314 protein-coding genes, 7 tRNA genes and 4 pseudogenes (1 of these 325 running past the window's edge) are annotated in these 377,088 nt (G+C 42.0%); 132 read left to right on the top strand and 193 right to left on the bottom strand.

The window, feature by feature from the left end:
- Positions 1-229: 229 nt before the first annotated feature.
- On the bottom strand, positions 230-1,267 hold the full coding sequence (locus HMPREF9448_RS07070; protein WP_008861905.1) for a DUF6340 family protein: 1,038 nt from the start codon (positions 1,265-1,267) through the stop codon (positions 230-232).
- A gap of 95 nt (positions 1,268-1,362) precedes the next feature.
- Entirely contained in the window at positions 1,363-1,920 is a 558-nt protein-coding gene (locus HMPREF9448_RS07065) for a hypothetical protein (protein WP_157260352.1), read from the bottom strand.
- Positions 1,921-2,083: 163 nt separating this feature from the next.
- On the opposite strand from HMPREF9448_RS07065, the gene HMPREF9448_RS07060 reads away from it, so the two are divergent.
- A complete protein-coding gene (locus HMPREF9448_RS07060; protein ID WP_008861903.1) occupies positions 2,084-3,469 on the top strand; it encodes a Gfo/Idh/MocA family protein in 1,386 nt (461 codons plus the stop codon).
- An 89-nt stretch (positions 3,470-3,558) separates the two neighbouring features.
- Here HMPREF9448_RS07060 and HMPREF9448_RS07055 read toward each other — a convergent pair whose 3' ends face one another.
- The 4 genes from HMPREF9448_RS07055 to mutA all read right to left on the bottom strand — a co-directional run bounded on the left by HMPREF9448_RS07055 (position 3,559) and on the right by mutA (position 13,006).
- The gene (locus tag HMPREF9448_RS07055; RefSeq protein WP_008861902.1) at positions 3,559-6,165 is read right to left on the bottom strand and encodes a M6 family metalloprotease domain-containing protein; all 2,607 of its coding nucleotides are present in this window, start codon (positions 6,163-6,165) and stop codon (positions 3,559-3,561) included.
- 193 nt (positions 6,166-6,358) lie between these two features.
- Positions 6,359-8,800: a phosphodiester glycosidase family protein gene (locus HMPREF9448_RS07050; protein ID WP_008861901.1), complete on the bottom strand. Its 2,442-nt coding sequence runs from the start codon at positions 8,798-8,800 to the stop codon at positions 6,359-6,361.
- A 157-nt stretch (positions 8,801-8,957) separates the two neighbouring features.
- Positions 8,958-11,093 carry a methylmalonyl-CoA mutase gene (gene scpA / locus HMPREF9448_RS07045; RefSeq protein WP_008861900.1) on the bottom strand — a complete coding sequence of 712 codons (2,136 nt, stop codon included), beginning with the start codon at positions 11,091-11,093 and terminating at the stop codon, positions 8,958-8,960.
- Positions 11,094-11,134: 41 nt separating this feature from the next.
- Positions 11,135-13,006 carry a methylmalonyl-CoA mutase small subunit gene (gene mutA / locus HMPREF9448_RS07040; protein WP_008861899.1) on the bottom strand — a complete coding sequence of 624 codons (1,872 nt, stop codon included), beginning with the start codon at positions 13,004-13,006 and terminating at the stop codon, positions 11,135-11,137.
- A gap of 345 nt (positions 13,007-13,351) precedes the next feature.
- Between mutA and HMPREF9448_RS07035 the strand changes: the two genes are divergently transcribed.
- From HMPREF9448_RS07035 to HMPREF9448_RS07010, 6 genes are all read left to right on the top strand, one after another.
- Positions 13,352-14,545, top strand: coding sequence for a DUF3575 domain-containing protein (locus HMPREF9448_RS07035; protein ID WP_008861898.1), 1,194 nt, complete (start codon positions 13,352-13,354; stop codon positions 14,543-14,545).
- Between the two features lie 15 nt (positions 14,546-14,560).
- Positions 14,561-15,421: a FimB/Mfa2 family fimbrial subunit gene (locus HMPREF9448_RS07030; RefSeq protein WP_008861897.1), complete on the top strand. Its 861-nt coding sequence runs from the start codon at positions 14,561-14,563 to the stop codon at positions 15,419-15,421.
- Positions 15,422-15,450: 29 nt separating this feature from the next.
- Entirely contained in the window at positions 15,451-16,353 is a 903-nt protein-coding gene (locus tag HMPREF9448_RS07025; RefSeq protein WP_008861896.1) for a fimbrillin family protein, read from the top strand.
- Between the two features lie 30 nt (positions 16,354-16,383).
- Positions 16,384-18,222 (top strand): fimbrillin family protein, encoded by a 1,839-nt coding sequence (locus tag HMPREF9448_RS14180; protein ID WP_008861895.1) that lies wholly within the window; start codon positions 16,384-16,386, stop codon positions 18,220-18,222.
- A gap of 155 nt (positions 18,223-18,377) precedes the next feature.
- Positions 18,378-19,343 carry a fimbrillin family protein gene (locus HMPREF9448_RS07015; protein ID WP_008861894.1) on the top strand — a complete coding sequence of 322 codons (966 nt, stop codon included), beginning with the start codon at positions 18,378-18,380 and terminating at the stop codon, positions 19,341-19,343.
- A gap of 345 nt (positions 19,344-19,688) precedes the next feature.
- Positions 19,689-20,150, top strand: a complete 462-nt coding sequence (locus tag HMPREF9448_RS07010; protein ID WP_008861893.1) for a helix-turn-helix domain-containing protein — start codon at positions 19,689-19,691, stop codon at positions 20,148-20,150.
- A 690-nt stretch (positions 20,151-20,840) separates the two neighbouring features.
- Here the strand turns inward: HMPREF9448_RS07010 and prmA are convergent.
- From prmA to HMPREF9448_RS06990, 3 genes are all read right to left on the bottom strand, one after another.
- The gene (gene prmA / locus HMPREF9448_RS07005; RefSeq protein WP_008861892.1) at positions 20,841-21,686 is read right to left on the bottom strand and encodes a 50S ribosomal protein L11 methyltransferase; all 846 of its coding nucleotides are present in this window, start codon (positions 21,684-21,686) and stop codon (positions 20,841-20,843) included.
- Positions 21,687-21,705: 19 nt separating this feature from the next.
- Entirely contained in the window at positions 21,706-22,461 is a 756-nt protein-coding gene (locus HMPREF9448_RS07000; RefSeq protein ID WP_008861891.1) for a tetratricopeptide repeat protein, read from the bottom strand.
- A gap of 227 nt (positions 22,462-22,688) precedes the next feature.
- Positions 22,689-24,914 (bottom strand): tetratricopeptide repeat protein, encoded by a 2,226-nt coding sequence (locus tag HMPREF9448_RS06990; RefSeq protein WP_008861890.1) that lies wholly within the window; start codon positions 24,912-24,914, stop codon positions 22,689-22,691.
- 254 nt (positions 24,915-25,168) lie between these two features.
- On the opposite strand from HMPREF9448_RS06990, the gene HMPREF9448_RS06985 reads away from it, so the two are divergent.
- The gene (locus HMPREF9448_RS06985; RefSeq protein WP_008861889.1) at positions 25,169-25,669 is read left to right on the top strand and encodes a DUF4293 domain-containing protein; all 501 of its coding nucleotides are present in this window, start codon (positions 25,169-25,171) and stop codon (positions 25,667-25,669) included.
- 170 nt (positions 25,670-25,839) lie between these two features.
- On the opposite strand, the gene uvrA is transcribed toward HMPREF9448_RS06985, so the two are convergent.
- Entirely contained in the window at positions 25,840-28,650 is a 2,811-nt protein-coding gene (gene uvrA, locus HMPREF9448_RS06980; protein WP_008861888.1) for an excinuclease ABC subunit UvrA, read from the bottom strand.
- 367 nt (positions 28,651-29,017) lie between these two features.
- Here uvrA and HMPREF9448_RS06975 point away from each other — a divergent pair, with 367 nt between their 5' ends.
- The 4 genes from HMPREF9448_RS06975 to HMPREF9448_RS06960 all read left to right on the top strand — a co-directional run bounded on the left by HMPREF9448_RS06975 (position 29,018) and on the right by HMPREF9448_RS06960 (position 31,224).
- Positions 29,018-29,221, top strand: coding sequence for a YtxH domain-containing protein (locus HMPREF9448_RS06975; RefSeq protein ID WP_008861887.1), 204 nt, complete (start codon positions 29,018-29,020; stop codon positions 29,219-29,221).
- Positions 29,222-29,314: 93 nt separating this feature from the next.
- The gene (locus HMPREF9448_RS06970; protein ID WP_008861886.1) at positions 29,315-29,674 is read left to right on the top strand and encodes a phage holin family protein; all 360 of its coding nucleotides are present in this window, start codon (positions 29,315-29,317) and stop codon (positions 29,672-29,674) included.
- A 1-nt stretch (position 29,675) separates the two neighbouring features.
- Complete coding sequence (locus HMPREF9448_RS06965; RefSeq protein WP_008861885.1) at positions 29,676-29,939, top strand: hypothetical protein; 264 nt, start codon at positions 29,676-29,678, stop codon at positions 29,937-29,939.
- Positions 29,940-30,114: 175 nt separating this feature from the next.
- Positions 30,115-31,224: a TlpA disulfide reductase family protein gene (locus HMPREF9448_RS06960; RefSeq protein ID WP_008861884.1), complete on the top strand. Its 1,110-nt coding sequence runs from the start codon at positions 30,115-30,117 to the stop codon at positions 31,222-31,224.
- Between the two features lie 38 nt (positions 31,225-31,262).
- Here HMPREF9448_RS06960 and HMPREF9448_RS06955 read toward each other — a convergent pair whose 3' ends face one another.
- Complete coding sequence (locus HMPREF9448_RS06955) at positions 31,263-32,021, bottom strand: EFR1 family ferrodoxin (RefSeq protein ID WP_008861883.1); 759 nt, start codon at positions 32,019-32,021, stop codon at positions 31,263-31,265.
- A 209-nt stretch (positions 32,022-32,230) separates the two neighbouring features.
- On the opposite strand from HMPREF9448_RS06955, the gene HMPREF9448_RS06950 reads away from it, so the two are divergent.
- Both HMPREF9448_RS06950 and HMPREF9448_RS14175 read left to right on the top strand, forming a co-directional pair.
- Positions 32,231-32,683: a hypothetical protein gene (locus HMPREF9448_RS06950; protein ID WP_008861882.1), complete on the top strand. Its 453-nt coding sequence runs from the start codon at positions 32,231-32,233 to the stop codon at positions 32,681-32,683.
- 29 nt (positions 32,684-32,712) lie between these two features.
- Positions 32,713-34,938: a S8/S53 family peptidase gene (locus HMPREF9448_RS14175; RefSeq protein WP_008861881.1), complete on the top strand. Its 2,226-nt coding sequence runs from the start codon at positions 32,713-32,715 to the stop codon at positions 34,936-34,938.
- A 71-nt stretch (positions 34,939-35,009) separates the two neighbouring features.
- Here HMPREF9448_RS14175 and HMPREF9448_RS06940 read toward each other — a convergent pair whose 3' ends face one another.
- The gene (locus HMPREF9448_RS06940; RefSeq protein WP_008861880.1) at positions 35,010-35,504 is read right to left on the bottom strand and encodes an N-acetyltransferase; all 495 of its coding nucleotides are present in this window, start codon (positions 35,502-35,504) and stop codon (positions 35,010-35,012) included.
- Positions 35,505-35,539: 35 nt separating this feature from the next.
- A complete protein-coding gene (locus tag HMPREF9448_RS06935; protein WP_040296102.1) occupies positions 35,540-37,369 on the bottom strand; it encodes an LTA synthase family protein in 1,830 nt (609 codons plus the stop codon).
- A gap of 172 nt (positions 37,370-37,541) precedes the next feature.
- On the opposite strand from HMPREF9448_RS06935, the gene HMPREF9448_RS06930 reads away from it, so the two are divergent.
- The gene (locus tag HMPREF9448_RS06930) at positions 37,542-39,623 is read left to right on the top strand and encodes a M3 family metallopeptidase (RefSeq protein WP_157260350.1); all 2,082 of its coding nucleotides are present in this window, start codon (positions 37,542-37,544) and stop codon (positions 39,621-39,623) included.
- A gap of 73 nt (positions 39,624-39,696) precedes the next feature.
- Here HMPREF9448_RS06930 and HMPREF9448_RS06925 read toward each other — a convergent pair whose 3' ends face one another.
- Positions 39,697-40,500 carry a glycoside hydrolase family 16 protein gene (locus HMPREF9448_RS06925; protein ID WP_008861877.1) on the bottom strand — a complete coding sequence of 268 codons (804 nt, stop codon included), beginning with the start codon at positions 40,498-40,500 and terminating at the stop codon, positions 39,697-39,699.
- A 492-nt stretch (positions 40,501-40,992) separates the two neighbouring features.
- Entirely contained in the window at positions 40,993-43,539 is a 2,547-nt protein-coding gene (locus tag HMPREF9448_RS06920; protein ID WP_008861875.1) for a DUF5686 family protein, read from the bottom strand.
- Positions 43,540-43,752: 213 nt separating this feature from the next.
- Here HMPREF9448_RS06920 and HMPREF9448_RS06915 point away from each other — a divergent pair, with 213 nt between their 5' ends.
- The 8 genes from HMPREF9448_RS06915 (at position 43,753) to HMPREF9448_RS06885 (ending at position 53,518) form a co-directional block, all read left to right on the top strand.
- On the top strand, positions 43,753-44,232 hold the full coding sequence (locus HMPREF9448_RS06915; RefSeq protein WP_008861874.1) for a CYTH domain-containing protein: 480 nt from the start codon (positions 43,753-43,755) through the stop codon (positions 44,230-44,232).
- Positions 44,233-44,319: 87 nt separating this feature from the next.
- Positions 44,320-44,406: transfer RNA gene (locus tag HMPREF9448_RS06910), tRNA-Ser, on the top strand.
- Positions 44,407-45,153: 747 nt separating this feature from the next.
- Positions 45,154-45,747: an RNA polymerase sigma-70 factor gene (locus HMPREF9448_RS06905; RefSeq protein WP_008861872.1), complete on the top strand. Its 594-nt coding sequence runs from the start codon at positions 45,154-45,156 to the stop codon at positions 45,745-45,747.
- A gap of 61 nt (positions 45,748-45,808) precedes the next feature.
- Positions 45,809-46,789 carry a FecR family protein gene (locus HMPREF9448_RS06900; RefSeq protein WP_008861871.1) on the top strand — a complete coding sequence of 327 codons (981 nt, stop codon included), beginning with the start codon at positions 45,809-45,811 and terminating at the stop codon, positions 46,787-46,789.
- Positions 46,790-46,918: 129 nt separating this feature from the next.
- The gene (locus tag HMPREF9448_RS14915) at positions 46,919-48,862 is read left to right on the top strand and encodes a SusC/RagA family TonB-linked outer membrane protein (RefSeq protein ID WP_008861870.1); all 1,944 of its coding nucleotides are present in this window, start codon (positions 46,919-46,921) and stop codon (positions 48,860-48,862) included.
- A complete protein-coding gene (locus tag HMPREF9448_RS14910) occupies positions 48,765-50,435 on the top strand; it encodes a SusC/RagA family TonB-linked outer membrane protein (RefSeq protein WP_262483658.1) in 1,671 nt (556 codons plus the stop codon). Before HMPREF9448_RS14915 ends, HMPREF9448_RS14910 begins: the two co-directional genes overlap by 98 nt.
- A gap of 11 nt (positions 50,436-50,446) precedes the next feature.
- The gene (locus HMPREF9448_RS06890; RefSeq protein ID WP_008861868.1) at positions 50,447-52,249 is read left to right on the top strand and encodes a RagB/SusD family nutrient uptake outer membrane protein; all 1,803 of its coding nucleotides are present in this window, start codon (positions 50,447-50,449) and stop codon (positions 52,247-52,249) included.
- Positions 52,250-52,426: 177 nt separating this feature from the next.
- Positions 52,427-53,518, top strand: coding sequence for an endonuclease/exonuclease/phosphatase family protein (locus HMPREF9448_RS06885; RefSeq protein WP_008861867.1), 1,092 nt, complete (start codon positions 52,427-52,429; stop codon positions 53,516-53,518).
- A gap of 356 nt (positions 53,519-53,874) precedes the next feature.
- Here the strand turns inward: HMPREF9448_RS06885 and HMPREF9448_RS06880 are convergent, their stop codons facing one another.
- On the bottom strand, positions 53,875-55,275 hold the full coding sequence (locus HMPREF9448_RS06880; RefSeq protein WP_008861866.1) for an MFS transporter: 1,401 nt from the start codon (positions 55,273-55,275) through the stop codon (positions 53,875-53,877).
- 309 nt (positions 55,276-55,584) lie between these two features.
- Between HMPREF9448_RS06880 and HMPREF9448_RS06875 the strand changes: the two genes are divergently transcribed.
- Positions 55,585-56,199, top strand: coding sequence for a porin family protein (locus HMPREF9448_RS06875; RefSeq protein ID WP_008861865.1), 615 nt, complete (start codon positions 55,585-55,587; stop codon positions 56,197-56,199).
- A gap of 66 nt (positions 56,200-56,265) precedes the next feature.
- Here HMPREF9448_RS06875 and HMPREF9448_RS06870 read toward each other — a convergent pair whose 3' ends face one another.
- From HMPREF9448_RS06870 to HMPREF9448_RS06840, 7 genes are all read right to left on the bottom strand, one after another.
- Positions 56,266-56,637 (bottom strand): heavy-metal-associated domain-containing protein, encoded by a 372-nt coding sequence (locus HMPREF9448_RS06870; protein ID WP_008861864.1) that lies wholly within the window; start codon positions 56,635-56,637, stop codon positions 56,266-56,268.
- A gap of 36 nt (positions 56,638-56,673) precedes the next feature.
- Complete coding sequence (locus HMPREF9448_RS06865) at positions 56,674-58,884, bottom strand: TonB-dependent receptor plug domain-containing protein (protein WP_040296099.1); 2,211 nt, start codon at positions 58,882-58,884, stop codon at positions 56,674-56,676.
- Positions 58,885-58,987: 103 nt separating this feature from the next.
- Positions 58,988-59,431, bottom strand: coding sequence for a hypothetical protein (locus HMPREF9448_RS06860; RefSeq protein ID WP_008861862.1), 444 nt, complete (start codon positions 59,429-59,431; stop codon positions 58,988-58,990).
- Positions 59,432-59,494: 63 nt separating this feature from the next.
- Positions 59,495-60,547 (bottom strand): GNAT family N-acetyltransferase, encoded by a 1,053-nt coding sequence (locus HMPREF9448_RS06855; RefSeq protein WP_008861861.1) that lies wholly within the window; start codon positions 60,545-60,547, stop codon positions 59,495-59,497.
- 154 nt (positions 60,548-60,701) lie between these two features.
- A complete protein-coding gene (fic, locus tag HMPREF9448_RS06850) occupies positions 60,702-61,262 on the bottom strand; it encodes a protein adenylyltransferase Fic (protein ID WP_008861860.1) in 561 nt (186 codons plus the stop codon).
- A 114-nt stretch (positions 61,263-61,376) separates the two neighbouring features.
- The gene (locus HMPREF9448_RS06845; protein ID WP_008861859.1) at positions 61,377-62,726 is read right to left on the bottom strand and encodes a DEAD/DEAH box helicase; all 1,350 of its coding nucleotides are present in this window, start codon (positions 62,724-62,726) and stop codon (positions 61,377-61,379) included.
- A 236-nt stretch (positions 62,727-62,962) separates the two neighbouring features.
- Positions 62,963-64,480, bottom strand: coding sequence for a DUF4301 family protein (locus tag HMPREF9448_RS06840; RefSeq protein ID WP_008861858.1), 1,518 nt, complete (start codon positions 64,478-64,480; stop codon positions 62,963-62,965).
- Positions 64,481-64,603: 123 nt separating this feature from the next.
- On the opposite strand from HMPREF9448_RS06840, the gene HMPREF9448_RS06835 reads away from it, so the two are divergent.
- Genes HMPREF9448_RS06835 through HMPREF9448_RS06825 form a run of 3 tightly spaced genes read left to right on the top strand, consistent with a single transcriptional unit; the run spans position 64,604 to position 68,260 of the window.
- Positions 64,604-66,817 carry a RelA/SpoT family protein gene (locus HMPREF9448_RS06835; protein WP_008861857.1) on the top strand — a complete coding sequence of 738 codons (2,214 nt, stop codon included), beginning with the start codon at positions 64,604-64,606 and terminating at the stop codon, positions 66,815-66,817.
- A 33-nt stretch (positions 66,818-66,850) separates the two neighbouring features.
- Positions 66,851-67,711 carry a hypothetical protein gene (locus tag HMPREF9448_RS06830; RefSeq protein ID WP_008861856.1) on the top strand — a complete coding sequence of 287 codons (861 nt, stop codon included), beginning with the start codon at positions 66,851-66,853 and terminating at the stop codon, positions 67,709-67,711.
- 27 nt (positions 67,712-67,738) lie between these two features.
- Positions 67,739-68,260 (top strand): GNAT family N-acetyltransferase, encoded by a 522-nt coding sequence (locus HMPREF9448_RS06825; RefSeq protein WP_008861855.1) that lies wholly within the window; start codon positions 67,739-67,741, stop codon positions 68,258-68,260.
- 15 nt (positions 68,261-68,275) lie between these two features.
- Here HMPREF9448_RS06825 and HMPREF9448_RS06820 read toward each other — a convergent pair whose 3' ends face one another.
- From HMPREF9448_RS06820 to HMPREF9448_RS06805, 4 genes are all read right to left on the bottom strand, one after another.
- Complete coding sequence (locus tag HMPREF9448_RS06820; protein WP_157260362.1) at positions 68,276-69,289, bottom strand: alpha/beta hydrolase; 1,014 nt, start codon at positions 69,287-69,289, stop codon at positions 68,276-68,278.
- 23 nt (positions 69,290-69,312) lie between these two features.
- Complete coding sequence (locus HMPREF9448_RS06815; protein ID WP_008861853.1) at positions 69,313-69,768, bottom strand: MarR family winged helix-turn-helix transcriptional regulator; 456 nt, start codon at positions 69,766-69,768, stop codon at positions 69,313-69,315.
- Positions 69,769-70,328: 560 nt separating this feature from the next.
- Positions 70,329-71,534 (bottom strand): L-serine ammonia-lyase, encoded by a 1,206-nt coding sequence (locus HMPREF9448_RS06810; RefSeq protein WP_040296097.1) that lies wholly within the window; start codon positions 71,532-71,534, stop codon positions 70,329-70,331.
- A 233-nt stretch (positions 71,535-71,767) separates the two neighbouring features.
- Positions 71,768-72,205 (bottom strand): hypothetical protein, encoded by a 438-nt coding sequence (locus tag HMPREF9448_RS06805; protein WP_008861851.1) that lies wholly within the window; start codon positions 72,203-72,205, stop codon positions 71,768-71,770.
- Between the two features lie 296 nt (positions 72,206-72,501).
- Between HMPREF9448_RS06805 and HMPREF9448_RS06800 the strand changes: the two genes are divergently transcribed.
- The 8 genes from HMPREF9448_RS06800 to HMPREF9448_RS06765 all read left to right on the top strand — a co-directional run bounded on the left by HMPREF9448_RS06800 (position 72,502) and on the right by HMPREF9448_RS06765 (position 78,172).
- Positions 72,502-72,930 carry an Hsp20/alpha crystallin family protein gene (locus HMPREF9448_RS06800; RefSeq protein ID WP_008861850.1) on the top strand — a complete coding sequence of 143 codons (429 nt, stop codon included), beginning with the start codon at positions 72,502-72,504 and terminating at the stop codon, positions 72,928-72,930.
- Positions 72,931-73,391: 461 nt separating this feature from the next.
- On the top strand, positions 73,392-74,543 hold the full coding sequence (gene araJ / locus HMPREF9448_RS06795; protein WP_008861849.1) for an MFS transporter AraJ: 1,152 nt from the start codon (positions 73,392-73,394) through the stop codon (positions 74,541-74,543).
- Positions 74,544-74,884: 341 nt separating this feature from the next.
- Entirely contained in the window at positions 74,885-75,238 is a 354-nt protein-coding gene (gene rpsF / locus HMPREF9448_RS06790; protein ID WP_008861847.1) for a 30S ribosomal protein S6, read from the top strand.
- Between the two features lie 3 nt (positions 75,239-75,241).
- A complete protein-coding gene (rpsR, locus tag HMPREF9448_RS06785) occupies positions 75,242-75,511 on the top strand; it encodes a 30S ribosomal protein S18 (protein WP_008861846.1) in 270 nt (89 codons plus the stop codon).
- A 22-nt stretch (positions 75,512-75,533) separates the two neighbouring features.
- Positions 75,534-75,977 carry a 50S ribosomal protein L9 gene (gene rplI, locus HMPREF9448_RS06780; RefSeq protein ID WP_008861845.1) on the top strand — a complete coding sequence of 148 codons (444 nt, stop codon included), beginning with the start codon at positions 75,534-75,536 and terminating at the stop codon, positions 75,975-75,977.
- 136 nt (positions 75,978-76,113) lie between these two features.
- Positions 76,114-77,046: a helix-turn-helix transcriptional regulator gene (locus HMPREF9448_RS06775; protein WP_040296020.1), complete on the top strand. Its 933-nt coding sequence runs from the start codon at positions 76,114-76,116 to the stop codon at positions 77,044-77,046.
- A gap of 104 nt (positions 77,047-77,150) precedes the next feature.
- Complete coding sequence (locus HMPREF9448_RS06770; RefSeq protein WP_008861843.1) at positions 77,151-77,639, top strand: hypothetical protein; 489 nt, start codon at positions 77,151-77,153, stop codon at positions 77,637-77,639.
- Positions 77,640-77,686: 47 nt separating this feature from the next.
- Complete coding sequence (locus HMPREF9448_RS06765; RefSeq protein WP_008861842.1) at positions 77,687-78,172, top strand: GIY-YIG nuclease family protein; 486 nt, start codon at positions 77,687-77,689, stop codon at positions 78,170-78,172.
- Positions 78,173-78,306: 134 nt separating this feature from the next.
- On the opposite strand, the gene HMPREF9448_RS06760 is transcribed toward HMPREF9448_RS06765, so the two are convergent.
- Positions 78,307-79,491 (bottom strand): DUF4369 domain-containing protein, encoded by a 1,185-nt coding sequence (locus HMPREF9448_RS06760; RefSeq protein WP_008861841.1) that lies wholly within the window; start codon positions 79,489-79,491, stop codon positions 78,307-78,309.
- A gap of 213 nt (positions 79,492-79,704) precedes the next feature.
- On the opposite strand from HMPREF9448_RS06760, the gene nfo reads away from it, so the two are divergent.
- The 3 genes from nfo (at position 79,705) to cysK (ending at position 82,994) form a co-directional block, all read left to right on the top strand.
- Positions 79,705-80,553 carry a deoxyribonuclease IV gene (gene nfo / locus HMPREF9448_RS06750; protein WP_008861840.1) on the top strand — a complete coding sequence of 283 codons (849 nt, stop codon included), beginning with the start codon at positions 79,705-79,707 and terminating at the stop codon, positions 80,551-80,553.
- Positions 80,554-80,603: 50 nt separating this feature from the next.
- The gene (locus HMPREF9448_RS06745; RefSeq protein WP_008861839.1) at positions 80,604-81,941 is read left to right on the top strand and encodes an SLC45 family MFS transporter; all 1,338 of its coding nucleotides are present in this window, start codon (positions 80,604-80,606) and stop codon (positions 81,939-81,941) included.
- 105 nt (positions 81,942-82,046) lie between these two features.
- On the top strand, positions 82,047-82,994 hold the full coding sequence (gene cysK, locus HMPREF9448_RS06740; RefSeq protein WP_008861838.1) for a cysteine synthase A: 948 nt from the start codon (positions 82,047-82,049) through the stop codon (positions 82,992-82,994).
- A gap of 6 nt (positions 82,995-83,000) precedes the next feature.
- Here the strand turns inward: cysK and HMPREF9448_RS06735 are convergent, their stop codons facing one another.
- Together HMPREF9448_RS06735 and HMPREF9448_RS06730 are read right to left on the bottom strand one after the other, a co-directional pair.
- Positions 83,001-85,682 carry a 4-alpha-glucanotransferase gene (locus tag HMPREF9448_RS06735; RefSeq protein WP_008861837.1) on the bottom strand — a complete coding sequence of 894 codons (2,682 nt, stop codon included), beginning with the start codon at positions 85,680-85,682 and terminating at the stop codon, positions 83,001-83,003.
- A 141-nt stretch (positions 85,683-85,823) separates the two neighbouring features.
- A complete protein-coding gene (locus tag HMPREF9448_RS06730; RefSeq protein WP_008861836.1) occupies positions 85,824-88,361 on the bottom strand; it encodes an adenosylcobalamin-dependent ribonucleoside-diphosphate reductase in 2,538 nt (845 codons plus the stop codon).
- A 404-nt stretch (positions 88,362-88,765) separates the two neighbouring features.
- On the opposite strand from HMPREF9448_RS06730, the gene HMPREF9448_RS06725 reads away from it, so the two are divergent.
- Positions 88,766-89,515, top strand: coding sequence for a nitroreductase family protein (locus tag HMPREF9448_RS06725; protein WP_008861835.1), 750 nt, complete (start codon positions 88,766-88,768; stop codon positions 89,513-89,515).
- Positions 89,516-89,580: 65 nt separating this feature from the next.
- On the opposite strand, the gene dnaA is transcribed toward HMPREF9448_RS06725, so the two are convergent.
- From dnaA to HMPREF9448_RS06710, 3 genes are all read right to left on the bottom strand, one after another.
- A complete protein-coding gene (dnaA, locus tag HMPREF9448_RS06720; RefSeq protein WP_008861834.1) occupies positions 89,581-90,978 on the bottom strand; it encodes a chromosomal replication initiator protein DnaA in 1,398 nt (465 codons plus the stop codon).
- A 347-nt stretch (positions 90,979-91,325) separates the two neighbouring features.
- Entirely contained in the window at positions 91,326-92,210 is an 885-nt protein-coding gene (locus HMPREF9448_RS06715) for an MlaD family protein (RefSeq protein ID WP_008861833.1), read from the bottom strand.
- A 32-nt stretch (positions 92,211-92,242) separates the two neighbouring features.
- Positions 92,243-93,382 carry an N-acetylmuramoyl-L-alanine amidase family protein gene (locus HMPREF9448_RS06710; protein ID WP_008861832.1) on the bottom strand — a complete coding sequence of 380 codons (1,140 nt, stop codon included), beginning with the start codon at positions 93,380-93,382 and terminating at the stop codon, positions 92,243-92,245.
- A gap of 277 nt (positions 93,383-93,659) precedes the next feature.
- On the opposite strand from HMPREF9448_RS06710, the gene gldB reads away from it, so the two are divergent.
- Genes gldB through HMPREF9448_RS06690 form a run of 4 tightly spaced genes read left to right on the top strand, consistent with a single transcriptional unit; the run spans position 93,660 to position 98,461 of the window.
- On the top strand, positions 93,660-94,676 hold the full coding sequence (gene gldB, locus HMPREF9448_RS06705; protein WP_008861831.1) for a gliding motility lipoprotein GldB: 1,017 nt from the start codon (positions 93,660-93,662) through the stop codon (positions 94,674-94,676).
- 12 nt (positions 94,677-94,688) lie between these two features.
- Positions 94,689-95,432 carry a shikimate dehydrogenase family protein gene (locus HMPREF9448_RS06700; RefSeq protein ID WP_008861830.1) on the top strand — a complete coding sequence of 248 codons (744 nt, stop codon included), beginning with the start codon at positions 94,689-94,691 and terminating at the stop codon, positions 95,430-95,432.
- Between the two features lie 13 nt (positions 95,433-95,445).
- On the top strand, positions 95,446-96,333 hold the full coding sequence (locus tag HMPREF9448_RS06695; protein ID WP_008861829.1) for a LysR family transcriptional regulator: 888 nt from the start codon (positions 95,446-95,448) through the stop codon (positions 96,331-96,333).
- Positions 96,334-96,361: 28 nt separating this feature from the next.
- Positions 96,362-98,461 carry a ComEC/Rec2 family competence protein gene (locus HMPREF9448_RS06690; RefSeq protein ID WP_008861828.1) on the top strand — a complete coding sequence of 700 codons (2,100 nt, stop codon included), beginning with the start codon at positions 96,362-96,364 and terminating at the stop codon, positions 98,459-98,461.
- 132 nt (positions 98,462-98,593) lie between these two features.
- On the opposite strand, the pseudogene HMPREF9448_RS06685 reads toward HMPREF9448_RS06690, so the two are convergent.
- The 7 genes and pseudogenes from HMPREF9448_RS06685 to HMPREF9448_RS06655 form a co-directional block, all read right to left on the bottom strand.
- Positions 98,594-99,025 (bottom strand): annotated as a pseudogene (locus HMPREF9448_RS06685) (DUF5606 family protein); the annotation flags it as partial.
- A 92-nt stretch (positions 99,026-99,117) separates the two neighbouring features.
- Positions 99,118-99,693 carry a dephospho-CoA kinase gene (gene coaE / locus HMPREF9448_RS06680; protein WP_008861826.1) on the bottom strand — a complete coding sequence of 192 codons (576 nt, stop codon included), beginning with the start codon at positions 99,691-99,693 and terminating at the stop codon, positions 99,118-99,120.
- Complete coding sequence (locus tag HMPREF9448_RS06675) at positions 99,690-100,754, bottom strand: YbbR-like domain-containing protein (protein ID WP_008861825.1); 1,065 nt, start codon at positions 100,752-100,754, stop codon at positions 99,690-99,692. The genes coaE and HMPREF9448_RS06675 overlap by 4 nt, the downstream gene beginning before the upstream one ends.
- A gap of 117 nt (positions 100,755-100,871) precedes the next feature.
- Positions 100,872-101,198, bottom strand: a complete 327-nt coding sequence (yajC, locus tag HMPREF9448_RS06670) for a preprotein translocase subunit YajC (protein ID WP_008861824.1) — start codon at positions 101,196-101,198, stop codon at positions 100,872-100,874.
- 69 nt (positions 101,199-101,267) lie between these two features.
- A complete protein-coding gene (nusB, locus tag HMPREF9448_RS06665) occupies positions 101,268-102,194 on the bottom strand; it encodes a transcription antitermination factor NusB (protein WP_008861823.1) in 927 nt (308 codons plus the stop codon).
- A 139-nt stretch (positions 102,195-102,333) separates the two neighbouring features.
- Positions 102,334-102,669, bottom strand: a complete 336-nt coding sequence (locus HMPREF9448_RS06660; protein ID WP_008861822.1) for a DNA-directed RNA polymerase subunit omega — start codon at positions 102,667-102,669, stop codon at positions 102,334-102,336.
- An 11-nt stretch (positions 102,670-102,680) separates the two neighbouring features.
- The gene (locus HMPREF9448_RS06655; RefSeq protein WP_195343062.1) at positions 102,681-103,484 is read right to left on the bottom strand and encodes an outer membrane protein assembly factor BamD; all 804 of its coding nucleotides are present in this window, start codon (positions 103,482-103,484) and stop codon (positions 102,681-102,683) included.
- 440 nt (positions 103,485-103,924) lie between these two features.
- Between HMPREF9448_RS06655 and HMPREF9448_RS06650 the strand changes: the two genes are divergently transcribed.
- The 7 genes from HMPREF9448_RS06650 to HMPREF9448_RS06620 are packed head-to-tail and all read left to right on the top strand — an operon-like array spanning position 103,925 to position 113,293.
- On the top strand, positions 103,925-104,119 hold the full coding sequence (locus HMPREF9448_RS06650; protein WP_008861820.1) for a PspC domain-containing protein: 195 nt from the start codon (positions 103,925-103,927) through the stop codon (positions 104,117-104,119).
- Between the two features lie 13 nt (positions 104,120-104,132).
- A complete protein-coding gene (uvrB, locus tag HMPREF9448_RS06645) occupies positions 104,133-106,190 on the top strand; it encodes an excinuclease ABC subunit UvrB (protein WP_008861819.1) in 2,058 nt (685 codons plus the stop codon).
- 4 nt (positions 106,191-106,194) lie between these two features.
- A complete protein-coding gene (locus tag HMPREF9448_RS06640) occupies positions 106,195-107,862 on the top strand; it encodes a formate--tetrahydrofolate ligase (RefSeq protein ID WP_008861818.1) in 1,668 nt (555 codons plus the stop codon).
- A gap of 7 nt (positions 107,863-107,869) precedes the next feature.
- A complete protein-coding gene (locus tag HMPREF9448_RS06635) occupies positions 107,870-109,774 on the top strand; it encodes a YgiQ family radical SAM protein (protein ID WP_008861817.1) in 1,905 nt (634 codons plus the stop codon).
- Positions 109,775-109,791: 17 nt separating this feature from the next.
- Positions 109,792-111,900, top strand: coding sequence for a S9 family peptidase (locus tag HMPREF9448_RS06630; protein ID WP_008861816.1), 2,109 nt, complete (start codon positions 109,792-109,794; stop codon positions 111,898-111,900).
- A complete protein-coding gene (locus tag HMPREF9448_RS06625; protein ID WP_232297237.1) occupies positions 111,825-112,517 on the top strand; it encodes an ABC transporter ATP-binding protein in 693 nt (230 codons plus the stop codon). The genes HMPREF9448_RS06630 and HMPREF9448_RS06625 overlap by 76 nt, the downstream gene beginning before the upstream one ends.
- A 2-nt stretch (positions 112,518-112,519) precedes the next feature.
- Positions 112,520-113,293 carry an ABC transporter permease gene (locus HMPREF9448_RS06620; protein ID WP_008861814.1) on the top strand — a complete coding sequence of 258 codons (774 nt, stop codon included), beginning with the start codon at positions 112,520-112,522 and terminating at the stop codon, positions 113,291-113,293.
- Here the strand turns inward: HMPREF9448_RS06620 and HMPREF9448_RS06615 are convergent.
- The 11 genes from HMPREF9448_RS06615 to HMPREF9448_RS06565 all read right to left on the bottom strand — a co-directional run bounded on the left by HMPREF9448_RS06615 (position 113,290) and on the right by HMPREF9448_RS06565 (position 129,336).
- Positions 113,290-114,021 (bottom strand): phosphatase, encoded by a 732-nt coding sequence (locus HMPREF9448_RS06615; protein ID WP_008861813.1) that lies wholly within the window; start codon positions 114,019-114,021, stop codon positions 113,290-113,292. The two genes, HMPREF9448_RS06620 and HMPREF9448_RS06615, sit on opposite strands and share 4 nt — an antisense overlap.
- An 86-nt stretch (positions 114,022-114,107) precedes the next feature.
- On the bottom strand, positions 114,108-115,604 hold the full coding sequence (locus HMPREF9448_RS06610) for a WG repeat-containing protein (protein WP_008861812.1): 1,497 nt from the start codon (positions 115,602-115,604) through the stop codon (positions 114,108-114,110).
- A gap of 182 nt (positions 115,605-115,786) precedes the next feature.
- Entirely contained in the window at positions 115,787-116,080 is a 294-nt protein-coding gene (locus HMPREF9448_RS06605; protein WP_008861810.1) for a PG0541 family transporter-associated protein, read from the bottom strand.
- A gap of 70 nt (positions 116,081-116,150) precedes the next feature.
- Positions 116,151-119,288: an efflux RND transporter permease subunit gene (locus tag HMPREF9448_RS06600; protein ID WP_008861809.1), complete on the bottom strand. Its 3,138-nt coding sequence runs from the start codon at positions 119,286-119,288 to the stop codon at positions 116,151-116,153.
- Between the two features lie 46 nt (positions 119,289-119,334).
- Entirely contained in the window at positions 119,335-120,351 is a 1,017-nt protein-coding gene (locus HMPREF9448_RS06595; protein ID WP_008861808.1) for an efflux RND transporter periplasmic adaptor subunit, read from the bottom strand.
- A gap of 33 nt (positions 120,352-120,384) precedes the next feature.
- Positions 120,385-121,860: a TolC family protein gene (locus tag HMPREF9448_RS06590; RefSeq protein ID WP_008861807.1), complete on the bottom strand. Its 1,476-nt coding sequence runs from the start codon at positions 121,858-121,860 to the stop codon at positions 120,385-120,387.
- 36 nt (positions 121,861-121,896) lie between these two features.
- Positions 121,897-122,508 (bottom strand): TetR/AcrR family transcriptional regulator, encoded by a 612-nt coding sequence (locus tag HMPREF9448_RS06585; protein WP_008861806.1) that lies wholly within the window; start codon positions 122,506-122,508, stop codon positions 121,897-121,899.
- Positions 122,509-122,753: 245 nt separating this feature from the next.
- On the bottom strand, positions 122,754-123,539 hold the full coding sequence (lpxA, locus tag HMPREF9448_RS06580) for an acyl-ACP--UDP-N-acetylglucosamine O-acyltransferase (RefSeq protein WP_008861805.1): 786 nt from the start codon (positions 123,537-123,539) through the stop codon (positions 122,754-122,756).
- 19 nt (positions 123,540-123,558) lie between these two features.
- On the bottom strand, positions 123,559-124,965 hold the full coding sequence (locus HMPREF9448_RS06575) for an efflux transporter outer membrane subunit (RefSeq protein WP_008861804.1): 1,407 nt from the start codon (positions 124,963-124,965) through the stop codon (positions 123,559-123,561).
- A 31-nt stretch (positions 124,966-124,996) separates the two neighbouring features.
- On the bottom strand, positions 124,997-128,176 hold the full coding sequence (locus HMPREF9448_RS06570) for an efflux RND transporter permease subunit (protein WP_008861803.1): 3,180 nt from the start codon (positions 128,174-128,176) through the stop codon (positions 124,997-124,999).
- Between the two features lie 26 nt (positions 128,177-128,202).
- Entirely contained in the window at positions 128,203-129,336 is a 1,134-nt protein-coding gene (locus HMPREF9448_RS06565) for an efflux RND transporter periplasmic adaptor subunit (protein ID WP_008861802.1), read from the bottom strand.
- Between the two features lie 398 nt (positions 129,337-129,734).
- Between HMPREF9448_RS06565 and HMPREF9448_RS06560 the strand changes: the two genes are divergently transcribed.
- The 3 genes and pseudogenes from HMPREF9448_RS06560 (at position 129,735) to HMPREF9448_RS06550 (ending at position 133,832) form a co-directional block, all read left to right on the top strand.
- Positions 129,735-130,619 carry a helix-turn-helix domain-containing protein gene (locus tag HMPREF9448_RS06560; protein WP_008861801.1) on the top strand — a complete coding sequence of 295 codons (885 nt, stop codon included), beginning with the start codon at positions 129,735-129,737 and terminating at the stop codon, positions 130,617-130,619.
- A 156-nt stretch (positions 130,620-130,775) separates the two neighbouring features.
- Positions 130,776-133,060: pseudogene (locus tag HMPREF9448_RS06555) on the top strand (NADP-dependent malic enzyme).
- A 4-nt stretch (positions 133,061-133,064) separates the two neighbouring features.
- Positions 133,065-133,832 (top strand): EFR1 family ferrodoxin, encoded by a 768-nt coding sequence (locus tag HMPREF9448_RS06550; protein ID WP_008861798.1) that lies wholly within the window; start codon positions 133,065-133,067, stop codon positions 133,830-133,832.
- A gap of 17 nt (positions 133,833-133,849) precedes the next feature.
- On the opposite strand, the gene HMPREF9448_RS06545 is transcribed toward HMPREF9448_RS06550, so the two are convergent.
- The 12 genes from HMPREF9448_RS06545 to HMPREF9448_RS06490 all read right to left on the bottom strand — a co-directional run bounded on the left by HMPREF9448_RS06545 (position 133,850) and on the right by HMPREF9448_RS06490 (position 150,628).
- On the bottom strand, positions 133,850-134,608 hold the full coding sequence (locus HMPREF9448_RS06545) for a YaaA family protein (protein WP_008861797.1): 759 nt from the start codon (positions 134,606-134,608) through the stop codon (positions 133,850-133,852).
- Positions 134,609-134,615: 7 nt separating this feature from the next.
- On the bottom strand, positions 134,616-136,499 hold the full coding sequence (gene mutL, locus HMPREF9448_RS06540; protein WP_008861796.1) for a DNA mismatch repair endonuclease MutL: 1,884 nt from the start codon (positions 136,497-136,499) through the stop codon (positions 134,616-134,618).
- Positions 136,500-136,513: 14 nt separating this feature from the next.
- Positions 136,514-138,133, bottom strand: a complete 1,620-nt coding sequence (locus HMPREF9448_RS06535) for an OstA-like protein (protein ID WP_008861795.1) — start codon at positions 138,131-138,133, stop codon at positions 136,514-136,516.
- Between the two features lie 11 nt (positions 138,134-138,144).
- Positions 138,145-139,500, bottom strand: a complete 1,356-nt coding sequence (locus HMPREF9448_RS06530) for a peptidylprolyl isomerase (RefSeq protein WP_008861794.1) — start codon at positions 139,498-139,500, stop codon at positions 138,145-138,147.
- Positions 139,501-139,507: 7 nt separating this feature from the next.
- The gene (locus HMPREF9448_RS06525; protein WP_008861793.1) at positions 139,508-140,398 is read right to left on the bottom strand and encodes a peptidylprolyl isomerase; all 891 of its coding nucleotides are present in this window, start codon (positions 140,396-140,398) and stop codon (positions 139,508-139,510) included.
- 49 nt (positions 140,399-140,447) lie between these two features.
- Positions 140,448-142,388 (bottom strand): peptidylprolyl isomerase, encoded by a 1,941-nt coding sequence (locus HMPREF9448_RS06520; RefSeq protein WP_008861792.1) that lies wholly within the window; start codon positions 142,386-142,388, stop codon positions 140,448-140,450.
- Between the two features lie 158 nt (positions 142,389-142,546).
- The gene (gene guaB, locus HMPREF9448_RS06515) at positions 142,547-144,019 is read right to left on the bottom strand and encodes an IMP dehydrogenase (protein WP_008861791.1); all 1,473 of its coding nucleotides are present in this window, start codon (positions 144,017-144,019) and stop codon (positions 142,547-142,549) included.
- A gap of 167 nt (positions 144,020-144,186) precedes the next feature.
- Entirely contained in the window at positions 144,187-146,367 is a 2,181-nt protein-coding gene (gene recQ, locus HMPREF9448_RS06510; RefSeq protein ID WP_008861790.1) for a DNA helicase RecQ, read from the bottom strand.
- A 104-nt stretch (positions 146,368-146,471) separates the two neighbouring features.
- The gene (gene clpX / locus HMPREF9448_RS06505) at positions 146,472-147,698 is read right to left on the bottom strand and encodes an ATP-dependent Clp protease ATP-binding subunit ClpX (RefSeq protein ID WP_008861789.1); all 1,227 of its coding nucleotides are present in this window, start codon (positions 147,696-147,698) and stop codon (positions 146,472-146,474) included.
- A 10-nt stretch (positions 147,699-147,708) separates the two neighbouring features.
- Positions 147,709-148,380 (bottom strand): ATP-dependent Clp endopeptidase proteolytic subunit ClpP, encoded by a 672-nt coding sequence (gene clpP / locus HMPREF9448_RS06500; RefSeq protein WP_008861788.1) that lies wholly within the window; start codon positions 148,378-148,380, stop codon positions 147,709-147,711.
- A gap of 234 nt (positions 148,381-148,614) precedes the next feature.
- The gene (gene tig / locus HMPREF9448_RS06495; RefSeq protein WP_008861787.1) at positions 148,615-149,976 is read right to left on the bottom strand and encodes a trigger factor; all 1,362 of its coding nucleotides are present in this window, start codon (positions 149,974-149,976) and stop codon (positions 148,615-148,617) included.
- Positions 149,977-150,169: 193 nt separating this feature from the next.
- Positions 150,170-150,628, bottom strand: a complete 459-nt coding sequence (locus HMPREF9448_RS06490; protein ID WP_008861786.1) for a hypothetical protein — start codon at positions 150,626-150,628, stop codon at positions 150,170-150,172.
- 455 nt (positions 150,629-151,083) lie between these two features.
- Here HMPREF9448_RS06490 and HMPREF9448_RS06480 point away from each other — a divergent pair, with 455 nt between their 5' ends.
- From HMPREF9448_RS06480 to HMPREF9448_RS06425, 12 genes are all read left to right on the top strand, one after another.
- Entirely contained in the window at positions 151,084-151,929 is an 846-nt protein-coding gene (locus tag HMPREF9448_RS06480) for a prephenate dehydratase (protein WP_008861785.1), read from the top strand.
- Entirely contained in the window at positions 151,904-153,091 is a 1,188-nt protein-coding gene (locus HMPREF9448_RS06475) for a pyridoxal phosphate-dependent aminotransferase (RefSeq protein ID WP_008861784.1), read from the top strand. Before HMPREF9448_RS06480 ends, HMPREF9448_RS06475 begins: the two co-directional genes overlap by 26 nt.
- 14 nt (positions 153,092-153,105) lie before the next feature.
- A complete protein-coding gene (locus HMPREF9448_RS06470; RefSeq protein ID WP_008861783.1) occupies positions 153,106-154,170 on the top strand; it encodes a bifunctional 3-deoxy-7-phosphoheptulonate synthase/chorismate mutase type II in 1,065 nt (354 codons plus the stop codon).
- Between the two features lie 5 nt (positions 154,171-154,175).
- A complete protein-coding gene (locus HMPREF9448_RS06465) occupies positions 154,176-154,949 on the top strand; it encodes a prephenate dehydrogenase (protein ID WP_008861782.1) in 774 nt (257 codons plus the stop codon).
- A 178-nt stretch (positions 154,950-155,127) separates the two neighbouring features.
- The gene (locus tag HMPREF9448_RS14420) at positions 155,128-155,307 is read left to right on the top strand and encodes a hypothetical protein (RefSeq protein ID WP_008861781.1); all 180 of its coding nucleotides are present in this window, start codon (positions 155,128-155,130) and stop codon (positions 155,305-155,307) included.
- A gap of 31 nt (positions 155,308-155,338) precedes the next feature.
- The gene (dxs, locus tag HMPREF9448_RS06455; protein WP_008861780.1) at positions 155,339-157,237 is read left to right on the top strand and encodes a 1-deoxy-D-xylulose-5-phosphate synthase; all 1,899 of its coding nucleotides are present in this window, start codon (positions 155,339-155,341) and stop codon (positions 157,235-157,237) included.
- Between the two features lie 29 nt (positions 157,238-157,266).
- Positions 157,267-158,601, top strand: a complete 1,335-nt coding sequence (gene trkA, locus HMPREF9448_RS06450; RefSeq protein WP_008861779.1) for a Trk system potassium transporter TrkA — start codon at positions 157,267-157,269, stop codon at positions 158,599-158,601.
- A gap of 61 nt (positions 158,602-158,662) precedes the next feature.
- Entirely contained in the window at positions 158,663-160,072 is a 1,410-nt protein-coding gene (locus HMPREF9448_RS06445) for a TrkH family potassium uptake protein (RefSeq protein ID WP_229037033.1), read from the top strand.
- Positions 160,073-160,143: 71 nt separating this feature from the next.
- Positions 160,144-162,618 carry an FtsK/SpoIIIE family DNA translocase gene (locus HMPREF9448_RS06440; protein WP_008861777.1) on the top strand — a complete coding sequence of 825 codons (2,475 nt, stop codon included), beginning with the start codon at positions 160,144-160,146 and terminating at the stop codon, positions 162,616-162,618.
- 50 nt (positions 162,619-162,668) lie between these two features.
- On the top strand, positions 162,669-163,256 hold the full coding sequence (locus tag HMPREF9448_RS06435) for a LolA-like putative outer membrane lipoprotein chaperone (RefSeq protein WP_157260349.1): 588 nt from the start codon (positions 162,669-162,671) through the stop codon (positions 163,254-163,256).
- Positions 163,257-163,277: 21 nt separating this feature from the next.
- Positions 163,278-164,225 (top strand): thioredoxin-disulfide reductase, encoded by a 948-nt coding sequence (gene trxB / locus HMPREF9448_RS06430; protein WP_008861775.1) that lies wholly within the window; start codon positions 163,278-163,280, stop codon positions 164,223-164,225.
- Between the two features lie 169 nt (positions 164,226-164,394).
- Positions 164,395-165,096 carry a Crp/Fnr family transcriptional regulator gene (locus HMPREF9448_RS06425; RefSeq protein ID WP_008861774.1) on the top strand — a complete coding sequence of 234 codons (702 nt, stop codon included), beginning with the start codon at positions 164,395-164,397 and terminating at the stop codon, positions 165,094-165,096.
- Between the two features lie 79 nt (positions 165,097-165,175).
- Here the strand turns inward: HMPREF9448_RS06425 and HMPREF9448_RS06420 are convergent, their stop codons facing one another.
- The 13 genes from HMPREF9448_RS06420 to tsaD all read right to left on the bottom strand — a co-directional run bounded on the left by HMPREF9448_RS06420 (position 165,176) and on the right by tsaD (position 178,754).
- A complete protein-coding gene (locus HMPREF9448_RS06420; protein ID WP_008861773.1) occupies positions 165,176-167,401 on the bottom strand; it encodes a glycoside hydrolase family 3 C-terminal domain-containing protein in 2,226 nt (741 codons plus the stop codon).
- Positions 167,402-167,560: 159 nt separating this feature from the next.
- A complete protein-coding gene (locus HMPREF9448_RS06415) occupies positions 167,561-168,577 on the bottom strand; it encodes an AMP-binding protein (protein ID WP_040296013.1) in 1,017 nt (338 codons plus the stop codon).
- Complete coding sequence (locus HMPREF9448_RS06410; protein WP_008861771.1) at positions 168,568-169,617, bottom strand: o-succinylbenzoate synthase; 1,050 nt, start codon at positions 169,615-169,617, stop codon at positions 168,568-168,570. Before HMPREF9448_RS06410 ends, HMPREF9448_RS06415 begins: the two co-directional genes overlap by 10 nt.
- Positions 169,618-170,442, bottom strand: coding sequence for a 1,4-dihydroxy-2-naphthoyl-CoA synthase (gene menB, locus HMPREF9448_RS06405; RefSeq protein ID WP_008861770.1), 825 nt, complete (start codon positions 170,440-170,442; stop codon positions 169,618-169,620). It lies immediately after the preceding gene.
- A gap of 31 nt (positions 170,443-170,473) precedes the next feature.
- Complete coding sequence (gene menD / locus HMPREF9448_RS06400; RefSeq protein WP_008861769.1) at positions 170,474-172,159, bottom strand: 2-succinyl-5-enolpyruvyl-6-hydroxy-3-cyclohexene-1-carboxylic-acid synthase; 1,686 nt, start codon at positions 172,157-172,159, stop codon at positions 170,474-170,476.
- Positions 172,160-172,166: 7 nt separating this feature from the next.
- Positions 172,167-173,264: a chorismate-binding protein gene (locus HMPREF9448_RS14170; protein ID WP_008861768.1), complete on the bottom strand. Its 1,098-nt coding sequence runs from the start codon at positions 173,262-173,264 to the stop codon at positions 172,167-172,169.
- A 14-nt stretch (positions 173,265-173,278) separates the two neighbouring features.
- A complete protein-coding gene (rimO, locus tag HMPREF9448_RS06390; RefSeq protein WP_008861767.1) occupies positions 173,279-174,583 on the bottom strand; it encodes a 30S ribosomal protein S12 methylthiotransferase RimO in 1,305 nt (434 codons plus the stop codon).
- Positions 174,584-174,657: 74 nt separating this feature from the next.
- The gene (gene ftsY / locus HMPREF9448_RS06385) at positions 174,658-175,611 is read right to left on the bottom strand and encodes a signal recognition particle-docking protein FtsY (protein ID WP_008861766.1); all 954 of its coding nucleotides are present in this window, start codon (positions 175,609-175,611) and stop codon (positions 174,658-174,660) included.
- A gap of 135 nt (positions 175,612-175,746) precedes the next feature.
- Entirely contained in the window at positions 175,747-175,899 is a 153-nt protein-coding gene (locus HMPREF9448_RS14415) for a DUF4295 domain-containing protein (protein ID WP_008861765.1), read from the bottom strand.
- Positions 175,900-175,913: 14 nt separating this feature from the next.
- Complete coding sequence (rpmG, locus tag HMPREF9448_RS06380) at positions 175,914-176,102, bottom strand: 50S ribosomal protein L33 (RefSeq protein ID WP_008861764.1); 189 nt, start codon at positions 176,100-176,102, stop codon at positions 175,914-175,916.
- A 3-nt stretch (positions 176,103-176,105) separates the two neighbouring features.
- Entirely contained in the window at positions 176,106-176,360 is a 255-nt protein-coding gene (gene rpmB, locus HMPREF9448_RS06375) for a 50S ribosomal protein L28 (protein ID WP_008861763.1), read from the bottom strand.
- Positions 176,361-176,481: 121 nt separating this feature from the next.
- A complete protein-coding gene (locus tag HMPREF9448_RS06370) occupies positions 176,482-177,723 on the bottom strand; it encodes a competence/damage-inducible protein A (protein ID WP_008861762.1) in 1,242 nt (413 codons plus the stop codon).
- Between the two features lie 11 nt (positions 177,724-177,734).
- Positions 177,735-178,754, bottom strand: coding sequence for a tRNA (adenosine(37)-N6)-threonylcarbamoyltransferase complex transferase subunit TsaD (gene tsaD / locus HMPREF9448_RS06365; protein ID WP_008861761.1), 1,020 nt, complete (start codon positions 178,752-178,754; stop codon positions 177,735-177,737).
- Positions 178,755-178,923: 169 nt separating this feature from the next.
- Here tsaD and HMPREF9448_RS06360 point away from each other — a divergent pair, with 169 nt between their 5' ends.
- On the top strand, positions 178,924-183,531 hold the full coding sequence (locus HMPREF9448_RS06360) for a translocation/assembly module TamB domain-containing protein (protein ID WP_008861760.1): 4,608 nt from the start codon (positions 178,924-178,926) through the stop codon (positions 183,529-183,531).
- A gap of 14 nt (positions 183,532-183,545) precedes the next feature.
- Here HMPREF9448_RS06360 and HMPREF9448_RS06355 read toward each other — a convergent pair whose 3' ends face one another.
- The 6 genes from HMPREF9448_RS06355 to HMPREF9448_RS06325 all read right to left on the bottom strand — a co-directional run bounded on the left by HMPREF9448_RS06355 (position 183,546) and on the right by HMPREF9448_RS06325 (position 188,891).
- The gene (locus HMPREF9448_RS06355; protein ID WP_008861759.1) at positions 183,546-185,474 is read right to left on the bottom strand and encodes an NAD(+) synthase; all 1,929 of its coding nucleotides are present in this window, start codon (positions 185,472-185,474) and stop codon (positions 183,546-183,548) included.
- Positions 185,475-185,866: 392 nt separating this feature from the next.
- Positions 185,867-185,943 (bottom strand) — tRNA-His (locus tag HMPREF9448_RS06350).
- 38 nt (positions 185,944-185,981) lie between these two features.
- Positions 185,982-186,055, bottom strand: a tRNA-Asp gene (locus HMPREF9448_RS06345).
- 289 nt (positions 186,056-186,344) lie between these two features.
- Positions 186,345-186,417: transfer RNA gene (locus tag HMPREF9448_RS06340), tRNA-Thr, on the bottom strand.
- Positions 186,418-186,627: 210 nt separating this feature from the next.
- Entirely contained in the window at positions 186,628-188,055 is a 1,428-nt protein-coding gene (locus HMPREF9448_RS06330) for a DUF4270 domain-containing protein (RefSeq protein ID WP_008861758.1), read from the bottom strand.
- A 20-nt stretch (positions 188,056-188,075) separates the two neighbouring features.
- Positions 188,076-188,891, bottom strand: a complete 816-nt coding sequence (locus HMPREF9448_RS06325; RefSeq protein ID WP_008861757.1) for a glycogen/starch synthase — start codon at positions 188,889-188,891, stop codon at positions 188,076-188,078.
- 298 nt (positions 188,892-189,189) lie between these two features.
- Between HMPREF9448_RS06325 and panC the strand changes: the two genes are divergently transcribed.
- From panC to HMPREF9448_RS06305, 3 genes are all read left to right on the top strand, one after another.
- Entirely contained in the window at positions 189,190-190,044 is an 855-nt protein-coding gene (gene panC / locus HMPREF9448_RS06315) for a pantoate--beta-alanine ligase (RefSeq protein ID WP_008861755.1), read from the top strand.
- Positions 190,045-190,055: 11 nt separating this feature from the next.
- Positions 190,056-190,406 (top strand): aspartate 1-decarboxylase, encoded by a 351-nt coding sequence (gene panD, locus HMPREF9448_RS06310; RefSeq protein ID WP_008861754.1) that lies wholly within the window; start codon positions 190,056-190,058, stop codon positions 190,404-190,406.
- 77 nt (positions 190,407-190,483) lie between these two features.
- Positions 190,484-191,806 carry an MATE family efflux transporter gene (locus HMPREF9448_RS06305; RefSeq protein ID WP_008861753.1) on the top strand — a complete coding sequence of 441 codons (1,323 nt, stop codon included), beginning with the start codon at positions 190,484-190,486 and terminating at the stop codon, positions 191,804-191,806.
- Positions 191,807-192,009: 203 nt separating this feature from the next.
- On the opposite strand, the gene HMPREF9448_RS06300 is transcribed toward HMPREF9448_RS06305, so the two are convergent.
- Positions 192,010-192,660, bottom strand: a complete 651-nt coding sequence (locus tag HMPREF9448_RS06300) for a hypothetical protein (protein WP_008861751.1) — start codon at positions 192,658-192,660, stop codon at positions 192,010-192,012.
- Positions 192,661-192,938: 278 nt separating this feature from the next.
- Here HMPREF9448_RS06300 and ffh point away from each other — a divergent pair, with 278 nt between their 5' ends.
- The 3 genes from ffh (at position 192,939) to HMPREF9448_RS06285 (ending at position 196,352) form a co-directional block, all read left to right on the top strand.
- Positions 192,939-194,261 (top strand): signal recognition particle protein, encoded by a 1,323-nt coding sequence (gene ffh, locus HMPREF9448_RS06295; RefSeq protein ID WP_008861750.1) that lies wholly within the window; start codon positions 192,939-192,941, stop codon positions 194,259-194,261.
- 108 nt (positions 194,262-194,369) lie between these two features.
- Entirely contained in the window at positions 194,370-195,251 is an 882-nt protein-coding gene (gene folD / locus HMPREF9448_RS06290) for a bifunctional methylenetetrahydrofolate dehydrogenase/methenyltetrahydrofolate cyclohydrolase FolD (protein ID WP_008861749.1), read from the top strand.
- Positions 195,252-195,257: 6 nt separating this feature from the next.
- A complete protein-coding gene (locus HMPREF9448_RS06285; protein WP_008861748.1) occupies positions 195,258-196,352 on the top strand; it encodes a CapA family protein in 1,095 nt (364 codons plus the stop codon).
- Between the two features lie 26 nt (positions 196,353-196,378).
- On the opposite strand, the gene HMPREF9448_RS06280 is transcribed toward HMPREF9448_RS06285, so the two are convergent.
- The 3 genes from HMPREF9448_RS06280 to pepT form a co-directional block, all read right to left on the bottom strand.
- Positions 196,379-196,639 carry a 4-fold beta flower protein gene (locus HMPREF9448_RS06280; RefSeq protein WP_008861747.1) on the bottom strand — a complete coding sequence of 87 codons (261 nt, stop codon included), beginning with the start codon at positions 196,637-196,639 and terminating at the stop codon, positions 196,379-196,381.
- 81 nt (positions 196,640-196,720) lie between these two features.
- Complete coding sequence (gene miaA, locus HMPREF9448_RS06275) at positions 196,721-197,626, bottom strand: tRNA (adenosine(37)-N6)-dimethylallyltransferase MiaA (RefSeq protein ID WP_008861746.1); 906 nt, start codon at positions 197,624-197,626, stop codon at positions 196,721-196,723.
- A 75-nt stretch (positions 197,627-197,701) separates the two neighbouring features.
- Positions 197,702-198,922 (bottom strand): peptidase T, encoded by a 1,221-nt coding sequence (pepT, locus tag HMPREF9448_RS06270; protein ID WP_008861745.1) that lies wholly within the window; start codon positions 198,920-198,922, stop codon positions 197,702-197,704.
- A 120-nt stretch (positions 198,923-199,042) separates the two neighbouring features.
- On the opposite strand from pepT, the gene HMPREF9448_RS06265 reads away from it, so the two are divergent.
- The 6 genes from HMPREF9448_RS06265 (at position 199,043) to HMPREF9448_RS06240 (ending at position 205,175) form a co-directional block, all read left to right on the top strand.
- On the top strand, positions 199,043-199,894 hold the full coding sequence (locus HMPREF9448_RS06265) for a DNA/RNA non-specific endonuclease (protein WP_008861744.1): 852 nt from the start codon (positions 199,043-199,045) through the stop codon (positions 199,892-199,894).
- Between the two features lie 8 nt (positions 199,895-199,902).
- Complete coding sequence (gene mnmE, locus HMPREF9448_RS06260) at positions 199,903-201,309, top strand: tRNA uridine-5-carboxymethylaminomethyl(34) synthesis GTPase MnmE (protein ID WP_040296088.1); 1,407 nt, start codon at positions 199,903-199,905, stop codon at positions 201,307-201,309.
- Between the two features lie 247 nt (positions 201,310-201,556).
- Positions 201,557-202,459, top strand: a complete 903-nt coding sequence (locus HMPREF9448_RS06255; RefSeq protein WP_004316493.1) for a helix-turn-helix domain-containing protein — start codon at positions 201,557-201,559, stop codon at positions 202,457-202,459.
- Positions 202,460-202,543: 84 nt separating this feature from the next.
- On the top strand, positions 202,544-203,650 hold the full coding sequence (locus HMPREF9448_RS06250; protein ID WP_004316495.1) for a site-specific integrase: 1,107 nt from the start codon (positions 202,544-202,546) through the stop codon (positions 203,648-203,650).
- Positions 203,651-203,659: 9 nt separating this feature from the next.
- Positions 203,660-204,025 (top strand): hypothetical protein, encoded by a 366-nt coding sequence (locus tag HMPREF9448_RS06245; protein WP_004316497.1) that lies wholly within the window; start codon positions 203,660-203,662, stop codon positions 204,023-204,025.
- 262 nt (positions 204,026-204,287) lie between these two features.
- The gene (locus HMPREF9448_RS06240) at positions 204,288-205,175 is read left to right on the top strand and encodes a hypothetical protein (protein ID WP_004316498.1); all 888 of its coding nucleotides are present in this window, start codon (positions 204,288-204,290) and stop codon (positions 205,173-205,175) included.
- Positions 205,176-205,352: 177 nt separating this feature from the next.
- Here the strand turns inward: HMPREF9448_RS06240 and HMPREF9448_RS06235 are convergent, their stop codons facing one another.
- Positions 205,353-206,393, bottom strand: coding sequence for a hypothetical protein (locus HMPREF9448_RS06235; RefSeq protein WP_004316500.1), 1,041 nt, complete (start codon positions 206,391-206,393; stop codon positions 205,353-205,355).
- A 9-nt stretch (positions 206,394-206,402) separates the two neighbouring features.
- Positions 206,403-207,587: a hypothetical protein gene (locus HMPREF9448_RS06230; protein ID WP_008018663.1), complete on the bottom strand. Its 1,185-nt coding sequence runs from the start codon at positions 207,585-207,587 to the stop codon at positions 206,403-206,405.
- A 160-nt stretch (positions 207,588-207,747) separates the two neighbouring features.
- Between HMPREF9448_RS06230 and HMPREF9448_RS06225 the strand changes: the two genes are divergently transcribed.
- From HMPREF9448_RS06225 to HMPREF9448_RS06200, 6 genes are all read left to right on the top strand, one after another.
- Positions 207,748-208,113 carry a helix-turn-helix domain-containing protein gene (locus tag HMPREF9448_RS06225; RefSeq protein WP_004316503.1) on the top strand — a complete coding sequence of 122 codons (366 nt, stop codon included), beginning with the start codon at positions 207,748-207,750 and terminating at the stop codon, positions 208,111-208,113.
- Positions 208,114-208,124: 11 nt separating this feature from the next.
- Positions 208,125-209,501: a DUF3987 domain-containing protein gene (locus tag HMPREF9448_RS06220; protein WP_004316505.1), complete on the top strand. Its 1,377-nt coding sequence runs from the start codon at positions 208,125-208,127 to the stop codon at positions 209,499-209,501.
- Positions 209,502-209,579: 78 nt separating this feature from the next.
- Complete coding sequence (locus tag HMPREF9448_RS06215; RefSeq protein WP_008861742.1) at positions 209,580-210,659, top strand: DUF6371 domain-containing protein; 1,080 nt, start codon at positions 209,580-209,582, stop codon at positions 210,657-210,659.
- 138 nt (positions 210,660-210,797) lie between these two features.
- Positions 210,798-211,106: a MobC family plasmid mobilization relaxosome protein gene (locus HMPREF9448_RS06210; RefSeq protein ID WP_004316509.1), complete on the top strand. Its 309-nt coding sequence runs from the start codon at positions 210,798-210,800 to the stop codon at positions 211,104-211,106.
- On the top strand, positions 211,096-212,037 hold the full coding sequence (locus HMPREF9448_RS06205) for a relaxase/mobilization nuclease domain-containing protein (RefSeq protein WP_008018658.1): 942 nt from the start codon (positions 211,096-211,098) through the stop codon (positions 212,035-212,037). Before HMPREF9448_RS06210 ends, HMPREF9448_RS06205 begins: the two co-directional genes overlap by 11 nt.
- A 35-nt stretch (positions 212,038-212,072) precedes the next feature.
- On the top strand, positions 212,073-212,471 hold the full coding sequence (locus HMPREF9448_RS06200) for a hypothetical protein (RefSeq protein WP_004316513.1): 399 nt from the start codon (positions 212,073-212,075) through the stop codon (positions 212,469-212,471).
- Here the strand turns inward: HMPREF9448_RS06200 and HMPREF9448_RS06195 are convergent.
- The gene (locus HMPREF9448_RS06195) at positions 212,460-213,314 is read right to left on the bottom strand and encodes a DUF2971 domain-containing protein (RefSeq protein ID WP_004316514.1); all 855 of its coding nucleotides are present in this window, start codon (positions 213,312-213,314) and stop codon (positions 212,460-212,462) included. The two genes, HMPREF9448_RS06200 and HMPREF9448_RS06195, sit on opposite strands and share 12 nt — an antisense overlap.
- Before the next feature lie 2 nt (positions 213,315-213,316).
- Positions 213,317-214,015, bottom strand: a complete 699-nt coding sequence (locus tag HMPREF9448_RS06190; protein ID WP_004316516.1) for a restriction endonuclease subunit S — start codon at positions 214,013-214,015, stop codon at positions 213,317-213,319.
- 62 nt (positions 214,016-214,077) lie between these two features.
- Here HMPREF9448_RS06190 and xerA point away from each other — a divergent pair, with 62 nt between their 5' ends.
- Both xerA and HMPREF9448_RS14405 read left to right on the top strand, forming a co-directional pair.
- The gene (gene xerA / locus HMPREF9448_RS06185) at positions 214,078-215,070 is read left to right on the top strand and encodes a site-specific tyrosine recombinase/integron integrase (protein WP_004316517.1); all 993 of its coding nucleotides are present in this window, start codon (positions 214,078-214,080) and stop codon (positions 215,068-215,070) included.
- Positions 215,071-215,120: 50 nt separating this feature from the next.
- Positions 215,121-215,729: a restriction endonuclease subunit S gene (locus tag HMPREF9448_RS14405; protein ID WP_032811500.1), complete on the top strand. Its 609-nt coding sequence runs from the start codon at positions 215,121-215,123 to the stop codon at positions 215,727-215,729.
- Here the strand turns inward: HMPREF9448_RS14405 and HMPREF9448_RS06175 are convergent.
- The 5 genes from HMPREF9448_RS06175 to HMPREF9448_RS06155 are packed head-to-tail and all read right to left on the bottom strand — an operon-like array spanning position 215,653 to position 223,047.
- Positions 215,653-216,936, bottom strand: coding sequence for a restriction endonuclease subunit S (locus HMPREF9448_RS06175; RefSeq protein ID WP_004316519.1), 1,284 nt, complete (start codon positions 216,934-216,936; stop codon positions 215,653-215,655). The two genes, HMPREF9448_RS14405 and HMPREF9448_RS06175, sit on opposite strands and share 77 nt — an antisense overlap.
- Before the next feature lie 14 nt (positions 216,937-216,950).
- Positions 216,951-217,952, bottom strand: coding sequence for a virulence RhuM family protein (locus HMPREF9448_RS06170; protein ID WP_008861740.1), 1,002 nt, complete (start codon positions 217,950-217,952; stop codon positions 216,951-216,953).
- Positions 217,945-219,606, bottom strand: coding sequence for an HsdM family class I SAM-dependent methyltransferase (locus HMPREF9448_RS06165; RefSeq protein WP_008018649.1), 1,662 nt, complete (start codon positions 219,604-219,606; stop codon positions 217,945-217,947). Before HMPREF9448_RS06165 ends, HMPREF9448_RS06170 begins: the two co-directional genes overlap by 8 nt.
- A gap of 5 nt (positions 219,607-219,611) precedes the next feature.
- Positions 219,612-222,842 (bottom strand): type I restriction endonuclease subunit R, encoded by a 3,231-nt coding sequence (locus HMPREF9448_RS06160; protein WP_008861739.1) that lies wholly within the window; start codon positions 222,840-222,842, stop codon positions 219,612-219,614.
- Position 222,843: 1 nt separating this feature from the next.
- Positions 222,844-223,047, bottom strand: coding sequence for a helix-turn-helix domain-containing protein (locus HMPREF9448_RS06155; RefSeq protein ID WP_004316526.1), 204 nt, complete (start codon positions 223,045-223,047; stop codon positions 222,844-222,846).
- A gap of 91 nt (positions 223,048-223,138) precedes the next feature.
- Here HMPREF9448_RS06155 and HMPREF9448_RS06150 point away from each other — a divergent pair, with 91 nt between their 5' ends.
- From HMPREF9448_RS06150 to HMPREF9448_RS06105, 9 genes and pseudogenes are all read left to right on the top strand, one after another.
- Positions 223,139-223,948 carry an SMODS domain-containing nucleotidyltransferase gene (locus HMPREF9448_RS06150; RefSeq protein ID WP_004316528.1) on the top strand — a complete coding sequence of 270 codons (810 nt, stop codon included), beginning with the start codon at positions 223,139-223,141 and terminating at the stop codon, positions 223,946-223,948.
- Between the two features lie 5 nt (positions 223,949-223,953).
- Positions 223,954-224,514 (top strand): SLATT domain-containing protein, encoded by a 561-nt coding sequence (locus tag HMPREF9448_RS06145; protein ID WP_005652528.1) that lies wholly within the window; start codon positions 223,954-223,956, stop codon positions 224,512-224,514.
- A gap of 34 nt (positions 224,515-224,548) precedes the next feature.
- Entirely contained in the window at positions 224,549-225,355 is an 807-nt protein-coding gene (locus HMPREF9448_RS06140) for a metallophosphoesterase (protein WP_004316531.1), read from the top strand.
- 657 nt (positions 225,356-226,012) lie between these two features.
- Positions 226,013-226,231 carry a DNA modification system-associated small protein gene (locus HMPREF9448_RS06130; protein ID WP_008861737.1) on the top strand — a complete coding sequence of 73 codons (219 nt, stop codon included), beginning with the start codon at positions 226,013-226,015 and terminating at the stop codon, positions 226,229-226,231.
- 8 nt (positions 226,232-226,239) lie between these two features.
- A pseudogene (locus tag HMPREF9448_RS06125) lies at positions 226,240-228,239 on the top strand (AAA family ATPase).
- 5 nt (positions 228,240-228,244) lie between these two features.
- Positions 228,245-229,830, top strand: a pseudogene (locus tag HMPREF9448_RS06120) (ATP-binding protein).
- Between the two features lie 5 nt (positions 229,831-229,835).
- Complete coding sequence (locus tag HMPREF9448_RS06115) at positions 229,836-230,453, top strand: hypothetical protein (protein ID WP_008861732.1); 618 nt, start codon at positions 229,836-229,838, stop codon at positions 230,451-230,453.
- 52 nt (positions 230,454-230,505) lie between these two features.
- Positions 230,506-231,741 (top strand): hypothetical protein, encoded by a 1,236-nt coding sequence (locus HMPREF9448_RS06110; RefSeq protein WP_008861731.1) that lies wholly within the window; start codon positions 230,506-230,508, stop codon positions 231,739-231,741.
- A gap of 16 nt (positions 231,742-231,757) precedes the next feature.
- Positions 231,758-233,044, top strand: a complete 1,287-nt coding sequence (locus HMPREF9448_RS06105) for an SIR2 family protein (protein WP_008861730.1) — start codon at positions 231,758-231,760, stop codon at positions 233,042-233,044.
- A gap of 588 nt (positions 233,045-233,632) precedes the next feature.
- Here HMPREF9448_RS06105 and HMPREF9448_RS06100 read toward each other — a convergent pair.
- Complete coding sequence (locus HMPREF9448_RS06100) at positions 233,633-234,685, bottom strand: hypothetical protein (RefSeq protein WP_008861729.1); 1,053 nt, start codon at positions 234,683-234,685, stop codon at positions 233,633-233,635.
- 556 nt (positions 234,686-235,241) lie between these two features.
- On the opposite strand from HMPREF9448_RS06100, the gene HMPREF9448_RS15035 reads away from it, so the two are divergent.
- Positions 235,242-235,712 carry an IS256 family transposase, variant Zn-binding type gene (locus HMPREF9448_RS15035; protein ID WP_418217015.1) on the top strand — a complete coding sequence of 157 codons (471 nt, stop codon included), beginning with the start codon at positions 235,242-235,244 and terminating at the stop codon, positions 235,710-235,712.
- A 632-nt stretch (positions 235,713-236,344) separates the two neighbouring features.
- Here HMPREF9448_RS15035 and HMPREF9448_RS06085 read toward each other — a convergent pair.
- The 7 genes from HMPREF9448_RS06085 to HMPREF9448_RS06055 all read right to left on the bottom strand — a co-directional run bounded on the left by HMPREF9448_RS06085 (position 236,345) and on the right by HMPREF9448_RS06055 (position 250,039).
- On the bottom strand, positions 236,345-237,172 hold the full coding sequence (locus tag HMPREF9448_RS06085) for a GIY-YIG nuclease family protein (RefSeq protein ID WP_008861725.1): 828 nt from the start codon (positions 237,170-237,172) through the stop codon (positions 236,345-236,347).
- 11 nt (positions 237,173-237,183) lie between these two features.
- On the bottom strand, positions 237,184-237,879 hold the full coding sequence (locus HMPREF9448_RS06080) for a M48 family metallopeptidase (RefSeq protein ID WP_008861724.1): 696 nt from the start codon (positions 237,877-237,879) through the stop codon (positions 237,184-237,186).
- On the bottom strand, positions 237,879-241,013 hold the full coding sequence (locus tag HMPREF9448_RS06075; RefSeq protein ID WP_008861723.1) for a type I restriction endonuclease subunit R: 3,135 nt from the start codon (positions 241,011-241,013) through the stop codon (positions 237,879-237,881). Before HMPREF9448_RS06075 ends, HMPREF9448_RS06080 begins: the two co-directional genes overlap by 1 nt.
- A 75-nt stretch (positions 241,014-241,088) precedes the next feature.
- A complete protein-coding gene (locus HMPREF9448_RS14165) occupies positions 241,089-242,996 on the bottom strand; it encodes a restriction endonuclease subunit S (protein WP_008861722.1) in 1,908 nt (635 codons plus the stop codon).
- A gap of 54 nt (positions 242,997-243,050) precedes the next feature.
- Complete coding sequence (locus HMPREF9448_RS06065) at positions 243,051-245,474, bottom strand: type I restriction-modification system subunit M (RefSeq protein ID WP_008861721.1); 2,424 nt, start codon at positions 245,472-245,474, stop codon at positions 243,051-243,053.
- A 38-nt stretch (positions 245,475-245,512) separates the two neighbouring features.
- Positions 245,513-246,637 carry an AAA family ATPase gene (locus HMPREF9448_RS06060; protein ID WP_008861720.1) on the bottom strand — a complete coding sequence of 375 codons (1,125 nt, stop codon included), beginning with the start codon at positions 246,635-246,637 and terminating at the stop codon, positions 245,513-245,515.
- Between the two features lie 411 nt (positions 246,638-247,048).
- Entirely contained in the window at positions 247,049-250,039 is a 2,991-nt protein-coding gene (locus tag HMPREF9448_RS06055; protein ID WP_008861719.1) for an AsmA-like C-terminal region-containing protein, read from the bottom strand.
- A gap of 243 nt (positions 250,040-250,282) precedes the next feature.
- On the opposite strand from HMPREF9448_RS06055, the gene HMPREF9448_RS06050 reads away from it, so the two are divergent.
- Positions 250,283-251,320, top strand: a complete 1,038-nt coding sequence (locus HMPREF9448_RS06050) for an alcohol dehydrogenase (protein WP_008861718.1) — start codon at positions 250,283-250,285, stop codon at positions 251,318-251,320.
- Between the two features lie 733 nt (positions 251,321-252,053).
- On the opposite strand, the gene HMPREF9448_RS06045 is transcribed toward HMPREF9448_RS06050, so the two are convergent.
- A complete protein-coding gene (locus HMPREF9448_RS06045; protein WP_008861717.1) occupies positions 252,054-252,422 on the bottom strand; it encodes a DMT family protein in 369 nt (122 codons plus the stop codon).
- Between the two features lie 234 nt (positions 252,423-252,656).
- Between HMPREF9448_RS06045 and HMPREF9448_RS06040 the strand changes: the two genes are divergently transcribed.
- The 8 genes from HMPREF9448_RS06040 (at position 252,657) to HMPREF9448_RS06005 (ending at position 259,997) form a co-directional block, all read left to right on the top strand.
- The gene (locus HMPREF9448_RS06040; protein WP_008861716.1) at positions 252,657-253,145 is read left to right on the top strand and encodes a YcxB family protein; all 489 of its coding nucleotides are present in this window, start codon (positions 252,657-252,659) and stop codon (positions 253,143-253,145) included.
- A 28-nt stretch (positions 253,146-253,173) separates the two neighbouring features.
- Positions 253,174-254,628 (top strand): tetratricopeptide repeat protein, encoded by a 1,455-nt coding sequence (locus HMPREF9448_RS06035; protein WP_051008898.1) that lies wholly within the window; start codon positions 253,174-253,176, stop codon positions 254,626-254,628.
- 18 nt (positions 254,629-254,646) lie between these two features.
- The gene (locus HMPREF9448_RS06030) at positions 254,647-255,162 is read left to right on the top strand and encodes an NfeD family protein (protein ID WP_008861714.1); all 516 of its coding nucleotides are present in this window, start codon (positions 254,647-254,649) and stop codon (positions 255,160-255,162) included.
- Positions 255,163-255,166: 4 nt separating this feature from the next.
- Positions 255,167-256,141 carry a flotillin-like protein FloA gene (gene floA, locus HMPREF9448_RS06025; protein ID WP_008861713.1) on the top strand — a complete coding sequence of 325 codons (975 nt, stop codon included), beginning with the start codon at positions 255,167-255,169 and terminating at the stop codon, positions 256,139-256,141.
- Positions 256,142-256,280: 139 nt separating this feature from the next.
- Positions 256,281-256,859: a superoxide dismutase gene (locus HMPREF9448_RS06020; protein WP_008861712.1), complete on the top strand. Its 579-nt coding sequence runs from the start codon at positions 256,281-256,283 to the stop codon at positions 256,857-256,859.
- A 249-nt stretch (positions 256,860-257,108) separates the two neighbouring features.
- On the top strand, positions 257,109-258,470 hold the full coding sequence (locus HMPREF9448_RS06015; protein ID WP_008861711.1) for a TrpB-like pyridoxal phosphate-dependent enzyme: 1,362 nt from the start codon (positions 257,109-257,111) through the stop codon (positions 258,468-258,470).
- A 116-nt stretch (positions 258,471-258,586) separates the two neighbouring features.
- Positions 258,587-258,659 (top strand) — tRNA-Glu (locus HMPREF9448_RS06010).
- A gap of 291 nt (positions 258,660-258,950) precedes the next feature.
- Positions 258,951-259,997: a tyrosine-type recombinase/integrase gene (locus tag HMPREF9448_RS06005; protein WP_198283346.1), complete on the top strand. Its 1,047-nt coding sequence runs from the start codon at positions 258,951-258,953 to the stop codon at positions 259,995-259,997.
- Here the strand turns inward: HMPREF9448_RS06005 and HMPREF9448_RS06000 are convergent.
- From HMPREF9448_RS06000 to HMPREF9448_RS05965, 7 genes are all read right to left on the bottom strand, one after another.
- The gene (locus HMPREF9448_RS06000; RefSeq protein WP_008861709.1) at positions 259,994-261,748 is read right to left on the bottom strand and encodes a hypothetical protein; all 1,755 of its coding nucleotides are present in this window, start codon (positions 261,746-261,748) and stop codon (positions 259,994-259,996) included. The genes HMPREF9448_RS06005 and HMPREF9448_RS06000 overlap by 4 nt on opposite strands.
- Positions 261,745-265,878, bottom strand: coding sequence for a phage tail tape measure protein (locus tag HMPREF9448_RS05995; protein ID WP_008861708.1), 4,134 nt, complete (start codon positions 265,876-265,878; stop codon positions 261,745-261,747). Before HMPREF9448_RS05995 ends, HMPREF9448_RS06000 begins: the two co-directional genes overlap by 4 nt.
- Before the next feature lie 116 nt (positions 265,879-265,994).
- A complete protein-coding gene (locus HMPREF9448_RS05990; RefSeq protein ID WP_008861707.1) occupies positions 265,995-266,186 on the bottom strand; it encodes a hypothetical protein in 192 nt (63 codons plus the stop codon).
- Positions 266,187-266,248: 62 nt separating this feature from the next.
- Positions 266,249-266,479 carry a hypothetical protein gene (locus tag HMPREF9448_RS05985; RefSeq protein WP_008861706.1) on the bottom strand — a complete coding sequence of 77 codons (231 nt, stop codon included), beginning with the start codon at positions 266,477-266,479 and terminating at the stop codon, positions 266,249-266,251.
- Positions 266,476-266,763 carry a hypothetical protein gene (locus tag HMPREF9448_RS05980; RefSeq protein WP_008861705.1) on the bottom strand — a complete coding sequence of 96 codons (288 nt, stop codon included), beginning with the start codon at positions 266,761-266,763 and terminating at the stop codon, positions 266,476-266,478. The genes HMPREF9448_RS05985 and HMPREF9448_RS05980 overlap by 4 nt, the downstream gene beginning before the upstream one ends.
- Before the next feature lie 586 nt (positions 266,764-267,349).
- The gene (locus HMPREF9448_RS05970; protein ID WP_008861703.1) at positions 267,350-269,005 is read right to left on the bottom strand and encodes an ATP-binding protein; all 1,656 of its coding nucleotides are present in this window, start codon (positions 269,003-269,005) and stop codon (positions 267,350-267,352) included.
- Entirely contained in the window at positions 269,002-270,060 is a 1,059-nt protein-coding gene (locus tag HMPREF9448_RS05965) for a DNA cytosine methyltransferase (RefSeq protein ID WP_008861702.1), read from the bottom strand. Before HMPREF9448_RS05965 ends, HMPREF9448_RS05970 begins: the two co-directional genes overlap by 4 nt.
- An 82-nt stretch (positions 270,061-270,142) precedes the next feature.
- Between HMPREF9448_RS05965 and HMPREF9448_RS05960 the strand changes: the two genes are divergently transcribed.
- On the top strand, positions 270,143-270,562 hold the full coding sequence (locus HMPREF9448_RS05960; RefSeq protein ID WP_008861701.1) for a very short patch repair endonuclease: 420 nt from the start codon (positions 270,143-270,145) through the stop codon (positions 270,560-270,562).
- Positions 270,563-270,948: 386 nt separating this feature from the next.
- Here the strand turns inward: HMPREF9448_RS05960 and HMPREF9448_RS14160 are convergent, their stop codons facing one another.
- From HMPREF9448_RS14160 to HMPREF9448_RS05780, 38 genes are all read right to left on the bottom strand, one after another.
- Positions 270,949-271,440, bottom strand: a complete 492-nt coding sequence (locus tag HMPREF9448_RS14160; RefSeq protein WP_008861700.1) for a DUF6808 domain-containing protein — start codon at positions 271,438-271,440, stop codon at positions 270,949-270,951.
- Positions 271,437-272,021: an N-acetylmuramoyl-L-alanine amidase gene (locus tag HMPREF9448_RS05950; RefSeq protein ID WP_008861699.1), complete on the bottom strand. Its 585-nt coding sequence runs from the start codon at positions 272,019-272,021 to the stop codon at positions 271,437-271,439. Before HMPREF9448_RS05950 ends, HMPREF9448_RS14160 begins: the two co-directional genes overlap by 4 nt.
- A 43-nt stretch (positions 272,022-272,064) precedes the next feature.
- Positions 272,065-272,499: a phage holin family protein gene (locus HMPREF9448_RS05945; RefSeq protein WP_008861698.1), complete on the bottom strand. Its 435-nt coding sequence runs from the start codon at positions 272,497-272,499 to the stop codon at positions 272,065-272,067.
- 1 nt (position 272,500) lies between these two features.
- Positions 272,501-272,683: a hypothetical protein gene (locus tag HMPREF9448_RS05940; protein ID WP_008861697.1), complete on the bottom strand. Its 183-nt coding sequence runs from the start codon at positions 272,681-272,683 to the stop codon at positions 272,501-272,503.
- The gene (locus tag HMPREF9448_RS05935; protein ID WP_008861696.1) at positions 272,680-274,050 is read right to left on the bottom strand and encodes a leucine-rich repeat protein; all 1,371 of its coding nucleotides are present in this window, start codon (positions 274,048-274,050) and stop codon (positions 272,680-272,682) included. The genes HMPREF9448_RS05940 and HMPREF9448_RS05935 overlap by 4 nt, the downstream gene beginning before the upstream one ends.
- A 4-nt stretch (positions 274,051-274,054) precedes the next feature.
- Positions 274,055-274,378 carry a hypothetical protein gene (locus HMPREF9448_RS05930; RefSeq protein WP_008861695.1) on the bottom strand — a complete coding sequence of 108 codons (324 nt, stop codon included), beginning with the start codon at positions 274,376-274,378 and terminating at the stop codon, positions 274,055-274,057.
- A gap of 117 nt (positions 274,379-274,495) precedes the next feature.
- A complete protein-coding gene (locus HMPREF9448_RS05925) occupies positions 274,496-275,191 on the bottom strand; it encodes a hypothetical protein (protein WP_008861694.1) in 696 nt (231 codons plus the stop codon).
- 115 nt (positions 275,192-275,306) lie between these two features.
- On the bottom strand, positions 275,307-275,540 hold the full coding sequence (locus HMPREF9448_RS05920) for a hypothetical protein (protein ID WP_008861693.1): 234 nt from the start codon (positions 275,538-275,540) through the stop codon (positions 275,307-275,309).
- A complete protein-coding gene (locus HMPREF9448_RS05915) occupies positions 275,537-275,824 on the bottom strand; it encodes a hypothetical protein (RefSeq protein ID WP_008861692.1) in 288 nt (95 codons plus the stop codon). Before HMPREF9448_RS05915 ends, HMPREF9448_RS05920 begins: the two co-directional genes overlap by 4 nt.
- A gap of 14 nt (positions 275,825-275,838) precedes the next feature.
- Complete coding sequence (locus HMPREF9448_RS05910) at positions 275,839-276,231, bottom strand: hypothetical protein (RefSeq protein WP_008861691.1); 393 nt, start codon at positions 276,229-276,231, stop codon at positions 275,839-275,841.
- A 309-nt stretch (positions 276,232-276,540) separates the two neighbouring features.
- Entirely contained in the window at positions 276,541-276,975 is a 435-nt protein-coding gene (locus tag HMPREF9448_RS05905; RefSeq protein WP_008861689.1) for a hypothetical protein, read from the bottom strand.
- A gap of 6 nt (positions 276,976-276,981) precedes the next feature.
- Positions 276,982-277,365 carry a helix-turn-helix domain-containing protein gene (locus HMPREF9448_RS05900; protein ID WP_008861688.1) on the bottom strand — a complete coding sequence of 128 codons (384 nt, stop codon included), beginning with the start codon at positions 277,363-277,365 and terminating at the stop codon, positions 276,982-276,984.
- A 9-nt stretch (positions 277,366-277,374) separates the two neighbouring features.
- Positions 277,375-277,872 (bottom strand): hypothetical protein, encoded by a 498-nt coding sequence (locus tag HMPREF9448_RS05895; RefSeq protein WP_008861687.1) that lies wholly within the window; start codon positions 277,870-277,872, stop codon positions 277,375-277,377.
- A gap of 153 nt (positions 277,873-278,025) precedes the next feature.
- The gene (locus HMPREF9448_RS05890; RefSeq protein ID WP_008861686.1) at positions 278,026-278,484 is read right to left on the bottom strand and encodes a hypothetical protein; all 459 of its coding nucleotides are present in this window, start codon (positions 278,482-278,484) and stop codon (positions 278,026-278,028) included.
- The gene (locus HMPREF9448_RS05885) at positions 278,471-278,965 is read right to left on the bottom strand and encodes a hypothetical protein (protein WP_008861685.1); all 495 of its coding nucleotides are present in this window, start codon (positions 278,963-278,965) and stop codon (positions 278,471-278,473) included. The genes HMPREF9448_RS05890 and HMPREF9448_RS05885 overlap by 14 nt, the downstream gene beginning before the upstream one ends.
- Positions 278,955-279,704 carry a hypothetical protein gene (locus tag HMPREF9448_RS05880; RefSeq protein WP_008861684.1) on the bottom strand — a complete coding sequence of 250 codons (750 nt, stop codon included), beginning with the start codon at positions 279,702-279,704 and terminating at the stop codon, positions 278,955-278,957. The genes HMPREF9448_RS05885 and HMPREF9448_RS05880 overlap by 11 nt, the downstream gene beginning before the upstream one ends.
- 17 nt (positions 279,705-279,721) lie before the next feature.
- Positions 279,722-280,546 (bottom strand): DUF6712 family protein, encoded by an 825-nt coding sequence (locus HMPREF9448_RS05875; protein ID WP_008861683.1) that lies wholly within the window; start codon positions 280,544-280,546, stop codon positions 279,722-279,724.
- Positions 280,543-281,895, bottom strand: coding sequence for a hypothetical protein (locus tag HMPREF9448_RS05870; RefSeq protein ID WP_008861682.1), 1,353 nt, complete (start codon positions 281,893-281,895; stop codon positions 280,543-280,545). The genes HMPREF9448_RS05875 and HMPREF9448_RS05870 overlap by 4 nt, the downstream gene beginning before the upstream one ends.
- Positions 281,892-282,125: a hypothetical protein gene (locus HMPREF9448_RS05865; RefSeq protein ID WP_008861681.1), complete on the bottom strand. Its 234-nt coding sequence runs from the start codon at positions 282,123-282,125 to the stop codon at positions 281,892-281,894. Before HMPREF9448_RS05865 ends, HMPREF9448_RS05870 begins: the two co-directional genes overlap by 4 nt.
- Before the next feature lie 2 nt (positions 282,126-282,127).
- Positions 282,128-283,213, bottom strand: a complete 1,086-nt coding sequence (locus tag HMPREF9448_RS05860; RefSeq protein ID WP_008861680.1) for a hypothetical protein — start codon at positions 283,211-283,213, stop codon at positions 282,128-282,130.
- Positions 283,214-283,321: 108 nt separating this feature from the next.
- Positions 283,322-283,741, bottom strand: coding sequence for a hypothetical protein (locus HMPREF9448_RS05855; RefSeq protein ID WP_008861679.1), 420 nt, complete (start codon positions 283,739-283,741; stop codon positions 283,322-283,324).
- An 83-nt stretch (positions 283,742-283,824) separates the two neighbouring features.
- On the bottom strand, positions 283,825-284,022 hold the full coding sequence (locus HMPREF9448_RS05850; protein WP_008861678.1) for a type II toxin-antitoxin system HicA family toxin: 198 nt from the start codon (positions 284,020-284,022) through the stop codon (positions 283,825-283,827).
- A 99-nt stretch (positions 284,023-284,121) separates the two neighbouring features.
- The gene (locus HMPREF9448_RS05845; RefSeq protein WP_008861677.1) at positions 284,122-284,352 is read right to left on the bottom strand and encodes a hypothetical protein; all 231 of its coding nucleotides are present in this window, start codon (positions 284,350-284,352) and stop codon (positions 284,122-284,124) included.
- Entirely contained in the window at positions 284,349-284,648 is a 300-nt protein-coding gene (locus tag HMPREF9448_RS14155) for a hypothetical protein (RefSeq protein WP_008861676.1), read from the bottom strand. Before HMPREF9448_RS14155 ends, HMPREF9448_RS05845 begins: the two co-directional genes overlap by 4 nt.
- 324 nt (positions 284,649-284,972) lie before the next feature.
- Positions 284,973-285,764, bottom strand: coding sequence for an abortive infection family protein (locus tag HMPREF9448_RS05840; RefSeq protein WP_008861675.1), 792 nt, complete (start codon positions 285,762-285,764; stop codon positions 284,973-284,975).
- A 273-nt stretch (positions 285,765-286,037) separates the two neighbouring features.
- Positions 286,038-287,666: a hypothetical protein gene (locus HMPREF9448_RS05835; protein WP_008861674.1), complete on the bottom strand. Its 1,629-nt coding sequence runs from the start codon at positions 287,664-287,666 to the stop codon at positions 286,038-286,040.
- On the bottom strand, positions 287,650-288,261 hold the full coding sequence (locus HMPREF9448_RS05830) for a hypothetical protein (protein ID WP_008861673.1): 612 nt from the start codon (positions 288,259-288,261) through the stop codon (positions 287,650-287,652). The genes HMPREF9448_RS05835 and HMPREF9448_RS05830 overlap by 17 nt, the downstream gene beginning before the upstream one ends.
- Positions 288,262-288,280: 19 nt before the next feature.
- Complete coding sequence (locus tag HMPREF9448_RS05825) at positions 288,281-289,015, bottom strand: hypothetical protein (RefSeq protein WP_008861672.1); 735 nt, start codon at positions 289,013-289,015, stop codon at positions 288,281-288,283.
- Positions 289,016-289,019: 4 nt separating this feature from the next.
- Entirely contained in the window at positions 289,020-289,142 is a 123-nt protein-coding gene (locus tag HMPREF9448_RS14905) for a hypothetical protein (RefSeq protein ID WP_262483655.1), read from the bottom strand.
- A 15-nt stretch (positions 289,143-289,157) separates the two neighbouring features.
- Entirely contained in the window at positions 289,158-289,742 is a 585-nt protein-coding gene (locus tag HMPREF9448_RS05820) for a hypothetical protein (RefSeq protein WP_008861671.1), read from the bottom strand.
- A gap of 31 nt (positions 289,743-289,773) precedes the next feature.
- Positions 289,774-290,742 carry a hypothetical protein gene (locus HMPREF9448_RS05815; protein WP_008861670.1) on the bottom strand — a complete coding sequence of 323 codons (969 nt, stop codon included), beginning with the start codon at positions 290,740-290,742 and terminating at the stop codon, positions 289,774-289,776.
- A gap of 5 nt (positions 290,743-290,747) precedes the next feature.
- Positions 290,748-291,761: a Clp protease ClpP gene (locus tag HMPREF9448_RS05810; protein WP_008861669.1), complete on the bottom strand. Its 1,014-nt coding sequence runs from the start codon at positions 291,759-291,761 to the stop codon at positions 290,748-290,750.
- Between the two features lie 51 nt (positions 291,762-291,812).
- Entirely contained in the window at positions 291,813-292,232 is a 420-nt protein-coding gene (locus tag HMPREF9448_RS05805) for a hypothetical protein (RefSeq protein ID WP_008861668.1), read from the bottom strand.
- A gap of 13 nt (positions 292,233-292,245) precedes the next feature.
- The gene (locus HMPREF9448_RS05800; RefSeq protein ID WP_008861667.1) at positions 292,246-292,758 is read right to left on the bottom strand and encodes a hypothetical protein; all 513 of its coding nucleotides are present in this window, start codon (positions 292,756-292,758) and stop codon (positions 292,246-292,248) included.
- A 573-nt stretch (positions 292,759-293,331) separates the two neighbouring features.
- Positions 293,332-293,685 carry a hypothetical protein gene (locus HMPREF9448_RS05795; RefSeq protein WP_008861666.1) on the bottom strand — a complete coding sequence of 118 codons (354 nt, stop codon included), beginning with the start codon at positions 293,683-293,685 and terminating at the stop codon, positions 293,332-293,334.
- A 9-nt stretch (positions 293,686-293,694) separates the two neighbouring features.
- Positions 293,695-296,703, bottom strand: coding sequence for a DUF3854 domain-containing protein (locus HMPREF9448_RS05790; protein WP_008861665.1), 3,009 nt, complete (start codon positions 296,701-296,703; stop codon positions 293,695-293,697).
- Positions 296,700-297,260: a helix-turn-helix domain-containing protein gene (locus HMPREF9448_RS05785; protein WP_008861664.1), complete on the bottom strand. Its 561-nt coding sequence runs from the start codon at positions 297,258-297,260 to the stop codon at positions 296,700-296,702. The genes HMPREF9448_RS05790 and HMPREF9448_RS05785 overlap by 4 nt, the downstream gene beginning before the upstream one ends.
- Position 297,261: 1 nt before the next feature.
- Positions 297,262-297,492 carry a helix-turn-helix domain-containing protein gene (locus HMPREF9448_RS05780; RefSeq protein WP_008861663.1) on the bottom strand — a complete coding sequence of 77 codons (231 nt, stop codon included), beginning with the start codon at positions 297,490-297,492 and terminating at the stop codon, positions 297,262-297,264.
- Between the two features lie 126 nt (positions 297,493-297,618).
- Between HMPREF9448_RS05780 and HMPREF9448_RS05775 the strand changes: the two genes are divergently transcribed.
- Positions 297,619-297,990: a helix-turn-helix domain-containing protein gene (locus HMPREF9448_RS05775; protein WP_008861662.1), complete on the top strand. Its 372-nt coding sequence runs from the start codon at positions 297,619-297,621 to the stop codon at positions 297,988-297,990.
- Between the two features lie 128 nt (positions 297,991-298,118).
- On the opposite strand, the gene HMPREF9448_RS14995 is transcribed toward HMPREF9448_RS05775, so the two are convergent.
- Positions 298,119-298,298: a glycogen debranching N-terminal domain-containing protein gene (locus HMPREF9448_RS14995; RefSeq protein ID WP_373134476.1), complete on the bottom strand. Its 180-nt coding sequence runs from the start codon at positions 298,296-298,298 to the stop codon at positions 298,119-298,121.
- Between the two features lie 78 nt (positions 298,299-298,376).
- Between HMPREF9448_RS14995 and rd the strand changes: the two genes are divergently transcribed.
- The 4 genes from rd to HMPREF9448_RS05755 all read left to right on the top strand — a co-directional run bounded on the left by rd (position 298,377) and on the right by HMPREF9448_RS05755 (position 301,235).
- Positions 298,377-298,541: a rubredoxin gene (gene rd / locus HMPREF9448_RS05770; RefSeq protein ID WP_008861661.1), complete on the top strand. Its 165-nt coding sequence runs from the start codon at positions 298,377-298,379 to the stop codon at positions 298,539-298,541.
- Between the two features lie 168 nt (positions 298,542-298,709).
- The gene (locus tag HMPREF9448_RS05765; RefSeq protein WP_008861660.1) at positions 298,710-299,393 is read left to right on the top strand and encodes a response regulator transcription factor; all 684 of its coding nucleotides are present in this window, start codon (positions 298,710-298,712) and stop codon (positions 299,391-299,393) included.
- A gap of 12 nt (positions 299,394-299,405) precedes the next feature.
- The gene (locus HMPREF9448_RS05760) at positions 299,406-300,677 is read left to right on the top strand and encodes a sensor histidine kinase (protein WP_008861659.1); all 1,272 of its coding nucleotides are present in this window, start codon (positions 299,406-299,408) and stop codon (positions 300,675-300,677) included.
- 117 nt (positions 300,678-300,794) lie between these two features.
- On the top strand, positions 300,795-301,235 hold the full coding sequence (locus HMPREF9448_RS05755) for a PepSY-like domain-containing protein (RefSeq protein ID WP_008861658.1): 441 nt from the start codon (positions 300,795-300,797) through the stop codon (positions 301,233-301,235).
- A gap of 151 nt (positions 301,236-301,386) precedes the next feature.
- Here HMPREF9448_RS05755 and spt read toward each other — a convergent pair whose 3' ends face one another.
- On the bottom strand, positions 301,387-302,574 hold the full coding sequence (spt, locus tag HMPREF9448_RS05750) for a serine palmitoyltransferase (protein ID WP_040296001.1): 1,188 nt from the start codon (positions 302,572-302,574) through the stop codon (positions 301,387-301,389).
- A gap of 359 nt (positions 302,575-302,933) precedes the next feature.
- Here spt and lpxD point away from each other — a divergent pair, with 359 nt between their 5' ends.
- The 3 genes from lpxD to lpxA (HMPREF9448_RS05735) are packed head-to-tail and all read left to right on the top strand — an operon-like array spanning position 302,934 to position 306,168.
- A complete protein-coding gene (gene lpxD, locus HMPREF9448_RS05745) occupies positions 302,934-303,986 on the top strand; it encodes a UDP-3-O-(3-hydroxymyristoyl)glucosamine N-acyltransferase (protein ID WP_008861656.1) in 1,053 nt (350 codons plus the stop codon).
- Positions 303,987-303,991: 5 nt separating this feature from the next.
- On the top strand, positions 303,992-305,374 hold the full coding sequence (locus HMPREF9448_RS05740) for a bifunctional UDP-3-O-[3-hydroxymyristoyl] N-acetylglucosamine deacetylase/3-hydroxyacyl-ACP dehydratase (RefSeq protein WP_008861655.1): 1,383 nt from the start codon (positions 303,992-303,994) through the stop codon (positions 305,372-305,374).
- Positions 305,375-305,391: 17 nt separating this feature from the next.
- Positions 305,392-306,168, top strand: coding sequence for an acyl-ACP--UDP-N-acetylglucosamine O-acyltransferase (gene lpxA, locus HMPREF9448_RS05735; protein WP_008861654.1), 777 nt, complete (start codon positions 305,392-305,394; stop codon positions 306,166-306,168).
- Between the two features lie 74 nt (positions 306,169-306,242).
- Here lpxA (HMPREF9448_RS05735) and HMPREF9448_RS05730 read toward each other — a convergent pair whose 3' ends face one another.
- Together HMPREF9448_RS05730 and HMPREF9448_RS05725 are read right to left on the bottom strand one after the other, a co-directional pair.
- Entirely contained in the window at positions 306,243-307,412 is a 1,170-nt protein-coding gene (locus tag HMPREF9448_RS05730) for a hypothetical protein (RefSeq protein WP_008861653.1), read from the bottom strand.
- Between the two features lie 29 nt (positions 307,413-307,441).
- Positions 307,442-308,953: a CsgG/HfaB family protein gene (locus HMPREF9448_RS05725; RefSeq protein WP_083855847.1), complete on the bottom strand. Its 1,512-nt coding sequence runs from the start codon at positions 308,951-308,953 to the stop codon at positions 307,442-307,444.
- A gap of 510 nt (positions 308,954-309,463) precedes the next feature.
- Here HMPREF9448_RS05725 and HMPREF9448_RS14150 point away from each other — a divergent pair.
- Together HMPREF9448_RS14150 and HMPREF9448_RS05715 are read left to right on the top strand one after the other, a co-directional pair.
- Positions 309,464-310,153 (top strand): outer membrane beta-barrel protein, encoded by a 690-nt coding sequence (locus tag HMPREF9448_RS14150; protein WP_008861651.1) that lies wholly within the window; start codon positions 309,464-309,466, stop codon positions 310,151-310,153.
- A gap of 431 nt (positions 310,154-310,584) precedes the next feature.
- Positions 310,585-311,139 carry an IS1096 element passenger TnpR family protein gene (locus HMPREF9448_RS05715; RefSeq protein WP_008861650.1) on the top strand — a complete coding sequence of 185 codons (555 nt, stop codon included), beginning with the start codon at positions 310,585-310,587 and terminating at the stop codon, positions 311,137-311,139.
- A gap of 59 nt (positions 311,140-311,198) precedes the next feature.
- On the opposite strand, the gene HMPREF9448_RS05710 is transcribed toward HMPREF9448_RS05715, so the two are convergent.
- Positions 311,199-311,609 carry a secondary thiamine-phosphate synthase enzyme YjbQ gene (locus tag HMPREF9448_RS05710; protein WP_008861649.1) on the bottom strand — a complete coding sequence of 137 codons (411 nt, stop codon included), beginning with the start codon at positions 311,607-311,609 and terminating at the stop codon, positions 311,199-311,201.
- A gap of 401 nt (positions 311,610-312,010) precedes the next feature.
- On the opposite strand from HMPREF9448_RS05710, the gene aspT reads away from it, so the two are divergent.
- Positions 312,011-313,711, top strand: coding sequence for an aspartate-alanine antiporter (aspT, locus tag HMPREF9448_RS05705; RefSeq protein WP_008861648.1), 1,701 nt, complete (start codon positions 312,011-312,013; stop codon positions 313,709-313,711).
- Positions 313,712-313,749: 38 nt separating this feature from the next.
- Positions 313,750-315,426 (top strand): bifunctional aspartate transaminase/aspartate 4-decarboxylase, encoded by a 1,677-nt coding sequence (locus HMPREF9448_RS05700; RefSeq protein WP_008861647.1) that lies wholly within the window; start codon positions 313,750-313,752, stop codon positions 315,424-315,426.
- Here HMPREF9448_RS05700 and HMPREF9448_RS05695 read toward each other — a convergent pair whose 3' ends face one another.
- The 7 genes from HMPREF9448_RS05695 to HMPREF9448_RS05665 all read right to left on the bottom strand — a co-directional run bounded on the left by HMPREF9448_RS05695 (position 315,427) and on the right by HMPREF9448_RS05665 (position 320,620).
- Entirely contained in the window at positions 315,427-315,789 is a 363-nt protein-coding gene (locus HMPREF9448_RS05695; RefSeq protein ID WP_008861646.1) for a hypothetical protein, read from the bottom strand. It lies immediately after the preceding gene.
- A 213-nt stretch (positions 315,790-316,002) separates the two neighbouring features.
- Positions 316,003-317,256 carry a mechanosensitive ion channel family protein gene (locus HMPREF9448_RS05690; RefSeq protein WP_040296079.1) on the bottom strand — a complete coding sequence of 418 codons (1,254 nt, stop codon included), beginning with the start codon at positions 317,254-317,256 and terminating at the stop codon, positions 316,003-316,005.
- Between the two features lie 10 nt (positions 317,257-317,266).
- On the bottom strand, positions 317,267-318,049 hold the full coding sequence (locus tag HMPREF9448_RS05685; protein WP_008861644.1) for a DUF6048 family protein: 783 nt from the start codon (positions 318,047-318,049) through the stop codon (positions 317,267-317,269).
- On the bottom strand, positions 318,039-318,566 hold the full coding sequence (locus HMPREF9448_RS05680) for a DUF6452 family protein (protein ID WP_008861643.1): 528 nt from the start codon (positions 318,564-318,566) through the stop codon (positions 318,039-318,041). The genes HMPREF9448_RS05685 and HMPREF9448_RS05680 overlap by 11 nt, the downstream gene beginning before the upstream one ends.
- Positions 318,551-319,093 carry a nitroreductase family protein gene (locus HMPREF9448_RS05675; protein WP_008861642.1) on the bottom strand — a complete coding sequence of 181 codons (543 nt, stop codon included), beginning with the start codon at positions 319,091-319,093 and terminating at the stop codon, positions 318,551-318,553. The genes HMPREF9448_RS05680 and HMPREF9448_RS05675 overlap by 16 nt, the downstream gene beginning before the upstream one ends.
- 20 nt (positions 319,094-319,113) lie before the next feature.
- Positions 319,114-320,067: a glycosyltransferase family 2 protein gene (locus HMPREF9448_RS05670; RefSeq protein ID WP_008861641.1), complete on the bottom strand. Its 954-nt coding sequence runs from the start codon at positions 320,065-320,067 to the stop codon at positions 319,114-319,116.
- Between the two features lie 4 nt (positions 320,068-320,071).
- A complete protein-coding gene (locus tag HMPREF9448_RS05665) occupies positions 320,072-320,620 on the bottom strand; it encodes a DUF4199 domain-containing protein (protein ID WP_008861640.1) in 549 nt (182 codons plus the stop codon).
- 209 nt (positions 320,621-320,829) lie between these two features.
- Here HMPREF9448_RS05665 and HMPREF9448_RS05660 point away from each other — a divergent pair, with 209 nt between their 5' ends.
- From HMPREF9448_RS05660 to HMPREF9448_RS05650, 3 genes are all read left to right on the top strand, one after another.
- Positions 320,830-322,236, top strand: coding sequence for an endonuclease I family protein (locus HMPREF9448_RS05660; protein WP_083855846.1), 1,407 nt, complete (start codon positions 320,830-320,832; stop codon positions 322,234-322,236).
- A gap of 15 nt (positions 322,237-322,251) precedes the next feature.
- On the top strand, positions 322,252-322,950 hold the full coding sequence (locus HMPREF9448_RS05655) for a hypothetical protein (protein WP_008861638.1): 699 nt from the start codon (positions 322,252-322,254) through the stop codon (positions 322,948-322,950).
- 182 nt (positions 322,951-323,132) lie between these two features.
- Positions 323,133-325,943: an AAA family ATPase gene (locus HMPREF9448_RS05650; protein WP_008861637.1), complete on the top strand. Its 2,811-nt coding sequence runs from the start codon at positions 323,133-323,135 to the stop codon at positions 325,941-325,943.
- A gap of 13 nt (positions 325,944-325,956) precedes the next feature.
- Here the strand turns inward: HMPREF9448_RS05650 and HMPREF9448_RS05645 are convergent, their stop codons facing one another.
- The 3 genes from HMPREF9448_RS05645 to HMPREF9448_RS05635 all read right to left on the bottom strand — a co-directional run bounded on the left by HMPREF9448_RS05645 (position 325,957) and on the right by HMPREF9448_RS05635 (position 326,907).
- The gene (locus tag HMPREF9448_RS05645; protein ID WP_008861636.1) at positions 325,957-326,235 is read right to left on the bottom strand and encodes a GNAT family N-acetyltransferase; all 279 of its coding nucleotides are present in this window, start codon (positions 326,233-326,235) and stop codon (positions 325,957-325,959) included.
- A gap of 12 nt (positions 326,236-326,247) precedes the next feature.
- The gene (locus HMPREF9448_RS05640; protein WP_008861635.1) at positions 326,248-326,706 is read right to left on the bottom strand and encodes a TspO/MBR family protein; all 459 of its coding nucleotides are present in this window, start codon (positions 326,704-326,706) and stop codon (positions 326,248-326,250) included.
- A gap of 127 nt (positions 326,707-326,833) precedes the next feature.
- Positions 326,834-326,907: transfer RNA gene (locus HMPREF9448_RS05635), tRNA-Thr, on the bottom strand.
- A 315-nt stretch (positions 326,908-327,222) separates the two neighbouring features.
- Between HMPREF9448_RS05635 and bioB the strand changes: the two genes are divergently transcribed.
- Positions 327,223-328,182: a biotin synthase BioB gene (gene bioB / locus HMPREF9448_RS05630; protein WP_008861634.1), complete on the top strand. Its 960-nt coding sequence runs from the start codon at positions 327,223-327,225 to the stop codon at positions 328,180-328,182.
- Between the two features lie 77 nt (positions 328,183-328,259).
- Here bioB and HMPREF9448_RS05625 read toward each other — a convergent pair whose 3' ends face one another.
- Entirely contained in the window at positions 328,260-328,460 is a 201-nt protein-coding gene (locus HMPREF9448_RS05625; protein ID WP_008861633.1) for a helix-turn-helix transcriptional regulator, read from the bottom strand.
- Positions 328,450-328,917: a hypothetical protein gene (locus HMPREF9448_RS05620; protein ID WP_008861632.1), complete on the bottom strand. Its 468-nt coding sequence runs from the start codon at positions 328,915-328,917 to the stop codon at positions 328,450-328,452. The genes HMPREF9448_RS05625 and HMPREF9448_RS05620 overlap by 11 nt, the downstream gene beginning before the upstream one ends.
- Positions 328,918-329,497: 580 nt before the next feature.
- Between HMPREF9448_RS05620 and HMPREF9448_RS05610 the strand changes: the two genes are divergently transcribed.
- On the top strand, positions 329,498-331,387 hold the full coding sequence (locus tag HMPREF9448_RS05610; RefSeq protein WP_008861631.1) for an ABC-F family ATP-binding cassette domain-containing protein: 1,890 nt from the start codon (positions 329,498-329,500) through the stop codon (positions 331,385-331,387).
- A 62-nt stretch (positions 331,388-331,449) separates the two neighbouring features.
- Here HMPREF9448_RS05610 and HMPREF9448_RS05605 read toward each other — a convergent pair whose 3' ends face one another.
- Positions 331,450-331,893 carry a methylglyoxal synthase gene (locus HMPREF9448_RS05605; RefSeq protein ID WP_008861630.1) on the bottom strand — a complete coding sequence of 148 codons (444 nt, stop codon included), beginning with the start codon at positions 331,891-331,893 and terminating at the stop codon, positions 331,450-331,452.
- Positions 331,894-331,905: 12 nt separating this feature from the next.
- Positions 331,906-333,270, bottom strand: coding sequence for an MATE family efflux transporter (locus HMPREF9448_RS05600; RefSeq protein ID WP_008861629.1), 1,365 nt, complete (start codon positions 333,268-333,270; stop codon positions 331,906-331,908).
- A gap of 332 nt (positions 333,271-333,602) precedes the next feature.
- Here HMPREF9448_RS05600 and HMPREF9448_RS05595 point away from each other — a divergent pair, with 332 nt between their 5' ends.
- On the top strand, positions 333,603-334,064 hold the full coding sequence (locus HMPREF9448_RS05595) for a hypothetical protein (protein ID WP_008861628.1): 462 nt from the start codon (positions 333,603-333,605) through the stop codon (positions 334,062-334,064).
- Between the two features lie 92 nt (positions 334,065-334,156).
- Here the strand turns inward: HMPREF9448_RS05595 and nadC are convergent, their stop codons facing one another.
- Entirely contained in the window at positions 334,157-335,005 is an 849-nt protein-coding gene (nadC, locus tag HMPREF9448_RS05590) for a carboxylating nicotinate-nucleotide diphosphorylase (RefSeq protein ID WP_008861627.1), read from the bottom strand.
- Between the two features lie 157 nt (positions 335,006-335,162).
- Here nadC and HMPREF9448_RS05585 point away from each other — a divergent pair, with 157 nt between their 5' ends.
- The 3 genes from HMPREF9448_RS05585 (at position 335,163) to HMPREF9448_RS05575 (ending at position 337,381) form a co-directional block, all read left to right on the top strand.
- The gene (locus HMPREF9448_RS05585) at positions 335,163-336,032 is read left to right on the top strand and encodes an Abi family protein (protein WP_008861626.1); all 870 of its coding nucleotides are present in this window, start codon (positions 335,163-335,165) and stop codon (positions 336,030-336,032) included.
- 201 nt (positions 336,033-336,233) lie between these two features.
- Positions 336,234-336,707 carry a 23S rRNA (pseudouridine(1915)-N(3))-methyltransferase RlmH gene (rlmH, locus tag HMPREF9448_RS05580; RefSeq protein WP_008861625.1) on the top strand — a complete coding sequence of 158 codons (474 nt, stop codon included), beginning with the start codon at positions 336,234-336,236 and terminating at the stop codon, positions 336,705-336,707.
- 2 nt (positions 336,708-336,709) lie between these two features.
- A complete protein-coding gene (locus tag HMPREF9448_RS05575) occupies positions 336,710-337,381 on the top strand; it encodes a DUF2490 domain-containing protein (protein ID WP_008861624.1) in 672 nt (223 codons plus the stop codon).
- Positions 337,382-337,476: 95 nt separating this feature from the next.
- On the opposite strand, the gene hemW is transcribed toward HMPREF9448_RS05575, so the two are convergent.
- Positions 337,477-338,607: a radical SAM family heme chaperone HemW gene (gene hemW / locus HMPREF9448_RS05570; protein WP_008861623.1), complete on the bottom strand. Its 1,131-nt coding sequence runs from the start codon at positions 338,605-338,607 to the stop codon at positions 337,477-337,479.
- 147 nt (positions 338,608-338,754) lie between these two features.
- Between hemW and HMPREF9448_RS05565 the strand changes: the two genes are divergently transcribed.
- The 5 genes from HMPREF9448_RS05565 to HMPREF9448_RS05545 all read left to right on the top strand — a co-directional run bounded on the left by HMPREF9448_RS05565 (position 338,755) and on the right by HMPREF9448_RS05545 (position 344,448).
- The gene (locus HMPREF9448_RS05565; RefSeq protein WP_008861622.1) at positions 338,755-340,914 is read left to right on the top strand and encodes an elongation factor G; all 2,160 of its coding nucleotides are present in this window, start codon (positions 338,755-338,757) and stop codon (positions 340,912-340,914) included.
- 242 nt (positions 340,915-341,156) lie between these two features.
- Entirely contained in the window at positions 341,157-342,701 is a 1,545-nt protein-coding gene (locus HMPREF9448_RS05560; protein ID WP_008861621.1) for a sensor histidine kinase, read from the top strand.
- 2 nt (positions 342,702-342,703) lie between these two features.
- Positions 342,704-343,414 (top strand): response regulator transcription factor RprY, encoded by a 711-nt coding sequence (gene rprY, locus HMPREF9448_RS05555; protein ID WP_008861620.1) that lies wholly within the window; start codon positions 342,704-342,706, stop codon positions 343,412-343,414.
- A gap of 144 nt (positions 343,415-343,558) precedes the next feature.
- Positions 343,559-344,284 carry a lysophospholipid acyltransferase family protein gene (locus HMPREF9448_RS05550; RefSeq protein ID WP_040296077.1) on the top strand — a complete coding sequence of 242 codons (726 nt, stop codon included), beginning with the start codon at positions 343,559-343,561 and terminating at the stop codon, positions 344,282-344,284.
- A gap of 93 nt (positions 344,285-344,377) precedes the next feature.
- A tRNA-Gln gene (locus tag HMPREF9448_RS05545) sits at positions 344,378-344,448 on the top strand.
- 147 nt (positions 344,449-344,595) lie between these two features.
- On the opposite strand, the gene HMPREF9448_RS05540 is transcribed toward HMPREF9448_RS05545, so the two are convergent.
- From HMPREF9448_RS05540 to HMPREF9448_RS05430, 23 genes are all read right to left on the bottom strand, one after another.
- On the bottom strand, positions 344,596-345,297 hold the full coding sequence (locus HMPREF9448_RS05540; protein WP_040296076.1) for a GDSL-type esterase/lipase family protein: 702 nt from the start codon (positions 345,295-345,297) through the stop codon (positions 344,596-344,598).
- 150 nt (positions 345,298-345,447) lie between these two features.
- Positions 345,448-345,783: a glycosyl hydrolase family 28-related protein gene (locus HMPREF9448_RS05535; RefSeq protein ID WP_008861617.1), complete on the bottom strand. Its 336-nt coding sequence runs from the start codon at positions 345,781-345,783 to the stop codon at positions 345,448-345,450.
- Positions 345,784-345,788: 5 nt separating this feature from the next.
- Positions 345,789-347,753 carry an endo-alpha-N-acetylgalactosaminidase family protein gene (locus HMPREF9448_RS05530; RefSeq protein WP_008861616.1) on the bottom strand — a complete coding sequence of 655 codons (1,965 nt, stop codon included), beginning with the start codon at positions 347,751-347,753 and terminating at the stop codon, positions 345,789-345,791.
- 74 nt (positions 347,754-347,827) lie between these two features.
- On the bottom strand, positions 347,828-350,086 hold the full coding sequence (locus HMPREF9448_RS05525) for an endo-alpha-N-acetylgalactosaminidase family protein (protein WP_008861615.1): 2,259 nt from the start codon (positions 350,084-350,086) through the stop codon (positions 347,828-347,830).
- A 78-nt stretch (positions 350,087-350,164) separates the two neighbouring features.
- Positions 350,165-352,270 (bottom strand): right-handed parallel beta-helix repeat-containing protein, encoded by a 2,106-nt coding sequence (locus HMPREF9448_RS05520; RefSeq protein WP_008861614.1) that lies wholly within the window; start codon positions 352,268-352,270, stop codon positions 350,165-350,167.
- Between the two features lie 45 nt (positions 352,271-352,315).
- Positions 352,316-354,295, bottom strand: coding sequence for a glycoside hydrolase family 97 protein (locus HMPREF9448_RS05515; RefSeq protein ID WP_008861613.1), 1,980 nt, complete (start codon positions 354,293-354,295; stop codon positions 352,316-352,318).
- 9 nt (positions 354,296-354,304) lie between these two features.
- On the bottom strand, positions 354,305-356,530 hold the full coding sequence (locus HMPREF9448_RS05510; RefSeq protein WP_008861612.1) for a GH92 family glycosyl hydrolase: 2,226 nt from the start codon (positions 356,528-356,530) through the stop codon (positions 354,305-354,307).
- A 13-nt stretch (positions 356,531-356,543) separates the two neighbouring features.
- Positions 356,544-358,262 (bottom strand): RagB/SusD family nutrient uptake outer membrane protein, encoded by a 1,719-nt coding sequence (locus HMPREF9448_RS05505; protein WP_008861611.1) that lies wholly within the window; start codon positions 358,260-358,262, stop codon positions 356,544-356,546.
- 31 nt (positions 358,263-358,293) lie between these two features.
- Positions 358,294-361,605 (bottom strand): SusC/RagA family TonB-linked outer membrane protein, encoded by a 3,312-nt coding sequence (locus HMPREF9448_RS05500; RefSeq protein ID WP_008861610.1) that lies wholly within the window; start codon positions 361,603-361,605, stop codon positions 358,294-358,296.
- 370 nt (positions 361,606-361,975) lie between these two features.
- Entirely contained in the window at positions 361,976-362,941 is a 966-nt protein-coding gene (locus HMPREF9448_RS05495) for a FecR family protein (RefSeq protein WP_008861609.1), read from the bottom strand.
- A 58-nt stretch (positions 362,942-362,999) separates the two neighbouring features.
- A complete protein-coding gene (locus HMPREF9448_RS05490) occupies positions 363,000-363,569 on the bottom strand; it encodes an RNA polymerase sigma factor (RefSeq protein WP_008861608.1) in 570 nt (189 codons plus the stop codon).
- Between the two features lie 354 nt (positions 363,570-363,923).
- Positions 363,924-364,325, bottom strand: a complete 402-nt coding sequence (locus HMPREF9448_RS05485; RefSeq protein WP_040295998.1) for a WbuC family cupin fold metalloprotein — start codon at positions 364,323-364,325, stop codon at positions 363,924-363,926.
- The gene (locus tag HMPREF9448_RS05480; RefSeq protein WP_008861606.1) at positions 364,318-365,571 is read right to left on the bottom strand and encodes a glycosyltransferase family 4 protein; all 1,254 of its coding nucleotides are present in this window, start codon (positions 365,569-365,571) and stop codon (positions 364,318-364,320) included. Before HMPREF9448_RS05480 ends, HMPREF9448_RS05485 begins: the two co-directional genes overlap by 8 nt.
- Entirely contained in the window at positions 365,540-366,673 is a 1,134-nt protein-coding gene (gene wecB / locus HMPREF9448_RS05475) for a non-hydrolyzing UDP-N-acetylglucosamine 2-epimerase (RefSeq protein ID WP_008861605.1), read from the bottom strand. Before wecB ends, HMPREF9448_RS05480 begins: the two co-directional genes overlap by 32 nt.
- Before the next feature lie 19 nt (positions 366,674-366,692).
- On the bottom strand, positions 366,693-367,841 hold the full coding sequence (locus HMPREF9448_RS05470) for a polysaccharide biosynthesis C-terminal domain-containing protein (RefSeq protein WP_008861604.1): 1,149 nt from the start codon (positions 367,839-367,841) through the stop codon (positions 366,693-366,695).
- 11 nt (positions 367,842-367,852) lie between these two features.
- Entirely contained in the window at positions 367,853-368,875 is a 1,023-nt protein-coding gene (locus HMPREF9448_RS05465) for a polysaccharide biosynthesis protein (protein WP_008861603.1), read from the bottom strand.
- A 2-nt stretch (positions 368,876-368,877) separates the two neighbouring features.
- The gene (locus HMPREF9448_RS05460) at positions 368,878-369,948 is read right to left on the bottom strand and encodes a glycosyltransferase family protein (protein WP_008861602.1); all 1,071 of its coding nucleotides are present in this window, start codon (positions 369,946-369,948) and stop codon (positions 368,878-368,880) included.
- Positions 369,945-370,997: a glycosyltransferase family 4 protein gene (locus HMPREF9448_RS05455; protein ID WP_157260348.1), complete on the bottom strand. Its 1,053-nt coding sequence runs from the start codon at positions 370,995-370,997 to the stop codon at positions 369,945-369,947. Before HMPREF9448_RS05455 ends, HMPREF9448_RS05460 begins: the two co-directional genes overlap by 4 nt.
- A gap of 239 nt (positions 370,998-371,236) precedes the next feature.
- Positions 371,237-372,403, bottom strand: coding sequence for a glycosyltransferase family 4 protein (locus HMPREF9448_RS05450; RefSeq protein WP_008861600.1), 1,167 nt, complete (start codon positions 372,401-372,403; stop codon positions 371,237-371,239).
- On the bottom strand, positions 372,400-373,488 hold the full coding sequence (locus HMPREF9448_RS05445; RefSeq protein WP_008861599.1) for an EpsG family protein: 1,089 nt from the start codon (positions 373,486-373,488) through the stop codon (positions 372,400-372,402). Before HMPREF9448_RS05445 ends, HMPREF9448_RS05450 begins: the two co-directional genes overlap by 4 nt.
- Positions 373,485-374,735 (bottom strand): glycosyltransferase, encoded by a 1,251-nt coding sequence (locus HMPREF9448_RS05440; protein WP_008861598.1) that lies wholly within the window; start codon positions 374,733-374,735, stop codon positions 373,485-373,487. Before HMPREF9448_RS05440 ends, HMPREF9448_RS05445 begins: the two co-directional genes overlap by 4 nt.
- On the bottom strand, positions 374,728-376,092 hold the full coding sequence (locus tag HMPREF9448_RS05435; protein ID WP_008861597.1) for a lipopolysaccharide biosynthesis protein: 1,365 nt from the start codon (positions 376,090-376,092) through the stop codon (positions 374,728-374,730). The genes HMPREF9448_RS05440 and HMPREF9448_RS05435 overlap by 8 nt, the downstream gene beginning before the upstream one ends.
- A protein-coding gene (locus tag HMPREF9448_RS05430) for a glycosyltransferase family protein (protein ID WP_008861596.1) crosses the window boundary here: on the bottom strand, positions 376,079-377,088 show its 3' portion. The gene runs 148 nt beyond the window's last position; the window shows 1,010 of its 1,158 coding nt (coding positions 149-1,158); its start codon lies off the right edge, out of view; it ends in the stop codon at positions 376,079-376,081. Before HMPREF9448_RS05430 ends, HMPREF9448_RS05435 begins: the two co-directional genes overlap by 14 nt.

Raw genomic sequence — 377,088 nt, 5'->3', positions numbered from 1 at the left:
CCCCCTGCCGTACTCCGCAGCATGACGGGTCGTTTTGAATAACATCGGAGCCGAGGAGAAAGGGAGATATACACCTCACCCTCTCCCCCCTGTGTTTTGCGCAGCAAAATATAGGGGGAGTGCCCGCAGGGCGAGGGGGTTAATACAAACAAAAACTTCACTCCCAAGTACATCACCTTTATTTGGTGATGAAGATGCAAGAAAATAGAGGGCTTCCCAATCTTTGTCTCTACATTTGTTTCTGCAACAAAGAATTATCAGACTTCCGTTCCATCAGTTGTCGACGATAATCCCGTAAAACAGTTATATCAGAAGCATTACTATCCACCCTCTTTTCAAATAAGGAAAGTGATTTATCTACCCATTCAATAGCGACTTTATAATTATCGAACAGCTCATTATACACAGCCAAATTGGCTGCTGCCATAGCTCGGGTAGTTTCATTTTTCTGTTCTTCATAAACATATTCCCACAAATAAGAAGCCTCTTTGTATTTTTTCTGCTGCCAAAAATCATAAGCATCATCCATCGCCGGATTGGTAGATGTATAAATATAACGATTGACATTGTCTACATGAGGAATAAACAATTCTCTTACCCGTGCAGAAATCTGCCTCATCGCCTCTTGAATAAACTCAGCGGTCAGAGGCAATGAACTATGAGCATCATCTGGCGTATACCCGAAAGATTGCCAATATAACGTATCCGTAACCATTTCGGAAGAAGGTTCTATCTTGTTCGGCCAATATACACGTAAATTCAAAGTCGTGGCTACCGATAAGTCTGTAACAAAGACAGTCTCTCCGGAAGAACCTAACAAAGTGTGATCCTCCATATTTACTACCATATCGGTTTTATCGAGAGACACGACCGCTGTATTATCGGCTCCTCCCCTTACAATCGAAAGTTGATTTTCCGACAAAAGAGGATACAAACTTTTAGGCAAGGTTATAGAGTCGTCATAAAAAATTGTAATCTCAGGGAAATAATGTGCATCAGAAAGCTCTAATGCTATATATTCTGCCAAACGATAAGTCGTGCTGTCATGCGGCACGACCAACGTATATTCCTTACCCGAAATATCCTTATATTTATTCCCCTCTTTTTCGTTAGGCTCTGCCGAATTATTAACGACAGTTACCCGCACGATATCCGCCGGAAAAGTAACTTTTGCCGGTCGCCACACATCGAACGAGAGTACCGAAGCCGATCGGCATCCCGTCAGCAACACAGCAAATACCAATATACAACCCCATAACTTCTTCATATAAAATCTCCTTTATGCCTTAGGTTCTATTATACAAATGTAATACTAGGCAAAGTGTTCACGAGATGAATAAAAAACATTTAAGCTATTTTAAACTATTTGCGCAATCGACGCATTAAGGCCCTCATTCCCGGCGACATATCAGTTTCACATAGAGCCTCCAATTGTTGTAACATATCTTCACCCCATTCTACCCACCGGGATAAAAATTTCAATATCGAAAAAGTCCACACTTTTTCCGATATCGTTATCTTTGGGTCAATACTCCACGAACAGACTATTTCGGCCAAATTTTCAGCAGAATGCCTATCTGGAATATACTCCTTATGTTTCAACATACTCAACATTATACGGCCATATTCTCTTCTTACCCCGTGGTGGTTGACACGACAAAAATCCGAAACGAACTTGTCTTTATATCGTAAAAAACAAAGGCGGTTCGTTTCGTATATTGCAGAGATACCCCATGCTGCACGAAATGCCTCTGAACCAGATTCCCCCACAGCTATATCCATTGCTTCGGCGATACAATCCTTCTGCTGTAAAAATTCTGCAATCCGAATTTTCATATCCCTACCCGACAGAGCCGTCAAAAATGCCTTCAACTCATCGCTCCCCATACATGCCGATATTGAACAAACAAATGTAATCATTCAACTTCTCTCACACAAACAAGATCAAGAAAAACACCATTACAATCTCATAAGAAACGAATCGAAGCAATATATATATAAATCGAAAATATTAAAAACATAAATTGTTTCGTATTTTTCTCTTTTATATATTTGTAGAAATTTTGAAAATCAAATCTAAATCATGAAACGCTCGGAATTTTTAAAAGTAATGGGACTTACCGCTGTCGGTGCAGCTTTTGCGCCTTCTATTTTAGCCAACGGAAAACAGACAAACAATGTATCTCGAATCGCCACCGACATAAAAGACCTGAAAGCCAGTGTAAATCGACCGGTAACATTTCTTGTCCTCGGTGCAGGTAACAGAGGAAGCGTTTACGCCGGATATGCAAAAAAGTACCCCGATTGCATGAAAATAGTAGGAGTCGCCGATAAAAATCAATTGCGGCTAAAATCTATGGCCGAAGACCACGATGTCCCGGAAGAAAACAGATTTACCGATTGGAAAGAAGCCTTGAATAAAACAAAATTCGCAGATGCCGTTATCATTAGTCTACCCGACAATCTACATTATGATCCTTGTATGAAAGCGCTTTCGATGGGCTATCACATCTTACTCGAAAAACCCATAGCACCTACTGAAAAAGAATGTACGGACATTCGAGATTTAGCGATCAAAAAAAATGCCATTGTAGGAGTCTGCCATGTATTACGATACGCACCCTATTTCATCGCTCTCAAACAAATCATCGATTCGGGTGACATAGGGCAACTGATTAGTATACAACATCTCGAACCCATACAATACGCACACATGGCGCACTCTTATGTAAGAGGCAACTGGCATAATTCAAAGGAAACTACCCCCATTATTTTGGCAAAATCCTGCCACGACCTCGACATTATCAGATGGCTGGTCGGCTCTCCATGCAAATCTATTTCGGCCTACGGCTCTTTAACCTATTTCAAACGGAAAAATATGCCGCAAGGTGCTACCGAACGTTGTTTAGATTGTCCGCATGAAAATGAATGCCCCTATTCCGCATTAGACATTTATTTGAAAAAACGAAAACATATATATGCATTCGACCTGCCCAAAGAACGCAGCCTTCAAAACGAGGCAATACGTAAAGTGATACGGACTACCGATTACGGACGCTGCGTGTTCCAAATGGACAATGACCAATGCGACCACTACGTGACCAGCATGGAGTTTGAAAATGGTGTTACAGCCAATTTCTCTATGGAGGCATTCATGGCCAAAGGAGGAAGAAGGACTCAAATAATGGGTACGAAAGGAGAAATCGTAGGTGATATGACAACATTTACCGTAACCGATTTCCGCAGTGGGAAACAGCGCATATGGGATGCCAAAGTAGAAGAAGTGAAAAGTTACGTCGGACACGGGCACGGCGGCGGAGACCTATGTTTGGTTCGCGATTTTATAAACGCTGTCGGGAACGATAACCGCGACTATCTGTCTAGCCCCATAAGTGTTTCAGTCGAAAGCCATATCATGGGATTCAAAGCCGAAGAAAGTCGGCTGAACGATCGAAAAGTAAAAATTTGAGTTCTCAAAAACTTTTATACATATACTATAAAAAAAAGACTGAAGCCCATTTACATTCGCTTCGGTCTTTTCTTTATAGTATCATACCATCATTTCACAACCACACGAGTTACCGATGTACCACAGCGCACGACATATACACCCTTAACCGGAACCGATAACAAAGAACGCCCATTCACAGATGCCGATACGACAATCTGACCTGTCAAATTAACGACCTCGACCGGCTGTGACGTTTCACACTCGACCACAATATAACCGTTATCGGTATACACTCGATTGCGCGACTCCGGCAAATCGCAAATACCGGTAAATAAATCCACCTTCACCACATTGGAATAGTCACTTTCTTCCCCCTCTGCGGTCACAGCTTTTACTTTATAAGAATACACATACCCCGGCTCCAAATCAACGAGCTGATACGATGTATCCGTAATTCCCGTCACAATCAGAGGCCAAACATCGCTAACAGCTTGTTTAGAAGCCATCTCAGGTAAAACTTCACCGCTATATATAACGATATTATCGAGATAAGCCCTCTTTTTTCCACTGCTCGCTGTCGACATCAGCACGATTTTACTATCGGCTGTACCACCTGTAAAAGTCATCGTGTAAGTATTCATCTTACTGGTCGAGAGAATTTCGGTCGATTGAGCATTCGACTCATCTCCTTCGACATATACCTTTATCACAACACTTTTCTCTTTACTTCCATCGAACATAGAGGCATCGAACTGGACAGTAAATACTCCGTCGCAAGAAGATAAATCGATAGCCGGAGTACATACAGCTCCCCCGTTATCCGAATTACCTAGTTTCATCTTTCCTATGTTCGGGAACAAATACTTACCACTCCAACCCGAAGTTTGGAAATAACCGTCCTTCGCATTTCCGAATGTAGTCGTTCCTGCGATATTTGTAGTCTCGTCAGCCGTGCAATTCGAGAAATCCTCCGACAGTAAAATTTCGCCACCGGCCGATGGTTGTTTTCTATCGACCTGCAACGTATAGCTGGCAGCATTCTCTACCGACGACCAGTTTGCGGTAAATCCGGTTGCTGTCACATGAGTAGCGACATCGGCCACGGGAGCAAGCACTGCCGGGGTTCCTCCCATAAAGTCGAACGTAATCACACCATTATCTTGTGCGATGTTGGTTACAGGTTTTCCCAACTTCAATCCGGTATTTGTCTTTGCAGCCGGGCGACTGTCATCGGTAAAAGAGGTATTACCATTATAGGGATATAAGTCACCATCTTCATTATACTCGCTATATTTATTGTCGGCCGGCATAATGGTCATGCGCTGGCGGATCGATTCGTTGTTAACCGTATTATAATCCCAAACGGACTGATCGTAATCGACTTTCACGATCATCAGCCCGGCTGATGCCATATATCGATCCCAACCGGTCTGTTGCCTATTTTCCAATGTAAAATATTGATCTTTATCGCTCGATACTATCTTATAGGCCTTCTTGCTATCGGCCAGATTTTCCAGTGTAACCGAAGAAGGAGCCGTCAGCTCTTCGATAGTTATCCAACCGCAAAACTCCCGCTCATATGCTGTGTACCCGACCGGAACAGAACCATCGGAATAACCGTCGCCATCGGAATCAGGGCCATTATAACAGCCATAATCCATCAAACTCCACGTGCCCATTCCATAATTCGAAGTCACACCGCTCGTATCGTAAAAATCGGGGAGTCCCAACGTATGGCTATATTCATGGCAAAATGTACCGATTCCGTCCCGAGTAGTACCACTGTTTCCCAACAGCTCGGCCGAACAAGCATAAGCATCGAGATATTTACCGTCGACCGATACTCGCTTTTGCGCACCTTGATAAATATACCAAGCATGAGGCCAAATCGCATTTTCCAAAGAACCGTCTATATCCGACGATTCTCCATACCCGGCATAAATCACATACACCAAATCGACGAATCCATCATTATCTCTGTCATATATCGTGAAATCGACCGTCGATTCAGACTTCTTACAAGCATCGATAACCATCTCATCGGGACGTACGTCTTGACCGGAATAATCATTAGCCCCATAATAAGCCATCGTATTGTCGAGAGTGATAGGCCCTACCACATCGAATGTCGGTTGAAAGAGTCCTCCCGATTGAGAAATGAAATAATCCCGAGCGCTACCGATGGCTCCCATATAATCATATCCTTCCTTATTCATCATCTCGTCGAAAGCCTGCTGTGTCCCCACCGAACTGAATTTCTTATCGCTGAACTGAACCAACAAGACCAAACCGTGCACATCGTCGCCGGCAGTAGCCTGCGTAACTCGACGAGTTATATTGTTTTGTAATTGTTGCTTCCGTAGATTACGACGACTAAAAAGTTTCTGTGAAATCTTCTTCTCGGACAGCGATGTTAAATACGCCTTATCCGAAACACTCCTCATCGACGAATCGCGGGCTATCACATTGCCCGCAACAACCAGTCCCGTTGCAGACAACTCGGCATAACGATAGAAACCATCTTCGCCACGTACTACCGGAATGCCATCGGAAGTAGACTTGTAATGATAAAATTCATCACCTACGGTTTTAACGGTTACAACGGTCCCGTCCGGTTGAGCGACCCTAACAAGGACAGGCTTGGCCGGTACGGCAAAAAGCGGAGATACACCCAATAAAATACCGGCGCACAATGAGATAAAATTTTTATTCATAGACAATCATGTTTATAAAAGCGAATAAAGATACTAATAAAAATAAAACAAAGAAAAAAATACGGTATTCTTAATTTATGAAAAAAGTTTTGTATTCCTCCGAATGATCAAAACACTCTTAAAAAATACAGATAGCCTTCTCTCGAAAGAATCCTAAATAAAGAACCCCGAAAAATTCGGGGTTCGCTTCTCATTACCATGCAAGTTTTTCCACTACACGACCGTTTTTCGTCTGTATTCCCACCAAATATACACCCGGAGGTAATACGAACGGTAACTCTATGTCACAAACACCACAACCCACAGCCTTATCGCAGAAAGTTTCCAACAGTCTCCCGTTCATATCCGACAATGTAATAACAATATCTTCTCCTTCCGATATACCTTGTATCCTTATTACTCCCGGATCAATCTTACTTATCGAAAAATCAGATCCGCATTTTACCTCTTTTATCCCATCGGGTGCTTCATGAGGGTAATAAGCCTTCAAATCCCTAAATGAAATTTTCTGATTCGGTCCCTTTATCTGTGTCGACAAGTATATCTTCATACCATTCAACACCACCGGGAAAGCCGTTACATCTAAATCGGCAAAAGACACTGTATAGACAGAATCGCTATCGGCATCTGGATTAACGATACGGCTCCAAGAACCAGTAGAACAAGAAAATTCATAAGAAATATTATTGATTAAAGCGCTCCAATTTTTCACCTGTATCGAAATCGAATCGGGTAACCCGAAGAAACGTATCGGCTTATCCAACATAATATTAGGAGCACGCCCGGTGGATAAATCGAACAACAGAGTAGTACCGTCACTCCAACCCACAGGAAGGACAGACGAATCGAAACGAATGTCGGTTATAGCAGAACTACCGGTTACAGAAAAAGAAGCTCCATCAGAAAAATGTTCATGCACATTCTCTCCCACTCCAATTTCAACAATAACCGGTAACTGAATTTCCACATCTCCATATTTCCCTTGCAACACAGTTCGCCCGTTCGTGACACCTCTCACGACACCTTCCACTACATCACAGCAATCCGCTCCCACAGATTGCCAGTCAAAAATAGCAGGATTTACCATATATCTCTTTCCGTCCGATTCGGTCTCGATCTCTATCGGATATTCTCTAATATCGTCGATACAAAGACTATCGGCACATAATTTAACCGACTTGCCGGCATTACCCATAACGACCCGTATTTTACATGCAGAGTCACCTTTCCGAGCCGTAATCGTTCCTAACATAGAAACAGCTCCCGCACAAAACTCGCCACGACTATTCACATATCCCAATTCCTCCGGTTCGCACGAATAAGTAACATCTTTAAAATCATCGTCGATAATCTCGCCATAACGGTTATGAGCCAATACCCTCAAAGGAACCACCGACAAAGGTATAGCCTGCACAGAAGGTTTAGAAAAAGAAACGAAAGAAAACGTACTGTCAACCGGAGCTAACGAAATACCTTGAAACGAATCCATCACAGCCCTCTCTTTTCCATCGGTAGGAGTATTTACCACTTCGTCACAAACAACCATAGTAGCCGATCCCCCACCGTCAAAATTAACGACATTCCAAGCTCCTTGCTCTACTAAATAATAAGCATTCTCAACCATAGAGGCCTTGTCGGCGGTAATGATAAACAATCTTTTCCCGTCTTTCGTTATCCCCACCAATGTACAAGGATAGTCTTGAAACTCACGTCCGGGAGTGACAAAATCGTTGTACTCTTTATCGTGAAGTTCTCCGTTCAATATCACGCTCGGCCAACCATGCAACGCTTGTACAACGTTTTGTGCCGGTGGAACGGATATGCCGGAATTGGGAAACGTCGTATTCACAAACCGCTGGTCGATATAAACGACATCGCCTACTTTTACTTTATCCTCGAACTGCTCCGACGCATGGTTTCTCATAAACAAAATATGACTTTTTCCATCGGGTTGTATAGGGGTATGCTCCATAGCCTCCACTCGACAAGGAGTCGAGTTACCGTTAATAATCCATTCCCCTTGCGGCATTATTTTCACATATAAACCGTCTTCCGTAAGAGTAAGACTGCTATACGTATTGAACAATACGCAATTTCTGTATGATTGTATTCCGTATGCCGACTCGTTCACATTGTCGATCGTTATTTCTGTTTGGTCTGGACAAATTACCTTTGCCGAATATTTAGGAGGGAAAACCTCTGCCACCTTATCTTTGCTAATAGACATGACAGAACGACCATAATCGCCGTAATGACTGACAACTTCTCCGTTACGGACATTGATCCCCGCAGCCGTAGTCTGCCCCGTATAATAAAATAAATCGTGATTTACCCCGAAAAACGCCCGGTGTCCTTCATAAGAGTTACTCTTACACTGCGATGACGTTGTCTCCCGTGAGGCATCCGGAGTCTTCCCGTTAGACGGATATACCTCTACCGCATTATATTCGTTATTCAAATCCAATGTAATTTGATGTAACTGTATCGGCTTTTGTGTAAACTCGATATGAGTATACACAGCTCCGGGACCTATCGGATAATGACTTATCGTATCGGGAATACCCCACTGCGGCTTCTCGGCCTGAATGCCCAAACTAAGCAATAAGAAACTAAAAGGGAACAAATAATTTTTCATATATATCAAGATTAAGAAATAAATCGGTTCTGCAAATTAATATATTTTTCAAATCATAGACAATTATTTTTAAACATTTTTATAACAATATATTATTATCAAAAAAAGCCCGGCAGTTTATTACTGCCGGGCTTCAACACATTATCCTTTTCCAAAATTACTCATCGAGAAGAATTTCGAGTATCTGGCACGCAGCTTTGGCTACCGAAGTACCCGGGCCAAAGATAGCCGCTACACCGGCCTTGTAAAGGAAGTCATAATCCTGTGCAGGAATAACTCCACCGGCAATTACCACAATATCCTCGCGACCCAATTTCTTCAACTCTTCGATTACCTGAGGAACCAAAGTCTTATGGCCGGCAGCCAAAGAAGAAACACCCAACACATGTACGTCGTTTTCGACAGCCTGACGCGCAGCTTCCGCCGGAGTCTGGAACAAAGGTCCCATATCCACGTCAAAGCCACAATCGGCATATCCGGTAGCTACCACTTTGGCCCCACGGTCATGACCGTCTTGTCCCATCTTCGCTATCATGATACGAGGTTGGCGACCTTCCTTTTTAGCGAATTTTTCGCACAATTCCGTTGCCCGAACGAAATCGGCATCCTTTTTAGTCTCTGATGAATACACGCCTGATATAGTTCTGATTACTGCTTTATAACGACCTACGACAACTTCGCAAGCATCGGAAATCTCTCCCAACGTAGCGCGAACCTTAGCGGCTTTGACAGCCAAGTCGAGCAAATTACCCTTCTTCGTCTTCACACATTCGGTAATCGCATCAAGAGCCGCTTTAACCGCGGCTTCGTCGCGATGAGCTTTCAAATCTTGCAGACGCTCGATTTGCTCTTTACGCACAGCCGTATTATCGACTTCGAGAATATCGATGGGAGCCTCTTTTTCAAGACGGTATTTGTTTACACCCACGATCGTCTGTTTACCCGAGTCGATACGTGCCTGCGTACGGGCGGCAGCCTCTTCGATACGAAGTTTCGGGAGTCCGGTTTCGATGGCCTTAGCCATACCGCCCAACTTCTCGATCTCTTGAATATGTTCCCATGCCTTATGAGCCAGCTCGTTAGTCAGAGCCTCTACATAATAAGAACCTGCCCACGGGTCGATTTCTTTTGTAATATAGGTCTCTTCTTGAATATAAATCTGAGTATTACGAGCGATACGAGCCGAAAAATCGGTTGGCAGGGCGATAGCCTCGTCGAGAGCGTTGGTGTGCAACGATTGGGTATGCCCCAAAGCAGCCCCCATAGCCTCGATACAAGTACGACCCACATTATTGAACGGATCTTGTTCGGTCAGTGACCAACCCGACGTTTGCGAGTGAGTACGCAAAGCGAGAGATTTCGGATTCTTGGGGTTGAACTGTTTTACGATCTTAGCCCACAACATACGTGCGGCACGCATCTTGGCGATCTCCATAAAGAAATTCATGCCGATAGCCCAGAAGAAAGACAACCGCGGAGCGAATGCGTCGATATCCATACCGGCGTTGATTCCGGCACGCAAATATTCAAGACCGTCGGCCAACGTATAAGCCAGCTCTATATCGGCTGTCGCTCCGGCTTCCTGCATGTGGTATCCCGAAATGGATATCGAGTTGAACTTCGGCATGTTTTGCGAAGTAAACTCAAAAATATCGGCGATGATACGCATCGAGAATTCAGGCGGATAAATATAGGTATTACGCACCATAAATTCTTTCAAAATATCGTTCTGAATCGTTCCGGCCATCTCTTCGAGTTTCGCGCCTTGTTCCAACCCGGCATTGATATAAAAAGCAAGGATAGGCAACACGGCTCCGTTCATCGTCATGGATACAGACATTTTGTTCAAAGGAATACCGTCGAACAAAACCTTCATATCTTCGAGCGAACAAATCGATACACCGGCCTTACCTACATCGCCTACCACACGCTCGTGATCGGCATCATATCCTCTGTGTGTCGGGAGGTCGAATGCCACAGACAATCCCTTTTGTCCCGAAGCCAAGTTTCTACGATAGAAAGCATTGGACTCCTCTGCGGTCGAGAAACCTGCATACTGACGGATTGTCCACGGACGAATGGCATACATACCGCTGTACGGGCCACGAAGAAACGGAGGAAGTCCGGCTACATAATTCAAGTGTTCAAGACCTTCGAGGTCTTCTTTGGTGTAAACAGGTTTGACGGGTATCAACTCCGGGGTTATCCAGTTTTCACCCTCATGGGCTACTTTCCCTGCCGAATGGGCGAAAGCATCCTTCGTAATATCTATATTCTTAAAATTAGGTCTCATTGTCTTTTTGTTTTTTCTTGTGTGATACAAATTGTCCGCCTTTAAATCGAAAGTTTTTCATTAAACGATTTCAACGTATCGAGTACATTCGAACGAACGTGAATAAACTCGGTAATACCCTGAGCCTTTAATTCGTCCATACAAGCCGGAGCTCCGGCTACGACGAACAGAGCGCGACCATCGAGTATCTTGAACGCTTCCGGAGCATATTGAGCGTACTCGTCATCGCTCGAACAAAGTACCACAATATCGGCTTTGGCGTCCAAAGCGGCATCGATTCCGGCCTGTACGGTCTCGAAACCGAGGTTGTCGACGATCTTGTATCCGGCACAAGCAAAGAAATTCGACGAGAATTGAGAACGTGCTAAACGCATGGCCAAATTCCCGATAGTCAACATGAATACCGTCGGTCGTTTGCCCGAACGTTCTGTTGCCAATCGCAAAGTTTCGAAATCACTGGCTGCCCGTTTGGTATTCAACACGGGGAACTCGGGTTCGCAATGATGTCCTCCCTCGTGCTTTCCGCATCCGCAACCGCACGCTTCGCCGTTAACGATTTTATCGCTGGCGACTTCATTGAAATTGGGGTATTGATTCGTTCCCAACAGAATTTCTTTCCGACGAGCCACATTCATATGGCGCGTCTCGGCCGAAGCGTTCACTTGATTTTGTACGAATCCCTCTTTCACGGCTTTGTAGAAGCCGCCCTTCTCTTCCACTTCGAGGAAAAGTTTCCAAGCCTGCTCGGCGATCGAAACCGTCAAAGTCTCCACATAATAAGAACCGGCAGCCGGGTCGGTAATACGATTCAAATGCGACTCTTCTTTCAACAATAACTGTTGGTTACGAGCGATTCTTTCCGAAAAATCGTCCGGTTCCTTGTAAGCCTTGTCGAAAGGAGTCGTCGTAATGGAATCCACACCCGCCAAAGCAGCCGACATCGTCTCGGTCTGCGAACGAAGGAGATTCACATGAGCGTCGAATATAGTCTGGTTGAACTCCGAAGTCTGCGCATGAGCCTTCATTTTACAAGCACAATCGCAAGCCGGATTATATTGTTTCACAATTTGAGCCCATAACATACGGGCAGCCCGGAATTTGGCAAGCTCCATAAAATAATTGGACGATATGCCGAAATTAAATTTCACTCGTTTAGCGACTTCGTCGACCGACAGACCTTTATCTGTAAGGGCGGCCAGCCACTCATTACCCCAAGCCAAAGCAAAACCGAGTTCCTGAGAAATAAAAGATCCGGCATTGTTCAACATCACGGCATCGACTGCCAATACCCGGAATCCGGGCAACTCTTTCACCGCATCGATAACCGCAACAGCCTGATCGGCATAATCGGCGAAATCACGGCCTTTGGTCAACATTCGCTTAAACGGATTGAAACGAATCGAGCCCGATACCTTTTGCAAATCGGCAGGAGTCGTTTTGAAATAAGCGGCTACTGTTTCGGCAAGTTTCACTGTGCTTTTCATGCAAGTGGAGAAATTCAATTCCACATTCTCCACGTCGATACCATGCAGCAAAGTTTTCAAGTTTTCTACCGAAATCAAATCTTTGGCAATCTCGAATCCCAACGATTCCACACCCTTTTTCAAAATATCCAGAGCCTTTACATTGGCTTCTTTCACATCGGTTACCTTGATATCCTGACGAACCAGCCAATTGTTGTCGGCACGAGTTCCTCGCACGTAGGGATATTCACCGGGAAGAGAATCGGTCGTACTCAAATTTGCTATGTCTTCGGCACGGTACATGGGGTTAACATTAAACCCTTCGTTAGTCCTCCATACGAGCTTTTTGTCAAAATCAGCTCCTTTAAGGTCTGCCACGACCTTTTCTTTCCATTCCTGTGTGGACACCGGAGGGAACTGGTCAAACAGTTTTTCTTTACTTTCTGCCATAGTTGTTATTAGTTAAGTTGTTTAAGCCAAACTATTTATATAAATATATAGAATATATACTATTATTCGCAAAACAAGCCGAGCATAAAATCTATATGCCCGACATCTGACAACAAAAGTAGTACAAATAGTTTGAAATAAAGAATTTTTTCTGTAATTTTTATGTATAGATACTTCTCTTATAGTAAAATATTAAGAAATTCAAGACCACCATTTTTATTACACTAAATTAACAAATCAAAAAACATTTTTTCAAACAAAGAATAATAGATTTGCAAAAATCTTTTAATATTATATAGTCGATACATATTTATTTATATCCATAGAAAAACAAAACTGCCCAATATGAAAAAAAGCAAACAATTATTATTGATAACAGCATTGTTGTTTATATGGGAATTACCTGTAATAGCACAACAACCGACAGACACAACCTATATATTCCGTTTCGTTCCGAACGACGACATGTTCTATGTACCGTGGAATGGAAACGACCGGTCTCTGCACCAGCTCCTAAATATTTTGGAAAAGAACAAAAAGCAGTTGCAAGCCGGGCAAATGTATATCAGCGTTTCGAGCTATGCCGCATCGGCGAACGATATATTGACTTCCGAACGCATGGCATACATTCGTAACAACAGAATAAAATCGGAACTCATCACGCAGGGAGGATTGACCGAACAGATGTTCGTCACCGACCGGGCTATCCCCTCTTCTTATGGGAAAGAACAACTGCACAACGTCGTTGTCGTCACCTTTCCGGCCAGCGTAGAAAAAGTAGCCGAAATTGCAGGGATAGAAGCGGCTCGACGGGTCGAAAATTACAACAAAGAGAGATCGGGAAAAGCCGAACGGGAACGTCTGTCCATAGAGCAAGCTGCTCGTGAAAAAGCCGAGGCAGAACGACTGTCGAAAGAACAAGCCGAAAGAGAACACCTTGCCGCCCAAGAAAAGGCCCGCAAACAAGCTGAAACCGAAAGGCTTGCGGCTGAAAGAGAAGAAAAAGAACGTGCCGAAACAGAGCGCCTCGCTGCCGAAGCCGCCGCAAAAGCGAAGGCTCATTCGCTCTCCTTGCGGGCAAATCTGCTCCGTTGGGGTACTCTCACCCCCGACCTCGGAGTGGAATGGCGCTTGAACCGTCACGTAGGCATACTCGTGAACGGCTCCTACACTTCTTGGACGTGGAACAGCAACGACCGTCGTTATGCCTTATGGGAAATCGCACCCGAAGCGCGCTACTACATCGGTAAAGAAAAACGAGGCTACATCGGAGCCATATACAAAGCCGGCTCATTCAATTACAAACTATCCGAGATCGGTAAACAAGGCAATTTAATGGGCGGCGGATTAACGGGCGGCTACCAATTGAAACTGAATAAGGCGCTAAACCTCGATTTCTCTCTCGCTCTCGGCTGCCTCCATGCCGATTACGACAAATACATCGTTATCGACGGCATACGGGTACGTCAGGGAAAGGAGACTAAAAACTGGTGGGGCCCCATATCAGCCGGAGTGACATTAGTATGGAATATATTTTAATTGAAAGGAGGTAATATGCAAACGATACGATATATAATGAGCGGAGTAGCAGGTTTGCTACTGTTAAACTCTTGTGTAAAAGACGAACTCTACAAAACACCTCACCCCGATAAAGGAAGAATAACCATAACGGCCGATTGGTCTCATCGTTCGACAGACTGCCCTTTACCGGAAGAATATGTATTACAGCACTCCTGCTGCGAAGGGAAGGCACTCAAAGCACCTGTGGACCGCGAGTTCTGCCACCCTTCTCTGTTTGAGCCCAAATCCCATACACTCATCGCATGGAACGAAGCCGAGGGAATAACGATCGACCATACTACGGCTCATATAAATACGGTAGAAAGAGGTTTATTGGAGTCATTGCCGGGATATCTGCTGACAGAAGCACAAAACATCAATGCGATAAAAGACGATACACTCGAAGTAGAAATCTACATGAAACAAAAAACGCGCGATTTGTTATTCGAACTGACCGTTAAAGAAGGAGACCCGGATCGCATCTCAAACATCACGGGAACCCTTTCGGGAATAGCAGGTTCGTTCGACCTTTCATCACAACGAATCTGCGGCGAAGCCATGAACACAAGTTTTCCTTTTGCTCGAACTAACAATAAAATAACAGCGCATACCCGACTGTTGGGTACAACCGGTTTGAAACAATCCTTACGAATCGATCTGACTTTCACAGATGGAAGCTCGCAAACCATCGAAAACGATCTCACCGATCTGTTGAAAAACTTCAACGACGATATGCCGACTCCCATGTACATAACCGGAGACTTGCTGACTCCGATCGAAGCCGATATGACGGCAACGATCGTCGGCTGGGAAAACGGTAACGAAGAAAACGGTGAAAACATCGAAATTTATTAAAAGACAAACGAAACAAACCGACTATAAAAATGAAAGTAAAAATTTTGATTTTAGCACTCTCCATCGTCACTTTGGCCGGTTGTGGTAACGATGAATCTCCTCTCGGCGATACAACAGGGAATAGCGGCCCGACAGCCCTGCATGTGAACGGTAATATATGCGTGACATCGCGTGCAAACGACACCCGATGGGAACCGAACGACCGTATCGGAATATATATGCTCGCCAGAGAAACAGTGGAACAAAACAATAAACTTTATACCACGACCGATGGAAGCGGCAAATTCACGGCCACCGAAGCCGAGGCCATCTACCTGCCGACAGACGGTTCGAGACGCAATTTTGTCGCCTATTATCCCTACACGGAAAATCTTGGTGACAACGGTCGCACTTATACGATCGATATAACCGACCAATCCTCTCAAAGCGCAATCGACCTTTTGGGAAGCGACAACCCGGAGACCGATAAAAATACACCGTCCGTGCGTTTCACGTTCTACCACAAACTGGCGAAAATAGAACTGAACATAACCAGCGGAACAGGATTCGACGATTCCTCGGTTTTGGAAGGTCTCACCGTAGAATTGACCGGACAACAAACCTCTGCGACATACGACGTCATAGATGGTAATGAGATAGCGATCGTAACAGAAACGCCCCGAACAGTCGATTTACTCGTGACAAACAAAGGGACGAAAGCCGAAGCCATCATTCTACCGAGTGACAATTTCGATGAAATGTCTCTGAAATTCAAACTAAAAGGCGGTAGACATTTTATATGGCTCGTACAATCCGCCTTCGCGACCCGTTTCGAAGCCGGCAAAAAATATAAATTCAACGTCACGCTCAACAAGACAGAAATCGACGTAACGTCCGAAATTGTAGACTGGATATCGGGCAACGGTACAGGCGATAGCGGAGAAGCAGAATAAAATTTGAAATTTCAACAAACCTAAAATAATATGAAACAATATCTCTTTTTAGCGACCGCCCTGCTCGGACTGGCGGCATGCAACGAAACAGAAAGTCTGTCGGGTTATGACGGACAAGTCGAATTGAGATTCACCAGCGGCATCGATGTACAGACTCGATCCTCCCACGGGCTGGACACACAGCTCAAAGATGGAGAAACGGTACATCTATGGATAGACGATTCTAAAAACCGACAGCAAACCATAGATCAAGAAAATCTCTATGAAAATATACTCTTGACCAAAGAAGGAGGGGCTGCCGGGACATTGAGCGGCAGCACGCCCATGTACTTCCCGTTAACCGGCAACGACGTAAACATCTATGCCCTTCACACCAACGCCACATGGTTCGGCAATACCTATCCGGCAAGGTCGCTCACCCATACCGTAGCCGCAGACCAACGCAGCGAGACCGATGGTTATGCTACCTCCGACTTGACTTATGCCAAACTTACCGGAGTTTCGCGAAGCGGTAACCCCACCTCCGTGGCCGTACAATTCAGGCATTTGCTTTCCAAAATCGAAGTAATACTCAAAAAGGGAGTCGGTGAAAACGATTTTCTCGCCGGTATAACCAAAGTAGAGATACTGAATACCCTACCCCAAGCCCAATTCACGCTCGATAAAGAAAAGCATGCATATGGCAAAAACACCGAGCTCCCCGACGGGATTGAAATCACGGCAGACGGACCAGTTCAAAATATAACCATCGATACCGACATAACAGCCGAAGGCGCAACTTCGATACTGAACGAAGCCATTATCGTACCGCAAACGATCGAAGCAGGGACGGCATTTATTAAAATAACGTTAGCGGCAGGCGGAGAATTCGTTTACAAAATGAAAGACGGCGGGACAACATTCGAAAGCGGGAAAAAATACCGATACACCATCACAGCCAATCAAACAGCCATAGAAGTATCTTCGAGCATTCACGACTGGGACGAAGGTGTAGGGGACGATGACGGGATAGCTGTAATACCGCCGCCGATAGGAAATATCACAGACCGGACTCAGACACAAGTCGGCGACTTGGCGATGGAAGACGGAACATTTGTCAGAACCGACGATTATACCACCCTCACCGACGAACAGAAAAAAGCGTGTGTCGGTATCGTCTTCTGGACCTACTCAGACACCTATCCCAAATCCACACTGACCAACGACAAGGTATTGATGGCCGATTATCCCGATTGTACTCACGGCCTCATCGTCGCTTTGAAAGATGCCGCCACGGGAAAACCCTGGCAATCTGCAAGCACGACTTTCCGCGAGAGTGTGACAACGTGGCAAGAAACAGCGACTTTCGACAGCAAATACACACAAATCGCCCCTATCTCTCCGGTAGACGAGACGCTCGACAGCGAAGCTCACAAACTGTTGGGATATAACAACACTATGGTATTATTGGCTTATAACAGCGACCCAGCGAAAATACTTTACAGATGTCAAGCCGCTCAATCCATCAAAACCTTCGCCGATAACAACATTACGCCCAAAGGTTGTAGCAGCTGGTATTTCCCGTCTCTGAAAGAACTGGCATTGCTCTGCGATGAGGATTCGTGGAAATATCCGCTACCCAGTTACGGCACAACCGATACGAGCAACAAAGGAAAAATAAACGACATCTTGAATGCCCTGTCCGATAACGATATCGATACTGAAATCCTCGCCGACGTGTATTATTGGACATCACAGGAAGGATACACAGGAAACAGCTATGCCCGTACCAATAGAGCTTATTGTTTAGCATTCTCGACAGGAACAATATCGGGGAACGGCCTCTTCAAGAACCAAAAATTCAATGTCCGTGCGATTTGTGCGTTCTAAACGATTGACTTCAATAGAAATTACATTCGATCAATTTCGTAAAGTCAAATACAGCTATCCCGGGCATCGAGCGTAACGCCCGGAGCTACACATAAAGGTGTAGCCGCTCTTTTCGCCGGGAGCGGTAGCACGAAACAAATAAAAAATATCGCAATATGAAGATGACATACAGAAAAGCGACTTTTATAGGATTATGGGCTGTGATATTCGCATCATGCACTTCGGACGGAGACATGATAACCGAAAAAACGTTGCCGCAAGGTAAATATCCGGTTGCCATGACCGTTTCGGTAGAAAGCCCCATCGCCCGTTCCTCTGTGGACGGCACATGGACGAACGGTGAAAAAGTGACCGTACAGGCCATAACCAAAACAGGCGATGCGTACAACTGGAACGATGCGATCTCCTACCCCTATGAAATAAACAACGATATACCTGTTGCCTTAACAAAAGAAGAAACCCACTATTGGCAGCGTAGCGATGAGACAAAACTCATACGGACTTGGTATTGTGCCGATGGTTCGACCTCAAACACGTTGCCCGACTCGTGGAGCGTAGCAGCCGACCAAGATGAAACTGGAAACGGATATGCAGAAAGCGATCTCCTATTTACAGCCCCCGTCGAAGTAAAATTCGGTAGCACAGCGAACCTGATTTTCTACCATCAAACAGCAAGAATTATCGTTAACATCAAAAAAACGGAAGGTATCGATTCCGCCGACCAGATTCAGTCCGTAAAAATCGGAGATAACAACCTCGCCTTGTCGGGAACTTACACGGCTCCCTCCGGTACAGGCGTAACAACAGGAACATGGCTTCCCGGACCGATGGACAAAACAATTACGCCTTTCAAATTGTCACAGCCTACCGATCCCTCGAAATACATAGCCAGTTATACGGCTCTTGTCATTCCGCAAAACATGGACGGTAAACGACTAATCGCTATCGACACCGAACTCGGCACACATTATTACACCCCGAAAGAGGGAGCCGCCGAACTCGAAGCAGGTAAAGTACATACTTATAACATCACCATCGATAGCAAAGAAGTAACCATAGAAATTCCGGGAAGTATCGACTGGGGAGAAGGTGAAAGCGGTAGTGGCAGCATAGAATTATAACGACGATAGACCCTCAAAAAAACATAAAACCAGTTAGCAATATTTTACAAGATTCGATATACCTGACGACAAACAATTACAATACTGGCAATTTCGTCCTTGTTCGGATTTATCGGCAAGGACGATGCTTTTTTAAAAGAAACACCCTCCTCTATCTTTTTCAATACCGTCATCGACCTCCCCTTAATACCAAATCAAACCAAATGCGGTTGTAAAAACATTCCTCTACTTCTCTCCCGAAAGGAAATCTCCGAGCAAACTAATTGCCGATTTTTTTGTATATTGGTATAAACAAACTATCATAATAGTTTCAGAGAGAATTTAATCGTTTACACCTTATTCCATATGAAAGACGGTAAAAAGCTCGTTTATTCCGGAGACTCGCTCCGAAGATTTTTGCATCGAAAGGGTCTCACCTACAAAGATGCAGCCAAAGAGCTTGGCTTGGATAAAAACACCATAGGCAAGGCAGTAAGAGGCGGAAATATGAATATAAACGTCTTACTGAGTATTGCCAATCACTGGAATTTTCCCATTACCGACTTTTTCATTTTCGTAAATCAAGAAGAATGTGAAGAGACCTATTTTATTAGTCCGAACAAATATAATAACAATTCGGCAAATGATAACCTTTTGGTCTCCGAAGATTCTAAAATCTATAAAAATATTAAAAATTTATCAACAGAAGAGTTGGCTTTAAAAGCATCCAAACAACAAGAAATTTCTTTATTACAGAATCTGATTCGAAATTATCAAGACAGAATCGATTTATTACAGCAAGAGTTGGGACAATACAAATCTGAATAATCATTTCTTTCCCCCGTCATTATTTACATCTCGACAATAATGCGGGGAACTATCTCTGTACATATCGAAGCGTAGAAGAATTGAAATATCTTCACTTTATTTTACTACCTCTCCTCCTATATTGAATCGGTGGGGGTAAACATGAATTTTAGCGAATGAAATGGATTGAATTTCTCCTTCTCCCCTGTCGTGTCTCGTAGCATTACGAGAAGTTGCGGTAACGATATAGGGGATAGCCCGAAGATACAATAGTCTCTGAGAAGAAGGGTTGAAAAGATTTCATAAACTTTTTGGCTGTAAGAGTTAACCCCTCCGTCACTACGTGACACCTCCCCCTATATTTTTGCGTTGCAAAAACACAGTGGAGGAGGAAGAGCGGCATTTCTTGTTTCAGAATAAGAATGGCTTTGTACACCTCTCCCCTGCCATGTCCCGTAGCATTACGGGGTATCGCAACTTAAAATCGAAACAAGGCAAAAGAGAAATACTCCTCAACCTCTCCCCCTGTGTCGCATAGGGGGAGTGCCCAAAGGGCGAGGGGGTTAAAACAAAATTGAAGAATCTTCGATAAGCAGAGCAGATTGGGGAGACACCGAAGAAACGGTAGTCTCTGAGGAGAGGGGTTGGATTGTACAAAAGTACAATCCCCACTAACTATCCTGAGCCCACGAATAACTTGTCTTATCTATTTCAATCGCTCATACATTCGACCGCTACCCATCTGTTTTTCTCGGCGTAACCGACGAAACGCAATCCGAGGTGTTCGGCCTCCGCCCGAATAAAAGGAATATCTTCCACGTAAAAACCACTCATGAAAATACGTGAGCCACGTTTCATACAGGCCACATAAGCATGCATATCGGCCAGCAATATATTCCGATTGATATTGGCAAAAATAAAATCGAACGACTCCTGCTTCAAGGCTTCGATTCCTCCCAAACGGACTTCAACTCCCGATACATGATTCAAACGGATATTTTCAATGGCATTCTCGACGGCAAATTCATCAATGTCGACAGCGACAACGGAAGCCGCCCCCTTCATACGAGCCAAAATACCCAATACAGCCGTACCACACCCCATATCGAGCACCGAGCGACCGGTAAGATCCGATGCCAATATAGCCTGCAACATGAGAGTGGTAGTTTCGTGATGTCCCGTCCCAAAAGCCATCTTAGGATCTATCAGCACATCGTAACGAGCTTGCGGAATATCGGTATGAAATGTACTATGTATCACGCACTCGTCCCCCACGACAATAGGCTTGAAATAATTTTTCTCCCATTCTTCGTTCCAATCCCTCCCGGCAACGAATGTCGCTTCATACGTCACAGATACCCCTCCGATGGGATATTGCGACAACTCTTCTTTAAGTCGTGTCTCGTCATACTTACCCTGAGGGACAAAAGCAGTAACCCCTCGTTCGTCGGGGACAAAACTTTCATAACCGATTTCAGCCAAAACCGCAGCCAAAACATCTGTCGCCATCTCGCTACACGGCTCTACATCGAACCGTACCTGCATATAATCGTTCATAATTGCACTTCTTTTCAAATTATTGTTTTTGTTGCATTGCTTTCAGAGCCCGAGGATAACTCGTATTTTTTACAAATCCATACTCAGGATATTTCTCCATAATCGTCTTGTACATCGCTAACGCCTGCTCATAACGTTCGGATTTCTCATAAACCACCCCGATGGTCACCAACAATTGTACATAAAGCCAATGATGCCCGTTGGTCGAAATATCCTTTTCCATACTCCGGCGAGCTCGTTGATAGCACTCCAAACCTTCCTCTTTATCCCCTCCGAATATTCCCGGCATATAGAACAAAATATTCCCGTACAGAATAGAAACCCAACTATCCCCGGGGGCCAGTTTATAAGCCTCCCGAGCCGACGACAACATACCCGATGCCAACGTAGCCGCACGCATGGGAGAAAGGGCTATTTTCAAACCTATCAAATTGGCATGCAACGCTTTAAACCGAGCATCGTTCGGATACATTTTTCGATAATTCTCAGAAAGCGCCAAAGCGGTTTTCAAATAAGCCTGCGCCTCGTCTTTCTTCTTTTTATCGACCAAATGTCCCACAAGGCCATAATAACCGCACAAAATTTCATGACGCCCCTCCAATGTCCCGCACGACTTATCGGCACTCATTTTTGACAAGACAGCACCCCACTGGGGTATTTTCTGTTGAATGAACAAATCATACAAATTCTCCCGATACTCCGAAAGAGTCTCACCGCATACGGAATTTGTCGAAAACACACCCACAAGAAACAGTACACAAACTATACGTCTCATAAATATTACCTTACTTTTTCAGATGACAAAGATAGTGAAAGGTAAGAGCAGAGACAAACGGAAATCACATTTCCAATTTGGCTATGCCGAGCCGCATCCTATCTTCGTATTTACAAAGATAACGAAAGGCGAGTGCAGAGACAAATGGAAATTCCACTTCCGTTTTGACTATGTCGAACAACGCCCTATCCTCATATCTATATACAGAATCGCCTCCTTGTCAAAGGTTATAAAGAATCTGTAATGCCATACATAAGTTGATCCAACAAAATAGGCATATCGCTCGCAGCGATTCCCGAGGCGATCAAATCGGGAGCATCCTGCTTGAAATTAGAAAGAAACTTAGCAGAATCACCGTTGTCCAGCTCTATACTGCGCCGATAATAATCGATAGCCTTTCTGATATGTCCCAAAGAAAACTCCACATGCCCGGCATTGAAATAATCGAGAGAAACCGGTTTATCGTCCAATATCTTCTCATAATACCGCTGCGCCTGTTCTTTTTTACCGACTAAGAAAGAACACCATGCGATAGGACGCCACGCTTTTCCACCTTCGGGATCGAGATAATCCACCTTGAAGTAATATTTAAGCGCCTCTTCATAATCTTTCTGTTCGACATAACAATGCCCTATATTCATCTGTACCGATAAATTTTCGGGCTGTATCTTTTCGGCACGATGATAATACGAAAGAGCCATCTCGGGCTTTTTCATATTTCTGTAACATGTAGCTATGCGTCTAATCGTCCAGAAATTGTCGGGCGAAATAATTTCTGCTTTGAGGAAAGCCTCCAAAGCGTTGGCATAGTCTCCTTTCTTCTGGTAACAAAAACCTATCTTCTGATAAATTTCACTATCCGAATGATATGCCGCCGAAAGCCTTTCGAACAATTCGAGAGCCTCGGCATAATATCCCCGCCGGAAATAATATTCCCCGATGAGGCGCAAACTGTCCGAATCGCTCAATAACGGATTCAAAACAGATACATGCAATAAATTGATATGCCCGGCAAAAGGATCCGTAAACTCGGTTCGACGTATATACAACTTGAAGAAACGGTACAAATCTTGAATATAACGATTGGATATATTTTCCCGACTTATTTCTTTCTTCATCAATTCCTCTTTTTCCATCTCTTGAACCGCCGCATTCTCGGCACTGAATTGCCCCATCATCAAATCCCTTTGCGACTCGGGAACCTGAGCCAAACTCAAACAAAAAGAATATTTATCCGAATTACACAATAGAGCCGATGCCGAAATCATCTTCTTAAACGTATCTCCGCCCTTACCAGACAATACCCCCGACAACGCTGTATGATCGGGATTAAACGGCAAAAACCAATTTTGAATCGACTGGAAAAAAGGGAAACTCTTCAAATGAGAAAACGTACTCATGAAAACATCGGCTCCCTCCATCTGCAAATCGGTCAACTCCTTTAACTTATCGGTAATTCCCGATTTGTCGAGCATCTCCTGCCACTCCGGATTTTCTTCCAGCGCATTGATATCGTTCATCAAGTCTTCTTGACGTATTTTCTTATAAAGCGATGGCCCCAGTTTCATCATTTCGGGAAGCAGCTCTTCATTCATTTTTCTGGTAATTTTTTCAGTCTCTTGACTCTTGATGAACTGCAAGAAAATATTACGAACATCGGTCTTGAATTTCGGTTCTTCACACAATGCATCGAGGCGATTCCGCAAACTCTTCAAAAGAGGCAATCTCTCCCGATAAATATACATGACGATGAGGGCACAACAAAGCGAACGCATCTGTATTTCGGGCGAAGAATGGCGATAACCGTCCAACAGAATGAGCAACTTTTGCTCGTCGAACCGGTGCAATAAGTTCAACAACACAGCCGAAAGAAGAAGCGAAACGAAAGTATCAGGAAAACGATCGGTGAAAAGAGCCTCTCTTAACGACCGGTAATCTTCCTCTGCCGCCGGATAATTGGTCCATATATCCATAAAAAGATTTCCCGCCGTGTCCTCGATACGGTGTTTCAATGATTGAATTTTAGAAAAATCTTGCTCTTGTTCGCCAAGCAACAAAGCCAAAGAAAGATCGTTGATTTCATTATCGCACACATCGAATTGAGACGATAAGGAAATACCCGTTCGGCTGGCCGACGCATATCTCTTCCACCCATAGTATTGAGAAGGAGAAACCTGCCCGGCCAATCGATCCGAAACCCGATCGGTCAACACATAAGCAGACAAAACCAAATGATCGTAAATACTCTTCCGTTCGGGATCCTCGACACCGTCCAACATATATTGTATCATATATCTATACGACGTCTCCATCTCGTTCAACTTGTCCCGGCTTACCCAATCTTGCAACTCGTTTACCAATAGAGCAAGTTTACCGAAAGCGTCTTTCAATCGTCTCTCGGCAAGCAAACCGTATATATCGTACTGCAATTTCGTTATCTCTGTCGTAATCATCTTTATAAATATAAAATCGAAGTAAATTTAATAGCTTTCCCTTATATAACAAACTTAATTTACAAATAGTGTGCCGGAAAAAGGTTATTTAATTTTTCCCATTCGCCCTACCCTCCTTTCCACAGCTATTTCTCAAATCCACATTTGGGTGTTTACCGACAATTTTCTATCTTTGCAAAACGGAGCGCACAAATAAGCTGCAACCCGCTCCGTTTATTTACGTACCTATTTCACCATTAAAGAAAACTTATATTATGATACAACGAATACAATCGATCTATTTATTACTGACAACGGCTTTAATGGCTGTATTTTTATTTCTTCCGATAGCTCAATTCGATACGACCGATGGCATTTACAGTTTCACGGCACAAGGTATCTCTACCGTAGAAGCTATGACAACTCCTGTACAGGATAGTGCCGCAGCAGTCATACAAACTTCTGTATTTACCCCCACATGGGGAGTATTCGTATTAGGAACCGTAATAGCCGTATTATCGTTTATCACGATTTTCCTATATAAGAACAGACCGACACAAGCGCGTATCTGCATGATCAACGCATTCTTTCTGGTAACTTTCTATATCGTCATCTTTTTGAGCGGTTATACATTCCGCGAAGATCTTTCGGCTTCAAACATATCGTGGACAGCTTATATCGTAATGCCTTTCGTCGCCCTCATTCTCGACATTTTAGCCTATAAGGCCATTAATAAAGACGAGCGTTTGGTTCGAAGCCTCGACCGCATACGCTAAACTTTAAGAAGCTGTTTTAAATTTATTCCGAGACAGATTGAGCCCTATGTTGAAGCAGATTGGAGTCCGAGATATGCAGTCAATAGCGGGCTATTGACAAAAATCAAGGGATTCAAGATGCGAGACAGGGGCGCAATCTGGCCGGAACATACCTGCTTGCAATGGTAATATTATTTCTCAATAAATTTAAAACAGCTTCTTAGTTTCTCTTTCAAAAACACTCCCGTATAGGAAGCAGAGCACTCGGCGATCTCCTCGGGAGTACCGGTACAAACCACGTATCCACCCTCTTTACCACCTTCCGGTCCCATATCGATAACGTGGTCGGCACACTTTATAATGTCCATATTGTGTTCGATGATAACAACGGTATGACCTCGTTCGATAAGCTGGTTAAACGATTTCAAAAGCGTGTTTATATCATGAAAATGTAAACCTGTCGTAGGTTCGTCAAAAATAAAAAGAGTCGATTCCTGTTTCTCGTTACTCAGGAAAAAGGCTAATTTCACACGCTGATTTTCTCCGCCCGAAAGCGTTGAAGAAGACTGTCCTAATTTTATATATCCCAGTCCTACGTCTTGCAACGGCTTCAACCGCTTTATGATACGCTTCTCCTGACTTCCGTTCACCTCCGAAAAAAACTCTATGGCCTGATTGATAGTCATATCAAGCACATCGCTGATGTTCTTGCCCCTATACTCGATATCGAGTACATCTTGCTTATACCTTTTTCCGTGGCACGACTCGCATTCGAGGACAATATCGGCCATAAACTGCATTTCCACAGTAATGGTTCCCTCTCCTTTACACTCCTCGCAGCGTCCGCCCTCGGAGTTAAAAGAGAAATACGAGGGAGAAAATCCCATCTGTTTGGCTCCTTGTTGCTCGGCAAACAGTTTCCGTATCTCGTCAAATGCTTTCAAATACGTAGCAGGATTGGACCGGGTTGATTTACCGATGGGATTCTGATCCACGAATTCGACGGAATGAATTCGATCCATATCGCCCGAAAGACGAGAATACGTTCCGGGCATTTCTCCTCCCTCTCCGTAATGCCGAAGAAGAGCCCGATAAAAAACATCTCTGACTAACGACGATTTACCCGAACCACTGACACCCGAAACAACGGTCATAACATGAAGGGGAAACTTCACATCGATCGATTTCAGATTGTTCTGAGCAGCCCCCTCTACTTCGATATATTGATTCCATTTCCGGCGATTTGCAGGCAACTCTATTTTACTCTCACCCGTCAAATAACGCATGGTATAGCTACGAGTCGCTTTGGGTAATCGAGACAAGCCTCCTTGATAAACGACTTCACCACCCAAACGACCGGCCAACGGACCTATATCGATAATATAATCGGCCGCCCGTATAATATCTTCGTCATGTTCGACAACGACAACGGTATTGCCCAACTCTTGTAACTGCCTCAAAACTTTTATCAATAAACCTGTGTCCCGGGAATGAAGCCCTATACTCGGTTCATCGAGAATATATAAAGAACCGACCAAACTGCTGCCCAAAGAAGTGGCTAAATTGATACGTTGGCTTTCTCCGCCCGAGAGAGTAGAAGACAACCTGTTCAAAGTCAGGTAACTCAACCCCACCTCTTGCAGAAAACAAATACGATTCCTAATCTCGGTCAACAATCGTTTCGCAATCAAAGCATCATGTTCGTCGAGTTCGAGACGGTCGAAGAACTCTTTCAACTCGCTAATCGGTAAATTCACAAGCTCTGAGATTGAACGCCCTCCCACCTTCACATATTCAGCCTCAGGTTTCAATCGGCTGCCTTTGCACACAGGACAGATGGTCTTTCCCCGGTATCGGGCGAGCATTACACGATATTGTATTTTATACTGATTGGCTTCAAGCATAGCGAAAAATCCGTCTATTCCCTCGAAATCGCCGGCTCCATGCCACAATATCTCTTTCTCTCGGTCGGTCAATTTGAAATAAGGACGATGTATGGGAAAGTGCAAAGAGTCTGCTTGGCGTATCAAATCGTTTTTCCATTCACTCATTTTCTCCCCACGCCAACACATCACAGCATCGTCATAAACCGACAAAGTTTTATTCGGGACAACCAAATCCTCGTCTATACCGATAACCTTCCCAAATCCCTCACAAGTGGGACATGCACCCACCGGATTATTAAAGTTAAACATCAACTCGCTCGGCTCGTTGAATGTGATACCGTCTGCCTCGAACCTTTTCGAAAAACTAAACTCCCGTATTTCTTCGCCGTCATAAACCAGAACGATACACTCTCCCCCACCTTCAAAAAAGGCAGTCTCGACAGAATCGGACAATCGGCTGATTGTATCGGTCTCATGCGAAACACTCATTCGGTCTATTACCAAACGAATAGCGTTGGGCTCCGGTAATTCCCCATCGGTCAACAAATCTTCTATGGCTTGGAAGCGCCCGTTCACTTCCACTCTCGGAAAACCTTCCTTTTGCAAAATTTGTAAGTGAGTTTTCAAGTCTCGCCCTTCCGGTATAACCAAATTCGTAAGCAAAGCGAAACGAGTTCCATCGGGAAAACCTAAGGCACAATGCACGACATCGTCTACCTGATGCTTCTTAACCAACTCCCCAGACACAGGAGAATAAGTTTTCCCGATGCGAGCATACAGCAACCTCATATAATCATATATCTCGGTCGAAGTTCCCACCGTCGATCGAGGATTCCTTGTATTTACTTTCTGTTCTATGGCTATGGCAGGCGGAATGCCTTTGATATAGTCACATTCGGGTTTACTCATACGCCCCAAAAATTGCCTTGCATAAGCCGACAAACTTTCTACATAACGACGTTGTCCCTCGGCATATAAAGTATCGAAAGCCAACGATGATTTTCCCGACCCAGATAATCCCGTAATAACGATAAAACGATCTCTGGGAATTTCTACATCGATATTTTTGAGATTATTGACTCGCGCCCCTTTAATAAAGATAGAATGTTCAGACATAATTCTAGGAATCTTATAATACCTTTTCTTTTAAACTTTACAAAGATAGCGAAAGGTGAGTGCAGAGACAAACGGAAAATTCATTTCCAATTTGGCTATGCCGAACCGCATCCTATTTTCGTACTTACAAAGATAGCGAAAGGTGAGCGCAGAGACAAACGGAAAATTCATTTCCGATTTGACTATGCCGAACCGCATCCCTTCTTCGTATCTACAAAGATAGTGACTTTAACGATACATAATTCAACCCCTATTTATCCTTTATAGTTTTTTGTCAACCGATTAAGCCGAAAATCTTTTTCAAGCAGACTAACAAAATCCCGATTATTTTGTTATCTTTGTATAACCACATTAAAATGTAAAAATTATGAAAGGTCTAAATTTATTGTTTGCATTTCTCGGCGGAGCCGCCGTGGGTGCTGCCGCCGGAATTCTGTTTGCTCCCGAAAAAGGGGTCGATACCAGAGCGCGCATTTGTAAATTACTTCACGACAAAGGAATCCAATTAAAAAAAGAAGATATGGAACACTTGGTCGACCAAATTGCCGAAGAGGTAAAGGGCGGGAAGTAACTCCTTTAAAATGAAGATGAGGATATCAAAGCGTACCAGTTCGTACCTTTGATACTCTCATCTGTATTTTTCTCTCCTCTAAAAAACACAGTTATGTTCGATACTCAAAACAACGCTTTCCGAAAACTATTTGAAGAAGGAAAGAAATACATCAATTTACAAATTGACTACGCCAAACTGACAGCTACTGAAAAAATTTCGGTTATATTGGGCATGTCGGTTCTCTTCGCTGTCATCTTGGTGCTCTCTGTTGGAGCCGGCATATATCTTTCCTTTGCACTGGTCTATCTTTTAGAGCCTCTTGTAGGAATCGTAGGAAGCTATGCGATCGTCGGTGCTGTGTTCCTGTTACTCATAGCGATTGTTATCCTATTCAAGAAAAAACTCATATTGGTTCCTATCACTCGTTTTATCTCCAAAGTGTTACTGGATAATGAAAAAACTCCTCTATAAAATGAACGAAAACCATACAAATCAACAAGGGCTGACCCTCGAAGAAATAGCTGTTCATAAACAAGCTCTAAAAATAGCCATCGCCGAACAGCAAAAAAACGTCAATGAAGCCTACCGACAAGTAGTAGCACCGTTCTCAGAGGCGAAATCGGTTTCAGGGTATATCGGAGGCCGTTTATTAAATGGCTTCACAATGATCGAAAGTGCTATATGGGGATTCAGACTAATATCACGAATTTTTCGCATATTCCGAAAATTTCGGTAAAGCTCCGTCCACTCTTCATCATCGAAAATCTTTTCTGTACGCTCTATCACACAAAAGCTGCCCAACATCAACAACCGCTCTCATCAACCACATATCCAATTGTTAATCCTCCGTTTCGGTTAAACTATGTTGAAAATCTTCTGTTTATACCATAAACGGCAAATTCGAAATAACTATGAAAAAAAGACAATTGATATGGATCGGTTTGATAGGAGTGATTATGGCAAGCTGCGGCGGAAAATATAAAATCACCGGAAAAACCAATCTTATACCCGATGGAGAAACCATCTTACTGCAAAAACAAAACAACGAACAATTCGAAATAGTCGATAGTGCTACTGTCACTAACGGTTCATTCTCATTCAAAGGAGAACAAAAAAGTCCGGCGGTAGCAATATTGGTACATTTGAACGACAAACAATCACAAATTCCACCTCAACTGATAGCGTTGGAAAAAGGAGATATTTATGTTACGCTCGATTCTGTCTCTCATATATCCGGTACACCGCTGAACAACAGATTGCAGATGTATGAGACAAAACGCCGCTCCTACGATACCCGCATACGAAACATTACGAACCGATATCTGAAAGATTATTTATCGGGACAATTATCCGACAGTACTTTTGTAATATTGAAAAAGGCCTTCGATAAAGAACAAAAAGGTCTTGAAACACTCACTCGAAACTATATTCTGGCAAATACCGACAACGTAACTTCTATCTATCTGTTTCTACAAAACAGCTTTTTATTCTCCCCCGAAGAACAGCGAGAGCTAATTGCCCATGCAGCTCCTTCTTTTAAAAAAAATCCGGCGGTAAAAAAAGTTTCCCACATGTTGGATCGACTGAAAAACGTAGAACCCGGTATGCCGTATATCGACTTACCTTTACAGACAATCGAAGGAAAAGAGGCTTCTTTATCGACATATATCGACAAAGGGAAATATATTCTCCTCGACTTTTGGGCATCATGGTGTCCCCCTTGTCGAAGACAAACTCCTTATTTAAAACAATTATTCGAACGATATGACAAACGGCAATTCTCCATTGTAGGTATCTCATTCGATACAAACCGGGAAGAATGGAAAGAATATATACAGAAAAACCAAATAAAATGGGCACAACTCATAGATCAAAAAGGTTGGGAATCCACCGCTATACTTACGTATGCCATACAAGGAATCCCTCACCTCATATTACTCGGACCCGACGGTAAAATCATAGCCAATAATCCTTCGGAAAAACAACTGAGTAACATTCTATCGAACCAACTAAAACAATAAAAATTTCACAACAGAGAATACTGTATCGAAATCAATTTTCACATCTTTACCCCCGGATGGACGAACTGACCATGTTTGATTGTCTTTTTCCCATACTGAATAGCGAATACCGGACAACGATGCAAACACCCCAAACACTGCAAACATTGCTCCTTTATCCAAATCGGACGATTATCTCGCATTTCTATTGCACCCATCGGACACTTCTTGGCACACGCCCCACATCTGATACATCGACCTAATACCACGAAAGGAGCAGTCGATTTCTTTCGATTACAATAAGTATAGGGAAAAGCGAGCCAGTGAGGAATCTTCCTATTATCAAAATCACCCCGAACTCTGTTGACAACCTTTTCTATAACACGATCTATACACACCTCCGCATCTTTCGTAACCTTCTCACATTTCTCTTCATCAGACAAATCAAACATCAATGTATAGGTGTCTACCATTTTGACGATATATCTACCGTCCAAATTTAATCCCTTCTTTCTCAATGCCTTTTCCATCATATAATGGGACTGTCCCGTTATAGTTCCAAAAGTTACGACATGATAGACGAAATGTTGCCCTCGAACACATAAATCTAAGTTACGGATAAATTCCGAGACAATAGACGGCAATCCAAAAAAATAAACAGGAGTCACAAAACCGACCCTCTCTCCGGGCAACAGCTCCCAAGTATATTTATGATTTTTCAGACATTCTGTTATTGAAACAAGAGTTTCACCCGTAACTTCTGCCAACCTCTGTGCAATGTATTGGCTATTACCCGTTGCCGAAAAATAGAAAATCATAATTTTTTTCAGCAAAGATAAAGAGAGGAAAATACTGGACAAAATTTATTTCGGTTGTCAAACCGAATCCTATCTTGAAAGATTGTCAGAAATAATCCAAACGAGATTACAAATAGAAGAAAAAACTATACATTAAAATACCATCTCAAAAATATAACATTAAAGAAATAAATAATTATATTTGTTTCTTTAAATATTCTTTTTCTATTATGATGTGGAAATATATATACGCAGCCTTTTTAATGATAGCCTTTACAGCATGTCATACAAATAAAACTCTGGAAAAATCCGACAAGCCAGCCAGCACGGCTAACTATACCTTGCCGGAACATTTGTCCGTCTCCGCTTCTTTTCGCATGTTTTGGGATGCGTGGAACGCCGATCTCCGACAATCCGGCAATAATTTAGAAAAATATATCCCGTCCGAATTGTTGATAAAAAGATTTTCATTGCACAATCAAAATGGGAATTATCTGTTGACAGGCTACTTACACACGGCTGCCGATTTCAAGGAAGAGAATCTCCTCCATATCGGGGGACATTGTATAAAATATAGCGACTCGATATATAGTTTTGCTATACCATTAAAAATATTACCACAATTCATTACTTTACCGGGAATTACATATATCGAATGTTCCTCTCCCGTACGCAACCGTTAGTTATCAAAGACCATTTAATAATTAAATCGATGAAAAAATTATTACTATCACTTTGCTTAATGGCGACACTCGGCTCATTTCTGTTAAACGCAGAAGAAAAAATGTCTCCATCGACACAAAATTTTTTGAGAAGTTACGAATCTACCTCTACTATCAGCCAACGGGCAAAACTCAAATCGACATACGCAATCAACCAAAACAACGGTGAAATGGCTGTTTCGGCATTTCTCCACCTGGTAGATGAAAATAATCTCGATGGACTCGAAGAAAATCAAGTCATCATCAATGCCCAATACGGGACTATACTTTCCACCAATATCCCGGCAGATAATTTGATTTCCGTGTCGCAACTACCATCGGTAAAGTACATCGAAATAGGACGTCCGGTTCATCAACGAATGAACAACGTTCGTTCCGAACAATTTAGCAATGTAAACAAAATACACGAAGGGACAGGGTTCACCCAAGCCTATACCGGCAAAGATGTTATAGTCGGCATCATCGACGGCGGATTCCAATATAACCATATCAATTTCTACGATACAGAAGGTAAAAATCTGCGTATCAAAAGAGTATGGAATCAAAACCAGTCGGGAACGCCACCCACCGGCTATTATTATGGAACAGAATATACGAATGCCGAGGAAATCATCGCGGCAAAACAGGATTATGCAGCTAGCCATGCTACCCACGTCACGGGAATTGCAGCCGGAGCATATAAAGGAAACGAATACTATGGAATCGCTCCTGATGCAGATTTGGTTCTCGTCAGCTATAACATATCCGACAATAGTAGTAGCAATACAAGCATCACAGACGGTATTAAATATATCTACGACTATGCCGAATCCGTCGGTAAACCCTGTGTCATCAATATGAGCCTCGGATATCATATCGGTCCGCACGATGGCACTTCCACATTCGACCGTATTTGCGACGAATTGCAAGGAGAAGGCCGACTTTTGGTCGGAGCTTCGGGAAATGAAGCTGAATACAATATACATGCAACAAAAACCTTGAAAAAAGGAGATACCAACATGAAATCGTTAGTCGAATTTGTCTCCAATTGGTATCTCTACGGTTCAATGACAAGTACCGTCGATATCTGGGGAGATGCAGAAAAACAACTATCGGCAAGAGTATTTGTATATGACATTCTAAATAAAAAGGAAGTTTACTCATCTGAATCTTTTTCGACAGCCGCAAGTGCCAGTAAAAAAATATCTAATCCGACAGGAGCTGACGGAAATATTTACATATCCACTGCAACCAATCCCTACAATAAAAAAGGGAATATAACTATCGATTTGAATTTATCTTCATTCGACAATAGAAACTATTATATAGGATTCGAAATTTCTGGCCCCGAAGAAACCACAATCAATGCATGGACCGATGCTTACATGTCTTGGCTCTCCAACTTTGGCAATAGTGAATTTACGAACGGAGACAATAATTCTACTATGGGTGAAATCGGAGGAACCGGAAAACGAATCATTACTGTCGGAGCCTACACCAGTTGTAATTACATAGATCACAAAAACAGCTCTATGTGGAATAACTCCGGTCAAACCCTTAATCAGTTAGTCTCCTTTTCAAGTTTAGGGCCTACCGCCGACGGTCGTATGAAACCCGATATTACCGCCCCCGGCTCTATGTTAATATCTTCGTTCAATAGTTCCACAAGTAGCAATCGTAACGGCGAAGATTATAACTATGTCGTCAAACAAGAAAATGTAAATACCGTAAACTATTACTACGGTTCGATGGAAGGAACCTCCATGGCCACCCCCGTAGTTACCGGTGTTCTGGCTACATGGTTGCAAGCCAATCCGAAGCTCACACCGGAACAAGTCCGTGAAATTCTATCTAATACCGCAACAACCGACAGCTATACCGGTAACATTACCGGTGTAGGAAATAACCGATGGGGATATGGGAAAATCAATGCATACGATGGCTTGGTATACTGCCTAAACCACTCTGGTATAGAACAAGTAGGAACTCCAACCCGGCCGATAGTATACCCCAATCCAGCCACAGACATTTGCTATTTCCTTCTACAAAACGACGATAAAAACGTAAATGTCTCGATTTATACCCTCAATGGAACAGAAATATACTCGCGATACATGGGCAATATAAATGCAGGAGAACAAAATCAATTAGATTTGAGCGATCTCGCTGTGGGAATTTACTTTATTCATATCACAGGCGATAAAACCAATATGACGACAAAACTAACGGTTAAGTAAAAATTGTCCTCCACAAAAAGAAAGGGGCGGGAATGTCATTTCCCGCCCCTTTCTTTAATATAAATTCTAATTTAAACCTCTTTTTGAAAAGCAATCCTCTCGTCCCCGTTTGCCAAATAAATAATTCCACAACGGCGAAACCCATGCCGAAGCAATAATTCTTGCATCACCCTATTATCCCGATGAGTATCGATACGAATATTATCGACGTATCGAGAACACCATTCCAAGCAAGCGGAAAAGACCCCTCCCACTTTTCCCGAAGATGCAATCCGATGTATCACGCCATAAGGCTTCTCATTCAACCACCCTCCGTCATAAATCACGTTATACGTCGGCTCGGGAGAAAACCCGTAACGAAAGCAGAAAGTGCCCACCACTTCTTTTTGGCCATCTACACAAACAAAGCTGCTATTTGACGAAATATCGGCTTCGAGAACCTCTTTCGAAGGATATCCGCCCGTCCATTGATGCAAGTTTCCGTTCAACCGCATAAACTGTCTGGCCTGCTCGAATATAAACATCACACGGTCCATATCCTCAGGCAATGTATTTCTTATTTCCATCTTCTAAACAAATACAATTAACCCACTCTATATTTTTACCGACGAGCTAAATCGTCATATAATTTTTGAAGATATGCCTTTCCCTTGTTCAAGTGAATGGCATTACTATCGTTCTGCCCGATCAGAATCGATTGAGACGCACAATCATATACTGCCGCTCCATCTTTATCGACAAATCCGAACCCATCGGGAAAAGCATAAAAAACGAAATGCTCTTTGGTCGAATCCGTAAGATTTTTACTGAACGTAAAATCATCATAAGGAATATGCAACTGAGCTAATAAAGTTGCTGCCAAATCCATTTGCGACAAATATTCATCGACAACCAAAGGGCGCTTTACGGCTCCTCCGGCCCAAACCATAGGTATATGATGACGGACAATATCGTGGTTCTCCACATTTTGGGGATAACGCTTGGCATGGTCGGCGACAAAGACGATAAGCGTATTGTCCCAAACAGGGAGCCTCTTCAATTTCTCTACAAAGTCTCCTACACAGCTATCGGTATAAGCTATCGAGTTCAAATACTTATCCTCCAACCGGTTCATGGGAACATCGAACGGTTCGTGGCTGCTTAGCGTTAAAAACATTTTCATAAAAGGCTCCCGAGATTGCTCTTTTATCAATGAATAAAACTTTTCAAACGTCACATCGTCTGGAACACCCCACTTACTCAATCTCTGAGACAAAGGGAAATCACGGTCGCACACGATATTGTCCATACCCATAGAAATAAAATAGGAACGCATATTCGTGAAATCGGCATCACCCCCATAAAGAAACTGCGTGTCATAGCCGGCCTTACGTAAAGATTTCGATATACCCGGAAGCGATTGCGACTTGGCGGGATACTTCATAATCGATGCGGTGGGTTGTGCCGGGTAGCCGCTAAGGATAGAAGTTAACCCTCGATCGGTTCTGAAACTATTGGCATAAAAATTAGTAAACAAAATTCCTTCCGAAGCTATTTTTTCAAGATTGGGCATCACTCCGGGAATCCCACCTAAACTCTCCATGGCTACCCCCGAAAAACTTTCAAGAACGATCAACAACACATTCGGGCGAGCTTTCACCCATTGCAAGCTGTCGGCAGGATATACCGAAGGCCCCCCGCCACGTAAAGGTTCAAAAATAACATCGGCCTTTTCCGGTTCGAAAAAACGATACTGAGATGAAAAGTCTTCCGATTTGGACAATGACGACATCAAACTGAATACCGGATTGATAGCGGCGTGATTAAGCGCCATACGATCGCTGAAATAAACCTTGCCCACATTCATGGTCGACACCGTAAACCCGCCTCGAATAGGAATAAAAAGAGAAGCGGCAAGCAACAATAAACAAGCAAAGGACAAAATCGATTTCTTAGGTCTTTGCCAAGAACCCGTTTTTCCTGATAATCTCCACATGGGCCATAACAACAGAGCGGCATAAACAAATATAAGAAAGACAATCAGTACAGTTTCCCATGCCGGAATACTGGCGACAGCATCGGCCGGGGACGTGAGATAAAAAAGAGGCGTGGCATCTATCCTAAATCCCCAATAGCTATACAGCACGGCATCGCCCAACGTTATGGCAGCCACCACGAACGAAACAATAGCAAAATAAACACGATACACCGGAATCCACCATTTTTTCTGTAAATACACTGTTGCCACGACAAACAATGCAGGTATGGCCGTAAGATAAGCCGCCATAGAAAAATCCAATGGCCGCCCGTTCCACATCACAGAAAACCACTCCATTAACGGAATCTTACCGTAAATATCCCAATGAAACAACATGAATAGAGGTTTCTGCAAAACAAACATAATGAAAAACCAAAAATACACGGCTATCAGAAAGAGGATACGTTTCTTCATATTTCTGTCATTTTTACGGAGTGTAAAAGTAATATAAAAAAGAACGGCAAACTCGAAATACATGTACGAATTACTTTGTTTAATATTTATTAAGTGTCGAAGATTAGTTAGAATAATTATAAATTGTGACCTTTGTTTGCAAATAGAAATTACATTACATAATACAGTAGAAATGAAAAAAATTTTATTATCTGCCTTAACTGTTTTTACAATCATGGCACAAGCTGCTAATCCTTTTTTCGGGACTTATAAAACGCCCCACCAAACCGTACCGTTCGACAAAATAAAATTGTCGCATTACGAACCGGCTTTTAAAAAAGCCATAGAAGAAAATCAGAAAGAAATCGACGCGATTGTCAATCAACGTTCGATGCCCACATTCGAAAACACCATCGAAGCGCTCGATCGAAGCGGTCAAATGCTAAACCGGGTCGCTAGTGCATTTTTCGCTTTACTGAGCGCCGAAAGCAACGACGAAATGATGGAAATCTCCCAACGAGTACAACCCATGCTTTCGGAACACAGTAACAACATCAGCTTGAACGAAAAACTTTTCGACCGCATCAAGTTCGTTTATGACCGTCGTGACCAGCTCGATCTCACGCCCGAGCAAAAAACACTCCTCAAAGAGACCTACGAGTCTTTCGCTCTAAGCGGAGCCGAATTGAAAGGTGAAGACCGGGAACAATACAGAAAATTATCCTCGGAACTAAGCCAGCTCACACTCACATTCGGACAAAATGTTTTGAAAGAAACCAATCTTTTCAGCATGATGCTCTCCGAGAACGATTTGGAAGGACTCCCCCAAAGCGCGCGAGATGCCGCTGCGGCACTAGCAAAGAGCAAAGGGAAAGAAGGATTTATGGTCAATCTCTCCTATCCCAGTTACAGCGCTTTCATGAAATATTCTTCTCGCAGAGATTTAAGAGAAAAACTGTATCGCGCATACAATTCACGTAATCTGTCGGGCGAATACAACAACATTCCCGTCTTAAAACGTATCGCCGAAGTGCGACTCGAAATGGCAAAACTTTTCGACAAGCCCAACTATGCAGAGTATAAACTCCAACGCACTATGGCCGGTAACAGTGACAACGTCTACAACTTGCTGAATCAACTGCTCGATGCCTACAAACCGGCAGCCCTGCAAGACGTTAAAGAAGTCGAAGGTTTCGCCATCGGAAAAGAAGGGAAAGACATAACCCTAATGCCGTGGGATTTCAGTTACTATTCCGAACAACTTAAACACATCAAATACGACCTCAACGATGAAATGCTACGCCCCTACTTCGAAGTAAACAATACGATAAAAGGAGTATTCGGGTTAGCCACTCGCCTATACGGATTACACTTTACAAAAAATCCTAAAATCCCGGTATATCACCCCGAAGTCGAAGCATTCGAAGTAACCGACAATGACGGGAATTACGTGGGAGTTATATATACCGACTTTTTCCCCCGCGACGGGAAACGAGCCGGAGCTTGGATGACAGAGTTCAAAGGACAATGGAAAGAAGAAAACGGAAAAGACAGCCGTCCGCATGTAACGATTGTCATGAACTTCTCTCGCCCTACGTCGGATACTCCTGCCCTATTAACTTACGACGAAGTAGAAACATTCCTACATGAATTTGGACACGCTCTGCACGGATTACTTTCCGACGTCACTTACGCTTCGCTTTCCGGGACAAACGTATATCGCGATTTCGTGGAACTTCCTTCACAATTCAATGAGAACTATCTTTCCGAAAAAGAATTTCTCGACAGCTTTGCAGTCCACTACAAAACCGGTGAAAAAATTCCGGTCGAATTGGTGGAAAAAATTAAAAAATCCAGTCAATACCTTGCTGCCTATTCTTGCGTACGCCAATTGACTTTCGGGAACCTCGATATGGCATATCATACAATCACCGCCCCGGTAGACGACGCTATCGCTTTTGAAAAAGCCGCTATCGATAAAACATTAGTATTACCCGATGTAGAAGGTACACTCATTGCACCTCAATTCAGTCACATCTTTTCGGGTGGTTATGCCGCAGGATACTACGGCTATAAATGGGCCGAAGTTCTTGATGCCGATGCATTCTCCGTATTTAAGGCTAACGGCATTTTCGACCCGGTTACAGCCACATCATTCCGCGACAATATCTTGAAGCGGGGCGGTACGGAAAATCCCATGATTCTATACAAACGCTTCAAAGGAAGCGAACCCACGATAGATGCATTAATGCGGCGTGACGGAATCATTAAGTAAAGCCAACAAATAGATCGTTTACAAAAAAAGGAGCTCTGTACAGAGCTCCTTTTTTCATCAGATATCTATCCCATTATTCTTTCTCTTTATAATAACGTACCCAGTCTACGACCATTTCGACCGGCAAATCGAGCGTATCCACAGGACCTACCCAACCACCGTCCAGCTGCATATCGATCAATAGATAGTAAGGTTTCTTAAACGGGAATTGCAATTCGTCACCCTCTCCCGTATCTATGCGCGGATAAGTAAAGGTGCGATTTTCATTGATAAAGAAAACAAGGCTATCGGGATACATTTCTACGGCATACACATTATAATCATCGGGATTAATAGTTCCTTTTGAACCGTGACGCGGGTTACGTGTCTGTTTTCTCTCGATCGTATAAGCGGTATGTATCGTTTGATAAGCAATCGAATCGTGGTTCAAACGCTCCATGACATCGATCTCTCCGGCCCACGGCCACTTCCATTGAGCCTCGTCACAAGGTTTGAGCCAAATAGCCGGCCAAGCACCTTGCGCACCCTGCAATTTAGCTTTCACTTCGAGACGGCCGCCATGAAATCCTCGTTTATTCTTGGTATATACACCCCCGGTAATATACGGAGCAGTATCATTTTCGAGATCGGTATTCACGATACCTTTCAATACCAAGTTACCATCTCGCATCTCATAACAGGCCTCATTGTCCGACATATGTCGAGCCCATTCAGGATTGGCCCTCGGAATTTTAGACCATGTTGCCGTGTCGAAAGAAGTACCATTGAAGTCATCTTCCCACACCAACTCCCATCTAGACGAATCTCCCGAGGAGACACACGAAATCAGCCCGCCTAAAAATAAAGCGGACCACATCAATACAAATACTTTTCTCATAAATACATCTTTTAAGTTAAATCACAAAGGTAACACAAATAACCACAAAACGCAATTAAAAGGAAAAACGATTCAGTAGAAAATTCGTGGAAGTAGATTTGAATTTTAGAGATGAATCTCTCCTCAGAAACTGCTGTTTTCTCGGTTTCTCCCCTATCGTGCCAACGCAACACTGGGGAGAAGGCCAAATACAATCAATCTATCCCACTCGCTAAAATAATGTGACAGAAGGGCATTCCCCCCTTCTTTTACCGTACCCCGTAGCCTTGCAGGGTATTTCAGCTTTTATTATCAGAAATATTTTAAACCTCCTCTGCCGTGCCCCGCAGCATTGCGGGGTGTTTTGCTCAGCAAAATATAGGGGAAGTGTCCGTAGGACGGAGGGGTTACAAAAATGAAAACAAGACGGCAAACGATTCCCCTAGCCACGCCATCGTTTCGACCGGGCAATGCACTATCACAAATCACAAAAAGAGTCAAGAGAAGCCACCCTCAAAACGAAAAATGCAAGGCGATACGTACCCCGCCTTTGCTCACGTTCGGGCTTTCCCGATAGGTCAATCGCCATACATAATCTACCCGCAAAATGGTAAATATATTATCAAGACCTACACTACATTCCATATAGGGCATTTTATCCATTTCGGTACTACCCTTCGGGAATACGAATAAATCTTTATTATACAGTGGATTATTCTTCTTGCTCAAACTACCGTACAAACCTCTGAACGCAAACACCTCTCTCAATTTCATATATTTCAACAGAGGGATACGATTGAACAAAGCTCCGTTTGCATAATAAGTAAAATCCCACGACACATACTGGTCGTTGATAAATTCGAGAGCATTCATCAAAGCATATGATTCCGGTTGAATCGTATAAGAAAGATTCGCATTAGGAAGTATCAACATAGGAAAAGGAACTTTGTCCCATACCTTTCCGGCCTTCACAATAGCATCGAAATAACCGAATGCCGAGAACCAAAAACGTTTCTGAATCCCAAATTCGGTATGATTATATGAATACTTGCTGCCCAAGAAATTTTTGAAAGCAAAATTATGAGAGAGTGTCAACACGGGAGCATCCAAATTGATTGGGAAACGTTGGCTTTTCGTTTGGTAAAATTTTTCATTGGGAGCGAAGCGCAATTTCACCTCAAAATTGGTTTGCATATAATCCTTTATCTTTTTACCGTATCCATCGATAAAAGCGATACGGTCGGTCGCCATTTGCTGTATCTCGTTACGAATACCCAAACCGAATGAAAAACCGCCCTTTCGTTCTTGCAAATAAGACAACTCGGTCTTTCTTAAATAAGTAGCTTTATTATCGCCCTTACGTTTCAAAGAAAGGAAAACATTGTCTTTATTCGTGTACAGATAATGCTGTCCCAATTGGTCTATGTCGTACGAATGGCTCAGCTTGATAGAATTGATGGGGAACTCCCGGGAATGAAATTTCTTCTTATTGAACGAATATTCTACTTCGCCCGAATATTTAACCTTTTCATCTTTGGTTCCATAAGCCACATAACCGCGAGCAAACCAATGTGGATTTAGTTGGGCGGTAGTTAGTCCACCTATTCTGAAACGAGCGCCCTCTATTTCATTTGCACTAATAGTCGTATTCATCGGCCCGAAATCGAACTTACTGTCTTTCCCTGTTTCTATATAACCGCTGATTAGTATTCCCAAAACTTTCTCTGTATAATAGAATACCGGAACCTCTCGTAGTCGAGCTAAAAGTTTATCTACGGCATTCTCCTTTTTCTTTACCGGCACATGACGATTGTCTACCCAGAACTCTTCCGGTTTTGCCTGAGCATCCACTTCTACTTTCTCCCGACCCTCAAAATCATAAACCGACAAATCGTCGGGAGGAGTAAAGGTAAATTTATCATAGGTGGTCATACGCCTTGCATACAATCCTTGCGTGGCAGGCATAATCCGGAACTCTATAATGGCATCGTCTTTCGTTTTAATACGCGTCCCGTCTTCCAAACGTTCATAATCCTGTTCGAGATACATATTCTCGACATAATTAAGATTGATATCCCGAGGCACGTTCAACTTCACCTTCTTGATAAAATAGGTCGAATCTCCTTCGGGCACATAAATATGACCTGTAAAGCCGAACGACTCCGAATTAAACGGAACAAAGCCTAAATCCACGCATTTCACGCCGTCTACCAGAATCGTATCTAATAAATAATACTTATAAAACGAAGTACCTATGTTGGACAAAGGGCTCACGAATCTATTATTCAACAGAGTAATATCATTCCTGAAAATATCGATTTCCCGGAATAAATCCTCACACAACATTTGCACGCTTTCTTGGCTGAATATTTCGTCGATTCCTGCCCGCTTAATACCGGTCACCACAGATTTCTCAGTTTCCGGGCTGCGACGATAATAATTCTCGGCGATCTTCTCCTTTATCGAAACAGTCAGAATAGGTTTGCCCGAAACCTCCGAAGTATCGACATAGTCAAAAATAAATTGGAATTTTTTGAAAAGCCACTTTTTCTTTTGTTCCTCCGAAAATTCATTCAGGGCAAAAGTCATCTTTTCATACTTTTCATAATTATAAAAATCGTGATTTTTCGGATCTCCTACGTGGCGACGCTCTATCAATTTTTTTACAAACTCCACTGCCGGATTATTTTTCTTACTGTATTTCTCCTTTTTCGGTTTCACGACCACCTCTTTCAAGACATAATCCGATGGAACCAAATCGATAACCAAATCATTCTCGGCTCCTTTCTTTACAAAAACCGTCTTCTCTCGATAACCCAACGTAGAAAATCGAACATTGAGAAAATTATCACGTACCGAAACGGCAAACTTACCGTCATCGTCCGTCATAAGTCCCTTATCGCTCCCCACAAAAAAAACAGAAGCATAAGATATAGGCTCATGGGTTATGGAATCTCGTACTATCCCCTTTATCACTGTCGCCTTTTGTGCCGTAGCCGAAATAGGAAGTCCTATAAATAATAGGCAAAGGGTTAATACCACATATATCTTTTTTGTCATAAAAGTCTCACAAACTGTATATTATAATTGGTCCCGATATTCGATTCTCTCGAATTTTCAAAATGCAAAAGTACAAAAAAACTGTCGGCTCTCGGAGTTTTATTATCTTCACTTTATGGGTTTAACAATGTTTAATAATGTCGGGATTTCTATTCTGCTTCTTAAACCAAATAAATGTACTATATTCGGCATTCTATTTATATATGTTAAATCATGAGTGCCGAAATAGAACGCAAATACACAGTAAAAGACCAGTCATACCGACAAGAATCAATCGAATGCAAATATTATAAACAAGGATACATCTCAATCGATAAAGAAAGAACCGTGCGCATACGAATTTCCGGGAATAATGCATTCATTACTCTCAAAGGCGTTACCACAGGTTGTACCCGTAAAGAATTCGAATACCCCATTCCGGTAGCCGATGCTGCCGAAATGCTCGGATCACTCTGTCTTCCTTCAATCATCGAAAAGAAAAGGTACATTTATCCCTATGCCGGACACAAATGGGAAATAGACGAATTCATGGGCAATAATGACGGACTGGTTATTGCCGAAATCGAGCTAAAATCAGAGTCGGAACAATTCGATTTACCTCCTTTCATAGAAACAGAAGTTACAGGCGACCCCCGCTATTACAATTCCAATCTGGCAAAACACCCCTATAAAACATGGAAAGAAAAAGAATAGTCAATTTGTTTTAGTTTTTTTTACAATTAAAATAATCTCTACTCGATTCTTTTCTCTACCTTTGCCCCTCGAAAATAATAGACCATTGGAAAGATGCCGGAGTGGTCGATCGGGACGGTCTCGAAAACCGTTGTACCCTTACGGGTACCGAGGGTTCGAATCCCTCTCTTTCCGCAAGCAAAAAGCGTAGTACTTTTATAATAAAGCATTACGCTTTTAGCATTTTAAATATACACAATATTTGAGTTCAGTAGATAATCAGTAAGGATTGTGGCTCAGTCGATAATTAACGGGGATTGTTCGTGTATATTCCCCTATTGCTAACACAGTTCGCCGTAACGCTACGGGACACGTCAGGGGAGAAAGGAATATATCCGGTATAAACAGACTGATACGATGGCGTTTTCAATCCCTCCGTCACTTCGTGACACCTCCCCTATTGCTAACGCCACACCCCGTAATGCTACGGGGCACAGCAATGGAGAAGTTTAAAATATTAGTGCTTTTTAACCCTCTCCCTCCTACCGTACCCCGTAACATGGCGGGGCATTTTGAATAACATCGGAGCAGAGGCGAAAGGGATATACATCTCACACTCTCCCCCTGTGTTTTGCGCAGCAAAATATAGGGGGAGTGCCCGCAGGGCGAGGGGATTAATACAAACAAAAACTCCCCCCAAATACATCGCCTTTATTTGGTGGTTAAGATGCAAGAAAATAGATGGAAAGTATACTCATAGCAAGGGGTAACCTTTTTACTGCAAAAAACTTATGAAATCTTTCCAACCACCCTCATTCATTAACATTAAAGTCTATCCCCACGGATTTTCTGCTGAACCTTAAAAACACTCCTCATAACATTCGGGTATTCGCAAATAAAATTCATTACATTCTTTTTCTTTATCCAAAATAAAATATACTTTTGTCAAAAAACAACACGGAGCCTTCCTGCTATACCATGAATCTTGAATTAGAGACATACCATCTAAAAAGACTTATCGAGGGAGATACCACATCATTCGATGCTATTTTTATACACTACCACCCTATTGTGCTCCGATTCCTTGTTGGCTTCATCAAAGACAAAGAACAAGCACAAGATATCGCCCAAGATATTTTCTGTAAACTATGGATATCGCACGACCGGCTCGGGCATATACAATCACTGAAATCCTATCTTTTCAAAATGTGCCGTAACGCTGTATACGACTCATTCGACAGACAAATAACCGAACAAAACTATCTATCCCATTTGGAAGAAACAGCCCCACAGTCTACCTCGGTCGAACACGAAATATACGCCAAAGAGCTGCTTAGCCTCATGGACGCGACCATCGCAAGTCTGCCGCCGCAAAAGAGAACCATATTCAACATGAGCCGAAAAGAAGGCCTATCCAACGATGAAATAGCCCTTCGACTGAACCTTAAAAAGAACACAGTCGAAAAGACCATCAGTTCCGTATTAACACAACTCAAAAAAAACATGTTAGCCGCCTTGCTTTTTCTCATTCCTTAAATAAAGTTAACGAGCAGGAAGTATTTCAATAGATATCCGTCTCCTGATAAAAGACGGAACCATGAATAACATTATACAAAACATAATACATAAATTTTTTAACAACAGCCAACCCTCAACCGACGATATACTTTTCAAAAAGTGGCTGCTCTCCCCCAAAAACCGAGAAGAAAAAGATCAAGCGATTTCAGAGATATGGGACTCTTGCCAAAACGAGACACCCGATGCATTTACATTATCCGAACTAGAAACATTCCATCGAAACAACTTTTTGCCGGGAAAAAGGGCCAACTTCCGCAGCACTATCTATAAAGCCGTTGCCACCATACTGCTTCCCATTTTGGGAGCCCTTTTCACTTGGTTGATACTCGACACACCCCAAGATACCGAACAACTCATCGAATGCTTCGTCCCCAAAGGAGAAAAAGCAAAGCAAATATTCCTTCCAGACGGAAGCGAGGTGTGGGTTAACGCCGAATCCATACTGATTTACCCCAACACATTCAAGGGCGACACCAGAACCCTGTTTCTCAATGGCGAAGCCAACTTCAAAGTATCCCGCGACAAAAAAAAGCCCTTCATCGTAAAAACTGCGACTCTCGACATCGAAGCATTGGGTACTACATTCAATGTAGAGTCATATAGCAACTCTCCACAAACGATAGCGACACTCGAAGAAGGAAAAATAAAAGTCTCGACCAAAGACTCCATACCGCATGAAACCATACTGTCTCCCAACGAACAATTCATATACGACCGCGACACACATTCACGCGAAATAAACATAGTCGATGCCCAAAGCCTCTCAAATTGGAAAGAAGGACAACTATATTTCAAAAATGCACCCTTCGGGAAACTGGTAAAAACGATCGAAAGAAAATACAACGTAACGATTCTTTACGACCAAGAAAAATACAAAAACAACAAGCTCACTGTAAAATTCGACCACGACGAAACGATAGACGAAGTATTGTCCATTTTGGAAGGGATACTGCAAAACATGAAATACAAAAAAAATAACGATATAATATTCATCAACTAAAAATCGACACCAATGAAAAAAAGAACCGGAGAAAACCACCCAAAACATTTTCTCCGGTTTGAAATCAGAAAAACACCTTACATTGTGACTTCAATTACAGTATTTATCTAAAATCTAATGCACAAAAATATGAATTTAAAAATTAAAACCAGCGAATCATCTAAAAAGAATTCGCTTAAAATTGCTTTTTTATTATATTTTCTTATCTCCGTTCAATTCGTTTTTGCCCAAAATCAAACAATCGATTTGAATATGACAGATAAGCCTCTATCCGAAATATTCAAATCGATAGAAAAACAAGCCGACATCTCCGTTGATTTTGACGAAACGCAAATCAATATTCATCAAAAAATATCGGTGAACATCAAAAACAAAAAACTCACCGATGCATTATCGATGATTCTAAGCCCCTTAAAATACAAATACGCAATACAAGGGAAACATGTAATTATAACCAACGAAAAAAACAGACAAAAGTCCGAAAGTATCGTGGGATTCGTAAAAAATCCGAATGGCGAACCGCTCATCGGCGCATCCGTATTGGTTAAAGGGACAAACAATGCCGTATCGACCGACATCGACGGACGGTTTCACATCAAAGCCACCCCGAAATCCCGATTGGTCGTTTCATACGTGGGACACAACACACAAGAAATTGCCGTCACACCGGGCATCACAATGAACATCGAGCTGTCCGAGAAAACCAATATTATGGACGAAGTTGTAGTCGTGGGATACGGTACGCAAAAGAAAGCCAATTTGATCGGAGCTGTCGGATACACCGACCACAAACAGTTAGAAAAACGCCCTGTCAATAATTTAGGACAAGCCCTGCAAGGTGCGATACCCAACTTGAATATCTCATTCGGCTCTGGAAAACCCGGAGAAAAAACCCGCATGAACGTCCGGGGATTCGCATCCATCAACCAAGAATCCAAACCTCTGATCCTAATCGATGGTATGGAAGGAAACATCGATAAAATCAACCCTCGTGACGTCGAGTCTATTTCGGTTCTTAAAGACGCTTCTTCGGCTGCCATCTATGGAGCCCGGGCTCCCTTTGGAGTGGTACTGATCACGACAAAGAAAGGTGAGTCGGGTAAAACCCAAGTGAACTACAACGGAAGATTCAGCTTTTCAAAACCCACTACAAGAACCGACTTCTTAACCACAGGATACGATGCCGCCATGCTCGTTGACGAATTCATGCGATCATACAACGGTGTCACCTACACCCGTTTCACTTCCGACGACTACAAAGAATTGGAGGCAAGAAGATTTGACAAAACAGAGAATCCCGAAAGACCCTGGACCGTCGTACAAAACAGAGGTGGTGTAGAATCTTATATGTACTATGCCAATTTCGACTGGTACAACTATTTGTTCGACCAGTCACGCCCCACTTGGGACCACAACCTCAGCATCTCCGGCGGGAATCAAAAAATAAACTACCTGTTAAGCGGGAATTACGGGACACAAGACGGTATCTATCGGCAAAACACCGACAAACTCCGAACAGCCAATTTAATGGCAAAAGTCAGTGCGGATGCCTACAAATGGTTAACCGTCAAATTTATGGCTCGCCTATACGACTCCAAATATACGGCTCCCGGTGTAGGGCACGGATACAACATTCCTAGCCTCACGTTCCATGCGATGCCCTATCTGATGCCTTATAACCCCGACGGAACTTGGGTTTACCAAAATCCCATTCAAGCATCCGGTCCCAGCGATGGTATACATATTCTGATTGGAGACGGAACCACCAAGTCGATAGAGGAAAACCGATACATGACCTACTCTTGGAGCACCATATTCAAAATCATGAAAGGGCTGACTTTCACTGCAAACTATAACTTCAAACACAGTACCACCGATTACATGGAGCGCTCCACTCAGGCAAAATACTCCCAATACCCCGGTGTCGAAGAAGTGGCACAAGCCTCTTGGTTCTCAAACAAACTGATCCAAGAGTATGAAAAAAAGTTTCTATCACAGTGTAGATGCCTATCTAAACTACGACAACACGTTCAACTCGCATCACGTATACGCTGTGGCCGGATTCAACTATGAGCAAAACCACTACAAACACCATTATGCCACAAAACTGAATATCCAGTCCGACGAACTGAACGACTTCAACCTCGGTGAAAAAGGAAAAGACGTGACAGTACAGGGAGGACAAAGCAAATGGGCCTTATTGGGTTACTTCGGAAGAATCGGATACGACTATGCCGGAAAATATCTGGCCGAGTTCAACATACGATGGGATGCCTCTTCTCGGTTTCCCAAAGACCACCGCGCCGGACTCTTCCCCTCTTTTGCCGTAGGCTACCGAATGAGCGAAGAATCTTTCTTCGACCCCATACGCAAAGTATTCTCTAACTTTAAGATACGACTCAGCACCGGATCTCTGGGCAATCAAGCCATATCCGACTGTTATCCATACATACAAAAGCTGAATATGCAAGGCTTGGGCGGATATCTCATGAACGGCGAACCCGTCACCTATGCTGCCGTCTCGGCCCCTCCCTCGGGGAAACTCACTTGGGAAACCGTTATCCACCACAATTTGGGACTTGACCTCGGATTCTTCGACAATAGGCTCAACCTCAGTGCCGACCTGTTTATCCGCGATACCAAAGACATGTTGGTTCCCGGGAAAATGCTCCCCGGCGTATACGGTGCGACTCCTCCGAAAGAAAACGCCGCCGACCTGCGCACAAAAGGATTTGAGTTGGCAGTAAGCTGGTACGATCAATTCAATCTTGGAAATAAACCGTTCAGCTACAACCTATCTTTCGGGCTATCCGACAGCAAATCGGTGATTACAAAATTCGACAATCCCATGAAAGAATTCGCAAAATCGAGCTACTACGAAGGTATGACCATCGGCGAAATCTGGGGTTACAAAATCGATGGACTTTTCCAGACTGACGAAGAAGCAGCCGCCTATGCCAAAGCCGTAGACAATAGTTACGTCTGCGAAAACATATTCGTTACGGCAGTAGGCGACTACAAAGGACTACAAGCCGGTGACCCCAGATATGTAGACATCGACGGAAGCGGCCGCATCGACGACGGTGAAAAAACGGCCGACAATCGTGGTGACATGGTCATCATCGGTAACAAAGAACCCCGATATCTCTACAACGCCAACATCGGACTCAGCTGGAACGGAATAGACATCTCGGCCTTCTTTCAAGGAGTCGGTCGGCAACACCGCTACCCCGATGGAAACAACATGATGTTCTGGGGAGGTTTTGCACGACCCTATTCCTCTTTCGTACCCGCCAATTTCTTGGACAACGTCTGGTCCGAAGAAAATCCGGATGCCTATCTCCCCAAAATCAGAGGATACGCCGCACAAGGCAACCGTTCGTTGGCTCACAAAAACGACCGATATCTCCAAAACATAGCCTATTGCCGATTAAAAAATCTGACCGTAGGCTATACCCTACCCACAGAATGGACCTCGAAAATTAAACTCGACCGGTTAAGAGTATATTTCAGTGGAGACAACCTATTCACTTGGACAAAACTGAAATCAGACTATATCGACCCCGAGCAAATCACAGTAAACAGCGACGCCCGAACTTATCCTTTTTCCAAAGTATTTTCATTCGGACTTGATATAACTTTTTAACCACTATCATCATGAAAAAGAACATTATATTATATAGTTTCATTGCCCTTTTATCGGGCACTGCCGGTTGTTCCGATATGTTAGATGAATACCCTCTCGATGCCATATCCCCGGAAACCTACTACAACAACGCCGATGAATTACGCAGTGCGACCAACCAATTCTACGGAATGTTTCCCGGTGCAGCTTCGGGATATACCGAATCGGCCGATGTCGTTTGCACATTCAATCTACCGGCCGAAGTACAAGGCATACGCACCGTACCCACATCTGGCGGAGGCTGGAACTGGGAATACCTCAGAGCTGTCAATTTCTATCTAAGCCACTCGGTGCGCTGCGACGATGTCGATGCAAGAGAGCATTTCGATGGTATAGCCCGCTTTTTCAGAGCATATTTCTATTTCGAAAAAGTGAAACGTTTCGGCGAAGTGCCTTGGTTCGACAGAGAACTTTCCTCCACCGATCCCGAGTTGTTCAGGCCACGAGACAGCCGCGACTTCATCATGGATAAAATCCTTGACGACCTCACTTATGCCATCAATAACATCTCCGACAAAAAAGACCTATACAACGTAACCCATTGGACCGCCCTAGCCCTCAAATCGAGAATATGTCTGTTCGAAGGCACATACCGTAAATATCATGGGATTCCCGGCTATGAAAAGTTCTTGGACGAGTGCGCCACGGCTTCCAAACTGTTTATCGACAATGCCCCCTACGCCATCTACAAAACAGGAGCACAACCCTATCGAGACCTTTTCTCCTCGATGAACGCCATCGAAGAAGAAGTTATATTGGCTCGTGACTACGACCGGGCTCAAAATGTCATGCACGAGGCAAACGCAAACACGTTGTCACCCACCTACGGACGTCCCGGCATGAACAAGAAAATCGTAAACAGCTACCTCATGACCAACGGTGACCGCTTCACCGACCAACCCGGCTATGAGACCATGCAATACTACGACGAAATGCAGAACCGCGACCCCCGCCTCACACAAACCGTCGTAGGCCCGGGCTACATGCGTATCAACAGTACCACCGTATCATCTCCCAACTTCGGAGCTTCGACCACCGGATACCAAATCACCAAATGGGTAACCGATGCATCGGGCGACGGATACTTAGGATCTTCCAACGACTACATTCTGTTCCGCGCCGCCGAAGTCTACTTGAACTACGCCGAAGCGAAAGCCGAGTTAGGAACCTTGACACAGGACGACCTCAAAATCTCCATCAAGAAAATCCGCGACCGCGTGGGCATGCCCAACATCGATATGGACGCTGCCAACGCAAATCCCGACCCCTATCTGTGCGCTCTGGAAAGCGGGTATCAAAACGTTACAGGCCCTAACAAAGGAGTAATCCTCGAAATACGTCGCGAACGCACCATCGAACTGCTTCTCGAAGGATTCCGTTACTACGACATTATCCGATGGAAAGAAGGAAAAATATTCGAACAACCGTACAAAGGAATGTATTTCCCCGGGTTGACAAAAGGATCGGGCGAAAACCGCTACGACGTGTTCGACATGAACGATGGAACCGTGGGTGACAAAGAAAAAGTGGACATCTGCATATACACCGGCAAAAAGCCCTCTGTAAAGAACATTCGCAAATTCTACAAACTGGGAGACGAGTTCGTCTTGACCGATGGAGACAAAGGCAACATCATCTGCCACGACATCGAGAAAGAACCCCGCCAATGGAGAGAAGATAGGGACTATCTATATCCTATCCCCACCCAAGAACGGCTACTTAGCAACGGGACGCTCTCTCAAAATCCAAACTGGGACGATGGCCTCGATTTCTAACAAACCGGCAATGACATTTCCGACCCTTAGTAGGAAAAAAGACCAATGACAGGCAATAACGATAGTTGGACAACATTTATGTTACATTTCCATAAATACGTCCAATTATCGTTATCTAGATTCTTAAATCCCACAAGTAAATAACATCTTTATATAATTACTTTTTATTTATAAATTATGAAAATTACAAAGAAAAGCATCACATTATTATTAGCCGGATTACTTTGTGCGTCAAACTCTTTCTCTCAAACCTATCCCAAGCAAGACGGAGTAATCCGATTACTCACCTACAACACCCACTACTGCAAAGGCGGCACAGATCCGGGAAGCCTCAATAATTTGAATACCAAACGGTTCGCAAACATACTTAAAGCGCTCGATGCCGATGTCGTCGCCCTGCAAGAATTGGACAGCGCAGCCAACGGTCGTTGGAAAAGGGTGCTCTTAGACGACATCGCCAAATGGAGCGAGCTCGACTATGTACAAGTATACGGCATAGCTGCCGATTACGATGGAGGCAGTGTGGGCAACGGAACACTGGTGAAACGCTGGTTGCCTATCAAAAAAATAAAAAAGATGAAATTGAGTAGCGATGTAGGACGTATATTGATAAGAACCGACTTCGAGGATTTCTCGTTCATGAGCACCCATTTGGACTTAGACGACAAACATCGCATGAACGAAGCAGCAGCCATCTGCACCGAATTGGACTACATACGCAAACCGGTATTCTTGGCCGGAGACATGAACGATTCCCACAGATGGAAAAACCTAGCATTCAGCGTTTTCTTGGAAGACTTCCAGATTTTCAGCGACACCGAAGGCAACACGATACCGGGACGGGAAGAAAATACAGCTTGCATAGATTACATTCTTTTCCACGATTACAAAAATTCGGGCATTCAAAATATAGAATCACACATTGTCAGAACAATCACCATCGATGGGCAAACAGTAGACCTTAAAGATATCTCGGACCACTACCCCGTATATGTCGACATCAAAATTCCCGGCATGAGTGCGATACAGCAAACAACAAAAAATAACTTGGAAATAAGACTCCAACTAAGCGACTGCGAACTATCTGTATTCTCAGCCGAACCTATCAACGAAATAGAAATCTTCTCGTCCAATGGTTGCCTCATTCAAAGAAATCAAGGCGAGAACCTACAAACGACAAACATACCGCAATTACCCGCCGGTATCTACTTGGTAAAAGTAAAATCAGAAGAAGGATACACGGTCACCAAAAAGATACTAAAACGATAATACGCTCACAATAAGCTCATAATGTCACACTCAATAAAAAAAACGATAGTCAACTATCGTTTTTTTTATTGCCATAACCCAATGTGTAATCATTTTGGAGATTGCAAGTAGTTCTTGTGAGGCTTTCATATCCGGTTTCTTTGTGAGATAATGTCTATAATCATTATCTGATGAAACTGGCACATTTCCCGATTACACTATCGTCCTCACAAAAAGATTAAAAATTACCCTCTTTTATCAAGTAGAAAACAAAGATAGGACAAAGTCTTCCACAATGACAGAGCCTTTAAACGATACAATAATACACCGGCTTTTCAAACCGATCACAAACTCGATACATTTAGATTCTATTTTTATTACTTCGGCATACTCACCTTCAATCGACAACAAGAAGAAAACGCACCGCACAAAGTCAAGATTCCGGCCAACAACATGGCATCATGAGGAGCGGAATCACCATACAAATGAAATAGCAACGCAACCAAAGCTGCTCCTACGGTTTGACCTATCAACCGAGCTGTCGCCAACATTCCGCTAGCACTACCTGTACGTTGAGGTGGAGCAGAACTAAGCAACATATGATTGTTCGGAGACTGGAACAATCCGAAACCCATTCCACACAACATCAACCGCCACACAAGCCCGAAGTGCCCTGTTTCGGTAGGAATAAATGAAAGACAAAAACAACCGACACTCATAATAGTTAACCCAACCCCACCCAAAATACCGGGGTGAACCTTCCCGATCATCAATCCCGCAAGCGGTGCGACAAACACAATTACCAACGGCCACGAGGTCATTAACAACCCCGTGCCAACAGCATCATAATGGAAAGTGGTTGCCAATAAAAAAGGCATGGCTACCAGACTCAACATTTGAGCCGTAAATGAAAGAATACTCGTCACAACCGACATCGAAAAAATAGGAATTTTAAGCAAATCGAACGGTAACATTGGATACCTCTCCCTAAGTTGCATACGCACATAAAATGTACCTATAATGACAAACGAAACAATACCTCCCAAAACCCAAGTAACAGGAACATCATGGGAATAGGCCTCTACACACCCGATGAACAACCCGAACGTCGCAGCATTCAACAAAGCCTCCTTCCAATTAAACCGATGCCCCAAAACTCTAACTGCATTATCGGGCAAATATCTACGCCCCATAAAAAAGGTAACTACACCAACAGGGACATTGATGGCGAACAACCAGGGCCAAGAAGCGACAGACAATATACCGGCGGCCAAAGTAGGTCCCGCTACCGATGCTATGGCCACTACGGTCGCATTGAGCCCAACCCCTTCACCCAACCTCCGCTTGGGATAGATCAGCTTAATTAATGAAGTGTTCACACTCATAATCATAGCCGCTCCAAAGCCTTGAAATACACGAGAAATCACGAGCAATGACAAATTATGGGATAGCGCACAAAACAACGAACCGATTGTAAACACGATAACACCCCTCAGATAAACTTGCTTATACCCCCAGCGCTCACCCATCGACGCAAAAGGAAGAATAGTCATCATAATAACCAACTGGAACGCATTGACTATCCAAATAGAATCCGACGATGAAACACCAAGCTCCCGGGCAATACTAGGCAACGCCACATTACATATCGAACCGTCGAGTACCGAAAGAAACAATCCACAAAAAGTAGTGGCTACGGCATAATAAATACGAGGACGATGCAAACCGTCCCAGTCCAAATCTCCAACAATCTTTTCTTCCACCTCATTCCCTTCCATACTCAATTATCTAAAACACACAAAAGACTTCCGCCTGTTATAACTTTATACAGCCATGAGCAAGAGATAAAACAGACATACCCGCCGTTCAATCAAATACATCTTTTTACATTTATGCAAATATAACAAAAGCGAATATAAAATATATCATGTATATTTGTAGATATCTAAACATGTAAACATGAAACTCATATATTTTATTGTCTGTATCTCATTACTTTTTCTAGTATCTTGCAACTCTCAAAAATGGGAAGAAAAGAAACAGCTATCGACGATTCCCGTATCGAACAATATAAATAAGGAAAAACTATGAAAAAATATTTCCTGATAATATGTATTGCATTCATACCCGTTTCTATTCAAGCCCAATGGAGTTTGGGTGGAAAAGCCGGAATCAACTGGTCGACAATCAATTATCCATGGAGTAAATTGGGAGACCACGCAGACTATTTATCCGGTTTTCAAGGTGGAATTATCGCAACTTACCAATTCAACAACTACTTCGATATGCAAGCCGAACTATTCTACTCTGCCAGAGGATATACGGACGATGAATTTTACCTTACCGATGAAAGCGGAGCTGTCATCAGCAATACCTACACATGCAGAACCCACTATCTAGATATTCCCGTATTGGTAAAGTTCTTTCCCTGTAACGGACTAAACGTGCAATTCGGCCCTCAATTAGGTATAGGACTTTCCCTCTCGGACAAATGGAAAGGAATAAATAACGACGACTACTCCATATACCGGGATTCGGCTGTCGATTTCAGCCTTGCTTTCGGATTAGGTTACGAATTTAACTTCGGAGTATTCGTAGACGCCCGTTATACACTGGGTCTTACCAAAACCATCAGAGAAGTCGTTAAAGGTTTTCAAGGGCGTAATATAAGCCTCGCTGTCGGTTATCGCGTCTACCTTTAAGTAGACAAAAGGTGTTCGCCACACAGGACAAACACCCTTATCATCGATCGAATAATTTCCGGAACCTTACTTGGAAGGAGTACAGCACTCTTCCGTTTCCTCTGGGCAAGTAGTCTTTTCTGGACAAGTACTTTTTCCGCCCTCTTTTTTCTCTGTCACAAGGACTGCCGAATACTTGATTTTGGCAAACCCTTTAATAAGAGCTTCGACAGTCGTCTTATCGGCATCGTATTTCACGGTAACCGTTTTATCGCCGAGGTCGGTCACAATCTCCTTCACCCCTTTCTCAAAGCGGAGATTGTTCTTGATCTTCGTCTCGCAATTATTGCAATGCATTTCGGGAGTTGTCTTGAAAACTACTGTTTTAATATCTTTCCCGAAAGCCGTCGTCGCACAAAACAACGCGGCTACTAACCATAAAATTTTTACCTGTTTCATTTTTCACATACATTTTTATAATTCATATACTTAAATCTATAATCTCTCCCAGTTAAACCGAACCCCTACATAATAAACAGCCCCATGCATAGGTCCCCAAGTAAGTGTGGAATCAAAATTACTTCCCCACGGATTAGAAGCATCTATAATCGGATTTTTTTGTTTGAACCCGGTAAGATTTTCACCGCCGACATATATCGACCAATGCCTGAAATAACGAGTCACTTGAACATTCAACTGTTCATACGCCTTATACCGGCTATTCCACGCAGGAATCCCCTGTTCCAACATGTAGGATTGCGGTAGTCTGCCTCCCCCGTTCAACTGCAAAGTTACATCGAATTGCCAAATACCCAAAGGAGTTTGATACGAAGCTGTCAGTAGTCCTTTATATCGACCGACGAACGGACGTTCCCTCAACACACCTCCATAAGTAGTCTTGACATCGGTCAAACGATAAGCAGCCGTCAAAGTAAAACCTTTGAAAAACGGATAACTCGCTTCCGCCTGAAACGTATGTGAATAAGACTTCCCCTTTAATTGGGTAAAATGTACCTCATGAGGGTTACTATCCATATCCACGACCATTTGACGAAGGAAATCGGTATAATAATATTCCAAATTCAAGTTTAGAGTCTTATGGAACAGCGGAATGTAAAGAGCCGCGCTGACACCATAATTCCAAGCCTCTTCCATATCCAAATCGGGATCTATCACGACTCGTCTGCTACTGGCCAGCAAATAATTATTCTCGGCTAAGGCATGAGTGGCCCGGTATCCTTTCCCGGCAGAAGCCCTAAGATTGAAAATCTCGTTAGGAGCCCATTTGACATGAGCACGTGGTGTTACGAAAGTTCCGTATACACTGCTGTAATCTGCACGTAATCCGGCCATAATCATGAGTTTGTCATTCCAGTTATATGTATATTGCACATACGCCCCCGGTACGATCTCTTTATCCCTTGCACCCAAAGTATCAAACGTATGTGACAATTTATAACTCTGGTCATAATCGTCATAATTAAGACTTAAACCGGTTGAAAGACTATTCCGTTTATCGAACTCTGTTTCGAACATCAGCGACGCATACCCGTTCCATTGGTCCACATCATATAATTTATACCCGTAACCGGCATCTTGACGATGTAAAGAACCCGATAAAATCAAAGCGACATTGGTATTTTTCTCCTTATCGAAAATATAGGCATTTTTGGTAAAAGCCTCATATCGTTCCGTTCGAATATCTATATCGTACCGAGGCATTCCGTCCGTCGCTCGATAAGAACGCATTTGTCCTCCCGTACGATCTTCCATGAGAGCCTTTATCCCGGCTTGAAACACATAACGGTCTCCCATATAAGCCCATCTGTTTTGAAAATTATATTGTTCTACCCGGGGGAAATCCATAAAACCGTCGTCGTTGGAATCGTGCGCCATGAGATTGTTTTCATAATGAGCCAATAACGCCGTGCTCACCCTCTGATTCAAATGAATATTGCCATCGAAATTAGCCTCTATCTTAGCTAACGAATTGGCAAACAAATTGGCCGAAACCGACTCGGTTGTCTGTGGCTTTTTAAATTCCACATTGATTTGTCCGGTAATCGATTCATAGCCGTTTTTAACCGACGAAGCACCCTTCGAGACTTGAATACTCTGCATCCACGGACCGGGAATGTAGCCCAATGCATAAGGAGAAGCAACACCCCTATAATTAGGAATATTCTCTGCAAGCATTTGTACATAAGTCCCCGAAAGCCCCAACAACTTAATCTGCTTAGCACCGGTCGCCGCATCAGAATAACTGACATCGACCGAAGGATTCGTTGTAAAACTCTCTCCCAGATTACAACAAGCAGCCCGAGAAAGCTCGGCCGTGGAAATCATGTCCTGATTCAATATCCCAGCTCGTATCTTCATAGTGCCCATACGTCGAGCCGAAACTTGAACCTCGTCCATCACCGCACCGTCCTGTAAAACAATCTCCCAAACGGTATCGACCCTGTCGATATGTATCGTATCACTGCGATATCCTACAAAACGGACAACCAGCTTATCGCTCGTCCCCGTTTCAGGTAAGCTGAATTTACCCGACTCCCCTGTCGTAGTTCCTGTCGTAGTTCCCAACCAGAAGACATTCGCCCCGATAATCGGTTCTCCGGCTATATCTTTTACAATCCCTCGTACTTGGGAAAAAGCCGAAGACAAACTACCTAATAAAAAAAGTGGAAATATTAAATATCTTATCATCTTTTTAATCCGATTATATAATAAAACAGTCCTATATCACATAAGACAAAAATTTCACGAAAGGGCACATTCCCTTCCCTCCAATTACATATATCGGATTTTAAATCAAAAGTATAGCGATTTGTTTTAGATAATCCCGCGGTGGCGGCATATAGGAAGTAGTTATATACTTTACAACAGAAGTGACAGGAGCGAATATGACCGACCAAAACGAATAGGTCAAATCGATTGTCCCCTGTATCCCCCAATCTGTCCCGGTAGGAATGTCTACGATCGGTAAATTCAGTTTTTCTACTTTCACATGTTTACAAAAAGGAGAATGTCCTTTCGTAGCGTGCTTGTCTGCTATACCGCCGGTTTTACAACAATCATTACGACTCTCCGAAGAATAACGATCGGAAAGGAGATTTACTTCTTGCGTACCGGAATTTTGCAAACAAAAACAATGTGTCTGGCAACAGCGGACAATAGAAATTCCTCCACTGGTGAGGAGAACCACCACTGCAAGAAATATCGATACTATTGCATAACCGAAACTTTTCATACCTTTTTCAACAAGCAAAAATAAGCACAAAAAATCAAGAGAAGAAAAAAATAACTCTTTTTATCAATCGAGCATCAAACTCATATATGGACGTACCGAAGGAAAATCCAACAATGACGATAGTTTCGAACCGCCGAATACAATTTCTGCCAACTCCATTATATCGATATCAAAATCACACGGATTTGTCACGCCCTCGTAACACTCACCTTCCTCCACAAGAAAAACACCGTTATTAACCGGCAATAAAGAATCGTGCACTCTAAATACTCGTCTCAATGAACGATTATTCTTTGCGACCGCTTCGAGTACCCTCCGAACGTCCACAATGCGAATCATTCCCATAAGAACCGCCGACCCATTCTCCGACGTCGGCTCCGTAAAGACTCGAAGAGAATATCCGGGAAACGCCGACTGAACCTCATGCAGCATAGCCTCTTTTGCCTCGGTATTTATCGCCAACAACTCCTTCACAAAAACCGCATCATCTCCGGGAACGACAAATGCCAATGCCGAAAGCCGATTCTGCGAATCGGCTAATGCGACCACATCTCCGCCGTCCAAATAAATATTGTCGCAAATCACATTGAAATCCTCCCGTCCATGTTGTATGCAACACGAACGTCGCCTCATTTGCTCATCGAAAAACCGATAAAGCTCGTCCATCGACATAGCTACCCGATGATATCCGTCTCCATAAAATCGATGCGCCGATGAAAAATTGAGTTCCTGACGGAAAAATACAGAAGCATAACCCTTCGAAGCATAATAATCATAAAGCCACGATTCAGCCGGAATTAATGCCGAAAGCGGGATATTACGAGACCTCATAATCTCGAACGACTCTTTCAATAAACGTCCCATCAATCCCCTATTGCGATACTCCGGTCTCGTGGCAGCTCCTGAAATATAACTTACATCGAGTGAAGTCTCGCCGAAACTTATGCAATAAGGTAACATCTGTAACGCAGTAGTCACCTTTCCCCCCTTTTCAAAACAGATGGTATTCTCGTCCCGGTATAAATTGTCGAACAGGAGATTCACAAATCGTTCGTCATCATGGAAACAAAGTTGCCACAACTCTTTTACTTTCGTTTTTTTCTCCAAAGTATCCATTCCAATCTATCTTAATAATAGGAAACAATCAAATATGACATACAGTTTCCGAATTGAAAGGAGCAAACAACAACGTATTTACTATTTTAAATTATCATTGTCACTATAACAGAAGAAGTCAAAATGTTTCCATCTTTGTAGATAAATTTGAATATTATTTTCTGCTATATCCCTCATAATAATAAGACTGTTCAATTCCTTTGAAGATAACGGTTCGATCATCTACCTTATCAGTCAAAGCAGGTTGTAACAATACTCGTAATTCTAAATCGTTAATAGGGCTGCGTTCCATAGCTTGGAGATAAAGGTCTTTATCTATCGTTTGCCAATCAACGACTTTACCAAGATTCTTTTTTAGAATCAAATCCAGCCAGATGCGAGTAGCACGCCCGTTACCTTCCATGAACGGATGGGCAATATTCATTTCTACATATTTAGCTATAATTTCCTCAAAAGTACTTTCTGGCATCTTTTCTATTACAGGGAGAATAACTTCTAAGTACAGACTATTCGCAAAACGAAACCCACCTTTTGCAATATTCAAATTCCGTATCTTACCAGCAAAATCGTACAATCCTTCAAAAAGAGACCTATGGATTTGACACAGACCTTTTATTGTTCCCACCTCTATTTTGTCGATATCTCCGGATTCAAATAGAAATTGCGCTTTTTGCAAGCTCTGTTCATCTATACTTTGAGCCTTACTACATTCCATAAATATGAATTTAGAAGTTAGTTATTCAATATTTCCACAAGAAAAAGTCAAATACTACAAAAGAACCTCACTCGTTCTAATAATAGTCAAAAACTTATAATTAACCCCTTACAACTATTGTTCCACACCACCCGATTGTTTCCCAGACGACTTGGAACGACCATGATGCCTTTCGGGTTTTCTTGAAATTTCGGTACTCTGTGAACCTCGATTGTTCTTTTTAGGCTTCCTCTTACCGCCCTTTCCGTAATTTTTAGCACCGGTTCCGCCTCTCTTACCGCCTCGATTTCGTTGACCTCCCCGACCTTGTTTGGGAGAATAAATCGGAGCATCGCCCAACCCTTCGGGCAATTCCCGTTTAGGAATATCATACCCCAAAAACAATTCGATTCGATGGAATTTGCCTTGTTCTTTTTCCGACACGAACGTAATGGCTGTACCGTCGGCATTGGCTCGGGCCGTGCGACCGATACGATGAATGTAATCCTCCGGGTCATGCGGTACGTCATAATTAATGACCAATCCTATTTGATCGATATCGATACCTCTGGAAATAACATCGGTTGCCACCAAAATATCGATTTTATTATTTTTAAAATCAAGCATGACCGATTCGCGCTCCGATTGCTCCAAGTCTGAGTGCATCGCCTCTACCTTATATTTTTTTCGTTTCAAGGAAAATGCCAACTCTTTTACTTTCTGTTTCGAAGAAGAGAAAACGATCGTTTTCGTTCCGGTCGGTTCCTTGAAAAGCCAATCGACGATTCCCATCTTCTGACTCTCATAACAGACATAAGCCGACTGGTCTATGGCCTCGTTCGGTTTCGAGATAGCCACATTGACCTCTACCGGTTCGTTCATGATATTCTTGGCTAACTGCCTAATCTTGGGAGGCATAGTCGCCGAAAACATGACCGTTTGACGATTCTCGGGCAATTTTTTACCTATTTTCATAATATCGTCATAAAAACCCATGTCGAGCATCCGGTCGGCCTCATCGAGAATAAAACACTCCACTCCCGAAAAATCGATATTCGAGATATTCAAATGAGAGATAAGTCGTCCCGGTGTGGCGATAATAATGTCCGCACCCATCGTTAACCCCCGCTTTTGCTGGTCCCATGAAGCGCCGTCTCCCCCACCCGAAACCACAACAGTAGAAATAGGAAGAAAATAGGAAAATCCCTCGAACTGCATGTCGATCTGTTGCGCCAACTCCCTCGTAGGAGCGACAATCACAGCACGCACTCTATCTCCGTCGCCCTGCTTTTCTGTAAGCAGATTCAGTAATGGCAGTATATAGGCGGCCGTCTTTCCCGTACCGGTTTGAGCACAAGCTATTAAATCTCTTTTTTGCAATATCACAGGAATGGTTTGTTCCTGAACAGGAGTCGCCTCCTTAAAATTCATGGCATCCAGCCCTCGCATAACATCTTCGGACAATCCGAACTCTTCAAACGTCATATTTTCTATTCTTGTTTTTCTTTTTTACTTAACGAATAGCCGAAGAATAAAAATCGGTTAGATTTCATACCCCACTATTCTCATCAATCATATGCAATGGCAATACAGGCCAGAGGTATAAACAAAATTCTATTGGGTCCATACCACGGCGATGCTTATCCTCGCAAGTGCAAAGTTACAAAAAAAGGCGATATACCACTGCATATCGCCCTCTATTCCATGCCGAATCCCACACCCTACTGATGCTGCGGACGGAGTAAATCGTTAACGGTCTTGACCGGATTGAACGTCTCTGCGGGAACCTCCACAAAAACAGTACTCCAATCGCTCATGGCCCCGTTCCAAAGTCCCGGTAATTCAAGAGCTTTCAGCTCTCTGCCATTCTTCGATTTAAGCGAAATAAAACCGGTATTTTTATCTACGTATTTCGGCAAATCATATTTCTCTCCCTTATTATCCCTCACGGCACAAACCAAATCTACCGGATTAAAATGAGTACCCGACTCGAACTGTTCCTTAGCATCTGGATTCGACATATCTATTTGGGAACTCTCCAAAATCTGCAAAGATGTGGTTCCGTCCTGATTATAAGCAATAAAGGGCCCCCCGCCGGGTTCTCCGGAATTGCGAACCATTCCGCATACACGAATCGGACGATTCAACTTCCGCAACAAATACAAAGCTAGCTCCGCATCCTCCAAATGTTTGGTTTCCTCATTTCTGACGAAAAGCTTTTTATGCAAAAACTGTATCATTTCCCGTAAATCGTCGATCGTGTATTTCCCGCTTTTCAACATGGTAATATAACGGTTTATCTCCGTTTGTAACGATACCAGCACCCCTCCGATGATTTTCTTAAACCGCACGGTCGGCTCTTTCAGTCTGTCGGGCACTACATTATCTATATTTTTTACGAATATGATTTCGGCATCTATGTCGTTCAGATTCTCGATTAAAGCCCCATGTCCCCCCGGACGGAACAACGGCCTACCATTCTCTCGGAACGGCTCGTTATTCGCATCGACCGCAATAGTATCGGTAGAAGGCTTTTGCTCGGAAAAACTAATATGATAACGTACACCATAACGTCGCTCATAATCCACTTTCTTCTTGGCTACTAATGCTTTAAAATCGGCAAGGTGCTCATGAGATACCGTAAAATGAATATTGACCTCCCCGTCGGAACTGGCGGCATAAAGAGCTCCCTCCGTCAAATGTTCCTCCATAGCCGTACGGTTATTCGTCGCATAACGATGGAATTTCAATAACCCTTTCGGCAAAGAACCATAATTCAAGCCCTTCGCTTCGAGCAGATTGGACACCACCGCTTTGTAATTGCCCGATTCTATCAAATCGGTTATGCTCCTTCCTTCATTCTTCAAACAGGCTTCGTCAAGATCGGAGTAAAAAGCAAAATGTTCGATCGAATTGAAAAATTTCTTTTCGAAATCAGTTTGTGGTTCACTGTAATCGGCAGAAAGGAATGCGAACAAATCTTTGAACATACGACTCGCAGCACCCGATGCCGGAACAAACTTCACGACCTTATGATTATCTTTCAAGTAACCTTCCCACAAATCGAGATAATATTGCGTTTGCTGTTCGTCAAGCGATAAGATACCGTTCCCGACAGAAGCAGAAGATAATATCCTTAAAAAAGGAAATCCGCTTTTAAACGAGACCAACTGCTCCTCAACCGTATGTACGTCAATACCTTTTTCGGCAAACAAATCTAAATCTTCCGGTGTAAACATAGCTTGTAATGAATAATGAATTTTAATTCCGTTCCCAAAACTACAAAAAGCTCTAAAAAAAAGCGCATTTTTACCCACAAAAATATATATTTGAGACAGAATTTTTGAAAACAGTCGCACCTTATGCCCGAAAAAAGCTATTTTACACTCGACGAAAAAGAAAATGTCCTATCGGTCTATCGGCAACTGTTACGCAATAGTCGCCCGGTTCTAAGAGTCGAAGACTTCAACCGCATGCGTCGCCTCATTTCCGAAGCCGTCGAAACAGGGCACTATCAGCGAAACAAACAAGGAATAAATCCGGTTGTCCGTAATCTGAATACTGCGCTCATCTTATGCGACAGGGTAGGATTAGAACGCAGTATGCTTATTTCGGTTCTACTTTTCAACTTGGTCGTCAGCGAATTCCTCACTATCGAAACCGTAAAAAAAGAATTCGGGGACGACATAGCCCAGCTCATTCGGGGTCTCATTAAATCGAACAGCTTGTATGCCAAACAGGCTGCCGTCGAAAGCGAGAATTTCCGCAAACTGTTACTATCGTTCGCCGAAGATATACGAGTTATCATCATCATGATCGCCGACCGGCTTTGCGTCATGAAAATGATAAACCACCACCCCAACGAAAAATACCGTTATGACATCGCCTGTGAAGCCTCCTATCTTTATGCTCCACTGGCGCACCGATTGGGACTATACTCCATAAAATCGGAACTGGAAGACCTCTCCCTGAAATACACCAATCGGGAAATCTACGACCAGATAGCCCACAAGCTCAACGAAACCAAGAGGAACAGGGATAAATACATCATGGAATTTATCCAACCGGTAAAACAAAAACTCGAAGCCGAAGGTCTACATTTCGAAATCAAGGGCCGCACGAAATCCATCTTTTCCATCTGGAATAAGATGAAGAAACAAAAAGCCGATTTGGAAGACATTTACGACCTGTTTGCCATTCGTGTCATACTGGAAACTCCCCTCGAACAGGAAAAGGCAGACTGTTGGAAGGTATATTCGATCGTTACCGATATGTACCAGCCCAACCCCAAGCGAATGAAGGACTGGCTTTCCATTCCCAAATCGAACGGATACGAATCGTTACACATCACTGTGCTGGGACCGAAACAACGCTGGGTAGAGGTACAAATACGTACCCGGCGAATGGACGAAATAGCCGAACGAGGACTTGCCGCCCACTGGAAATACAAAGGAATTAAAAGCGAGAACGGGCTGGACGATTGGATGAACAATGTGCGCGAAGTACTCGAAGCGGCCGGAAACGGTGGAGCTTTGGAACTCATGCGCGATTTCAAAATGGATCTCTACGACAAAGAGGTATTCGTATTCACTCCGAAAGGAGACCTATACAAATTGCCTTTGGGAGCCACGTTACTGGACTTCGCATTCCTCATTCACACCGGGTTAGGCTGCAAATGTGTCGGCGGCAAGGTAAACGGAAAGATCGAAACCATAAAATATAAACTGAAAAGCGGCGATACGATCGAAGTACTTACCTCTCCCAACCAGACCCCGAAACAAGACTGGCTCAACATAGCCGCAACATCGAAAGGGCGGGTAAAGATAAAGCAAGCCCTGAACGAACAGCAGAATAAAGCGGCGGAATATGGGAAAGAGCTTTTGCAAAGACGATTCAAAAACCGCAAAATAGAGATGGAAGACGGTGTAATGATGCGCCTTATAAAAAAAATGGGCTATAAGACCGTCACCGATTTTTACAACGAATTGGCCGATGAACATATCGACGTCAATCGCGTAATCGACCTTTATCTCGAAATCGATAAAAAAGAAAACGAAGAGCAATACGAAACTCGTACGGCAGAAGAATTTACTTTACAAAAAGAACCCGACGAATCGAAAGAAGACGAGCTCGTCATAGGCGGCGATGTCAAAGGTATCGACTATAAATTGGCCAAATGCTGCAACCCCATTTACGGCGACGAAATCTTTGGATTTGTCTCCACGGAAGGAACTATCAAGATACACCGTAAAGATTGTCCGAACGCACGGCACATATACAGTCGTTACCGTTACAGAGTAGTCAATGCCCGCTGGTCGGGCAAAATGGGGTCCAAATACGTCACCGTCCTGCGAGTTATCGGAAACGACGATATCGGTATCGTAACGAACATTACATCGATTATTTCAAAAGAGAAAAACATATATATGAGAGGCATCTCGATCGACTCGAACGACGGCCTTTTTCAAGGGCATATCACCGTCACGGTCGATGACATCTCCTCCCTCAACAGTCTGATGAAAAAGCTCAAAACCGTTAAGGGGGTCAAAGATGTACAGAGAGGGTCTATTAGATAGAATTAAACATCAAATACAATACACCGATCAATTATGGCTAAATATCTTTACTTTTGGATATGCTCCTGTGCGATAGTATTATTCTCCTGCGGAGATAATAGTAATGAAGCTAACGCTCAATATGAAAAAGCTCGGAAGTTATTCGAAAACGGTCAATACGCCAATGCTAAAAATGCTATCGACAGTATCGAATTATTATACCCCAAAGCCTTCAAACAGATAAAAGCGGGTATGTTGCTCATGTGCCGCGTAAAACAAAAAGAAAGCGAGCAAAACCTGCTTTATATAGACAGTGTACTCAAAGTGAGACAAACCGAACTCGAAGTAGCCAAGAAAAACTTCCGGTTCGAAAAAGACGCCAAATACCAAACGGAAGGGAATTATATATATAAGAAACTTCCCAAACAAGCCGCGATAAATCGTAGCCAATTGAAAGTTTTGGTCACAGAAAACGGACAAATGCAGTTGGCAAGCGTATATTACGGAAGCACACCGATAAAACACAGTTCCATACGGGCGACGCTCCCGGACAAAAGTAAAGCCGAAACTCTCGTTATCGGGTACGACGGAGCCAATAATTACCGGTTCACCAACGACGACAAATATACCGAAATCGTGACATACAAAGACGGTCAATGTTCTGCCGTCGCAGCACTCATAGCGAATAATACGAGTAAAAAAATAACCCTCACTTACTTGGGTGGAAACCGATATACTCTATCGCTCGACCCCGTCACTCGCGAAGCCGTTAAAGCGACCCGTGAGCTCGCCAACCTCATGAAAAATGTCGATGACCTCAAACGAGAATATCAACTGAACGTACGCACACTCGAACTCGCAGACAAACAAGTCTTACAGTTGGAAAAACAGCAATCCGAACAGAATGCCGAATAACAACGTCTTTAACCGGAGACCGGTGAAATGAGAATGATATTAGAAACCCGGAGATTAATTCTTAGAGAGTTATGCCCGAACGACTTTCATGAAGTTTGTAAACTCTTACAAGACAACGAGGTGATGTACGCCTACGAAGGCGCATTCAACGACACAGAAGTCCGGGAATGGTTAGACCGACAAATAAAGAGATATGCCGAAGACAAAGTCGGTTTATGGGGGGCCGTTCTTAAAGAAAACGGAGAACTCATCGGACAATGTGGCATCACTATGCAATCATACAGAGAACAAACCGTTCCCGAAATAGGCTATCTCCTTCGCAAAAATTTCTGGCACAAAGGGTATGCTACCGAAGCCGCACGATCATGTGCCGACTATGCCTCCCACATTTTGGGTATAAAACGCATTTACTCCATTATCCGCGACAATAACCTTCCTTCGCAAGGAGTCGCAAAACGAATCGGTATGACGCCCGGCGATACCATCGTAAAACACTACCGAGGCATCGATATGCCCCACATCGTATTTTCGATGACTCTCGGAGAATAAACGAACTTTGGGGGATCATTCGTTCAATCCATTGCTCCGAAGCCAACGAAACATCTCGGAATAAGCAGCTTGACGAGCCGAAGGTTTCGAAAGTACGAGATCGTGCATTCCTTCCTGAACCTCAAACTCTGTGACTTTTGGTCCCAACATGCGACCATAGCGGGCAATATCCTTTACATCGAGTACGGCATCTCCCGATTGATGTTGAGGCGTCCATTTATTTCCGTCCACCGATTGACTCGAATACATCAACAAAACGGGACAGGGAATATGCAACCCTTTATGAATTTGATTGTGACCGCGATGTATCGCCCGTATCCATGCCGAAGAAACAGGCGGAGATACCTTAAATTTCAAGTCGGTATCATAATTCCATTCCCCATGATGATCTTTTAGTAAACTCTCGGCATAAGCGGTAGAGTTTCCCTGACTTATCTTTGTTCCTTTAAACCAACGCCCCCAAGCCGACACGATAGGAACCAGAATCTTCTCATAGAACCAATTCATATTCATGTCGAGAAACGGACTGTTCAAAATGAGTCCCTGTACCGGCAAGTCGTTACGATGAGCCTCACAATAAAGCGATGTTATCAATCCTCCCGTCGAATGAGCCATCAACACAATGTCGGTATTTCCCTCCTCTCGAATAAGAGTCAGAGCCGTATCTATATCGGCAAAATATTCTTGTAAATCTCGAACCTCGAACGGCGTTTGTTCCGGCAATAACGAGCGTCCGTATTTTCTCAAATCTACTGCATAGAAATTAAAGCAGGAATCGTTAAACGTCCGAGCCAGCGTTTCCTGAAAGAAATAATCGTTATATCCGTGCACGTAAAGCACCGCTTTATGCGTGTCGCACGACGACAAACTCCGAACAAGAGTTGTCACTACCTTTCCGCTGTAATCGTCCGGCATGGCAATAGTTTTCGCTTCGAAACCTTCTCCCAAACGATCGGGCTTGTATTGCGCGAAAGAACAAATCGTCCCTGCCGAAAGCCATACAACTATAAAAATGAATATATGCCTCATATATTTAATCATGACAGATTTTCTTAATCCTCCAACGAATTTTTCAAATTACCGAAAACTTTGGTCAACATTCTCCCGGCCATCTCGACTTCTCTATCCGAAAAGCCGTCCAACGCCGTTCTCATAATAGCCGTCACCAAAGGCTTCGTAGCCACCTCCAACTCCCGACCTTTATCTGTAAGATGAATCAAATTGATACGCCGGTCTTTCACGCCCGGAGAACGGACGACAAGCTGTTGCTTTTCCAAATTATCTATTAGCCGGGTCATGCTCGGTTTGTCTTTAAATGTAACATTACACAATTCCTGCTGAGTCACTCCGTCCCGCGACCATAAATAATACAATACAGTCCATTGTTCGGGAGTTATATCGATAGACAATTTTCGAAAACTACGATATAATTTCCGATTAATCGCAGCTGACAATTTACCGCTCATCAAAGCGAACACCATTTCTATATTCAGTTCAGAAAAGTTCATATATTAATCATTGCTTAAACAACTACAAATATAAAGTAACTTCACCATAAAAACAAATTCACCTCCCTTTTTGCTCACTCTCCGAGAAAAGGGAATGTATTTAACCTCCTGACATATCTATTAATCCTTCCGTCACTTGGTGTGTGTGTAACCCTTTCACCCCTTTATTGTAGAGCAATATAGTGGTAAAACCAAAGAAACATTTCTTTAACCCCTCCGGCCTGCGGCCACTTCCCCTATATTTTACGTTGCAAAACACAGGGGAGGAGTGTAAAAATTTTCCAGCAACATCGCTCTTTTGTTGTTTTAACCCATCTGTCTCTTAGTGTACCTTACCCCTTCTCTCTTGTGTTGCATAGCAATATAGTAGTGAAACCGAAGAAATGGTAATTTCTAAGGAGAGGGGTTGGAAATATAAAAGGGCAATCCCTACTGATTTCCTACTGAGCCAAAAACAGCTAAGGGGGAGACAAGAACATAGGCACAAGCAGGCGACCGGGAATCGACTGATCGAGGCTTGTCCCGATCGAAATTTCCAGAGTGATTTACAAATCTGTTTTTTACATCTGTTCGTAATCTTTGGCAAGGCCACCCTCCCCGGTCTCCTTGTACAAAGATGGCAAATCGTGCCCAGTTTGTTTCATTACAGCCACCACCTTGTCGAACGATACACGATGATTCCCATCGGTAAAAGCCGAATAGATATTAGCATCCAAAGCCCTCGCCGCAGCATAGGCATTCCGTTCGATACAAGGTATCTGTACCAATCCGCACACCGGATCGCAAGTCATACCCAAATGATGTTCCAGCCCCATTTCGGCGGCATACTCGATTTGTGCGGGACTACCGCCAAATAACTGGCTGGCTGCCGCCGAAGCCATAGCACATGCCACTCCCACTTCGCCTTGACACCCCACTTCGGCTCCCGATATAGAAGCATTTTGCTTCACGATATTCCCCACCAAACCGGCGGTCGCCAACGCTCTTAAAATGCGGGTATCGCTGAATTCCCTACTCTTTTGCAAATGGTACAATACCGCCGGCACGACTCCACAGGATCCGCAAGTGGGTGCGGTTACAATACGCCCGCCCGATGCATTCTCTTCACTCACGGCCAACGCATAGGCAAATACCAATCCCCGACTTTTCAAACTGTCTTTATAACCCTTCGCCTTTATATAATAAGAAGAGGCTTTCCGCCGTAAATTCAACGGACCGGGCAATACACCCTCCTGGTCGAGCCCTCGTTCGATAGCCTCGCGCATAGTCGACCACACCTCGGCCAAATAGTCCCAAATATCGTGGTCTTCGCATTCCTGCACATATTCCCAATAACTGCGCCCCGTCCGTTCACACCAAGAGAGAATCTGAGTCATACTATTCATTTCGTACAATTCCGGTGTCTCGTCGAAAGGCTTCCCTTCTTCGGCCAAAGCCCCTCCTCCCACGCTGAACACGGTCCATTCGTCGGTCACTTCACCCGAACTATTTTTCGAGCGAAAAGTCATGCCGTTCGGGTGAAACGGCAGAAATACCGACGGTTTCCACACAATTTCGACCGTGGCATGAGGTTGAAGGGTATCGAGAATCGCTACATCGGTCAAGTGCCCTTTTCCCGTAGCGGCAAGACTACCGTACAGAATGACCTCGAACGCCACAGCCTCAGGGTGGCGGTTCAAAAATATTTCGGAAGCCTTTCTCGGCCCCATTGTATGACTACTCGAAGGGCCATACCCTATGCGATATATCTCTCGTATCGTTTTCATCGTTCCGTAAAATTGTAGAGTCCATGCAAGCAAAGGGAACAGAACCGAATTCCATTTTCCCGCCGAGCCCGGCCTGCTTTCACAATATACGCAAAGATAGTGCAAATGAGGGCAAAAGCAAGCTCGCTTGACTTTGCCGAATGCAGCCTATTTTCGCATCCTGCGCAAAGATAGCTCAAACAATTTTCAAAACAACCTTACCGAATAGAAATTTGCGCCTTTTCATCTGCAATCTATTTTCGATGCGATTTTCCACGAGTCGTAACCGATTTTATTTTCAATCCGTTAGGTAGATTTCGCACTACCGCCGACCGGGAAGGTACAGCCATCATATTCTCTGCCCCCGAACGAGCAGAAACACAAGGCATAGTTTTCCCCGACAGTACATTGACACACTCCGACTCTCCCTCTTTGTTCCGGAAAACTTCTCCTGATCCCCCGTTTTCTACGGGAGCAGACTCTACGGCCGGTTCTTTCGGTTCATATTTACGGGCATAGCGTTCGAGCGTGTTGATACTGCTCATGAGAGCTTTCACTTCTTGGGTTTGCTCTATGATATCGAGTTCGAGCAATTGGGCGTAATAACGCAACAACACTCGATTTCTCAATAATTCTATTTGCATACGGCTCTCCGCCAGTTCCCGGACAAATTGTTGTTCTTGTATTTCCATATTCTTCTCTTTTTTGAGCAAAAGTATAATCACACCATAACCGATTTATGGCATAATCGAAAAAACTATGACTTACCTATCGATTCCCGGCGTCTTCCCCTGCCCGAAAAAAGTGACAATAATTACTCTATGGAATAATTTTGTCCACTTTGGATAACTACTGTCATACATACCCGAACAATAAACCTCGAAAAATATATTGGCACGTCGTTTGCAAATATCCGAATGACGTCGGTTATCGAAAGAGCCGAAGTCAAAGAAAAGATTAAACAACTTAAAAATAGGAGATTAAAACTATGTTACCCACAAGAAAAAATCAAGGTTGGTTACCGAGTATCTTCAATGATTTTTTCGATAACGATTGGATGGAAAAAGCTAATGCAACGGCTCCGGCAATCAATGTGGTAGAGCATGAAAACGACTACTGCATTGAAGTGGCGGCTCCGGGTATGACAAAAGACGATTTTCAAATCCACATCGATGACAATGACAATCTCGTTATCACGATGGAAAAGAAAAGCGAAAATAAGGAAGAAAGAAAAAAAGAGCACTATCTGCGTCGTGAATTTTCTTATTCCAAATTCCAACAGACAATGATATTGCCCGATAACGTAGACAAAAACAAGATAGCGGCTCACGTCGAACACGGTGTTCTGTCTGTCGAACTTCCTAAATTACCCGTTCAAAGTAATGACGGAGTCGTAAAAACAATCGAGGTCAAATAATGTAAATCTGGCTCATTGAAACTGCAAATCCTTGTTGAAGAAGGATTTGCAGTTTTTTTTGCAATATCTTCATTTCAATAAGAAGCTGTTTTAAATTTATTCCGAGACAGATTGAGACCTATGTTGAAGCAGATCGGAGTTCGAGATAGGCAGTCAATAGCGGGCTATTGACAAAAATCAAGGGATTCAAGATGCCAGATAGGGGCTCAATATGGCCGGAACATACCTACTTGCAATGATAATATTATTTCTCTATAAATTTAAAACAGCTTCTAAATACTACACGACAGATACTATCTGTTCGCATTTAAAAAAAGATGCCAAAAAATTTAGTCTCTCACGAAAAAAATAAGTCGATTATTTTGGACAAAACAGTCTTATTCACGTCCTTTGCACCCGATTTTTTCAGAAGGTCCGCGAAAATCACGCGGCCTCACTGCTCAATAGGTAATTAAATAGAAATGAAAAAGAGTCTTATCGCACTGGCATTCGGCACATTAGGATTAGGTATAGCCGAATTTGTCATGATGGCTATACTGCCTTATGTAGCAGCCGATCTGCACATCAGTATCCCGACCGCCGGACACTTGATTTCGGCCTATGCTCTCGGTGTTTGCGCAGGAGCGCCCATGCTTACCCTCGCCCGTAAACTCCCGTTAAAAAATATTTTGTTAGGATTGGTGGCGATCATGATGGTAGGAAACATCTTCGCCTCACTGTCGCCCAACTACTGGACTATGCTTGTCGCCCGATTCATATCGGGGTTACCACATGGAGCCTATTTCGGCGTTGCATCGGTTGTCGCGGAGAAACTTGCCGACAAGGGAAAAGGCTCCGAGGCAGTCTCTATCATGATTGCCGGCATGACCATCGCCAACCTGTTCGGAGTCCCGTTAGGAACATCGCTCAGCACGTTATTATCGTGGAGACTCACATTCATGCTGGTAGGAGTATGGGGTATCATCATACTTTATTACATCTGGAAATGGGTTCCCCAAGTCGAAGGACTACCCGATACAGGGTTCAAAGGGCAATTCCGTTTCTTGAAAACCGGAGCCCCGTGGCTTATTTTGGGAGCTACCATGTTGGGAAACGGAGGCGTATTTTGTTGGTATAGCTACATAAATCCCCTCCTTACGAAAGTTTCCGGATTTTCCACAGAAAGCATTACCCTATTGATGGTATTGGCCGGATTCGGTATGGTAGTCGGGAATCTCTTGGGCGGGAAGTTGTCCGACAAATATACTCCCGGACGTGTAGCCGCCTCTACCCAATTCATACTCTTTATGGCATTATTAGGCATTTTCTTCGTAGCCCATATCAACTGGCTCACAGCCCTGCTCATGTGCCTTTGTACAGCCGGGCTATTCGCTGTGTCGAGTCCTCAACAAATCTCTATCATTCACTTTGCCAAAGGAGGCGAGTTACTGGGAGCAGCCTGTATACAAGTGGCTTTCAATCTCGGCAATGCCATCGGCGCATATATCGGAGGTCTACCCCTGCAAGCCGGACTGGGATATCAATATCCCGCCCTGATAGGAGCGCCCCTCGCCTTCGTCGGGTTTATCCTCCTCACGCTGTTTTACAAAAAATACGAGCCGAAGAAGATGTGATACTAAAACCACAGAATATGCAAAATACAGTAGAAGCTGTTTTAAATTTATTCCGAGACAGATTGAGACCTATGTTGAAGCAGATCGGAGTCCGAGATAGGCAGTCAATAGCGGGCTATTGACAAAAATCAAGGAATTCAAGATGCGAGACAGGGGCGCAATATGGCCGGAACATACCTGCCTGCAATGATAATATTATTTCTCAATAAATTTAAAACAGCTTCTAAGAGTGAATGTTCCCTCAAAAAACGAGTATAAATCATTGCATAATTACAAAATAATACCTACCTTTGCCCCCGCAAATAAAAAACATTATACTAATTACGTTAAACTAAACGAGTATGAATCATTACGAAACCGTTTTCATCTTAACTCCCGTTTTGTCTGATGTACAGATGAAGGAAGCGGTAGAAAAATTCAAAACGATTCTCACCGAACAAGGCGCAGTAATCGTGAATGAAGAAAACTGGGGATTGCGCAAACTCGCCTATCCTATCCAAAAAAAGACCACCGGGTTCTACACCCTGTTGGAATTCGACGCCGAACCTTCTGTCATCGCTAAATTGGAAATCCAATTCCGTCGTGACGAACGTGTAATCCGTTTCTTGACATTCAGAATGGATAAATTTGCAGCCGAATACGCAGCAAAGAGAAGAAGTGTTAAATCGTCTAACAAAGAAGTAAAGGAGAACTAAAAAATGGCACAAGCACAATCTGAAATCAGATATTTGACCCCTCCCTCGGTCGACATCAAAAAGAAAAAATACTGCCGTTTCAAGAAAAACGGTATCAAATATATCGATTACAAAGATCCCGAATTCCTAAAAAAATTCTTGAACGAACAAGGTAAGATCCTGCCCCGTCGTATCACAGGAACTTCGTTGAAATTTCAACGTCGTATTGCACAAGCTGTGAAAAGAGCCCGTCACTTGGCGCTGCTCCCTTATGTAACTGATATGATGAAATAATTAAACGAAGGAGGAATTTAGCATGCAAGTAATATTGAAAGAAGATGTCGCTAACCTCGGTTACAAAGACGATGTCGTTACAGTGAAAAGCGGATATGGTCGCAACTACCTTATCCCGCAAGGAAAAGCAGTGATCGCTTCTCCTTCTGCATTGAAAGTTCGCGAAGAAGATTTGAAACAACGCGCTCACAAGCTCGAAAAGATCAAAGCCGATGCTTTGGCTTTGGCTGCCGCTCTCGAAGGCGTGTCTCTTACCATCGGTGCTAAAACTAGCTCGACCGGTACGATCTTCGGTTCTGTAAACAACATTCAGATTGCCGAAGCACTCGAAAAATTGGGACATATCGTAGACCGCAAACAAATCGTTATTAAAGATACGGTTAAAGAAGTGGGTAACTACAAAGCTATCGTGAAACTTCACAAAGAAGTCAGCGTAGAAATCCCCTTCGAAGTCGTTGCCGAATAATCATCGAAACTTCTTATAGTAAGAACGCCCGATTTTGTCGGGCGTTCTTCTTTTTAAATTCCCACTTATTTATCAACACGACACGTTTTGTCGTTCTGCATCATTATATTTGCACAAGAAGCAAAAACAAACAGATATGGCAAAACTCAGTCAAATACGACGCTTGGCGATACTCATCAACAAACTATCGGCAGTTCGATACGTCCCGACAGACGCACTCGTCGCACACGTAGAGAATACCCTCGCCCTATACGACAACAAAGATTCGAACTATTCGCAACGAACCATGCAGCGCGATTTCGGACTTATCGACGAAATGTTCGGCATAGTCATTCGTAACGACAAATCACGAGGATACTACATTGCCGAACTCGACAAGATGACCGACAACTACAAAGAACTACTGCTCAACTTCGAACTGCTCAGTTCTATCAATACCGACAGTGTTTTGCAAAAATACGTCCTCGCCGAGCATCGCCAGAACGCCATACGGCACGAACTCATCGCTCCCCTCCTAAAAGCGATACGAAAAAGGAATCCCATTGAATTTGACTACACCTTAGTACGCCATAACGGAAAAATCGTTCACAAACGGCTCATGCCCCATTTCTTGAAAGAATCGCAATACCGATGGTATCTCATCGGCTACGACACCGACAGCAAACTGAAATCGTTCGGAGTGGACCGTATCTCGGCGATAAATATTCTCGAAGATACACAATTTCTCCGTGACGAACACATAGATATCCCCTCCCTCTTTCGGGAAAGTTACGGGATATGGAACAATCCCGAAGACCCGGTCGAGGATATCATACTCAAATACGACTCGGTCGATGGAGCTTTCGTGAAAACACTACCCCTGCATCACTCGCAACAACTACTCTCCGAAGACGAAACAGGTATCACCGTCAAACTGCGATTGCGCATTACCAACGACTTCGTCATGGAACTGCTTTCCCGCAGCCGATCGGTCGAGGTAATCGCGCCACACACCTTGCGCACTCGCCTATACGATACGCTGCGACAAGCCGCCGAACGAAACAAACCTATTGAAACAGAGTGCAACTAAGTACTGAAAATCATTAACGATACGAATAAAATACCGAATAAAATACAATACCCCAAGACTTGTTATTACAAATCACCCAGACATTCTACACTAAAATTATCGTTATGGGAAATATCGAAAAAATCATACAGGCAATAGATATTCAGCTTATACAAAAAAACAAGCCTTATATGCTTTTAGCGGAAGCTAATCGTTTACTTACCTTTACCCGTTTAATCGCTGATAACAAAGCCTTGAAAAAAATAGTAGAATCAGGACTGATTCCTCACGCCTATCAAACGCAAAAATCTCCAAAACAATGGAAAATCCCTTTATCAGAAAAAGGGAAGGCGGAAAAAGAAAAATTGGATAGACAGAATAAACAAAGAGCGAAGGAAAACCAACATACAATCCAAACACAAATCTCAGACCAACCAACTCTTTGTTGCCCGTTTTGTGGATATACTGGTATAATTCCGGAACAGTTTCGTTCGGAGCCATGCTTAATATGTCCAAAATACCAAGCAAGAAATGGATTTGGAGGAATGAACAACGAAAATCAAATATTTTATCTCGATGAAAACGAGAATCTAATAGGATATATGAATTATTAAAACAAACTTAACTACAAATATCATGAAACAAATTAAATGATATATCTATGAAATTCAACACTATCGATGATTTGAAAGCCTCCGGTTTCGAGGGATTCATTCCAGTGGCTCAACTGCAAACCGACAGTACGGCAATACCCCGAACAGCAGGAGTGTATATGGTTGTCTATACAGGGGAAAATATACCCGAGTTTCTCCCCTGCGGTACAGGAGGATTCTTTAAAGGGAAAGACCCCAATGTGTCGATAACCGAGTTGGAAACCAACTGGGTAAAAAATACTTGTGTGGTCTACATCGGAAAAGCCGGAACAACCCTCCGAAAACGATTAAATCAATATCTGAAATTCGGGAATAGACAAAATATAGGGCACTGGGGCGGCCGATACATTTGGCAAATAAAAAATTCCGGCAATTTGCTGTTGTGCTGGAAACCTACTCCCGACGAAGATCCCGAAACGGTCGAAACCGCACTCATCGCCCGATTCAAAGAACAGCGCGGGGGACACAGACCATTCGCCAATCTCAAAGATTAAAGGCAGAGGGGATCTCTATGTAGAGTCAAGGCAGAAGTTCTATTTTGCCTTGATTCCCATTTTTAGACAAATTACATACTTGCAATATGAAAAAATCTCATTACTACGACATTGCCGAGTATTGTGGAGACGAACTATATTGACGATCGTTTCACAAATCCAGTGGTATCCGGCACAGACGACACAGCAGTATCTCTTCTCGCCCGATAGGGTAACAGTTCTTGCAGCCTCTGTTCCAACTGTGTCACCGTCAGGTTGCGGGAATCGATGGACCCATCGGGGGCGATAAGCATAAAATTGGGAACCGACACCAGAGCATATCGGGTTTCGATTACATCGGGTTCCGCAGCCGCACAGTGATGTGAAGGCAGTCCCAAAGTTCTCACTTTTTCCCGCCATATATCCCGTTTTTTATCCAACGAAACAGACAAAAAGGTCGCGCCCCGATAACCATACGCCCGATACAGTTCTCCGAATTTCGTCATATCCCGGCAAGAAGGCTCGCTATCCGAACGCCAAAAGCCAATAGCCGTATATCTCGCATATCCTATATATCCCGACAGATTCTCTTTCCGTCCCGAATACTCTATCAATGGAACATCTACATACGGATTTCCCGGCTCGACTTTATCGGCATTACGCAAGCGCAAAGAAATATCGGACAATATCTGCGCATTCTTGCTTCGCCCACCGAATCCCGACAAAAGGCTTCGCAACTCATCTTCATCGAAACGGCTTTGCATCTGTTCCAGCACCCATATCGCAGCCGGTGAATAATGATTCCGTCGAATAAACCGGTAGGCCAGCTTCTCCTCTTGGCTGCTCAAACGAAAATCCTCATCGCACATCGATTGTTCCAAACCGGCATCCATCATACGCTTCTCCACCTGTTCGACGTAATGGCTATGCAAACAACGGCGTAAAGAATCGAGGCGATACGCCTCCCGTTTATATTCCTCGAATATGTTATTCTGCTCCGTCCCTGCGACACTCGAATACGAAGTATCCATCACCGCCTCCATCGCTCCATTTTCCAACACAAATAACACGGGCACAGCCAAAGAATCGAGATAACGGTTAAACCGCAGATAAGCCATAATCGGTTCCTCCTGTACTCCGTGAAAAGAAAAAACTCCGCCATCGACTATCGCACTGTCCAAATTCACCAATTCATCTCCGTTACTATGAGACAAATAAACGACATTCCCGTCAGTCAGCGAGTTAACCACTTTTCCTGTAATCACGTATGACGAATCCGTTCTATCCTGACAACCGGCGAGCAATAGCAGAAAAAATATCCAATGATATACCTTATTCATACTCTATACTTTGTAACTACAAAGATAGCGAAAGGTGAGAGCAGAGACAAACGGAAACCCCATTTCCGATTTGGCTATACCGAACCGCATCCTATCTTCGTACTCACAAAGATAAAGAAGTTTTCAGGAACCATCTCAAATCTTAACTCATTCATCTCGGCAGCAATCGGCTTTTTTTGTAGTTTTGCTTAAAGAACAAAAACGACCGGAATCATGAAATTTATAGGAGCCCACGTAAGTGCTGCGGGCGGTGTAGAAAACGCTCCGGTAAACGCACATGCCATAGGGGCCAAAGCCTTCGCCTTGTTCACAAAAAATCAAAGGCAATGGCAATCGCCTCCGTTATCGGACAAAAGCATAGAACTGTTCAAGGAGAATTGCGAAAAATACGGATTCTCACCCCAATATATACTACCGCATGACAGCTACCTAATCAACCTCGGACATCCTCAGGAAGAAGGGCTGACCAAATCTCGGGTGGCTTTTCTGGACGAAATGCGACGTTGCGAACAGCTGGGATTGAAACTATTGAATTTCCACCCCGGCAGTCACTTGAAAGAGATTTCGACCGACGAGTGTCTAGCCCGTATCGCCCAATCGATCAATTTGGCTCTCGAAAAGACCGATGGGGTTACCGCCGTTATAGAAAACACGGCCGGGCAAGGCAGTAACGTAGGATTCAAGTTCGAGCATTTAGCGGTTATCATCGACTGGATAGAGGACAAAAGTCGTGTAGGAGTCTGCATAGATTCCTGCCATGCTTTTGCCGGAGGTTACGATTTGGCGACAGCCGAAGGATATGATGCGACTTGGCGGGAATTCGACCGGATTATCGGATTCGAATACTTGCGAGGAATGCACCTGAACGATGCTAAAAAAGGACTCGACTCCCGTGTAGACCGTCACGACAGTTTAGGCGCAGGCGTATTGGGTATGGGGTTCTTTGAACGATTAATGCAAGATAAGCGTTTTGATAACATACCGTTGATTCTCGAAACTCCGAATGAGAACCTTTGGCCTCAGGAAATAGAGAAACTGTATGGCATGACCTTCCCGGAATAAACAGAACAACGGATTTACAATAAACCCAATGCTCCTCTCTTTTCGATGGAATGAGAGTAAAACCCGATTTAAGTTTCCGAAGGCTATGGGATATTAGTTTCGGATTCTTCGGCGTTCAGATAGCCTATGCTCTTCAAAGCGCCAACATTAGCCGGATATTCGCCACCTTAGGGGCCGATCCGCATAATTTAAGTTATTTCTGGATACTTCCTCCGTTAGCGGGAATTATCGTACAACCTATCGTAGGCGCATTGAGCGACCGCACTTGGAATCGTTTCGGACGACGTATTCCATACCTTATCGCCGGCTCGGCCATTGCCGTAGCAGTCATGTGCCTATTGCCTAATGCCGCTTCATTCAAGGGATATATCCATGCAATGTGGTTCGGGTTAATAGCCCTCATGATGTTGGACACATCTATCAATATGGCCATGCAACCTTTCAAAATGTTGGTAGGCGATATGGTCAACGAACGGCAAAAAGGACTCGCTTACTCCATACAAAGTTTCCTTTCCAATGCCGGAAGTTTAGTCGGCTACTTGTTCCCTATCCTGTTCACCTATATCGGTATCAGCAATATCGCAGCCCCCGGAGTTATCCCCGATTCGGTAATTTTCTCTTTCTACGGAGGGGCAGCCATATTGATACTGTGTACCCTCTATTCTTCGATACGGGTGAAAGAAATGCCACCTGCGGAATTCCAAAAATTTCACCAAATTTCGGACAAAGAACTGACAGAGAAGAATAATTTCATATCCCTACTGCGCCACGCTCCGAAAGTTTTCTGGACGGTCGGTCTCGTTCAGTTTTTCTGTTGGTCGGCTTTCATGTATATGTGGACCTATTCCACAGGAGCCATCGCCGACAACGTCTGGCACTCGACCGATCCGGCTTCTCCCGGCTACCAATCAGCCGGGAACTGGACGGGCGTATTATTCGCCATACAAGCCATAGGCTCGGTATGTTGGGCCCCGCTTCTCCCCTTGATAAAAAACAGAAAAGCGGCATATAGCCTCAGCCTACTTATCGGCGGAGCCGGTTTCACACTGGTTCCTTTCATTCACAATGCCTATCTGATGTTCCTGCCTTTCTTCCTCATTGGTTGTGCTTGGGCAGCCATATTGGCTCTACCCTTCACGATCCTCACCAATTCCATCTCGGGGAAAAACATGGGAGCCTATTTAGGACTGTTCAACGGCACGATCTGTGTTCCCCAAATTCTCGCGGCCTTAGTAGGTGGTTCTCTGCTACGATGGTTAGGCGGTAGCCAGCCCGTCATGTTGGGGATTTCGGGTATTCTGTTATTCGCGGGAGCTTTGTGCGTATTTGCAATCAAAGAAACATTCGTACATGAAAGTGAGACAGAACGTATCGAAAAGGGAGATTAACAGACTTTCAATACTAAAACAAATATAAGCTCCACTTGATATCATCAAATTAATTTGCTCCTGCCCTCGTTTGCACTATCTTTGTATCACCATAAATATATAAACATGAAGAAAATAGCCAAAAGTCTAACCGACTTGATAGGGAATACCCCTCTATTGGAACTCTCGAATTACAATAAAAAACACGAGTTGAACGGAATACTGGTCGCTAAACTGGAATACTTCAATCCGGCCGGGAGTGTAAAAGACCGTATCGCTTTATCTATGATAGAAGAGGCCGAACAAAAAGGGCTGTTGAAATCTCATGCCACAATTATAGAACCCACAAGCGGAAATACAGGTGTAGGTCTCGCATTCGTTTCGGCAGCAAGAGGCTATCGGCTCATACTGACCATGCCCGATACGATGAGCATGGAAAGGCGCAATCTGCTCAAAGCATTGGGAGCACAGTTAATCCTTACTCCCGGTAGTGAAGGTATGGCAGGAGCCATTCAAAAGGCGAAAGAACTGAATGAAGAGATAGAGGGAAGCATCATTCTGCAACAATTCGAAAACCCTGCCAATCCCGCCATTCATGCGAAAACAACGTCCGAAGAAATATGGAGAGACACCGAAGGCAAAATCGATATATTCGTCGCCGGAGTAGGTACAGGAGGAACCATCAGCGGCGTAGGAACCGGACTAAAAAAACACAACCCTGCTATAAAAATCGTAGCCGTAGAACCGAAAGACTCGCCGGTTCTATCGGGAGGTAAAGCCGGATCCCATAAAATACAGGGCATCGGCGCCGGGTTCGTTCCCAAGACATTCGATGCTTCCGTAGTCGATCAAATAATCCCCGTAAGCAACGACGATGCCATTCGCACCAGTAGAGAACTGACAGCGGCAGAGGGTCTATTAGTAGGTATCTCCTCCGGAGCAGCTGTTTTCGCAGCTACCCGATTGGCTCAATTACCCGAAAACAAAGGCAAAACAATCGTCGTACTTTTACCCGATACGGGAGAACGTTATCTGTCGACAGTGCTATACGATTTCGAGGGATATGCCTTGTAAAAGCCCCTATCTCCCGCTACGTTCAATCAATTCCCGAAGGCGGGTATTAAATACCCCTTCTTCCAAAAGCTGTTCTATCGACAAGTGCATGCGGTATCGCCAATAGTGACGGGAATGAGCCGGTATATTTATCCGCTCCTCCTGCGGATTTTCCCGACGTAACCGCCCGTCTATCGACAGCCAATCCTGTAACGGTAAAATAGCAAGCATCGAAGGAGAAAAGAGATTCAACTCGACTATCCTCTCGCAAATCCACGGTTCACAGAAATAAGGAGCCTCGCCCTGTTCGCCGAGAATTTCATTGAAAAATCGTTGTGTTCGAGCTCTATCCTCTTCCCACCATGCCCTTATTCCCGACATATCGTGAGTCGAGGTCGTACATACCGATCGATAGGGATAAGCCCATGTATCCCCAAATTCACGCCAAGACTCCTTAGGCATTCGTTGGATTTCCAACGAGAGTATCTGTAAACGCTCCATCACTTCGGGAACGCAGTGCGGGATCATTCCCAAATCTTCGCCACAGACCAGCATGTCGGTCGACGAGATGAGAGCAGGTAACTTCCGCAACGCCTCGTCTTTCCAAAAAACATCGTGACGATGGTAATAAAAATCGTCATACAAACGATTGAAACAAGACTTCTGATCTTCATCGAGGCTATGATAAACATGTGTATGCTGAGCCGAGATACGTGGGTGATAATACCCCGGACGATCGGGATCTTCGAGGAAAAGGACATCGTCGATAAGCCGCATCAACCCGTCTCTTATCAAAATACTCATATCGTCACTCGCCCCGGAGAAATATCCGACTATCTTACGCTGAGTATCAACCAAGACATTCAAATCCCATCGTCCATCTCCCTTATGTACCAAGAACCGCTCTTTCACTTCTCCGGTATATGCACCGAAAATCTCGTCCAAAAAATCTTCCCGAATATAAGGAACCGTTTGCCACGAAGCATCAAAACGGAATCCGTATCCCTGCAACTCTTCTGGAGAGAACGGTAACGCCGGATTAAAGTGTCCCAGCAGACCATGAACGGCATTGAACGGAATTTCCCAAATTCTGAAAAAGCCCAAAATATGATCAATCCGGTAAGCATCGAAATACTCCGACATCTTGCGCAACCGGGCTTTCCACCACGCATATCCATCACGAGCCATGACCTCCCAATTATACGTGGGAAATCCCCAGTTCTGGCCTTCTATCGAGAAATCGTCGGGTGGCGCCCCTGCCTGACTATCCATGTGAAAGAGTTGCGGATTGACCCACGCATCGACACTGGTACGACTGATTCCTATGGGAATATCGCCTTTCAAAACCACTCCTGCCCGATGGGCATACTCCTTGACTTCGGATAATTGAACATGCAAATGATACTGAATATAATAATACAATGCGACCGATTTATACCACGGACTCCACACGGCACAATAGTCGGCAATGGCCGATTCATCGTAAAACGAATGTTCTTCCCAACAGCTAAAATTGGCAGTTCCAAATCGGTCTCTCAAACTGCAAAATGCTGCGTAAGGACGTAACCAAAAGCTATTATCCCGAAAAAAGGCTTTGAATCCGTCGCTCGATAGCGTAGCCTCGCCCTGCTCCTCGAACAAAAGTCTCAAATATTCCATCTTCGCACGGTTCACCCGCTCGTAATCGACATCGGGCAACCGGTTCAATTCTTCTCGCAACGCATCGAAGCGGACTTGCTCCACCTCGTCGTTCAAATACCCGACTTCGGATAACCGAAGGTACTGCGGATGCAAAGCAAAAGTAGAGTTGGCATTATAGGGATAGGAGTCTTGCCATGTACCCGACATCGTCGTATCATTCACCGGGAGTAGCTGTATAAACGACTGTCCTGTTCTTAACGCCCAATCTACCAAATATTTCAAATCGATAAACTCCCCTATGCCGAACCCATAATCCGTACGGAGAGAAAATACCGGAATCGCCGTCCCGGCTCCCCTCCACTGCGATTCGGAACCGTTGAAGCGAAGTCCCGAAACCACCACGGCCTCAGAAGGATTTTGCGGTTTCTCCCGGCAAATACGGTTCTCTCCCGTCTCCCAAGCAACAACTTCCCGTTGATGGGTACGCACGATAACGAACTTATACTCAAACGGGAATTTCAGTTGTTTCCCATCGAGGGTTATCTGCCACTCCGGAAAAGCAGAATCATTCAATAACGGGGCTTTTAAAACGTCCCAATCGCCCAATTCTGGACAGTCGCCGACCATAACGAGCCTCTCATCGGGCCTTAGTTGCGACGCGTCAACCTTAACGGTGAGCGTCCCCGGTTCTATCGTTTCTACGACAGAATCGGCGTGTTGTCGAAAGAATATACCTTGAATGAATGCCGATGAATAAAAAGGCAAATCGGCAGGGACATCGCGCCATCGATCGACCAAACGATATTCCGCGGCATTCTTCCCCGGAGAGAAACTATGAGGACTCCCCCACTCCCGACGGATTCCCTCCCCGGACTTTACCAGATATTCATAATGGAATTTCTTTGCAGAGGCCGGAAGTTCCATTGTATATTTCCATAGCCCATCACCTTGATAATCCATCATAACAGCCCGATTATCTTCATTTGCACCAAGCTCATCTATGTCCCCGGAGAGAAATAAACTTTCGCCCCATCGAGTATGATAATATATCTCGAATGTTATTTTCATCGCTATATCCTATATTTTAATCATAAAGGTAAGAACTTTCCGACAAAACAAATGCTCTTCTTCATACCTTTTTTCTAAAAAACAAAAGCGAACCTATGATAGTTCGCTTTTGCCTTTTGGTCTATATTTGTCGCTCGAATATTATCCACATTTGGAAGTTCCGCACGACGTACAAATGAGACAGCCTTCTTGATAAATGAGCGTCTCATTTCCGCAATGAGGACAAGTCTGCCCGTTAGCCTTAGTCCCATTGGGCAGATATTTCTTCAAAGCTCGCTCGACCCCGTTTTTCCAACTGTTGATAGACTGACTATCCAATTCAAGGCTCGAAACCAATTTCAATACCTGCGGAATAGGCATTCCGTACCGGAGAACCCCCGATATCAGCTTGGCATAATTCCAATATTCCGGATTGAATTTATCGGACAACCCCTCGATAGTAGTCTTGTAACCACGCTTATTGGAGAACTGGAAGTCGTACCGCTTCGTACCATCTTCATTCACAGCTTTCACAATTTTTCCCTTGACCACATTCTTCGGACAAAAAATACCGTCATCGTCATCGGCCAAACCGGTAAAGATCTCGTACGGTTTTCCGTCTTTCAAACCGACAAAGGCAATCCATTTTTCTTTATTATTCTGGAAACGAACCACGTCTGCCTCCAACTCGATAGGACGGACCAATGTCTCGGCCGGTTCATTGATAGCCGCAACGGGTTTCTTCTCCTCCTTCTTGGCAGAGATGAGAACTCCCGACCGGGAACCATCGCGATAAACGGTACACCCCTTACAGCCAGAACGCCATGCCTCTACATATAGCTGACCCACCATCTCTTCACTGACATCGGAAGGTAAATTGATCGTCACGCTAATCGAGTGGTCCACCCACCTTTGAATGCGGCCTTGCATACGAACTTTCTGCAACCAGTCGATATCGTTAGCCGTAGCTTTATAATAAGGCGAACGAGCCACCAACGCATCGACTTCTTCCTGTGTATAGTTCTCTTTCACTTCGATACCATTCACCTGCATCCAAGTGATGAATTTGTGATGATAAACCACGTACTCTTCAAAAGCATCTCCCGTCTCATCGACATAGTCGATACGAACCTCAGGATCATTGGGGTTCACTTTACGGCGACGGCGATAAACAGGCATAAATACCGGTTCGATTCCCGATGTAGTTTGTGTCATCAAGCTCGTTGTTCCCGTGGGTGCGATAGTCAGACAGGCAATATTCCGACGCCCGTACTTGCACATATCCCGATATAGTTCCTCGTCTTCCTTTTTCAACCGATTGATAAACGGGTTATCGACTTCCCTACCGGCATCGAAAATCGAGAAAGCCCCACGCTCTTTTGCCATCGAAACCGACGAACGATAAGCCGCAAGTGCCAACGAACGATGTACTTTCTCAGAAAAATCGGTAGCCTCTTCGGTTCCATAACGAAGTCCTAACGCGGCAATCATATCGCCCTCGGCAGTTGTGCCCACGCCGGTACGACGCCCTTGCAAAGTGCGTTTTTGAATCTTGTACCACAAGTTAAGCTCTGTACATTTTACCTCGTCGGTCTCGGGATCGGATTTGATTTTCTCTATGATCTTATCGATTTTCTCCATTTCGAGATCGATGATATCGTCCATCATTCGCTGAGCCAATCCTACGTGTTTACGGAACAAATCGAAATCGAAATAAGCTTCTTTCGTAAAAGGATTGACCACATAGGAGTACAAGTTTATCGCTAACAGACGGCAACTATCATAAGGACACAAGGGTATTTCTCCACAAGGATTGGTCGACACTGTTTTGAAACCTAAGTCGGCATAACAGTCGGGAACAGACTCTCTGATAATGGTATCCCAAAATAGAACTCCGGGTTCGGCCGACTTCCAAGCATTATGTACTATCTTTTTCCAAATAGCCTGCGCATCGACCTCTTTCGTTACTTTCGGATCGTCGGAATCGATGGGATATTGTTGCCGATAAGCTTTTCCGGCAATGGCAGCCTCCATAAAATCATCGTGAATTTTCACCGACACATTAGCTCCTGTCACCCGTCCTTCGACCATTTTGGCATCAATAAACGATTCCGAATCGGGATGCTTAATAGAAACCGATAACATTAAAGCTCCTCTACGACCGTCCTGAGCAACTTCACGCGTGGAATTGGAATAGCGTTCCATAAACGGAACCAAACCCGTAGAAGTCAAAGCCGAGTTTTTTACCGGAGACCCTTTGGGCCGAATATGAGACAAATCGTGACCGACTCCTCCCCGACGTTTCATTAATTGAACTTGCTCTTCGTCGATTTTTATAATCCCTCCATAGGAATCCGGTGCTCCGTCGAGACCGATTACAAAACAGTTGGACAACGACCCTACCTGATAATTGTTTCCAATACCGCTCATAGGACTTCCCTGCGGTACGATATAACGGAAACCTTTCATTAAATCGAACAGTTCCTGTGCCGAAAGAGGATTAGGATATTTTTGCTCTATACGAGCAATTTCATTAGCGATACGCCAATGCATATCGTCGGGAGTCTTTTCATAAATATTCCCATACGAATCTTTTAGAGCATACTTGTTAACCCACACACGGGCCGCCAGCTCATCACCTTTAAAATACTCCAACGAGGCCTGATATGCTTCGTCGTAAGTATAAACAATTGGTTCCACGAGATAAAATGTTTTTCAGTTTTCGTTAATTTACTTAATTTAGACAAAGGTTTCTTGATGAAAAAGATTTACGGTGCAAGTTTATAAAAAACATTCTACATACGCAAACAATATCATTTTTAAATTTTCAATTTTCAAAAAGTTTCCCAAATCAAACAAATAATATTCTAGTTATCAAAACATTATATTTTCAAGAAGCTTAAAAAGTTTCCAACTTTAAAAATCAACTGTAAAAACGAGAGTAATATAAAAAGAAACACCTCGATAAAAACAGTTTATAAATTTTCTTTTTTTACAATGAGAAGAAATAAAAAGAGTTACTAATAATTAGTAACCGAAATAAATAACTTATCAAATAAATTTTTAATTTTGCAATCGAACATCTAACCTTTAACTACCTTTATATGATATCGTCTTTAAAAGAAAGAAGAACCATACGGAAATATCTCAATAAGGATATCGACGAGCAATTACTCAATGAGTTACTCGAAACAGCATTTCGAGCCCCCACGACGCAAAATATGCAAGTTTACAGTGTCGTCATAACCCGAGAACAGGAGAACAAAGAAAAGTTAGCTCCGGCTCATTTCAATCAACCCACTGTAACCAGCGCCCCTGTCGTATTAACTTTTTGTGCCGATTTCAACCGATTTATTAAATGGTGCGAGCAAAACCATGCAGAACCGGGATATGACAATTTCCAATCCTTCGTCACGGCAGCTATCGACGCATTGCTTGTAGCTCAACAGTTTTGTACAGTAGCCGAAATTTCAGGATTGGGTTGCTGTTATCTGGGAACTACCACATATAACGCTCCTCAGATAGCGGAAATATTGCATCTGCCCAAGTTTGTCATTCCTATTACCACTCTTACGGTAGGTTATCCCGCAGATATACCTGCGCAAATAGAACGACTTCCCATCGGAGCGATTCTTCACCACGAAGCATATCAAGACTATACCCCCGAAGCAATACATCGGCTCTACTTCGAAAAAGAGAATTTGGCAGAAAACAAGAAATATATCGAAGAGAATCATAAAGAGAATTTAGCCCAAGTCTTCACAGACGTACGTTCTCCCCGAAAAGACAATGAACTATTTTCAAAAACATTCCTTGACTTCATCGTCAAGCAGGGATTCCGTTTACCTGATTGAAGAAGAAAAATAAAAGAGCTCCTGAGTAAGGAGCTCTTTTATTTTTCTTCGAGTAATTTATATTACTATCCTTGAATACGCTGCTCTATCTCTTCCAAATCGCTGCGCAATTTTTTATCGACACCTACCTGCTCCGATATAGTCTTGCAAGCATGCAAAACCGTAGCATGGTCTTTTTTCCCTAACACATCACCGATTCCCGCCAACGAAAGAGCAGTATATTTCTTTGCCAAATACATCGACATTTGGCGAGCAACGACCACTTCTCTCTTGCGAGTACGCTCCAACAATCTCGACGTTTCCAGTCCATAATATCCGCAAACAGCCTCTTTTATCGAATCTATGGTGATCTGTTTTTGAGTCATCTTTACACTGGCAGCCAACACTTGATCGGCCATGTCTATCGAAATCTCTTTCTTCAAGACACTCGAACGTACCATAAGCGATACAATGACTCCTTCCAAATCTCTCACATTATCGGTGACATTACGAGCTATATAGTCAATAACCTCTTCGGAAATAGACAATCCATCACGACGAACCTTACTCATCAAGATATCGTATCGTAATTCATAGTCAGGGCGTTCGACCTCGGCCGTCAACCCCCATTTGAAACGAGTCAGCAGGCGCGATACCATACCCACCAACTCAACCGGAGGTCTGTCGCAAGTGAGCACTAATTGCTTATTGCTCTGATGCAAATGATTGAATATATGGAAGAATGTATTCTGCGTCTGGGTCTTCCCGGCAAATTCCTGAATATCGTCCATCAACAGAACATCTATACTCTGGTAAAAGCTGATAAAATCGTTCACCCGATTATTACGAACAGCATCGGTATATTGCACTAAAAAATCATGAGCCGATAAATATAACACACGAGAAGCCGGATTATTCTCTTTAATACGCAATCCTATCGCTTGAATCAGGTGGGTTTTTCCAACCCCCGACTCACCGAATAAAAACAACGGATTAAAGGTGTTTCTCCCCGGGTTTGCAGCAATAGATTCTGCTGCCGTACGTGCCAGCATGTTACTCGCCCCTTGATAATAGCTTTCAAAAGTATAGATAGGGTTCAGGCGGGGATCGAGCTCATCGTAAACGCGTTGTTTGAAAGGGTCTAAAAGATTGGGCATCGACTGCTGCATCTTCTTTACGGCAGTCGATTTAGTAGTAGCGGTCAAATCGACGGTAGCTTCCGGCTGACGAACGATTTGTACACGATACAACAATTTTACGCTTGCCCCGTATATGCGAGGCAGAACCTTTTTCAGCAAATTGAGATAATGCTCCTCAATCTGCTCAATAACGAAATGTGAAGGGACAAGCAAAGTCAACACATTATCATCAAACCCCAAAGAGACTATCGGCTTGAATAAACTATCGAAAGCCTCTTCGTTTATATTGTCTTTGATAATTGTTAAACATCGGTCCCACAACTGAACATGCTGTTCTGAACCCATTTTTATGTAAATCTTCTATCAAAAAACTTTTGTGAGTACAAAATTCAAATTATTTTTCATCAAAAACAAATTCAAAAATATTTGCTTTTTACAGTTCTAGCACAAACAATTGATTACAAGGCGTTTATAAGCACCGACCCTACAAAGCAAATTATCTGACATAGAAAATTATTATCACACTTATTTACAATATCTTACAATCTTCCACATGTTCTACGACAAAAATCGTTCCCTTTATACGAAATTTGGAAATAAACACATATAAGCGTAGCTCTGGGAAGATTACAAAAAAATTACACAGTTCTTTTTATTTATAATGATTCTAAATAATAAAAATATTCACGAAATCAAAATAGAGAAAAATGAACATAACGTTTCGGATTGAGTCTTAAATCAATCATCAAAGAATCTACGCTCCCCAAAACGCCATTCGCTTTATCGTACAGCAGCCGGTCGTTCAACAATAGTCCCAGACTATTGTCGGGAGAAGTCAAACGATTGGTTATTTGCTGCAAATTATCGGAAGTTTTCTGAACCGAAATCATAGTAGATTGGAGAGGTAACGAATTCAAAGTTCCCGAGAACTGATTTACCTGCGCCGTTATTCCTTGTACATTGTCGAGAATAGCCGGCACATCGTCTTTCATCATCTGTGATAGTTGCACGGACGAACGCTCCAAATTAGCGGTAATATGATCGATACGTTTTACCGAAGCAGATAAAGCAGGATCATTGACTAGCGTCTGCAATCCCGAAAGAATACTGTCGAGTTTCGGTAACAGCAAAGCAAACTGGGGTAACAACTCTCCTTGTATGTTTTGCATTAGTCCAGACTTCACTTCCCCTTCAATAACGGCTCCATGATCATAGTATTCGCTCACATGAGGGTTCAGATCGATAACAATCGATGCCGTTCCAAGCATATCGGTTTCGAGATAGACTTTACTATCGACCGGGATTTTTAATTTTTTATCGAGATTCAACAGCACCTTAATCGCGCCATTCGCATCATAATCATAAACGATTTCCTGCACGAGTCCCACTTTGTATCCATCGATAAATACCGGTGCAGACTGGGCCAAACCTGCAACATTCGGGAATTGTACATAATAATAATTAGAAGGTTTCATTACGTTGATTCCCTTCAAATAGTTAATTCCCACATACAAAATCAAAATACTCGCAAGAACCGATAGTGCTATCTTAACTTCTTTTCCAAACCACTTTTTCATATTCTATTTTTTATTCAGCATCACAATACCTTTCAATAGACCCGTTTTCCATCACGGAACTTTATGATAAAGGCATCGCGAAACAAAGATTTTACTTTTTTATATTGTTTCTGTATTTCGTCTCGGTCGGTAGATTTTCCATAGGTGTATTTATACATTCCTCCGTCTTTATAATATTCGACAGGAGAAAGCCCTTTAAATTCTTTGGAATTAGCCGGCAATTTCCGAGGCAAAGCCATGAACTGTACTTTATAATAAGTAACCCCGGATTTCTCGGCTTGTTCAGAGACTTCCACATTCGAATCACCCGTTTGAGTCTTTTTATCAGGCGATACAACGGCGGAAGAAGACGGTGACTCCTCTACCCTTTTGCCGGCATTTTGCTTGCGGTCATAGTCTGATTTATATTTGACAAAAGCATTGTATATAGACTTTGCCATTTTCTCCTGACCGGATTCGGAATTCAAAAATCTCTCCTGCGTCGGATTGCAAATAAAATCGAGCTCCACTAAAACCGCAGGCATACTCGTTTTAGCGAGTACCCAAAATCCAGCCTGTCTTACACCTCTATCCACTCGGCCGGCAGTCGAAACAAATTCACGTTGTATATCCGAAGCAAAGTTTATACTCTGCTCCATGTGTTTATACTGCATGAATTCAAAAATAATATACGACTCGGTCGAATTCGGATCGAATCCTTCATAACGAGTCGAAAAGTCATTCTCCAAATATATAACGGAATTTTCCCGTTTTGCGACTTCCAAATTCTCCTTGCTTCTGTGTAACCCCAATGTCCAAGTAGAAGCACCGGCGACTTTCCTACGATTAGGGGACTTTTTATCCAAAGAATTGGTATGAATAGAAATAAACAAATCGCCTTGAACCTTATTAGCTATATTAGCTCGCTCTTGCAAGGTCAAATAAACATCTTTTTTACGGGTATAGACCACCTTCACACCTTGCATATTATTTTCAATCAGACGTCCCAATTTCAAGGCAACTCCCAAATTGATGTTTTTCTCTTTCGCCTTGCTGCCGAGAGAGCCGGGATCGTGCCCGCCATGACCGGCATCGATCACCACGACAAAATCTTTGGCCAGCAAGACGGAAAGTCCCAAAGCGAAAGCCATAAAAACCGACAATAACCTCCGGCTGAAATATGAATGCTTCATAAATTATAATCCGTCATTTAATCCCGATAAGTAAAAAAACTATTACTCATTATATGCAAAGATAGTGTAAACCAAGAACAGAAACAAGCTTTATCGCTTATGCCCAAGCACGTCCTGTTCCTCACATATATCGCAAAGGTACGAATAAAGACCGAAAAAGCCTCGAATTAATAGATATTTATTGTCCTATACACCGTATAACAAAACAAAAATGTTCTTTATGGGTTTCTCAAAAGAAAAAAGTAAATTTGCAGAAGAGACATAAAAAGAGAGTATTATGATACAACCCGAGAAAACAAGCAAATATGCCGTCGTCGTAAGTTTACTTACCCTTTGTTTTATCGCTTGCAACGGAAAAGCATCGGAGATATCGAACCATTCAAGTAATCCGATCGTAACCATAGAACGATTCGATAAAGGACTACCTTCTTACGTCCAAGAAACAGACTCGGCCCAAATATTTCTTTTTATAGATAAATACACACCATTTTTTCCGGTTTATTGTCGACACATACTCGGTTTGGGAGATGCTCCATCGTTCCAAAAAGGATTAAAAATGTTTTTATCCAACGAGGCTATATCCCAGTTGTATGCGGATACAGAAACAAAATTTTCCAACGATACCGTATGGATTACCGAATTACAGAACGCATTCCTAAGATACAACGAGTTGTTCGCTCCTCAGAAACGTCCCCGCATTCTTACCCACATTTCGGGACTGAACCAATCGATCGTCACAATCGATACCACTTTGCTATCGGTTTCCTTAGACTGTTATTTGGGAGAAAACTATCCCCTTTATGAACAACGCTATTATAATTACGAACGGAATTTACATGAAAGCAACCGCATTCCCATCGATGTCGTCGAAGTTTGGCTACGCACTTTATATCCCTACCAATCACAGCGAAACGCACTATTAGACCGAATGATATACGAAGGGAAAATTCTTTATTGCTTGTCTCAGATATTTCCTCGAACAAACGAATATGTCCTATTGGGATATTCCGACAAACAAGCTCAATGGTGCAAAGAGAACGAAGCTGAAATATGGAAACAACTTATCGGTAAAAAGCACTTGTTCAATACCGAATCGATGCTTATCAACAAGTATATCGAGCCGGCCCCTTTCGTATCGGTACTTCATCAAGATGCACCGGGACGATTGGGCCGCTGGATAGGACTTCAAATCATCAAGGCTTATGCTAACGAAAAGAAAAAAGAAGCGATCGAAATTATCGAGACGACCGACAATGGAGGGGAAATATTATCGGCATCTAAATATAACGGTTAATTTATCGGCTTTATGAAAAGAAAATACGGATTAGTGGGCTATCCTTTGGGGCACTCGTTTTCCCGCTCTTTTTTCCAACAAAAATTTGAAGACGAGCATATAAACGCCACCTATGAAAACTTTGAGATACAGGATATTTCCTGTTTGAGACAGCTTATCTCGGACAACCATGAATTGTGCGGATTGAATGTGACGATTCCTCATAAAACCACAGTTATCCCCCTACTCGACGAATTGCACCCTTTGGCTCGCGAAATCGGAGCGGTCAATGTCATCAAAATTACGAGGCAAGGAGACAAGATATTTCTCAAAGGATTCAATAGCGATATCATAGGGTTCACCAATTCTATCGCTCCGTTATTGGACGACCACATGACAAAAGCGCTTATTCTCGGAACCGGTGGTGCATCAAAAGCTATTCATGCCGGGCTAAAAGCCTTGCATATCACACCGACATTCGTTTCCCGACAAAAAAGAGGAGATATACTCAGTTACGAAGACTTATCTCCCGACCTAATCGATAATCACAAAATCATTGTCAATACCACTCCGTTAGGCATGTTTCCTCACATAGACCAATCTCCGAACATACCCTACACGGCACTAAGCCCCGAACATCTTTGTTACGACGTTATTTACAATCCCGAAACGACTTTATTTCTCCAAAAAGCAGCCCGACTGGGTTGCAAAATAAAAAACGGAATAGAAATGCTTCATTTGCAAGCACTGGCGGCATGGAAGATTTGGAACGAATAAATTGACTCTTATCATGATAGATTTCAGATTAAAAGTTTTTTGCAGTGTGGCTCACAACCTCAGCTTCACCAAAGCCTCGAAAGAGCTATATGTAAGTCAACCGGCAATCAGCAAGCACATACAAGAACTTGAAACAGAATACAGCACCCGACTGTTCGAGAGAATGGGTACTCACATAACGCTGACCCCCGACGGAGAACTGCTGTTAAGCCACGCCGAAAAAATTCTCAAACAATACAAACAGCTCGATTTCGAGATGAACTTATTGACCCAGCGTCACATCGGAGAGCTCCGTTTGGGAGCAAGCACAACGATCGCTCAGTATGTGCTTCCGCCCTATCTGGCTACATTTCAACAGAAATTCAAACAAATAAAACTCTCGTTAATCAATGGTAATTCCAGCGATATAGAAAAAGCAGTCGAAGAACATCGTATCGACTTGGGACTCATCGAGGGTTGCAGCCGACAAATACATCTACATTACACCCCTTTTATGCGAGACGAACTGGTTTGTATAACCAGTACGCGCAGCCGATTGGCCAAACTTGAAGAAATAACGATAGAGGAACTGAAAAGAATTCCGTTGGTTATTCGAGAACAGGGGTCGGGCAGTTTAGAGGTCTTTGAAAAAGCATTGGGTACACGCCAGTTGAAATTATCCCAACTCAATATTATCATGCAATTGGGAACCACCGAAGGTATCAAACGGTTTTTATACAATACCGACAGCGTGGGGATTGTTTCCATACAAGCCGTATCATCGGAAATAGCTGACGGAAAATTGAAAGTTATCGAAATCAGCGACTTCGATTGCGAGCGGGAATTCTGCTTCGTTCAAAATACCGGTCAAACCGGTGGTGTCGAATCGGATTTCATGCGCTATATGACCCGAAAATTTTGAACATAAGCCCCATTCAAACAATCGACTTATGAATAGCTCCTCCCTATCGGCAGCCCGCACTCCATTCATACGGTTGTTAGTACCTCTATTGGCAGGTATCCTGTACCAAGAGTTCCTATGTCTACCGATATGGGGAAACCTCATTCCCGCTTTATGCGGCTTAGTTTTATGGAGTTCATTCATAAAACGAGACAGTATTGAAGAACAATACCACAAACGAAGTATTTTCGGAGTCGGATTATTCCTGATTGTCTTTTCTATCGGAGCGATACTACATGGCACTCAAAACCGTATATCCCAACAGCCTTCCGGTTTTTATCCTATCGCGATAGCTCACGTAAACGACAAAGCCGTAGAAAAAACGAACTCTTACTACTGTCCCGTTACGATAACAGCCCTATCGGATACAAACGGGTCGATCGTGAAATATAAAGAAAAAATAGCACTCTATTTTGAAAAAGGTATTCAAGCCCGACGACTCGAATACGGTGACATCATCGGGTTTGAATTTCGACCGAAAGCAATACCGCCCAACACCAATCCTTATGCTTTCGATTTCGCCTCGTTCATGAAGCACAAAGGTATATCGAGAAGTCAATATTTGACCGGGAAACAATGGAAATATATCGGAGAAAAACCAAAATCGAATCTTCGAAAGGCTACTTCGGATCTACAAAAACATCTTTCCGACCAACTTCAATCCTGTAATTTGTCTAAAAACAGTACTCTTTTATTGAGGGCTTTGTTGTTAGGCGAACGACAGGAATTTCCACAAGACCTAAGATCGTACTTTTCAGCAGCCGGACTTTCACATGTGTTAGCCGTAAGCGGACTTCACATGGGAGTCGTAGCATCTTTGATTTACTTTTTGTTCTTTCTCCTCTCTCTTTTCAAATCTTGCAGAAAACTAAGGCCTCTATTCACTTTATTCGTTTTATGGATTTATGCTTATATAACAGGCTTGTCACCATCGGCCGTACGAGCTTGTATCATGGCATCCTTTCTTTTAACAGCCGAATTTCTCGACCGACGCAACAGTTCTCTCAATGCACTTTTCGCCGCAGCATTTTTTATGCTATCGTACGATACGAACCTCATTTTCGATGTGGGATTTCAAATGAGTTTCTCGGCAGTAACCGCTATCTTGCTATTCTACACCAAACTAAATATCGGAGGTAATTCACCCTACTTTATCGTTCGTTGGCTTAGTTCTTGCGTCGCAGTATCCATCGCCGCCCAAATCGGAGCCCTACCCATTGCCGTCTATTATTTTCACACTATTCCTCTATTATTTCTAATCGGTAATATTTTCGTACTACCTCTTTTACCCGTTGTTTTCGGACTCTCTTTTTTACTATTGTTATTCTCGGCCCTACATATTCCCTATGATTGGTTAGGAAATACCGTCGATTTTTTACTGCAATATATACAACAGATAAGCCTGCATATATACAAACTACCGTGGAGCCACATCGAAAGCGTATGGTTGGAAACTCGCTATCTATGGCTTTATTTCATTTGTGGCATATTATCTTATATAACCGTCAAGAATCGTTCGAAAAAAACTCTTTGGCTGACTCTGGGCTTTTGTATCGGTTTTCTCATTTTTGACTTGTGCACTTATAAATCGCCCCAGCCAGAAATTATCGTATATGACAGTAAAAAATCAACAGTCGTTCAACTCAGCGACAAGGATCGTTGTTATATTCTCTTATCCGACACCCTCACCTCCGGTCAAAGGGTAGTGGGTGAAGAATACCGTATGAAAAACGGAAAGACACAATACGAAATATTCCAACACGGCTCCACCGGAACCAAAGACAACACCGGCTTTATAGACTATCCCTTCGCCCAATTTTATGGGAAACGGCTCGTCCTCCTCGGTAAACAAGAATGGGATAAACTATCAATAGGGAAAAAACTAACGATAGACTATGTTATTATCGGCAAGATGTTCAACGGCAGAATAGAAGACATACTCAAACTATTTTCCGTTCGGCAATTTATCATCGGTCCCGATGTTCACCCCAGACGAGCCACTAAATTACAAAACGATTGTTTCGAAAATAGTATTCCCTGCCACGATATTCGCACACAAGGAGCTTGGATACACACCCTCGATCCATAAAAAAGCCTGTACGGGAAACCGCACAGGCTTATATTTACCGTTCATTAGAATGGCTTCTTATTCTGCTTTTTTCTTTGTTGCCTTTTTGGTCTTGGACTTTTCCTCTTTCTCATTTACAGAATCGTCCGTTGCTGCCGTGTTCTCGACATCGGCATCTTTTTGAGGTTTTTCTTCTTCCACAAAATCGGTGTTACCGGTTTCGACCAACAAGTTATACCAACTTATCAATTTTTTTATATCGGTCGGATAGACACGTTCACGGTCGAAATTAGGCAGCACTTCCGCCAAATATGCACGCAATGTTTCATTATCGGCTTTCTTGATATCCAATGTTACTTTCGCTCCATTTTCTTTTTCTTTTATCGCATTCAATACTTCACTCAAAGGAACGTCTTCTTCATCGGTGAAAATAGCGATATCTCCTAACGATATGATTTTTTCATGGGCATAAGCAGGTTGCCGTTTCCCCGTTTGCAGAGATTCCACGATCAGCATATTTTTTGCCTGAGATATCAATTTGAACAAACCGGGTTTACCGGAAATAGATAAAATCGTTTTTAACATAAAATTTTCGTTTTATATTTAATTACTTAAATCATTCGAACCACAAAAATAATATTCTTGTCCGGTTTAACCGTCTTCAAAACGAAAAATTCTCATTCCAATGACTTCAATAAAGATAAAACCCTATGGATAACAGATACATTACCGTCATTCCAAATAATATGAGCAGCTCTTCTCTGTTTTTCTTCCTCGGACAATTGAGCAGCCATACGCTTTTTTATCTCTTCCTCGGTCAAACCGCTACGCTGGCGAACCCGACTTATTCTTAACTCTTCCGGTGCTGTCACCGTCCAGACTTCATCTACCAGTTCGTCAAACCGGGATTCATACAAAATAGCCGATTCCACAAAGCATATCTCCTCGTTTAGAGATTCGGACCATCGATAGAAATCGAAGCGTACCACCGGATGTACTATGGAATTAAGCAATACTATCTTATCCGACTTTCCAAATACCCGAGAGGACAACAAACCCCGGTTCAATCGACCGTTATGATATATATCTCTCCCAAAGCACTCCGATAGTTTCTGCACGACTTCCAACGAAGATTCCATCAGCCTCTTCGCTTCCGAGTCTGTATCATATACAGAATATCCCATTATACGCAGCAACCGAGAGACAACCGACTTGCCACTACCTATGCCACCGGTAATACCTATACGTCTCATATCGAATCGGGTGTTACTCGATTGGCAGAATCGACAGGAACTACAAATGCAGGTCTTTTCTGCTCCAAAATATAATCGACACTGTCTTGCGACAACACTATATTTCGGACATATTCCGGTGCATTCAATATCTTCACCCCTAATTTATCAGAGAGACGCCGCCGCGACAAATCCAGAAAATCGACTCCCAATAAAAAACTATCTTCATCGACCGCCGCAAACTTACTAAACGGCATCATGCAAGAAAGTTGCACCGACGAAGGAAATGTGATAAGAGACCAATTCGAAGGTACATTTTGCGGGATTACAGGGATATCGAGAATTTTAGAGGTCATTTCTTCCACAGGTATGGTGACGGTTACCTGTTCAGGAACAATTCGAAGATTCGGAATCTTCGCTATCTTGACAACCGTGCGAAGGGTATCGTTCAACTTTTTTGCTTCAAAATCGGTCGTATAAACCTCTTTAACTCGTTTTAATAAGGAAGACTCTCCATAAACCATCACCGAATCGACATCGGCGGTCATATCACCACTCAGTACACACTGAGGTGTAGTCGATGCGACACCTTTCACAACCAGCTTCACCCGTTTACCGGCATTGTGTGTGTACATCACTTTCAACGTATCGGGAATAATCGAAACAATACTCGTTGACGAACGGAGGGACTTTCGCAATATAGTTTCAAGCTGAGACGACAGCAACAAAAAAGAATTTCTCCCCTTATCATACTCCTGAAAATTAATCCGTAACGAGGACAATCCTTCTATCGCATACCCCAACATAACAGGACCTTTATCTCGTACTCTCACCTCGATATGAGATGGGAGATCATTAATAAGAGTCGTTTTCTCGGGAAGGTTTTGTAGTTCTATCGGTATTTTGAAAGAATTTTCAACCTCCTCATTCAGCCCTTGCATAAACCAGAATATCAACGAAAGGAGAACAAACCCCAAAAATGTAAACAATTCCCGCGTGCGTTCCTGACGGAATGCAGTACCAATCCTCTGGATAATCGACTTAAACTTTGCTACTATGCGGTCTGAAATATTCTCTTCCATATATCATGCAACGACTACATACAACAAAGATAAGGTTTTTTATCGACAGAACCGATGTTCCTTGATAAAAACCTTATCTTCTTATTCTCCTGCAAAGGGGTCCTTTGAAAAAATAGATTACTTAGCTTGATCGGCTCCGCTATCCTTAGCTTCGGCAACAGAAGGATAAACAGAATCTTTGGCAATACGAACACGAGTATTCTCGGCTATTTCGATAATAAAAGAATCGGATTTAACCTCTTTTATTTTTCCGAATAGACCTCCTGCCGTAACAATTTTGTCACCAGTGGTGAGAGACTCACGGAACTTGCGAATTTCTTTCTGACGCTTCGTCTGAGGACGAATCATGAAAAAATAAAAAATAGCGATCAATGCAACCATCATCAGAATGCTCGACATTCCACTCCCCGTTGCAGCTTGTAAAAAAATTGATAACACTGTCATAATTTAGCTTTTAATAAAAAATTTATACTTGGATCCTAAAACCCGTGCACAAATATATAACAAATTTCATTATTCTTTTGTTAGAACACCTTCTTTTTTAAGGTTATCGGCTATCGCATTCAATACTCCGTTTACGAACTGCCCGCTCTTCGATGTACTATAAGCCTTTGCCAACTCGATATATTCGTTCAAAGTCACTCTTGTCGGTATCGAAGGGAATCTATGAAACTCGCTCAAAGCCACCATCATAATCACAATATCCATGAAAGCGACACGCTCGATCTCCCAATTTTTGATGAAATTTTCTATATAATTGCGATATTCTCCCCCATGAATCAATGTATTCCTGAACAACTCTTTGGCAAATTCAGCATCGTCGTCATCTTTAAACATCGGTAATAACGATTGCGGGCCTCCGTTTTCTTCACTAAATTGTTTGATCGTTTTTAAAACGAATGTCGTTATAATCTCCAAATCGTCATTCCAATATAAAGACTTTTGCTCTAACAATTCCGTCAACTCCTCGTCGGTACAGATCAAAGCCCTAAGGGCTTTTTTCCAGAACTCACAATCGTTTTCATAAGAATCGTCCGAAGAATCCATATACTCTTTATACAATTCACTCTTTACGATACGCTCCGAAAAGTCTCTCAGGAACTTCGGTTCATTGGTCCAAGTCACAGGTTTCTTCTCGTGGTAATCTTTATAATCGTCGCAATTCCTCAACTGCTCGATAAACCGGTTATTAACGAAGCGCATATTGGGATTCTTCTCCTCGGGAGTCGCCAAGAATTTCATACGAGCAGCTTCCACCCTTGCAGCTTGCGTATCGGTCAATTCGACCATCAAAGTCAATAATAAATGATATAACTCGTAAGATTTTTCGAAACTGAAAAACAATTCTTTCTCAGCTTCCATAACAGTCTTGTCTTTCGTCAGGAAATACGAATAGGCTATTTGAACGACTTTGGAACGGATTAATATTCTATTAATCATAGTTTTAATGAACTAATTGAGCTTTTTACTTTTCTCGGTAACAAACTAATAAAACGATTTTACCGACAGACAAAGAAATCTGCAAGCCGCACCATCATCATACAGAATAGTGCGGCTTGCAGGTATACTTTACAGACTATTATTCAATAGCCGATTTTTCTTTCTCGGGATTTTTATAATATACTTTACCCTCTATATATTCTTGCGTAGCAATGAGAACCGGTTTCGGCAATTTCTCATAATAACGAGAGATCTCAATTTGTTCCCGATTTTCAAAAACCTCCTCCAAATTGTCGTTGCAAGAAGCGAATTCTTGAAGTTTCTTTTCAAGATCGGTCTTCATCTCAACTGCAATTTGATTGGCTCTCTTGGCAATAATACAAACCGTTTCATAAATGTTTCCCGTGTCGGAAGACAACGCCACCATATCGCGTGTTACGGTGTTTGTCGGTGCATTTGTTTTCTTGTAATCCATTATTTTAAAGATTAATCTTTTACGTATTTATTCGCCACTTTAAAAATATTCTCGGCTTCTTTCGAATATTCTCCCGAAGGATAATCGTTGATAAACGAATAGTATTCGTCGATGACATCGCGAAAACGCTCAGGTTTCTTTTCTTCGATACTCTGTACCGCTTCTTGATATTTCGACTTCAAAATCAACATGGACAAAGTTTCCTTATATCGCGTATAGGGATATTCTTTCAAAGCGTTTTGCGCCGTAATGATAGCCGATTGATAATTATTCCCCATATAATTACCCAAATTATAATATAACTGGGCATTCAATAGCTCTTTATACACAAGTTTGTCTTGTAACTCAAAAATAATATCCTGTGCCTGTTTAGCCCGTTCGCTATTCGGGAAATAATCGAGGAAACGCTGCATTTCATCGATTGCTCTATAAGTGCCTGTTTGATCCAATTTAGCCTCGGGAGAGTCCAAATAATAACCATATCCGCAATAAAAACGGGCCAATTCGGTATATTCCCCTTTGGGATAATTTTTATAATACGCCTGAAAATATTCGCCAGACGTAATATAATCCTTATTCAAATAATAGCTCCGAGCCAATAAATACAACGACTCTTCTGCTCTATCCGTTCCTTTGAAGATTGCAACCAACTCTTCGAGCAAGGTCGCAGCCTGCATATATTTTTTCCGTTCAAACGCCTTCTTAGCATAGTCGTATTTCAGCTCATAATCAGTACTTTTCAGTATCTTATTATATTCGCCGCACGACACAAGGAGCAAAGCACAAACTATCGAACAGATTACTTTTCTCATTATTAATTTATTTATCAGTTTGCAAAGTTAGAGATTTCACACGAATATAGAAAGGAAATAAGAGAAATTTAACGATGACCGGGATAAAGACTCCTTATTTATCGGTAATAATAAAGTTTATATCGACCAACTTTTTTTGTCAGCATCAGCAAATATATTATCTTTCATATTTTCACACTGGCCTTTATGAAAAACAGACTGGTGCGTTTTGTCCGGTTCTCTCGTTTTGTCTTATTATCTTCGGAAATACAAAATAGGAGGAGGCTCGGCATAGCCAAGTCGAAAATATGATTTCCGTTTGCCTCTACGCTCACCTTTCACTATCTTTGCACAGTAGCGAAAATAGGATGCGGTTCGGCATAGCCCAATCGGAAATTTCATTTCCGTTTGTCTCTGCTCTCACCTTTCACTATCTTTGTATCTGAAAAATTATCAAACATAAAATGAATACGATAAAGAAACTTACCCGTCCCCGCAACGGCCGCATGTTAGGCGGCGTATGCGCAGGTATAGGGGAATATTTAGGTATAGACCCTACCGTGGTCCGTATCATCTGTGTACTGTTATCTATCGGGACAATAGGCCTCGCCCTGCTGGTTTATTTAGTCCTTTGTTTTGTAATCCCGGAATCTTATTAAAGAATCGATTTCAATGGACTTCAAACTCATTTCACCTTATCGTCCGACTGGGGATCAACCGGAGGCTATCGACGAGTTAAGTCGGGGAATACTCGACGGGACTCCCTATCAGACTCTATTGGGTGTAACCGGGTCAGGAAAGACATTCACCATGGCAAATGTAATCGAGCGGGTCCAGAAGCCGACTCTCATTTTAAGCCACAACAAAACTCTGGCCGCACAATTATATAATGAGTTCAAAAGTTTTTTCCCCGAAAATGCAGTAGAATATTTCGTTTCATATTACGACTATTATCAACCGGAGGCTTATATACCCTCGACCGACACTTATATCGAAAAGGACTTGGCCATCAACGAAGAGATAGACCGGTTGCGTCTATCCACCACATCGGCCCTTCTTTCGGGTCGTAAGGACGTTATCGTGGTATCTTCGGTTTCATGCCTATACGGTATAGGGAATCCCGAGGACTTTCACAGCAATGTCATCGACATAAAGGTTGGCGACAATATCGGAAGAAACCGACTATTGCGACACTTCGTCGATTCGCTGTACTCCCGTAACGAGATAGAACTGAGCCGGGGTAATTTCAGAGTGAAGGGCGACACGGTAGACATTTATCTCGCCTATGACGACGTGATTGTCCGTATCGAGTTCTGGGGCGAAGAAATCGAGTCGATACGTACCATAGACCCTGCGACGGGAAACAGCACGGGGACATTCGATGCTTACAAAATTTTTCCGGCTAACCTATTCGTCACGACCAAAGAGCGAATAGACAAAGCTATCGGAGAGATAGAAATCGACCTCGGTAAACAAGTAGAATTTTTCAAATCTATCGGAAAAAACTTAGAAGCCAAACGGCTTTACGAACGGGTGACCTACGATGTGGAGATGATTCGGGAAATAGGCCACTGCTCGGGGATAGAAAACTATTCCCGATATTTCGACGGCCGAGAAGCGGGAACCAGACCTTTCTGCCTGCTCGATTATTTTCCCAAAGACTTCCTGACGATTATCGACGAGAGCCATGTGACCGTACCGCAAATCCGAGCGATGTACGGAGGCGACCGATCCCGCAAAATGAATTTGGTAGAATACGGATTCCGACTACCTGCCGCCGTAGACAACCGGCCTTTGAAATTCGACGAATTCGAAGGATTGGCTCGGCAAATCATTTATGTAAGCGCCACTCCCGCCGATTATGAACTGGAAAAGAGCGAAGGTATCGTCGTCGAACAAGTTATCCGTCCGACGGGATTGCTCGACCCTATCATAGAGGTACGTCCCAGCCTGAACCAAATCGACGATTTATTGGAAGAGATACAACTAAGGATAGAACACGACGAACGAGTTCTGGTAACGACCCTAACCAAACGTATGGCCGAGGAGCTGAACGCTTATCTCGCCAAGCTCGACATCAACTGTAATTATATACACTCCGATGTCGACACTCTCGATCGTATTAAAATTTTGGACGATTTACGAGCGGGTGTTTACGACGTGCTTATCGGGGTTAACCTCTTACGCGAAGGATTGGATTTACCCGAAGTCTCGTTAGTGGCCATACTCGATGCCGATAAAGAAGGCTTCCTACGCTCGCATCGTTCGCTGACACAAACCGTAGGACGGGCCGCAAGAAACCTCAATGGGCGGGTAATCATGTATGCCGACCGAATCACCGAAAGCATGCAAAAAACCATAGACGAGACCAATAGAAGGAGAGAGAAACAGTTAGCTTACAACGAAGAAAACCATATCACTCCCCAAGCGATACAAAAGTCGAAGAGCTCGGTGCTCATATCGAATGCAGATACAAAACAACAGGCGCAACCGTCCAAAGCGACCAAACCGACAAAAGCGTACAGCGACGAATATCGGGAACATGTAGATGTCGCCGCCGATCCTATCGTCAAATATATGTCGAAAGAACAGTTGCAAAAGGCCATCGAACGTACTCGCAAACAGATGGTCGAAGCGGCAAAAAAAATGGATTTCATCGAAGCGGCACAATATCGGGACGAGCTTATAAAACTAGAAGATTTATATCAAAAAACAACCACGACTACCTGAATTTATGAAAAGTGACACTGAAATAGCCGACAGCACAGTTTTGGAAGAAATAGATACCATAGCCCGCAAAGCGGGTATTCCTGTCGAAAACTTATTCCACTACGGTCCTTATATAGCCAAAGTACCGCTCAAACTTATCGACGACCATAAAGCGAAAAAGAGCCACCTCATATTGGTAACCGCTATTACCGCAACCAAAGCCGGTGTGGGAAAAACGACCGTGAGCATAGGATTGGGCATGGGACTCAACCATATCGGTAAGAAAGCCATCATCGCTTTACGAGAGCCTTCGCTGGGTCCATGTTTCGGGATTAAGGGTGGAGCTACCGGCGGCGGGTACGCACAAGTACTACCTCCCGAAAGAATCAATCTGCACTTCACCGGAGATTTCCATGCCATTACGTCGGCTCACAACTTAATCGCCGCACAGTTGGACAACTATATTTTCCAGAACCGAGCCGAGGGCAGTGGACTGAAAAATATACTTTGGAGGCGGGTAATGGACATGAACGACCGATCACTAAGGCAGATTGTGACCGGATTGGGGGGACTCAACAACGGGATTCCCACGGAAGCAGGATTCGACATTACTCCTGCATCGGAAATCATGGCGATTCTTTGTCTCTCGAAAGATATGGAGGACATGGAACAACGCATCGGCCGTATCGTCGTTGCACATCGGTATAATGGAGAGCCGTTCACGGTAAACGATTTGGGTATCACAGGCCCTGTGCTCGCCCTGCTACGCGATGCGATAGAGCCTAATTTGGTGCAAACGACCGAATATAATCCTGTACTCGTACACGGAGGGCCGTTCGCCAACATTGCTCACGGCTGCAATTCGGCCATAGCCACCCGCATGGCTCTCACTTTCGGCGACTATGTCGTAACCGAAGCTGGCTTCGGAGCTGACTTGGGGGCCGAAAAATTCTTCAATATCAAATGCCGTCAAAGCGGACTTCGTCCCGATTTGACAGTCCTCTTGGCGACCACATTATCGCTGAAAATGCACGGAGGCGTTCCCGAAGCAGACATAACGAAACCGAACAGAGAGGGTATCGTTCAAGGATTCGCCAACCTCGACAAACACATCGAAAACCTGCAATCTTTCGGACAAACTGTATTGGTGGCACTCAACCGTTTCACCAGCGATACTGATGAAGAAATAGAACTCATCATGCGCCATTGCGAACAAAAAGGCATAAGATGCGTTGTGAACAACGCTTACACCGACGGCGGTATCGGGGCCGCCGATTTGGCACACGCCGTTGTCGAAGAGATAGAAAACAATCCGTCTCGTCCGTTACGTTTCACCTATAACGATAACGATTCCCCGACTGCAAAAATAGAAAAGATCGCACACACTATCTACGGTGCGGGAGAGGTCGTATTCAGTCAAAAAGCCGAGAAGAAGCTGAAACAAATTAAGAACTGGAACCTAAATCATTTACCGGTTTGTATCGCCAAAACCCAATATTCATTTTCAGCCGATCCGAAACGATACGGGTTGGTTAAAGATTTTCAATTTACCATCAATGACATAGAATTAAATGCAGGTGCTGGCTTTATCGTAGCCATAGCCGGAGAGATGCTACGCATGCCGGGTCTCCCCAAGCACCCGCAAGCACATCAAATAAAAGTAGTAAACGGAAAGATCGAAGGGCTCTATTAACAAGAATATGAAAGAATACCGATTACAAGATTGGTTACCGACCACCCGTAAGGAGATGGATTTACGAGGCTGGGATTACGTCGATGTAATCCTATTCTCGGGAGACGCTTATGTGGACCACCCCTCTTTCGGGGCTGCCGTGATCGGACGCACGCTCGAAGCCGAAGGATTGAGAGTGGCTATCGTTCCCCAACCTAACTGGCAAGACGATTTGCGGGACTTCAAAAAATTGGGTATCCCCCGGCTATTCTTCGGTATTTCGGCGGGAGCTATGGACTCGATGGTGAACCATTATACCGCAAACAAGAGATTGAGGAGCGACGATGCTTATACTCCCAATGGCCGGCATGGCATGAGACCCGACTATCCTACAATCGTTTATAGCCGTATCTTAAAACGGTTATTCCCGGACACTCCGATTATCGTTGGGGGAATCGAAGCCTCTATGCGACGCCTGACTCACTACGACTACTGGCAAGACAAACTATTGCCCGGCATTCTGGCTGACTGCCCGGCCGATTTGTTAATTTACGGAATGGGGGAACGTCCCATTATCGAAATAGCCCGCCGGTTACAACAAGGTGAGAACATAAAACAGCTCGACGACATTCCTCAAACAGCAAGTATGCAACCTCTTTCGAATATGCCTCGCGTTACGGAAGACGAAGGGAATATCGTCCTCGCATCACACGAAGAATGCCTACTCCACAAACGGAAGCAATCGGAAAATTTCAAGCACATCGAGGAAGAATCCAATAAATACCACGCTAAGCGACTTTGGCAAAGCGTGGGAGAGCGGGCAATCATGGTCAATCCTCCTTACCCGCCCATGACCGAAACGGAAATAGATGCCTCGTTCGACCTTCCTTATACCCGTATGCCCCACCCCAAATACAAAGGGAAAACAATTCCAGCATATGAAATGATAAAGTTTTCGGTCAATCTGCATAGAGGGTGCTTCGGCGGATGTGCATTCTGCACCATTTCGGCACATCAGGGCAAATTCATTGCCTCCCGTTCCAAAGAGTCCATTCTCAAAGAGGTAAAACAAATCATCAATATGCCCGATTTCAAAGGATATCTGAGTGATCTGGGAGGCCCCTCGGCAAACATGTACCGAATGCACGGGGTGAATGAAGAACTTTGCCGAAAGTGTAAACGGCCTTCCTGCTTGGCTCCTCAAATCTGCCCGAATCTCAATGCCGACCATTCGTCTTTATTGGATATATACCAAGCCGTCGATGCCCTACCCGGCATAAAAAAATCGTTTATCAGCAGCGGAGTACGGTACGACCTTTTGCTCCACCGCCACAAAGATAATGAGTTAAACCATTGTACTCGGTTTTATACAGAGGAACTCATATCCCGTCACGTCTCCGGTCGACTGAAAGTAGCCCCGGAGCACACTTCGGACCGAGTTCTCAACATCATGCGCAAACCCTCGTTCTCTCTCTTCGAAGAATTCAAACGAATTTTCGAACGAATAAACAAGGAAAAAGGTCTGAACCAGCAAATTATCCCTTATTTCATATCGAGCCACCCGGGCTGTACAGAGGAAGATATGGCAGAATTGGCGGCTTTGACAAAACAAATGAATTTCAAATTGGAACAAGTACAGGATTTTACGCCTACTCCTATGACTCTGTCCACCGAAATTTATTATACAGGAATACACCCCTACACCGGCGAGAAAGTTTTCACAGCCCGAAAACCGGAAGAGAAGTTAAACCAACGCAAATATTTCTTCTGGTATCTCCCCGAAAAGAGAAACGACATACAAAATTCACTCAAACGCATGCACAGAAACGATTTGGCGGAAAAACTATATGGGAACACCCCGTGGAGAAAACCAGCAAGAATCGTAAGTGAGACAAAGAGTAGGCAAAAAAAGAAAAAACCGAACAATAAATAAACTATAAACCGTTATTTATGAACAAACTAAATTGTATGATGATGGCAGGAACTTTATTGGTAACGGCCTGTCAGCCGACCGGAAAAACCGGAGACGTAATCGGCAAACAACCCGTAAAAGTCGAGAATGGAATCATGACCACAGAAGTGCTCATGGCATTCGGCAGAGTAAGCGGTCCCGTAGTTTCTCCCGACAAGAGTAAAATTTTGTATGGTGTCTCTTACGAAAATCTGGAACAAAACAAAAGCAACCGTGAGCTCTTCGTCATGGACATCGACGGACAAAACAAAAAGCAAATCACTTGTACTCCCGAATCGGAAGGCAATGCCGTATGGATCGACGGAGGCAAACAAATAGCATACCTGTCGGGAAAGAGCGGAGATTCACAATTATGGATTATGAATGCCGACGGTAGCAATGCCCGACAAATAAGCCACCATGAGAAAGGTGTCCACGGTTTTTTATTCTCGCCCGACGAGAAACATATACTTTTCATCGGCAACGTGAAATACAGCGAGAAAGCCTCGGACCTCTACCCCGACCTCGATAAAGCGACAGGACGTGTGATCGACGATTTAATGTACAAGCATTGGGACGAGTGGGTGGAAGAGATACCCCACCCTTATATCGCTTCATTCGACGGTAAACAGTTAACCGATATTACCGACATTATGGAAGGAGAGCCATACGAATCTCCCATGAAGCCATTCGGTGGTATCGAATCTTTCGCATGGACTCCCGACAGTAAAGCCGTCGCTTATACCAGCCGAAAGAAAACCGGTATGGAATATTCTTTATCGACAAATTCAGATATTTATCTGTATGACCTCTCCACCCAAGAAACCAAAAACCTTACCGAGGGCATGATGGGATACGATACTACACCGGCGTTCTCGCCCGACGGGAAATATCTGGCATGGGGCAGCATGGAACGCGAGGGTTACGAATCGGACAAAAATCGACTCTTCATCATGAACATGGAAACAGGAGAAAAACAAGACCTGACCTCCGACTTCGATTACAGCACCGATGAATTGGCTTGGAGTCCCGACGGAAAATCTCTATATATCCGTTCGGCCTATCAGGGAGAAATACACATTTTCAAAGTAGGGCTCGATAAAAAAATCGAACAAATCACGACCGGATATTACGATTATGCCTCATTGGCTCCCGTAAACGACAACTGTTTGATCGCCATGCGCCACTCTTTGTCTCAGCCCGATGAAATTTATAGTATCGACCCGCAAAGCAAAGAAGTAAAGGAAATCTCTTTCGAGAATAAAGATATTCTGGATCAAATCACTATGGGTAAAGTCGAAGAACGCTGGATAAAGACGACAGATAACAAAAAGATGCTTACGTGGATCGTTTATCCTCCCCATTTCGATCCTTCTAAAAAATACCCCGCTATCCTCTATTGTCAAGGCGGACCTCAACAACCGGTGAGCCAATTCTGGTCTTACCGTTGGAATCTGCAATTAATGGCGGCCAACGGATACATCGTTATCGCACCCAACCGTCGGGGTCTCTACGGATTCGGTCAAGAATGGCTCGAACAAATCAGCGGAGATTACGGTGGCCAAAACATGAAAGACTATTTCAGTGCGACCGATGAAATGAAAAAAGAACCGTTCATCGACGGCGACCACATGGGCGCAGTTGGCGCCAGCTACGGAGGATTCTCGGTCTATTGGCTGGCCGGACATCACCAAAAACGATTCAAAGCATTTATCGCCCACGCAGGTATCTATAACCTCGAACAACAATATGTAGAAACCGAAGAAATGTGGTTTGCCAACTGGGATATGGGCGGAGCTCCGTGGGATAAAAAGAATGCTACGGCACAACGTACATTCGCTACATCGCCGCATAAATTCGTAGACCAATGGGATACCCCCATACTTATCACTCACGGAGAATATGATTTCCGCATTCTTGCCTCACAAGGTATGTCGGCGTTCAACGCAGCCAAACTCCGAGGAGTTCCGGCAGAAATGCTCATCTTCCCCGACGAAAACCACTGGATTTTGAAGCCTCAGAACGGTGTACTGTGGCAAAGAATTTTCTTCCGTTGGCTCGACCGTTGGTTGAAGCCGCAAGCTACAACTACCGACCAACAAAAATGATCGAATTCAACAACATAACTTTCATTTATGACAACAAGCCTCTGATGCAACACTTCTCGTGTTGCATCAGCTCCGGCGAGAAAGTGGTGCTTTACGGACCTTCGGGACACGGTAAAAGCACCCTTCTTGCTTCGGTAGCCGGCTTTGTTTTACCAGACGAAGGCTCTATCCGTATAAACGGTAAAATCCTCGACAGCGTTGCCATACAACAAATACGACGGATAACCGCATGGTTGCCCCAAGAGTTCACTCTCCCGTTTGAAACAGTCGAAGAACTGATCGCAGCCCCTTTCAGGCTAAAAATAAACCAACCGTCGAGACCTACGAAAGAAACTATCCTGAATCATTTCGCAAGACTCGGACTGGAACCCGAACTGTATGAAAAACGCTCTATTGAAATATCGGGAGGACAGCGCCAGCGTATTATGCTGATGATAACGGCTTTGTTAAACAAAAAAATCGTTCTCTTGGACGAACCTACCTCGGCTCTCGATCCCGACTCTATTTCTCTTATCATCGATTACATTCACGCCATGCGGGAAACAACCGTAGTGATGGTGTCGCACGACACTCGCTTCATAGAGGCGTTCGACCGAAAAATATACATCGGAGATTGATTATGGAAACAATAAATATCGGATACGGACACATGGCTTTGGGATTTCTGTTATTGATAATCCCTACCTATTTTCTCTACCGTTACCGTACCGGTTTGGTAAAAGACACGCTCATCGCCGCGCTACGTATGACCGTACAACTCTTCCTCATCGGATTTTATCTCGAATACCTGTTTTTATGGGATAAACTGTGGATAAATCTGTTATGGATATTGCTCATGATAATCATAGCTTCATCGACCGCACTAAAACGAACCCACTTACCCGTACGAACTTTATTCATGGCTGTTTCCGTTGCATTTCTCGTCTCACTACTCGTCATAGACTTTTATTTCTTAGGCTTAGTCGTTCGCCCGGAAAAAATCTTTACCGCCCGATATTTTATTCCCATCAGTGGTATGATTTTAGGCAATATGCTATCGGCCAACGTTATCGCTCTCAATTCGTTTTACGGCTCTCTAAACAGAGAACGACAATTATACCTTTATCTGTTGGGGAACGGCGCATCTCCCAGCGAAGCCCTGACCCCCTTCATGCGTGAAGCCCTCATCAAATCGTTCAACCCCACGATCGCATCAATGGCAGTCATGGGACTTATCGCCCTTCCGGGAACTATGACCGGACAAATTTTAGGAGGCAGCAGCCCAAGCGTAGCCATCAAATATCAAATCATGCTAATGATAACCATCTTCGCCTCTTCGCTCATATCGGTTTTGCTCACCCTATGGATTTCCCGTAAGAAAACATTCGATAAATACGGAATGACGAAATTCTAAACGACCATTTCCTCCCGGTTGCGTCTCAATCGAGCTTTGAACACATCGGGCTTATCATTGAGAATAAGCTCTTCGGGAAACTCAGTCTCCACCAACAGAGGATACAGCCATCTGTAATCGGCGATGGAAAAAGAGATATGGGCATCACTCCCCAAAATGACAGGTTGCTCATAGTGTTTGCACAAACGCAGGATTTCCAAATTATTTTCTCTCGCTTTCTCCTTATGGCGATATGGATTGAGAGAACTGTTGTTTATTTCCAACAACACCCCGTTCTCTTTGGCAGCCAGCACTAACGGTTCAAAAAACAGATCGGCCGTACCGTCACCAGGGTGACTGATAATGTCGATATGACCATTACGTATAGCACCTTCCACAGCCAATGTATTCTGCTCGACCGTTCCCGGCCGATAACACAGCGAATGAAGTCCGGCTATGCGAATATCCAAAAATTTAAAATATTCTTCTTCCAAGTCGAGAGAACCTTCATAATCGACTATATTTATCTCGGCGCCTAATAAGAGTTCCACCCCGTACATCAGCCGCGGCACTACCGGTAAATTCCGAAAATATATGGGTGAACAAGTTCCCGGAATGCCACCCGTGTGTTCCGTAATACCCAATATTTGCAGGCCTTTATCGGCTGCCGTGCGAACCATCTCCTGTAAAGTACTGAAAGCATGTCCGCTAGCAACCGTGTGAGTATGTACGTCGAGAAGAATTTTCATAACAGATCTATTTAAGACTCGGTAAAGATAGTCCAATTCGCACGAAGAAACAACAGCCCCTCACGAAACAGGAAATGTCCACCCTGTTACTGATAGATAGCGATCATCTCGTTACAAGTATTGATGATGTTCTGCTGCGACTGTATGTTGTGCTTGATAGCAGCCGAATTGGGGTCCTCGATCAATTTCATCTGTAAGCGGGTCAGCTCTTCAATGGCCCGGCTGCGGCGGATTTCCCACTCGACCCGACGGGCTGGATCGCTCCGGTTGCTACCCGACGAAACGGGTGCCGAAACTGCGGGAATAGACACCACGTCACTACCCACGTTACCACTGGCGGGTGTCTCACTACCAGCAGAGATGGTACCCGGAGTCTCCCGACCGTTACTGTCGAGCCTGTTACCCTCCTCGTCAAAGATGAATATCTCACCACCGCTTTTAAAACAGAACACACCGTAGCCCGAGCGATAAGTGCTCGCATAGCTGTTAGAGGGGAGCAAAAAGACTTCGCGTCCCGCGGTATCGATATACCCTACCCTCCCATTGCGAGCCACCCGGGCAAAGCCATTTTCAAACCGGCTCACCCGACTGTATATGCAGGGTATCACCTCTTCGCCCTGCTTATTTATGAATCCATGTTTACCCTGCTGTTCCACATCAATCAGCCCCTCGCTGAATAATTCACCTATCCGGTCGTAACGTGCCGAAGTCAGTTCTTTCTGCTCGGCATCGACAAAGCCATAGAGACCGTTCTCATAGAAATAAAACACATCAACGTCACAAATACCCATCGCCTCATAACGCGGGGTCGAGATAAACTCGCCGTCTTTGTCGATCAAACCATAGAGACCATTGAGACACGCCGGGGTCACCTCGCCATAAAAGGAGATGGCTTTTTCGAACCGACAGGGAATTACCTCTCGGCCCGTCTCGTCGACGTAGCCATAGAGTCCTGCCTCGTTCTGCACGCAGCCGCGGCCATTTCTAAACATTTCTGCTCCCCGATAAGAGACAGGAGACACCTCGTAACCGTCGGTATCGACATATCCTTTTCTCCAATTCTGTTCGACTACGGCCAAACCTTCGTTATAATCATTCACACGTTCATACCGGCAGGGCACCACAAGGTTCCCCTCGGAATCGATATAACCATAGTTATAATACTCGTCACAAACCGCACTACGGTCGCAACAGAAACCGCTTATCGGCTGAATACCTGACGGGAGGGAGAATTCCTCTACCCCACCGTCGCGATAGACAAAAAGTTTGTACACCCCCTCTTTCGAAAGAGCCACGATACCACCAGGCTCGACAAATACCAGCTCATAAATACAAGGTATCACCTCCTTGCCCCTCTCGTCAATACAACCATAGACAGCTGTCTCGCGACCCGACTCAGTCTTAGTATCCATGCTCACCCGAGCTATACCGTGCTCGAAATTATCAATGTGCGTATATTTCAAATGCAAGTTGAGAATATAGGGAGTGATTTCCACTTTTCCACTTCTCCCACACGATGTCAATAAGGAGATACCAACTACTGAAAAAATCATGAGGCAGCTCCAAATGCTTGAATGTTTCATAGTACACAATTTTATGCAATACAAAAATAATGATTTTACCGAAATATGAAGACAATCGGACTACAAATTATCCCCTTTCGACAAATCGTTGAGATATCCTCACGGCCTAATACACCCAGAGGCTGCACCGAAATATTCGATGCAGCCTCTGGGTGGGTGTGTGATGTTCGGACACAAACCCGTCAAATTGCTTGCTCTATATTCCAGACAAAGGCCCGTAGCCCAAGCTGAGGAGTAGCCTCGTCCATCTGATGCAGTTTTTCCAACAGCGGCTCTACTTTACTATCCTCGACAACGGTTATAATGGCAGAACACATGGAAGGCCATGCATGACTGCCATAGTGGGGTTCCCCTGTCTTGGAACCACGTCCTCTCATCTGTTCGAAATAAGAGAACCCCCGACAAGAGAGTTTATCCAACAGTTCGATAATTCGCACATAGTGAGCTTGATCAAAAGTGATAAGAACAGATTTCATATCGAATTATATTTTTAGTGTTCTGTTTTCCTTTTCCGATTCTGGGAAAAGGAAAACAGAACATTTTGATTTAGTTATTAGAATTTATCTTTACATCTTGAAGCAGTCGTTCGTGATGTTTCTTGCGTTTGCGCTTCACACCGACAGAGGCAAATACACAATAAAGTACAGGTATGAGAATCAATGTCAAAATCGTAGATACTGTCAAACCACCGATCACAGCCGTACCCATCGGCCTCCACATTTCAGAACCTTGCCCCGTACCGATAGCCATAGGAACCATACCTAAAATCGTAGTTAAAGTCGTCATGATTACAGGACGCAAACGAGAATGTCCACCTGTTACAACGGCTTCACGTATTCCCATACCTCTTTCCCGGTTCAACGATATATAGTCGATAAGCACGATACCATTTTTCACCACAATACCAATAAGCATTATCGCACCGATCAACGACATCACATTCAACGTATTGCCCGATAACCACAGGGCCAAGAATACACCAGAGAATGCAAAGGGCAACGAGAACATAATGATAAACGGATAGGTCAATGACTCGAATTGGGCAGCCATTACAATGAACACCAAAATCACGATGAGATACATCAAAGTAAATAAGTCGCCAAAAGAATCCTGTTGATCCTCATAAGTACCGGACAATTGTATACTGATACCCGAAGGAAGCGACATTTGGTCTATTTTTTCCTGAGCCGCAGCAACAACTTCGCTCATCGCAGCTCCCGAAAGAATAGCCGAAACCGTATTGATACGCTCACGGTCTTTACGGTCAATCGTCGGCGGAGCAAACCGCTCTACAACGGTCCCTAATTCTTTCACACGAACGCCTTTTCCCTGAGCATTATAAACGACAATATTTTCTATGTCTTCTATCGATGTACGATATTCGGGAGCATACATTACTTTAATATCATATTCCTCCCCTTCCTCACGGAACTGGGAAGCCGTAGCTCCATTAATACGATTTCTTAAATAAGTAGCAGCTGTCGCCAAGTTAAGACCATTAAGAGCCAATTTCTCCCGGTCGAAATCTACTTGATACTCAGGTTGATAATCGGCACGACTAATACGAACCTCGCTAACACCCTTTATATCCCGGAGTAAAGCAGAGAGCTGAGCCGCTACACTATCGGTCTCTTCGAACGAATAACCATAGATTTCGTAATCAAGCATGGTCTCACCACCCATAGCCGACATACCACCACCTAAATTCACTTGCGATTTCTTAATTTCGGGATATCCCGCCAAATCTTTACGCATCAAATCACAAATCTCCGACAGTGTTCTCTTCCGTTCTCCCGGATCACTCAAACTGATATTAAAGGTCAAAATATGAGAACCGTTATCGGTCATCGAAGCATAGGTATTGTCTGTACTGGCTTGTCCTGCCGTAAAGTTACAAACTTCAATTTCGGGATATTGTTCCATCCATTGATTATACAACCGCATACCTATCTCTTTGGAAATTTCAGTACGCGTTCCAATAGGTAATTCCACGATTACCCCTATACGCCCATTATCCTGAGTAGGCATAAACTCCGTTCCCACGAACCGAACCAAGAATAAACTGAGAACAAAGAAAGACATACACGAAACAATAACTATCGTGCGGTGTCCTACAGCCCAATGCAACAAACGTGCATAGGCATTGTCGAAACTGTCCAATCCTCTCTCAATGGGACCGTAAAGTATCTTGAAAGCCTTAGATTGTTTCGGTTGCAACTTCAACATACGAGAACAAAGCATGGGAGTCAAGGCCAAAGCGCACACGATAGAAATAACCATAATAATGGTTACCATCCAACCTAATTGTTGAAAAAGAACTCCGGTCATACCTGTCACCAATGTCAACGGGAAGAACACGGCGATAAGCGTCAACGTAGATGCCACCACAGAAAGTCCCACTTCATTCGTTCCATGAACGGCGGCCTGCATCGGCTCACTTCCCCGCTCGATATGATTCGTCACATTTTCAAGTACCACAATAGCATCATCGACCACCATACCGATAGCGATCGAAAGAGAAGAAAGAGAGATGATATTCAACGAATTTCCCGTAGCCGCCAAATAAATGAACGATGCGACCAAAGATATAGGTATGGTAATGACGATGATAACAGTAGCTCTCCACCGACCCAAAAACAGGAATACCACAATCGACACAAAGAGTAATGCCAAAATAACGGTTTCGAACAACGTATCAATCGTGTTCCGAATATTATCCGAAGTATCGACAATCACACCCAATTTAACATCGCTCGGCAAATTTTTCTGTAATCTAGGCAGTGCTTCCATAACAGCATCGGAGATTTCCACAGAGTTCGCCCCCGACTGTTTCTGGACGATAATCATCGCCCCTTGTACTCCATTGTTATAGGTTTCTTGCGCCCGCTCTTCGACTGAATCGTGTACGACGGCGACATCTCTTAAATAGATTGTCTTTCCACCGAAATTACCGACTACGATATCGTTCATTTGCGTGGCGTCGCTAAACTCCCCTTGCACACGCAATGAATAAGTTTCCGAACCGACATCAAACGTACCTCCCGGTATATTCCTGTTTTCAGCGCCAATAACCGACGAAATAGCTTCGATACTGAGATTATAGGCTTCGAGTTTGACCGGATCCACATAGACTTGTATTTCTCTTTCGGGAGCACCGCTGATAGAGACAGAACCGACTCCACTGATACGCGCCAAAGGACTGGCGACGTTATCATCGAGGATTTTATACAGTGCCGGCATACTTTCATTCGCCTGAACAGAAAGCAGCACAATGGGAATCATATCGGAACTAAATTTGAAAATAATGGGATTTTCCGCCTCATCGGGCAGCTCCGATTTTACCATATCCAATTTATCACGCACATCGTTCGTCAGTACATCTATATCTTCACCGAACTCAAATTCAAGGGTAATCAACGATATATTTTCTTTCGACTCCGAAGTAATGTGCTTCAAATCGCTCACCGCATTCAGCGCATTCTCCAACGGACGAGTAAGGTTATTCTCTATATCGGCAGCACTGGCTCCGGGATACGCTGTCATGACCATAATCGTATTGGTCTCAATATCGGGATAGAGGTCAATAGGCAGCTTTGTAAGGGAAAAGATACCCAAGATAGCCACTGCGACAAAGCACAATGACGTCATAATTGGCTTCTTTACCGAACCTTCATATAGACTCATATAATTTTTCTTTAATGTGTGAATAGTTTAATTAGGTATCTTAAAATCACTCTGCAATTTTCACAGAGGCTCCATCTTTCAATCTGGATTGACCGGCGATCACAACTTCGGCTCCATTCTCTACACCAGAAATCAATTCATAAGTTTTGTCTATATGACGCCCTAACTGAACTTGATTAAAGGAAACCTTTCCATCTTTATACACGTAAACGAATCTGTCCCCAGAACCCGAACGTTTTACAACAGCCTGATCGGGTACTACGACACGATTGACATTCCCGAAATCAATATTTACGCGGGCAAACATTCCCGGACGAATGCGACTATCGGTATTGGGTATATTGATCTCGGTCACAAATGTGCGGGTAGCAGGATCTATCGTAGGATGTATCAACGATACTTTTCCTTTGAAAACTTCATCGCCATATACCTCGACATTTACATCGACCGACATACCTATTTTGACTTTCGTGAAATCACTCTCCGATACATTGACCAATACTTTTACAGGCTGTATCTGCATCACCGTTAAAATAGCCCCACTGGCCATATCGCCATTATCAAAATTACGAGCAGTCACCACTCCGTTTACAGGACTAACCAAAACCGTATTTTCATCTAAATTTCCATAAGCGGTCTTGGTCGTCTCATATTGCGTACGCAACTGATCTACTTGCTGCTGAGAAGCACCGCCTACGGCAAAAAGCTCCTTTACACGGTTATACTCCAACTCCAAATTGTCCAACTGTAACTTCTGCTGAGCTAAATTGGCTTGATCCAAATCTACCAATTTTTGTCCGGCATAGACTTTATCACCGACTTCTACATATATTTTTTTGATACGATTGGGGACAGACGAACTAATCGAATTACGCTTATAGGGTTCTACCGTAGCTGTATATGAAACGACCTGCGGAACAGCCTGCTCCATAACCTTAGCAATTTTCACAAGTTGAACAGTTTCTTCCTCAACTTGTTCGCTAGTCTCCTTCTGTCCAGAACAAGCGACGAACGACAAGGCCGCACAAACAGCCATTACGTTGAAAAAATGATTTCTTTTCATATGTTTATTTTCTTATATTATTCTATGAATGTATTACTTATCTTGGCTTTTCTCTTGTTTATATTGTTCCAAATCGGTATTACCCAACAGCAATTGTAAATCGGACTTTGCCGCTAAGAAATCGTATATGGCTTGATTATACGAGAGACGAGAGTTCGTCAAAGCCAAATCGGCATCGTTAAGCTCTACAAAAGTAGCGGAACCAATCTCGAAACTTTTTTGCATGATGGAATATGCTTTCTCGGCTTGTCGAACACCTTCCTTATTGGAAGCAATCTGTTTTATAGATTTCTGGATATTATCCATCGACATTTGCACTTGCATCGAAAGAGAGTTTACCAAGTTATCTCGTTGTAGTCCCAACTGCAAGACATTCGATTTAGCTTGTTTTATTTTAAAGTGACGAGCCCCTCCTTGAAAAATCGGCAGCGATAAAGAAAGTCCGACCGTAGAATAAGGATTCCATCGGAAATCGTCAAACATACCGCCATAACTCATCGATATCCAGTTGTAATTAGCTGTCGCCGACAATGTAGGAAACCAAGCCATGCGCTGTACATCGACTGCCTTTTTCAAATAGGCCGTTTGTAAATCCAATTTACGCAAATCGGTATTTTGTTCAAGCGAGGTATTGATATTCAAAGTCTCCTCATACATGGATGCCTCATAATCGTCTAATTTGTCGGTAACTTCTATATCAACCGTCATATCCATACCCATCAGAACCTTCAATTGAAGTTTACTCAATTTGACACTGTTCTCGGTTTGCAATAATGTAGGTTCAAGATTACGGACTTGCACCTCGGCCCTTAACACATCGTACTCCGAAGCCGTTCCCTGTTCAAACTTATTTTTGTAATCCCTTGCATTTAACTTGGCATTGTCATAACTCATTTTGATAACTTCATAGGAGTTTTGCGCCAACAACAGACTATAATATGCTTTCTCTACTTGATTAACCAAACTCAACCGAGAGGAACGGGCTGCTTCTACCGCTTGTTCGACATCGGCACTCGACAATTGAACGCTTTTCCACAATTGAGGGGCGATAATTGGTAACGAAGCACTAAACCCTACCGAATAAGTATTATCTGTCCCGACTTTCATTCCTGTTTCACCGGAAGAAGAGGAAGCTCCTCCTGTCTGCGGAACCTGAAACTCGGGGTGAAGCTGACTTATCGTATTGTATATAGGAGTAAACATGGCACTCATATCGAATGCTTCTGAATCCATATACATGGTTTGTTTCTCTATCGTACGACTATATGATGCAGAACCGTCTATACGAGGGAATAATCCTGCGATAGTTTCCTTTTTGGAATAATCTTTTTTCTCTATCTCCACATCGGCAACCTTAATCGTTGGATTCTCATTGAGCGCTATACCGATAGCTGTTTTCAAATCGAGAGTTACCGATTGAACTTTCTGTTCCTGAGCCCAAGATATTCCGGGGAAAAGGAACAGCATCAACATAGCACCGACTCGGTGCATGATCGTCATTTTGTTCATACGTTTTTTTTCATCATTAAAGTTTTTACCATCTTTTTATCTATTCTCCTCAAAAAATTCATCTGTATATTTTACTCCCTCCGGAGTAGCTATTCCTCGAATAAAGCTTTTAAATATCGTTTCAAAAATCTCGGTAAAAGTATATTTAGAATTAAATATTTGATCTGATTTTTTTAAAAGTTCAAATTGAAAAGTCAATAGCGTCGCTACAATCTCCATATTGATATCGGCTCGTATCACACCTTCACCGACACCTTCTTTCAATAAATCGACCGTAGCTTGTTTATGGCATTCCTTATCATTCTCATACTTATCATTAACTCTCGGATAATATCGTTCCATATCCACAAAAAACATGGGGCTTGTATTCCGCATGAAACGGAGGATATCTTCATAAACATTCAACAACAAATCAATCACATTCTTTCGATTGGCAAAATATACCTCCAACCGAGCCCTTCTTTCCATTTCCTGACTTTCCAAACAAGCCAATAATAACTCGTTCTTTTCCTTGAAGTTTTCATAAAGAGTCCGTTTCGAGATACCTAATTGAGACGCAATCATATCCATTGTAACAGATTTAATTCCGTTACACAAAAACATACGGGTTGCCTGCTTGATAATTCGCTGTTGTAACTCTGTATTCATAATAATTATCCCATTATCGCGGCAAATGTATAGAAAACTTTGGAAACCAAAATAGTTTTCACCGCTTAATTATGTGCTATTTCGTTAATAAAAACAAACGCTATTAGACCTAGGCTATCCGGGAAGCACATAATTATATAATAATCAAATATTTATATATTTAAAATAGAAAAAGAGAATAGGCATTTATAAAAAGAAACCCCGGTTATTTTTAACCGGGGTTTCTTTCAGTCTACTTTTCTACTTTATTTTTCTTCTCCATAGGTAGCAATTATACCCATTTTCGAATCTTCTATAAAAGATAGAATATAATCAATTTCGGGACTTGGCTCCACCACTTCTTTAATACGAAGCACTGCATTTTCAAGACTAGTACCCGACTGATATATTTGTCGATAAGCCAAAGCGATATTCTCGATAGTAGCCTCACCGAATCCTCGCCGTCTAAGAATAAATGCATTTATTCCCTTATATGTAATGGGATTATGTGCAGCTAAAATATACGGAGGTATATCTTTACCCGTACGGCAACCGCTTTTCACCAAAGTCCAGCTACCTACCCGACAGCGCTCTTTCACGATTACACGTCCGGCGAGAATTGCTTTACTATGAATATGACACTCTCCCGAGAGGTCACAATCGATACCTAAAATGCAATCGTCGTCCACACGGCAGTCGTGTCCGATACGTGTTCCTTTCAACAGACAAATTCTATTTCCAATGACAGTTTCTCCTTCGGGAGTCGTAGCTCTATTGATGATAACATATTCTCGAATCATATTATCGTCCCCGATAGACAACCGGGTAGCATCGCCTTTATAATGGAAATCCTGCGGCTCGGCGCCCAAAATAGCACCTTGAAAAACCCGATTGTTTTTTCCCATGACAGTTCCCGCCAAAACACTGGCGTATGGATATATCACACAATTGTCTCCAATGACAACATCTTTATCGATATAAGCAAAGGGGTGAATCGTCACATTGTTCCCAATCACCGCTTTGGAATCGACGTACGCTAACGGACTAATCATAGTATATTATTTTTAATTTTTACTTCGTATTTTCCTCTATTTCCCGACCTCCGCCTAAGGCATGATACAAACTGACGACAGCGACCATGCATTGATACGAATCGGAAATCTGGGACAACTGGGCATTCAACAACGACTGTTGAGCTGTAAGGACTTCGAGATAGGTCGAAGTGCCCAGCTTCATCAACGACTCGGTAGCTTCAACAGCTCTTTCCAAAGAAGCGACCTGCTGATTTCTATTTACAAGAGTTTCCTTTGTCGTTTGAATTTGATAAAGAGCATTGCTTACCTCTTTTCCTGCATTAAGGATTGTCTGCTGGAAATTAATAGCAGCCATCTTCTGCTGAGCTTTGGCAGCTTTCAGATTCGCGACATTACTGCCATGATTGAATATCGGTTGTACCAACGATGCAGCTGCAGACAGCAACACTTTTCCGGGATTAACGATCATGCTCCCGGCTGAGTTGGTCCATCCGGCAGATCCCGAAATTACCAAGTTGGGATAAAAGGCAGACCGCGCTATATTCGTAGTATAATATGCCGCAGCCAACGAGAGCTCTGCCGACCGTACATCGGGACGATTGGAAAGTAATTGAACCGGGACTCCCACTTGTAACATTTCGGGGAGTTTCTGGTCTTCAAACGTTCCTCTCTCGATCGACTGAGGCGCTTGATAAAGCAATGTGGACAAACTGTTTTCCGCTTCTCTTATCTGTTGCCGCAAAGCCGGTATCGAAGCCGCAATCATATAGCTATTCGCTTCACTTTGCGCTACCGCAGCTTCATTTGTCATGCCTCCAATCTTCATCGCTTTTATCGTCTCCACGCTCTTTTCCCACAACAAAGCGGTCTCTTCCGTAACAGCGAGTTGCTTATCGAGCATCAACAAGGTGTAATAACCATTAGCTATGGTAGCGATAATCTGTGTACGAACCGCTTGTTCATACGCTTCGCTTTGCATTAATACAGCTTTTGCATTGCGTTTTGAATTCAGCACTCTTCCAAATATATCGATCTCCCAACTTGCCGTAACCGGCGCATTGTAAGTCCATGAGGCTTTGCTACCATCGAAACTACTTACACCGCCTTGCGGAGTCAAATTCAACGTTGGCAAAAACGCCAAGCGAGCGGCATTGAAACTAGCCTGAGCCGCTTCTACTTGTAACATGGCACTTTGCAGATCGCTATTTTTTTCTAATCCAATGCGTATGAGATTCTGCAATATCGTGTCGGTAAAGACTTCTTCCCACGGCAAATTCCCCATATTCAAGGAATCTGCCGCAAGGGTATCGCCTGCCGCAACAGTATCTCGGAACAAGCCTTCTACATCGACATCGGGTCGATGATATTTATTATATATGTGGCAGCTATTAAACATAGTGAGCATAGCCAAACCACACACGGTATATAAAAGAATTCGTTTCATATATTCTCTGTTTTATAGAGTTACCTCAAATTTATTTGGAATATTGTTCAATCTCCGAAATAACCTCCGAATTATCAAGATCGTTCCATTTAAGAGGTTTAATCTTTTCTTGAATAATCTGGAAGACAACGAACAAAGCCGGAACAATAAATATCTGACATATCATACCGATGAGCATACCTCCCACGGCTCCGGCTCCCAGAGTGCCGTTACCGTTAGCACCTACTCCACTGGCAAACATCATAGGCAACAAACCGATAACCATCGCCAATGACGTCATCAAGATAGGACGCAGACGGGCTGCCGCTCCATCGATGGCCGCATTGATAATAGGCATACCCGTACGACGACGATCCAACGCAAACTCTACGATAAGAATCGCATTCTTCGCCAACAAACCGATAAGCATAATCAAAGCGATTTGCAAATAGATATTATTCTCGACTCCCATCATCAATGCAAATATAAAGCTACCGGCCAATCCAAACGGTATCGAGAGGATTACCGAAAGCGGCAAAATGTAACTTTCGTATTGAGCACTTAACAACAGGTAAACAAATACCAAGCACAACATAAAGATAATAGCAGTCGTACCACTGCTCGAACCCTGCTCTTCACGGGTCATACCCGAGAACTCATATCCATAACCTACCGGCAATGTTTCGGCGGCGACTTCCTCGATAGCTTTAATAGCTTCACCAGAACTATATCCGTCGGCCGGATTACCGTTAATAGTCATAGCCGTAAACATATTGAAACGCTTGATATTATCGGGACCATATACCTTTTTCAAGGTAATGAAATTGGTAATCGGAGCCATCTCGGAACCATTACGAATTTTTATGTTGTTCAGACTTTCGGGATTGGCCCGAGCACTCGGTTCTGCTTGTATCATGACACGGTACAATTTACCGAAACGGTTAAAGTTAGAAGAGTACATACCTCCCAAATAACCTTGTAGAGCCGCCAACACATCGCTCGGGCTAATACCGGCCTGTTTACATTTGGCGACATCGACATCGACCATATACTGCGGGAACGCAGGATTAAATGTCGTCGAGGCCATCGCTATCTCCGGTCGCTTCATCAGCTCAGCTAAGAAATTTTGAGCGACTTCATAAAAATGATCCAGCGAACCACCGGTCTTGTCCTGCAAGTTCAACTCGAAACCATTACTGATACTGTACCCCGGAATCATAGGCGGAGCAAAACACAATACACGGGCATCCTTTATTTCCGTAGCGAACTTCATATAAAGAGTCCCGATTACAGAATTGGCATCCATACCTTTTCCGGTACGTTCGTCCCAATCTTTCAATTTCACGATAAAAGAGCCATAGGTATTCCCTTGTCCACCGATAAAACTGAATCCTAAAATTTGTGTACGACTTTTTACTGCCGGATGAGTAGCGATAATACTATCTACCTCCATAAGAATTTTCTCCGTACGTTCCTGAGAAGTTCCCGGCTGCAAATCGGCTGTAATCATTATCGTACCTGTATCTTCATTCGGGACAAGTCCCGTAGGAGTGATGTTCATTAAAATAACCAAGACAATAACTCCTACGATAACTCCCGCAAACGAAAGTTTTTTATGATGGACAAAATGGGTAACCCCATTTTTATATTTGGAGAGCATCGTGTTGTATGCTGCATTAAACGCTATATGAAAACGATCGATAAACGATGTTTTTTTATTTTCATGTCCGTCTTTATTGTGAGGTTTCAATAAAATAGCACACAAAGCCGGACTCAGCGTCAAGGCGTTGATCGCCGAGAAACCAATGGCAAATGCCATCGTGAGACCGAACTGCCGATAGAATGTTCCCGAAGTTCCCGGCATGAAACTTACCGGAATAAACACCGACATCATCACCAACGTAATCGAAATGATAGCGCCAGAAAGCTCGCGCATGGCATCGATAGATGCTTTACGGGGTGACTTATATCCTTGATCCAACTTAGCATGGACTCCCTCGACGACCACTATGGCATCATCGACCACAATCGCAATGGCAAGAACCAATGCACAAAGAGTCAACAAGTTCAAACTAAATCCCATCAAATACAAGGCAAAGAACGTACCGATCAACGACACCGGAATAGCGATAGCGGGAATCAACGTCGAACGGAAATCTTGCAAGAAGACATACACTACAAAGAACACCAAAATAAAGGCTTCGATAAGGGTCTTGATTACCTCGTGAATCGAAGCAAACAGGAAGTCGTTAGCATTCAAAGTCGTTTCGATTTCCATTCCGGGGGGAAGGTCTTTCTTTATATCTTCCAACAAATTTGTAATATCGCCGATAATTGCAGTGGCATTGGATCCGGCAGCCTGATAGACCATCGCACTTACCGCATTATGCCCGTTCTGGAAATTTTTAAACCCATAGGTCAACCGACCTAATTCAATATCGGCAACATCTTTCAAGTACAAAATTTGCCCATCGTCGTTTGCTCGTATCACCATATTACCAAACTCCTCAGGGGTTTGTAAACGGCCTTTATAGGTCAAAACGTATTGGAACGATTGATTTCCCTGATCTCCGAACTGACCGGGAGCGGCTTCGATATTCTGCTCAGCTAAAATACCTGCAATATCCGCCGGCATCAAACCATATTGCGCCATAACATCGGGTTTCAACCAAATACGCATAGAATAGTCTGTCGCCATAACATCGGCAGCACCGACACCAGATACACGCTGAATTAAGGGGAGGACATTAATTTTTGCATAATTTTCAAGGAACTCCAAGCTGTACCGGTCGTCGGGACTGAACAGAGAGAATACCATCAACATACTCGTCTGACGTTTTTCGGTAATCACACCCACCCGCGTTACTTCTGCCGGCAACAGATTTTGAGCCTTAGCGACCCTGTTCTGCACATTCACGGCAGCCATATCGGGATCGGTTCCTTGCTTAAAATATACGTTGATCGACGCCGATCCTGTATTGGTTGCCGTAGAAGTCATGTATAGCATGTTTTCCACACCATTTATGGACTCTTCCAACGGAGCTATAACACTATTCAATATGGTTTGAGCGTTAGCACCTGTATAAGTTGTCGAAACTTGTATGGTAGGAGGGGCAATATCTGGATATTGCGTAATCGGTAAAAATACAAGTCCTATAACACCCAGTATGACCATAAAAATGGAAATAACGGTCGATAATACCGGGCGGTTGATAAATCTATCTAACTTCATAATCTTTTATCTATTTGAAGTTCTTGTTATTGATTATTTTGCGAACCGGCAGCCTTAATAGTCATGCCGTCCTTCAAAGTATTGACACCTTCTGTCACGATACGATCCCCGGCTTTCAATCCCGAAGTTACCATATACTCTTTTCCGTTGTCGATCGATGCAATGGTTATTTCGGTAGAAGTCACCGTAGAGTCGTCATTTAAAACATAAACAAATTTCTTATCTTGAATTTCGTAAGTAGCTTTTTGCGGAACCAAAATAGCATGGTCGTTTTTCATAGGAATCATGATAACGCCCGAACCTCCGCTACGCAACAACCTATTCGGATTTTCAAAAGTAGCACGCATATTCGAGGAGCCTGTCTGCGTATCTATAATTCCACTGACTGTTTCGATCCGTCCTTTCAACGGGTATATACTACCATCGGAAAGTTTCAACGATACAGTCGGAAGTTTTTGCAAAAAATTCTCAGCACCGTATTGTGCCACCAATTCCAAAATTTGCCGCTCGGTCATCGAAAAGTAAACATACATCTCGGAATTATCCGAAACAGTGGTAAGCGGAGTGGCCGAAGACGGCGACACCAAACTCCCCACACGGAAAGGAATCTCCCCCACTACTCCATCGAGCGGACTGATAACTCGCGTATAGGAATCGTTATTACGGGCATTTACCAATTGGGCTTCCGCCTGAGCCAACTGGGCCTTAGCCGAAGCATAAGAGTTTTCGGCCATTTGCAAATCATATTCGCTGATGATGTCTCGTCTCTGCAACTCCCGTTTGTTTTCTGCCGTAAGGCGAGCGGTTTCGGTACTGGCTTTCGCTACCTCTACATTAGTCTCGGCGACTTTCAATGCAGCTTTGTACGGGACTGTATCGATAACGAAAAGAACTTGACCTTTTCTTACGACAGACCCCTCATCGACTCTCAAATCTGTAATAAAGCCACTAACATTCGGACGTATCTCGATATCCCGCTTACCCTTAATTGCAGCAGGGTAATTGCTATACCACTCCATCGAATCGGGCTGTAATGTCATTACGGCATATTCGCGAACCATTCCGCTTCCATTCTGGGCATTTTTTCCTCCACAGGAAAATAAAAAAATACAAAGCATCGCACCTGCGATAGGCTGAATAAAATTTTTAGTCAATTTCATAAGCAACAAAAATTATTTTCAACGTTGATATTCCAAGTCGAGTTAAAATTTTATATTAAAAATTATTAAACACAACTTATTGATAAATTTAATCAATACCTACATAAAACCTTTATAACCCCTATAAACAGGGATTTTTCAAACACATTTCGAATGCTACAAATTTAGGCATAAACTCTGTATAATAGCTGGAAAGAATGAAAAAATAAAATAAATAAAAATTATATCCTTCATTCTATTACAAATTCTCTTTCAGAGATTTTATTTCGGCTGCAAATATAAATCCATCTTTACATACAAATGAGTCCTTTTATCCCCCTATTCAGGTCTATTTTTCTCATTCAAGATTATTTACAAGACAATTAGACTATTTTTGCTCCGAAAAAATAAAAATATTTATGACCATTCACATAACCGATATTCCCAACGAGAGCTTCAATCATTACAAACATGTTTTACATGTCGATAACGAGTTCGCTTTGATAGAGATTAATAAAGATAATATTTCGGATTTATCAAAATTCAACTATCCTTACAAAGCAGAAGCATTCACATTATGTATTGTCTTGAAAGGTTGGGTTAAAGGGAAAATAAATTCCATAGAGTATAACGCAATCGCTCCTTGCGTAATCAGCATTTATCCCAATCAAATTTTACAACACGATAGTAACAGCGAAGATTTTTATATCATTTGCATTGCTTTTACCAAAAACTTCGCCAGCAATATCGCATCGTATTCCAAAAATGAAATTTTATTATTAAGGTTCCCCCGGCAGGACAATATATCTCATCATTTATCTCAGGAAACTTTAACTGCATTATTGGACTATTGTGCTTACATAAAAAAGATAATAGCCGATACTGATAATCCTTTCCGAATAAAATCGATACAACACCTTACCGTAGCACTTTTCTATTCGACAGTTTGGAAACAAATAAGTTCTTACAAAAAAAACGAAAAGACAAGAGCCGACTATATTACCTACGAATTCTTAGATTTGGTAGAAAAAAATTTCAAAAAATATAGACAGTTGAATTTCTATGCCGACAAGCTATGTATTACAGCCAAATATTTATCTACAACCGTAAAAAATAATAGCGGCATATCGGCTAGCGAATGGATAAAGAGGTATGTCATTTTGGAGGCTCAAAGATTACTCAAAAATTCAAGTATGACGATTCAGCAAATCAGCAATGAACTGAACTTTCCCTCGCAAACTTTTTTCAGTAAATATTTTAAACATCAAATCGGATTATCACCCAAAGAATATCGAAAGAGCTGATTCCCCTTGTAAAACTTTTATTTTTAAAGAAATGTTTTTCTTAACATAAGAGATGGGATAAATTTGCTACATTTGTACTCGATATGCTTACAAAATAAAAGTAATTTAACTTTTAGGAATACAAATTAAACAGACGAACCACTAAATAGTATACTTATGTCAAAAGTTTCAAAAGAAGATGCCTTAAAATATCACAGTGAAGGTAAAGCCGGAAAAATAGAAGTAATCCCTACCAAACCTTATAGTACACAACGAGACCTGTCCCTAGCCTATACTCCGGGAGTAGCAGAACCGTGTCTCGAAATAGAACAAGATGCGGAAAAGGCGTATGAATACACGGCCAAAGGTAATTTGGTAGCAGTCATTTCCAACGGGACGGCTGTATTGGGTTTAGGCGACATCGGTGCTTTGGCCGGAAAGCCCGTCATGGAAGGGAAAGGCTTGCTATTCAAGATATTCGCAGGTATCGACGTATTCGATATTGAGGTCAATGAAAAAGACCCTGACAAATTTATTGCCGCAGTAAAAGCCATATCCCCCACTTTCGGAGGTATAAATTTGGAAGATATAAAAGCTCCCGAGTGTTTCGAAATAGAAACCCGATTAAAAGAGGAACTAAATATCCCCGTTATGCACGACGATCAGCACGGAACAGCGATTATTTCCGGGGCCGGACTTTTAAATGCTCTCGATATACAAGGGAAAAAAATAGAAGAGGCGAAACTCGTCGTTAACGGCGCCGGAGCCGCAGCCAGCTCTTGTACGAAATTATACATGGGATTGGGCATTAAAAAAGAGAACATCGTCATGGTGGACAGCAAAGGGGTCATCAGCACCAGCCGCACCGATTTGTCGCCGGCAAAAAAGCAATTCGCCACCGAACGAACCGATATAAAGACCTTAGCCGATGCCATGCGCGGAGCGGATATTTTTCTGGGACTTTCCGTGGCCGATGTCTTGACAACAGAAATGGTACAATCCATGAATGAAAAGCCCATCGTATTCGCATTGGCCAATCCTAATCCCGAAATATCTTACGATAAAGCAATGGCTTCTCGCAAAGATTTGATATTCGCTACCGGTCGGTCGGACTATCCCAACCAAATAAATAATGTATTGGGATTCCCTTACATTTTCAGAGGAGCTCTCGATGTTCGCGCTACCGCCATTAACGAAGAGATGAAACTGGCCGCTACGTATGCCATTGCCAAACTAACCAAAGAACCTGTACCCGATGTTGTCAACTCGGCCTATGGAATAAAGAGACTTTCGTTCGGTCCCGAATATATTATCCCCAAAGCTCTCGACCCCAGACTATTGACCGCAGTAGCCCCCGCAGTCGCCAAAGCAGCGATGGACTCTGGTGTCGCCCAGCATCACATCACCGACTGGGATGCCTACAATGACCGGCTGAAAAAGCTGATGGGATATGACAACAAGATGTTACGGGAATTTACCGAAATGGCCCGCAAAGAGCCCAAACGTGTCGTGTTTGCCGAAGCCAATCATGCCAATATGTTACAAGCGGCTTCTACGGCAATGAAAGAGGGTATTTGCAAACCTATTTTATTAGGGAACGATGAGTTAATAGGGAAGTTGGCAGAGTCCATAGGTGTAGATTTATCGGGCATGCAAATTATCAATTTGAGGCATCCGAACGAAGAAGACCGCCGTATCCGCTACGCACAGCTTCTTACAGAAAAGAGACAACGCGAGGGCATGACCTACGCCGAAGCTCATGAAAAGATGTTCGACCGCAATTACTTCGGTATGATGATGGTCGAAGCCGGAGAAGCCGACGCCTTCATCACAGGCACATACTCCAAGTATGCAGAGACTATACAGATTGCGAAAGAGGTTATCGGTATACGCGAAGGATACAAACATTTCGGAGCCATGCACATCATGAACACCAAGTGCGGGACTTATTCCTCGCCGATACACTCATCAATCGGAAACCAACTACCGAAACATTAATCGACATTGCAAAATTGTCCTATGACTCTGTAAGGTTTTTTGCCAAAGATCCTGTTATCGCTATGGTATCCTATTCTAACTTCGGGTCGGATAATCAAGGAAGTCCCCTAAGAGTACACGAAGCCATTAAAATTTTACACGAACAATATCCCGAAATCATCATCGACGGAGAAATGCAAATGAACTTTGCCCTCAATAATAAACTCCGAGACAAATCGTATCCGTTCAACAAGCTGAAAGGGAGAGAAGTAAATACGATTGTTTTCCCGAATTTAAGTTCGGCGAACTCGGCTTATAAAATGATGCTGGAAATGGGTGTGGCAGAGTCTATCGGCCCGATACAAATGGGATTGAACAAGCCTATTCACTTCACCGATATTGCCAGTTCGACGAGAGATATTGTCAACCTAACGACTGTCGCAGTTCTCGATGCCATTGTTCAGGAGCGTAGAAACAAACAATAAAAAAATGCACATCGTTTATTTCAGCCCGACGGGTGGAACCCGAAAGGCTGCCTATATCATCGGCAAAGAGATAGACCCTCAGGCTACAGAAATAGATATTACCGACCATACACGGCAACAGAACTCTTACGAGCTAAATGGGGAAGACACCCTATTAGTGGCTGTTCCTGTGTATGGAGGGAGAGTTCCTTCCGTAGCCATAGATCGACTGAAACGTATAACCGGGCATAACACCCCGGCTATACTCGTGGTCGTCTACGGGAATCGGGATTACGACGATGCTTTACTTGAATTAAAGACAACGATAGAATCGAACGGATTTCAAACCGTTGCTTGTATCGCCTGTATTGCCGAGCATTCTATCATGAGGGTTTATGCCAAAGGTCGTCCGGATTCTGACGATGAAACGATCTTAAAGAATTTTTCAGAACAAATCAAAACTAAATTGGTGCAACTGAAAAATGGAGAGAGTTTCACAGAAATACAAGTGAAAGGAAATGCTGATTATAAAATATATAACGGAGTACCCCTGAAACCTCGTGCCGGTAAAAAATGCACACAGTGCGGGAAATGCGCGGCATTATGCCCCACTAACGCTATTCCCCAAGAGAATCCCCGAATGACGGACGAAAGCCAATGTATCTCTTGCATGAGATGTATCGCCGTCTGTCCTCAAAATGCGAGAAAAATAAATCCACTGAAATTATTTCTATCTATTCGGGCTTTCAAGGAAAAATGCGAAACAAGAAAAGAACCGGAACTATTTATATAACAAGACAACAACGCTGATTAAACGACAAATACAGGATTATTTTCTCTCGAATGTTCGGGCGAAAAGTGGAAGCCCTCTGCCGAGAAAGAACAAATATCGTCGGGGTGGGATATTTTGTTTTTTAGAATATAACGAGTCATCGCCCCTCTCATCATTTTCGCATATATCACGATTGTCTTAAACCCGTCGCCTTTATATACTTTAAATTCGGGAGTAATTACTCGTACCCTTTTATTTATTCGAGACCAATCGAACGATTGCTGGATTTCACGGCTCGCCAAATTGACCAATATTCCACCAGCCGCTTTTGTATCGTCAATCAATTTATCGGTTAAAAGCGGCTTCCAATATTCCGAAACAGGAATACCCATCGAAGGCAATTCAACAGTATATTCCATGCGGTAGGGTTTTATTACATCGAGCGGCCGAGTCAATCCGTAACAAGCCGATGCCATACGCAGATGATTCTGAGCATATTCAAAATCGGCCTCGGTAAAATCGGCCGGCGAAATGTAACGAAAGACAATACCGGTATAGGCCAAAAGAGCCGGTAATCCATGCACGTCGGGCGAATGAAATACATTATATCTCTCTTTCGTCTGCAAGGCCAAATTACGATTTATCCCCAGCATACCCGACAGTTCTTCGACCGAATAACCAGCCATTTCCATCGCTATATGCTCGGCCTCATTTTTATATAACGGAACGGTAACAAAAGGGACAGTAGTTCTACTACTCCCTACCATCGTTTTTGCCGGAGACAACAAAATCAACATAACTCAATCAATTAAACCGTTTCTGCAACTCGTCATACGAGATGATAATAAAAACTGATTTGCCTTCGGGCGTATAAGCCGGTGTTTTCAAAGATAACAAATCATCGACCATAGACGACATTTCTTCCTGAGAAAGAGACTGTCCCACCGGTACAGCAGCAGTCTCGGCCAAAGTCCAAGCCATACGCTTTTGCAACGAGGCCTTTGCATCATGTTCTTTCTCCGAAGCAGTTACAAGCATTTGCCCAATAAGGTCTCGTACATCTATCCCTTCTATACCGGCCGGTATCGCATTGATAGAATAGCTATTCTGCCCCATATCGGCTAAATCGAATCCAAGTGCTATCAATTCTTCCCAGATTCCATGTAAAGTTTCTGATTGAGAGACCGTCAATTGCATGATTTCGGGGAACAAAACACGTTGCGAAGCCATTTCGCGAGAGGATATTCCCGCCATAAAACGCTCAAACAAAATTATGCCATGAGCCCGATGTTGATCTATCACCATTAACCCCTCAGTCGAAGAAGTCATAATGTATTTCCCTTTCAACTGCAACACAGTCCTACCGCTTTGATTCAGTTTCGACTCGAACTCAGGAAAAACCGATTGTTCCCCTTCACTAGAAAAATTAGAAACATATCCATCAGAGAAATCCAATTTAGACGGAAAATCGTTGTCTGAATCGGGCTGAACGGTCGAACCTTCTTTTGTATTGTTAAAGCTGCTATAAAGCTGCTGCCAATCATAGTTCGGTCTCTTCACAGAAGAACCGCCACCTCCTGCTCGAAAAGGATTATACGTCGTATCCACATGAACCGTAGGGGGAAGAACATGTGTACCCGGCTTCGATGTTGGAATTTCCGGTGCATCTTCCATATCGAAATCGATAGAGGGAGCCGTACTGAATTTTCCCAATGCTTCCTTTACAGACGCAGAAAGAATTTGCCAGATGGGCTGCTCGTTCTCAAATTTTATTTCGGTCTTAGTCGGGTGGATATTCACATCAATCGTCTCGGGATCGACCGTAAGATTGATAAAGTAATTGGGCATTTCACCGACCGGTATCAAATGTTCGTAACAAATCGTCACCGCTTTATGAAAATATGGATGGCGCATATACCGGCCATTTACAAAAAAATATTGTAATGCTCCTCTTTTGCGAGCAGCTTCGGGACGCCCCACATAACCCGAAATCTTCACCAAAGACGTTTCCGTTCCCAAAGAAAGTAACTGCTGATTAAGACTCTTACCAAAAAGTGCAACAATACGCTGCCTCAAATTGGTAGCCGGCAAATTATACAATTCCGAGTCATTATGGACGAGAATAAAACTAATCTGAGTATTAATCAATGCCATACGCTCAAACTCATTGAGTATATTGCTCAATTCCACCTGATTGGATTTAAGAAATTTACGTCGTGCTGGCACATTAAAAAAGATATTTTTTACCGCAAAATTACTCCCCACAGGAGTAGAAATCGCCTCCTGCCCTTCACATTGGGAAGCCGACATACGTATACAAGTGCCTACCTCATCGTCGACTCTGCGCGTACGAAGCTCTACCTGAGAAATAGCGGCGATAGAAGCCAACGCTTCTCCTCGAAACCCCATCGTACGTAGCGAGAATAAATCGTCGGCCGAACGAATTTTAGAAGTCGAATGACGTTCGAAGGCTAACCGGGCATCGGTCGGAGACATTCCTTTGCCGTCGTCTATCACCTGAATAAGAGTACGTCCTGCATCTTTCAAAATAATCTGAATAGACGTAGCTCCCGCATCGACAGCATTCTCCACCAATTCTTTAATTACCGAGGCCGGACGTTGTATCACTTCTCCAGCTGCAATTTGATTAGCCACAGAATCGGGCAATAAATGTATGATATCACTCATAATTCGACCAAATCTTAATGATTGAAGCGATGTTTTTTCTCTTCAACAACTTCTATTTTCACTTCTGGTTTTCGAAATATGTCTTCGGGGCTTACCGGCCTCAAATCACTATACCATTTATAGGCCGGTAAATATAGCTGCTCGGGCTTTATCAAGTCCAACGGAGTCATGCTTCCCTGCGGTTGAGGCCAAATAATTATCTTCTCCATCTGCTGATTTTTCAAGTACATTCTCAAAAATCCGCTTTCGGCTTTATTCAGCCCTGTCAATGTCGAATCCCGTTCCTGAGGATAGAAAATCGTTTGAGCATTGCCATTTACATCTATTTGACGCAACTGCCCTTGCTCAAACCATGCTTTCAACTCCTTACCGGAAACTTGATCATAAAAAACAGAATCTTTATGCTGTGCAGCAAAAGCAGACCCGGGAATCAAGGCCCAATCGACCGTACTGTCATTCATGTGTATACGAATCGTATCTCCGGTTATCTGATAATTTTCATTCCAAATGATAGGGAGTTTATACATGTGAAGGAGCGAATCTACCGACGTAAACTCCATAGAATCACAAACTCCCTGCGCATCTATCCTAAAAAATCTCACACCATGATAGGCCTGCAAAAGACGGGTGGAATCGGGCAATACCAAGTGAGATTTAAGAGTATCGGCATGCAAATACAACGTATCGCCTCGCGAAAACTCCAACAAGCGTGCCGAATCTGTCGCAAACGAATACTCGGTTCTTTCATTGTAAAAACCATATTGTCCTTCCATAATCACCGAACGAATGGAGTCGTTGAGCACCATATTACCGAACACTTCGCCGAATCCCGATCTCCTATCGTAAAAAATCGTATCCCCCGTAAGGCTCTGTCCTTTCGACGTAACCAAAGAACGATCCAAAAGCATCGATTTATCAGTTTCGGTATTATACCAACCCGCCGACGAATAAATGATATTACTATCCGACACAATAGTCGAAGGACCCACAATATCGGCAATCTTAGTCTGCGTATTATATTCGAGCGTATCGGAATATAATGTATATTTTTCATTCACCAACTGCACATCGAAATTGAAGACCGACTGTTTGGTATCGGGGGAATATTGACCATATACAGAAGTCAATTCATTCTGAGAATCAACCAATTTGCCCCCATCGAAATAATAGCCGATATTCGGAATCATCTCATAATTCAAACTATCGGTAAACAAAGTTACATCTCTGTTTTCCATGCGCACATTATTCCGCAGTCGAGCTATCTGCTCATCTCCACGATAATATAACACATCTCCATAAATAAACAGAGTATCGCCCTGCTCCATGCGAACATTACTAAATGCATCGAGTGAGTTGTCTTTTTCATAAAAATATGCACTGTCGCAGTACATATACATACTATCTTTCCGAAAGACAACATTTCCCCTCAATACTCGATAATCGGCACTCTGCTCCTTATCGAAAGTAAGTTCGTCACTATTCACCAAGTACACTTTATCGGGATCGTCCTGTTTAGGAAGTTTTTTTTCGGGAGTGCCCGATGCCGCCCACATACCAAGAGTAAGCAGGCATAAAATACCAACCAGTATTTTATGCCTTCTCTTTTCATCTCTTATTCTTTTTTGATGCCCCATTGGAGTCGATCTTATTTCTTTATCCAACCGTCATACTTAAATTCGCAGTTTCGCCAACCTTCTTTTATGCGGATATATGTCTCGCTCTGCTTCTTAGCCAACCACTCATTCAATATATCGGTCTTCTTCTTTTCCTCTACAATAGCTTTTAAGGTTTGATAATCATCAGACATATTGGCTTTATGTCCATCTATTCTGTTTTTCAGCTTTACGATTGCAACCACCTCTTTATTTTTACGTTCGTCGGTCATGACAAACGGTTTCGAAATTTCGCCCACCTTCAAATCGGCAACCACCTTAGCCACATCTTGGGGCAATTGTCCCATTTCGAACTTAGAATTTCCGGTTTGAGGGTTTACCATAAGTCCCTTGTTATTGCGAGTATCCTTGTCTTGCGAAACATATTGGGTTATTTCATCGAACGATATTTTCTTATCTATCAAATCTACCCTCAACGAATCGAGACGAACCAAAGCATCGGATATATCTTTCTCGGAAACGTGCGGACGAAGTAATATATGCCGAACATTTATACGGTCGCCTCTCTTCTCTATCAACTGTATAATATGGTAACCATATTCGGTCTCCACAATTTTAGAAACCTTCTTCGGGTCATTCAAGTTAAACGCGACATTGGCAAACTCCGGCACCAAATTGCTTTTGCTCACGAAGCCCATTTCTCCCCCCATCATGGCAGATCCCCGATCTTCGGAATAAAGAACCGCAAGAGTAGAGAAATCCCGCTCGCCTTTATTTACTTGTTCGCTGAAATCACGCAATCGAGCTTTCACATTATCTATTTCCTGCTGCGGAACCTTAGGATTCAAAGTAATAATTTGGACTTCTACCTGCATGGGAATATAAGGAATACTGTCGGCCGGCAATTGATTATAAAACTTACGCACCTCGGCCGGTGTGGTTTTTACATCTTTTACCAAATTTCGTTGTACTTCCTGTACGGTTCCCTGATCACGAATAACATTCGCCAACTCTTCACGAATTTCGGTTACCGGCTTTTTAAAGTATTCTTCCATTTTTTCCTTCGACCCGATATTAGCGATCAGATAATTGATACGAGCCTCTACTTGTTGAAAAACAGTAGCATCAGGAACTGTAATCGTATCCAGTTTCGCCTGATGCAGAAAAAGTTTCTGCACGGCAAGCTGTTCGGGTATTACACAATAAGGATCGCCATCAATACGTTGTCCGTCGTATTGCATTTGTCGATATTGCTCTTCAACCTCAGACTTATAAATAGCTTCATCTCCTATTATCCATACAACCTCATCGATAACATTGTCATCGGAAAAAGCCGGCAAAGACACCGCCATAAAGAAAAATAAAAGCCAATCAGTAACTTTACACATAATTCAATTATTTTATACTCTCTTTTTCAATAGATTTCTCACCTTTATACAACCACTTTATATCACCCGACTTCTCGGCATCCCGATACAGATTTTCTTCCAGCTCCCGATCAAAGTTCAACCGATTGCTATTTGTCAAAATTTCCTGAATTTGAGCCCGAGCAAAATCATAAGGCATTTCTTCTCCCGGCAAACGATATTCTGTAATATTCAGTAAATACCAATATCCGTTTTTATTAAATTCCAACTTATGATGTGTCTTTAAAAAGGATTCAGCATCTCCAAACTCGTATGGAATATTATTGACGATTTCTTCAAACAGTATCCACTTGTCATAAAAGTAGTCATAGATCACCGCATTTTTCAAAGCATATTTCTCGATCTTTTCTACTCCATCGGGATTTGTAGAACAATACCATTTTTTCAACTGTCCAAGATTGGGCGTATTCTCCGGTACTTTAAGAAACAACCCTTTCAAGATGGCTTCATGCAAACGAAACATTTCTGAGTTTCGCTCATAATAATCCAGCATTTCTTGTTCATCAAAAGACTTCGTCACCCGTTCATTAACCAATCTCTTACGATATTCGAATATGACTAAATCTCGTCGGTATTTCTCAACCAATGCATCAATACGTTCTATATCGGGAATATTCTTTTGTGCCATTCGATATAATAATACATCACAAATCCATCGACGGATATACTTGTCGGCAAAATCGGTACTATCAGCGCGCGAAAGTCCCTCTGGCATGGCATCGGCAAGCTCTTGACGCGATAGTATTTCATCGCCCACTTGTACCAATGAATTTTCATCGCTCTGTAACCCACTTCGGCATGCCGTAAAAAGGCATGCCGAAAATGCTGCGCATAATACTATTATCGAGACTTTATACATCTATATTACCTACATAAATATCCGCTAAATTACAACTAAATAATGGCAACTACGGCCTATTAACTGTTTTTAGGACATCTTCATAGATTTCTACCGGATATTTTTTATTGAGTTTCTTCACCCAAACTTTTTCAAGGTAAGTTTGGTAATCGGCCGTCACTTGTCCTCTCACATCGGTATACGCTTCCGGCATTTTCTTCAATAGTTTACCAGACACAAAAGCTATCGGCAACTTCTCATCGGCTTTCACCGGAGCTCCCTTAAATACCAATTCGTCAATTTTTTCATTATCTCCCTCAACAAACAAACCTCGTTCCACTTTTACTCTTGTTAAAGAGTCGGTATTGAACTCTCGATTCAACACGACGATTACAGAATCGTCATCGAGTTCTTTAATCCGGTTCTTTATGCCATCGGCGGTAGCCGCATCACAGCATTGAATCAAAAATCCTTTATAATGAGGTTTATCCCATTTGTATTTTTTCCTATTTTTCTTGAAAAACTTCTGCAAGCCCTCGGTATCTTTCGATGCTTTTTCCCAAACTTCCCTATTGCTAATTTCAAACAGCAACATGCCGTCTCGATATTCATTCATCAAATTGCGAAAATCGGGATACTTATCTTCCAAATGAGCCTTCTCGAAATCTAATATTTCCATATCGGCCATATAACCAATCATAGTCGAAACATAATCGGGTGCATTGACCGTCACATCACGGCCTTTGGACAAAAACGAGGCAAAATCGGCCACTGTATATGAATGGTTCTCAAATGAGAATAAAACACTTTGGTCATTATGAATAGCCGCTATATAAGAAGAATCGACTTTACCTAAATCGCCAGCCAATTTCATCAACTTCGCCTGCTGCGATTCTTCCAAAGAAAAGCCATAATCATTTTTCAATTTAGCCACCATCGCATTACGAGCCATGCTACCTCTTTCGTCTCGTGCCATCATTCGCGTAATCTCCGAGCGCATTTGTTCAAATGGCTTAATATCCCGCCGGTCCATTAACTTAATGATATGCCAACCATAGGGAGATAATACAGGCTCTGTAATATCTCCTTTATTTTTAAGAGCAAATGCAGCATCCTCGAACTCTTTTACGAATTGTCCACTACTCACCCACGGTAATTCTCCACCTCGTACGGCAGAAGCCTTATCCTCCGACCGCTCCTTTGCCATCGTAGCAAAATCGGCTCCCGACTTCAATTCTTCATAAATGGCTCGTATCTCGGATTCTTTCTGCGCTTTTACTTCATCAGAAGCACCACGAGGCACCAATATCATGATATGGGAAAATAGAAACTCTCCCGGATTGGGACGACGACTATGTACTTTTATAATGTGATATCCGAACTGGGTTTCCACTATATCGGAAACTTCTCCCGCTTGTAATGCGAAAGCAGCCTTTTCAAAAGGATAAACCGTACGTCCGCCTCTAATAAATCCTAAATATCCCTTATTCTGCCTCGATCCGTCTTCACTGAATTTCTCTGCCAACATTCCAAAGTCTTCACCCGCCTTGATTTTAGCCAATACCGATTCGGCTTTTTTCTTTGCCTCGGCTCGGTCCTCAGGAATCCGAGCATTCAATCCTATGAGAATATGGCTTACCTCCACATCTTCTTTCATTCGGTCATAAGCCTCATGTGCCAAACGGTCATCAACAGAAGCATCGATCAAATAGGGTTTAGCCAACTCTTCTCTATACCCCGCCAATTCATTTTTAAATGCCGAAGTCGTATCAATCCCCATAGCTTCGGCCTCGGCAACTTTCAACTTGTAGTTCTTAAATAGTGTAACGTATTCATCGAGAGATTTATGATCGATTTGTTGCTGGCTGTTCTTATTATAGATATACTCAAATTCCGATTTGTGAATATCTTTATTATTCACTCTCATAATAACAGGGTCGACATCGGTAGCCCACCCTCCAAACCAAGAATTTCCGGCAAGCAAAGCCGCTAAGAGCCATTTGTTTTTCATTGTGTTATGCACTACATTTTATTGAGACTTGATAGTCCCGAGTTATCAACAAAAATAATACACTATTTTAACGCTTCAAATATAAGAAAATTATATCGTAATCACTAAAATAGTGTATTCTTCCCAAAAATAAAAATCCACCTTCCTTATCGGAAAAGTTATCCTCTACTATAATTCGGAGCCTCGCTGGTTATCGACACATCATGAGGGTGACTTTCGGCTACACCAGCATTGGTAATACGAGTAAACTTAGCATCATGTAAAGCCTCTATATCCTTAGCTCCACAATATCCCATTCCGGCACGCAAACCGCCGACCATCTGATAAACCACTTCATATAAAGATCCTTTAAAGGGAACACGAGCCGCAATTCCCTCGGGAACCAATTTTTTAGTATCAGTCTCATTAGCTTGGAAATAACGGTCTTTCGAACCTTTCTCCATCGCTTCGAGAGATCCCATACCCCGATATGACTTATACTTACGTCCATTGAATATGATCGTTTCTCCCGGCGATTCTTCAACACCAGCCAGCATACCGCCCAACATAACCGAGTAAGCCCCAGCAGCCAATGCTTTTACAATATCACCCGAATAACGAATTCCACCATCGGCAATCAATGGCACACCTGTTCCTTTCAATGCTTTCGCCACGTCATAAACGGCAGATAATTGAGGAACCCCGACACCGGCAATCACCCGGGTCGTACAAATGGAACCGGGACCTATACCTACTTTCACTCCGTCGGCTCCGGCTTCCACCAAAAATTTAGCAGCTTCACCCGTCGCAATATTTCCCACAACGACATCGATATCGGGATATTTTGCTTTTATATCTTTCAATACACCGATTACGCCCTTAGAATGTCCATGCGCCGTATCTATAACGACAGCATCGACTCCGGCTTCTACCAACGCATCCACACGAGTCATCGAATCGGCCGTAACACCGACCCCCGCAGCCACACGCAGCCGACCTAATTTATCTTTACAAGCAAACGGTTTATCTTTGGCTTTCGTTATATCCTTATAAGTAACCAACCCTACCAAATGGCCGTCTTTATCGACAACCGGGAGCTTCTCTATCTTGTGCCTTTGAAGAATATCCGCAGCCTGTTGCAAATCGGTGGATTGTGAAGTCGTCACTAAATTGTCTTTGGTCATTACCTCGTCTACCAATCTTTCCAAATCGCGTTCAAAACGCAAGTCCCGATTCGTTACAATACCCACCAAAAGATTTTTATCGTCCACTACGGGAATCCCTCCTATATGGTATTCACTCATCATAGACAACGCTTCGCGCACCGTCGACCCACACTTGATTGTCACAGGGTCATAAATCATTCCATTCTCAGCTCGTTTAACAGCATGAACTTGACGGGCCTGAGCCTCGATACTCATATTTTTATGAATGACTCCAATTCCTCCTTCACGAGCGATAGCAATAGCCAATTGCGCCTCGGTTACCGTATCCATGGCTGCCGAAACTAATGGAATATTTAATCGGATATTGCGTGAAAACTGCGTCGACAACTCGACATTACGAGGAAGGACTTCGGAGTAAGCGGGGATTAACAAAACATCGTCAAAAGTTAATCCGTCCATCACCACTTTTTCTGCAACAAATGACATAATGGGGTTCATTAGAATTTTATTGCATGCAAAGATAATTATTTTTCGGCAAGCTATTATCTATACATGAAGATTTTTAAATTATTTATTTATCACCCCAAAAGCTAAAATAAAAAAGCGACAACCGATTATCGGAATGTCGCTTTTTTACTATTATTTCTCGGCTTTTAATTTCCCATCTCTGAAAGGAACTTGATACGTATCAAACGAATTTCTTCTTCGCTATACTCCATACCAAACTCCTCAATGGCATCTTCGAGACTATCGCTTTCACTCTCCTTGAAGTAGTCAAAAATATCGTCGATATGCTCGTCGTCCATAATCTCGTGCAGGAAATAGTCGATATTGATTTTCGTTCCCGAATAAACAATCGCCTCTATCTCATCGAGCAACTCTCCAAATTCAAGGCCCTTCGACTCGGCCAATTCATCAAGTGCAATTTTCCTGTCGATGGCCTGAATAATGGATACTTTCAATTTCGACTTATTGGCAACCGTACGCACCCTTAAATCTTCGGGACGCTCAATTTCATTTTCTTCCACATGAGCTTTGATGACTTTAACGAATTCTTCTCCGTAACGTTTCGCTTTACCTGCTCCTACCCCCGGAATATTTTGTAACTCCTCAATTGTAATCGGATAGGTTGTCGCCATAGCTTCTAATGAAGGGTCTTGAAAAATCACATACGGAGGAAGTTCCAATCGTTTAGCGATTTTCTTTCGCAAATCTTTCAAAATAGAATATAACTCGGGATCGACCGCACAAGAAGCTCCACCTTTCATGGGCACTTCTTCCTCCACCTCGTCAAAATCGACATCTTTGACAATCTTAAACGAAACCGGATTCTTCAAAAACGCATGCCCAGCCTTCGTTACCTTCAATAGTCCATAATTCTCAATATCTTTACCTATGTAGCCGGCTATCAATGCTTGTCGAATGACGGCGTTCCACGTGCGCTCATCTTCACCCTGTCCGCTTCCAAACACCTCTAAATCTTCATGTTGATACGAAAGTATTTGGCTCGTTTCTTTACCTAACAAGACATCTATCACATATTCGGCTTTAAATTTTTCTTTCAGTGCAATAATAGTTTCAAGAACCGCACAAAGTTGATCTTTTGCTTCCACTTGCTTTTTAGGATTTAGGCAATTATCACAATTTCCACAATTATCTTCCTCATACTCTTCTCCAAAATAATGCAGTAAAATCTTGCGACGACAAAGAGAAGATTCGGCATAAGCAGCAGTTTCTAACAAAAGCTGTTTACCAATCTCTTGCTCGGCAATGGGTTTTCCCTGCATGAATTTTTCGAGTTTCTGTAAATCTTTATTGATATAAAAAGTTATACACTGACCTTCTCCTCCATCTCGACCGGCTCGTCCCGTCTCTTGATAATAGCCTTCCAGACTTTTGGGTATATCGTAATGTATGACATACCTGACATCGGGCTTATCAATCCCCATACCAAAGGCTATCGTGGCAACGATAACATCTATTTTCTCCAACAAGAATGCATCTTGATTCTGAGTCCTAGTCGCAGAGTCCATTCCGGCATGATATGGCAGCGCACGAATTCCGTTTACCTGTAACAATTCTGCCAGTTCTTCTACTTTCTTTCGACTCAAACAATAGATTATACCCGATTTACCCTCCTGCGATTTTATATATTTAATAATGTCTTTATCGATATTCGCTGTTTTCGGGCGAACCTCATAATAAAGATTAGGACGATTAAACGACGACTTAAATACAGTAGCTTCCAACATGCCCAGATTCTTCTGTATATCATGCTGGACTTTCGGAGTCGCAGTCGCGGTAAGAGCTATTACAGGACGTACACCAATCTCATTAATAATAGGTCGGATACGTCGATATTCAGGACGGAAATCATGTCCCCATTCCGAAATACAATGGGCTTCATCTACCGCATAAAACGACACATTCACCTGTTTAAGAAAATCAATATTTTCTTCCTTCGTCAAGGATTCAGGAGCAACATATAACAATTTGGTTTTCCCCGATAAAATATCGGTTTTTACTTGGTCTATCGCAGTTTTGTTCAAAGAGGAGTTTATGAAATGAGCGACACCATCTTCGGCACTGAAATTCCGCATAGCATCGACCTGATTCTTCATCAATGCAATCAAAGGCGAAATAACTATCGCAGTACCGTCAAGAATCAACGACGGCAATTGATAACAAAGCGACTTCCCTCCTCCGGTAGGCATCAATACAAATGTATCATTCCCGGCAAGCAAATTTCTGATAATCGCTTCCTGATTTCCCTTAAATGTATCGAATCCGAAATTCCTTTTCAGTTCCTCAGTCAAATTTACTTCTTTTGCCATACGGTTACTCTCTTTCTCGTTATGTATATTCGCCGACCTTTATCGGTCAAACAAATTTATAAACAACTCCTCTTAATTACCAAATTTTTTCTTGCTGTTTTTTCTTATACTGCCAATAGTTTTGCTTTTTCTAACTTCTTTTCTGCATAGCTACGTGTTATATGCAATTTCTTTTTTGTCGAAGAAGGCGTTTCATACATAGCATCCATCATAATCGTTTCGACAATAGAGCGCAATCCTCGGGCTCCCAACTTGAACTCTACGGCCTTTTCGACAACATAATCAAGCATATCCTCATCAAACGAAAGTTTCACTCCGTCCATTTCGAAAAGTTTGATATATTGTTTGATAATCGAATTCTTAGGCTCTACCAGAATTCTCCGTAGCGCGGCCTTGTCCAAAGGTTGCAAATAGGTTAAAATGGGCAATCGTCCTATAATTTCAGGAATAAGACCAAACGATTTCAAATCTTGGGGCGCAATATACTGTAACAGATTTTCCCGATCTATACGACCATTGCTACCACCTCCATTATAACCTACGACATGGGTGTTCAACCTCATGGCGATTTTACGTTCTATTCCGTCAAAAGCCCCGCCACAAATATACAAAATATTCTTTGTATTCACTGGTATCATTTTCTGCTCGGGGTGTTTACGCCCGCCTTGCGGCGGAACATTTACGATAGAACCCTCCAATAATTTCAACAAACCTTGCTGTACGCCCTCACCGCTGACATCACGGGTAATCGAAGGATTATCGCTTTTACGAGCAATTTTGTCGATCTCGTCGATAAACACAATACCTCGCTCAGCCGCCTCGACATCATAATCGGCAACTTGCAGCAAACGGGTCAAAATGCTTTCGATATCCTCGCCCACATAACCGGCCTCGGTCAAGACAGTAGCATCGACAATCGTAAACGGAACTTTCAATAAACGAGCAATCGTCTTCGCCAATAAGGTCTTTCCGGTTCCGGTAGGGCCGACCATAATAATATTCGATTTCTCAATCTCAACATCATCATTATCGGCTACCTGCAAAACACGTTTATAATGGTTATAGACCGAAACCGACAAATAACGCTTGGCATCGTCCTGCCCGATAACATACTGATCGAGAAATGTTTTTATCTCTTCCGGTTTAGGTAAATCCTCTCGGGATACGGTCCATTTGGAACTCGCTTTTTTCTTTTTATGCAAATATTCTTCGGAAAGGAGATAGGCTTGCTCGGCACACTCGTCGCAAATGCAACCGTCACGCCCCGGCATTAATAATCTTACCTCATTTTCTCCTCTTCCGCAAAAACTACACTTTTCGCCCTTAGCCATTCCTAGAATATTATTTCATAGATTTTACCAATACGTCGTCAATCATACCGTATTCTTTGGCTTCAAGAGCAGTCATCCAATAATCACGATCGGAATCTTTCTCCACACGCTCATACGAGTTTCCCGAATGATCGGCTATAATGGTATAGAGTTCTTTTTTAAGTTTCTGTATCTCCCTTGCCGTAATCTCTATATCCGAAGCCTGACCTTGTGCGCCTCCCATCGGTTGATGTATCATAACCCGGGAATGTTTCAAAGCAAAACGTTTTCCCTTTGTCCCTGCAACCAACAATACAGCGCCCATCGAGGCGGCCATACCTGTACAGATCGTAGAAATATCACTGCTTATGAACTGCATGGTATCGTAGATACCCAACCCGGCATATACCGACCCTCCGGGAGTATTGAAATAAATAGATATATCTTTACCCGGGTCGGCAGAATCGAGATAAAGCAACTGTGCTTCTATAACATTCGATGTATAATCATCGATAGGAGTTCCCAAAAAGATTATACGGTCCATCATTAAACGCGAAAACACGTCCATCTGGGTTACATTCAGTTGGCGCTCCTCCATAATAGAAGGGGAAAGATAGCTACTGGTAAACTGCGCATATTGATCAAGGGCAAGTCCATTCATACCCAAATGTTTTACCGCATATTTTCTAAAATCATTAGTCATAATTATATCGTTTTTAGATTGTTTTTTTAATCCCTATTTTTAGTCAAAGATATAAATAAAAACAATTATACCCCAAATAAAATTCTGCTGCCCGGTCTTTTTTGCCAATATCTTCACAAAAAATAATACATCAACCGAACTACAAGCATCAATTAACTATATTGGAAGATTTCAAACAATGAAAAGCCCCGAAGCCATTACGTCTCGGGGCTATCGATAATTATATCGATTTTATTACTCGGCAACTTCAAACATTTTCTGGAATTTATCCATCGTCACTTCTTTGTCCGTAAGCGTTACAGACTCCTTAATGGCAGTTTGAATCTTCTGCTCCGTAGCTTGGTCAATAAGACGCGAACGAGACTCTTTGCTCGATAACATTTCCCTAGCATAACGTTCGAGAACATCATCGGGAACACCTGTCATACCATATTGTGCGAACTGACTTGCCGCTACCCGTTTTGCCAAAGCCAACAAATCGGCATCATCGACATGAATATCGAATTGTTTTACGATTTGTTCTTTAATCAACTGCCATTTCAAATCGGGAACCATCTTCGCAAAATCCTCATCGATATTTTCAGCTTTACGATTTTTATCGGTAGCCAACAACCAACGTTTCAAAAATGCATCGGGCAAATCAAACTCACCTACTGCCTTTTCTATCGCAGCACGTGCATCAATCGAAAATTTATAATCGCTTTCAGGAACCAATTGATGCGCTATCATTTCACGAAGTTTAGCAAAATATTCCTCTTCTGTTTTTACAACATCTTTACCGAATACATTGTCAAATAATTCTTGATTCAATTCGGCAGGTTGCAAATGTGTGATATCTGTCACTGTCATCTCGAAATTCGATGTCACATTGGCAGCTTTTTCCTTATCGATATTCAACATAGAGGCCAGTTCTGCGACCGAAGCATCACAACTTTTCGAAGGATTGAACATCACTTTGTCACCCTTCTTCACGCCGGCAAATTTAGCTTTTTCCTTGTCATTCTTGAAATATGCAGGAGAAACGATGGTACTTTCGACCGTAATTCCCCCTTCTACCGGAGTCCCTTTTTTTACCATTTCTACCATCGAACCTTTGATAAGGTCTCTTTCATCGGTAGACTCATCTACCGAAATCTGTTTACCGAAACGTGACAAAAAGGATTCATTCTGACGTTTTACCATGTCATCATCGACAGTAATCGTATAGTAAGGTACTTTTATTTTTTTATCGACCTTTACATTCAATTCGGGGGCTAATGCCACATCAAAACGGAACGTGAAATCGTCTTGTGTATCCAAATCGACAGTCATATCTTCTGCGGTCATCGGCTCGCCCAAGATATTGAGCTTATTATCACGAATATAATTGTACAGAGACTCGGAAACCAAACGATTAATTTCTTCAACTCGAACCGATTTTCCAAACATCTTCATGAGCATACTAAAAGGAACTTTCCCTTTTCTGAATCCGGGAATATTCGCTTTTTGCCCATAAGCACGAAGAGATTTGTCTACTTTTTCCTGATAGTCAGCCTTTGAAATTTCAATCGAAATCACGGCATTCAGGTTGTCAGTGTTTTGATGCGAAACGTTCATTCTTATGATTTTATTAAATTAGACTCACAAATTTATTCTCAACTTTCCACAAAAAGCGTGCAAATTTGAGAGCGCAAAATTAGTGCTTATCTTTCGATAATCAAATTATTATTAATTTTTTTCTTTCTACCTATATCGTGAAAAGACTTTCCACTCTGCAAGAGCAGCCTCCTTTGAACCCCAATACCCCACCTTATTTCGTATCGGACATCAATTGTTCAAAAAAATCGTCAAGCTCTTTATCCATTTTTTCCCAAAAATCATCGTGCAAATAGATATTCTCATCGTCCAATGTAATCAAATCGGCGACAGGCTCCATCTCATTATCTACCAACACGACAGAAAAAGGTGGTATAATATCCAGCGAATGTAAAGCAAGATTCACATCTTCATGACTCAACACCTTCCTCAGAAAAGCAATTATCACAGCATCCGAACGTTCTCCACTGGAATCTCGCCACTCGTCCAATCCATCAATTACCGATTGCACCAATATATTTTCAGTATCATCAAATACCGAAAACAACTGTTCATCGTATTTCACCTGCACATACATATCGGTCAAGGACATCGCCTCTGCACGCGCCTTCTCCACTGCCGTACAAAAAGACTCACACATTGCAGAAAAAAGTGTTAATTCCGAAGTTTCCATAAATACATAATTATTTGTACTTCAAAGATAGTGTAACCGAAGATGGAAACCAATTTATTTAGTCACGCCCGGCTCAACTTACCTTTACATTCACGACAAAGATAGCGAAAAAATCCGTAGACATCGCCGTTATGCAAAATTTTCTCCTATTCGTCACATACAAAGCAAGTTTCAAATACCATATACAAAACGATGCGATAAAAAAAATCTCGTTTTATTCAAAAATATATAACTATTTGTTTGGATTCAAAAATGATTTCATTACATTTGCAACATCAAACTCATATTTGACAGGCAATGAAGAATTTTGATTTTGCATATTACTTTTACTTTTATTTTTATTTTGGAGAAAAATAGAAACGGGGTTTTATGCAAAAAAAAGAAATAGAAAACAATTAAGAAACTTATGATAAAATCCCGTTCAATACGAACGGGATTTTTTATTTATCTTGCTTATGAATAAAAAAGTCACCATACAAGGCATAGCCGGTTGCTACCACGAGGCCGCCGCCCGATCTTATTTCGGGGAAGAAGAAATAGAAACGGTTCCCTGCTCGACATTTCCCGAAATGTTCGACCGCATGAATAACGACCGTTCTTTATTGGGTATCATTGCCATTGAAAACACCATTGCAGGCAGCATTTTACAGAATCACGAACTATTACGAAAAAGTGAATTAAGTATCATAGGAGAATATAAATTACGTATTTCTCACGTACTGGCCGCACTACCGGGAGAAACTATGGACGATATCCTCGAAGTGAACTCTCACCCCATGGCATTAATGCAATGCGGTGATTTTTTACAAGCTCACCCTAAAATGAAAGTTGTAGAAAAAGACGATACGGCCGGTAGTGCCCAAGAAATTTCGCACCGTCATCTTTCGGGCCATGCCGCCATTTGCGGCAAACTGGCTGCCGAAATTTACAACATGAATATCTTGGCAGAAGGTATCGAAACCAACAAACGAAATTTCACTCGTTTTCTAATTCTTGCCGATCCTTTTCACCGTGAAATTTTAATAGCAGGCAAACGCATAAACAAAGCTTCACTTGTTTTCAGTTTACCACATACACAAGGCAGTTTATCAAAAGTACTCACCATACTTTCTTTCTATGACATCAACTTATCCAAAATACAATCCATGCCCATTATCGGGAAAGAATGGGAATACCGATTTTATATAGACCTTACATTCGATAATTTTACTCGATACAAACAATCCCTCGAAGCAATAAGACCTCTAACAAAAGACTTTAAAATACTCGGAGAATATGCAGAATTCAATCAACCCCTTTAATATCAGACCCGCTAATCGGGTAAATAACATAAGCGAATACTACTTCTCAAAAAAGTTGAAAGAAATAGCCGAACTAAATGCCCGCGGTTTGGATATTATCAGTCTGGGCATAGGCGGGCCTGACAGGCCGCCCCACCCCGAAACGATTGAAACCCTGTGTACGGAGAGCCGGAAGTCTGATGTTCACGGATACCAACCTTACATAGGCATACCCGAACTACGCCGAGCCTTCGCCGATTGGTATAACAGATGGTACAATGTAACACTCGATCCTCAAAAAGAAATACAACCCCTTATAGGGTCCAAAGAGGGTATATTGCACATCAGTCTGGCATTTCTCAATGCCGGAGACGGGGTATTGGTTCCCAACCCGGGATACCCCACATACAGTTCCGTCAGCCGACTGGCCGAAGCTGAAATTTTCACCTACGACCTCGACGAAAATAACCATTGGCAACCCGACTTCAAGCAATTAGAGTCGTTACCGCTCGATCGTATAAAGTTAATGTGGGTCAACTATCCCAATATGCCTACGGGAGCCAAAGCATCTATGGAATTGTTTACCAAGCTGGTGGATTTCGGGAAGCGTCACAACATAATCATCGTGAACGACAACCCGTACAGTTTCATTCTCAACGACAATCCGATGAGTATACTAGCTGTCCCCGGGTCTAAGGACATTTGTATCGAAATGAATTCTTTAAGCAAATCTCACAACATGTCCGGTTGGCGAATCGGTATGCTTGCTTCCAACCCTCAATTTATCGAATGGATTTTGAAAGTGAAAAGTAATATCGATTCAGGAATGTTCCGTCCGCTACAAATGGCTGCGACAAAAGCATTGTCATGCGGCCAAGAATGGTATGACCAATTAAACGAAGTGTACCGTAACCGACGTGATATCGCAGAAAAAATCATGAAAGCTCTCGGTTGCAGTTATGATCCTTCACAAGCAGGATTGTTCGTATGGGGAAAAATTCCCGATAGTGCAACAGATGCCGAATCGTTAGCCGACGAAATATTATACAACGCGCACGTCTTCATTACTCCGGGATTCATTTTCGGAAGTCGAGGGAACAGATATATTCGCATTTCGCTTTGCGCCCCCGAAAAAAAGATGCAAGAAGCGTTACACCGTATAGAAAAAAATCAAATAAAATAAATAACAATACCATTATGGAAGATTTACAATCAATTTTACTTCCCGGAATAGACTCTAAACGCCCTATTATCATAGCCGGCCCATGTAGCGCCGAAACCGAAGAGCAAGTAATGACCACAGCGAAAAGCCTCGCCGAGCGCGGCATTAAAATATTTCGTGCAGGTATATGGAAGCCTCGTACCAAACCGGGCGGATTCGAAGGTATAGGCGTAGAAGGCCTTGCTTGGTTAAAACACGTCAAAGAAGAAACCGGTATGTACACGGCAACAGAGGTTGCCACTGAACGGCACGTATTCGAAGCATTAAAACATGGTATCGACATTTTATGGATCGGAGCACGCACGACCGCCAATCCCTTTGCGGTTCAAGAAATAGCCAACGCACTGAAAGGTGTAGACATTCCGGTACTCATCAAGAATCCGGTAAATCCCGACTTAGAACTATGGATAGGAGCCGTCGAACGCATTTATAACGCTGGTCTCCACCGACTGGCAGTCATACACCGGGGTTTTAGCAGCTACGACAAACAGTTGTACCGCAATATGCCTCAATGGCACATTCCCATCGAACTACGTCGCCGTCTCCCCAATCTTCCTATTTTTTGCGACCCTAGCCACATCGGCGGTAAACGCGAACTTGTAGCTCCATTGAGCCAACAAGCGATGGATCTGGGATTCGACGGACTAATCGTTGAATCCCATTGCGACCCCGATTGTGCATGGAGCGATAAAAATCAGCAAGTGACCCCCGACGCTCTGGACTATATACTCAACATGTTGGTAATACGAGAGACCACACAGACGACAGAAAACCTATCGGAACTACGTCACCAAATAGACAACCTCGACAATCAACTGCTCGAACTGTTAGCCAAACGCATGCGCATATCCAGAGAAATCGGGCAATATAAAAAAGAGCACAGTATGCCCGTGCTGCAAACTAACCGCTATGACGAAATCCTACAAAAACGCATGGCACAAGCCGTTGAGTTGGGAATGAGCGGAGAATTCATGAAAGAAGTGATGCAAGCCATTCACGAAGAATCGGTACATCAACAAATGGATATTATTAATAAATAAAAACAATGAAAATAGTAATTCTCGGAGCCGGAAAAATGGGCTCTTTCTTTGCCGATGTACTCAGTTTCGACCATGAAATCGCCCTATACGACATAGACCCTCATCGACTGAGATTCGCATTCAACACTTTGCGAATGACCCGGCCAGAAGAAATACAAGATTTTACGCCCGACTTAGTCATCAATGCGGCAACCGTAAAATATACGATAGAAGCGTTTCAAACCGTTCTCCCCTATTTACCGGCTCACACAATCCTATCGGATATTGCTTCGGTCAAGACCGGATTACCCGAATTTTACGCCCAAGCCCGACACCCATTCGTATCGACACACCCTATGTTCGGACCGACATTCGCTAATTTGAGCGACCTAAGTACGCAAAATACAATTATCATTACCGAAGGCGACCACATGGGCAAAATCTTTTTCAAGGATATTTACCAGCGACTGAGATTGAATATATTCGAATACAGTTTTAAAGAGCATGACGAAACCATAGCTTATTCGCTCTCGGTTCCATTCACTTCGACGTTGGTGTTCGCCTCGATTATGAAACATCAAGAGGCTCCCGGCACGACATTCAAAAAACATATGGACATAGCAAGGGGGCTACTTTCGGAAGACGACTACCTGCTAACCGAAATTCTTTTCAATCCCAATACTCCCGACCAAGTGCGGGGAATACAGAAACAGTTATCGTCTCTCCTCGATATTATCGAGCGTAAAGATTCCATAAAAATGAAAGAATACCTCACCCAAGTGAGAAAAAACATAGAATAGCTCAAAATCATGAAAAAGGCTTGCTTAACGCAAGCCTTTTTCATTTCACGCACGCCCTGCCTCACCAACTTTATAAAATGAAATTGATACAATATTTTCATGGATTGCAAAAGAATATTTATATTTGTAGGTTAACTTAGGCGTATATATAAGCGCACTAACAAACCTATGGATTAACATGAGAAAATATAATACGTTCCGTATTTCATGCATAGCCTTATTATGGGTATTCTTATGCGTTCTTCTAATTAGGGGAAGAGGCATCGACGGGCAAGCTCTGTTCGCTATCATTGCTTCGGGAATCATTGTATTCGTTCCACTCTACAAACGATGGAAGCAAGAGAGTAAAGGTAAATAGTACCATTGTATTTACGTAAAAGAGACTAAAAATGAACCCCGACAATACAGAACTACTGAAACAAATAAACACACCCGCCGATTTACGAAAATTACAGGTTAGCGAGCTACCCCAAGTGTGTGATGAAATCAGGCATTTCATTATCAATACTCTCGCCCATAATCCGGGACATTTTGGGTCTAGCATGGGGGCCGTGGAATTGACCGTGGCCTTACACTATGTATTCGACACTCCATACGACCGCATAGTTTGGGACGTGGGACATCAAGCCTACGGGCATAAGATTTTAACTGAAAGACGAGACAGATTTTATACTTGTCGTAAACTCAACGGATTGAGTGGATTTCCAAACCCGGCCGAAAGCGAATACGACGCTTTCATCGCCGGGCATGCATCTAATTCCATATCAGCAGCATTAGGCATGGCCATTGCTACACAACTGAAACACGAACAAAAAGAAAGAAAAGTCATTGCTGTCATCGGAGATGCATCCATTGCCGGAGGATTAGCCTTTGAAGGATTGAATAACGCCTCCATCAGTCCTAATAACTTGCTCATCATACTGAACGACAACGATATGGCAATCGACCATAATGTCGGAGGGCTAAACGAATATCTAGTAAACATCACTACATCGAAAAGCTATAATAAACTCAGATACGATGCTTATCGTACCCTACGTAAGCTAAATCTGATAGACGATGAACACAGGGGGGCCATTTTACGTTTCAACAATAGCCTAAAAGCATTGCTAACCAAGCAGCAAAACATTTTCGAAGGTTTAAATATACGATATTTCGGTCCCATAGACGGGCACAATGTGGTTAATATCGTCAATAAACTCAACGATATAAAAGATATGACCGGTCCGAAAATACTTCACCTACGTACGATCAAAGGGAAAGGATATGCTCCGGCCGAAAAAGAACCGACTATTTGGCACGCTCCGGGCTGTTTTAATCCAGAAACGGGCGATAGAATTACCGTAACAGAAGAGCAAAAACCTCCCAAATTTCAAGATGTATTCGGACTCACGCTTGTCGAATTGGCTAAAAAAAACGATAAAATAACAGTTATCACACCTGCAATGCCAACGGGAAGTTCCACCTGTTTTATGATGGAGAAATTTCCCGAAAGGTCTTTTGATGTCGGTATCTCCGAAGAACATGCCGTCACCTTTGCCGCTGGTTTGGCCAAAGAAGGATTACAACCATTTTGCAGCATCTATTCGACTTTTCTCCAAAGAGGATTCGACGAAGTCATTCACGATGTCGCCATACAAAACTTACCGGTAACATTTTGTATCGACCGCGCTGGACTCGTGGGAGAAGACGGGGTTACCCATCACGGTGCATTCGATATGTGCTATTTGCGTTGCATACCCAATATGACTATTGCTGCACCTATGGACGAACATTATCTGCGACATCTCATGTACACAGCACAACTATCCGACCGCGGGCCGTTTGCCATTCGCTATCCTCGCGGTTGCGGAAGTCATGTCGATTGGGAATGCCCTATGCACGAAATTCCTATCGGGAAAGGTCGCAAGCTCTACGACGGAAATGAGATAGCCGTACTGAGTATCGGGACTGCGGGTGTCGCGGCACGACAAGCCGTAGAGCGGGCCCGAAAGACAGGTGTAAAAGCAGCTCTCTACGATATGATTTTTGTCAAACCCATTGACGAAGAAATTCTTCACGAAGTAGCCCAAAAATACAAACGAATCATAACCGTAGAAGATGGATGCATAACAGGAGGCTTCGGAAGTGCTGTATTAGAATTCATGTCCGACAATGGATATACACCCCATATAAAACGAATAGGAATCCCCGATAAATTCATAGCACAGGGGACAGTTAAAGAACTACACCAACTATGTGGTATAGATGAAGAAAATATTTACTCGGTAATTATTGGTAATTGGTAAATCATAGAAATAAAAGAGAACTAATAATTATGAAAATAATCATTGCTGGAGCCGGAGAGGTTGGAACACATTTAGCAAAACTGTTATCCCGAGAAGAACAGGATATTATTCTAATCGACAATGATGAAGAAAAACTACGAGAACTCGATGCCAATTATAATTTAATGACTGTCATCGGAAACCCTACTGCATTCCAAACATTAAAACAAGCCCAAGTATATAAAGCCGATTTATTTATTGCTGTCATGCCCTTCGAGTCTCGTAATATCATGGCATGTACAATGGCATCGAAACTAGGCGCAAAAAAAACTCTGGCAAGAGTGGACAACTACGAATACCTTTTGCCTGAAAATAAAGCCTTCTTTGAAAATCTGGGAGTAAATGAACTGATATATCCCGAAAAACTGGCCGCAGAAGAAGTAATAACCGCATTAAAACACACCTGGACACGCAACTGGTTTGAACTTTGTAATGGAGAATTAATCGTACTAAGTGTAAAATTACACGACAACGCTAAAATTCTGAATAAAAAACTCTATGAACTTACAACAGCCGAAAGCCAATTTCACATCGCGGCCATCAAACGTATACATGAAACTATTATTCCAAGAGGAAACGACGAAATAAAAATAGGAGACATCGCATACTTTACCACGACTCCTAATCATATACAAGAAATTCAAAAACTCTCAGGTGAAACAGAAGCAGAAATTCACAAAATAATGATCATGGGAGGCAGCCGTATCGCTATACGCATATCGAGTTACGCGCCTGATAATATGGCAATAAAACTCATCGAATGCGACAAGCAAAAGAGTTATAAATTAGCCGAATACATGAACGATATAATCATTATTCAAGGAGACGGACGCAATGTGGATCTTTTGAAAGAAGAAGGAATCCGTGACATGGATGCATTTATAGCATTAACCGATAGTTCCGAAACAAATATATTAGCTTGTTTAACCGCCAAAGAATTAGGGGTAAAAAAGACTATTGCAGAAGTCGAAAATATCCAGTTCATTTCTACTGCCGAACGGCTAAATATAGGAAATATCATCAATAAAAAATTACTAGCGGCCAGCCGTATCTTCCAATTGTTGCTCGACGAAGACTCCTCAAATGCTAAATGTCTCGCATTATCCGACGCCGAAGTCGTAGAATTGGTTGCAAAAGAAAATTCTAAAATTACCAAAGCCGCAGTAAAAGACCTAAAACTCCCGTCCGATTTAACAATCGGTGGATTGGTTCGTAATGGACACGGCATGGTCGTAACCGGAAACACATGGATACAACCGAATGATCACGTCGTTATTTTCTGTCTCGACACAGCATTACATAAAATAGAGAAGCTTTTCAATTAGGAATATCATGCCCAAAATTAACTTTCATGTCATACTGAAATTCATCGGAATATTACTATGCATGGAATCTATATTCATGCTCGTTCCGTTTGTCGTAGCTCTTATTTATGGAGAAGGAGATGCGCCGGCCTTTATTAAATCGGCATCAATAACTGCAATCGTTGGTGGTATATTATTCTACATTTTTAGAAATTCCCGTAACGACGTAGGAAAGCGTGAAAGTTATTTACTGGTAACTTCTATATGGCTTTTCTTCTCGGCTTTCGGGATGCTCCCATTTTGCTTAATGCCCAATCATTTGAGTATTACAGACGCTATTTTCGAAACGGTATCCGGTCTAACAACGACAGGAGCTTCCATTATAGAAAACGTAGACGTTCTTCCACATGGTATTCTCTTTTGGCGCAGTTTCATGCATTTTATCGGAGGAATGGGTATCATCTTGTTAACAATCGCCATACTGCCCATGCTCAACCATCAGGGTGGATTACTTTTATTTAATTCCGAAGTAACCGGTATAACAACCGAAAAATTGAAACCTAAAATCGGAGAAACAGCAAAAAAATTATGGAGTGTATATATCATACTCACCATTATTCTCTGTCTCCTATTGTGGTTGGGTCCCATGAATCTTTTCGATGCTATCTGTCAAGCATTTTGCGTCATGGCAACAGGTGGATTTTCGACCAAACAAGCCGGTATAAATTTTTGGAACTCCTCTTACACAGAATATGTCATGACTATATTCACATTTATTGCAGGTATAAATTTTGCTTTGGTGTATAGAGCCGTAACCGGAGATTTCAAAAAACTATTACACAATGAAGAAACCAAATGGTACACGGCAATTGTATTAGGCGCCACTTTATTAGTCATTACAGGACTATACATAACCGACCAAAACGGCTCCTTCGAAGATACTTTTCGAAGATCGCTATTCTTGGTTGTAACAATTGTTACGTCAACCGGATACACCGGAGATGACTATGTTGCTTGGGGCCCATTTTTTACAACTATATTTTTACTACTCATGTTTTTCGGAGCTTGTGCCGGCTCCACTTGTGGAGGAGCAAAAATAGACAGGCTGGTGGTCCTCGCCAAAAATACAAAAAATGAACTTTACAGAGTCATACACCCCAATGCTATATTACCTGTACGCGTAAATGGGAAAGCCATATCTCACGAAATAGTATCCAAAATATTAGCATTTATCTTAGTATATGTCATGGTACTTATAGCAGGGTCTATTATCCTATCGGCATTGGGGCTGTCTATGGAAGAAGCATTCGGTTCGACACTTTCCTGCCTCAGCAATATCGGTCCCGGGGCCGGTTCAACCGGTCCGGCAGGTAACTATGCTTTTATCCCCGATTTAGGAAAATGGACTTTGTCAATCATCATGCTCATCGGCCGGCTTGAACTGTTTACAGTCCTCATTTTATTCACATCTTACTTTTGGAAAAACTCATAATATTGTTGAGAATAAGTATTTTTTGTACATTTGTATCTAATCTAAAATCCAAAGCGAAGTATTCTCATAATATGCCTACAACAGACTTAGAAGAAAATAAAATAAAACAAGCCCAACCCGAAGAGGGAAACGATACAGCTCAGAATGAAAGAGAAATACGTAAAAACATATTTAAAAATGAACGTGTAAATTTCATTTTAGGTGTCATTTTAGTCATATTCTCCCTCTATTTGACTATCTCTTTCATCTCATTCTTTTTTACAGGAAGCATCGACCAAAGTAAAGTTGAGAATCTATCGGTAGGAGAACTTTCTTCCATTGGAAACGAGATTCAAAATTGGACGGGTGCATTCGGGGCATACTTATCCAACCTCATGATAAATCGTTGGATGGGTATATCTGCTTTCATCGTTTCTCTATGGTTATATGTCGTAGGCCGTCGATTCATGAAAGTCGCCCATACTCGAATGATACGATTTACGATTAGCTGTGCCTTGTCGATAATAGTTTTGTCTCTCTTTTTCGGATTCATTTTCATGCACAGTTATAACAACTCCTTCCTATATTTAGGGGGATATCACGGGTATTATGCGACTTTATGGCTCAATGCATGGATAGGACCATGGGGAACGGCTCTGTTCATTATAGCTCTCGTTATTATATTGCTCGTCCATCTAAGTTATAAAACCATTGAATATATTCGACGAGTATCGTCCGTCAACCTCACAGGGAAGGCGATCCAAGCAATAAAAAACAGGACGGATAATCCAGAAACAGATAACGAAAATGACAATAAGGAAACGGAATCTAACGAAACCCAAAACACTGAAAACATACCCTCATCGGAAAACGATATTGTAAATACATTGCCCGAATATCCCGATGACCCTACCGAAGAAATCCCTACACTCGAAGATATACAAGAAAATATTCTTCCTATCGAAGAGGAGACTAAACGAGTTACCATCGAGACCGGTGACCCCGACTTTGTCATCGAGACGGCTGAGACCGAAGTATTAGCTACACAAGCTCCTATGGAAGATTATGATCCTACGAAAGACCTCTCGCATTATAAAAGACCGACATTCGATTTACTGGACAAACGGGAAAACAGCGAGGTGGAGATCAATATGGAAGAACAGTCTGCCAACAAAAAACTGATCACCGAAACCCTCAAAAATTACAATATAGAAATCAGTTCCATTACGGCGACTGTGGGTCCTACCGTTACTCTTTATGAAATAAAACCAGCACCCGGAGTAAGAATAGCCCGGATAAAAAGTTTGGAAAACGATATTGCCCTCAGCCTATCGGCGTTAGGGATTCGCATTATAGCCCCTATTCCCGGCAAAGGAACCGTCGGTATCGAAGTACCGAACAAAGATCCTAAAATGGTCTCTATGTATTCTGTTTTAGCTTCCAAAAAATTTCAAGAATGTAAATATGAACTTCCCCTTGCGTTAGGAAAAAGTATTACGAACGAAGTCTGCATAGCAGATCTTTGTAAAATGCCTCACATATTGGTGGCTGGTGCTACCGGACAAGGAAAATCCGTCGGGCTGAATGCCATTATCACATCTTTACTTTATAAAAAACACCCGGCTCAATTAAAATTCGTATTAGTCGATCCCAAAATGGTCGAATTCAGTATCTATTCGGTTATAGAAAGACATTTTATGGCTAAATTACCCGACGCAGAAAAGTCCGTAATTACCGACAGCGACAAGGTTATCGCCACTTTAAATTCTCTCTGTATCGAAATGGATAATCGATATGCCCTACTCGCCAAAGCAAATGTGAGAACAATCAAAGAGTATAACGAAGAGTTTATCCATAGAAAACTGAATCCGAATAACGGACACAAATTCATGCCCTATATCGTGGTGATTATCGATGAGTTCGCTGATTTAATTATGATGGCAGGCAGAGACGTCGAAATGCCCATCGCTCGAATAGCACAAAAAGCGAGAGCTGTCGGTATTCACATGATCATAGCTACACAACGTCCTTCAACGACCGTTATCACCGGTAACATTAAGGCAAATTTCCCGGCACGTATCGCTTTCAGAGTCATGCAAATGGTCGATTCACGGACTATACTCGATGCTCCCGGAGCAAACCAGCTCATCGGACGAGGTGATATGTTATTTACCGAAGGTGGTGATTTGAAACGTATTCAATGTGCGTTTATCGATACTCCCGAAGTAAAACGAATTTGTGAGTATATCAGCAAACAACAAGGATACCCCGAACCATATGAACTTCCAGAATATAAAAATCCCGACAGTGACGCAGGGAGCAATGGAAACGATGTAATCAACCGAGACCCCCTATTCGAGGAAGCCGCTAAAATGATCGTCGTTTCAGGGCAGGCCTCCACATCGTCTTTACAAAGACGCTACTCCATCGGATACAATAGAGCGGGACGACTGATGGATCAACTGGAAGCTGCCGGTATCGTAGGCCCAAGCGAAGGGGGTAAACCTCGACAAGTACTGATTGTGGATATTATGGCTCTCGAAAACAAATTAGAATTAATGAAATGAAAACAAATCGCATTCTACTATACTGCTCTGTACTTTTTCTACTATTAAGCATGAAACCTCTACATGCACAAAACGGTACACAGGCATTAGATAAAGTCGTTGGTAAATTCCAACAATCGAACGGTATATCGGCTACTTTTACACTGACCGTTTTTAATGCACTGAACGAACCCGTAGAAAAACAAAACGGAACTATAAAACTATCTGAGAACAAATTTTACTGGAATACAACATCTATGACTGTATGGTACGATGGTTTACAACAATGGGCATACGTAAAGGCAACAGAGGAAGTAAACCTAACCGAACCAACGACCGAAGAAATCGCAACAGTCAATCCCTACATACTCATCAATAACTACAAAAAAGACTTCTACATTAAAACATTAAAGTCAAAAAGTTCCAAAGAAAGTATAGCAGAACTTACACCAAAGAAGAAAGGAACAAATATAGACCACATTATAATTATTATCAATACAACTACGTGGAATCCAAGCTCTTTTAAGCTCTATTATAGCGATCGGACATATAGCATAATCAACTTATCAAAATATGCTACCGACCAAAACTTTCCAGACTCGACATTTGTTTTTAACAAAAAGCAATATCCAAAAGCAGAACTTATCGATTTACGCTAATAACACAAATAAATAGAAATTATGGAACAAAACGAACGCATACGTTGTCTAATTATAGGCTCAGGACCGGCCGGTTATACGGCAGCTATTTATGCTTCACGAGCAAACCTATCACCAGTTCTATATGAAGGCATGCAACCGGGCGGACAACTAACAACGACCAGCGATGTAGAAAATTTCCCGGGATACCCCGAAGGTATATCAGGATTCGATATGATGGAAGATTTGAAAAAACAAGCCGAACGATTCGGGGCAAACATTCGCCGAGGAATTGCCACTGCTGTCGATTTTTCTCAAAAACCATATCGTATAACCATAGACGGTGAAAAAATTATAGAAGCCGATGCCTTAATCATCTCTACTGGTGCTTCGGCCAAATATTTAGGACTCCCAGATGAGGTTAAATATGCAGGCATGGGAGTGTCGGCCTGTGCTACTTGCGATGGATTTTTCTACCGAAAAAAAATAGTCGCAGTAGTAGGTGGAGGCGATACGGCTTGCGAAGAAGCAGAATACCTTTCCCACTTAGCCTCTAAGGTTTACTTAATCGTCAGAAAAAACTTTCTAAGAGCCTCCAATATCATGCAACGCCGTGTCAATGAAAATCCTAATATAGAAATCTTATTTGAAACTCAAGCCGAAGGATTGTTCGGAGAAAACGGAGTGGAAGGAGTACATTTGGTTAAAGGCAAAGACACAGCGCATGAAGAGCGTTACGATTTACCCATAGACGGATTTTTCCTTGCCATTGGACACAAACCTAATACAGATATATTCAAACATTCCATTACCCTCGATGAAAACGGATATATAGTTACTGCACCTCACACAACCGAAACTAACATAGAAGGTGTATTCGCTGCCGGAGATGTCGCAGATCCCCGGTATAGACAGGCTATCACTGCGGCGGCATCGGGTTGTAAAGCGGCAATGGATGCCGAACGATATCTTATAAATAACAGCCTATAAGGACACTTTTGCTTTATACAAATAAGGAGCGAAAAAATCATTTACGCTCCTTATTTTTTATTGATATAAATCCCGATTTACTATTAAATATTATAGTTTTTCCTCTTTTAAGGAACAATGTATCAATTTTTTATATATTTTTGTGCTGTAAAACATAGTTATAAGGCAAATGGTTAAAAAAAGCACATTAGAATCCATACTACAACAAGAAATGTCTGATTTTTGGGCTCTTCTTGAAAATGAGGAAAAACGCATTATCGCCGAAAACTTTAAAATTCAGAATTTCAAAAAGAATGAAATTATTTACAGTGAGGGAGAAAATCCCGCACAACTAATGTGCTTATTAAAAGGTAAAGTAAAAATTTACAAAGACGGTGTTGGGGGCAGGAGCCAAATTATTCGATTAATTCGACCGGTTCAATATTTCGGCTATCGGGCATACTTCTCTCGCGAACCTTATGTAACGGCAGCAGCAGCCATTGAAAATTCTATTGTGGGATTCTTGCCCATGCCGTTAGTAGAAGAACATATTCGCAAAAATAACGGCTTGGCTTGGTTTTTCATTAAAGAACTATCCAACGATTTAGGCATTTCGGATGCCCGCACAGTCAATCTCACACAAAAACATATTCGAGGACGATTAGCCGAATCCTTATTGGTACTTAAAGAAAATTACGGTGTCGAAGAAGATGGACTTACACTCAACATCTATATGGCTCGTGAAGATTTAGCTAACTTATCGAACATGACAACATCTAACGCCATACGCACCCTATCGAGTTTTACAAACGAAAAAATCATAACAGTCGATGGCCGACGCATACAAATTATAGATGAAGAACGGTTACGAAAAATTAGCAAATTCGGATAATATCCCACTTGGGCTATAATAAGTAAAACAAAGCACTCTCAACAAATTTGTCGAGAGTGCTTTGTTTTACACAGATTAATTATTCCAACTCAAACGCGACCTTCGATCTTATATCACTCGAAGAGGATCCTATCAATATTTCGAACTTCCCGGGTTCCGCAACCCAGGCATGTTTCTTATCATCGAAATAAGAGAACTTCGACTCGTCTATCTCAAACTCTACGATTTGACTTTCTCCCGGTTGTAAATCAACTTTCTTAAATCCTTTCAATTCTTTCTTCGGACGGGGTAAACTCGATTTCAAATCACTCACATACAACTGAACAATTTCCGCCCCAGATCTATTGCCTGTATTGGTTACAGGGATACGAACCCGGAGGCTTTCACCTTGTCGCACGACTTTCTTATCGATCTCGGCTTTACCATATTCAAATGTCGTGTAGCTCAATCCGTGACCGAAACTGAACATCGGTCGTATTTTCTTGTGAAGATCGCTCCAACGATAGCCTACAAAAATATCGTCTTTATAAATTTGTTGGTGATTCAACCCCGGATAAACAATCGAATCATTGAATGAATGAGCATGATAATCTTCCAATTTGACATACATACTGAACGGGAGTTTTCCAGAAGGATTGACATCGCCCACCAATATAGAAGCCAATGCGTTACCGGCTTCACTACCGCAATACCAACCTTCGACGATGGCAGGGACCTGGTCTATCCACGGCATTGCCACACTGTTTCCCGAAATCAATACGACTATCGTGCGGGGATTGGCCTGAGACAAAGCCTCGATAACTCGGTCTTGACCATAAGGAAGCCCATACGATGTGCGATCTCCACCTTCACAATCTTGGTGGCTATTTTTATTCAAACCGCCGACAAAAACGACATAATCAGCCGACTTCGCTTTATTTACAGCTTCATCGAGCAGTTCATCGGCAGACCGAGATTCAGCAAGATTGACTTTGGAAACCACCCCATTATAAGATCCATCGATATTACCGACATATCCACGAGCATACATCACCTCAGCAGCATCTCCGACTCTTGCCTTCAATCCGTCCAATGGGGATATCTCATATTGGGCTTTCAACGAAGAGCTTCCGCCACCTACCGTCATCATCTTTATCGCATTCTCTCCGACAACCAAGATGCGTTTGGTTTCGCACAAACGAATGGGTAATACATTATTTTTGTTCTGTAACAACACAATGCCTTCCTCGGCGATTTTACGAGCAGCAGAAGCATGAGCCGGGGTTTTGAAAGAGCCATAAGGTCTGTTTCGATTCATCGTAGTACGAAACATCAGACGCAATATATTTCGAACTTTGCCATCGACAACAGATTCCGGAATCGTCCCGTTTTTCAACAAATCAAGAAATGGTTGCGCCAAATAGTAATTGCTATACGCATCTCCTTTACCATTCGTCAAACCATCTGTCCAAGTCCCGAACTCCATATCCAAACCATTATAAGCAGCCTCCTTCGTATTGAATACTCCACCCCAATCCGATATTACGACACCATCAAATCCCCATTCTTTTCGGAGAATATCGTTCAACAAATATTGGTTGTGACAACAATATTGATTCTTATAACGATTGTAGGCTCCCATAATAGCCCAAGCCTTTCCTTTTTGTACAGCAGCTTTAAACGCTGGAAGATAAATTTCATATAAAGCCCGGTCACTAACCTCCACATTGACAGCATGCCGATCGTATTCCTGATTATTCAACGCATAATGCTTCACACAGGCTGCTACCCCGTTAGACTGTACCCCTTCGATATAAGGAACCACCATCTCCGAAGCTAAATAGGGATCCTCTCCCATATATTCAAAATTACGACCATTCAACGGAGTACGGTAGATATTGACACCCGGTCCCAATAATACATTCTTATTTCTATATCGCGCTTCCTCGCCTATCGATTTGCCATACAACAGAGCCATCTCAGGATTCCAAGTCGCTGCCAAACAAGTCAATGCCGGGAATGCCATACAAGAATCGTTCGTCCACCCTGCTTGGTCCCATTCGTCCCAAATGACCTCGGCACGAATTCCATGAGGACCGTCGGTCATCCAATTTTCGGGCAATCCCAAACGAGGCACTCCCGGTGAACTGAATTTGGATTGTGCGTGGCACAATGCCACTTTTTCTTCGAGCGTCATTCTCGACAGAGCATCCTCTATTCGGTCTTCCATCGGCTTGGTTTCATCAAGATAAACAGGTGTTTGAGCGGCCACTGTACCCGATAACGAAAAAATGGCTACCCATACTAAATTTTGAAAAAATTTCATGGTAAAATATTAAAATGTTAGAGATATATTAAATTTGCAATAAAGGTAAATATAATTTGAGTATTCGGCAAGACAAGTTAATACAAATACATTTTTATTACTATCAAAATAAAATCATAAATTTTATATTTCTAATTCTTTCTCAACGAAGAAAAAGGACTAAATATTCCGTATAACTTTTCCCGAAGACGTCTCCTTAAACTTCTGCACATACAATACTTTACGTGGGAACTCATATTTATTTACTTTTGCCCGAATCTTTTCCAGCAATATTTTTTCTTGTTCCAGAGACAAAGCCTCGCCTTCTATAACGAGAGCAACCGATTCACCCCATTTCAGGTCGTCACAAGACGTTACAAAAAAACGGCGTGTAAACAGACCTGCTATTTTCTTTTCGATCAACTCTGGAAAAACCTTTATCCCTCCCGTATTGATCACATGGTCATACCGTCCTATCCATCGAAAATTCCGAGAATCTACCAACTCAACCACATCGTTCGTTACAAACTCTTTTACAGAGAAGTGCGGAGCGTGAATGATTAAACAATTTCGTTCATCTATCGAAAAAGATATACCATCCAACGCACAATATAACGACAAAGAGTCACCGATACGGCGTAATGCGACATGCGAAACTGTCTCGGTCATACCATAAGTAGCATACATATCGACAGGAAGTTTTTCCAGCTCCACCTCAGTACCGGGAGATAAAGGTGCACCACCTATTATCAGAGACGTTATACGAGAAAGTCTTGATTTCTGCATCGTACTTTTCAAAGATTCGACTACTTGCGCCGGAACCATCGCGGCAAAATCGATAGGCTCGTCTATTGTCGTCAAAGGCAACGACGAAGGAGTTACGACCAACAAATCAGCACCGGATAACAAGGCTCTTACAATCATCATTTTACCGGCAATATAATCGGGCGACAGGCATAACAACATTACCGAACGACAGGTAATATCGAAAAAGTCATTGGTCAACCGTGCCGAAGCCTCCATATCTCGTTTCAGTAATCTTACCGGCTTTGGAGTTCCGGTCGATCCCGAAGTATGTCCCCAAACAAAATCGGAAGGTGCGAACCACTCATCGAGAAAAGCAGCCACTTCGGGTGTAGAAGCATTGAGTATCTCTTCTCGACTACGACAAATACGATGATTTAGCCTTATTTCCATGAATCCATCGAAAAAATCCAAGTTTTATCAGGATTATATCTCAACTCATCTCCTATCTGCTCCAACGGTGACGGTATATTATTGGTGTACAAAGCTCCCGTTCCCAATCCCTGAGGCATATTTATAGGCAATGTCGCCGTCCATTGCGCAATTGCATTCAATCCCACATTCGATTCCAATGCCGATGTTATCCACCAACCCACACGACAATTCCGAGCAAATTCGATCCACTCTTCCGCACCCGAAAATCCCCCTATCAAAGAAGGCTTCAAAATGATATATTGCGGAGAAATCGTCTCCAATAACGCTAATTTCTCGGTGGAATCGGTTATCCCGATTAATTCTTCGTCAAGAGCTATCGGTAGAGGAGTTTCTTCGCACAACCGAGCCATCGCCTCCCATTGTCCGGCTCGTATGGGCTGTTCTATCGAATGTAAATCATAAGCCGAAAGACGTTGCAAATGTTCCAATGCATCATAAGGAGAGAACGCACCGTTGGCATCGACCCTCAACTCTATATCCTCCCGGCGATATCGTCGCCGAATTGCAGCCAGCAATTCACATTCATCATCGAAATCTATCGCTCCAATTTTCAACTTAATACAAGAGAACCCGGCCGCTAATTTCTCATCGATACGGGAAGCCATAGTGCGCTTATCGCCCATCCATATCAATCCGTTTATTTCAATCGCTTGTTTCCCGGCAGTAAACTCAGACGGGTAAATCATGCGTCGTCCGCCATGCTGCAAATCGAGTAAGGCGGTCTCCACTCCAAAACGGATAGAACTCCATGTAGACAAATCTATTTCATCTATTCGGTCGATACCCCGACAAACCGTTTGCAACATAGCTTCATAATCAGGACGATCGTCTGCTCCCAATCCCTTAAACAGTGCGCATTCTCCTATCCCGAAACAATCGGGATTATGCTCGTCCCACACTTTCAAGAAATAGGTCTCCTTTTGCGTGAGAACACCCCGAGAAGTTCCGCTAGGGACTTTGAAATGAAGTATATAAGGAGTATAACTTGCCTTTAACATCTATCCGGGGAATTTGGGAAATTTCTGGAAATCGGGGTCTCTCTTTTCAAGGAAAGCATTCTTGCCCTCCTGCGCCTCCTCCATGAGATAATACATGAGAGTGGCATCACCGGCAAATTCCATCAACCCCCGCTGCCCGTCAAGTTCGGCATTCAACGCCCGCTTAATCATTCGTATAGCCATCGGGCTACGTTTCAATATCGTTCGACACCATTCGATTGTCTCTTCCTCCAATCGGTCGAAAGGAACAACTTTATTGACCAGCCCCATTTCTTCTGCCTCTTTCGCTGAATATTGGCGACATAGGAACCATATTTCGCGCGCTTTCTTCTGCCCTACGATACGAGCTAAATAGGACGAGCCGAATCCTCCATCGAAACTTCCCACTTTCGGGCCAGTCTGTCCGAATCGAGCGTTCTCCGAAGCGATTGTCAAATCACATACCACATGCAACACATGCCCGCCTCCGATCGCATAACCGTTGACCATAGCGATAACCGGCTTGGGAATGGAACGTATAGCTTTATGCAAATCCAAAACATTTAACCTCGGGACACCGTTTTCATCGATATAACCGCCAATTCCTTTTACTTTCTGGTCTCCACCGGAACAAAACGCTTTGTCTCCCGCTCCCGTCAGAATGATAACGCCAATATCGGAACGTTCCCGACAAATAGACATGGCATCGAGCATCTCACAATTCGTTTGCGGACGAAACGCATTATATACTTGCGGGCGGTTAATCGTTATCTTCGCGATTCCATCACAATAATCGAAAAGTATATCCTCATACTCCTTAATCGTTTTCCAATCTATCGGTTCCATATTCTTATATTTTTAAATTGAATCATTATCATCATTGCCTCGACCGGCGGAAGTATCCCCGCAAAACCTCGGCATTATAAACATTCGGGGTGTGGACCGCCAGTATAGCCGGCCGATCTTCTTCGGCAAAAAAGAGAGAAAGTACCTCTGCGGCCGATTTCTCATCATTGAGCTCGAAATAACGAAGTCCGAACAAATCGGCATATTTCTCGACCGAAATATCTCTATGTATTTCAAAACAAGTTTCCAGTTCGGGCAAATCGGAAGTCGGTTTAATAAATCGAAAGATTCCCCCACCCCCATTACACATTACGATAATTTTAAACCGAGGAGAAAGATAAGTCGATGATAACCCATTTACATCATACGAAAAGCTCATATCTCCCGTAATCAACACCGTCATTCCCTCACCCACACAAGCCGCACCCGCAGCGGTCGAGGTGGAGCCGTCTATACCGCTCACGCCCCGATTACAATCGCTCCGCAACACCTGTTCGCACTTGAACAACTGGGCATAGCGTACCGTAGTACCGTTGGAAAGCTGCAATGCTGTTCCCGGCGGAATCGCAGGTAATATCAATGAAAATGCTTTCAAATCACACCACTCGACATGAGCGATATAATCGTCGTGCAAACGAGTAGCAATCACCTCTTTCCTATGCCACAGCATCGAGTAGTCGCTCTCTATCGGGAATACACTTCGAGACAACACCTCTAAAAACGATGCAGCCTGAGAATCGATATGGCAAGTCAACGATTGCATCGTATCTATTACATGATCGCCTTGTGATATACGCCAATGCAACTTGGGCTTATGCTGCCGTAAAAAAGCCTTTATCATACGCGACACCAATGATCCGCCTAATGTAATGAGCAAATCGGGTGCATAATCTTCCCATTCCGCTTTATCGATTACCGAATAAACCCTATCGATCGTAGGTATCAAATTCTTCCCCCTCACATTGGCTATGCTTTCGGTAAGAACGACAACCTGCGGCAATTCCGCTAAACGTAAAAGAGCTTGACTCAACTGCTCGTCAGGCTGTGAGAAAGCCACTAAAACCAACACCTTTCGAGCCGACATAAACTCATCGCACAAAAGTTTCATAGAATGCTCATCGGGAATGCTCGACGAAGGTATGCGAGTAACAAAACGCTCCCGTACGGAAGGCATATCCATTTCTTGCGTGAGCGGCTCGGAAACAGCGATATTAATATGAACAGGGCCCTTTTCTCCCGACAATGACGTTAACAAAGCGTCGTTTATACAACGATTGAAGTACCACCCGTCCATCGGCAAAGACAGTTCCGCCCGTAAATTATACGAACGTTTCACAAAGTGAGACAAAGCGCCGTACTGCCGCAATGTTTGACTATCGTCCTGATCGATCCACTCCATAGGACGATCCGCCGAAATAACTATCAACGGAATATGTTGGTAATAGGCCTCGGCAACAGCCGGCGCATAATTGAGTAACGCTGTTCCCGATGTACAAACCAATGCCACAGGTTCACCGCTACGTTGCGACATACCCAATGCCATAAAAGCCGCTGTACGTTCATCGACAACGACATAGTCCTGTATATCGGGTGTACGCGAAAATGCCATTAATAAAGGAGCATTTCTCGATCCGGGCGATAGAACGACACGCTTTACACCATGTTCCGCCAAAAGTGCGACAAGAATATTACAGCCCTGTTTATCGGTCGTTTTCATATTCACTCTACTTATAACCATTGATAATCGACAGCAAAGTCTGCGCTTTCGCCTCGGTTTCTTTCCACTCACTTTCCGGGTCCGATTTATCGGTCAAACCTCCGCCGACATACAATCTCAATCGGGAATCGTCTACTTCCATGCACCGAAGATTGACGAACAAACGAACATGCTCACCAAACATAGGGCCCAAATAACCGCCATAATATCTGCGCTCATGCGGTTCTACTCGACGAATCCATTCCATCGCAAGTTCTTTGGGATACCCACCCACAGCCGGCGTAGGGTGAAGCACCGACAATATCTCGGCCAATCTCCCGTTTGCCGAACCGACTTTCAGAGAAATAGGCGTACACAGATGTTCCACCTGTCCTGCCTTGCGAGAAAACCGCTCACCGATAATCGGTTCGAGACCTTTATCTCTAAATACCTTCGATATATAATCGGTCACAATTTGTTGCTCCTCTTGTTCTTTTTGTCCCCACGGCTCCTTCGCTCCCGCCTTTCGCGTACCTGCGAGAGCCATCGTAGTCAACGACACTCCGTCACAATCAAGCAATGTTTCGGGCGTAGCTCCTATCCATCGTCCTATACCGGGCACATTGACCCACGAAACAAAAGCCGAATCGTATTTTGCAGCCAGTCGAAAAAACAGCTGCCCATCGGAAACTACCGGACGGTTCAATGTAACGGTGCGGGAAAGAACAGCCTTTTTTATCTCTTTACGAGACATTGCTGCAACAAGCGTATTTACTTGTTTTTCATACTGTTCAAAAGAACTATCTACCGGTTTTATCTCCAAATTTGCCAAAGTTTGTCCCGCCCCATAATTCAACGCCTCCAAACTGATCTCTTCGGCCCGTTGTATTTTCACAGGGAAAAAGTAACGAGGCAACTCGCCTTCTTCAAAAGGTGCGAAAAAGAAGCCCTCCTGTCTTTCCGGAAAAACGCCATCGGCAAGAGTCATAAGTCTATCAGGCTCACAGGCCCCCCAATAAAAACCATCTTCGCCCGGCAGACGAAAAGCGAAAGCCGGAAAATCATTCCCCAAACTCGCCTCAATAGCACAAGATAGTAAATGTATAGAATCAACCTCTTTCGCCATATTGCACCGACTTTTCAATCCAACTCCACGGGAACAGCCATAAGCTCAAAAGGCAGAGCTTCGACGACTTTTACCCGACAAAAATCTCCAACAGTCAGAAAGCGATCTTTTGCAATAAGCACCTCGGGATCGACCTCGGGAGAATCGTACTCCGTACGCCCCACATAATAGTCCTCCTCTTCCCGATCGACTATCACATCAAATATTTGACCTACCTTTGAAGCATTGCTTTCAAGTGCTATTTCTTCTTGCAATGCCATCAACTCGTCGAGTCGGGCCTGTTTCACTTCCTCCGGGATAGAGTCGGGAAAATGATTGGCCGCATAAGTACCCTCTTCTTCGGAATAGGCAAACGCTCCCATACGCTCGAAACGAGCCTCCCGAACAAACTCCTTTAATTCCTCGAAATCCTCATCGGTCTCACCGGGGTATCCCACCATCAATGTCGTACGAATATGTATGCCGGGGACTTCCGTTCGTATGCGTTTCAACAAATCATAAGTCTCCTGCTTCGTCACATGCCGACGCATATCTACCAACACATGGTCACTGATATGCTGCAATGCGATATCGAGATATTTGCAAACATTATCATGACGCTGTATAACAGGTAATATCTCATAAGGGAATTGTGACGGATAAGCATAGTGCAACCGTATCCACTTCACACCCGGAATCTGCGCCATGCGATCGATTAACTCCGGTAATTTCAATTTCCCGTACAAATCAAGCCCATAGGAAGATAAATCCTGAGCAATAATCTGAAACTCTTTCACGCCCTGCGAAACCAAGCTCTTCACCTCATCAAGCAACTGTTCCATAGGATAAGAAACGAAGCGCCCAGTAATTAAAGGAATAGCACAATAAGAACAAAATCGATTACAACCTTCGGCAATTTTCACATAGGCATAATGAGGCGGAGTTGTCAGTATGCGCCCGAAATCTTTCTCCTCGGAAATTCGCGATCCCAAATCCGTCAACAAATCAGTCCAGTCGAATTTTCCATAAAACTTATCTACCTCGGGTATCTCGGTTTCCAATTCCTCCCGATAACGTTGAGACAAACAGCCCATCACATAAAGATGATGTATCTTATGAGCTTTTTTAGCCTCGACCATTTGTAAAATCATTTCGATAGATTCTTCTTTGGCATCTCCAATGAAGCCGCAAGTATTCACTACGACAAACTCACTCGAAACTTTTTCAGGATCATGTCTCACCTTATAACCGGCTTCTGCGAAACGATGCATCAATCGTTCGGAATCCACCAAATTTTTCGAACAACCCAACGTAATAATATCAACGCTATTTTTTATCATTGTCATTACACAAAAATACGGCTATGAAGCCTTTGCAAGACCACCCAGCCGTCTATCCTAAAAACTCACGAATATCAATCTCCGAACAACGAGTCCACAAATTCCTTACGGCGGAACACCTGCAAATCTTCCATGCCTTCACCCAGCCCTATGTACTTAACCGGTATCTTAAAGTGATCGGATATACCTATGACCACACCACCTTTGGCCGTACCATCGAGTTTCGTTATGGCCAACTCGTTCACCTCGGTCGCGGCAGTAAACTGCTTGGCTTGCTCAAAAGCATTCTGTCCTGTGGAGCCGTCCAATACTAACAAGATTTCATGAGGAGCACCGGGAACGATTTTCTCCATTACTTTCTTTATTTTGGTCAACTCGTTCATCAAATTCAATTTATTATGCAAACGACCTGCCGTATCGATAATTACCACATCGGCATTATTCGCCTTCGCCGAACTCAACGTATCGAACGCCACGGATGCCGGATCGGCTCCCATTTTTTGTTTCACGACAGGGACTCCAACCCGTTCACCCCATATCATCAACTGCTCGACCGCAGCGGCACGAAACGTATCGGCAGCTCCCAAATAAACACTATTCCCTCTCTTTTTATATTGATATGCCAACTTACCGATAGTTGTAGTCTTGCCTACACCATTCACCCCGACAACCATGATTACATACGGTTTTTTCCCTTCGGGGACAGAAAATTCACCGGCATCCTCAACATCGTTTTCGGTTAGCAACGCTGTGATTTCTTCCCGGAGAATTGAGTTTAATTCGTTCGTATTTATGTATTTGTCACGAGCCACCCGTTTCTCTATTCGGTCTATAATACGAAGTGTAGTTTCCACTCCGACATCAGACGTGATCAATACTTCTTCCAAATCGTCCAATATATTCTCATCGACTTGTGACTTCCCGGCAACAATACGCGCTAACTTGGAAAATACGCCCTCTTTGGTCTTAGATAATCCCTTATCCAAGGTTTCCTTTTTCTCTTTCGAAAAGAAATCAAACAATCCCATATATAAAATTTTTAAGAAAAGTAACTGTAAGCAGCTACCCGGTGGATATGCAAAGCTATAAAATTATCATGGTAAAAAAAAACTTCCTTACACATTTCGTATAAGAAAGTTTCTTTATATTACGCTAATTATGACTTACTTACTAAGTACATCTTTAACTGCGTCATTCGGAACCATTTCCTCTTGGAAAGTATAAGCCCCTGTTTTCGGCGATTTTACCATTTTTATCACCTTAGAATAAGTACGGCCTTCGCCTTTTTGCAACGATGCAACTGTTTTCTTTGCCATGGTTCAATCCTTCCTTATTTTATTTCTTTATGTACAGTAACTCTTTTCAAGATGGGATTGTATTTTTTCAACTCCAATCTTTCTGTGGTATTTTTTCTGTTCTTAGTAGTAATATAACGCGATGTTCCGGGCATACCACTCGCCTTGTGTTCCGTGCATTCAAGAATTACTTGAACCCTATTACCTTTTGCTTTCTTTGCCATATCTTAATATAACATTTTTATTTCTGTTAAATACCCATTTCCGGCAGCTTGCTTGATAGCTGCATCTAATCCCATTTTATTGATTGTACGAAGACCGGCAGCCGAAAGTGTAAGCGTGATCCAACAATCTTGTTCTACCCAATAAAATTTCTTTGTAAAGAGGTTGACATTAAATCTTCTTTTCGTTCTTCTTTTTGAGTGCGAAACGTTGTTGCCAACCATTGCTTTTTTTCCTGTAATTTGACAAATCTTTGACATCGCTATCTATTATTTTATTTGTTTTTTCTTACTGCTTTCGCAAACAGAGTGCAAAGTAAAGCATTTTAGAAATATGTTCCAAATTTTTAAGGTATTAAAATCGGAACTTTTTTATTCAGTTCTATTTTGTCATCAGTTGTATCAACATCAACAAAGCCGATTGGGTCGCACGTGCAATTACTTGCTCTCTATCGCCTTCGAAACAAAAACATTCAGCCTCGCTTCGCTCGCCATACCGAACTGCAATCCACACCGTTCCTACCGGTTTCTCAACGCTACCTCCACCTGGACCTGCTATTCCAGAAGTCGCTATCGCACAATCGGAAGACAACAATCTTTGTACCCCCGATACCATTTGCAAGACGGTCTCCCTACTCACAGCGCCAAAACCCGATAATGTCTCCGACGACACATTCAAAACGCGTGCTTTCACCTCGTTGGAATAAGCCACGACACTACCTTTAAAATAGACCGAACTACCCGCTACCCTTGTTATTTCATGAGCTATATTTCCTCCCGTGCAACTTTCGGCTGTCGCCAACGTTTCTCCTCTTTCGGTTAATATCGACCCTAATGCTCCTGCGAGAGTTGTATCCGAACCACAAAACAGATGGCTACCCAATATAGTCCTCAATTTAAAAAACTCATCATCGATAATCTTCTGCAAATATGACTCTTCATCGCCACGAGCAGTCAGTCTCAACCGAATCACTCCCGGCGTAGGCAAATAGGCAAGTTTGATACACGCCGGCAATTGCGCTTCAAAGTCGGATAAAGTTTCGGACAACCTCGATTCCGTAAAATCTTTCACTAAACAAGTGCGATGCAAGATAGACGAATGATCTTGAAAATACTCCCTCAAACGACTTATAACCGCCTCTTTCATGACGGTCTTCATTTCTGTCGGGACACCCGGCATAGACACCAATACCTTGCCATTTCTTTCAAACCACATGACAGGAGCCGTCCCCACGGAATTTTGAATAACTGTACACACATTAGGAACATAGGCTTGATTGCGCGTACTGTCATTCATCGTCAATTTACGACGACGAAAAATGGCTTCCACATTGGCAAATACCGATTCGTCGAAGACCAACTTTCCACCGAAATAATCACAAAGAGTCTGCTTTGTAATATCGTCCTTCGTCGGGCCCAATCCACCGGTCATCAAAACGACATCGACCCTACCGAACGAGCTATTCAGAGCATCGGTTATTTCCCGAGACCTATCTCTAACTGTCGTTATCTCGGTAACTTCCCACCCTATATGATTCAGCTCCCGAGCAATCCACCCAGAATTCGTATCGGTCACCTGTCCGATCAACAACTCATCGCCGATAACAATAATCTCGACATTCATTTCATTCGTATTTATAATTCAACCCGGGCAAAAGGAGCCTTCGCTATATCACAAAATTCTTTATCCAAATATTTATAATAACCCGTAATAGCCACCATAGCTGCATTATCGGTCGTAAAAGAGAAGGGCGGCAGATAAACTGTCCAACCGTACTTTCGGGCATAATCTTCAAAAGCAGCCCTCACAGCGGAGTTCGCCGAAACGCCCCCTGCAACAGCCACATGCTTTATTCCAGTTTGTTTAACGGCCTTATAAAGTTTGTCCATCAAAATGTCCACAATCGTAGTCTGCAACGATGCGCACAAGTCACACTTATTTTTTTCGATGAAATCGGGGTCTTCTTTTATTTTGTCTCTCAATAAATATAAAAAGGAGGTTTTCAGTCCACTGAAACTATAATCAAAACCGGGTATGTGAGGTTTGCTTAGTACAAACGCTTTGGGATTCCCTTCCTTCGCCAACCTATCTACAACCGGGCCTCCCGGATAAGGCAATCCCATTACTTTGGCACATTTGTCAAAAGCTTCACCGGCAGCATCGTCTATCGTTTGTCCGATAACAGTCATTTCATTATAAGACTCTACTTTAATGATTTGCGAATTTCCTCCCGAAACGAGTAAACACAAAAACGGGAAGGAAGGCTGAGTGTTATCATCGGGAGACCGTTTGATAAAATGAGCCATAACATGAGCTTGCAAATGATTGACATCGACGAGAGGAATATTCAATGCTGTCGTAAAACCTTTGGCAAAAGAAGTTCCGACGAGCAAAGACCCCATAAGTCCGGGGCCTCTGGTGAACGCCACCGCACTCAAATCCTCCGGAGTCACCCCCGCACGTTTTAAAGCCTCCGACACAACCGGAATAATATTCTGTTGGTGCGCCCGAGATGCCAATTCAGGAACAACCCCTCCATAAGCCTCGTGAACCGCTTGACTAGCAATCACATTCGACAGCATGACCTCATCGCGAATAACTGCGGCAGAAGTATCGTCACACGAAGATTCTATACCTAAAATAGTTATGCTCATATACATTTACTCCTTTCAATCCTTCATCAAATCAAGGTCTGCAAAAGTACATATTTCATCGGTAAAACCATTTGACTTTTATAATTATTTCATACATTAATAAAAAAGAAAAGCCAAGCATCCTATCGCTACTTTCAAAAGGAAACACTACTTTTGCATACTTATAAAGATGAGGAAAATCTATTCTGCATTTCGGATATTTGTGCATATCGTTATATTCTCTATCATAGCGATATATACACTTGGCTATATCTTGTTATCTATTCCCAACATACAGGATAAAGTCAGGTACATCGGCATAAAAGAGCTATCCGCACTTTTAGATACAAACATAACTATCGACCGAATACAAATATCACCATTCAATAAGTTAGAGCTGTTCGGTGCATATATACCCGACTTAAATGGAGACACTTTATTATATGCCAATAAAATATCGGCCGGTATCTCCCTTTCAGATTTACTCGTCGATCGAGAATTGGTTTTCACGAATATACAGCTATTCGGTCTGGATGCCCGCATAAAAAAAGAGACTCCAAGCTCTGAAACAAACCTGCAATTTATTATCGACGCTTTCAAAAGCGATAAGAATACACCGAAAAAGAAAATAAATTTCAAAATAAACAATGCGATCATACGCCGTGGAAAAATCAAATACGACATATTATCCGCACCCATACGACGCGGACAATTCGACCCGAACCATATCGATTTGAGAAACTTATTGTCAAAACTATCTATCAAAGCACTATCGGAAGACTCGGTAAATATCTCCATCAAGCGATTGGGATTCGACGAGCAATCGGGTTTTTCTTTAAATCGTCTACAATTTAAATTCGAAGCCAACCGACAACAAGCAAGGTTATCTGACTTCAAAATACAATTACCCCATAGCCGTATCGAAATCAAACCAATTATCGCCACGCTGCCCGATACACTCTCGGCCGAACACTTCTACGACCAAACACGATTCTCTTTACAGATAACGAAATCCCTAATTAATCCCAGCGATATAGCTGCCTTTATCCCGGTATTGGAAAAAATAAATACTCCGATACTCATTTCGATGCATCTGACAGGAACTCCAAACAATCTATATTTCCATACCTTTGATTTTAATTTCGGGAAAGAAGATATCATCGCTCACAGTCAAATATCCGTGAAAAACATAACAAATCCACAAAAACGAGATATACTCTGCGACCCTATCACATTAAACGCTTCATCTTCGGGATTGGCCGATATTTCTTCCAAATTACCTTTTCTAACCGAAGAACAATGTAAAACTATTTCCCGGTTAGGTACAATTCATTTCACCGGTAATATCTCGAACCAAAACCAAAATCTGACAGCCTGCGGAACATTAGAAACAGATCTCGGCTCTGTTCATTCCGATATATCCATCAACCAAAACAATAGTCTGAATACGACTCGATACAGCGGATTGATAGAATCGAAAAAATTTAATCTAAATGGACTATTCACCGAAGGAAATCCTTATGGCGAAATTATTTTCAAAGTCGAACTCGACAGTAAAAAAGCCAAATATCAGGCCCCAACCGGCAAAGTGGTCGGGGGAATCAGCTATTTTGAATACAAAGGATATCCTTACGAAAACATCATGCTTAACGGTGAGTTCGGGGACAATCGATATAATGGTATAATCGAAATTAACGATCCGAATGGAAAACTCCGAGTCAATGGTCTTTCTGTCTTAAAAGATAAAGACTCCGAATTCGACCTCGTCTTACAGGCACGAGACCTCAATGTATCGGCTTTAAAACTAATGCCCAAGTATAAAAATTCCAAGTTAGGATTCAATGTAGTCGCCAAATTTACAGGGAACAATTTGGACAACGCAGAAGGCCTCTTATCTATCGATAGTTTATCTTTTACAAACAACGACGATACATTCAGACTAAATAAATTCAATATAGAAGCTCATAACCAAAACACTCCACAAAGTATAGCTGTTACTTCGGACTATATTAACGGTTGGATTGAAGGTAATTACAAATTCTCTACTCTACAAAAATCTTTACAAACACTGTTATCGGAATCCCTTCCATCTATATTCCCATTCCAAGAGAACCAACCTAAAAAAACAGAACACAAAAAAAATCAACAACCGAATAATTTTAAATTCAGATTTACCGTAGAGCCTAATATACACATGGCACAAGTGCTCGAACTACCTGTTACATTCACAGATAGAGCTATTATCGAAGGTGAAATGAATAGCCTCCGAAACACAGCCCTCATAACCGGAACGATTCCCCATCTCTGGTATAAAAAAAGTCATATCGAAGATGCATTCATTTCAGCACGAAAAGATTCCACCGAAATGGCTTTATTCATAGAAACGAACTCCTACAATAAAAAACAAATACGAACGACATGGAGCCTTAGAAGCAAGGCCTATCGAGACAGTCTCGACCTTGTACTCAACTGGAATAACGACACCCAATCGACATTTTATGGAGAATTGAATACATCGACCCATTTTTCACGAACCCACGAAGGGAATAAATTACAAATACAAACTCACATCAATCCTTCCACTCTTATTTTCAACGATACTATTTGGCAAATGAGCCCTTCGGATATTTCCTATTGTGAGAAACAAATAGAAATCAATGATTTTGAAATATCACATGCTCCCCAATATATACTTATAGACGGTATCGCCTCCAACCGAGAAGAAGACGAATTGAAAATAGAACTCAACGACGTAGACCTCGATTATATTTTCGGTACACTCAATATAAAAAATGTCACTTTCGGGGGTAACGCTACTGGAAATTTGTTAGCTACACATCTATTGACAGGCGCACCTCGATTAAGTACTGAACAATTCGATGTAAAAGATTTCTCCTACAATGAAGCGATCTTCGGGGACTTACATCTATTCAGCATGTGGGATAACGACAATCAAGGTATTCTCATGAAAGGGTTCATCGAAAATAAAGAAGATAAACAAACTTATATCGACGGATATATATTTCCGACAAAAGACTCTCTCTCTCTTTCGTTCGATCCCGATAAATTGAATATTGCATTCCTTCGACCATTTGTTTCTACCGTTATGAGCGACATATCGGGAATAGCCAGCGGACACATAGACTTTTTCGGAAGATTCAAGGCCCTAAATGTTACCGGTGATGCTTATGTCGAAAATTTAGATTTCGGTATTGAATATTTGAACACTCGGTACAATCTATCCGATAGTATTCATTTATCCCCTACCCGTATTTGGTTTGACAACGTTACGATTTATGATAAATTGAAACATACGGCAAAAGGTTCGGGTTGGATAGAACATCATAATTTCAAAGATGTAAGTTACGATATTGCCATAACCGAAGCCCAAGATTTCCTGTCCTACGATATGACAGAAAGGCAAAGCCCCATATATTATGGAACCATTTACGGGACAGGCTCTACTATGATAAAAGGAAGTCCGGGACAAACCCAAATCGACGTAAATATGTCCACCGGAGACCAGTCGAAATTCACCTTCGTCCTATCAGGATCGGAAGCTGCCGGAGATTATGACTTTATTACTTTCACCAATTCAGGAAAACAGAACACAAAGATAGGAGAGCTCCAAGCCGATAGCATTGTCATTAAGAACAATGCCCGCATGATGGAGAACAGTAAAATACAAAACAGTAGTGCATTAAATTTAAATCTGCAAATAGAAGCAACCAACCAAGCCCAAATGAACCTAATCATGGACAAATCTACCGGAGATATGATAAAAGCGACCGGTCAGGGCAGTATATTACTGGAATATAATTCAATGGACGGCGATATAAAATTATATGGTTCCTATGTCTTGGAAAAAGGGAGTTACAATTTCAGCTTGCAAGATATCATTACACGAGACTTCTCTATTAAAGAAGGAAGCCGGGTATCTTTCCACGGGGATCCTATGGCTACCAACTTGGATATATCGGCTATTTACTCCCTTTCGGCCAATCTGCTCGATCTCGATGAAAACTTCGCCAATGACAAAGAATTATCAAGAACGACAGTACCCGTACAAACTATTTTGAATGTATCCGGAGACGTACGTCGACCAGACCTAAACTTCGACATAGCATTCCCTACTTTGACCCAAGACGTAGACCGACGGGTACGTAGTATCATCAGTACAAACGACATGATGAACCGTCAGATCATCTATCTATTGGCCTTGAATAGGTTCTACACTCCGGACTTCATGAATATGGGGCAAAGTAGAAATAACGAACTTGTCTCTGTCGCTTCCTCGACCTTATCCTCTCAATTAGGTAACATTCTGGGACAATTAAGCGAAAACTGGAATATTTCGCCAAACTTCCGTAGTGAAAAAGGTGATTTTTCCGATATGGAGGTGGAGCTTGCCCTATCCAGCCAGCTACTGAACAATCGATTGATTTTCAATGGGAACTTCGGATATAGAGACAACACGGTCAATAACAATACATTCATCGGAGATTTCGATTTGGAATATTTGCTGAATAAAAGCGGAACGATACGATTGAAGGCCTATAATCATTATAACGACCGCAATTATTACATCAAATCGGCATTGACGACACAAGGCGTAGGGATCATGTTGCGTCACGATTTTAACCGTTGGGGAGACTTATTTAGAAAAAATCCCAAAAACAACGGTAAAACCAAAGATATACAATCCGATTCTATTCCACGGAACACAATATTACCCAACGACACAATTTCTACAAAAAGCTCTTTATCCAAAGAAAAAATTCCTCAGACCGACCAGTAAGCAGGAAAAACAGATTATAACTCGTCACACTCTTTCTGCCACATGGCACTCGACGCATCACTAGGCATCCGCCAATCCCCTCGAGGAGAAAGACTTACCATTCCCACCTTTGGACCATCGGGAAGACACGACCTCTTGAATTGTTGATTAAAAAATCTCCGACAGAATATTTTCAGCCACTTTTTTATCGTATCCGGCTCATACACCCCTTCGAAAGCATATTGGGCAAGGAAATATAATTTGGCAGGAGAGAAACCGAATCGCAACATATTATACAAGAAAAAATCATGCAGAGCATAGGGACCTACCAAATCCTCGGTCTTCTGCTTTATCTCTCCATTTTCATCGGCAGGTATCAATTCTGGGCTAATAGGAGTATTGACAATATCGATCAACGTATCCCGGGCCTCACCTACCAGCTCATTCTCGGCAACCCAGCTCACCAAATACTTAACCAAAGTTTTGGGAATACTTGTTGAGATAGCATACATCGACATGTGATCGCCATTATATGTGGCCCAACCTAATGCCAATTCAGACAAATCCCCGGTTCCTATAACCAATCCTCCGGTCTGGTTCGCTATATCCATCAAAATTTGTGTACGTTCCCGCGCTTGGGAATTTTCGTAAGTAATATCTTGGATTGAAATATCGTGGTCAATATCTTTAAAATGAAGCTCACAAGCCTCCCGAATAGAAATTTCCCGAATAGTTATACCCAACGAACGCATTAACATCATAGCATTATGATAGGTACGACCTGTCGTCCCGAATCCCGGCATAGTCACACCTATTATCTTCTCTCGATTCCAACCGAGTTTATCGAGTGTTCTGACTGCGACCAACAAAGCCAATGTCGAATCTAAACCGCCCGAAATACCGAGAACCACACTTTGAGCTTGGGTATGTACCAACCTCTTGGCTAACCCCGAACTTTGTATATCGAGTATTTCGGCACAACGTTCGTTCAAGACCAACGAATCGGAAGGCACAAAAGGGAAAGCCCCCACCTTACGGGTCAACCGCAATGGAATATCGTTTAAGACAAACGGAATGAAACGTGCATCTCTGCCATGTGCCCAAGCTCCCTTTGCAAACGAAGTCATCACTCTTCTCTCCGTACGCAGCCGCTCCACATCGATTTCACTCACTACAAGTTGAGGCGTTGAAGAAAAACGCTTCGATTCGGCAAGAATACTACCATTCTCTACAACAAGGCCATTCCCTGCAAATACCAAATCGGTGGAAGACTCTCCGAATCCGGCCGAAGCATAAACATATCCGGCCACACACCTCGCCGATTGTTGCCGGACAAGAGAAAGAAGATAAGAGTGTTTCCCTATCAACTCATTCGTAGCCGACAAATTTACTATAATATCTGCACCTTGCTGTACAAGATATGAACTGGGAGGTATAGGAACCCATAAATCTTCGCACAATTCTACTCCCACGACAACACCCGCACTCTCAAACAATAAATCTGTACCGAACGGAACTCTATCACCACATAGTTCAATAGTATCGATCGTTGCCGAAATACCAGAAGTAAACCAACGTTCCTCATAAAATTCCTTATAATTGGGCAAATAGCTTTTGGGAACGACTCCCAATATTTTACCCGATTGGAATACTACGGCACAATTATATAAACAATTCCCAGCAGCCACAGGCATTCCCACGATACATAATATCGGATAATCGCTAGTCTCCTCCACCAACAGAGACAAAGCCTTTCGAGCCTGTTCCAATAAAAGCGTATGGCCGAATAAATCGCCACAAGTGTAGGCTGTTATAGAAAGTTCCGGGAAAACAATAATTTGTACATTTCGATGAACAGCCTCTATTATCTGATTATATATTTCTCTCTCATTATATATACAATCGGCTATCTCCACACGAGGAATCGCCGCTGCCACTTTTACAAATCCAAAATTTTGTCCCATACTTTGATTAGTTTTGACAAATATAGCGAAAGGTGAGCGCAAAGGCAAACGGAAATCACATTTCCAATTTGACTCTGCCGAACCGCATCCTATATTTTACAAATATAGTGAAAGTCAACTGCAAAAACCTGAACTTGTTTAAGTTTTTTTGCAAAAACACCTCCTATATTCCACAAATATAAACACAGGTTTAGCCCAAACAAAATGGGAAATAGAATTTTTTATTTCTCCTTACCCAGTCCAACCCTCATTCACAAAAGTATAATCATTGATATTTTTAGGACTCAGCCGAAAATTTCGCTAACGCAACACAGGAGAGAAATGTAATATCTCATTTGAGAGACTTCCCTCTAAAAGAAAAGGCGAGAGTTATTTACTCTCGCCTTTTCTTTTGGGGTGCTAGATGGGGCTCGAACCCACGACCCTCGGAACCACAATCCGATGCTCTAACCAACTGAGCTACAAGCACCATTTTAATTGGTTATAAAGAATTTTATCTCTTTACTGCGGTGCGGACGGGACTCGAACCCGCGACCCCATGCGTGACAGGCATGTATTCTAACCAGCTGAACTACCGCACCAGTTTTGTTTTGCGACGGCAAAGATAGATCTTTTTTTATTTCTACGCAACATCTTTCCTAAGAAAATTACAAAAAAAATTCACCTCTACCTTATCTACCCTAAACACAGGCTTTTACTATTTTCGTTCTCTCAAAACCGATACCCATGAATAACCAACAGAACTTTCAAAGCCAATCAAAGACTCGATTATACCTCAATCGTAAAAGCTATATATGATGATTTCCAAACTTTTATATAAAAAGAAAAGAGATTCAACTATTTGAAAAGTAAGTTGAATCTCTTTTCCTGAGCCACGACCGGGACTCGAACCCGGGACCTTTTCGTTACGAATGAAATGCTCTACCAACTGAGCTATTGTGGCAATTGCGGTGCAAAGGTAATATATTTAAAGAAACACCGCAACTCTTTTTCTCTATTTTTTTCTTACCAAACAAAAAAAAAGAAATTCATTCTCCTGTTTTCCTTGAAAATCACTAACGAGATTTCTATGTATGAAAATACTAAACACAACAATACACAAGAGGGAGAGATAAATTTTATCTCTCCCTCCTGTATTCAAATATAAAGAGAATTATTTCATATCCTGTTTACTATATGTTAATCGCAACTTAATGTTATCTACATCGACCAACGCCAATGATGGAGCAGAAATATAGGGAACAACATCGGTAACTACCTCCTTCTCATTGTAAGAATAATAGTAATAACTTCCACCGGAAGATACCGTTTCGCTATACACAGACACCGGTACAAGAACGATTTCCTCATCGGCATCTGTGATTTCAGTACCCGTCCGTTTCTTTTCTATAATATTATTGATAAAGGTCCTCAATCCCGTAAAATTATAAACATGGGCATCACTATCATACTTAGCATAAAATGTATTCACATTGTCAGGTAGTTTTTTCTTTTCGAAAAACTCTTGCAACTCAGATTTACGAATAAACAGCAAAAATTGCGGAGGATCAAGATTATAATTACTAGAAACCGTCTTTACGGGAATACGTAAAGTCAACGAGTTCACAAGTCCTTGTACAGTCGAAGCACTACCACTTCCCCCTACTGCATCTTCAAAAGTCTCAATAATTTTACGCGTTGGAAAGTGAATCAAAACATTTAACCCTGCCGGGGCCTGTAAATAGACCTTCCCCGAAGATATTTCGTTTTTTATCTCTGCATCTATTTCCAATTTTATATGGTTTCCCGTTGTTATTTCGGGAGTTACCGCCATTAGAGTTTGAGTCGAGTTATATGTAGAATCCTTATCATTAATCACGGTTGTTTTGGTGTAATGTAAATTCATTACCGTATTTTGAACATTCACAACACACCCGCTTCCATAAGATGTCTTTACATAAAAACCCGGAAAATATTGTGTAAACCTACTAGGAGACGAAAATACAGTTGGATCTTCTTTATATTTCTGATAAAAACGGTCAGCCATTTCATCGGGTAATTTCACCCGAATCATCTTATAGCCGAGTTCTATAAGAGAATCCGGTAATCCTAAAAACGAAGCATTATAACTTGTCAAAGCAACCGGGGCAGCTTGTGCATTATAATATTCCGCCGGATCGATACCGCTATATACAGGCGACTCCAACCGTTTATCCAACGGATATACACTCAACTGCATAGGGGCCAAAGAATCTCCTGTAAAGGATTCTGTATTGTAACTTAAATATAAAATCAAAGAATCGAGTTTATTCACACCAACCGTATCAAAGTTTGCAGCCGGCATAAACTGGGTAAGAAAATCGGTTTCTAACCTACCATATCCCGGAATAGAAATACGCCCGATTAATTGTGTTATAGTTCTTCCAACGACACTATCATTCGGAACAGACTCAACCGTTATCAACTCTTGAAAAGAAGAGTCCACCACAATTTCAATATTCGTATCGACTATCGAAGAACCGATTGCGCTATTTTCGTCTCCACAAGAAGATAAACCTAAAACTATCGCAAAAGCTATCGGTAAAAATCTAAATATTTTCATTTTCTATTTAGTAACTGACGTTATTCGTTACCTACAATTTTATTATAAAAATCATTATAGGTATCTATATAATTTTCAGGGTCTTGATACCCCAAGAAAGGAATGCCCGTTTTTTGTACATAATCCGTAATTTCCGAATTTATATCTCGACTGGCTTGAATCACACCGTCGGAATACTGTATAGCCAATTTATTAAGAACAACAGGATCAATAGACTCTCCTACCGCAAAAGGTATATCGGTGTCTTGTATCCCCTCCAACTTCAATTTTGCAGCAAAATTGGGGTCGAATGGAGTCTTGAAACCATTATCGTATAACGAATATATCACCTTCGCATCCCGAAAAGAAGGATCTTCGGCATAACTTTTCTTAATATACAAAGGAGTCAACGCCGTTATCCAACCGTGACAGTGAATAATATCAGGAGTCCAACGCAACTTTTTCACGGTCTCCATAACCCCTCTGACAAAGAAAATACTCCGTTCGTCATTATCGGGACGCATATCCTCGTCGACTACCCCGTCGGCATTACGTTGAAAATAATCATCGTTGTCTATAAAATAGACCTGCATACGAGCCGATTGTATCGAAGCGACTTTAATAATAAGAGGATGATCTGTATCATCGATTATTAAATTCATTCCCGACAACCGAATCACCTCGTGCAATTGATTACGACGCTCGTTAATAGAACCGTACTTAGGCATAAAGGTACGTATCTCATGCCCTCTATCCTGAATACCTTGCGGTAAATTTCGACAAATATTAGCGATTTCCGATTCTGGCAGATAAGGGGTAATCTCCTGTGCAATAAATAGGACTTTGGCTTCTTTCATTCTGCTCCTCTTAAACTCAATTTATTTTGCAAAAATAGCATACCCGTGGCTTGAAACGAATTTAACCGGTCAGGCCAAGATACAGCCCACTTTTGCATCTTTCTGCAAAGATAATAAAAAAAATAGCGTAACCCTCCAAATATTAGAAGTATTAACACCAAAAAATCGTCAGACGCCCTATATTTCCCTTTCAAAAAGAAACATTTAAGGTTACTCTCCATAAAAAAATACAGCTTTATCTTCGTCGTTTGGGTTTTATTTGTTTCTTTTGCACAATTTTTTCAACCAATGTTCAATTATGAAAGTATTCACAACAATAGCCGAATTATGTAAGCAACTCGATTCGGACAGAAATGCCGGGAAAAAGATAGGTCTCGTCCCAACAATGGGCGCTTTACACAACGGACATCTGCAACTGGTAAAGACCAGCGTGGCTAATAATGACGTGACAGTAGTCAGCATATTCGTCAACCCCACCCAATTCAACGACAAAAATGATTTGTTACTTTACCCCCGCACGCTCGACAAGGACTGTCAATTACTCGAATCGGTAAATTGTGATTATGCTTTCGCTCCTTCGGTAGAAGAAATCTATCCGACCGAAGATACCCGGATATTTCACTTGGGAAAAGTAGCGGAAGTCATGGAAGGTAAATACCGACCGGGACATTTCAACGGAGTGGCTCAAATCGTCAGTAAACTCTTCGATATAGTCAATCCCGATAATGCCTACTTCGGAGAAAAAGATTTTCAGCAAATTGCCGTTATACGAGCTATGGCCGCTCAAATGGGCTATACATTCAACATCATAGCTGTCCCTATCGTACGCGAATCAGACGGATTAGCCCTAAGCAGCCGTAATACTCGATTGACAAAGTCTCAAAGAAGAAATGCACCCAAAATAGCAAAGACATTATTTAAAAGTCGTACCTTTGCAGCCAGCCATTCGGTGAAAGAGACTATCGATGAAGTAATCTCTACCATCGATGCAATACCGGAAATGAGAGTAGAATACTACGAAATAGTCGATGGAAACACGTTACAGCCTATCTCAGGCTGGAACGACAGCGATTATATAGTAGGTTGTATTACCGTATATAACGGAGAGGTGAGATTAATCGACAACATCGCATATCGACGCCCCGAACAATAACTTATGAAACCATGTTTATAGAGGTCGTAAAATCAAAAATTCACAGAGTCACCGTCACCCAAGCAAATCTGAATTATATCGGAAGTATCACGATCGACGAAGATTTAATGGATGCGGCGAACATTATTGCCAATGAAAAAGTCTCCATCGTAAACAACAACAATGGAGAACGATTCGAGACTTATGTCATAAAAGGCGAACGAGGTTCAGGAGTAATATGTCTTAATGGAGCCGCCGCCCGAAAAGTACAACCGGGAGACATCGTCATCATTATGGCCTATGCTCTAATGACTCCCGAAGAGGCAAAAAGTTTTACGCCGGCTGTTATCTTCCCAGATACAGCGACCAATAAACTCATATAATAAAGAATATCGCTTGCGAATGCCTACCTGATTCGTCAGGTGGGCTTTTTTAATATATAATCATCTTCACCTCCTGCATGTATAGTCGTAAAGAAATTTGGAGAATCTCTCTCCCCATATTAGTAAGCCTTTTTGTACAAAACCTCATCAACATCACCGATACGGCTTTTATGGGGCGTGTCGGACAAGTAGAATTAGGAGCCTCCGCCTTAGCCGGAGTATTGTATCTTGCTTTCTATATGGTCACTTTCGGATTTAGCACCGGAGCACAAATTCTCATGGCTCGTAGAAACGGTGAAGCCAAATATGGGACTTTGGGCCCTATCATGGGGCAAGGTATTCTCTTTTTGGAAATATTGACAATAATCCTCATCTTCGCTTCTCTTATAGGGACCCCACAAATGTTGAAAGGCCTCATCTCCTCCACTGCCGTATGTCAAGCCGGAGAAGATTACATGCAATATCGGATATTCGGACTCCTGTTCACTTCTATCGGGGTGATGTTCCGGGCCTTTTTCGTAGCTGTCACCCGCACCAAAGTACTGATGATGAATGCAGTCATCATGACTATCGCCAATGTCGTATTCAACTACATTTTTGTATTCGGGCACTTCGGTGCACCCGAAATGGGTATTGCCGGAGCTGCACTTGGATCCGTTTTGGCAGAAGCGACAGCCGCATTGCACTTTTTCCTCTACACGTTCTTTTATATAGATCGGGGAAAATACCAACTGTTCCGATTTCGTTCCGGAGGATTCGGCCTCATTCGCGAAATACTGAATGTATCGGTATGGAGCATGATTCTCTACTTTCTCACCATAGGCACATGGTTTCTCTTTTTCGTAGCCGTCGAACACTTGGGAGAACTTCCACTGGCCATTTCCAACATTATCCGCAGTACCTCTACCCTGCTGTTCATGCCGGTCAATGCTTTTGGAGCGACAGCCTGTACCCTCGTGAGCAATGCTATGGGAGCCCGCCGTGCCGACGATGTAATTCCAATCATGCGGCGTATCGTCAAAATGTGCTACGCCATAGTATTACCCCTCATTGCCTTGCTATGCTTAGCTCCTCATTGGATACTCCTCATCTATACCAACGATAGCTCGCTTATCGCCGAATGTACACATTCGGTCTATGTCATGTCGTCGTTCTACCTTATAGCCCTACCGGGAAATATACTCTTTCAATCTGTATCGGGAACCGGCGACACTCGCACGGCTTTTCTCATCGAAATGACCACGATCGTTTTCTATACGCTGGCTATTTATTGGATTATCGTTACCCTTCAAGTAGACATAGCCTTTTGTTGGACAGTAGAGTACGTCTATTGGGGATTCAAACTATTCCTATCGTTCCTCTTTTTCAAAAAAACGAACTGGAAAGTGAAGAAGATATAACGGTTCGGAATCACATATTTTCATATAATTACACATATTCTATTCTCAAACAGAGTATGATAATATTTATATAATAGATTATCTATAACGATACTCTATATGTACCCTTTCTTGACTGTCTTTTTCATAAGTATAAACAGAAGTTATAATAACATCACCTTGACGGTACAATTCATAAATTTCTGGGAACTTTGTTATTTTTACTACAAATCTTCTATCGCAGCTTCTCTAATTATCGCACTGTTTATTTTATCTTGATATTTCAATAAAACAAACCCCTGCCCCCATTCTTCATAATCTATACTAAGTGTAATATCTCCCTCGGCAATCGAAAAATTGGTTTTATACATACATTCACCCATATGAACGGCACGCATACGATCTTCATCTGTTCTAATATAGGAATTTTGGAACCGTTCGACACACGATGAAAAGTTTCCATATTTTTCCATAAGCATACTTTTCAAGTTTTTATAATTGTCAAACAATTCCTCCCATCGTTCCTGTTTGGGAAACTCGACAATAATGCGAGATACCAAATCGCTATTATCAAGTGTTTCCACATAAACCGTACACTGTTTAATTCCTGCAAAGTCACCCACCAGCCGTTCCTTTGAATCATACGACGAACGATGTTCAAACCCTTTACGCTCCATTCGAGAAATAAATTCTTTCAATGTTCCGTCTATGGGTACTCCTTTAAATTTCAAGTGAACAGACTTTTCCATCTCCAAGTCATCTTGTACATCTTCTACCGCTTCCGATTGATCTTTTTTTCCAGAACATTCCTCTATGTAATACAATCCCACTAAAAGTAAAGTGACAATTCCTAAAACTTGAAAAAACTTTTTCATATACTCGTTATTAAAATCAATATTATATTTACAAAAAAACGGCAACTTCTTATTCACAAAAGATTTACGTTTTTCTCATTTTTTATCCAAACACAATAATAGTAAATATTTTTTAAATGCCCATATTTTAGATTCAAATTTCTACTCACATACCAACTTTCTTATATATAGTCGTATGTTCAAAGATGTTATTCTTATATTTTTATTCGCATATTCCGACGATTTTAAGTAATTTCGCAACGATTTATCCATCTGTGTAAAAATATTGTTATAAAACTATGTTTGAAAACCTTAGTGAAAGACTTGAACGGTCTTTTAAAATACTGAAAGGTGAAGGTAAAATCACCGAAATCAACGTCGCCGAAACGCTGAAAGACGTGCGACGCGCACTACTCGATGCCGACGTCAACTACAAAGTAGCCAAACAATTTACCGACACGGTAAAAACCAAAGCATTGGGGCAAGACGTACTCACCGCCGTGAAGCCGGGACAATTGATGGTGAAGATCGTACACGACGAACTGGCGACCTTGATGGGTGGAGAAACCGCCGAAGTAAACCTGTCGCAAAATCCGTCGATTATCCTCATGTCAGGATTACAGGGTTCGGGTAAAACCACGTTCTCCGGTAAGTTGGCAAAAATGCTAAAATCGAAAAAAGGGAAACGCCCCTTGCTGGTTGCTTGCGACGTATATCGCCCTGCCGCTATCGAGCAATTAAAGGTCTTAGGTGAACAAATCGATGTACCGGTTTATACCGAGGAAGACAGCAAAGACCCTGTGAGCATTTCCGCCAATGCCGTAAAATATGCCAAAGAAAATCATTTCGATTTGGTTATTGTCGACACGGCAGGACGTTTGGCTATCGACGAGCAAATGATGAACGAAATCGAGGCTATCAAGAAAAAAATCAATCCGACCGAGACCTTGTTCGTCGTTGACTCCATGACCGGACAAGACGCGGTCAACACAGCCAAAGAATTTAACGATCGTCTCGATTTCGACGGAGTAGTTCTCACCAAATTGGACGGCGACACCCGTGGCGGTGCGGCACTCTCTATCCGCACCGTAGTCGACAAGCCCATTAAATTTGTAGGAACCGGCGAAAAACTCGAAGCCATAGACTACTTCCACCCGGCTCGTATGGCCGACCGTATCTTGGGTATGGGCGATATCGTCTCTTTGGTAGAACGAGCCCAAGAACAATACGACGAGGAAGAAGCCAAACGATTACAAAAGAAAATTGCTAAAAACCAATTCGACTTTAACGACTTCCTCAGCCAGATACACCAAATCAAAAAAATGGGTAATCTCAAAGATTTGGCTTCTATGATTCCCGGTGTGGGAAAAGCGATCAAGGACATGGACATCGATGACAATGCTTTCAAAAGTATCGAAGCGATTATTTACTCAATGACCCCCAAAGAACGCAGCAACCCCGAACTGCTCAACGGTAGCCGCCGACAACGTATCGCCGCAGGTAGCGGAACTTCGATACAAGAGGTGAACCGACTTATCAAGCAGTTCGACCAAACCCGCAAAATGATGCGAATGGTTACCCAAAACAAAGGAGCCATGATGAAAGGATTCAAAAGAAGATAATTTTAATCACTCAACATGAAACTACCGGATACACTCCCGATTCTAATCGATTGCCGATAGGCAAAAAAGGGAGTGTGTCCGGTAGTTTTTTTACAAAACCTCAATATTATGCAACTAATCGATGGAAAAGCGGTGGCCGACCGTATAAAACAAGAAATCGCCCAAGAGGTAGAATATATTTGCAGTGCCGGAGGCAAACGGCCTCATTTAGCAGCTGTTCTGGTGGGACACGACGGTGGGAGTGAAACATACGTGGCGCACAAAGTAAAAGCCTGCGAACAATGCGGGTTCAAATCGACTCTCGTTCGCTATGAAAGCGATGTTAACGAAGAAGAGCTCTTGAACAAAGTAAACGAACTGAACAACGACCCCGATATCGACGGATTTATCGTCCAACTACCCTTGCCCAAACACATCTCGGAACAAAAGGTGATCGAAGCTATCGACTACCGGAAAGATGTCGACGGATTTCACCCGGTCAATGTAGGGCGCATGTCCATCGGGTTGCCCTGTTTCGTATCGGCTACACCCGCCGGAATCATGGAGTTGCTTGCTCGCTACGAAATAGAGACCAAAGGAAAACATTGTGTGATACTGGGACGAAGCAACATTGTGGGCAAACCGGTAGCTACACTCATGATGCAAAAGGCTTATCCGGGCAATGCCACGGTAACCGTATGTCATAGTGCAACCCCCAACATCAAAGAGATATGCCGTACGGCCGACATTATTATCGCCGCACTCGGTTCTCCCGAATTCGTCACTGCCGATATGGTAAAAGAGGGTGTCGTAATCATTGATGTGGGTACGACCCGAGTTCCCGATGCTACAAAAAAATCGGGATTCAAGCTCACCGGAGACGTAAAATTCGACGAAGTAGCTCCCAAGTGCTCTTTTATCACCCCCGTTCCCGGCGGAGTAGGCCCTATGACTATCGTGTCGCTCATGCGTAACACCCTGTTGGCTGGGAAAAAAGCAATCTATCCCTAAACTCGTATGATAGGGCTCATATCCTTTTTAGCACCGCTCATTTTAGGACAAGCTCCGGCAGTACCCGCTACCGAGGTTTCTCTTCTTTTCGCTGGCGATGCTATGCAACATAAAGCCCAAATACAATCTGCAAAACAAGGTGAGGCATACGATTATTCACCTTGTTTTGCAGACATTACTCACGAAATAGCTTCGGCGGATTATGCAGTCGTCAATTTAGAATCGCCCATCGGCGGACAACCTTACACCGGTTATCCCTGTTTTTCTGCGCCGGACGAATTTCCAATCGCATTACAAAACGCAGGATTCGACCTTTTCCTTACCGCCAACAATCACTGTCTCGACCGTTATACCCGAGGGGCTATACGCACATTGCATATACTCGACTCTATTGGAACAGACCATATAGGAACCTACGATTCAAAAGACTCATTCGAAAGATTCTATCCGTTCATAACCTCTATAAAAGGAATACGAATCGCCTTTCTGAATTACACGTACGGAACGAATGGATTTACGCCACACTCTCCATTAATTGTCAATTACATAGACGAAGAAAAAATAAAAAAAGACATTTTTCGTGCTAAAACGTTGAGTGCCGACCTTATCGTTGTCTGCCTACATTGGGGCGATGAATACCAACTGTTGCCGAACAAACGACAAGAAGATTTGGCAGACTTTTTGGTGAAAGAAGGAGTACAACTGATTATAGGAGCCCACCCACACGTGATACAACCTATGGAATTACGATACGACGAACAAGGGAACCCTTGTGCCCTCATCGTCTATTCACTGGGAAATTTCATCTCCAATATGAAAACCCGCGATACGGTGGGTGGAGCAATGGTAAAGGTTGTTATCCGACGGGATATCACGGGAAAAATACTGTTACAATCGGCACAACACACACTTGTTTATACCCGACGACCAACTATACAAAAAGAAAACTTCCGGGTAGTACCTGCGATACAAGAATTGAAAGAGCATCCCCATCGGCCTCATCTGAAAGGATTCGTGGAAAAAGCCCATGAGATATCTTCAAAATACAACAAAGGGGTGACAGAATACCAGATAGAGCCAGTGAACCCAACCTTCAAGTAAATAAGAACATGAAATTTACATCAGACCTATTTTAATTTCAGGTTCTTTATATATCCATTTACATAATTTCCTATAACCTCATGGCGAGTATCGTAAATATACCCGTTTGCATAGTATCCGATGATATTCTTTTCCAAATCGAGGACATGCCCATTCGAATAGTACCCGACAACTACATTATTCTTATCCATGATATAGCCATTGCGATAAGTCTGTAAAGGAACAGCTGCACAGGAATATAAAACACCAATAACAGCTAGCAACATAAAAGGCTTCAATATTCTCATAACTTTATAGATATAAATCCTGTATCCTTTTTATAAAGATACCATTCGAGATCACGTATAAACAAATATCACATTAGTCTTTCACAAAACGGAATTCTCGTCGATATAAGCGATAATCCCGTCCTTATCATCTGGGGAGAACCACTTCATATCGAGATCCTTTTTATACCATGTGACTTGTTTCTTGGAATAGACCCGGGTATTTCTCTTGATTTTCTCGACAGCCTCTTCTAAGGTCATCTTCCCATCGAAATAAGCGAACAACTCTTTATAGCCCACTGTATTTAAAGAATTAAGATGACGATAAGGGTATACCCTTCGAGCTTCATCGACCAAGCCATCGGCAATCATTTGTTCCACTCTCTGACTTATCCGCTCGAATAGCTCTTCCCGTGGACGAATCAATCCTATTTTTATAATTCGGAAAGGGCGGGATTTCACCCGACGAGTACGCAGATCACTGTATCGTCCACCGGTCTGTCGACAAATCTCTATCGCATGAATCACCCGCTTGTGATTATTCAAATCAACCTCTGCATAATATACTGGATCGAGCACTTTAAGCTCTTCGCAAAGGACGGCTAAACCCACTTTCTCGTAATGCGCCACAACCTCACGACGTATCTCGTCGGTAATGGTAGGTATCTCGTCGATACCTTTACAAACCGCATCGATATACAACATTGAGCCTCCTGTCAATAGGACATAGTCATTTGCCTTGAAAAGTTTATCAAGCAGCTTCAAGACGTCTTCTTCATAACACGAAGCACTATAATAGTCGGACAACGCCAACTGTCCTACGAAATAATGTTCGACCCTCGACAGTTGCTCGATTGTAGGAGCCGCCGTTCCAGTAGGTATATCGCCATAGAACTGCCGACTATCGGCCGACACAATAGGACAAGCATACCGCTCTGCCAATTGAAGGCTAAGCTCGGTCTTTCCCACCCCGGTAGGCCCTGTAAGAACAATGAGTGTGCCTGACATGAACTTTTCGCTATGAAATAAATGGGACAGATATGGAAAATAATTTCCATATCTGTCCAAACCCGACAAAGATTATTACTTCTCGGCTACCATTCTGGCAATTTGCACAATCACCTCGGTAGCTTTTTCCATAGACTGTATGGGCACGAATTCATAACGCCCGTGAAAGTTCAACCCACCGGCGAAAATATTGGGACAAGGCAATCCTTTGAACGACAATTGCGCTCCATCGGTTCCGCCACGTACAGGCTTCACCATCGGAACAACATCTACGGCCCTCATAGCCTCGGATACCAAATCAACGATATGCATCACAGGTTCGACCTTCTCACGCATATTATAGTATTGGTCGTTTATTTCGATACTGGCACAACCCGGAAACTCGTTATTTATTTTACGAGTTAAATGTTCGAGTTCCTTCTTACGGCGTTCGAAACGATCTCGATCATGGTCACGAATAATATAAGTCAATACCGTCTTCTCCACACTACCCTCGAACGAAATCAAATGATAAAAACCTTCATAACCTTCGGTATGTTCGGGAGTTTCCCAACGCGGCAACATAATAGCATATTGATTGGCTATGCGAATCGAATTTATCATTTTATGTTTGGCATATCCCGGGTGAACGTTACGGCCTTTGAAAGTCACTCGAGCCACAGCCGCATTAAAGTTTTCATACTCCAATTCGCCTATTTCACCACCATCCATCGTATAGGCCCAATCTGCTCCAAAGGCTTTAACATTAAACTTGTGCGCTCCTTTGCCTATCTCCTCGTCAGGATTGAATGCAATGCGTATCTTGCCATGTTTAATCTCCGGGTGTTTCAAAAGATACTCCATCGCTGTTACAATTTCGGCAATACCTGCTTTATCGTCTGCCCCCAACAAAGTCTTCCCATTCGTAACAATAAGGTCTTGACCTATATAATGATGTAGTTCGGGAAACTCCGAAGGTTTCAATACGATATCTTCCTCTGCACACAATACAATATCCTTACCATCGTAATTTTTAACAATCCGCGGACTCACATGCCGTCCCGACATATCGGGACTAGTATCCAAATGGGCTATAAATCCTACCACCGGGACATCTTTATCGATATTTGAAGGCAATGAGGCCATAAGATACCCGTTATCATCGAGTGTCACCTCGGTAAGGCCTATACGCTCCAACTCCTCGGCCAGTTTTTGGGCAAACAGCATCTGTCCCGGGGTACTAGGAGTCAAGTTTGTAAGCTCGTCCGATTGAGTATCGAAGCTCACATAATGAAGGAAACGATCTACTAAATTCATCGTATATATTTTTATTGGTTTTTCTTGATCTAAACCTAAGTCGATGGATTATCCAACCGACGAACAAAGGTAAAAAAATTTTTTCTTACATTTGCACGACCACATTCAAAAGTGGAGGATATGGCTAAAAAGAGAAAAAAGAAAAAATCGAACAGTAAAAAAATAAATAATTGGGGGGCTTTATTTCTGCTATTACTCGTTACATACAGTATATGGTGGCTAATAAAGCAAGCTCAACAACCCCAAAATCCTCAACAATCGTTTACAAACTCTCTTTGTCATGTAAAAGATGCTGAAATGGCCCATACTCCCGAAGGTACACCGGAACAAATATTATACCGTACGGGCTACACGGTCTCGTATAACTCCCATTGGAAACAACCCAACTGGGTAAGTTACGAATTACTACAAGACGAACTGCAAGGTAGTGCTACACGCAACAACCGATTTACCCCCGACTACGATGTAGTGGGCACAATGATAGACACCCGTGATTACACGTATAGCGGATACGACCGGGGACATATGGCTCCGGCTGCCGATATGAAATGGAACGAAACAGCAATGGAAGAATCGTTCCTGCTCTCAAACATCTGTCCGCAAATTCCCGAATTAAACCGAGGTCGCTGGAAAGAGCTGGAAGAACAAATACGTGAATGGGTACAACGAGACAGTGCACTACTCATTACTTGCGGACCCATCGTTTCTACTCCGAGAAAGACAATCGGACGACACGAGATAGTCGTCCCTGCCCGCTTTTTCAAAGTAGTCGCTGTTCCGTATACCGGCACGCCCAGAGGAATCGCATTTATATTCGACAATGAAGCGGAACAACCGTCTCTAAAAGAGTTGGCAATCACCATCGACAGTGTGGAACGAGTGACCGGAATAGATTTTTTCCACAACTTACCCGACAGTATTGAACATAAAATAGAAAGCGACCTATCCCTTGAAATATGGAACTTAAACTAAACAAGCCAATACCCGAAGATACGATTTGCGCCATCTCTACCGCTCCCGGTATGGGAGGTATTGCCGTAATTCGCATAAGCGGAACAAACGCTATCATTATAACCGATCGTATATTTCACACCGCAAACAAGAAAAAACTATCCGAAGCAAAGCCCAATACAGCACACTACGGAACAATCGCCGATGAGAACGAAACTCCCATTGACGATGTAGTCGTTACGCTTTTCATCGCCCCCCATTCATTTACAGGAGAAGATACAGTCGAGATATCCTGCCACGGGTCGATTTACATTCAACAACAAATCATCAGCCTTCTATTGCGAGCAGGCTGCCGCCTGGCCCAACCGGGAGAATTTACCCGTAGGGCTTTTACCAATGGGAAACTTGACCTCTCACAAGCCGAAGCCGTGGCCGACCTTATCGCTTCCACCTCGGCGGCCTCGCATCGTTTAGCTATGCAACAAATGCGTGGAGGATTCAGCCGAGAACTTATCCAACTACGGGAAAAACTACTCACATTCGCCTCGCTCGTTGAACTCGAACTTGATTTCAGCGAAGAAGAAGTAGAATTTGCCGATCGGGAGAAACTAACCGACCTCGCCAGTGAAATAGAACGAGTCATTAAGCGCCTTTCCGATTCGTTCACACTCGGCAATGCCATCAAAAACGGTGTACCTACTGCCATTATAGGAGAAACCAACGCCGGGAAATCGACACTGCTCAACCGCCTTGTCAAAGAAGATAAAGCCATCGTCTCGGACATACACGGTACAACCCGCGATGTCATCGAAGATACCGTCGTATTACAAGGAATTACTTTCCGCTTTATCGACACTGCCGGTATACGGGAAACGCACGATGCCATCGAGAATATGGGGATCGAACGCACCTTCCAAAAACTAGATCAAGCCCACATCGTCATCTGGCTTATTGATGCCACTGGATCGACACAAGACATTGAAAAAATCGCTGGAAGAGTCCTCCCCCACTGCACAGATAAACGCCTCATCGTTGCCTTTAACAAAATAGATAAGATCGGATCCGCAACCCAACAACAGCTCACAGACCTATACAAACGCCTCACTCGTGAAAAGCCCAACACTTCGTTCATCTTTCTTTCAGCTTCACATGACCAAAATATCGACGTACTCGAAAAACAGCTTACAGATACCATACAGTCAACACAAACTGGCGAAAATGACATTATCGTCACCAACGCACGTCATTACGAAGCCCTGCTAAATGCCCACGACGCAATCCTACGTACCCTCAACGGTCTACAATCCGGCCTCTCCGGAGACTTCCTCGCCCAAGACATTAGAGAATGCATGCACTACCTCGGAGAAATCACCGGTCAAATCTCTACTGACGAAATACTTGGGACCATATTTTCCAAGTTTTGTATCGGCAAATAGGTAGTGATTACTAACGATTAGCATATATCATCAACGATTATCAAGGCGTTCATTTTGAGCGCCTTTCTTTTTAGCCTTATAAGCGATAGTTATCGTTTATAGGGCTTTTTCAGCTCATTTTTGTACCGCATTTGTTGCTCGCTTGTTACTCTCCGATTTTAGGTCGGAAAGGTCGTGGACACACTGGCACGTCATGGTACGTGGTGGTACGCGATGAAACAAATTTGGCGAAATAAACGGATAAATAATGAGTAGTAAAATCGACATTCAGAAAAGATGTAAGTGGTGCAATGCTGTTTTCACAGCCCATAAGACCACCACGGAGTATTGTTCACACCGATGCGCAAACCTTGCCTATAAAGACAGGGTTAGGAAACAGCGCCTTGAAAGTCTGCAACACGAATTAGGGAAAAGCATAAAGACACCTCCCAATCTAAACAAGGAGTATCTTACTCCGTCAGAAGTAGCAGAGTTATTAAACATTGGGCGTACTTCTATATATCGCTATATCCGCAATGGAACAATCAAAGTAATCCGATTTGAAAGGAAAACGCTTGTTCGCAGAGCTGATATAGAAGATATGACAGACTATCTTTCGCAAGAAAACGAGAAGACACCAACAAAAGAGAAAGCCCCTATCACCGACTTCTACACCACCGCAGAAGTCAAAGAGAAATATCATGTAAACGAGTCATGGATATTTGTAGTAGCCAAGAAGAATAACATCCCTCGGACTTTCAATCGTGGCAAGACCTACTGGAGCAAGAAACATATGGACGCTTACTTTGCCAAGAAAGCCCCGAATCCAGACATTGCCGAATGGTACACCACACAGGAAATGCAGGAGAAGTTCGGCATGACCTTATCCGCCATCTACTGTTTCGTTTCCAAGAATGCCATTCCGAAGAAGAAAGAGGGAATCATGGTTTACTATTCCAAGAAGCATGTGGATATAGCTAAAGGTGTGGCAACCCCCGAAGAACCGCAATATTATACGGTAGCCGAAGCGATGGAGAAGTTCAACCTTACTCGTGACCAGCTCTATCACTATGCGAAGTACCATAATATCCCAAAGGTCAAGAAAGGTAAATACACGCTTATCTCCAAACCAGAATTGGATAAACTACTCGCAGCTCCAAAGATTGAATAAGTTATTTTTCGGTGAATGTTACCACCATTGAATCACCTTATTCCTTTGCACCAAACAAATGTAAAACTCTAAATATTAAACAGTATGTCACACACATGTACAAAAGTAACAGTTCGTCAGAGAGCGATTCGGAATAATCGCATCTCCTTGTATCTGGATTATTATCCGGCAGTCCGTAACCCCGAAACGATGCAGATGAGCCGCAGAGAATACCTCGGCATCTACATCTATGCCCACCCGAAAAACGAGATGGAACGGGAGTTCAACAACGATATGTTGAACAAAGCAGAGGCTATCCGCTGTATCAGAGTACAATCACTCATCAACGAAGAGTTCGGTTTCTTGGATAAAACCAAGCAGAAAGCCGATTTCCTTGCCTACTTCAAGAAGATGTGCCGGAACAAAGACCAGAAATGGCAATTCGTCTATCAGCATTTCTACAACTTCGTCAAGGGGCAATGTACCTTTGGCGATGTAAATGTGGATTTATGCAAGAAGTTCCGTGAATATCTATTGAATGTCAAGCAACTCAAACACAGCAATCGCTCCATATCCCTCAATTCGGCATCCGGCTACTACTCTACTTTCAGAGGATTGTTGAAGATTGCCTATCGGGACAAATGGTTTCGTGAAAACATCAATGACTACCTTGATAAGATTGAGCCACAAGACGTAAAGAAAGAGTATCTGACATTGGACGAAGTGAAGCAACTCGCAGCCACTCCTTGCGACATCCCAGTTCTAAAAGCCGCTTCTCTATTCGCTTGTCTGACAGGCTTACGCATCAGCGACATTCTCAATCTGCAATGGGAGGACTTTACCATTGCTCCCGACCAAGGTTATTGCTTGCGTATCAGAACACAGAAAACCCAGACGGAAGCGACACTCCCCATCAGTTACGAAGCCTACGAACTATGCGGTACACCCGGAACAGGCAAGGTTTTCAAGGATTTGAAACGAAGTATGATTAACTATCCACTTAAAAACTGGCTCAAAAAAGCCGGAATAACAAAGTCGATAACCTTTCATTGTTTTCGGCATAGCTATGCCGTCATACAAATCTCCTTAGGTACAGATATTTACACGGTATCAAAGATGCTAACGCACAAGAACGTGTCCACCACTCAAATATATGCCGATTTGGTCAATTCCAAAAAGCGAGAGACAGCCAATAAAATATCACTCAAATAAATTGCAATTATGAAACGAGGAATCATAACCAACAACGGACAAGGCATCCATATTTCCGATGGTGAAATATGGATGACCACTTGGGAACTTGCAGACTTGTTTTATACAACGGCAGGAACTATCCATGCAGCAATCAAGAGAATCCTGAAAGCTAATGTTTTGAAGAGTCATGAAGTTTGCAAGTACATCAAATTGAAGAATGGGAACAATGCCGATGTGTATAATCTCGATATGGTTATAGCTCTATCCTATCAGATAGACACCGGGCATTCGGCTGCATTCAGAGAATGGCTAATAAACAAAGTCGTTCGTAATCAAGATTACAACATCCTGTTATATCTCAACAATGAGACAAGCCGTACATTGTGTTGCTAATAAGCTATTTCTATGCCTTATTGATTATCTGCATTGTTTACCCAAAATGATGCAGATAATTTTTGTTTTTGAGATACACAAGCCTATTTACCCAACTATTTTCATCCAAAAGCAAGAAATTTACAATACACTTATTATCAGCCATGTAACGTGGTGAAAAGTGATGAAATATATCGTCAAAAGCCCATCAACAGGCAAAACAATGGATTTTCTCAAAAATTAATCCTATATATTTGCACACAAACGATTAATACATACCACTATGGAGCAGAAAAAGATAGAACATATAACATTGCATCTGATTGTTTTTGGTACAATCGCAATCATTGGTGTTTTAGCTCGCCAGACCGTACTGCACTATGGCTGGGACGAGTTCAGCAGCTACCTTATTCTTGTAGTATGCTCTATTGTCATTGGAGCAATCTATCTCAATCTGCAAATGGCATTTAGACAGCTCCTTTCCCCAACAATAGAAAGATGCTTTATGAGATTTGAGTGCTATCGCAACAAGGCTGTAGTCGTAGAAGTTCCAACAGTAAACTCGGAACTTGCCGGAAGTTCTATAAATTCAGAACCTATCATTTCTGAGCCTGAACCCGAAATTGAAATCGAAACTACATCTGACATAACAGAAGAAGTTTCTACTCCATCATGGTCCGAACTCAGCGAAAATGTGGCAGAACTTCCAAAGGAGGAAACCACGCCTTCTACCAACAACAATACATCTATCGAAGAATCCAACCAGCCATCAGAATATGAGATTCTTCGTGCAAACGCTATAGCTGAGAAAGAACGTACCTCACAAGAAAAACTCAATAAGGTTATCGCATACACAAAACAAACTTTGGTTTCCTATCTTGATGAAACGGCACTTAATCGCTTATGTGGATATGTGACAAGGTATTACCTCTCAAATTCTCTGTCCAAAATTGAGCCAATAAAGGTTGATTCTCAGTTAAAGACCATTGACATCATGCACTTCGGATGGAATATCGGTAAGGCATTCGGCAAACCACGTTTACAGACTGCCACATTTATAAAGAGGGTATTTGCTCACACCCTCCGTGATTCGGAAATATCTACCATTGAACGTAAAATGTCGCACACCGAATCTGTATGTAAGATTAAACTGGATAGAAAAATCGCATAGCTACAACACCTATTTGAGAACAATGCTAAATAGTTTAACACTTCATGAGTGTTTCAAATATAGTTTTTAACACTTTCAAAACAATATAAAAAAAACTGATAGAAGATTTATTATTACAAACAAAAGAACCGAACATCTAAATTATATCATCTACAAGAACACGTTTTATGAGACTGACTAATGCTTATACTTGATAATCAAATCCAAGACAAACATTTCAAAAAGAGCATTGATATCGTTTATTTCCGCAAGTTCTGTCTCTTCGACAATAAATCTATAATCATGTACAATAAAATTTCTGACAGAATAAAGCGATTCAGGGAAATTCACATTTTCACGACCTTTTTTCACAAGAAAAGCAACGCATTTCTCATGCAAGCTGTTATAATCCTCACTATGTAATTCGCATTTTTCTATCAGAATCAAAATTCTGTCTTTTTCAGACTCTACTTTACTAATTCTTTCTCGCAAGCTCCGGGTATAGATTTTCTTATCTTTGAACAATCTGATTGTATCTTCCAATGAATAAATCAGAATATCTTCTATTAATAGCTCTATAATTTGATATAATATATGAAATTTGACAATCGAATGTTCTTCTCTACAAAGCATTCGGAAAAAGCGATTCATATATTTGTCTGATATAATATCTTCTGAAATACTCTGTAGATGAATTTTTTCTCTTGATGCAGGTTCCTTGATATTTGTATTTGTATAGCCATGCTCAATATAATATCCATACTCACATAAACTTGCAAAATAATTATCAAGTTTAAAGCCAGTTACCTCTTGCACTAAATCTTTTTTATAGATAAGGATAATCGCATCATCTGAGTATTCACTCTCGATTATACTGCTAAAATCTCTACTAACAATATCCTGTTCAGCAATTTCATTTCGTAATAACAACATATGAGCTACAAGAGCATATCTACAATAATGCGGATTATCTGCATAATCATGCGAAATAGAAACAATCGATGAAATAGGGAAAATCCATCCTATCCTCTTATCCAAATCACTCTCAATTACTTGAAAAATATCATTCTCTTTATAATTTCTTTTATAGAATATCTTATAACCATAACTATCTGGATTCTCATTAAACACATCCCCTTTCTTGTCTCTATCCAATAACAGATAGGGGACATTCACCGTCTCATAAGAATCTGTTACTACAAAGAAAATACGACTTTCACTATTATAGTCTACTAACATATTCTGAAATCAAATCAGACTGATATACTTATTGAACCCACTTTCAATAGCTGAATTCATATCCAAATACGAATCACTATTAGGATTGAACAGTTCGCGAAAGAAATAAGTGAAAAACATCCTTTGCTCTACTCCGATTTTCTTTGCTCTGTTCTTAATATCATCCAATTTACCAAGTAAGTTAACCATAGCAAAATCAAGATTACTATCTTCTTTTTTTGATACTACAATATTATCAATATCATTTTTAATCGTTTCAAACCCTTCAATAACCTTGGAATCCTTCAATTTGCCAATTGCAGCACCGAAACCGGATAAAACCTGCGACTTGGTAAATATCTGTAGAATATTCTTTCCAAAAAGTCCGTTAATTTCAATTTCTGATTTGTTTATTTCCCATCCAATGTTAAATGAATCGACTTTTTTTATCAATTTATTATAAGTTAAAATATAATCCTTAAACAAATCGGAACTTCCATTCTCCAAAGCAAGTTTTTCAAGATTCTGAATATTCTCAAGAACCTCATTCCGGCTGATACCAAGTTCATCCCTATCCAGATATGAATTAAAGCCTTCAATTACATCTCTAAATTGATATTCACCAATATTCCTCACACTTTTTGAGTCAGTTTCTTTAAACAGGCGTACATCCTCGATATTATTCTCTGCATAATCGGAATATAGCATCTCTATCTGATGCCTGATTGACATTGGTGTTTGCCCAGTATTCAAAGTCAGCATTCTATAAAGAATACCAATTTTGTTTATACCCAAATATACTTCGACACGTATACTATTATTCATGACATTCTCCAAAACCTCACTATTGTTCTCCTTCGTCAGTTCTTCCACTAAATCCAATATAGTATAGGTTCTTTGCAGTCCGTCAAGTATAATCAGATTCTCAGGCTTAAACAAGGATTTTATCTGATCTTCTTCAATATCAAATGGATTCAGTAAATGGTTCATTTTTTCCGCCTTAATAGCCAGAACAATAGGAGGCATTGTACAGTTACTTCGCAAATCCTTTTTCAGCAGAGCATAAACGGTAGAAGAATTCTTTACACGCTTTCTTTGAAACTCATTGTTCTTAATAATGTGTCCAGCTACTTCAAGATATTCCTTTATATTCATATCAAGCAATACATTGACGGCATTTATCCTACCATCCTTTACTTTTGATGCTACTTTCATAATCAGAGAATTGAAATGATTTATTGCAAAGGTACGATTAATTCCCAAGAATAGCATTAACCACCATCAAAAAGTTATTCATCAGTTATATTTTGGTGAATGATTCCACCATTGAAACACCTGTTTCCTTTGCCGTCGAACAATTAAAAACGATTGGCGTATGCAAAAAGAAACAGTAACATTTGATAAGCTGCCCGAAGCGGTAGGTTATCTGACTGAACAGGTCATCGAATTGAAAAAGATGGTAGCGAAACTCCAGCCACAGCCATCTGACAAACATGTGTTGGTAGAAATAGAAGATGCTTGCCGTATCATCCGAAAAGCCAAGCCTACCATATATACATTGGTACGCAAAGGGCTGCTTCCAGCCTACAAGAAAGGCAAGAAACTCTATTTCTATGAGGACGAGCTTCTTGCTTGGATTGAGAACGGACGGAGAAAGACTGCCGAGCAGACATACGAGGAGATGCTTGCCAATATGCAGAGTGGTGTGCGTCATAAGCCCAAATCATCAGTGCAATTTTAATAGGTTGGGCTATGTATACATATTCTATTAATCCGGCATCCATCATTGATGAAGCGATTGATTTAAGCACAAGATTGTCTGGTACGGCATTCCCCATCAGTATATTCCCTGCAAAAATCCAACGCATCATCCGTGAGGTACACGAATGCCATAACTACCCTACTGACTACATCGCCGCAGCCATCCTTACGGCAATAGCAGTTGGCATAGGCAACACGCACCTTGCCCAAATCAAGCAAGGCTGGATGGAAAGCCCCATCCTGTATATGGCATTGATTGGAAGACCGGGAGCGAACAAAAGTCATCCTCTCAGTTTTGCGATGAAGCCGTTTCTTGATTATGACTACCGACAGAATCAGGAATTTGAAAAGGCTCTTGCCAAGTACGACGAGTTGATGAGCATGAGCCGCAAGGAACGTGCGGAAAGCGGTGGAGAGCAATTTCCACAAGAGCCTATCCGCAAACGCTTCTTGGTTTCGGATGTAACGCCCGAAGGGTTGAGCCTCATTCATGCTCAAAACAAACGTGGACTATGCTTGTGGGCAGATGAATTATCCGCTTGGTTCAAGAACTTCAACCGCTATAACAACGGTTCGGAGGAACAGTTTTGGCTCTCCGTGTTCAGTGCCAAGACCACCATGTCCGACCGCAAGAATGCCAAGAGTTCCATCTTCATCAAGCGTCCGCACATATCGGTCATTGGTACTATCCAAAAGAAAATCTTGAACGAATTGGCAAAAGGTGAACGCTCCAGCAATGGGTTTATCGACCGCATCCTGTTTGTGATGCCCAATCTGCAACAGAAAGCACGGTGGAATGACAAAGAACTACCGAAAGATATAGAGCAAGAATGGAATGCCATTATTGACAAGCTGATACAATCGGAGTGCCACCTCAATGAACATGGAGAGATAGAACCGCATATTCTTCTCTTCACGGAGGATGCAAAGAAACAGCTTTACGAATGGCAACACCATTTTTCAGAATTATGTGATCGAGAAATAAACGACACCATTGTGAGTATCTATTGCAAGTTGGAGATATACATCATCCGTTTCTGTCTGATTATCCAATTAGCACGATGGACTTGCGGAGAATGTGATAAGACCTGTATCGACCTGTTGACAGTGGAACGAGCAATCAGACTGACGGAGTATTTCAAAGAGTCTGCATTGAACGTTCAAAATGTCCTCAATGAAAATACGCTCAACAGCCAACAACAGACAATAGTCAATCTGCTTCCTCCATCCTTTACAACCGCCCAAGCTATACAGATAGCCGAGCAAAACGGAATGAAGGAGCGCACGTTTCAACGCTTTCTCAATGACAACATCGGGACATTGTTTCGCAAAGAGAAACATGGAGAATATTCAAAGATTAACCCGTGACATTTTTGTCGGTATTGACACTTTCCAAGCGAAAACGACAATAACGACAAAAGTGACACACTAAAAAAGAAACATACAATGAGTACACATAGATTCATATTAGAACCCTACAAAGGTGTCAGCACTCGGCATACCTGCCCGAACTGCCACCGTAAAAGATGTTTTTCCAAGTACATTGATACGGAAAAGCGAATCCAGTTCCCAGATTACGTTGGGCGTTGCGACCACGAACAGAAATGCGGTTATCACTTCACGCCCCGTGATTACTTTGAACGGAATCCGTCTGAAAAGAAAAAGTTGTCCGAAGATAATTTTCGGAGCTATACGCCTATAAAAGAAGTCGAGCCGAAAGCCACTTCCTACATTGATTTGGACATAGTCAATCAGTCGTTGCAACGCTATCCAGACAACAAACTGTTTCAATTCTTATCGGCTCAATTCGGAGAAGCAGAGACATTGAAACTGATGGCGAAATACAAAGTCGGTACTTCCAAGCATTGGGACGGTGCAACCGTATTTTGGCAAATAGATTATCAGAACAGAGTACGCACAGGTAAAATAATGCTTTACAATCCGACAACTGGCAAACGGATAAAAGAGCCGTACAATCATGTCACATGGGTACACTCCGTACTGCATAAAGAAGACTATAATTTGAAGCAATGTTTCTTCGGTGAGCATCTGCTTCCAGAAGACAAAAGCCGCCCTGTTGCACTGGTCGAAAGCGAGAAAACGGCAATTATTGCATCTTACTATCTGCCGCAATTCCTATGGATAGCATCAGGTGGAAAGAACGGTTGCTTCAATGTCAACAGCCTATCCGTTCTGGCAGGAAGAAGCGTTGTATTATTCCCTGATTTAGGTGCAACCAACTATTGGCAGAGCAAAATCAGCCTGATGAAAAACTGCGGAATTGAAGTACAAATGTTCGATTATTTGGAAGTCAACGCTACCGAAGACGAACGCAAAGAGGGATATGACATAGCCGATTATCTGCTTAAAGTGAAGCCTGATGAAGCCATCCTCCAACAAATGATAAGGAAGAATCCTGTCTTGAAAACACTGATAGATACATTCGATTTGAAGCTCATCAGCGTACAACAAGGCACTCCACAACCGAAGGTTTCACCACCCAAGAAACGAGGATTCAGACTTTGAATTCAGGGAGAGGAATCGAGACTTTTTTACTGTAGCAAGTTAATGTCGGTGTATTACATTCCCCGACCACTTGCTCCTCAAAAAGTCTGAGGAGGCGGCTCCCGATGGTCACATATTATTCACTAAAAACAGATTCAAATGGAAAAGAAATATACAGTAACACTCCGTCTGTCATATCAGCAATACGCATGGCTTGGTGCGCTTTGCAGACGGAGCAAGCAGACTCAAAGCGAAGTGATCCGTTCGCTCATCGAAAACGGTTCGGTACGTGAACGAATCACGCAAGAGCATATCCACATCATCCGTCAACTGATTGGCGAAAGTACCAATCTTAACCAGTTGGCAAGACAGGCAAACACCTACGGTTTCTTCGCCGTAGCGGACAGATGCAAGGAAATGGCTCAGCACATTAACCTACTTATAAAACGTTTGAAAGATGATAGGTAAACAGACTAAAGGAACATCGTTCGGTGGTTGTGTTAGCTATGTTCTCAAAGAGGAGAAATCCAAATTGCTGGAAGCAGTTGGAGTAGAAGGTACACCCGAACAGATGGCGGAGCAATTTGAGTTACAATCGCTGCTCAATGATAAGGTAAAGAATATTGTCGGACATACTTCGCTCAACTTCTCACCGGAAGATAACGAACGCTTGAAACATGATGATGAACTGATGTTGCAAATTGCCCATGACTATATGAAGTTGATGGGCATCGAAAACACGCAGTACATCATTGCCCGGCACATCGACCGTGAACATCCGCATTGCCACATCGTCTTTAATCGAGTGGACAATGGCGGCAAAACGATTAGCGACAAGAATGACTTTCGCAAGAATGAGAAAGTTTGCAAAATGTTGACCGCCAAATATCGCTTGCATTTTGCCAATGGTAAAGACCATATCAAGGAGGAACGATTGCGCCCTTATGACCGAGCAAAGTATGAGATATACAAAGCGTTGAAAGAGGAACTGTCCCAAGTACAAAATTGGGCAGACTTAAAGGATGCACTTGCCGACCGAGACATTGATATGAAATTCAAGGTCAGCCGAACTACACGGGAAATACAGGGTGTAAAATTTGAGTACAACGGTTTTTCTTTCTCCGGTTCTAAGATTAGCCGAGAGTTCAGCTACTTGAATATCGACAACCGACTGGAAGAGAATGCTTGTGCATCCTTGTTTGAATCACCCAAACAGGAATCCAGACATAAGGAAGATAATGTACAACAAAGCGTTTCCCATTCCGATGATGGCTCAAGCATCAGTCTCGGCTTGCTAAATGGCAACTCATCCTACGATGCCACTGCCGCAGAAGAAGCCGAGTTCAATCGGCTGATGAAAAAGAAAAAGGCTAAGCGCAAGCGAGGCTTTCATTTATAATCCACTTTTTATTAACATTTTAAATTCAATTATTTATGGAAGATTTAATTCTTGATTTCAATCTCTACTTGTGTGAGAAGTTCGGCTACAGAAACAGTTGTAGCGTGATGCAAAATGCCAATGGCTTTTGTGTGAACATCAGTGAACGTGATCTAGACTGTTACATCCGCTTCTGGGAGTATAGTTATGGAAGAGGCAATTTCCCCGACTGGTCTATCATCATTGTGCGCAGTAACTTCAAGAAGAACCAAGAAGAAAGCCTGAAAGATTTGGCTCGCTTCTTCAAGGAGTACATGCCACGCTACGGTTACAAATACCTTTGTACCGAAGGTGATAACTACAGGTATTATCAAACACTCGGTTTAAAGCTCATCTATCGAGGAATCTTTGATCAAAACAATTATGGATTGCCGATTAAAGACTTAAATGTCTGACACATCGTTTTGAATTGAGGAGGGGACTTTTCCTCTCCTTTTCTTATATACCGATAAATCAGAATTTAGAGGCTTGATAAATTCTGGTTGTATCCTAAAGGCATCGGCATATACACGCATTTGGTAAAGATTGATGTGTGGGTTCAGTTTCTTACGAACAAACTGAATTATTTTTTCTTTCTCTTGCTCATCTATGTTGACACCAAAATAGATAGACTCAAAGCATTCGCCTTTCAGTGGCATATAGTGGCGTATCTCACGCCAATCCCATATTTCCTTTGTCAGCTTTGCCTGTTGAGGAGTAAATGCTGCATATATTGGACTTGGTTTTGGTATGACTAATCTAACCTCCTGCTCATATTCCCATTCCTTTGCTTTTGTCTGCCATTGATAACTGAATAAATCTTTTGTGGTATGATATGCGTTAGGACGCTCTATTATATCCTGATATTGAACATCAAGAACAAGCGGTTCAAGATATATTGTACCAAACATTGGTGGAACAGATTCCAACACTTTGTCTATGTCAAGTCCAATACAAATACCTTTATGGTTATAACAATAATGGCTCCACATGAGTAATGAATCATTGATTTTTGATAAACTACATAGCCATGTATCATTACGCAAATTGAGTGCATCGTTTTCTTCTTTCTCTATCCACCATTCCTTAGGTATCCATCCTTGAAGTTTAGTATTAGGTACATTTGAGTAGTCAATTAGTTTTGGATGACAATCGAAAGGATCGTTCAGTTGAGACGCATTAGTGAATTGGAGATTCTGGTTACCAATCATGCACTTTGCGCCAACTATATCTAAATATTTGTAGAGTATGCGAGGCATTTTTATTCTATTGTTATTTGTCCATTCATTAAAAGTGGTAAAAGTTCGTCACGCTGCTTGATAAAATTTGATATTTCCTCTTGCAACTTCACTATCTGCTTAAAGATTGGTGATATAAGTTCCTCAAATTTATCTGCAATATCTTTATTATCGGGTATGGCGATTGTGCTTTGTTGTAAATGGTCTTGCGTAATATGTCCCATCGTTGTTTTCCTTGCTTCTGCCATTTTCTTGAATACATCGACATAATCCAAAAGTTGAAAATAGTAGAATGATTTCGGGAAATCATTTGCAGATGTAACCTTAAAGATGTGCTGATTAAGTCCTCCAAGCCCATAAGCCCAGAGCATAACTTCCAGTGATGCCGACCATGAAAATAGCACGTCACCATTATACACCTTTACTGATTCTGGTATATTTGACGTTACCTCTTCAGTGTCAACAGAAATACCATCGTGCATTTCTCGTATCTTGATGACAGGTAATGGCACTTCATCATCCTTTGGTCTGAATTTCTGACAAGCCAAACCATTTGTAAAAACAGCAATTTCAAAGAGGTTCCCACAATGCCAGCCAACAGGAATGTTGCGTTTTAGCTTCTCATTCCACACCATTTCGCCACCGCTCGACTTATACGGTTTACCCTCTTCATTAGGAAAGTCAAACTGCACGAACCAGTAATCGTAGAGCTGCTTTGCCATCGCCTCTAAATTCTGATTTAGCAGCCTCTTATATTATATATAAGAACAAAATTATCAGAATTATGAAAGAGAACATCATTCAGGCGATAGTTGCGGAAATGCAGCGTGACTTAGATTGCCGACAAATGGCACGGCTTAAAGCTGTGCTTACATCAGAACTACATAATGTAGAAATCATTGAAAAGAGCGATTGCGCCACACAGCAAACGCAGGAGAATGAACATCTTCTTAACTCTTTTATATCAGCCAAAAAGATAGAGGGATGTTCGGATAAGACATTAACTTACTACCGTAATACCATTGAACGGTTGTTAGTCACGCTTTCATTGGCAATTTGTCACATTACGACAACAGATATTCGTACTTATCTATCCGATTATCAAGAAGAACACCAATCGAGCAAAGTAACCATTGACAATATGAGGCGCATCTTTTCCAGTTTCTTCGCATGGTTGGAAGATGAAGATTATATCGCCAAAAGCCCGGTAAGACGCATTCACAAAGTTAAGACAGATTCACTTGTAAAAGAGGTGCTTTCTGACGAACAGTTGGAACAGCTGAGAGATAGTTGCACGAACAAACGAGACCTTGCTATTATAGACATTCTTGCATCCACAGGTATCCGTGTTGGGGAATTGGTAAAACTAAACCGTGAAGATATAGACTTCCACGAACGGCAGTGTGTGGTATTTGGAAAAGGGAATAAAGAACGTATCGTTTACTTCAATGCTCGAACCAAGCTGCACTTGCAACAATACCTCAATGAGCGTACTGACGACAATCCAGCTTTATTCGTCTCACTCCATTCTCCTCACACACGACTGACTATCAGCGGTGTGGAAATTAGAATCCGAAAATTAGGTCAATCCCTTTCTATGCCCAAAGTTCATCCGCACAAGTTTCGTCGTACCCTTGCAACAATGGCTATCGACAAAGGTATGCCCATCGAACAGGTGCAGCGACTACTTGGTCATGTACGCATTGACACAACACTGCACTATGCCATTGTGAATCAAAATAATGTAAAGTTGGCGCATAAGAAATATTTGGGATAACTGAACCACAAGAATCTGCCTAAAATTATGTAACTTTGCATTCAAATTGGATGCAAATGAAAAAATATAAATTGGGAGACATTGCTACTGTTGAAATCAGTGGCGTTGATAAAAAAATAACAGACGGAGAAAAAGAAATCCGTCTCTGTAATTTTGTTGATGTTTATTATAACTGGGCTATCACCATAGCTCAGCATGATAGTTTTATGCTTGCCACTGCTCGTCCCAATGAAATTTCCAAATTCCAACTGAAGAAAGGGCAAGTTGCATTGACAAAGGACAGTGAAACCCGCGATGATATTGGTATTTCCACTTATATAGCAGATGATTTTGAGAATGTTATATTGGGTTATCATTGCGCTCTAATATCTCCAAACAAAGATATTTTAGATGGATGCTATCTGAACGCACTTCTACATACCGACTACGCAAAAAAATATTTCGCTTGCAATGCTTCTGGAAGCGGACAACGTTATGCGTTATCCGTAGAAGCACTCAATTCTTTTCCTGTTCCAATAATCCCATTGCATGAACAGAAACAAATTGGCGAAATATTTTCTGCTTTAGACAAAAAGATTGAACTCAATCGTCAGATAAATCAGAATTTACCGATACTTGACCGTTCATCAGAAGAGGCAGGAGTTCATCTCGCTGCTTAGCTAACTGAGATATTTCTTGATTATTTTGCACAATAGCCTTACGAATAGCATTTACTTTTCTATTATATGACAGTAGTATGTCTATGGGCGGAATAAAACAGTCTGTTTTACATAGCTCAACAGGACTGAGATTTGCTTGTGCTGCACCATTTGCTAAATTATCAATCACTGTTCGCATCGTACCACTATTAAGGAAATTATAAAAGTATTCCAAATATATTGCATCACAACACAATAATCCTACACGTTGATTTAATAATAGATTTTCCTCGCATACAACACATAACCTTCCACAATTTCCAGTTAGCGAAATCAGTCTATCTCCAATTTGAAGAGATATATAATCTTTTGCGCGGCTTGGAATATCATTAACATAATCACAGCCAGATGTTACAAGCTCCCCATCTTGAACATTCTTAATGGTTATAATCTTGTATCGCCCAATAGGTTTATATGTTTCCGATTTGAATGGAAATCCCGACTTGATTTCAAGCCAATTACTAAGAGATTTTACTTCCCAATATTCTGGTATATATTTTCTCTGCTTTTCATTCCAAACCATTTTGCCACCGAAACTTTTATACGGTCTCCCGTTTTCATTCGGAAAGTCAAATTGCACAAACCAGTAATCATAAAGTTGTTTTGCCATTGCTTCTAAATTCTGATTTATCTGACGATTAAGAGCTATTTTTTTGTCTAACGTGGATATTACACTTGATATTCTTTTCTGTTCGCTGATTGGCGGTATTGGGAAAGCGTATTCCGAAAGTAAATCAAATGTAATTTGTGGAAATGAACCTATCCGATTTTCGGCTCTTCGTTGGAGTATATCAAGAAAAGGCTGATTGGTCAAACAATAATAAAAATACTCTAAATCAACATCTTCATTATATTTTCGCAATACCATCAATTTGGTAGATACAACATAGTCTTTAGTATTTTTTGTTGTAACTTTAGCAAATCTTCTGTTAGCAGGACGTATTTCACTGAACAAAATATCGTCCTTTACTATGGTCTTCTTAAATTGACCTTTTAGCTCATCTACAAAAGTTAGCGTACCGTTACCCATTACACCATTTTCTACATCAGATGTATTTATGGCAATGAGTTTGTCTTTATCAAATTTGTGAGTTTCTGAAATTGTACGCACAATTTGATTTATTTTCAGAACTTGAGTGTGATTTGCATTATATTTTTTCAGTTCCATTGCTTTCCACGTTTTTATTCTCCCAACATTCCTTTAATCTGTTTATCGAAATCTGAATCTATCCGTTGAGTCTTATTAAAAATATCATATTCGCTTTCTGCCTTTGTCTTGGCTTGTGCCGCAGATATTCGTCCTTTATCCGGCAATATCTGATATTTGCGGAAGGTCAAGAACTCGTTGACACTGGCAGCAAACTGCTCCATATTGAACGTGTTTTCACGCTCTATAAGGTCTTCTATATAGTCGAAATATCCTGTTACTGCACGTTCCAACCGACGGATTTCATTTTCCTGCAAATAGTTCTTGGCTATTGACACATCCGATTTCAAGATACGCCCATCGGGAGCATTCTTCCATGTGATCAGTCCCATGTGTTCTTGGGTATGGTCAGCCTTAGTGTAGATGATTTCTGCTGCCGTTTGCCCTGTAATGGCATAATGAAAACGGTTCTGTATCATGGCATAAAAATCATGTGTCGTAGGTGAATTCTTGTCATAGTCGATACTACATTCTGCATATATGTCGGTAATCTGTTGCCAAATACGCCGTTCACTGGCACGGATGGAACGTACCCTTTCCAACAATTCACGGAAATAGTCTTTTCCGAATACTGCCGTTCCCTGTTTTAAGCGTTCATCGTCAAGCACAAAGCCTTTCTTGATATACTCATTAAGAATCTTGGTAGCCCACTGACGGAACTTGGTAGCTTTTGGAGAAGATACACGATAGCCAACAGCAATAATCATATCAAGATTATAGAAATCAACCAACTCTTCAACCTCGCCTCTTATGCCTCGATTTACGACGGTTGCAATTTTTGCAACCGTCGTGTCTTGCTGTAATTCTTCCTCTTTAAATATATTGGCTATGTGGCGGCTAATACCCGATTTGTCAATACCGAAAAGCTCTGCCATAGCCTTTTGCGTACACCAAATGGTTTCGTCTTTTATAACCACCTGTACTCTTCCCTCTTTATCGGGAAGATTGTATAACAAAAACTGTATTTCGTTACTCATTGTTTCCTACATTTGCGTTGAACCGCAAAGCATCCAACTGTTTCATAATTTCCTCTTCCAAACGATGACTTTCTTTGAATTGTTCGGTAAGCGTTTGCTTATAATTCGCCATACGTGCATTAAACTCCTCTTCGGTTATATCTACGTAGTCTATTTTGATGTCGAAATATTGTCCGGCAGAAAGAGAATATCCTTTTTCCTTTATCTCATCGTAAGAAACAGCCACAGAAAAATCCTCCACTGCCTCCTTGCGCTGGAATGTGCCGACAATCTTTTCTATCTCGTCATCGTTCAGACGCACCTTTTTCAATCCGTTAGCATCTTTATATTCCTCGCCCAATTTACTGGCATCAATCAAGATTACTTTGTCAGTGGTTGCAGACTTATCAAAGAACAGCACACTGACATTCGTACCTGTATTGGCAAACACGTTGCTTGGCATGGAAACACAGCCGAACACCACTTTGTCATCTACAATTTTATGAAGAATTTTGTTCTCAATACCACTTTTAGCCGTGATAAAACCTGTAGGAATGACAATTGCACCCTTGCCTGTCTTTTTCAGTGAATTGATAACGTGCTGAATGAAACAGGTATATATAGCCATTGACTCTTTCTTTTTGGCGGGTACATTTGGGACTCCAGCCCAAAAACGGGCTGGCATGGCGGCTATCTTCTCGCGAGTGTCCGAGAAGTCCATCTTGAAAGGAGGATTGCTCACCACGAAATCAAACTGGCGCAACTGCTGCCCGTCATCGCTTTTATGATAAGGGCTTACAAGCGTGTCACCTTGAATAGCATTATCAAGCGAAGACACAAGTCCGTTAAGTAGCAGATTAAGTTTTAACATTTTGTTGCTTCGCTGGGAAATATCTTGCGAAAAGATGGTACAGCGTTCTTCTCCTATTTGATGACTAAGTGCCATCAGAAGCGTACCTGTTCCTGCCGAGGGGTCATAACATTCCATGCTATGCAAATCAGCATTATCCCCCACTAACAGACGAGCCATAATCGTTGCTATGGCATGAGGCGTATAATACTCCGCATATTTTCCACCTCCAGCGGTATTATAGTCCTTAATCAAATACTCAAAGATGCTGGAGAAGAAATCGTAATTCTGTGCAAACGCTTCTTCAAAGGAGAAATTCACGAGTTTATCCACCAGAGCACGGGCGAATGGCGCACGTTGTGCCGAATCGGTCACAAACGGTGTCAATGCCTCGAACAATGGAATCTTCGTGTTGACTGTGGTCTGCGTGGAAAATATATCTGCATTTTGTTCCGCTATATCTGTCATAGTGGAATCGAATATAGTATCAAAATCCCCTTTTCCCTGTTGATTCCAAAGATTGGCTATCAGATGATAAGGTTCAAGCATCGGAACATCTGGAGAGATGGCACTCTGAATAAGCATACGTTCATCATCAGAAAGATTCTCGTATGCCGTTTCCCATTTTACATCCCCGGTCAGTTTCTTTGCTATTTCACTTTTCGCATTTTTTAATTCATAACCGAATTTGTCATTCAGGAATTTATAGAGAAATACCTGAGTGATAATCTTATATTCGTTACCATCGTTTCCCATACCGTATGATTGGCAGGTAGCTTTAAGTCCGTCGATGAGCCTTAATGTTTTTTCTTTAATATCTGACATAATCTTTATGCAATGCCGTAAGTGGCGTTATATTGGTTAATATACTGTTGTGAAATACGTGTTTGGATAAACTTGTAATCGTCCATCTCCGGCTTAATCTGTGGGAAATGATACAAGCATCCATTGATAAGGGCCATCACCGTACGATTAAAATAAGCATCTTTTTTTAGAATGTCATTACGGTCGTAGACTTTGGCATCCACATCCTCTTTTATAATGTTGAGAATGGCCGCAATCTCTTCGTCAAGGAAAGAGAACATAGGCTTCTGTCCCTTATCTTCCCTCTGCTTATTCACTTCACGAATACGCTTGTGTACACGAGCAAATTTTTCATCGCCATTGTACTTTTTCAACAAGACATTATTGCGTTTTTGTAAGTCTTGCAGACGACCGATGATTTCATCCAAAGCCTGTGTTTCTTCGTTGAACTTGGCTATCGTGTCAATCACAAAACCGTGTTCTTTGAAGCGTTCCATAAAGGCTTCACGCAACGAGATAAACTCCGGATCGTCTTGGTCGAAGTTTTGGGTAAATGAAGAAATGGTACGTTGCCATTTCTCTTTCAATTCCACACCACCGGATATAAGGCGCATTTCCTCTTGTCCTATTTTGGAGAAAGTGAACTCTATATCCATCATTGCCTCATTGATTAGAGTTTTCGTTTCCTCATTTGTATTGAAAGCCTCTTTCTGATTGATGATACTTATCCGTCTTTGCACCTCAGAGAGTAGTTGCGGCAACTTGGTGATTTCGAGTTTGGCAAATTGCTCTTTCATTTCATCATCACCGAATGTACGCACGATGTTCGCCATGTTCTTGGCTGATTCCAATGCCTGTTTGAGGTCGAGCAATACAGCTTTATCCTCTTCGGTGGAGATTTCAGAAGAAAATTCTTCCGCATTATCGTATGTGTAATTGAAAAGCGTTTGCCGAACTTTCTTCATCTGATTCAATATCTCTTCCTTGTCCTCAATGACTTGGGTAAAGGTATCGGTGGCCGCGGATTCGCCAGTCTCATCCACATCATTAAAGCGGTTTAATTCTTGTAAATATGCTTCGTTGGTTTCCTTAAAGTTGCGCTTGATGTCGGCAAAGTCAATGACAAAACCGTAACGCATACCAGGATAAGGACGGTTTACACGTGTTATGGCTTGAAGCAGATTGTGGTCTTTCAGTTTGCGCCCGAAATACAAGCGTTTCAAACGCGGCGCATCAAAACCAGTCAAAAGCATATTGAAGACAATGAGAATATCCACTGTCATATTTTTCTTGAAGTCCTTGACTATCTGCTTGCGAGTTTCCTTGTCATCCGTATCGTGAAGAATGATTCCGGCTTTCAGCGGTCTGTATTTTGATTTGTAATCCACTTCCGGTTCACCCACTACATACGAACCATCGGAAAGTTTTATCTTGATGGGCTTCGGCTGATACTTCTGCCATTCTTCTTGAAATACATCATAAAGCCGTCTTGCCTGTTCGCTGGTTTCACAAATGACCATACCACCTAAAGTATCATCTCCTTGTATCTTGCGAAACTCTTTTAAGTCCGTCATAATGTAACGGGCTAACTCGTTTACATAACTAGGATGCTCTATGATTTCCGACTTACGAATGTCTTTCTTTTGCACAAGGGTTTCCAGTTTATCGTACACATCAGACAAACGCTCTTTATAGGAGGTTTCTATATCTTCACGTATGATTTTCAGCGTGTAGCCATCCGCAATGGATTTATCGTAATAATAGGTATGCAAATAGTTTCCGAACACCTTGCAACTGGCACGTTCCTCCTTTAACAGCGGTGTACCTGTAAGTGCGATTTTAACCGCATCGGTATCGGCATCAAAGAGGTTGGCAAGAAAGCAGCCACCAGGTTTATACCCTCGGTGTGCCTCGTCAAGAATGAAGATGCGTTGAAGATTGGTTGCATAATCACTGATGCGTACTTTTTCTTTATCCTCGGCAAAACGTTGGATGTTCACAACCGTGATTTCTGCCTGTCCGCTTACACCTTGTTGTGCCTGATTATTGCGGAATTGCTCCATCAGTTCGGCTCTTGTATTGGCGGTAGATACAACCAATCCACGAGCTTCAAACTCTTGTGTAGCTTGTTCCAAAAGGTCAAGGCGGTCTACTATGAAATAGAATTTGGCGACCTTATTCTGTTTGGAATAGAAATCGTTAAGAATATAGGTCAGATAATATGACAAGGCGGTTTTACCACTACCTTGTGTATGCCAGACTACGCCAGATTTCACCCCCTCTGCCAGTTTTTGGCGAATAGCTAACGATGCAAACAATTGTTGGTAACGCATGATATGCTTTTGGTCGGTAGATTCTATCTTTCCATCCACCTCACGCTCCATACGGACATAGGCAATACCATATCTAATGATATACAACAACCGTTCAAGCGAACACATGGATGTTAGGATTCTGTTTGTAGGGGTGTTGAAACCGAGATTTGTCTGGTACTCAGGACTTGTATGAATGACTTGGCAATTGTAATCAGACAATATCTGTTTTTCCACCGTCTTATCAATCTCCTTATACAGATAGTCACGATGGAACGGTGCTATTTTCTGACCGCTTAAATTTTCTTCACGGAAGCAATTGAATGGTGCGTATGAACGTGCCCCAGTACAATAGAAAGCCCCTTGTATAGGTACGATACCGCCCAACGCATCATATTCCATATTATTACTGAATATCATCAACTGCGTAATGTTGATGAAGCGGCGAAACTTTTTATTCGGGAAGCGTTCTTTATTCATTCGTGCGCTCTCTGCCAACATACCACCATGATTGTTGGGTTTCTTCACTTCTACAAAGCAAAGTGGCAATCCGTTTACGAATAAAGTAATGTCAGGACGAAATTCGTCCTGTCCGTTCTTACAGGTAAATTCGGCTGTGAAATGGAACGTATTATTCCCAATGTTATCAAAGTCTATCAGCTTTACAGGCGAAACAGCTTTGAGACGGTTGTAAAAGCCTCGACCGAGGTCATCATCGTTCAGCTCCTTACGAATATCTTTCAAAACTTGAAGAAACTCTCCCTCATGTCCGGGATTCAGATTCTTAAACTGCCGTTCAAATACCTGCAAAAGAATATTCGTGTCACCGTCATAGACCGTGCCATTCTTATCTTCGCTCAACTTACCGAAGTAAGTATACCCTATTCGGGTGAGGTGAACCATTGCAGGCATCTGCACCCGTGTAGCTTCCGAAAACTGTTTCATATCACCTATCCTTTTTGTCGGTTATCAAATCCTTCAAATCGACCTGCAATATCTCTGCTATCTGTTGCAAGGTCTCTAAATTTGGTTGAATCCTATTACAAGCATAAGCATTGACCATACTGAAACTCTTATCGAGTTTCTTTGCCAACCATGTCTGAGAGATACCTTTTTCAGATAATACAGCCTTTATTCTATTTAGTTTCATTCTTTGATACGATTTTATAGTGCAAATATAGTGAATTATATTCGATAAACTGGGATTATTTTTGTACTTTTGTGTACGAAATAAAATTAATATGGATACAGTTAGAAAAAGAGGCGAAATAATTAGCATTGAACAGCGTTCGTTAGTATCTCAGAGATATAGACGTATAACAAGAGCGGTTAATTCGGAATTTTGGGGTAGCACCAGCGAAACTGCTCATAGTTTATATGTGGGCTCTTATGGTAGAGGTACTGCTATTGATACAAGTGACATTGATATACTTGTCGAATTGCCACGAGACGAATATAATAAATATGACACACTAAGAGGAAATGGTCAGTCCAGATTACTACAAGCATTGAAGAATGCAATTTTACAAACCTATCCGAACAGTGATATTCATGGAGATGGGCAAGTCGTTGTGATAAACTTTTCCGATGGGATTAAATTTGAAGTTCTACCAGCTTTTCGTCAATTAGATTGGTGGGGTAATTGGAATGGGAAATACGACTATCCAGATTCAAATATGGGTGGCAACTGGTTGACAACTAATCCCAAAAGCGAGCAACAGGCAATGAAGGAAAAAAATGTTGCAAGCAATGGTTTGTTATTCGACACATGTAAGCACATGCGTGAAATTCGTGATAACTATTTTAGGAGTTACCATCTTCCGGGAATCGTGATTGATAGTTTTGTTTATCATAATATTGCTGATTGGCACTGGCTAAGAGAAGGAGAACAAAGTTCTAATCAACCAATAGGAACTTACGAAAAAAGGCTTTATGATTCATGCCCTGTTTGGAGCTTTAATCTGACAGCACCAGGAAGCAACATGCCAGTAGATACATATAAATACATTGATGTATTAATCAAAGTTTTAAAATACATGACAGAAGAATAAATCATATGGACGAACAAATAAAAATTCTTTATAGGGAGATTCTTGAGCGTTTTAACAAAATAATTTGGACGCACAAAATTCATTTATGTCAAGCGAATATATACCTATCAAAGAAGAAAAAACAAAATCAGATTCTTTTAGTATTTTCTGTTTTGGTATCAGCTTCTGCAATTACCAATATATTCAAGTGGCTACCTGAAATTGTCATTGTCCCATTAATGGCTTTCTTAGCGTTGACATTAACATATTTCACCACCAAATACAAAGCTGAAAATCTAGAAAAGAAGGCAGCTGACAGCGAAAGATTTGCTGCTGTTATGCACGATTTGCGCAATAAGTATGCGGGATTCTTATCAGATATAAAGGCAGAGCTGTACACAAAAGAACAAATTTCTAAAAAGCGAACAGAATTAGAACATATAGAAAATATAGTTTATTCGGGGCTTGTTCCACAAACATCAAAAGAAGCAGTAGATGCAGCATCTTTTGCATTAAAAAACAAACAAGAATCAACTACCACAAACGAAGAAATTCTCCAAATGATTTCTGACAACTTGCAAGTATAAGATTAATTACATGCGCTATTATTAGGAATATAAGATGAATCATAGCAACACATTCTCACTATCTTTTCCCGAAGCCAAGACAATTATTGTTTCCGGTGATATTCATGGAGATTTTAATCAATTGGTATTCAAACTCTGTATTCAATACAAGTTGACGGACACTCTATTGATTGTAGCTGGGGATTGTGGTTTTGGCTTTGAAAAGAAAGAATATTATGAGCAAATGGTTAGACGAAATACCAAGAGAATGAATCAAGCCAACAATTGGATTGTATTTGTACGTGGCAATCATGATAATCCAGCTTATTTCGAAGGAACAACATTCAGTTACAAACGTTTCATTGCTGTTCCTGATTATACTATCCTTCAAGCCTGTAATCATTCCATCCTTTGTGTAGGCGGAGCTATTTCTATTGACCGAAATTATCGCATAAATGAATGGAACAAACGGAAATATCGAGTTCACTCCAATGAGTTGCAAGAAAATGATATTTCCCGCAATTTATATTGGAAGAATGAAGCTCCTATTTACGACGCTGATAAGATGAATACCATCTGTGCAAACTTCTTGATTGATACAGTTGTCACACATACTGCGCCATCACATTGTGAGCTATTCTCAAAAAGCAACCTTAACCAATGGGCTGAGAACGATTCATCACTTCTTAAAGATGTACAATCTGAAAGAAAAACAATGGATATGATCCTGCATCATCTCAAAACTGACAATCATCCGGTGAACCATTGGTATTATGGTCATTTTCACCAAAATTGGCATTCCGCTATTGACGGAATATTATATCAGATGCTCGACATTATGGAGTTCAGCCAAGTCTATTGATTTATACCATTTCAGGTATAATATTGATGTCCGATGCAGAATTACACCCGATATGATATAATGGTTTCCTCCGAATAAAAGTGTACCATTTATGGCATACAAACACTTTTTCAAGCGAATAATTCAGTTTTGCTACACTTTTTCCAACGAATCGAGTACCGAACGCAAAAATTCCACCGCAAGCCACAGAAATCCCAAGAAAACCACTACCTTTGCATTCAACAAGCGTTCTGTAACATCCATGCGGAAATGCCCTATCGTTCAACACGTTGAATCTGATAGCGGACATTCCACAAAAAGGCTGAAAAGAGGCGGTACAACACGTATATGCAAAGCTGTGAAATACAACGATTTGCATTTATCCCCACATTCTGTGTATTTGTCAAAACAGAGGTTGTACCGATTAAAATGAATAGTCACTGATAATCAGTGATGTAAATATGCTGTATCGAAAAGTGCCGGAAGTGATGTAACTGCTCCGGAGAAGCATAATGCCTTGTTGCAATATATCCAAGAATATTCAACTAAAGATACACCTCTTTATGGAGGAGTTATCATTCAAGATGGAAGTAACTGGCTATATTCCAAACTACCCATTGAGAATACAACTGATTTGTTAAACTGGGATGCTTTTTATCCTAAAAACGCATAAAGATTATGGCTAAAGGTATAGATCCGAAATTTGTTCACTACGGTATTCGTAAGGATGACTTGTCAATGATAGAAGCTATTTGCGAAGTTGAAGGGATAGACTTTGAATGGCTCAGTGAAGATATTCTGAAGGCCTATCATGCCAAAAAGGTTGATGTGATAGAAATGAGTGATAATGAAACGGAAGACATCATCCGTAATGCAATCCAAAAAATACGTCAATAAATACGATTATGCTGATACAGAGAATTAAAATAAGCAATTATAAGACTTACTTGTCACTTGATCTGGATTTGACAGTCGATGATGATCGCCCGATTATTCTGATTGGCGGTGCAAATGGTGGCGGTAAGACTACTTTATTCGAGGCCATAAGCGGAGCTCTTTATGGTCTAAAAATTGAGAACAAAGAGCATTTCATGGAATTGCTCAATCAGGGAGCCTTAAACACAGTCAAACCAGAGATTTCCTTACAGGTAACATTTGTAGGGAAAGTTCTCGGCCAGCAACAGAAGTACATATTAAAGCGTGTTTATCAGTTAAATCCGCAAGGAAAACCATTGGAAAGCGTATCGCTGAACATGAATGGGAACATGTATGTTTACGGTACGATGACTACTCCCAAGGACCGGGTAAAAGCAGAACAGGAAATCAATAAAATCATCAAAGCTAATCTGCCTCAGGAACTGAGTCAGTATTTCCTATTTGATGCAATGCAATCGAGTGAATTGCTGAAGAAAAATGTATTTGCCCAAACCATTCGTGATAATTTCGAGAATGTGTTGGGCTTCAAAAAATACCTTCAGTTAAAGCGTGCCGCTGAAAAACTACAACAGGAATGGGCACAGCAACGTCTTGAAGCAGAAAAAGAAGCACAGGAATATAATGAACTATGCGCACAAAAAGACAAGCTGACCGCAGACTTAAATACGTGTATAGCAGAACAAGATGCAAAATATAAGTATCTTGCGTCGGTAGAAGTGGAATATAAACGGGCAAAAGACGGTGCTCAAGAAGCTTCTGCCCTTAATAAAAAGATACAAGAGCTTGCCGGCAAAATTGACGATATTGTAAAACGTGCAGCAACTTATGCTGAGGATTTGAAAGCATTTGTTGACAACATAGAAATTGATTTATTCTTGCCTAAATTAGCTTCGAACCTGGCACAAGAAATCAATAATATTCTGCACATAAAAGAACAGCTTCAGAAAGAGAATACCGGTGCTTATCCGTTGGAGACATTGAAAGACGTAACAAACAAAATTATAACTTACTTAAAAGATTTGTCACTGTGCAGTGAATCTGTGGATGAAGAACAGGTTGTATCTCATATTGTAGCTATCCAAAATAGTACTAATAAAGAAGATCCTTTTGGTTATCTTGACGAAGCGGAAGTAACCGCTTTGACTAACTTGGTAAAAAGAACTGGCTCCAATCAGTTCATTGCACTTGACCGCCAGCGCCAGGAACTGGAAATTCAACTTTCGACGTTGGATAACTTACGTTCGCAAAAACAGACATTGGAACAAACGCAAGCCGGTGGTAACGAATATCTAATTCAAAATTATGAAGCCTCTCAGAACCAGATAGAGAAACTGAAAGGTCAGGAAGCGACACTGAAAGCAGACATTCAACGTCTTGAGAAACGGATTCATCAGTTTGATGTACAAATCCAGCAAGAACCTGATATTAAATTCGACACTTTGGTCAAGCTCAAACCTCTGTTTGAAAAGATTGCAGACAGTTTGCTGAAGAAGAAAAAGCCCAGATTGAAAGTGAAATGCAGCAGCAACTTAACAAGTTACTTATTTCATACAAAAGTCATGTAGCCAAAGTTGAGTTGTCTGACAGCATTGAACAATTCAATATAAAGCTCTATCATACTGCCGGAAATGAGATTTCATTGAATCAGCTCAATGCTGCATCCAAACAAATCTTCATCCAAGTTTTATTGAAAGTATTACGAAACCTGGGAGATTATAATCCGCCTGTAATGATTGATACAGTAATGGGGGTTCTCGATAATGAAAGTCGTGATGCCTTGATGGAAGAATATTTTCCACAATTGGCAGAACAAACTATTTTGCTTTGTACGACCTCTGAAATCAGGACAGACAGCGACTATATCAAACTGGAACCGTTTATCTCTAAAACCTATACACTTCATCGCAATGTAGAAGCACAGAATACTACGGTTGAAGACGGTTATTTTGGTTTAACTCTTAATCAGTAAAAGAAATGAGCATCATAAATTTTTCAAATACGCGTCAGATGGAAGGATTGTTTGATGCAATCAATCCAATCAAGGAACTGATTGAATCAAAAATCAATCTTTCCAGAACGGCTGATCGTGAAAAACGTATAAACTTGAATCAGAATAAGATAATGCGTATCTGCTTCATCGTGGGACTAAGTTTGCCTACAAAGCGTTCCATAGATGATTACAAGAATATACAATTGTCTGTGTCATCCATACGAATTACTCCCAGTTTTTTCACAATGCACGATTTAAGCACCTTATATTCAGCATTGTTAAAATTAAGGTATTCGGACTTGAACATTGATTGGACTCAAAACGCTACGCTTTCTCGAATTATCGCAGCAGAAATGCTCCGTGGACGTGACTATCTGATAGCTGACAACAATCTGGATTCCTTCTTATACGCTATGAACAACAAAGTAGCCATGGCAAAAGATATTCCAGTTCTGAATCTTCTGATTGGTAACTATGGTGATGAAGAAATGGAAGCGACTTTGGATATAAACAGTCGTTCCATTACCAACTCACAGATTATTATTGCGGGAGCTACAGGTTCCGGAAAGACCAATCTGCTGGCTGTTTTGATTCAGCAATTCAGAATGTTATCCACAGAATCACAATATCCCGTGAACTTCCTGCTGTTTGACTACAAAGGAGAGTTCAGCGATATACAGAATAACCATTGGTTGGCACTCTTCGATGTGGACCGTTCTTGTATTCTGGATCCATTGACACAGCCATTGCCTTTTACTCCATTTAAGGATTTCACAGAACGCTCTATCAATGAAATTAATCTGTATTCTACAGAAATGTCTTCTGCTTTATATTCTATAGACCGAGTAAGTGCGAGTGCCAACATGAACAATCGTCTTAGTGAAGCTATTGTAGAAGCCTATAAATCGACAAATGGCGCCCCTATTTCATTTGAATTAATGCTGAAATGCTATCAATCACGAATGAAAGATGCAAATAATGATGATAGTATTTCTTCTGTTCTGAAGCAATTGGTTAATGCACATATCTTTGAATCAGAAGATAAAGTTTCTTTGATTGATGACAGCTACATCATTAAGATGGATGGGTATCCCAAAGATGGACCTATAGCCAAAGCTATTGTGTATTTCCTGATGTCTAAACTTAATAACATTTATGAGCTATGGATAAACAAGCAGTAAATGATGAGGTAGTACAAATACGTCATTTCTCTATTATTGATGAAGCTCACTATATGCTTGACTTCGACAATCGCCCACTGCGTAATCTAATTGCAGTAGGACGAAATAAAGGTTTAAGTATTATTCTTGCCACTCAGAATATGAGTAGTTTCAAATCAAAAGGTTTTGACTTTTATGCCAATGCTCAGTATCCTCTGATTATGAAACAACAGACTATTGACGATAAGGTCATCAAAGACTTGTTTGGTGTGAGTGGCCAGGAACTTCAAGAAATCAGGACAGCGATAGCAGGGCTTCAAAAAGGCGAGCTGATTATAAAAGACCAAATGGCCTTTGCCCTGGGCATGGGGAATAAGTATAAGAAAATTAATGTGACACATTTGATATAATAAGTATGGCTTGCAAAAATAATATTATACTCACCTCAACTTGTATAATAAGTAGTGTAACTTGTGTCGTTTTGACATTCTGGGGGCAAATAAAAAATAATGGAACTATAACGACTGATTCATACATAGGGATTATAGCTTCATTAATTGGTGTCTGTGCTACAATAGTTGTTGGTTTTCAGATTGCTAGTTTTTTTGAACTACGTAACTTAAAACAACAAATAGATCAAGTTGAAAAACAACGCAAAGATTTAGAATTATACAAGACAACCATTTCAAATGAAATACATTTATCTAAAACAGGTATGTCAAACGCATTTGGTATTTTATCTGTAGTAGAAAAAGGGTCTTTACTAGGCTTTGCTGCACGTGTTAGTTCCATCGTTTGTGATGATCTGCAAGCTACACCTGGTAATATATTACTAACTAGATACCAACAGTTGTATGATGAAATCTCTTTTTTCTTAAAAACAAATGATTATGTAGATTTAATGTATCCTATAACAGAAAATCTTAAATATATTCATATACCGCAGAATAAAGAAAATTATACTGAGATTATGAAATTGCATTTCGATATCATCACAATGATGGAGAAAGCGAAACAGAATCTTGTGAAATAATGGTTTTGTCCATAATAAGTGTAATATAAAACTAATAAGGAGAGGATTCAATATGAAAAATATAGATTTGGATTATGAGATACCAGAAAAAACATTGACTGGTAGAAAACACATTTCTATTTTAATAGGAGCCGGTTTTTCTGCACCTCAAGGGTATCCGATAGGAAATACAATGAATGAGAATATTTTAAACTTTGAGAAATATAATGCAGATTTTTCCCCAAGTGGGGTACTGTGCTGTTCAACAACTGGAGAAAAACCTACTTTTCAGGGAGAAGGGATACTTAATCTGCATCAAAAACATTTCGTATTTTGCAAGCGTCTAATAAAAAAGTATGCAGAGACACATAAGTTCGACTATGAAGAGTTTTATGACTTTATAAAAAGTGAAGAAGTATATAACTCATGCTACGAAACATTGTGTGATGATTTATTAGACGAATATACGGATTATGGAGGTTTCGTCTTCAGTTTGCCCGACATCTATAATCAGATGGTAAGATATTTGCTGAGAGACAAAGATGGTAATTCTTTTTATGAAAACCAGCCATTCCACATAAGCTTTGTGGAACATTACGATGGCTTTCTGAAATACCTAAGTCACTTGAAAGAAGATTACATCATTGATGTGCATACACTGAACCATGATTTACTTTTTGAATCTTTTAATAAGACTGAATATATCAATGGTAGTATTTCCGACGGTTTTGATGAATATGGTTCTGAGTTTTACGGAATACTGAATAGAGACAATACTACTTATCATTGCCGGTTAGAAAGATACACAGCCAGATACGACGCTCCTATAAGGCTTTATAAATTACATGGCAGTTTAGATTATGTGCCTTATTACAAGACTGTTGAGAACAATTTTATGATACCCATCAAGTATGTGAAAATAAGGGAAGGTATTGGCGTAAGTGACTTATTAAGAGGGATACGAAGCAAAATGGGTTATGAAAGTTGCCCAATTGCTTACCACGCAGATTTTCTGACCGGCACAACCTCTAAAATAGAAAAATACAACAATCCATTACTTTTCAAGAAACTCTTCAAAAGATTCAGAAAGAACCTGCGAAAAGCAGAAAAACTGATAATCATAGGATATGGATGTAAAGACGAAGGAATTAACAAAATAATATTGGAGAACTTTGATTTCGCCCACAAAAGTACTTATATCTTTGATAAGTATGCAGGTGATAAAGTCTGCGACTTTGGCAAAAAACTCTCGGCCAATGTAATAGATGGAATTGAAATTGAAGATATAGTTCCTGAAATTTTTCAATGAGTAAATATAGCGAATTATGGAAAATAATCGTACAACATTTTTGATAGGCGCAGGAACACCGCTTGACTTGGTTTTACCACAAGATGTGATTAAACCTTCAACTACAGAAATCACAAATGATGTTCGTAGGGTCTACACAGATTATCTTACTCAAGGTGATACAATAACTATTGTAGATGATATCTACAACTGGCTAATGAAAAATTATCCACCAGACCGTTCTAATCCATATGTAGGTGAAACACCTACCCCTTATATTCATTTTGAACATTTGTTTCACGTATTAGAGATGTTAGATGCTTACAGTTGGGTATGGAGCAGAAACAGTAAAAACCCAAATCTATATCCGGTTTTCGCTCCTTTTGTCCAACCTAATATAAGTTTTGACACTAATACACTTAGTTCTGTCATGGACCAATTTATCCTTAGAATAATGGATATTGTGAATGGATATGATTCTAATTTCTTAAATTATCACACTAATGAATGGTATTGGAAATTTTATCAACAGTTTGCTAAAGACAGTGACTTCTTTGTGTTAAACTATGACGCCACGATAGAAAAGGCAATTGGTACTTACGAGGATGGATTTGAAGCGGATGGTATTCAAAATGTATTTCTACGATTCAATCCCAAAAGGCTGTTTGAAAATCCTAATGGCTTATCTACGATAAATCATATGCATGGATGTATAAATTATTACTTCCAATCATATAAAAATATTAATGAAGATATCTATACTTTTCTATTCCATGACTTATATAAATATCCTGACTATGCAACAGTTAAAGGATTGATGACAGGACGAGGACAAAGCCAGCCATGCACCCAATCAGGAGAAACATACTATTCTTCTCCTATCGTTACAGGATTGCGTAAAACGGACAAGCTAAACTGTGTTCCATTTGACTTTTATCATGCCAATATGACCAATTGTATTATCAGAAATCACAAACTGGTAATTGCAGGATATAGCTTTGGAGATTTGTATTGTAATAACCTCTTGGAAAGAATGAATTTCTTGCATGGCGACCAAAAACGTATCGTACTTATTGATTTTTGGAATATTCAAAAAGGAGATAGAATACATGGAGGATATTGGCTAAATCAAAATCAAGGACAATTTCTTTGTCACATGACCAATTGTGGTGATTTCGACGGAGTTATTCATCAACTATATAAAAACGAAAATTCTCAAACAGGTGCCTTATACAGTGACAATGGATGCCTAATGGTATTACCAAAAGGATTCAAACATGCAGCAACTTGCAGTAATGAGATTGTTGCTTTCCTAAACTCATAAAAATAGAATAAGGGTACATCAATACTTATTTATTTTGAACTTATAATTTGAAACAATAGCATCCAAAAAACTAAAGAAAGGACCGTATCATTACTCAATGCTGAGCTTGATATGGTCCTTTTTAAGTATAATATTACAATCTGTAATTTTTGGCAGTCTATCACTCTCGGAAGAAAAAATTCCTCTTCTGCGGCAATCATGAAGCAACGGTCAGCATGTCGTTTGCCTGTTCTCTGCTGGTTATCTGTAAGTCACACAATGTCGCCCCTAAGGATTACCTAAATGACATTATAACACCCCAATATCCTATCATAAAAAGACACCCATGAGGGACCCTTGAGTCAGCTCTCGCCCAAATGGAAGTTGCAACATTCGGGAAGTCTATTGACCAAACAAAGCTCGGAATCCGGCAACTAATACTGACACTTACATATAGGTTTCAATAAAACGATAGCGACTACAACTATTAGGTTCTTAATGACAATCGCTATTGTTGTATATGAAGGTTCAATGCCTGTAGTTTATCGAATGCTTACTCTAATTCGCTTGTCCTTAAAGGAGCTTTGTATCTGACTCTTTGTGCAATACTTAGTCGTTAATAAACTCCTCTAGTCGTATATAACTTTGCCATGTCACATTTTTACAAAGTTTATCTACACTGATTAAATATGACGCATAAGAAGGGTCTCTGTTCTTTTTTGCTCTATAGAAATCAACATATGAACATATCGCCCCGATTGTAAGACTGCCTGCTATTGAAGCAATGCCAAACGGTTCTTCCATAAGAGCAGCAAAGGTTCCCAAAGCCGTAAGGGAAACAGGAACTCCCGTTGTAATGGGCAAACATTTTATATCCCTCCAACGATCCATGCTTTTCTTGTATTGTTCTTTCGAATCTAATAATTCCTTCACGAAATCTTCATTTACTTGTCCTGCATGTTGGATATTTGAAATCTTGGCAAGATGATTGGTAAAATCATCAAATTTCTCTCTCAGCAACTTTCTTTCATCCTTCCTTTTATTAACGAATGTAACAAGTTCACGTGCACTTACTTCCCCTATATTTTGAGGTACGATATCCTCTAATGTAACTGAACAGAAAAAACCTTTGGCCGTGGGATCTTGAAGAAAATCACCGAAATTCGCATTTTCACTGAAGTAAGGATTTATTGACCACGCATCCAAATCATCAGTACCTCTGTTAAGATTACGTATTCTTGCAACCACTTGTGATAACTTAAACATATATCCTCTTGCAAGCTCTTTTGATAAATGAAGCCAATTGTCTTCATCAATAAAGTGTTCTCCTATCAAATCTAGAAAAGGATATAACCTATTATCAATTTTTCCGGGATGAATTCTATCTTCATCCGAAGGAATAAGGCCTGCAGGCATACGATTTTCTATCCTATCACAAAGTTTCAAGAATTCTTCAAATGTGTCCTCTCTATCCTTGTCATCCAACTTGATATCTCTAACTAAGTCTTCATCAACCAACGCTTTGATTTCATCACTATCATTAGGAGAATAGCCTTCAGGAACAATCCTATAAACGTGGTCCCAAAGTAATAAACTTGATTTTACCCATGCCTCATTTTGGAATTCAATATGAGGATAATACAATATTGAATTTGGTTTCATATCTTTACTTCTATACTAATATGTTATTCTCAGTCCCTTTTAATTCTTATTCTATTTCTGAACGAAAAGAAATTCTTTACCAAAACTTTTCCTTAATACATTTTTATGCATCTTGAGGAACAATCAACGGATAGATTACGATAGCTATTAGCTTACATGTATTTTCTCCGTTTAAATTTTGATTATTATCTATAATAGCAGTGTTGTTCATGTCTGTAAAATTACATTTTTCTTTAAGTACTTTTGCAGCATTTAAAGTATTGTGAATAAAAAAAACTGCTTTTGGTGTGGTTCTTCCGCGACCAAGAAAAAATAGTCAAAAAAGGAACAAACAGCTATATAAGTGTAAATCTTTCGGTCGTCAGTTCGTAGGAAGTTTCCGTCTCGATGACGAAGTCTTAAAGTCCGAATACATTGAGGGAAACCAGACCTTAGATCAGTTTGCTTCTAAATATAATGTTAACAAAAGTACTATTTGGCGTAGGTTCAAATCTATGTGTCATGTCCATGTGATTTCCCGTCATAAAGAAGTGGTCATTAATGTGGATACAACCTATTGGGGCGCAATTTTGGCCTCATGGTCATTAAGGATTCTTTTCGTAACAAAATACTGTGGCACAAATTTGTCCGTACAGAAACCATTGCGGATTATCTCAAAGGTGTGGAGTTCTTGCGTTCCCATGGATTCATTATTCACGATATTGTCTGTAATGGACTATGCGGCTTGTTTCAATCCCTCCGACAGTATAAGGTACAAATGTGCCAGTTTCATCAGATAATGATTATAAGACATTATCTCACAAAGAAACCAGATATGAAAGCCACACAAGAACTACTTGCAATCTCCAAAATGATTACACATACCGATAAAGAGGGCTTTATACGTATATTGGAAAAATGGCACGAGCAATGGAGTAACTTCATAAAAGAACGAACTATTGACAGAAAATCCGGGAAATCAACCTACACATATCCAAGACTTAGAAGTGCTTACCTCAGCTTAAAAAGAAACTTAAAATGGCTGTGAACATTTCAGGATTACCCCAAATCACATCTAACAAGGCGAAAGGACCTCGTTACATGAACACGATATCATTCATAGAAAAACTCGGAATTATTCGGCAGAGAGCTGGACAGTTTTATGATTTGCCTGTTGGTATGCTATTGATATTGTTTTCCCTAATTTTCTATATCTATGGCCAAATTCCACTATCAGAATCAAGTTATGAATGTCCAATGAGCAATACCACATACTCTCTTACAAAAATTGGTTCATAATTATGCTAAATTCTATCATGGACTCTGGCAAACGTGATTTCCTTAACTGGATAATCTCAGCTACAACTCCATTGAAAATCCGGCAAACAATCTCATATTTGCAAGTATGAAAAGTTAAATATGCTTTCCAAAATCAACCATTTGTAGGACCTGTTACTGGACTAATATACTAGCGATGTCGTATTGCGGGATTACGCCTTGTTTGCCCCGATGTATACCTTGCCATCTGGAAAAGTATATTTATAATGTATCCTTTCATTATTATGGTATACTACTATTCAATAAATATTTCATTGACATAGCGTTTTTAACTTATTTGTAAAATCGAAATCACTAAATTAAACCCAATCATATCACTGCACTCTACATTGATATTATCCGTTATTCTAATTGTTTCCTGTATATAAAATCCAGTGTATTACCATCTTTATCTTTCCACTCATTCCATCCATTGGCTGGCCGCCCTATACAAAAATCGGCGGCTGTACTGGGGCTGGAGAAGGTTTTGTCAGAATCCATTATCCAAACACCGTTATTCAAAGTAGCATACTCCTCGACCATCTTTTCTCGCTTTGCTTTCCATGTAAAAGAAGGAACGCAATTATTGGCGATGATACTACCCTTTAACACAGTAAATCCTGCAGAATTATAAAATCCTTTTGCATTACAGCCTCGGGCTTTTGTATAAAACAGGTGCTCTTCCTTTGGCTGGGATATTTCAAAGATGTCACAACCAATGAATGATGCGAGGAACCTGATATCCTCAAAAAACTCATCCATGGCATCTCTCTGATGTTCGGGAAGATTTGGTGCTTTGGGAATCTGCTTGTTCTCATTCAATACAAACGAGTTCGACTGTTTGGCTACTACAATTGCGCGATATTCCAGATATTGCACGTCGGCTTTGGTCATATCTTCGTCTTTTGAAACAAAGACAAGCGCTTTCTGCCAGAATGCTTTTTTACTGTCATGGTCTTTTACCCGTTCCTTAAAATTTTCGGTCTCTCCGATATAGGCCTGCGGTTTCGTCACCTCATCTTCTCCGATCAGTATGTAGAACGCCGGCTTGTGCAGTTTCTCCTGCTCATTCAGATAGGCCAAGTTCGAGCGTGGAATTACAAACATCTGACAAATCTTGTTACTGATGAATGCATACTGCGTTCCTTTTGGATCGCCGTCAATGAGGTATGTAGTTATTGTTTTTCCCATAATGGTAATATTTATACAACAAATTCATTTAATTCTTCTTTCAACTGTTTCCAATTCGGGAAATATTGAGTTAGTAAAGCTGTATATTCTTCATTGTGTAATCTAACTTTGATATGTAATAATTCATGTACCACAATATATTCAATGCAACGAACAGGTTTCTTGATTAATTCAAGGTTAAAAATAATATTTTTCGTACTGTGATTACAACTTCCCCACAATGTTTTCATCTGCTTGACTTCCCATTTATTTGCCTTTACCCCTAAAAGATATTCCCATTTCGCAATTAGAGGAGTAAGTATCGATTTAAATTCAGATCGATACCATTCTCGTAGCACCTCCGCTCGACGCTCTGCAGATGCTCCGTCTCGAACATATAGTTTAATATATTCATTCCCCTGAATCTCTACTTTTGCAGGAGCATTATGATACAAAACCTTTAAACGGTATCTTTGCCCCTTAAAGTAATGATTCTCCCCAGATACGTATTCACGGGGTGTTTGGCGATTCTGACCAAGAATCTGGGTTATACGTTGATTTATCCACGGCATTTTCGTAATCAAGAATAATCGCACAGCCTCCTCAGTCATTCCAATAGGTGCAGACACATGAACACGAGCATTAGGTGGATATATTGTAAGATGTATATTCTTAATTTCCTTCCACTCGACTTCTACAAATATATCAGAAACTTTAATAATAGTCATTAGTATTCTTTTTGTGCAACGATCAGCTGCATTATATCATCGAGCTTATCTTGTTCTACTCCTTTCAATGCACTTTCAACAGCCCTTCGCAATGCTCTCATCTTTTTCAGACCACTACTGTCCATATCCCTAAAACCATCGCGAGCATTTGCTTTGATAATTTCGTGAATACGGAGTGCCAAAGCTTCATTTCCTCCAAGATTATCATAAAGAGCTTGTTTCCCCTTTGTATCAATGGTTGCAGGGTATTTTGTCTTAATGGTCAATCGAGCCTCTTTCAGTTTCTCAATGAGTTGTTTTATCAATTCCTTATATTGGATCTTACCATCTTTCTGTTCTTGAAGCAGGTGGTTGAGCAAATCAGACATTTTATCAAAGTAGGCCGGATTGTTCGGACGCTCGCTGATAATCATCTTTCGCATATTTGCCGCCAAAATCTCTGCAACAGAACGTTCATTCTGCTTGATTTTCTTTGGCAGCGCATCAATCGCCTTATCACCCTCCGTATCAATCAGGTCAAGAAATGAGATATCGGCTAAATCCACCAATTTCTCACTATCTTCTGCTCGTACATAGTTATCAATAAGCTGACGCATTGCTGGATCATAATATTTCAAATCGAGCGCATCTCCACTTTTTAATTTTATTTCATCTTTGATATCATTAAAATAGTCAACCTGCTTTTTGATATCGGCAGCCTCCTCTGCTGTATAGCCAGCCTGTTCCATCTCATTGGCTATGTCAATATAACGGCGCACCAAACGCGACACAAGTTTATAGAAGGTTTCGCGTTTATTGGCATTCCCCTCACATTCATTTTGCTGATTTTCAACAGGAGTATTCTCCGCATAGACAAAATATGCAAAATAACCTTCTCGCGTTTGCGGATGTATCACCTCACACATCGTATATACTGCCTGTAATGACTCTTCCAAGGCCTTGCGACCTTCGGCAAGACGAGTCAAAAGAAGGCCTTTAACATCGTCGGCATCGTAACCATCAAATGCCCCATTCGTATAATCCTCGATTGCACTCTTTACCGCTCCAAACAGATCTTGGTAATCAATAATATACCCGAAATCTTTTTCCTCACTATCTACTCGATTCACACGACAGACCGCTTGGAAAAGATTGTGATCCCGCATTTTTTTATCGATGTAGAGATAGGTTGCCGACGGTGCATCAAATCCGGTCAATAACTTATCTACGACAATCAGCAACTTCATATCTCCGGGATGGTCCGTAAACACCTTTTTCGCCCAAGTTTCAAACTGTTCAGGAGTTTTGTCGCCGATCATTCTTTGGTATATCTCATATTTTGTGAGATCCTCGGTCTCTCCATCACCTTGATACTCGTCTTTTACCGATGCAGTACTCGCATCGTAACTTGTAACCACAGCGCAATGCCCTTTCAACTCTGTCGATTGAAAAACCTCCCAGTAACGACACGCCTGATAAATACTGTCGGCCACAAGCATGGCATTTCCATAGCCGCCTGCCAAAGCCCGTTTGGTACTCATATCTTGGCAAATATCCGCGACGATACGGTCGATACGCTCCTTACTGCTAAACAGCTTCTCCATTTTTGCCCAACGCTCTTTTAGAGCTGCCCGGGCAACCGAACTCAAGCCCCTAGTCTTCGCGTCAAACCACTCATCGATTTTCTCTCGTTTGCCCAAGTATTGTTCTACATTTCGGGCCTCATAACGCAAGTCAAGAATAACCCCATCTTCTACGGCCTCATTAAACTTATAGCTATGTATATAAGAACCAAAGGTCTCTATCGATTTTTTCTTATCCGTATGGAGCAAAGGCGTACCCGTGAAACCTATCAGCATCACATCGTCACCCATTATATGCTTCATGGCTTCGTGAAGCATGCCTCCTTGTGTGCGATGACATTCATCAATAAAGACATAAATATTACCCTTCGCTCGAAAATCAGCGGGGAGCGATTTTGCCAACTCTTCAAGATACAAGTCGAGCGACTTACTTGCCTTCTTATTTCCTACCGATATGGCATCGCCGTCATTCTTATTGCCAAATTTGTGAATCAACGTGCAAATCAACCAAGGTTCGGCAGCATTGAGCATCTCAATCAGCTTACCACCACTCTTGGCTCGCTGAATCTGCTCCCCTGCATCTTTGAAGCCCGATTCTATTTGTTTGTCCAGCTCATCACGGTCTGTAATAATCACCACACGAGCATCACTTACGTTTTCTCGTATCCATCGGGCCAGCCAAATCATCGTAAGCGATTTACCCGAACCCTGCGAATGCCATATAATACCGTTTTGCTTCTTGCGAACTCTGGGTTGAGCTGCCTTGACGGCAAAATATTGATTAGGACGTGCCGCCTTTTTTACACCTCCATCGAAGATGATAAAATCATGGATATATTCCAATAACCTTGCGGGCTCAAAAAACTGCAACACACTACGATCCAACTCATTGGGATACTCACCCACTGTAAAATGCGATGGCTGGCACGGCTCGCCACACGGTTCTTTCCAACGCAACCAGAATTTTTCGGGCGTCTTGATTACACCATAGTGCAATCCCTCAGTATCGTTACCCGCAAAAAGTAACTGTATGGTCGTGAAGAATCGAGGAATATAACCGTCCTGCTGGTTACGAATATTCTGGCGAATACCCTCGTGAGCAGAGACCGTACTACGCTTGAGCTCGATTACGGCAAGAGCAATACCATTGACATAAACGACCAGATCGGGACGGCGGTCGCTTTCGCCTTGAATGGTTACTTCCTCGGCTATCTGGAGATCATTCTCCATCGGGTTCGCCCAGTCGATAAGGTGCACCATCTTTTTCTTTTCGGTCACCTCGGCCTGGACATTCACACCGTAGCGCAACAAGGTATACACCTCCTTGTTGGCGTTATATAATCCCCCACCAAGAGAGTTTGCCGCTTGCTTGAGTTTAGCGATGGCACCCCGTATCTCCTTGTCGGTATAGCCACACCGCGAGAGATATGCCGTGAGCAACTTTTCTTCGATATTGACGTTACCTTCACGAGTCTCCCAATTCCCGAGACAGGTGTACTTTAAGACATTCTTAAAGAGCCCTATCAACCTGTTTTGCGTTACACGCTCCTTTGCCCCGATATTTGTGTCCATAATATTATTTCGTTCTACCTCATTTTCTTAAAAGCATATCCCATCTATTTTCAAGAAATAACCACTCATATCAGTTTATTTCTCATCAATATATTTACCCCAACCGATTGGGACTATATTTTCTTTACACATATAATCCAACATTCGCCTTACTTTCCTTTCTTCAAAGTCTGCTTTGTGTTCACTCCACGCATAAAAGTCAGAGACCAGCAAATCATCTGTTATCCGCTCTCCCTTAATTATTCGGTTATTCCATACCGCATAAAGGGTTGACAAAATCTCTGCCTCGGCTAAATTCATCAAATTTAATTTGTCAAGCAAATTGTCTACGCGCTCGCGAATATCCTGCGGATATCGCTCGTATGCCATCTCCACCTCTTGTATACGAGATGTAGGGGTATAGGTATAATGTATTTTCCCATCTAACAATCTCTCTTTTTCTATATTAACATGACGATACTGTTTGAATTTTCGGTCAATATAGTTCATCAGTCGTTGATCGTCAGGGCCTGCAGTATTGCGTATATACTCCTCACCTAAATCTAATTGTGCATAACAGCCAACAAGATGTAACGACTTTTGTAACTTCGTACGCCCCCATCCTTTTGATTGCCACAACCTATTAACAATATGTCCAGCCCAAATATGGGCATCCACGGGAATTTCTCTTACTGCGGAGTCCCCTGGAACCAAGGGGACAACATTTGTCAGTGGTTTTGTCAAACGAATTTGTCCCGTTAATAGCTTTTGCATCATGCCCGATTTTAAGAGGCGGTACTTATCTCGCTGGGCTTCAAGGTCGTCTATCTCTTTATCCATATCGTTCAGCATCGTAGCAATCGCTATTTGCTCATCTTTTGTTTCTGGTAATATAATCCGGGAAGCGTTAAATAGCTCTTTTGATAGATTATATCGAGTTGCTCCTTGTGCCAAAGAAGTCATTAACTGGCGGCCTAATCTACTCCGAAAATAGTAAGCTAAATATAATCCAAGAACATTATCATCGGTCAATCTGTACCCAAAACAGAAACTATTTAAATATAGCTCTTCATGATAAGAAAGCAATACTGCACAAGTGCCTACATCTTCAGGGGTCTCTGACGAAGTATTAAAAAATAGATCCCCAAATTGAACTTTATTCTGCTGTTCATTCTCCCGAATCGTAATAGACCCAAATAAATTTTCCTTTAGTATCGGATTTGCCAATACATTTAAGAATGTAATATATTTTGCATTCCCTTGCCCAAAATCATCTTTGCTTTTTCCTGTTAATCCAGAGTATGTATATCCAATCTCCCCTAATTTCTTTTCCACCCATGGGTCGGAAAAGCCGGGGAGGCGTTTTTTGCCGGTTAGGAGTTGTGACATTGCCCCTTGCTTAATCAGGCGTTTCTTGGCGATTTTCTTATCCAATGTTGCAATCAATCCATCTATATCACCCAGCGCTTCAGCAATAGCCTGCTGTTCTGCCTTGATTCTAGACAAAACCACAGGGATATGCTCAATTTGATTTTGCGTAATCATTGGAATGGAGGTCTGACTATTAATAGAACAAATGTATTCAACTATTTTGTCACATTGTAACCAATAAGACAAATACTCATTATCACATTTAATTTTATTAATTAGAACAAGACTCGGATTAATAGTTGCTGGACCAATATCGTTTACAATAAAAGCACTTTTGCCCAGAGTCCCCCGTTGCGCGAATACAATATCCCCTTTTCTAACCATAATCTCAGGGGATTCATAATATTTCTGCCACGATATGTACTCTGCATCATGCAAATCTAAAACCATATTTGTAATATGCTTACCACCTATGGTATATGCACCTTGGCCGACACCAACAAGGTCTGCCGTAGTATACCCTCGAAAACCAATACGGCCATTAATCTTTGCGACACTACCAAGATTTACAATCTCCCAATCTTCGGGTATTATTCCTAACTCGGTTTGTTTATATCCTTGTGGTATATCCATCACTTACACTTTAATAATTATCAATCTGCCCACTTACAACCTCAACTTTTCAGATCAATATCCCATCTGTTTCAAATGTGCAGCAACTTTTGCTTCTAAATCGGCTATCTCGGCATCAATCTCGGGGAGCGTCTGTGCATAACGCTCCGCAAGAGCCGAAACCTTAGAAGTGAGCTGCTGACTGATATGCTGCATCTCGCCATCAAGGCGCAAGGCAAGCGATGCGAACCACTTCCGCTCGATAACCAAGCGCTTGATATCCGCCTCGGACAAATCGGCATACTTGACTACAAGAGCGGTAAGCAGATCGTACTTGCACTCCTTGATCAGTTTCTTATTGAGTGATATATCACCTTTGAGGTCGAGATACTTTTGTAGTACGGCAATTTCGTCGGCATCGGTTTTCTTATCGAGCGCCTTCATTCGTTTCTTGATATTGGCATCGGTCACCTTACCATCGGGGAAGTTGTCCTCATCGAGGTAATTCTCCGCCTGCTCCTCGACCAATTCCGCAAGCTGTGTCTCATTTTGTACCAGCAACTCCTCGGCCGCAGCAATAACATCGCGCTTCTCTGCAAAATACTCGTCGATAACGATTGGCACAGGCAGCAGGTCGCAAACGACATCTTCGGGCGTAGCAGCCTTTTTCTCTTTCTTCTTGGAAGCTGGTTGTGGCGTGTACAGTTGCACTGTCCAGCCTCCGGACGAAATCATATAGCAATCATCTTGCATCGTTTCACCCCAGTAGTTCATCAAACTGTCATAAACATCATACGCCTCGACAAGCGACTTATCTACCTCAAAGACAGCCAACAACGAGTTACCCAGCTGCTCGATAAGTTTCTTGGGAGCAAAACCCGGGACGAGAGCGTAAAGTTGAGCCCGGTGAGAATCGCACCACTCGGCAAAACTCTTCTGGAACACCTCTTTCTGATTACGGAAATCTACATTCCCGGTAACAGCATCACGCACTGCCTCCGGGTTACACTTCAAAGAATAGTAACCTTTGCGCGTAAGATGGTCGCAAAAGAGGTCATCACAAAGCGACGGACATACCTCCCAATAGGTATCGAGTTGGTCTATATCGTGTTTGGGCAAACCTCCATGAAGGTGTGCATCGATATCTTGCAGAATCTCCGTATCAGGAGCAGATATATAGCGAGGAATGTTGAGATTGTAATCGTTACGTTCAATCTCCTCCATAGGCACAAAGCGCGCATAATGAGGCACATCGCGTTGTGCTTGCCACACATCGACAATGCGCCGAATATCCTGCTCTCGCAGACGATTCTTAGCTCCATCTTTGATATATCCACCTTTGGCATCGATCATAAACACTCCCTTACGCCCTGCTGCTTCCGACTTTTCTATAATGATGATACAAGCCGGAATACCTGTACCATAAAAAAGGTTGGCAGGGAGTCCTATGATGCCCTTGATATACCGTTTTTCGGCAACGAGATATTTACGAATCTGAGCCTCGGCATTGCCTCTAAAAAGGACGCCATGAGGCAAAATGCAGGCGGCACAGCCGGTCTGTTTCAGAGAGCGTACGATATGGAGGAGGAAAGCATAATCGCCATTCTTTTCCGGCGGAACACCTATTTTAATGCCTTCGCCCCAACGATGGTATTCATCTTCGAACTTTGCACTCTTCAACCACGACTTTGTTGAAAAAGGTGGATTTGCGACAATATAGTCGAAGGTCTTTAACTGGTCGCTTTCCTTAAATTGAGGATCATTAATCGTATCGCCTTGTCTGATATCGGCATAGATTTCATTATGAAGAATCATATTCATTTTTGCCAAACCGACAGTAGCATTATCTTTTTCCTGACCATAGAGAGTTGCCCCACCGGGAGTTTCACACATAGCACGAAGAAGCAGGGAACCCGAGCCGCAAGTAGGGTCATAGATAGTCGTCTTTCTCCCATTTTTGGCATTTCCTAACCCGATAACCTCGGCCATCACACGACTGACCTCGGCCGGAGTATAAAACTGGCCTTTACTCTTACCGCTCTCTGTGGCAAAATTCTTCATCAGATACTCATAAGCATCACCTATAAGATCGTCATCTGCCGCTCTATTTTTGCTAAAATCGAGGTTCTCATTCTGGAAAACGGCAATAAGTTTACTTAGAGTTTCAACTTTATCCTTTCCTTTGCCCAGCTTGGTGTCATCTTCAAAATCGGCTACAAAAACGCCACCAAGTTGATTTTCCTCGGCAAGAGCAGCCATCTTTTTATTCATCTCCTCCCCAATATTCGGGTTACCTTTGAGAGCGACAAAATCCTCAAAGTAACAACCTTTAGGTATATCTATATCGAAGCCTTCGTCATTACGCTTTTTATCGCTGATATATTTAACGAAAAGAATGACCAACACATAATCCTTGTATTGACTTGCATCCATACCGCCGCGAAGTTCGTCACAGCATTTCCACAATGTACTATATAGTTCTGACTTTTTTACCGCCATAATGATTTTTCTAAGTTCTATTGAATATTTCCGCTATTTTAGAATGGTTGTTTCCGCAACCACTCGCTCATAAAACGATCGTAAATGATATACCCGCAAGGTGTCTGGTAGATCAATTCGTTGTCGAGCAGTTTCTTTAATGAAGCACTGACACTGCTCGCCGCCCGGAGTTTGTGGGCACTGATAAAATCTCCAGCCAAAACCTCTTTGACACACCCCTCGCGGGCAATAGCTTTCAACAGGCGCACCTGACCGAAAGAATATGTTTTCAGCAAGTCTGCATACATGTAACTATACTCGGATAAAATCTGCTCTGTGGCGTATGAAACCAGTTCCATATCCACATTCCGATCGTACCCGTACAGGCGGTTAAGGAGACACTGCACATACCAGGTATGACCCTCGTACTTTTCATATATTGAATTGAAAACTTCTTGATGCAATTTCACATTGTGCTCGGCAAAATGCCCTGTTGCAAAACTTGCATATTCGTCCCGTTGTATCGGACCGATTGTAAGCGGTTGCGTACTTTGATAGAACGGCCTTCTCGACGAAGTGAACATCTCCTGTATCTGATGTTGTTTGCTGCCGGCAAAGATAAAGTTTACATTGGGCAGGAACTGGATATAGGAGCGCAACAATGCTTCAACACCTTTCTCCGGATATTCAACAATCTGCTGGAACTCGTCTATGGCAACATAGCATCGTTTCTCTGACGAGCCCAGATACTCGAATATCTCTTTCAAAGTGTTTTCTTCCTCGGCCGGAGCCACATCTATCGTCACCTTAGGAACACCTGTCAATTCGTCAAAAGTAAACACGGGGCGGCAACTGCGGACAAACTTACTTATACGACTCAAAGCCTTTTGTGAGGCGGAGTCCAGCTGTCCCAACACTGTACTAGCAAACAATCGTACAAAATCGCCTAATGATTGGGTTGAATAGATATCCAAATAGAAAGTATCGATATCTGGCTGCTGCTCTTTCAAACGGTAAAAGGCATGACGGATCAGCCCGGTCTTTCCCATACGACGGGGTGCTATCAATGTCACGTTGCGTCCATTGTGGAGAGCTTCGAGAATAGCTCTGGTCTCCTGCTCCCTGTCGCAAAAGAGTTCTGGGCTGTAATATCCCGAAATAAGAAAAGGATTATTAGGCTTCATACTATTTCAATCATTCCGTTACAGATTTATCGTAACGCAAATATCGCAATAAAGCATAAGATGATAAAATAATCCGTTTAAAATTTGCAGTGCACATCTACATAAGTTGTATGCAGTCTTGAGTGAATTAGTCAATGAGCACCCTATTTTTTCTCAATATGAATTGGCACATACCTGCCAAACAATATGTATTCTGTCAGACAACAAAATTGCCTTTACCTTATTCCCGCATTCATATATGCCAATTAAATGCATCGAAAGTAGGAGGGAACATAAAGTACATCTTTTTCACTTAAAAAGTAAAGGGAACTTCTTGCAGAGTTTTTCCATACATTAAGTATTTCTGTGTAATCTCGGGAAGAAGATAGGGCGATTTTATATGACATATGGGTTTATCGAACATGATACTTATTAGTTGGTGGTTTGTGTTTGTGGCAATTGTCGTCGCATGACTTTCTTGAAATCCCGAACAATTTGTTCTCCCATATTTACAATAGTACTGTCGACTTTGTGTATTTCTACCGGTGTGACAGCGTTTTTGTATTTGGCTTTGCCCATACCGAACTTCATTTTATCTAAATTTCCCGAAATATTCAGTCCCAGTTTGAAGGGTATGGGCGATTTGAGTATGGATATGTGATAATTGAAATTCATATCCAAGTCTTGGTTCCCTCCTACGGCAGCCCGGTAGCGATCCATTTCTATTACAAACGGGTAGACAGTTACATTACCGTCTTCGACACTGATGTTGACAGAGATACTGTCGATCAAATTTCTCTCTTTGTTCTTGAAGAAAAATTTTTTCGATATTTCGGCAAAAGTTTCACCGTCGAGAAGGACGAGGCTATCGCCTTCAACATGGATAGCTGATCGTAATGAGGGTATTTTTATATTGAGGCATGAGTCTAAGCCCGACTCGGCCGATACATTGAAATCGACAGTTCCTTGAAATGACCGTAGCATGGGGACAATAGTATCTAACGAAGGAATAAAATCGACAAGTTTCCCTATATTGATATTATGAAGTTTGAAATCGAATCCGGCATATCCTTGCTCTGGTTGTCGGGCTTGATAGATCAGCGTCGTGCGCATAGTCGCATCCATTCCTTCCATACTGAGCTCTTTGAGGTGAATGGCTTGATTGCGTATATCTATTGCACCGTGTACGTTTTTGAAAACCATTTTCCCGTAACGAACCCGATTCAAATTGGTTTGTAATTCAAAATCGATATTTCGAGGAATAACGAATAGTTTTAGGGCTGTCGACGTAGTGTCGGATTCAGTTTCGATTTGAGCAGTGTCTTTTGGAAAAGAGATAGACCGAATTAACTGGTTACAATTTAGATTCTTAGAGGAAAGTGTTAATGTGGCCCGTAGTTTTTTATTGTGACGCATAGCGCCATATAAATCGTGAATCGCACCGGTCGCCGTTAAATCGGATCTTCCTATTTTCATGGTCGCGTTATGTAAAGTAATAGCTCGATTACCGACTGAAATTGCAGTCTTTTGCATTCGAATAGGTAAAGCCGATTGTGGGGTACGTACAAAAAGCCGATTAAAACCTACTATGCCTTTTGGAATCCACAAAGAGTCTTTTAATTGTTGTGCCGTTATTGTAATCCCGGCTTTGTCCATGCCCAATTTAGTATCTCCGAGACGGCAGAACAAGGTGTCGGCTTCTAATGCGAATCCTATTTCGGGTCGGGTAGGATTGTTTTCTGTCGGTTGTAATTTTATGGTTGCGGCAGTTTTTCCGCAAAATAAATTTGATGTATCCGGTAGGGATGCTTTTAGTTTGTTTGCATTTAGTTTACACTCTACAAGAGCGATTCGTGTAGTATCTTGTGGGTTGGTCGTTTTTATTAAAGCCGATAGATTGTTTATCGATGAGTTTAATCGCGTTGAGTGAAAAGCCATATTTCCTATTTCGATATGGGCTCCTAATACATCGTTTCCCACGAAAGACAGTGAAGCATCGCTCGTGAATTCGAATTTCTTATTTTTGTCTCGTAAAGCCAATTTGCTCATATTTATTTTTCCTTTGGCCCGAATTCGTCCTATGTCTTTCTTTTTGATAGATGACAAACGACAACGCACGTTCATGTCGGCATCTAATTTCCCTTCGATACTCACACCATCTTGTAAAGGAAATGTTTGTGCCAATGCAGTTAGGTCTATCGTAGATTGGGTATGAAACGAGATGTCGGGATCGCCTAATAGATCATTTACTTTGGCGTCGGCCAAGATATCGGTGTGAGCTCCTTTGAAGTGAAATATTTTAAGATCGAGATAAGATGGCGATTGTCGCATTAAGTCTATCTGTCCGAAAAAGTTGGCTTTAAGTTCATCTATTCCATAGGGCAATTGGGCATATTGGGCGGATGCATCGTTTATTTCTATTTTTAATGTAGCTAATGGCATTTTCCCTTTTCCATATAGACCTTTTAGATTGCCATTAACTGTAACGTCGCCTTTGGCCGAAACTTTTTCTTTTTTGAGAATACTTTCGGGAATCATGTGAAGGACTGTTTCCAACGAAGGAGCATGTAGCCCGTATTGCAGATCGATATCTAACGCTTGTGCGGTCGTGTCTTTACAGATAGAACCGTGTATGTCTAATTTTATGCCGTTAATCTCCATCATAGCATCGTGCAAGGAAAGAGCCCGTTTCGAACGATTTAGCTCGATGGCGGTTTGTAGGTGGGTGGCGATACGATGAGCCAGTAATTCACCATTTTGCCAGAACAGAATGTTTTTGTTGTTGAAATCCAACGTTAACGTAGACTGTTCTTTCTTTAAATTTGCTTTTAATTTAAGATTTGCATCCCATAGATTGGCGAAGACATTCGTTTCCCGATCGTCGAAAGTGACCGTGGTATGATGTAGCGAAACGTGCTTGATGTCTATTTCGTTAATAACTGGCGAAGTAGCGGTTGTTGTATCGGGTGTATTTGTCGTGTCGGCGATCAATATATTCCAGTTGGCGATTCCATCTTTTCCTTTAAAGGCGTATATGTTTGTACTATCCAATGATAATCGGTTGATACTGATCTTTTTTTGTTGCAAATAATCGACGAGATTGATTACGGCAATGGCTTTTCGAAAAGAGGCTAATGTGTCGGTACGTTGCCATAAAGAATCACGGATAGCCTTTGATACCAATGTGCCATTTTCCAATTTTATTCCAAAACGGGGAAAAGTTGAAAAAAAGGTCAGCTCTACGCTATTCATATCGAGCTTGGCATTTATGTTTTGATTGGCTACGTTTAATACGATGGGGGTCAATTTTTCAGGCGTAAATATAAAATTTATGGAGAAAGCGATTACTGCCGAGAGAAAGACTATCAACGCTCCCAGTGTAATACCCGTAATCTTAAACAATTTTTTTGTTCGGTTTTTCATATTAACACTCTTTTAGTCATACAAAAATAACAAGAAAGTTGTGAAAGCTGTTTGTATTTGTATGAAGTAAATATTTTTTAATTGATATCATACTCTTTTTACATAGCTGATAGTTGCCATAGAGTACACCGGTAGATTGCTATTTGATTCGTAGTGACACTGTTTAACAAAGAATACTTGCTTCTGAAATCCGTTTCGCCTATCTTTGTAAGAGAAGTTTTGAAAAATGATAAGGATAATATTATGTTGGCATATACATACGTTAAACCCGGTAAGTTTGAATTGCAAGAAAAGCCGAAACCCGGGTTGAAAGATTCGCGCGATGCGATTGTGAGGGTGACTCTTGGAAGTATTTGTACCAGCGATCTCCATATCAAACATGGTAGCGTGCCGCGTGCCGTACCGGGAGTAACGGTCGGGCACGAGATGGTGGGTGTCGTAGAAGATGTGGGAGAAGATGTTATAGGTATTAAGCCGGGAGATAGGGTTACTGTAAATGTCGAAACTTTTTGTGGCGAATGTTTCTTCTGTCGTCGTGGGTGTGTCAATAATTGTATGGATCCCAATGGCGGTTGGGCTTTGGGGTGTCGTATCGATGGCGGTCAAGCCGAATATGTTCGAGTGCCCTATGCCGATCAAGGTTTGAATCGTATTCCAGATACGGTAAGCGACGAACAAGCTTTGTTTGTAGGCGATATTTTGGCAACCGGTTTTTGGTCCGTACGTATTTCGGAAATTACATCGGAGGATACGATTCTGATTATTGGAGCCGGTCCTACCGGCATTTGTACCTTATTGTGCGCTTTGTTAAAGAATCCCCGGCGTATTATTGTTTGTGAGCAGTCCCCGGAAAGAATACAGTTTTTGCAAGAACATTATCCCGACATATTGGTAACTACTCCTGAACATTGCGAGGAGTTTGTTCGTAAAAATAGCGATCATGGCGGTGCTGATGTGGTTTTGGAAGTGGCGGGAAGCGAGAATACTTTCCGTTTGGCTTGGAAATGTGCTCGTCCCAATGCTATTGTAACGATCGTGGCACTTTACGATAAACCTCAAATTTTGCCCTTACCCGATATGTATGGAAAAAATCTTATCTTTAAAACCGGAGGGGTGGACGGTTGTAATTGTGCAGAGATACTTCGCTTGATAGAATCGGGCCGTATAGATACCGCGCCGCTCATTACTCACCGTTTTTCATTGAATGAAATTGAGAAAGCTTACCGTATCTTTGAAAATAGAGAGGACGGAGTTATCAAGGTTGCGATAAGAAGTGTTTGAAAATAAGATGAGTCTTTGTATAAGTTTGTAAAAAGATATTGTATTCTAAAATTATAGATTTTAGTCACAAAAGATACTTAATGGCTTAAAATTCTATAATTTCTTGGGCCGTGATTCCATTATCAAGTGCTCTGCTCAAGATAAAACTCGGCTAAGTGAAGATCTTAATGTTACAATAACTAAAACTCAGAAATAAGACTTAGACTTAAGTTCTTCAAAGGATACACCCAAGCCTGAAACGACTTTTAAATACCAGCATAACTTTGATGTAGGACGTGAGAATGCCAGGATTGCTACCAAAGAGGTTCCTAAATTGGATCCGTTTGTGCTGGCTTGGAATAAGCATATTGAATCGATTTAGTTATTTTGCCCTTTAAAATACAGTAGACGGGCTCAATGTGTTTAACTCTGATAACACTATACCTCGCCAGTGTCTTTATTTACATCTTCTTCACAAGTAGAATTGTACATTGTTAAAAATGAGAAGAATGAAATAACCTCATTTATAGGACTAAGTAATGACGGAATCGAAATATTCCCCGTCACAAGGCCGAGAATTAGGACAACAAGTTGTAGAATAAGAATATCCATCGGATAGATACGAACACAATATAAAAGTCATTCGATTCTACTGCACTTATCTGTTCCAAAATAATCGGTCGGGACAAAATCGACCTTTCGGGAAAGCTCTACCCTATATTACACCTAGTCATTAAATCGATACGATTATCGCTTATTTCATAAATACGAAATAAACGGCAAGAACAAGGCAGCCGAACGCCGCAATATGGTTCCAATGCAACGACTCTCCTTTAAAAACTACGACCGAAAATAAAGTGAATATGATTAAGGTTATTACTTCTTGTATTACCTTTAATTGCATAAGACTAAACGGTCCTCCATTCTCTCTAAATCCCAATCGATTAGCTGGTACTTGGCAACAATATTCGAACAATGCTATACCCCAACTAAGCAATATCACACCATAAAGCGGCCAATTATTGATAACCTTCATTTCTTGCAATTTCAAATGCCCATACCAAGCCAGTGTCATAAACACATTAGAAACAATAAGTAATCCTATCGAATATAATCCTTGCATTGCGTCTTATTTTGGAGTGCAAAGTTACACGAAATAGCAGTAAATAGAATAAATTTCATAGGTCAAATTTATCAAAAGCTGTACAATAAAAGTCCCCTTCAAAAATTATTTCCCCTCGATATATTATCTCTATATTCACATAATATAAAAAATAGGCTATACTTCGGTAAAATCAAAAATTTGATTTTGTCATCAATTATATTATCTTTGTAAAAGTATATAGTAAAACATTGTATGAATAGAACCCATATTGAAACTTTTTCATACCAGTTATCTCCTCAATACTATTTTAACAGACTGCTGAAAATCTGGTTACATAATAATTGGGGGTGGCTTCTATCTTTTTTCCTCCTTCTCGTGGGGCTATCCATTCAAAACCCTCTATTTATTTATGTAGGACTTATCATTTTATTTTTGGTATTTCCTATGATCATCTCTTACCTGTGGTTCGCTTATGCTCTACACCCCGATTGCCGTATGTCCATACTTTCAAAAACAGTCGAAATAAACAAAAACGGCCTTTCTTGTACTTTCGACGATGGACGAACAGAATCCATAGTATGGGAACGAATTACCCGTATACGTTATACCTCGACAGACATTATCTTCCACTTATCAAACTATATTTTTTTCATTTTACCATACAATTCGTTCAAATCGAATGACGATTTAGAATACTTCTTAAAAAATTTTCTCGCTCTCAACATTCAGAATAAAAAATAATTGTATATTTGAGTACAATTTTTCAAACATGAAAATGTTCAGACAAATTCTAAAATATTCATTTGCAGTCCTAATTGTCTTCTCGACAATCTTCTCATCGAGTGCACTGACGCTTGACGAAGCACGAGAGTTGTACAAGGCCGGTAAATACAAAGAAGCCGCTCCTGTATTCAAGGCACAACTGAAACGCCGCCCCAATGATGGATCGTTGAACCATTGGTATGGAGTATGCCTTTTTCACGAGAAAAAATATAACGAAGCTGAAAAATATCTGAAAATAGGGGCTAAACGTAAAGTTCTCGAATCGCCTCACTATTTAGCAGACATGTATATGGCTCAATACCGCTTTGAAGATGCCATAAGCAGTTATGAAGAATATACAGCTGCATTGTCCAAAGCGAAAAAACAAATACCCGATTCTATCGGCAAAGCCATAGCTCGTGCACGTAGAGCGAAATTAATGTTGCAATATGTCGAACGGGTACAAATCATAGATAGTTTGATAGTTGATGCCGATTCGTTTTTCAAGTATTTCAAAATGTCCCCCGAATCTGGACGGATAGGAACGAATAAAACACTAGGCATAGATATTCCCGAAAACACGATCGGCTATATTCCCCAACGCGGAGACAATGTATTTTTCGGATATCCCCTTGAAGGTAAAGGATATGAATTATGTACAAAAAATAAACTGATAGAAGGGAAATGGAGTGACATCATACCGTTACCCAATGGTGTCAATACAGAACAAGATGAAGCCTATCCATTTTTTCTCAACGACGGAGTTACACTCTACTTTGCCTCAAATGGAGAAGGTTCGATCGGAGGATACGACATATTTATCACCCGTTTAAATCTTGAAAATAACACCTACTTGAAACCCGAAAACGTAGGTATGCCTTTCAATTCGATATACAACGATTACATGATGGCAATAGACGAAATGTTAAACATCGGTTGGTTTGTATCGGATAGAGAACAAATTCCCGGAAAAGTGACAATCTATCTATTTATCCCGAATGAGAGCAAACAAACATATAACATCGATGAAATCAAAACCGATATCAAATCGCTAGCTCTGATTCGATCTATTCGAGAGTCTTGGCCAGAAAATGCAGATTATACCGATTTATTGCAACAATTGGACAATATCAAGGAACCCCAAAAAGAGACTCGCCCCGATTTCATCTTTGCAATTTGTAACGGAATCCATTATACTAAACTTGACCAATTCGTCAGTCTTGAAGCTCGCAATCTATATGTAAAGTCCAAAGAATTACGTAAGAATATCATTCAAATAGAAACTAAGCTCTCGGAACTGCGATCTCAATATGCTAAATCGAAAGGCACAACTTTAAAAAGACTATCGTCCGAAATTCAAAATTTGGAATCGCAACTACTCACACTCTATCCTCAACCGGAAAATTACGAAAATCAGGCTCGAAAGATAGAACTCGATAATTTGCAAAAGGAACATAGATAGAACCTAAATCTAAGAAATATGTTTGATATATTAGCTGTTACACTACTAATAATATTAGCGCTAGTTCTGGCGGTACTGGAAATATTCTTTCTTCCCGGAATTACCATCGCAGGTATATGTTCGGTCTTATTTTATGGAGGTGGAATTTACTATGCCTATTCGGCCTTCGGGACAAATGGGGCTGTAATAACATTATTCATTGCAGCCGTCACTACTATTGCTGTCATCATAGGATTTATGCGATCCCGAAGCTTGGACAAAATGTCTCTGCATACCGAAATAAGCTCGGTAGTACCCTCCCCGATAACCCCTGATATTAAAGTCGGTGACATGGGAGTAACACTAAGTAGACTAAACCCTATGGGAAAAATCATCGTGGGAATCCACACCATCGAAGCCCGCGCAGATAATGAACTGATTGACGAAGATACACCTGTAAAAATAATCCGCATAGAACCCACGGTAGTCATTGTTTGCAAAGAAACAGAAAATGAAAAAACAGGGAATAATATAAACACTTCTAAACAAAAATAAAATTATGGTAGGATTAAGCGTATTTCTTCTAATTGGCATTATTGCCATACTCGCTGTATTCTTTTACTTCGTACCTTTCCTTTTATGGATTTCGGCACGAGTATCGGGGGTAAGAATCTCTCTTATCCAATTATTCTTGATGAGAATCAGAAAAGTACCGCCACAAGTCATTGTTCGAGCTATGATTGAAGCCCACAAAGCCGGACTTAAAACAATCACGCGTGATGAATTAGAAGCTCACTATCTGGCCGGAGGTCATGTAGAACGCGTCGTACACGCACTCGTATCCGCTTCGAAAGCTAATATAGATTTAGGCTTCCAAATGGCTACCGCTATTGACTTAGCCGGACGCGATGTATTCGAAGCCGTGCAAATGTCTGTCAACCCGAAAGTTATCGACACACCGCCGGTTACAGCCGTGGCCAAAGACGGTATACAGTTAATAGCCAAAGCTCGTGTAACAGTACGGGCAAATATTCGTCAACTAGTCGGCGGTGCAGGTGAAGATACCATATTGGCTCGTGTAGGAGAAGGTATCGTGTCGTCCATCGGCTCGTCCGAGTCCCACAAACAAGTTCTTGAAAACCCGGATTCCATATCCAAACTAGTATTGAAAAAGGGGCTTGATTCAGGAACTGCATTTGAAATCCTCTCCATTGATATAGCCGATATCGACATCGGTAAAAACATTGGAGCCACCTTGCAAATGGATCAGGCACAAGCCGATAAAAACATCGCACAAGCAAAAGCAGAAGAACGTCGGGCCATGGCTATCGCTCTCGAACAAGAAATGAAAGCCAAAGCACAAGAGGCAAGAGCAAAAGTAATCGAAGCCGAAGCCGAAGTTCCCAGAGCTATGGCGGAAGCCTTTCGTTCGGGAAATCTCGGAATCATGGATTATTATAAAATGAAAAATGTCGAGGCAGACACAGCCATGCGTGAATCGATAGCCAAGCCATCGAGTAAACCCGAGAAATAACGAAATCAAGTAATTAGAGAATGAATCGGACATTATAAAAATGTGTATACTCCAAGTAACAGAAAAAAAAATACTTAGATATACGAAACTTTTTTAGTCCGACGATTGTTATATAAGTAACAAAGAAAAATAAATAATTATGATTTACGAATTGCCTCCATTACCTTATGGTATTAATGATTTAGCCCCTGTAATCAGTCAGGAAACGATAGAATACCATTACGGTAAACATGAACAAACTTATATCGATAACCTAAATAAACTTATCGAAGGAACACCCTTCGCAGACAAGCCTCTCGAAGAAATCATCAAAGAAGCCGACGGAGCTCTATTTAATAATGCCTCCCAAGCATGGAACCACATATTTTATTTCTTCACATTCTCCCCGAATGGGAAAAAAAGTCCACAAGGGAAGTTGGCAGAAGCTATAAATAAGAAGTGGGGAAATTTCGAAAACTTCCAAAAAGAATTTGAACAAGCAGGGACTACTCTATTTGGATCTGGTTGGGTCTGGTTATCCAAAGATAAAGACGGAAATCTGGTTATCAGTAAAGAAAATAATGCGGGCACTCCTTTGACCAAAGGACTTACTCCTTTGTTAACGTTCGACGTATGGGAACACGCCTACTATATCGACTATCGCAACAGACGAGCAGAGCAATTGCACAACCTCTGGAAAATCGTCGATTGGTCGGTTGTTGAATCAAGATATCTATAATTCGCATAGTCGCGCGTGAGCGTAACTCTATCTAGCACTTTAAAATAAGCATAATGTGATGAATTCTAAAAAAGAGATGCTGCGTGAGCAGCGTCTCTTTTTGCATTTAAAAATTCAAAGATAAATTCATATAGACAAAAAAAATCATAGTTTTTCTATACATTTAATGAAAAATTCATATATTTACTTTTCAATTAGATGTAAAAACTTTATTTTTACTTTATAAATCACAAAAACCAAAGGAGTAAAATGGCTACAAAAAAATTTATCCTTGCAGAAAAAGACATACCACAAGCATGGTATAATGTCATTGCAGACATGCCCAACAAGCCAATGAGTCCATTAAATCCGGCAACCAAATCTCCCCTAGCCGTAGAAGACCTCTATCCGATTTTTGCAGAAGAACTCTGTAAACAAGAATTAAACACTTCCGACGCATGGATAGAAATCCCCGAAGAAGTACGCGATATGTACAAAATATGGCGTCCTACTCCTCTTGTCAGAGCTTTGGGGCTCGAAAAAGCATTGGCCACTCCTGCACACATCTATTTCAAGAACGAAAGTGTAAGCCCTGTTGGTTCTCACAAACTAAATTCGGCCATACCACAAGCCTACTATTGTAAAAAACAAGGTATAACCAACATCACAACCGAAACCGGAGCAGGACAATGGGGGGCTGCACTCTCTTTAGCCGCAAAAGCATTCGGATTGGAACTTGCAGTCTACATGGTTAAAGTGAGCTTCCATCAAAAGCCCTATCGACGTTCTATTATGCAAACATTCGGCGCACAAGTTATTGCTTCACCCAGTATGTCGACCAAAGCAGGACGTAAAATATTAACCGATCACCCCAATTATCAAGGAAGTTTAGGTACGGCAATATCTGAAGCGATAGAATTGGCAATGAGTACTCCCAACTGTAAATATACTTTAGGTAGTGTACTCAATCACGTATCTTTACATCAAACAGTAATCGGGCTAGAAGCTGAAAAACAAATGGAAATGGCTGGCGAATACCCCGATATTGTCATCGCTTGCTTCGGAGGTGGGTCCAACTTCTCGGGAATTTCATTCCCATTTTTACGCCATAAATTAAAAGAGGGAAAAGACATTCGGTTAATCGCAGCCGAGCCTGCCTCCTGTCCCAAATTGACCAAAGGAATTTTTCAATACGATTTTGGAGATGAAGCGGGCTATACACCTCTACTGCCCATGTACACTTTGGGACATAACTTCTCCCCGGCCAATATACATGCAGGTGGACTACGTTACCACGGAGCAGGAACAATCGTCAGCCAACTGAAAAAAGATGGCCTCTTGGAAGCCGTGGACATAGAACAACTCGATACATTCAAAGCAGCTACATTATTCGCTCAATGCGAAGGAATTATCCCTGCCCCGGAATCTTCTCATGCAATAGCCGCCACTATACAAGAAGCATTAAGAGCAAAAGAAGAGGGAAAAGAAAAATGCATCCTCTTCAATCTATCCGGCCACGGGCTCATCGATATGGCTGCCTATGACCAATATTTAGCAGGAGACCTTCTGAACTACAATTTACCAGAAGAAGAAATAGCTAAAAACATCAAGGAGTTAGAAAAAATAATTTAGTCATTCATCTTCAAAACAATAACAATCTTATTCGAGACACTGAAAAAATTTCATACCGAAAGTTTGTTCAATAAAAACAAATCGGTTATATTTGCATCGCTTTTCAAAAAGCGAACGGCGGTTTAGTGTAGTGGCCTAGCACGCAACCCTCTCACGGTTGAGACTCGGGTTCGATTCCCGGAATCGCTACAACAAGGAATGAAACCTCAAAAGATTACGTATTAAGCTTTTGAGGTTTTTCTTCCCTAAAACAGGGCTAATACGGATCAAAAGCCCGCTCGTGTTTAGCGAATCACCCCAGATTCGTTAAATAAAAAAATGCTTAAAAATACGATTCCCGCGCGGATTGATTTTAACATTGACAATCTGCCACAAAAATCCACAATCGACGAAATAATAAGTTTTACATACCCAAGGCTTCGTGAAAATGACCCTGCCTGGTATGTTGAGTTTTACGCTTTCGACCCAGTTAGAGGGAAAATGAGAAGGAAGCGAATAAAGATAAACCGATTGGCGACAAAGAAACAGAGGCGGGAGTATGCTGCAGGTCTGATTATCCGGCTTTACCAACAACTTATCCGGGGGTGGAATCCCTGGATCGAGAAAGAATTTAAGGTTGCGATATCGTTTGATGATGCCATCAAACGATATGTGGAGAATAACAAGAAGATGTACTCCGATGGGATTTTCAGAAAAGAGACATACATCAGCCACGAATCAAAGATTAAAAAGTTGGTTGCCTATAATCAACAGAGAACCTCACCCATCATCTACCTCTACCAGCTGGACAAACGATTTTGCAACGATTTCCTCGATTACATACACTTGGAACTGAAACTGTCCCCTCAGTATAGGAATAATTGTCTCACTTTTCTCAAAGCTTTTTGCTCCTTTTGCGTAGAAAAAGGACTTATGAACGAGAATCCGGCCTCCGGCATAAAACCTTTCAGTCGAAAATTATTCCAGAAAAGGAGGAAAGTTATTCCTCCCTCTGTGATTCGACAGATAAGCGAATATTTGATGTCGAACGACAAACACTTTCTTTTATCGTGTTATCTCTTATACTACTGCTATATTCGTCCCATCGAACAGACCCGGCTGAGGCTTCGATATTTCAACGTTAAGAATTGTACCTTGACAATCCCGTCCGAAGACAGCAAAAACAGAACGACACAAACTATAACTATCCCGAAAAAGGTAATGATGTTCATGCTCGACTTGGGGGTATTCGACTACCCTCCTCACTATTTCCTATTCTCAAACAACATCATGCCCGGCAACGTGCAAGTAGACCGACGGCTCATAACTATTCGCTGGACCCGCCTGAAAAAAGAATTGAAACTCGACAAAGATTACACATTCTACTCGCTAAAAGATACAGGAATCACCGAGATGCTGGACAAAAAACTGAGCAACATCTCGGTGAGAGACCAGGCAAGACACAGCTCACTGGCCGTTACCGATGTATATACCCGCCACCGAGACAATGCCGATAAAGCCATTCTCGACCTCGACGGGACTCTTTAATCGGTTCGATAGAACGTCCCCTTCAAGAGCTGCGACATACCATATTCCGTGAATGTGGCCGTGATTTTTTCACAGATATACGGCTTACCTTGAATAAAGAACAAAGCCCTCACAGGCGGAATTTTGTTCGCCAAAAACTGGAAATTGTATTTTTTGCCGCTGTCGATCGGAGAGTTGAAATAGGAAAGGTCGCTAGGATCCCTATTTAGACGCATGCTATACCCAGTCTCAACATAAGTCCAGTCTTCATTCGTAGATATTTTGTCGATAATTGGACGCGGCTGCAGCCCTTTGAAATAATTCGTACCGTCCCAGAATGCGACAAAAAGTTGAGAGAAGTATGCCCCACTTTTTTCACTCTCCCCAGATTCGAGTAGACTTATCGGTAAATACTCAGAATTGCCATCTGTTTCTCCATCATTGAAGTCGAGCTCTAAAAACAGACATTGCCCTTTACTGGTTTCTGTGTCATCTATCCAGGCGGGGACAATCCCTATCTCTATGCTATCGCTTTCCTCATTTGTACCGATGCGTTCTCCAAACTGGTTTATCGGTTGAAGAATGTTCACATACTGGTCATAATAGGTATCAGCCACTGGATCATAACAGCTCTGAGGTATAATCTTTACCGGTCTAAATACGAAATAGGTATTCAAAGACTCGACATATAAGATTTTTCCCAAATTTGAATCAGGATACTCAACCCCGACAACGGTCTCCTTCAAGTTTTCATTGGCCTCGATTAAATCATTCAGAGTCTCATATCGGACAATCATCTTCTCATGATTTTCCACCAACCAGTTACACGAGTAGAATTTCCACATTTCATGGTCGCAATCGGAATATCTCAAAGTAGATACTCCCCTGTATGAAGATTCCCCCTCGGAGCTAACCTCTACCGTAAAATCGTCGGCAACATGGTTAAGGGTTATACTGGTATTGAAATCCGAGTCATTAGCGATGAAATGGAATGTCACTGTCTTGCCCCTATGGTCAACGTCAATAAATGCCGACAGAAAGTTCTCCAAATGTTCAAAAAACTCTGTCACAGTCCAGTGAGGAAGGGCTTTTGCTATTTGGGGCATATCCCAGGCATACGGGAGCGAATTGCAGACTATGAGATGACGATATGTCGACCTCTCCCATTCCCCGAAATCATAACTATAACCTAATACCTCGCAAATTTGTTTTGCGATGAATAGCAAATATGGCTGAAACGATACCCCCTTGGTGTCCGGATGCCATTTATAAGTGCCATTTTCATATACGACCTCATTTTGTATATTCCCCGAATAGTTGTTGACCCAGGGCAAAGATATATAGTTTTTCATGCGGTCGATGCTCCTCCAAAGCCATTCTGGAGGTGTATTACTCATATTCACATACTCATAATCGCCCAAGTCGAGTTCGTTGATGTATATTTCGTCGAAATCACCGATGAAGTTTTGGGCGCTCATTCCATCGAGGAATTGCCCTTTGATTTCGGATTGCGACACCTCGACAATAGCGAGAACCCCCATTTTATAGAAATCGGTATCCCGTAGTTCACAGGCGAAGTTCACTTTTTCGATATCGACATCTTTCCGATACAAAAGCCCGAATATCGCCCGATTCCGAGGACAATCGACTATGGGGAAGGTGATAGACAAGGTGTACTCGTCGGAACCAGAGAAAAGCCTGTTTTCAGCGATAAACTCGAAGGAGGTTCCTTTCTTCAAGAAAGCCTCTTTACCCTCTACGAATATTTTCATTTCCTGCGTGATTTAGGGGTTTTGTTTCTGATCAAACGATCGTATTCGTCCTGAGCCTTCTTGATGCCCCGGTCGCCGGTAACCGTGTTGACCGTGACGAAGGGCTCGTCCAGTCGGTCACCCAATTTTTTGAGAACCGCAAAATATGTGGCGAGCAATACGCCTGTGTCCGGGGAGTTTCCTCCTCCATCAGGCGAAGGGGCTGGTAAGCTAATCGGCGCGGGGAGAGCAGACACTCGACGGATAGAGCCGATCGTGTTGGTTCGCTGCGCATATTCGAGGGCATCGATGATAGGACGCGTTACCGGCGAAGTCACCAGTTTCTGACTGGCGACCCACTCGCCGGCATGGACGATACCGGCCGGCTCGTCCACCGGGCCGGGGCGGGTGAATCCGCCGGCGGCATACCCCTGCGCTTCGGAGGCCTGTTGCTGTTTCTTTATAGCCGCGATCTGCACGGCGCCGGCAGCTACGGCCATGGCCGCCGCAATAGGAGCCATGATATATCCGACGATGGGTATCGCCGCAGCTGAGCCATAAGCGGCCAAAGCGTTCTGAGCAGTCTGCGCCACGGCTTGGATCACCTGCATGGCGAACATCTTGCGGTTCGCTTCGTTCTTTGCCCGGGCTATCTCATTCTCTCTATCCTGCTCGAGCTTCTTGACTTTGTAAGTATTTCCTTCGGCCAACGAAATCTCTTTGTCGTAGCGTTTCTCGATGGCGGCGGTCTCCATCTCCATATTCGACTGGACTATCGAGGATATTTGCGAGAAGATAGCCGACATTCCCGACATGATCATACCGAAAGAGTCGGTCACGGCTTTCCCGCCGTCGCTTTGCAACCACTCGGCCAGCTCGGCGTTGGCTTTCTCCATGGCATTGAAACTCTCCTCCGTAGTCTCTTCGAAATACTGCTTTTTCAATGCCTTTTCGGCGATGGCAGAGGCTTCGATGATTTTCTGCCTTTTAGCCTCGTCGTTTCCGGCCGCGTCGAGCATCTTCTTCGTCAAGGCATTCAGAGAATCGATTTGCAGCCGATACTGCTGCTCCCTCTCTTCGGCCGACATAAGGGATATCCCTTTGAAATACTCCTCATAAAGAGTCTTCTGCCTGTCTTGCGTCTCCTCGAATTTGGCCAGCTTGTCGGCTTGCAGTTTGTCGGTAATCTGTTTTTCAATCTCGGCGCGCTCCTGGCTACCCTCGGCATACAACTCTTTGAGCCGGTTGAGATATGCTATCTCCGACTCGAATTTCATTCGCTGGTAAGTCTTTTCCGAAATTCGGCCTCGCATATAACTGTCGGTATCGGCAGCATCGCGTTCCCGGCGTTCGGCTTCTATCTCCTCTCTTGCGGCATCGAATTGCTCTTTATTCCGCTGTGTCACCTCCTTTTCAGTGAGTTTGTCGAGCTCGCCGACGATATCGGCTATCTCCTTTTCCGTGGCCTCTGCGTTCTGCAACTTTTTGAGAAGATACTGTTTATCGAGCTCTGCTTTTTTCTCGATATATTCGTTGTAATCCATCAATCCGGTAGCATAGCCGGCGAGAGCCTTCGACTTCTCGATCGACAGCCAGTCGTCTTCTGCTTGAAACTTATTTCTTTCCCCGCTTTTCCCCGCACTACCGGAAGCAGAAACAGAACTCATATTTCCACCGTCTCCCTGCCCGGCGAACACATCGGTCAAAGATATACCGTACTCCTCGGCCAGTTTCTTATTGGCCGCTTGCAGCTTAGTCAGCTTGTCGTTCGCTTCGGCATACGCTTTCCACGCTGCTTCCGCCGCCTTCCGTTCATCGTCGGTTCCGGGAGCCGATTTCCTTACCATGACATTCGACAAAAGCGCCGACTGATCTTGCGCATAACCGCCTCCCATGGCCGACGGGCTTATGTTGTATCTATCGATATATTCCTGCCTCCGCTTCTTCGCCCGGTCATAGGCTATGTCCGTATCGACAGCGTTTTTCTCCAACTCCGGCATGGATTGTTCTATCTCAACGATTTGCTCGGCATTCCTCTTTATCAAATCGGCCGCGGCCTTCGCCTTCGCATTTTTCAGAATCGAATCGGTCAATTCATCGTATTTGGCTTTGGCGTCTCCCAACATGATTTGTTCGGTCGACATTTTGGAAAAATAATCGGGATAGAGCGATTGCAACCGGCGGGCTGCCTCGATTCGTTCTTCCTTCGATCGGGCTTCGTCGACGGCTGCCCGATACAATGCTTGCAAACGTGCGAGTTCCTCCTTCGATGCCGAGGCGGCAGCTTCCGAGACATCGGTGATGCTTTTCTCGTATTCCCGCTCGGCTTTGGCGGCCTCGGCCGCCGCCTCACGAGCAGATTTCATCTTTTCCCGATAGGAAAGCAAGGCTGCGACTCCGGCCGACAAGGCTCCTACCAATATCCCGACAGGCGACATTTTGGTCGTACGATTGAAGGCCTTCATCACGACATCGGCTTTGCGGACCTGACCTTCTAATCTAAAATAGGCGTATCTGAGCAATAGAACGATACCTCTCCCTGTCGCCGCAATCGAATTTCCGGCCTTCTGCGTCGCATTCCAAAGATTTTGAGCGACGGTACTCGCTTTCACGGCGACCGTATATCCGGCTATACCGGCCGCCACAGAGACGATCAAGGCTCTATTCTCTTTCATAACGGAGATAACCTCCTTAAATACCAGGAGCAAGGCCGACGCACCGGTAATCGCATGGCGCATGACAGGAAGCAGATCTTTCCCGAGCTCGACCGATAACTCGTTGAACGACTTTTTGGCCTTGTCGAGCTGCGCCTGCACCGTATTATTTTGGACATTAAACTCTGTAATGGCCGATGTGCCTTCATCAAATGCTTCCTGAGCCAGCTTTTGCTCTCTCCGAACCGATTCGATATTCCCGGCCAGCACCGACAACACGCTGGCCGCCCGTGATCCGTCGAGCTTCATCTCGTCGAACATCGGAGCCAGCGCCTGCATGCCTCCGGCCTTACCGAGGGTGTCGAGCAGTTGCAGCAAAGCCTCGTTCGCATCCTCCCTCACCAGCCGGGCGAACTCTTTCACGTCGATGCCTGCTATGCGGGCCAGTTTCCCCGGATCCTGATACATTTTCATGATAATGCCCTGCAAAGCGGTGGCCGACATCTCTACTTGCTGGGCGTTCTGGTCGAGCACCGAAGCGTAACCCATGATTTTAGGGATACTCATATCGGCCTGTTTACCCACACCGACCATACGGTTCTCGAAATCTACCAAATAAGAAGCCGAAGCGGTGGAGTTTTGGGAGACTTCGTTGATGGCAGCGCCCACGGCCAGCATGGCTTTTCCCAAGCCCATTCTCTCGGCATCGCCGTAAATCGACGAAAGTTTTCCGATATCCCGGGTCGCCCCCTCTCCCAATTCGTCGAGGGCGACGTTGATCACATCGGCCGCCTCGACATATTCGATAACCGCCTGCTGCGAGGCGATTCCCAGTTTCCCGGCCTCTTGGGCAAGTTTGTTGAGCTGCTCGCGAGACGAGCGTGTATCCATCGTCTTGAACGATTCGTTCAGTCGCTCGACCTCTTCCGTCGTCATGCCGGTGAATTTGCGCACATTCGCCATTTCGCCTTCCATGTCCGCATAACTCTGTACAGCCCGCCTGCCGGTAATAGTCAAGCCGGATATCGCGGCCATGGACATCGTAAGGGCGCTTCCCCAGTCGTACATTTTTTTGGCGAACCGGGACCACAACGACTCATGTTCTTTCATCGAACCCTTTACGGAGTTCAATTCTCTTTGCACCGCTTTGATTTTTTCTATCTGGGCATTCCATGCGGCCGATCCCCGCTCGATATTGTCGAGCTGCTTCCGGAGGGTAGATAGCGTTTTAGAGAGCTCTCTCGGGGTAGCCCTGTCGAGACGGCGCATGACGCTCTCGGCTTGCTGAGCCGACGACGACATCTCCCTAATCTCCTTATTCGTCTTTTTCAGCTCCTTTTGGAGCTTGTTCATCTCGATTTTGTCTCCGGTATTCCGGGCACGGGCCAAAGCGTTTTCCAGATCCTCGGCTCTCTGCCGAAGAGCCTTCAAGCGATCCTCCGCGTTCTTGCCGTTCACCTCCAAGGTGATGGAGGCCGATGTTTCGTAATTGCTCATATCCGATTAATTTTTCACGAATATGGCTACTCCCGGCGAGAGGGAAAAAGACACAAAAAGAGCCTCGGGAAGATTTCCCGAGGCTCCGATAAGAATTCTATTTCTACAACAACGATTTACGAACGACGAGCTTTCCTTTTGAAAAAGCGAACGAGGCGACTGCAAAGAGCGGCTATCGCCGTGACCGAAAAAGCAGCTACCACGATCCAATATATGTACGACAATACAACGCTAGCCGCCGTGAATGCTCCAAGAGCTATAATTATCACGAACAAGATCACAAATCCTAAGGCCTCGATTATAAACATATTTCCTCCTTTTCTTCGAAGATACGAAAAACTCCCGGCATTCGCAAGCCGGGAGCAAAAAATTATCGCGCGGTCTCGTCCTTCGTCGGCCGGAACGTCTCGATATATTCTTCGAGCATCTCTTTGAAGGCGAACAACTGCGGCTCCCTGTCGAACCATACGAACGACCGGGGCAATCCGGAGGATTCGACCTCTATCTCTACCGACGGCGATTTCCCCGGTTCTTCGGCCGGGTAGCGGGTGATCCGAACGACCAGGTCGTCGCGGGTGAACTCGATCGTATGGCTTTTCATCGCGCACCTCCTTTCTCCGTAAAACGGGAAGTAATGTCGGCAACGCCCCGATAGGCGTAAGCTGCCAATGCGAGCACCGGCAAGGCCAACAGGGGCTCGCCGGTCGACAGGGCGAGCAACAAGACAAACAACGAAGCGACGAAACGGACGCTTCGCCACATTTCACGGCGGGTGAGCTTTACTTCGAGCTCCCGTTCGAAAAATCGAATGAGGGATTTCTCTAAGGCCGACGTTTTACGGCCTTCTTTTGTCTGCGATACAGGCAACACGACTGTTCTTTTCATTTTTGTAGTGCATTAAAATGAATAAATAAAATATAAACACGGAGAGGGGACAAAAAAAGTTCCGCTCCCCGTTGCACTACACCTGAAACAGGCAGTGGGCGCATTAACGCTCCACACGGGACGGAACTATAAATTGACCGATGGACACAAAAAATGCCAACGGCTTTGTTGGCGAACCTCGTCGCCTGTTTCAAATGTAGTGCATTGCAAAGATGGGGGTTCTTTTCGAGAAAAGCAAGAGATCGGGCGAAAAAAGAAACGCTTCGCCACATCTCCCGGCGGGTAAGCTTCACTTCGAGCTCTTTTTCAAAAAAACGGATAAGATAGTTTTCGAACGCAGAATTCTGTCGTTCAGTGCGGGCGGAGAAAATTTTCCCCTGAATCCCGATGGATTTTGTAGTGTCCATAAGATGGTTTGTTTGGCATTTTCAGGCAGAAAAACGGCTGCCATTTCCCGTGTCGCCAAACAAACCATCTTGATGCGTCGAGCGCAAAAAAATGAACAGGAAAGACAGCCGATATTCGTAATAACAAATAAAACTTATTATGTCCTTAAATTGAATTCAACGCCCAAAGAAATTTAATCTTAAATCTCACTAAGTAAATGAATTATCCTAGCCTTGATATTTTCATATGTTGCATTCAATTTATTTTTCGCGGCTCTTGTCAATCTTGATGTATGGGCCATAGCGTCTCTAATAGGTTTATATTCTTGAGCATCTCGATGTAAACTAGCCTTTTTAAGGTCTCCTTTAGATATTGGTTCAACCAAATAAGTCAAATCGTCCATTGAAAAATACGAAAGATCACTATCGTCTTCCCTTATATCAAAACTAATATTAGCTGAATTCTTTGCATTTTCAGCAGTTTTCCTCCATTTTTCTATTTCTTTCTTTTTATCGCTTAAATCAAGTGATTTTTCTCTAATATACTTTCTCAAAAGGTTTTCTGAAATAAAACACTCTCCATAAGAAGTAAAATTAAATGTTGCATCTTCATCTAACTCTGCAATCCATTGCTCCACCTTTTTCCTATTTGCATTACTTGTCCCCTCTGGTACAAAATCTTTCGAAATTTCATTAAACAGTTCTTTTGATTTTCTATCCTTCGGAGGAATTCTTGTATTCTCCGAATCACCTTCCTGCTTTAATTCTGTGCGCCAAATATCCCAGTCTTCTATAATTCTCTTTAACAACGTCTCCAATTCTTGAAGTAATCCCAAGAATTTGGGATCATCAGAGACAATACCCTCTCTACTACTCGTAAAGCGGTCATTTTCATCATCTAATTCATTATAATGAATCTGCCCATATAAGTAACTCTCAACAATTCTTGCAGTCGGAATGTGTTTTAATATGTTCTTCTCTCTGATCCGCCCATTAACATATAAGTCTATACTCACTTTTTCTTCTGAGCCTCGAATTTTTAGCATCGAAGGTTTCGCCACAGATGCTATAAAACCATTTATTCCAATCGCATCTACTTTTAGATTCACATTTCGTTTTAATGAATTTCGATTTTTTAAATAATCTTTTAAATATGGATCATTAGGACTATTTATTTCCCATAAAAGTTGCGTATTATCTACAAGCTCATTCAGTTCTTCCAAACTGATTTTCTTATCATTTAATACTATATTGAAATTAGGATCCAATAAAGAAAATCGGAAATACAAAGCGACCAATTTTCGTATATAGTCGACTCTATTCCTTATGCCATCATTGATCTCCTCAAATACAATTACAGTCCCATGGGACAAACTTCGTGTATATTCCTCTATTATCCTTTCTGATGGTTCCATAAGATTATACTCATTTGCCGAAACATCATCTTTTATAGCCTCATCCAAACCAGAATTATCAATAACACCTCCAACTATGTCTGTATTCTCAGTCTTTGTTATTACTGTTATTCTTTTGGCACAAGACAACAATGCTAATTTCCCAATTCCCTTTCTTCCAATAAAAGGACGGCCCGAGTCTGTTTTTATTATATTACCCTTTCGCTTAGAATACCCAATTTTCAAGAACTTATTCTGAAAATCATAATCTGTCATCCCTTTCCCATCATCTTGAATAACAAGAATATTTTTCTCCTTATCCACACAAATATTTACATTAGTAGCATCAGCATCCCACGAGTTTGAAATAGCTTCCCCCAATACAGTTATAAAACTCCTATATAAATTTCGTCCTAAATGATTAAGGATACTAAGAGATATATTAAAAGTGTACGTTTTCATAATATTTTTATTATATGGTTAATTATACTTTCTGCTATTATTTCTCCCAATCTCGGAGGGACAGCATTCCCGATATACCTAGATGCTTTAGTAATAGAGACTCGCTCTTCATCGGAAAAGAATTTATAGGTTTTAGGAAAAGTCTGTATCAATGCGGCTTCTCTGACCGATATAGCACGATCTTGCGAAGGATGTCCGAATCGGCCGTTTCCTAGCCCTGTACACTGTGTCGTCATCGTAGGTGCAGGCGACTCCCATACCATTCTACCGTACACGCTTCCGAACGACTTCCCGGCATCTGTTTTATGGCATTTCAATCTCAACTCTTCCGGCCAATCTTTCCAACTTCCACCATAGGGGGTACTTCGAATGCGTAAGAGATTTAACGGAGAAAGCGACTTGGCTCTATGCAACGGGTCGTTCTTATCCGTTTCTCCGGCTTCAATCTCTGGTAAATCGCCGATAACGGACTTTACCGACACGTAATCGTCGGGAGTATGCGTAGGAGGTATTAATTCTATATCTCCGAATTTAGAAGCCAAAAGCACTAATCTTTTTCTCGTCTGAGGTATTCCGTAATCGGGACAATAAACCTCGTTTACACTTACATGATAATCATTTTCGTTTAACAGCTCGACGAAATCTTGTAGAACCGGTTTTAACTTAAAACGAGCGATCTGCGTTACATTCTCCATCGTAACGATATCCGGCTCGACACCGTCGACCAATCGCCCGAATTCATACAATAAATCGTATTTATTCGGGTCTTTTTCCTTATGCTTGAATGAATACGAAGAAAACGGCTGACATGGAGCACAACCCGCTAAAACTTTGATCTCATGATTCCCGAAAAGAGATCGAATCCGTTCATCGGTCACTCGTGTAATATCCGTATCGAAAAATTCGGCCTCGTTATTATAAGTATATGCGAATTTACAAGTCTTATCGACATCGAATCCCGCTATGATTTTCAGCCCTTTGCGTTTCAATCCATAGCTCAATCCTCCTATCCCGCAGAACAGGTCGATTACCCCTATTCGATTTTGTTTCGACATATCGTCCATTCTTCTTTCAAAGTGTCTATCTTTGTACAAAGATAGGGAAAGAGTTTGAAAATAGAATAATTTTTATATAATTATGGATTCTTGCAGTAAAGAGAAACGATCCGAAATAATGTCGAAAGTCAAGCGAAAAGATACTCGCCCCGAAATACAAGTTCGTAAATATCTATTTTCAAGAGGCCTAAGATACAGGACGAACTTCAAAAGTTTGCCGGGCTCTCCCGATATCGTTTTGAAAAAATATAAAACAGCCATTTTCATTCACGGTTGCTTCTGGCACGGACATTCGTGTCGCGCCGGTCATAGACCCAGTAGCAATACCGACTATTGGATTCCTAAAATAGAAAAAAATATAGAACGAGACTCCCGTAAAATCGAAGAATTAAAAGAAAAAGGGTGGCATGTGATAGTAATTTGGCAATGCGAAATAAATACTATCGCCAAAAGAAACGATAGATTATCCAGACTCTTCGACGAAATCAAAAACCAAAACTAAAATTGAATAAGCCCTAGTCGACGACCGCACTATTTTGGGAAACAAAACGGTTCGTTTCTCGATAGAATATTACGATTTTAATTATAAAAATCTGAAAATCAATTTTTTGAAACATATTCATTTCTATATTTTTTTCAAATCCCCACACTTTTTCCAGCCTTCAAAAACTTAATACCCTAAAAAATAAGCTCTTAGGGGTTCAAAAAGGAATTTTTTTTCCTTCTTTCAGTCGGAAGTGCCCCCTACTGCCCTGAAAAACAAAAGCAGATTCCGTATTTCGAAATAGCGGAATATGTACAAAAGCCCGGTATCGAGGCGTATCTATAAAAAAATGCAGCCCGCTTTCACAAGCAGACTGCATCGCTCATTCTAACTAAAAACAACTATCAGAACGCCCAAAGAGTATAGCTAACCGTCACCCCGACGAATGGCTGGAAACCTCGCGGGGTAAGGCCATAACCGGCTCCGACTCCGATATTCCACCTGCGGGGCTTCTCCCGAACGGTGATAATCTGCGTCCTCGGAAAGAGAAACAGACTGTCGAGTCTCGGACGATACCCCGACACATAGGCTCGGTAGGTACTGTCTTCATAGACTTTCTGCGTAATGGGAATAGCGACCGCAACGCTATCGCTCCGATGTACGGTGTCGACTGCATGGCTCCCGACACTATCATCGACAGCGGACGGAAGTCGTGCAATGACATATTTCACTACTATGCTATCCCGGGGAACCGGGACGAAGTAGGGAATCGTATCGACAAACGTCGCGGTGTCTTTCTCCCGATTTCCCTCGGGAGCGGTATCGACGGGGCGTAACCAGCCCCAAAAAGCGACAACGAGAAGCATACCGACGAGAAGCCAGGGCAATGTTTTCATAACGAGTTCAGATAATCGATAATTCCTTTTACGTGCAAACGGACTATCGCCTGCTTGCCCGCATCGCTCAAAAGATAATCCACGTCCTCCCGGTTATCTTGGAAAAGATTCTCTGTCAATACGGCCGGGCAATTCGTGTGTTTGCAGATGTAAAGGCTACTTACCCAATAATTGCGGCCGCCCGTCTCCATGCGTACCGTCAGGCCGATGTTTCCGGCGGCTTCGGCTATGGACGTCGCAAGCCGCTCGCTGTCTTGCGATGCCGCCGGATCGACGAACACGCTCCACCCTCTGGCCGAAAACCATGTCGAACCGTTACCGGCGGCATTGACATGTATCGATACGAGTATAGCCTGCTTGCCAGTTTCCGCATAAATTCGGTTCGCTCGTTCCACACGCTCCTTCAAAGGAACGTCTGTATCTTCGGGAACGAGCAAGGATACATCGATACCCTGTCGTTTCAAATCCTGCGCTATCTTGCGGGCCATCTCACGGGCATAGGCATACTCCCTTAACCTTCCGTCCGGGCTTCTCTTTCCCGCTGTGTCCCGACCATGTCCGTTGTCTAGAATCACCTTCATTTTCTTTTAGATTTTATATAATGGACTGTCTTTCGAAAGACGATTACTCGTCTCTATTCTCCGGTTCGATCACATCGCCGCTCTTATTCTTGAACAGTTTGAAGATATTGATGCGTAACTTACTTCCCCGAGCTTCGAAGTAATTGTTGAAACACGAATTGATCTCGCAACCGTAAACCACCAACAGCACCAATGCCGGGAGTATCGGCAATCCGAAAGGTTCGCCGAACACTTTCCCGAAACTCATGGCCACCAATATCCAGCAAATATAATCCACCAATTTGTTCACGCTCCGCCGAGTCGCCCGACTCGTCCGTATCTTCTCCCCTCGCTTCCGAGCTGCCTCGATGCCGAATTTCAAGTCCGCCACGATCAAGCACACGGCCGCGAGAATAAACCACTTCACCGGCTCCAACAGATCGGTAAACAGCGTCAGCGTAGCTGTAAATACTTCTTGCAATACGTTTCTCTCCTGCATATCAATTCGTCCGTCTCTCGTTAAATACTCGTTCCAATTCTCTCGCCTCCGTTTCGGGGAGTTCCTCCCAATAAGCACAAGGATTGTAATTCTCCGGATAATTTATTTCCGAGACTATGGTTACACCATTATTCCTATCCTTATGGACAAATACGTATTTGTCTTTTGCTCTCAGTCTTTTCATACCGTCAGTATCCAATTTTTATCCGTAGCGATTTTTTTCTCGTCGTCTGTTAATTCCGAAACTCCTACACAACCGGTCAGTTTAATGGTCTTAGGACTCATTCCTGTAAAATCGGGCAATCGATCGAGTATGCTCACGATATTGTCATGCCCCAACGGTGAATTGGTTATTTCCAAGTTCGTAGCAGTCGAATATGAAAATTTCGACTCTTTCGAGAAGATTAAATTTTGCAGGCCTACATTACCCTCTGCAACTATTCCGTTGTAAACGAACCAGTCCAATTTAACGTCCGGCCAATCCAACGAAAAGGTCTTATTAAAGTCTGACATTTGTATTCTGAGTCCGTTTCCCTTCGTTGCAAATCCTTCCGGGAATTCAAAGTCATAAAGAGAATAGCAACCGAAAAAAGCACCGTTGGCCTTCTCTATATAATCCATTTTGGGCGGGAAAACTATTCTTTTTAGATTTCTGCAATTGTTAAAACAGTTCGTCATATCGTTACCGGTATATTCTACTTGGGGTAAAATCACTTCTTCAACACTTCGTCCGATCCCATAGAAACAGTGAGAAAGATTGCCGAAAGTCATTTTCGACAAATCGGCTTTACCGAAAGCCATGTTGTCGTTCCCCCAAATATATTCTCCGATAGTTCCTCCCGATACTTCAATGTTATCCATATTTTCGGCTATGATATTCCTGAATCTATAACCGCTCAGTTTCCTAATTTTAAGAGTCCCGTCCGTCAAAATATGCCTTAGAGGAGTTCTGCCATAAGAAAAAGAAGGAAAGTCTCTAATACTCCTGTCTTTACCTTTAAATCTTATCGCCTCCAAATGATCCCACCCTTGATTAAATTCAAAATTATAGTCCGGGTCTATGTCCTCTCCGACTACCACATATTTTATGGGCGATATATTCCATGCCAATTTTACGCCGACTTTTACATACACATATCCGTTAGGGGCAATATCGCTTTGCGCCGGATTACTGAATTTTGCCTTCATTATCCAGAACTCTCTGCCTTTGCTGTCTATATTGCCGGTTCCTTTGGCATAAGTATGATTTATAAAGTCCAAAGTATTGATTCTCGTCGGAGAAGCATAAGATTCTCCGTCCCCCCAATCTATGAAATATTGGTCATAGAAGGAACTGAATTGAACATGCGGCCTACCGATGGCCGACGGTAATTCGTCTGTAACGACAAACCATATACTATCTTTCGGGCATTCTTCCAAATCTCCCCATTCGATATCAGGAATCCACCTCGGTTTTTGAACAATAGCCGGCACGCTTACCGTCTCTTTTACCGCAACGGCCTCCAGCACGATTACTCGCTCTTGGATTACTGCACAATCGCATGTTCCCATACCATTATATAATTTTGATGTTTGTAGCTTCTTGCCTTCCGTACGGGCAATATCCTTTTTCGAAATCAGGATCCTCCCGACAGAAACGTCGCTCTACGGTGAGAATCCCCCGACGGAATGTATTCGGCTCGAATATGCCTATCAGTTTACCGTCGCGAAAAACGCAATTAACGCGTTCATCGCCATTCTGCGATATTACACAAGACTGCCCGGCTTCATCGCGATAGATGAAGCGGAAAACCATATTTTCGGCATCTAGGGGATTACCTTGCGAATCTTCGAATACGATTTCGAATTTTATTCCTTCCCATGAATATTTTTCATGCATTCCTGTCATATTTTATATATAATAAGTATCTTTGTCCTAGCCCGACTGAATAGTCTTCGGGCAGTCCGGAGTGAAAAATCCTTTTGTAGGCCCGACTGAATAGTCTTCGGGCTTTTTTCATATCTTCTCCTTTAACATTTCCCCTTTTTCAAAAGTGAATGAGAAATCAACGCCATTGGGAATTTCATTACCGACTACTCGAAGCGAGAACCTTGCGATATTCGAAATTCGAGTTCTCCCGTCGAACACAGCCAGGCCAAACTGTCGAACTACAATCTGTTCTCGACTTTTACCATGCGGTGTTTCTGTAAAGATGAATTCTTGTTTATATCGGCCATAATGGACAATGACTCTCGGGAATTTGTCTTCCACAACTTGTCCTCCAATCTCATCAGGTGTATTCGAAATTATGGTTGCGGCTCCGGGCGTATAGGGCCACCGATAGAACTGGAACCTTGATTCCGGGTTGTTTACGTTCTGCGGGATTCGCCAGCCGGCCACTTTTCGATACCCTTTTTTATCAAAATTCCTGTCTCGCGTAGAGACATGGCGCATGAGGCGAATTTCAAACGTCGAGGCATCCGCCCCAGTCGGTAGGTATTCGACCGGATACAGGACAAGATTCCCCTGTTCTATTTTCAGCGTGATGTCGATGTATGGTGATGCTACTCCGATAGGGCCAGAATTTTGGCTGCCAATCAAAGAAGCCATATCGTCAAGAATAAGCCCGAGACTGTCGGGGGTGATGCTGTTCGCTTCGGTTTCTGCGCGGAGTGCTTTGATTTTCGCTTTGATTTCGTCGATTTGAGCCATAGTGTTTCTGTTTTTCCTCAAAAATATGGACGAATGACGAATCGTAAAAAGACAAAAAACCCCGCATCTCGAAGATACGGGGTCGGATATTCCATAACAAATTATCGTTCGGACTTCATGAACCGCCAGCGTCGTCTTTCATCGGCCAGAACGTCTCGATATATTCTTCGAGCATCTCCTTGAAGGCGAACAACTGCGGCTCCTTGTCGAACCATACGAACGACCGGGGCAATCCGGAGGATTCGACCTCTATCTCTACCGACGGCGATTTCCCCGGTTCTTCGGAAGGGTAGCGGGTGATCCGAACGACCAGGTCGTCGCGGGTGAACTCGATCGTATGGCTTTTCATCGCGCACCTCCTTTCTCCGTAAAACGGGAGGTTATGTCGGCTACGCCCCGATAGGCGTAGGCTGCCAGTGCGAGCGCCGGCAAGGCCAACAGGGGCTCGCCGGTCGACAGGGCGAGCAGCAAGACGAATAGCGAGGCGAAAAAAGAAACGCTTCGCCACATCTCACGGCGAGTGAGCTTTACTTCGAGCTCCCGCTCGAAAAATCGAATGAGGTAATTTTCAAGAGCCGATGTCTTTCGCCCTTCTTTTGCCTGCGATACAGGCAATGCGACTGTTTTTTTCATTTTTGTTCAGCAGTTTAAAATGAAACAATATGTTGACTGATGACGGGAAAGGGAACAAAAAAAGTTCCGCTTTCCCGCTGCTGAACACCTTGAGAAGGCCGTGGGTGCATTAACACTCCACACGGGGGTCGGAACTTATATAATATCAGCCGATAGGCATAAAAAATGCCAACGGCAAAGTTGGCGAACATCGTCGCCTTCTCAAAATGTTCAGCATTGCAAAGATGGGGGTTCTTTTCGAGAAAAGCAAGAGATCGGGCGAAAAAAGAAACGCTTCGCCACATCTCACGGCGAGTGAGCTTTACTTCGAGCTCCCGCTCGAAAAATCGAATGAGGGATTTCTCTAAGGCCGACGTTTTACGGCCTTCTTTTGCCTGCGATACAGGCAACACGACTGTTTTTTTCATTTTGCTTGACAATTAAATGAAACAATATGTTAAGGACGGGAAGGGAACAAAAAAGTTCCGCTCCCCGTTGTCAAGCACCTGAAACAGGCTGTGGGCGCATTAACGCTCCACACGGGACGGAACTATATATTGACCGATGGGCACAAAAAATGCCAACGGCTATGTTGGCGAACCTCGTCGCCTGTTTCAAATGCTTGACATTGCAAATATGAGGGATTTTTTTGAAACGAGCAAGGGATAATACAAAAAAGCATCGGACAAAATCCGATGCTTTTTAGAAATAAATTTTGTATTAACTAACAACTAATCTTAAGGATTGGACAGACTTTGAGTCAATCGAACCGAATCTATTATAGGAAGCGGGTACTTCGAAAGATTCGTCCCAGCCGTTTTGACAACTAAGATTCCTCGCATAGTACCGATCGCCACATTAATAAGAAGTGGCATGATGTAAGTAACCGTGATGCCCTCTTTATCATGCGTAGTAATGAATCGATCCAAACCGTTCACTCTAAATTCAAAGCGATATACACATTCAAGGATTTTATCGTCCTCCAATTCATACTTAACACCGAATATTAGGGCAATCTTATCACTCTCCACTTCGGGTTGAATCTGATTGAAGAAACCAAGTTTTATATTTCCGGGCCGCACATCTTCAGTAACCTTACCCGGCAACATCATAAAACTTACTTCATCGACAGAAGTAAGCCCCATTTGAACATTTACATCACGCCCTGCCATAATAAATTAGTTTTCGTATGAAATAACACATGAATTAGTCTCATGACTAGTATAACTATTGCCAGAAATCCCTAATGAGCTGTTATAAGAAGGCATCGACATAAAGACATACTTAGTCTCTGGATCTCGGCGAACTTCAACGATAGGCTCCCCGAGAACCGCTGAAATCTTAGCAAGAGTCGCCGTTGTAAAACCATGAGTTCCTGTCAGCCATCTTGAGATTTCCGAATCGCGCTTACCCATACGGGAAGCGAACTCGTGTTGAGTCAAATTCTTAGCTTTGAGAAGGTCATAAATTCTGTTTGCAATGTCAATGTTGAGATTTACCTCCTCCATCACCTCAGGAGCAACATTTGCAACACATTGTTCAAATAGTGGAATCTTCTTCATAATTTATATTTAAATGGTGATAGTTTCAATTATCGGTTTCATTTTATCGAAGTCATAGTAATTGACATGAGCTTTTTTGGATTCAACAAAAATCTGATGTTCAATCTGCCTGAGTCGATTTACTATACCGAGTAGAGCCGGATCTTCTTGAAAAGTGTCAGTTCTCTTTATTCCGCCATTCCCTATAACAAGTATCTTATCCGATATCCGGATACAATATAATCGCAACGTTCCAACAGACCGATCTTTGCGGCGAAGGGAGACACAGAGCGGTATGGCTTTAATATTTCCTCCTTCCAATCTAAAAAGGTTTTCTCTCGCACCACAATCATCAGTCATTTTCTTAATGACGCTAATAATAGCATCGAAATCTCTCTTCAACTGGGGATAAGACAAATCTCTATTGATAAACATGAATTTCTCGAACTCGGTCGCAGTCTCCCCATCAAATTTTGGAGAATAAATGCTGATATTCTCAGACTCTATTACCAGTTCAAGTTTTCCCATATAAAACTATACAACGATTGGGGATTGCAAAGATATAGCAAGTTATCGTGTTTTCCAAGCAAACTTAACAAAAAAGTGAATTTTTCAGATTTTATCACATATTCGGCACACGGGGCAACCTATATGACTTTACAGGCGGATTTTCAAACCTCCTTACAACGAGTGATTCTTATAAAATTCGGTCGACTTCTTCAGCCGCTGGTCGTTGAATGCATCGGCTACTATGCCGACAAACTCCCTACCCATGCTGTCAGCCATAAAATCTCGCAAGTTCATCACCGACGAGTAGTATTTGGTCGAGAACCACCGGCGACGTTCTCTCACCTTGTCGCGGCCGATGTCGCCGGGATTTCCCCGCCATACCTCCCGGCCTGTCCCGTAATCCTGCCAAAGGCCATATTCGAGAAAACACTGTACGAGGACGACCTCGGAGAACCGGCCGTCGGCACGCACCGGGAGAGCGGCCACCGAATCGAGCAAACTCCCGGTGTCTATGATGTCCATATCGACGATCTTCTCTTTCCAGATGTCGATCATCGTCCCGTTAAACGCCCCTATAAATTTGGCCCGTTCTTCGAGCGCCTTCTCTTCGGTTATGTTATTCCCATTCATCGGCGTTAAGTCTTAAATCGGTGTATGTACTTACGGATATGTTGAAAAAGGAGCAGGCGCAGCCGGAAAAGAAATATTTGTCTATCTCGCTGAATCGGATTTTCTGGTCGATGAAGATTCGGTCCTCGGCGAGGCGCGTGCTCTCGAGAATCAGTTTCGACATGAACTGGCGAAAAATTTCCCGTTGCAAGTCGAAGGCTTCCATGCGGGCCTTCATATCGTCGATTTTATGCCGCACAGCGAAAAACACTGTTTTTGTCCGAACGGTATGCGGGCTGTTGGTCAAATCGGTGGAGCCGGAGGACACGTCGCTCACGCATACGAACGCCGTAGAGCTCTGCATGCGGGCGAGAGCTTCCTCGAAGCCTTCCAAACTGCTCACGAGACAGAATTTGAAATTCTTCGACCGGGCGAGTTTGTTGCTCTCGGTCAGCCGCCGAAAGAAATCGGCGGCGTCCCAGTTGAACGATTTACTTTCCATACTGTTTCTTTAATTCTTCGTACTCTTTCGCCTGGGCATCGAGCTCGGCCAAAGCTCGCCAGGTGTCCATAGACAATACTTCACGCTCTTTGGTGATATCTCCTTTGGTAAGGGCTCGTATCTGAGCGTTCATCGCTTCTTGCAATCGTCGGCCGAGAGGCGCTCCCTGTTCAAGCAGGTTCTCCGACGTCATCGAACCCGCCGGTCGGAGAAAGCTCGGGAAAGTCCGCGAGAACAGCTCTTTGAGCGAGGCGAACCAATAGAAGGTAGAAAGTTTCTCGGCGGCGTTCGTCTTTATGCCCGGCGCATTGTACAAGATACCGGCCATCTCGTTGAGAAGTTCTTGCTTCTGCGTAGAAAGATAGCCCTGATACAGGTTGTCGCAGTAGATGTATTTTTCGAATTCGACTCCTTGAAAATCGGCGGGGAGAGCGGCATGTTTCCTTATTCGGGAGATTCTCACCGGATATTCGGGAATCTCGACGATCCAATCGAGCTCGTGGATAGCCGAAGCTATCAGTTCCCGACTGACTTTGAATGTTTCCTTATCGTGCCGCACGATGTAATCATGTTCGTCGTACCGGCATTCTATCCTGATTTTTCCCCACAAGAAGAAACAATAGGTTTTAATTTGGTCGGCCGAAAGGTTGTCCAAAAACAGATCGTAAAGATAATAGAGCTGCCTATCGGTCAACTCCTGCCACGATACGGGCAATGTAATCGCTATTTTCCTATTCATATCAAAAAAAATTAAAGTCAAAACCAATATCCCGAACTCTTTTTATCGTTCCCGAAAACGGGAGGGTCGAACAGCCCGGCCGTTCGGGAGGCGTGCCATTCGGGATATTTATCGGGATTCTCCCGAATAAAGTTCACGAGGTCAGTGAGCGCCCTTTTATCGAGAGGGGCTCCGGGTATTGCCCTGGCGATAACCCGGCGGACACGGCCGGCCAACCGGGCATAACCCGAACCTTTCTCGAAGGGGGCCGCACGTAAACGAGTCATCAGTTCGGGCGAAATAAATTCATCGGCCGCCTCGTTTTCGAGAGGCTCAGCGATATTACGAATCCTGAGGTACTCGTCCCACATGGGTTTTTCGGGGTCGACCAGTCCGGAAAGGTGACCGGCCAAAGGCAGGAACAATGAAGAGGAGAACCACTCTCCCTGAGGGGTCTCGGCATAGCCATCTATATCCGCCAGGGCTATCACCATAGTAGAAACAGCTTTATCTCGCATCTGAGCCAAAGAGAACATCAGGCGCTCGATTCGCTCTTTCGATGCCGGTACGACATTCTGGTTATTGACGATACCGAAGCCGTTAGGAGTGAGTACCAGGTCGAGCGAAGGGACAGCCATACGGAATGCCTCGTTGGCGACATAGACCGATGCGGCATTTCGCAGCGCCTCGGGCATCGACCGGGGATTTGCCAGCATCTCGGGACCGATGAAAATATCGGACAGCGAGGCTTCGACGAGCCCCATATAGGGCTCTATCTTCTCATAGAGAGAACCCTCCCCTTCTACGGTGGACATAACGTTGGGGATAAAACGCCTTAATTCGAAATCGTTCGAGATGATCATATTTCGGAAGTATTAACGGTAACTGTTTTCGCGTCGTTTTTTTCGTCGAGTGTCGTGAGCATAATGAAGGGGCAGTCGGGATATGCGCCTTTCCATTCGTTGAATCGGATAACAAGGTTGTGAACGGTGAAGAGCAAATCGTGATAGGGCTTCTGCAAGGCCTGGGCGATAGTGTAGAGTTCGCGCTTGTCGCTCCCGCTGTTGTTGGTCTGCGCCTTCCCCGGCACGGAGCCGACCAGGTTGGAATGAACCCGCATGGTGAAGCATATCATGTTCACGGCCTCGATGATATCAGAAGCCCAGTCGCCGCCCTCCTTGTCGGTCTCTATCTTGTTGATGACGACATCATGTACGACATCGCCGTTCGGATTGGTGTAAACCTGGGAGAACCAAGCCTTCCCGCTATTTTCGACACCGGTAAGAAATTCGAGTATTTTCTTCTTCTCTTCGACAACCCTCGCCTGTTGTTTGGCTCTATCCGTGATTCCTTCGGCCCGGAAGATACCGGTCCAGTATTTGTCGGAAATTTCAATGTGGTATTTGATGGGCGCCGAGTTCTTGAGTTTGGCCTCCTTGGCCAGGCCAATAAGTCGCTTGATGTTGTACCACCGTCCCCGGAATAGCGAAGCATAATAGGGTATCGGATAATAGGTATTATCGGGAGTAGGAACCTTTGTCAGAACGGCAAATTTCCTTGTGTCCGTTCTCATGCGTGTTTCCCCGTCGTCGCCGGGCATGCGCCCCATGCGTACCATAAGGTCGCAGAGCGGAGCATTCAAGTCGAGCAGGTCGATGATTTCGACCTGGTCTTCCATCGGCTTAGCTTTCCGCCAATTTGCATAGTACAGTTTATCGATGCGGCCATTTGAATCGGCAACCCCCAGGCGACAGTAACAGGCTTCTTTTCTTATTAACCGAATTATTTTCGAACCGTCTCCGTTCAAAATAATGACATTCACGCAAAAGGCAAAGTATTTGAAGTCCTGACATACACCCAGATAGTTTGTCGGTATATTATTCCCGACGAAGAAGGAATCAATTTCTTCCTTGACTTTTTCCGAACAGGCCTCGGTATTGTAGAGAAGCCCCGACCCATAGCAAATTTCGGCGTTGAACATCTGGCAGGTCGACAAGGTTTCGTCGCGCTCGATCAGCTCGAGAATATCATACGGAAGCTGGTCGTCGGCTCCCCAGGGCATATATCGATGCTTATCTCCTATGGGAACGGGCGAAATATCGCCTGTTTCACGAAACTCTGTTTTGCTCAGTTCCGAAGAGAACAAGGCTTTTGCATTGATACCGGGAATATCGTCGATGCTCGTAAAGTCGATAGGCTCAAAATCGCTCATAAGAATACTGTTAGATTGTTGATTTCAAAGATGCACACATCGCGTACCGTGCGAATTTGGCGGCTGTCGAGCAGCTTCACCCGACGAACCCCTTTATAAAAATCGTAACGAAGGGATATGCAATTCCGCCAGCGCTGTATCTGGCCGGATTTTGTCCAAAGAGTTATATCGACAGGATCGCCGGCTTTCAGCATTTCCCGCATGGTATTGATGTGAATAGATTGCGCCATAACTATTTAAATTGGAACTCGAACTGTTGTGAAAAAAGGTCCTTTGTTTCCCTATCGATAGAATTTAGACGGGGATAGACATCGGCATATTTCCAAGTAAATTTCACTTTGCCGAGTTCGGTATTCGAATTACTGATTTCGCAAGCGGATTCGGTGATAAGGACCTCGGTCATCTCATCGATAGAATCGGCGTCGGGGTCGAACATCTTCACGAGCGGAGAGAACAGGAACTGCTCCACCCAGTCCTTCACCGGGGAAGAAAGAGCTGACGTTTGCACCTCATACTTTTTTTCGATTGTCCGGTCGTAGAATGTCTCCCGGCGATTGATCACAGCCGTATCTCGCTCGACGGTTGTCTTTGCGGTGGTAACACCTTGAATCTCGAAGAGCTCGAACACATTGAATGCGTTGATGAAAAACATCTGGGTGAGATTCTTTCGATCGATGACATAGTAGGTAATATTTCGAGGACCTACCGACACGGAGAGAGAGAGGAGCTTTATCTCTTTGTCCGGGTATGACTCCTGAATTTCCGCCTCATAATTCATAGCCGACACGTTGATATCATGCTGCGCGATATCCTTTTCTTCTATCCCCTCGTTTTCCCAGTCCATCGTTCCGAGAATCCCGTCGGCATAGAATACGACATGATGGCGAACGGTGATATTCTCTCCCTTTTTCGAGATGAAAGCGACCATATCGTATGCCGACGAAGATATTTGTTTCGCGGACAAAGTCGTCAGGAAATTTTGGGCGATAAAGGATTCGGCATAATCGTCCCAAAAATAGCTGGAAAATACAGCGACAAAATCACGGCGAAAAGGATCCTCCGGACGTTCAGGACTCTCTCGAAGAGAAAAAGAGGCAAATGGCAGCCGATTTTCAATCATGTATTGCTCCATTACTTGCCCTAAATCGGTCAAATAAATAAGACCATTTTCGTTCGCACAAAGGTAGACAGAGAATATCGATCGTTCTCCTGCCCAAAGTTCGAGGCGCTCCCAATTCTGGTCTGAAACCAGTTCAAGGTCCGGGAATGCCGAGGTGAATATAATATCGCTAAACCAAGTATTGAGCCCTACTATCATACGCCTTCTATTTTGTACTCAAAAATAGAACTATGCGGCATTCTCCAAAAAGACAAAAAAACCCCGTATCTTCGAGATACGGGGCCGGATATTCGGTAACGGGCTTAACTAGAAAGAAAGGGCAGCCAGTTCTTTCCCCAATTTATGTAAGCCGTTTACGATTTTCTCGGCTTGCTTCTTTCTCGGCTTGGACCTGCCGGCAGCATAATGGCCCAACTGCTTTTGATTGATTCCGGTAATATACTGCAAGGCCGAAAAAGAAAAAATATTCTGATAAAAACAAAGTAAACTTTGCACATCGAATCGATATTCGATTCGGTAATCCCGGTCGAAAATTTCGGGATAGCTATCCCCGTCTTCTTTGGCGCAATCGATATAGAAATCGATGCTATCTCGGACCTCTCTTTCCAGATCGCTCCAATCGCCGGTAACAGCCACTACCCAACCGTCCAGCAAATCGCAAGAAGCAGAATAGCCGCTCTCGGTTTTCGCAACATTTACAACAACATTTTGCTTAGAAAGTCCCATAACAGTATTATTTTATAAATAGTAATATAAGGAGTATAACAAATAAGTATTTTTTAGTCTTGTGCAAAGCCGGAGAACCGGGGCTAAAATTTTAGCCCCGATTGTTTCTCCACGCTTTTCAGGTTATCGCCCCAGATGTCATCGGAAGGTTTGCCGTTCAACGTTACCTTCCCTTTTTTCACCGGGTGTTTTAGCTGTCGATGGCTCCCTCTCTGATGAACGATTTCCCAGCCATCGTCGAGCAACAATTTAAGAACCAAGCTTGTTTTTAGAACTTTCATATCGTTCTTTTTTTATGCCACAAAGATAGTATATTTACTACGATATACAATAAACACCGATTAAAAAGTAGTATTTTTACTATTATTTAACAAGAGAGATTAATCGTCTGCGTCGTCTGTCATCGGCCGGAATGTCTCGATATATTCTTCGAGCATCTCTTTGAAGGCGAACAACTGCGGCTCTCTGTCGAACCATACGAACGACCGGGGCAATCCGGAGGATTCGACCTCTATCTCTACCGACGGCGATTTCCCCGGTTCTCCGGCCGGGTAGCGGGTGATCCGAACGACCAGGTCGTCGCGGGTGAACTCGATCGTATGGCTTTTCATCGCGCACCTCCTTTCTCCGTAAAACGGGAGGTTATGTCGGCTACGCCCCGATAGGCGTAAGCTGCCAGTGCGAGCGCCGGCAAGACCGGCAGAGGCTCGCCGGTCGACAGGGCGAGCAACAAGACAAACAACGAGGCGACGAAACGGACGCTTCGCCACATTTCACGGCGGGTGAGCTTTACTTCGAGCTCTCTTTCAAAAAAACGGATAAGATAATTTTCGAACGCAGAGTTTTGTCGTTCTGTGCGGGCAGGGGAAATTTTACCCTGAATCCCGATGGATTTTGTAGTGTCCATAATCTCTTAGGTTTTGGCGTAATAGACAGAAAAACGGCTGTCATTTCCCGTGTTCGCCAAAACCTAAGAGTCTCCTCCGAAGAGAAAAATCAAACGGGATAGACAGCCGAAGATCGTATTGCACGCCATATCTTATATGGACATGTATGGACATAAAAAAAGCCCAAATTCGTATTGAGCCGTTAACCGGGACTCTACCGGAGAGCATACGCTCTTAGGTTTTGGCACTACAAATATGAGGTTTTTTTTTGAAATGAGCAAAGGATAATACAAAAAAGAATCGGACAAAATCCGATGCCTGGTATAAAGGGAGACTTAAATTACTTAAAAAGGCAAAACATCATCAATGCTCTCTGACTGTTCAATTTGTTGTTTAGGAAATATCTCCTTATAATACGAAAGTAAAAACAGACCTACTGTACATATAGAATTGAAACACAAATAAACAAAAACAGACTCTGATACAATATAATCCCCATTTACTTTCCCATGAAACTCTGTTTTAGTACTTCTAAGATCTTCTATCGACTTCCCTATACCTAACAAATTACTACAAATTGTCTTTATTTCCATAGGTATATTTTCACTCGGGAACATACCGAATGCCTTCAATATATTTTGTGTAAGTTTGTATAATGTATCTTTGGGATTATACTGTATCTTTAATCGTTTATCTTGCAAAATTTCTTTGGCAATACTCTCTAATGCTGAATTCGCTAAACCAATAGCGGTACTCGGATCATTCTCGATACACTTAAATGCTTTTTCAAAAGTCTTACTTGCTGTTTGATAATTAGACTTTATTTCATTCCTAAAAACGGGGATAGAAGGTATAAAATCAGGAGTTTCAACGCCTAAATCGATTGCCATTTTCAGCAATGTCTCCCCATCTATACCATGTAATGTAGAATAGACATCTATATTTTTTTCATCATTATCCTTATAACAGACCTTAAAATTTTCCGTGTAATTGATATAGGAATTAAAACCACTGCTTGTTTCATGCCACTTCAAGATATATTGCAACATTTCTTTATATGAACCGTATTCTTGCCAAAGAGCTTGCTCTATACTCTTAATCAACTGCATTTGATATTTTGGAGATATTTTATCCATATCATGTATTCTATACTCTTCTCTTTATAAATTACTCAAAAAATCAACCGCCGAATCTCTGAAGACCGCGAACCAATTTCACAAATAGAAGTCGCTGTTCCGAAGTCAAAAGCTACAAAATTCAATGCTTCCATAGATAGATATATAATACATGACAAATATAACAAATGTATTATATATCTATCAATATGATTATAAAGAAATAGAACAAAAAGCCCCGACTTTCACAAGCCGAGACTTTTCCTAACTTAAATAATAATCTATGAAGTCAAGTCATGCGACTCCGTTGGAGGAGTAGCGATATAGGGCATTCTGCGGGAATTTTTCGCACCCGATGTATAGCGTGTCGAAAGCATCGGTTCCGTCGGTACGATGTTCGAGCAGGGATTCTTCCGACTCTTCGAGCTTTTCTCCGCCTTTGTCTTTCCGAAAACCGTTCCGCCCCCGGGAGACACCGGCAGATTGTATCGCAAGAATGAGGTCGTCGTTATTCTGGCGGTTGAAAAAGGGCATGAACCGCTGTTTGCCTGAGAAACCTTGATTGATCAAGAGGTATTTCTCGTCGTGCCGCATAGGGTTCCCGAGATAGACATCGACGACCGTCCAACCGTGCCTCTCGAATTCGTGGCAAACCACCCAGTGAAAGTCTTGGTCGTTGACGGCATAGTTGGCTCCGAGAGCCGTGGAATCGTAGTAATAGACGACGGTCTTATTTTCGTGATTCGCATAGTATGTGCAGAAGTCGTCGATAAGAGCAGGGATTTTCCGCTCGAATTTGACGAAGAACGATTTTATGATGTTGAGCCGACGCCCGGAGGGTTGCCCGGCGACTATCCAGTTGATATTGGCGTTGTAGTCCATGCCGATACAAATAGGTTCGAACGGATCGACGTCCTTATCGACCCGACTGTCGAGCAAAGCGGGGTCGAAGTCGTAGCCGAGCGAATCGAGATAATCGAAATCGCTGGCGTTGTATTTATGGGCTTCGCGCATGGAGGAGTAGAACCCGTCTTTGGCGATACCTATCCGCTGGCAGAGGATAGAGGTCCGGAATGTTTTCGGCGTCAGGTCGCGCTTCATCTGCTTGATATAGTTCTCACCCAAAAGTTGAAGGTTCTCGATAGAGGAGTACTCTTTGTAATACACGGCGACCGACCTCATTTTATTGAGGTTCGTATCGAGACGACGGAGATAGCTTTGCAAGTATTTGGGGATTGGTTTCCCTTCTTTTTTACACTCCCGTATCCGAGTTTTTGTTCTCCAAATTTCGAAGACCGTGGCTTTGATGGTGTCGATGAGTTCGACGTCCATCTTCTCCTTGTAATGAAGGAACCAAGAGCCCTTTTGCGTTTGGGGCATATCGCTCAAAATCATGAGCGAATGGTTGAACGAGCGGGCGCCAAAATAGGATTTTATGCCGCCGTTGGCGGGGAGCGTTTCTTCTTTGAGCTTTTTGTAGTCGATGAACTTGGCTTCGTCGACGAGCACCCACGAGAGCGTTAAAGAGTTGGAAGAACCGGGACGGTCTTGCGAAATGATAATCGCCACCGAGCCATTATAAAACGAAATTACATGTTCATAGTCAGCCGGCTCGGTAATCGGCTTCGCGAACCATTTCGGGGGACGACGCCCCACGACATAATGGATGCCTTCGGCGAATCCCCACCGCTTCCATGCGGCGAATAACCCGGGCAAAGTGTTCGTGAGCCCGTGTTTGAAAGTGGGGACGACGATGCCTCCGGTAGAGCCCGGCATGCGCTGCATGTTCCTGAGGACGAACGGCGAGGCGATACTGTCGGTTTTGCCGGTACGCCTGCCGGCGACGATTACCGTAGTATTGGCCCCGATAAGCTGCGTGAGTCGCTGCGGCGCGTTGAAATAGACCTTATTTTGCGCTTCCATCTCCGAACAGTTCGTCTTCTTCGAGATCGGCTTCCTCGAATTCGATATCTTCGATGTCGATAGTCTCTTTACGGTACTTGTCGAGCATCTCTTTGATTTTCTCGTTGATATTGGGAATAGGTTTAATACCCAGCACCGTAGGGTCGTCGGTGGCCGTAAAGGGCTGCACGACGATCCGGTCGTAAGGCATGGCCCGCTCGTCCTCGATATCCACGCGGTTGTATTTGGCATAGCTGGAAGCCGCCCGTTCCATCGTCTTGGCATCCTTGCGCTTTTTGGCCGTTTGGTAGGTCTCCAAAAGCATCTCGTTGGCTCTCCACCGATGATAATCCCGGGAGGCTTCCGCAATCCTCGGGATCATCGACTTAACGATGGCGAGATCGGAATAGGCTGCGGCCTGAGAAATGCGATGCCGGGAAACAAGGACTTCGACGAACTGGCGGTCTTTCGCATCGGGATTGGCGACTGCCCAAGCATACATCTCGCGCAAACGCAGAAGCCTACGAACGGTAATTTCGTCGTATTTCCGCTTCAATTCGTCCTCGGCGGTAAAGAGGTCCTTCTGGCAAATTTCTATGGTGGCAGGCAGCGGCATAACGATTCACCGTACTTCTTCATTCGAGAATACCCAACCGCTTCAACTCTTCGGTAAGTTTCTCGGCCGGATCCGTGATAAGACCATACCATTCCAGAATCCTAGCTTTTAGCTCGGGCGTCGGCTTCTTCGCATATTTGCCCTTATTCAAGGTGACCAAGCGCAGAGCCTTCCGGCTTTCTTCGGAGAGAGAGCCCGGCGCGTTTCCGCTTTCCTGTCCCTGTTGCGGGACATAGCGGTCGTACCGCTCCCAATTCTCGTGCAGCTGCTTGTCGAGCGAGATCAGCTCTTTAAGGAACGGATATCGCTCGCTGTCGGGGCAAGGAGACTCTTCGGTAGAGATAAGCCGGAGTTTCGTTTGAACGTCCCTCATTCGCTGAGCGATACCGAGGTTCTCGACATACAGCGCCCGGATTTCCTCGGGAAGCGAATCGTGGTCGGCGCGTTTGCCTTTTTTGAAATCTCTCGCAGGGTTGTTTTCCTCGATAGAGAGTCTCTTCTCGAAGATCTTCTCGACCTTCTTTTCCATTTCCTTCACCTGTTCGTGGGTGAATTCCTGCACTCGGAAATTTACATATTTCTGTATGTTCCGGGTAATGAACTCGGCGTGTTTGGCCGGATTCGGCGCGAGGTTGCGATACTGGATCTTATTCCCGGATAGGCGGAAAAGCAAGAGATTTCCTTGCTCGTAGTCCCGCTCCTCGCGGGGAGTCGAGAGCCATTTCTGTAAAGATTCGGTGAGTTTCTTGTCCATAGTTTCATTGTCGGTTTTTGATTCCTTCCATATCATATCGTCGTTCTTTCGAGACGGAACGGTCGAGAGTATCGGAACGTTTATTCTCCGGCACATCGTTCAAGAGTCCTTTCCATAAATCGTCCATACTCTCGACAGCCGACTATTCTTCCGGTATTTCCGATCCGTCAGCCATGAAATCGCCTTCTTCGGCTTCGATTTTCCCTTTGTAGAAAGGAGCCGGAGTTTCATCGGTAGCCTCTACCGAGACGGTCGTGGAGGTCGTCCCCGTGGGCCCTTGTCCCAAATCTTGCGATACGGTGGATTTCGTTTGCCAGCGTTCGCAGCCGACGAGCCTCCAATTATCGGCCATATCTTGGACCAAAAACACATTGTCGTTGTTGTTGATATAGGCAGCCGCGGCCGAAGCATCGGCCCCGACGCCCGGGTGTACGACCGTCAACTTGTTGAGTTGGGTCTGGCTGGGTACTTCCCCTTGCGGCTCGCTGGTGAGTTGCGCTTTGTCGGGAAGGTGGTCGATGTATTTCCACTTGGTATCGGCGGCCAGGACAAAATCGCCGGTCAGTTCGGCCGATGTGGCTCTTCCGTTTTCATCGCGAGGAAGAGTCGGCCATTTCAAGATCGCGCTCTTCGAAAGATAGTACAACCGGCGGCGGACACCGGGAAGCACGGGGGTTCCCTGACACCACCCGAGCGATTTTTGAATATTCAGGCAATTTTCCATCATTGAAGCGATTTGGATTTACGAAAAATATTAGTTATCCCTGTTTCGTGACATCGACCATGAGCAGCATGCGCGGATCGATCGAGTAGAACTGAACGCCGAAGAACATGGCGGCCGAGAGGGTCAGCATAAAAGGCTTGAAACGATCGACTTGAATTCTTTCTTGGTCAGACAAGCTGTCATATCCATAGAGCATATTCGATTTCGGAGCCAAGAAGAACTTCGAAGAACCTGCGAGACAAGTGAGCGGCGCCAGCGTCGTCTTGTTGTTCGACCCCTCGACGACCGCCTGCTCGAATTTCTTGTTGTACACGATACCGCCATGCGTGAGCATATAGGCATCGTTGTAGGCATCGGCAAACTCGGGCGAACAGTAGAGGAATTTCTCGGTAGCCCGGAGAACCGGGTGGGCTTTCCGCTCAATGGACTTGGCAACATCGAGCGCATCGGCTTCGCTGAACCCGGTCGTAATCTTCAGGAGGTTGCCTTTGGCCTCGGAAATGTTTTCGGCCGTTACCTCGGCATCGGCAATAGTAATAAAGCCGTTAAAGAGGTCGGCAGAGGTATCCCCTTCTGCATTTCTTTTAGCCGTAAAGAGAACATTGTGCAACGATTCGCCGAGGCTTTTAAGGACAGAAGCGATTACGAGCTTAGCAGAAGGCGCCGTTTTCTGCCCTTCTCCCAAGAATGAGGCATTTTGTCCCAACAGCATCGTAACAACCGAGTTGGGCTCAAAATCCTCGCAGACATTTCCAAAGAATGTCTCGAGCTCTCGATATTTCACCTCGGTCGTGGAAGATGAATTTTTATCTGCTTTGTAAGGACCGAACTGAGCATTCGATTTTGCCGTTCCGACATGCTCTTTATTTCTGATCCCGGGAATACCGGTCATGAACCGGAGTGAATCTTTACAAGAAAGCATAGGGAGGAGAAGCAACTGCTGTCTCCACTTCTCGGCGGCCTTTTGGTATTCTTCGTCGGAAAATGAGATATTATGTGCCATACTTGTTAAGGAATTTGGTTAAACAAATCTTTTGCTTGTCGTACGTTTTCGACATACGATTCGAATGGAGATTTATCCTTCTCTGCCGAATTGTCGTCGACGACATGTTTCGTTTCATCTGCGGGCTTTTTGCGAAGGGCTTCGAGTTCTGAGTCCTTTTGAGAAATAGTCTCTTTCAGTTCTTTAATTTTCGAATCCATCTCTTGGAGATGGGAATCAAGTTTTTGCATGAGATCGGCGGAAAGATGGAATTTCCCGTCGCTCTCTTCGATTGCCTCGATCTCGAGACACCCGATAATCGATTGGAATTTTTTGTTCATTGTTACACTAGATTGTTGATGTTGAGTATTGGAGCGGAAAAAAGAAGCGAACAGAGAGAATATCTTGTCCACGCGAGAGTCGTTTCTCTCTTGTACAGAGAATGGCAAAGGAATGCCAGCTTCCGACAGATCCTCGATCACCTGGGCGGTTACTTTGGGAGTGACATCGCCAGGGAGATCACAGATCTCGTCGACGAATCCCCAGTCGAGTGCCTCTTGCGCCGTGAGCCACCCTCCGACCTTCATCAGGTCGAGCAGTGCTTGTTTGTCTTTTTTACACTTGTCGGCATACATGGCGGCGATATTGAGGTCGATCTTCTCCATGTCCTTTTTCTGTTTGTCATACTCCTCGATCAACTGGCGAAGCTGATCGGCGTTCAGACTAGCCCACTTGGCTATCACCGTGCTGCATTTGTGAACGAGATACATGCCCGATGTCGCTATGCTGATGTGCTTGGCTCCCAGCGATGCTATCGTCGCAGCGCTGGCATTCATACCGACATAATGGACTTTAACATTTCCATGTCGGCGGAATGCCTCACAGATAGAAAAAGCAGAGGCGACACTTCCTCCCAGCGAGTCGATGAGCACATTTACTTCTTTCGATTCGCTTTTTTCGAGGATATACTCTACATAATTGGAGTCGAAGTCGTATCCGCCAACATATCCTTTGAGTTTCAGGTCGAATTTTTTTGCCATAGAATTACCTTTTTAGCCAAAGGTAACATCTGGACAACAAGCGATAAAAGACTATAAAATCAACGGAATGAGCGATTTTATAGAAACCCAAGAGATTTCAATCTGAAAACCGGCCGAGTCACCCGAAGGCGGACCGATAATCTCTTTTACATTGACGACTGGGAAAGGAGACTCTCTGGCCCCAATCAAATAAGATTTACCGGATGCACATGATATGATAAAGGCAACATTCTGCTCATCAAACGGAAAATACTCGTCTGTAAGGAATTCCAATATCGTTTTCTCACTTGTCGAATTGTTGTCATTCTTTATATTATACTCACATTTCGGGGAGCCAACAAAAGATATTTCCGTTGTGTCCGCTAACACAGAAATAGGCAAATTCGCTTTGCTTTTCAAAGAGACATTAGGCGGAAGCAGACTACAATCGACCACCTGTAATCGGAGAATGCCCGGCAAAATTTGTTTCATTGCTAAATATTTGTTATTGTGCGTTTTGTACCGTATTGTTAAATTCTTCCTTTGAACTCGGAGCGTTTCTTTGCTGTTTTTTTTGGTACGTTTTTCTCATTCGAAAATACATCTGTCGAATGGTTTCCCAGCTTTTCGGATCGTCGGCGATTTCGTGTTTCTCCATAAAGGTCCAAATGAGGTCAGAAAGATTGTGGGACAGACTGTCGAAGGTGTGCAGCTCATTCCAAAGCTCAATCCGGAATCGAATATAAATCGTCCGCTCAAGAGCCTTCTTCGCTCGGGGTGGTAGAAAATTGTAATACCGAGGATCCTTCGTTTTAAAATAGGGAATCTCAATCGCCAAAGAATCGGGAGATTTCAACGGAACCGGGATATCGGCTGGCTGCGTCGTCAGTGAATACTCCAAAATATCGTTTTCGGCACTCCCCCTCGGGAAACGTATCTGACCATTTTGGCCAAACTGATGAAGCAACCATTCGGCAAGATATTTCTCCAAATGAATATAAACATAGTATTGAGACATGACGTAATAATTTAATACACAAATATATAAATAATCAAACAAACTGTAAATACGCAACCAGAAAAATGAACGAAAAGGATTAAAATATTTCTATATGTGTATTCTATGAAAAATCACAAAAAAATAGTGCAGAAGTACGAAAGAAGTTCAACAAGCTGAATACCAAAGCGATATGACCGTACTTTTTTCGTACTGTTTTTTTTGCCGTACTCCTGCACAGTACGCACAGTTTCGCACTGCTTCAAAATAAAAAAAGTACGACCATAAAATATTGAATATCAAAAGGTAAAATAACCACCGTACGAATGTACCGTTTTTCCATTATTATTAAGATTCAAAATAAAATAAAAAAAAGAATATATATACGTACATAGCTTTTGCGCTATTTTTCAGCGTTTTACCGTATTCCTTGCACCGCAGCACTTTCCCATACATTCTCAACGAAGGGGGTGTGGGGGAAAAAGAGCCCGGCATAAAAGCATAAAACGGGTCGGTGCAACGATACACCGACCCGTCTGAATACCTCTCGTCTGCCTTGTCCGCTCTGGATATAATCGTTCGTTCTTTTACGAATCAGAACAGCCCGGGCTGAATGATCGTGCGGATCAAATCGTCGACCGCCTCGATAGTAGAGGGCAAGAACCTCGAACGGTTTTGCTTGATATACCCCAAGAAATAGAGCTTCGCCTCTCGTTCCCTGACGAAATACCCGAACTCCAACGACGGGAGCCGTCCGGCTCGCCGCCCATCGGCGAAGAAGATATCGTATCCTATCGCAAACTTATCGGGCGCAACCTGCCCGATAAGAAGTACGACACGTTCTCGACGATTGTCAACGACAACGTCTTTCTTGTAATTCCGAAGTTCGCCGGAGTTTTCAAAAACCCGAATCCGGTAGTTTTCATAGGGATTAAAATTCACACTCATATCCTAAAATTAAAATGGTTGTTTCTTTGCAAAATCAAGGCTAAACACGCCGAAATACTCTACCCCGCCCGACTTATCGGCCTCTCCGACAAACGCTTCTCCAGGGTGATCTTCGATCCAATCGCGGAACGAGATGCCGGATTTGTTCGGCCGCGAAACGTTGAAGTGATATCCTTTGAAATCACAATAGAGCACAACCTTCGTGCGGAAATTGGAGGGAGTAACCCCGAATTTGCTGTCGGGGAAAGAGCTATGATAAGCGTCGTACATGGTTTTACGAGGAATCCTTTCATTGAGATTATTCGCCGACTCGTCGAAATAGGTCTCTGCCCACTGAACGAAGGCCTCACCCATTTGCTGTTTGAGGGTTCTCATCTTGATGTCGCGCATCGGCGGCGGAACTGCCCCTTGCCCTGTTCGATACCAACTCTCGGCCATGGATTTGAAATAGAACATACAACACTCGGCCATGAAATTATCGAAAAGATTCCACTGGTCCTCGTCCCAATCGGCAAAGAATTGGTGTCCGAAATCATCGATGGGCCGGTGGTTGTCGTTGTACCAGTCGGAAAAGGCCATATAGGTAATGCGCTCGAGAGCCGAGCGATTGTTCGCATTTATGGCGTGGTTCGTAGTGATGTAGAATTTGGGCGATTTTTCGTTGGGTATGATGAACCGAGCCTTGGTCTTTGGATTGACCGCGAGGTCGCCGGTAACGGCAAAGAAGAATCGCTCGAAATCAAAATTCACCTTGACATCATCGATGAAGATGTTTCGGGTTCTCGGTGTCACATTCGAATAGATGTAATCGTCGTCGTTTTTGGTATTTCGCCCGTCGATAGCTGTCTGATCGAGTATTTTTGCGAGAGCCGCTCCAACCAGCGACTTACCGGTTCGTCCGTTTGACTGGGCAACCTCTCCCATCTGGCCGTCCATCGCGATAACCGCCTTCAACTCGGTCTGATATTTGTAGTCGCACATGAGAAAGCCGATAGATGTAATCTTGTTGACGACATGCTGCTGAAATTCCCGCTCCTCCTGGTCGGTAGGTGTGTGTCCTGGTATGTTCCAAAAATTGGAAGTATTACAGATGAATCGGAAAAACTCACAGGCTTTCCCCTCTTCTGTCGGGAAAACGGAAAAGCCGGCAGCCGGGTCATATTCGATTTTATCAATAACGGGAACCCGCTTGAACTTTCGCCGGATTACTTTGTCGCTCCAAACCTGCCCCAGGAGATCGCCAAATTCAATTCCTCGCGAGGTAATCTGAATTTGGCCGTTGCGGTAATACATTCTTTGGATATGAGGCTCGAAATTATCGAAGTTATCGTCTATCTTCGTTATTCGCTCGAGCTTATCAGGCCCCAGAAGAGAACCGAGCCGTGAGGCCAACATCGTAATTACGTCGCGATCCTTACAAGTTTGTAACGCGTAATAGTACACGAAATCGCGAATTTCGGTTGGCCCTGACAGATGGACGACTCCGTCGTCGATGCGAACAAACTTATATTGATCGACCTCCAAGTCGGAAGTATGAATGCGGTAGAAGCCATTAGCTGAAATGAACTGTAAGGCTTCGATGTAATCGAAATCGACCGTTTTCTTTCCCTTATCATTTGCCCCGATGACCCAGAAGTCTCTCTCACTCGAATAGCGCGATGCCTGGACAAGTTTACCGTCCTCAATTCGGTAATTTATCTTGGCAAAACGGAAATTAGGGATTTGCAAGAGCTCCTCCTTATGACGCTCAAAAAATCCATCTCTATCGTTCAACAGCCAAAAGTCCTTGATTTGGAAATCGGTTTTCGATGTGATTTTATGTATGTCAAGAAATTGGCCTTTACCGTCATGGGTGTGCATAACGGTGTCTATCTCCTTCCGAAGGACCTCCTCTCTCCCTTTGAGGGTATTGCAAAGTAAATCGTCGATGCCTTTGTCGTGTGAGGGTGTGTCATTGATATGACCGAAGAAGATGTCAACCGACACCCCGATATTGTGCATTGTCTGAACGTACTGCTTGAATTTGATGACGGCCTTGGCGAACTGATTCGGCCGCTGGTCGACATGGTCACCTATCTGAATCTCGCGGTGGAGGTGATCCCAGTCGCTATCCATCAACAGAACGACATTCTTTATCGTGCATTTTTGGACCAGGTACTGAAGATCCTGAATTAGCCCTGTCTCGGCATTCCCGATATTGTAAATTCCTTGAATGCCGATAGAAGCGATACCATGTTTGCATGCCTTTTCGGCTTTTTTCTCCCCTTCCTGGACGATGAGCGTCTCTATATGCGTCTCGGAGAGGAATCGCTCTCTAATGTACTGAGGAATGTAAAACTTGGTCGGGGCCCCCTTGGGTGTTTGGTACTTTATCTCCCGGCCATCTTTATCGAGATGTAACGATGGATTCGACCACCGGATCCTGACGTATGGTTTGAGACTGCCGGCGGCCCCTCGCGTGGCATATTGAACAGGATTCCCCCAAAGGTCATAATAGTAAATGAGCATTTCATCATCGTTCTTGTTGATGTTGAAATACTTATCCATACCGCCTCGCTGGAATGCCGGCAGATAGATTTCCCCACTCTTATCGTCGAGGCGAACTTTTGCGGTGACATCTTTCACCGTAAGACCACTGGCTTCCAGTTGAGAGAGACAAAACGACTGCTTTACTTTCTCTCGGCTTCGGTCGATAGCCCGCTGCCGTTTCTCCATCTCTGTTTCGAGAAGGATATTGTATCTCGAGGCAACAATTTGCAGGGCGTCTATGAACTCAACCTTATCATAATATTGAACGGCATCGATAGCTCCATTTATAGTGAACCCGCACGAGAAGCATTTCGCAATATCCATATTGGTTTTATGCGTGACACAAAGCCCCTTGTTCCGTCCCGACTTATGGCACTCGGGGCACTCGCAATATTGGGTTGCTCCGCGCCCAGAAAGTCCTGGTATAAAGTCGCGAATATCTGCCGCCGATTTCACCCTATCAATATCGAATTTGTTGTATTTTTTCATTTGAATAGATTATTTAAGTCTGCGAACCTTACGAATTCGGCTTTATTGTGAATATCCAGCCGCTGGAAGGCGTTTCGAATATGATTGTTTATCGTGTGTATAGACAAAAACAGAGCATCGGCTATTTCTTCTTTCGACTCTCCACGATACCATCTTTCCAGGATTCTCTTCTCGGCTTTCGAGATGTGGCTCTCAAATTCAGGGTGACATACAATATTTTCAAATTTGCATTCTCCCCGGAGAGGACAAAGAACATGTTCAAAATGGAAGGTAGAGGCATCGATGTCTATGATGTTGTCTATGTTGCCAAAGTTGCAACGACAAAATCTAGAGACAATCCGATATCGGAAAAGTGGAAGATTAGCCTTGCTCTTGGCATATTCAGAGGCCAAAGCGATATATGCTTTTGGATAGAACTTTTCAATCAGATTCGCAATTAAGGTCACAAATTCGTAGTCTTGTTCCTTTAACCGGCACGGTGATTTGCCCTCACTTCTATACCATAGTTCATCGTTAAAGATGAAAAATTCGATGGAGACAGTGAATAGTTCGTCCATGTCATTTTTCACAAATTAGAGGCCTCGAGAATATCTGTTGACCGAAAATTTCTTCAATTTTGAGCTTGTATAATTCAGGAATCCGACATACACCGTATTTCCAATTATACACTGTACGACGAGGGACTAAACAACCTTCAACTATTTTATCGATAGCAACCGTACATTCATTAGAAGAGAATGTGGAAAGAAATTCGGATAAGGCGATAGAATCTTTTGTTCGTTTTTCCATAAATTTTTGTATTTAGAAAATAGTTATTATATTTATAAACCCAAATATACAAATAGATTGATTTAATACACTATTTGTTTGATTATAAAACTAATTATTTATACATAATTAACAATTTGTTTTATTATGAAAAATATAGGACCTGAATTGAATCGAATCATGACTGAACGCAGAATCGTTCGGAAAGATATCGCAAAAGAAGTTGGAATCACTCCAACCTATCTATCGGCAATCGTCCGTAAAAATTCAATCGACTGTGAGCTTTTGGATAAAATATGTAAGGCGATAGGAATCTCCGCATCCTACTTCTTCGATGATACTCACGGCAATCATGTAAGCGACATAAGCGCAACTACACTCTTTGGAAATGCTAACGTAAATATCACACAGGGAGAGGTAAAAATGTTAAAAGAGCTTTTGGCAGAAAAAGAAAGAACTATAAAAATTCTTATGGCCGAAAGAAATATTGATCGAGCCGAGAACGAGTCAAAAATATGACAAAAGGCTTCTATCAACAGCCCCACAGTGGCTATTTAAGTAAAAAAAAATGAATAAAAAAAAGATTCGCTACAACAAGGAATGAAACCTCAAAAGATTATGTATTAATCTTTTGAGGTTTTTCTTTTTCAACAAAAGATAGCTATTTCGAGATTTGACAGGTATCGCGAATCTATAAAAAATAGACCTTGCACGGATTGGTTTGAACAATATCCTCCCCTCGATACAAAACAAAAGTATTCTTCTTTTGTTAGGAAATTGAAATGGTTATAAAAAGAAACTCTGGATAATTTGGTTTCTAAACGAATTATACCTATTTTTACTTTCGGTAGAATTAGTATATTTCTGATTTATACCCCAAATATGTTTTATTAAAAAAATTTTGTATGAAAAAGTACATTTGCACAGCTTGTGAATGGGTTTATGACCCAGCAGTAGGTGATCCTGATGGAGGTATAGCTCCGGGTACTCCATTTGAAGATATTCCAGATGATTGGGTATGTCCAGTTTGCGGACTTGGGAAAGACGCATTCGAAGAAGTAACAGAATAATTTACTTCTTGCTCTCATATGGGGAATCTACATAAAATGTAGATTCCTTTTTATTTATTCCAAAAAGGAAATAAAATAATCAAGTCTATTTACTTCACTTCCCTCTTCCCCAATACAATTTTTTATCATTTTAAATTCTCTACAAAATTGAATATATAAATTTGATACATGAAAATACTTATCATAGAAGACGAACCCTCCTTGCGGGAAATTATGCAACGAGCGCTAGTACAGGAGCGCTATGTAGTCGAAACTGCCAGCACTTATTCCGAAGCAGATGCTAAAATCGCAGCTTACAGTTACGACTGTATTTTACTCGATATCATGTTGCCCGACGGGAATGGTCTACAACTACTAAAACACCTGAAAGAGTTACGAAAAAGAGAAAACATCATTATCATATCCGCTCGTGATTCCCTTGATGACAAAATTCTCGGATTGGATATGGGAGCCGATGACTACCTCCCTAAACCATTTCATACAGCCGAACTCTTAGCCCGTATAAAAAGTGTGTTACGGCGAGGAAAAAGCGGTGGAGAAATGGTATTGATCTTAGGGAATGTATCCCTTGAACCCGAGAGCTCCCGGGTGTTGGTCAATAATAAAGAGTTATCCTTATTAAAAAAAGAATTCGACATTCTATTCTATTTCATGCAACGCCCCAATCACTTAGTAGATAAATCGGTCCTTGCCGAAGCCGTATGGGGAGACCATGCCGACCAAGCAGATAATTTTCATTTTGTATATGCTCAAATGAAAAATTTACGTCGCAAACTTATTGATGCAGGAGCCAACATAGAAATAAAAGCCATATATGGATTTGGATACAAACTCGTTCCGCCAATCGAATAAAATCACCGTCTCATGAAACTCATATACCGTATAGCTTTACGTTTATCTTTAATTCTGATTCCGCTCATGGCGCTTTGGGCGACTCTCTTCTATTTTATGATGGTAGAAGAAATCAACGACGAGGCCGATGATACACTGGAAGATTATTCCGAATTGATAATTATACGCATGCTTGCCGGCAGAGAATTGCCCTCCTTAAATAGTGGATCTAATAATAGTTATTCCATAACACCCATTGACGAAGCCTATGCTTCATCAAAACCCCATATCGAATATTACGATGCCGAAGTCTACATTCCAGAAAAAGAAGAGACAGAACCAGCACGCATCCTCTCCACCATTTTCTTAGATAATGATGATAATTACTATGAACTGAAAGTCGCCATACCGACTTTCGAAAAAGACGATTTGGTCAGGACTATTTTATTTTGGATCATACTCCTCTACTTCGTACTTCTCATAACGATAATAGGATCGACAATATGGATTTTCCACCGCAACATGCGCCCGCTGTATGCACTGTTACACTGGCTCGACAATTACATACCGGGCAGACGCAATGCACCAGTACCCAACGATACGAATATTTCTGAATTTCACAAGCTCAATGTCGCGGCACAAGAAGCGGCAAATCGTTCGGAAGAACTTTTCGAGCAACAAAAACAATTTATAGGGAATGCCTCTCATGAACTACAAACTCCCTTAGCCATTTTAGGGAATCGTCTCGAATGGCTGCTCGATAACACAGAACTCAATGAAACACAAATAGAAGAGCTATTTAAGATGCAAAGAACATTGGGGCATATAGTTCGACTCAATAAAACGTTACTACTACTTACAAAAATTGAAAACGGACAATTCCCCGAGAGCACAAATGTAGATTTAGCTTTTATAATTAAAGAACAAATCTCTCTATACAACGAAATATACTCATCACGAAATATTTCCTATACAATAAACATTCCTGAAACATTCATTGTTTTAATGAATGAGTCTTTGGCCTCTACATTAATTACCAATTTACTTAAAAATGCATATGTACATACAACACAAGACAGCAATATCGAAATCACTCTTATCAATCGCACCCTGACAATTGCCAATGATGGAACAACGCCTTTGGACACCGAACACATATTCGAAAGATTTTATCAGGGAAGCAAAAAAGAAGGTTCTACCGGATTAGGCTTGGCCCTGGTAAAAGCGGTTTGTCGATATTACAATCTGCATATAGAATATCAGTTCAAAGAGTCGAAGCACTATTTCTCCATTACTTGGCCATAAACTAAAAAAACGATTTTTTTCAAATAATATCCCAGAATTTCAAATTCATTTCAAAATTGCTCCTAATCTTTGTATCATCAAATTAAAACAATGTCTAACTAATAATTTTTGAATGTTATGAAAAAGCTAATGATTCTTACAACAATTCTAATGGCTCTTGGTATTTCTACGGCTTGCGCCGATAACGACAAACCCATTGCTGTTACCCAATTACCTCAAAAAGCACAGCTGTTCATCAAGACACATTTCCCGAAAGAGAAAGTCGCTTTGGCAAAACTCGAACGGGATTTTCTGGAAACCCGTTATGAAGTTGTTTTCACCAATGGTTCCAAAGTCGAATTTTTGAAAGATGGTGAATGGAAAGAAGTTGAATGTAAATATTCGACAGTGCCAACAGCTATCATTCCTGCACAAATTGCAAGCTATGTATCTCAAAACTATCCAGATACACAAATTGTACAAATCGATAGGGACAAAAGAGATTATGAAGTGAAACTTACGAATCGATTAGAGCTTACATTCGATTTAAATTTCAACCTAATCGACATAGATGACTAATACGTTAGTCTCAACCGATTTTAACTTACCCACCTTATTTCAATAAGGTGGGTAAGTTTTTTAAATAACTCAAATAAAACTCTACTGCCTAAAAAAATACCGTTGGAGAGTTCCTCTCCAACGGTATTAAAAACAAACTATACTTATATACTTATTTGATAATATCCAAGTGTTTGAAACACTTTTCGATTTTTTCAAGAGCCACATCTACTTGTGCTCGTGTATGCGTAGCCATCAGAGAAAATCTTATCAACGTATCCTTAGGCGCAACAGCCGGAGAAACAACCGGATTAACAAAAATACCCTCATCAAACAAATCGCGAGTTACCCGGAATGTTTTCTCATTATCACGAATAAACAACGGAATAATAGGCGTACATGTATTCCCTATCTCACAACCTATACGTCTGAATCCTTCCAAAGCATAATTCGTCACGTCCCACAAGTTGGCTATACGTTCCGGTTCACTCTCCATAATATCCAAAGCAGCACCCACCGCCGCAGTCGAAGCCGGTGTAATACTTGCACTGAAAATATAGGAACGAGAGTTATGACGTAAATAATTTGCCGTTACCTTATCCGTAGCGATAAAACCGCCCAACGAAGCAAATGATTTACTGAACGTACCCATAATGAGATCCACATCATCGGTCACACCAAAATGGTCGCATGTTCCACGTCCGTCTCGTCCGAAAACACCTATACCATGTGCTTCATCGACCATCACTGCTGCATTATACTGCTTAGCCAGACGTACGATTTCAGGAAGATTGGCTACATCGCCTTCCATAGAAAACACGCCATCGGTCACTATCAATTTCACCTTATCAGGATTGCAATTACGCAACTGGTCCTCCAACGATTGCATATCGTTATGGCGATATTTCACCGGAGTAGAGAAAGACAAACGACGACCTTCGATTATCGAAGCATGATCGAGTTCGTCCCATAAAATATAGTCTCCGCGTCCAGTAACACAAGAGACTACCCCCAAATTGACTTGAAATCCAGTTGAATAAATAATGGCTTCTTCTTTCCCTACGAACTTAGCCAACCGATGTTCCAACTCCTCATGAATGTCCAATGTTCCATTCAAGAATCGGGAACCGGCACAACCCGTACCATATTTACGGATAGCGGCAATAGCAGCCTCTTTAATTTTTGGGTGATTGGTAAGACCTAAATAACTGTTCGAACCGAACATTAAAACTTTTTTGCCGTTGATTAAGACCTCGGTGTCCTGATCGCTTTCTATTTTACGAAAATAAGGATAAACACCAAGGGCTTTGGCCTTCTGCGGAGCATCATACTTCGACAGTTTTTCTTGCATCAATTTCATAGTTTATGCTGAATGTGTATTTGTTATAAACTATCTGCACTATTTCTAGTCACGATATACCTTGAAAATGCAGGTTGCAAAGATAACATAAATATCCGAAAGGAAATCATTTTTCACTTAAAAAAGTATCTATGGAAACGAATTTTTCTTACAGATGCAAACTTTTTATCACCTTCTTTTTTAAGAATAAATCTTAGCTTCGCGAACAGAAAATTTTTATACCATTAAAAATCAGATTTATAAAATGAGATGAAATCGCAAGGAGCAATCCTTTTATAATAAAATCTACTTCTTATTACCAAGAATTTGAAAAAAATTGCGAAATTTGCCGATTGTAAACTCAAAAGACAGAGAACAATATGAAATTCTCAGCACGACAAATAGCAGAATTCCTGCACGGAGAGTTGGTTGGAAATCCCTCGGTAGAAGTCAATAACCTGTCTAAAATTGAAGAAGGAACACCCGGTACTCTCTCTTTCCTTGCCAATCCCAAATACACGCACTATATATACCAAACCCACGCCAGCATAGTTCTGGTACATAAAGACTTTGAGCCGGAGCATCCTATCGAAGCCACTCTTATCAAAGTCGATGACCCATATGCCTGTTTAGCTATGCTTCTCAATTTGGTAAATGAAGCGACTATCGCCAAACGTGGTATTGAACAACCCAACTATGTCTCCTCGTCGGTCACACTCCCCGACGATATCTATTTAGGAGCGTTCGCCTATATCGGAGAGCGAGTAAAAATAGGTAAAAACGTAAAAATCTATCCTCAGACCTATATCGGGAATGATGTAGTTATCGGCGATAACGTTACCATTTTTGCAGGAGTAAAAATCTATCACAGCTGTGTCATCGGCAACAATTGTATTCTGCATGCGGGAACCGTTATCGGAGCTGACGGATTCGGATTCGCTCCCCAAGCCAACGGGGAATATGCGAAAATCGCTCAAATAGGAAACGTCGTACTCGAAGACAACGTCGAGGTCGGAGCCAATACAACAATAGACCGAGCTACAATGGGTTCTACGATTATCAAAAAAGGTGTGAAACTCGACAACCTGATACAAATCGCACATAACGTCGAAGTAGGAGAACACACGGTTATTGCGGCCCAAGCGGGAATTGCCGGTTCGGCAAAAGTCGGCAGCCACGCTATGATAGGCGGTCAAGTAGGAGTCGCCGGGCATATCAAACTGGGAGACCGAATTCAAGTCGGAGCCCAATCGGGTATACCCAATCATGTCGAGAACGACGCTGTAATCATGGGATACCCTGCTGTTCCTTCCAAAGAATTTGCCAGACAAGTCGTTTACGTAAAACGGCTTCCCGAACTTACCCGTACGGTGAAAGCTCTCGAAAAGGAGATAGAAGCATTAAAAGAACAATTGAAAAATAATAAACTATAATATCGATGAAACAAAAGACTCTAAAAAACAGCTTTTCGGTCAGCGGTAAAGGATTACATACCGGATTGAATATTACGGCCACGTTCCTACCGGCCCCCGAGAATCACGGATACAAAATACAACGCGTTGACCTCGAAGGACAACCCGTCATCGAGGCATTAGCCGAAAACGTAGTAGAAACAAGCAGAGGAACGGTCATAGCCGACGGAGATGTAAGAATAAGCACGATCGAGCATGCGATGGCTGCTTTGTATGCAGCAGAAATAGACAACTGTCTCATTCAGGTAAATGCACCCGAAATGCCCATTCTCGATGGCAGTGCCGCTGTTTACGCCGAAGAAATAGAGCGCTGTGGACTCGAAGAACAAAATGCCGAACGGGAATATTATCTTATCAAATCAAAAATCGAAATCCACGACGAAGAAACCGGTTCTTCAATCGTAGTATTACCAGACGATGAGTTTAGTATCAACACGCTCATCTCATTCGACTCTCCTATCTTGAACAATCAATTCGCCAGTCTCGACGATTTGCACGATTTCAAAAAAGAAATTGCCGGGGCTCGCACATTCGTTTTCGTACGAGAAGTAGAACCGCTGGTAAAAAATAATCTCATCAAAGGAGGAGATTTGGACAATGCTATCGTTATCTACGATCAAAAAACCTCACAAACCGAACTCGACAGGCTTGCCGACCTTTTAAACGTTCCTCACAAACACGTCGATGAATTGGGGTACATCAACAACAAACCGCTCGAATTCGAGAACGAACCGGCCCGTCATAAACTCCTCGACATTTTAGGGGATATAGCACTGGTTGGTAAACCCATAAAAGGTCGTATCATCGCCACTCGACCCGGGCATAAAATCAACAATCAATTCGCTCGGCTCATTCGCAAAGAAGTCCGTCGCCAAGACATTCAATGCCCCGCCTACAATCCCAATAAAGAGCCGCTTATGGACGTCAATCGTATCCGTCAGTTGCTCCCCCACCGCTATCCCTTCCTATTGGTCGATAAAATTATCGAAATGGGGACACGCCACATCGTGGGTGTAAAGAACGTTTCGGGTAACGAACCTTTCTTTCAAGGGCATTTCCCTGCCGAACCCGTTATGCCGGGTGTTCTTTTGGTCGAAGCTATGGCTCAAACCGGAGGTTTGCTGGTATTAAGCACCGTCGACGAACCGGAACGCTATTCGACCTACTTCATGAAAATAGACAATGTCAAATTCCGCCAGAAAGTCGTACCGGGAGATACCGTCATATTCCACTTATCACTGATGACCGAAGTGCGTCGGGGATGCGCCTACATGAAAGGATATGCTTTTGTCGGCGAGCGCATTGTCACCGAGGCCGAATTCATGGCACAGATTATCAAGAATAAATAAATCTAAAAAACAAATAAATGAAACAACCGTTAGCATACGTTCATCCCGACGCAAAGATTGCGAATAACGTAGTAATCGAACCATTCGTAACCATAGATAAAAATGTAATCATCGGCGAAGGGACACAAATAGGTTCCAACGTTACTATTCTGGAAGGTGCGCGTATTGGCAAAAACTGCAAAATATTCCCGGGAGCGGTTATCTCGGCGATTCCTCAGGACTTGAAATTTCAAGGAGAAGATACGACCGTGGAAATAGGCGACAATACGACACTGCGCGAATGTGTCACCGTAAACCGGGGAACCGCAGCCAAAGGAAAAACCATAGTGGGAAGCAACTGTTTGATTATGGCTTACTCACACATCGCCCACGACTGTATTGTCGGAGATAACGTCATTATATCCAACGCTACGCAAGTGGCCGGAGAAGTAATTATCGACAACTACGCTGTGATTGGCGGCGGGAGCCTCATTCATCAGTTCAGCCACATCGGCGCACATGTGATGGTACAAGGAGGTTCTCTCATCAACAAAGATATACCGCCCTACATCAAAGCCGGCCGCAATCCCATATCCTACGCCGGAATAAACTCCATCGGGCTCCGTCGGCGCAATTTCAGCAACGAAACCATTTGCAATATCCAAGAAATCTATCGTTACTTATATCTGTCCGACATGAATAACAGCGACGCGATAGAACGTATCGAGGCAGAGTTGCCCGCAACCAAAGAACGGGACGAAATCGTATTATTCGTCCGCAATTCGAAACGGGGTATCATTAAAGGATATCTATAATAATATCTACCAATTTATATCAGAGATGAAAGGGCCGATACGTGATGTACCGGCTCTTTCTTATTTTCCCCATGTTAAAAACTCAACCTCAATCCCAATCCACCGGTTTCGGGAACAACCATACTCAATTCATACGAAGTGGTCTGTTGCATACGCCCGCTTCTCATATTATTATAAAGAGCGGCAGCATTCTTCATTTGCTTTCGGGCATGCGATACCAATATAGCTCCACCGACAACAGCTCCGGCTCCTATTATTGTTGGGATAGCGATCGCCCCAGAAGCACTTTCAGTAGACAAAGAAATAACCCCACTGCATACCGCCACAGAACCAAAACCAATAGCTACCCATGCCCATGCATTCTGTTTTCTTACTTTGCTATATATATCATATAGAGGTACAATCCGAATGGCTTTTATCTCTTCTTTCGTCAGTTTTTGCGCTCCCCTATACAGACTTAAACCTTTTGCCTGTATCTCTTCACCCGAAAGAATATTCGAATCTGTTCCCGAAAAAGAATTGGAGGAATTATTCCCAGCCGTAGCAGCTTCCATACTTTGCGTTGGCAAAGCCATCTGAACAGGTTCCTCTGTTGGCGATTCCGACATGACTGCCAATCCCTGTTTCACCGCCATACCGGCTTCCAACGGGGAAAGAGATGGTTCACTCAATCGAGTCCGGGTATAATCGCTACCGGCTTCCACAACTTCGAGCGATGCAACCTGCTCCCCTTCTCTGAGGATATGTTTGCCGGTCACCGGGTGAACAAAATAGCTATCTTTGGAATAGACCTCCAACTTACTATTCGGCCATATTTCCTCCTCCGTCAAATCGATATACACATCTGTACCGTCTATCGCAACGATATGACCCACGTTAGCCGAGGAATCCACAGCCATTTCGATACGTTTCAACGGCATGCCCACCTGTATGGACTCCAATGTCTGTGACGGAACAGATTTGGCAGTCGAATAATCTCCGAAAACATCTTTCACTATTAACGAAGAAATTCGTTTACTCTCTTTCCTTATCCGTTTCTTGGTAACCGGATGCACGAAATAACCGGGTTTGGAACAGACCTCCAATATATCCCCCTTTGCAATTTTTCCTTCTGCCAAATCGATATATACGTCATCTCCCTCTACCGCAATCACATAACCGTCTGCCGATGTTTGTGCTTGTGTCGTCCATGCGACCGCCATACACAACGACAAAAACAATCCACACTTATTTCTCTTTCTCATATCTGTTTTATTTATGCTGTAAATATTTTTCAAAATGTCAATCGCACACCCAAGCCTCCGGTAGCAGGAGCGACCAAACTCAAACGGCAGGCATAGTCGCTCTGCTTACTCATAGTATTATAGTCTCGGGCTATTTTTTTTATGCTTATAGCAGATGCAATCTCCAAACCTGCGCCTATCAACATAATACCGCCACCAATCGGACTCACTATATAAAAAAATTCACCATACTCATCAAAAATTCCACTACCAGCACCAATAGCCCCCAACACTATCAAACCCCAGCCCCAATTACTCATCGACTTCGCAGATTTATAGCGAAAATACAAGTTAGAGTGGTCGGCAAACAACATACGGGCATCGTCTTTGGAAATCTTCTCCGTTCCCATATATAAACTAAAACCTCTGGCTTTCATCTCATCGCCATAATTTCCGAATCCGCTGGCGCTACCCATTACCCGGCTCTTGGCATCTCCATTGAAATATTGGTTCAGGTTACGACCTATCCCGATGAACGCTTTCTGTATCGCCTGACCGGTAACCGTCTGTTTGAAACCATCGGCGCCGCCGTTCAACTGCGCGCCGCCCAATGCGCCGTATTCCATCGACAACTGCGACTTTCCTTTCGCTTTCCCCGTCCCGCTACTCATAAACAAAACCTCGCCGGTCTGCAAATCGACAACCCGGGCGGTAATACTTACCGAAGCTGTCAAGGTCGCCACCTCCACATTCGACATGTATTGTGCTCCGAGATTTTTTCCGAAACCGGCCTGAAAAGCCCCCATAATCGACGCCAAAGGAATACCCGTTCTCACATTGACCACATCGGGCTTCTGCATGGTCACCTGAACTACATATTGAGCCCCGGCTATTTTCCCCCGCTGTATCGCGGTATTGGGATCTATGTAACTCCCGGTCAAATCGGTCTCGTCCATTTGCATTCCCATCACCGTACGATCGAGTAGCCGAACCTTGTCGCAAAACATCAATTGCTCCATCAACAAATCGGACACATACGTTCCGAAATACCCCACACCGACCACATCGTTCACCTGTGCCGGAGCCACAAATACCGAGACCTTTTCGTCTGTCGTCCTGACTGGATCGACCGATAAAACAGAAGGGCGATTCTCCTTAGCAGCCGGGGGCCCATATACATCGCTCGACGATTCCGAATGACTCGACTGGGACATCGCATTACATTGAACGGACATTCCCACTTCTACCTTCGACAGACTTTGTGCTGGAACGGCCTTTGCCAGAGAATAGTCGGTATACACTTTTACGACTTCGAGCGAAGCAACTTGCGACGGTTCTCTCTTTAATCGTTTCTTAGTAACCGGGTGAATGAAATAGCCCTCTTTTGAATAAACGGCCACCTTATCTCCCGGCTTTACTTTCCCGGCCGCTAAATCGATATAAACTTTTTCGCCTTCGACAGAAATTACATACCCGGCCGCTTCGTTCTGCGCTTGTATCGTACCGCCTGCTGCCATCGAAAAAACGAGAAATACGATACAGATAATACATTTTATCTTCATACCTGCTACATCGTCCTGTCCCCCTTCGAACGAATTTAAAATAAAAAAGCGTAGGGAACATTCTGCTTATTTTCACGGAGGTATCGCCAAACACCCATTCACGAAATAAACAGCCCACCCCACGCCTTGCCGGTATAACCTCACCCCTTGCTGGGGTGGTATAGGCAAGCATGAGCGTTTTGTGACTGCTCTATCCTTCGTGAATTGAAAATTGGCGATTTTCCATGAAAGGATAAGCAAAAACGCTTTTATCAAAAAAAGGTTATCGAACAAAGCCACAGCTCACATTCGACACCGCAAATGTAGTGCAAACCAGAGACAAATGCAAGTTATGTTTGCGATTTGTTAAAAAAGTCCCCAAACTCATACACACTATAATATATAGTTTTATTGCATTATTTTAAATAAAATATTTTAGAATTAGAATCTATTAAATATATTTGCAATTATATTATTAATGGAATTTCCGAAAACCATCAAAAGAGTAGGAAAAACAAAACAAGCAATGTTATGAAGAAAATTTTCTTAGTGGCAGCTATGGCAGCCGTAGTACTGACTAGTGTAAACGCACAAAACAAGTACAAACCCGAAAACATGAGTTTCTCGACAGAATTGAACTATTCGCCCGGCGGAGCTACTACTGACGGACAATTTTCATTACCCGACTACGGCGCCAAAGTTCGTTTGCATTTAAACGAAAAAATGGCTGTTCGCTTGAAACTGGGATTAAACACATCTACCGATAAAGATGTCACCTATTACGAAAGCCCGACAGACCAAAAAGAGTACGAAAGAAACAGCAAAGAATCTATCACTACATTTTCGATTATGCCCGGTTTTGAGTATCACTTCACCAAATACGAAAGAATCTCTCCATATGTTGGCGGTGAAATTGGCCTATTGACTTCTACCGCTAAAACAAAAACCGACAACACCGAAAACGACGATAAAACAGAGACCAAACGTCCCGGTCTGGGATTTGGCGTAAATGTATTTACCGGTGTAGATGTTTATCTGTGCAAAGGCCTGTATTTAGGATTCGAACTCGGATTGGGTTACGACTCTATGAACTACAAAAGAGGAACTACCACAACTGTCTCAGGGTCGACGACCACCAAAACAGACGGTACTACTTCTAATTTACAAAGCAGATTCGGATTCCATGCGACTCCGTCGTTACGCGTCGGCTGGAATTTCTAATATACGAAATGAGTTAACCCCTCCGTTACTACGTGCCACCTCCTCTATATTTTGTTTGACAACAAAACACAGAGGAGGAGGGTGAGATGTATCCCCCCTTCTCCTCTGCCGTGTCCCGTAGCATTACGGGGTGCTGCGAATGGTATAGGGGAGACACCGAAGAAACGATAGTTTCTGAGGAGAGGGGTTAGAAATATAAAAAGACCCCCCTCTGATTTCCCATCATACACGAGGCATATCTTTCTGATATGCCTCGTCCTTTTTTTGAGGACTAAATGCAAACCTCAAATAACAACGACCTTTTATACTTATCCGCAAGTTATTCCCTGAATATCGATTATAATCATGAAATTTTATAGCCTTTATTTGGCAGGAGAAAGATTTTTAGTACTTTTACATACCGAAAAAAAGAACCTAATTACAAAAAAATTATGATATATAAATTCAGAATTGTTTCAGACGAAGTCGACAATTTCAAACGGGAAATATGCATCGATTCCGATGCTTCTTTTCTCGAACTGCACGATGCCATACTCGATTCTGTCGGCTTTTCTAAGGATCAAATGACCTCATTCTTCATTTGTGACGACGATTGGGAGAAAAAAACAGAAATTACCCTGATGGACATGGGGAAAGATTCTGACGAAGATACGTGGATCATGGCGTCTACAAAACTAAGCGACCTCATCGAAGACGAAGGCCAACGATTAGTTTTTGTATTCGATTACATGACCGACCGCATGTTTTTTATGGAATTGAAAGAGATCGAACCGGGAAAAGATTTAGAGACCCCGGTCTGCACACGTAAGGAAGGCAATCCTCCCCAACAAACGATGGATTTCGAAGAACTAGAAAAAAAGAATGTCGCGAATAATTCTTCCGACTTCGATGAAACCTTTTACGGAGATGAAACCTTCGATCCCTCGGAACTCGACGAAGAAGGATTTGCCGATCTGAATATGGACGACGAATACAACAATATGTAACAAAAAACGACAATTCAATAAAAACGAGGAGAATACGAATACCGTATTCTCCTCGTTTTTTATTCTACAATCGTAACGGTGACACGACGAGCTCCTCCGCCGTTACGGAACTCACACAAATAGATACCCTGCCACGTACCCAAATCAAGGGCTCGGCCTCTTATCGGAATAGTCAAAGAAGCTCCCAGTAAAGATGCTTTGATATGTGCCGACATATCGTCGTCTCCTTCGTATATATGTTTAAAATAAGGAGCTCCATCGGGCACGATTCGGTCGAAGAAGGCTTCAAAGTCCAAACGGACGTCGGGATCGGCATTCTCATTGATTGTCAATGCAGCCGAAGTATGCTTGATAAAAAGGTTCAGCAAGCCGTTTTCCGGCAACTGAGGGAGACGAGACAAAAGCTCTTGGGTTATCAAATGATAACCTCTCCCATAATGCGGTAATCTTATCTCCATTATCTTAACCATCGCTTCATAATTTAATTATTCTACAAATATAATCGACTCCGTGGAAAATCAGCAGGGAATTTATAAGCCACTATCGAAGATATATTTTAAACCTCCTCCTCTGTGTTTTGTTGTCAAACAAAATATAGGGGAGGTGTCCGTAGGACGGAGGGGTTAAACACTTATGACGAATAGATTAAACTCTACAAAATCCTATGACAGCATTCCCGACTTCTCATCGAAGTGACTGAAACGTGGTTATAGACAAAAAATTCATCGTTGAAATTCAGGACTCCCTCACAGATTTTCTACTGAACCATATAATCATATTCCGGCAATAAAACAATCCACACTGAAACTTGTTATATCCATATAAATAAAAATACCCCACATAACAAAGCCTAATTTAATTTTAAAACTATATGGATATAATCATTCATTTTTTCCGCAGCTATCCCGAGATGGCGATTTTTCTCACTCTGGGTATCGGTTTCTGGATAGGAAGTCTCAAATACAAAAACTTCTCTTTGGGAACCGTCACTTCGGTTTTATTAGTAGGTGTATTGGTAGGACAAATGAACATCGATATTCCCGGGCCACTCAAATCGGTATTTTTCCTGCTATTCCTATTTGCTATCGGATATAGCGTAGGTCCTCAATTTTTCCAATCCTTACGCAGCGACGGAATCCATCAAGTTATATTCGCTTGTATATTTGGCATTGTCTGTATAGGCTCTACCTACTTAATTGCCAAAATCATGGGTTATAATGCAGGTATGACCATAGGTCTGTTTGCCGGAGCACAAACCATATCGGCAGCCATCGGAGTTGGAACAGACACCATCGGTACTCTTGGAATTTCAGCAGAAAAACAACAAGAATGGTTGAATATCATACCGGTTTGCTATGCCGTCACTTACATTTTCGGAACCATAGGCTCGGCTTACATCTTAGGTACACTCGGTCCTCGGTTACTCGGTGGACTCGAAAAAGTAAAAAACGATACCCGGGCACTTGAAAAAGAACTGAAACAAGACAACGAAGAAAACGATCCGGCACTCATGAATGCCAACCGGCCGGTTGTATTCAGGGCCTACAAAATAGAATCGGACTGGTTCAAAACTCCACAAACGGTAAAAGAAATAGAAAAACATATTAAGGAGATGGGAAGAAGAGTCTTCGTCGAACGTGTCCGAATCGATGGAGAAGTCCTCGACATAACCCCAAAAACAGTTCTTAAACAAGGTGATGAAGTGGTTTTAAGCGGAAGACGGGAAACCATCATAGAAGACGAAAGCTGGATAGGGCCAGAAATTTTCGATCCAGAACTATTGGATTTCCCCGTGGAAGATATTTTCGTACTACTTACCAACAAAGAACTTCATAAAAAAACAGTTCGTCATCTCCGTTCGTTACCCTGTATGCACGGAATCATTATCAAACAGATAAAGCGTTCGGGCGTAGAAATACCGGTCTATCCGAAAACTGTATTGTATAAAGGCGACACACTGGAAATCGTAGGACTAAAACGAGAAATAAGCGAAACAGCCCCCACCTTAGGATATGTCGACCGGCCTACCAATAAAACCGATATGATATTCGTAGGTCTCGGTATCCTCATCGGCGGTATCATCGGAGCTCTAACCATTCATTTAGGTGGTGTTCCTATCAGTTTGAGTACAAGTGGCGGAGCTCTACTCTCTGGATTATTCTTCGGTTGGTTACGCACCAAACACCCGACCTTCGGACGAGTTCCCGAACCAGCAGTTTGGATATTCAATAACTTAGGTTTGAATATGTTCATCGCTGTTATAGGAATAACCGCAGGTCCCACGTTCCTGTCCGGAATCCGTGAAGCTGGTTTCATGCTATTCATTGCCGGAGTTTTAGCCACTACAATACCGTTATTATTAGGATTGCTTATCGGTGCGAAAGTATTCAAATTCCGACCAGCTATAAATTTAGGCTGCTGCGCGGGAGCCCGTACCACAACTGCGGCGTTGGGAGCTATCCAAGAAAGTCTTGGAAGCACGTTACCGGCTATGGGATACACGGTAACTTATGCTATCGGTAATACTCTGCTCATTTTAGGGGGCGTCGTCTTAGTCCTTCTCTCTGCATAAACAAAAGACATATATATAAACAAATACTCGTAACAATTATGAAAAGTCAAGAAAAACTGCCTCGTGCCATGGCCGATTACGGCAAAAGATTCGAACAAGGACTGGAACAGATGAGTCCCTTCGAAATAAAAAACGATCTAATTTCCTATGCCAAAGAGTGCGACCAGAAAGCCGTCTGCCAATTCTTAAATGCAGGTCGGGGAAATCCTAATTGGATAAACACAGTCGCTAGGGAGGCTTTTTTCCTCTTAGGTACTTTTGCTATCGAAGAATCAAAACTCACATTTGAACTTCCCGAAGAAGGTATCGCCGGAATGCCTCAAAAAGAAGAAATAGCCAAACGGTTTGAAAATTTTCTCAAACATCACGAAAAAACACCGGCTGCACATTTGTTGAACGAAAGTGTTCAGTTTCTCACGAAAGAAGGCATAAATGCCGATGATTTGATTCATGAATGGGTCGATAGCATCATAGGCGACCAATATCCCGACCCGGACCGTATACTCAAATATACCGAATTGATCGTTGAAAAGTATTTAATACAAGAAATGTGCGACCGACAAACACCTCCCGACCACTACGATCTTTTCGCGACAGAAGGTGGAACCGCTGCTATGTGCTATCTTTTCAATTCGCTGAAAGCAAATAAACTGTTATCACAAGGTGACCGAATAGCTCTCATGACTCCTATCTTTACGCCTTATATCGAAATTCCCCAACTAAAAGAATTTAATTTCGACGTAGTCAATATACAAGCCTCGCAACTGACAAAAGAAGGCTTTCATACTTGGCAATATCCCGAAAATGAATTAAATAAACTAAAAGACCCTTCTATAAAACTGCTCTGTTTGGTCAACCCGAGCAATCCTCCCTCATACAGTTTAGATGAAGCGACCCACAAGAGAATAATAAAAATCGTACGGGAAAACAATCCCAACCTCATGATTATAACCGACGATGTATATGGTACATTCGTGCCCCATTTCCGTTCTCTTATGTATGAACTACCCTATAACACAGCTTGTGTATATTCTTTCTCAAAATATTTCGGGGCCACCGGTTGGAGATTAGCGACTATCGCTATTGCCCGACATAACGTATTCGATGCTCAAATAGCGCTTCTTCCCGAAAAACAACGAAAAGAACTACACGACAGATACGATAGTATCAACCTCAATCCCGACAAGATTTTATTTATCGATCGATTGGTCGCCGACAGTAGGTTGGTAGCACTTAACCACACGGCAGGGTTATCCACTCCTCAACAAATACAAATGTCACTCTTCGCTCTCTTCTCTCTTTGCGATATGCAAGACATATACAAAAACAAATTGCAAAAGATGATAACCAATAGACTGACAGCCATGTGGGAAAAGACCGGGTTCAAATTACTTCCCGATAGCTTGCGGGCCGGGTACTATTCCGAAATCGATATTATGGTATGGGCAACCCAATTATATGGAAAAGACTTTGCCGAGTATCTCGAAAAAAATTACGAACCACTCGACTTTGTCATTAGATTAGCCAAAGAAGCCGGTGTAGTCGTTCTGAACGGTGATGGATTCGATGGACCTCGATGGTCTATACGAGTATCGTTAGCAAATCTCGATGAAATGAATTACCGAAAAATCGGGACAATTATCGGGCATACATTGGAAGAATATGCCCAGAAATGGAAAAATGAAACGGCCAAAAAAGAACCCGTTATTTACTAATTAATTTAGATGCAAAAGCCGGAATTTAACCCACCAGCAAAAACGTTTCAGCCAGGAGGTTGATTCCGGCTTAAAATGAACAGTTACATCACAACTTTCTCGACTAAAAAACAGAATGTATGATGAAGAAACCAACGCCATGTGATATTCGAATTTCTCTATACCATATATATTACGCAACAAAATGGTACGAAACGGATTATCTTCACTCATCTGGCCGAATGTCATAGACACATCGTCGACGGTAATACCGTATGAATCGCCGCAAATAGATACAAATTCATCGATATTCAACTCGGAAAAATTTCGCGGAGGTTTTGAATATTTCTTATACAAAGCCCTTATTATATATTTAGAAATCATAGCACTATAAAAATATCTACCAAAGCTCTTTTAATCTACGGAATAAATATAAGCAGGAATAAGAATACACCCTAATTATCATTTAATTTTTTTCTATGAATTAATATGCACAAACAATCGTTTATAAATATTAACCTACAAACTGTGAATAAAAATAACTTTCTACATTACAAGTAATTATAAAAACATGTCGATTAGAATTTCTCATTTTTCCTATATTTGATTTACTCTTTCCCGAAGGCATTGTATATCATAACTTCCCGGTGATTGATACAAACGCAACCCAAACTCTGCTGTCACGGCTATGGTATGGTCGATCAAATCTGCTACAACGGCCTCATACATCTTCCATGTTTTCTCCGCAGAGAACAAGTAAAGTTCTACCGGAAGTCCTCGCTCCGCCATAGGCAGATAACGTACCATATAAAGCATATCGGGATTGGATTTTCCCATTTGACGTATATAGTTTTCCAAATAAACTCTGAACAACATACTATTCGTAACCCTAAGTTCCTCTGCCAAAAAAGAATTTCCAGAGTTACAAGCCTGTTGAATAGAGTGTAACCGCTGAACAACGAACTCACCGATCAAAAAATGATCCTTAAATCGAAGTAAATCCTCTTCACGGAGAAAAGAAATACTATTTATATCCAAAAGTATCTGCCGGGAGATACGACGCCCCCCTCCTTCAAACATACTTCGCCAATTGGTAAAAGAGCCTGTCACCAAAGCGTATGGCGGAATAGTGGTCGTCGTATTATCAAAATTCAAAACTTTTACTGTATTGAGAGTCACATCTTGTACGATACCGTTAGCATTATATGCCGGAGCCGTTATCCAATCTCCTTTATGTAACATATTATTTGCCGAAAGCTGTATTCCGGCTACAAACCCCAATATCGTATCCCTAAAAATCAGCATGAGAATCGCAGCAGATGCACCCAATCCGGCAAACAAACGAGCAGGAGACTGATCTATAATTGTTCCTATTATACTGATAAAACCAATTGAAAATAAGATAACCTGTATGGTCTGCACACCACCTTTTATGGGATAATGGCGTAAACTTTCCTTTCCATTAAAAATATCGAGAAATGCATTCAGCACACCATTCAAGAATCGAAGAATAAGAGCTATGATATAAACCTTGCATATACGATCGATAAGTATATACCAACTACTCTCTATATCAAACGCCGAAGGCAAAAATGCATATAGAATAAAAGCTGGAGCCAACGCAGCCAGCCTCGACACCACCTTCTTGTCATATAAATGATCGTCCCATTCAAATTTTGTACGGCGAATGATTGGAAGTAGCAATCTATTTATTAGCAACTTACAAAGCACATCGCACAAAATGGCTATCAAAACGATCAAGATTACATAAACCACATTATGCCATGCTTCCGTATTGGCAGAAAATAGATCGGCAACATCGTGCAATATCTTCTCTATTGATTCCAACATACCCATATCGTCATTCTGCAACTGGTTGAGACTCTATTTTCTTTTCTTTTTTCCCGAAAGAAAATCGATAACCTACCGTATAAGTAAATCCAAACGGGGAACTATCCGTTCCAAATCCCGGTATATACCACGGTTGAGAATAAGTATTCTTTTTATGGCTGAACATCAATCGATAACGAACAGTCCACCCCATATAAAAATTTTTATACACTTGCACCCGAAGCCCTCCCAACAACTCACCCCAATGAGCCCATGATTTCTGTCCGGTAATTTGTAGTTTTTCAGATTCTCCCCAATAAGGTGACTCTACTAAAATATTATCTATATCATACGTAAAAAAAGAAAAGCCATACCGAATACCGATATAGAAAAAACTCATTGCAGTTTTATTATATCCGAAATTGTAGTTCATTCCTACACGGTTATAAAGAGAAGCTTTATTCCTGTATGTAAAGTTCAATCCCTCGGGAGTATTATCGGCATGTCCAATCCCGATTTCCCATACTGGAAAAAAACGATTATGCAAATCCAATTCTGCCGCTATTTCATAATTGCCATAACTTTGTCCGAATAGATTTGCGATCCCATCAAGAATGTTGACATTTACGGAGAGACCATTAAACAAGGGATAAAGATACCCCTTTATTTCTGGCTCTTCCGGCTCCGCAACAACACTATCCGTTTGCACCGGTACAATTTCTTTTTTCGCTGTTGGATCGACAGGCGTTACCCGTCGTTGCGCAACCGACGCAAAGATTACCCCTAAAAACAATATGAAAATTTTACTCCTCATCTGGGGTCTGGGTTTGAACTGTATAAAAAATCCGTATACTCTCCACATTTTTATTCGTGATCTCCGGGACTGTCACAGAAACAGAGTCAAGTATATTACGTGTATACCGACACGTATCGATAACAAAATTATACATCGCCCCGCAATCAATCGACACGAAATAGGGATACGACCGATAAACAAATGTGAGCGTATCGTTATAACGAGGAGACGAAAGACCTTGCTGTTCGTAATGAATGACATATTGCGTCGAGTCTTGTGTAAACCGCAACGGAAGATAAACTTGTGTTACGGCAACCGCCGAATCGAGTAACATAGAATCGGTTGGCTGTCCTATACCGAAAATTGAAATGGAATCGACAGACAAAGCCGTCTCTTGTGCATCATAAGAATAAAATTGAGCCAAAGGAATACTACTACGATTATCCACACAACCGTTACTGCCACAGTTACTTAAAACTAAGCAACATACACATAAAAATAGAACTCCTTCGATAAAACTCAAAAGTCTTCCCATCTCACCACATCATTAAATGGTTTTCTTTTTCTCTCCGTCTCCACACCCTCGGCAGGATAGCCCAACGGCAAAAGAACCATAGGTTCCCATAAATCGGGCAAATTCAAAATCTTTTTACATCGCTGCACGTCAAAATTACAGACCCAACAAGAACCTAACCCTTGTTCGGCAGCAGCCAAAACTAAATGTTCGGTTGCTATCGCTATATCGACATCACAAAAATCCTTATTATCGGACAAACGCTTCCACGACGTACTATGGTCTCCGCAAACAACTATACACATCGGAGCCGATGCGAACCATTCACGTGGATAACAATCGTACAAAGCTTTTAGCTTTTCCGGGTCACGAACCACGACAAAAGCCCACGGTTGAAAATTCACAGCCGACGGAGCCAGTCTCGCCACCTCCAAAATATATTCGAGTTTAGCCCGCTCGACCTTCAAAGACTTAAAAGATCGCACCGAACCCCTAGCCTTCGCCAGTGTAAGCAAATCGGAACATTCGTTTCCTTTCAAACCGCTCATAAATTCAAGACTTACGTTAATTACTTAAATTCGGTTTCTATCTGATAATTATTTCTTTCACTCGAATTTCGAGAAATAAGTTCTCCCAAAAAACCGGCAAGAAACAATTGAGTACCCAAAATCATAGCTGTCAACGCCAAATAGAAATAAGGAGAATCGGTTACCAGCCGATACGGTAAACCATTATATAAACAATATAACTTATTCGCCCCCACAACAATGACAGAAATAAGTCCTAAAAAGAACATCAAACTACCCAACAGCCCGAAAAAATGCATAGGTTTTACCCCGAAACGAGAAAAAAACCATAGCGTAATTAAATCGAGATACCCGTTTACAAAACGATCCAATCCGAATTTTGTCTTACCGTATTTACGAGCCTGATGATGGACAGCCTTCTCCCCAATCTTATTATATCCGGCATTCTTAGCCAAGTAAGGAATATAACGATGCATATCGCCATAAACCTCTATATTTTTTATCACCTCTTTTTTATACGCTTTCAGCCCGCAATTAAAATCGTGCAGATTTTTTATGCCAGACACTTTACGAGCTGTCGCATTGAATAATTTAGTGGGTATAGTCTTGGATAACGGATCGTAACGCTTTTTCTTCCAGCCCGAAACGAGGTCATACCCTTCGACCGCAATCATACGATACAATTCGGGGATTTCATCGGGGCTGTCTTGCAAATCGGCATCCATAGTAATAACGACATCGCCTTCGGCTCTTTGAAATCCGGTATAAAGCGCCGGAGATTTGCCATAGTTCCGCCGGAATTTCACCCCCTTAACACGAGAATTTTTTTCTCGCAACGACTCAATCACTTGCCAAGAGTCATCGGTACTCCCATCGTTAATAAACCAAATTTCATACGAGAACTTGTTTTCCTCCATTACCCGCTCGATCCACGCAGTCAATTCAGGAAGTGACTCCGCCTCATTATATAAAGGGACTATTACCGAAATATCCATATTCCTATTTCTTTGTTTTACTTGACTTAAACCAAACAGAAACGAGCCATGCCATTACTGCCGACAATAAAGAACCGAAAAATACATTCACCCACATTTGTTGAATAACGACTGCCATAGGAGACGGAATATTCCCCTGTTCCAAACCGGTTTTTACAGCCTCCAACAATGAAGGGTCACTTGTCATATTTAATGATTCCAACAAAGTTACAGCAGCCGAAAGCTGAGATTTTATATATTCTGGATTGATATAAACATAATAAATATACTGTGCCAAACCACTGATAAGCGAGGCAAAAAAGAAAAGCAAAATACCCATCATCCACAATTGAGAGAAGTAGCTGCCTCCTTCATTTTGATTACTGAACCTACGCATCATGAAGAAAACTACCAACGGGACGAATAGCAACATTATAGTAGAAACGACATTACAAAAAGGATAATTCAAACTCAACACAGCAAATATAAATTTCACCACGAAATAGAGCCCCATATAGGCTCCCGCCTCCATAGCGAATTGAACGATTCCCTTTTGTGTATTATTCTTCTCCATCAAAATATCGTTTTCCAATGTACATATAGGCTACAAAGGTATCACTTTTGCGGCAATATTTATGTGGGAAAAAGCCAAAAATAGAGATAATATCGACAATATATATCGAAAAGAAAGAGTGCCAAACAATAAGAAAACCTAAAACAAATAAAAGACTTGGCTGTTCCATTGTTTCTGATTACCTTTGAACCCCTTTTTATTAAAGCAGCATGAATAAACGATATGTAATGATTTTCACCGCTATATGCGGTTCTATTTTCTCTTTGCTGGCCGATATGCCCCGAGACTATTATCCCAACTCTCTGGAAGGGAAAAACGGCGCTGAACTAAAAACAGAGCTACATAATCTTCTGAAAAACCATACCCGGCTTCCCTATGGGTCTCGCGATTACAACCAAATAGCATGTACATGGACAGTCTTTAAAAAAAGCGATGTCCGTCCCAACAAAAAAGTATGGGATATGTATTCCAACAACTCTTATAACTTTTCGAACGGAGCAGGAGCAACGAAAGGCATGAACATCGAGCACAGCGTACCCAAAAGTTGGTGGGGAGATGCTTACGATGAAACAGCCACTCCTCTTACCCGATTTAAATACGACGGTTCCTACGATTTACACCACCTAACGCCTTCCGATGCCGCTGCCAACACGGCTAAAAGCAATTATCCATTGGGAGAGGTCGATTCTCCTTTGTTCGACAATGGTGTTACCAAAGTGGGAACCGGACAAGCCAACGGTAGAGCGACCAACCTGTTCGAGCCCGCAGACGAATACAAAGGCGACTTCGCCCGCATGTATTTATACTTCGTGACCTGCTATCAAGACTATTCATGGAAGTCTTCTGCCCTATCCATGTTCGCTCAAAACAGTTACCCCACACTGAATGCCTATGGACAGTCCCTATTACTGAAATGGCATCGACAAGACCCTGTCAGTCAAAAAGAAATAGACCGCAACAACGCCGTATACAGTTTTCAAGGAAACAGAAATCCTTTCATAGACTATCCCAATATGGTAGAGTATATCTGGGGCGACTCGACAAATTATGAATTCAGTTTTTCGGGACAATCCACCTCCGCCCCAAGTATCAGTATATCAAACGACAAAATCGAATTCGGATACATCGGAACCGAAACATCGAAAGATAAAGAGATATACATCAAAGGGAAAAATCTGACAACAGATATTACAGCAAAACTATTGAATAACGATTCGGGAGATTTTTCTTTGGGAATGTCCAATCTGCCGGCTCATGAATTAAACACGACCGGAATCAATCTCGCCATAACCTTTTCTCCCCGGTCGATCGGGACTCGCAATGTGACACTCCGATTATCGAGCGACGAATTATCTGCCCCCGTAGACATAACCATTTCTGGAACTGTACTCTTGTCCGATGCCTCCTATTTGAGAATCATCGACATAAAATCGACCTACAAGAAAAGCGACGAACCAGTGCGCCTGATGCTAAACATGAACTTGGATACACAATGGACTGTGGACGGAAAACCGGCTACACATCTCACTCCTTCCGAATTGTCCGCAGGGCTTCACACAATACAATTCACGACTATTTACGGAACAGGGAAAATGCGTGTACAAATCATAGAATAAAAATTACTATCAATCATGAATGCAGCTAAATATATCCGTTATATCCTAACAATCGCAACAGCCCTCCTTTTCTTTTCGGCCTGTAAAGACGATAAGAACGAGAGTCAACCAACCGACTTTATTTTACGGGTAAACGAGTCGGTATCTATCAAGCTACCCAACTCGACAAGTTATACCATAACGACCAATAACTCCGCAATTTCTTATGAATTGTCGGGAAAAATACTCACAGTGACAGCTATTAAAGAAGGGAAAGTGACTCTAACCGTTATCCTCGACTCAGGAGAAAGCCACAACTACTCGTTTACCATTTCGGCAAACTCTTATCAAATGGGTTTTACTATCGACTCCACGCCCCGAATAGAATCATGGATATCCGGCTCGACCGTCAAAACGGAAGAAACGGCAGGACTCCAAGTGAGCTGCGAGTCCGGCATGGATATAACCGGCTCTCCGACCGACAAATCGACACGCTCCTATGGATTTACTTATGTCGAAACAGGGAAACTTTTACGATTTTCTGCACAAGGCGATTTTTCCCAAAAAGGGATTTTGAACAACGGAATCATGGCTACCCGTGACAATGACAATACACCCATACAATACGAGGCTTGCACGGTTTCCATAGAAAAAGTAAACGATGCCGGGAAGATCTGGTTCACTTTACAATTTACCGACCGAAGCGACATTCGTATTGTTACAGAAATTTTCTAAAAATTTTCATAGCCAAGCACGCACATTAAAAACGGGATAAAATTTGAAAATTTATCCCGTTTTTAATTACATGGGATGCAAAATACAAACTGATAGAATTCATTCGATAACTGCCGATTTGCTTCTTTAATGACAAATAACTATCTTCGCCCCACAAACTCATACCGGAAAACACCCGATCTATGGACGAAAAGGACAAAAAAATAGCACGACTCGAAGAGCTGCTACAATCTATCAAAGATAATATCGACGAAACCGAATCTGTATTGGATTCATTATCCAATAGTGAATTGCAAGCCGAAAACGACAATGATTTACCGGACGACGAATTTGATCGTTTACTCGACGAGTTTATTCAAAGTCAATTATCAGAAGAGGAGACGGAAGATGAAGAAGAAAGCGATAATTCCCCGTCTAATACCAGCCATCATATCATCTTTAAAAATACTTTTTTCTCCATATGCGACACAAAAGAACAAATACCCAGAGATTCACTACGCACACAATTCAGTGTTGATGAAGGAGAATATCTATTCATTTCGACAGAATGCATAGGACAAAACGAATCTGCTACAATAGATGCTTGGGACGAAACTTTTTTAACAGAACTAATTGCCCCCGATGGAAGCTCCTACATAGAAACTCAAATTTCCATGCCGATCGACACCGAAAACTACGCCAGTCCATCGGCATATTTCGCTCTTCCTGAAAGAGAAAACAGAGAAGGCTCATGGATTTACTGCCTATCCCGACTCTCCGACAAAGAAGAATATACAACCAAAAGCGCGACTTTTATATCTTTGCCCCAGAAATACGACGAATGTTTCGAAGTAAACAACTATCTATTGTTCAAAAACGAAAGCATCGCTCCCGACCCAGACCGTCCTATCATCTCCTACACAAGTATAAACCCGAGTATACATAGCAACTATTATATCGGATTCTGCGGGATAAGCAAACTAAAAGACACGGACAAATCGTATGAATATGAAATAAAAATCCGTGCACAAACCGGATTAACCAAATACGAAACAGTCGGAACTTTCATTTCACAAGACGACGAAGAAAGAAACCGGCTATGGACATTCCAAGAACCCGTCGACTTCTCGGATTATGAAAACGGAGAATATGCCGTCGAGATCTATTTCTTAGGAGAAAAAGTATTGAATGCCCCGTTTCGCATTGGGAACGAAGAAGAAGGAGAATATAATCTATTCAACATACAGACACGTCCCCCGATCGGAGAAAAAAAAGAGATAGACCCGACAAAAGAAAAAGACGCCATGGACTCTTTACAAGAGATGATCGGGCTAAACAATCTGAAACGGAGCATTGCCGAACATCTCAACTATGTAAAACTATTGGCCGCACGCAAAAGAGCCGGATTAAAAGCCTCGATACCGCCCCTTCACATGGTCTTTACCGGAAACCCGGGAACAGGGAAAACAACCGTTGCCGATTTCATCGGTGAGATTTTCCACAAAATGGGGTTACTCGAAAAAGGTCACGTCATACGTACCGACCGTAGCAAATTGGTGGGCAAATGGTTGGGAGAGACCGAACAAAAAACCGAAGCTGCCATCGAAGCCGCCAAAGGAGGGGTCCTTTTCATAGACGAGGCTTACAGTCTGTTTACCAATGACAAAGATGGAGACAAACGCGACTTCGGAAACAGAGTCATAGAAACATTATTACCGAAACTGTCGGACGACAACTTCGGGACAATCGTTATTCTCGCCGGATATCCAGCAGAAATGAAACTGCTTTTGGAATCGAACTCCGGCTTGCAATCCCGATTTCCTTTTACATTTCACTTCGAAGATTATTCACCCGAAGAATTATTGGAGATAGCCGACCTCACCATACAACGCGAAGGGTACGAAATAACCGACTCTGCTCGTCAAACGCTATTAGAACTGATAAAAAAAGACCATCGAAACAGAGACCGCCATTTCGGGAACGCCCGCTATGTCAACAGACTTATCTCTTCGAAAATACTTCCGGCCATGGCCACTCGTTTGGCTCAAAGCGGAATATACGATTCGGGGAATCCCGACAAACGGTCGCTCGTCACCATCGAACAAGAAGATATACCCGATAACACCGATGAAAAAATAATCATATCTTCGGAGGAATTCGATGAACGAACCATAGATGAATGCTTAGCCCGACTCGACAGAATGATCGGATTATCCAATGTAAAAGCCGCAATCCATAACTTTGTAAAGATCGCCCGGTTATTACACGAGAACGAAAAAAATTTCTTTGGGGAAATCCCTTTGAAATGGAGCTTCGCAGGAAATACAGGAACCGGGAAAAGCACAGTCGCTGAAATTATGTCCGACTTACTGAAAGCCATGAACATACTCGGCAACGGACAATTTATAGAAATAAAAGGAGAACAGCTCTACAATGTCCCCGACTATAAAGTGGACGAAGTTCTACAAGATGCCATGAAAAAGTCACGACAGGGACTTTTATTCATCGATGGCGACTCTCCGAAATTCAAAAATGCATACAACACATTCGATAGCGAACAACTACGAATCAAGTTGGCAGGATACACCTCTGCCCTGCCCGGAGCTCATGCTCTCATCATTGCCGAGAACCGGGCTCCCCGGCAAGATTTGGTAGAACAGTTAATTGGCAACGGCGCTCACGAAGTCGACCACACTTTAATTTTCGACGACTATACCTCGGAAGAGTTATTCGAAATCCTGAAACAAATGCTATCGGACAAAGATTTCTCTTTTGAACAAAAAGCAGAAAGTATCATGCAGCATTATATTGAATACCTTTGCTCCGACCAATATTCTTGTTATGCAAACGCCCGAACCATGAAAATCATATCGCGAACCATTATGCAAAACGCCTATCTCCGACTCGGTGAGGCGGGCATAAAATTTTCACGAAACAGAATCACACATGCCGATGTAGCTTGCTTTGAAATAGATGAGAGACAGACTCTTAGAAATAGAATCGGCTTTTACTGAAAAGACCTCTAAACTATTTCATAGACGAAACCTTATTTTTGTATTGAGGATTCCGATCCAACCAGACTGTCGCATACCGGCATGTCGCAGCCGGAAGTAAGTCATGATCAAGCGCATAGTCATAAGCCGCCTTCTCCAAAGCGGCAGCGATACCCCGCCCTTCGATTTCCCGGGGGACAATCGTATGTTCTATATTCAAGCAACCATCGACAAGATCATACGACACGTATGCTGTTTTCCCGTCAGCGACAGTCTGAAACTGTTTTCTCGACAAATCATGTATTATTTCCATAAGAAGAATTTTTTAATTGTACAAATATACATATCCGTTAAGATATGTAGCCAAAAGAAGCCACAAGAAATATGGCACAAATAACAGTGCCGCCGCTTTCTCTTTTCGATATGCCCTTGATATATAAATCCACACTAAAATATCGAGTAATAAAATATCTATCAATCCCAAAAACGGATTTCTAAATGCGAAAAATAATAAGCTCCATAAGAAATTAACGACTAACTGTATCCCCCATAACACCGACAAGGTTTTATTCGCACCCCTTTCTATCAAGCGCCCCAATGAAAGTCCCATACAAATATAAATGATACTCCATGCAATAGGAAAAGCTCCATTAGGCGGAGTAAGAGCCGGTTTATTCAGCAATGGATACCACTCAGAAATAGAATCAGACTGAAAATAACTGGCCGACAATCCCACTGCAAAACATAATAGTATAGGAAGGAGATAAAATGCGAATCTTTTCATAACCAAGACATTTAACAACAATAGTTGTAATTTAAACACATATAAATAATTAAAGTTCTTGGATATTCCAAAAGAAGAATGCCTAAAATCTAAAAATAAAAGGACACTCTAAAAAGAGTGTCCTTTGAGCCGATAGAGGGATTCGAACCCACGACCCCGAGATTACAAATCACGTGCTCTGGCCAACTGAGCTATATCGGCAGGTGGGTAAGCTATCTACATCGCGCCGCTACAACCGGCTACCCTTGCTGCGGTCAAACCCTGGGGGATTCACAGGGAGCTGGCCGTATAGGACTTACCCGGGCACAAAAGTAGATATTTTTTCTTAGATAACAATAGCATTCCACAAAAAAATGCACAAAATTTTCTATCTACTTAAAAACGAAAGAATTAAAAAAAACATATTTCACAATAAATTTTTTCTCCATAATTTTATAGAAGTCTCGGCCTGTATTGTTCCTAAAAAAATTTACATTTGTATCCTATAAATAATAGCCCATTCACAAAAAAGGAATCATGTTGCAAAAAATTAAAGAGCGTATACTTGCCGGAGGAGAAATTACCCCCGACGAAGCATTAGAATTAGCACAAAAAGCCATTCGTTCGGACCTATATGCTGCTGCCGACGAAATCCGTAAAAAATTCTGTAATAAAACGCTCGATACTTGCTCGATCATCAATGCCCGTTCTGGTCATTGTCCCGAAAACTGCAAATGGTGCGCCCAATCGGCCCATCATCACACCCAAATAGAAACATACGACGCTATACCCATACATGAAGCTATATCCATTGCCCGTTTAAACGAACAACAAGGAATAAAAAGATTGTCTTTGGTCACCAGTGGGAGAAGGATAAAAGCCTCGGAAATAGACTATTTCTGCGATATTTATCGAAAAATGGGAGAAGAAACCCACTTACACCTTTGCGCCTCTATGGGACTATTGAAACGAGAAGAATTAGAGAAACTGAAAGCCGCCGGAGTAAAACGTTATCACTGCAACTTAGAAACAGCCTCGTCCTATTTTTCCGAGCTATGTACCACACATACCATTGAACAAAAAAAAGAAACGATTCGGACAGCCCAAAAGTTAGGAATGGAAATCTGTTCCGGTGGAATCATCGGTATGGGAGAAAATATGAAACAACGTATCGAATTGGCTTTTGAACTAAAAGAATTAGGGGTCTGTTCTGTTCCCATGAATATATTGAATCCCATACCGGGAACACCTCTGGAACATATGCCCCCCATCAGCGACGAGGAGATTTTAGTTACAATCGCAATTTTCAGATTCATACTGCCACGGACGTTCATTCGATTTGCCGGAGGGCGGGCGAGGTTATCCAGAGAAACACAAAAGCAAGCACTATCGGCCGGAGTAAACGGACTATTGATGGGCGACATGCTCACAACGCTGGGATCGGGAGTAAACGAAGACAAATCATTAGCCCGAGAAGCGGGATACGATCCTCTATAATATAATAAAAAGCCTGTCGCATGCGACAGGCTTTTCTCGTTTATCCAAATTCCCTGTTCTTCACAGAACATTCCATTTCAGTCACTTGGTTCCAGTTGAAAAACTTGCTCTACCGATTTATTGAATACTTGGGCTATTTTCAACGCTAACACCGTAGAAGGCACAAATTTACCAGTCTCGATTGCATTGATGGTTTGTCGGCTCACCTCTACTACATCGGCCAAATGCTGCTGGGTTATACGAAGTTCGGCACGCTCCACTCGTATTCTATTCTTCATCTCTCAACGACTTTTTAAGTTTCCACAATTTCATTTCAAAGACAATCAAGAAAATAATAATATTCGTAAACATATTAAAGACCAAGACATTCAAAAACAGAAGCTCGTAACAAAAAAGAGATAAAATAATCAAAACAGACGAATTGATATACAAGGCTATCAACAACGAGTTCAATCTTATCCGCCCGATTAATTCATCTTCGACTCTCTCACGTGAACATGCCACAAATAAACAACCCAAGCAAATGCCTATAATGGCGACATTATTCAATATTTTTCCAACCCAATCCAAAGTCAGGACTCTTTTCATAGCCAAAGGAATCCATTCGGGTAGCAAGAAAGATGGAAAACCATTATAACCGTCTATCGTCATCAGTACTCCCAGCACAAATGTTGGAACCAGAATAATCCAGCCGACTTTCTTAAAGCCATTAGGCAACAAAAAGATTTTTTCCATAATAACAATTATTTTAAGTAATCGATAAAAGAAATAGCTATGGCACAAATGTAAAGTATATTTTACATATAGACAAATATAAGCGACTTTTTTTTTACAAAAAATCTTACAGAAAAGCTATGAAGCCTCTGAACACTTCCAACATGGCGTGGGAATCTTCATTCAAACCTATTATCTAAAAAATGGATTTTTCCCGCAAGACTCTGCACTTCCGACCAAATGCTTAACAGTCTTGCAATAACGGATAATGTCGGCGTTTGTGTGTTGTGTTTCAGGTAGATAGATAGGATAACAAGATTGGTAAAACTCAAGACTTTTGTATCATTGAGCACAATCAAACTTTGCAAAGGTAAAACTTTATTCTTAAACTCAAACTTTTTAGGGTTATTTTTTTGACAAAAAAGATTTTTAACCCGATACAAGCCATAGAATTCGAAAAAAGAATAAATTAACAATGCAAAACACTCGCGCAATTTTTCTATTACGCCCTAAATCGTTAAAACTTTCATGAAGACTGCTCTTTCCCATTTGTCCAATCACAACATTTATCGTAAATTTGACTGGTATTTAATACAAAGTAATGATCAGCTACTTACAAATAGAAAATCTCACAAAGTCGTTCGGAGACCGGATTCTCTTCGAAAATATATCGTTAGGTATCGGTGAAGGAGACCGAATAGGATTAATTGCCAAAAATGGAGCGGGGAAAACGACTTTACTGAATATTCTGGCGGGGAAAGAAAATTATGACAGTGGAAACATTGTATTCCGGAATAATTTACGGGTAGGATACTTGGAACAATCCCCCTCCTATCCGCCAGAACTCACAGTTATACAAGCCTGTTTCCAGTCCGACAACGACACTGTTCGTTTAATAGCCGAATACGAACAGGCTCTACAAACCGACGATCCTATCGGCCTGCAAGAACTACTCGACCGCATGGACCACTACAAGGCATGGGATTACGAGCAAAGAGCCAAACAAATTCTTTCGCAGCTCAAAATCAATAACTTCGATCAGCCTGTAAAAGAATTGTCCGGCGGACAACTGAAACGACTGGCGTTAGCCAATGTCTTAATTACCGAACCCGACTTGCTCATTCTCGATGAACCGACGAATCATCTGGACATCGATATGACCGAATGGTTGGAAGAATTTTTACGCCGCACCAACATAACCCTATTGATGGTCACGCACGATCGCTATTTTCTCGATCGAGTATGCAATCAAATTGTCGAAATCGACAATCATACACTATACAATTATAACGGTAATTACAGCTACTATCTTGAAAAACGGGAAGAGCGCATAGAAATACATAATGCCGAAATCGACCGGGCCCGCAATTTAATGCGTACCGAGTTGGACTGGATAAGGCGACAGCCACAAGCCCGGGGCACAAAAGCAAAATACCGTGTGGATGCTTTTTATGAATTACAAGCGAAAGCCCGTCAAGAAAAATCAGACGGGCAAGTACGGCTCGAAGTAAAATCGTCATACATCGGTTCAAAGATATTCGAGGCAAAAGGTATCTGTAAAAAATTCGGAGACCTGAAAATAATCGAAAACTTCGATTATACTTTTGCCCGCTATGAAAAAATGGGTATCGTAGGTAACAACGGAACCGGAAAATCGACCTTCATCAAAATGCTCGTCGGTGAAATTCAACCCGATCGAGGACGATTCGATATAGGAGAAACGGTAAAGTTCGGCTATTATAGCCAAGATGGGTTACATTTTAATGAACAGATGAAGGTCATCGATGCCGTAAGAGATATAGCAGAAGAAATTTCACTTGGCGACGGACGTAAGCTGTCCGCATCTCAATTCTTGCAGCATTTTCTCTTTACCCCCGAGACACAACACAGCTATATATATAAATTAAGTGGAGGAGAACGCCGACGCCTATATTTATGTACGATACTCATCAGTAATCCCAATTTTTTGGTACTGGACGAACCGACCAACGACTTGGATATCGTTACTCTTAACGTCCTTGAAGATTATCTCCGTAATTTCAAAGGGTGTCTCATTGTCATCTCCCACGACCGATATTTCATGGATAAAGTAGTAGATCACCTACTTGTGTTCAAAGGAAACGGAGAACTAAAAGACTTTCCCGGTAACTATACCGATTATCGTGAATGGAAAGAAACACAGGAACAAAAGGCTAAAAGCGAACAGGCAGAAAAAGCAAAGCAAGACAATAAAAAGACTACTGCCGAAAAAAGAAATACATCTGACAATACCCGACGACGCCTTTCTTTTAAAGAGAAAAAAGAGCTGGAACAATTAGAAATGGAAATCGCTGCGCTGGAAGAAGAGAAAAAAACAATCGAAACGAACCTTTGCAGCGGAACCTTAAGCATAGAGGAACTCACGCTGCAATCCAAAAGATTGCCGGGAATCAACGAAAACCTCGATGAAAAGACATTACGCTGGCTCGAACTAAGTGAAATCGAAGGGTAGTTATATACAAAAGGCGATAGACCGTATCTCTATCGCCTTTTGTTATATCACATGCTCAAACCTCACCTTTGAAAATAAGCGTATTTCGGTTCTGTGGGTTTATAAGAATCATCGTCCCACAAAGTACTGGTAATCATCAAATCGGCACTGTATCGGTTGCAAGCGATAGGCACATTGTGTACTCTACACTGACGAAGCAACATCTGTATATCGGCCTCGTGTGGTTGAGGATTCAAATCATCGATCAAAAAGATAGCCAAATCGACTTGATGACGAACCACCAATGCGGCAATTTCGGCATCTCCCCCCAACGGACCCGAATTCATACAAGTCACATCGGCCGGAATATTCAATTCGTCGAATGCCTCCTTAATCAATCGGCCGGTAGTACCTGTACAAACCAAATGGTGATGAGACAACAACTCGGCATTATGTTTCACCCACTCTACCATATCGGCCTTACGATTATCATGCGCCACTAGCGCGATAGTTAATCTTTTTTTCATAGCTTTATTTTTTTAAGATTGAACAGTTTGAAATTTTTGTCTGATTTTCCGTTGATGTATCCACAAGGCCATAACAGCTATCACGAATGCGATAAAATCAGAGATAGGCATACTCAACCAAACTCCGTTCGTAGACCAGTAAGTCGGTAAAATCAACAACAACGGCAATAAAAACAATAATTGTCTCGATAAGGATAAAAATATAGATACCGGAGCCCTACCTATCGACTGAAAGAAATTGGAAATTACAATCTGGCAACCGACAAACGGGAACATGGCGCAACTGATACGAAGACCGGTCACAGACAAATCGACCAACTCCTCGCTGGTTGTAAACATCGCTACAATAGCATGGGGAAATAATTCGCTCAATACAAAGCCCACCGTAGTAACGACCACACCCGCCGTAATCCCATATCGCAATGTTTTGCGAACACGGTCATATTGCTTGGCTCCATAGTTATACCCCACGATAGGCTGCATTCCCTGTGTGATTCCCATAACGATCATAACGAACAACATCAAAGTACGGTTCACAATACCATAAGCACCGATAGCCAAATCTCCACCAGTATGTTGCAACGCATTATTAATAAAAATCACCACCACACAGGCACAAACATTCATCAAAAAAGGAGACATGCCTATGGAAAATATTTTAGCGACTACCCGCACTTTCAACCGGGAGTACCGACGGTCAAAATGAATAAAGTTTTTTTTGTTCGCAAAATGAACGAGCACCCACACCATAGCGACAGTCTGAGACACGACTGTTGCCAACGCTGCACCCCGTATTCCCCAATCGAATGAAAATATAAATATCGGAGCCAAAATAATATTACACCCCACAGTCAACAATGACGAAAACATTGCCTTACGAGGATACCCCGTAGCCCTCATTACGTTATTCAGCCCTATAAACACATAAGTTATAGGAGTCCCCAGTAAAATTACTTGCATGAAATCACGAGCATAAGGCAATGTATCGTGGCTTGCCCCGAAAAACAATAATATGGAATCAAGAAATAAAAAAGTCAAACCGCCAAAGCAAACAGCATTGATTATACACATAATCAAAACATTATGTACGACCTCCGTTGCTCGCACTTTATCTTTCTGGCCTAAAAAAATAGAACTGATAGTAGCACCGCCTATACCGACCAATGTACAAAAAGCGACTACCAAATTCATCAACGGGAAAGTAATTGCCAAACCTGCGATAGCCAATGCACCCACCCCATGACCTATAAATATACTATCTATAATATTATATAGCGATGTAACAGTCATCGCTATAATAGCCGGTACAGAATACTGAATCAACAACTTGCCAATCGGCTCGGTTCCAAGTATCAACGGCGAATTACGCTCTGCCATAATCTCTAATTTCACAATTACGATACAAAGGTACGAATTATTCAGGAGCTAAAACAGGAGCATAAGCATTTTATAACATAAAGATACTTCAAATAGCTACGCCCTATATTTTTCACATAAAATATTATTGGTCCATTCAACTATCATAAAAAATAAAAATATCTGAAATCAGAACCGTTTTTTGAGACTTCTTGTTATATTTGAAATACTTTATCTATATTTGTAGAATATAGGATACGGTTCAGCAGAGCCAATTCGGAAATATGATTTCCGTTTGCCCCTGCACTCACCTTTCGCTATGTTTGTCATGAAACCATTAATTAAATAGAATTATGAAAAAGTTTTTATTCTTGGTTATATTGAGTTTGACTTTATTTTCCTGCGAGGGTCCTATGGGACCACAAGGTCCTCAGGGAGTTCCGGGCGAAGGAATGTTTTGGAAGTACTACACCTACACAGTAAAATCGCAAGACTGGCAACTTGTGACATCGCCCGACGGATTAAATACGTATTACATGTATGAGTTCCAAAATAAAGATATTACAGACGATTTGTATATCGACGGATATGTCTTGGGGTACTTGGTACAATCTCCGGGGGCAGACAACGAAGTCATCACCCCTCTACCTTATACGATACATAAAGGCGAGGCAGACGGGGATAATGCGCTGCTTTGGACCGAAACTTACACCTACGATTACATGCCGGGAAGCGTAGCTTTTTATGTGCAATACAGCGATTTTATCGAGCAACAGCCCGGAGATATGGTATTTCGTTTAGTCCTTAATAATTAATAACCGTCTTTTCGATTCTTCGAAATAAAAATAAACGAGGCCATCTTTAATAAAGAAATGGCCTCGTTTATTTTATGTAGCAAACTAATGATTCAACAAGCCTTAAAGCTCATATCGAGACCTTTTACCGAATGAGTGAGAGCTCCCACCGAGACAAAATCGACACCACTCTCAGCGTAATCTCGAATCGTATCGAAAGTAATACCTCCCGAAGACTCTATTTCATATTTCCCACCCACAATTTTCACAGCCTCTCTTGTCAATTCAGGCGAGAAATTATCGAGCATAATACGGTCCACACCGCCCACTCGCATAACCTCTTTCAATTCGTCCAAATTACGCACCTCTATCTCAATTTTCAAATCCTTGCCTTTGGCCTTTAAATAATCATGACAACGAGAGATAGCGTTCTCTATACCACCGGCAAAATCCACATGATTATCTTTCAGCAAAATCATGTCGAACAATCCGATACGATGATTCACGCCACCACCTATCTTCACAGCCTCTTTTTCGAGCATACGCATGCCCGGAGTTGTCTTGCGGGTATCGAGAATGCGAGTATGCAATCCTTCGAGTTTTTTCACATACCGGTGAGTCATCGTAGCGATACCGCTCATGCGCTGCATCACATTGAGCATAAGACGCTCGGTTTGCAATAATGATTGTACGCGTCCTTCGACCACAAAAGCCACATCGCCGGGTTTTACCGCAGTCCCGTCCTCGATATAAACCGTCATTTTCAAATCGGGATCGAAACGGTGGAATATTTTTCGGGCAATCTCTACTCCGGCCAAGATACCCGGCTCCTTGATCAACAACCTCGACTTCCCCATCGCCGTATCCGGGATACAACACAAAGTAGTGTGGTCACCATCTCCTATATCTTCGGCAAAAGCCAAATCTATCAATTCATCTATCAACTGCTCTTTCGTTTTCATCTTTCAATACGTTTTCATTTATTCTCAAAAATACAATTATCAATTGATTGCAAAGTTACAAATTAATCCCGACTCTATTGTAAAATCAAAAATATAACCTTTAAACCGCCCACTAATTCTTTACAAAATATTACATTTACAAAAAAATTTGAGTACCATGAAAAAAGCTCTGAATATAGACCAACAAATAGCCAAACTTAAATCTCATGGAATGGAATTTGACAATGAAGAAAAAGCAAAAGAAATTCTACTTGACATAGGTTACTACCGCTTGGGGTTCTATTCATTTCCTTTTGAAACAACATTCCCTCGAATAAACAATCGAGACCACAAGCTAAAAAAAGGGACGACATTCAAAAGTGTATACGATTTATATGAATTTGACACTAAACTCCGAAGAATATTGCTAAATGCCCTTGATAGAATAGAGGTAAATATACGCACTCAAATCATATATACCGTATCAAACTATTATACAGACTCTCCAACATGGTTCGCCAATCCCGATATTATGAAATCCGATTTCATTAGTAACTTCGATATCATGGTATATAAAGCAATGCAAGACAATCCCATTATTAAACGGCATCACCAAAGATACCCAGACGACAAATACCCTCCCGCTTGGAAAACTATTGAATTTATGACATTAGGTAATATCGTATCGCTCTATAAATCGATAAAAAGCGAGCGATTAAAATATATAATCGCCCAGCATTATGGATGCTCAACCGGCGTATTCATTAACTATTTAGATACCATACGAGTAATTCGGAATCGGTGCGCTCATGGTAGTTGTATTTATAACATATCTATACCGATAGGCATAAAAGCTATTCCTGCAAATATAGACAGAGATAGTCGCCACAATATAAATGGCGTTATCGCCGTGATAAAATATATTTTGGGAACAATATCAAAGAACCGGAAAGAAGATCTGAATAACGAAATTATCAGCACTTTTAAAAATATACAATCTCAAGAAACAAAAAAGATTGTAGCCGATTGCACAAAAATAATCATATAAAATTTGGAATTCGAGATTCTTTGATTTATCTTTGTTCCCCTGAAAGTGCCCATATAGGCTATTTAAGTCACTATATCTGCACTCTAAAAAGGATGTAAGGGATTCAAACGCGTATTGAATCCCTTTATTATTTCTATGCCGAAGTAAAAGAGACTACTAATCCAACTTTGATAAATACAAAAAAGCCGTAACTTTGTCCTTATGAAAATAGTGCTATTGGTTGTCGGGAAAACAGTCGAATCTCATTTTATACAAGGAATCGAAGAATACAGCAAACGATTGGCTCACTATGTGCCGTTCGAAATTGCAGTCATTCCCGAACTCCGCAACACCAAAAGCCTGAGTACCGACCAACAAAAAGAGCGAGAAGCCGATTTCATCTTGAAAAGTTTCCTGCCCGGCGATTACATTGTCCTGCTCGATGAACATGGAAAGGAGTTTACCTCCACGCAGTTCGCCACCTATTTGGAAAAGAAAATGTCAAACGTTGCCAAACGCTTGATATTTGTCATTGGCGGCCCTTATGGTTTTTCCCAACGCATATACAATGCAGCACAAGAAAAAATTTCTCTTTCAAAGATGACCTTTTCTCACCAGATGATTCGCCTCATCTTCACCGAACAACTCTATCGGGCTATGACTATTCTCAATAACGAACCCTATCACCACGAATAAATATGAATTGTTTTCATTACAAAATTCTATCCGTCTTCATTATCTCACTTTCTCTCTTTACTTTCCCGACAAACGCAAAAGAATACAGCAGTGAAATAGGCACGTTGTGGAATTTTACGGTATCCAAACAAATAAATCGGATAAATCTGCAAATACAGCAAAACGTATGGACACTTGGTAAATATTACGAACGATACATGCCCATTGCGGTCGTCTCCTATACTGCCGTCCCGAAATACCTCAAATTAAATGCGCTGTACTACTATATGAATCAACAGACAGCTCCGAATATTTATAAGAATCGTCATCGTTATCAACTGGGAGCCACTTTTTCCTATCCTGTACACCGATTCTCCCTATCGCTGAATTCCCGATTTGAGTCCACCTATACCATAGGGACGGCCAAACCATCGAACAAATGGCGAAACAAAATACTTCTCAGTTACACCATACCCGACACCCGATGGACTCCGTTTATCCATACCGATATATTTCTTTTTCTGAATGGTAAACAGTCAGGAGAATTGGATAGAATATGGTATGATGCAGGGGTAGAATATCGAATAGACAAAAAAAATTCCATCGAATGCAAAGTTCGAGAAGAACATCTCATGAGTAAGACACCCCAACAGCTCAATACGTTTATCTCCTTAGGTTATAAATTGAAACTATAATCCCCCTATTCCATCTTGCGATACACTTTGGGGGGGACAGAAAAACGAGTCCACAAATTCAAGGATAAATGGAAAGATTAAAAAATCTTCGAGATTCAATCCACCCAAAATAAATCGCTCATAACATCATCGGAAGTAAAAAGGCCCTTACGAGTTATGCGCATAATATTGTCGGTCACTACGAGTCGCCCTGCACGGATATGAGCCAGAGCTTGTTCCAAGCAATATCGCATGCGCTCAGCCCCAAAGTCGTCTTCGAGTTTTTTCAGATCCAATCCCCAACAGGTGCGAAGCGATGTAAGTATGTATTCATTATATAAACTATCGACCGTCTCTTTCTCTTCCATATATGCAACATGTCCCGTTTGCAAAGCCTCCATATATTCCGACAATGAGGAAGGATTAATACGCCTGCTCTTCCCATCGTAGCTATGAGCCGCCGCACCTAAACCCAGATACGGTACACCTTTCCAATAAGATGTATTATGAAGTGCATAACGCCCAGAGCGGGCGAAATTGGAAATCTCGTAATGCTCATATCCAGAAAAACCCAACACATCGATAAGTGTCTCGAACATCTGTAAGGATTCTTCTTCCTCACACTCTTTCACCAGTCCTTTTTCCCTCATTCTCCACAACGCCGTACCTTCCTCATAAATTAAATTATATGCTGAAATATGCGGAACATTCAAGGTTACGGCTTGTCTCAAATTGTTCGTCCAACGTTCTACGGTCTGTCCCGGCAAACCATATATGAGGTCTATACTGATATTTTCATATCCGGCACAAAGGCAATTATCGACTGCCTCCATCGCCGCATGAGCCGTATGACGCCGACGTAGAAAAACAAGATCCGAATCGTCGAAACTCTGTATTCCCATACTTAGCCGGTTAACCGGAGTATCCTTTAATTGACTTATAAAAAGAGGTGTCACATCATCGGGATTCACTTCAAGAGTAACCTCCTTACAAACCGACCAATCGACAACTGTGGAAAGAGTTCGAAACAAACGACCTCGTTCCGACGGCGATAAACTGGACGGAGTCCCCCCTCCAAGATACACCGTAAAAACAGGTTCGTCCCTTAGCTCATGTATTCTCAATTCAAGTTCCCGACAAACGGCATCTATATAGCCACGCTTGAACGAAAAATCGGTCGAGGAAAAGAAGTCGCAATAAACACAGCGGCTTGCACAAAACGGTATATGAATATAAAGCCCAGCCATTACTCGACAAAAATACAAAACTTCGATTCACAAACAATGTTTTGTAACATAGTTCTTACCATTGCTTTTTAAAAATATAATTCATAATTTGCGAACGCTTTGTTAAAACGTAACCAAGTGTTTTTGTTTTATTAAAACTTTAATATCATGAAAGTCTATCAATCTCACGAAATCAAAAACATTGCTCTATTGGGCAGCAAAGGTTCAGGCAAGACCACCCTCGCAGAAGCTATGCTCTACGAGTGTGGTGTAATAAAACGTCGCGGAACCGTCGAAGGGAAAAACACCGTCTCGGACTATTTTCCTGTGGAAAAAGAGTATGGATATTCCGTCTTTTCCACAGTTTTTTATGCCGAATTTTTAGGTAAAAAGCTCAATGTTATAGACTGTCCGGGAGCAGACGACTTTGTAGGAAGCGCTATAACAGCCCTTAACGTAACAGACACGGGAGTAATTGTCATCGACTCTCAATATGGAGTCGAAGTAGGAACTCAAAACATCTTCCGTACTGCTGAAAATCTGAATAAACCTATTCTTTTTGCCATGAACCAACTTGATGGTGAAAAGGCAGATTACGACAATGTAATCAACCAAATGCACGAAACATTCGGTAACCGAATTGTACAAGTGCAATATCCGCTTAGTTGCGGTCCGTCGTTCAATGCCATGATCGACGTCCTACTCATGAAAATGTATAGCTGGTCGCCCGAAGGCGGTACACCCACCATATCCGAAATTCCCGAAAGCGAAATGGAAAAAGCCCGGGAATTAAACCAAAAATTAGTTGAAGCCGCTGCTGAAAACGATGAGACCCTTATGGAAAAATTCTTCGAGCAAGGTTCTCTCACCGAAGATGAAATGCGGGAAGGCATCCGCAAAGGTCTCATCACACGCAGCATATACCCTGTATTCTGTGTAAGCGCATTACGCGATATGGGAGTACGACGTATGATGGAATTCCTCGGCAACGTAGTCCCCTTTGTCTCCGAAATGCCCAAACCCGAAAATACAGCCGGAGAAAAAATCGCTCCCGATGCCAATGGTCCTACAAGTATATACTGCTTTAAAACCACGGTCGAACCCCATATCGGAGAAGTATCTTATTTCAAAGTAATGTCTGGAACCGTACATCAAGGAGACGATTTGATTAATGTGAACCGAGGTGACGGACGTGAACGTTTGGCTCAATTATTCTGTGTTTGCGGACAAATTCGTACTCCGGTAGAAGAACTTGTAGCAGGAGACATAGGAGCATCGGTAAAACTAAAAGATGTGCGCACTGGTAATACACTCAACGCAAAAGGGTGCGATTATCATTTCGATTTTATCAAATACCCAGCTCCCAAATATCAACGAGCAATAAAACCGGTCAATGAATCCGATGCCGAAAAATTAAGTGAGATTCTCACTCGTATGCATGAAGAAGACCCTACGTGGCAAATAGAACAATCCAAAGAATTGAAACAAACGATTGTTTCGGGACAAGGAGAATTTCACTTACGCACTTTAAAATGGCGTATTGAGAATAACGATAAACTTGCCGTTGAATTCATAGAGCCTCGCATACCCTATCGGGAAACAATTACTAAAGCGTCTCGGGCGGATTATCGTCACAAAAAACAATCGGGTGGAGCCGGACAATTTGGAGAAGTACATCTCATCGTAGAGCCCTATTATGACGGAATGCCAGCACCCGACACTTACAAATTCAACAACCAAGAATTCCGTATGAATGTACGCGATACCCAAACGATAGATCTTGAATGGGGAGGAAAATTGGTGGTTTGTAACTGTATTGTTGGAGGTGCTATCGACGCTCGGTTTATTCCTGCTATTGTCAAAGGATTGATGGATCGTATGGAACAAGGGCCGCTCACTGGTTCTTACGCCCGCGATGTCAGAGTTTGTATCTATGACGGGAAAATGCACCCGGTAGACTCTAATGAAATATCTTTCCGATTAGCTGGACGTAATGCATTCAGCGAGGCATTTAAAAACGCAGGACCGAAAATTCTCGAACCTATATATGATGTCGAAGTTCTTACCCCAGCCGATGTCATGGGCGATGTCATGAGCGATCTGCAAGGACGACGCGCCATTATTATGGGCATGTCCAGTGAAAAAGGATTTGAAAAAATCACGGCAAAAGTACCTTTAAAGGAAATGTCTTCCTATTCAACAGCTCTCAGTTCGATTACCGGAGGGCGCTCATCTTTCTCTATGAAATTTGCATCTTATGAGCTCGTTCCATCTGACGTTCAAGAAAAACTACTTAAAGCTTACGAGGCCGAACAGACAGACGAGTGACCGCGATTTTGTTAAATAATTAAAAAGCCATTGGAAAAACCAATGGCTTTTTTTGCAAATAAACATTTATTTGTTAAATTTGCCGGTAAGTGTTAAACCCAACCTTCTAAATAGGTTTTCATAAAATAAAACAAAAATAGTGGAATCGGTGTTTATATAATAAATTTGTACAAATGATGTAAAAACAAATCATTTAAACACCACGACAAGTTAAACAGAAAAAAAATAAAGAGGCAAACAAAATGAAAAAGTCGACAATTTGGCTACTGGCTGTAATTATGGCACTCACGTTTATCGGATTGCTTTATGTACAAATCATGTACATGGAGAATATGATAAAAATGAGAAACGAGCAATTTACCGAAGCCGTGAAAAGGAGCCTATACGCTGTATCGACAAGCCTCGAACTAGACGAGACTCAACGCTATTTAGACGAATATCTGGAAGAGGAAGAAAAGAAAATGCTCTCCTCTTATGAGCAAAAGCAAGACAAACAAGACATAGCTTCCACTCACCACCAATTTTCTATCGTATCTCCCGATGGAACGGTTGCAAGTTTTTCCTTTCGCGAACAAACCAGTACGATTATCACCCCTGCTGCTCCACGACAAAAGGAACATAATACGCTCATCAGCACATATCGAAATATGCAGGAAGCCCGTAAAGGACAATACCTTTACCAAAAAGGCTTGTTGAACGAAGTCATACTCAATATGCTGAGTAAGGCAAGTAACCGTCCTGTCATGGAACGTATCGACATCAAAAAATTGGAAAGCTATCTGAAATCAGAATTTGAAAATAACGGATTGAACCTTCCGTTCCAATTTGCCATTTACAATAAAAACGAAAAAATCATATATAGCTCCAATCAATATGATCCCAAAATCGAAGGGAATTTATTCACACAAGCAATATTTCCCAATGATCCACCGGCAAAAATAAACTACTTGAAAGTCTATTTCCCGACCAAAAGAGATTATATATCGAGTTCGGTAAAATTCATGATACCCTCGTTTGCCTTCACGTTCATTCTGTTGGTAACCTTCTTGTTTACCATCATCACGGCATTTCGGCAAAAGAAACTCACCGAGATGAAAAACGATTTTATCAACAACATGACACACGAATTCAAAACACCCATATCTACCATATCATTAGCAGCCCAAATGCTTAATGACCCCTCTGTTGCCAAAAGTCCGGCTATGTTCCAGCACATATCGGGTGTCATTAATGACGAAACCAAGCGATTGAGATTTCAGGTAGAAAAAGTCCTGCAAATGTCGATGTTCGACAGACAAAAGACGTTGATGAAACTACACAACGTCGATGTCAACGACCTCGTTGCAGGAGTCATGAGCACATTCAAACTCAAAGTCGAAAAATACGGCGGTGTAATCGATGCCGACCTCGAAGCAGAAGATGCTATTGTCTCGGTCGATGAAATGCATTTTACGAATGTTATCTTCAACCTCCTTGACAATGCCGTAAAATATCGACGGGAAGAAGAACCTTTATCTCTTTTCATACGTACAAGAACCGTTGGAGATAAGGTAGAAATATCGATTCGAGATAACGGAATCGGTATCAAACGGGAAGATTTGAAAAAAATATTCGACAAATTTTATCGCGTATCTACGGGAAATCGCCATGACGTAAAAGGATTCGGACTGGGCCTCGCTTACGTCCATAAAATCATTACCGACCTCAAAGGCGATATTCGAGTAGAAAGCGAAATAAATCAAGGGTCGACATTTATAATAACACTACCACTAATAAAAAACAAATGATTATGGAAGAAAGATTGCGTATTCTATTATGCGAAGATGATGAAAATCTTGGCATGTTATTAAGAGAGTATTTGCAAGCCAAAGGTTATGCGGCCGATCTCTTCTCCGATGGAGAAAGCGGATACAAAGCATTCCTGAAAGGTAAATACGATTTGTGCGTACTCGACGTGATGATGCCTAAAAAAGACGGATTCACGCTTGCACAAGAAATCCGTACGGTAAACGGAGAAGTTCCCATCATATTCTTGACAGCGAAATCTTTGAAAGAAGATATTCTCGAAGGATTCAAAATCGGAGCAGACGACTACATTACCAAACCATTCAGTATGGAAGAATTGGTATTCCGTATCGAAGCCATTTTACGTCGTGTAAAAGGTAAAAAAGGAAAAGAAGTTACGATGTACAAGATCGGACGGTTTACATTCGATACCCAGAAACAAGTATTGGCAATCGACGATAAGAGTACTAAACTCACCACCAAAGAGTCCGAATTGCTCAGTCTGCTCTGTGCTCACGTCAATGAAATTTTGGAGCGAAACTTCGCCCTCAAAACTATTTGGATAGACGATAATTACTTTAACGCTCGTAGCATGGACGTTTACATTACCAAACTTCGTAAACATCTCAAAGACGATCCATCAATTGAAATTATCAATATTCACGGAAAAGGGTACAAGCTCATTGCCCCAGATGTCGAAGCAAAAACCAAATAAACTACAACGTTTAGGAATATAGAAAAGGCGGCTTATTGAGTCGCCTTTTCTATATTCCCACATCAAAAGCGCCTGCAAATAATGCGATTTACTGCAAATTCATTACCTTTGTCCCGTAAACGACGAAAATAGCATCGAACAATGATACGCATTATCACATTCCTATATCAATGGCTCATAGCCATGCCCATATTGCTGATACTCACCATTCTCACAGCATTGACGACCCTTATCGGATGCCGGTTGGGCAATGGAAACTTTTGGGGATATTACCCAGCACACATTTGGTCCCGACTATTCTGCATTCTCTCTCTTGTCAAAATAGAAGTTAGAGGCCGAGAAAACATCGATAAAAACACATCTTATGTATTCGTATCAAACCATCAAGGAGCCTATGACATATTTCTCATCTACGGATACTTAAACCACAATTTCAAATGGATGATGAAAAAAAGCCTGCGCAATATACCCTTTGTAGGCAGCGCTTGTGCTGCTGCCGGCCACATATTCGTCGATAACAGTACTCCGGGCCGACTAAAAGAAACCCTGCAAAAAGCCGAAACGACATTACAAAACGGTATGTCGCTTGTCGTATTCCCCGAAGGAGCACGCACTTGGACAGGAGCCATGAGACCATTCAAACGAGGAGCATATCAACTCGCCGTTGAATTTTCCTTACCGGTCGCACCGCTCACTATTGATGGAGCATTTGCCGTTATGCCCCGTACAACCTACAATTTTAAACCCGGAAAAATCATTTTAACGATCCACCCCCCCATCTATCCCCAAGAAAATAAAGGGCATGATATAGAAGACCTCATGAAAAAATCATACGCTGTCATAGAATCGGCATTGCCATTGAAAGGATAGATATGTAAAAAAAGATTAAACCAAATAAAAAATTCAAGGTTCGCAATGGCCGTCCCAAAATAAATTCGCAATTTTGCACTCGCAAAACAAATTTGTCCGGTGGTGTAATGGTAGCACTTCGGATTCTGGTTCCGCCTGTGAGGGTTCGAATCCTTCCCGGACAACAAAAAGTAAGGGGTTAGCAAAATGCTAGCCCCTATTTTTATATCTATTAATCAAGCACTTATGTTATAACATACGGTCTTTGAGGCCTAATATATAAATGGTAACCCTCATTTACTAATCTTGCGTTATTCTTATCAAATCAGGATTTAATTTAAAACTTTATCTATGACTGGTTTTATTAAAGATTCCATCACATCATATCCTTGTGAATTAGGATGCACTCCATCATTCGTGTATTTAGATAACTGATCTCCATTGGAAATACAAACCATATTAGAATAATAATCTACAAAAGGTATCTGCCTATCTTTCGCATATGTAGCCAAGCGCTTATTTAACGCTGTTATTTTTTGAGTGGCATCTTTGATAGACGGATTCCAGCTAAAACTCGAACTAGGTAAAGTCGTAGTAAGAATTACTTTTATCCCATTAGCTCGAGCCAATTCTACCATAGAAATAATATTTCCAAAAGAATAGTCTTCGTTGTAAGCCCCTGCATTCTCGGCAATATCATTAGTTGCAGCATTAATAACGACAACTTCCGGTAAAAGATTTATTACATCTTCACGGAAACGTAACAACATTTGATAAGATGTTTGTCCTCCTATGCCTCGACCCACATATCCATTCTGTTTAAAAAAGTCAGGATGTTGATTCACCCAGCCTTCCGTTATAGAATTTCCTATAAATACCACTCGTTTAGGAACAATAACAGTTGCTTTCAAAAGCTTATTTTGCTCTGCATAATGCTTAAAATTAGCCCAATTTTGAGCGTTATCTTGTGAGAATGAATAAAATTCTACCATACAGAATAGAATACTTACCCCAAAAAGCAATATCTTCTTCATCATTTTCAAAATCTAATCGTCTTATTACAATTTAATACATAAACTACATATCATTCTTCTATATCTATATTTTTATCAATACTATATTGTTTAACATCTTTCATCAATACATCTTTTTTATCTGTATCAAAATCGAAACATACACCCACCTTATTCTTTTTCTGAACGATACTCCGGTTGAGGCTGACGACAAATATCTTTCGGATCTATACTGGCATACAAATAAGAGCCCGGTTCAAAATACAACTCAACATAATCTTTCATTAAAATAGTGCCCGATTTATATTTCCCAGCAGGAATCACTACACGTCCACCTCCATTAGCAGAGCAATCTGTTATTGCCTGATTAATAGCTTCACTACTAAGAAACGAAGAATCCTTCTTTGCTCCATAATCCAATATATTATATTCTCCAACATTACTTCTCTCTTGCGAATAACAAGTTAAAACCAACAAGGGAAACAAATAAACACAAACCGATTTCATAACATTCATTCTTTATCGAAAAAGATAGCACTGCACACTGGATAATCAGGATTTCCATAATGGTCATAAAAGAAACGAGTAATCCGGAATTGAACATTTCCCGACACACCAAATGATAGATAAACTCCCTCTTCAAAATTATTAAGAAGATAAGATGCTAATATTCTTTTTGTATTGACATCTATCACATCAACCACTTCCTGGCAATTTTTTTCCTTATAATCTGCAAAATATAACGACACTTTTGTATTTTCCTCCACAGTAACATCGATCAATTGATGAAGAACCGAGGTCCTAACTGCTTCAATCCGTCCTTTTCCTTCTACTTTCTGCAAAGAGACAGGTCGAGTACTATTGTTATCCAACACTTTAAGAGAATCACCTATATAGGACAGCATACAAGTTTTAGGTAATTTTGAAGAATGGCCGAATATATCATATCCCTTTTTCCCATACTTCCTCTTCCAATTGCCATGAGTTTCAACATCTTTACAAATAAACGTCGCTGTTCCCGACGGCGGATTAGAATAAATAGTCGATCTATCTGTCATATCAGTTCCAGCAGGAACTATGATCTGAGCTCTATCTGGTTCTTGCGACAGGTAAATTTGATTTTTATTTATCTTTCTATCTTGTTCCAATAATCTTAGCCCCGTAAAATCCTCATTGAACGTATAAATATCGACCTTTTCTATTCCGGTCCATTCTCTCGGGAAATGCCATATCCCCGTTCTTCCTTTTACCGAATAAGCCATTATTTCGAGATGATTTACCCAAAATACAGGAACAAATACATCATGCCCTTCTTTCATCAAATATCCATCTCTATATAAACGATGAACATTGTCATTATCCCATTTACTAACAACATTATCGGATAAAGTCAATGTTATCCCTAATGTGTCCCTAGTCTCATACTTTAATCTCAACAATCGATTCAGATAAAAATAAACATATGTGTGATGTGAAAGTTCTCTCGCAACCTTGAATGGATCACGCTGAAATTGAGTATCTTCTAGTTGCACACTCGCCCCAAAAACTTGAAATCTTCGTTTTGTTAAATCTATCTGTCCCCCATACAACTCGTCATGAGTACCGTCTCTACCACCACATGCAATATAAGGAGCGACTTCCATTTGATTAATATTCAACGAAGCCCACCAATCCCATGTAACACCCAACGAACACACTCCATAAAGATTGGTATCGGCATATTCACCGATTAACTGAATACCATATTCGGTTTTCAAATACTCCGCAGCCTTCTTTATAGCCGATATCTGATCTTCTTTTGTCACATAATGATATAAACTAGGTGGATACTGTGTCTCATTATCGAAATATAGTACTCCGGTTTCTTTAACCAAAGGAACTTGTTCTATAAAAGCATCGATCCGTTGCTTAGTCACCCCAGCATTCCATTCATTTACCATATTGACGAAATAGCTCTGACGATTCCACCAAACATCGCCTTTCACCAAAGATCCATCGGCATTTCGACATAACAAATCTTTCTTCACATACATATCCCACATAGGCGAATCCATATAAGCGTCAAATGGATTTACATGGAAAGTACAATTTGTATTATATTTCTTCGCTTCATTCATCAGCCATAATAAAGCATCCTTCCCCTTTAATCCGCCAGGCGCGTACAAAGTAGAATCAATTGGCATCCACCATGGATAAGTATGATCATGGCCTCCCTGTTGAAAACCACCCAATATCACAACTTTGGGTAGACCACGAGAAATGCAGTCTATCTGTTGCAAATATTTAGCGACCGCCCCCAAATCCAAATTATGATGATCATTTTCCAAAGCACATCGTAACATGATTTTAAACGTCAAAGTTTGAGATAAATCTCTCTTATATGGATAAAGCGGATACTGGTAATCTAGCCCAATCGGGTACATCGATAAGGGTGATAACAACAGTAAAGACAACAATAATATTTTTACAGATTTCATCTTTTTTATTTTAATAATTAATCATTTATAAAATTGGCATAATTCTACATCTAATTCATTCCCCAAAAACAGGATTATCTACATACGACCTTTTTCCTTAAAACCGACCTATCTGTTACAAGAGATACAATGCAAACTCCATTTTGACTTCCCAATTCGCCTTTATCCAAACAAACCCGCACTCGGTTATCAGAAACGTCAAATACCTTATCATATAATAAATTCCCTGCTATCGAATGTATCTGGATATGTACTTTTGGAGAAGTAAAAACATCAGCCTCGATTGTCAAATCATCTCGAAATACAGAAGGATAACACCTCAGATTATCCTCCTTCCAACGAATATTCTCTTTACCTGATACCCCTTCTTCATCTATAAATACTGCACTACATACCGGATAATCGGGATTTCCGTATCCATCATAAAAGAAACGAGTAAACCGGAACTGTAAATGTCCCTTTACATTATATCTCAGATATATTCCCGACTGAAACGAATTGATTAATTTTGAATGCAATATTCGCTTTGTCACGGCATCGATAACATCAACTACCATTTGGCAATTTCTGTCTTTATAATCGGCAATATACAACGAAAGCATTCTTTTTTCAGCCGTTTGCACATCGATTATCTGATGTAACTTCGATGTCCGTACCGCCTCTATTCTTTTCCCATCTTCCTCAGGAGTCTGTAATGCTATCCGACGAGAACTATTTGTATTATACACATCGAGATTATCACCTATATATCCCAATTGAATACCATCTGACAACACTTTCGACGCTCCGAATACATCATAACCAAGGCTGCCATACTTGTCTTTCCAATCCCCCTGTGTCTCATAATCTTCCCCTAAAAAATCGATCTCTCCAGAAGCCGGATTATCATAAATCGTTCCGTCATGAACATCGGTTCCAGCAGGGACCAATATTTGGGCCACTCCAGCTTCAAGATTCAAATCGATTTGATTATCTGTAATTGCAATATTCGAATCTTTTAATTCAAGGTCATAATAAGAAGAATTAAACTCATATATATCAACAGACTCTATACCTTTCCATTCTCTCGGCAAACTCCACTTACCCCGTCTTCCTTGATATGAATACGCCATAATTTCAAGATGATTTACCCAATATACCGGAATAAACACATCATAATTTTCTTTCATGAGTTTTCTATCCCGATATAGTCTATGAACATTATCACCTTCCCATCTGCTATCCACACTATCCGAGAGAGAAAGAGTCATTTCATATCCATTTGTGCTTAAATTTTGTCTCAATAAACGATTCATATAAAAATAGGGCAAAGTATGATGTGTAAACTCCCTTACCACTTTCGAAACATCTTGTTGAAATTGAATATCCTCTAACTGGATACTCGAACCAAAAACTTGTAATCTCCGTTTACTGATATCATTAGTAGCACCTAATAAATCATCGTGACATATATTACGTCCTCCACAAGCTACATATGCTGGAACCTCCATCTGATCGATATTTAAAGAGGCATTCCAATCCCACGTTACACCTAAACAATCAAACCCATACAAATTCACATCTGCGTACTCTCCTATCAACTGTATATTATACTGTTCCTTTAAATATTCAGCAGCTTTTTTTATTGCAGTTATCTGGTCGGCACGAGTCACCCGATGTTTAGGACTGGCCGGATATTGAGTCAAATTATCGAAATATAAAACTCCGGTTTCTTTAACCAAAGGTAATTCATTTAAAAATGCATCTATACGTTTCTTTGTCACCCCAGCATTCCATTCATTTACCATATTGACAAAATAGCTTTGGCGATCCCACCAAATATCACCCTTTACCAAAGAACCGTCTGTATTTCTGCACAACAAGTCATTTTCTTCATAAAAATTCCATTTTTCTGAATCCATATATGCATCAAACGGGTTCACATGGAAAGTACAAGTCGTATTATATTTTTTAGCCTCTTCCATCAACCATATCAAAGCTTCTTTCCCTTTCCTACGACCCGGAGCTGTAAAACTATCATCTACCGGAGCCCACCACGGATAAGTATGATCATGTCCATTCTGCTGGAAACCTCCTAACACGACGATCTTGGGAATTCCTCTTGTAATACAATCTATTTGCCTTAAATAATTAGCAACCAAAGACATATCCAAATTGGATATTTGATCAGGAAGAGCACAACGTAACATGACTTTAAAAGTCAATGTCTGAGACAAATCTTTCGAATAAGGATATAACGGATAATTGTATGTTAGCCCAGCCGAATTAACTTGTGATAAAAACAACGAAAGCCCGACAAAAAAGCCGACTACAATAAATTTCAATTTATTCATAATTAAACAATTACATAAAATACAAAACCTGTGTCACAGAGACACTTTCACTCAATGACACAGGTTACAAAAACGAACTTATCTCTTAACTATACGCGATGTTACCACAGTCGCCCCATTATGAAGTGATACAAGATAAGTTCCATTTCCCAAATCAGAGAAGTTCAACAAATTATCTCCGATACCTAAATTTATCCTTTTTACCAATGATCCATCAATAGAATAAACACAAAGCGTACTTGTTCCGGCAAAAGGATTCGTTACGACCAACTGTCCAGTAGTCACCGATGGATACACATTCAACTGAGTTTGTTCCACAGCATCGATACCCGACCCGTCTCTATATTCAACAGCTCCTATTGATGGGGATGCTGGGCGCATTCTTCCTGTTTGGTCTTCTGTATTGGAAGAATTCGGAGATCCGTTTCCTACGGCAGGATTATTTTCACCCGTTAATAAATGAACATACTGCCCATCCACTTCTGCAATAGGAGCTAAATAAGTACCAACTGTGAATGGACTATCCAACGGATAGAACCGGCCTTCACCATATCGAGTATCGTCCCAAATACAATAGTTACGCACAAAAGAACCAAAAACAGTACCATAATCAGCATCTTTATCTCCATTTTCCACGTAAATACAATTATCAAAATCTATTGTCGCAGTTCCTCCCGATATATACATGGCATTCTGTCCATCAGCCGAAGAATTACCTACAATCGTACAGTCATAGATACTGATAGATGAAGCCCCTTCCCAACTACCATCAATAATACCGCCATTCGTCGGAGAGGAATTACCACTAATCGTCATATTTTGACACGTATAAGCTGCTCCCTGAAAAGCAATCGCTGTGCCTGTATTATTTACAATGGAAACATTTTTCATTAAACCGCTCGATCCCCAACCTATACCGGCGATAGATTTTCCAGAATTTCCCGTAGCATAGCAATTGGTTACATTTATTTCTTCACCCATTTGAACTTTAAAAATAACTCCATTCTGCCCGGCTGCACTTTTATTATTCGTATATATACAATTACTTATAGCCCCTACGCTTCCATCGAACCAACCTCCGGGATGAGCGTTAATTTCATTGCCGTTAAAAACACAGTCGGTAATTGTAAACGTACCATCTAAACGAACGGCTCCAGCTCCACCTCCTGTATTTTTATCGAATGTACAACCTTCTACTACACAGTTCGATGATTTATTCGAATAAACGCCGACTCCGTCCCAACCATCGTTCTCTATAAAATCACAATTCCTAACAGTCATTTCACTTCCGGCATCTTGTTCTTCTGCATAACATAATATACCAGCCCCATTACTACTACATGAATTTCCTTTAAATGTACTTTCTGTTGCATTGACTATCATACTTCCAAAACATGCTATCGCACCTCCACTACCTCCAAAATTTCCCTCGAAAGTACTGTTTTCTACATCTACGTCCCAATTATAGGTGAGGACTCCTCCCCCGTTCTGGCCACTTATATTATTAAAGAACGAGCAACTAGTCAAAGTTAATTTGGGATTTGCTGACTGATCGGGTTTCTGCAACTTAATAGCACCACCCCATTTTGCTTTGAATCCATCAAATACACAATTTATAAGTGTTAATCCACTTCCAGCAGGAGAAGTTGCATCGGGAATCGGAGTACCACCCAAAACAACTATCGCCCCGGCACCGCCAGAAAAATCGCCCATATAATCGTTATCAGGTCCCGACATCCGCCCCGTAGCGTGACGGAAAATAAAGCCATCAACTACGATATCCTGCTCACCCAATAAACCATAAGCAATCGTATAGACCGTATCGGTATCATTAATAGCACCATCTAATATAGTCTCATTTTCTTGTACATTCCGTTCCGCTCCACCGGTAGATGGATAACCACCTAAAACCGTAACACCGCCTGACAACTTAAACCGCTTCTCTATATTGGGTGCGGTAGAATTACCCTTGTAATCTACTGTCGGTTTATAAACTCCGGCTCCGACATGAACCGTCGTCCCGGCAGAAGCATTATAGAGAACTTCTCCCAAGTCGTTTTTTGCATTAGCCCAATCACTACCACTACCATTTCCTGCTCCGGAAACCGTAACATACACGTCTGTCGCAAATACATTCATTGCAACAAGACTCAATGACGAAATCAGTAATTTTACCTTTTTCATGATAAATCTTATTTTTAAGGATTAATATTAAATAATTAAAATCATTCAATTGATTCGGGAAATTATGGCAGACCAACCTCCACCCGGAGCCATCGTTACTTTCAATTTTTTCCCAGACACGATATTTTGTTCCTCTATTTTGTAATCGTTCCCGTTCCTGTCGGCATTTATCCCGTCCTTGAAAATTTCAGCTTTCCACAATCCCTGGCTTAAAAAAGAGAAATCCAAAGATATTTCCCGTTTATCCCAATTCGTGATAGCTCCAACATACCACTTATCGCCTTTCCTTCTCGCAACCGCCGCATATTCACCGACTTTCCCTGCAAGGGAAACGGTTTCATCAAATACCGTAGGAAGTTGTGCTATATAATCGGTTGTCTCCTGTTCTTTTCTATAATTGTTAGGGCTATCGGCCATCATAACCAACGGAGCTTCAAACACTACATACAAAGCAACTTGATGCGCACGTGTACCTTGACTCATAGGTGTTCCCCAAATGCCTTTATAGCTTTCCCTGTTAGCATTGACCATCGCCCCCGGCGTATAATCGACCGGCCCAGCCAGCATCCTCAAATAAGGTATGGTCACATCATTTCGAGGCATATCAGGATAATCCCCTTTCAAATATTCCAGACCATAAACGCCCTCAAAATTGATAACATTCGGGTAAGTCCTCTGTAATCCCGTAGGCTTATAACACCCATGCAAATCAATAAGCAAATGATATTCAGCTGCTTTCTTCGCCAACCGTGTGCAAAAATTCACTACACGTTGGTCGTCCCTATCCATGAAATCCACCTTGAAACCTTTCACTCCAAGGTCGGAATAGTGTTTCAACACTTCGTCCATCTTTTGGTCCAAAGGCAACCACCCTGCCCACAACAAAATAGAGACATTTTTCCGCTTCGCATATTCAATGATTTCGGGAAGATCGATATCCTCTACGGGAGTCATAATATCGGTACTCATTGCCCACCCTTCATCTAATAACACATATTCTATTTTATTTTCAGAAGCGAAGTCAATAAAATATTTATAAGTTTCAGTGTTTACTCCCGCTCTAAAATCTACGCCATATATGTTCCATGCGCACCAATAATCCCATGCCAGTTTGCCCGGTTTTATCCAAGAAACATCGTCCACTTGACAAGGTGTCGCCAGTTTATACACCATATCGCTGTTCAAAAGGTCTTTATCTTCCTCGGCTATAATCACGGCTCTCCACGGATAGAACCTTTTTCCGGTCGTTTCCGCCAGATAATCGGCTCTTTCCTCGACAAGAGCTTGCAGGTTATTATGACCTCCTTGAACCTCTTTCTTTACAAAAGGAGCAAAATCGCCCGTCAATCGAGTATCTCCCGTCTTCTTCAAAAACATTCCCGGGTAGTCGATCAAATCAGCATCGGTAATCGCCACCTTTATTCCGTTAGGCATCCCCACGAGAATGGGAGCGAAAGCCGGCCAAAAATCAGACATACCTTTCAAATTAATCGTTCGATACTCATTTTCAAAAGACTGAGAATAAACATCTTTCTCATTGGCTCTCACATACCCTACCGTCACATCGTGGTCTTCACCGGCAAAACAAAACTCGGCTTTTTCAGACTGCACAGCTACCGGCTCTTTCGATTTAAAATTTGTCTCCCAACGATAGGCCACACCATCGTCATATGCTCGGAAGTACAAATTATAATTTCGAAATTGCATTTTCAATTCATTATATCGGTCTATCACCTCTCTCTTTTTATAAATAACAGCATCGATAATCTCATCGACCTTTTCGACAGAAAACTTTTTCAATCTAGGATTACGGCCTATCGCCTCTCCATTCCGAAAGGTCATCGAAATTTCAGACGGAGCTATAATTTCGGTATCGGCAAAACAGGCACTCCACGCAATCACGGAGTCGATGCTCACCGTAACCGATATTTTACCATTCGGCGAATCCACAAACAACTCTTTCGCCCCCACGCACATGGGGAAAAATGCCAGCATGGCAAGTCCTATCGATAATACTTTTTTCATAATTATTCCTTATAATTGATTTTCCACTCCGACGGTTCCCCACTTAGACGGTTTCGAGCCCATCACAAACTCCAATGTCCCGCCATTGGCAATATCGGTATGTTTGAACGAGCATGCGTCCAACGGCTCCCCGTTCAGTTTAACCGACTGAACATAGATATTTTTATCGCTGGCTTTCTTCGCCTTGATCGATAAATCTCTCCCATTTTCCAAATGAATAACAGCCTCCTCGAACGTGGGACTGGATATCAAATACAAATCCTGCCCGGTATTGGGATAGAAACCAAGAGCATGAAAGACATACCACGACGACATTGAGCCCGAATCGTCATTACCGGGGATTCCTTCTTTCGTCGTATTGTAACGCTCCTTCAACGTCTTTCGCACGACCTCGGCCGTTTTATCGGGTCGACCCACGTAATTATATAGGGTAGGCGTCAAAAATCCCGGTTCGTTCGAGATTTGGAACAGCCCCATATACCACCGTTGATCCCATTTCTCATGAGAAAAATAAGTATCCAACCTCCGGGTGAACTGCTCTTTCCCTCCACATTTCTCGATGAGAGCATTCACATCATGCGGAACATAAAAAGACAGCTCCCACGAGAACGTCTCGTACACGAAATCGGGCCATGTTCCACCTTGAAAAACCGAATAATCATTTTCGCTCCACCAAGAGCCGTCGCTATAACGAGGCCACACAAAGCCCTTAAAGCCCAAACTTTCCACATCGGGATTCCACAAATTTTGCCAATTTCGGGAACGTTCCATATACTTTTGGGCAATCTCTTTTTCTTTCAGTCCACGAGCCAATGTAGCAATGGCATAGTCACAATTGGCATACTCCATGGTACGAGTCCCCGCGCGCTCGAATTTTGTCGATACAAAACCCTTCTCATTATAATCACTGATACCGCCGCGTCCTTCCTTTCGCTCGTCATCACCGGGAGACACTTCGGCGTTCTTTATCATCGCCTCCAATGCCAATTCGTAATCGATACCTTTCAATCCTTTGACATAAGCATCGGTAAAAAGTATATCGACATTCGATCCACCTTGCACCCGGCCATTGTCGTCTCCACTCCGTGCATCGGGAGCATATCCTTCGTACCGATATATATCCAGCAAAGAACGCAACATATCTACCTGTTTAGAAGGCGTCAACAATGTGAATAAAGGGTGTGTCGCTCTAAATGTATCCCAAATACAATAGTAATCATCGTAATACGGTTCGTCCGATATCCATTTCGAATTTTCTCCGGTCTTGTCTACTGGCTGCAAATAGCTATGATACAAAGCTGTATAGAAAATCTTTTTCTGCTCGTCACTACCTTTAACCTCTATTTTGTTCAATATCTCGTTCCAACGACTCACACAGGCGGCTCTCACCTCGTCGAAATTCCACGAATTCATTTCTGACAAATTCATTCGCGCTTTCCCAGTACTTAAATAAGAGATGCCCACTTTGACCGTAACTTTCTGCTTATCAGAAGTGCGATAGGAAAAATAAGCACCTGTCGGTTCACTGGTATCATATTGTTCTCTTTTCCCAGGTTCAACTCGATGGCTCTTCCATGTACCACAATCATCGGACGGAGTATCAAACACAGCGTAGAAATAAACCGTGTACGGCTCACCTATATTCCAACCTCCTCTAACCCGAGTATATCCCTCGATCTCTTTGTCCGAAATAATCCTTACTTCTGAGCCTACTAAATATTGTCTTTCATGAGAAGACAAGAAACTCCCCAAATCAATAATTATTTTTGAATCATCACTCGCTGGAAAAGTATACTCATGCATTGCACTACGCTGCAAAGCCGTCAATCTAGCCGATGTGCCATATCTTTTCAAATCCACCTCATACAGCCCCAACGCCACATGTTCATTATTTCGAGGAGATGAATAATCTTGCATATCAAGATTCCCGGTAATCGGGGCAAACAGTACATTTCCATACTTACAACCTCCTCCGGTCCCGCTCACATGGACATTACTGAACCCATGTATATTCCCATCGCGATCCCAACCCGCATTCCAATCTTTTCCACCACAGTCAGGACCCACCTTTACCATACCAAAAGGTACACAAGGCCCCGGAAATACATTTCCGCCGCCATCGACCCCGATAAACGGATCGACATACTGCGAAAGATCAGACATCGCATTTCCCTTGAACGATGTAATAGCAACAGACAATGCTGTTACAATTGCTATATTAAAATATTTGTTCATAAAAATTTTGAATTTATTCGATTTCCATTAACGGCTCCGCCTCTAAATTAGGATTTAACTCGATTTCTCTGCTTGGAATAGGCCAAACATACTGATCGGAAGTAAATAACGTGCGTTGTCTCACTTTCACATGGCCTTTCCATTTACCACTTTCTACAACCTGGTATCCACCGGCATTATCCAATTTCATACCAATAATCCAACCGTCTTCGGCATTCAATACATTTTCAGCAATTCCCCAGCGACGAATGTCAAAAAAGCGAGCACCTTCAAAAGCCAATTCCACCCGGCGCTCATTCCTTATTCGCTCTCTCATCTCATCTTTTGTCAAATTATTAGGGAAATCGGGCATTCCTACACGCCATCTCGTCATACCCGAATAATTTCTTATTTTAGCATCTTCCGACGGAGAATTTGCCAATTCATTCCGAGCTTCCGCTGCATCCAAATAAACCTCTGCTAAACGGATTAAAGGGAAATCATGTCCAGTATCCCACACTCCTATCAAACTAGGATCTACATATTTCTTCCACCCATATCCCGTCGGAGAGCCATTGTGTTGGTCCATCTTATCTCCACTCGTACTCCCGGGCTGACTATTATACTCACTACCAGCTAAGGTCGTTCCTCCTGTACCAGTATAATAAATAGAAGCGGCCAAACGAGGATCTCTATTCACATACGGATCGTCAAGATTATAATTCGAACGAGGATCGTCAATCGGATAAGCTTCGCTATTACTTACCTTAACTTCATATGCATCGACCATAGATTGGGTAGGAACCCACGAATTCCAACCTCCATCACTAATACAAGCAATCTTCACCGTACAGCCATAAAGAGCGCGCTCTGCACTTGTGAACTGAGAATCGTAAATTATTTCTCCACTACCTACACTCGCAGCGTCGTCATAAAAAAGTTTTCTATAACTTTCACCGGTCAATTGATTATTAGGAGTATAAAGAGATTTTCCAGATTTTGTAATAACAGAATCCGTTGCATCCCGAGCCTGTTCCCAATACCATTTCTGGTCGGGGGAAGATTTGCGATAATCTCCAGCCATAAACATGCAAATCCGGCTTTTCAACGCAAATGCAGCCCAACGCGTTACCCGTCCATCGTCTTCCTCATTTGTATAAGAAGACGGAAGATTTGCCGTAGCGTAATCCAAATCACTTATTATCTGTTTGGCAATCGCATATTTATCTGTTCTCCGAATAGAAGATGCCTCCTGTATCGTCAATGGATGATCGACCCATGGAACATCTCCAAATTGAGCTATCAAGTAATAATAAGCATACGCACGTTGAAACAAGACCTCTGCCGTATAGCGATTTTTTAAAATCGGATCCATATTTACATTCCCGATATTCACGAGAAAATCGGCACAACGTCTTATCGTAACATATCTTCTATTCCATAATTCCTGTAACGCGGCATGGTTCGCTTCGAACGCATTCAATGCAATTTGTTGAAAATTACCAAACTGATTGCTGTGTTGAGGATAGGTATTATCGCTTGCCGCATCCAAGAAAAGTAAATCGCAACCATACGTATCGCTCTGAGGGAAGGTATTACTATAAGTAGCATTCACTGCACGAAGAGCATCTTCTGCCGTATTCCAATAATTATCTACTGTAACTTTATCATTCGGATATAAATCCAATCCATCGGTACAACTAAAAACAGGAAGCAAACCGATGATCATAAAATAATATATATAGCGTTTCATAACTAAATGTATCTAATGTATTATAGAACAATCAATTTTTACCTATAGTAAGCTCCACTCCAAAGGTGAATGATCTCAACTGTGGATAATATGCTCCTCCCGAAGGACCCTCCGGATCCACATACGGATAAGAAGTCAAAGTGAACAAGTTATTGGCAGATATACTAAACCGAACCTTCTCAAAACATATTTTTCTCGTCCAATTTTTAGGAAGGGTGTATCCCAACTGTAAATTTTTCAATCGTAAATAAGCTGCGCTTTTTACATAGAAATCAGATATCTCGTAATTATTTTGTTGCCCGTTTACATATCGAGGTAATTTTGCATGAGCCAAATTTTCTTGTACCGATCGCTCTGGGTTCCAGCGATCCTCCAATAAGCTCTTTGAAGTAGGATTTAATACAATACCCCCATAAATAAACTCATCTCGTTTACCTACCCCTTGAAAAAATACTCTGAAATCAAATCCCTTGTACTCTCCTGAGAAATCCAGTCCAAACATATATCTCGGAGCACTCCAACCTATATCGGTTTTATCATAACTATCAATTTTTCCATCAGGAACTCCATTAGGCCCAGACAAATCGGCATACTTCAAATCGCCAACTTTTATTTGAGAGGCGTACCCCTCGGGCTTCGGACTGTTTTGTATCTCTTCTTCCGAGGTGAAAAAACCTAAGCATTTATATCCATACAGAGTATTCAAAGGTTTGCCCTCCGCTATTACCGTACGATCATATATATGAGGTCCGGTTCCTTTCAAATCCAAAACCTCATTCATTTGATCCGAAAAAGATAGAGTGACCCCATAATTAAACTCATTAACTTTATCCCTCCACGTTAACTGTAACTCATGCCCCCAACTTGCCATAACACCGGCATTTTGGACAGAAACCGGAATACCGATAACACCAGACACAGGCAAATCCAACAATATGCCATCGGTCTTCTTTCGATACCAGTCATAAGCACCGATCAGCCTATTATTGAACAAATTAAAATCTACCCCTATATCGAGCATAGTAGAAGTCTCCCACCCCAAATCGTAATTCGGTAAAATATTTAAATAAGAACCCGGGACCCATTGATGTCCGAACATATATTCTTTCGGATTATTAGCCATTACATTTGCATACTGATAAAGGCTTATGGTTTGATTTCCCAATTGTCCGTAAGATGCCCTAAGTTTCAAATTATCTACCACAGTTCTTATCGGCTCCATAAATTTTTCTTCCGATATTCTCCAACCTATTGACCCCGAAGGGAAAAGTGTATATTGATGTCCTGGCGCCAAACGTGACGAGCCATCGTACCGAAGATTAAATTCTAAAAAATAACGACTATCAAAATCATAGTTGGCCCGACCAAAATAGGAATACATTCTCCACTCGTCAGAATTTCCCCAATTATCTTTCAAATCGCCAGTACCGGTCGCACCATCTATTTCCTCCAAATTATTATCAGGAATATTCTTCCTATTAGCTCCTACCCAATGGCTTTTATAATGTTCATCTGTAAAACCCGCTAGTACTTTAAAAAAATGATTTTGTATTTTTTTCTCATATTCAAGTGTGGTCTGTAAAGTAGTCTGGCTTCTTTCTGTCATTGAACGACTCACACTATTCGGATCGTTACTATATTTATGGCTACCATCTTCATTAACAAATGTAATAGTTTTGTAAATACTAGAACTACCTACCTCCCATAAATTCCACGAAAACTGAGCCTTCGCACGAAGTCCGGGAATAATCTCCCAATTCGCCATACCATTCATAAGAAGATTATTATCATAACTTTTGGTATGTCCTCCCTCTGTAATCCAAGCAACCGGGTTCGTATCTTCATTGTTTAAATGTCCCCAATCTCCATTCGCCCGCTTAACCGGTAAATAAGGAGGCATATTTAAAACAGCTTCAAAAAAATCGCTATAATGATCAGGCTCTTTACTATTGCTTCTGTAATAGGATACACCGGCCATAACGTCAAAATTATCCACAATCTGAGTACTTACATTGGCTCTGGCATTATATTTGGAAAAATCGGTAAACTGAACCAACCCTTGTTGCGAAGTATAACCGCCAGAAATCATATAAGCAGATTTTGCAGTTCCACCACTTACCCGCACATTAGCTTGATGCATACTGTCATTGGACTTTACTGCCGATTTCCACCAATTCGTATTAGCATAATAATCCGGGTTACTGCCATCTCGCATCATTTGTATTTCTTCATCGGTATATAAAGGATTTTCACCAGCCTGAACGTAAGACTCATTAACCAATATAGCATAATCCCACGAATTATTTAACTCAGGGACTTTTGTCGGAGTCTGCATTGAGGCTGTATATGAAATATCTACCGTCGGATTTTTATCCTTATTACCCTTCTTTGTCGTTACCAATAAAACGCCATTGGATGCTCTCGATCCATAAATAGCTGCAGAAGAAGCATCTTTCAAAACAGAAACGGATTCCACATCCGTGGAGCTCAATGCATAAAAGTCCCCTAGTCCAGCCGGAACACCATCTATAATAACCAATGGTTCGGTAGAACTCATAGTTCCTATTGCACGAATATTCAGCGAAGGAGTAGATCCAGGTTTACCCCCATTATCCGTGATAATCAATCCGGGAACCGTTCCTTGAAGAGAATAAGCTATATTAGAAACCGGGACTTGCTCAATCGTTTTCGAAGAAATAACATCAATCGCACCTGTCACACTGGACTTTTTCTGTGTACCATAAGCCACTACAACGACCTCGTCCAGCACAACGGGACGAATATCTATGCGCAACGACGTACGACCGTTGATTTCCACCTCCTCTTTATTATACCCCACATATGAAACCTCCAAGACACCATCGGCTGGAGCATTGATAGAAAATTTTCCATCGATATTCGAAACAGTACCCACATTAGCACCTTTCACAACGATATTAGCTCCAATTACAGGAACTTCTGTTTCGTCATAAACAATCCCCTTGACAGTCACCTGCTCACGACTGCTTTTACCTAAGTTCGGACGCTTATCGAAAACAACAATCGATTTATCCGATACTATATTATAATCCAAACCCTTGTTTTTAAAAACTTCGTCTAAAACTTCTGGGACACTCTTATTCTTGACAGAGATAGAAACATCATTACTCTCGTCAAGCACTACATTTCTATAAGCAAACCTGTACGAAGTTTGTTTTTCAACAATAGAAAATAACTCTTTTAGAGTTGCATTTTTCAGCTCAATAGTCACTCTTTGACTCTGAGCAGCCAGCATACCTACATTACCTATAAAAAAGAATAATAAGATAAACTGTCTTAATCGATGTTTTATGATTTTTTTCATAAACCTTGAATTGTTTTTTATGGTTTTTCTTAATATTTATATAGAAAGACAACACGCTAATAAAAAAGTACTTTTAAAAAAGCATGTTTAAAAACATGTTTTACCAGAAGAAAAAAATATCCAAAACAAATATTATACTTTATTCTTGCGTTGTAATCAAGTTCTAGTATTGGTCGAGACTCCTATCTCATTAATGGTATTATTTTTACATATAAATATTTACTAATATTTCGAGTTTATACTAAAAAGAGAATACCCGATTCAAATTTTTGAATCGGGTATTCTCTTCATTTCGTAGTTCCTAAAAAGGAACTATCAAAACAGAGGAGCATAAGTAACAATATCCGAACGAATCGAAACTTTCCAAGAATTATTTCTTGGAAAAATAAATATCTTTCGCATCGACACAATAATCCATGTGATAAGAATATTTCAATATTTCCAATGCATTAAGCAAATCGTTAGAAGGCACTTTTCCAGTAAACAAATCACTGTCTATATTTAACCCCTTTATATGAATACTAATATTATAATTTTCTTCAAGAGCTACTATTACATTCTCCAACTGTTCGTCAATAAAAACTAGTTCGTTATTTTTCCATACAGATGCATCCTCCGGCCTCTTCTCTTCTAATACTAATATACTACCGTCTTGACAATTCAATACAGCCTTTTGGTTAGGTAACAACTTCTTCTCTTCCTTTCGAGATGATACTAATATCTCTCCCTCTTCCAATGTAACCTCCATAGTTTCATTTCCAGCATATGCATGTAAATTGAATTTAGTCCCCAATACTCTTACGGTTAAATCCTTTGTAGTAATAACAAATGGAACCGATTTATTTTTAGCTACATTAAAATAGGCTTCTCCATTAAAATCCACACATCGCTCATCTCGATTAAAATCTTTGGGAGAATATGTCAAGGAACTATTCGAATTCATCGTCACCTTAGTCCCGTCTGGCAAAGTCAAGTTAGCATGTTCTTCCGCAAATGTAGAAAATAAAACTTCCCCACTTGACAAAGAACGCGTTTCTTGATAAAAATAAAATGTAGCAAAAACAAAGATTGGAAGTAGGATTGCAGCTGCTATTCGTCCCCACGATATCAACATTTTAGTACGATATTTTGGAAAAATGCTTTTATCTACTTTGCGTTTTAGTATAGCTAAACGTTCAGCAGAAACGGAACTATCATCTAGTATATCCTCTTGCCAGCCTTTAAATAACCGATCTTCGAGTTGCCCGTCCGACATTTCTCTTACCTTCCTTTGAAGTTCCTCCAATTCTTTCGGAGTCAGACAATTTCTTTTATACTTTTCTTCTAAATAATCCATATAACTCGCTCTGTTTATATAAAGACAACAAAAACGTCTTTTTATATCAATATTTCAATTATTTTAACACAAAGGAAAGAATTAAAACAAGACTTTTCTTCAATATTTCCTTTAAAACCTTCAATCCGGCTGAAAGAGCATTCTTTACGGTTTGTTCTTTAAGTCTAAGTTTTACAGCCGTCTCTTTAACAGACATCTGGTTTAATTTGACACACTCAATCACTTCCCTCTGAGTACTAGACAAATTTTTCATAGCCTTTTTCAGAGATTTACAGAAATCGTCATATTCCACAATAGCTGAAGTATCGCTCACAGAACATTGTTCTTCATTATAATAATTCACATATTCTTCAAAAACATATGAATTAATTCGTGATTTATACCTATTGATAATCTGATTCTTTGCTATTTTAAAAATAAAAGCGCTGAGGTGCTCGCCATGTATAATACTATGTCTATTTATCCATAATTTAATAAATACATCTTGTACAATTTCTTCGGTATCTTCTCTCGACTTAACATACTGCATACAATATGCATATAACCGAGCCGAATACATATTATATATTCTATTAAATGCGTCTTGAGATTCCTGTTTTAATTGATATACAAGTTCCTCCTCATTCATAGTATAACCAAATTACAGCCTCCTCTTAATCTGTATTTTCAATCCTTCATGCTGCTCTATAAAAACTATCCTTTCGAATCACAACACTATAATTGTACAATCTCTATTTATAAATATCATTGGTCTTATTCAGCGAAGATAGTTATTTTCATAAAGATAAATATGTACCCAACTGTTAAAATTTTTCTAATATCAAACTCTAAAAATTTTACGCTCACATTGAATCATTAGCAGAAATACAAAATAACTATTTAATACACAATATTTTATAAACTAAAAATCAAAATACTTTATTAAACAAAAAGCCAACTTTTGAAGTTGGCTTTTTGTTTTCCTTTCTAAAAATTAGACCGTCTATTCTAACATATCATTAGGAGCAATAGGTATATACGGACCATCTTTCACCTCAAAAATAACAGTACCAGCACATAACACCTCAATTGTATGCCATTGTCCCCGGGGTATGTTTACCCCATAAGTACCCTCCGCCGGGTCGAGTTCATAGCGGTTAATTTCCTTCTTGTCGTCATCGTAAAAGAGAACTCTCATACGCCCTCGCAACAATACATAAGTTTCGGCCGTATGCCTATGACGATGTATCGGTAAAACAGTTCCCGGTTCAAGGGCATTAAGCAGACGTTGCGAAGGAGACGACAACGATTCGTGAAAGTTATAATTCATACGCAATCTAGGACTTTCCTTTGCATCCTTTGTCACCCTATCGAGTAAAACATGATCAATCAATATCTCAGACATTACTTCGTTCTCCCTTCTCAATAATTTCGAATAAATTGTTCATACATTTTTCTTTCTTAAAATGCCGCTGGTAATAATTATATCCGTTTCTACCCTTTTCTTCCAATTCTTGATTTGAATAATTCGAAATGGAAAGGACTAAACGAACCATCTTGTCAATAGAATCTGCACCTGTATAATATCCGCAACGAGCATTCTTTACAACCGTTTGTACTTCACCATTCGCCATGACTAAAATAGGTTTGGAACTGAGCATATAAGCCTGTATCTTCGCTGGTAACGTCACATTGAATGCGCTATTGTCACAAAGAGGAAGCAACATAATATCGGCTTTTCTGAAAAATGCCGGCATATATTCAATGGGATAACGGTCATAAAAATGTACAGTATCACCCATCTCCCGACTCTGAACGAACGACATAACCCATTTTTTCTTTCGCCCGTCACCGATAAAAATCCACTGTATATGTTTATTGTTTTTCAAACGTTCGGCTACTCTCATCACATTTTCAAGATTTTGCGCCTCACCTAAATTTCCGGCAAACATAATTTTAAAACCATCTGGCAAATGTGGCAGTTCATCGTCATCAACAGTACATTTTCGAAGTTCATCTTCTCCCCAATTGGGTAAATCTTCTATACAATCATTTTTTACCCCTCGTTGCTGTAACAATGTCCTCACGCCCGATGCCGCTATGAAAATTTTGCGACAATGCCGGTAAATGTAACGCATGATACGATCAACTATTTTAACGATATATTTATTAGTTATACCTCCGGCAGCCAAACTTTCTGGCCAAACATCAAGTAACCAGAAATAAATAGGAATTCGTCGTATTTTTTTCGCAAGCACTGCCGGTATACCGATAAATGCCGGGGACAATTCCTGCACAAAAATAAAGTCGAATCTCTTACGACAAACAATACTTAATGTGTATATACAAGAAAATAATAAACTCGATAAATAATTGAGCACCATTCTTATCGCCCTACCATCTCCACGAGGAATCACCGGCACACGAATGACATTTACTCCATTGACGACTTCTCTCCGCCTGCTCCGCAATCCGTATCCCTCGTAAAAATGGCCCTGAGGATAATTGGGAATACATGTAATTACAGTAACTTCATATCCTCGTTTTACCATTTCAAAAGCGATATCGTTACCTCGAAAAACTTCGGGATAAAAATAATTGGTCAAAAACAAGCATCGTTTACCTTTCACCCCAGACGACTCTTTTGACATAATCGGTATAAGAAAGAATAATTCGCACGACTTTGTCGCTAACATTCGGTATAGAGTAGTCTGCAACCGGACGAAAATTACGAGTTTCGAGAATCTGATTCTGCAATTCGGACAAGCCCTGCATCACCCGTTCGGGATTAAGCCCTACCATCATCACCGAAGCTTCCTCCATCGCCTCGGGACGCTCGTGAGCTTCACGTATATTCAGAGCCTTAAAATTAAGAATAGACGACTCCTCGCTGATGGTTCCGCTATCCGAGATTACCGTTTTGGCATTAATTTGCAATTTATTATAATCGCTAAAACCCATCGGTTTCATCAGCCGTATAAGCGGGTGAAATTCAACACTATCGGTTTCTATTTTCTTGCGGGTACGGGGGTGTGTCGACACAATCACGGGAAAACCATACGTTTGAGCTATGTCGTTCAAAATCGTAACCAAATTCCCGAAGTTGCGTTCGCTCGATATATTCTCTTCCCGATGGGCCGACACGACAAAGTATTTGCCCTTCTCCAATCCCAGATTCTCTAAAATAGACGAGGCATTTATCTGAGGCAAATACCTGTTCAGCACCTCATACATGGGGCTTCCGGTTTTGACAACCCGATCGGAAGGGATTCCCTCGCTCAACAAATATTCACGGGCAATAGAGCTGTACGGCAAATTAATATCCGATATATGGTCGACAATCTTACGATTACTCTCTTCGGGAACACGCTGGTCGAAACAGCGATTTCCGGCCTCCATATGGAAAATAGGGATATGACGTTTCTTAGCCGCTATCGCACACAAGCAAGAATTCGTGTCGCCCAATACAAGAAATGCATCCGGACGAACTTCTTCCAGAACCGGATCTATATTAATCAATATCTGCCCGGCAGTCGTCGTCGCATTATTACCTGCCGCATTCAAAAAATAATCAGGTTTCCGTAGACCTAAATCCTGAAAAAATATTTCGTTTAATTCATAATCGTAATTTTGTCCTGTGTGTACCAATACGTGCTCTATGGCGGGACTGGCATCTAACTTTTGCAATACACATGACAATCTGATTATTTCGGGTCTTGTCCCTACTACCGAAAGGACTTTCAATCGCTTCATAAATCTATATTTTGATTTTTCACTCGTCTTTCACTACCGGTTCGAAATAAGTATCGCTATCGGTAGGATCATACCATTCGTTTATCCAAAACTGAGCATATAAAATCTCATCGCCGATATTCGATATATTATGTGTGTACCACACCGGCATATCCACATAAGCCGGTTCTTCCCCGTTAAGATAATAATCCAGTACTTCGTCTGTTCCAACCTTCCGGAGCTGAATTCTCGCTTTTCCCTTAATCACTACAAACCGCTCCATCTTGCGAGTGTGATAATGATTTCCCCTTGTAACACCGGGAGCGGTGGTAGAAAAACTCACTTGGCCACCCACCCCGATTTTTACGGTCTCGACGAAACTACCTCGTACATCGGTATGTTGAACCAATTTCACCGGGAAATAGCTTTCCATATCAATATAGCTACGAAATGTATTAAACAAATTCATTTCATGGATATTATTCAAAGGAGGAATAATTCCCTGCTCGAAATACAATTTTTTGAAATTTTCAAACAAACCGAGAACTTCACTCACCTTCATCTCGAAATCGCAGGCCACATCGTCTCGCTCGACAAGCGAGGGTGCGGTGCGACTTCCCATCTCCCTTATTTTATCACAAATATGACGGCATAAACTGCCCACATAAATCAAATTTACCTCATTGTCTTGTAATACCGTGGGAGAGTCACCGTGAGTCAATTTATACCCGAACGTGGCTATGAACGAATTATAATTAGGCTTCCCAAACGGACCGAAAACATTGGGAACTACCATTCCTGTAAAAGATGCCCCTTTACGCACAGCCCATTCTTCCAACAATTTACGGCCATCACTCTTACTACGGCCATACTCATTATCCCGTTCCTCTTGTATGCTCGACGAGAATAAAACATAAGGACGAGAATTTGTCGCTTCCATAGCCTCGATTAGCTGTTTTACCAATCGCATATTCGTCTCGTACAAAACATGCACATCAGTATGACGGTTTACCGCCGCCAAATGTACAATAACATCACAACTCTTTACAAACGTTTTCAGACGTTCTACATCGACAAAATAATCATCTTCGAATGGAACTCTCTCAAATTCTCCGGGATAAAGTCCCAACGTATTATATAAATGAGTACCGACAAACCCAGACTGCCCGGTAATGCCTACCTTTATCATAATTCTATCCACTAATTGAGATTCAAATCTTCCCGTACGATATCGAGCTTCAACAATAATTGTTTCATTTCTTCTACATCGAGTCTGTGAGTATTGTGCGAATGATAGTCTTCTATTTGAGAGACTACCTCGCTACCTTCGACAAAAAATTTATCGTAATTCAAATCTCGACTATCGCATGGAATACGATAATAATTATCCATATCCTCTGCCCTCGCCATCTCCTCGCGAGTAACCAAAGTTTCATAGAGCTTCTCCCCATGCCGTGTACCGATAATTTTCACGGGAGTATCTTTGCCATACAATTCTTTCAACGCAGTCGCCAAAGTAACCAGCGTAGCCGCCGGAGCCTTCTGTACGAATAAATCGCCATTACGGCCATGCTCAAACGCATAAACTACCAAGTCGACAGCATCATCGAGCGTCATCATAAACCGTGTCATGTTGGGATCCGTGATCGTTATTACCGCATTGTTTTTCATCTGCTCGATCCATAGCGGAATCACAGACCCCCGACTCGCCATCACATTTCCATAACGAGTACAACAAATTGTCGTTGTCGCAGAATCACCCAACTGACGTCCTTTGGCAATCGCCACTTTTTCCATCATGGCTTTACTTATTCCCATAGCATTGATGGGATAGGCCGCTTTATCGGTAGACAATACGACAACATTTTTCACACCATGCTCCACGGCCGAATCCAATACGTTCTCCGTGCCAAATACATTCGTACGCACAGCCTGCATAGGGAAAAATTCACATGAAGGGACCTGTTTCAAGGCAGCTGCCGAAAACACATAATCGACCCCACTCATAGCGCTATCTACACTACGTTTATCCCGCACGTCACCGATATAAAACTTAACCTTCGGGTTCTGTAATCGATGCCGCATATCATCTTGTTTTTTCTCATCACGGCTAAATATGCGTATTTCACCGACATCGCTATCCAAAAACCGCTTTAACACAGCATTGCCAAAGGATCCTGTTCCTCCGGTAATAAGCAATATCTTATCTTTAAAAATAGACATGATTATAAATTTAAACTATAAAAAACGCTTCTGCTAAATATCTGCATATCCAATCTTACCATTTCTAAAAATCGGTCACAATTTTTTTGAAATTGAATCGGGTCAAATGATCTGGCATAGATCATTATTTTACTATATATATCATCTTCAGAGGAAACAATAATTCCCAAATCATATTCTTTCACATATTCAGCTTGAATACCACCCGACGAAACAATCATCGGTTTTCTTCTCAACAAAGACAAATAAAATCTATTACTTATCAAATAACGGCTCAACGTATCATCTGGCAAAATTATGTTCATAAAATCACAGCCATCAACGATGGAAAATTCTTCCTTTTTCGGATAATAACCCGTAAATTTCACATTATTATACATCTTTTTCACCTCGTACTTTTTCAATAAATCATATGCAATACCCATACCCGAAAATTGAATCGTTATTCGAGATTTATTCCCCAAATGATCCATTAGCATTTTATTCGTAATAAAATTTCTAAGTTGTCCGATAGTCAACACTTTAACATTTTCCACATCGATATCTCTGGCATTCACTATGTCCTCATCAAGAGATTTACGTCTTGCATTATGACATATTACGTAATCACATGCAGGTAACCACGACCTAAACCCCGGTGAAGAAAAACAATTCAATGCTGAATTATTTAATAAACGCCTAATTATGGGAACGGTATATTTAACCAACGGAGAATAATCACGTATATCAAATATATACTTCTTTTTATAATAACTTAATAAATAGTAAGACAGGAATACCGCATTAGCGATGGTAAATACTACAATCTGACTATAATCAGATTGTTTCAATATCCGTCTTACGAACCGAGAATAGCGAAAATAATCATAAATTTTACGAACGCAAGAGGCCGTCTCCCTCGCTATAATATCACAAGAATGTATCTTATAGGGGAACTCCTCATTCGATACACGTTTATCCCTATTCAACAAAATGACTTCGACATCAATGTTCTTTTCCTTATATACATCTATATAATATTGCATATAAGGAGATTTTTCTACATTTGTAGCAAGAATCAACGCCACTTTCATTTTTTCATTATTTTGTTTAAATAGGTATATATCACTGTTTCTATTTTTATCAACGAGGGGAGAAATGACAAACGACAGTTTTTACGCAAAAACCGCAATAGGATTCTCACGAATTTAATATTATTGAAAAAATGACTGTCAGGACGTCGATATGTTATTATTAATTTATTCTGCGCTATTTGTTCAAACAAATTAAACCACAAAGGCATAATATTTTTTGGAGAAAATCGGCTCACCTGCTCTTTTGCTTGAATTCCCAATCGTTCATTAACCTCATCGTGAGTCAATAAGAACACAATTTTATCTGCAATTCCCTTGTATGAATGGCATAAGTATCCCGTAACTCCATTTTCTATTGTATCGGGATAACCATTTTTTCCCAATGTAACAACCGGTAACCCCGCACAATTCATCTCAATTGCACCCATTCCAAAGGTCTCTGTGCGAGCCGACGGATTAACTACTCCAACTGACGACGACAAAAAAACTTCGTATTTTTCACCCCCTAAGATTCCTTGAAACGTGACAGATGGCAATAGTTCTCCTTCTTCCGACAAATACGGGAAAAACTCTTCTTCAAACAATTTATCCGCTATTCCCATTCTTCCCAAAGAGCAATTTCTAGAATAAAGATTTCCACCTCCTATCACCTGTAATCGTGCCATTGGAACCTTTTTCAAAATGTACTTCCACATTTTGGCTAATACCAAAAATCCCTTTTCTGGAATCAATGCTCCCAAATAAACAACCGTTTTACCGTCATTATCCCGCTTTTTTTCCCCTACCACATCGGGAACCATATTATATATAAACAAAGATTTATCACAAATGGGGTGATCTATATATCTATCATACTGCTGCCTACCTACAAAAACATTTGCAATAACAGACGGGCTCTTAGCAACCCAATCGGCATAATCCCCAAAATAAAAATTATGCCCCCAAATAACAATGCGATGCCGTAGTTTATCGATAAATCGAGCCAATTGTTGATCCTTATTATCCTTAATGATAATAAAATCATCACCTCGTCTTTTTGATTCGGTCAAACCCTCAAAAATATCTTCAACAAGAACCTTCTCTACACCTTGTGGAAAAAAACAGTCAGATGAACAATAAACTCTTACCCTATACGATTTCGGATCAAAACGGAGTATATAATAAATCAAAAGTAAAAAGCAATATTGAGTTCCCCCCACTCCCGGATTTCCTAAGTCCGGACGGGAACAATCAACCCCGCTCAATCCTTTATCAAAAAAATAAAATCCAATATTCATAGAGCAACCATTCATAAAATAGATAATAGTTTTTTCATCTGAAGAAAATTATTCTTTTCATTCATGACATAACTCTGAGCCTCACTTGCTTTCCTTAAACATTCGGTATAATCCATTGAAAGTACTTCGGACATTTTATTGGCCATAGCCTCAATTGATTCGTCTTCGAAATAATACAAATATTTATCATATTCAGCTGGAATTCCGGGAAGTTTCGTCGTCAATACCGGAGTTCCTGACAACATATATTCCATTATTTTCGAAGGAAAAGAATATTGAGTATATTCATACGAACTCGGTCGTGGATTAATCAATAATGCAACCTGTTTCTGACGAGCCACAATTACGTCACGAGAGACTAATCCTTTATAAATTATACGATCATGTTTTGCTGCTAATTCGACCAATTCTGCTCTATAATCGCCATCTCCATATATCTCCAATATATAATCGGTATTATTCATTGCCAAGAAACTATCCAACAATTTTTTAATCCCATAAACTTTATGAATAGAGCCACTATACATACAGACCTTTTCCCTTCTCCTCCCCTTATTGGATTCACACTTTGCTCTCACATCAACCATACCCTCTATCACAACACTTGGTTTATGATTAGGATTCAAATCAGCATCCATGTAATTAGTCAATGTCACAAATGCATCCATTTGACGTATAATATATTCTTGCAAACTAGATTTTATTTGAGAAAAAAATCCCATCGACAAATAACGAGGCATATCTGTTACAAAAACCGTAACCCTGATATTAAAAAATATTTTACATAAAAAACAAGAAAGCAATAAAGTAAAATTAAGCCCATCACATAGAATAGCCGAATTATCTTTCCCTAATTTATTTTTCCATAATTTTATAAACCGTATAATCCTTAACAATAAATGTAAATACCCTCCCCTTTGCTTTCTAAAAAAATAGTTATATCCTATTCCCTCCTCCAAGACACAATGTCGTTCCCCTCTTTTTGAATGCCAATAACGATATGCCAAATTGTTAGATAACACATTTACTTTTACACCATTAGCCTTTAAGCCCAATAACATCAACCGCATGAAATACTGGCCTTGTATTCCATAATATCGAGGCTGTGTTTTCAATATTTCAATCAATAATTTTTCATGAACCACAGATGCAACAAATAATATATTCATATCTGTCATCGCCAAATAAAAGATTCAAAAATAGTATGATATTCTATGAACGAATCTCTCCAAATTTCGGAATTGAAAAATGAGAAGAAGTCATAAATAGTGAAAAACATAATTATAAACAGTGTGCCTGCCCGTACGATTCTATTATTGATCGTACGAATCATCAGTGGATAAGTTGCGATCATTGACACTTGCAAATACATACCTATCCGAGCAATAAGTTGAGCGATAAAACCTAACGGAACGAAAAGAAAAGAAAGGGCGGTTATTTTGAAAATCAATCCGTCCTTTCGATCTTGTCTTTTTTCATAATACAATATCATGCTCATGATGATAATCTGATAAACAAAGCCTATTCCCGACTCTAATTTCGATTCTTCTTTCCCTTCTTCCAGATAATAGGTATATTTTCCCAAACCCGTTACAGAAAGAGTATTTTCAATTATAGATGTAACAATATTCTTGAACAACAGAATAGCAAAAAAGAGAACAACGCCAATAATCACCCCCTTCTTACCCATTCTCCAATTCACAAATCCAAGAAAAACTATCGGTAACAATATTTTGGCGCTACTGTGGAACAAAGAGGCAAATAAAATAAATAACGCTGCAATGATGACCTTCTTTTTATAAATATAAGGAATGGACAACAAAACTATGCACATAGCCAAAGTCTGACGCATCATAGACGATTGCGTAAGCATGAAATTAGGATTAAATACATAAATAAATACAGCGAACCAATACCATTCCTTCGGTATATATTTCTTGATAAACCAATAATAAACAGATATTTCAAATGCAGTAAGGACAATGACTAATGAAAAAAAGCCGAATGGTTTGAATATCCGATACAAGAATATCCAACCGACTTCCCATCGTTCGTTAGGATCTGAATAATTAAATTCATCGATCGAATTATATACTATAAATTTGTCTATGTATTGACGATAGTCGTTTCCCCATTCATAGCGTATCGCAAGGAAAACGAATAATATGGTCATCGCTGCGCCAAAGCCCCAGCTCAATCGTCTGTAACGCCCCAAATAGGCCAAACACACACATATTAAACCAATAACGATCGTCTCAATCATACCTTTTTCGAAACAAGCGCCTGTTCATATAATTCGACATATTTCTCATACTGGCAAAATTTATCATACCGGGTTTGCGCCACTTCCCGACACGCCTGCGAATAAAACGATTTACCCGTCTTACAAACCTGTCTTATCGCCTCGGCCAGTCGCTCCATATTTCCGGTTTCTACAACTAAGCCCGTATCAGAGTCTATCAATTCAGGCAACGCCGTATTGTCATAGACCACCGCCGGTGTACCACAAGCGAACCCTTCCACAATAGTAAGTCCGAAAGTCTCTTGGTACGACAAACTCGTCACCACATCTGCCGCCGAATAAATAAGAGCCAGTTCATCAAGATTCTCTGTTCGCTCTATCCCGATGATACCATCGGGTATATTGTTTTTCTGCTCAGAGGTTATCCCCACCAAAACGATCACGAACTGATCGGCCGGCAATAATTCCCTCAGTTTATAATAATCATATAATCCCTTTGATGCGCTCCAATGAGAACTCACACCCACTATCATGAAGCGGTTGCCACAACCATACTTTTGTTTAATGGCTTGTATATCGGTATGAGGATAGAATCGAGTACAGTCCACTCCGTTGGAAATAACCTGTACAGGTACAGAACCGACAACCGAACTTCTCACTACGCCCGACAGCCACTCCGAGACTGTAACAAAAGTCAGATTCGGAACAGAAGTTATATATGCTTCTTTCTTTCTTAACACCCACGGCATAGTACGGAACACCCCTTTTAATTCCCCGCCCGTATCGCTATTACCACATCTCGGACATCGATAGCAACCCGTTTTCCAATTTTCGCATTTATTGTACACGAAATGAGTACACCCCCCAGTCACGGCCCAACAGTCGTGAAGGGTCCAAATAACCGGAATACCCGCTTTTTTCAAAAAAGAGAAAAGAAGTGGCAAATTCAAAAAATTCTGATGAATATTATGCAAATGAATTATATCGGGAGCTATTTTCTTTATTTTTCTGATAAATAACTTCGTCTCAATCCAAGAACCGAATCCTTTCAAATTGAGAATACGGGAAAACAAATAGGTATGTATAATATACGATATAACGCTTTTATTAATTCTAATCTCCTCACATGAGCAAAGATTCGATTCGCTTGCGTATGCAAAATAGCACTGCCAACCATGTTTTACCGCAATCTCCCCTATCTCGGCCGCAATCCTGCCGGTTGACCACAAATTGGCATAAGTATTGACGATCAACAGTTTCTTACCCATTTTGAAACGCCTCTTTATTCAACATTTTCAACTGCCTGTTCATCACCATAGGTTGCCAGACACAGTAGGGCAATAAACCTACAATCGTAGCTGTGATTACAATCGTCCACGGAATCCACGAAGAAAATAAAACGATAGCTACGACTTTGAAGAGTACAGCCCATAAAAAACCATATAACTGGCATTTAAGCGTACCTAAACCATTAACGACACTCGTCAAAACCGATACCCAAATCATCACACACCCCAATAGAGCAAACAGCAATGCAGCGGACAGATTCACTTCGATAGCCTTTTCGCCTAACCAAAATTCCAATATCGGGTCAAGAAATGGAATGATAGCCAATTGAAACAATACAGCAATACCAGCGACAAAATACAGAAAACGGACCAACTTGATTATCCAATCGTAACGTTTTTCTACAAATGCTTTCGTCACAGCCGACCATACCGGAATCAGAGCCAAAGACACAAATGTACCGGCGATTGAAAATATCTTTATATATATCTGATATTCTACAACGAAAGACGGATCGAAAAAGTAGGATATAAAAAACTCGTTGGTTACAGTAATTATCATGTATAACAACTGCAAAACAAGGAACAAAATTCCCAACGACAAAACACCAGTGGCTTTATTCCACCGAAAGTACTTGAACGACGGCAAACATTCTTTCAGATCTTTTGCAAAAACAATTATCGTCGCTACCAGTAACGGTAAACACCCTGTAACAGCCTGTACCCAAGAAATCGTTACAAAATCTCGTTCGACATCTCCGGTCGGATCATATACCCACAGAAAAATCAATAATAAAACGGTAGAAAGCAGATTCAAGAAATTAGGTAGTGCCGATTTCTGCAAGGCATACAAAATAGAGATAATCAATTTCAGAAAGAAAAAACACAATACGCCACATAAAGCGATAACAACCCCTTTACGCAAACTCTCTGGCGATATGCTTTGTTCCGAAATATTGAAAACCGAATTCCAATCTATATATCGGCTTATTATAAATGCTAAAAACGAAATAAATACAGTGACACCTCCCATCAAAATGTAAGAAGATGATATATATTGCCGGGCACTTTCATAGTTTTTCAAACTCAAATCGGCCGTCAAATGATTCCGCAAGCCATTGCCTATTCCCAAATCAAAGACTTGTATCCATGATAAAACAGAACACATCGTGAACCAGCACCCTAATACGGTATTGTCATCGAAATAGTTCAGATAAAGAGGAAACAAGGCAAAAGAAACCAAAAAGCCGAACCCTCGAACAAGGAAAGAGCCCAGGACATTGTTAATTAGGTTTTTATTACCTATGTATTTCCCTTTTATATCACTAAACTCTATCACGGAGAAACAAACTCAATTGTTCTACAAACCTATTATCCAAAGACTGTACCACCGCCCGCGTGTCAAAAGGATTATCCAAATCCACATTCAATATGGCATTTGCTATATCGCTGGGTTCTTGTTTCTGATAATAATAAATATAACCCGAAATTCCATAAGCTCGCCGTACCGCTTCTATATCGGCAGAAACAACTTGCAAACCATTCGACATATAAGATAATATTTTCGACGGAAACGAGGTATTATTAAACGCCGCATCAGGATTCTGCGTGCTCAGGCCAATCTGACACGTCTGTAAAAAATCTATATATGCACTCCCTTTCAGTACCCCATCATAGGAGACTACCGCACCGCCTTTGCCCGACATCTCTTCACACAGCTCTTTAATCGCCTGTATCTCTCCCGGATTCCCGAATCCAAGTATATGAACTCTATATGTAGACGGCAAGGACGCCGCCACACCCGCAGCCGCCATAGCTCCGCCTTTATTGGGATCAAGTGTACCAGAATAGACGACATGCACCTTATTGTCTCCGTGCCGTTCGCTCATCACAGGTTCACACCGATAAGTCCCATAAATAACTAAATGAGGCTTCTTTTGCCTGTTTACTTTATCATTCAGAAGATCGGTCGAAAACACAAACTTATCCGCAACGTCTATCATCTTGCATTCCCAACGTTCCATATACGGAGGTACAGGAGAAACATCTTGATAAATCTCTTCTACTTCGAGAATTAGTTTGAATTTCTTTATTTTTTTTGCCAGCAAAATCACATTGTAATAATACAAAGAATGGTATACCCATATAGACTCTCCTTTTTTAACACAAAAAAGAAGATAACTCAATAATTGCAATACCCCCCAAATAAGTCGCAACAAGACTAATATTTTAGATCGACAACGAAACGAAGAGAAAAATCTCGTTTTCACATGAGGCTGTCTCTCTTCAACCCGAGACTTATACCATCGAAACGTCCCGCTTTCTATACATGCCG

The organism is Barnesiella intestinihominis YIT 11860 (genome assembly GCF_000296465.1).
GTDB lineage: Bacteria > Bacteroidota > Bacteroidia > Bacteroidales > Barnesiellaceae > Barnesiella > Barnesiella intestinihominis.
This window is presented reverse-complemented; position numbering and strand designations above follow the sequence as displayed.

Coding starts and splice junctions, on each gene's coding strand:
- HMPREF9448_RS07070 (WP_008861905.1), bottom strand. CDS start 1,267: ATGAAGAAGTTATGGGGTTGTATATTGGTATTTGCTGTGTTGCTGACG.
- HMPREF9448_RS07065 (WP_157260352.1), bottom strand. CDS start 1,920: ATGATTACATTTGTTTGTTCAATATCGGCATGTATGGGGAGCGATGAG.
- HMPREF9448_RS07060 (WP_008861903.1), top strand. CDS start 2,084: ATGAAACGCTCGGAATTTTTAAAAGTAATGGGACTTACCGCTGTCGGT.
- HMPREF9448_RS07055 (WP_008861902.1), bottom strand. CDS start 6,165: ATGAATAAAAATTTTATCTCATTGTGCGCCGGTATTTTATTGGGTGTA.
- HMPREF9448_RS07050 (WP_008861901.1), bottom strand. CDS start 8,800: ATGAAAAATTATTTGTTCCCTTTTAGTTTCTTATTGCTTAGTTTGGGC.
- scpA (WP_008861900.1), bottom strand. CDS start 11,093: ATGAGACCTAATTTTAAGAATATAGATATTACGAAGGATGCTTTCGCC.
- mutA (WP_008861899.1), bottom strand. CDS start 13,006: ATGGCAGAAAGTAAAGAAAAACTGTTTGACCAGTTCCCTCCGGTGTCC.
- HMPREF9448_RS07035 (WP_008861898.1), top strand. CDS start 13,352: ATGAAAAAAAGCAAACAATTATTATTGATAACAGCATTGTTGTTTATA.
- HMPREF9448_RS07030 (WP_008861897.1), top strand. CDS start 14,561: ATGCAAACGATACGATATATAATGAGCGGAGTAGCAGGTTTGCTACTG.
- HMPREF9448_RS07025 (WP_008861896.1), top strand. CDS start 15,451: ATGAAAGTAAAAATTTTGATTTTAGCACTCTCCATCGTCACTTTGGCC.
- HMPREF9448_RS14180 (WP_008861895.1), top strand. CDS start 16,384: ATGAAACAATATCTCTTTTTAGCGACCGCCCTGCTCGGACTGGCGGCA.
- HMPREF9448_RS07015 (WP_008861894.1), top strand. CDS start 18,378: ATGAAGATGACATACAGAAAAGCGACTTTTATAGGATTATGGGCTGTG.
- HMPREF9448_RS07010 (WP_008861893.1), top strand. CDS start 19,689: ATGAAAGACGGTAAAAAGCTCGTTTATTCCGGAGACTCGCTCCGAAGA.
- prmA (WP_008861892.1), bottom strand. CDS start 21,686: ATGAACGATTATATGCAGGTACGGTTCGATGTAGAGCCGTGTAGCGAG.
- HMPREF9448_RS07000 (WP_008861891.1), bottom strand. CDS start 22,461: ATGAGACGTATAGTTTGTGTACTGTTTCTTGTGGGTGTGTTTTCGACA.
- HMPREF9448_RS06990 (WP_008861890.1), bottom strand. CDS start 24,914: ATGATTACGACAGAGATAACGAAATTGCAGTACGATATATACGGTTTG.
- HMPREF9448_RS06985 (WP_008861889.1), top strand. CDS start 25,169: ATGATACAACGAATACAATCGATCTATTTATTACTGACAACGGCTTTA.
- uvrA (WP_008861888.1), bottom strand. CDS start 28,650: ATGTCTGAACATTCTATCTTTATTAAAGGGGCGCGAGTCAATAATCTC.
- HMPREF9448_RS06975 (WP_008861887.1), top strand. CDS start 29,018: ATGAAAGGTCTAAATTTATTGTTTGCATTTCTCGGCGGAGCCGCCGTG.
- HMPREF9448_RS06970 (WP_008861886.1), top strand. CDS start 29,315: ATGTTCGATACTCAAAACAACGCTTTCCGAAAACTATTTGAAGAAGGA.
- HMPREF9448_RS06965 (WP_008861885.1), top strand. CDS start 29,676: ATGAACGAAAACCATACAAATCAACAAGGGCTGACCCTCGAAGAAATA.
- HMPREF9448_RS06960 (WP_008861884.1), top strand. CDS start 30,115: ATGAAAAAAAGACAATTGATATGGATCGGTTTGATAGGAGTGATTATG.
- HMPREF9448_RS06955 (WP_008861883.1), bottom strand. CDS start 32,021: ATGATTTTCTATTTTTCGGCAACGGGTAATAGCCAATACATTGCACAG.
- HMPREF9448_RS06950 (WP_008861882.1), top strand. CDS start 32,231: ATGATGTGGAAATATATATACGCAGCCTTTTTAATGATAGCCTTTACA.
- HMPREF9448_RS14175 (WP_008861881.1), top strand. CDS start 32,713: ATGAAAAAATTATTACTATCACTTTGCTTAATGGCGACACTCGGCTCA.
- HMPREF9448_RS06940 (WP_008861880.1), bottom strand. CDS start 35,504: ATGGAAATAAGAAATACATTGCCTGAGGATATGGACCGTGTGATGTTT.
- HMPREF9448_RS06935 (WP_040296102.1), bottom strand. CDS start 37,369: ATGAAGAAACGTATCCTCTTTCTGATAGCCGTGTATTTTTGGTTTTTC.
- HMPREF9448_RS06930 (WP_157260350.1), top strand. CDS start 37,542: ATGAAAAAAATTTTATTATCTGCCTTAACTGTTTTTACAATCATGGCA.
- HMPREF9448_RS06925 (WP_008861877.1), bottom strand. CDS start 40,500: ATGAGAAAAGTATTTGTATTGATGTGGTCCGCTTTATTTTTAGGCGGG.
- HMPREF9448_RS06920 (WP_008861875.1), bottom strand. CDS start 43,539: ATGACAAAAAAGATATATGTGGTATTAACCCTTTGCCTATTATTTATA.
- HMPREF9448_RS06915 (WP_008861874.1), top strand. CDS start 43,753: ATGAGTGCCGAAATAGAACGCAAATACACAGTAAAAGACCAGTCATAC.
- HMPREF9448_RS06900 (WP_008861871.1), top strand. CDS start 45,809: ATGAATAACATTATACAAAACATAATACATAAATTTTTTAACAACAGC.
- HMPREF9448_RS14915 (WP_008861870.1), top strand. CDS start 46,919: ATGAATTTAAAAATTAAAACCAGCGAATCATCTAAAAAGAATTCGCTT.
- HMPREF9448_RS14910 (WP_262483658.1), top strand. CDS start 48,765: ATGAAAAAAAGTTTCTATCACAGTGTAGATGCCTATCTAAACTACGAC.
- HMPREF9448_RS06890 (WP_008861868.1), top strand. CDS start 50,447: ATGAAAAAGAACATTATATTATATAGTTTCATTGCCCTTTTATCGGGC.
- HMPREF9448_RS06885 (WP_008861867.1), top strand. CDS start 52,427: ATGAAAATTACAAAGAAAAGCATCACATTATTATTAGCCGGATTACTT.
- HMPREF9448_RS06880 (WP_008861866.1), bottom strand. CDS start 55,275: ATGGAAGGGAATGAGGTGGAAGAAAAGATTGTTGGAGATTTGGACTGG.
- HMPREF9448_RS06875 (WP_008861865.1), top strand. CDS start 55,585: ATGAAAAAATATTTCCTGATAATATGTATTGCATTCATACCCGTTTCT.
- HMPREF9448_RS06870 (WP_008861864.1), bottom strand. CDS start 56,637: ATGAAACAGGTAAAAATTTTATGGTTAGTAGCCGCGTTGTTTTGTGCG.
- HMPREF9448_RS06860 (WP_008861862.1), bottom strand. CDS start 59,431: ATGAAAAGTTTCGGTTATGCAATAGTATCGATATTTCTTGCAGTGGTG.
- HMPREF9448_RS06855 (WP_008861861.1), bottom strand. CDS start 60,547: ATGGATACTTTGGAGAAAAAAACGAAAGTAAAAGAGTTGTGGCAACTT.
- fic (WP_008861860.1), bottom strand. CDS start 61,262: ATGGAATGTAGTAAGGCTCAAAGTATAGATGAACAGAGCTTGCAAAAA.
- HMPREF9448_RS06845 (WP_008861859.1), bottom strand. CDS start 62,726: ATGACGTTTGAAGAGTTCGGATTGTCCGAAGATGTTATGCGAGGGCTG.
- HMPREF9448_RS06840 (WP_008861858.1), bottom strand. CDS start 64,480: ATGTTTACACCGGAAGATTTAGATTTGTTTGCCGAAAAAGGTATTGAC.
- HMPREF9448_RS06835 (WP_008861857.1), top strand. CDS start 64,604: ATGCCCGAAAAAAGCTATTTTACACTCGACGAAAAAGAAAATGTCCTA.
- HMPREF9448_RS06830 (WP_008861856.1), top strand. CDS start 66,851: ATGGCTAAATATCTTTACTTTTGGATATGCTCCTGTGCGATAGTATTA.
- HMPREF9448_RS06825 (WP_008861855.1), top strand. CDS start 67,739: ATGAGAATGATATTAGAAACCCGGAGATTAATTCTTAGAGAGTTATGC.
- HMPREF9448_RS06820 (WP_157260362.1), bottom strand. CDS start 69,289: ATGAGGCATATATTCATTTTTATAGTTGTATGGCTTTCGGCAGGGACG.
- HMPREF9448_RS06815 (WP_008861853.1), bottom strand. CDS start 69,768: ATGAACTTTTCTGAACTGAATATAGAAATGGTGTTCGCTTTGATGAGC.
- HMPREF9448_RS06810 (WP_040296097.1), bottom strand. CDS start 71,534: ATGAAAACGATACGAGAGATATATCGCATAGGGTATGGCCCTTCGAGT.
- HMPREF9448_RS06805 (WP_008861851.1), bottom strand. CDS start 72,205: ATGGAAATACAAGAACAACAATTTGTCCGGGAACTGGCGGAGAGCCGT.
- HMPREF9448_RS06800 (WP_008861850.1), top strand. CDS start 72,502: ATGTTACCCACAAGAAAAAATCAAGGTTGGTTACCGAGTATCTTCAAT.
- araJ (WP_008861849.1), top strand. CDS start 73,392: ATGAAAAAGAGTCTTATCGCACTGGCATTCGGCACATTAGGATTAGGT.
- rpsF (WP_008861847.1), top strand. CDS start 74,885: ATGAATCATTACGAAACCGTTTTCATCTTAACTCCCGTTTTGTCTGAT.
- rpsR (WP_008861846.1), top strand. CDS start 75,242: ATGGCACAAGCACAATCTGAAATCAGATATTTGACCCCTCCCTCGGTC.
- rplI (WP_008861845.1), top strand. CDS start 75,534: ATGCAAGTAATATTGAAAGAAGATGTCGCTAACCTCGGTTACAAAGAC.
- HMPREF9448_RS06775 (WP_040296020.1), top strand. CDS start 76,114: ATGGCAAAACTCAGTCAAATACGACGCTTGGCGATACTCATCAACAAA.
- HMPREF9448_RS06770 (WP_008861843.1), top strand. CDS start 77,151: ATGGGAAATATCGAAAAAATCATACAGGCAATAGATATTCAGCTTATA.
- HMPREF9448_RS06765 (WP_008861842.1), top strand. CDS start 77,687: ATGAAATTCAACACTATCGATGATTTGAAAGCCTCCGGTTTCGAGGGA.
- HMPREF9448_RS06760 (WP_008861841.1), bottom strand. CDS start 79,491: ATGAATAAGGTATATCATTGGATATTTTTTCTGCTATTGCTCGCCGGT.
- nfo (WP_008861840.1), top strand. CDS start 79,705: ATGAAATTTATAGGAGCCCACGTAAGTGCTGCGGGCGGTGTAGAAAAC.
- HMPREF9448_RS06745 (WP_008861839.1), top strand. CDS start 80,604: ATGAGAGTAAAACCCGATTTAAGTTTCCGAAGGCTATGGGATATTAGT.
- cysK (WP_008861838.1), top strand. CDS start 82,047: ATGAAGAAAATAGCCAAAAGTCTAACCGACTTGATAGGGAATACCCCT.
- HMPREF9448_RS06735 (WP_008861837.1), bottom strand. CDS start 85,682: ATGAAAATAACATTCGAGATATATTATCATACTCGATGGGGCGAAAGT.
- HMPREF9448_RS06725 (WP_008861835.1), top strand. CDS start 88,766: ATGATATCGTCTTTAAAAGAAAGAAGAACCATACGGAAATATCTCAAT.
- dnaA (WP_008861834.1), bottom strand. CDS start 90,978: ATGGGTTCAGAACAGCATGTTCAGTTGTGGGACCGATGTTTAACAATT.
- HMPREF9448_RS06715 (WP_008861833.1), bottom strand. CDS start 92,210: ATGAAAAAGTGGTTTGGAAAAGAAGTTAAGATAGCACTATCGGTTCTT.
- HMPREF9448_RS06710 (WP_008861832.1), bottom strand. CDS start 93,382: ATGAAGCATTCATATTTCAGCCGGAGGTTATTGTCGGTTTTTATGGCT.
- gldB (WP_008861831.1), top strand. CDS start 93,660: ATGATACAACCCGAGAAAACAAGCAAATATGCCGTCGTCGTAAGTTTA.
- HMPREF9448_RS06700 (WP_008861830.1), top strand. CDS start 94,689: ATGAAAAGAAAATACGGATTAGTGGGCTATCCTTTGGGGCACTCGTTT.
- HMPREF9448_RS06695 (WP_008861829.1), top strand. CDS start 95,446: ATGATAGATTTCAGATTAAAAGTTTTTTGCAGTGTGGCTCACAACCTC.
- HMPREF9448_RS06690 (WP_008861828.1), top strand. CDS start 96,362: ATGAATAGCTCCTCCCTATCGGCAGCCCGCACTCCATTCATACGGTTG.
- coaE (WP_008861826.1), bottom strand. CDS start 99,693: ATGAGACGTATAGGTATTACCGGTGGCATAGGTAGTGGCAAGTCGGTT.
- HMPREF9448_RS06675 (WP_008861825.1), bottom strand. CDS start 100,754: ATGGAAGAGAATATTTCAGACCGCATAGTAGCAAAGTTTAAGTCGATT.
- yajC (WP_008861824.1), bottom strand. CDS start 101,198: ATGACAGTGTTATCAATTTTTTTACAAGCTGCAACGGGGAGTGGAATG.
- nusB (WP_008861823.1), bottom strand. CDS start 102,194: ATGATTAATAGAATATTAATCCGTTCCAAAGTCGTTCAAATAGCCTAT.
- HMPREF9448_RS06660 (WP_008861822.1), bottom strand. CDS start 102,669: ATGGATTACAAGAAAACAAATGCACCGACAAACACCGTAACACGCGAT.
- HMPREF9448_RS06650 (WP_008861820.1), top strand. CDS start 103,925: ATGAATACGATAAAGAAACTTACCCGTCCCCGCAACGGCCGCATGTTA.
- uvrB (WP_008861819.1), top strand. CDS start 104,133: ATGGACTTCAAACTCATTTCACCTTATCGTCCGACTGGGGATCAACCG.
- HMPREF9448_RS06640 (WP_008861818.1), top strand. CDS start 106,195: ATGAAAAGTGACACTGAAATAGCCGACAGCACAGTTTTGGAAGAAATA.
- HMPREF9448_RS06635 (WP_008861817.1), top strand. CDS start 107,870: ATGAAAGAATACCGATTACAAGATTGGTTACCGACCACCCGTAAGGAG.
- HMPREF9448_RS06630 (WP_008861816.1), top strand. CDS start 109,792: ATGAACAAACTAAATTGTATGATGATGGCAGGAACTTTATTGGTAACG.
- HMPREF9448_RS06620 (WP_008861814.1), top strand. CDS start 112,520: ATGGAAACAATAAATATCGGATACGGACACATGGCTTTGGGATTTCTG.
- HMPREF9448_RS06615 (WP_008861813.1), bottom strand. CDS start 114,021: ATGAAAATTCTTCTCGACGTACATACTCACACGGTTGCTAGCGGACAT.
- HMPREF9448_RS06610 (WP_008861812.1), bottom strand. CDS start 115,604: ATGAAACATTCAAGCATTTGGAGCTGCCTCATGATTTTTTCAGTAGTT.
- HMPREF9448_RS06605 (WP_008861810.1), bottom strand. CDS start 116,080: ATGAAATCTGTTCTTATCACTTTTGATCAAGCTCACTATGTGCGAATT.
- HMPREF9448_RS06600 (WP_008861809.1), bottom strand. CDS start 119,288: ATGAGTCTATATGAAGGTTCGGTAAAGAAGCCAATTATGACGTCATTG.
- HMPREF9448_RS06595 (WP_008861808.1), bottom strand. CDS start 120,351: ATGAAAAGAAATCATTTTTTCAACGTAATGGCTGTTTGTGCGGCCTTG.
- HMPREF9448_RS06590 (WP_008861807.1), bottom strand. CDS start 121,860: ATGAACAAAATGACGATCATGCACCGAGTCGGTGCTATGTTGATGCTG.
- HMPREF9448_RS06585 (WP_008861806.1), bottom strand. CDS start 122,508: ATGAATACAGAGTTACAACAGCGAATTATCAAGCAGGCAACCCGTATG.
- lpxA (WP_008861805.1), bottom strand. CDS start 123,539: ATGATTAGTCCGTTAGCGTACGTCGATTCCAAAGCGGTGATTGGGAAC.
- HMPREF9448_RS06575 (WP_008861804.1), bottom strand. CDS start 124,965: ATGAAACGAATTCTTTTATATACCGTGTGTGGTTTGGCTATGCTCACT.
- HMPREF9448_RS06570 (WP_008861803.1), bottom strand. CDS start 128,176: ATGAAGTTAGATAGATTTATCAACCGCCCGGTATTATCGACCGTTATT.
- HMPREF9448_RS06565 (WP_008861802.1), bottom strand. CDS start 129,336: ATGAAATTGACTAAAAATTTTATTCAGCCTATCGCAGGTGCGATGCTT.
- HMPREF9448_RS06560 (WP_008861801.1), top strand. CDS start 129,735: ATGACCATTCACATAACCGATATTCCCAACGAGAGCTTCAATCATTAC.
- HMPREF9448_RS06550 (WP_008861798.1), top strand. CDS start 133,065: ATGCACATCGTTTATTTCAGCCCGACGGGTGGAACCCGAAAGGCTGCC.
- HMPREF9448_RS06545 (WP_008861797.1), bottom strand. CDS start 134,608: ATGTTGATTTTGTTGTCTCCGGCAAAAACGATGGTAGGGAGTAGTAGA.
- mutL (WP_008861796.1), bottom strand. CDS start 136,499: ATGAGTGATATCATACATTTATTGCCCGATTCTGTGGCTAATCAAATT.
- HMPREF9448_RS06535 (WP_008861795.1), bottom strand. CDS start 138,133: ATGGGGCATCAAAAAAGAATAAGAGATGAAAAGAGAAGGCATAAAATA.
- HMPREF9448_RS06530 (WP_008861794.1), bottom strand. CDS start 139,500: ATGTGTAAAGTTACTGATTGGCTTTTATTTTTCTTTATGGCGGTGTCT.
- HMPREF9448_RS06525 (WP_008861793.1), bottom strand. CDS start 140,398: ATGTATAAAGTCTCGATAATAGTATTATGCGCAGCATTTTCGGCATGC.
- HMPREF9448_RS06520 (WP_008861792.1), bottom strand. CDS start 142,388: ATGAAAAACAAATGGCTCTTAGCGGCTTTGCTTGCCGGAAATTCTTGG.
- guaB (WP_008861791.1), bottom strand. CDS start 144,019: ATGTCATTTGTTGCAGAAAAAGTGGTGATGGACGGATTAACTTTTGAC.
- recQ (WP_008861790.1), bottom strand. CDS start 146,367: ATGGCAAAAGAAGTAAATTTGACTGAGGAACTGAAAAGGAATTTCGGA.
- clpX (WP_008861789.1), bottom strand. CDS start 147,698: ATGGCTAAGGGCGAAAAGTGTAGTTTTTGCGGAAGAGGAGAAAATGAG.
- clpP (WP_008861788.1), bottom strand. CDS start 148,380: ATGACTAATGATTTTAGAAAATATGCGGTAAAACATTTGGGTATGAAT.
- tig (WP_008861787.1), bottom strand. CDS start 149,976: ATGAACGTTTCGCATCAAAACACTGACAACCTGAATGCCGTGATTTCG.
- HMPREF9448_RS06490 (WP_008861786.1), bottom strand. CDS start 150,628: ATGGAAACTTCGGAATTAACACTTTTTTCTGCAATGTGTGAGTCTTTT.
- HMPREF9448_RS06480 (WP_008861785.1), top strand. CDS start 151,084: ATGAATAAAAAAGTCACCATACAAGGCATAGCCGGTTGCTACCACGAG.
- HMPREF9448_RS06475 (WP_008861784.1), top strand. CDS start 151,904: ATGCAGAATTCAATCAACCCCTTTAATATCAGACCCGCTAATCGGGTA.
- HMPREF9448_RS06470 (WP_008861783.1), top strand. CDS start 153,106: ATGGAAGATTTACAATCAATTTTACTTCCCGGAATAGACTCTAAACGC.
- HMPREF9448_RS06465 (WP_008861782.1), top strand. CDS start 154,176: ATGAAAATAGTAATTCTCGGAGCCGGAAAAATGGGCTCTTTCTTTGCC.
- HMPREF9448_RS14420 (WP_008861781.1), top strand. CDS start 155,128: ATGAGAAAATATAATACGTTCCGTATTTCATGCATAGCCTTATTATGG.
- dxs (WP_008861780.1), top strand. CDS start 155,339: ATGAACCCCGACAATACAGAACTACTGAAACAAATAAACACACCCGCC.
- trkA (WP_008861779.1), top strand. CDS start 157,267: ATGAAAATAATCATTGCTGGAGCCGGAGAGGTTGGAACACATTTAGCA.
- HMPREF9448_RS06445 (WP_229037033.1), top strand. CDS start 158,663: ATGGAATCTATATTCATGCTCGTTCCGTTTGTCGTAGCTCTTATTTAT.
- HMPREF9448_RS06440 (WP_008861777.1), top strand. CDS start 160,144: ATGCCTACAACAGACTTAGAAGAAAATAAAATAAAACAAGCCCAACCC.
- HMPREF9448_RS06435 (WP_157260349.1), top strand. CDS start 162,669: ATGAAACCTCTACATGCACAAAACGGTACACAGGCATTAGATAAAGTC.
- trxB (WP_008861775.1), top strand. CDS start 163,278: ATGGAACAAAACGAACGCATACGTTGTCTAATTATAGGCTCAGGACCG.
- HMPREF9448_RS06425 (WP_008861774.1), top strand. CDS start 164,395: ATGGTTAAAAAAAGCACATTAGAATCCATACTACAACAAGAAATGTCT.
- HMPREF9448_RS06420 (WP_008861773.1), bottom strand. CDS start 167,401: ATGAAATTTTTTCAAAATTTAGTATGGGTAGCCATTTTTTCGTTATCG.
- HMPREF9448_RS06415 (WP_040296013.1), bottom strand. CDS start 168,577: ATGGAAATAAGGCTAAATCATCGTATTTGTCGTAGTCGAGAAGAGATA.
- HMPREF9448_RS06410 (WP_008861771.1), bottom strand. CDS start 169,617: ATGTTAAAGGCAAGTTATACTCCTTATATACTTCATTTCAAAGTCCCT.
- menB (WP_008861770.1), bottom strand. CDS start 170,442: ATGGAACCGATAGATTGGAAAACGATTAAGGAGTATGAGGATATACTT.
- menD (WP_008861769.1), bottom strand. CDS start 172,159: ATGAAAACGACCGATAAACAGGGCTGTAATATTCTTGTCGCACTTTTG.
- HMPREF9448_RS14170 (WP_008861768.1), bottom strand. CDS start 173,264: ATGGCGAAAGAGGTTGATTCTATACATTTACTATCTTGTGCTATTGAG.
- rimO (WP_008861767.1), bottom strand. CDS start 174,583: ATGATAAAAAATAGCGTTGATATTATTACGTTGGGTTGTTCGAAAAAT.
- ftsY (WP_008861766.1), bottom strand. CDS start 175,611: ATGGGATTGTTTGATTTCTTTTCGAAAGAGAAAAAGGAAACCTTGGAT.
- HMPREF9448_RS14415 (WP_008861765.1), bottom strand. CDS start 175,899: ATGGCAAAGAAAACAGTTGCATCGTTGCAAAAAGGCGAAGGCCGTACT.
- rpmG (WP_008861764.1), bottom strand. CDS start 176,102: ATGGCAAAGAAAGCAAAAGGTAATAGGGTTCAAGTAATTCTTGAATGC.
- rpmB (WP_008861763.1), bottom strand. CDS start 176,360: ATGTCAAAGATTTGTCAAATTACAGGAAAAAAAGCAATGGTTGGCAAC.
- HMPREF9448_RS06370 (WP_008861762.1), bottom strand. CDS start 177,723: ATGAATGTCGAGATTATTGTTATCGGCGATGAGTTGTTGATCGGACAG.
- tsaD (WP_008861761.1), bottom strand. CDS start 178,754: ATGAGCATAACTATTTTAGGTATAGAATCTTCGTGTGACGATACTTCT.
- HMPREF9448_RS06360 (WP_008861760.1), top strand. CDS start 178,924: ATGAGGAAAATCTATTCTGCATTTCGGATATTTGTGCATATCGTTATA.
- HMPREF9448_RS06355 (WP_008861759.1), bottom strand. CDS start 185,474: ATGGGACAAAATTTTGGATTTGTAAAAGTGGCAGCGGCGATTCCTCGT.
- HMPREF9448_RS06330 (WP_008861758.1), bottom strand. CDS start 188,055: ATGAAAATATTTAGATTTTTACCGATAGCTTTTGCGATAGTTTTAGGT.
- HMPREF9448_RS06325 (WP_008861757.1), bottom strand. CDS start 188,891: ATGAAAGAAGCCAAAGTCCTATTTATTGCACAGGAGATTACCCCTTAT.
- panC (WP_008861755.1), top strand. CDS start 189,190: ATGAAAGTATTCACAACAATAGCCGAATTATGTAAGCAACTCGATTCG.
- panD (WP_008861754.1), top strand. CDS start 190,056: ATGTTTATAGAGGTCGTAAAATCAAAAATTCACAGAGTCACCGTCACC.
- HMPREF9448_RS06305 (WP_008861753.1), top strand. CDS start 190,484: ATGTATAGTCGTAAAGAAATTTGGAGAATCTCTCTCCCCATATTAGTA.
- HMPREF9448_RS06300 (WP_008861751.1), bottom strand. CDS start 192,660: ATGAAAAAGTTTTTTCAAGTTTTAGGAATTGTCACTTTACTTTTAGTG.
- ffh (WP_008861750.1), top strand. CDS start 192,939: ATGTTTGAAAACCTTAGTGAAAGACTTGAACGGTCTTTTAAAATACTG.
- folD (WP_008861749.1), top strand. CDS start 194,370: ATGCAACTAATCGATGGAAAAGCGGTGGCCGACCGTATAAAACAAGAA.
- HMPREF9448_RS06285 (WP_008861748.1), top strand. CDS start 195,258: ATGATAGGGCTCATATCCTTTTTAGCACCGCTCATTTTAGGACAAGCT.
- HMPREF9448_RS06280 (WP_008861747.1), bottom strand. CDS start 196,639: ATGAGAATATTGAAGCCTTTTATGTTGCTAGCTGTTATTGGTGTTTTA.
- miaA (WP_008861746.1), bottom strand. CDS start 197,626: ATGTCAGGCACACTCATTGTTCTTACAGGGCCTACCGGGGTGGGAAAG.
- pepT (WP_008861745.1), bottom strand. CDS start 198,922: ATGAATTTAGTAGATCGTTTCCTTCATTATGTGAGCTTCGATACTCAA.
- HMPREF9448_RS06265 (WP_008861744.1), top strand. CDS start 199,043: ATGGCTAAAAAGAGAAAAAAGAAAAAATCGAACAGTAAAAAAATAAAT.
- HMPREF9448_RS06255 (WP_004316493.1), top strand. CDS start 201,557: ATGAGTAGTAAAATCGACATTCAGAAAAGATGTAAGTGGTGCAATGCT.
- HMPREF9448_RS06250 (WP_004316495.1), top strand. CDS start 202,544: ATGTCACACACATGTACAAAAGTAACAGTTCGTCAGAGAGCGATTCGG.
- HMPREF9448_RS06245 (WP_004316497.1), top strand. CDS start 203,660: ATGAAACGAGGAATCATAACCAACAACGGACAAGGCATCCATATTTCC.
- HMPREF9448_RS06240 (WP_004316498.1), top strand. CDS start 204,288: ATGGAGCAGAAAAAGATAGAACATATAACATTGCATCTGATTGTTTTT.
- HMPREF9448_RS06235 (WP_004316500.1), bottom strand. CDS start 206,393: ATGTTAGTAGACTATAATAGTGAAAGTCGTATTTTCTTTGTAGTAACA.
- HMPREF9448_RS06230 (WP_008018663.1), bottom strand. CDS start 207,587: ATGAAAGTAGCATCAAAAGTAAAGGATGGTAGGATAAATGCCGTCAAT.
- HMPREF9448_RS06225 (WP_004316503.1), top strand. CDS start 207,748: ATGCAAAAAGAAACAGTAACATTTGATAAGCTGCCCGAAGCGGTAGGT.
- HMPREF9448_RS06220 (WP_004316505.1), top strand. CDS start 208,125: ATGTATACATATTCTATTAATCCGGCATCCATCATTGATGAAGCGATT.
- HMPREF9448_RS06215 (WP_008861742.1), top strand. CDS start 209,580: ATGAGTACACATAGATTCATATTAGAACCCTACAAAGGTGTCAGCACT.
- HMPREF9448_RS06210 (WP_004316509.1), top strand. CDS start 210,798: ATGGAAAAGAAATATACAGTAACACTCCGTCTGTCATATCAGCAATAC.
- HMPREF9448_RS06205 (WP_008018658.1), top strand. CDS start 211,096: ATGATAGGTAAACAGACTAAAGGAACATCGTTCGGTGGTTGTGTTAGC.
- HMPREF9448_RS06200 (WP_004316513.1), top strand. CDS start 212,073: ATGGAAGATTTAATTCTTGATTTCAATCTCTACTTGTGTGAGAAGTTC.
- HMPREF9448_RS06195 (WP_004316514.1), bottom strand. CDS start 213,314: ATGCCTCGCATACTCTACAAATATTTAGATATAGTTGGCGCAAAGTGC.
- HMPREF9448_RS06190 (WP_004316516.1), bottom strand. CDS start 214,015: ATGGCAAAGCAGCTCTACGATTACTGGTTCGTGCAGTTTGACTTTCCT.
- xerA (WP_004316517.1), top strand. CDS start 214,078: ATGAAAGAGAACATCATTCAGGCGATAGTTGCGGAAATGCAGCGTGAC.
- HMPREF9448_RS14405 (WP_032811500.1), top strand. CDS start 215,121: ATGCAAATGAAAAAATATAAATTGGGAGACATTGCTACTGTTGAAATC.
- HMPREF9448_RS06175 (WP_004316519.1), bottom strand. CDS start 216,936: ATGGAACTGAAAAAATATAATGCAAATCACACTCAAGTTCTGAAAATA.
- HMPREF9448_RS06170 (WP_008861740.1), bottom strand. CDS start 217,952: ATGAGTAACGAAATACAGTTTTTGTTATACAATCTTCCCGATAAAGAG.
- HMPREF9448_RS06165 (WP_008018649.1), bottom strand. CDS start 219,606: ATGTCAGATATTAAAGAAAAAACATTAAGGCTCATCGACGGACTTAAA.
- HMPREF9448_RS06160 (WP_008861739.1), bottom strand. CDS start 222,842: ATGAAACAGTTTTCGGAAGCTACACGGGTGCAGATGCCTGCAATGGTT.
- HMPREF9448_RS06155 (WP_004316526.1), bottom strand. CDS start 223,047: ATGAAACTAAATAGAATAAAGGCTGTATTATCTGAAAAAGGTATCTCT.
- HMPREF9448_RS06150 (WP_004316528.1), top strand. CDS start 223,139: ATGGATACAGTTAGAAAAAGAGGCGAAATAATTAGCATTGAACAGCGT.
- HMPREF9448_RS06145 (WP_005652528.1), top strand. CDS start 223,954: ATGGACGAACAAATAAAAATTCTTTATAGGGAGATTCTTGAGCGTTTT.
- HMPREF9448_RS06140 (WP_004316531.1), top strand. CDS start 224,549: ATGAATCATAGCAACACATTCTCACTATCTTTTCCCGAAGCCAAGACA.
- HMPREF9448_RS06130 (WP_008861737.1), top strand. CDS start 226,013: ATGGCTAAAGGTATAGATCCGAAATTTGTTCACTACGGTATTCGTAAG.
- HMPREF9448_RS06115 (WP_008861732.1), top strand. CDS start 229,836: ATGGCTTGCAAAAATAATATTATACTCACCTCAACTTGTATAATAAGT.
- HMPREF9448_RS06110 (WP_008861731.1), top strand. CDS start 230,506: ATGAAAAATATAGATTTGGATTATGAGATACCAGAAAAAACATTGACT.
- HMPREF9448_RS06105 (WP_008861730.1), top strand. CDS start 231,758: ATGGAAAATAATCGTACAACATTTTTGATAGGCGCAGGAACACCGCTT.
- HMPREF9448_RS06100 (WP_008861729.1), bottom strand. CDS start 234,685: ATGAAACCAAATTCAATATTGTATTATCCTCATATTGAATTCCAAAAT.
- HMPREF9448_RS06085 (WP_008861725.1), bottom strand. CDS start 237,172: ATGGGAAAAACAATAACTACATACCTCATTGACGGCGATCCAAAAGGA.
- HMPREF9448_RS06080 (WP_008861724.1), bottom strand. CDS start 237,879: ATGACTATTATTAAAGTTTCTGATATATTTGTAGAAGTCGAGTGGAAG.
- HMPREF9448_RS06075 (WP_008861723.1), bottom strand. CDS start 241,013: ATGGACACAAATATCGGGGCAAAGGAGCGTGTAACGCAAAACAGGTTG.
- HMPREF9448_RS14165 (WP_008861722.1), bottom strand. CDS start 242,996: ATGGATATACCACAAGGATATAAACAAACCGAGTTAGGAATAATACCC.
- HMPREF9448_RS06065 (WP_008861721.1), bottom strand. CDS start 245,474: ATGGCGGTAAAAAAGTCAGAACTATATAGTACATTGTGGAAATGCTGT.
- HMPREF9448_RS06060 (WP_008861720.1), bottom strand. CDS start 246,637: ATGAAGCCTAATAATCCTTTTCTTATTTCGGGATATTACAGCCCAGAA.
- HMPREF9448_RS06055 (WP_008861719.1), bottom strand. CDS start 250,039: ATGAAAAACCGAACAAAAAAATTGTTTAAGATTACGGGTATTACACTG.
- HMPREF9448_RS06050 (WP_008861718.1), top strand. CDS start 250,283: ATGTTGGCATATACATACGTTAAACCCGGTAAGTTTGAATTGCAAGAA.
- HMPREF9448_RS06045 (WP_008861717.1), bottom strand. CDS start 252,422: ATGCAAGGATTATATTCGATAGGATTACTTATTGTTTCTAATGTGTTT.
- HMPREF9448_RS06040 (WP_008861716.1), top strand. CDS start 252,657: ATGAATAGAACCCATATTGAAACTTTTTCATACCAGTTATCTCCTCAA.
- HMPREF9448_RS06035 (WP_051008898.1), top strand. CDS start 253,174: ATGAAAATGTTCAGACAAATTCTAAAATATTCATTTGCAGTCCTAATT.
- HMPREF9448_RS06030 (WP_008861714.1), top strand. CDS start 254,647: ATGTTTGATATATTAGCTGTTACACTACTAATAATATTAGCGCTAGTT.
- floA (WP_008861713.1), top strand. CDS start 255,167: ATGGTAGGATTAAGCGTATTTCTTCTAATTGGCATTATTGCCATACTC.
- HMPREF9448_RS06020 (WP_008861712.1), top strand. CDS start 256,281: ATGATTTACGAATTGCCTCCATTACCTTATGGTATTAATGATTTAGCC.
- HMPREF9448_RS06015 (WP_008861711.1), top strand. CDS start 257,109: ATGGCTACAAAAAAATTTATCCTTGCAGAAAAAGACATACCACAAGCA.
- HMPREF9448_RS06005 (WP_198283346.1), top strand. CDS start 258,951: ATGAGAAGGAAGCGAATAAAGATAAACCGATTGGCGACAAAGAAACAG.
- HMPREF9448_RS06000 (WP_008861709.1), bottom strand. CDS start 261,748: ATGAAAATATTCGTAGAGGGTAAAGAGGCTTTCTTGAAGAAAGGAACC.
- HMPREF9448_RS05995 (WP_008861708.1), bottom strand. CDS start 265,878: ATGAGCAATTACGAAACATCGGCCTCCATCACCTTGGAGGTGAACGGC.
- HMPREF9448_RS05990 (WP_008861707.1), bottom strand. CDS start 266,186: ATGTTTATAATCGAGGCCTTAGGATTTGTGATCTTGTTCGTGATAATT.
- HMPREF9448_RS05985 (WP_008861706.1), bottom strand. CDS start 266,479: ATGAAAAGCCATACGATCGAGTTCACCCGCGACGACCTGGTCGTTCGG.
- HMPREF9448_RS05980 (WP_008861705.1), bottom strand. CDS start 266,763: ATGAAAAGAACAGTCGTGTTGCCTGTATCGCAGACAAAAGAAGGCCGT.
- HMPREF9448_RS05970 (WP_008861703.1), bottom strand. CDS start 269,005: ATGAAAACGTACACTTTTAATATATCTCTTAGTATCCTTAATCATTTA.
- HMPREF9448_RS05965 (WP_008861702.1), bottom strand. CDS start 270,060: ATGTCGAAACAAAATCGAATAGGGGTAATCGACCTGTTCTGCGGGATA.
- HMPREF9448_RS05960 (WP_008861701.1), top strand. CDS start 270,143: ATGGATTCTTGCAGTAAAGAGAAACGATCCGAAATAATGTCGAAAGTC.
- HMPREF9448_RS14160 (WP_008861700.1), bottom strand. CDS start 271,440: ATGAAAACATTGCCCTGGCTTCTCGTCGGTATGCTTCTCGTTGTCGCT.
- HMPREF9448_RS05950 (WP_008861699.1), bottom strand. CDS start 272,021: ATGAAGGTGATTCTAGACAACGGACATGGTCGGGACACAGCGGGAAAG.
- HMPREF9448_RS05945 (WP_008861698.1), bottom strand. CDS start 272,499: ATGCAGGAGAGAAACGTATTGCAAGAAGTATTTACAGCTACGCTGACG.
- HMPREF9448_RS05940 (WP_008861697.1), bottom strand. CDS start 272,683: ATGAAAAGACTGAGAGCAAAAGACAAATACGTATTTGTCCATAAGGAT.
- HMPREF9448_RS05935 (WP_008861696.1), bottom strand. CDS start 274,050: ATGGGAACATGCGATTGTGCAGTAATCCAAGAGCGAGTAATCGTGCTG.
- HMPREF9448_RS05930 (WP_008861695.1), bottom strand. CDS start 274,378: ATGCATGAAAAATATTCATGGGAAGGAATAAAATTCGAAATCGTATTC.
- HMPREF9448_RS05925 (WP_008861694.1), bottom strand. CDS start 275,191: ATGGCTCAAATCGACGAAATCAAAGCGAAAATCAAAGCACTCCGCGCA.
- HMPREF9448_RS05920 (WP_008861693.1), bottom strand. CDS start 275,540: ATGAAAAGCCATACGATCGAGTTCACCCGCGACGACCTGGTCGTTCGG.
- HMPREF9448_RS05915 (WP_008861692.1), bottom strand. CDS start 275,824: ATGAAAAAAACAGTCGCATTGCCTGTATCGCAGGCAAAAGAAGGGCGA.
- HMPREF9448_RS05910 (WP_008861691.1), bottom strand. CDS start 276,231: ATGAAAAAAACAGTCGTGTTGCCTGTATCGCAGGCAAAAGAAGGCCGT.
- HMPREF9448_RS05905 (WP_008861689.1), bottom strand. CDS start 276,975: ATGGCAGGGCGTGATGTAAATGTTCAAATGGGGCTTACTTCTGTCGAT.
- HMPREF9448_RS05900 (WP_008861688.1), bottom strand. CDS start 277,365: ATGAAGAAGATTCCACTATTTGAACAATGTGTTGCAAATGTTGCTCCT.
- HMPREF9448_RS05895 (WP_008861687.1), bottom strand. CDS start 277,872: ATGGGAAAACTTGAACTGGTAATAGAGTCTGAGAATATCAGCATTTAT.
- HMPREF9448_RS05890 (WP_008861686.1), bottom strand. CDS start 278,484: ATGAATGGGAATAACATAACCGAAGAGAAGGCGCTCGAAGAACGGGCC.
- HMPREF9448_RS05885 (WP_008861685.1), bottom strand. CDS start 278,965: ATGGAAAGTAAATCGTTCAACTGGGACGCCGCCGATTTCTTTCGGCGG.
- HMPREF9448_RS05880 (WP_008861684.1), bottom strand. CDS start 279,704: ATGAATAGGAAAATAGCGATTACATTGCCCGTATCGTGGCAGGAGTTG.
- HMPREF9448_RS05875 (WP_008861683.1), bottom strand. CDS start 280,546: ATGATCATCTCGAACGATTTCGAATTAAGGCGTTTTATCCCCAACGTT.
- HMPREF9448_RS05870 (WP_008861682.1), bottom strand. CDS start 281,895: ATGAGCGATTTTGAGCCTATCGACTTTACGAGCATCGACGATATTCCC.
- HMPREF9448_RS05865 (WP_008861681.1), bottom strand. CDS start 282,125: ATGGCGCAATCTATTCACATCAATACCATGCGGGAAATGCTGAAAGCC.
- HMPREF9448_RS05860 (WP_008861680.1), bottom strand. CDS start 283,213: ATGATAGTAGGGCTCAATACTTGGTTTAGCGATATTATATTCACCTCG.
- HMPREF9448_RS05855 (WP_008861679.1), bottom strand. CDS start 283,741: ATGGGACTTTCTAAGCAAAATGTTGTTGTAAATGTTGCGAAAACCGAG.
- HMPREF9448_RS05850 (WP_008861678.1), bottom strand. CDS start 284,022: ATGAAAGTTCTAAAAACAAGCTTGGTTCTTAAATTGTTGCTCGACGAT.
- HMPREF9448_RS05845 (WP_008861677.1), bottom strand. CDS start 284,352: ATGAAAAGCCATACGATCGAGTTCACCCGCGACGACCTGGTCGTTCGG.
- HMPREF9448_RS14155 (WP_008861676.1), bottom strand. CDS start 284,648: ATGGACACTACAAAATCCATCGGGATTCAGGGTAAAATTTCCCCTGCC.
- HMPREF9448_RS05840 (WP_008861675.1), bottom strand. CDS start 285,764: ATGGATAAAATATCTCCAAAATATCAAATGCAGTTGATTAAGAGTATA.
- HMPREF9448_RS05835 (WP_008861674.1), bottom strand. CDS start 287,666: ATGGAAGCGCAAAATAAGGTCTATTTCAACGCGCCGCAGCGACTCACG.
- HMPREF9448_RS05830 (WP_008861673.1), bottom strand. CDS start 288,261: ATGCCGCTGCCTGCCACCATAGAAATTTGCCAGAAGGACCTCTTTACC.
- HMPREF9448_RS05825 (WP_008861672.1), bottom strand. CDS start 289,015: ATGGACAAGAAACTCACCGAATCTTTACAGAAATGGCTCTCGACTCCC.
- HMPREF9448_RS14905 (WP_262483655.1), bottom strand. CDS start 289,142: ATGGACGATTTATGGAAAGGACTCTTGAACGATGTGCCGGAGAATAAA.
- HMPREF9448_RS05820 (WP_008861671.1), bottom strand. CDS start 289,742: ATGATGGAAAATTGCCTGAATATTCAAAAATCGCTCGGGTGGTGTCAG.
- HMPREF9448_RS05815 (WP_008861670.1), bottom strand. CDS start 290,742: ATGGCACATAATATCTCATTTTCCGACGAAGAATACCAAAAGGCCGCC.
- HMPREF9448_RS05810 (WP_008861669.1), bottom strand. CDS start 291,761: ATGGCAAAAAAATTCGACCTGAAACTCAAAGGATATGTTGGCGGATAC.
- HMPREF9448_RS05805 (WP_008861668.1), bottom strand. CDS start 292,232: ATGAAACAAATTTTGCCGGGCATTCTCCGATTACAGGTGGTCGATTGT.
- HMPREF9448_RS05800 (WP_008861667.1), bottom strand. CDS start 292,758: ATGTCTCAATACTATGTTTATATTCATTTGGAGAAATATCTTGCCGAA.
- HMPREF9448_RS05795 (WP_008861666.1), bottom strand. CDS start 293,685: ATGAGTGTGAATTTTAATCCCTATGAAAACTACCGGATTCGGGTTTTT.
- HMPREF9448_RS05790 (WP_008861665.1), bottom strand. CDS start 296,703: ATGAAAAAATACAACAAATTCGATATTGATAGGGTGAAATCGGCGGCA.
- HMPREF9448_RS05785 (WP_008861664.1), bottom strand. CDS start 297,260: ATGGACGAACTATTCACTGTCTCCATCGAATTTTTCATCTTTAACGAT.
- HMPREF9448_RS05780 (WP_008861663.1), bottom strand. CDS start 297,492: ATGGAAAAACGAACAAAAGATTCTATCGCCTTATCCGAATTTCTTTCC.
- HMPREF9448_RS05775 (WP_008861662.1), top strand. CDS start 297,619: ATGAAAAATATAGGACCTGAATTGAATCGAATCATGACTGAACGCAGA.
- rd (WP_008861661.1), top strand. CDS start 298,377: ATGAAAAAGTACATTTGCACAGCTTGTGAATGGGTTTATGACCCAGCA.
- HMPREF9448_RS05765 (WP_008861660.1), top strand. CDS start 298,710: ATGAAAATACTTATCATAGAAGACGAACCCTCCTTGCGGGAAATTATG.
- HMPREF9448_RS05760 (WP_008861659.1), top strand. CDS start 299,406: ATGAAACTCATATACCGTATAGCTTTACGTTTATCTTTAATTCTGATT.
- HMPREF9448_RS05755 (WP_008861658.1), top strand. CDS start 300,795: ATGAAAAAGCTAATGATTCTTACAACAATTCTAATGGCTCTTGGTATT.
- spt (WP_040296001.1), bottom strand. CDS start 302,574: ATGAAATTGATGCAAGAAAAACTGTCGAAGTATGATGCTCCGCAGAAG.
- lpxD (WP_008861656.1), top strand. CDS start 302,934: ATGAAATTCTCAGCACGACAAATAGCAGAATTCCTGCACGGAGAGTTG.
- HMPREF9448_RS05740 (WP_008861655.1), top strand. CDS start 303,992: ATGAAACAAAAGACTCTAAAAAACAGCTTTTCGGTCAGCGGTAAAGGA.
- lpxA (WP_008861654.1), top strand. CDS start 305,392: ATGAAACAACCGTTAGCATACGTTCATCCCGACGCAAAGATTGCGAAT.
- HMPREF9448_RS05730 (WP_008861653.1), bottom strand. CDS start 307,412: ATGAGAAAGAGAAATAAGTGTGGATTGTTTTTGTCGTTGTGTATGGCG.
- HMPREF9448_RS05725 (WP_083855847.1), bottom strand. CDS start 308,953: ATGAAGATAAAATGTATTATCTGTATCGTATTTCTCGTTTTTTCGATG.
- HMPREF9448_RS14150 (WP_008861651.1), top strand. CDS start 309,464: ATGAAGAAAATTTTCTTAGTGGCAGCTATGGCAGCCGTAGTACTGACT.
- HMPREF9448_RS05715 (WP_008861650.1), top strand. CDS start 310,585: ATGATATATAAATTCAGAATTGTTTCAGACGAAGTCGACAATTTCAAA.
- HMPREF9448_RS05710 (WP_008861649.1), bottom strand. CDS start 311,609: ATGGTTAAGATAATGGAGATAAGATTACCGCATTATGGGAGAGGTTAT.
- aspT (WP_008861648.1), top strand. CDS start 312,011: ATGGATATAATCATTCATTTTTTCCGCAGCTATCCCGAGATGGCGATT.
- HMPREF9448_RS05700 (WP_008861647.1), top strand. CDS start 313,750: ATGAAAAGTCAAGAAAAACTGCCTCGTGCCATGGCCGATTACGGCAAA.
- HMPREF9448_RS05695 (WP_008861646.1), bottom strand. CDS start 315,789: ATGATTTCTAAATATATAATAAGGGCTTTGTATAAGAAATATTCAAAA.
- HMPREF9448_RS05690 (WP_040296079.1), bottom strand. CDS start 317,256: ATGTTGGAATCAATAGAGAAGATATTGCACGATGTTGCCGATCTATTT.
- HMPREF9448_RS05685 (WP_008861644.1), bottom strand. CDS start 318,049: ATGAGGAGTAAAATTTTCATATTGTTTTTAGGGGTAATCTTTGCGTCG.
- HMPREF9448_RS05680 (WP_008861643.1), bottom strand. CDS start 318,566: ATGGGAAGACTTTTGAGTTTTATCGAAGGAGTTCTATTTTTATGTGTA.
- HMPREF9448_RS05675 (WP_008861642.1), bottom strand. CDS start 319,093: ATGAGCGGTTTGAAAGGAAACGAATGTTCCGATTTGCTTACACTGGCG.
- HMPREF9448_RS05670 (WP_008861641.1), bottom strand. CDS start 320,067: ATGGATATTTCGGTAATAGTCCCTTTATATAATGAGGCGGAGTCACTT.
- HMPREF9448_RS05665 (WP_008861640.1), bottom strand. CDS start 320,620: ATGGAGAAGAATAATACACAAAAGGGAATCGTTCAATTCGCTATGGAG.
- HMPREF9448_RS05660 (WP_083855846.1), top strand. CDS start 320,830: ATGAATAAACGATATGTAATGATTTTCACCGCTATATGCGGTTCTATT.
- HMPREF9448_RS05655 (WP_008861638.1), top strand. CDS start 322,252: ATGAATGCAGCTAAATATATCCGTTATATCCTAACAATCGCAACAGCC.
- HMPREF9448_RS05650 (WP_008861637.1), top strand. CDS start 323,133: ATGGACGAAAAGGACAAAAAAATAGCACGACTCGAAGAGCTGCTACAA.
- HMPREF9448_RS05645 (WP_008861636.1), bottom strand. CDS start 326,235: ATGGAAATAATACATGATTTGTCGAGAAAACAGTTTCAGACTGTCGCT.
- HMPREF9448_RS05640 (WP_008861635.1), bottom strand. CDS start 326,706: ATGAAAAGATTCGCATTTTATCTCCTTCCTATACTATTATGTTTTGCA.
- bioB (WP_008861634.1), top strand. CDS start 327,223: ATGTTGCAAAAAATTAAAGAGCGTATACTTGCCGGAGGAGAAATTACC.
- HMPREF9448_RS05625 (WP_008861633.1), bottom strand. CDS start 328,460: ATGAAGAATAGAATACGAGTGGAGCGTGCCGAACTTCGTATAACCCAG.
- HMPREF9448_RS05620 (WP_008861632.1), bottom strand. CDS start 328,917: ATGGAAAAAATCTTTTTGTTGCCTAATGGCTTTAAGAAAGTCGGCTGG.
- HMPREF9448_RS05610 (WP_008861631.1), top strand. CDS start 329,498: ATGATCAGCTACTTACAAATAGAAAATCTCACAAAGTCGTTCGGAGAC.
- HMPREF9448_RS05605 (WP_008861630.1), bottom strand. CDS start 331,893: ATGAAAAAAAGATTAACTATCGCGCTAGTGGCGCATGATAATCGTAAG.
- HMPREF9448_RS05600 (WP_008861629.1), bottom strand. CDS start 333,270: ATGGCAGAGCGTAATTCGCCGTTGATACTTGGAACCGAGCCGATTGGC.
- HMPREF9448_RS05595 (WP_008861628.1), top strand. CDS start 333,603: ATGAAAAAGTTTTTATTCTTGGTTATATTGAGTTTGACTTTATTTTCC.
- nadC (WP_008861627.1), bottom strand. CDS start 335,005: ATGAAAACGAAAGAGCAGTTGATAGATGAATTGATAGATTTGGCTTTT.
- HMPREF9448_RS05585 (WP_008861626.1), top strand. CDS start 335,163: ATGAAAAAAGCTCTGAATATAGACCAACAAATAGCCAAACTTAAATCT.
- rlmH (WP_008861625.1), top strand. CDS start 336,234: ATGAAAATAGTGCTATTGGTTGTCGGGAAAACAGTCGAATCTCATTTT.
- HMPREF9448_RS05575 (WP_008861624.1), top strand. CDS start 336,710: ATGAATTGTTTTCATTACAAAATTCTATCCGTCTTCATTATCTCACTT.
- hemW (WP_008861623.1), bottom strand. CDS start 338,607: ATGGCTGGGCTTTATATTCATATACCGTTTTGTGCAAGCCGCTGTGTT.
- HMPREF9448_RS05565 (WP_008861622.1), top strand. CDS start 338,755: ATGAAAGTCTATCAATCTCACGAAATCAAAAACATTGCTCTATTGGGC.
- HMPREF9448_RS05560 (WP_008861621.1), top strand. CDS start 341,157: ATGAAAAAGTCGACAATTTGGCTACTGGCTGTAATTATGGCACTCACG.
- rprY (WP_008861620.1), top strand. CDS start 342,704: ATGGAAGAAAGATTGCGTATTCTATTATGCGAAGATGATGAAAATCTT.
- HMPREF9448_RS05540 (WP_040296076.1), bottom strand. CDS start 345,297: ATGAAGAAGATATTGCTTTTTGGGGTAAGTATTCTATTCTGTATGGTA.
- HMPREF9448_RS05535 (WP_008861617.1), bottom strand. CDS start 345,783: ATGAAATCGGTTTGTGTTTATTTGTTTCCCTTGTTGGTTTTAACTTGT.
- HMPREF9448_RS05530 (WP_008861616.1), bottom strand. CDS start 347,753: ATGAAATCTGTAAAAATATTATTGTTGTCTTTACTGTTGTTATCACCC.
- HMPREF9448_RS05525 (WP_008861615.1), bottom strand. CDS start 350,086: ATGAATAAATTGAAATTTATTGTAGTCGGCTTTTTTGTCGGGCTTTCG.
- HMPREF9448_RS05520 (WP_008861614.1), bottom strand. CDS start 352,270: ATGAAAAAGGTAAAATTACTGATTTCGTCATTGAGTCTTGTTGCAATG.
- HMPREF9448_RS05515 (WP_008861613.1), bottom strand. CDS start 354,295: ATGAAAAAAGTATTATCGATAGGACTTGCCATGCTGGCATTTTTCCCC.
- HMPREF9448_RS05510 (WP_008861612.1), bottom strand. CDS start 356,530: ATGAACAAATATTTTAATATAGCAATTGTAACAGCATTGTCTGTTGCT.
- HMPREF9448_RS05505 (WP_008861611.1), bottom strand. CDS start 358,262: ATGAAACGCTATATATATTATTTTATGATCATCGGTTTGCTTCCTGTT.
- HMPREF9448_RS05500 (WP_008861610.1), bottom strand. CDS start 361,605: ATGAAAAAAATCATAAAACATCGATTAAGACAGTTTATCTTATTATTC.
- HMPREF9448_RS05495 (WP_008861609.1), bottom strand. CDS start 362,941: ATGGATTATTTAGAAGAAAAGTATAAAAGAAATTGTCTGACTCCGAAA.
- HMPREF9448_RS05490 (WP_008861608.1), bottom strand. CDS start 363,569: ATGAATGAGGAGGAACTTGTATATCAATTAAAACAGGAATCTCAAGAC.
- HMPREF9448_RS05485 (WP_040295998.1), bottom strand. CDS start 364,325: ATGTCTGAGATATTGATTGATCATGTTTTACTCGATAGGGTGACAAAG.
- HMPREF9448_RS05480 (WP_008861606.1), bottom strand. CDS start 365,571: ATGTCAAAAGAGTCGTCTGGGGTGAAAGGTAAACGATGCTTGTTTTTG.
- wecB (WP_008861605.1), bottom strand. CDS start 366,673: ATGAAGCGATTGAAAGTCCTTTCGGTAGTAGGGACAAGACCCGAAATA.
- HMPREF9448_RS05470 (WP_008861604.1), bottom strand. CDS start 367,841: ATGATAAAGGTAGGCATTACCGGGCAGTCTGGGTTTGTCGGTACTCAT.
- HMPREF9448_RS05465 (WP_008861603.1), bottom strand. CDS start 368,875: ATGTCTATTTTTAAAGATAAGATATTGCTTATTACCGGAGGAACAGGA.
- HMPREF9448_RS05460 (WP_008861602.1), bottom strand. CDS start 369,948: ATGAAAGTGGCGTTGATTCTTGCTACAAATGTAGAAAAATCTCCTTAT.
- HMPREF9448_RS05450 (WP_008861600.1), bottom strand. CDS start 372,403: ATGACAGATATGAATATATTATTTGTTGCATCTGTGGTTCATGAAAAA.
- HMPREF9448_RS05445 (WP_008861599.1), bottom strand. CDS start 373,488: ATGATTGAGACGATCGTTATTGGTTTAATATGTGTGTGTTTGGCCTAT.
- HMPREF9448_RS05440 (WP_008861598.1), bottom strand. CDS start 374,735: ATGGGTAAGAAACTGTTGATCGTCAATACTTATGCCAATTTGTGGTCA.